Annotated in this window: 425 protein-coding genes, 3 tRNA genes and 1 pseudogene (2 of these 429 cut by a window edge); 151 read left to right on the top strand and 278 right to left on the bottom strand. The window is 61.6% G+C overall.

Going from position 1 to position 461,373, the window contains the following annotated elements:
- The 4 genes and pseudogenes from ACMFWR_RS08850 to ACMFWR_RS08835 all read right to left on the bottom strand — a co-directional run.
- A protein-coding gene (locus ACMFWR_RS08850; protein WP_413194625.1) for an efflux RND transporter permease subunit crosses the window boundary here: on the bottom strand, positions 1-716 show its 5' portion. The gene continues 2,494 nt to the left of window position 1, outside the view; 716 of the gene's 3,210 nt are visible here — the first part of the coding sequence; the start codon lies at positions 714-716; its stop codon lies beyond the left edge, outside the window.
- Between the two features lie 14 nt (positions 717-730).
- Positions 731-1,999 (bottom strand): annotated as a pseudogene (locus ACMFWR_RS08845) (efflux RND transporter periplasmic adaptor subunit); the annotation flags it as partial.
- Between the two features lie 10 nt (positions 2,000-2,009).
- On the bottom strand, positions 2,010-3,302 hold the full coding sequence (locus ACMFWR_RS08840) for a TolC family protein (RefSeq protein ID WP_413194624.1): 1,293 nt from the start codon (positions 3,300-3,302) through the stop codon (positions 2,010-2,012).
- A 92-nt stretch (positions 3,303-3,394) separates the two neighbouring features.
- Positions 3,395-3,760, bottom strand: a complete 366-nt coding sequence (locus ACMFWR_RS08835; RefSeq protein WP_413194623.1) for a hypothetical protein — start codon at positions 3,758-3,760, stop codon at positions 3,395-3,397.
- A 190-nt stretch (positions 3,761-3,950) separates the two neighbouring features.
- Here ACMFWR_RS08835 and ACMFWR_RS08830 point away from each other — a divergent pair, with 190 nt between their 5' ends.
- From ACMFWR_RS08830 to ACMFWR_RS08815, 4 genes are all read left to right on the top strand, one after another.
- Positions 3,951-4,367, top strand: coding sequence for a cupin domain-containing protein (locus tag ACMFWR_RS08830; RefSeq protein ID WP_413194622.1), 417 nt, complete (start codon positions 3,951-3,953; stop codon positions 4,365-4,367).
- 42 nt (positions 4,368-4,409) lie between these two features.
- Positions 4,410-5,045: a nitroreductase family protein gene (locus ACMFWR_RS08825; RefSeq protein ID WP_413194621.1), complete on the top strand. Its 636-nt coding sequence runs from the start codon at positions 4,410-4,412 to the stop codon at positions 5,043-5,045.
- Positions 5,046-5,230: 185 nt separating this feature from the next.
- Positions 5,231-5,776 (top strand): carboxymuconolactone decarboxylase family protein, encoded by a 546-nt coding sequence (locus tag ACMFWR_RS08820; RefSeq protein WP_413194620.1) that lies wholly within the window; start codon positions 5,231-5,233, stop codon positions 5,774-5,776.
- Between the two features lie 149 nt (positions 5,777-5,925).
- Complete coding sequence (locus ACMFWR_RS08815) at positions 5,926-6,621, top strand: glutathione S-transferase N-terminal domain-containing protein (RefSeq protein ID WP_413194619.1); 696 nt, start codon at positions 5,926-5,928, stop codon at positions 6,619-6,621.
- Positions 6,622-6,725: 104 nt separating this feature from the next.
- Here the strand turns inward: ACMFWR_RS08815 and ACMFWR_RS08810 are convergent, their stop codons facing one another.
- The gene (locus ACMFWR_RS08810) at positions 6,726-7,358 is read right to left on the bottom strand and encodes a LysE family translocator (protein ID WP_413194618.1); all 633 of its coding nucleotides are present in this window, start codon (positions 7,356-7,358) and stop codon (positions 6,726-6,728) included.
- Between the two features lie 173 nt (positions 7,359-7,531).
- Complete coding sequence (locus tag ACMFWR_RS08805; RefSeq protein ID WP_413194617.1) at positions 7,532-8,281, bottom strand: sulfite exporter TauE/SafE family protein; 750 nt, start codon at positions 8,279-8,281, stop codon at positions 7,532-7,534.
- 82 nt (positions 8,282-8,363) lie between these two features.
- On the opposite strand from ACMFWR_RS08805, the gene ACMFWR_RS08800 reads away from it, so the two are divergent.
- From ACMFWR_RS08800 to ACMFWR_RS08780, 5 genes are all read left to right on the top strand, one after another.
- A complete protein-coding gene (locus tag ACMFWR_RS08800; protein WP_413194616.1) occupies positions 8,364-9,263 on the top strand; it encodes a LysR family transcriptional regulator in 900 nt (299 codons plus the stop codon).
- 105 nt (positions 9,264-9,368) lie between these two features.
- On the top strand, positions 9,369-10,457 hold the full coding sequence (locus ACMFWR_RS08795; protein WP_413194615.1) for an asparaginase: 1,089 nt from the start codon (positions 9,369-9,371) through the stop codon (positions 10,455-10,457).
- 225 nt (positions 10,458-10,682) lie between these two features.
- Positions 10,683-12,347 (top strand): ABC-F family ATP-binding cassette domain-containing protein, encoded by a 1,665-nt coding sequence (locus ACMFWR_RS08790; protein WP_413194614.1) that lies wholly within the window; start codon positions 10,683-10,685, stop codon positions 12,345-12,347.
- 185 nt (positions 12,348-12,532) lie between these two features.
- Positions 12,533-14,065 carry a rhomboid family intramembrane serine protease gene (locus ACMFWR_RS08785; protein ID WP_413194613.1) on the top strand — a complete coding sequence of 511 codons (1,533 nt, stop codon included), beginning with the start codon at positions 12,533-12,535 and terminating at the stop codon, positions 14,063-14,065.
- A gap of 215 nt (positions 14,066-14,280) precedes the next feature.
- Positions 14,281-15,225, top strand: coding sequence for a phosphotransferase family protein (locus ACMFWR_RS08780; RefSeq protein ID WP_413194612.1), 945 nt, complete (start codon positions 14,281-14,283; stop codon positions 15,223-15,225).
- A 149-nt stretch (positions 15,226-15,374) separates the two neighbouring features.
- Here the strand turns inward: ACMFWR_RS08780 and ACMFWR_RS08775 are convergent, their stop codons facing one another.
- The 3 genes from ACMFWR_RS08775 to ACMFWR_RS08765 form a co-directional block, all read right to left on the bottom strand.
- Positions 15,375-15,938, bottom strand: a complete 564-nt coding sequence (locus ACMFWR_RS08775) for a YSC84-related protein (RefSeq protein WP_413194611.1) — start codon at positions 15,936-15,938, stop codon at positions 15,375-15,377.
- A 153-nt stretch (positions 15,939-16,091) separates the two neighbouring features.
- Positions 16,092-16,802, bottom strand: a complete 711-nt coding sequence (locus tag ACMFWR_RS08770) for a hypothetical protein (protein ID WP_413194610.1) — start codon at positions 16,800-16,802, stop codon at positions 16,092-16,094.
- 69 nt (positions 16,803-16,871) lie between these two features.
- Positions 16,872-17,792 carry a LysR family transcriptional regulator gene (locus tag ACMFWR_RS08765; protein WP_413194609.1) on the bottom strand — a complete coding sequence of 307 codons (921 nt, stop codon included), beginning with the start codon at positions 17,790-17,792 and terminating at the stop codon, positions 16,872-16,874.
- A 290-nt stretch (positions 17,793-18,082) separates the two neighbouring features.
- Here ACMFWR_RS08765 and ACMFWR_RS08760 point away from each other — a divergent pair, with 290 nt between their 5' ends.
- The 3 genes from ACMFWR_RS08760 (at position 18,083) to ACMFWR_RS08750 (ending at position 19,892) form a co-directional block, all read left to right on the top strand.
- Complete coding sequence (locus ACMFWR_RS08760) at positions 18,083-18,838, top strand: SDR family NAD(P)-dependent oxidoreductase (RefSeq protein ID WP_413194824.1); 756 nt, start codon at positions 18,083-18,085, stop codon at positions 18,836-18,838.
- A gap of 172 nt (positions 18,839-19,010) precedes the next feature.
- Positions 19,011-19,559 (top strand): carboxymuconolactone decarboxylase family protein, encoded by a 549-nt coding sequence (locus ACMFWR_RS08755; RefSeq protein WP_413194608.1) that lies wholly within the window; start codon positions 19,011-19,013, stop codon positions 19,557-19,559.
- A gap of 87 nt (positions 19,560-19,646) precedes the next feature.
- Entirely contained in the window at positions 19,647-19,892 is a 246-nt protein-coding gene (locus tag ACMFWR_RS08750) for a hypothetical protein (RefSeq protein ID WP_413194607.1), read from the top strand.
- A 26-nt stretch (positions 19,893-19,918) separates the two neighbouring features.
- Here ACMFWR_RS08750 and ACMFWR_RS08745 read toward each other — a convergent pair whose 3' ends face one another.
- Positions 19,919-21,154 (bottom strand): MFS transporter, encoded by a 1,236-nt coding sequence (locus tag ACMFWR_RS08745; RefSeq protein ID WP_413194606.1) that lies wholly within the window; start codon positions 21,152-21,154, stop codon positions 19,919-19,921.
- Between the two features lie 100 nt (positions 21,155-21,254).
- Here ACMFWR_RS08745 and ACMFWR_RS08740 point away from each other — a divergent pair, with 100 nt between their 5' ends.
- The gene (locus tag ACMFWR_RS08740; RefSeq protein WP_413194605.1) at positions 21,255-22,232 is read left to right on the top strand and encodes a helix-turn-helix domain-containing protein; all 978 of its coding nucleotides are present in this window, start codon (positions 21,255-21,257) and stop codon (positions 22,230-22,232) included.
- 82 nt (positions 22,233-22,314) lie between these two features.
- On the opposite strand, the gene ACMFWR_RS08735 is transcribed toward ACMFWR_RS08740, so the two are convergent.
- A complete protein-coding gene (locus tag ACMFWR_RS08735; RefSeq protein WP_413194604.1) occupies positions 22,315-23,715 on the bottom strand; it encodes an NAD(P)-binding protein in 1,401 nt (466 codons plus the stop codon).
- A 421-nt stretch (positions 23,716-24,136) separates the two neighbouring features.
- Here ACMFWR_RS08735 and ACMFWR_RS08730 point away from each other — a divergent pair, with 421 nt between their 5' ends.
- Entirely contained in the window at positions 24,137-24,679 is a 543-nt protein-coding gene (locus ACMFWR_RS08730; RefSeq protein ID WP_413194603.1) for a nucleotidyltransferase family protein, read from the top strand.
- Positions 24,680-24,773: 94 nt separating this feature from the next.
- A complete protein-coding gene (locus tag ACMFWR_RS08725) occupies positions 24,774-25,115 on the top strand; it encodes a hypothetical protein (RefSeq protein ID WP_413194602.1) in 342 nt (113 codons plus the stop codon).
- Positions 25,116-25,150: 35 nt separating this feature from the next.
- On the opposite strand, the gene ACMFWR_RS08720 is transcribed toward ACMFWR_RS08725, so the two are convergent.
- The 7 genes from ACMFWR_RS08720 to ACMFWR_RS08690 all read right to left on the bottom strand — a co-directional run bounded on the left by ACMFWR_RS08720 (position 25,151) and on the right by ACMFWR_RS08690 (position 35,018).
- Entirely contained in the window at positions 25,151-25,387 is a 237-nt protein-coding gene (locus tag ACMFWR_RS08720; protein ID WP_413194601.1) for a hypothetical protein, read from the bottom strand.
- 95 nt (positions 25,388-25,482) lie between these two features.
- Positions 25,483-26,442, bottom strand: coding sequence for a TIGR03571 family LLM class oxidoreductase (locus ACMFWR_RS08715; protein WP_413194600.1), 960 nt, complete (start codon positions 26,440-26,442; stop codon positions 25,483-25,485).
- Positions 26,443-26,521: 79 nt separating this feature from the next.
- Positions 26,522-27,997: a heavy metal sensor histidine kinase gene (locus ACMFWR_RS08710; protein ID WP_413194599.1), complete on the bottom strand. Its 1,476-nt coding sequence runs from the start codon at positions 27,995-27,997 to the stop codon at positions 26,522-26,524.
- Entirely contained in the window at positions 27,994-28,680 is a 687-nt protein-coding gene (locus ACMFWR_RS08705) for a heavy metal response regulator transcription factor (protein ID WP_413194598.1), read from the bottom strand. Before ACMFWR_RS08705 ends, ACMFWR_RS08710 begins: the two co-directional genes overlap by 4 nt.
- Positions 28,681-28,941: 261 nt before the next feature.
- Positions 28,942-30,441 (bottom strand): efflux transporter outer membrane subunit, encoded by a 1,500-nt coding sequence (locus ACMFWR_RS08700; protein WP_413194597.1) that lies wholly within the window; start codon positions 30,439-30,441, stop codon positions 28,942-28,944.
- Positions 30,438-31,691 (bottom strand): efflux RND transporter periplasmic adaptor subunit, encoded by a 1,254-nt coding sequence (locus ACMFWR_RS08695; protein WP_413194596.1) that lies wholly within the window; start codon positions 31,689-31,691, stop codon positions 30,438-30,440. Before ACMFWR_RS08695 ends, ACMFWR_RS08700 begins: the two co-directional genes overlap by 4 nt.
- A gap of 81 nt (positions 31,692-31,772) precedes the next feature.
- Positions 31,773-35,018: an efflux RND transporter permease subunit gene (locus ACMFWR_RS08690; protein WP_413194595.1), complete on the bottom strand. Its 3,246-nt coding sequence runs from the start codon at positions 35,016-35,018 to the stop codon at positions 31,773-31,775.
- 350 nt (positions 35,019-35,368) lie between these two features.
- Between ACMFWR_RS08690 and ACMFWR_RS08685 the strand changes: the two genes are divergently transcribed.
- Positions 35,369-36,028 carry an HAD family hydrolase gene (locus ACMFWR_RS08685; protein WP_413194594.1) on the top strand — a complete coding sequence of 220 codons (660 nt, stop codon included), beginning with the start codon at positions 35,369-35,371 and terminating at the stop codon, positions 36,026-36,028.
- Positions 36,029-36,198: 170 nt separating this feature from the next.
- Positions 36,199-37,197, top strand: coding sequence for a LysR family transcriptional regulator (locus tag ACMFWR_RS08680; RefSeq protein WP_413194593.1), 999 nt, complete (start codon positions 36,199-36,201; stop codon positions 37,195-37,197).
- A 119-nt stretch (positions 37,198-37,316) separates the two neighbouring features.
- Here the strand turns inward: ACMFWR_RS08680 and ACMFWR_RS08675 are convergent, their stop codons facing one another.
- The 3 genes from ACMFWR_RS08675 to ACMFWR_RS08665 form a co-directional block, all read right to left on the bottom strand.
- Positions 37,317-38,261, bottom strand: coding sequence for a cupin (locus tag ACMFWR_RS08675; protein WP_413194592.1), 945 nt, complete (start codon positions 38,259-38,261; stop codon positions 37,317-37,319).
- A 159-nt stretch (positions 38,262-38,420) separates the two neighbouring features.
- Positions 38,421-39,491 carry an aldo/keto reductase gene (locus tag ACMFWR_RS08670; protein WP_413194591.1) on the bottom strand — a complete coding sequence of 357 codons (1,071 nt, stop codon included), beginning with the start codon at positions 39,489-39,491 and terminating at the stop codon, positions 38,421-38,423.
- Between the two features lie 96 nt (positions 39,492-39,587).
- Complete coding sequence (locus tag ACMFWR_RS08665) at positions 39,588-40,451, bottom strand: amidohydrolase family protein (protein ID WP_413194590.1); 864 nt, start codon at positions 40,449-40,451, stop codon at positions 39,588-39,590.
- 243 nt (positions 40,452-40,694) lie between these two features.
- Here ACMFWR_RS08665 and ACMFWR_RS08660 point away from each other — a divergent pair, with 243 nt between their 5' ends.
- The 3 genes from ACMFWR_RS08660 to ACMFWR_RS08650 all read left to right on the top strand — a co-directional run bounded on the left by ACMFWR_RS08660 (position 40,695) and on the right by ACMFWR_RS08650 (position 42,545).
- Positions 40,695-40,931 carry a hypothetical protein gene (locus ACMFWR_RS08660; RefSeq protein ID WP_413194589.1) on the top strand — a complete coding sequence of 79 codons (237 nt, stop codon included), beginning with the start codon at positions 40,695-40,697 and terminating at the stop codon, positions 40,929-40,931.
- Between the two features lie 142 nt (positions 40,932-41,073).
- Positions 41,074-41,163, top strand: a tRNA-Ser gene (locus tag ACMFWR_RS08655).
- 146 nt (positions 41,164-41,309) lie between these two features.
- On the top strand, positions 41,310-42,545 hold the full coding sequence (locus ACMFWR_RS08650) for a tyrosine-type recombinase/integrase (RefSeq protein WP_413194588.1): 1,236 nt from the start codon (positions 41,310-41,312) through the stop codon (positions 42,543-42,545).
- A gap of 4 nt (positions 42,546-42,549) precedes the next feature.
- On the opposite strand, the gene ACMFWR_RS08645 is transcribed toward ACMFWR_RS08650, so the two are convergent.
- The 5 genes from ACMFWR_RS08645 to ACMFWR_RS08625 all read right to left on the bottom strand — a co-directional run bounded on the left by ACMFWR_RS08645 (position 42,550) and on the right by ACMFWR_RS08625 (position 44,720).
- On the bottom strand, positions 42,550-42,966 hold the full coding sequence (locus ACMFWR_RS08645) for a hypothetical protein (protein WP_413194587.1): 417 nt from the start codon (positions 42,964-42,966) through the stop codon (positions 42,550-42,552).
- A gap of 260 nt (positions 42,967-43,226) precedes the next feature.
- The gene (locus ACMFWR_RS08640) at positions 43,227-43,538 is read right to left on the bottom strand and encodes a hypothetical protein (RefSeq protein WP_413194586.1); all 312 of its coding nucleotides are present in this window, start codon (positions 43,536-43,538) and stop codon (positions 43,227-43,229) included.
- Entirely contained in the window at positions 43,539-44,087 is a 549-nt protein-coding gene (locus ACMFWR_RS08635; RefSeq protein WP_413194585.1) for a glycoside hydrolase family 108 protein, read from the bottom strand.
- On the bottom strand, positions 44,084-44,353 hold the full coding sequence (locus ACMFWR_RS08630; RefSeq protein ID WP_413194584.1) for a hypothetical protein: 270 nt from the start codon (positions 44,351-44,353) through the stop codon (positions 44,084-44,086). The genes ACMFWR_RS08635 and ACMFWR_RS08630 overlap by 4 nt, the downstream gene beginning before the upstream one ends.
- 7 nt (positions 44,354-44,360) lie before the next feature.
- Positions 44,361-44,720, bottom strand: a complete 360-nt coding sequence (locus ACMFWR_RS08625; RefSeq protein WP_413194583.1) for a hypothetical protein — start codon at positions 44,718-44,720, stop codon at positions 44,361-44,363.
- 377 nt (positions 44,721-45,097) lie between these two features.
- Here ACMFWR_RS08625 and ACMFWR_RS08620 point away from each other — a divergent pair, with 377 nt between their 5' ends.
- The 3 genes from ACMFWR_RS08620 to ACMFWR_RS08610 are packed head-to-tail and all read left to right on the top strand — an operon-like array spanning position 45,098 to position 47,323.
- Positions 45,098-45,382, top strand: coding sequence for an XRE family transcriptional regulator (locus ACMFWR_RS08620; protein WP_413194582.1), 285 nt, complete (start codon positions 45,098-45,100; stop codon positions 45,380-45,382).
- Between the two features lie 2 nt (positions 45,383-45,384).
- The gene (locus ACMFWR_RS08615; protein WP_413194581.1) at positions 45,385-46,062 is read left to right on the top strand and encodes a hypothetical protein; all 678 of its coding nucleotides are present in this window, start codon (positions 45,385-45,387) and stop codon (positions 46,060-46,062) included.
- Between the two features lie 55 nt (positions 46,063-46,117).
- The gene (locus ACMFWR_RS08610) at positions 46,118-47,323 is read left to right on the top strand and encodes an acyltransferase family protein (protein ID WP_413194580.1); all 1,206 of its coding nucleotides are present in this window, start codon (positions 46,118-46,120) and stop codon (positions 47,321-47,323) included.
- 195 nt (positions 47,324-47,518) lie between these two features.
- On the opposite strand, the gene ACMFWR_RS08605 is transcribed toward ACMFWR_RS08610, so the two are convergent.
- The 38 genes from ACMFWR_RS08605 to ACMFWR_RS08420 all read right to left on the bottom strand — a co-directional run bounded on the left by ACMFWR_RS08605 (position 47,519) and on the right by ACMFWR_RS08420 (position 74,488).
- Positions 47,519-48,988: a hypothetical protein gene (locus tag ACMFWR_RS08605; RefSeq protein WP_413194579.1), complete on the bottom strand. Its 1,470-nt coding sequence runs from the start codon at positions 48,986-48,988 to the stop codon at positions 47,519-47,521.
- Between the two features lie 21 nt (positions 48,989-49,009).
- On the bottom strand, positions 49,010-49,663 hold the full coding sequence (locus ACMFWR_RS08600) for a DUF2612 domain-containing protein (RefSeq protein WP_413194578.1): 654 nt from the start codon (positions 49,661-49,663) through the stop codon (positions 49,010-49,012).
- Between the two features lie 30 nt (positions 49,664-49,693).
- Positions 49,694-50,926 carry a baseplate J/gp47 family protein gene (locus tag ACMFWR_RS08595; protein ID WP_413194577.1) on the bottom strand — a complete coding sequence of 411 codons (1,233 nt, stop codon included), beginning with the start codon at positions 50,924-50,926 and terminating at the stop codon, positions 49,694-49,696.
- Between the two features lie 12 nt (positions 50,927-50,938).
- Complete coding sequence (locus tag ACMFWR_RS08590) at positions 50,939-51,292, bottom strand: hypothetical protein (protein ID WP_413194576.1); 354 nt, start codon at positions 51,290-51,292, stop codon at positions 50,939-50,941.
- A gap of 6 nt (positions 51,293-51,298) precedes the next feature.
- Positions 51,299-52,060: an oxidoreductase gene (locus ACMFWR_RS08585; RefSeq protein WP_413194575.1), complete on the bottom strand. Its 762-nt coding sequence runs from the start codon at positions 52,058-52,060 to the stop codon at positions 51,299-51,301.
- Positions 52,050-52,913: a baseplate hub protein gene (locus tag ACMFWR_RS08580; protein ID WP_413194574.1), complete on the bottom strand. Its 864-nt coding sequence runs from the start codon at positions 52,911-52,913 to the stop codon at positions 52,050-52,052. Before ACMFWR_RS08580 ends, ACMFWR_RS08585 begins: the two co-directional genes overlap by 11 nt.
- A complete protein-coding gene (locus ACMFWR_RS08575; protein WP_413194573.1) occupies positions 52,910-53,224 on the bottom strand; it encodes a phage baseplate plug protein in 315 nt (104 codons plus the stop codon). The genes ACMFWR_RS08580 and ACMFWR_RS08575 overlap by 4 nt, the downstream gene beginning before the upstream one ends.
- Entirely contained in the window at positions 53,224-53,967 is a 744-nt protein-coding gene (locus ACMFWR_RS08570; RefSeq protein ID WP_413194572.1) for a hypothetical protein, read from the bottom strand. The genes ACMFWR_RS08575 and ACMFWR_RS08570 overlap by 1 nt, the downstream gene beginning before the upstream one ends.
- Before the next feature lies 1 nt (position 53,968).
- Entirely contained in the window at positions 53,969-55,867 is a 1,899-nt protein-coding gene (locus ACMFWR_RS08565; protein WP_413194571.1) for a phage tail tip lysozyme, read from the bottom strand.
- Between the two features lie 169 nt (positions 55,868-56,036).
- Complete coding sequence (locus ACMFWR_RS08560; RefSeq protein WP_413194570.1) at positions 56,037-56,480, bottom strand: hypothetical protein; 444 nt, start codon at positions 56,478-56,480, stop codon at positions 56,037-56,039.
- Positions 56,481-56,482: 2 nt separating this feature from the next.
- Complete coding sequence (locus ACMFWR_RS08555; protein WP_413194569.1) at positions 56,483-56,917, bottom strand: phage tail fiber protein; 435 nt, start codon at positions 56,915-56,917, stop codon at positions 56,483-56,485.
- Positions 56,918-56,929: 12 nt separating this feature from the next.
- Positions 56,930-58,423, bottom strand: coding sequence for a DUF3383 domain-containing protein (locus ACMFWR_RS08550; RefSeq protein WP_413194568.1), 1,494 nt, complete (start codon positions 58,421-58,423; stop codon positions 56,930-56,932).
- Positions 58,424-58,427: 4 nt separating this feature from the next.
- Positions 58,428-58,991, bottom strand: coding sequence for an LIC_12616 family protein (locus ACMFWR_RS08545; protein WP_413194567.1), 564 nt, complete (start codon positions 58,989-58,991; stop codon positions 58,428-58,430).
- A 3-nt stretch (positions 58,992-58,994) separates the two neighbouring features.
- Positions 58,995-59,390 carry a hypothetical protein gene (locus tag ACMFWR_RS08540; protein ID WP_413194566.1) on the bottom strand — a complete coding sequence of 132 codons (396 nt, stop codon included), beginning with the start codon at positions 59,388-59,390 and terminating at the stop codon, positions 58,995-58,997.
- A gap of 11 nt (positions 59,391-59,401) precedes the next feature.
- A complete protein-coding gene (locus ACMFWR_RS08535) occupies positions 59,402-59,983 on the bottom strand; it encodes a hypothetical protein (protein WP_413194565.1) in 582 nt (193 codons plus the stop codon).
- Entirely contained in the window at positions 59,970-60,377 is a 408-nt protein-coding gene (locus ACMFWR_RS08530) for a DUF4054 domain-containing protein (protein WP_413194564.1), read from the bottom strand. The genes ACMFWR_RS08535 and ACMFWR_RS08530 overlap by 14 nt, the downstream gene beginning before the upstream one ends.
- 3 nt (positions 60,378-60,380) lie before the next feature.
- On the bottom strand, positions 60,381-60,791 hold the full coding sequence (locus ACMFWR_RS08525) for a hypothetical protein (protein ID WP_413194563.1): 411 nt from the start codon (positions 60,789-60,791) through the stop codon (positions 60,381-60,383).
- A 1-nt stretch (position 60,792) separates the two neighbouring features.
- A complete protein-coding gene (locus tag ACMFWR_RS08520) occupies positions 60,793-61,809 on the bottom strand; it encodes a DUF2184 domain-containing protein (RefSeq protein WP_413194562.1) in 1,017 nt (338 codons plus the stop codon).
- The gene (locus ACMFWR_RS08515; RefSeq protein WP_413194561.1) at positions 61,806-62,501 is read right to left on the bottom strand and encodes a hypothetical protein; all 696 of its coding nucleotides are present in this window, start codon (positions 62,499-62,501) and stop codon (positions 61,806-61,808) included. Before ACMFWR_RS08515 ends, ACMFWR_RS08520 begins: the two co-directional genes overlap by 4 nt.
- Before the next feature lie 9 nt (positions 62,502-62,510).
- Positions 62,511-63,662, bottom strand: a complete 1,152-nt coding sequence (locus ACMFWR_RS08510; protein ID WP_413194560.1) for a DUF2213 domain-containing protein — start codon at positions 63,660-63,662, stop codon at positions 62,511-62,513.
- A 198-nt stretch (positions 63,663-63,860) separates the two neighbouring features.
- Positions 63,861-64,325 (bottom strand): phage minor head protein, encoded by a 465-nt coding sequence (locus ACMFWR_RS08505; protein ID WP_413194559.1) that lies wholly within the window; start codon positions 64,323-64,325, stop codon positions 63,861-63,863.
- A gap of 344 nt (positions 64,326-64,669) precedes the next feature.
- On the bottom strand, positions 64,670-66,274 hold the full coding sequence (locus ACMFWR_RS08500) for a DUF1073 domain-containing protein (protein WP_413194558.1): 1,605 nt from the start codon (positions 66,272-66,274) through the stop codon (positions 64,670-64,672).
- 37 nt (positions 66,275-66,311) lie between these two features.
- Positions 66,312-67,148, bottom strand: a complete 837-nt coding sequence (locus ACMFWR_RS08495; RefSeq protein ID WP_413194557.1) for a hypothetical protein — start codon at positions 67,146-67,148, stop codon at positions 66,312-66,314.
- Between the two features lie 42 nt (positions 67,149-67,190).
- Positions 67,191-68,663 carry a PBSX family phage terminase large subunit gene (locus ACMFWR_RS08490; RefSeq protein ID WP_413194556.1) on the bottom strand — a complete coding sequence of 491 codons (1,473 nt, stop codon included), beginning with the start codon at positions 68,661-68,663 and terminating at the stop codon, positions 67,191-67,193.
- A complete protein-coding gene (locus tag ACMFWR_RS08485) occupies positions 68,660-68,857 on the bottom strand; it encodes a hypothetical protein (RefSeq protein WP_413194555.1) in 198 nt (65 codons plus the stop codon). The genes ACMFWR_RS08490 and ACMFWR_RS08485 overlap by 4 nt, the downstream gene beginning before the upstream one ends.
- A gap of 2 nt (positions 68,858-68,859) precedes the next feature.
- Entirely contained in the window at positions 68,860-69,294 is a 435-nt protein-coding gene (locus tag ACMFWR_RS08480; RefSeq protein ID WP_413194554.1) for a hypothetical protein, read from the bottom strand.
- Between the two features lie 56 nt (positions 69,295-69,350).
- Positions 69,351-69,608: a hypothetical protein gene (locus tag ACMFWR_RS08475; RefSeq protein ID WP_413194553.1), complete on the bottom strand. Its 258-nt coding sequence runs from the start codon at positions 69,606-69,608 to the stop codon at positions 69,351-69,353.
- 11 nt (positions 69,609-69,619) lie between these two features.
- Positions 69,620-69,859 carry a hypothetical protein gene (locus ACMFWR_RS08470; protein ID WP_413194552.1) on the bottom strand — a complete coding sequence of 80 codons (240 nt, stop codon included), beginning with the start codon at positions 69,857-69,859 and terminating at the stop codon, positions 69,620-69,622.
- A 2-nt stretch (positions 69,860-69,861) separates the two neighbouring features.
- Entirely contained in the window at positions 69,862-70,164 is a 303-nt protein-coding gene (locus ACMFWR_RS08465; RefSeq protein ID WP_413194551.1) for a hypothetical protein, read from the bottom strand.
- Between the two features lie 30 nt (positions 70,165-70,194).
- The gene (locus ACMFWR_RS08460; protein WP_413194550.1) at positions 70,195-70,431 is read right to left on the bottom strand and encodes a hypothetical protein; all 237 of its coding nucleotides are present in this window, start codon (positions 70,429-70,431) and stop codon (positions 70,195-70,197) included.
- Between the two features lie 7 nt (positions 70,432-70,438).
- On the bottom strand, positions 70,439-70,948 hold the full coding sequence (locus ACMFWR_RS08455) for a RusA family crossover junction endodeoxyribonuclease (protein ID WP_413194549.1): 510 nt from the start codon (positions 70,946-70,948) through the stop codon (positions 70,439-70,441).
- Entirely contained in the window at positions 70,945-71,247 is a 303-nt protein-coding gene (locus ACMFWR_RS08450; protein ID WP_413194548.1) for a hypothetical protein, read from the bottom strand. The genes ACMFWR_RS08455 and ACMFWR_RS08450 overlap by 4 nt, the downstream gene beginning before the upstream one ends.
- Positions 71,244-71,462, bottom strand: coding sequence for a hypothetical protein (locus ACMFWR_RS08445; protein WP_413194547.1), 219 nt, complete (start codon positions 71,460-71,462; stop codon positions 71,244-71,246). Before ACMFWR_RS08445 ends, ACMFWR_RS08450 begins: the two co-directional genes overlap by 4 nt.
- A 50-nt stretch (positions 71,463-71,512) precedes the next feature.
- On the bottom strand, positions 71,513-71,977 hold the full coding sequence (locus tag ACMFWR_RS08440; protein ID WP_413194546.1) for a hypothetical protein: 465 nt from the start codon (positions 71,975-71,977) through the stop codon (positions 71,513-71,515).
- On the bottom strand, positions 71,974-73,008 hold the full coding sequence (locus ACMFWR_RS08435) for a DUF1376 domain-containing protein (protein ID WP_413194545.1): 1,035 nt from the start codon (positions 73,006-73,008) through the stop codon (positions 71,974-71,976). The genes ACMFWR_RS08440 and ACMFWR_RS08435 overlap by 4 nt, the downstream gene beginning before the upstream one ends.
- Before the next feature lie 56 nt (positions 73,009-73,064).
- Positions 73,065-73,892, bottom strand: coding sequence for a DNA adenine methylase (locus tag ACMFWR_RS08430; RefSeq protein WP_413194544.1), 828 nt, complete (start codon positions 73,890-73,892; stop codon positions 73,065-73,067).
- Between the two features lie 105 nt (positions 73,893-73,997).
- Complete coding sequence (locus ACMFWR_RS08425) at positions 73,998-74,261, bottom strand: hypothetical protein (RefSeq protein ID WP_413194543.1); 264 nt, start codon at positions 74,259-74,261, stop codon at positions 73,998-74,000.
- Positions 74,258-74,488: a Cro/CI family transcriptional regulator gene (locus tag ACMFWR_RS08420; RefSeq protein ID WP_413194542.1), complete on the bottom strand. Its 231-nt coding sequence runs from the start codon at positions 74,486-74,488 to the stop codon at positions 74,258-74,260. The genes ACMFWR_RS08425 and ACMFWR_RS08420 overlap by 4 nt, the downstream gene beginning before the upstream one ends.
- A 93-nt stretch (positions 74,489-74,581) precedes the next feature.
- Here ACMFWR_RS08420 and ACMFWR_RS08415 point away from each other — a divergent pair, with 93 nt between their 5' ends.
- The 23 genes from ACMFWR_RS08415 (at position 74,582) to ACMFWR_RS08305 (ending at position 85,657) form a co-directional block, all read left to right on the top strand.
- Positions 74,582-75,250: a LexA family transcriptional regulator gene (locus ACMFWR_RS08415; protein ID WP_413194541.1), complete on the top strand. Its 669-nt coding sequence runs from the start codon at positions 74,582-74,584 to the stop codon at positions 75,248-75,250.
- A 167-nt stretch (positions 75,251-75,417) separates the two neighbouring features.
- Entirely contained in the window at positions 75,418-75,879 is a 462-nt protein-coding gene (locus ACMFWR_RS08410; protein ID WP_413194540.1) for a hypothetical protein, read from the top strand.
- A gap of 1 nt (position 75,880) precedes the next feature.
- Positions 75,881-76,804 (top strand): hypothetical protein, encoded by a 924-nt coding sequence (locus tag ACMFWR_RS08405; RefSeq protein ID WP_413194539.1) that lies wholly within the window; start codon positions 75,881-75,883, stop codon positions 76,802-76,804.
- Positions 76,805-76,939: 135 nt separating this feature from the next.
- On the top strand, positions 76,940-77,248 hold the full coding sequence (locus ACMFWR_RS08400) for a hypothetical protein (RefSeq protein ID WP_413194538.1): 309 nt from the start codon (positions 76,940-76,942) through the stop codon (positions 77,246-77,248).
- A gap of 2 nt (positions 77,249-77,250) precedes the next feature.
- Positions 77,251-77,436, top strand: a complete 186-nt coding sequence (locus ACMFWR_RS08395; protein ID WP_413194537.1) for a hypothetical protein — start codon at positions 77,251-77,253, stop codon at positions 77,434-77,436.
- Positions 77,436-77,600 (top strand): hypothetical protein, encoded by a 165-nt coding sequence (locus tag ACMFWR_RS08390; protein ID WP_413194536.1) that lies wholly within the window; start codon positions 77,436-77,438, stop codon positions 77,598-77,600. Before ACMFWR_RS08395 ends, ACMFWR_RS08390 begins: the two co-directional genes overlap by 1 nt.
- Before the next feature lie 3 nt (positions 77,601-77,603).
- Positions 77,604-77,768: a hypothetical protein gene (locus tag ACMFWR_RS08385; protein WP_413194535.1), complete on the top strand. Its 165-nt coding sequence runs from the start codon at positions 77,604-77,606 to the stop codon at positions 77,766-77,768.
- Between the two features lies 1 nt (position 77,769).
- The gene (locus tag ACMFWR_RS08380) at positions 77,770-78,108 is read left to right on the top strand and encodes a hypothetical protein (protein WP_413194534.1); all 339 of its coding nucleotides are present in this window, start codon (positions 77,770-77,772) and stop codon (positions 78,106-78,108) included.
- Positions 78,105-78,392, top strand: coding sequence for a KTSC domain-containing protein (locus ACMFWR_RS08375; RefSeq protein WP_413194533.1), 288 nt, complete (start codon positions 78,105-78,107; stop codon positions 78,390-78,392). Before ACMFWR_RS08380 ends, ACMFWR_RS08375 begins: the two co-directional genes overlap by 4 nt.
- Positions 78,393-78,418: 26 nt before the next feature.
- Positions 78,419-79,414, top strand: coding sequence for a phage recombination protein Bet (bet, locus tag ACMFWR_RS08370; protein WP_413194532.1), 996 nt, complete (start codon positions 78,419-78,421; stop codon positions 79,412-79,414).
- Positions 79,414-80,025, top strand: a complete 612-nt coding sequence (locus ACMFWR_RS08365) for a hypothetical protein (RefSeq protein WP_413194531.1) — start codon at positions 79,414-79,416, stop codon at positions 80,023-80,025. Before bet ends, ACMFWR_RS08365 begins: the two co-directional genes overlap by 1 nt.
- On the top strand, positions 79,994-80,788 hold the full coding sequence (locus ACMFWR_RS08360; protein ID WP_413194530.1) for a hypothetical protein: 795 nt from the start codon (positions 79,994-79,996) through the stop codon (positions 80,786-80,788). The genes ACMFWR_RS08365 and ACMFWR_RS08360 overlap by 32 nt, the downstream gene beginning before the upstream one ends.
- Positions 80,785-81,078, top strand: coding sequence for a hypothetical protein (locus tag ACMFWR_RS08355; protein ID WP_413194529.1), 294 nt, complete (start codon positions 80,785-80,787; stop codon positions 81,076-81,078). The genes ACMFWR_RS08360 and ACMFWR_RS08355 overlap by 4 nt, the downstream gene beginning before the upstream one ends.
- Complete coding sequence (locus ACMFWR_RS08350; RefSeq protein ID WP_413194528.1) at positions 81,078-81,275, top strand: hypothetical protein; 198 nt, start codon at positions 81,078-81,080, stop codon at positions 81,273-81,275. Before ACMFWR_RS08355 ends, ACMFWR_RS08350 begins: the two co-directional genes overlap by 1 nt.
- Before the next feature lie 10 nt (positions 81,276-81,285).
- Entirely contained in the window at positions 81,286-82,056 is a 771-nt protein-coding gene (locus ACMFWR_RS08345) for a hypothetical protein (protein WP_413194527.1), read from the top strand.
- Between the two features lie 88 nt (positions 82,057-82,144).
- Positions 82,145-82,549: a hypothetical protein gene (locus ACMFWR_RS08340; protein ID WP_413194526.1), complete on the top strand. Its 405-nt coding sequence runs from the start codon at positions 82,145-82,147 to the stop codon at positions 82,547-82,549.
- A gap of 8 nt (positions 82,550-82,557) precedes the next feature.
- Positions 82,558-82,971, top strand: coding sequence for a hypothetical protein (locus ACMFWR_RS08335; protein WP_413194525.1), 414 nt, complete (start codon positions 82,558-82,560; stop codon positions 82,969-82,971).
- Positions 82,972-82,985: 14 nt separating this feature from the next.
- A complete protein-coding gene (locus ACMFWR_RS08330) occupies positions 82,986-83,171 on the top strand; it encodes a hypothetical protein (protein WP_413194524.1) in 186 nt (61 codons plus the stop codon).
- Positions 83,168-83,641 carry a hypothetical protein gene (locus tag ACMFWR_RS08325; protein WP_413194523.1) on the top strand — a complete coding sequence of 158 codons (474 nt, stop codon included), beginning with the start codon at positions 83,168-83,170 and terminating at the stop codon, positions 83,639-83,641. Before ACMFWR_RS08330 ends, ACMFWR_RS08325 begins: the two co-directional genes overlap by 4 nt.
- Positions 83,638-84,360 carry an HNH endonuclease signature motif containing protein gene (locus ACMFWR_RS08320; RefSeq protein ID WP_413194522.1) on the top strand — a complete coding sequence of 241 codons (723 nt, stop codon included), beginning with the start codon at positions 83,638-83,640 and terminating at the stop codon, positions 84,358-84,360. The genes ACMFWR_RS08325 and ACMFWR_RS08320 overlap by 4 nt, the downstream gene beginning before the upstream one ends.
- Complete coding sequence (locus ACMFWR_RS08315; protein WP_413194521.1) at positions 84,357-84,623, top strand: hypothetical protein; 267 nt, start codon at positions 84,357-84,359, stop codon at positions 84,621-84,623. Before ACMFWR_RS08320 ends, ACMFWR_RS08315 begins: the two co-directional genes overlap by 4 nt.
- A 407-nt stretch (positions 84,624-85,030) precedes the next feature.
- Positions 85,031-85,219 (top strand): hypothetical protein, encoded by a 189-nt coding sequence (locus ACMFWR_RS08310; RefSeq protein WP_413194520.1) that lies wholly within the window; start codon positions 85,031-85,033, stop codon positions 85,217-85,219.
- A gap of 3 nt (positions 85,220-85,222) precedes the next feature.
- Positions 85,223-85,657, top strand: a complete 435-nt coding sequence (locus tag ACMFWR_RS08305; RefSeq protein WP_413194519.1) for a hypothetical protein — start codon at positions 85,223-85,225, stop codon at positions 85,655-85,657.
- Between the two features lie 41 nt (positions 85,658-85,698).
- Here the strand turns inward: ACMFWR_RS08305 and ACMFWR_RS08300 are convergent, their stop codons facing one another.
- Entirely contained in the window at positions 85,699-85,971 is a 273-nt protein-coding gene (locus ACMFWR_RS08300; RefSeq protein WP_413194518.1) for a DUF1488 family protein, read from the bottom strand.
- A gap of 15 nt (positions 85,972-85,986) precedes the next feature.
- Entirely contained in the window at positions 85,987-86,733 is a 747-nt protein-coding gene (locus tag ACMFWR_RS08295; protein WP_413194517.1) for a hypothetical protein, read from the bottom strand.
- A 328-nt stretch (positions 86,734-87,061) separates the two neighbouring features.
- On the opposite strand from ACMFWR_RS08295, the gene ACMFWR_RS08290 reads away from it, so the two are divergent.
- Both ACMFWR_RS08290 and ACMFWR_RS08285 read left to right on the top strand, forming a co-directional pair.
- Positions 87,062-87,508, top strand: coding sequence for a hypothetical protein (locus tag ACMFWR_RS08290; RefSeq protein WP_413194516.1), 447 nt, complete (start codon positions 87,062-87,064; stop codon positions 87,506-87,508).
- A 9-nt stretch (positions 87,509-87,517) separates the two neighbouring features.
- On the top strand, positions 87,518-87,721 hold the full coding sequence (locus ACMFWR_RS08285) for a helix-turn-helix transcriptional regulator (RefSeq protein WP_413194515.1): 204 nt from the start codon (positions 87,518-87,520) through the stop codon (positions 87,719-87,721).
- Positions 87,722-87,976: 255 nt separating this feature from the next.
- Here ACMFWR_RS08285 and yddG read toward each other — a convergent pair whose 3' ends face one another.
- The 8 genes from yddG to ACMFWR_RS08245 all read right to left on the bottom strand — a co-directional run bounded on the left by yddG (position 87,977) and on the right by ACMFWR_RS08245 (position 97,719).
- Positions 87,977-88,882: an aromatic amino acid DMT transporter YddG gene (yddG, locus tag ACMFWR_RS08280; protein ID WP_413194514.1), complete on the bottom strand. Its 906-nt coding sequence runs from the start codon at positions 88,880-88,882 to the stop codon at positions 87,977-87,979.
- 231 nt (positions 88,883-89,113) lie between these two features.
- Positions 89,114-90,040 (bottom strand): dihydrodipicolinate synthase family protein, encoded by a 927-nt coding sequence (locus ACMFWR_RS08275; protein ID WP_413194513.1) that lies wholly within the window; start codon positions 90,038-90,040, stop codon positions 89,114-89,116.
- A gap of 177 nt (positions 90,041-90,217) precedes the next feature.
- On the bottom strand, positions 90,218-91,549 hold the full coding sequence (locus ACMFWR_RS08270) for an MFS transporter (RefSeq protein ID WP_413194512.1): 1,332 nt from the start codon (positions 91,547-91,549) through the stop codon (positions 90,218-90,220).
- Positions 91,550-91,680: 131 nt separating this feature from the next.
- Complete coding sequence (locus ACMFWR_RS08265) at positions 91,681-93,012, bottom strand: NAD(P)/FAD-dependent oxidoreductase (RefSeq protein WP_413194511.1); 1,332 nt, start codon at positions 93,010-93,012, stop codon at positions 91,681-91,683.
- 533 nt (positions 93,013-93,545) lie between these two features.
- Entirely contained in the window at positions 93,546-94,271 is a 726-nt protein-coding gene (locus ACMFWR_RS08260) for a GntR family transcriptional regulator (RefSeq protein WP_413194510.1), read from the bottom strand.
- A 201-nt stretch (positions 94,272-94,472) separates the two neighbouring features.
- Complete coding sequence (locus ACMFWR_RS08255; protein WP_413194509.1) at positions 94,473-95,969, bottom strand: SulP family inorganic anion transporter; 1,497 nt, start codon at positions 95,967-95,969, stop codon at positions 94,473-94,475.
- A 262-nt stretch (positions 95,970-96,231) separates the two neighbouring features.
- Entirely contained in the window at positions 96,232-96,669 is a 438-nt protein-coding gene (locus ACMFWR_RS08250; RefSeq protein ID WP_413194508.1) for an ester cyclase, read from the bottom strand.
- Positions 96,670-96,768: 99 nt separating this feature from the next.
- Positions 96,769-97,719: a ring-cleaving dioxygenase gene (locus ACMFWR_RS08245; protein WP_413194507.1), complete on the bottom strand. Its 951-nt coding sequence runs from the start codon at positions 97,717-97,719 to the stop codon at positions 96,769-96,771.
- Positions 97,720-98,051: 332 nt separating this feature from the next.
- Between ACMFWR_RS08245 and ACMFWR_RS08240 the strand changes: the two genes are divergently transcribed.
- From ACMFWR_RS08240 to ACMFWR_RS08230, 3 genes are all read left to right on the top strand, one after another.
- The gene (locus ACMFWR_RS08240; RefSeq protein ID WP_413194506.1) at positions 98,052-98,957 is read left to right on the top strand and encodes a LysR substrate-binding domain-containing protein; all 906 of its coding nucleotides are present in this window, start codon (positions 98,052-98,054) and stop codon (positions 98,955-98,957) included.
- A 245-nt stretch (positions 98,958-99,202) separates the two neighbouring features.
- Positions 99,203-100,339 carry an iron-containing alcohol dehydrogenase gene (locus ACMFWR_RS08235; protein ID WP_413194505.1) on the top strand — a complete coding sequence of 379 codons (1,137 nt, stop codon included), beginning with the start codon at positions 99,203-99,205 and terminating at the stop codon, positions 100,337-100,339.
- Complete coding sequence (locus ACMFWR_RS08230; protein WP_413194823.1) at positions 100,339-101,745, top strand: amidase; 1,407 nt, start codon at positions 100,339-100,341, stop codon at positions 101,743-101,745. Before ACMFWR_RS08235 ends, ACMFWR_RS08230 begins: the two co-directional genes overlap by 1 nt.
- Here the strand turns inward: ACMFWR_RS08230 and ACMFWR_RS08225 are convergent.
- From ACMFWR_RS08225 to acs, 3 genes are read right to left on the bottom strand one after another with little or no spacing between them, the layout of a single operon-like run.
- On the bottom strand, positions 101,742-103,760 hold the full coding sequence (locus tag ACMFWR_RS08225) for a sodium:solute symporter family protein (protein ID WP_413194504.1): 2,019 nt from the start codon (positions 103,758-103,760) through the stop codon (positions 101,742-101,744). The genes ACMFWR_RS08230 and ACMFWR_RS08225 overlap by 4 nt on opposite strands.
- Positions 103,757-104,149 carry a DUF4212 domain-containing protein gene (locus ACMFWR_RS08220; RefSeq protein WP_413194503.1) on the bottom strand — a complete coding sequence of 131 codons (393 nt, stop codon included), beginning with the start codon at positions 104,147-104,149 and terminating at the stop codon, positions 103,757-103,759. Before ACMFWR_RS08220 ends, ACMFWR_RS08225 begins: the two co-directional genes overlap by 4 nt.
- Positions 104,133-106,115 carry an acetate--CoA ligase gene (acs, locus tag ACMFWR_RS08215; RefSeq protein ID WP_413194502.1) on the bottom strand — a complete coding sequence of 661 codons (1,983 nt, stop codon included), beginning with the start codon at positions 106,113-106,115 and terminating at the stop codon, positions 104,133-104,135. Before acs ends, ACMFWR_RS08220 begins: the two co-directional genes overlap by 17 nt.
- Before the next feature lie 581 nt (positions 106,116-106,696).
- On the opposite strand from acs, the gene ACMFWR_RS08210 reads away from it, so the two are divergent.
- The 5 genes from ACMFWR_RS08210 (at position 106,697) to ACMFWR_RS08190 (ending at position 111,558) form a co-directional block, all read left to right on the top strand.
- On the top strand, positions 106,697-107,623 hold the full coding sequence (locus ACMFWR_RS08210) for a DMT family transporter (RefSeq protein WP_413194822.1): 927 nt from the start codon (positions 106,697-106,699) through the stop codon (positions 107,621-107,623).
- Between the two features lie 165 nt (positions 107,624-107,788).
- Positions 107,789-109,312 carry a fumarate hydratase gene (locus tag ACMFWR_RS08205; protein ID WP_413194501.1) on the top strand — a complete coding sequence of 508 codons (1,524 nt, stop codon included), beginning with the start codon at positions 107,789-107,791 and terminating at the stop codon, positions 109,310-109,312.
- A 278-nt stretch (positions 109,313-109,590) separates the two neighbouring features.
- Complete coding sequence (gene bfr / locus ACMFWR_RS08200) at positions 109,591-110,070, top strand: bacterioferritin (RefSeq protein ID WP_413194500.1); 480 nt, start codon at positions 109,591-109,593, stop codon at positions 110,068-110,070.
- A gap of 23 nt (positions 110,071-110,093) precedes the next feature.
- Entirely contained in the window at positions 110,094-111,086 is a 993-nt protein-coding gene (murI, locus tag ACMFWR_RS08195; protein WP_413194499.1) for a glutamate racemase, read from the top strand.
- A 229-nt stretch (positions 111,087-111,315) separates the two neighbouring features.
- Positions 111,316-111,558, top strand: a complete 243-nt coding sequence (locus ACMFWR_RS08190) for a bacterioferritin-associated ferredoxin (RefSeq protein ID WP_413194498.1) — start codon at positions 111,316-111,318, stop codon at positions 111,556-111,558.
- A gap of 779 nt (positions 111,559-112,337) precedes the next feature.
- On the opposite strand, the gene ACMFWR_RS08185 is transcribed toward ACMFWR_RS08190, so the two are convergent.
- Positions 112,338-113,381: a LysR substrate-binding domain-containing protein gene (locus tag ACMFWR_RS08185; RefSeq protein ID WP_413194497.1), complete on the bottom strand. Its 1,044-nt coding sequence runs from the start codon at positions 113,379-113,381 to the stop codon at positions 112,338-112,340.
- A 219-nt stretch (positions 113,382-113,600) separates the two neighbouring features.
- On the opposite strand from ACMFWR_RS08185, the gene ACMFWR_RS08180 reads away from it, so the two are divergent.
- From ACMFWR_RS08180 to ACMFWR_RS08170, 3 genes are all read left to right on the top strand, one after another.
- Positions 113,601-114,005: an OsmC family protein gene (locus tag ACMFWR_RS08180; RefSeq protein ID WP_413194496.1), complete on the top strand. Its 405-nt coding sequence runs from the start codon at positions 113,601-113,603 to the stop codon at positions 114,003-114,005.
- 76 nt (positions 114,006-114,081) lie between these two features.
- A complete protein-coding gene (locus tag ACMFWR_RS08175; protein ID WP_413194495.1) occupies positions 114,082-114,564 on the top strand; it encodes an SRPBCC family protein in 483 nt (160 codons plus the stop codon).
- A 304-nt stretch (positions 114,565-114,868) separates the two neighbouring features.
- Positions 114,869-115,084, top strand: a complete 216-nt coding sequence (locus tag ACMFWR_RS08170) for a hemin uptake protein HemP (protein WP_413194494.1) — start codon at positions 114,869-114,871, stop codon at positions 115,082-115,084.
- 482 nt (positions 115,085-115,566) lie between these two features.
- On the opposite strand, the gene ACMFWR_RS08165 is transcribed toward ACMFWR_RS08170, so the two are convergent.
- From ACMFWR_RS08165 to uvrB, 5 genes are all read right to left on the bottom strand, one after another.
- Positions 115,567-116,976, bottom strand: coding sequence for a 4Fe-4S binding protein (locus ACMFWR_RS08165; protein ID WP_413194493.1), 1,410 nt, complete (start codon positions 116,974-116,976; stop codon positions 115,567-115,569).
- Complete coding sequence (locus ACMFWR_RS08160; RefSeq protein ID WP_413194492.1) at positions 116,973-117,809, bottom strand: FTR1 family iron permease; 837 nt, start codon at positions 117,807-117,809, stop codon at positions 116,973-116,975. Before ACMFWR_RS08160 ends, ACMFWR_RS08165 begins: the two co-directional genes overlap by 4 nt.
- A 32-nt stretch (positions 117,810-117,841) precedes the next feature.
- Entirely contained in the window at positions 117,842-118,177 is a 336-nt protein-coding gene (locus tag ACMFWR_RS08155) for a cupredoxin domain-containing protein (protein ID WP_413194491.1), read from the bottom strand.
- Positions 118,178-118,195: 18 nt separating this feature from the next.
- Entirely contained in the window at positions 118,196-118,756 is a 561-nt protein-coding gene (locus ACMFWR_RS08150; RefSeq protein WP_413194490.1) for an iron transporter, read from the bottom strand.
- A gap of 200 nt (positions 118,757-118,956) precedes the next feature.
- Complete coding sequence (uvrB, locus tag ACMFWR_RS08145) at positions 118,957-121,044, bottom strand: excinuclease ABC subunit UvrB (RefSeq protein ID WP_413194489.1); 2,088 nt, start codon at positions 121,042-121,044, stop codon at positions 118,957-118,959.
- A gap of 136 nt (positions 121,045-121,180) precedes the next feature.
- Between uvrB and ACMFWR_RS08140 the strand changes: the two genes are divergently transcribed.
- Positions 121,181-122,380: an amino acid aminotransferase gene (locus ACMFWR_RS08140; protein ID WP_413194488.1), complete on the top strand. Its 1,200-nt coding sequence runs from the start codon at positions 121,181-121,183 to the stop codon at positions 122,378-122,380.
- 231 nt (positions 122,381-122,611) lie between these two features.
- Here the strand turns inward: ACMFWR_RS08140 and ACMFWR_RS08135 are convergent, their stop codons facing one another.
- Both ACMFWR_RS08135 and ACMFWR_RS08130 read right to left on the bottom strand, forming a co-directional pair.
- Entirely contained in the window at positions 122,612-123,841 is a 1,230-nt protein-coding gene (locus tag ACMFWR_RS08135; protein WP_413194487.1) for a patatin-like phospholipase family protein, read from the bottom strand.
- Positions 123,842-124,121: 280 nt separating this feature from the next.
- Positions 124,122-124,907, bottom strand: coding sequence for a 3-hydroxybutyrate dehydrogenase (locus tag ACMFWR_RS08130; RefSeq protein WP_413194486.1), 786 nt, complete (start codon positions 124,905-124,907; stop codon positions 124,122-124,124).
- 476 nt (positions 124,908-125,383) lie between these two features.
- On the opposite strand from ACMFWR_RS08130, the gene ACMFWR_RS08125 reads away from it, so the two are divergent.
- Both ACMFWR_RS08125 and ACMFWR_RS08120 read left to right on the top strand, forming a co-directional pair.
- Positions 125,384-126,355 (top strand): potassium channel beta subunit family protein, encoded by a 972-nt coding sequence (locus ACMFWR_RS08125; protein WP_413194485.1) that lies wholly within the window; start codon positions 125,384-125,386, stop codon positions 126,353-126,355.
- 284 nt (positions 126,356-126,639) lie between these two features.
- Positions 126,640-127,485 (top strand): 23S rRNA (adenine(2030)-N(6))-methyltransferase RlmJ, encoded by an 846-nt coding sequence (locus ACMFWR_RS08120; RefSeq protein WP_413194484.1) that lies wholly within the window; start codon positions 126,640-126,642, stop codon positions 127,483-127,485.
- A gap of 145 nt (positions 127,486-127,630) precedes the next feature.
- Here the strand turns inward: ACMFWR_RS08120 and ACMFWR_RS08115 are convergent, their stop codons facing one another.
- The 6 genes from ACMFWR_RS08115 to ACMFWR_RS08090 all read right to left on the bottom strand — a co-directional run bounded on the left by ACMFWR_RS08115 (position 127,631) and on the right by ACMFWR_RS08090 (position 135,806).
- Positions 127,631-128,401 carry a hypothetical protein gene (locus tag ACMFWR_RS08115; RefSeq protein WP_413194483.1) on the bottom strand — a complete coding sequence of 257 codons (771 nt, stop codon included), beginning with the start codon at positions 128,399-128,401 and terminating at the stop codon, positions 127,631-127,633.
- Between the two features lie 32 nt (positions 128,402-128,433).
- Positions 128,434-129,900 (bottom strand): dihydropyrimidinase, encoded by a 1,467-nt coding sequence (gene hydA, locus ACMFWR_RS08110; protein WP_413194482.1) that lies wholly within the window; start codon positions 129,898-129,900, stop codon positions 128,434-128,436.
- Between the two features lie 99 nt (positions 129,901-129,999).
- Complete coding sequence (locus tag ACMFWR_RS08105; RefSeq protein ID WP_413194481.1) at positions 130,000-131,499, bottom strand: NCS1 family nucleobase:cation symporter-1; 1,500 nt, start codon at positions 131,497-131,499, stop codon at positions 130,000-130,002.
- 270 nt (positions 131,500-131,769) lie between these two features.
- A complete protein-coding gene (preA, locus tag ACMFWR_RS08100) occupies positions 131,770-133,056 on the bottom strand; it encodes an NAD-dependent dihydropyrimidine dehydrogenase subunit PreA (RefSeq protein WP_413194480.1) in 1,287 nt (428 codons plus the stop codon).
- A gap of 27 nt (positions 133,057-133,083) precedes the next feature.
- Entirely contained in the window at positions 133,084-134,445 is a 1,362-nt protein-coding gene (locus tag ACMFWR_RS08095) for an NAD(P)-dependent oxidoreductase (RefSeq protein ID WP_413194479.1), read from the bottom strand.
- A 98-nt stretch (positions 134,446-134,543) separates the two neighbouring features.
- Positions 134,544-135,806, bottom strand: coding sequence for a Zn-dependent hydrolase (locus ACMFWR_RS08090; RefSeq protein WP_413194478.1), 1,263 nt, complete (start codon positions 135,804-135,806; stop codon positions 134,544-134,546).
- 533 nt (positions 135,807-136,339) lie between these two features.
- Between ACMFWR_RS08090 and ACMFWR_RS08085 the strand changes: the two genes are divergently transcribed.
- Positions 136,340-137,086 carry a TetR/AcrR family transcriptional regulator gene (locus tag ACMFWR_RS08085; RefSeq protein WP_413194477.1) on the top strand — a complete coding sequence of 249 codons (747 nt, stop codon included), beginning with the start codon at positions 136,340-136,342 and terminating at the stop codon, positions 137,084-137,086.
- A gap of 143 nt (positions 137,087-137,229) precedes the next feature.
- Positions 137,230-137,718, top strand: coding sequence for a VOC family protein (locus ACMFWR_RS08080; protein ID WP_413194476.1), 489 nt, complete (start codon positions 137,230-137,232; stop codon positions 137,716-137,718).
- Between the two features lie 219 nt (positions 137,719-137,937).
- On the opposite strand, the gene ACMFWR_RS08075 is transcribed toward ACMFWR_RS08080, so the two are convergent.
- The 4 genes from ACMFWR_RS08075 to ACMFWR_RS08060 form a co-directional block, all read right to left on the bottom strand.
- Positions 137,938-138,087: a DUF3563 family protein gene (locus ACMFWR_RS08075; RefSeq protein WP_413194475.1), complete on the bottom strand. Its 150-nt coding sequence runs from the start codon at positions 138,085-138,087 to the stop codon at positions 137,938-137,940.
- Positions 138,088-138,426: 339 nt separating this feature from the next.
- Positions 138,427-138,879 carry a Cu(I)-responsive transcriptional regulator gene (cueR, locus tag ACMFWR_RS08070; protein WP_413194474.1) on the bottom strand — a complete coding sequence of 151 codons (453 nt, stop codon included), beginning with the start codon at positions 138,877-138,879 and terminating at the stop codon, positions 138,427-138,429.
- Between the two features lie 138 nt (positions 138,880-139,017).
- Entirely contained in the window at positions 139,018-141,279 is a 2,262-nt protein-coding gene (locus ACMFWR_RS08065) for a heavy metal translocating P-type ATPase (RefSeq protein ID WP_413194473.1), read from the bottom strand.
- A gap of 114 nt (positions 141,280-141,393) precedes the next feature.
- On the bottom strand, positions 141,394-142,614 hold the full coding sequence (locus ACMFWR_RS08060) for an EAL domain-containing protein (protein WP_413194472.1): 1,221 nt from the start codon (positions 142,612-142,614) through the stop codon (positions 141,394-141,396).
- Positions 142,615-142,839: 225 nt separating this feature from the next.
- On the opposite strand from ACMFWR_RS08060, the gene ACMFWR_RS08055 reads away from it, so the two are divergent.
- Both ACMFWR_RS08055 and ACMFWR_RS08050 read left to right on the top strand, forming a co-directional pair.
- Positions 142,840-143,043, top strand: a complete 204-nt coding sequence (locus ACMFWR_RS08055) for a heavy-metal-associated domain-containing protein (protein WP_413194471.1) — start codon at positions 142,840-142,842, stop codon at positions 143,041-143,043.
- Complete coding sequence (locus ACMFWR_RS08050) at positions 143,040-143,993, top strand: dTDP-4-dehydrorhamnose reductase family protein (protein WP_413194470.1); 954 nt, start codon at positions 143,040-143,042, stop codon at positions 143,991-143,993. Before ACMFWR_RS08055 ends, ACMFWR_RS08050 begins: the two co-directional genes overlap by 4 nt.
- Positions 143,994-144,326: 333 nt before the next feature.
- Here the strand turns inward: ACMFWR_RS08050 and ACMFWR_RS08045 are convergent, their stop codons facing one another.
- Complete coding sequence (locus ACMFWR_RS08045; RefSeq protein WP_413194469.1) at positions 144,327-144,827, bottom strand: hypothetical protein; 501 nt, start codon at positions 144,825-144,827, stop codon at positions 144,327-144,329.
- Between ACMFWR_RS08045 and ACMFWR_RS08040 the strand changes: the two genes are divergently transcribed.
- Positions 144,795-145,208, top strand: a complete 414-nt coding sequence (locus ACMFWR_RS08040; protein WP_413194468.1) for an ankyrin repeat domain-containing protein — start codon at positions 144,795-144,797, stop codon at positions 145,206-145,208. The genes ACMFWR_RS08045 and ACMFWR_RS08040 overlap by 33 nt on opposite strands.
- Positions 145,209-145,319: 111 nt before the next feature.
- On the opposite strand, the gene ACMFWR_RS08035 is transcribed toward ACMFWR_RS08040, so the two are convergent.
- The 3 genes from ACMFWR_RS08035 to imuA form a co-directional block, all read right to left on the bottom strand.
- Positions 145,320-148,619 (bottom strand): error-prone DNA polymerase, encoded by a 3,300-nt coding sequence (locus ACMFWR_RS08035; RefSeq protein WP_413194467.1) that lies wholly within the window; start codon positions 148,617-148,619, stop codon positions 145,320-145,322.
- Between the two features lie 137 nt (positions 148,620-148,756).
- Complete coding sequence (locus ACMFWR_RS08030; RefSeq protein ID WP_413194466.1) at positions 148,757-150,571, bottom strand: DNA polymerase Y family protein; 1,815 nt, start codon at positions 150,569-150,571, stop codon at positions 148,757-148,759.
- The gene (gene imuA / locus ACMFWR_RS08025) at positions 150,507-151,481 is read right to left on the bottom strand and encodes a translesion DNA synthesis-associated protein ImuA (protein WP_413194465.1); all 975 of its coding nucleotides are present in this window, start codon (positions 151,479-151,481) and stop codon (positions 150,507-150,509) included. The genes ACMFWR_RS08030 and imuA overlap by 65 nt, the downstream gene beginning before the upstream one ends.
- Before the next feature lie 279 nt (positions 151,482-151,760).
- Between imuA and ACMFWR_RS08020 the strand changes: the two genes are divergently transcribed.
- From ACMFWR_RS08020 to ACMFWR_RS08010, 3 genes are all read left to right on the top strand, one after another.
- Positions 151,761-152,303: an RNA 2'-phosphotransferase gene (locus ACMFWR_RS08020; RefSeq protein WP_413194464.1), complete on the top strand. Its 543-nt coding sequence runs from the start codon at positions 151,761-151,763 to the stop codon at positions 152,301-152,303.
- Positions 152,304-152,650: 347 nt separating this feature from the next.
- Positions 152,651-153,439, top strand: a complete 789-nt coding sequence (locus ACMFWR_RS08015) for a toll/interleukin-1 receptor domain-containing protein (RefSeq protein WP_413194463.1) — start codon at positions 152,651-152,653, stop codon at positions 153,437-153,439.
- A 525-nt stretch (positions 153,440-153,964) separates the two neighbouring features.
- Positions 153,965-154,378, top strand: a complete 414-nt coding sequence (locus ACMFWR_RS08010) for a hypothetical protein (protein WP_413194462.1) — start codon at positions 153,965-153,967, stop codon at positions 154,376-154,378.
- A 44-nt stretch (positions 154,379-154,422) separates the two neighbouring features.
- On the opposite strand, the gene istB is transcribed toward ACMFWR_RS08010, so the two are convergent.
- Positions 154,423-155,220, bottom strand: a complete 798-nt coding sequence (gene istB, locus ACMFWR_RS08005; protein WP_413193416.1) for an IS21-like element helper ATPase IstB — start codon at positions 155,218-155,220, stop codon at positions 154,423-154,425.
- The gene (gene istA, locus ACMFWR_RS08000; protein ID WP_413193415.1) at positions 155,217-156,242 is read right to left on the bottom strand and encodes an IS21 family transposase; all 1,026 of its coding nucleotides are present in this window, start codon (positions 156,240-156,242) and stop codon (positions 155,217-155,219) included. Before istA ends, istB begins: the two co-directional genes overlap by 4 nt.
- An 80-nt stretch (positions 156,243-156,322) precedes the next feature.
- Here istA and ACMFWR_RS07995 point away from each other — a divergent pair, with 80 nt between their 5' ends.
- Positions 156,323-156,778, top strand: a complete 456-nt coding sequence (locus tag ACMFWR_RS07995; RefSeq protein WP_413194461.1) for a hypothetical protein — start codon at positions 156,323-156,325, stop codon at positions 156,776-156,778.
- A 567-nt stretch (positions 156,779-157,345) separates the two neighbouring features.
- Here ACMFWR_RS07995 and ACMFWR_RS07990 read toward each other — a convergent pair.
- The 3 genes from ACMFWR_RS07990 to ACMFWR_RS07980 all read right to left on the bottom strand — a co-directional run bounded on the left by ACMFWR_RS07990 (position 157,346) and on the right by ACMFWR_RS07980 (position 161,646).
- The gene (locus ACMFWR_RS07990; RefSeq protein WP_413194460.1) at positions 157,346-159,280 is read right to left on the bottom strand and encodes an NACHT domain-containing protein; all 1,935 of its coding nucleotides are present in this window, start codon (positions 159,278-159,280) and stop codon (positions 157,346-157,348) included.
- A gap of 384 nt (positions 159,281-159,664) precedes the next feature.
- On the bottom strand, positions 159,665-160,183 hold the full coding sequence (locus ACMFWR_RS07985) for a hypothetical protein (protein ID WP_413194459.1): 519 nt from the start codon (positions 160,181-160,183) through the stop codon (positions 159,665-159,667).
- 461 nt (positions 160,184-160,644) lie between these two features.
- Entirely contained in the window at positions 160,645-161,646 is a 1,002-nt protein-coding gene (locus tag ACMFWR_RS07980; RefSeq protein WP_413194458.1) for a helix-turn-helix domain-containing protein, read from the bottom strand.
- A 128-nt stretch (positions 161,647-161,774) separates the two neighbouring features.
- Here ACMFWR_RS07980 and ACMFWR_RS07975 point away from each other — a divergent pair, with 128 nt between their 5' ends.
- From ACMFWR_RS07975 to flhC, 3 genes are all read left to right on the top strand, one after another.
- On the top strand, positions 161,775-162,308 hold the full coding sequence (locus ACMFWR_RS07975) for a 2,4'-dihydroxyacetophenone dioxygenase family protein (RefSeq protein ID WP_413194457.1): 534 nt from the start codon (positions 161,775-161,777) through the stop codon (positions 162,306-162,308).
- A 356-nt stretch (positions 162,309-162,664) separates the two neighbouring features.
- Positions 162,665-163,003, top strand: a complete 339-nt coding sequence (gene flhD, locus ACMFWR_RS07970) for a flagellar transcriptional regulator FlhD (protein WP_413194456.1) — start codon at positions 162,665-162,667, stop codon at positions 163,001-163,003.
- Positions 163,004-163,024: 21 nt separating this feature from the next.
- Positions 163,025-163,639, top strand: coding sequence for a flagellar transcriptional regulator FlhC (flhC, locus tag ACMFWR_RS07965; RefSeq protein WP_413194821.1), 615 nt, complete (start codon positions 163,025-163,027; stop codon positions 163,637-163,639).
- 144 nt (positions 163,640-163,783) lie between these two features.
- Here the strand turns inward: flhC and ACMFWR_RS07960 are convergent, their stop codons facing one another.
- Complete coding sequence (locus ACMFWR_RS07960) at positions 163,784-164,518, bottom strand: SDR family oxidoreductase (RefSeq protein WP_413194455.1); 735 nt, start codon at positions 164,516-164,518, stop codon at positions 163,784-163,786.
- Between the two features lie 148 nt (positions 164,519-164,666).
- Here ACMFWR_RS07960 and ACMFWR_RS07955 point away from each other — a divergent pair, with 148 nt between their 5' ends.
- Entirely contained in the window at positions 164,667-165,575 is a 909-nt protein-coding gene (locus ACMFWR_RS07955) for a LysR family transcriptional regulator (RefSeq protein ID WP_413194454.1), read from the top strand.
- Between the two features lie 105 nt (positions 165,576-165,680).
- Here ACMFWR_RS07955 and ACMFWR_RS07950 read toward each other — a convergent pair whose 3' ends face one another.
- The 6 genes from ACMFWR_RS07950 to ACMFWR_RS07925 form a co-directional block, all read right to left on the bottom strand.
- A complete protein-coding gene (locus ACMFWR_RS07950; RefSeq protein ID WP_413194453.1) occupies positions 165,681-166,148 on the bottom strand; it encodes a L,D-transpeptidase family protein in 468 nt (155 codons plus the stop codon).
- Between the two features lie 86 nt (positions 166,149-166,234).
- Complete coding sequence (locus ACMFWR_RS07945) at positions 166,235-166,765, bottom strand: dihydrofolate reductase family protein (RefSeq protein ID WP_413194452.1); 531 nt, start codon at positions 166,763-166,765, stop codon at positions 166,235-166,237.
- Between the two features lie 157 nt (positions 166,766-166,922).
- Positions 166,923-167,447 (bottom strand): DUF2127 domain-containing protein, encoded by a 525-nt coding sequence (locus tag ACMFWR_RS07940; protein WP_413194451.1) that lies wholly within the window; start codon positions 167,445-167,447, stop codon positions 166,923-166,925.
- A 201-nt stretch (positions 167,448-167,648) separates the two neighbouring features.
- Complete coding sequence (locus ACMFWR_RS07935) at positions 167,649-168,083, bottom strand: CBS domain-containing protein (protein ID WP_413194450.1); 435 nt, start codon at positions 168,081-168,083, stop codon at positions 167,649-167,651.
- Between the two features lie 199 nt (positions 168,084-168,282).
- Positions 168,283-169,581, bottom strand: a complete 1,299-nt coding sequence (locus ACMFWR_RS07930; RefSeq protein ID WP_413194820.1) for a cytochrome c — start codon at positions 169,579-169,581, stop codon at positions 168,283-168,285.
- Between the two features lie 611 nt (positions 169,582-170,192).
- A complete protein-coding gene (locus tag ACMFWR_RS07925; protein ID WP_413194449.1) occupies positions 170,193-170,888 on the bottom strand; it encodes an HD domain-containing protein in 696 nt (231 codons plus the stop codon).
- 339 nt (positions 170,889-171,227) lie between these two features.
- Between ACMFWR_RS07925 and ACMFWR_RS07920 the strand changes: the two genes are divergently transcribed.
- Both ACMFWR_RS07920 and ACMFWR_RS07915 read left to right on the top strand, forming a co-directional pair.
- Positions 171,228-172,187 carry a GlxA family transcriptional regulator gene (locus ACMFWR_RS07920; RefSeq protein WP_413194819.1) on the top strand — a complete coding sequence of 320 codons (960 nt, stop codon included), beginning with the start codon at positions 171,228-171,230 and terminating at the stop codon, positions 172,185-172,187.
- A gap of 37 nt (positions 172,188-172,224) precedes the next feature.
- Positions 172,225-174,417: a S9 family peptidase gene (locus tag ACMFWR_RS07915; protein ID WP_413194448.1), complete on the top strand. Its 2,193-nt coding sequence runs from the start codon at positions 172,225-172,227 to the stop codon at positions 174,415-174,417.
- Positions 174,418-174,424: 7 nt separating this feature from the next.
- On the opposite strand, the gene ACMFWR_RS07910 is transcribed toward ACMFWR_RS07915, so the two are convergent.
- Positions 174,425-175,840 carry a PLP-dependent aminotransferase family protein gene (locus ACMFWR_RS07910; protein ID WP_413194447.1) on the bottom strand — a complete coding sequence of 472 codons (1,416 nt, stop codon included), beginning with the start codon at positions 175,838-175,840 and terminating at the stop codon, positions 174,425-174,427.
- 419 nt (positions 175,841-176,259) lie between these two features.
- Between ACMFWR_RS07910 and ACMFWR_RS07905 the strand changes: the two genes are divergently transcribed.
- Positions 176,260-176,577, top strand: a complete 318-nt coding sequence (locus tag ACMFWR_RS07905) for a DUF2917 domain-containing protein (RefSeq protein ID WP_413194446.1) — start codon at positions 176,260-176,262, stop codon at positions 176,575-176,577.
- Between the two features lie 76 nt (positions 176,578-176,653).
- Here the strand turns inward: ACMFWR_RS07905 and ACMFWR_RS07900 are convergent, their stop codons facing one another.
- Positions 176,654-178,252, bottom strand: a complete 1,599-nt coding sequence (locus tag ACMFWR_RS07900; RefSeq protein WP_413194445.1) for a methyl-accepting chemotaxis protein — start codon at positions 178,250-178,252, stop codon at positions 176,654-176,656.
- A gap of 148 nt (positions 178,253-178,400) precedes the next feature.
- Here ACMFWR_RS07900 and ACMFWR_RS07895 point away from each other — a divergent pair, with 148 nt between their 5' ends.
- Positions 178,401-179,678 carry an MFS transporter gene (locus tag ACMFWR_RS07895; protein ID WP_413194444.1) on the top strand — a complete coding sequence of 426 codons (1,278 nt, stop codon included), beginning with the start codon at positions 178,401-178,403 and terminating at the stop codon, positions 179,676-179,678.
- Between the two features lie 288 nt (positions 179,679-179,966).
- Here the strand turns inward: ACMFWR_RS07895 and ACMFWR_RS07890 are convergent, their stop codons facing one another.
- The 4 genes from ACMFWR_RS07890 to ACMFWR_RS07875 form a co-directional block, all read right to left on the bottom strand.
- Positions 179,967-182,042: a right-handed parallel beta-helix repeat-containing protein gene (locus ACMFWR_RS07890; protein WP_413194443.1), complete on the bottom strand. Its 2,076-nt coding sequence runs from the start codon at positions 182,040-182,042 to the stop codon at positions 179,967-179,969.
- Between the two features lie 161 nt (positions 182,043-182,203).
- Positions 182,204-184,321 (bottom strand): helix-hairpin-helix domain-containing protein, encoded by a 2,118-nt coding sequence (locus ACMFWR_RS07885; protein ID WP_413194442.1) that lies wholly within the window; start codon positions 184,319-184,321, stop codon positions 182,204-182,206.
- Positions 184,318-185,235: a PP2C family serine/threonine-protein phosphatase gene (locus tag ACMFWR_RS07880; RefSeq protein WP_413194441.1), complete on the bottom strand. Its 918-nt coding sequence runs from the start codon at positions 185,233-185,235 to the stop codon at positions 184,318-184,320. The genes ACMFWR_RS07885 and ACMFWR_RS07880 overlap by 4 nt, the downstream gene beginning before the upstream one ends.
- Complete coding sequence (locus ACMFWR_RS07875) at positions 185,220-185,900, bottom strand: vWA domain-containing protein (protein WP_413194440.1); 681 nt, start codon at positions 185,898-185,900, stop codon at positions 185,220-185,222. Before ACMFWR_RS07875 ends, ACMFWR_RS07880 begins: the two co-directional genes overlap by 16 nt.
- A 171-nt stretch (positions 185,901-186,071) precedes the next feature.
- Between ACMFWR_RS07875 and ACMFWR_RS07870 the strand changes: the two genes are divergently transcribed.
- Entirely contained in the window at positions 186,072-187,988 is a 1,917-nt protein-coding gene (locus ACMFWR_RS07870; protein ID WP_413194439.1) for a propionate--CoA ligase, read from the top strand.
- A 10-nt stretch (positions 187,989-187,998) separates the two neighbouring features.
- On the opposite strand, the gene ACMFWR_RS07865 is transcribed toward ACMFWR_RS07870, so the two are convergent.
- Together ACMFWR_RS07865 and ACMFWR_RS07860 are read right to left on the bottom strand one after the other, a co-directional pair.
- On the bottom strand, positions 187,999-188,175 hold the full coding sequence (locus ACMFWR_RS07865; RefSeq protein WP_413194438.1) for a DUF3563 family protein: 177 nt from the start codon (positions 188,173-188,175) through the stop codon (positions 187,999-188,001).
- A 459-nt stretch (positions 188,176-188,634) separates the two neighbouring features.
- Positions 188,635-190,002 (bottom strand): PHB depolymerase family esterase, encoded by a 1,368-nt coding sequence (locus ACMFWR_RS07860; RefSeq protein ID WP_413194437.1) that lies wholly within the window; start codon positions 190,000-190,002, stop codon positions 188,635-188,637.
- Between the two features lie 247 nt (positions 190,003-190,249).
- Here ACMFWR_RS07860 and ACMFWR_RS07855 point away from each other — a divergent pair, with 247 nt between their 5' ends.
- On the top strand, positions 190,250-190,963 hold the full coding sequence (locus tag ACMFWR_RS07855; protein WP_413194436.1) for a phosphatase PAP2 family protein: 714 nt from the start codon (positions 190,250-190,252) through the stop codon (positions 190,961-190,963).
- On the opposite strand, the gene ACMFWR_RS07850 is transcribed toward ACMFWR_RS07855, so the two are convergent.
- Positions 190,960-192,543, bottom strand: coding sequence for a CHAD domain-containing protein (locus tag ACMFWR_RS07850; protein ID WP_413194435.1), 1,584 nt, complete (start codon positions 192,541-192,543; stop codon positions 190,960-190,962). The two genes, ACMFWR_RS07855 and ACMFWR_RS07850, sit on opposite strands and share 4 nt — an antisense overlap.
- Positions 192,544-193,074: 531 nt before the next feature.
- On the opposite strand from ACMFWR_RS07850, the gene ACMFWR_RS07845 reads away from it, so the two are divergent.
- From ACMFWR_RS07845 to ACMFWR_RS07835, 3 genes are all read left to right on the top strand, one after another.
- Positions 193,075-194,661, top strand: coding sequence for an inorganic phosphate transporter (locus ACMFWR_RS07845; RefSeq protein ID WP_413194434.1), 1,587 nt, complete (start codon positions 193,075-193,077; stop codon positions 194,659-194,661).
- Between the two features lie 269 nt (positions 194,662-194,930).
- A complete protein-coding gene (locus ACMFWR_RS07840; protein ID WP_413194433.1) occupies positions 194,931-195,089 on the top strand; it encodes a DUF3309 family protein in 159 nt (52 codons plus the stop codon).
- Between the two features lie 338 nt (positions 195,090-195,427).
- On the top strand, positions 195,428-197,251 hold the full coding sequence (locus ACMFWR_RS07835; RefSeq protein WP_413194432.1) for a GGDEF domain-containing protein: 1,824 nt from the start codon (positions 195,428-195,430) through the stop codon (positions 197,249-197,251).
- 153 nt (positions 197,252-197,404) lie between these two features.
- On the opposite strand, the gene ACMFWR_RS07830 is transcribed toward ACMFWR_RS07835, so the two are convergent.
- A complete protein-coding gene (locus tag ACMFWR_RS07830; protein ID WP_413194431.1) occupies positions 197,405-198,205 on the bottom strand; it encodes a metallophosphoesterase in 801 nt (266 codons plus the stop codon).
- 319 nt (positions 198,206-198,524) lie between these two features.
- Between ACMFWR_RS07830 and ACMFWR_RS07825 the strand changes: the two genes are divergently transcribed.
- The 9 genes from ACMFWR_RS07825 to treY all read left to right on the top strand — a co-directional run bounded on the left by ACMFWR_RS07825 (position 198,525) and on the right by treY (position 220,451).
- On the top strand, positions 198,525-199,190 hold the full coding sequence (locus tag ACMFWR_RS07825) for a DUF1345 domain-containing protein (RefSeq protein WP_413194430.1): 666 nt from the start codon (positions 198,525-198,527) through the stop codon (positions 199,188-199,190).
- Positions 199,191-199,691: 501 nt separating this feature from the next.
- Positions 199,692-201,362 (top strand): glycogen synthase GlgA, encoded by a 1,671-nt coding sequence (glgA, locus tag ACMFWR_RS07820; RefSeq protein WP_413194429.1) that lies wholly within the window; start codon positions 199,692-199,694, stop codon positions 201,360-201,362.
- 175 nt (positions 201,363-201,537) lie between these two features.
- A complete protein-coding gene (locus ACMFWR_RS07815) occupies positions 201,538-204,912 on the top strand; it encodes a maltotransferase domain-containing protein (protein WP_413194428.1) in 3,375 nt (1,124 codons plus the stop codon).
- Complete coding sequence (gene treS, locus ACMFWR_RS07810; RefSeq protein ID WP_413194427.1) at positions 204,909-208,316, top strand: maltose alpha-D-glucosyltransferase; 3,408 nt, start codon at positions 204,909-204,911, stop codon at positions 208,314-208,316. The genes ACMFWR_RS07815 and treS overlap by 4 nt, the downstream gene beginning before the upstream one ends.
- Positions 208,309-210,534, top strand: a complete 2,226-nt coding sequence (gene glgB / locus ACMFWR_RS07805) for a 1,4-alpha-glucan branching protein GlgB (RefSeq protein ID WP_413194818.1) — start codon at positions 208,309-208,311, stop codon at positions 210,532-210,534. Before treS ends, glgB begins: the two co-directional genes overlap by 8 nt.
- A 152-nt stretch (positions 210,535-210,686) precedes the next feature.
- Positions 210,687-213,170 (top strand): glycogen debranching protein GlgX, encoded by a 2,484-nt coding sequence (gene glgX, locus ACMFWR_RS07800; protein WP_413194426.1) that lies wholly within the window; start codon positions 210,687-210,689, stop codon positions 213,168-213,170.
- Positions 213,171-213,196: 26 nt separating this feature from the next.
- Complete coding sequence (gene treZ / locus ACMFWR_RS07795; RefSeq protein WP_413194425.1) at positions 213,197-215,275, top strand: malto-oligosyltrehalose trehalohydrolase; 2,079 nt, start codon at positions 213,197-213,199, stop codon at positions 215,273-215,275.
- Positions 215,272-217,629, top strand: a complete 2,358-nt coding sequence (malQ, locus tag ACMFWR_RS07790; RefSeq protein WP_413194424.1) for a 4-alpha-glucanotransferase — start codon at positions 215,272-215,274, stop codon at positions 217,627-217,629. The genes treZ and malQ overlap by 4 nt, the downstream gene beginning before the upstream one ends.
- Positions 217,626-220,451: a malto-oligosyltrehalose synthase gene (treY, locus tag ACMFWR_RS07785; RefSeq protein WP_413194423.1), complete on the top strand. Its 2,826-nt coding sequence runs from the start codon at positions 217,626-217,628 to the stop codon at positions 220,449-220,451. Before malQ ends, treY begins: the two co-directional genes overlap by 4 nt.
- 47 nt (positions 220,452-220,498) lie before the next feature.
- On the opposite strand, the gene ACMFWR_RS07780 is transcribed toward treY, so the two are convergent.
- Positions 220,499-221,299, bottom strand: coding sequence for a sensor histidine kinase (locus ACMFWR_RS07780; RefSeq protein WP_413194422.1), 801 nt, complete (start codon positions 221,297-221,299; stop codon positions 220,499-220,501).
- Positions 221,300-221,434: 135 nt separating this feature from the next.
- On the opposite strand from ACMFWR_RS07780, the gene ACMFWR_RS07775 reads away from it, so the two are divergent.
- Both ACMFWR_RS07775 and ACMFWR_RS07770 read left to right on the top strand, forming a co-directional pair.
- Positions 221,435-221,776 (top strand): FKBP-type peptidyl-prolyl cis-trans isomerase, encoded by a 342-nt coding sequence (locus ACMFWR_RS07775; protein ID WP_413194421.1) that lies wholly within the window; start codon positions 221,435-221,437, stop codon positions 221,774-221,776.
- Positions 221,777-221,784: 8 nt separating this feature from the next.
- Positions 221,785-222,573 carry a helix-turn-helix domain-containing protein gene (locus ACMFWR_RS07770; RefSeq protein ID WP_413194420.1) on the top strand — a complete coding sequence of 263 codons (789 nt, stop codon included), beginning with the start codon at positions 221,785-221,787 and terminating at the stop codon, positions 222,571-222,573.
- Between the two features lie 103 nt (positions 222,574-222,676).
- Here the strand turns inward: ACMFWR_RS07770 and ACMFWR_RS07765 are convergent, their stop codons facing one another.
- From ACMFWR_RS07765 to ACMFWR_RS07635, 27 genes are all read right to left on the bottom strand, one after another.
- Entirely contained in the window at positions 222,677-223,894 is a 1,218-nt protein-coding gene (locus ACMFWR_RS07765) for an O-succinylhomoserine sulfhydrylase (protein ID WP_413194419.1), read from the bottom strand.
- Positions 223,895-224,250: 356 nt separating this feature from the next.
- Positions 224,251-225,801 carry an amidophosphoribosyltransferase gene (gene purF / locus ACMFWR_RS07760; protein WP_413194418.1) on the bottom strand — a complete coding sequence of 517 codons (1,551 nt, stop codon included), beginning with the start codon at positions 225,799-225,801 and terminating at the stop codon, positions 224,251-224,253.
- A gap of 99 nt (positions 225,802-225,900) precedes the next feature.
- Entirely contained in the window at positions 225,901-226,395 is a 495-nt protein-coding gene (locus tag ACMFWR_RS07755) for a CvpA family protein (RefSeq protein WP_413194417.1), read from the bottom strand.
- A 76-nt stretch (positions 226,396-226,471) separates the two neighbouring features.
- Positions 226,472-227,479 carry an SPOR domain-containing protein gene (locus ACMFWR_RS07750; protein WP_413194416.1) on the bottom strand — a complete coding sequence of 336 codons (1,008 nt, stop codon included), beginning with the start codon at positions 227,477-227,479 and terminating at the stop codon, positions 226,472-226,474.
- A 27-nt stretch (positions 227,480-227,506) separates the two neighbouring features.
- A complete protein-coding gene (folC, locus tag ACMFWR_RS07745) occupies positions 227,507-228,817 on the bottom strand; it encodes a bifunctional tetrahydrofolate synthase/dihydrofolate synthase (protein ID WP_413194415.1) in 1,311 nt (436 codons plus the stop codon).
- 132 nt (positions 228,818-228,949) lie between these two features.
- Complete coding sequence (gene accD, locus ACMFWR_RS07740; protein WP_413194414.1) at positions 228,950-229,822, bottom strand: acetyl-CoA carboxylase, carboxyltransferase subunit beta; 873 nt, start codon at positions 229,820-229,822, stop codon at positions 228,950-228,952.
- Positions 229,823-229,936: 114 nt separating this feature from the next.
- Positions 229,937-230,755 carry a tryptophan synthase subunit alpha gene (gene trpA / locus ACMFWR_RS07735; RefSeq protein ID WP_413194413.1) on the bottom strand — a complete coding sequence of 273 codons (819 nt, stop codon included), beginning with the start codon at positions 230,753-230,755 and terminating at the stop codon, positions 229,937-229,939.
- A complete protein-coding gene (locus ACMFWR_RS07730) occupies positions 230,742-231,602 on the bottom strand; it encodes a DNA-methyltransferase (RefSeq protein WP_413194817.1) in 861 nt (286 codons plus the stop codon). The genes trpA and ACMFWR_RS07730 overlap by 14 nt, the downstream gene beginning before the upstream one ends.
- A gap of 20 nt (positions 231,603-231,622) precedes the next feature.
- The gene (gene trpB, locus ACMFWR_RS07725) at positions 231,623-232,816 is read right to left on the bottom strand and encodes a tryptophan synthase subunit beta (protein WP_413194412.1); all 1,194 of its coding nucleotides are present in this window, start codon (positions 232,814-232,816) and stop codon (positions 231,623-231,625) included.
- A 71-nt stretch (positions 232,817-232,887) separates the two neighbouring features.
- Entirely contained in the window at positions 232,888-233,628 is a 741-nt protein-coding gene (locus tag ACMFWR_RS07720; RefSeq protein WP_413194411.1) for a phosphoribosylanthranilate isomerase, read from the bottom strand.
- Positions 233,629-233,805: 177 nt separating this feature from the next.
- The gene (gene truA, locus ACMFWR_RS07715) at positions 233,806-234,603 is read right to left on the bottom strand and encodes a tRNA pseudouridine(38-40) synthase TruA (RefSeq protein WP_413194410.1); all 798 of its coding nucleotides are present in this window, start codon (positions 234,601-234,603) and stop codon (positions 233,806-233,808) included.
- A 7-nt stretch (positions 234,604-234,610) separates the two neighbouring features.
- Positions 234,611-237,388: a FimV/HubP family polar landmark protein gene (locus ACMFWR_RS07710; protein WP_413194409.1), complete on the bottom strand. Its 2,778-nt coding sequence runs from the start codon at positions 237,386-237,388 to the stop codon at positions 234,611-234,613.
- Between the two features lie 350 nt (positions 237,389-237,738).
- Positions 237,739-238,902: an aspartate-semialdehyde dehydrogenase gene (gene asd / locus ACMFWR_RS07705; protein WP_413194408.1), complete on the bottom strand. Its 1,164-nt coding sequence runs from the start codon at positions 238,900-238,902 to the stop codon at positions 237,739-237,741.
- A gap of 208 nt (positions 238,903-239,110) precedes the next feature.
- Positions 239,111-240,178 carry a 3-isopropylmalate dehydrogenase gene (gene leuB, locus ACMFWR_RS07700; protein WP_413194407.1) on the bottom strand — a complete coding sequence of 356 codons (1,068 nt, stop codon included), beginning with the start codon at positions 240,176-240,178 and terminating at the stop codon, positions 239,111-239,113.
- Between the two features lie 155 nt (positions 240,179-240,333).
- Positions 240,334-240,984: a 3-isopropylmalate dehydratase small subunit gene (gene leuD, locus ACMFWR_RS07695; RefSeq protein ID WP_413194406.1), complete on the bottom strand. Its 651-nt coding sequence runs from the start codon at positions 240,982-240,984 to the stop codon at positions 240,334-240,336.
- Positions 240,985-241,064: 80 nt separating this feature from the next.
- Positions 241,065-241,643: a hypothetical protein gene (locus ACMFWR_RS07690; protein ID WP_413194405.1), complete on the bottom strand. Its 579-nt coding sequence runs from the start codon at positions 241,641-241,643 to the stop codon at positions 241,065-241,067.
- A gap of 42 nt (positions 241,644-241,685) precedes the next feature.
- A complete protein-coding gene (gene leuC / locus ACMFWR_RS07685; RefSeq protein ID WP_413194816.1) occupies positions 241,686-243,095 on the bottom strand; it encodes a 3-isopropylmalate dehydratase large subunit in 1,410 nt (469 codons plus the stop codon).
- 245 nt (positions 243,096-243,340) lie between these two features.
- A complete protein-coding gene (locus ACMFWR_RS07680; protein WP_413194404.1) occupies positions 243,341-243,544 on the bottom strand; it encodes a hypothetical protein in 204 nt (67 codons plus the stop codon).
- An 8-nt stretch (positions 243,545-243,552) separates the two neighbouring features.
- The gene (locus ACMFWR_RS07675) at positions 243,553-243,732 is read right to left on the bottom strand and encodes a hypothetical protein (protein WP_413194403.1); all 180 of its coding nucleotides are present in this window, start codon (positions 243,730-243,732) and stop codon (positions 243,553-243,555) included.
- 23 nt (positions 243,733-243,755) lie between these two features.
- Positions 243,756-244,298, bottom strand: coding sequence for a hypothetical protein (locus ACMFWR_RS07670; RefSeq protein WP_413194402.1), 543 nt, complete (start codon positions 244,296-244,298; stop codon positions 243,756-243,758).
- A 185-nt stretch (positions 244,299-244,483) separates the two neighbouring features.
- Positions 244,484-245,785 carry a citrate synthase gene (gene gltA / locus ACMFWR_RS07665; protein WP_413194401.1) on the bottom strand — a complete coding sequence of 434 codons (1,302 nt, stop codon included), beginning with the start codon at positions 245,783-245,785 and terminating at the stop codon, positions 244,484-244,486.
- Between the two features lie 28 nt (positions 245,786-245,813).
- Positions 245,814-246,095 (bottom strand): succinate dehydrogenase assembly factor 2, encoded by a 282-nt coding sequence (locus ACMFWR_RS07660; protein ID WP_413194400.1) that lies wholly within the window; start codon positions 246,093-246,095, stop codon positions 245,814-245,816.
- 1 nt (position 246,096) lies between these two features.
- Positions 246,097-246,801: a succinate dehydrogenase iron-sulfur subunit gene (locus ACMFWR_RS07655; protein ID WP_413194399.1), complete on the bottom strand. Its 705-nt coding sequence runs from the start codon at positions 246,799-246,801 to the stop codon at positions 246,097-246,099.
- Between the two features lie 28 nt (positions 246,802-246,829).
- Positions 246,830-248,605, bottom strand: coding sequence for a succinate dehydrogenase flavoprotein subunit (sdhA, locus tag ACMFWR_RS07650; RefSeq protein ID WP_413194398.1), 1,776 nt, complete (start codon positions 248,603-248,605; stop codon positions 246,830-246,832).
- Positions 248,606-248,609: 4 nt separating this feature from the next.
- The gene (gene sdhD / locus ACMFWR_RS07645) at positions 248,610-248,987 is read right to left on the bottom strand and encodes a succinate dehydrogenase, hydrophobic membrane anchor protein (RefSeq protein ID WP_413194397.1); all 378 of its coding nucleotides are present in this window, start codon (positions 248,985-248,987) and stop codon (positions 248,610-248,612) included.
- A gap of 1 nt (position 248,988) precedes the next feature.
- Positions 248,989-249,399, bottom strand: a complete 411-nt coding sequence (sdhC, locus tag ACMFWR_RS07640) for a succinate dehydrogenase, cytochrome b556 subunit (protein ID WP_413194396.1) — start codon at positions 249,397-249,399, stop codon at positions 248,989-248,991.
- Positions 249,400-249,574: 175 nt separating this feature from the next.
- Positions 249,575-250,372, bottom strand: a complete 798-nt coding sequence (locus ACMFWR_RS07635) for a GntR family transcriptional regulator (protein ID WP_413194815.1) — start codon at positions 250,370-250,372, stop codon at positions 249,575-249,577.
- Between the two features lie 349 nt (positions 250,373-250,721).
- On the opposite strand from ACMFWR_RS07635, the gene ACMFWR_RS07630 reads away from it, so the two are divergent.
- The 4 genes from ACMFWR_RS07630 to acnA all read left to right on the top strand — a co-directional run bounded on the left by ACMFWR_RS07630 (position 250,722) and on the right by acnA (position 256,427).
- Positions 250,722-251,705 (top strand): malate dehydrogenase, encoded by a 984-nt coding sequence (locus tag ACMFWR_RS07630; protein ID WP_413194395.1) that lies wholly within the window; start codon positions 250,722-250,724, stop codon positions 251,703-251,705.
- 191 nt (positions 251,706-251,896) lie between these two features.
- Positions 251,897-252,937 (top strand): HpcH/HpaI aldolase/citrate lyase family protein, encoded by a 1,041-nt coding sequence (locus ACMFWR_RS07625; RefSeq protein WP_413194394.1) that lies wholly within the window; start codon positions 251,897-251,899, stop codon positions 252,935-252,937.
- Between the two features lie 106 nt (positions 252,938-253,043).
- Positions 253,044-253,538 (top strand): hypothetical protein, encoded by a 495-nt coding sequence (locus ACMFWR_RS07620; RefSeq protein ID WP_413194393.1) that lies wholly within the window; start codon positions 253,044-253,046, stop codon positions 253,536-253,538.
- Between the two features lie 177 nt (positions 253,539-253,715).
- Entirely contained in the window at positions 253,716-256,427 is a 2,712-nt protein-coding gene (gene acnA, locus ACMFWR_RS07615; RefSeq protein WP_413194392.1) for an aconitate hydratase AcnA, read from the top strand.
- Between the two features lie 165 nt (positions 256,428-256,592).
- Here acnA and ACMFWR_RS07610 read toward each other — a convergent pair whose 3' ends face one another.
- Positions 256,593-257,576, bottom strand: a complete 984-nt coding sequence (locus tag ACMFWR_RS07610) for a hypothetical protein (protein ID WP_413194391.1) — start codon at positions 257,574-257,576, stop codon at positions 256,593-256,595.
- 271 nt (positions 257,577-257,847) lie between these two features.
- Between ACMFWR_RS07610 and ACMFWR_RS07605 the strand changes: the two genes are divergently transcribed.
- Positions 257,848-259,068 carry a DUF2863 family protein gene (locus tag ACMFWR_RS07605; protein WP_413194390.1) on the top strand — a complete coding sequence of 407 codons (1,221 nt, stop codon included), beginning with the start codon at positions 257,848-257,850 and terminating at the stop codon, positions 259,066-259,068.
- Positions 259,069-259,080: 12 nt separating this feature from the next.
- Here ACMFWR_RS07605 and ACMFWR_RS07600 read toward each other — a convergent pair whose 3' ends face one another.
- On the bottom strand, positions 259,081-260,328 hold the full coding sequence (locus ACMFWR_RS07600; RefSeq protein ID WP_413194389.1) for a response regulator transcription factor: 1,248 nt from the start codon (positions 260,326-260,328) through the stop codon (positions 259,081-259,083).
- Between the two features lie 332 nt (positions 260,329-260,660).
- Here ACMFWR_RS07600 and ACMFWR_RS07595 point away from each other — a divergent pair, with 332 nt between their 5' ends.
- Both ACMFWR_RS07595 and ACMFWR_RS07590 read left to right on the top strand, forming a co-directional pair.
- Positions 260,661-261,326: an energy-coupling factor ABC transporter permease gene (locus ACMFWR_RS07595; protein ID WP_413194388.1), complete on the top strand. Its 666-nt coding sequence runs from the start codon at positions 260,661-260,663 to the stop codon at positions 261,324-261,326.
- 162 nt (positions 261,327-261,488) lie between these two features.
- A complete protein-coding gene (locus ACMFWR_RS07590; RefSeq protein WP_413194387.1) occupies positions 261,489-262,049 on the top strand; it encodes a BspC domain-containing protein in 561 nt (186 codons plus the stop codon).
- A 137-nt stretch (positions 262,050-262,186) separates the two neighbouring features.
- Here ACMFWR_RS07590 and ACMFWR_RS07585 read toward each other — a convergent pair whose 3' ends face one another.
- Entirely contained in the window at positions 262,187-263,341 is a 1,155-nt protein-coding gene (locus ACMFWR_RS07585; protein WP_413194386.1) for a M14-type cytosolic carboxypeptidase, read from the bottom strand.
- A 189-nt stretch (positions 263,342-263,530) separates the two neighbouring features.
- On the bottom strand, positions 263,531-264,313 hold the full coding sequence (yaaA, locus tag ACMFWR_RS07580) for a peroxide stress protein YaaA (protein WP_413194385.1): 783 nt from the start codon (positions 264,311-264,313) through the stop codon (positions 263,531-263,533).
- Positions 264,314-264,365: 52 nt separating this feature from the next.
- Here yaaA and ACMFWR_RS07575 point away from each other — a divergent pair, with 52 nt between their 5' ends.
- From ACMFWR_RS07575 to ACMFWR_RS07560, 4 genes are all read left to right on the top strand, one after another.
- Positions 264,366-264,911 (top strand): putative toxin-antitoxin system toxin component, PIN family, encoded by a 546-nt coding sequence (locus ACMFWR_RS07575; protein ID WP_413194384.1) that lies wholly within the window; start codon positions 264,366-264,368, stop codon positions 264,909-264,911.
- A gap of 35 nt (positions 264,912-264,946) precedes the next feature.
- Complete coding sequence (locus tag ACMFWR_RS07570) at positions 264,947-266,122, top strand: pyridoxal phosphate-dependent aminotransferase (protein ID WP_413194383.1); 1,176 nt, start codon at positions 264,947-264,949, stop codon at positions 266,120-266,122.
- 87 nt (positions 266,123-266,209) lie between these two features.
- Complete coding sequence (locus ACMFWR_RS07565; RefSeq protein ID WP_413194382.1) at positions 266,210-266,926, top strand: enoyl-CoA hydratase-related protein; 717 nt, start codon at positions 266,210-266,212, stop codon at positions 266,924-266,926.
- A 173-nt stretch (positions 266,927-267,099) separates the two neighbouring features.
- Positions 267,100-268,188, top strand: a complete 1,089-nt coding sequence (locus tag ACMFWR_RS07560; RefSeq protein ID WP_413194381.1) for a phosphotransferase — start codon at positions 267,100-267,102, stop codon at positions 268,186-268,188.
- Positions 268,189-268,299: 111 nt separating this feature from the next.
- Here the strand turns inward: ACMFWR_RS07560 and ACMFWR_RS07555 are convergent, their stop codons facing one another.
- On the bottom strand, positions 268,300-269,289 hold the full coding sequence (locus ACMFWR_RS07555) for a helix-turn-helix domain-containing protein (RefSeq protein WP_413194380.1): 990 nt from the start codon (positions 269,287-269,289) through the stop codon (positions 268,300-268,302).
- Between the two features lie 157 nt (positions 269,290-269,446).
- Between ACMFWR_RS07555 and ACMFWR_RS07550 the strand changes: the two genes are divergently transcribed.
- Positions 269,447-270,232: an SDR family NAD(P)-dependent oxidoreductase gene (locus ACMFWR_RS07550; RefSeq protein ID WP_413194379.1), complete on the top strand. Its 786-nt coding sequence runs from the start codon at positions 269,447-269,449 to the stop codon at positions 270,230-270,232.
- A gap of 55 nt (positions 270,233-270,287) precedes the next feature.
- Positions 270,288-271,829, top strand: a complete 1,542-nt coding sequence (locus tag ACMFWR_RS07545) for an amino acid permease (protein WP_413194378.1) — start codon at positions 270,288-270,290, stop codon at positions 271,827-271,829.
- 100 nt (positions 271,830-271,929) lie between these two features.
- Here the strand turns inward: ACMFWR_RS07545 and ACMFWR_RS07540 are convergent, their stop codons facing one another.
- The 29 genes from ACMFWR_RS07540 to ACMFWR_RS07400 all read right to left on the bottom strand — a co-directional run bounded on the left by ACMFWR_RS07540 (position 271,930) and on the right by ACMFWR_RS07400 (position 307,160).
- On the bottom strand, positions 271,930-272,175 hold the full coding sequence (locus tag ACMFWR_RS07540) for a PbsX family transcriptional regulator (protein WP_413194377.1): 246 nt from the start codon (positions 272,173-272,175) through the stop codon (positions 271,930-271,932).
- Between the two features lie 225 nt (positions 272,176-272,400).
- Positions 272,401-272,868 carry a hypothetical protein gene (locus tag ACMFWR_RS07535; RefSeq protein ID WP_413194376.1) on the bottom strand — a complete coding sequence of 156 codons (468 nt, stop codon included), beginning with the start codon at positions 272,866-272,868 and terminating at the stop codon, positions 272,401-272,403.
- Positions 272,869-272,966: 98 nt separating this feature from the next.
- Positions 272,967-273,149, bottom strand: a complete 183-nt coding sequence (locus ACMFWR_RS07530; RefSeq protein ID WP_413194814.1) for a CPCC family cysteine-rich protein — start codon at positions 273,147-273,149, stop codon at positions 272,967-272,969.
- Positions 273,150-273,221: 72 nt separating this feature from the next.
- The gene (locus ACMFWR_RS07525; protein ID WP_413194375.1) at positions 273,222-280,766 is read right to left on the bottom strand and encodes a hemagglutinin repeat-containing protein; all 7,545 of its coding nucleotides are present in this window, start codon (positions 280,764-280,766) and stop codon (positions 273,222-273,224) included.
- The gene (locus ACMFWR_RS07520; protein ID WP_413194374.1) at positions 280,763-282,472 is read right to left on the bottom strand and encodes a ShlB/FhaC/HecB family hemolysin secretion/activation protein; all 1,710 of its coding nucleotides are present in this window, start codon (positions 282,470-282,472) and stop codon (positions 280,763-280,765) included. Before ACMFWR_RS07520 ends, ACMFWR_RS07525 begins: the two co-directional genes overlap by 4 nt.
- Before the next feature lie 318 nt (positions 282,473-282,790).
- Complete coding sequence (locus tag ACMFWR_RS07515; RefSeq protein WP_413194373.1) at positions 282,791-283,312, bottom strand: DUF1178 family protein; 522 nt, start codon at positions 283,310-283,312, stop codon at positions 282,791-282,793.
- Between the two features lie 14 nt (positions 283,313-283,326).
- Positions 283,327-283,920: an NUDIX domain-containing protein gene (locus ACMFWR_RS07510; protein ID WP_413194372.1), complete on the bottom strand. Its 594-nt coding sequence runs from the start codon at positions 283,918-283,920 to the stop codon at positions 283,327-283,329.
- A 73-nt stretch (positions 283,921-283,993) separates the two neighbouring features.
- Positions 283,994-284,290, bottom strand: coding sequence for a DUF2818 family protein (locus ACMFWR_RS07505; RefSeq protein ID WP_413194371.1), 297 nt, complete (start codon positions 284,288-284,290; stop codon positions 283,994-283,996).
- Positions 284,291-284,309: 19 nt separating this feature from the next.
- Positions 284,310-285,773 carry an NADH-quinone oxidoreductase subunit NuoN gene (gene nuoN, locus ACMFWR_RS07500; protein WP_413194370.1) on the bottom strand — a complete coding sequence of 488 codons (1,464 nt, stop codon included), beginning with the start codon at positions 285,771-285,773 and terminating at the stop codon, positions 284,310-284,312.
- A 21-nt stretch (positions 285,774-285,794) separates the two neighbouring features.
- On the bottom strand, positions 285,795-287,276 hold the full coding sequence (locus ACMFWR_RS07495; protein WP_413194369.1) for an NADH-quinone oxidoreductase subunit M: 1,482 nt from the start codon (positions 287,274-287,276) through the stop codon (positions 285,795-285,797).
- Positions 287,277-287,289: 13 nt separating this feature from the next.
- Complete coding sequence (nuoL, locus tag ACMFWR_RS07490) at positions 287,290-289,362, bottom strand: NADH-quinone oxidoreductase subunit L (protein WP_413194368.1); 2,073 nt, start codon at positions 289,360-289,362, stop codon at positions 287,290-287,292.
- A gap of 24 nt (positions 289,363-289,386) precedes the next feature.
- The gene (gene nuoK, locus ACMFWR_RS07485) at positions 289,387-289,692 is read right to left on the bottom strand and encodes an NADH-quinone oxidoreductase subunit NuoK (RefSeq protein ID WP_413194367.1); all 306 of its coding nucleotides are present in this window, start codon (positions 289,690-289,692) and stop codon (positions 289,387-289,389) included.
- Between the two features lie 11 nt (positions 289,693-289,703).
- The gene (locus ACMFWR_RS07480) at positions 289,704-290,369 is read right to left on the bottom strand and encodes an NADH-quinone oxidoreductase subunit J (RefSeq protein WP_413194366.1); all 666 of its coding nucleotides are present in this window, start codon (positions 290,367-290,369) and stop codon (positions 289,704-289,706) included.
- A gap of 99 nt (positions 290,370-290,468) precedes the next feature.
- A complete protein-coding gene (gene nuoI, locus ACMFWR_RS07475) occupies positions 290,469-290,960 on the bottom strand; it encodes an NADH-quinone oxidoreductase subunit NuoI (RefSeq protein ID WP_413194365.1) in 492 nt (163 codons plus the stop codon).
- A gap of 13 nt (positions 290,961-290,973) precedes the next feature.
- Positions 290,974-292,038, bottom strand: a complete 1,065-nt coding sequence (gene nuoH / locus ACMFWR_RS07470) for an NADH-quinone oxidoreductase subunit NuoH (RefSeq protein WP_413194364.1) — start codon at positions 292,036-292,038, stop codon at positions 290,974-290,976.
- Positions 292,038-294,365, bottom strand: coding sequence for an NADH-quinone oxidoreductase subunit NuoG (gene nuoG, locus ACMFWR_RS07465; protein WP_413194363.1), 2,328 nt, complete (start codon positions 294,363-294,365; stop codon positions 292,038-292,040). Before nuoG ends, nuoH begins: the two co-directional genes overlap by 1 nt.
- Before the next feature lie 12 nt (positions 294,366-294,377).
- On the bottom strand, positions 294,378-295,682 hold the full coding sequence (nuoF, locus tag ACMFWR_RS07460) for an NADH-quinone oxidoreductase subunit NuoF (protein ID WP_413194362.1): 1,305 nt from the start codon (positions 295,680-295,682) through the stop codon (positions 294,378-294,380).
- Positions 295,679-296,155 (bottom strand): NADH-quinone oxidoreductase subunit NuoE, encoded by a 477-nt coding sequence (gene nuoE / locus ACMFWR_RS07455; protein WP_413194361.1) that lies wholly within the window; start codon positions 296,153-296,155, stop codon positions 295,679-295,681. Before nuoE ends, nuoF begins: the two co-directional genes overlap by 4 nt.
- A gap of 15 nt (positions 296,156-296,170) precedes the next feature.
- Positions 296,171-297,424 carry an NADH-quinone oxidoreductase subunit D gene (locus ACMFWR_RS07450; protein WP_413194360.1) on the bottom strand — a complete coding sequence of 418 codons (1,254 nt, stop codon included), beginning with the start codon at positions 297,422-297,424 and terminating at the stop codon, positions 296,171-296,173.
- Between the two features lie 36 nt (positions 297,425-297,460).
- Positions 297,461-298,063, bottom strand: coding sequence for an NADH-quinone oxidoreductase subunit C (locus tag ACMFWR_RS07445; RefSeq protein WP_413194359.1), 603 nt, complete (start codon positions 298,061-298,063; stop codon positions 297,461-297,463).
- 15 nt (positions 298,064-298,078) lie between these two features.
- Positions 298,079-298,558: a NuoB/complex I 20 kDa subunit family protein gene (locus tag ACMFWR_RS07440; RefSeq protein ID WP_121085225.1), complete on the bottom strand. Its 480-nt coding sequence runs from the start codon at positions 298,556-298,558 to the stop codon at positions 298,079-298,081.
- 80 nt (positions 298,559-298,638) lie between these two features.
- Positions 298,639-298,998, bottom strand: coding sequence for an NADH-quinone oxidoreductase subunit A (locus tag ACMFWR_RS07435; protein WP_413194358.1), 360 nt, complete (start codon positions 298,996-298,998; stop codon positions 298,639-298,641).
- A 191-nt stretch (positions 298,999-299,189) separates the two neighbouring features.
- Positions 299,190-299,274: transfer RNA gene (locus tag ACMFWR_RS07430), tRNA-Leu, on the bottom strand.
- Positions 299,275-299,427: 153 nt separating this feature from the next.
- Positions 299,428-299,799 (bottom strand): preprotein translocase subunit SecG, encoded by a 372-nt coding sequence (secG, locus tag ACMFWR_RS07425; protein WP_413194357.1) that lies wholly within the window; start codon positions 299,797-299,799, stop codon positions 299,428-299,430.
- 412 nt (positions 299,800-300,211) lie between these two features.
- Positions 300,212-301,033 (bottom strand): triose-phosphate isomerase, encoded by an 822-nt coding sequence (gene tpiA / locus ACMFWR_RS07420; protein WP_413194356.1) that lies wholly within the window; start codon positions 301,031-301,033, stop codon positions 300,212-300,214.
- 603 nt (positions 301,034-301,636) lie between these two features.
- Positions 301,637-302,641 (bottom strand): NAD(P)H-quinone oxidoreductase, encoded by a 1,005-nt coding sequence (locus ACMFWR_RS07415; RefSeq protein WP_413194355.1) that lies wholly within the window; start codon positions 302,639-302,641, stop codon positions 301,637-301,639.
- 167 nt (positions 302,642-302,808) lie between these two features.
- Positions 302,809-304,947: a polyribonucleotide nucleotidyltransferase gene (gene pnp, locus ACMFWR_RS07410; protein WP_413194354.1), complete on the bottom strand. Its 2,139-nt coding sequence runs from the start codon at positions 304,945-304,947 to the stop codon at positions 302,809-302,811.
- A gap of 327 nt (positions 304,948-305,274) precedes the next feature.
- Positions 305,275-305,544 carry a 30S ribosomal protein S15 gene (rpsO, locus tag ACMFWR_RS07405; protein WP_413194353.1) on the bottom strand — a complete coding sequence of 90 codons (270 nt, stop codon included), beginning with the start codon at positions 305,542-305,544 and terminating at the stop codon, positions 305,275-305,277.
- Positions 305,545-305,849: 305 nt separating this feature from the next.
- A complete protein-coding gene (locus ACMFWR_RS07400) occupies positions 305,850-307,160 on the bottom strand; it encodes a branched-chain amino acid ABC transporter substrate-binding protein (protein ID WP_413194352.1) in 1,311 nt (436 codons plus the stop codon).
- 211 nt (positions 307,161-307,371) lie between these two features.
- Between ACMFWR_RS07400 and ACMFWR_RS07395 the strand changes: the two genes are divergently transcribed.
- Positions 307,372-307,920: a hypothetical protein gene (locus ACMFWR_RS07395; protein ID WP_413194351.1), complete on the top strand. Its 549-nt coding sequence runs from the start codon at positions 307,372-307,374 to the stop codon at positions 307,918-307,920.
- A 123-nt stretch (positions 307,921-308,043) separates the two neighbouring features.
- On the opposite strand, the gene ACMFWR_RS07390 is transcribed toward ACMFWR_RS07395, so the two are convergent.
- The 7 genes from ACMFWR_RS07390 to urtA form a co-directional block, all read right to left on the bottom strand.
- Complete coding sequence (locus ACMFWR_RS07390) at positions 308,044-308,337, bottom strand: zinc ribbon domain-containing protein (protein ID WP_413194813.1); 294 nt, start codon at positions 308,335-308,337, stop codon at positions 308,044-308,046.
- A 218-nt stretch (positions 308,338-308,555) separates the two neighbouring features.
- Positions 308,556-309,788, bottom strand: coding sequence for a formamidase (fmdA, locus tag ACMFWR_RS07385; protein WP_413194350.1), 1,233 nt, complete (start codon positions 309,786-309,788; stop codon positions 308,556-308,558).
- Between the two features lie 79 nt (positions 309,789-309,867).
- On the bottom strand, positions 309,868-310,557 hold the full coding sequence (urtE, locus tag ACMFWR_RS07380) for an urea ABC transporter ATP-binding subunit UrtE (protein ID WP_413194349.1): 690 nt from the start codon (positions 310,555-310,557) through the stop codon (positions 309,868-309,870).
- A gap of 59 nt (positions 310,558-310,616) precedes the next feature.
- Positions 310,617-311,360, bottom strand: coding sequence for an urea ABC transporter ATP-binding protein UrtD (gene urtD, locus ACMFWR_RS07375; RefSeq protein ID WP_413194348.1), 744 nt, complete (start codon positions 311,358-311,360; stop codon positions 310,617-310,619).
- 61 nt (positions 311,361-311,421) lie between these two features.
- The gene (gene urtC, locus ACMFWR_RS07370) at positions 311,422-312,630 is read right to left on the bottom strand and encodes an urea ABC transporter permease subunit UrtC (RefSeq protein WP_413194347.1); all 1,209 of its coding nucleotides are present in this window, start codon (positions 312,628-312,630) and stop codon (positions 311,422-311,424) included.
- A 30-nt stretch (positions 312,631-312,660) separates the two neighbouring features.
- Positions 312,661-313,578 (bottom strand): urea ABC transporter permease subunit UrtB, encoded by a 918-nt coding sequence (gene urtB, locus ACMFWR_RS07365; protein WP_413194346.1) that lies wholly within the window; start codon positions 313,576-313,578, stop codon positions 312,661-312,663.
- A 420-nt stretch (positions 313,579-313,998) separates the two neighbouring features.
- The gene (gene urtA / locus ACMFWR_RS07360) at positions 313,999-315,285 is read right to left on the bottom strand and encodes an urea ABC transporter substrate-binding protein (RefSeq protein ID WP_413194345.1); all 1,287 of its coding nucleotides are present in this window, start codon (positions 315,283-315,285) and stop codon (positions 313,999-314,001) included.
- A 335-nt stretch (positions 315,286-315,620) separates the two neighbouring features.
- Between urtA and ACMFWR_RS07355 the strand changes: the two genes are divergently transcribed.
- Positions 315,621-318,857 carry an ATP-binding protein gene (locus ACMFWR_RS07355; protein WP_413194344.1) on the top strand — a complete coding sequence of 1,079 codons (3,237 nt, stop codon included), beginning with the start codon at positions 315,621-315,623 and terminating at the stop codon, positions 318,855-318,857.
- Positions 318,841-319,818, top strand: a complete 978-nt coding sequence (locus ACMFWR_RS07350) for a response regulator (protein WP_413194343.1) — start codon at positions 318,841-318,843, stop codon at positions 319,816-319,818. The genes ACMFWR_RS07355 and ACMFWR_RS07350 overlap by 17 nt, the downstream gene beginning before the upstream one ends.
- A 9-nt stretch (positions 319,819-319,827) precedes the next feature.
- Here the strand turns inward: ACMFWR_RS07350 and ACMFWR_RS07345 are convergent, their stop codons facing one another.
- The 8 genes from ACMFWR_RS07345 to ACMFWR_RS07310 form a co-directional block, all read right to left on the bottom strand.
- Positions 319,828-321,627, bottom strand: a complete 1,800-nt coding sequence (locus tag ACMFWR_RS07345; RefSeq protein ID WP_413194342.1) for a ShlB/FhaC/HecB family hemolysin secretion/activation protein — start codon at positions 321,625-321,627, stop codon at positions 319,828-319,830.
- Positions 321,628-321,647: 20 nt separating this feature from the next.
- The gene (locus ACMFWR_RS07340; RefSeq protein ID WP_413194341.1) at positions 321,648-323,711 is read right to left on the bottom strand and encodes a filamentous hemagglutinin N-terminal domain-containing protein; all 2,064 of its coding nucleotides are present in this window, start codon (positions 323,709-323,711) and stop codon (positions 321,648-321,650) included.
- A 393-nt stretch (positions 323,712-324,104) separates the two neighbouring features.
- A complete protein-coding gene (locus ACMFWR_RS07335; protein WP_413194340.1) occupies positions 324,105-325,646 on the bottom strand; it encodes a 2-isopropylmalate synthase in 1,542 nt (513 codons plus the stop codon).
- Between the two features lie 100 nt (positions 325,647-325,746).
- Positions 325,747-326,616, bottom strand: a complete 870-nt coding sequence (gene pssA / locus ACMFWR_RS07330) for a CDP-diacylglycerol--serine O-phosphatidyltransferase (protein WP_413194339.1) — start codon at positions 326,614-326,616, stop codon at positions 325,747-325,749.
- A 35-nt stretch (positions 326,617-326,651) separates the two neighbouring features.
- Positions 326,652-327,302, bottom strand: coding sequence for a phosphatidylserine decarboxylase (locus tag ACMFWR_RS07325; RefSeq protein WP_413194338.1), 651 nt, complete (start codon positions 327,300-327,302; stop codon positions 326,652-326,654).
- 119 nt (positions 327,303-327,421) lie between these two features.
- Positions 327,422-328,438 carry a ketol-acid reductoisomerase gene (ilvC, locus tag ACMFWR_RS07320; protein ID WP_413194337.1) on the bottom strand — a complete coding sequence of 339 codons (1,017 nt, stop codon included), beginning with the start codon at positions 328,436-328,438 and terminating at the stop codon, positions 327,422-327,424.
- Positions 328,439-328,535: 97 nt separating this feature from the next.
- Positions 328,536-329,027 (bottom strand): acetolactate synthase small subunit, encoded by a 492-nt coding sequence (ilvN, locus tag ACMFWR_RS07315; protein WP_413194336.1) that lies wholly within the window; start codon positions 329,025-329,027, stop codon positions 328,536-328,538.
- A 325-nt stretch (positions 329,028-329,352) separates the two neighbouring features.
- Positions 329,353-331,128 carry an acetolactate synthase 3 catalytic subunit gene (locus ACMFWR_RS07310; RefSeq protein ID WP_413194335.1) on the bottom strand — a complete coding sequence of 592 codons (1,776 nt, stop codon included), beginning with the start codon at positions 331,126-331,128 and terminating at the stop codon, positions 329,353-329,355.
- Between the two features lie 391 nt (positions 331,129-331,519).
- On the opposite strand from ACMFWR_RS07310, the gene ACMFWR_RS07305 reads away from it, so the two are divergent.
- The 9 genes from ACMFWR_RS07305 to ACMFWR_RS07265 all read left to right on the top strand — a co-directional run bounded on the left by ACMFWR_RS07305 (position 331,520) and on the right by ACMFWR_RS07265 (position 337,999).
- Positions 331,520-332,086 (top strand): RNA polymerase sigma factor, encoded by a 567-nt coding sequence (locus tag ACMFWR_RS07305; RefSeq protein ID WP_413194334.1) that lies wholly within the window; start codon positions 331,520-331,522, stop codon positions 332,084-332,086.
- The gene (locus ACMFWR_RS07300) at positions 332,083-332,529 is read left to right on the top strand and encodes a DUF3619 family protein (RefSeq protein WP_413194333.1); all 447 of its coding nucleotides are present in this window, start codon (positions 332,083-332,085) and stop codon (positions 332,527-332,529) included. Before ACMFWR_RS07305 ends, ACMFWR_RS07300 begins: the two co-directional genes overlap by 4 nt.
- 81 nt (positions 332,530-332,610) lie before the next feature.
- Positions 332,611-333,306, top strand: a complete 696-nt coding sequence (locus ACMFWR_RS07295) for a DUF3106 domain-containing protein (protein WP_413194332.1) — start codon at positions 332,611-332,613, stop codon at positions 333,304-333,306.
- A gap of 11 nt (positions 333,307-333,317) precedes the next feature.
- Positions 333,318-333,821: an RDD family protein gene (locus tag ACMFWR_RS07290; protein WP_413194812.1), complete on the top strand. Its 504-nt coding sequence runs from the start codon at positions 333,318-333,320 to the stop codon at positions 333,819-333,821.
- Positions 333,822-334,135: 314 nt separating this feature from the next.
- A complete protein-coding gene (locus ACMFWR_RS07285; protein ID WP_413194811.1) occupies positions 334,136-335,011 on the top strand; it encodes a UDP-2,3-diacylglucosamine diphosphatase in 876 nt (291 codons plus the stop codon).
- Positions 335,012-335,037: 26 nt separating this feature from the next.
- Positions 335,038-336,069: a glycosyltransferase family 4 protein gene (locus tag ACMFWR_RS07280; protein ID WP_413194810.1), complete on the top strand. Its 1,032-nt coding sequence runs from the start codon at positions 335,038-335,040 to the stop codon at positions 336,067-336,069.
- A 22-nt stretch (positions 336,070-336,091) separates the two neighbouring features.
- Positions 336,092-336,652, top strand: a complete 561-nt coding sequence (locus ACMFWR_RS07275; protein WP_413194331.1) for a diacylglycerol kinase — start codon at positions 336,092-336,094, stop codon at positions 336,650-336,652.
- A 55-nt stretch (positions 336,653-336,707) separates the two neighbouring features.
- Positions 336,708-337,406 carry a TetR/AcrR family transcriptional regulator gene (locus ACMFWR_RS07270; protein ID WP_413194809.1) on the top strand — a complete coding sequence of 233 codons (699 nt, stop codon included), beginning with the start codon at positions 336,708-336,710 and terminating at the stop codon, positions 337,404-337,406.
- 8 nt (positions 337,407-337,414) lie between these two features.
- On the top strand, positions 337,415-337,999 hold the full coding sequence (locus tag ACMFWR_RS07265) for a TIGR00730 family Rossman fold protein (protein WP_413194808.1): 585 nt from the start codon (positions 337,415-337,417) through the stop codon (positions 337,997-337,999).
- A gap of 115 nt (positions 338,000-338,114) precedes the next feature.
- Here ACMFWR_RS07265 and ACMFWR_RS07260 read toward each other — a convergent pair whose 3' ends face one another.
- The 16 genes from ACMFWR_RS07260 to ACMFWR_RS07185 form a co-directional block, all read right to left on the bottom strand.
- Entirely contained in the window at positions 338,115-340,646 is a 2,532-nt protein-coding gene (locus ACMFWR_RS07260) for an ABC transporter permease (RefSeq protein WP_413194330.1), read from the bottom strand.
- A gap of 83 nt (positions 340,647-340,729) precedes the next feature.
- The gene (locus tag ACMFWR_RS07255; RefSeq protein ID WP_413194329.1) at positions 340,730-341,344 is read right to left on the bottom strand and encodes a DUF4126 domain-containing protein; all 615 of its coding nucleotides are present in this window, start codon (positions 341,342-341,344) and stop codon (positions 340,730-340,732) included.
- Positions 341,345-341,496: 152 nt separating this feature from the next.
- Positions 341,497-341,817: a quaternary ammonium compound efflux SMR transporter SugE gene (gene sugE / locus ACMFWR_RS07250; protein WP_413194328.1), complete on the bottom strand. Its 321-nt coding sequence runs from the start codon at positions 341,815-341,817 to the stop codon at positions 341,497-341,499.
- Between the two features lie 197 nt (positions 341,818-342,014).
- Positions 342,015-343,634, bottom strand: a complete 1,620-nt coding sequence (locus tag ACMFWR_RS07245) for an NYN domain-containing protein (protein ID WP_413194327.1) — start codon at positions 343,632-343,634, stop codon at positions 342,015-342,017.
- A 245-nt stretch (positions 343,635-343,879) separates the two neighbouring features.
- Complete coding sequence (locus tag ACMFWR_RS07240) at positions 343,880-345,703, bottom strand: dipeptide ABC transporter ATP-binding protein (protein ID WP_413194326.1); 1,824 nt, start codon at positions 345,701-345,703, stop codon at positions 343,880-343,882.
- 9 nt (positions 345,704-345,712) lie between these two features.
- Positions 345,713-347,116, bottom strand: a complete 1,404-nt coding sequence (locus tag ACMFWR_RS07235; RefSeq protein ID WP_413194325.1) for an ABC transporter permease — start codon at positions 347,114-347,116, stop codon at positions 345,713-345,715.
- Positions 347,117-347,128: 12 nt separating this feature from the next.
- Positions 347,129-348,106: an ABC transporter permease gene (locus ACMFWR_RS07230; protein ID WP_413194324.1), complete on the bottom strand. Its 978-nt coding sequence runs from the start codon at positions 348,104-348,106 to the stop codon at positions 347,129-347,131.
- Entirely contained in the window at positions 348,103-350,376 is a 2,274-nt protein-coding gene (locus ACMFWR_RS07225; RefSeq protein WP_413194323.1) for an ABC transporter substrate-binding protein, read from the bottom strand. Before ACMFWR_RS07225 ends, ACMFWR_RS07230 begins: the two co-directional genes overlap by 4 nt.
- A gap of 181 nt (positions 350,377-350,557) precedes the next feature.
- Positions 350,558-351,256 (bottom strand): two-component system response regulator KdpE, encoded by a 699-nt coding sequence (gene kdpE, locus ACMFWR_RS07220; RefSeq protein WP_413194322.1) that lies wholly within the window; start codon positions 351,254-351,256, stop codon positions 350,558-350,560.
- Positions 351,253-354,195, bottom strand: a complete 2,943-nt coding sequence (locus tag ACMFWR_RS07215; RefSeq protein WP_413194321.1) for a DUF4118 domain-containing protein — start codon at positions 354,193-354,195, stop codon at positions 351,253-351,255. The genes kdpE and ACMFWR_RS07215 overlap by 4 nt, the downstream gene beginning before the upstream one ends.
- 234 nt (positions 354,196-354,429) lie before the next feature.
- The gene (gene kdpC / locus ACMFWR_RS07210; RefSeq protein ID WP_413194320.1) at positions 354,430-355,005 is read right to left on the bottom strand and encodes a potassium-transporting ATPase subunit KdpC; all 576 of its coding nucleotides are present in this window, start codon (positions 355,003-355,005) and stop codon (positions 354,430-354,432) included.
- A gap of 14 nt (positions 355,006-355,019) precedes the next feature.
- Positions 355,020-357,077, bottom strand: a complete 2,058-nt coding sequence (kdpB, locus tag ACMFWR_RS07205) for a potassium-transporting ATPase subunit KdpB (RefSeq protein WP_413194807.1) — start codon at positions 357,075-357,077, stop codon at positions 355,020-355,022.
- Between the two features lie 134 nt (positions 357,078-357,211).
- A complete protein-coding gene (gene kdpA / locus ACMFWR_RS07200) occupies positions 357,212-359,017 on the bottom strand; it encodes a potassium-transporting ATPase subunit KdpA (RefSeq protein WP_413194319.1) in 1,806 nt (601 codons plus the stop codon).
- Positions 359,014-359,106, bottom strand: coding sequence for a potassium-transporting ATPase subunit F (locus ACMFWR_RS07195; RefSeq protein WP_413194318.1), 93 nt, complete (start codon positions 359,104-359,106; stop codon positions 359,014-359,016). The genes kdpA and ACMFWR_RS07195 overlap by 4 nt, the downstream gene beginning before the upstream one ends.
- On the bottom strand, positions 359,103-359,210 hold the full coding sequence (locus ACMFWR_RS07190; RefSeq protein ID WP_413194317.1) for a potassium ABC transporter ATPase: 108 nt from the start codon (positions 359,208-359,210) through the stop codon (positions 359,103-359,105). Before ACMFWR_RS07190 ends, ACMFWR_RS07195 begins: the two co-directional genes overlap by 4 nt.
- Positions 359,211-359,504: 294 nt before the next feature.
- Positions 359,505-360,155 (bottom strand): TetR family transcriptional regulator, encoded by a 651-nt coding sequence (locus tag ACMFWR_RS07185; protein WP_413194316.1) that lies wholly within the window; start codon positions 360,153-360,155, stop codon positions 359,505-359,507.
- A gap of 104 nt (positions 360,156-360,259) precedes the next feature.
- Here ACMFWR_RS07185 and rsxB point away from each other — a divergent pair, with 104 nt between their 5' ends.
- The 3 genes from rsxB to ACMFWR_RS07170 all read left to right on the top strand — a co-directional run bounded on the left by rsxB (position 360,260) and on the right by ACMFWR_RS07170 (position 362,720).
- On the top strand, positions 360,260-361,261 hold the full coding sequence (gene rsxB, locus ACMFWR_RS07180; protein WP_413194315.1) for an electron transport complex subunit RsxB: 1,002 nt from the start codon (positions 360,260-360,262) through the stop codon (positions 361,259-361,261).
- A 61-nt stretch (positions 361,262-361,322) separates the two neighbouring features.
- Positions 361,323-361,964: an endonuclease III gene (nth, locus tag ACMFWR_RS07175; RefSeq protein WP_413194314.1), complete on the top strand. Its 642-nt coding sequence runs from the start codon at positions 361,323-361,325 to the stop codon at positions 361,962-361,964.
- A gap of 324 nt (positions 361,965-362,288) precedes the next feature.
- Positions 362,289-362,720, top strand: coding sequence for a DUF1841 family protein (locus tag ACMFWR_RS07170; RefSeq protein WP_413194806.1), 432 nt, complete (start codon positions 362,289-362,291; stop codon positions 362,718-362,720).
- Between the two features lie 236 nt (positions 362,721-362,956).
- Here ACMFWR_RS07170 and ACMFWR_RS07165 read toward each other — a convergent pair whose 3' ends face one another.
- Together ACMFWR_RS07165 and ACMFWR_RS07160 are read right to left on the bottom strand one after the other, a co-directional pair.
- Positions 362,957-363,322 carry a c-type cytochrome gene (locus tag ACMFWR_RS07165; RefSeq protein ID WP_413194313.1) on the bottom strand — a complete coding sequence of 122 codons (366 nt, stop codon included), beginning with the start codon at positions 363,320-363,322 and terminating at the stop codon, positions 362,957-362,959.
- A gap of 43 nt (positions 363,323-363,365) precedes the next feature.
- Positions 363,366-363,719: a c-type cytochrome gene (locus tag ACMFWR_RS07160; protein WP_413194312.1), complete on the bottom strand. Its 354-nt coding sequence runs from the start codon at positions 363,717-363,719 to the stop codon at positions 363,366-363,368.
- A gap of 474 nt (positions 363,720-364,193) precedes the next feature.
- On the opposite strand from ACMFWR_RS07160, the gene ACMFWR_RS07155 reads away from it, so the two are divergent.
- The 4 genes from ACMFWR_RS07155 (at position 364,194) to ACMFWR_RS07140 (ending at position 368,629) form a co-directional block, all read left to right on the top strand.
- Positions 364,194-365,036: an AAA family ATPase gene (locus ACMFWR_RS07155; RefSeq protein WP_413194311.1), complete on the top strand. Its 843-nt coding sequence runs from the start codon at positions 364,194-364,196 to the stop codon at positions 365,034-365,036.
- Between the two features lie 25 nt (positions 365,037-365,061).
- Positions 365,062-366,246, top strand: coding sequence for a vWA domain-containing protein (locus tag ACMFWR_RS07150; RefSeq protein ID WP_413194310.1), 1,185 nt, complete (start codon positions 365,062-365,064; stop codon positions 366,244-366,246).
- 68 nt (positions 366,247-366,314) lie between these two features.
- Positions 366,315-367,553 carry a benzoate/H(+) symporter BenE family transporter gene (locus ACMFWR_RS07145; protein WP_413194309.1) on the top strand — a complete coding sequence of 413 codons (1,239 nt, stop codon included), beginning with the start codon at positions 366,315-366,317 and terminating at the stop codon, positions 367,551-367,553.
- A gap of 167 nt (positions 367,554-367,720) precedes the next feature.
- Positions 367,721-368,629: a hypothetical protein gene (locus ACMFWR_RS07140; RefSeq protein WP_413194308.1), complete on the top strand. Its 909-nt coding sequence runs from the start codon at positions 367,721-367,723 to the stop codon at positions 368,627-368,629.
- 133 nt (positions 368,630-368,762) lie between these two features.
- On the opposite strand, the gene ACMFWR_RS07135 is transcribed toward ACMFWR_RS07140, so the two are convergent.
- From ACMFWR_RS07135 to ACMFWR_RS07120, 4 genes are all read right to left on the bottom strand, one after another.
- Complete coding sequence (locus tag ACMFWR_RS07135) at positions 368,763-371,417, bottom strand: TonB-dependent receptor plug domain-containing protein (RefSeq protein ID WP_413194307.1); 2,655 nt, start codon at positions 371,415-371,417, stop codon at positions 368,763-368,765.
- Between the two features lie 761 nt (positions 371,418-372,178).
- Entirely contained in the window at positions 372,179-374,839 is a 2,661-nt protein-coding gene (locus ACMFWR_RS07130; protein WP_413194306.1) for a TonB-dependent receptor, read from the bottom strand.
- 543 nt (positions 374,840-375,382) lie between these two features.
- Positions 375,383-378,058, bottom strand: coding sequence for a TonB-dependent receptor (locus ACMFWR_RS07125; protein WP_413194305.1), 2,676 nt, complete (start codon positions 378,056-378,058; stop codon positions 375,383-375,385).
- Positions 378,059-378,407: 349 nt separating this feature from the next.
- Positions 378,408-378,752, bottom strand: coding sequence for a hypothetical protein (locus tag ACMFWR_RS07120; protein ID WP_413194304.1), 345 nt, complete (start codon positions 378,750-378,752; stop codon positions 378,408-378,410).
- Positions 378,753-379,758: 1,006 nt separating this feature from the next.
- Here ACMFWR_RS07120 and ACMFWR_RS07115 point away from each other — a divergent pair.
- From ACMFWR_RS07115 to tal, 11 genes are all read left to right on the top strand, one after another.
- Positions 379,759-380,370, top strand: coding sequence for a MotA/TolQ/ExbB proton channel family protein (locus ACMFWR_RS07115; protein ID WP_413194303.1), 612 nt, complete (start codon positions 379,759-379,761; stop codon positions 380,368-380,370).
- Between the two features lie 31 nt (positions 380,371-380,401).
- Positions 380,402-380,821, top strand: a complete 420-nt coding sequence (locus ACMFWR_RS07110) for an ExbD/TolR family protein (protein ID WP_413194302.1) — start codon at positions 380,402-380,404, stop codon at positions 380,819-380,821.
- Positions 380,818-381,576 (top strand): energy transducer TonB, encoded by a 759-nt coding sequence (locus tag ACMFWR_RS07105; RefSeq protein WP_413194301.1) that lies wholly within the window; start codon positions 380,818-380,820, stop codon positions 381,574-381,576. The genes ACMFWR_RS07110 and ACMFWR_RS07105 overlap by 4 nt, the downstream gene beginning before the upstream one ends.
- A 272-nt stretch (positions 381,577-381,848) precedes the next feature.
- On the top strand, positions 381,849-383,744 hold the full coding sequence (locus ACMFWR_RS07100) for an extracellular solute-binding protein (protein ID WP_413194805.1): 1,896 nt from the start codon (positions 381,849-381,851) through the stop codon (positions 383,742-383,744).
- Between the two features lie 122 nt (positions 383,745-383,866).
- Positions 383,867-384,922, top strand: a complete 1,056-nt coding sequence (locus ACMFWR_RS07095) for a microcin C ABC transporter permease YejB (RefSeq protein ID WP_413194300.1) — start codon at positions 383,867-383,869, stop codon at positions 384,920-384,922.
- Positions 384,876-385,985 (top strand): ABC transporter permease, encoded by a 1,110-nt coding sequence (locus ACMFWR_RS07090; protein ID WP_413194299.1) that lies wholly within the window; start codon positions 384,876-384,878, stop codon positions 385,983-385,985. Before ACMFWR_RS07095 ends, ACMFWR_RS07090 begins: the two co-directional genes overlap by 47 nt.
- 3 nt (positions 385,986-385,988) lie before the next feature.
- Positions 385,989-387,662, top strand: a complete 1,674-nt coding sequence (locus ACMFWR_RS07085; RefSeq protein WP_413194298.1) for an ABC transporter ATP-binding protein — start codon at positions 385,989-385,991, stop codon at positions 387,660-387,662.
- Positions 387,659-389,095, top strand: a complete 1,437-nt coding sequence (locus tag ACMFWR_RS07080) for a TldD/PmbA family protein (protein ID WP_413194297.1) — start codon at positions 387,659-387,661, stop codon at positions 389,093-389,095. Before ACMFWR_RS07085 ends, ACMFWR_RS07080 begins: the two co-directional genes overlap by 4 nt.
- 107 nt (positions 389,096-389,202) lie before the next feature.
- Positions 389,203-390,555: a TldD/PmbA family protein gene (locus tag ACMFWR_RS07075; RefSeq protein WP_413194804.1), complete on the top strand. Its 1,353-nt coding sequence runs from the start codon at positions 389,203-389,205 to the stop codon at positions 390,553-390,555.
- A 203-nt stretch (positions 390,556-390,758) separates the two neighbouring features.
- Positions 390,759-393,971 (top strand): multidrug efflux RND transporter permease subunit, encoded by a 3,213-nt coding sequence (locus ACMFWR_RS07070; RefSeq protein WP_413194296.1) that lies wholly within the window; start codon positions 390,759-390,761, stop codon positions 393,969-393,971.
- A 331-nt stretch (positions 393,972-394,302) separates the two neighbouring features.
- Positions 394,303-395,265 (top strand): transaldolase, encoded by a 963-nt coding sequence (gene tal, locus ACMFWR_RS07065; protein ID WP_413194295.1) that lies wholly within the window; start codon positions 394,303-394,305, stop codon positions 395,263-395,265.
- A 189-nt stretch (positions 395,266-395,454) separates the two neighbouring features.
- Here the strand turns inward: tal and ACMFWR_RS07060 are convergent, their stop codons facing one another.
- The 14 genes from ACMFWR_RS07060 to ACMFWR_RS06995 all read right to left on the bottom strand — a co-directional run bounded on the left by ACMFWR_RS07060 (position 395,455) and on the right by ACMFWR_RS06995 (position 408,542).
- Positions 395,455-395,907, bottom strand: a complete 453-nt coding sequence (locus ACMFWR_RS07060) for a PIN domain-containing protein (RefSeq protein ID WP_413194294.1) — start codon at positions 395,905-395,907, stop codon at positions 395,455-395,457.
- Positions 395,904-396,245, bottom strand: a complete 342-nt coding sequence (locus ACMFWR_RS07055; protein ID WP_413194293.1) for an AbrB/MazE/SpoVT family DNA-binding domain-containing protein — start codon at positions 396,243-396,245, stop codon at positions 395,904-395,906. The genes ACMFWR_RS07060 and ACMFWR_RS07055 overlap by 4 nt, the downstream gene beginning before the upstream one ends.
- 278 nt (positions 396,246-396,523) lie before the next feature.
- The gene (gene mctP, locus ACMFWR_RS07050) at positions 396,524-398,077 is read right to left on the bottom strand and encodes a monocarboxylate uptake permease MctP (protein WP_413194292.1); all 1,554 of its coding nucleotides are present in this window, start codon (positions 398,075-398,077) and stop codon (positions 396,524-396,526) included.
- On the bottom strand, positions 398,074-398,304 hold the full coding sequence (locus ACMFWR_RS07045; RefSeq protein WP_413194291.1) for a DUF3311 domain-containing protein: 231 nt from the start codon (positions 398,302-398,304) through the stop codon (positions 398,074-398,076). Before ACMFWR_RS07045 ends, mctP begins: the two co-directional genes overlap by 4 nt.
- 193 nt (positions 398,305-398,497) lie before the next feature.
- Positions 398,498-399,553, bottom strand: coding sequence for a GntR family transcriptional regulator (locus ACMFWR_RS07040; protein WP_413194290.1), 1,056 nt, complete (start codon positions 399,551-399,553; stop codon positions 398,498-398,500).
- Between the two features lie 21 nt (positions 399,554-399,574).
- Positions 399,575-400,753, bottom strand: coding sequence for an ABC transporter substrate-binding protein (locus ACMFWR_RS07035; RefSeq protein ID WP_413194289.1), 1,179 nt, complete (start codon positions 400,751-400,753; stop codon positions 399,575-399,577).
- Between the two features lie 38 nt (positions 400,754-400,791).
- Entirely contained in the window at positions 400,792-401,964 is a 1,173-nt protein-coding gene (locus ACMFWR_RS07030; protein WP_413194288.1) for a CobW family GTP-binding protein, read from the bottom strand.
- 55 nt (positions 401,965-402,019) lie between these two features.
- Complete coding sequence (locus tag ACMFWR_RS07025; protein WP_413194287.1) at positions 402,020-402,310, bottom strand: hypothetical protein; 291 nt, start codon at positions 402,308-402,310, stop codon at positions 402,020-402,022.
- Between the two features lie 13 nt (positions 402,311-402,323).
- Positions 402,324-403,085 (bottom strand): SDR family NAD(P)-dependent oxidoreductase, encoded by a 762-nt coding sequence (locus ACMFWR_RS07020; RefSeq protein ID WP_413194286.1) that lies wholly within the window; start codon positions 403,083-403,085, stop codon positions 402,324-402,326.
- A gap of 154 nt (positions 403,086-403,239) precedes the next feature.
- Positions 403,240-404,091: an SDR family NAD(P)-dependent oxidoreductase gene (locus ACMFWR_RS07015; RefSeq protein ID WP_413194285.1), complete on the bottom strand. Its 852-nt coding sequence runs from the start codon at positions 404,089-404,091 to the stop codon at positions 403,240-403,242.
- Entirely contained in the window at positions 404,088-405,425 is a 1,338-nt protein-coding gene (locus tag ACMFWR_RS07010; protein ID WP_413194284.1) for an MFS transporter, read from the bottom strand. The genes ACMFWR_RS07015 and ACMFWR_RS07010 overlap by 4 nt, the downstream gene beginning before the upstream one ends.
- 36 nt (positions 405,426-405,461) lie before the next feature.
- Entirely contained in the window at positions 405,462-406,343 is an 882-nt protein-coding gene (locus ACMFWR_RS07005) for a polysaccharide deacetylase family protein (RefSeq protein ID WP_413194283.1), read from the bottom strand.
- 650 nt (positions 406,344-406,993) lie between these two features.
- Complete coding sequence (locus tag ACMFWR_RS07000; RefSeq protein ID WP_413194282.1) at positions 406,994-407,920, bottom strand: spermidine synthase; 927 nt, start codon at positions 407,918-407,920, stop codon at positions 406,994-406,996.
- A 136-nt stretch (positions 407,921-408,056) separates the two neighbouring features.
- Positions 408,057-408,542, bottom strand: a complete 486-nt coding sequence (locus ACMFWR_RS06995) for a DNA-deoxyinosine glycosylase (RefSeq protein ID WP_413194803.1) — start codon at positions 408,540-408,542, stop codon at positions 408,057-408,059.
- Between the two features lie 145 nt (positions 408,543-408,687).
- On the opposite strand from ACMFWR_RS06995, the gene ACMFWR_RS06990 reads away from it, so the two are divergent.
- Positions 408,688-409,902 carry a mechanosensitive ion channel family protein gene (locus ACMFWR_RS06990; RefSeq protein ID WP_413194281.1) on the top strand — a complete coding sequence of 405 codons (1,215 nt, stop codon included), beginning with the start codon at positions 408,688-408,690 and terminating at the stop codon, positions 409,900-409,902.
- 205 nt (positions 409,903-410,107) lie between these two features.
- Here the strand turns inward: ACMFWR_RS06990 and htpG are convergent, their stop codons facing one another.
- Positions 410,108-411,994: a molecular chaperone HtpG gene (htpG, locus tag ACMFWR_RS06985; protein ID WP_413194280.1), complete on the bottom strand. Its 1,887-nt coding sequence runs from the start codon at positions 411,992-411,994 to the stop codon at positions 410,108-410,110.
- 85 nt (positions 411,995-412,079) lie between these two features.
- Positions 412,080-413,573 (bottom strand): PLP-dependent aminotransferase family protein, encoded by a 1,494-nt coding sequence (locus ACMFWR_RS06980; RefSeq protein WP_413194279.1) that lies wholly within the window; start codon positions 413,571-413,573, stop codon positions 412,080-412,082.
- 269 nt (positions 413,574-413,842) lie between these two features.
- On the opposite strand from ACMFWR_RS06980, the gene ACMFWR_RS06975 reads away from it, so the two are divergent.
- From ACMFWR_RS06975 to ACMFWR_RS06955, 5 genes are all read left to right on the top strand, one after another.
- Positions 413,843-414,547 (top strand): VOC family protein, encoded by a 705-nt coding sequence (locus ACMFWR_RS06975; RefSeq protein WP_413194278.1) that lies wholly within the window; start codon positions 413,843-413,845, stop codon positions 414,545-414,547.
- 22 nt (positions 414,548-414,569) lie between these two features.
- A complete protein-coding gene (locus ACMFWR_RS06970; protein WP_413194277.1) occupies positions 414,570-415,517 on the top strand; it encodes a DMT family transporter in 948 nt (315 codons plus the stop codon).
- A gap of 166 nt (positions 415,518-415,683) precedes the next feature.
- Positions 415,684-416,880, top strand: coding sequence for a PLP-dependent aminotransferase family protein (locus ACMFWR_RS06965; RefSeq protein ID WP_413194276.1), 1,197 nt, complete (start codon positions 415,684-415,686; stop codon positions 416,878-416,880).
- A gap of 19 nt (positions 416,881-416,899) precedes the next feature.
- Positions 416,900-417,364, top strand: coding sequence for a RidA family protein (locus ACMFWR_RS06960; RefSeq protein ID WP_413194275.1), 465 nt, complete (start codon positions 416,900-416,902; stop codon positions 417,362-417,364).
- Between the two features lie 383 nt (positions 417,365-417,747).
- Positions 417,748-420,045, top strand: coding sequence for an EAL domain-containing protein (locus tag ACMFWR_RS06955; RefSeq protein ID WP_413194274.1), 2,298 nt, complete (start codon positions 417,748-417,750; stop codon positions 420,043-420,045).
- A 56-nt stretch (positions 420,046-420,101) separates the two neighbouring features.
- Here the strand turns inward: ACMFWR_RS06955 and ACMFWR_RS06950 are convergent, their stop codons facing one another.
- Entirely contained in the window at positions 420,102-420,557 is a 456-nt protein-coding gene (locus ACMFWR_RS06950) for a CopD family protein (protein WP_413194273.1), read from the bottom strand.
- A gap of 191 nt (positions 420,558-420,748) precedes the next feature.
- Here ACMFWR_RS06950 and ACMFWR_RS06945 point away from each other — a divergent pair, with 191 nt between their 5' ends.
- Positions 420,749-422,008, top strand: coding sequence for an AAA family ATPase (locus ACMFWR_RS06945; RefSeq protein WP_413194272.1), 1,260 nt, complete (start codon positions 420,749-420,751; stop codon positions 422,006-422,008).
- Positions 422,009-422,617: 609 nt separating this feature from the next.
- Entirely contained in the window at positions 422,618-424,324 is a 1,707-nt protein-coding gene (locus ACMFWR_RS06940) for a flagellin (RefSeq protein WP_413194271.1), read from the top strand.
- Between the two features lie 340 nt (positions 424,325-424,664).
- Here the strand turns inward: ACMFWR_RS06940 and parC are convergent, their stop codons facing one another.
- From parC to ACMFWR_RS06925, 3 genes are all read right to left on the bottom strand, one after another.
- Positions 424,665-426,971, bottom strand: a complete 2,307-nt coding sequence (gene parC, locus ACMFWR_RS06935; RefSeq protein ID WP_413194270.1) for a DNA topoisomerase IV subunit A — start codon at positions 426,969-426,971, stop codon at positions 424,665-424,667.
- Between the two features lies 1 nt (position 426,972).
- Positions 426,973-428,958, bottom strand: a complete 1,986-nt coding sequence (locus ACMFWR_RS06930; protein ID WP_413194269.1) for a DNA topoisomerase IV subunit B — start codon at positions 428,956-428,958, stop codon at positions 426,973-426,975.
- 491 nt (positions 428,959-429,449) lie between these two features.
- Entirely contained in the window at positions 429,450-431,399 is a 1,950-nt protein-coding gene (locus ACMFWR_RS06925; RefSeq protein ID WP_413194268.1) for an ATP-binding cassette domain-containing protein, read from the bottom strand.
- 290 nt (positions 431,400-431,689) lie between these two features.
- Here ACMFWR_RS06925 and ACMFWR_RS06920 point away from each other — a divergent pair, with 290 nt between their 5' ends.
- The 5 genes from ACMFWR_RS06920 (at position 431,690) to ACMFWR_RS06900 (ending at position 434,189) form a co-directional block, all read left to right on the top strand.
- On the top strand, positions 431,690-432,751 hold the full coding sequence (locus ACMFWR_RS06920; protein ID WP_413194267.1) for a hypothetical protein: 1,062 nt from the start codon (positions 431,690-431,692) through the stop codon (positions 432,749-432,751).
- Complete coding sequence (locus ACMFWR_RS06915) at positions 432,738-433,244, top strand: hypothetical protein (protein WP_413194266.1); 507 nt, start codon at positions 432,738-432,740, stop codon at positions 433,242-433,244. The genes ACMFWR_RS06920 and ACMFWR_RS06915 overlap by 14 nt, the downstream gene beginning before the upstream one ends.
- 91 nt (positions 433,245-433,335) lie before the next feature.
- Positions 433,336-433,518, top strand: a complete 183-nt coding sequence (locus ACMFWR_RS06910; protein WP_413194265.1) for a rubredoxin — start codon at positions 433,336-433,338, stop codon at positions 433,516-433,518.
- A gap of 109 nt (positions 433,519-433,627) precedes the next feature.
- Positions 433,628-433,702, top strand: a tRNA-Arg gene (locus tag ACMFWR_RS06905).
- Between the two features lie 58 nt (positions 433,703-433,760).
- Positions 433,761-434,189 (top strand): hypothetical protein, encoded by a 429-nt coding sequence (locus ACMFWR_RS06900; RefSeq protein WP_413194264.1) that lies wholly within the window; start codon positions 433,761-433,763, stop codon positions 434,187-434,189.
- Here ACMFWR_RS06900 and ACMFWR_RS06895 read toward each other — a convergent pair.
- From ACMFWR_RS06895 to ACMFWR_RS06710, 38 genes are all read right to left on the bottom strand, one after another.
- On the bottom strand, positions 434,173-434,910 hold the full coding sequence (locus ACMFWR_RS06895; protein ID WP_413194263.1) for a hypothetical protein: 738 nt from the start codon (positions 434,908-434,910) through the stop codon (positions 434,173-434,175). The two genes, ACMFWR_RS06900 and ACMFWR_RS06895, sit on opposite strands and share 17 nt — an antisense overlap.
- The gene (locus tag ACMFWR_RS06890) at positions 434,907-435,368 is read right to left on the bottom strand and encodes a hypothetical protein (protein WP_413194262.1); all 462 of its coding nucleotides are present in this window, start codon (positions 435,366-435,368) and stop codon (positions 434,907-434,909) included. The genes ACMFWR_RS06895 and ACMFWR_RS06890 overlap by 4 nt, the downstream gene beginning before the upstream one ends.
- A 28-nt stretch (positions 435,369-435,396) precedes the next feature.
- Positions 435,397-435,597 (bottom strand): hypothetical protein, encoded by a 201-nt coding sequence (locus ACMFWR_RS06885; RefSeq protein WP_413194261.1) that lies wholly within the window; start codon positions 435,595-435,597, stop codon positions 435,397-435,399.
- Entirely contained in the window at positions 435,594-436,094 is a 501-nt protein-coding gene (locus ACMFWR_RS06880) for a lysozyme (protein WP_413194260.1), read from the bottom strand. The genes ACMFWR_RS06885 and ACMFWR_RS06880 overlap by 4 nt, the downstream gene beginning before the upstream one ends.
- The gene (locus tag ACMFWR_RS06875) at positions 436,078-436,458 is read right to left on the bottom strand and encodes a DUF1003 domain-containing protein (protein WP_413194259.1); all 381 of its coding nucleotides are present in this window, start codon (positions 436,456-436,458) and stop codon (positions 436,078-436,080) included. Before ACMFWR_RS06875 ends, ACMFWR_RS06880 begins: the two co-directional genes overlap by 17 nt.
- Positions 436,451-436,642, bottom strand: a complete 192-nt coding sequence (locus tag ACMFWR_RS06870) for a hypothetical protein (protein WP_413194258.1) — start codon at positions 436,640-436,642, stop codon at positions 436,451-436,453. Before ACMFWR_RS06870 ends, ACMFWR_RS06875 begins: the two co-directional genes overlap by 8 nt.
- Entirely contained in the window at positions 436,635-436,967 is a 333-nt protein-coding gene (locus ACMFWR_RS06865) for a hypothetical protein (RefSeq protein WP_413194257.1), read from the bottom strand. Before ACMFWR_RS06865 ends, ACMFWR_RS06870 begins: the two co-directional genes overlap by 8 nt.
- A gap of 16 nt (positions 436,968-436,983) precedes the next feature.
- Entirely contained in the window at positions 436,984-437,475 is a 492-nt protein-coding gene (locus ACMFWR_RS06860; RefSeq protein ID WP_413194256.1) for a hypothetical protein, read from the bottom strand.
- A complete protein-coding gene (locus ACMFWR_RS06855) occupies positions 437,472-438,221 on the bottom strand; it encodes a tail fiber domain-containing protein (RefSeq protein WP_413194255.1) in 750 nt (249 codons plus the stop codon). The genes ACMFWR_RS06860 and ACMFWR_RS06855 overlap by 4 nt, the downstream gene beginning before the upstream one ends.
- A gap of 119 nt (positions 438,222-438,340) precedes the next feature.
- Positions 438,341-440,371: a hypothetical protein gene (locus tag ACMFWR_RS06850; protein WP_413194254.1), complete on the bottom strand. Its 2,031-nt coding sequence runs from the start codon at positions 440,369-440,371 to the stop codon at positions 438,341-438,343.
- Entirely contained in the window at positions 440,368-442,362 is a 1,995-nt protein-coding gene (locus tag ACMFWR_RS06845) for a hypothetical protein (protein ID WP_413194253.1), read from the bottom strand. Before ACMFWR_RS06845 ends, ACMFWR_RS06850 begins: the two co-directional genes overlap by 4 nt.
- Positions 442,355-443,410: a hypothetical protein gene (locus ACMFWR_RS06840; RefSeq protein ID WP_413194252.1), complete on the bottom strand. Its 1,056-nt coding sequence runs from the start codon at positions 443,408-443,410 to the stop codon at positions 442,355-442,357. The genes ACMFWR_RS06845 and ACMFWR_RS06840 overlap by 8 nt, the downstream gene beginning before the upstream one ends.
- Complete coding sequence (locus tag ACMFWR_RS06835) at positions 443,394-444,623, bottom strand: tail fiber domain-containing protein (RefSeq protein WP_413194251.1); 1,230 nt, start codon at positions 444,621-444,623, stop codon at positions 443,394-443,396. The genes ACMFWR_RS06840 and ACMFWR_RS06835 overlap by 17 nt, the downstream gene beginning before the upstream one ends.
- Entirely contained in the window at positions 444,620-445,024 is a 405-nt protein-coding gene (locus tag ACMFWR_RS06830; protein ID WP_413194250.1) for a hypothetical protein, read from the bottom strand. The genes ACMFWR_RS06835 and ACMFWR_RS06830 overlap by 4 nt, the downstream gene beginning before the upstream one ends.
- A gap of 5 nt (positions 445,025-445,029) precedes the next feature.
- On the bottom strand, positions 445,030-445,368 hold the full coding sequence (locus ACMFWR_RS06825) for a hypothetical protein (protein ID WP_413194249.1): 339 nt from the start codon (positions 445,366-445,368) through the stop codon (positions 445,030-445,032).
- Positions 445,365-446,888 carry a hypothetical protein gene (locus ACMFWR_RS06820; protein ID WP_413194248.1) on the bottom strand — a complete coding sequence of 508 codons (1,524 nt, stop codon included), beginning with the start codon at positions 446,886-446,888 and terminating at the stop codon, positions 445,365-445,367. Before ACMFWR_RS06820 ends, ACMFWR_RS06825 begins: the two co-directional genes overlap by 4 nt.
- Positions 446,888-447,574, bottom strand: a complete 687-nt coding sequence (locus tag ACMFWR_RS06815) for a hypothetical protein (protein ID WP_413194247.1) — start codon at positions 447,572-447,574, stop codon at positions 446,888-446,890. Before ACMFWR_RS06815 ends, ACMFWR_RS06820 begins: the two co-directional genes overlap by 1 nt.
- 7 nt (positions 447,575-447,581) lie before the next feature.
- Positions 447,582-448,691: a hypothetical protein gene (locus ACMFWR_RS06810; RefSeq protein WP_413194246.1), complete on the bottom strand. Its 1,110-nt coding sequence runs from the start codon at positions 448,689-448,691 to the stop codon at positions 447,582-447,584.
- 1 nt (position 448,692) lies between these two features.
- Positions 448,693-449,031: a carboxypeptidase-like regulatory domain-containing protein gene (locus tag ACMFWR_RS06805; protein WP_413194245.1), complete on the bottom strand. Its 339-nt coding sequence runs from the start codon at positions 449,029-449,031 to the stop codon at positions 448,693-448,695.
- A 2-nt stretch (positions 449,032-449,033) separates the two neighbouring features.
- On the bottom strand, positions 449,034-449,375 hold the full coding sequence (locus ACMFWR_RS06800) for a hypothetical protein (RefSeq protein WP_413194244.1): 342 nt from the start codon (positions 449,373-449,375) through the stop codon (positions 449,034-449,036).
- 4 nt (positions 449,376-449,379) lie between these two features.
- Entirely contained in the window at positions 449,380-449,682 is a 303-nt protein-coding gene (locus tag ACMFWR_RS06795; protein WP_413194243.1) for a hypothetical protein, read from the bottom strand.
- Between the two features lie 62 nt (positions 449,683-449,744).
- Positions 449,745-450,410, bottom strand: a complete 666-nt coding sequence (locus ACMFWR_RS06790; protein ID WP_413194242.1) for a hypothetical protein — start codon at positions 450,408-450,410, stop codon at positions 449,745-449,747.
- A 63-nt stretch (positions 450,411-450,473) separates the two neighbouring features.
- Complete coding sequence (locus ACMFWR_RS06785; protein WP_413194241.1) at positions 450,474-451,454, bottom strand: DUF5309 family protein; 981 nt, start codon at positions 451,452-451,454, stop codon at positions 450,474-450,476.
- Between the two features lie 11 nt (positions 451,455-451,465).
- A complete protein-coding gene (locus ACMFWR_RS06780) occupies positions 451,466-452,521 on the bottom strand; it encodes a hypothetical protein (protein ID WP_413194240.1) in 1,056 nt (351 codons plus the stop codon).
- Positions 452,522-452,580: 59 nt separating this feature from the next.
- Positions 452,581-452,862 (bottom strand): hypothetical protein, encoded by a 282-nt coding sequence (locus ACMFWR_RS06775; protein ID WP_413194239.1) that lies wholly within the window; start codon positions 452,860-452,862, stop codon positions 452,581-452,583.
- Positions 452,852-455,077: a hypothetical protein gene (locus ACMFWR_RS06770; RefSeq protein WP_413194238.1), complete on the bottom strand. Its 2,226-nt coding sequence runs from the start codon at positions 455,075-455,077 to the stop codon at positions 452,852-452,854. Before ACMFWR_RS06770 ends, ACMFWR_RS06775 begins: the two co-directional genes overlap by 11 nt.
- Positions 455,070-455,240: a hypothetical protein gene (locus ACMFWR_RS06765; RefSeq protein WP_413194237.1), complete on the bottom strand. Its 171-nt coding sequence runs from the start codon at positions 455,238-455,240 to the stop codon at positions 455,070-455,072. The genes ACMFWR_RS06770 and ACMFWR_RS06765 overlap by 8 nt, the downstream gene beginning before the upstream one ends.
- The gene (locus tag ACMFWR_RS06760; protein ID WP_413194236.1) at positions 455,237-456,730 is read right to left on the bottom strand and encodes a terminase; all 1,494 of its coding nucleotides are present in this window, start codon (positions 456,728-456,730) and stop codon (positions 455,237-455,239) included. Before ACMFWR_RS06760 ends, ACMFWR_RS06765 begins: the two co-directional genes overlap by 4 nt.
- A complete protein-coding gene (locus tag ACMFWR_RS06755) occupies positions 456,727-457,107 on the bottom strand; it encodes a hypothetical protein (RefSeq protein WP_413194235.1) in 381 nt (126 codons plus the stop codon). Before ACMFWR_RS06755 ends, ACMFWR_RS06760 begins: the two co-directional genes overlap by 4 nt.
- A 125-nt stretch (positions 457,108-457,232) precedes the next feature.
- The gene (locus tag ACMFWR_RS06750) at positions 457,233-457,490 is read right to left on the bottom strand and encodes a hypothetical protein (RefSeq protein WP_413194234.1); all 258 of its coding nucleotides are present in this window, start codon (positions 457,488-457,490) and stop codon (positions 457,233-457,235) included.
- Positions 457,491-457,650: 160 nt separating this feature from the next.
- Positions 457,651-458,106: a hypothetical protein gene (locus ACMFWR_RS06745; RefSeq protein ID WP_413194233.1), complete on the bottom strand. Its 456-nt coding sequence runs from the start codon at positions 458,104-458,106 to the stop codon at positions 457,651-457,653.
- The gene (locus tag ACMFWR_RS06740; RefSeq protein WP_413194232.1) at positions 458,103-458,348 is read right to left on the bottom strand and encodes a hypothetical protein; all 246 of its coding nucleotides are present in this window, start codon (positions 458,346-458,348) and stop codon (positions 458,103-458,105) included. Before ACMFWR_RS06740 ends, ACMFWR_RS06745 begins: the two co-directional genes overlap by 4 nt.
- Before the next feature lie 174 nt (positions 458,349-458,522).
- A complete protein-coding gene (locus tag ACMFWR_RS06735; protein WP_413194231.1) occupies positions 458,523-459,002 on the bottom strand; it encodes a hypothetical protein in 480 nt (159 codons plus the stop codon).
- Positions 458,999-459,274, bottom strand: a complete 276-nt coding sequence (locus tag ACMFWR_RS06730; protein WP_413194230.1) for a hypothetical protein — start codon at positions 459,272-459,274, stop codon at positions 458,999-459,001. Before ACMFWR_RS06730 ends, ACMFWR_RS06735 begins: the two co-directional genes overlap by 4 nt.
- Entirely contained in the window at positions 459,271-459,588 is a 318-nt protein-coding gene (locus tag ACMFWR_RS06725; RefSeq protein WP_413194229.1) for a MarR family transcriptional regulator, read from the bottom strand. The genes ACMFWR_RS06730 and ACMFWR_RS06725 overlap by 4 nt, the downstream gene beginning before the upstream one ends.
- A gap of 10 nt (positions 459,589-459,598) precedes the next feature.
- On the bottom strand, positions 459,599-460,558 hold the full coding sequence (locus ACMFWR_RS06720; protein WP_413194228.1) for an AAA family ATPase: 960 nt from the start codon (positions 460,556-460,558) through the stop codon (positions 459,599-459,601).
- Entirely contained in the window at positions 460,549-461,037 is a 489-nt protein-coding gene (locus ACMFWR_RS06715; protein ID WP_413194227.1) for a histidine ammonia-lyase, read from the bottom strand. The genes ACMFWR_RS06720 and ACMFWR_RS06715 overlap by 10 nt, the downstream gene beginning before the upstream one ends.
- Positions 461,034-461,373, bottom strand: the final stretch of a protein-coding gene (locus ACMFWR_RS06710; protein WP_413194226.1) for a hypothetical protein. The gene runs 548 nt beyond the window's last position; only the last 340 of its 888 coding nucleotides appear in the window; its start codon lies beyond the right edge, outside the window — the gene reads right to left on this strand; the stop codon is at positions 461,034-461,036. The genes ACMFWR_RS06715 and ACMFWR_RS06710 overlap by 4 nt, the downstream gene beginning before the upstream one ends.

The following is a 461,373-nucleotide window of genomic DNA, read 5'->3' as shown; positions in this document are numbered from 1 at the left end:
GAGTGGAGATATCCGGAAGAGCGGACCACGTATTCCGACTCGGCAAGTTCGACGACCGAGCCGCCCGACTCCTGGTTCGACTTGGCGAGCGCATCGGCGACCATTGCCTGCGTGATGCCGAAAGCGCGCAACTTGTCGGGGTCCAGCACGACCTGATATTGACGCACCATCCCGCCGATGCTCGCGACCTCTGATACATCGGGCACTGCCTTGAGTTCGAACTTGAGGAACCAGTCGTTGAGCGCCCGCAGTTGTCCGAGATCATGCTCGCCACTCCGGTCGACAAGCGCGTATTCGTACACCCAGCCCACCCCCGTCGCGTCCGGGCCGAGCGAAACCGTCGCCCCTTGAGGAAGACGGCTTTGTACCTGGTTCAGGTATTCAAGCACACGCGAGCGCGCCCAGTACGGATCCGTCTTGTCATCGAACAGGACGTACACGAACGCATCCCCGAATGCAGAGTACGCACGAATGGTCCTGGCGCCGGGCACGCCCAGAAGCGTTGTCGTAAGCGGATAGGTCACCTGATCCTCGATGACCTGCGGCGCCTTGCCCGGATACGACGCCTTGATGATGACTTGCGTATCGGAGAGGTCCGGCAATGCATCGAGGGGCGTATGCGTAACCGAGTACGCTCCCCACGCGCCGACGAGCACCGTCGCGAGCAGCACCAGAAAGCGATTGTGGATGGACCAGTGAATGAGGCGCGCAATCATGGCCTGCCTCCTTCCGATCCGTCCGTGCTGCGTTCAAGTCGTGGCAGCATCGACTTCAGGCTCGCTTCCGAATCGATGAGGAATTGTCCGGAGGCAACGACGGTGTCGCCATCGTTCAGTCCGCCAACGACTTCGGTCTCATCGCCAGCATCCTTGCCGACGGTCACGGCCACGGGCTCAAGGCCACCCTGCCCGTTCCTGACGATGACAAGGGAGCGCTTGCCTGTCGTAATGACGGCCTCTGAAGGAACGACGAGTCGCGACACCTTATTGGATCCGCTGACGTGCACGCGCATTAACATGCCCGGCGTGAGCTTCAACGCGGCATTGTCGATTTCGAGCCGCGCCTGGAGGGTCCGGCTCGTCGCGCTGATGCCAGGGAGGACCTCACGTATCTGCCCGTTGAAGTGCTGCGTCGGATCACTCGAAAACGTCGCATCGACAGCCATGCCCGGCTGCACGCTCAGCGCAAGTGCTTCCGGAATTTCCACGATGAGCCAGAGCTTCGACAGACCCGCCACTTTGGCGATCGTCTGACCCGGCGTTACTTGCGCCCCGTCCCGCACATTCAGCTCGCTGACGACACCCGTCTCGGGTGACGACAGCACGACATGCGTCTGAACGGCTCCGGTCCGATCAAGGTTCGCAATCAGTCCATCAGGAATCGACAGGGCACGCATTCGGGCACGTGATGCTTCGAGCAGCCCCGCATCCATTCCGCCGCGCTTGAGCGACACATATTCTTCCTGCGGCGCGAGCCAGTCGGGCACAAAGAGCGATGCGATCGGGGCGCCCTTGTTGACGTGCTGCATCGGCGCGCGGGTGTACAGATGGTCGATATAGCCCGTGACGCGGGACTGCACGACGTCGGCTTGCGACTCGTCGAGCTGAGTCGTGCCGACGGCATCGAACCCGTCCGCCATCTCTTTTCGATGAACGGTTGCGTAGCGGATTCCGAGATTCTGCTGCAGCTCTGGATCGATCCTGATGCCCGTCGCACCACCGCCTTCGTCTGCGTAGACGGGTTGGAGTTGCATGTCCATGAAGGGCGATTTGCCGGGCTTGTCGAAGTGCTGATTCGGCACCATCGGGTCGTGCCAATAGAGCACCTGCCTGCCCGATTTCGGATCGACCTTGTTTCCCGGGGCCGAAGCCGTCGCCATCGGAGCGTCGTGCATCCGAGTCGTCGAGGCGTGCCAGGTTCCGGCGGCATAGCCGATGGCGAGCAATGTCGCGGCCGCAATGACGCTCAAGGACACGCGTGCCATTAGTGGGTTTGTCATAGCGGTTTCTTCATTGGCCGTCGGCCATGGTGGGAGGAACAACCTGGTACTCGAGCTGGGTCCACAGTTGCGAGACGTCACGACGCAACGACAGCACTTGCAACTCGGCATCGAGCTGAGCGCGTCGCGCGGCGAAGGTGTCGGCAAGCGAACCCGTGCCGCCCTTGTAGGCAGCAACGGCGAGCTGCACACGCTGATCAGCTGCCGGCAGCAGCGACTGACTCAGATTGGCGATGCGTGCTCGACCGCTTGCCAACGTGGCCGCCTCTGTATGGATATCCGCCTGGACTTGTCGCTGTGCATCCTCGTAGGTCAGGCGCGCCTTGGTGGCGAGCTCGCCCTTTTCGGCGATGTCCCGGTCTTCGTAGTTGCTTCGGTTGAACGGCAATGGAATACGCACGCCCACCGAGACAAATCTCGAGTTGTTGCCCCCCTGCGCATAGGAAACATTCCACGTCCAGTTCGGAGTCCGGTTGCTCTCGGCGACGGCGGTGTCCGCGTCCGCCAACGAGATGTCGTGAGCTGCCGTGATCAACGCCGGCTGTACGTGGCGCAAATCGTCGAGCGGCAGCGCTGACGTGGTGGATTCGGGTGATGGTGGCTCGCCCGCCACATCATCGACGGCGGTGGCAGTCCAGCGCGAGAGGCGAATCAGCGCAGTGACCAGCGTTTGCCGCGCTGTGAGCATCTGGTCCTGCGTCTGCGCAAGCATGGCCTGCGCTTGCACCACATCGGTTGCGCTTGCGCGGGCACCTTTGTATGAAGCTTCGGTTGCCGCGAGTTCGTGGCGCATGTGCTCCAGCAGTTCTTGCTGGAGCGCCACAGCTTGCTTCGCATAGGTCGCATCCAGCCAGGCGCTTGCTGTTTGCTGGCGAACGTTCACAAGCTGCTCGAGATAGCCCGCGTGCTCTCGGCCGACCTGCTCGTCGGCCAACGAAGAACGCAAGCGCCGCTTCTCGCCGGACACCCACTCCTGCTCGATGCCGATACGGCGCATGGTCAGGATGTTCTGACCAATGGTGAATCCTTGAGAGCCGTTAATCGGCAAATCGTCGACGCCGGCTGTTAGCGCCGGTTCCGGCAATTGACCGGCTTTGACAGCAGCCTGCGAACTTGCGCGTACCGAGGCCCGAGCAGCGCCGATGGCAGCGGAATGTTCGGTCGCCGCCTGAATCGCGGCGTCGAGTGTGAGCGGCGCTTCCTGGGCGAATGCACTGAAGCTCGATATGGCGAGCGCAAAGAACACTGCGCACGCGCGCAGTGGCACACACCGGCATAGCGGTGTGCCGTTGAATAAAGGCATGGTTCAACCCCAACGACGGAGTCCCATAGGGAATCCACGTCCTGAGCGCAGGACGACCTCACCGCAGACGCGGTGAACGAGTCAGACTGGGATTACGCGGTTCGCGGAGGTCGCCAGAGCCCTGCAGGCTCACGGACAGACAGCGATTCGGTGTAGTTGAAAGCGACGCGGATCGAGAGGCCGATGGGTCGCGTGACTTCGAGCGTAGCGACCGGAAGATATTGGCAACCGATCTGGCACTGAGCCGTCATCTTGCAGGAGACGCCCTTGGCCTTGCCGGTCGGCGACGATTTCATCGTGTCGCACCCCGGCATCATGGAGCTCGTCGCGGCATCGTCGCCTGCGGCCATGGTTCGCTGCATGATTGGACACGTACCCGTCAAGCCGCTGGCTGCCAGCCCGCTCAAGGGCAGCATCGCGCACAGCATAAGAAGAATGAGGGTCCGAAAGAGTTTCATCGCAAGTCGAGTAGCGCAGGCATTTTAGCCAACTCCATGGAAATTTGCCTAGGGAACCCGCCTGCTCAAGCCACATATCCCGCCCCCGATTCACCGTCTTAGTACACACATAGCCGCGTGTTCTTGGTTCTTTTGCTGATACCAACGACGGTACAGAATTCCTGCATCAACCCTACAAAAAAGGCCGACCATGTTTTTTCGTCACCTTTTAGCTGCGTCATGTGGCGCCGTTGCTTGCACGCTTTGCGGCGGAGCCATCGCACATCAATCCAGCGAAGTCGTGAAGCAGGACTTCAATCAGTCGATTCCAAATCTCCCTGGCAAATCGCTTGTCGCTGTGGAAGTCGACTATCCGCCCGGCAGCGCATCGCTACCTCACAAGCACGCGAAGTCCGCGTTCATCTACGCGTACGTGCTGTCCGGGTCCATCGAATCGAAGGTCAATGACGGCGAGGCGCGTGTGTACCACGCTGGCGAGAGCTGGTCTGAATCGCCCGGCGCCATCCATCGCATCAGCCGAAACGCAAGCAAGACCCAACCTGCAAAGCTGTTAGCCATTTTTGTCGTGGATACCGACGACAAAGAACTGACCACCCCGGTCAAGTAAGCCCCCGCGTGTCTCTCCACTCCCCGAGCTGTAGGAACTACCATGAACGCCCGAACCGCGAAGTCCAATCCAGTCATCGAATGTATCCTGAGCCGCTCCGCGGCCAAGTATTACGACCCGACGGCCACGTTAAGTGACGAACAGATCTCCGAGCTGGTGCGAATCGGCACCGCCGCACCGACATCCTTCCACTTGCAGAACTGGCGCTTTATCGCGGTTCGCACGCCTGAAGCAAAAGCGCGACTGAGTCCGATCGCGTGGAACCAGCCGGCAGTCACCGACGCCGCTGTGACCTTCATCGTGTGCGGCCAACTCGTCGACACCAGCGTCATTCCCTCGCGGCTCGCTCCCGTCGTCGAAGCGGGCATCATGCCGGCCGCAATGGTCCCGGAATGGGAAATCCCCGCTCGGAACCTCTATATGGCGTATCCGCAGCGCCGCCGCGACGAAGCCGTGCGCACGGCGGCCTTCGGTGCCTCGGCAATCATGTATGCCGCACGTTCGCTGGGCCTGGGTTCGACGCCAATGATCGGCTTCAACGCCGACGCGGTGCATCGCGAGTTCGGCCTCGGCGAAGACGAAGTCCCGGTCCTGCTGTTGTCGGTCGGTGAGGAGCGTCCTGGAAACTGGGCACAAAAGCCGCGCCTGCCGGTATCGGAAGTGTTGGACTTCGTCTGAACGCGTCGCCGCAATCGTCGACACGCGGACCGGCCAGATACCCCTGAAGCGCGAGGCATTCAACACGCACCCAACGCCAGAAGACCTCACGCACTTCTGCCCGACCTTCGGGCGCAACGTATGCCGAGGGTACCCGCGATACGGGCTTCCCTCGATCAGCAAACCCACTACGTACGGAAACAACGATGTCCAGAGCCACTGCTTTGAAGTCGGACCAAGTGCCGGCAGATTCGAAACCGACCCTCGATGCGTTCACCAAGAACATCGGGTTCACGCCAAACATGATGGCGACGTTTGCGCAGAGCCCCATCGCGTTCAACGCATGGGCCAACTTGCTGGGTTCCCTGAGCAAGGCGCTCGACGTCAAGACGCGGGACAGCATCGGTCTCGCCGTCTCGGAAGTGAACGGCTGCAACTATTGCCTGACGGTTCACAGCTTCACCGCCGAACACATGGCCAAGCTGCCGGCCGATGAAATCATTCTGGCTCGGAAAGGTCATGCCAGCGATGCCAAGCGCGACGCTGCCATTCAGTTCGCTCGCAAGGTCATCGAGACGCGCGGCCAGGTGAGCGATGCCGATCTGAAAGCCGTCCGCGACGCTGGCTACACTGAGGCCAACGTCATGGAGATCGTCGCACTGGTCGCCATGTACTCGCTGACGAACTTCTTCAACAACGTGTTCGATCCCGAGAAAGACTTTCCGGCGGTTGCGGCGGCTGGCTCGATTTGATCTCGGCACGTTCGCGTCGACTCTCTCTCAAGGTTGCCGGATACTATCGGCTGACGCGAACGTAGTACCCAAGTCCCGAGGCGCCGCGAAAGACGGTGCGAAGCGCGCCCGGGGCTTGCCGATGTGCCAATCCATTCGAGAGAGACAAAGTGACATTGAACCATCCCATCTTTTCGCGCTGGCCGGCGCAGCATCCTGATCGGCTTCAACTCTTTTCGCTGCCGACGCCGAACGGCGTGAAGGTCGGCATCATGCTCGAGGAAACAGGCCTCGCATATGAACCGCACCGCATCGACATTCTCGCGAACGAGAACCATGATCCGGCGTTTGTCGCGCTGAACCCGAACGGCAAGATTCCCGCGATTTACGACCCCAATGGGCCAAGCGGCCAGCCGTTGGCATTGTTCGAGTCGGGAGCGATCCTGATTTATCTCGCGGACAAAACGGGACAGCTGCTGTCCTCCGATCCGAACACCCGCTACGAAACGCTCCAGTGGCTGATGTGGCAGATGGGCAATGTCGGGCCGATGTTCGGTCAGGTCGGCTTCTTCCACAAATTCGCGGGCAAAGCCTATGAAGACAAGCGCCCGCGCGACCGCTATGCAACCGAAGCGGCGCGACTACTTGGCGTCCTTGATACACGTCTTGCGGACCGCGAATGGGTGATGGGCACGGACTACACGATCGCCGATATTTCGCTGCTTGGCTGGGTGCGCAATCTGGTGGGCTTTTACGAAGCACGAGATCTCGTTGGCTTCGATCGATTTGCTAACGTGAGCGCATGGCTCGAGCGGGGACTCGCCCGGCCGGGCGTGCAGCGTGGACTGCAAGTGACGGCAGCCTGAGAACAAGGCTACGAAAGACTTCGGGGCATTCGCGATCGGGCATTTACTGTCCGATCGCGTCGAAGACGGCAACCACTAAGCTGCCTGGCAAAGCACAACGACTTCTATCGGCGCCCTTCCATCGCCATCCGAACGGCCAGGCCGGTCAACACCGTCCCCATCAGCCAACGCTGGATCGCCAACCATTTGGGCCGTCGCGCGAGAAACCCCGCAATCGAGCCTGCGCTGATCGCGACAAGCGCGTTCACACTGATACTCAGCACGATCTGCAGAAAGCCGAGCGCGAGCGACTGGCCCAGCACGCTACCGTGCCGCGGATCGATGAATTGCGGCAGCAGCGAAAGATAGAGCACCGCAATCTTCGGGTTCAGCAGGTTCGTCACAAAGCCCATCATGAACAACTTGCGCGGCCCATCGGCCGGCAGATCGCGTACCTGGAACGGCGAACGTCCCCCCGGCTTCACCGCTTGCCACGCCAGCCAAAGCAGGTACAGCGCGCCGCCGAAGCGCAACGCGTCATAGGCGAACGGCACGGCGAGCAGCAACGCTGTGATGCCCAATGCCGCGCAGAACATATAAACAAGGAACCCAAGCGCGACTCCGCCTAGCGAGATCAGCCCCGCCGTCCTGCCTTGGCAGATCGAACGTGAGACCAGGTAAATCATGTTCGGGCCCGGCGTCAGCGCCATGCCCAGTGCAACGAGGCCGAAGGCCAGAAAGGACGTGAATACCGGCATTGCATGCCTCCATAACAACATCGTGGTAGCGCTCAGGCGCGCCCCAAGGCAGCTCACGCGACTGATGGAAAGTCGACATGAATGTCGTCGGGTCGACTAAGGGTATTGGCAAAGATATCAAGCTGCATGGTCAATGAGAACTCCGTCGATTGGATGCCAGTGTAGCCGCCCGCTCAGGAAAACGGACGCAGCGCCAGCTCGAAGCCCAGGACCACAAGAAACAACAGAAAGCAGCGACGAAACGCTTTCGGACTGATCTTCTGCCGCACGACCGAACCAAGCCACATGCCGACAAGAGCGGGCAAGACGGCCAGCAATGAAAGCCCAGCCTGATCGAGCCGGAACTCGCCATGAACCCACAGCCCTCCTGCGAGAGCGAGCGTGGAGACGGTGAACGAAAGGCCCAGCGCCTGCACGAGCTCGTCTTTCTGAAAACCCAACGACTGCAAATACGGCACGGCCGGAATCACGAAGACACCGGTAGCCCCCGTCACTGCCCCGGTAACCATGCCGATGACGGGCGAAAGCCAAGGCTCGATACGTTGCGAAGTGGAGATCGTCGGCGAGAACAGTGCGTATGCCGCATACGCAATCAGCGCAATGCCTAAAGCGCGTCCTGACCAGACAGGATCAACGACGACCAGCAGCCGCGTGCCCATCACGGTACCGATCACAATGCAAAGCATCATGAGCCACAGCCTTCGCATGAGGCGGAGTGTGTCTTTGCCCGCCAGCATCTGCCACACATTGGTCACGCATGACGGAATGATCAGGATCGCCGCAGCAGTGAGCGGCGACATGACGGCGCCGAGCACACCCATGGCAACCGTGGGCAGGCCCATTCCAGTCACGCCTTTTACCACGCCCGCTCCGAGAAACGTCGCAAGAAGCAAACTGGTCAATCCGATGGTCAGAGAGTTCATGCACGGTATTACGCGTCCAACCGGCAACTGGCACAATGCGGTTGTTCCGATGCTTCCTTCGGATTGTCCGAAGGAAGCCTGATTGGGTGATCCTATGCGATTCGATCTCGCGGACCTGCGACTGTTCGTTTCTGTGGTCGATGCCGGCAGCATTACAGCCGGGGCGAAACAGGCCAATCTCGCATTGGCCTCCGCAAGCGAACGGATCAGTAATATCGAATCGGATGCCGGTGTCGTGCTGCTTGAAAGAAGCCGCAAAGGCGTGGTCACCACCGAGGCCGGGGAAGCATTGGCGCACCATGCGCGCCTGATACTTCGTCAGCACGATGTGTTGCAGGGAGAACTGCGCGATTTCGGCGCCGGTACTCGAGGCACCTTGCTGCTATACGCGAACACTGCGGCGTTGATGGGGCTACTCCCCCAGAAACTTGCACCGTGGCTGGCTCAGCGTCCGCGTCTCAACATCGATCTCAGAGAACGCACAAGCGCCGAGATCGTGAAGTTAATCGACGCAGGCCTGGCCGAAGCCGGCGTCATATCGGATGCGGTCGATGCCACGGGCCTCACGATCCAGCCCGTCGAGAGCGACCATCTCGTTCTGATTGTTCCTGTTGGGCACAGACTCGCAGAATCGAAGACGGTCCACTTTGCCGATGTCACGGACGAACAGTTTATCGGCCTCGAGACGGGAAGCGCGCTTCAGGATCATATCGACGCGCACGCTGCCAAGCTGCGCAAGACGCTCAAACTCCGTATCCGCATGAAGAGCTTCGAGGGCTCGTGCCACATGGTGTCGGAGGGTGTGGGGGTAGCGATCATCCCGCTGGCGGTCTCCAGGCGCCTTCACCGCAGGTATCCGTTCAAATCGATTGCGATCAGCGACGACTGGGCCCGTCGGCGCCTTTGCCTGTGCTTTCAGCAGTGGAGCATGCTGTCCAAGCCGATGCAAAGTTTGCTGACGCATCTCGGGGGCGGAGCGTAGGCGATAATTCGCCGTGACCAGATTCGATCGCTGTTGTGCCACGCGCCGGCGTGTCAACATGCTGATCAATCACACTCGGCAACGACAAGCCATGAGGGTACGAACATGATCCATCGCGAAGGCCAGCCGATCGCAGCCACCGTGTATCGGGGCGAGTCAGTTGAAAACAGCCATGTCGCCCACATCGCGGTCGTTCAAGCCGACGGAAAGCTGCTGTATTCATTCGGCGATCCGTCACGCATGACGCTACCCCGGTCTGCGGCCAAACCCGCCCAGGCTCTGGCCGTACTCGAAACGGGAGCGCTCGAGCGCTTTGGTTTCGACGACGGCGACCTCGCGCTCATGTGCGGCTCTCACAGCAGCGAGCCCCGGCATATCGAACGTGCGCAAGCGATGTTGAAAAAGGCTCAGGCGACCGAGGCTGACTTGCGATGTGGAGGACACCCACCGCTATCCGATGCTGTCTACGTCGATTGGTTGAAGCGTGACTTCAAGCCAGGCGCGGTGTGCAGCAATTGTTCAGGCAAGCATGCCGGCATGCTTGCCGGTGCACGCGCGATCGGCGCAAGCGTCGAGCGGTATGAGCAACCCGATCACCCGTTGCAGGTTCGCGTGAAGCAGACCGTCGCAGACGTCTGTGACTTGCCGAAGGACGACGTGCACTGGTCAACCGATGGCTGCAACTTGCCCACACCCGCCTTCCCGCTTGATCGGCTAGCGCGCGTATTTGGAAAAATGGCCGCCGCGCAAGATGAAGTCGAACGTTCAACGGCAGTTTCCGACAGGCAAGCGGCGCTCGCGCATCTCTATCGGGCTATGACGACCTATCCCGAGTTAGTGGCTGGCGAGGGTCGCTTCTGTACGTTGTTGATGAAAGCGTTCAAAGGCGCCCTCGTTGGGAAAGTCGGCGCGGACGGAAGCTACGCGATCGGGGTGCGTGCCTCAGAACAGACAGCGCAACTCGGCGCCGAAGGCGCGATCGGTATTGCCGTCAAGGTCGAAGACGGTAACACCAATGTGCTGTATACCGTGGTGACCGAATTGATCGCGCAACTCCAGTTGGGTACCCCGGAACAGCGCACCGCAATCCGAGCTTTCGGAGCGCGCCCCATCGTCAACACGATGGGTGTCGACGTTGGCCGGCTCGCTGTATCACTGAAGCTCGAGCGTCATCTCGATGGTGGGACGCGATGAAGTCCGGGCTCCTGCCGGCACAAAACCCATGACGTCCCGGAGCTGCTGCCGCTGAGATCGCGCAATGACACACCGGCCCAATACCGGTTGAGTGGAACGCGAAAAAAGGCGGTCTACCCTCGGGGGCGCTATTGCATCGATCTTTTCGGCTCTCCCTCGCGCGGCCAGAAATCAGCCTGCCTCGCCGGTCGGCTATCATGCCGGTCTCCTCCGAAGTAACCGCTTATGATTTCCGTCCGTAATGTCACACTGCGCCGCGGCGTTAATGTCGTCCTCGACCGCGCATCCGTCACCTTTGCTCCCGGTGAAAAGATCGGCCTTGTCGGCCGCAATGGCGCCGGCAAGTCGTCTTTCTTCGGCCTTCTTAACGGCACGCTGCACGAAGACAGCGGCGAGTTTTCCATTCCGTCCGCATGGAGAATGGGTCAGGTCGCGCAGGACATGCCGGAAACCGAGCAGAGCGCGACCGACTTCGTCGTCGAGGGCGACACGGTGCTGCTGGCCGCGCAGGCCGAAGTCGCCGCCGCCGAGGCCAGCGACGACGGCATGCGCATGGCGCACGCCTACATGGCCCTTCACGACGCCGGGGCACACGATGCCCCCGCACGTGCCCAAGCGCTGATCCAGGGCCTGGGCTTCAGCGCCGCGCAGCTTGATCAGCCGGTCAACAGTTTCTCCGGCGGCTGGCGCATGCGACTGCAGCTGGCGCGCGCGCTGATGTGCCCGTCCGACCTGCTGCTGCTCGACGAACCGACCAACCACCTGGACCTCGACGCGCTGGTTTGGCTGGAAGCGTGGCTCAAGCGCTATCAAGGCACCATGGTCGTGATCAGCCACGATCGCGAGTTCCTCGACGGGGTGACGCAGGTGACCGTGCACGTCGACAACGCCAAGCTCGTGCGTTACGGCGGCAACTACAGCAAGTTCGAAGACATGCGCGCCGAGCAACTCGTACTGCAGCAGGCCGCGATGGCCAAGCAGGCGGAGAAGATCGCCCATCTGCAGAAGTTCATCGACCGGTTCAAGGCCAAGGCCTCGAAGGCGAAGCAGGCGCAAAGCCGCGTCAAGGCGCTCGAACGCATGGAGAAGATCGCGCCCGTGCTCGCCGATGCGGAGTTCAACTTCGAATTCAAGGAACCGCTCAACGTCCCGAACCCGCTGTTGTCGATGGTGGACACGAGCTTCGGCTACCCGGCGCCCGCCGACGCAGAGCCGGGTACGCCCCCGACCGTCATCGTGCGGGGCATCAGCCGTTCCGTGCTGGCCGGGCAGCGTATCGGCATCCTCGGCGCCAACGGCCAGGGCAAGTCCACGCTGGTGAAGACGGTGGCGCACGCGCTGACGCCGATCGCCGGTGAAATCAGCGAAGGCAAGGGCCTGAACATCGGCTATTTCGCACAGCAGGAACTCGACGTGCTGCGTCCGCTCGACACGCCGATGGAGCACATGATCCGCCTCGCCAAGGACACGCCGCCGCACATGCGCGCCCCCGGCCAGAGCGGCACCGAGCAATCGCTTCGCACGTTCCTCGGCACGTTCAACTTCAGCGGCGACATGGTCCATCAAGCGGTCGGCACGATGAGCGGCGGCGAAAAGGCGCGGCTCGTGTTGTGCATGATTGTGTGGCAGCGCCCCAACCTGCTGCTGCTCGACGAACCGACCAATCACCTTGATTTGGCCACACGCGAAGCGCTCGGCATGGCGCTCAACGAATTCGAAGGCACCGTGATGCTCGTCAGTCACGACCGGTCGCTGCTGCGTGCTGTGTGTGACGAGTTCTGGCTTGTCACCAAGGGTGGCGTCGAGCCCTTCGATGGCGATCTGGACGACTATCAGCAGTTCCTGCGCGACGAAGCCCGTCGTGTGCGCGAGGAGGCTGCGGCGGCGTAGAACGTCATTGCGCGGTTCCGGAACGCATCTCGCATGCGTATCCGCACAGATCACAGACGCGATTAATCAGCAATAGGTGGTATCGCCCCACGATTTGTCTAAAGAATTGAATTACTGTCGCCGTTAGTCAGTGACGAGTCAGGGGAGGAACTGACTCAATCCCCATCACAGACTCATAAGCGACCATGATCCGCCGCGAGCCGCAGTGGAATGACGTCGATTCACAGGACGACCCGGACTTTGATCCGTCGTCGGCGATCGGCTGCTTTCGGATTGAACTGAGTTCTCGCGTGCGCGAGCGCTGGGGTGAAGTCCGTGCAAGTGCCTTCAACGCCGAAGGCACGCTCTGCATTTCAGACAGCCACCTGACGTTGGACACGTCGTCAACGTATGCGATCGGTGTCGGTCGCGCGCGAAAGATTGTGCTGGCGAACGTGTACAACGCTCGAGCGAGCAAGAAACTCGTATTCTTCGACATCGTCGACGGGCCGGGAGAGCTCGAGCACGTAGTTCTGCGAGCACACGATGCGTCCGATTCAGCGTCGATTGTCGCTGCGCTTCCCGCGCAAATGACGCGCCCTTATGCCGAGGAAGACCTCAAGCGACGTCGGTTCGCCGCGCAAAGTGCGCTGACGCCGTTTGCCTGGGGCACCTGGTCGATCATCGCGCTGACAACGATCGTGTTCATCGCGATGTGGTACAGCTGCGGAACCGTGCTGAGTTTCGACTATCGCTACACGATCGCCGGCGGCAGCAATTACGGCCCGTACACGATCGGAGGCGAATGGTGGAGATTGCTGACGTCTGTCTTCATTCACTTCGGGATTTTGCATTGGCTCATCAATATGCTCGTCCTCGCGCAGATGGGCCGTGTGGTCGAGCGTGCATTCGGCACACCGCGTTTTGTCGCGATCTATGTCATCTCGGGCGTGATTGCCAGCCTTGCAAGCCTGATCTGGCACTACAACATTCAAAGCGCGGGCGCATCGGGTGCGATATTCGGTGTGCTCGGCGCGCTGGTTGCCTACGTGCTTCGATATCGAAGTTCAATTCCGCGCTCAATGCTGACGAAGCAGTACTGGATCGCGGTCTTCTATTTGGTGAGCACGCTTGTGCGTGGGATATCGAATCAGCACGTCGACAACGCGGATCACGTCGGCGGGCTGCTCGTCGGTCTCGTACTCGGGTACATGCTTGCACCGCCGCTCGAAAGCACTGAGCCCACGCGTGAACGCCCCGCAATGACGTTTCTGATAGCCGGCGCGTTTGCGTGCCTGGCAGTCACCGGGCTGACTTTACGAGTTCTTCAACTCGCAGAACGACCCGACCGGCGACAGACCATGTATGCATCGCGAGCGATCTTTGAACTCGGAGCGGATGTCGATCGAGCGGAGCGGGACCTCCGCTCAATAGCCATGTCGCCCCCGATGACCGCAACCGGTCGCTCGGCGTACGTGCTCCGAATCAGGTCCATCGTGCTGCCCGAGTGGAGCGGGATCGACCAGGCAGTCGGCCGATTGCCGATCCCCTCGAACCCTGACGAGGCACGTGCGAGAACACACATGCTTCGCTATTTCGACGATAAAACACAGACCTTAGTCATTCTCGCGAATGCCGCAGGCGCCGACCATCTGCTCAGCCCTGGCGAATCGGCGACTGTCACTTCCCTGATTCGCGACGCCACGATGCAAATGAGCACGCTGCATACGGGACACTAACGGCAACGCGATTATCTCCATGGATCGAGTGACCAAAGTATTCATTGCAATCTCTTGCCTGATAGGCCTATTCGCGGTGGGCCTTGGCATCTACTATTTCGTGTGGAACGGAATCGACACCAGCGCAGCCCCTTCTAGCAGCGCGACACCGTCCTGGCCGCCTTAAAATCGTTAGGTGCCGAGCGTTTCGTCTATGCTTCGCCCCGAGCCATTCAATGACATGTCCTGATGAAGCGATTGCAGCCGAGATCGCGCGCCGGCACATCGGCCAGACACCGAATGCTGTCCGACGATTCACCAACGGCATTCAGCACTACGTCTATGAGGTTTCATTCGAACAGCATGCTCCGCTGGTTGTCCGAATGACCGTGCCTTCGCAGCGGCTCGCCATGGTTGGCGCGAAGACGTTGTCAGCGGCACTCAGGCCGTTGGGTGTGCCGCTTCCAGAGATCGTCGCGTGCGAACTGGATGATCCGTTTCCCTGGCTGATACTCAATCGCCTGCCTGGCACCGACATCGGCGACGTACTTGCCCACCTCGATACTGAGGCAATTGACCGCATTGCCCGAGATGTGGCGAAGGCTCAACGCAATACGGCAAAGCTCGAGACCGCATCGCGATACGGCTACGCAGTGCATGCCCAGGATGCGCCGCATCGCAGCTGGAGCGATGTCGTGAGCCAACACATCGCACGATCCTCTAAGCGGATCGCCAGTGCAGGTCTCTTTGACCCTTCGCTTGTCAAACGTATCGAGGCATTCGCACATCTCGCGCGAGACGAAATGAAGAGCATCCCGGCCATCCCGTTTCTTCATGATGCGACTGTGAAGAATGTGATCGTGACCGATGAGGGACAGCTGTCGGGCATTGTCGATGTGGATGATCTTTGTTTCGGGGATCCTCGGTATTCGATTGCCCTGACTTTGGCGGCTTCAATCGTGCGAGGCCTGCCCGACGAATACGCTGCCCGCCTGCTGCATCACGGCGGTCACCCGGATGACTGGCTCTTTCGCTTCTATGTGGCCGTGTATCTCCTGGACTTGATGTCAGAACACGGACAAGACTTCAACGGTAACGAACGCAAGACGACGGACCTTGAGCGGAATCGGATTCTCGCGCTTTACCTTGATGCACTCGCACGACTGGGTGATCGCACATGAGCGTGCAGCGATAGACCTGCCAGGGCCGCGCGAGCGAATGTGTCCGAGTCCATCGCCCGTTTCCTACCGAGCCGAACACAACAGGCGGACCACACCATCGGCAGGTGGCCCCGATCTTCTGAAACCTCAGAGTTCGCGCTTATGGGAGATCAGCGCGGCTTATACGAGAACTTCTGACCGCCCACGCTCGCCTCGTACATTAACCCGCCCTTCGCCACCGTGAAGACGGCCATGCCCTTTCGAAATGAACCGCCGGCGGAAGCGTCTTTCTTTCCACCGCTCACGTTAGTCGACGTGCCCGTTGTGCCAGCCTGTGCTCCGGCGGACGCGGTGATTGCAATCGCATTGGCATCTGCGCCGAATTCAAAGTTGCCGGCGGTGAATGCATTGAGGGCCTCTTCGTTCTCGAACAGGATGAGTTCACTGTAGACCTGGCCGCCCAATTGCAGGCCCACGGTGATCTGAGTCATCGACGTATCGCCGATCAGTTTCCCTTTCGCGTACACGTGGCCCTTGCCATGCGCACCGCCGATCCCGACTCCGCCTTTGCCGATGCTTGGAAACAAAGCGTAGCCATAGGCACTCTTTAGAAGACTGCCGCTTTCCCCGGCGTTCTTGAACAGGTTGAGTGTGTCGGAATACTGATCGGCCCAAACTGACGACATGGGTAGCATCAGCATGATGAAGAGTGTCGCTATCAGACGTTTGAGCATGTTTTTTCTCCGTGAGCTGCATTCAGACTAGCTAACAGATTGCCGCCAACACAAACCCCAAAAGGCCCAATTCGCTATCGCGCTAGCATTTAGCTTCACCACATTCGGTTGGCCTTCGACCTGTAAATCCTCCGATACCGGCATGTGAATCCACTACTTCGACAATTCGACGCCAAGAATTGTCGGAACGAGATCGCGCGAGGCGGAATCGACCCGCACAACGAGCATCGTGGCGTCATTCTCCTCATTCATCGACGCCATACCCTCAATGGGATCGTCGGACTTCACGAGCCTGCTCATCGTACCGAGTCCATCTTCGCGCGCTGGGGTTTCAAACGACACTTGATCGGAACGCAGGCGTCGGACTTGATCGTGCGGGAAAGGACGGTTGTCGAATTCCTCTCGGGGAAGTATGCCCTCGCCCGCAACCGAATCAACGAACGCCTTCCTGTCGGGGAACAGACGGGCTGCGATCTTTGCGGCTTCAAAGCGCCCTGACGTTTGCCCATAGGACGTACCCAACTCAATGGCTTGGCCATCAACGTCATTGCCGCTATTGAGCCCCAGCTTGCGAGAATAGTCAGCGATGACCAGGAGGATCGTGCCGCTTGAGCCGTAGTAACCGAAACATTGCCATCCACGCGGTGCCAGGACGCCAATGTCGCCAACCGAGTACCACGCCAGACGAGACGCGAGCTCTGCCGGGACTTGAGGCGTTTTCGATACCGGAGGTGCCGGCCTGAATCCAAGCTGTCCGTCCGATGCACACCCGACATAAGGCACCGAGGTCGACTGTGCGTGCGCCGACAGAGCCAAGCCCATCAGCATCGCAACAAACGATAGCTTCAGCCAGGCAGCTTTCATGGAATTGAGCCCGAGAAGGTAAGCGCAATATCGATTCGAGTATCGGAGAAGCACTACGGTACTTCAGCACTACGGCTTTCGTCTCATGCCAGCCGGGCCATCGACGACTAACTGACTCATGTTTCCAAGAAACTTTCTCAGGATGGGCGACTCGTTGTCGGTTCGATAACCCACCGCAATGTCGATGGTCGGCTGTACTCCGGTCAGTTGGCGACTGACCACTGACCACGGCAACAGAGGTTCGACATAGGTCGGCAAAAGCGTCACACCACGCGTAGAGCTAATCAGTGAAATGCCCGTGCCGAAGTCATCAAGCATATACTGGCAAGGCTCGATCTCAATGCCGTTGGCCTTGAAATACTCGGCGACTACATCTCGCAGCACGTGCGGGATGTCCGAGTAGCCAATAAATGTTTCGTTGGCGAACTCTCGAGGATCAACGGGTCCGTTATCAGCCAGTCTATGGTCGCTTGGCATGATGGCGAGGAGCGGTTCCTTGGCAATGACTTCGTAACGAAGATCAGGCCGTGGCTCGACTCTGAGAAAACCCATGTCCACATCGCCACGTTGCAATGCATCGGCGAGTGACGGCGATTGCAGGCTGACGACTTTGAATTCGATGTTGGGTAAGTCATCCCGTAACAGTTGAGTGACGCGAGGAAGCCAGTCCGCCTCTTGCCCGGTCAGAAATCCAACGGTGAAAGTTTCCTTGGAAAGACGTGCCGCACGTCGAGCTGCTTCGACGGCCGCCGCCGCGTGACTCAGAGAAAGTCGCGCTTGCTCCAGAAAGGCAACGCCAGCAGGCGTCAGTTCGATACCACGAGCGGATCGGATGAAGAGTTCAGCACCGACCTCCATCTCCAGATCCTTGAGTTGCCGGCTCAACGATGGCTGCGAGGTGAACAATCGATTGCTCGCCGCAGTGGTGACGTTCCCCTCTTCGGCGACGGCAACGAAATAGCGAAGGTGTCGTAGCTCCATACCATTCATGCCTCATAAGCATCGAAGACCGTCACGCAAAGTCTTTCTCATTCCGGACACCCGGATCTACATTTCACTCAACGGCAAACGTGTTCAGCGCCATAAGCAGCGGGGCTTCTGAACCTCCCCCGTGATCGGGGTGTGCGTATCTGCGCCGCCAAACATTGTATCAACCCAAGAAAACCGAACTGTGCCGGAGGGGCGCGTTCGCCCCGGATTTAACGGCCAATGGTCAGCAAGATGTTTTTCAAATCGCCTGCATTTACTTTCACAACGTCGTCAGACAAAGGACAAATACCATGAACAAGATTGCGCTCGTAACCGGTTCGAGCCGTGGCCTGGGCCGCAATGCGGCACTGAGCATCGCTCGGCATGGGGGCGATGTCATCGTGACCTACCGCCACGGAGAAGCCGAAGCGCTCGGTGTCGTAAGAGAAATTCAAAACATGGGCCGCAAGGCCACGGCAATGCGCCTCGACGTCGGCAAAGTCGATTCCTTCAAGTCATTTTCTGAAGCGCTGGGTCGTGTACTCGAGGAAACGTGGAATCGCGATGCCTTCGACTACCTGATCAACAATGCCGGCCACGGTGAAATGGCCAGCTTTGCCGAGACGACAGTCGAACAATTCGATGGGCTGTTCAATGTTCACGTCAAAGGTGTGTTCTTTCTGACGCAGGCATTGCTTCCCTTGCTCGCTGACGGTGGAAGGATCGTGAACTTTTCATCGGGCCTGACGCGCGTTTCTTTCCCTGGCTTCTCGGCCTATTCCGCCGCCAAAGGCGCGGTGGAAATCCTGACGGTGTACATGGCGAAAGAGCTGGGTTCGCGTGGCATTGCCGTCAACACGGTGGCACCCGGCGCGATCGAGACGGACTTCCTCGGCGGGGCCGTGCGTGACATGCCCGATCTCAACAGCCAATTCTCCGGCATGACGGCGCTCGGCCGCGTGGGAGTCCCGGACGACATCGGTCCGATGATCGCCAGCTTGTTGTCAGAGGACAACCGCTGGATCACCGCGCAGCGGATCGAAGTCTCCGGCGGCCAAGTTATCTAAATAAAGCAATGGAACCACGACACGGCGGTGATTTTCCCGCTCGTGATCAACGGCGAATGAAGGTGTTTTAACGACCTGGTACGTAGTTGTTTGACCGACATGACATCACTACATTTCATACATCGCGTGATCATCACTCCGATATTTGTACTTAACCCTCAAGGTAAACATCATGGCTAACTTTCCGATTTATACGCTCGACTCCGCACCGGCCGATTCGAAGCCGGCACTTCAAGGTCTTGCTCAGACCTTCGGCATGGTGCCGAACATCCTCGGCGCCATTGCCGGCTCGTCGAAGCTGATCAATGGCCTCGTCGGCCTGTTTGGGCAGGCGCATGGAGGCAATCTTGCCGAAGCCCACGTCCAGACGTTGCTGCTGACGAATGCGGTGACCAATGGCGCCGAGTGGCCGGTTGCGTTCCACTCGTTCCTCGGTGTCAAGGAAGGGCTGAGCGAGGCCGACGTGCAGGCGATTCGCGAACGCCGTCTTCCGGCGGACCCCAAGGTTGCGGCGCTGTCGCGCCTCGCACGTACGCTGATCGAAAAGCGCGGCAAAGTCGACGATCACGACATCGCTGCGTTCACCGCGGCTGGCTTCGATCAGGCGCTCGTCCTCGACGTCATCCTCGTGATTGCCGCCTCGACGATCACCAACTACACGGCAAGCGTGACTCACCCGCCTCTCGAAGAGATGTTCCAGCCCTACGCGTGGGCGGCTTAACGTGAATGTGAGCGGCGGGTGCGACACCGACCCGCCGCCGCAGAATGCCTCGCTCGCATGCGGGCACAGATCGCCAAGGAGTTCATCATGCAACCCTCACAATGTGTCAGTCGTTGTTTGCTTCCCGACACTGCAGCGGAGATCGTTGAAGAACAGGATCCAGCCGCGAACGCTGCAAATACAGTGACGACACCTGCGTCGTCCTACCAATTTCTCTTTGCATGCCAGCGCGATGGAGGACTGAATCGCATCTGGCCGGACGAAAGCGCCAACGATGCCTTCGGTGCTGAGGATCTGCTTTCGCAGATTCACGAAGATACGGTGCATGGTTGAGCGGTGCGTATGGCGCTGAAGCAGCACTACACCGCACGCTCATCCGGCGCTTTCGCAACGGCTTGCTGTGGCGGGTCGTGCGACTTGGACCGAAAGGCCATGCGAGCAACAAACGCAACCGTCGCCAATGATCCGAAGACAGTCATCGTCGTTGGCAACCCCACCTCAGCACTCAAAAACGGGCCACCGAAGCTGCCCAGCGCAAATGTGCCGAAGTAAAGGCTGAAGACGAACGCCGCATTCGACGGCGAGGTATGCGCAGCCAGTGCCGGCAGTGTCCCGGCGAGTGCGCCGAACGACAGGCCCGTCAACGCAGCAAACAACAAAAAGAGCGCAGGCACTCCGAGTCGAGCGTCCGCAATGTTCGCGCCATAACCGAAGGCAGCCAGCCCAAGCACAACGCACCACGTGACCCGGACCGAGCTCATATCAGCGAGCACACCTCCAGCGAAACGCCCTATCCCGTTCGCCGCGGACATGATGGTGGCGCCCGCCACGCCAAGGCCAACGGCATGTCCGTGCCCGGTCGCAATGCGTCCTATCGCGGCGAACACAGCCGAACCGAATGGCACGGTCATGAACAACAGGCCCATATTCCACAGAGCCGGCCCCCAGCACGTTCGTGGTCGTCGCTGCGAGGCCTTGTCCTGTGTCGTTTGATGCTCAACCGGTCCCGATCGCAAAGCCATCAGAGACAGACCCGCCAATACCCCATAGGTCGCCATAACAATGGCGAGTGCGATGCGCCACTCGACCTGATGCGCGAGCCATAAAAACAATGGCCCGCTGATGCTCGCAGACAGGCCATAGATGGCAAGCAACGCGCCGGACAAGCGCCCTTGTGCGCGCGATGCGACGCGATGAATCACCGCGATGCTTGCGGTGGTCGAGAGGCCGCCACCTAATCCGAGCGCAACGATTGCGTATCCGACTGCGAAGCGCACCGGCGAAGCACTCGTCAGCGCGAGCAGTCCACCGGCCGCGAAGCAACCCAGCGCCCACCGGAGAATGCGCTCCGGCGCAACGCGTCCGGCCAGGCGCCCCCCCGTCAACACGGCCGGAAGCAACGCAAGCGGCGTGAGCGAAAACATGAGGTCCAGCTGACTGGCCGACCAGCCGGTTGCGGCGTGAATGGCCGGCGCCATAGCGCCCCACGCATAGACCAGGCCAAACATGAATTGAAACGGCGTAAGCAAAACCACAGCTTTCCAGCCATCACCTTTCGCCCGGCTGTCCGCGGGAAAGGTTGCTAGCGTGTTCACGACTGATCTCCGGATTAGAATCAACGAGGCAATGGCTTGCATGATAGAAGCCGTGCCGTGTCCGCATTTGCTCCTGACTGAACCGATTTCTTGACTTCCAGTGAACACCGATCCAACAGTTCTGTCGTCGTGGGTCAACGCTTTCCGTGCGCCCGTCGAGGATGCCGAATGGGATTCGCTCCTGAGCGACATCATGCAGCCGGGGGATCTGACCATTGACCCTCACGTTCGCCACGCTGGCGCGGCGACAACGGCGCGCCTGTCAGGCAGTGGCGTCATTGCCGATCTGCACATGCCGGCCCTTGAGGTCGAGCATCGGACCGAACACGTGATTCTTTCGAAGGAGCGCGAGGTGCTGGTCCACCTCGTGCGAGAAGGCAGCGGGACGCTCGAACAGGAAAACACGGAGCTGCACTTTCAGGCTGGCGACATCACGTTCCGTGATGCGCATCGACCCTCGAAGGTGCGGTTTTCGGGTACGAGCGTTCATCTCATCGCCCTGCGGCTACCCCTCGCGCGCTGGGACGGGTATGGGCCGGTGACACTGCACGGCCCGGCGCTCGCACCGCGCGATCATTCGCTGACGCAAACCGTCAACGCATTCGTGCAGCAGATGGAGCATGGCTTGAAGGATTGCGACCGAGTCGCTCTGGCCGCATTTGAACAGTCGTTTGTTTTATTGCTCGGTGCGGCTTGCCAGCAATTTCATTCGAATCCACCGGCGGGTAGCGGTCAGTCCGAAGGCGTGCGCTGGCGCCAGATTCACGACTATATCGAAACCCATCTCTTCGACCCCGCGCTGACACCGAAAGACTGCGCCACTGCGCTTGAAATATCGGAACGCTACCTGTACCGGGTACTCGCCAATCACGGCGAACGATTCTCCGAGATTCAGCTGCGCAAACGTCTGGATGCGAGCGCCGAGCGCCTGCGCGATCCGCGATTTAGCAAATATCAGATCGCCAGCATCGCATGGCAGTGTGGATTCAAAGGACCTGCGCACTTTAGTCGCGCGTTCTTGAAACGGTTTGGCGTGACACCGCGTGCCTGGCGGGCGTACGACGGGATGTCGATCTGACGGGTGCTAAGTCAGCGCGCTGAAGGCGGCAAGGTTTGATGTCCGGTGCGATATCTAATTTGCATCTCGAACGCACCGGGCTCTACGTCTGCACAGCGTTCGTCGCGAGAAGCCGCGCCAGGTTACCCACTGCCGCCGCCGCGTGGCGCTTGATGCGCTCCCGCGTATCGATAACGTCCGGCGCATCGCGATGAAGCCCGATTCCTCCGAAAGGGTTGAGCCGTGTCTCCTTGGCCCAGCTCGCCACCGCCGGATGGCCCATCCGCGCGCGCTCGTGCGCGAGCGTCGCGAGGAACGCGCAGAGAAAGTCCCCGCTCGTATCCCAGTAAGCGACCGGCGGACAGAGTCGATTCTTGTCTTCGTCGCTGTCCATCAGCGCCTCGATCACGCCCAGCATGGCGAACTGGTAGCACACATATCCCCAAAGGAAAGGCTGAACCGTCACGCGCCCCGCCTCGAAAATCGGACGCAGTGGGCGGCGCGCCAGCCCTCTCGACGCACAATGGATATGCACCGTCGCAGCGCTTGTCGGCACGCTTCCCTCGTCGAGAACGATCTCGTCCCGCTCAATGCTGCGTACGTGACCAAGACGCACGACGTCCTCGATCTTGCGCAATAACTCCAATTCAGCCTCGCTGATCACGGCGCCGCGAAACATGCTGGGTGCGACGCCGGGATCAACGCGAAGGAAGAACCCTTCCGCTTCGAGCCGTGCGAAGACATCTTCAATGGAAGCGCCCTGCGCCATCGCCTCAAGCTGAAGCGCCATGCCTCGATAGGACTCGGGGAGCTGAGCCAGCGGCTGCTGGAAGCGGCGATTCATCCACCAGGCCTCCCGGGGTTTGATCCATCGGATGGACGACGCGGGGACATTCTGCTCAAGCAGCCACACACAGGTGTCGAGGGCAGTCTTCCCCGCACCGATCACGACGAAACGCTCAGGCCGCTGCGTGATGTGTGCGATATCGCCCGCAGGCACGCAAAGCACGCCGTCTGCTACGTCGAACGGGGGCACGCTCGTCGCAGGCACTGTGCCTTCGACGTACGTGGTGTCGATGACCTTGCGACGCACGTGAGCTTTCCATGACCCTTGAACGAGTCGCGACGCGATATGGCCATCGCCGAGGTACTCACTGCAGGGAAAGTAGCGGACGCGGCCGCTTGAGAGAAAGCGCTCGTGCATGACGCGCGCGAAGTAAGCACGAATTTCATCAGCACCGGCGAGTTCGTAGTAGCCGGCGTTCGTCCCGGCTGTATCGAGAACGTCGTGCCCAAGCGGCACCGAACTCACGCCATAAAAGGTGGACGGCTGGTGGAGACGAACGTAGGGATAAGCGTCGATCCAATGGCCGCCAGGCGCGTGGTGGCGATCGACAATTGTCAGCGATGCGTCGGAATGTGTAAGCAAAGCGTCGGCAAACGCCATCCCGGCGGCCCCAGCACCGACCACGAGGTAGTCCGTTTCGAGCGTTTGGTCTGCCATTTCTTCGCCGCAGCCCTCATCGCAGCATTGATCCTCATTCTAGGATCGATTTGGGATGACTGCTGGGGTGACTTTGCTGCGGGGGGGTCGCCTTCCCTTGCTATTTGATTCATCCAACCCGAAAGGCAAACACAAGATTTTCGTGGCTTATGCCGTCGAGAACGAAGCCGGTCTTGTCGATCTAGGCTGGGCCTCGGTGCGACAGAAATCGAGTGCGAGATCGAACTAGACGTCCGTTCGTCGGCACACGGGTTCACTCAATCGTGCATGCCGAACGCACATTTCAGCGAACGTCTCGAGATAGCTTTCATGTGGGCATCGCTACGAGCTACTATCGTTTCGCGACGCCGAGTGAGTTACCTCAAAGATTCGCCTCGCGCTTCCCGGTCTCACCGGAGGTTAACCCCGTGTCCCTGATCTCATGACGAACCGCTTTTTCGACGACCTGCTGTCCAATCCAATCAATCGCATCATCCTCGAGCGATGGGATGCGTTGGCACTGCCTGACTGCTGGCTCGTTGCCGGCTGCCTGTTCCAGACAGTGTGGAATAAGCAATCAGGGCAACCGCCGCAAGCAAACATAAAGGACTATGACCTCTTCTACTTCGACGCGAGCGACCTCAGCGAAATCGGAGAAAAGAAAGTACAAGCGCACGTCGAATATGTCCTTGCAGACTTGAATGTAACGGTCGAAGCGTCAAATCAGGCGCGTGTACATCTTTGGTACGAGTCGTATTTCGGCTACCCTTGCTCAGCGCTAAAGAACTCCTGCGATGGAATCGACCGCTTCCTGATTCCGGCCACATGCGTCGGCGTTCAACCGCATGCGCTCTATGCGCCAAATGGCCTTGATCTGTTGTACCAGGGGATATTGACGATGAATCCCCTAACGCCACACCGCGAGCTCTTCGAGAGAAAGTCGGTATCGTATCGCCAGCGTTGGTCTTGGCTGCAAGTTCAGTGAAATACTGTGATCGCGGGCGACGAACAGGCCTCAGCCGGCACCCGCTTCGCCTGATAAGCTTGATGCTCAGGATTGTGCATAGACAGGAAAGCAGATGGTTCTTTTGTGCGGCCCTAAAAACTCTCGCTACACCTATACCGGTAGCCGCTGTCCACATACGGACCTTGCGCTAGAAAGCGACGCGCTGACTCTTGGTGACGCTATCGCTCAGTATGAGCGCCACTTTGGCGTTCGGATCTCAATTCATATCGACGCAGAAGATGCCGAAGAAAAATTCGGTGACAAGTATTTTCGCTACATCGACGAAGCTGGCGATGAAGACATATTGGTCGACATCCACGTGTTCCGGGGGGACGAAGAGCTGTGCCCCAAGCAAAATCTCGATTTCGCCCTTGAAGACGCGGACATCGTAGAGTTAGGCCCACTTCTCTGCTGAACGATGTTCGAGCCGGGTCGACTGCTGCTCAGGCTTCACCTAGGCGAATGCCGAAGCATGAGAAACGCCGTTCCGCCGGCGATGGCCAGCAAAACGAAGAGCAGAAATAAAAGCCACTCCTTCCGCGTACCTGGCAAATCAGTGAATGGAATGTCCCCCCCGAGCGCGCCGAGCACCACAACCACGATCGCGGCCAGAATCATCGTGCCTTTAGCTAAACCGCCGAAGAATCCTTCTACGGCGCGAACTGATCTTGATGCGTCGTCGGACATTTGTTATTTCCCATCCCGGATGCATGAAAACCACTCTACACGTGTGAGTCAAAGCTCACCACCCCCACGAGTGCTCTCTCCGGCCAACGCCATCCCTACCCCCGCATCGGCAAAATATCTCGCGCCAGTTCTTCAATGACCTCTTCGGTCGGTCGCGATTGCGCGTGCAGATTGAACGTCACGTGGTGCGCGCCCATCTCTTGCACTTCCGATAACACATCGCGTAACGCGCGACGCCCCGCCCGATAGCCGAGTTCGATCGGCTCCGCGGGTGCGTCCGCTTGATCGACCAGTTCCACCCGCATTGCGACGGAGAAGCTTCGAAATGCATCGGGCGCAGCACGCTTGACCGCCGCCCGCCACATGGCATGCCGATCGTGTTGCGCGGCCGGCGGGCGGTGATAGGTCGCCCATCCGATCGAATGACGCGCAATCCAGTCGACGCTCTGCCCTGACGAACCGACCGATAGCATCGGCACAGGCGCGGGAGCACGCGGACGCAATTCGAACGTCGTCGGTGGATCGGCTTCGATGTCGGGAATCACAACGGGCGTCGGTGCGAGCGCGGCCTCAACACGTTCCCAGTTCGCACGGAACAGCTCGCGACGCGCTTCGGTATCGCGCCCGAACGCGGCGAATTCGGGTGGCCGATCTCCGGACCCGAGCCCGAGCACAAAGCGGCCGCCCGACAGCGCTGCAACGGAAACCGCACCCTTTGCGATGTGCAAGGGATGTCGCAACGTCAGCACGATGGCACCCGTGACAAGCGTGATCGACTGAGTGTGCGTTGCAAGCGCGCCGAGCAATACCCAGGGATCAAGGTGGCCGACGGGATCCGGATATCCCTCGTTGTTCAGCGGCACGTCACGCACCCACAGCGCGTCGAATCCATGGGATTCAGCCAATTTGGCAAGACGCACCTGAGCGGCGTAATCGACATCGTGCGCATCGAATACGCCAACCGGCAGAGTCAGGCCGAACGAGATCCGGCCCTCACAAAACAGTCGCGCAGCGCCGACGCGCGCAACACTTTCTTCCGAAACATCGATTGACATCGTTCGTCAGCAGAGAGGCGCCACCTGAGTGGCAGGCCGGGCCAGTCTACGCCGATCGATTATTCCGTGCCGACGGGGATCAGCGACCCGGATCCGCAGCCGGACGTCCCTCGCCCGCAGGAACCCAGCGACGCGGCGCCGTCTCTTCCGCGACTGCAGTGCGTACGTCGCGCGGCGGGCCGAGCAAATCATCGGCCGGTGCGGCGACCGAGAAGCCGAAGGTGTTGATGCCGTTGACGCTGCTCGCGAACACGGTGCCGCGATGCATGCCGGCAATCGCCTTGACGATCGCAAGCCCGAGGCCATGGTTCTCGCGGCTGTTGCTACGCGATGCCTCGGCGCGATAAAACCGGTCGAACAGATGATCAAGCACCGGCGGAGGAATCTCATCGCCCGGGTTTGCGACCGAGACGAGGATCTGATCACCCATCCGCTCGAGCGTCACATGTATCGCCGCACCCCGCGAGCAATGCTGAATCGCATTCATCACCAGGTTCGTCAACGCGCGGCCAAACAGCGCGCGATTGATCAAGGCCTTTGCCGTTCCGGATGCGATGGCGGTCACGCCAGCTTCATCCAGCGGAATCTCGAGAAACTCGAGCGCATGCGCGACTTCGCCATCGAGCGACAGATCGACGAGATTCGTCGCCTGCTCGCCCTGATCGGCGCGCGCGAGAAACAGCATGTCGTTGATGATCGCGCGCATCCGCTCGAACTCTTCAAGGTTCGACTGGAGCGTGGTCTGCAGACTATCGACCGAACGATCCCGGCTCAGCGCGACCTCGGTCTGTCCGATCAGGATCGTGACCGGCGTGCGCAACTCATGCGCAACGTCTGCATTGAAGGATTCAAGGCGCCCGTACGCGGCATCGAGACGCTCCAGCGCGCCGTTGAACGACGTGGCGAGATCGCCAAGCTCATACGGCAATGAATGCGTGTCGAGTCGCTGCGAGCGGTTGTTCGGACGAACCTCCGATGCATCGCGCGTGAGGCGCGTGAGTGGCTCGAGCCCGATGCGCGTCGCCCAGCGACTCAGCAAGAGCACGGCCAACGACCCCAACAACGAGAGCGCCGCAAGCGCAAACCCAAACGACCGCATCGTATGCGCGTTCGCGAGGTACCCCGAGGCAACCTGTAGCTGCACGACGGGCCGGCCGAGATACGCTGGAATGGTGACCGTGTTCGTCAACATGTCGAACTCGCGATCATCCGTTCGCAACCGGGTGTAGCCCTCGGCCCAGTGCTTGATCGTGCGTCCCTGCAGCGGGCGCCCGAAGTTATAGCGCGGATCGTCACTCGACACCGAGTAATATGCAGTGCCGTCGTGCGGTGTCATATCCGTGAGCTTTTCACGCGCGATCCGCCATTTCTCAGGGGTCACGGCGTGATAGACGATGATCCGTGCGATCTCCGTGCGGTCATCGAGCGACTCGCGCAGATGCCGGTCGAGCTGCACGCGCAGCACTTCAAACAAGCCCGTGCCGACCAGCGCGAACACAAACAACGCCGCGACAGCGAAGAGGATCGACAGACGACGGGCGATGGAACGGTTCACGGTGTATTGGCTTCTTCGCGGATCTCGAGCACGTAGCCCATCCCGCGTACGGTATGCAGCATCTTGGTCCGGAATGGACCGTCAAGCTTGGCGCGCAATCGCTTGATCGCCGTTTCGACGACGTTGGCCTGGCTTTCGAAATTCACATCCCAGACCAGTTCAGTGATGGCGGCTTTCGACAGGATATCCCCATGCCGACGCGCAAGCACGCTGAGCAATTGAAACTCCTTCGCGGTCAGGTCGAGCCGCACGCCTTCGCGCGTCGCGCGACGTCCGATCAGGTCGACGTACAGATCGCCGATCGCCAGCAGCGTCGATTCCTGAACGCGCGTACGACGCGCCAGCGCATGGAGCCGCTCAACGAGTTCGAGAAACGAAAACGGCTTGGTCAGGTAATCGTCGGCGCCTTCACGCAATCCGCGAACACGGTCGTTGATCTGATCGCGTGCGGTCAGCATGATGACGGGCGTCGACTTGCGCGCACGCAGCGCCTTCAGCACGCCAAAGCCATCGCGCTTGGGCAACATCACGTCGAGCACGATCACGTCGTAATCGAATTCGGTCGCGAGATGGGTGCCTTCCTCTCCATCGAGCGCAACGTCGACGACCCAGCCCTGCTCGCCAAGGCCTGAGCGCAGGTAGTCGACGACCTTGTGCTCGTCCTCCACTATCAGAACTTTCATCGCAGCACCTGTTGTGTCCGCATTATACGAGCTGCCCTTCACATCGCTATCCACACTGCCTTACACCGGGTTGCCCGGCCATCCCCTGTCCTCTACCGCCCTGCCCGTGCGGAGTCAGCGCATCGTTCTCTAACTCCGCATATTCCATCGCTTCCGCAATTTCCGCTCGCTACGTGCCTGCTCTCTGCCTGCTTGCTGCCTGCTGCCTGCTACGCTCACAACGGTCACCACGCACTCACGCCGCGGCATCCGTCACTCAACTTACTGGCGTGCACTCGCCATCGGCTGGCTCGATGCCGGCGACGGCGGCTGAGTCACGGCAGGCGCATTGACATTCCACCCGCCGCCGAGCGCCTTCACGAGCGACACCGACAACGTGAGCTGCTGGCCATGAATCTGCACGTCCTGGCGCTCGCTCGTCAGCAACGACTGCTGCGCCGTGATCACGTCGAGATACGCAACAAGGCCGCCCGAATAGCGATCGTTGGCGAGCGACAAGAGCTTGCGGTTGTCTTCGACAGCTGCATGCGACTGATTCGCCGCGCCATCCAGCACCGACAAACCCGTGATGCCGTCCTGCACTTGCTGGAACGCCGTCAGCACGGTCTGCCTGTAGTTGGCTTCTGCAGCGCGATACTGATCGTTCGCAAAATCGACATTCGCCGAGCGACGGCCGCCATCAAAGATGACTTGGGTTGCCATCGTGCCGAGCGTCCACATCAAGCTCGGCGCCGAGAACAGACTCGCGAAGTCGGTGCTCTGCCATCCGATCGACGGCGTCAAAGAGAGAGACGGATAAAACGCAGCCTTGGCCACGCCGATCTGGGCATTCGCTGCCGCCATCGCGCGCTCGGCCGACGCGATATCCGGTCGGCGCTGCATCAGATCGCTCGGTACGCCGAGCGCAATCGAGGGAATCGCGGAACGCTCGACCTTGGGCGCTATGGCGAACTGCGGTGCCGCAGCACCTGCCAGCGCCGCGATCGCATGTTCGAACTGCGCGCGCTGTTGAAGCAGCAGTTGCGCTTGCACGCGCGTCGCGTCGAGCTGTGACTGCTGCTGTAACACATCGAGTCCGGACACCGCACCCAGATCGTGCTGGTTGTTCACATAGTCGAGCGCCTTTTGCTGAAGATCGACGGAACGATTGAGCACGTCGATCTCGGCATCGAGCTCGCGCAACGAGAAGTAGTCGCTAGCCAGGTCCGTGGTCAGCACGAGCCGTGCGTTCGCGAGATCGTCGCGTGATTGCTCGGCGGATGCCTGTGCACCTTCGATCTGCCGGCGAATACGGCCAAACAAATCGACGTCATAGTTGATCGACGGCCCAACCTGCAGGTCGTTTTGCACCACCGACTGGTTCGGCGTGCTGTACGTGGACAGCGGACGGTTCTTCGACGTCTTCGCGCGCGCAGCGCTTGCACCCAGATCGAGTTCGGGGACAAGCTGCGCCTTGTTGTTGGCGAGCGTCGCCTGCGCCGCATCGTAGTGCGCGAGCGCGGCCGCAAGGGTCTGGTTGTGTTCGAGTGCCTGCTGCTCGAGCCCGTCGAGTTCGGGCTCGTTGAACATCGTCCACCAATTCGGATTCTCGTCGGCGTGTGAAGGCTGCGCGAGTTTCCAGTACGAGTCCGTCTTCCACGTCGGCGGCGCATCGGAGACCGGCGCCCGATAGTCGGGCCCGACCGTGCAAGCGGACAGTGCACACGCGAGTGCAATCAGACCGATCGATCCGCGCGGCGCGTGCCAGTTCGCGGTCTTCACGAGGCCTCCTTGTTCTCGGCCGTGGTCGTCTTGGTCGACGACGCGCCTTGAGCCGGCGCAATCTTGACCTGATCGCCATCGGCGATCGAATCGCTCGGATTGACGATAACCTTGTCAGTCGGCTCGATCCCGCTTTCGATTTCAAGCGATTGACCGAGGTCCTGCGCGATCACGATCTTGCGCAACGACACGTGACCGTTGGCATCGACGACGGCCAGTCGCGGCCCTTCAGCGCGGAACAACAGCGCATTGCCCGGCACGAGCACGCGCTCATGCGAAACCTTGCCGTGCAGTCCGACCTGCACGTATGCGCCAGGGCGCAGCTTGTTGTCCGGGTTCGGCAGACGCACTTCGATTTCAAGCGAACGCGTCGGCACGTCGATCGCGCCCGAGATATGTGTGATCGTGCCGTGGAAATCCGTACCCGGCAGTTCCGCTTGCGTGACCGTGGCTTCCTGACCTTCGTGGATGCCTTCGGCATACGCCTGCGGCACCTGAACGTTGACGCGCAGCGGATCCGCTTGTGCCAGTGCGAACAACGCACGGCTCGTGCCGCTGCCCGCATCGATCAGATCACCCACGTCGATGTTGCGTTGGGTGATCACGCCATTGAACGGAGCGACGATGCGCTTGAACGACTCGAGCTGACGCAGACGCGCGACGTTGGCTTCAGCTGCTTTCACGTTCGCGATGTCTTGCGTATACGTGCTGTCGCGCTCATCGAGTTCCTGCTGCGAGACGGCATCGCGCTGACGCAGTTGCTGCCAGCGTACGAGCGAGGACTTTGCAAGGCCGAGGCTCGCATTCGCTTGTTCCTGCTGCGCAACGGCTTGCGCGAGTTCCTGGTCGATTTCGGGCGTATCGAGATCCGCCAGCAATTGTCCCTGCTTGACCCGTGCACCGATATCGACATACCAGTGCAGCAGGTAACCGGTGGCCCGCGCGTAGATCGGCGATTCGACATAGCCGCGCAAGGTACCCGGCAACAAAGTGTCGCCACTAGCCTGAGCAGGCTTCGGTTCGACGACATTCACGTACTGGACCGCGTTTTCTTTGGTGGTCGCCGCAACGGCATGCCGCTGAATCACGTCGGACACGATCGTGCGTGCCGCGCCAATCGCGAGCACGATCAGCACGACAAGGATGGCGATCTTCGCGCGCCGCCACTCGCGGTCGCGCGGCGGCAACGCGCGCCCTTCGTTCGGGTCGTGCGGCGGAATCGCGAGCGAGGCGTGGTGTTTATCTGTCATGTCAGTCTGCCATCAGGATTCGTTGCTTCATGCCGTGTGTGCTTTGCGGCCTATGGGGCCTTTCGGTGCGTGCGGGGCGTGTCATGCGGGCGCTCCTTGCGGGTCGCCCTGATCGCCGCCACCGTGATTGCCGCCGCCATGGTTATCGTCGCCACCCGCGTCGCCGTCGTGCCCGTCATGAGACTTGCCATGCCGGCGTGCAAGCCGGCCATGGATCCCCGCAAACACGAGCGGCACGAAGAACAATGTCGACACGGTCGCAAAGAGCAGGCCACCGATCACTGCACGACCCAGCGGCGCATTCTGCTCGGCGCCCTCGCCCAGGCCCAGTGCCATCGGAATCATCCCGATGATCATCGCGAGTGCCGTCATCAGCACCGGCCGGATCCGGCTTGCACCGGCTTCCAGCGCCGCGGTCAGCGGCGGTGCGCCGTCGTGCAGACGCTGCCGTGCAAAGGACACCATCAGAATACTGTTCGCGGTGGCCACCCCCATCGTCATGATGGCCCCGGTCAGCGCCGGCACACTCAGGTGGGTACCGGTCAGGAAGAGCATCCATGCGATCCCGCCCAGTGCGGCAGGCAACGCGCTGACGATGATCAGCGGGTCGATCCACGACTGGAAATTCACGACGATCAGCAAGTACACCAGCACGATCGCCATCGCGACACCGACGCCAAGGCCGAAGTACGACGTATGCATCGTCTCGACCTGGCCGCGCACATTGATCGTGCTGCCGCGCGGCAAGGTCTTGCGCGTCTCGTCGACGAGCTTGTTGACCTGCGCAGCCACGCTGCCCAGATCGCGGCCTTCAACGCTCACATAGATATCGATCACCGGGCGAATGTTGTAGTGCGTGACGACGGCGAATTGCGAGCCGGGGCTCAGCCGCACAAGGTTGCCAAGCAGTTGCGTCGGACCGGCGAGCGCAGCCGATACCGGCGTACGCAGCAAGTCGTCGACCGAGCCGATCTGATACTGCGGCGTCTGCACCGACACCTGATACTCGACGCCGTTCTGACCGTTGAACCAGAAACCCGGTGAAGTCTGCGTACTGCCCGACAGCGACACGAGCAAGTTCTGCGACACATTGCTCGCGTTCAAATTGAGCTGCTGGAGCCGCGTGCGGTCCATCGCGAGGTTCAGCGTGGGCTGATCCATCTTCTGCTGGATATGCGTGTCGACGTTGCCCGGAATCTGACGAATCTGCTTCATCAGCTTGCTGGCAACTTCAAAATTGCCCTTCTGATCCGAGCCGACGATCTGCACGTCGACGGCAGCGGGCAGACCAAAGTTCAGGATCTGCGTGACGATATCCGCAGGCTGAAAGAAAAACTCGACGCCCGGGAAACGTTGCGGCAACAGCGTGCGCAGCTTGTCGATGTAGTTCTGTGTCGGCGCGTGATCCTTGTTCAGCGCCACCTGGATTTCTCCATCGAGCGTGCCGATCGTGCCCGAGTTGCTGTACGACAGATTGATACCGCTATACGGCAGGCCCAGGTTATCGAGGATCGTCGCGAGTTCCTTGGTCGGCACGACCTCGCGCACGACCTTTTCGACTTCGTCGGCCAGACGTGCCGTCTCTTCGATACGGGTGCCTGTCGGCGCGCGCATGTGCATGCGGATATCACCTGCATCGACGGTCGGGAAAAAGTCTTCACCGAGCGCGAATACGAGCAGAACCGAGGCAAGGCAAAAACCGAGAAAACCCGTTGCGAACACGCGGCGACGCACGAGCAGCGTGCTCAGGATCACGATATAGGCGGCACGCATGCGCTCGAATTGATGATCGAAGCGCTTGTAGAGCCGGATAAAGAGGTTCGGCTTCTCGCCCTCCTTCGCCTTGTGCGCGTGCCCCATGAGCAGCATCGCAAGGGTCGGCACGAGCGTACGCGAGAGGATGTACGACGCGAGCATCGCGAAGACCACGGCTTCAGCGAGCGGCACGAACAGGTAGCGCGCAACGCCCGTCAGGAAGAACATCGGCACGAACACGATACAAATACAGAGCGTCGACACAAGTGCCGGCACCGCGATTTCGCCGGCCCCGTCGAGAATCGCGTCGTGTAAGTCCGTGCCCAGGTGCAAATGCCGCTCGATGTTTTCGATCGTCACCGTCGCATCGTCGACGAGAATCCCGACCGCGAGCGCCAGACCGCCGAGCGTCATGATGTTGATCGTCTGCCCAAGCGCATGCAGCGCGATCAGCGACGACAGGATCGAAAGAGGAATCGAGATCGCGATGATGCAGGTGCTGCGCCAGTTGCCGAGGAACATCAGGATCATCGCAGCCGTCAACGCAGCTGCGATCAGGGCTTCACGCACGACGCCTGCGATGGCGGCCTTCACGAACACGGACTGATCGAACAGCGCCGTGATGCTGAGATCCGGCGGCAGTGCGGCACGTGCGGCAGGAAGCAGCCCCTTCAGCGTATCGACGATCTGCAGCGTCGACGCGTTACCGTTCTTGAGCACGGACATCAGCACGCCGCGCTGGCCGTTCTGACGCACGACGTTCGTTTGCGGCGTAAAGCCGTCACGCACGTGTGCCACTTCACGCAGATACGTCGTCGCGCCATTCACGGTGCGTACCGGAATATCGTTGAGACCGGCCACCGTCGCTGGCGAGCCGTTCATATTGACCGTGTATTCCTTCGGGCCGATCTTTGCGGTACCCGTCGGCAGGATCAGGTTCTGTGCATTGACCGCGCTCACGACATCGCTTGGCGTAAGGCCCTTGGCAAGCAGCGCGCGCGGGTCGAGGTCGACCGAGATCACGCGCGATTTCCCGCCGTACGGGTAGGGCACTGCCGCGCCCGGAATCGTCACGAGCTGAGGACGCAGGAAATTCAGCGCCGTATCGTTGAGGTTCTGCTCCGAGAGCTTCGGGCTCGACAGGCCGAGCTGAATCACCGGAATACTCGAGGCCGAGTAGCTGATCACGAGCGGCGGCGTCGCGCCCGGAGGCATCTGCTTGAGCTGGGCCTGCTCGACGGCCACGGTCTGCGCGATCGCGGTCTGGATATTTGCCGTCGGCTGCAGAAACAGCTTGATGACTGCGATACCCGGCAGCGATTGCGACTCGATGTGCTCGATATTGTTGACGGTCGTCGTCAGACTGCGTTCATTGACCGACGTGATCCGGTTGGCCATGTCTTCCGAAGACAGACCCGTGTAGCTCCAGATGATCGAAATGACGGGGATATTGATTTCCGGCAAAACGTCGACCGGCGTCGTGAGCAGGACGAACGGCGTCGCGAGCAGAATCAGGATGGCCATCACGATGAACGTGTAGGGCCGCTTCAGCGCAACGTTGACGATCCACATTGAGGCGCGCTCGGAAAAATGCTGAACAGGTTGGCGGTCGCACCGGCCGGCGCGGGGCACGGGGTGCTGTTTCGGCGGCAAATGCGAAGGGAGCCGTCGCGCCGCGGGTCACGCGTGGGGCGACGCTCCAGGGAGCAAGCCGGGAGTGAGCCAATGGTAGCGGCGTGGCACCAACGCAAACCTGACACGAATATGGCAAAACTGCCAGATTTCTCTGTTTGCGAGCAATCGGAGATGACCCGGCGTTACTGTCAATTACTCAGACAGAACGCTAAAAATCACAAATGTGACCGGCGCCGCAAGCGGTTTACAATGTTGCGGCGCATCAGCCCTACAACCGACGACGCTTCATGCTGCTGACCCAGACCCATATTCCCGCTTCCTGCCTGCTGTTCGATATGGACGGCACGCTGCTCAATTCCTACGCACCGATGCTGCGAGCCTACACGGCGTGGGCCAACCGCTACGGCCTCGATATCGACTTCGTGATCCGCGAAAGCCACGGCCGCCGCTCGATCGACACCGTACGCGCGCTGGCGCCCGCCGGTGCCGACGTCGAAGCGGACAACGCGGAAATCATGCGGCGCGAACGCGAAGACACCGACGGCGTCGTCGCGATTCCGGGCGCGCGCGCCCTGCTTGAGTCGATCCCCGAAGATCGTTGGGCCGTCGTCACGTCGGCCGACCGCGTGCTTGCGACGGCGCGCATCAAGGCCGCCGGCCTGCCGATGCCGAAGCTGCTGATCTCGGCCGAGAACGTCACGCACGGCAAGCCGGCTCCGGATTGCTTTCTGCTCGGCGCACGCGAGCTGGGTGCAGACCCGACGCGTGCGATCGTGTTCGAAGACTCGCCGGCCGGCATTCAGGCGGGTATCGCTGCGGGTGCGACCGTTGTCGCGATCGCGTCGACGCTGTCGCCCGAAGAACTCGGCAATCAGGGCTGGGTGCGCGATATGAGCACGATGCGCCTGGGCAACGATGCATCGGGGCTGGTTCTGCATATCGACTGAAGGCGACGCTCATGACGAGGTCTGCTTTCCCCTCGTAATGGTGCCTGCCCGCTTTCTGTACGGGCAGTCATCCCTGCCCGCGCCTACGCCGCCTTGACGAAACGTGGAGCCCGGTCGGTACACTACGCGACATCTCAGCGTCAGCACCGACCTCCGGGCACACCGCATCCATGGACTACTTCGCCGCCACGCGTGCCTTTGTCAGCGCAGCCGAACTCGGCAGCTTCAGCAAGGCGGCGACCGAACTTGCGATCAAGACGTCGACCGTCTCACGCTATATCAGCGAGCTCGAGCAGGATCTCGGTATTGCGCTATTTAATCGCTCAACGCGGGGACTGGTGCTGACCGAGGGCGGCCGCGTGTTTCTCGATCAGGTCGTTGTCGCCCTGCAGGCGCTCGACGACGCGCGCGATGCGACGTCCTCGCTCAATCGCACGCCGCAAGGCGTATTACGCATCACGATGCCGAGCGCATTCGGCCACCGTCATGTCGTCCCGCATCTTCCGCGTTTTCTTGAGCGTTATCCCGAGATCGACCTCGATCTCGTCGTCACCGACGACACGCTCAATCTGATCGACGCGGGCATCGATCTCGCGATCCGCATCGGTGTGTTACCGGATTCGACACTGATGGCGCGCAAGCTGGCACCGCATCGCCGCATCGTGTGCTGTGCGCCTTCTCATCTCGACCGGGTCGGAAAGATCGTCGAGCCTCAGGATCTCGAACAGCATGAGGCCGTTCGGCTTGCACTCCAGCCCGACGATCGCTGGATGCTGACGCGACGCGATGACAAACGTCGCGAAGACAGCAAGGGCATCAAGACGCAACGCGCCTCCGCCCAGACGCAAAGCGCGGCACTCAAGGCTCAGGTAACGGTTCAGCTCAAGGGACGTGTGCGCGCAGATGACTCAGAAGCCGCGCTGGAACTGACACTCGCGGGATGCGGTGTCGCGTTGCTGCCCGAATGGCTCGTCGGCGACGCGGTCCGCGATGCTCGCCTCGTCCACGTGCTGCCGCAATGGGAAGCGCGCACCGGCAAGAACGAACCCGCGATCTGGGCCGTGTATCCGCCCAAAAAGATCGTGTCGTCCAAGGTGCGCGCGTTTGTCGACTTCTACGCCGAGATGCTCGGCGAGCCGCCGTATTGGGAAGTCAGCGGCAAGCGCTGAGCCCGCTCCGCGGCGCTTACTTCACCGCGGCGAGTCGCTCTCTGCCCCGCCGCTCCCTGACTCGCCTTGTCAAAGCACCGGCGATCACAACGCCGGCAGCATCCCCACGACCCTCAGGCTCAGCGCGAGAACCGGATATCCAGCGTACGCAAATACGTTTGCAAGCCCGCATCCTGAATTGGAATCACATACGCATCCGCGTTCGATTCATTGAAGTGGGCGTGCCAGTACCCAGGCGGCGTGACGAAGGCCATCCCCGGTTCCCAATCGACGCGAGTCGGTCGCACGATCTGCCCGTTCTCATCCAGTTCGGTGCCGACCAACGTGTAGCACCCCGGCTGGCAATCACCGATAAAGTCGAGCGCGATCGATTGATGGCGATGCGGCTTCTGAGTCGACGACGGCGGAACCACACCAAACATGGCCCACAGTGCGTGCGTGATTGTCCGAGTCTGCGGGAAATGCGTGTTGCCGAACAGGATACTGATGCGATTGCGACGCCCCGCGTTCGCATCCGATGCGACCTTGCGCAACTCGGCCTGAGCCCGCGCAGCCGGATAGAGCGTCGGTGCAAAGCGTGGCTTGACCGCGGCGACGCCCAGATACGTCAACAGAGGCGCATCGTTGACGGCATAGAGCGTCGACGTTGCATCGGCCCGAATCTCGGCCGCATCCCCACCCGGCAGCGTGAAGAAATCTCCCGCTGCGAACGGGAAATCGGTCTCGCCCTGATGAACCGAACCCCGTCCGCTGATCGCGTAGAAGACCTGCGACGTGGCAGTCGGCGCGAACGTCAGCGCATCACCGGTATTGATCCGCACGAAGTTCGCGCTCAGACCTGGGCCCGTCGCTGGCCCTTCACAGCCCAGTTCGGCCGAGAGATCAAGCGGCACGACACGCGTGGCGCCATCCGCATACAGCGACGGAGAAAACGTGCGGAACGGCACGCGCGAGATCAGCTTGGCGCCAATCGGATTGGCGGACGACGTGTATTCGAAGTATTGCGCATCGCGCGTCGCAGGGGACAGTTCGGCGAGCGTATCGGAGGCGGTTCGATCGAGCATGGTGGACTCCCAGGAAAGTGGCACCGTCGCGCTCAGCGTTGATCGGATGAACGCTTGCCTACGACGGTGGAGTCCAATGTAGGCCGCCCCGCTCCGGGCCAGAAGCCCCCTGCCTCGAAAGCAGTGTTGCGGAAAACGGCTTGCTCGATGGTGTGCCGCTTACCCCTTGGCGTGCGACCGGTGATCGACGATCGGCGCATCCGCGCGCAGCAGCCCTTCGCTCTTCAGGTCCGCCCACAACTGCGCCGGAATCACCGTACGCATCGAGTCGGCATTGCCGCGCACTTCATCGGGCGTCACACCGCCAGGAATCACGCTGACGACGCTCGGATGCATCAACGGGAACTGCAGCGCGGCGTCGCGCAGCGGCACCATGTGGGCCTGGCAGACACGCTCGATCGCCGCGACGCGATCCAGCACAGCCTGGGGCGCAGGTTCGTAGTTGAAGTACGCACCCGGCTTCGGCCCGGTCGCGAGAATCCCCGAATTGAACGGGCCGCCAATGATCACGCCCATCTTCTTCGATTCGATCAGCGGCATAAACGAGTCGAGCGCTTCCTGCTCGAGCAAGGTATAGCGACCGGCAAGCAGGAACAGATCGACATCGGCATTGCGCGCAACGACTTCCGACACCTGCCACTCGTTGACGCCGATGCCGATCGCGCCGACCACGCCCTGGCTACGCAGATCCGACAACGCGCGTACGCCGCCGTCGAGAAACTCCTTCGTGCGCTGGGCGCTGGCCTCGGCGCTGCCATGCGTAAAGATATCGATGTCGTGGCACAGCGAAATGTCGATCCGGTCGAGACCGAGGCGCTCGAACGACACTTCGAAGCAGCGCATCACGCCGTCGTACGAATAGTCGTAAATGACTTCGCGAGACGGCACGTCGAAGAACTTGCCGATGCCATCGCGCTTGTCGGGATCGGCACGACGCAGCAAGCGACCGACCTTGGTCGACAGCAGGTAGCTGTCGCGCGGCTGCTCGCGCACGAACGAGCCCACACGCGTCTCCGCGAGGCCGTAGCCATAAAGCGGCGCCGTGTCGTAGTAGCGCACGCCTTGCTCCCAGGCTTGCGCGACCGTATCGCGTGCCTGTGCATTGCTGATCGCCTTGTACAGATTGCCCAGCGGAGCGCTGCCGAATCCCAGCGGCGTAAAGTCGAGTTCCCGGCCGGAGCGGCTCGTGAAGCGGCGTCCACCCGGCATACGCGAAGTATCGTTTGACACAGTGACGTTCCTTTCAGAAGTTGCGTTCCGGATCTGTTCCGGAAGCGGTTTCACATGCAGCGCATCGCATCGTCCGTCGAATCAAAAGTCGAATCGTCAGACGAGCGTCGCTGAATCCATCCGGTACACCCGCTGCGCGTTGCGGCTGAGCAGCGCGGTCTGCTCGTCCTCGCTGCATTCGGCAATCAACGCGAGGGTCGCATCGAGCCACGCGTTGACGTCGCCGCCAAGGCGGCACACAGGCCAGTCGCTGCCCCACACGAGCCGGTCCCATCCGAAGCAGGCGACGAGATGCTCGAAGTAAGGGCGAAGATCGTCAGGTGTCCAGCCCGGCGCCGCATGGTTGACGATGCCCGAGATCTTGCAGTGAAGATTGGGCAGCTCGGCGAGCGCGCGGATATCGTCACGCCACGGATCGAGCCCGTGATTCGCGATATCGGGGTTGCCGCAATGATCGAGGACGAGCGTCAGGTCCGGGCAACGCGTCGCCAGCGGCAGCGCGACGGTCGACAGTTGCGATGCGAGCACGCAGATATCGAACGTATAGTCGTGCGCGACGAGTCGATTCAGGTTGGCCGCGAACGATTCGGGCTTCGACAGATCGTCGGGCGATGTATGAAGAATCCGGCGCAGGCCTTTAACAAAGGGCCGGGATGCGAGACGGTCGACAAACGCGGCGAATTCGTCGGCCGGTTGCTCGGGCCGACACGCGCCGATCATGCCTTCGACAAAGGTATCGCCACGCGCGATGATCGCGCCGACGAGATCCATTTCGGCCTCGATCTGATGCTCGGCGACGTCGACTTCCATCATCAGCGCTGCCGTGACGCCTGCCGGGCGTACCAGCCCCTCGTACATTTCGATCGACGACGTGCCCTGGAGAATCGGAACACTGTCGATCCATTCGTACGTCAGTGAATCGGGATACAGCAGGTGCAAATGCGTATCGATGATGTGCATACGATGCCTTGAATCCTGTGCGAGATCGGCGACGGTCGGAGAATCGGCATGCGTGAACTGACATGCCAGCATCCGCTACTTTAAACGTTTCGTGGCGTGCCGACGTCGTGCGGGGGTCGGATAAACCCGGATACGCGAAATGACACTGGCGTCAACGGGCTCACGGTTACTAGAATGACGCCAAACAAAACATCAGCGTCGGCGAGCGTCCGGCGACTACCTGGACAAGGGAGCGCGATCGTTATGTATCTCGTGTATTGGTCCGAAACGGCGGGTGACGCGCGTACGCCGCACGCACGCGAATTCCCGGCCGACGAACTTGCACAGGCATTGCGCTTTGCGGAGGCGTTGCGTCAGCGTCAGCACGAGGGTGAACCGGTTGGGTTTGTCACGCTGTGCTCGGAGAACCCGAATGCCGTCGGCCGCGCCGGCGTGTCGGAGCCGCCGGCGGACTATGCGTGGAAGAAGAGGCGGTCGTAGGACGTACTGGAATCCGGCTCTCCATTCGACTTGCTGGAAGGCCCGGGGCGCATGTCATTTCAATGACTTGCGCATCACAAACTTCTCGAACACACATCCCTCTTCCGGGACGCAATGCGTTCCTGCTATACTTCGCGGTTCCGGAGAGATGGATGAGCGGTTTAAGTCGCACGCCTGGAAAGCGTGTATAGGGTCAAACCTATCAGGGGTTCGAATCCCCTTCTCTCCGCCAGACAAGCAGTTCGCAGGAATCCCACCTCGTTCCAAACTGACCCACAAACCCTTTATGTAGCACGGCGTTTGTGGGTTTCACGGGTCTTGCCCGGTCCCTCCCAGTCCCACACAATCCCTGCAACTTTTGTGGGTAGGATTGTGGGTATGGCGAACTCCAAACAAATACATCGTCTCAACGCACTGAAGATCGGCAAGCTCGTCGATCCAGGGCTTCATCCTGACGGCGGCGGCCTCTATCTTCAGATCACCGACAGCGGCGCACGCTCGTGGATCTTCCGCTATTCGATTAGCAAACGCGCTCGAGCGATGGGACTTGGTCCGCTGTCTGCGATATCACTCGCCGAGGCACGCAGCCAGGCAACCGACTGTCGCAAACAACTCGCCGCTGGCGTTGATCCTATCGATGCTCGAGCAGCCGAGCGTCTCGCTCTCGAATCGGAAAGGTCCGGAGCCGAGAATTTCAAGACTGCCGCCGCTGAACACATTGCCAATCAGCGCGACGCGTGGAAAAACTCGAAGCATGCCCAGCAGTGGGAGAACACGTTGGCGACGTACGCCTATCCGGTCATTGGCCCGATAGACGTCGCGCTGATCGATACATCGATGATCGTGCGCATCCTTCAGCCGATCTGGAGCAAGAAGCCTGAGACAGCGAGTCGCGTACGCGGTCGCATTGAAGCCGTGCTCGATTCAGCGAAGGCACGCGGTAAACGCACTAGCGAAAATCCGGCACGCTGGCGAGGTCACCTCGACAAGATCTTGCCCAAGCGCGATCGCGTGCGACGCGTGAAGCATCACCCCGCTCTGCCCTTCAAAGACATTCCGAAGTTCATGCTCGAGCTGCGTGCACGCGAGGGCACATCCGCACGAGCGCTCGAGCTCACTATCCTGACGTGCGCACGTACGTCGGAGACGCTCGAAGCTCCTCCCGACGAGTTCGACATCAAGCACGGCTTGTGGACGGTACCAGCCGAGCGAATGAAGATGGAACGCGCCCATCGAGTGCCGCTTGTGCCGCGCGTCGTCGAGATCATCAACGAGCAGCTCACGAACAATCGCGGCCCCTATCTCTTCCCTGGCCAGCGCAAGACCCGACCGCTGTCTAACATGGCGATGCTGAATCTGCTCGAGCGCATGGGCTACGACGAGATCACCGTGCACGGCTTTCGCTCGAGCTTCCGTGACTGGGTTGCCGAATGCACGGAGTACGCCGACTCGCTCGCGGAGATGGCGCTAGCGCACGAGGTCAAGAACAAGGTGGAGGGGGCGTACCGCCGCGGTGACATGCTCGAGCGGCGGCGCCAGATGATGGAGGACTGGGCGCGCTACTGCAACGGCGCCCAGGTGCTGCAGTACCCTTCCGAGAAGACGGGCACTTGACCCATTAAGCCGCGGCGGCCGCGGGAGCCGCTGCCGGCGCTGGCGTGCTGGCCGTCGTGGTCGTCGACGTCGAGCCCTTGGCGATACCCACCACCGCGTTGTACGCCGCCTTCGCCTGCGCGACGATGTTCGAGATCACCGACTTGATCGTGTCGTTCCAGTCGGCACCGATCTTGGCTGCCGTTGCCTCGAGCGCGGCCAGCACACCCGCCAGCTTGCCCGCGCCGTTGTCGGCCTGACCGACTGCCGCGTACGCGTTCTCGAACGTCTGCATCAGGGTCGGGATGTACGTGACGAGCTTCTGGACGTCGCTGATGATTCCGCCTGCCGAGCCAACGGCCGCGCCGATAGCCGTTACCGCATTCGAGACGACCGATTCGGCCTTGACGATTGCTGCTGCAATTTCGGTGAGAGTGAGCATTTCAATATCCGGTTCAGTTGATGAGGCCACGGGTGCGGAGGCCACCGAGGCAGTCACGGGTGTTGTGGCGTAGGGTGTATTCGTCCTCGACGACGCCGACGGCGTGGACGCCCCAGAGCTGCTGGGATTGGGAATAGTCGTAGAGCTGGTATGCGCTGGTGCGGAGCTGCTCGAGGGACTCGCTTGCGATGTCCGCGCGCCGAATAAACGGGCCCACAGGGTAGTCAGTAAGTTGGACATCGGGCTTGTCCTCGCCGCAGTCAATGGTCGGAATCAGCGTGTGAACGGGCGCGAGCGATTGCTTGATTGATGTCGTCCGATCCGTCGCGCAAGCTGCCAGCGTTGCGCACAGCATCAGCGTCAGCAGTGGTCTGAGCTTCATTGGCGGATAGCTCCTTTTCGGTTTGAGCACGCGTCTCGCGTGCCTGGTCAGCGGACAACGCGCCCGCCTTGTTTGCGACCTCGACGGCCTGCGTGTTCTCGTCGGCCGGCTTCTTGCCGAAGCCGAACAGGTTGCCCAGCAGCGTCCAGGCGCCGTTGAGCACAGAAATGATGGTTGCAAGGGTTCCCATTCAGACGTCTCCGAAGGTGCGCTGCTGCCAGCCGAACTCGAAGTTCTCGTTCGTGTACGTGTGTTCGGCGATCTCGATGTATCGAACAGAGCGCTGGGCATTGACCATTGAGCGCAGGACGGTCAGGCCGGCCGCGCCACGTTGAGTCTTGAAGGCCGTGAGTGCTGCGATAGTCATCGCGCCGACGCCGCCGTCGAGGGCGATATCCGGATACGCGGTGCCCTGTTTGTTCAGCACGTTCAGCGCGCGCTGGAGGAACATCACGCCGGTGGCCGTGCCCATGTTCACGCCGATGTCAAAGAGCATCGCGGCGAGCTCGGGATCGATCGTCGACACCTGGCCGAACCGCGGCTGAGTCCAGTAGCGCGCGCGGTAAATCTCGACGGCCGTCGCACGCGGCATCGCACGCATGTCGCCCGTGTAGCCGAATGCTCGAGCAACGGCGATCGTGATGCCGAAGTTCGTCTCGCCGCCTGCGTCGTTCGGATCGTCGGTGTAGCCGCCTTCGATCGGCAGCAGCTTGTCGATGAGGTCGTCAGGAAGGATCACGGCGCACGCCCCAGCAGCTTGCCCACAATCGACTGCAGCACGCCGATGCGTTCGGCGTCGCCCGGGTCCTGCTTGATCACGCGGCCGACGGCGCCGCAGATCCCGATGACCATCGTGAGCCCACCGTGCACCCACAGCGGCACCCACGACAGATGCATGAGCGCGAGCACCGTTTCGACGACACCGAGCAGTACAGCGACCAGGGCCGCGTGAATGCTGTACAGCTTCCACCACCGCTGTGCGTCGTCCGCGAGTTCGAGTTTCATGCCCACCTCAATGCGAAAGCTTGGTTTTCAGCAAAATCCAAAGTCCTGCGAGCACGGCCACGATGAAAGCCCACAGCCCCTTCTTTACTAATTCCTCGCGCAACGCCGAATAAAGCCGTGCGCGTTCTTCGTCCCGTTTGATTAATGCTTCATGGGCCCGTCTATGCCCGTCCGGATCGTTATCAGGAAATCCTTTCGCGATATCGTCAATTCGATCGATAGCGATTTTTAATTCCTGCTGTATTACCTCGATTGAGCTGGTGTTTTCGGTGTGTCGCTGGCCTATTTCGTCGCGAAGACTGTCGATCGCCGTGACAACTGCCTCCCACCCCTCTCCGTCCGTGTGCGGCTTGTCGTGGTACCGCATCGACTCCCCCATCCTTTCCCCATCACGGTGTGGCGCCATGTGCTTTATGTGAGGTAGATCGTTCGAAGGGCACCGTCAAATTAATCATCCAAGGATGATTTACATGATTAACCTCGACAAAAGACCGAATTAATCGAATGGATTTCGCGCATTATCCGCTATTTAAAGCTTTGGTGAAGCGTTGATATTTATCGCGGCGAGTTAATAGAAACTGTCATGCTTCGAGTTGCCAAGGGCATTGCAAGATCGTGCTTGACACGCTAGACCTCATGGGTCTAATCTGGTCGCAGAGGTAGCGCACTTGCGCAGCCCGTACAACCCGAAAGGACGAACCATGAAGCCCACATTTCGCGTGCGCGTGCTCCGCGCTGCATCTCATGCCTATCGAATTCGATCCACCATCAACGCAGGACCTGACGCAGCTCAAGAAAGACCGCGCTGCGACCGGCATCGAGATGGCGGAGATCTTTTGGCTCGGCGGCGACCACCAGTGGCGCAAGTACACCGGTGGAAAAGAACCCCGAGTGATGGGCCCGCATATGGCTTTCTTGGGCGCAGCCAAGATGGAACTGACGGCAGAGGAATTCGACCGAGTGCTCCGCCGCATGGAGACGTTCGGCGCACGCGTACGCCCGGCGCCAGATGGAGAGCAGCAGCCGTAGCAATGACGCTCGGCTGCGCGGCCGCCGCAGCACAAGCGCAGCCAAGCTGGTTTCAGTTCGAAGCGAGCTTGGGCGGATCAGGCTACTCCAAGGGACCGGACGGCTATTGGTATCAGGACGGCTTTCGCCACAACCTTCAGCTCACGGCTCCCGCCGTCGAGGTCGGCTTCGCCGGCAACCTCTACGACAGCGCGAGGTGGGGCGTCGACTGGCATGCAGACTATGCATGGCTCGGCACCATTCACACCGACGCATGGGCCGTCCCAGTGGACGCCAACTACAACACCCGCACGAAGGGCTGCAATGGTCCGTGCATGCCGCTCGCCGAATACAAAGGATCGGGGCACGAAGCGGGATTTCTTTTCACGCTCGAACCGTACTTCAAGTTTGGAGACGGGCAGCGCATCGGCATCGAAGCTGGCCCCTTCGTGCACCGCGCAACCTGGAATATGCAGGTCAGCGACTGGCAAGCAAACGGCGTCGAGCCTGCAACGAGCTTGAACCTTTTCGATACGAACGGCTGGCGAGTCGGCGCTGTGGCCGGGCTGACTTACTCGTACGGTCGGGTCTCTCTCGTCTATCAACACTTCTTCACGAAATCGGCCGCCAGCACGTCGGTGCCCCCAATCTGGCACAGCGTCGATATGTTGACGATGCGGTATACGGCGGACATTTTCTGATCAAAGATCAGACAAATATATATAATCCGGCCGATACAAGATCGGAACAACAACAATGCCCCTGTTCGGACTTCGGCACCTCATCGTGCCGGTCATATCCATTGCATTGATGCTTTTGGCATGCGGATATTTCATACAGCGAAATTCACGCTTTTACCGAGATCTTCTCGCAAATGAAGCGAACTCAGTCCGGTCCCACTCGGTAGACGGTTTGCGTGGCTTTTTGGCAATCGGCGTCTTTTTTTGCCACGCGGTAGCAAATTATCATTTCTATCAAGACCAAAACTGGTCGACAGATGGGTCCAGGCTGGGAGGACTGTCGGGAAGCATCGGCGTGTCGTGTTTCTTTCTCATCACCGCGTTCTTGTTTTGGAGTCGAGCTCTAGCGTCAGACGGGCGATTGGACATCCAACAGTTCTTCGTATCGCGCGTTCGTCGAATCGTTCCCATGTATTTCACAATCTGCGCCATCATCGTTGTGATCTCTCTGGTGGCGACTGATTTCAAGCTGGTGATGCCTTTGAGAGACATCGCCAAGGACATTGTTGCTTGGCTATCCTTTACCGCGTTGGGACGCCCCCTCATCAACGGTTACGGACTGACTCAGGTGATCGATCCGGTGTACTGGACATTGTTCTATGAGTGGCGGTTCTATCTGTTTTTCCCGCTGTTCGTGCTTTGTGCTCGAGGCTGGAAGTCGATCATCATTCTTCCGATCTCTGCCGTCGTGATTCACTGGTATCGAGACCATCCGCTAGAGTGGTACTTCCTCTATGGCGCTGTCGCCGCTACGATCATCCATCGGTGGCCATCTGTTAAAAAAATCTGCTCTTCCCCGTATGCGACGCTTTTGGCCCTCGGCGCCCTCGCCTACGTATTGCACGTAGCAGAGACGGCATATGACGCCAGAATTGCGCCTGTCCTGTCGATTTTCTTCTTCCTCATAGCCGGCGGAAACACCATTTTCGGTGTGTTGACGTCGCGCGCGGCACGGTTTCTAGGATCGATTAGCTACAGCATTTATCTGCTTCACGCGATATCTATTTTTGTGGTGTTCCGTGCCATAACATGGGTCACTCCGGTCGCGTCTCTTTCGATCCTAAAATACTGGTTGGTGATCTCGGCCTGTGGCGTTGCAACGGTATTGGCTTCGGCCGCTACGTACCGATTCATTGAGTATCCGTTCGCAATCGGATACCGGAAGAAATCACGCATATCAGGCGCGACGGCATCTGAAGTAGCAGCGCTGCCGACTCGCTAACTTCTCAATCGGTTGTCGGCGCGGGTAGGAATTTCTGCCAATCAGGTGGGAAGCTGTCGTAATAAGCGAGCCAGCGCGGATCGCTCGACGACACCGTGCCCATGTTAGGCATATCCGGTTGCGGAGATGCGAACCACGCGACGATCGTCGTGTCGGAACTGTCGGAAAATTGAACGTTCAGTGTGGTAGCCATGATCAGAAATAGTACCGACCGCAATTAGCCGAGAAGTTACCGCCGCTCGGAGCCGACGTGCTCGTGAGGAATACATTCTGGGCCGTCGCCAGCTTCAATCGTGAAAATGGAGCGGTCCATGTTTGCGCCGTGGCAGTCGCATTAACCTGATAACCCTGAGCGCCCACGCCTGCCGTCGACGAACTGATCGCATTGCCTAGCACTTGGCTCGCACCCGTACTCAACAAAGACAATGCGCCGTCGATTTCCGTCACGTTGGGAGCAAGCACCGATGCGACGCTGATAGCGGTCGGCGTGCCATTGAGCGCCGTCGTGCTGAAAAGAACGACCGTTGCAATCGACACGCACCGATCGAGCTGGTCGCCCGCGACGAACTGCGTGCTCGCGTTCAGGTTCCAAACCGAAATCAGCGTGCCGACCCAACCGGTGAGCGACGTATCGATCGTCGGTTGTTTGGTATTACCGTTCTTCGCGTAAAAGCCGAACGCACCTGTCGAGATGTTATAGGCGGCGTAAATCACGGCAAAGCCGCTTGCCACTAGCGCTGCACCGACGACACCCCCAATCGCGTTCGTAGTCGATGTCGTGACGGTGTTGTTCGAGCTGACATTCGCCCAAATCTGTGCCTGGCCGCCGAGCGCACCTTTGATGCCGATCTCGTCAGCCGTGAACGTCAGCGTCGTACCGGCAGCAGCCAGATTGCAGATCAGATTGCGCGTCGATCCGACGATACCCGTGTTCTGTGCAAGGGTCGCGGGGTTCGATGGCTGAGTGCCGTTGGCGATGTTCTCCGCCGCCTGGACGATGTTCGTACCATCGCCCGTTACTCGAGTAGGCGAACCGTTTTGGGGGATCGCGATGCCGGAGCCGGCCGACGTCTTCACCGTGACCGTGAAGGCACCGGTTGTGTTGTTGACGATGGTCCAATCGCGTGTCCAGGTCGGCATGATGATCTGGACGTTCGCCGTGAGTGCGCCGGCTAGGGTGATTCGATTCTTCGCTGCCTGCGTCGGCGTGAGCGTCACGTTAGCGTTCGTGAGACCACCGACGGTAGTTATGCCGTACGCGCGCGCCGGCACCCATTTCGTTCCCGGGCCCGTGTCCGGGTTATCTGTGTTGCTGTCGACTAGGCTCATCCATGTGCCGGACAGATCCGCGCTGAGAAGCTCGGCGCCTTGAGGATAGCCAGTGACATTGGTGTCCGCGGCGAAGCTGGAGCTAAAGCCGAACATGCCTCCACCGTGCGCCCAACGAATGGTCTGGGATAGCAGGTTCAAGATCCCATTGAAGTCACCATATGCCGGCGCGCTGCCCCCTGCGGCAGTCGGGATCGCACAGATTGGCGGGAAGCCGTCATTGAGCGACGCAGCACCCTTTGTGATAGTGATCTGCGATGCCTCGGGAATGACATTCTTCGTGCCGTTGGCGGCCCACGAGAGCGGGACAAGGGTGGGAGTTTGATTCGCCTGCATTGTGGTTTCCTTTGTCGCTGGTCAGCTCACGGGCAACGCGCCGTTAAAGAAAGTGCCCTCGCCGAACGTCGCCGCGCCGGCTTCCTGAAATCCGAATGTCGACCCCATTGGGATCTGCACCATGCTGGCGAGCACACCGGTCGGCACAGGCAGCACGCCCGATTGCGTCACGATCGCCACCTCGTACGGCTCGAGATAAAACTCGAACGTGTATCGCATCTGCATGCTGCCAAGGTCGTTCACATAGCAACGTCCTCGACCGGCAAACAGGTTTTGCAAAAGTCGGTTGATACTTCCGATTGAACCGTCGGAGATATTGGCGATGGCTTTCGCGAGAATCAGTGTTAAAAACGGGCCATCTGCTAGCGAGTAAGTTTGAGTAGCCGGCGTGCCGTCATAGAAAACACCTTCACCGAAAGTCAGCGCCCCAGCATCCTGAAATCCAAAATACTGATCGGTCGACGGAATGGTCAGGAGTCGTCCATTTTCTAGACCGACTATCTTTCCCCAGATATCGAGCCCCTTTCCCTGCGCGGTATCGAGATTCCACACGAGGTCGTAGAAGGCGTCGATATTCGCCGACGGGTCGATATATCCGTTGAAATTCTGAATTAACTGGACGAGCGTCGGGCTATTCGCATATTGCGAAATAATCGTCTGCTCGACATTTTCCATGATGACCGCCGGTTAATCGGAATATGCGAATCATACGAGAGTCACGCTGATATTGGCGGGATTAAGCGTGGGCATTTGATTGATATTTAGATTCACGTAATTCGCGTTTGCCGGACTTGAAAGTCCGACCTGCACCGAGAGCAGCTCGACGCTCGGATCTATAGCCTCAATGCCTGAGTAATAACGGCTCGCGAGAATGCGCCGGCCGAGGCGCGCGCGCTGACCGTTGTCCGCTCCAGAGAACGCGTTTGCGATCGCCGTTTGCACGAGGCTCACGATGTTGGCCGGCAGGTTCGGATCGTTCACGATCTGCACCGCGTAGAAGATTGGCGTGCCGGTCGCGAAGTCGAAACTGACGGTGTACTGCGGGTAAGGCGGATCGTAACCATCAGTGTCGAAGACGATGTCCGACTGCGCACCCGTGTAGTTGCACCCCGGCGCCTTCTTGGACCAGATGGCGTCCACGATGTCCTGAGCTGCACCGCCAGCGACGCACACATAGAGCGAGTTCTGGAGGATCGTCACACCGCCCACGACTACGGGCGTCGGCTGGCCGTTGTCGGTCACATACGCGTCGAGCACGTTCGTAACGGCGAGCACCGCACCGCGTACCGACGGCACGAAGCCTCGTGAATTGGCCGCCACAGACTGGCGCCGGCGGTTCTCATAGTCTGCGCGACTTTCGACCAGGCGCCCTTCGATGCCGTCGGACGCATTGCTGATCGAATCCAGGCCCGGAACGGACTGGTATATCGACAGCGAGCCAGCCGGGCACGCGATCGGGCCCGTAACCATGCACGCGAACGTCAAATCGATGCTGCCGCCAACGGGGATCGTGCCGGCCTGAGTGCACATATAGATGTTGCCGTCGGTCGCTTTGGCCTTCGTGCCGACGGGGATCGGCGTGTTCACGAGACCCATGCAAGTCGCCGTCACCGTGGTCGGCTCTGCACCGTTGCGATCGAGGAAATAGATGCGGCCGATGCCATCCTGCATGCGCCCTTCAGCCACGTCCGGATCCACGCCGTTCGCGAGCTCGAGGAACTCGTCGTTCTTGTCGCCGATGATCGCCGTCACGCTGCTCGCGAGCTGCCCCTGCGGCGTGCTGAGATTCAGCGAGCCGTCCTGGTTGGTCGTGTTCATGTTGCCGCCGAACGCCGCGTTCGTATCGGCCATGACGCCTTCAAGGATCGCTGACTCGTCGGGCGCGACCCAGCCCGTATCGTCAAACGTGATCCCGGGTACGCTGGTCGTTGCAGTCATTGTCGTGCTCGCTTAGAAATTGACGGGGAACGTATTGCCAGCGCTGTCGGTGACCTGGACCTGTCCGACGATCTTTCGGTTCACGAACGATGCGATCAGGCAGCGTGCCGCGACAACGCCGTTCACGTTCTTAGCCGCGGTTTCGATGAGCGCTTTCACGAGCTGCATGGGCGGCCGCTGGCCAAGCACCTGTTGGAAGTACGGCACGCCCTGCGTCTTGTCGTACCAGCACTCGGCGAGAAACGTGCGGATCGCACTAGAAACGTCCTGCGCGATCGCATACGGCTCTGTCGCCACGGCGACATTGCGGCTTGCGTCGAGACAGAGATCCCAGGTCGTTCGATCGAGAAGAAGTGTCGTAGCCATGAGTGCTCACTGAGGCGGCCCGCCCAGGCCGGATCCGCCCGAGTTGGTGTGTTGGTGCGTGCTGTCGATCGCGTGGCCGTTCGACGTGACCGAGCCAAAGAAGTTGATGAGCCCAGTGATCATCGCGGACACACCGCTTGCGGTGCTGCCGGTCATGCCGGCGAGCCACGACAACAGTCCCTGAATGATCACGGCGCCGCTGAACTGAGACTGCGGCGAGTTCACGGTGAACGACGTCGAGGCGTCGACCTCGACGAGCGGTGCCTGGAGCGCGATCTTCGTCGGTGAAACGACGTTGATGCCCGCCGCGGCGAACTGGATGTATTGCGAAGGCGTGCCGTTCAGGAAGCCACCGAAGTAAAGGCCGTCGGCTAGGTCGAAGACACGCTTAGAACCCGGGTTAGCGGTGCCCTTGTTCGCCTTCACGGACGAGATATCGCGGTCCTCGACAACGGCGACGCCAATATCGCTCGCCTGCGGATCCAGAATCACAGCGTTCGTGCCGCCCTGCAGCCGAAAGTACGGCAACTGGTACACCGTCCCGTGCGCGACAGGGTTGTTCCAACCGTCGACCTGGTTGACGAGCGGTTGAACGTCGACGAAACCCACCGGCAGCAAATCGCCGGCGTTCGTGCATGAGATCACTTTGACCAGCTTCGCGCCGCTGATCTTCTTCAGGATCGACCAGACAAGATACGCCTGCTCGTTGTACGGCGCCGTGCTGTCGTTAGGGTCCTGTGTGCCCTTGTACCCGATCTCATTGGCCATTTTTCGGGTACGCCGAGAGCGTCGTGAACCAGGCGCCGTCGGGCGTCTCGCTCTCGATGTTGTGGTTGAGGTTGAAGACGTTCCACATACCGCAGGCAACCGGCAGCGAGCTCTTCACCTGGATCGTGCCGCCCGGCTTGATAGCGGGGTTGTAGAACGACGTCACACCAAGGCCGTTACTCGAGAACGTCGGATAGCCGATCATGCCCGTGTCAGGGCTGATCAATGGCACGTCGCCGCCGCGCTGACCATCCTTCGGCCAGATAGCGAGCACGTTGCGATCGATCACATACAGGATGTCGGCGGCGCGTGCGCATGCCCGGACCTGATCGAGCGCAGTGCCCGGGAAGTACGGGTTCGACAGCTGGACGGATACGCCGTTGTTTTCGAACGTCAGGCCCATCGTGTCGGCGAGGCCTGACATGATCGTCGCAGCATCGACCGATCCCTGAAAGCTGAGCGCCCCGACGGGCTTCACAGCGGCGATAAGGCCAGCGAAACCGATGACGTTAAACGGCACCTCGGGCGCACCTTGGAGCTCGCCCCAGGCCTCGCCGATTGTGCCCGCGTACGCGGTCTGCAATCCTGTCTCGTCGTCGCCGGCGGCGAGCAGTATCGAGTTCTGCGCACGGATAGCCGTGTTGATCGGGCCGACCGTCGTGAGCTGGTTGATCATCGAGATCGGCAAACCGAAGATGCGCGCCTGGCATACGCCCATCGCATCGCCGCCCGGTACCGCGATCGCAGCCTGCACGCGCAGGCCCGTCAGCGTCACCGTATCTGCTCCGGTATCGCCGAACTGGCCCGTACCGAGCGAGATCGTCACGTCGATGCGTTTGCGCGTGAAGCTCATGTCGAGATCGCCCCGAGATCGGTCGCGTCGAGGTACACGAGCTGATAGCGCGCGCCGAGCGCGTCGCTGGTCGGATCACTCGTCCCCTGCGTGTCGAAGAAAACGAGATCTCCCACGAATCCGAGGTATGCACGTCGCACGATGCGCACGCGATCGCGGCATACGGCGCCCTGCACGATCGGGGCATCGTTCACATAGAGATCGGCGTAGAGGCCCGTCGTCTTCTGGTAGATCTTCAGACGGCAGTTCTGGTTGCCGAGCAGCGTATTGAACCGCTGCGATGCTGTTGCGGTGAGCGGAATGGTCAGCATCACTGCACCTGCGAGAGCGGGCCGAACAGCGTCGACTGACCAGCGAACGGCGCCAGCGATTGCACCTGGCCAAGGCTCACCGGATCTGCCGACGCATCGTTTTGCACCTGGTCGGCCGGCAGCGACACGGTCGAGCTCGAGCTGAATGCAACGGGCGCGCCTGAACCCGTGGTAGAGCTCGAGCTGCTCGTCGATGTCTGGCTGAATTGCGCGGCCGCGGCCTGGCGGATCTCGACGATGTGCAGATCAACGGTCAGCAGCGTCGCTCCGCTCCGCGTTTCTCGCCGCAGGTTGTAGTCGGCGACGTTGGCGTTCAGATAGGTGCGCTCGGGCGTGACGATGCTGTAGAGGTCCGTCGACTGCTTGGCCGTCTCGATCGCCTCGAGGAAGTCACTGCGGTCCTGCAGTGCGCCTCCCTTCGTCATCCGGACGTGCGAGTCGTACGGCATCTGCACCTTGTTGTAGGCAGCAAAGCCGCCCTGCTCCATCGGTGCATTCGACACGCGCGACGTGCCGTCATACCCGAACGCTGGAACGTTGTCCGCGATCGCGATCTTGTCTCCGTTCGAATCGAACACGCCCCACACAGGGGGCGTCGAGGATTCACTTACGGCCGCACCGTCCGAGGTGTCGATCCCCGGATCATCCGTGGGCGGGAAATCCGGGCTGCGGAAAAGCGGCGGAACGCCCGCCACGTTGGGGACGTCCGGATAGAGCGGCACGTCGAGGTTCGGCATTGCCATGTCAGCTCAACCCCGTGTTGGCCTGCGGCGCCAGCAGATTGCCCTGGCTCATGCGCTTGCCGAACTCGTCGGCAATGCCCTTGGGATCCGTCGATTGCGTGTGAATGTGGATCCCGCCGTTGATCGTCGTGTCGACGCTGCTCGACGTGAGCGCGGAGCCCGCGTACGGCCCGCGCTGGCTCGCAGCAGCTCCGGATTGAGCTGCGAGCTGCGCAGCGTTCGACTGGCCCGACGAAGCCAGCAGCGCGGCTGCATACGCTTGGCGCTGGCCGATGTTCGCTTCCGCGGCGCCCGGGCGCTCGTACGCCGTCGCGTGCACAGCTGCTGCCTGAGCCGCGGTCGTGGTCGCGCGCAGCGCGCGCCCCGCAGCTTGTTCCTTCCCCTGCGTCAGCTCGTACTGCATGAACGCGAGCTGCTCCTGGAGCGACGATCCCTCGAGGTCGTGTCCGGACCATGCTTTGAAGTCGCCCACACGCGCCCCAAGCCACTGGCCAATGCCATACGCACCCGACGTCTTGTTGCGGATCGACGGGTCAAGGCCGCCCTCCTGGATGAGACTACCTACCATTCCGGCCGCTTGCTCGCGCGACCAGCCCTGGCTCATGAAGTAGTCCATCGCGACGCGTGCACGTTGCTGTTCGGCGCCGTTCTGGCGTGATGCGAAGTGACCGCCCTCTGTACTGAAGAAGCTGCGCACGCCACTCTTGATGCGATCCCACACGCCGGCGTTCGTGTCCTCATAGCGATACGGCTTCGGAAGCGGCGAGCTCGCCTGGCGGCCGACGAAGTGCCCGGGCTCGGTCGAATTCTTGAGCGCGTTGATCGAGATCCCTGCGGCGCCGGCAAGCAGCGCGAGGCCTCCGACGGCCGCGGTGCCACCGAGCGCGCCCAGAGCCGTGCCCACCGCACTGATGGAACCCGCCAGGCCGAGCAGTCCCGACGTCATCGAGACGAGCTTGAGGCCGGCCAGGAACAACAGCACGTTCTTCCATCCGCCCAGCGCGTCGACGGCATCGTTCGTGGCCTTGGCGAACGCAATGAAGCCGTCGACCAGGTCGCCGACCTTCTTCGCGATCTCGTCGCGGTGCGCCGCGACCCAGTCGCCGAGCTGCTGCAGGTAGCCGATCAGTCGCTCGAACGCCGGCATGAGCGACAGCACGATCTTCGTGCCCACGCTCGTGAACGTGTCACGCAAGTCCAGGAAACGGTTGCGCAGCTCGAGCGCCTGGTCGGCTTCCTTGTCCGTGATAACCGAGCGTTGCTTTTGCGCGGCGACGAGGGCGAGCACGCCCGCTTGACCCTGCTTGAGCAGATTGAACGAATCGTCGCCGATGCCCATCGCATTTGCGACATACCGCGCGCGGCCCGGGTCGACCTTGAACAGGTTCGCAATGATGCGCGATCGCGCGAGCAAGTACGTGTTGCCGTCCTTCAGGTCCTTGACGTTTCCGCCCATGCGCAGGAACCACGAGACACCGTCAGACAGCTGCCCCATGTTGAACTTGGCGATCTCGTTCTGCGAGTCGAGCAGCGTATTGGTGATGCCGTCGGCTGTGCCGCCGGCGCGCTCGTTCGCGCGCTGCCACGCAGACAGGTCGCGCGTGGTCATCCGCAGGTTTTTCGACATGATGCCGAGGCCCGCCGCGCTGTTGATGGTGTTCTCTGCGAAGTTCTTGATGCCGACGCCGGCGGTGAAGACTGCCACCAGCGCGAGGACCTCGTTGCGGATTTTCTTGAACGAGTCGGCCGCGCGCTTGTTGCGATCCTCAGTCTCTTTGGCAGCTTGCTTTTCGTCGTCGCTAAGCTTCTTCGTCGCCTTGGACGCGTCTTGCTTGCCTTTGATTAAACCCCGCGGGTCGATGCCCAGGGTGACGACGAGTGCATCTACGATCGTGGCCACGCTCAATTCCTCGGTTGAGACATGACTTGCTCGTTGTGCCTGTCGACGAGGATTATCTCGAGGAAGTCATGCAGGTCTTCCGATCCGTAGATCGTCTGAAGCTCGTATTTCTTCGCCAGGCCACTCGAGACAACGGCCGCGATGGTGCGCGGCACATTTGGGTAGCCGATCAGCCCGCGGCGCTTTTCGCCGCTTCCGAACCCGAGCTCGACGGGGCGGCGTCGGTAAAAAAACTGAAGTGCAGGTCGAGCACGGCCTTGCGCAGCTGCAAGCGGGTGGCGACCTCTTCGATATCGTCAGCGACCAGGTCACGCGCGATCTCGCGATTACCATCCGGCGCGAACTGGATGCAGCGCATCATCTCGTCCAGCAACGGCTTGGCCGCGTCATACGGCACTTTCGTGAGCGACTTGATACCCAGCGCCGCGATTCCCGAAAGCCCCGATTCGAGGAGCTCGTCAGGGATCTCGACGCCGCTGTTCATCATCACAAACAGCGCCCGCGCTCCCCAGTTTTCCGCGTCTTCTGCCGACAGTTCGGTGATGAGGAATGCCTTGCCCTTGTCGCGACCGGCGTTCTTGCCGCTGATCTTGAGAATTTGTGTCTTGCGCATGGTCAGAGCGGCATCGGGATGACGGATTCCCACGTGATTTCGTAGGAAACCGGTTGCAGGGTCTTCTTCGCGTCAGGGATGAGCTTGCCGCGCGTGAGCGTGCCGTTGTTAAGCGAGTACTTCGAGCTGATCGCGCGCAGATAGATCGTGCCGTTCCACTCATACGTTTCCTGTACAGCATCCTGCGCAAGGATCGTATTGACAAAGATCTGATACGAGTTCGAATTCGGCATCAGGGTGAAGCGCTGCTTGACCATATGCGGGATGTAGCCTGCACTCTTCTTGCCATCCATCCCCTGTACGATCTCGGCCAACTCGACGTCGTCCGTGTCGAAGATGTCCTCGGCCGCGTAGCCTTGGAGAAGCTGCGCTGTGGGGTAAATCGTGTCGACCGCCATCATGATGGTGGCGTTCGCCGAAGTGATTGAGCCGGACATGGTGGTTCCCCGTTATTGCACTTCGACAGAAGCGATGTTGAGCTGCTGGACCGAGCCGCCGTCCATAAACCACCAGGTGCAAGGCGGGCTCGTACGAGCACCGCGCACCTGAGCGGTAGCAGGCAGCACCTGCAGGTAGTTGCCCTGGGACGACAGCGTTGCATCGATCTGCTTACCGGCCGCGGTATTGACCGCTGCCGCCTGCTCGAGCGAAAGCGGTACGCCCTTCTGGAACATGCCGAAGTTGCCGGCCTGCGAGATCGGATCACCCGCCGCCGCCTCGATGGCCGCATAGCCAGGATCGGCGTATGGCACAGATTTGAACGACGTCAGCATCGTCATGAACGCAAGCTGGAAGGCATTGCCTGCCCACACTTGATTCACAAACGAATCGATCCAGTCGTACTGACCTGCGATTTGACCCGGGTAGAAGAAGGTGAAGTCGTCGTTCGCGGTGCCATAGTCACCGTAGAAGTTGTAGCCATTGGCGATGAGATTCTCTGCGACCGTGCCGTCGGTGACCGTCGCGGCCAGGCCGGACTGCGACTTGAACGCACAGGTGATGCGGCCGTTCGTCTCCGTGAAGTCGATCGACGCGATCATGCCCATCAGGAAAGCGGCCTGCTTCGGATCCTGATAGATCGGCACAACACCATCCATGCTTTGCTGGCCAACCTGGTATCCGAACGACGTCGTCGCCGGCACCGTCGTCGTCGGGCTCTGATCAGTGTCCCAACCGGCGTAAAGGAAGCGCTTGTTCTGCTGCGAGGTCCACAGCGCGAAGGCCATCTTCTGCGTGTTGCCCGCGCCGTTGTCCGGGTCGAACGTCGTCATGAACGAAACCCAGTTCATGGTGAGCTTCGTCAGGGCACTCATCGCGGTTGCCGGCGTCGCTGCGATCGCGCCCTGAGACGTCACCGCGCCGTTGGCTTGCGTGAGGTTCAGGCCGGCCGCGAGCGTGCCCGTGGCAAAGCCGATCGTCGACGTCGCGCCGGTCGTCGAGGATGCCAGCTGGAAGGCTGCGAGCTGACTGTTGTACGAGCACGTGGGCGAACCGCCCGAGAAGCCGGCAGCGATAAGCGCGGCGGCATTCGAGAAGCTGGTCGCGGCCGACAGATTGATCGCGCTCGAGGTCTTCGCCACGCCGTCGACCGTAACGGTCAGCGTGCCTGAAAGCGCTTGAAGCTGCGAAAGCGTCATAGACGCAAGCGACCCACCACGCAAATAAGCACCAACCGGAGCCGTAGGATATTGATAAAACCGCAATGCGCCCGGTTTTACGTTCGAGTTATCGAATCCGCCGAAATAAACGGCAGCAAGACCATATTCTGTTGAACCTTCACCAAAATAATTACCAACCGCCGGAAGGTTCGGAAATGATGGTGCCGATCCAATCGGCACATTCAGATTTGTCGTGAGCATCACCCCGAGTAAAGCCAGCGCGGAACCGCCCGCACTAAGGACGCTCGGGGTCGAGCTCGCAATCTGGGAGGCAGGGATCGACATCGCTTCAGGCTCCGGGTGGATAAGCCGCGTCTACGCTGATAATGCCGACCGAAACAGCATCTGCAAAATCCTGCGGCGTTTGTGTGACTGGATTGTATTGCAATACCGAGGTGATTATCCAACGGTCTTCATATTGGTTTTCACCGTTAATGAACGCCATTTGCTTAGGCTCATCGCAATATAACGGGCTGATATCAGGATTGATCGCCGTGAAAACCTGATACGCATAATCGTCCCGAAACAACTGAGTAATAATCGCGGCGTTGTCACCCGAGTTCGGCCCGTGCACGTCGAGCTGGACGTGGAAGGCAAACGACGTCTGGACGTTGCGCACGCCGGCGCCGGTTTGCGGCGGATCCTGCACTGTCGGGTCAAAGTATGTGACCGTGTTCGTGTCGAGCCGCGGCTTGAACAGCGGCGTGAGCTCAACCCAGTCATCGGAAACCGGCTCGGGCACGCGGTTCTCTTGCGCCTTCACGATCTCGACGCCGTCCGCGAGTATCCCGGTCAAGAATTGGTTAAACGCGGTGAAGACGTCGTCTTCGGTGATGCTGATCGTCACGGCCATCGCTCACCCCTTTTGCAGTTGGACAGCGAGCGAGCACCAGTCCGGCCATGTCTCGAGCACCGTGACGACCAGCCAGTTCTGCGCCGCCACAGCTGCGGGCGTCGATTTGAAGCTGAAGATGTCACCGCCGCCGGCGACGGGCCCCGGACGATAAACGCTCTGCCAGTCCCCGGAGAGGTACACCTTTCGCAGCACGCCGGTGATGTTCAGGCCGTCAAGGTGCTGAAGTTCCTTCGCGCTCAGTGCCTGCACCTGGATCTGTTGCGCAACCGGGTCGGCGTAGGCCGGCGTGCGTTTCATGTTCGGCGCCGTCGTATATCCAGTGCTCTTGCTGAGCTGCGCGTCGATGAACGGGTTCACCGTGCCGACTACGCCAGACACGAGAGAGTGCATATCCATCGGGGGCCCTTTCAGTTCTCGTCGACCGGACCGTCGACAACGTCGTACGCGACCGAGTTGAGGTAGTTCTTCGTGTCGCGAAGCGGTTGATCGTGGCCCTTCTTGCGAATCGTCGACGGTGCGTTCGGTGGATCGGTGAACGTCCCGATCGTGCGCTTGATGTCACTCACGGCCGCTTCGCCGGCGAGTCGCAGCGCTGCTTCGACGTCGAACCCAGTGCTCTTCAGCCCCGCGGCGAGGACCTTGCTCCAGCGCGCGGCTTTCTCGGTGCTGGTGATCCGCAGCGCCGGCCGCGCGGGAATCACGATGTCGTGCGCCTCGGTCGTCTTGTGATCGCCCTGGAAGTCATTCCCGACGAACCGCGTGCCGACGAACTTGCCCTTCACGATCGCGTCGGTGATGTACTTCGTGCCGCCCGGGTGATGGATGGTCGCGCCGTACTCGTTCCAGAACGCGACGAGCGCAGTGGGCAGTCCGTTCGGGTAGGTCGATCCCTCGAGCACGCCGGCGCGCATGGTCTTCTGCGCGCCCTCAAGGATCTGTGCGAGCTTCGCGTTGAGCTTGGCGCCGCCGGCGACCTTAACGGTAGACACGGCAAGCTGGCACGTACCGAGCCGTGCGGAACGGAAGCGCCAGCTGCCAGTACATGAGCCCGTATTGCGACTGGGCCCAGTACGCTGCGTTCTTCGATTGGACCTGAGCGAACGATGCGTTGACGGTGCCCTCGCCGGCCGACAGCATCTGACCGACGGCGCCGGCATTCGCACCATTGCCGCCGGCGGCGCGCGTAAGCAGGAAGCCGATGTGCGCCGTGACCAGGTAGAGCAGCTTGGTGCGCATCGCGATGTTCGTCACGATTGATGCGTCGGTGTTGTTCACGAACAGCTCGGCGAGCGCGAACCACCCCTCGGTAATCGAGGAGTCCACTAAAGCAAACGCCGCGAACTCCGCGGCGAATGCATTGGGGTCGAAGGCTACGACGGTCATCGACTACGCCGCAGCGCGGCTTCCCTGATCCGCGTCGCGCATCGGATCCTTCGTCGGGTCGATCGGCTCGAAGCCAGTGCGCTCGCGCTCCTTCTCTTTCGCTTGCGAGGCGCCCGAGCGTGCGTCCGCCGCAGGCGTTGCGAAGATCAGCCCGTTCTTGTGCGCAACCGACTTGCCATGCCCTTCAACGATCTCGGCCCACACGGCGCCGTCGATGTTGCGCGTCACACCGAAGCCAGCAACGATATCGCCGGCCAACTCGCCGTTCTTGAAGTCGCGCGACAAGCGATCTTGCCCGTAGGTACCGGTGAACTCGACGACGGTGCCATTGCGCAGCACATACTTAATGCCGTGCGGCAGCTTGCAAAACACGTTCACCGGACCCGACTTCTTCACTTCCGTAGTCTCGGACATGTCAGACCCCCAGCATGGCGTTGACCAGGAACGGCCGATAGATGATCGCGCCCCACGAGCGGCCAGACTTCTTCTCGGCGAAGCTTGAAGCGTGCCGCACCACGCCGTGTGCACGCATGCGCTCCGCGAAACCCAGTTGGCCGGTGACCTTGCCCTCGACCTTCGTCGCGATCATCTGCACGAGATTGCCGCCTGACGTCGCGAACTCCGGAACCGTCTCGATTTCCATGTTCGGGTAGGCAAGCTTGAGTCGATCGCGCAGCACCTGGCCAAAGCTGTTCTGCTTCGTCAGGTTCTGCTCGACGATGTTGGGCATGCCGACTTTGCACGGCGTCTTGGTATTGACGGTACCGTTGCCGGCCGCGATCTCGTTTGCCCACAGCGTCACGAAATCTTCGTAGATCTCGTCGCTGTTCTTCAAGGCCCACGTCGTCGCGCCGGTCGTCGCACCAACGGTCGGAGCAACAGGCGTCGAGAGCGACGGATCGTTCATCAGACCGTAGTTCTGAAGCCCCGACACGCCGAACAGGTTGATTGCGTTTTCCTTCTTACGAAGGATCAGCGCACTCGCCGCCTGCTGGTTGCCCGCGTAGTTCAGTCGCGCCCGCGCCGCCATATCCATCTGACGATCACCCCACTGGGTATTCGTCTGGTAACCGTAGCCCTGGCGTTGCGGGAAGTTCGTGTTGTGGCCCGACATGCCGTTCCCGGAGTAGTCGCCATACGTCGCCGTTTCACCGACCGATTCGACCTCGAGGAACGTCACGGTGTCGTCCGTCCAGTCGCCCTTCTGCACTGCGTCGTAGAGCAGCTCCGAATTCATCGGCGCAACGAGGATTTCGATCGTTTCGGGCTCGAAATAATTCGTGAGCATCGCGGGAATGCCGTTGTTCCCCACGGTGACGAGAGGACCCGCCGCGTCCATCGCCATAATCAGCTCGACGCGCTTCTCGGGCGTCAGCAACTCGGCGCCGCGCGCCAGGTGGATCCCGAAGTTTTTCAGTTGGTCGAGCTTCATGCCAGTTCGCTCCAGGTCGAGATCTTGATGACGGCGTTCGCAGCTCCCCCGCGCGACACCTTGAATTGAGTTTCCACGTTGAGCGTCGACGTGACCGTCTCATTCGCTTCGGTGGCCGTCGCGTTCTGGCTCATCGTGTACGTGCCCGCGCCGCCCGTGCCCGTGCCAAGCGCAGAGACGTACGTGCCCGCAGGAATGCCGGCGCCCGAGATCGGCTGGCCGACTTCAATTGCACCGCCGGTGTTCGCCGAAACGGTAAGCGTCGCGCTACCCGAAGTCGTGCTCGCGGTGATACCAGCGTTCGTCGTCGGTGTCCCGGTTGCAGCGAACGAGAGCGATCCATCACCGTAGTTCGCGTAGACCTTCTGGCCGAGCGTTGCGACATTGGCCGAAGTCGCGAAAAACTCACCTTGCTCGGCGACTTCGATCGGGAAGCCGACCGGCACGACCATGCTCGATTCCTGAAGGTAGTTCGGGATGATCGAGCTCTGGTTGCGAATCGCGAATCCGAGAGGCTTGCCGGCGCCGACGTTCTGCACCTGGTTGTCGGTGTCGGTGCCTGGCCATACGAATCGCGCAATGGTGACGGCCGACTGCGCAATGCGCGAAATCACCGAGATCGGATTCATCGACGCGCGGTCCCCCGGCACGCCGACTTCGGGTTGAGTATTGACTCGAGTCTGGAAGGGCATGACCGCTCCTTACGCTTGCTTGATGTTGGCGAGATGCGGGAACCGCTTAAACAGATCGGCCGCCGTGTTGGCGTCGCCAGCGATCTCCGGCGTCTCGACGCGCTTGCCACGATTAGCAAGCATCATTTCGAACATGCCCTTGAACCCAGCCTTGTCGTGGTCCTTGGTTTCGATACCGCCGACCTTGAGCGCGTGGCCATAGATCGATTCGGCCGAGTCGAACGCCATCGGATCGAGCTTGCCGGTAATCGGCGCAACCGCTTCGACAGCGGCGAAGCGAGCGGCGATGCGCTTTTCGGTGCTCGCAGTGTTCTCGTCGATCATCTTCTGGACGCTCGCCGAGTCCATCGCGCCCGCGTTTTCGGCGGCCGGCGTCTTCTTCGCTGCCTCGGCCGTCGCAGCGGCTTCGTCATTCGCTTCCGTGCCGCCGCTCAGCTTCTCGATGATCTGCTTGAGCATCGCGAGGACTTCGCCGTTACCGTCGTCTTGCGCAGTGGTCGTGTCTGCGGTTTCGCCGAGCGCCTGGACTTCCTCGAGCGCTTCTTCGAGTGCAGTTTCAACGGCGCCGGTGTCGAGCCCCTCGTCCATCGCCAGCTTGAGCTTGGGCAAACGCTTTTTAAGCGCTTCCAATTGCTTGGGATTCAGTTTCACGGTTTTTGCCTTCACAGGAGGATGGATTTGGGAGTCGGCTACTAAAACATCAGGACCCGCACGCCCGTCAACGACAAGACAGACGTGATTAAACTCGATTCCCGTCATTACGATGTCGTATTGGGCGCCATTATATGCACCCTTTGACAGAACGGGAATATAGCGATATGCGCTCGATAACTCCCGTTGCTCGTCTTTTTCGATTTTCGGGATATATTCTCCGTCCCAAAATGCAAGGTCATTATCGAGATACTCGCCGTCAAACTGAGCTGACGAGCCGGTTGTGCCGATAATCAGTTCTTTCTTGGGGTCTTGTGCGGTGACCTGCTTGTGCACTGCGAGGATGGGGATGCGGTTCGCGGTCGCGAGACCCTTCTGCAATTCGTCAGGCGGCCGGAACACCATGTACACCTTGTCCGGGTCCAGCCCGAGCTCGTCCCACTTGGGGATCTCGTACCCGTAATATGGGTTCACGCCGGCCTTGGAGATATGGCTGCGCTCGACGTGCATACGGCCGAACCGATCGATCGAACGAACGCTCGCCTTATCGAAAGCCAGCGTCGGAACGCTATGCATGGGTTTTACGCGCATTTGAGGTCGACCCCGTGAGTAATAACCCACCACATGGCCTTTGATTCAGATTTCCGTGTAACGATGAAAACGATGATAACAGCAGGCTTAAACCACCATTTCAACCTGATTTTTACGTCAATCGTCGTTTTCATCATCAACGCCCGGGATTATGGGCTCCCCGATACAACCGCAATTCGGTAATTCGCCGGGGAAAATCCATTTGCCGTCAATATACAGACCTTTATTCAAATCGAATATTTTTCCGTCTGCGGCAACGTGTGATTCTCGCGGGTGTTTTCCCCCGCCGGTATGACGCCACCGCGCCTTTTTGCATCCGAGTGATTGCTGACGCACTCGAGCCATTTGTGCGGTGGCTTTATTGTTCTGGTCGTTGGCGATGAATTTGGCGCGGCGCCGCGCAATGCAATAGCGCTGCTCGAGCTCGTCGGTCAGAGTCTTGAGATCACGGCCCGCGGTGATGCTGCGCATGACCAGGCCTTCGACTTGCGTGAAGTACTGCTCCTGGATCGACTTGATCAACGAGACATTCTCAGCGACCGAGGCCTGCAGCACGTTATTCGTGATGAGCGTGTCTTTCATTGACACGCCCAGGCCAGTCATCGAGACAGCTGCCTGCTTCGTCGCGCTCGAGGAGTACTTGTCGACCTGCGCAATGAACGAGCGAGCGAACGGGCCAGCATCGTCAGCAAACCGCTTGCGCCATTGAGCGGCACGCTTGCGCAGCTGGGCCGCGAGTTCGCGCGATGGGCTCGCATCCTGCGCAATCTCGATCTCACGACTGCGGTACGTCGCGCGAAGCCAATATAGAACCGAGCGGTGCATCTCATCGATGAGCGCCTCGAGCTTGCGCTGGTAGGTGATGCGAATGCCGGCGTTGGGCAACGTCGGACGCATCTGCCCGGGAAGGCGACGCTTGCGCGGCATTACGCGGCCTGGCGAAGATCATCGGACTGCTCGCCCTCGCCTTCGCCATCTTCGCCAGGCACTGCAGGCGGATCCGGCAAGTCGTCGACGTCGAGCGAGTCATAGCCGCTGTCGGGATCAGCCGCGAGCCTGCCGCGCACCTCCTCCTGAGAGATGACGCCTCGATCGAGGTAAGCGGCATCGGTGTCCGCGTTCGCTTTGCGATTCGTGGCCTTCTCGGTTTCGCTGAGCTCATGCAGCGGCACGAAGCCCCACGTCAGGTCTTCATCGATCGCACCGAACTCACTGAGCTGGATCACTTTGATCGCGATATCGAGCGGGTTCGCGAAGATCTTTGATTGCTGGCTGGCGACATGGTCGTACCAGTTCGACTCGTCGTATTCGCCGGTCGCATTGAAGCCTTTCGGCGAGATCCCGAGCAGCTTCACCGCCGGCGTCCGCACGATCGCAGCGAGCAGCTCGAGCATCTGCGTCAGGATCTCGGCCAGGCCTGACAGCGGCGTGTTGACCTGGACGAACTCTTCGCTGTCGTTGTCGAGCAGGAACAGGCCTTCGTTCGAGGCGAACGCGTTGAAGATCTGCGCGCGGCCCTGCAGATCCTGCATGTCGTCCTGGCCACCGCCCGTGAGGACCTGGCTCATGTCGGTCTTGAGGATCGACGTCGAGAAACGCTTGACCAGTCGAGCGACCGAGATGCGCACCTGGTCGAAGCGATCGACGTAGTCGAGCGCCATCTGCGCGAGCGGGATGCCGAAGAAGTTGTACGCGGGCTTGAGAAGCAGCGGCACGGGGTTCTGCACGAGCTGCAACAGACGCGACGCGTGCACCTCCTTGCCCATGACGTACCAGGCATCCGGCACGTAATAGCCGTCCTTGAGCGGGTTCGATGCGTTGTACGGCGCCGGGTAGCAATTGATTGGCTCGACCAGCTTGAAACCCTTGAAACTGTCCCGCTTGATCTTTCCCGAATCGAGCGTGAGTTTGGTCTTGACCTCGCTCAGGCCCTCGGCCGTGTCGGTGTCATCGCCCATGTCGATGAACAGCATCGCGCCGCCCATGTAGCCGGTCGTGGCCATCGCGGCATTGAAGTGTTCCTTCAACTTGTACTTTTCGGTCGCCTCGGTGAGCTTCTTGATCTTTTCCGCTTCGGCGTCATCGTCGTCATCACCGTCGGTGCCCTGCCCCTTGAACTCGATCCACTTGCGCGTCATCTCGTCCGCAAGGGTCTGCACGATGGCTTGGATGAGCGGGTGCTGTGCGATCAGCGACAGCGCGGCATAACCAATGAAGTCGACACCAGACATGCCATTGAAGCCGACGTGATGGCGAATCGTGTCGGACATCGCGTCGCACATTGAGTCCATCGCGATCTCAGGCGGCTTGCTAGCGCCAGCCGGAATCGTGCCCTTCATGACCATCGGTGGCTTGAAGCGCTCCGCAAGGTCGGCCGCCGTCATGGGCGTGCCTGGTGCAGGAAGCGTGAGTCCGCGGTTGATCTTCAATCCGCGGCGCTTCGGTTTGGGCGCCGGCGGCGGATTGCCGGTCACGGGAGGGAGTTGGGCGGACTGCCCGCCACGAAACCAGTTACGAATGCGGTTGAGCATGGCGGGCATGTCCTACGTCAGTACAGCGAGGCGTTGATTACTTCGTGGCGGTCGCGGCGTAGTCGCCGGACGTAAGCGCTTGGTGCGACGCGATCGAGTGCAGCTTGAGCAGGTAGCCGAGCGCGAGGATCTCGGTACGCAGATCGTCGACCGTGTCGCCCTCGAAGCCGTGGAGCTTCGCAAGGATCGCGGCAAAGCGGTCCTTCGCCTCGCCGTGGTGGGCGACCGGCACGCCGACCATATCGGTCACCGGCACATGCGGCGGGATCGGCGTGCCGTTCGCGTCGACATTCACCGGCGCCGGGTCAGCCACGGCCGCAGTGCTGACCACCGGCGTTTCGTCGACGGGAGTTGCCGCGGTGTCGTCGGTGGGCGTTGCACTTGTCACATACGACGTCGTGTCGCTTTCGGGGGTGCCGGCCGCATCCGAGACATCCGGCTCGTTTGGGGCTGCGTCATCGCTGTCCCGCGAGGGCTCGTCGGACGCGGTCGCTTCCCCATTCGGCGTCGCCTGCTCGTCGCTGGTCGAGTCGGCCGAACTCAAACCAGCCTGGTCGTTTCCCAAGTCATCGGTAGCCGTATCCGAGGCAGCATCCGCGCTTGCTGCTCCAGTGGATGCAGCGGCATCGGACTCCCCCACGTCACCGGCCGTATCGGCTGGCTGCGAATCCGATGGCACATCCGACGAGGGCGGCAACGACTCGCCCGATAGCCCGGCATCGGACTCCCCCGCCACACCCTCGGCCGCGACCGGCGCGTCCGTCACTTCCGGTTTTTCGTCCGGCGTCGCGGCCGGCGCGTCGTCGGTCATGCGCATCGATAGAGCGGCTGAAAGGCCGAAGAGAACAACCGAGAACAGGGAATTGCGCTTCATGATCGAAAATACTCCGTGATTAATGAAATTGCCGTTTATCCCCTAAGCGGCCGTCCTCATTTGTGCGAGTGCTTCGCCAGTAATACGCATGCCCTGGCCTTTGCCTCGGATATAACCATCAAGCCCGTATCTTATACCGTCGATGTGGTGATTATTAGCATCGACGATTATCGGGAGAATATCGCCGGTGATTTTATCGATCTTGTACGAGTAAAGCCCGAATTCCTTAATCGTTTCAACGCAACGCGGGTGAATCACGATTTCATCGAAACCGCGCAAAAACGCGATGCCGTCTTCGACTGAGCCGCCCCATTTCTCGGCCGCTTTGATGCTGAAACCCTGTTTGGCGACGTGCGCGATCGTCTCGGGCCGTGCGCAGTCAGCCTTGATCGGCCACCGGCGCGAACCCGGAATGCCCGGGTATTTCAGCGCGTCCGCCGGCTTCCACTTGGTACGCTGCTCGCCGCGCATGCCTTCGGCGCCGGCGAATAGCTTCCATATATCGTCGAGGTCGGTTTTCCTGCCGTGGGCCTCGAAGTCGACGAATAGCGTGTTGCCCTTCACGAACATGCGATTGAGCGTGGTCGGATCCTTCGCGAAGCCCCAGTCGGCGCCGAAGAAGAACCGAGCCTTCTGCGGTGTTTCGAAGGCCTCGACGCGCCACTTGCCCGAGAAAACGAGCTCGTCGCTGCGCTTGTTGAACTTGCCCAGCCAGATCCAGTTGTACCGGTCCGTGTCGGTGCGCTCCATGGTGGCGCGCTCGAGCTCGAGCTCGTCGGTGAACCATGGGTTGTCGGTGTAGTTGCAGCGGATGATCAGGACGTCGTCGTCCTCGTAGCAGCCGTCCTCGTCGAGCAGCTCGACGTACGGACCGATCAGGTCGACCCACGTCGCGTCAGTTTCGCGGTTCGGGTTGAATGTCACCCAGATCTCCGACCCTGGCTCGCGGATGGTCGGCATGAGATAACCCCACGACTCGCGAGTGACCGAGTCGGCCTCGTCGACCCATGCGATCGAGGCCTTCGTGAAGCCTTTGATACCGCGCTGGTTACGGTAAAGCCCACGGAACGAAAAGCTGCTGCGCGTGGCCGGCACGCGGATGTTCTTCTTCCCCGACACGAACGAGTCAGCAAGGTCGCGGCGCTCAATTTCCTCGACGAGCTCCTGGTAGCTCGACTCCTCGATTGAGTTCTGGATCTCGCGAAGGCACAGGGCACGCTCACGTTGGGCCGACGCTCGAGCGGTCAGGATTGACACGACCGTGCGGGTCTTGGCCGAGCCACGGCCGCCGTAGACGATCTTCTTGCGCTTGGGGTAGATCAGCCGCTCGAGCTTGGCCGGTATGAGGACGGTGGGCGTCGCGTCGGTGGGGTTGCCGTCGATATCGACGCACCGGATGACCTCGCGCTGCATGTTGCAGATCCCGAAGACCGCCGGCTCGGCCTTCGTCGTGATGCCGCGGAAGTAGGCCTCGACACGCGAGATCGCGGCGTTCGAGATACGGCGCCGGCTCATACCTCGCCGTCAAGGAATCGCGCGAGTTCGCCCAGGCGTCCGAGGTAAGCCAGGCGCGTCTCGTGGCCTTGCGCGTCGTCGCCGAGGGAGTCTATCGGAGCGAGCTCGGTGCGCATCGACATGATCGCCGCACGCAGCACGAGCACCTGGGGCGGGCCCAGTTCACGGCCATTGATGATGACGATCGCTTTCATGGTCACTTGCCCTCAGCCAGCATCTTCTCGATCGCCTCGAGGCGAGTGGCGAGCTCGCTGATCTCGAGCACGTCCAGCTTGGCCCGAATCATGTTGACCAGCATCTGGCCCACGTCGGCGGGCACTTTGCCGGTGGACACGGCCTTCATGATCGCGTCGACCTGCTCCACGGGCGACCCGTTCTCGGGGAAATCGAATTGCACGTCCGGAGCAACCGGTTTGGCCACGGGGGCGACGCGCAGCATCAATTCCTTCATGAGCACGACGTCGCATTCATTTACCGCCCGCTTTGCGATCTCCTGATAAAACGCCGACTCGTTATTGCCCGTGGCTTTTTTAATCGCCTCGAGCATTTTCGTGCGCACGTCTTTCCCGCGTCGCGCCTTCGGCTGATTAGTTTTTGAAAATTGAGTCGAGGGATTACCGGTGCCTGCCATTTTGTCGCTCTCAATCCCGATTGAACGGGAAAATCGAATAACGGGATTATCTCGGATTAATTGGCGAGTGCGACCGGCACAGCCGTTAGCTTTTCGAAATTGCGCGACTCGGCATTAACGGCGGCCCGAATATGCGCAGCAACGTCCGGATTGGCGGTGTCGAGCACGTCCAGCAGCTCGAGCACGGTGCGAACCCCGGCGTGAAAGCACATCTGGGCCTGAAGGCGCGCCGCCGGGGGAGCGTTGTTCGGAACCATGCGGCGCTCGACGTCGCGCCATACCGACTCGATGGTGATGACAGGGATAGCGCTCATGGTGTCGGTTCTCAGAACGTGTCGGCGCGTTCGCGGTGCGCCATGTAGGGGGTGCGGATCAGCTGGTTGAAGCGTGCGGCCGCGTCGTGGTCGGTGTTGAGCTCGGCGCGGCTTTCGACGTTGCAGACAGCACGCACCCACGCCGCGGCGTCGGCCGCAGTGGCGCAGGCCTGGTCGGACAGCTCCGCGACCCACGCGCGGAAGTCCAGGTCGTTGCACCACATGCCGGCGAGTTGAGCGAGGGTGCGCATGGTCAAGCCTTGTGCGTGTGATACGCCGTGACGCCCACGCTGGCCGACGTGAACGTCGTGTCCGGATCTGCCCCCTCCGCATTCTCCGCGGACCAGGTGTAGCTGACCGATCCATGGACGTTGACGTAGATGGCCTTGTCTTCGACGTCCGCCAGCATGTCGATGTACGCACCAGCGACCGCGATCACTGCATCGCGGTCCTTCGCATGGCACTTCTGCACGTCGACGACCTGGCCCATTTCCTTGGCCACTCGGGCCTTGGCATCTTCTTTCGTTGCTTCGGTGAATTGGAATGAGAACGACACGGTTTGCTCCTGGGGGTTGGTACAGCGGGGTTAAGCGGTGGGATGGACGAACGCGTCGCACTCGTCGTGCAACGCCTTGAGCATTGCGACGCCGTCGCGCTCGGGAAGCTCGGCGATCACCTTGGTGACGGCGAGCACGACGGTCGCACCAGCGAAGAACGCCATGCGCATTTCGTCGATCTGGATCTGCGGAGCAGTCGGCGAAATAGCCAGGTCGCGCAGCGATTGAAACTGCCGAGCGAGGGTGTCGTTGGGGAAGGCTGACATGTGGTCCTCAGGCATTGTCGAATGAGAAAGCGGGCTGCGCCGGCGGCGCGATGGGAAGCTCGGTCTGCGGCTGCGGTGTGACAATCGGCGTGATGGTCACGACCAGGCGCGCGCCCTCGGCATCCGGTTCGGCGCGACGCGCGGTGATCTCGCGAACCCACACGTCGTCTTCGAATGCGATGCCTTTGAGCGCGTCGAGCAACACCTTCTGAGCGTTGTCGAGGTCGATGCACTGGACCGTGTCCTGCCAACCGTCGCCGTGTTTGCGCTGGCGCGTTTTCCAGTCCTGCGGGCGGTTCGGGAACAGCGTGTACGCGATTGCGACGCGCCCAGTGAATGGACGAACACAGCCAACCGAGCGGAGCATTTCGCCCACGATCGCCTTGAACTCCTTTGCTTCGGGGCTCACGTACGTGCTGACAATGGGCGACCTGCCGGCCTTCGGCGTGATGACACGCGTGCGCCAGTAGCGATTCGCCGAGATCGGATACGGCAAGCGCACGGTGATCGGGCTCACGATGCGTCGCTCCGTTCGGCAATGCGCTGCGCTCGAGCTTCGGCACGCGATACTGTCTCGCCGGCGACGCGCCAGATGCGCATGCCACCAGGCACCGTCCGGCAAACGAATTTCGTGCGATTGGCACGCCCGAAGTTGTGCGCAGCTGCTCGAGCGTTGTTAAGCACCTTCTGGTCGCTCGACTTCACGACGAACGAATCGCCGACGGTCATGCGCTCGAACGGGTATTTCGACGTTCCGCGCTTCGGACCGAGTACCGCCGGCGTGATCGGCACGTCCTTTTCGATCTTGAAGCTCATGCCGCGATCCCTCCCGCTGCTTTTTCTGGGACAAAACCCGCGCGATTCGCGATCTCGATGCCCGTGAGCATCGCGTTCGTGATCGCTTCCTCGAGCACTTCGCGGTACTGGGCTTCGCTTCCGCGCAGGCGATTGCGATCGACGACAGCCAAGCTGCACGCCACCTCTCGGGCGTGAGCTGCGATCGCGGTGGGGACCTTCGGCTTGTGCGTCATGGATGGCTCCGTGTGTGTGCGTGGTGGACGGCTGTGCGAGTTCGCGGATTTCACGCTTCCTCGGCGTACGGCAGGAATTCGGCGGCATGCGTGGGCCCATCGATGCCGACGGTCTTCGGTGGCTCGACAAAACTCTGCTGGCCAGCGTCGAGGGTGAGGCGCTCGACCGTGAGCTCGAGCCGCAAGAGCCAGCCTTGGATCCCGACGTCGAGGTCGTTCGGTAGCAGATCGGCGCGATCGATGGCCTTGAGACGCTTCGAGATCGCGACCTTCGTGCCGTTTTCCCACGCGGGGGTGCCGTAACACGCGCGGATGTCGTTGATCGATTCGACGATGGGCATGACCTGGTCGCGGCGCATGATCTGCGTTTTCGCATCGTTGCTCGAGGCAGCGCCGGCGAAGTGCGCTCCGCAGTACCAGCGACCTGATCCGAGCGTGTCGGCCGACATCGTTCCGAAGCGTGGGCAACCGAATGCGGTGCACATGCCGAGCCCGGGGGTGTGGTTATCGCTCATGCTGCTTGTCCCTCGCGTTTGAGGATTTCAGCGCGGATGCGCACGCGGTAGTCGGCGTAGCTCTCGCCGCTGTAGGCGAACATGCCGAGCTCTTTGCCCTTGCGAGTCGTGCCCTCGTCGGACTTGTCCCATTCGTCGCGTGGCTTGCGCACGCGAGTGGGGCGTCGGTTCTTCTCGATGAAGGATTTGACGAAGCCGGCGTTGATTGGCATCGGGTCGTTCGTCGCTTCGCGATCGGCGACAGCTGCTTCGTATGCCCGCCTGAGCTCCGCGTCGGTGACGCCGAGGTCTGCGATCTCGATGACTTGGATGTTGCTGGCCGTGATGCCGCGCGCCTGCTTGTGGCGTTCGCGTTCCCAGCCGATGAGCGATTTCGAGATTTCGACGGCGGGCAGCGTGCCCTTTTCGCCCTCAGGTGCGGGTGTACCGGTGACGCCGGACGTAGAGAAGGTTTTAAGGTTTACTGTCCTGTTATGTCCTGTTGTGTCTATAGCCGTTGCAGGTGCGTCACGGGTGACGTCACCGGTTACGCTACCTGCGACGCTTTCCGTCCCAGGTGTGACGCTATTTGTCACCGGTTTTGTTTCAGGCAACGACGCAACGAGACGTTCCAGGTCGCCTGTTTTTGTGTCCCAGGCTGGCACGATTCCGTGCTGGCGCAAGAGTGCGAACATTTCCTTGCGGCGCTCACGCAGGCGTTGCTGGCGGGTCTGTTGGTTCTCTTCACGTTCGGCGCGCTCTTCGCGACGGCCCATCGCTTCGATGGCCTTCTCGGCGATCACAGGGTGATACAGGCGTCCGTCAGTGCATTTCACAAAGCCACGTAGCGCGACGTCGCGCACGCGTTTCCACTTCGGCATGTTCTCGGATAGACCAGCCAGATGCGCGAGGAGACGATCGTCGTCGGGCAAACTCGCCGCGGGAACCTGCAGCCACGACTTGGCCCAGAGTCGGAACGCAGTCTTGAATTCGTCACCGGTCGACAGTCCGAACGTGTCGCTGTCGATGACGCGCACGACGTCGAGCGGCATCCAGGTGAGCCCGCGCAGGTCGCAGTCGGCCGGCGTGAGGGGATTGGGTAGTTCAATCATGCGATGAGCCTTCCCTGCGCTCGCTCGAGCTCTAAGCGATCGGTGAGCGCCGGATTCATCCAAAGAGATTCGACGCGAGCTCGAGCACCGTCGGCTCGTGTCAGTCGATCGGAGCGAACCCACCCGGCGAACACATCGTCATAGAGGTCACTGCGGTACCCGCTGATCGCGACCATTCCGCGCGCGCCACGCATAGCGCACGCAAGCAGGCGATGGTCGTTGTCTGTGAGCTCGAATCGATAGTCCGCGCCCTTGTCACGCGTCGACGCGACATACGGCGGATCAAGATAGAAAAGCGTGTCCGTAGAATCCTGCTCAGCGATGAGTCCGAGGGCATCGCGGCACTCAATGACAACGCCGCGAAGCCGCTCGATGATCTGAGCGAAAGCTTCGGGAAGATTTCTCCAATCGCCACAAGGCGACGTACCGCTCGCGCGCGAGTGACGCCGGAAACCGGTCAACCGATTGTGCGAGTTCGAGCCATGTCCCATGAACGAGCGCACGACGACGCGCCTTGCGCGTTCGAGATCGTCCTCGCTTCGTTCATAGGAGAGGCGGAATTCGTCGCGCGAATACGGTGTGAGCTCGAGCACGTGGAGCAGCTCTGGCCCGCGATCACGCGCGACGCGAAACAGGTTCACGAGCTCGCCATCCAGATCGTTGTAGACGTCCTGGTATGAACGCTCTTTTGACAAAAGCACCGAGGCAGCGCCGCCATACGGCTCGACGTAGATGCGATGCACAGGAAAATGCGAAATGATCCAATCGGCAAGCTTGAACTTGCCGCCATGGAACCGAAGGATCGGCCTTGTGACTCCGCTCACGAATTACCCCGCGTGTGTCCCATCTTGTCCCACGCTGGCAGCGCCAATAGCGCGCACGAGCGCGGCTCGCAATGCGAGCGCACAGCTGCGCCCTGCTCCTACTGGCTACGGCACCGTCCCAACTTCGCCCAGGTCGGCACTGACGCCCGAGATCTCCGGCGGCAACATTCCGATCACGCCAAGCAGCGACATGCGAAGCGCGCGCTGCATAGCTGCGGACGTGCTCTCAATGCCGTGGATTGCCTGGTAGCGCTGGAGCGCCTCGTAGGTCAGATCGTCGAGGCGCGTTTTCACCTCGTTACGGAAGGCCGCGCGATTTCGTCGCGCGCCAGCTGAGCCGCGCGAGGCGGCGGGATGGTTCGGATTCATGCGGCGGCCTGCTCGGAAGGTGGCGATGTCAGGTCAACGACCGGCGCAATAAAGCCCTCGGGCACTGGGCGTCCCGCCTGCACGGCCGCACCGATGACCATCGCGGTTTGCTTTTGGTCCAGCGCATCCGGCCATTGGGAGATCGCGCCCTTGGTGATCCCGAGCGCGCGGGCAAGCGCGGTGCCGGTCCCGAAGATCGTGATCGCCTGCTGCTTCGTGAGATTCATTGCAACGGCTCCAGTAGTCGTAGCCGGCAGTATAGAACCCTAAACGCAAAAAGAGAAGCGATCTAAACCGCGCATAGTTTAGATTCCTGACCCATGAGCACACTGAGCGAACGAATCCAACAAGTCCTTACTGAGACTGGTGTTGACCAGGTCCAACTGGGCCAGGCCGCCGGCGTCACTAAGGGCACCGTCAATCAGTGGCTAACGGGGGCGATCAAGTCGATCAAGCTCGAGTACGCCGTTGGCATCCAGGAGAAGTTCGGATACAACCCCGTCTGGTTGGTGATGGATAAGGGAAACCCCAAGGTGCCGGGGATTCATCACACAGATCCTTTCGAACCGATACCATTGCCGGCCAGAACAAGAATTCCAGTGGTGGGGTTGGCGCAATTGGGTGACAACGGATTTTGGGCGGACGTCGAGTACGCCGTCGGCCAGGGCGATGGCTACATTGACTTCCCCTCGCGCGATCGCGAGGCATATGGGATCAAGTGCAAAGGCGACTCGATGCTGCCGCGAATCCGCGACGGCGAGTTCGTGGTCGTCGAGCCGAATCACGAGATCGACAACGGCGACGAGGTCCTGGTCAAGGCCAGCGACGGTCGCGTCATGGTCAAGATTTTCCTATATTCGCGGGCGGGCCGCGTGCACTTGCAGTCGGTGAACCGCGAGCACGGTGACATCGCGATCGACAAAGACAAGATCGACCGCATGCACTTCGTCGCCGCTATCGTAAAGCCGTCGTTCTGGAAACCCGAATGAAGCGCATGCCGCGCAAAATTCTCCAAAGACGGGCCACACTGTGGCCGACCCCAAAATATTTGGTTTGCGTGGGCATCAGAATTGTGTGTTGAAGCGCTGATGCGAAGCGCTTAAACGTGTACTACTGCGAACACGAAGGTTCTCCGCGACGCTCCGACGAGGAATGCATGAGCAACAGACCTAGCAATCAGGAACGTGACGATCGCGTGAAGGTGCGCCGATGCCCCGGTTGTGGGAGCCCGCTAAGCAAATTCGCGATCACAGCCCTTCCCATGCCCATCGAGCAATATTGGCTCCCCCGTCTGCAGGAAATTAACAATACTCTCGGATTTTCGATCCGCGGCGTCGGTCAAACCGACGTTCTGGAGCTGCAATTTATTGCATTTACGGGTGCTTGCGAAAGCTGTTCGTTAATCTCGACTTGGGATTTTTCCGCTGCGGAAATCAATGCGATAGCGGAGAACCCCCATAAATATCCCCACGCCCAAATCCAATGGCGGTACGCACCCGAAACCGTCAACATGATGGTGGCGAATGCACCGGCTTGGATTCGCCCCACACTTGAGGGCCTCAGGGATCGATTCTCTGGTACACGAGCGCCGACTTCCCCCACAAAGAGCGAGGGATAACATGGCGAGATTTATTGGGAATCGTGACAAAGTCGTCGAGCTTAGAACGTTTCACAAGAAGCCAACAAGCAAGGCCGGCAGAACTTTTGAGGATCTTGTACAGCTTAATACCGATGAGCTCATCGGCGGCGGTGACACGCGAGAGGCTCGCAAGACCTTCAGAATCAACGAAGCGCTTATCAAGGCGCAGGGGAACGTGCCTGTCGAATACGCGGCGGCCATCGCTGCTGCGGCCGTTGCGGCTTCAAAGGCGGCGTCCAAATCTCAAAGAAGAGGGAAACACACGGGTGCTGCAGGGACACAGGCGGAGGCGCAAAATAGTATTCCTCCTGAGGCAGCCCAGTTATCAGCTGGCTCTAACGCTGAAGAAAGTGACGACGACATACTGGAGCGAGCAGTCGAGCTACTCAAAGCTCGAGGTTACAGCGAGCAGCTCGAAGCTCATGTCGGGCGGACTGGCAGCGTCGGGACTGCTCGGGAGGAAGAGAAAAAGGAACCGCAACCGATGAACGCACCTTCACGGGAAGAATTCGAAGCACGCCTTGAAACTATCGAGGTGAAGATGGACGCACGAACCAAGTCCATCGAAGACAAAATCGACGGACTGGTGGCACGCCTCACAGAGCGCGATCAGCGTCTAGAGATGCTGGCGCAGCAGGCCACGAAGAGCGCCGAAAGCGCGGCCCAGTCAGCCGAGAAAGCTGCCGGGCTACGCGCGTCCTATTGGGCAAGCGCTGTTGTCACAATTGTCTCGGTGCTCGCAATCGCAGCCGGGATGTTTATCGGCATGAAGCAGTCCGACGAATCGCTCGTGCAAGCAACGCTCTCTGTGTTCCAAGCAGGCCAAGCTGCGGGAGCTTCTGCCCCAGCGCCATCGCTCCCCAGCGCGATTAAGCCCCAGACACTCCCGTCTCTGGGGAAATGACCACGGGTCGAAAATGCCATTCCCGCTTCGGCGGGATTTTTTTCGTCCGTCTGGTTTAGACCTCTTGACTCTTTAAGTTTAGGTTTCTACACTGCCTCCAATCGCTGAAGTTCAGCGTTCTACCGAGAGGCAGCAATGTGCCCTACACAGGTCACCACGCAGGTCAGCGCCGCGCCGGTCGTGAGCACGGCTGACCTCGCGTCGTTCAAACGCGCCTTCCCCGAGGGCGTGACGCAGTTTCAGGTCTACACGGCGATGCACGCGCAGCAGCTCGAGCTGGTGCTGTGCATCCGCTCGCTGCTCTCGCAGTTGCCGAACGTCGAGATCATCGGCGAATACCAGGCGCTCGATATCCAGCACAAGGCGTGCAAACAAATGCGCGAGTCGCTCAACGCGACCATCACGCGTGCGCGCGCTGCCGTCGCTACTCACACGGGGTGCTGAGCATGATCTTCCTCCCGATCGTGCCGCCTCAACCGCGACCGCTTGTCTTGACGACGTGGATCGTCGACGACTTTGGCAACGAGATTCACGTCACGCCGTTCCCGAAATTGTCTCCGAGCACCCGCTGTGTCGGTGTCTCGAACGGCCTCTGGAATTACCTGGTCGGTCTGAATCAGAGGGCCGAGTAATGCGCCGCGCCACTCCCTACCGCACGCCCGAACACAACGCGCTGCTGCGCGAAGCAGACCGCCAGCGCCAGCAGCTCAATAACCTGCGCGCGTTCGTCGCTTGCGCCGTGATCGTCGTCGCGCTCGTGTTCGATGCCGTGCACGTGCTGGTCAACGGAGGCTGATCCATGAGCTTCCTTCGCTATCGACACATCCTGCGCACGCTCAATCGCGAGCAGCGCCGTCGCTGGGCCGAGATGAAGGCCCGGTTTCCGCAACCGCGCGTGCAGATCTCGATCGCGGCTGTACCGCCGTCGGTTGCGCGCCAATACACGCACGTGAAGGTGGGCTGACATGGCACACACACCTCGCCCATGGCGCCCTGGAAAGCATGGTGGCTGCGTCGTTTCGGACAAACCGCCGCAGGGCGTGCGCAAAGAAACCGGCCATGCCGACGTCGACTACTACGGCGGATTCCTGATTTGCGAGAGCGTGTTTCGCATTGAAGACGCATGGCTCATTTCCGCCGCTCCCGATTTGTATCGCGTCGCCAAGGATTTCGAAGAAGTCCTGAAGGAACTTGGTCTGTTCTGCGAGTGCGGTCGGGACGACTGCCGCACCACGCGACTTCGCGTCGCGCTCTCGAAGGTTACCCCGCTGTTACCCGCCCCAACCACCCGGAGTGATTCATGAATACGCAAACGCATGCAGTACCCGAAATCGCGATGGACTCGGTCGAGTCGTCGCAGATCCACTCACTCGGCTATGACCAGGCGCATCGCCGCATGGCCGTGCGCTTCAAGGACCGCAAGACCGGTGCCCCGACGTCGCTCTACCACTATGACAACGTCCAGCAGTCGGACTTCGACGCGCTGAAGAACGCGGAGTCGATCGGCTCGCATTTCTACAAGGTCATCAAGCCGTACCCCGAGATCTTCCCGTACCGCTGCATCGAGAAGCAGCCGGCGGCCGAGTAACGCATTCCAACAGTCCTGAGGAATCCATGAGCAACGCAGTCACCACGCAGCGCCAGAGCCTGGTCGCAAAGTTCGCCGACAAGTTCGGCGTCGAGGCGAACAAGATGCTCGACACCTTGAAGGCCACGGCTTTCAAGCAGAGCAATAACAACGAGGTCACCAACGAGCAGATGGCGGCGCTGCTGATCGTGGCTGACCAGTACGGGTTGAATCCGTTCACGAAAGAGATCTACGCCTTCCCTGACAAGGGCGGCATCGTGCCTGTGATCGGCGTCGACGGCTGGGCCCGCATCGTCAACGAGCACGCCCAGTGCGATGGCTTCGAATTCAAGTACGCCGAGGAAACAACCTCATTCGAAGGCAAGGAAGTGCCCGAGTGGATGGAGATCTACGTCTATCGCAAGGATCGCCAGCGCCCCGTGATCGTGCGCGAGTACTTCGCTGAAGTCGTGCGCGCCAACATGCAGCCGTGGAAGTCGCACCCGAACCGCATGCTCCGCCACAAGACCTTCGTGCAAGGTGCGCGCCTCGCGTTCGGCTTCGCCGGCGTGTTCGACGAGGACGAAGGCGAGCGCATCCTTGAGCGCGACATGGGCGCGGCGCAGGAAGTAACGAAGCCGGTACCACAGCCTCAATCGCGTTCCGCGCGCAGCTCGGCGCTGGCGATCGAGCAGGCCGACGCTGACGGGGTCATTGAACAACCCGTGCATCGGCAGCGCGAAGCCGTGCAACAAACTGCTGAGCCGGCGCAACGTTCGACGCGTCGCGCACCCGCGCGCCAGCAGCAGCAACGCGACGCGTTCGAAGAAGCCGCGGCGGGTTCACGCGAGCCAGGCTCGGATGACGAGGATCAACCGGAACCGCTCAGCGATAGCCAGCTGCGTGTGCTCAAGACGAAGCTCGAGAACGCTGCGCTCGGTGAAGCAGACATGCGCAACCGCTTCGGCTTCGGCTACGACGGCGCGACCAAGGCGAACTATCACGAGATCGTCGCCTGGACCGAAGACCCGGCGGGTGCTTGATGCTGACGTTCGATCCTGTCGCCCACGAATACCGCGCCGATGGTCGGCGCGTGCCGAGTGTCACTCAGACGCTCGCGCCGCTCGTCGACTATTCCAGCGTGCCGGCCGCCGTGCTCAAGCGTGCGCAAGAGCTCGGCACCGCCGTGCACCGCATGACGGAACTCTACGACCTCGACGATCTGGATATGGATGAGCTCGACATCGAGCTCATGCCGTACCTGTCGGCCTGGATCAAGTTCCGCGCGGATACGGGCTTCGTGCCGGAGACGATCGAACAGCGGCTTCACCACCCTAGCCTTCACTACGCGGGCACGTCGGACCGCACTGGCCTGATCAAGCGCCGGCGCGCGGTCATCGACATCAAGAAGATGTTGTGTCTCCCCCCGGTCGTCGGGGTTCAGCTCGCGGCGTATCGCGAGCTCCACATCAAACACGGCACGCCGATCGAGGACCGCTACGGCCTCGGCCTGCGCGCGGACGGGACCTATCGGCTGGTCCCCTTCACCGACAAAAGCGACTGGCCGACCTTTCTGTCGCTGCTCACCCTTCGCAACTTCAAGGATAAACATGGACTCGCAATTGCCAAAGAATTTGCAGATCTCGCAGCCTGACGCGGCGCTGTTCAAAGCGGCCTCGAACGCGCTGAACACGGCCAAGGCCTATGAGATCGACAGTCACGAGATGCGCGACCTCGCCGCCGGTGACCTGGTCAAGGTCAAGGCCAAGCAGAAGGAACTCGAAGCGCACCGCAAGTCGCTCACGCAACCCCTCGACGCGGTGAAGAACGGGATCATGGATATCTTCCGCGCGCCGACGGCTTACCTCGAGCAGGCCGAGACGATTCTGAAGAAGGCGATCGGCGACTACGACCGCGACGAAGAGCGCAAGCGCATCGCCGAGCAGGCTCGCCTTGAGGAAGCAGCGCGCGTCGAGCGTGCTCGCCTTGCAGCAGAGGCGGCGGCGCGCGAAGCCGCTGCACTGGACGAAGCTCGCAAGATTCAAGCGGCGGCCGATGAGGCGGCTGCTGCCGGCAAAGCAGAGGAAGCCGCACGTCTCGCCGCCGAGGCCGAGAGCCGCGCCGAGCAAGGCGCGGCCGAGGTTGAAACGCTGCAGCAGACGGCCGCGCTCGTGACCGCTCCGATCGCGACCGCCGCGCGCAAGTCCGCCGGCGTATCGACGCGCAAGGTCTGGCGAACGGAAGTGAACGACAAGCTCGCGCTGATCCGCTACGTCGCCGCGCACCCGGAATACGCCGAGCTGCTCGAGCCGAACATGCCGGCGATCAACAAGCTCGGCCTTGCGCTCAAAGCCGCGTGCCCGATTGAAGGCGTCCGTGTGTTCGAAGACGCGGTGCTCGCAGCGAGGGCCGCATGAATCAGGCCGACATCATGCGAAAGGTCCTACGCGTCGACGGCACCGTCGAGCTGCTCGAGCGCCGCCACAGCATCGGAGAGATCAGCGAGCTGATCAACTCTGACTGCTCCGACAGCTTCATGCTCGTCGACGGAGTGCACGTTTGCATCATCGATGACAACGGCATCGACAAAGGTCTGCCGGTGAACGTGCTCGCCACCGCCCTGTACCACCAGCGTAGCCGCGGCATTGGCGAAATCTACGGCGATGCCGTCGTCGTGCCCGACTTCGACTTCGGAGGGGCCGTCTGATGCCACGCTCATTCAGCACCAAGGAAATGATCAACCGCCTCTCCGGGCTGATCAACAAGGACGAGCTCTCCGGCTGGGAAGAAGGCTTTGTGACGAACCTCAAGCGCCAGTCCGACGCCGGCGAAGTCACGAATCTGAGCGACGCCCAGATAGAGAAGCTCGACGAGCTCCACTCGAAGCATTTCGCACAGGCATAGGGGATCGACCATGAAGCTATTCGAAATGGACTGCACGCTGATCAAGATCACGGCCGTGACCGGTGTGTCCGAATTCAAGGGCGATGACCGCGACCACGGCTGCAGCGTGACATTCGAGCGCATGTTCGAGAACACCATCCTCGACGAGTTCGATCCGGATCTCCGGACCGCGCTTTACAAGGTCGAGGATGGTAAGCCCAAGTCGACGCCCGCCGGCCAGGGCGAGTTCGCGATGCCCATTGAAGGCGTGAAGTTGACCGCACGCAAGGCGAAGACCATCCAGGGGCCGCTCAAGCTCAACAAGGTCCTGGACGGCTGGAAGATCGTCTATCACCGCGGCGCGACCGAGGCCTCCGCGATCAAAGCCAATGACGTGAAGTTCTCCGACTTCACGCTCGTCGAGGCCTGCGAAGGCGGATCGTGTCTGCTGCGGTTCAAGGCCTATCAGAAGCTGCCGCCTGAGCTGCAGGGCTTTGTCGATCACATGGCGCAAACCACCGTCGAGTGCACGTTTGCCGCCCCTGAAGACACTCAGCAGGAACTGCCCGCAATGAAGCAGAAGGGCCAGCGCGGCCGACCGAAGAAGACCGCCGACGAGAAAGCCAGCGACGACCCGTTCGCCGGCAGCGACCTAGCGCAGGACAACACGAAGATCGAGTCGAGCTCGAAGAAAAGTCCCGAGACGACACCTGCATCCGAGCAGCCGGCCAAGGGTCGTGCCAAGCGTGTGCCCCAGCCGGGCGACGCGTGGCCGTTCCCCACTGGCAACGGTACGCACTGACCAACCGAATCCCCTGAGCGCTGCTGCCTCGCAGCGCATTTGAGTGGGCGGCCCGTACGGCGCCCCGCTTTTTCAAGGATACCGACACGTGAAAACTCTCATGGCATTTGACTACAGCCTCCCTACCGACCCGAAGCCTAAGGTGCTGGTGATCGACGAGGAAGGAAACCCCATCACTGGGTGCTCGTTTGTTGAGGAAACATACCCCAATCGACAGTTCGTCATGAGCGTGCCGGGCGTGGTCAAACTGGTAGGCGATAGCGACGTGGTCGCTGCTGCCATGCAGACCCGTGTCGACGTTGCCGCTGATTACGATCGCGTCGTTGGCGCCGGGGAATGGCAGGTCATTTGGCTCGATGCGCCGCGCGAAAGTGAGATGTTCAAAGCCGCTCAGCAAAAGCGTTCCTCGCGCATCGTGGCCAACTTGCCCAGCATCACGGTGCTCGAGATCACGATCGGCGGCGAAGCGGCACCGAAGTCGCCTGTTCACTGAGACGCGCGATGCCGACCACCTACATGCAACGCGCGGCCGAGGACGAGCGGATCATTGCGGCCCTCGTCGCCGAATACCCGTCGGACGACATTGGGTTCACCCGCCTTGGTGGCGAGTCCGGCTCGCCGTCGACGACCGCGCTTGCTGCGATGCGCCTGCGCGAGCTGATCGACGAGACGCGCCCGCTTCCGCGCGAGCTCACGCACGACGTGCGCGAGGTGCTCGGCATGATGCTCTGGCAGACGACTCCGATCGCACACGCACTGCGTGCCGCCGGCCGCGAGATCCCCGCCAGCGTCGATCTCGAGCAAGCCCACGTGTTGCACTGGCTGCTCGGCTTCGCGATCGAACACGGCGCGACCTGGCACCAGCACGCCGCGCGCGAGCTGCACAAGATCATCACGGCCGCGCAGGGGCACTGACCATGTTCGAACAAATGACCACTGGGGAAGTTCGGCTGCTGGCGTTCCTGCTGCTCGCGCTCGTTGCCGTATTCATCAGCCGCTATGTCCACGCAGTGCGCAGGCTTCCGACCATGCGCACGCCCGACGAGCACGCCACCCACTATGACTCGATCGGGACGTTTCACGCCGAGTCTCTCGACCAACAGGACAAGGCATGAAAGCCCTGCTCTTCTGGATCTCCGGCTTCCTGCGCTGCCGGATCATCAGCGACGGCGACCGGCCGTACCTCGAGCGCTACTACCTGTTCACGGCGTTCGGCACGCGCGCGTATCTGCACCGGTTCGTCGGCAGCGACCCCGATCGCGGCGTGCATGACCATCCGTGGCCCTGGGCGCTGGCCATCATCCTATTCGGCTGGTACTGGGAGCAACGCCGCAGCGGCACGCGCATCGTACGCTGGCTCAACTTCCTGACCGGCGACACGTTCCACCGCGTGCTACTGCCTAAGGACCGCGGTGTGCATGAGGTCTGGACGATATTCATTCACCGCAATGCCAAGGTGAAGCCGTGGGGATTCCTGCGCACCAACGCCGACGAGGTCGTGACCTATCGCGTGCACGCCAGTGCGCCGTCTGACTGGGTCGGCACGGCGCTGCGTGGGCGCAACGTGGGGAGACAGCCGCGATGACCAAGCGCAAGCCAGGATCGACGACGCTACTTCGGCGCAAGTGGTCGCCCGAGGACGCAACACGCCTCGCGTGTGAATACCCAAATCGCACAGCTGACGAGCTCGCAGTCATGTTCGATCGCACGGTCAACCAGGTCTACGCAAAGGCCGCAAAGCTCGGCTTGCACAAATCAGCAGAGTTCCTCGAATCTGATCGATCGGGGCGGATCCACCGCGGACGTAACGATCCGCGAATGGTCGCGACGCAGTTTAAGCCGGGTCAAGAGTCGTGGAACAAGGGAAAGAAGGGGGTGACCGGAAATCATCCGAACTCGGTGCGCACACAGTTTCAGAAAGGCCGCGCCGCCGAGGCATCCCACAACTATCTGCCGATCGGTACTGAGAGACTGACCAAGGACGGCTACCTAGAGCGCAAGGTTACAGATGATCCGACCGTCGTGCCGGCGCGGCGCTGGGTAGCTGTGCACCGTCTCGTGTGGGAAGCCGCGAACGGCCCTGTGCCCAAAGGCCACGTGGTCGGTTTTCTTCCAGGACGACGTACCGCCGAGCTCGAGAAGATCACGGCAGACGCGCTTGAGCTCGTCAGCCGTGCGGAGCTCGCGCGCCGCAACCATCCTCGTTCGAAACACCCCGAACTCGCGCGCCTGATGCAGCTGAAAGGCGCCATCACGCGCCAGGTCAACCGCATCGCCCGCGAGGCGAAGGAGAAAGAGCAATGAGCAACATCACCGATCTGCGCGCGCACCTGATGGACACACTGGCGGCGCTCAAGGACAAAGACAACCCAATGGACGTCGATCGGGCCCGGGCCGTTGCGCAAGTCGCAAGCGTAATCGTCGACACGGCTAAGGTCGAGGTCGATTTCCTGAAGGTCACTGGCGCAGCCGGTGACTCTGGCTTCCTCGGCACGAAGCAGGAAAAGCCGACGCCCGGTGCGATCGAACAAACGCCGACCGGCCTTGTGCATAGGCTGCGGGGATGACATGCGCTCGCACGACGCCGGTCAGAGGCCCTTGACGTTTAAGGATTTATGGTTTCCGTCGACGACGGATCGACCCTCCTCGAAAGCCGCACTTTCCGCCTCCTCTCGTGACTCGAAGGTTGCCTCGTGCCTCGTGAATCGACGCACATTTGCTTCAACGGCCACCACGTTTCCGGGTCTCGTGACATATCCCGTGTACCCGAACGGGACCCCTTCAGCAGGCGGAGGGCCAAATTTTGGAACCGCTTGCACGTGAATCTCGAAGCCTTCGTATTTCTCTTGTTTCCACATAGCCGCCTCCGTTTGATAGGGGGAGAAATCCTAGCATGCCATGCACGCCCATCCGAACCCGTGGAATCAACGCGATCGTTTGCACGCGCGGCCATAAGCGCTCGCCGCGCTGCTCCGTGCCAGGTTGCAAAGCGACCAGCGAGTTCCAGTGCGATTACCGCGCGCGCCCGGGCAAGACCTGCGATCGCCATCTGTGCGCGGTGCATGCGCACCAGGTGGGCACCGACGTTCACTTCTGCCCGTCGCACATGAAGGAATCGAGCGGCGACGGCAAACGCGCGCAACGCGAACTGTTCGAGGATTGACCAATGAAAAACACAGCTGACATTCATGCCGCGGCGATCGCAATCGTGCACCGTGAGTCCGGCCGTACCCTCTCTAAAGCCGATTTCGATCTCTGTATGCGTATCGCCAAGCGTGCACTCAACGATGAGGCCCTGTTGGCTCTCAAGGCAGATCCCCGTGACTATGCCGGCGAGCTATGGGATGACGCGATCAATTGCGATTTCGAAGGGTTCAAGCAAAAGGTTGCGCAAGTGATTGCAGAGCGCGATGAAGCGCAAGCCGAAATCGAAAGGCTGACCGCCATCATTCACGGGCCAAAGATCGTCGCCCCCTTCAATCTTGCTCGAACGCTTTACCACGGTGAGATTGAATTCCGTATGACCGACTTTAGCGTTAAGCGTATGCGCCTGCGGGATGTGCGCCCGGAAGACTGGGTGCCCGAGGATAAAACATGCTGAACAGCGTCCGACAAGCGGGTCACAGGGGGAAAGCTACTCGCTCAGAAGTCGGTTGTGCGCAGCACAATTACGACTCCCTTGTCGTCCGCAGGAGCAGCACCATACTTGCCGGATGCGACCTCAGAAATTCTCTTAAAACCGTGATGAAACGCGGCCAGCGCATCCTTGGCTTGATGTTCGTCCGGGTCGAAGTGATCGGCCAACGCTTCGCGCGATATCTCATATCGCTGCCGACGTCCGTCAATCGTCAAGGAGAACGCTACATCGCCGCCCTTCACGAACGGTGGAGAACCGGGAGTAAGTTCAACATTCATGGCTTCGTCTCCATATCATGTGCCCTCGAGTGGATCGTGTGCGGGCTCGGCTGGATCATCACGCTGTCTGAACGGCAACGGCTTTCGATAAAGTTCGTAGCGCCGCTTCTCGTCCGTGTCGAGCCAAACGCTCGTGGTAAAGCTTGCGAAGCACACATCGCGCGCGGTGCGAAGGATCTCGGCCAGCTCCTCGGCTTCGTCTATCCAACCTCTCAAGATGTCGTAGCGAGGATTACGGCTCCGGCCGAGAAAAATCCACTTGTTGTCGCGATCCATCTCCTTTGCCAATTCGCGCAGGCTTGCACTCACGTAGGCTATGCGTGGCCCGCAACGCGCGTCGATCGGCACAAGCCTCACCAGCTCGTCGACCGAAAGTTCGGTTACCGCATCCCGAATATTCGCCCTCAAAGTAGAAAAGTCCTCTGCGACAAATTGCCGCCGGTACATGCGCCGAGCGTCTTGCGAAAAGTCCATCAGTTTCGTCAACGACGATTCGAGGGAAGGGAGTGCCTCAATCGCCATGATTCTCGCCTTTGCAAGGTCGTCGGCCTGTTTCTCTCGCTTGGCCATAGTCGCAAGGAATATCGTGCCGGCGAAAGCAGCGCCGGAAATCAAGGCGGACGCCCAGGCGGCCATGGTTCCTCGTTCTCCGGTAACAGGAACAATTCCGAGCGTCACCATTACCCCTATCGCGGCTCCCCCGAGCACAAGAATCGTCGTTTTGGCTGGCTCGATGTTGGCCAGATCTACCTTTTTAAGCATTCGATCTCTCGCCTATCAAAGGAAGTCGCAGCGCCCACTCGATACTCGTGCGTCCTAAGCCGACGCCACTGGGCGCACGCGCACGTGTACGACCTGCTTCTTAACTTCGTAGCCCGCGACTTCCGGCCGCAAAACCACTCTCACAACCCCGTACTCGGCTCCCTGGTCTGCGGGGCTGTTGGACATCTTGAGCGCGATTATGGCACCCCGCACCATGTGCGCGATCGGCTCGTCAGTCTCAAAAGAGCAAGCGCCTGCACCGGTCTCGCGCTCGTCCGCGTCGACCACGTTGAACACATATTCGTATCTCATAGCAACGGAGCGTAGCATGCCCCTTCCCTACGAAAGCGCCACTAGCGGCGATCGCGCTGTCACCGACATGCAGAAGATCTTGCGTGCGTTCGGCTGCGACAAGTTCGGCCATATGCTCGACTTCTCCGCCGGCGAGTTGCTCGTCCAGTTCGAGTACCGCGGGCGCCAGGTGACCGTGAAAGCGAGCGCCAATGGCTATGCCCAGGCGTGGCTCAAAGAGCACCCGTGGTCAAACCGGATGCAGCGCACGCGCACCCAGCACGAGGCGAAAGCCAAAGAGATCGGTGCGATCGCGGTCTATTCGATCCTACGCGACTGGATCAAAGGCCAGGTCACTGCTGTCGAAACCGGCATCCTGTCGTTCGAAGGCGCGTTCCTCGGCCAGATCATGCTGCCCAACGGGCGCACGGTGCTCGAGGCGGCCGAAGATTCGAAGCTATTGCCCAAATTGGAACAAAAGTAGGGTGACCCCATGAACGCACTCGGCATCAAGCAAGTCACGGCCAAGGTTTCCCTCGGCAAGACAACAATCTACCGGATGATCAGCACCGGTGATTTCCCGAAACCATTCCCGATCACCGAAAATCGGGTCGCCTGGGTAGAATCCGAGGTCGACGAGTGGCTCGAAGCGAGGGTCAGCGCCGCTCGCCATGGAGAAAAGGTCGATTGTGGGTAGGCTTGTGGGTCTAGTTCGAATCCCGGTCTAGGACCCCGGCCTGACGGCCTTGAGGCGGCAATGTCCGCCTCCCCTTCTCTCCGCCAGAAATGGATATAAGCCGTTGAGTCCAAAAGGATTCAACGGCTTTTTGTTTTATTGGCCGACGTTTGACCTTCCTGCGGCTGCGTCCAGCGACCCCTCCTTTTTCGACCTCGCGCGATTCGCCACGGCGACGCGGATAAGTGCGACGGATCGGGAGCGAATCCAAATCTCCTATTCGCTCGTCGCCTGACGATGATTCCGCCGCGTCGCAGTCCAGCACAAAATCGACCCGGTGCAAACCATCACCGCCCCCTGCCAGAACGCAAACGGCAACGGCGACTTCAACAGTTTCGCGGCAAGCGCCGATGAAAAGACCGGAATGAAATACGACGCGCCGGCAAGAATCGTCACGTTGCCGCGCAAAATGCCAACGTTCCAGGCGGCATAGCCAAGTCCGATGGCCGACGCCGCCAGCACGAGATAAATGGTCGTGCGGACGTCGAAGTGGATCGCTCCGCCGCCATTCATCGCGTACTTGATCCAAAGTGTCAGCGCGACGAGCACAAAGAACAGCGTGACGCCGTTGCTGCCTTCCGCAATCCGGGCAGTGACCGTGCAATACGCGGCCCAAATGATCGCGCCCGCGAAGGCCAGCCCGAAGCTCAATGGATTCGCCTGGACGTTCGCAAGCATTTCGCCGATATCGAAGCCCTGATCCCCTCCGAGCACCCAGGCGATTCCGAGGACCGAGAGGACAAACCCCGGGAATATCAGCGCATTGGATCGCTGCTTGTTGAACAGAATCGCGGCAATCAAGGTGAAGGTTGGCCACAGATAGTTGACCATACCGACTTCAACGGCCTGACGACCGGTGCTTGCATAGCCGATGGAAAGCGAAAGGCACAGTTCGTAGGCGACGAACAGCAGACTGCCCCAGATCAGGTAGCGGCGCGGGAAGGTGCTCAGTTTCGGGAATCCCACCGAGAAGAACAGGATCACCGACGCCACGGTGTAGATCATCGCCGCACCAGCTGTCGCACCCAGCCCTTCGCTCACGCCGCGAATCAGTCCGACGATCGAACTCCACAGGAACACAGCCACCAGGCCAATCAGGGTTGCCTTCTTTCTTTCATCCATAAACAGGAGAGCGATCCATTCATTGCTTCATTGCCGACGACGATTCGACGGGTGAACCTTCGGCACACGGCACGCGCGAGGCCCAACCCTTACCGCAAGACGCAGCACGCGGACGATACGATAAACGACTTCGGCGCGTGGCCCATGTGGTTTGACGTGTCGAAGGTCGAATGTACCGCACCTTCGACACGTCGCTCACCGAGTCGCTTGCCGATTCAGCGATTCACTGATTCAGGCGGTCTCCAGCGATGCATCGCGTTGCGTCACGCGGGCGATCTCGTTCTTGAGATCAGCGACGATCTGCTTGAGTGCTTCCTTCTGCGCATCCTCAAGCGGTTGCAGCGGCGCCCGCAGACCGCCGGCGCGCAAGCCCTTGAGCTCGCAGCCGTACTTGATGGATTGCACGAACTTTCCGGCGTCTTCGAGAAAGTCCATCAACGGCATCATGGCGGACATGATCATGCGGCCCTTGTCGAAGTCCTTTTCGACGACGCACGCTTCGTAGAGCGCAATGTGCTCTTCAGGCAGGAAATTCGACCCGGCGCAGACCCAGCTTCGCGCACCCCAGGCAAAGAACTCGAGCGCCTGATCGTCCCAGCCGCACGAGAGAGCGATGTTCGGAAACGAACGCGCCAGCATATGCAGTTGCTGCGCGCTGCCTGAGCTTTCCTTGATCGCCACGAAGTTGCGCGACTGCGCGAGCACCGTCTCGAAGAAGGTGCGGCCCATCAAGGCATTCGTGCGGCCCGGATAGTTGTACAGCATGATCGGCAAGCTCGCGGCACGGTCGACAGCCAGTGCGTGAGCGGCGTTCTCCAATTCGGTCGGCAACGCATACGGCGGCGAGCTGACAAGAATGGCATCGGCCTTAATGTTCTTTGCGGCCCTTGCGTATTCGATCGAGTCTTCGGTGCGTACGGCGCCCGTTCCGATGATCAGGGGCACACGTGAGCCGATGACCTGTTTCGCGTACACAGCCAATCCGATGCGCTCATCGGACGTGTGCGCGTAGTACTCACCCGTCGAGCCACCGATGATGATGCCGTGCACTTTTGCGTCGATGAGGCTTTCAAGCACCTCGGCAAATGCAGCTCGGTCGATCTGGCCGTCGCTGGAGAGGGGCGTGATCGCTGGGGTATAGATGCCTTCGAATTTCATGGTCAGTTGTCCGTCAGTTCATTCAGATGGGTTGTAGATTCAGGGTGTCCAGCGCGCCGTCCGGCAAACGCTACGGACACTACCGGCGTTCAAGGATCGATCAGCCGCTGATCAGTTCTCAATTAGCTGTTACTCAGCTCGTAGTGAGTTCTTAGTCAGCTCTCAATCAGTGGTTAATCAGTGATGAAGCGAAGCCGCCTCCTGGAGACTCAGCGACCGCGTTTCCGGGGCAAGCGCAATGGACGTCAGCAAGCCGACGAGCGAGACAACCGCCGCGACATACATCGTGTTGCCGATGCCGATCGTGTGCAGCGACATCGGCACAAGCCAGGTGCCGATCGCGGCGCCGACGCGGGACAGTGATGCGCCCATGCCCACGGCGAACGCGCGCACATCGGTCGGAAAGATTTCGTTGGGGTACACGAGCTGGAGTACCTGTGCCCCGCCGATAAAGACGGCATAGGCGCCGAACAGCACAAGGATCAATACTGCGTTGCCATCGGAGCAATAGCCGAGTGCGAGCAAGGCAAGCGCCGACCACAGGAAGCTGTGAATCACGAGATTGCGCCGGCCCACCGCGTTGATGACCTTCGTGGCAATCGCGCATCCGACAACGAACAACAACGTGATCGCAACCGATCCCCACGCTTCCCAATCGCCGTTCAGATGCAGGGCCTCAAGCACGCGCGGTGCGAACGAATACACCGCAAAGACGGGGATCACCGAGCACGTCCAGAAGACCGAGACGAAGAGCATGCGTTGCCCGTATCCCGAGCGAATCAGGCAGCTCAGCGACGTCTTGCGTTCGGCCTTCTGTTCAGGGAGATGTTCAAGGCCGAACGACGGGCCATACACGCGCTTGATGATCTGTTCAGCCTCAACGGTGCGGCCTTTGCTCAGCAGCCATCGCGGCGATTCAGGTGTGCCAAGCCGCAAGACAAACAGGCATGCGCCGATCACCGACGAACTCGCGAGCACGATGCGCCAGGCATCTGCACCGCCGTGAACGAGGATCACGTTACCGACGATATAAGCGAGTGCTGCACCCGCGAACCAAAGAATCGTCAATGCAGCGAGTAAAGGTCCGCGACTCTTCTTGGGTAAAAACTCGGTCAACAACGATCCGGCAACCGGATATTCAATGCCGACTCCAATGCCGACGAGAAACCGGAATGCAAATAATTGTTCGCCCGATTGAACCCAGTATTGCGCGAGCGAGCACAGGATGAATAACAACGGCGTGACGAGATACAGCTTCTTGCGGCCGATCTTGTCGGTCAGCCATCCGCCGAAAAAGCCACCGAAGAAGATGCCGATCAGCGCCGACGCCGCGACCATGCCCTCCCAGAAGCCGTTCAAGTGAAGCGCCGCCGAAAACTGCACGGATGCCACACCAATAATGCTGAGCACGTAGCCGTCCATGATCCATCCGCCGCCTGAGCGAATGCTCAGCAGCCGGTGAAATCCATTGAGCTGCACGTCTTCGATAGACAGGTTGCTTGCTCTCACGTTGTCTCCTTGGGTGCCGACTCGTGCACGGGCCTCGTGGCCATGCGAGTCGGCTAATAGGGTCTTGCGCCGTTCGCTGTCGATCTCGGTCCGGCGCATTCCGAGGACGCGTTCTGCTCAGCGCGCCGGTATCAGCTTTCGAGTCCCGCCTTGTGCTGTCCCCATGCCAGTGTCGCGTTCACGCCGACCGAGAGGAAAGGCTCCGGCGGCGCCTTGTTGGGGCCCGGCGACTGCAAAAGAAAATCGATGAGGTCGCTCCGCTCCCCCGCGATCCAGTTCGCGAGCAACGTTCCGGTCACCGTGCCTCGCGTGATGCCGAGGCCGTTGCAGCACAGCGCGCCATAGACGTTGGGTGCCAGTTGCCCGAAAAACCCTTCGTGGTTCTGCGACAGCGCGAGCGACCCGCTCCACGTGTAGTCGAATCCGACGTTCGGCAACATCGGGAAGCGGCGTTCGAACGACGCCTGGTGGCGCTTGATAAAGCGCTCGAGGTACTGCTGCTTCGGACGCCCGTCCGGGTTGAAACTGAAGCTGTTGCGAATCAGGATCCGGTTGTCATGAGTACGACGGACCGTGCTTCCGAACGGATCGGCCGGAATGACGCCCCAGAACGATTTGCCCCCGAGCTGTGCCTGCTCCTCGTCGGACAGCGGCCGGGTCAGGCTCGCGTAGAGGAACACGGGCAGCATCGTCCGTTGAAGAAAACCGAAGCGCATGCCGAACGCGTTGTTGGCCAGAATCAGCTTGTCGGTCGTGATACGGCCGTTGGCATGTCCGAGCACGATCTTGTCGCCAGCCTGATCGCCATAGTCGACTTCAGTAATCGGCGTGCGCTCGTACAGCGTGACATTGCTCGGCAAGCAGTCGGCAAGCCCTTTGACGAGTGCCGAGGGCTGCACCAGGATCGTTCCGGGCGTGTAGAGCGCGCGCTTGTAGAAGTGCGTGCCGATATGCCCTGGCAAGTCGTCGCCTTCGATCATCTCGTAGGCCTGCCCCAGTTTGTCGAGGCCGCGGCGATAGGCATCGAGGACAGCGAGTCCCTTGCCCTCCACCGCGGCTTGATACTTCCCCGAGGCGCGCATCGCGCAGTCGATGCCGTACCGCTCGACGAGCGAGCGCAGGATCGACTGTCCCAGCACGTTCAACCTGAGCGTCGTCTTTGCTTTGTCGATGTCCCCAATATAGTCGTCGGCGCCGATGTCATGAGGGAGATCGATGGCGAAGCCTGCGTTGCGCCCCGCCGTTCCGAATCCGACCTCCTGGGCATCGATCAGGACGATCTCGTCATCGGGATTGTTGAGCGCGAGTTGTCGCGCAGCCGCCAGCCCGGTGTATCCCGCGCCGATCACCGTCCAGCGCGCGTGCTTTGAACCGGAATGGGCGGGCCGGGGTTGCCGAGGACCGCTGAGGTGATACCAACCGCATCGAGCGTCATCGGAGGGGGTTGAAGTGACCTTCTGCATGCTGATTTCCTGACATTCCTTCTGCTCGCGACACACGGTCACAAGCCGATTTGCCACACGCGGACTAGCCGTCCCTTGCACGGTTTTTGGCTGGGTCCCTTCGCCTTTGAAGTGTTCAGCCTACCGTTTGTCTATCAATTGTAGTCAGGATAGGACGACGAAGATCGAGCCGAAATAGGGGTTTTCTCCCATACGACAATTTGTCTACAATATAAATAACTTGTATTTTATTAAAATAATCAAGTAGATAGGAATCACATGCGACCAAGGATCGGGCGCATGGATGCCGGGCAAACCGGGACGGGAGGGGCCGCTTGCAGAGCGGACGGCGTACGCCGAGACCCGCGCGTCGTGTGTGCGTGGATCGGGCTTACGACTCGATCAGAGGCGGGCGCGACGTGACCCTGTACGGCCGCTGTCGGTCGAACGGGCGATGCAAGCCGTCGCGCAGCGTAGGTCGAGGTGGGAGGTACGTCGTTGAAGGAGGTACCGCGTCGAGGCGGCTATGTCGTGGAGGTGGCCGAATGTCGGCGTTAAAGCGCCAACGGCACATCGACACCATTCGGAACGGCATATTCCGTCATCCGGCGTCGCGACAAATCGAGATGTTCCCGGACGATCGTCGCGACCGCATTCGCGTCGTGGCGCTCGATCGCGTCGATGATCTGCTCGTGCTGCTCGACCGCGCTCTCAAGGTCGTGCTGCATATTGTCCGTGGTCGGGAACCGATAAAAGGTCTTTCCGAGTCGTGCGTGATCAATCAGGATGCGTCGCAGGCTCGGCATCAGATATTCATTGCGCGCGATATTGCCGATCTCGAGGTGGAACTGATCGTTATATAAAACCCGGTTCTCGACGTCGTTCTTGATAATCGCCGCTTTGAAATGCTTCTGAATCTCCCGGAGTCGGACGATATCCGCTGCGGTTGCGTTGTTCGCGGCGAGTTGCGACGTCGCGATGTAGATCATCGGCGCGGCAAGGAAAAAATTTCTGAGCGATTGATAGCTCATCGATGACACTCGGGCCGCTCTGTTGGCCTCGAGTTCGATATAACCCTCAGCCGCCATCTGGCGCAGGAGTTCTCGCACAGGCGGGCGCGAAAGGCCGAATTCGGCGCTTAATGCCACTTCGTCGACCACCGCTCCCGGCGCCAACTCCATACTGACGATCCGGCGCTTTAACGCGTCGGCCAATGCGGATTTGCGGTCGATGGGACCGGGTCCTTCGTCGGTATTGGGGGAGTCGGAAGTCGTATTCATTGCGGTCACTCAGGTTGACTCAATGATACCGAAACAGGAGCATTCCATGCGCCCGAACCGCTAGACCATCGGGTGGATGCCGCACCGACGCTGACATAGCGAATAAAGAACGCCGTCAAAACGACGGCACCCAATAACCGCATCGACGACAGCATGGATCTGACACCGATGGTCAGCGTACTGAAATGCGCGCCCCGGCGATCAGCTCACGTTGAGCTGCCCGGACAGGCGGGCATGAAACCGCTGACTCAACTCATCGAGTCCGTGAAACTCGGCCTTGATTCCGAGTTTGGCGTATTTGAGGCGAATCGAATCCAGCGCAGCGACCGTCGATGCGTCGAGCACGTGTGCTGCGGACAAGTCGATCTTTACATCCGACGGATCGCCTGCGTAGTGGAAACGCTCGGCAAGTTCGTTGCTGCTTCCAAAGAACAGCGGACCGCGCACGGCGTAGTACGCCGTTGCACCATCATCCGAGCACCAGCGGTCGGTCTTGATCACGCCGGCGGCCCGGCGCGCAAACCAGAGCAGTGCGAGCGCCGACCCGCAGATCACGCCAAGCGCCAGGTTGCCGCTGTAGACGGTCAGCGCCACCGTCAGAAGCATCACGCTCGTTTCCATCCACGGCATGCGCAGGAGCGTGGCCGGCCTGACGCTGTGCCAATCCGCCGTCTTGATCGCGACGATCATCATGACCGCGGCCAGCGAGACCACGGGAATCGCGGACATCACTGCGCTCAGGCCGGTGAGCAGAATCAGCAGTGACAGCGCCGCGGCGACGGTCGACACGCGACTGCGCGCACCGCCAATGCCCACGTTCACAACGGTCTGGCCGATCATCGCGCACCCTGCGATGCCGCCGTACAGGCCGGCGCAGATATTGGCGAGCCCCAAAGCCCACGATTCACGGGATTTGCTCGAACGCGTTTCGGTGATGTCGTCGACGAGCTTCGCCGTCAGCAACGATTCGAGGAGGCCGACCAGCGCAATGCTGATCGACGTGCGCCATACAGTGCTGAGTGTCTCGAGATCGAACGGAACGTCCCATTGCGTCCACCCGATCAGACCGGCGTCAGCTGCCTGATTTGCACCCACGGTCGGTACAGAGAGATGGCCCAGCGATGCGGCCAGCGTCGCAGCGACGATGGCGACCAATGCAGACGGGATCGCTTTGGTGATGCGCGGCATGCCGAGCATGATGACGATCGTGACAGCGAACAGTGCGTACACCGCCAACGGTTTGTGAATCAGGTGGGGGATCTGTGCGCAGAAGATCAGGATGCCCAGTGCGTTGACAAACCCGACCATAACCGAACGCGGGATAAATCGCGCGAGTTTGGCGAGGCCCAGCGCGCCAAACGCAATCTGAATCACGCCGCCGAGCAGTACCGCAGGAAGAATGTACTGCGCGCCGTGCGCGTGGACCATCGGCCCGACCACCAGCGCTACCGAACCGGCAGCGGCAGTAACCATTGCCGATCGTCCGCCGAAAATCGACGTGACAAGCAGCAGCACGACCGACGCAAACAACGCCGAGCGCGGGTCGACGCCGGAAATAAAGGAAAACGAAATGACCTCGGGAACCAGCGCCAAGCTTGTGACGACGCCAGCGAGCACTTCCTTCGTCAGAAGCGTTCGCGACCGCATCACGTCTAGCCACGTGCCCGTGTTCACGACGCCGCTTTCTGCACCTTCCATACCGCTCGCACCCAAAACCGCCCTCTCCCGACCGTTGACCCTGCCGACGTCCATCACGCCGGGCACGAATCATCGCATAAATTAATGACGGTCAATTGTGAGAGGTGGTGGGTCAAACCGCCCTACTGATGATGAACGATTTCGTACTCGCCCAGCGCCGCGACGAGTTTGCCAAGCAGATGGTGTTCGTCCGCGCCGCCCGCATTCATGAGTGCATTGAGCGCATTCACCGCGACATCGAACTGCTCTTCATCTTAGGTCTTCATTGCGACGCGAGTCCCGGCGGTACGCGGCCGATTTGTTTAAATACGGTCAGCCAGTCTTCGAGGTGCCACGTTTTGATGATGCGGTCGCCTCGGAGCTCGTGGAACGAGTGGATCGCGAAATCGACGGGCTTTGAGGTCGCTTCAATGCCGAGCAGTTCGCCGGACTGCGTAGCAGTGACGCGCGCTCGAACGCCCACGCGATCTCCTGCAATCAGTACATCGAGAATCTCGATCCGCATGTCGGGAAACGATGTGGCGATTTCGGCGAACATCGGCACCATCTGTTCGGGTCCCGGTTTCACCCCGACCGGCTCGGGGATGTATTCCCAGTCGGAACTCACGACGTGGCGGAGCATTTCAACGTCTTTGCGCGAGAACGCCTCGTAGAACTGGTCGATCACACTCCGCTTTTGCTGGTCGGTCGCCTGTGTCATTTTGCCGGTCTCCGGAAATCGCTTCGAGAGTAAAGCGATGCAGCCGGAACTATACCGTCGCCGCCCGGGGTTTTCCGGGCGACACTTCAGCAAACGTTTCTAGGTGTTAATCGGCTCCAGGCGCGAAAGCAGTTCGCCCTTACGATCCCTGAGCCACGGAGGTAGTTGAAACTCCTCGCCAAAATGTCCGGGTGCTTCGTCGACCGCAAAGCCGATATCGGTCGTCGCGGCCTCGAATATCACGCCGCCAGGCATCTTGAAGTACATCGAGCGAAAGTAGTTTCGATCGACGGACTCCGACGTGTCGATATAGCCCAGCCCCATCAGCTTCGACTTGAGCGCGCTCTGCTCCTGAGTACTGTCAACGGCAAAGGCGACGTGATGAACGGTGCCCTCTCCGTATATCGTCGACCCCTGCTGACGATCGGGTTCATGAATAAACTCGACCACCGTACCCGGCCCGCCCGCGTGAGTTTCGAACCGGTGGTATGGGCCCGACTGGCCGACATAACGGAAATCGAGCACTTCGCTCATAAACGGAATGGATTCCGATACCTCGCGCAGCGACAGCGTCACGCTATGCACACCACGCACGGCAAACCGCTCGGGAATATCGGCGTTTGTACACGCGGGCCGTGCATCGAAATCGGTTTCCACCAGGTCGAACTCGATCCCGCATGGATGCTGGAATCGCTGACGTTTCTCCGCAAAGCGCTCAGTTACCACGGGGTCGTGAGGCACCCGCATTGCCTCAAAGCGCGTACGCCAGAAAGCGAGCGAATCGCGCGGAACGGAGTAATTAATCACCTTGACCTGCCCGGATCCGGCACGCGCTTTTACGCCCTTTTGCCTGAATGGAAACGAGGTGACGAGCGTTCCCGGATCGCCACTCGCATTGCCGTAGTACAGGTGATAAATCGGATCCTTCCCGTCAAATAACACCGTCTTTTTGACGAGGCTCTGTCCGAGAAGCTTCACGTAGAAATCAACGTCCTGCTGCGCGCCGCCGACTCCCGCCGTCAGGTGATGAAATCCCTTGATCATTGACATCGTTGTCTCCTGCTCGAAATGGTCCTTCTCATCCACCCCAATCCTGATTGGGTCACGGCTAGCTTAGTCGGTGCATACGGATTGAGAAGATGCCATCGCCCGAACGATACGTTCGCCGAACAAGAACGATCACGCACTGAGTTGCGCCCGCACCGCGAGTACCATGTCTCCGGACCCTCAGGCTGGCCCGCTGGCGATGTCGCTGCCGAGCACGCTGTTGATCAATAGCAGCCGTCAATACGATATCAACGAGACGTCAAAGAGACGACGCGCGCGCCTGCCTTCACTCACGACCCGGTCGTGAAACGACAACCCACATCGAGGCGCAGACCATGCTGGACCTGAAGGACGTCTACCTGTTCGTACAAGTCGTTGACCACGGGGGATTTACATCGGCAGGCGACGTATTGGGAATCCAGAAGTCCACGCTCAGCCACCGCGTCAAGGAACTCGAAGCCTTTCTCGGCGTTCGCCTGATTAACCGCACTTCAAGGCAATTCTCAATGACTGAGGTCGGTGCGGAGTTCTACCAGTACGCACTCGCCCTGCTCAAAAGCGCCGAAGTGGCTGAAGAGGCCATGCGTCAGCGGCTGTCGGAGCCGAGCGGCATTATTCGCATTACTGCGCCGATCGAAATCGCCCAATATATTCTTCGCGATGTGCTGCCGGCCTTTATGAGCGCCCATCCTAAAGTGTCCATTCACGAGAATGCGACGGATCGAATCGTCGACATCGTCGGCGAAGGCTACGATATCGCGATCCGCGGACATTCCTCACGGCTTCAGGACTCGAATCTGATTCAACGTCCGCTCACGAGCGCACCCTGGCGCCTGTTTGCGGGGCCGGCTTATCTCGAACAACACCCGCATCTCGAACGCCCCGAACAACTCGACGCGCACTCTATTCTTTCGATGACGCGCAGGGGGCCGTCGCAATGGCAACTCGAAGGACCCGACGGTCAAAACGTCACAGTGCCCATTGCGCCCCGATATCAAAGCAACAATCTCATTTCATTGAAAGAAGCGGCGTGCATGAACCTGGGTATCGCCGCATTACCGGGCTATATCTGTCGCGCGGAATTGCAGGCAGGCACGTTGCGCCAGTTGTTGCCCGAATGGATCGCCGCGCAGGCGCATATTTCTGCCTTGATTCCGTATCGCACGGGCTTGCTGCCAGCGGTTCGCTCGCTGGTCGATTTTCTGGCCACCGAGATGCCGAAAGTCACGGCGTTTGGTTAAGGCATCGACCTTCTTCTCTTCGTTCGTGCGTGCGTTGCTTCGGCTGATTGTCCGATCGACCCAATGCCCGGTTGCCGATTCGTCGGTTGCGGGGTTGCGTCGTTACCGACGTTCATCGTTTATGAACGCTGCGTCCAAGCGCAATGTATTCCTGCCCGCGCGACAATCCCCTATCGTCGATTCCATGACACCGGCGCCTGTGCATCTCCATCTGCGCCGGCCTCCCTATCTACGGAGCGGAATCGATGCAGCGTCTTACCTGGCTTCCACACGGCGAGATCGAATGGGGCCATGACATCCTCGAGACGGCGACGGCCGAACTTGAACATCGGGGCATCGAGCGACCACTGGTGTTGACGGTCGAACGTTTGCTGCCCTTTTACGACCAGCACATCGCCCCCCACCTCCGGGATGGCGCTGGCGTGTTCTCCGCACTGCCGGCGCATGCACCCGATACCTCGATTCAACAAGGATTGACGGAGGTTGAGCGACTCGGCGCGCGCTCGATCGTTGCACTCGGCGGTGGCTCGGTCATCGACGCGGCCAAAGCGGTGTCCCATTTGCATCACGAGCGTACGGGCCGGTATCTGCCGATTGCCGCCTTTCCCACGACCTTGTCGGGATCGGAGTTCTCGCACTACTTCGGCATCACCGAAACCACGAGCCCAGCGCGCTTCAAACGCAGTTACGCAGTGCGCGATACGGTTCCCAAAACCGTCGTGCTCGACCCCCGGCTTCTGCTGAACACACCCCGCGAGCTTCTGCTGTCGTCGGCCATCAAAGGCATCGACCATGCCGTTGAAGGCATGCGCCGAGTGGACGTCAGCCATCCGCACGCCGTGCTTGCATCGGAAGGTGTCGAGCGATTCTTTTCTGTGCTGAATCGATGGCCACATGGGCTCGAAACCATCGATGCCGTGAGACAAGGCCATGTCTCGCATGACGATCTGCTTCAACTGCAACTCGCCGCGTGGCACTGCTATTTCTTCCCTGCGTCGGTGGTTTATGGGCTAAGTCACCGGATCGGACACATCCTTGGCGGTACCTTCGGCGTGCCGCACAGCGTGACGTCGTGCATTACGCTTGCACCGGTGGTCAGCGCCTGTGCGCAACGATACGGCGACAAGCTTCGAATCTTCATGCCCCTCGGCGCCGACGGTGAGCTTTCTGCACGTTCAACTGCTGCCGGCCTGCTGAGCAGCAGAATCGCATCGACGGTCGGGCGCCTGGGTCTGCCATACCGTCTGAGGGACGTGGGTTTCGTCGCAACAGATTTCCCGCGCGTTGCCGCCCTGCTCGAGCAAAACTATCCGGACGAAGTCGACGACCTCGACCCTCGCTATCGCGGCGCGCTCTCGACCTTTCTGGAGAGTCTGTGGTGATGCGCCATTCCCTATCGAACTCGGTTGGACCGGCACCCTCGCTCGGTTTGCGCGATGCACTCAACGCGCTGCGCAACGCGCGCACAACCTCGCGCGACATGACGGAGCGTGCGCTGGAGCGCGCCGAACGAGCCAGGAGGCAATTCAACACTTTCGCTGCCATTGATTGGGATCACGCGCTACGTGCCGCCGCCGAAAGCGACCAGCGCTATGCAGCCGGCAAGCCTCGACTGCTGGAGGGCGTACCGATCGCCGTCAAGGATCTGATCGACACAAAAGGTATCGAAACGCGTTACGGATCGCGTGCTTACGTGGGCCATGTGCCACGGTCCGACGCGGACATTGTCCGATTGCTGGTCGAGAAAGGCGCGATCGTCATCGGCAAATCGACGACGCACGAATTTGCCTGGGGGGTGACGACGTCGAGCACGGCCTTCGGCGATACGCTGAATCCGCTGGACACGCATCGCATTCCGGGCGGCTCGAGCGGAGGGGCCGCCGCGGCAATCGCCGCAGGAGTCGTCGCCGCGGGCCTCGGCACGGATACCGGCGGCTCGGTCCGCATCCCCGCGGCTCTGTGCGGCGTCGTCGGCTATAAGCCGACATCCGGATTGTTGTCGACACGAGGCATCTTCCCGCTTGCCCCGACGTTCGATCATCCGGGCCTGCTCGGCCGTCGGGTCGACGATGTGCTCCTGCTTGCTCAGGCCTGCGATATCGAAGTCTGCGAAAGCGACGCATGGCTGTCTTCAGGACTCGGCGTGATCGATCATGTGCCGCCCGTGCCGCTGAGTCCGGAAGTCGCCGTTGCGTTCGAACTCGCAGTCGCGAGGCTCGGTGCAGTCTTTTCGACGCAGCGTCTCGATGCGGTGGATCATTTCGCCGGTGTTTACGGTGCGTTCGCCGATATCGTTCTGGTCGAAGGTAGTGTCGAACACCTTCGACGACATACTCCGTCACGCATCTCCGCTTCGTATGAGCAGGAGACGCAGGAGCGGCTTGCGGCCGCTCGGGACAAGACCGTGCGCGACTATGCAGATGCGCAGCTTCTGCGGCACGACTTCGTCGAGCGCCTGCACTCGATGTTGTCGACGTTGGACTTTCTGATACTGCCGACGTGTCCATGCCTGGCTCCGTTGACGGGCGTAGACGCCGTTTCTTCGGGTGCATGGACGGGCTCGGTGCGTCAGGCACTCATGAATTACACAGCGCCCTTCAACGTCGCCGGTTTTCCGGCAATTTCCATTCCCATCGCTTTACCGGGGGCGACATTGACGGCGGGCCTGCAGATCGTCGCACGCCCTGGCGACGACGGCGCGCTGTTAAGGGTCGCCAGTGAGATTGAACGGCTTCTGGGTGACATGCGCGATGCGCAGAAAGCCGTTACGGTGCAGCGACCTGCCTAAGGCCGGCGCAAATGATCGACGAGGGCCAGCGTTCGCGCGTCGGGCCGGCGGCTCAGCAGGCTGGCGATGATCGACACGGCGAACCCCGCCGGGACGCCGAAGGCACCCGACGCGATCGGCTCGATGCCGAACCATCGCGGGCCCACAAAGCCCGTCACGCGCGTGAGGAACGGGTACGTCGTGACAATGTAGAACACGCAGACGCTCAGGCCGGCAAGCATGCCGAGGATCGCGCCGGTGCGTGTCATGCGACGCCAGAAGATGCCGAGCACGAGTGCCGGGAACAGGCTCGACGCGGCCAAGGAAAAAGCCGCGCCAACGAGAAACAGGATATTGCCGATCTTCAAAGAGGCGGTGTACGACGCGAGCAGCGCGACGCCCAGTAGCAGAAACTTCGATGTCGCCACGCGCTTCTGGCTGCTCGCACTCGGGTCGACCATGTAGTAGTACACGTCGTGCGACAACGCATTGGAAATCGTGAGCAAGAGTCCGTCGGCCGTCGACAGCGCGGCAGCCAGCGCGCCGGCTGCGATGAGCCCTGAATAGACATACGGCAATCCGGCGATCTCCGGCGCGGCGAGCACGATCATGTCAGACTGCATCGACAGTTCGCCCCAGTGCACGATGCCGTCTCCAAAAATCGGCTCGACCTTCAGCAGGGATGGTTCAACCCGGCCCCACTGAATGACCCATTGCGGCAAGTCGCTGAAGTGATGGCCGATCAGCGAGGTGAGCGTCGCGTATTTGATCAGCACCGCAAGCACGGGAACGGTCAGGTAGAACAGTGCGACGAAAAAGAGCGTCCATCCGACCGAACGTCGTGCCGAGGCCACCGATGTGGTCGTGTTGTAACGCGTGAGAATGTGCGGAAGACTCGCTGTCCCGAGTGACAGGCACAACAGCAGCGCAAGGAAATTCAGTTTGTTCGAACGTTGCTCGGCCGCGCTGTGCGAAGGAAACGGCTTGCTCATCGGCACCGGAGGTTCTGCACGTGCCAGCAGATCGTCGCGTTCTACAGCCCAGCGATTGGACGCATCCGCGGGATCTCGCGGGAAGTTCGTGAGCTGCGCCTGGAGCGCATCGATTTCACGCAGCGGGCCGTTGCGCTTGCGCAGTTCCGCGACCTGCGCGACCAACGCATCGTGCTCGCGGAAGTACGCGCCGGGCAACTCGTTGATGCGCTCGTCGACGGCCTGAGCGCGACGCCGGTAATAGTCTCGTACCGCCTGCTCAGCCCCCTGATCGCGCAGCTGATGCTCCATCGTTTCGACGCGTTCCATCAGATGGCCATAGTTGGCTTGCGGAAAATAGCCGAGGCCTTCGCGATGGGCAATCAATGAAACAGGAAGCAAGAACGCCGTGATCAGGATGATGTATTGAGCGACCTGGGTCCAGGTGACGGCGCGCATGCCACCAAGAAACGAGCAGACCAGAATGCCCGCGAGACCACAAAAAATGCCGACAGAAAAATCGACGCCGATAAAGCGCGTGGCGATCAGGCCGACACCCTGGATCTGCGCGACAAGATAGACAAACGAACAGAGGATCGCGGCAAACACAGCGATGCCACGCACGACGTTGCTCGAATAGCGCGTCGCGAGAAAGTCGGGCAATGTGTATCGGGCCATCTTACGCACATACGGGGCGAGCAATAGCGCGACGAGGCAATATCCGCCCGTCCATCCCATCACATACGCGAGTGCGTCGTAGCCGGTTGCATAGAGTGAACCGGCCAGGCCGATAAACGATGCCGCGGATAACCAGTCGGCCGCGGTGGCCATGCCGTTGAGCGCGGATGGCACTCGGCGACCCGCCACATAGTATTCAACGAGGTCGGACGTTCTCGAGAACACACCGATCAGCGCGTACACCGCGATCGTGACGAACAGGAACAGATATCCGATCCACACGCCCGAGCCGTTGTCTTGCTCGACACGGGCGATCACGCCGACGAAGATCATGAAGCCCAGCGCGAACAGCGCGTAATTGCGCAGGAGACGTTGGGTTTCGTTCATCGTTGGGCAAGCCCGTCGGCCTCGGATTGCGACTCGCGCAGGACGGCGCGCAAGCGCCGATCGGCAAATGTCATGACGCCGATATAGATGACGACCAGCGCGAGGTAGACGATCGTCGCCCCTTGCGCGCCGACGTAGAAAGGCAAGGACCACCCGGCGAAACGAATGCGCTCGAGCGACTCGGCGAACAACGGCACGCCGAAAGACACGAGCGCGCCAACACCGAGCAACACGAGAATCAGGCGCACGTTGAAACGCCAGTACACCCGATATGCAGTCGCAACGCGTTCGGCGACGATATCCTGCGTCCCCTCGGGGGCCGGAGGGGTCGAAGGAGCCGGAGCGCGCCGTTCGGCCTGCTCCGGCAACCGGTCACTTCGCTTCGCCAAGCTGCTCGAGGATGGCCGGGTTTTCGAGCGTCGACACGTCTTGCGTGATCGTTTCGCCCTTGGCGAGCGAACGCAGCAGACGGCGCATGATCTTGCCCGAGCGTGTCTTCGGCAGGTTCTCGCCAAACCGGATGTCCTTCGGCTTGGCGATCGGTCCGATTTCACGCGCGACCCACGCACGCAGCTCGTTCGCGATCTTCGTGGCCTCTTCACCGGACGGACGCGAGCGCTTGAGCACGACAAAGGCGCAGATGGCTTCGCCGGTCGTTTCGTCGGGGCGACCGACCACGGCGGCCTCGGCCACGAGCGGATTGGCGACAAGTGCGGACTCGATTTCCATCGTGCCCATACGATGACCTGCTACGTTGAGCACGTCGTCGATGCGACCCATGATCGTGAAATAGCCCCGTTCGGCATCGCGCACCGCGCCGTCACCGGCGAGATACAGCCGCCCGCCGAGCTCTTCGGGGAAGTAGCTCTTCTTGAAGCGTTCCGGGTCGTTCCAGATCGTACGGATCATCGACGGCCACGGGCGCTTGATCACGAGGATCCCGCCCTGCCCGTTGGCGACATCGCCGCCCGCCTCATCGACGATGGCCGCCATGATGCCGGGCAACGGCAAGGTGCACGAACCCGGAACCAGCGGCGTCACACCCGGCAGCGGCGTGATCACGTGACCGCCGGTTTCCGTCTGCCAGAACGTATCGATGACCGGACACCGGCCGCCGCCCACTTCGGTGTGATACCACATCCATGCTTCAGGGTTGATCGGTTCGCCGACGGTGCCGAGGATGCGCAGCGACGACAGGTCGTAGCTCTTCGGGGCGATCTTCGGATCGGCCTCGGACGCCTTGATCAGCGAACGGATCGCCGTCGGCGCTGTGTAGAAGATCGTGACCTTGTGCTTCTGGATCATGTCCCAGAAGCGACCGGCGTTCGGATAGGTCGGCACGCCTTCAAAGACGACCTGCGTCGCGCCGACCGCTGTCGGTCCGTACGTAATATAGGTATGGCCCGTGACCCAGCCGATATCGGCCGTGCACCAGAAGACGTCCGATGGCTTGATATCGAACGACCATCGCATCGTGAGCATTGCCCACAGCAGATAACCACCCGTGCTGTGCTGCACGCCCTTGGGCTTGCCCGTCGAGCCCGACGTATAAAGAATGAACAGCGGATGCTCGGCGCTGACCCATTCCGGTTCGCACGTCGTCGCCTGCCCGTCCACGAGCTTGGCGAGGTCGATATCGCGACCTTCCTTGTATGCGACGTTACCGTTCGTGCGGCGATAGACGACGACGTTGCGAACGGCATCCGTGCCTTCGAACGACAGCGCTTCGTCCACGATCGACTTGAGCGGCAATACCTTGCCGCCGCGGACTTGTTCATCGGCGGTCAGCACGAGCACGGCGCCGGCATCGACGACGCGTTCGTGCAGCGATTTCGACGAGAAGCCGCCGAACACGACGGAGTGCGTCGCGCCGATACGGGCGCAGGCCTGCATCGCAACGATGCCTTCGACCGACATCGGCATATAGATGACCACGCGGTCACCCTTCTTGACGCCGAGGCTGCGCAGTCCGTTGGCGAGCTTGCAGACGCGTTCGAGCAGTTCTTTATAGGTGACGCGCGTCACCGTGCCGTCATCGGATTCGAAAATGATGGCATTGCGCTCGCCCAGGCCCGCTTCGACGTTACGGTCGAGACAGTTGTACGAGACGTTGAGCTTGCCGTCCTCGAACCACTTGTAGAACGGCGCATTGGATTCGTCGAGGACCTTCGTGAACGGCGTGTGCCACGCGAGCTGCTCGCGGGCGAGGCGCGCCCAGAACCCTTCGTAGTCGCGCTCGGCCTCAGCGGCGAGCTTCAGGTACGCGTCCATCCCGGAGATGGCGGCGTTGGCAACGAGTTCCTCTGGCGGATGAAAAACGCGGTGCTCTTGCAGAACCGATTCGATCGCAGACATCTACTGCCCCTTGTTTGAATGAAGCCTGACCCAAGCTGGGCGCAAGGCCCGCCGCGGGTCTGGTACCCGCCGGCGCGTTTCGATGGCAACCTTTGACGGCATGCCATTGTCTCCTGTACCCGGTGTCGCGATCAGTCGGCCGGATGGCCAATGGCTCCTGGCCATCCGCCTCTCCGACTCGCCCGACCTCCACCAGGCCCGACCAAGATAAGCGAGCTCGCTTACCCTGTGCTTACTGCTTGCGAGAGACCGCGAGTCGTCCGGCTCACTGCCGGCCGCCATCCCCGCGTCTCTGCGTGCCCGGCGCCATGCGGCCGCCGCGCAGCCGCCATTGTCCACCTGTCGGCGCAATTCGTCAGGTGTATCGGGCAGGCTCGTGTCCGGCACACGCCATCGCGTGCCGTGCGCGTCGTTGCCGCCGTCACCCGAAGCGCTTCGTCCTCGCCCGCCTTTCATGATGGACGCCGGCCGGATGCTTTCACCCGTCGCACGAAACTGGCCGTCCGGTCAGGTAGACCGGCCCACGCCCGGCCCCCTACAATCCTAGCCGATCTGTTCGAACCGTTTAATTGGGTAATGCCTTGAATCGCTATGTGCTGTTCCTGATCGCGTCCATGCTCTTTGTCGGCAGCAATGTCGGCATCGGCAAATCCATCGTGGTGGTGGTCCCGATCCTCTTGTTCGCGCTGCTTCGCTTCGTGATCGCCGTCATCGTCCTGAGCCCGCTCTACCGGATCGCGAAGATGCGTCTCGTAACGCGCGGCGAATGGGTCAACCTGTTCCTGCAGGCGTTTTTCGGCACCTTCCTGTTTACGCTGCTGATGCTCGGCGGCGTTCACCGGACCACCGCGGTCGCAGCCGGCGTGATTACGAGCACGATCCCGGCCGTCGTCGCGCTGCTTGCCTGGATCTTTCTCAAGGAGCGTCCGCGGCCGCGAGCGGTTGTGGCCATCGTGCTGGCGATCGTCGGCGTCGTGGTCGTCACGCTGGCTCGCGATGCGGGGCAGACCGCCGCAGCCGTACCGGCGGGACAGACCGACACCGGATCGAGCGGCTCGCTCGTCGGCAACCTGATGGTGCTCGGCGCAGTGTTCTGCGAGTCGACGTATGTGATCCTGTCGCGACGGCTGACCCAGACCTTGTCGCCGATCGACATCTGCGCCTATACGCACGCGTTCGGGCTGATGCTGATGCTGCCGTTCGGCCTCGCCTCGCTTGTCGGCTTCGACTTCGCGAGCGTGCCGCCGCTGACATGGGGTCTCGTGGTCTGGTACGCGTTGTCCGCGAGCATCTTTTCGTTCGTGCTCTGGATGAAGGGCATCCGGCACGTGCCCGGTTCGCTCGCCGGCGTGTTCACGGCGATGCTGCCGGTCGCGGCGGCGGCATACGGCATCTTCGTCCTCGGAGAACGCCCGACGGTCGCGCATGGCATTGCCCTGGTCTGCGTGATCGCCGGCATTTCGATCGCGAGTCTGCGGCCCCGCAAGGTTCCGCCTGTTGCATCCTGAGCCGATGGACACTGTAGCGCCCCGGTCGCCACGGTACAATTGCGCGTTTTCGGCCGGCGCGCAGCACACCGGCGGCTGATAACGCGATAACCGGATCCGGCCCAAAAGAAACGGCCCTGCGACCGCCCGTCGGTCCGCGAGGCCCTCCCCACTAGCAGAATCGTCATGACCGTCATCAAGCAGGAAGATCTGATCCAGAGTATTGCCGACTCGCTGCAATACATCAGCTACTACCACCCGCTCGACTACATCCAGGCTCTCGGGCGCGCGTACGAACGCGAAGAAAGCCCGGCAGCGAAGGATGCGATCGCGCAGATCCTGACGAACAGCCGCATGTGCGCGGAAGGTCGCCGTCCGATCTGCCAGGACACGGGCATCGTGACGATCTTCGTGAAGGTCGGCATGGACGTGCGCTGGGATGGCGCGACGATGGGCCTGACGGACATGATCAACGAGGGTGTGCGCCGCGGTTACACGCACCCCGACAACGTGCTGCGCGCTTCGATCGTGAGCCCGCCCGAAGGCGGCCGCAAGAACACGAAGGACAACACGCCGGCAGTCATCCACTACGAGATCGTGCCGGGCAACACCGTCGAAGTGCAGGTCGCGGCCAAGGGCGGCGGCTCGGAGAACAAATCGAAGTTCGCGATGCTGAATCCGTCGGACTCGATCGTCGACTGGGTCATCAAGACGGTGCCGTTGATGGGCGCCGGCTGGTGCCCGCCGGGCATGCTCGGCATCGGCATCGGCGGCACGGCCGAAAAGGCGATGCTCATGGCCAAGGAATCGTTGATGGACTCGATCGATATCCAGGACGTGATCGCGCGCGGTCCGAAGGATTGGGCCGAAGAACTGCGTATCGAACTCTATGAGAAGGTCAACGCGCTCGGTATCGGCGCACAGGGTCTCGGCGGTCTCGCGACCGTGCTGGACGTCAAGATCATGCACGCGCCGACGCATGCTGCGAGCAAGCCGATCGCGATGATCCCGAACTGCGCGGCGACGCGTCACGCTCACTTTGTGCTCGATGGCTCGGGCGTGGCGAAGCTCGATCCGCCGCCGCTCGACGCATGGCCGAAGGTCCAGTGGGAACCGAACACTGAAACGAGCCAGCGCGTCGACCTCAACACGCTGACGCCGGAACAAGTCGCTGCGTGGAAGCCGGGCCAGACGCTGCTGCTGTCGGGCAAGATGCTCACGGGCCGCGACGCGGCGCACAAGCGCATTGCGGACATGCTCGCGGCAGGTCAGACGTTGCCGGTCGACTTCAAGAACCGGGTGATCTATTACGTCGGCCCGGTCGACCCGGTGCGCGACGAAGCGGTCGGCCCCGCCGGCCCGACGACGTCGACGCGCATGGACAAGTTCACGGACATGATGCTCGCGCAGACCGGTCTGATCTCGATGATCGGCAAGGCCGAACGCGGTCCGGTTGCGATCGAAGCGATCCGCAAGCACAAGGCTGCGTATCTGATGGCGGTCGGTGGCGCGGCGTACCTCGTGTCGAAAGCGATCCGCTCGGCCAAGGTGCTCGCATTCGAAGACCTCGGCATGGAAGCGATCTACGAGTTCGATGTGACCGATATGCCGGTGACGGTGGCGGTGGATTCGAACGGCACGTCAGTCCATCAGACGGGCCCGAAGGAATGGCAGGCGAAGATCGGCAAGATTCCGGTCGCGACGGTATAACCCGCTCAGCCTCGTTTGAACAAGGACGTCGAACAGTGGCGTCAAAAACGTCACTGTGGCATAACGCTGTTCGAGTCGAAGCGCCTTATCGGCGTATGAGCGGCGGCGTATGTGTGACGCACGAGCGGCGAATACGTTGCGAGCAAGTTGCGAATGAGCGGCGAATCGCTAATAAGAGCCATTCCCTCATCGGGACCGAATAAGGTCTAAGGTGTGGGATGGGCCGCTGCATTGCGAGGCGCCGTGATTGGATCCGCGATAGTCAGGAGCTAAAGAAAATGCAAGGTGATAAGAAAGTAGTCGAGTACCTGAATGCGCAGCTCAAGAACGAGCTGACGGCGATCAACCAATACTTCCTGCACGCACGGATGTATCAGCACTGGGGTCTCGACAAGCTCGGCAAGCACGAGTACGACGAGTCGATCGGTGAAATGAAACACGCGGACATGCTGATCCAGCGGATCTTCATGCTCGACGGCCTGCCGAATCTCCAGGACCTGCACAAGCTGCTCGTCGGCGAGGACACGGTTGAGATCCTCAACTGCGATCTGAAGCTCGAACAGATCTCCCAGGGCACGTGCAAGGAAGCCATCGCCTACTGCGAGTCCGTGCGTGACTTCGTCTCGCGCGAGATCTTCGTGACGATCCTGCACGATACGGAAGAACATATCGACTGGCTCGAAACGCAGATCGACCTCGTCGAGAAGGTCGGCTTGCAGAACTATCAGCAGTCGGGCATGACGTCGTTCGAATCCTGAAGCGATCCGATCCAGAGCTCCCCATGATTGATTCGCGCGGCCCGATAGGCATCTTCGACTCGGGCCTTGGCGGACTGTCCGTCCTTCGGGCCGTGCGCGCCCTGCTGCCGCACGAGGACATCATCTATGTCGCCGATTCGGGCAACGCGCCCTACGGCGAGCGCGACGACGACTTTATCGTCGATCGTTCGCTCGCGATCGGCGAATGGCTGCTCGCCCAGCATGCGAAGGCCATCGTCGTCGCGTGCAATACGGCAACGGCTCAGGCCGTGCATTTGCTCAGGACGGTGACGCCGTTGCCGGTCGTCGGCGTCGAACCGGGCCTCAAGCCCGCGGCAACACGCTCGACGTCGCATGTCGCCGGCGTGCTGGCCACATCCTCGACGCTGCGTAGCGAGAAGTTCCGGCGCCTGCTCACGGAGCATCAATCGCGTTGCCGCTTTCTTTGCCAGCCCGGTCATGGCCTGGTTGAAGCGATCGAACGCGGCGACACCGCATCGCCCGAACTCGTTGCGTTGCTTGAACGCTACCTTGCACCGATGCTTGCTGAAGGTGCCGACACGCTTGTGCTCGGTTGCACGCACTACCCGTTTATCGACGCGGCCATTCGGGGCGTCGTCGGCGAACGCATGTCGATCGTCGACACGAGCGCGGCGATCGCCCAACAGCTGACCCGCCTGCTTGCCGAACGCCAGTTGACGCACCCCGGCGACGCATCGCCCGACGCGCCGTTAATCGACTCGCGCGACTCGCGCGACTCGCTCGACGCGCCCGATACGTCGGGCACACTCGACGCGCTGCTCAATGAGTCGCCCACGGCGGCGCCGTCCAGAGACTCAGCCTTCGTGTCGATCGAAGCCTCGCCGAGGCGTCCCGTGATCCGGCTCTGCACGACCGGCGATGCCACACACCTCGCGCATGTTGCGCGCACGCTGCTCGATCTCGACGAAGCTGTCGAATTGCTTTCGATCCCGTCGCGCCGGACGTCGCCGGGCAATTCCGTCGCCTCGGCATAGACACACTCAACGCTGCTCGCCGTCGACGCAGTTTCAACTCATTGATTCGGAAACAGATTCGGAAATTCTCCCGATTTGGATAGGCACGTCAGCCAGGGATCGAATTTCCCAAACTGCGGTTAATAACCCTGTCACCGACCTGTTACAAAAAACGTGCAGCCGGCACTTGCCCGCGATTGACGATCTGAACAATAATAATTCGCATTAACGCTTAGCGAGTACCGATAGCATGATCGTGTGTGTGTGCAAGTCCGTGTCCGACCGCCATGTTCGCGGCGCCATCCGGGAAGGCGCTGAGTCGTTCGAAGAATTGCAGTTCGAGTTGGGCGTCGCGCTGTGCTGCGGCAAGTGCGAAAGCCACGTGCGCGGCATGCTCGAGGAAGCCGGCGTCTGCGCGACTGGTTGCCTGCATCAGGGCGAAGCCGTCACGACCGCTGCTCCGATCCGTTTCTACGAGCGCGAAGCGGCGTAAGTCGCTGAACCCGCCGAGGCAGCAAATCGGTATTACCCATTCAAGCGCCTGACTTTGCTTGAACGCACAAGTTGAGGCACCGCATTCTGTGGCCCCGAGATTCTCGTCAGCTGAGTCTCGGGGCCACTTTCATTTCTGCCCTACGCTTGGCTCGGCAATATGGGGCGATTGCACCGTCATCGCGATTCGCATTCGCTGACGCTATGCATCACCGGCATTCGTCGCGCTTGCGCGCTCCGATCACCCAAAAGTAAAGGCCCCCGCGTTGCGGGGGCCTTCGTGTTTGCGCACACGGCGCATTCGGGCTCAGAGGTGATGGGCACTTTCATGTATGTGCAGATCGCCTCCGTGAGTCGGCTTCCGTCGTCGACACGGTCGCCACCGTTCGCCCTATCGGGCTCACTAAGGATAGTGGCCACTGTCTTCCGCACGGGCACCCCCAGTGCAAAAGTGAGTATTCAATATACTCATCTAGCCTGACCACGCCAAAGAACCATCGGTAATTTGGCCTCGCCCGCAAATAGATTAATTGAACAACGTAAGGCGTGGTTCAGGCATGGCCACCAGACTGCCCGCACTGAGGTGTCCGTTGAGGTGTCGGTTGCGGCGTCAGTCGAGGTGTCCGTCGAGGCGTCCGTCGAGGCGTCCGTCGAGGTGTCCGTCGAGGCGTCAGTCGAGGTGTCCAACGAGGTGTGCGATAAGGTCCGCATCGGCAGCGCGGTCGTGCTGCACCCTGACGTGCCCACCCACGCATCCATGCAAGATCCAATTGCGTCCCTTTACCCGGCGATCTGCCCCATGGCCGCCCTGGCCTGCTCGGCCTCTTCGCGGAAAGCGGCAGCGAGCGCTTTGACATGCTGCGGCAACTGCGATTCGTCGACCGTCCCATCTGCATTGCGCGGGCACTTGGGCACATCCGGATCACGGAACGCTTCGACGAGGAAATCGACGAACACGCGTACGGCCGGCGTCAGCCCCTGGCGAGACAGGAATACAGCGTAGAAGTTGGGCTGCGGCGACGACCAGCCCGGCAGCACCGGAACGAGCAAGCCCTCGCCCATCGCCGGCGCAAAGTTCATCTCCGGCAGCACGGCAATGCCGATACCCGCCTTGACGCTGTTGAACAGCGTCCCGATATCCGCCGTGACAAGCCGCGGCGAATGGGGCACCTCATGATGCTCGCCCGTCGGACTCACGAGTTGAAAGACATGACGTCCGTCGTCGACGGGGACGTCGAGCGTGTCAAAGCGCGCAAGATCGTCAAGCGTCTTCGGCTTGCCGAGACGGCTCAACAATGACGGCGCTGCAACAAGCAGCTGCGTCGTCGTCATCAAGGGCCGAACCACGATGTTTTCGCTGCGAGGCGGCTCGGAGCGCACGCGCAACGCCACATCGATGCCCTCTTCATAAAGATCGACGACGCGGTTCGTCACGCGAACCGAAATCTTGACCTCGGGATACTGCGCGAGAAACCGCGGCAGAATCGGCGACAGGAGCATATGCGACACGGTCACCGGACAACTCACGCGGACGGTGCCGCGCGGCGCCTCGCGAAGCTGCGAGACCGTGTCGAGCGCCGCTCTTGCCTCGCCGAGCATCGCAGCGCAATGCTCGTAGAAGACGCGTCCGGCCTCCGTCAGCGCGAGCCGACGCGTGGACCGCTGAAGCAAACGCACGCCCAGTTTGGCCTCGAGATCCGAGAGGCGCCGCGATAGCCTCGACTTCGAGACGCCCAGGACGCGTTCCGCAGCCGAGAAGCCGCCATGCTCGACGATCTGGCTGAAGTACATCAGATCGTTCAGGTCGTGCGATTGCCAATCCATAACTTTTCCAAACGGGTGTGCGGGCAACGCACCGCGGCGTTACACCGATGATCTGCAATTTTGACGCATCCGCCATTATGATATTCCGCAAAACGTGCGTCTGGCATCGGGGCGTCTTTACCGGCCGGATCACTGTGTGAACGAGGTCGCGCGCGACAAGCTTCCAGGCCCTGGCGCGCAGACTGTTTTCATTCGCTTGAATTGCTGACGGAGTGTTCGATGGATGTCACCCAGGTGAGCGCAACGCTCGAAGGACCGAACTATCGCGTGCTGCTCGACGACGGGCACCACACCTGGCTCGGCGACGAGCCTGCATCGCTCGGCGGTGGAGACCGCGGCCCGACGCCGTTTGCCCTGCTGCTGTCGAGCCTCGGCACCTGCACCGCGATCACGGTCAGAATGTATGCCGAGCGCAAGGGCTGGCCGCTTGAACGTATTGAGGTGAAACTGGCGTTTTCGACAAGCGCGGACGGTTCGACCATCGATCGCGAGGTCGCGGTTTTCGGTGCGCTGGACGATACGCAACGCGAGCGATTGCTTCAGATCGCCAACGCGTGCCCGGTCCATAAAGTGCTGAGCAAACCTATCGAGATTCGCACGACGGCGGCCGACGTCACGGCCTGATGTCATTGCGCGAGAACGGGCAGCGCCTTTTCGGCGCATGATGCCGTTCGAGTTACCCATAGAGGAAGTCGTACCCTTGAATTTTGAACATCTGATCCAGATCAACGACCCGCTCAACCCATTGCTCGATCCGCTCACGCGTGAGCAGGTCTGGCAAGGCTTGTTGTTGCGCGTCGAGAAGCCGCAATTGTTTGTCGCAGGGCTCGACAACTGCACGATCCTGAGCCGCGATGGCGACACGATCGAGCGCGAGCTCAACTATGGCGTCGCCAAGGTGCGCGATCGCGTCACGCTGACGCCCAGTGAGCGCGTGCGCTACGAGATCGCGGCGACCGACGCGCACGTCGGCGGCACGCTGACGATGACGATCGAGTCTCCGGACGAATTGCAGTTGTTCCTGCGATTCGAGTACGCGACGACACTGCCGGAACCGAGCGGTTCGGACGATCGGCAGACGTCGGAAATCGTCAAGTCGGCGTACCGGGAAGCGGATATCGACACGGTGCGCCTGATTCGGCAATTCGCGCACACGGGCCAGCTATCGGGCCGGCTACACTGAGGCAAAGCTGCGCTCAGCCGATCCGCACACCCGAACATTGCGAAATACGACATGGGGCCGTCATCGATGGCCCCTTTGTTATTTGCCGTTGCGGTGCACCGCGTGTACGCCCGCCTGCACGACTCATCTGCGTGGATGCCCGATCGGTTTTCGCTCGGTCGCCAGGTCGCCTGATCGCCATGCGGGCGGCTGCCTCCCCGACTTACAAAAAACTATCGATCCGCGATACCTCATAAATACGGCCAACTTGCTAACGAGAATCGTTCTCATTACTATTGATCCATCGATAGCAAGGAGCTGCCAGATGAACCTGAGCAACCCGATCTCCCGCCCCAAACTCAAACTTCGCTCTGCCGTTACCGGCGGCGATACGGGCGGTGCGCCCGCCACCAAGTCAACGTACGCGGTGAACAGCGCAACCCTGATGCAGGGCAAGAACACGCTGGATATCAACCATCAAGGGATGTCGTATCGCTTGCGCGTCACGCGCAACGGCGGCCTCATCCTGACGAAGGACTGAGTCCAGAATCGAATTGCTGTACCGAGTATTGTGGGGACCACCCTCTCGAAGGGTGTTCGGCTAGCCAGCCCACCTGGCCCGCCGGCGCAAAAGACTAGACCCCTTCGTGCGCCGTCGATCCACCAGCTAAGCAAGCCACGCCATTTTTTGTCCCGACATCTGCGCATTCGCGATATCGCGTTCATCGACCTGAACGGATTCGTGAAAATAGAAGACCCGCTTGTCTGCATGCAACAAGCGGGTTTTTTATCGGCTGAACGATGACAAGAACGATGACAAAAGGGATGAGCGCTCCGTGAGTCGGCGCCCCGTTCAACGCGTCGTCGTCTTAGATAGGCACCCTCACCGTTTGATGATCCGGCATCTTTGTTGAATGAATGGCTTCGTTGCACCATTCATTCACCATCCAAAGAAAAACCCACCGATGTTGATCACAGCGGTGGGTCTTGGTGAAGGTCTCGATGAATCGGTGATCGCTGCGGCTACCAATGCCAGAACATCAGCCACCAGGCGCTGTCGACCACTGCAAGTGCGGCGACAAAACAGCCGAACGCGGCGAGACGCGGGATCCATGCCGTAGCGTGCCGACCGATCACACGAACCGCGAGCCATGCACTCCACAGATTGGCGATTGCCAGAATCACGAGCCGCACATCCGTCGCCCAGCTCAGATCGAGATGCTCGGCGCGCAGAATCGTCAATGTCGTCGCCGACAAGCCCAGAAATACGCCCGTGCCTGCGAGCGGAATCAAGGCCTGAGCGAAGTGATGCAAGCGCGTGAAGCGCCACGGTCCGAGTATGCGGTTACCGATTGAGAGCACAGCAAGCAGCGCCGTCCCGTACACCGCCCCCGTCGCGAGGATATAGCCAACGACCAGGCCGCCGTCGAGCCACGAGAACACATCGTTGTGATCGGGGTAATGCGTGAGCAGATACCAAGGCGCACTCGTATCGAGCGGCCACATGATATTGCGATCGATAAGCCAGCCCGCAAGGAACTGCTTGGCCTCGACGAACCACGGACTTGCCGTCCAATGGAACGCGCCGATCGCGATACCGAGCAGGCCGTAAAGGATCAGAGCCGTATCCCAGGGATTGGCTTCCTTTTCGCCATGACGAACGACTTCGGTTGCCGGCGAACGCAGGCTCAGCGTGATCGCATCGCGGTGACCACTGCATCGCGCGCACATATGGCAATCGGCATTGCCCTTCATATTGCGCAGCGGCACGAGCGGCGCGCAATTGATCGGAATCACGCGATGGCCGTGTTCGCCCTCCTTATAGGACCGTTTCCACGCGGCTTCGTCGACCTTGTAATGGAACGGGGCGAGTCGAGCGAGCAATGAGAACACGCCGTTGACCGGGCAAAGGTACTTGCACCAGACACGCTTCTCACGGCCATACAGATAGCCGACCACGATCGCCGCGGCTGTCGAACCGCCGAGCACCAGCAACACGGCCTTCGGATACTGATAGACACTGACCATTTGACCGTAAACGGTCGTCAGCGCGAACGCGACAAAAGGCCAGCCGCCCCAACGCATCCAGCGCGGGATCGCCCAGCCACGACCGAACTTGCTCGCGAACTCCGACAGCGTCCCTTCCGGACACAGCACACCGCACCAGATGCGTCCGAGCAAGACCATCGATAGCAGCACGAACGGCCACCAGATCCCCCAGAACACGAACTGCGCGAAGATCGTCAGGTTGTTCCAGATATGGGCAGTATCGTCGGGCAGCGGCGTGACTGCCGGCACGATGATCAGGATGCCGTACACGAGCACGACGACCCACTGGATCGCGCGAATCAGCTTCGCATTGCGCTGCATCCAGTCGCCGAATCGAGCGAGGCGACCTCCGCGGGCGAGTCGCGAACCCGTCAATGTGCTCATGCCGGACGCCGCTGGGGTTGTTGGGCGCCACGGACCCACCGCGTCAGCAGCCAGATCACGGCCCAGAAGACAACGTAGGCGACCAGATTGGTCATCGACGGATGCGCGCGATAGCCGGTCAGCGTCGCGACGAGTCCACCGAACGGGTGCGAGTCATCGAGAATGGCGCTCGTATCCCAAAGCGTACGGCCCGCGGGCAGCAGTTCCTTGTCGATCAGTTTGTCGACGCCGAGTTCGAACAGCCCCGCCGCGAGGAAGAACAGCATGATTTCCGTCACGCGGAAAAACGTGCGCCACGAGAAGAATTTGCCACCCAGCTGAAAGACATAAAAGCTGAGAAAGGCCAGAGCCAGACCAAGCACGATCGCGAGCAATTGCGATCCGTCGACATGGCCGTTCTGCCCAAGGCCGATGCCGTACAGGAAGATCACCGTCTCGCTGCCTTCACGCGCAATCGCGAGCGCAACCAGAATGGTGATGCTCCACCAGCTCGCCGTGCGCGTGCTGCGCTCGAGCGACGCTTCCATCTCGCGCTTGAGCGTGCGTCCGTGCTGGCGCATCCAAAGCACCATCTGCACGACCAGCACGCACGCGATGAGCACCATCGCGATCTGGAAGTAATCCTGTGCATCGCCGGACATGGCCTCGGTGAAGAACACCAGCGCGGCGCCGAGCGCCACGGCGGCCAGCACACCGAGACCCACACCGGCCCATAGATAGGGCAGACCCTTTCTCGCCGTCGCATCTCCGTTGCGCAGCCACGCATAGAGAATGCCGACCACCAGCAGCGCTTCGACGCTTTCGCGCCAGACAATGAAAAGGATCTGACCCATCGATGCTTACCTCTTTGCTTTCTTTACGTTCTCTATTTCGCGACGATCACGCCCTGGCCCGTGGCCTGGTTGAAATCGTCAAAGAACTTGTACTCGCCCGGGTCGAGCGGCGCGATCACCACAAATGACTCGCCACCCGGCGCAAGCACTTTCTCTTTACGCAACTGCACGCTCTCGAACTCGACGGCACTGGTGCCCGAGTTCTTGATCGAGATCTTGATCCGCTTGTTCGCCGGCACTTCGATACGCGTCGGCGAAACCTTGCCGTTCGCCATCGTGAGCTGGAACGTCGGCAGGTCCTCTGCATGCGCAAGCCCTGACAACGTCGCCGTCAGCGCGAGCAGCGCAATTTTGCTGTTCACTTTCATGCCGGCTCCCGAATGCGATCAATACCCGCCCTTCTTGCCGACGCCCGCGAACGGGAAGTCGTACTCGAGCGTGATGGGCTTGAACCACGGGCCCACGCCCGTTTCCTTGTCGACGTGACGGCCAAACGCCATATGGCCCGTCTGCATCGGCGGTTCGACGATCAGCTTCAGGTGGTACTTGCCCGGGCCGAACAGCTTGACGTTGTCGCCATAGTGCGGACCGTCGTTGGCCACCATCGCCATCAGATCGCCCTTGAGCGTCTGCGTCGTGCCGACCTTCGTGAGTTCGTAATGGACCTGCAGATACGGCATCCAGTCGCCTTCGGCGAAACCGGTCGGATTGTTCTTGACCGCATGGATATCCGCCTCGAGGTGGATATCCGAGTCCGATGCCTTGCGCATCATGCCTTCAGGCTCCATCGTGATCGGCTGCAGATACACCGCGCCGATTTCCATGCCGCCCTGGTTTGCATGCTGGCCGATCGGGTATTCCGCGGCCGTAGCGTTCAACGATGCGAGAGCGAATGCTCCCGCGATGACCACGCTGGTGAAACCAGCTTGTTTAGCATTTACCGTCATTCACGACTCCCCAGAATGATGCGTCGATGACGCAACGACTTGTTCTAATTGAGGATCCTTCAATCACTAGCCCCGTGACACCTGGCACGCGCGAATGTGCAAGGAAAGGTTAATGCGAACAATTCTCAATAGCGTGAAGTTTAGCACCGATCGGGGCGGCAGACAGTCAAAACATGGATTCCGAGAGGGGTAGCGGACCGTCACGTCCCCGACAACGACGAGTCGCCGACGTTTGCCCCGAACACGCGTTCGCGGAGCTTGGCGAGCTGATCCCGCGTCTGCGCCGCTTTTTCGAATTCGAGATTCTTCGCGTGATCCATCATCTGCTTCTCGAGGCGCTTGATCTCCTTCGAGAGCTGCTTCTCGCTCATATCCTCGTACTTCGCGCGTTCCTGCTCGGCCTTGAGTTCCGCCTTGGCTTCGGTCGCGTCGTAGACGCCGTCGATCAGATCCTTGATCCGCTTGACGACGCCACGCGGCTGGATGCCGTTGGCTTCGTTAAAGGCCATTTGCTTGGCGCGGCGACGCTCGGTCTCACCGATCGCACGCTGCATCGAATCGGTAATCCGGTCGGCGTAGAGAATCGCCTTGCCGTTGACGTTCCGTGCCGCCCGGCCGATCGTCTGGATCAGAGAACGTTCGGCGCGCAAGAACCCTTCCTTGTCGGCGTCGAGAATCGCCACGAGTGACACCTCGGGGATATCGAGGCCTTCGCGCAGCAAGTTGATCCCGACCAGCACATCGAAGGTCCCGATGCGCAGGTCCCGAATGATTTCCACCCGTTCGACGGTATCGATGTCGCTGTGCAGATAACGCACTTTGACGGCGTGTTCGGCGAGAAACTCCGTCAGTTGCTCGGCCATGCGCTTGGTCAGCACCGTCACGAGCACACGTTCACCGGCCTCGACGCGCGCATTGATTTCCGTCAGCACATCGTCGACCTGCGTGCGCGCAGGCCGGACTTCGATCTCAGGATCGACCAGGCCGGTCGGGCGGACCACCTGTTCGGCCACCTGCCCCGTCGTGCGCTGTTCGTAGTCGGCCGGCGTGGCCGACACGTAAACAACCTGACGCATCTTGCGCTCGAACTCACCGAACTTGAGCGGGCGATTGTCCAGCGCCGACGGCAAGCGGAATCCGTAGTCGACGAGGTTTTCCTTGCGCGCCCGGTCGCCGTTGTACATCCCGTTGAACTGGCCGATCAGCACGTGCGATTCGTCGAGCAGCATCAGCGCGTCGCGCGGCAGGTAATCGACGAGCGTCGGCGGCGGTTCCCCGGGCGCGGCGCCCGAGAAATGCCGCGAGTAGTTTTCAATGCCCTTGCAGAAGCCCAGTTCCTGGAGCATCTCGAGATCGAAGCGCGTGCGTTGCTCGAGGCGCTGCGCCTCGACGAGCTTCGCGTCGCGATGGAAAAACTCGAGCCGGTCGCGGAGTTCTTCCTTGATGGTTTCGATCGCGCGCATGACGGTATCGCGCGGCGTCACATAGTGAGACGACGGGTACACGGTAAAGCGCTGAATCTTGTTGCGCACGCGCCCCGTCAGCGGATCGAACAACTGGAGCGTCTCGATCTCGTCATCGAACAGTTCGACGCGGATCGCCATTTCCGCATGTTCCGCCGGAAAGATATCGATCGTGTCGCCGCGCACGCGGAACGCGCCGCGTTGGAAATCGGTCTCGTTGCGCGTGTACTGCATGGCGATCAGGCGCGCGATCATGTCGCGCTGGCCAATCTTGTCACCCTGACGAAGCGTCAGCACCATCTGGTGGTATTCGCTCGGGTTGCCGATACCGTAGATGGCCGATACGGTCGCGACGATCACCACGTCGCGCCGCTCGAGCAGGCTCTTGGTCGCCGACAGCCGCATCTGCTCGATGTGTTCGTTGATCGACGAGTCCTTTTCGATGAACAGGTCGCGCTGCGGAACGTAAGCTTCAGGCTGGTAGTAGTCGTAGTACGACACGAAGTACTCGACAGCGTTGCGCGGAAAGAACTCCCGGAATTCCGCGTAAAGCTGCGCGGCAAGCGTCTTGTTCGGCGCGAACACGATCGCCGGCCGTCCGAGCCGCGCGATCACATTGGCCATCGTGAATGTCTTGCCGGAGCCCGTCACGCCTAGCAGCGTCTGGAACGACAGCCCGTCTTCGATGCCCTCGACGAGCGTCTGAATCGCGGTCGGCTGGTCGCCCGCGGGCGGGAATGGCTGATAGAGCTGGTACGGAGAACCCTCGAACGATATGAATTTCGATTCGTCGAGCCCGGTATCACTTTCCCACGTGTCCGTCATCTTCGATAAAATGAGTGCGGTTGCACCCGAAATGGGCCGAATTCTGCATTCTAGCCCGTTCGTGCAATCGGGATCGTCTCCCCGCTCCCGCTACCGTGGTTCGCCTTTTTCACCTCTATCTGATCCGAGCAGGCACATGACCTTGTTTTCCGCCGTCGAACTCGCCCCGCGCGACCCGATTCTGGGCCTCAACGAAGCCTTCAATGCTGACACCCGCACGACCAAAGTGAATCTGGGCGTGGGCGTGTACACGAATGACGAAGGCAAGATTCCGCTGCTGCGGGCGGTCCGTGACGCCGAGAAAGCCCGTGTCGACGCTGCGCTGCCGCGCGGCTACCTGCCGATCGACGGTATTGCCGCCTATGACTCGGCCGTCCAGTCGATGCTGCTCGGCGCAGACTCGCCGCTGATCGCCGCTGGCCGCGTGCTGACCGCCCAGGCCCTCGGCGGCACGGGTGCGCTCAAGATCGGCGCCGACTTCCTCAAGCGCCTGAACCCGAACGCCAAGGTCGCGATCAGCGATCCGAGCTGGGAAAACCACCGCGCGCTGTTCGAAGGCGCTGGCTTCGAGGTCATCAACTACCCGTACTACGATCCGGCCACGTACGGCGTCAACTTCGCAGGCATGATCGCCGCGCTCGAGTCGTATGAAGCGGGCACGGTCGTCGTGCTACACGGCTGCTGCCACAACCCGACCGGCGCGGATATCACGACCGACCAGTGGAAGAAGGTCATCGAAGTCGTCAAGGCACGCCAGCTGGTCGCGTTTGTCGACATCGCGTACCAGGGCTTTGCTGACGGTATCGATGCAGACGCAACGGCGGTGCGCGAATTCGCGAAGGCCGACCTCGACTTCTTCGTGTCGAGCTCGTTCTCGAAGTCGTTCTCGCTGTACGGCGAACGCGTCGGCGCACTGACGATCGTCACCTCGAGCAAGGACGAATCGACGCGCGTGCTGTCGCAGCTCAAGCGTGTGATCCGCACGAACTATTCGAACCCGCCGACGCATGGCGGCTCGATCGTCGCTGCCGTGCTGAGCAGCCCCGAACTGCGTCAGACGTGGGAAACGGAACTCGGCGAAATGCGTGACCGCATTCGCACGATGCGCAACTCGCTGGTTGAAAAGCTCAAGGCTGCCGGCGCATCGCGCGACTTCAGCTTTGTCGCAAAGCAGCGCGGCATGTTCTCGTACACGGGTCTGAGCGCCGATCAGGTCGAGCGCCTGCGTTCGGAATTCGGCATCTATGCCGTCAGCACGGGCCGTATCTGCGTGGCCGCGCTGAACACGAAGAACATCGACGCGGTCGCCACCGCGATCACGGCAGTGCTGAAGTAAATCGCCGCCAGGATCGACCTCGGCTAACGAGTCGATCCACGTAGCACGACACTGCAACGGGCTGGTCCGTCATGGGCCAGCCCGTTTTTATCGTCTGCATCGGGGAGCCACGCCGCTCCACCACTTGCGTAACGCCGGCCCTTTGCAGCATGTCCGCGCGTCGCATCACCATTCGAAACGTGCCAGCCGCCCGCGACGGCTAACTATCGCGGGGCCCCGGACTCTGATGTTTCACCGCTCATCACGATGCACGTCGTGCGTGACGAATCCCGAGTCGTTTTCAGGGAAAGCGAGCCATTCAGGGTGTTCGAGCGTAGCGCGCGTATCGACCAGACCCGACTCCCAATGCTCGCGCATCGTCGAGTGGCCGAACTGGAAGTCCTTGAAGTGACCGTCGTACTCTTTGGCCTGGTAGATCAGGTGGATCACGTTATAGCGCTTGCTGCACGCAAGTTCCTCGGCGACGCGGCACCAATGATCGTTCTCGCGGACTTCGGGCGGCACCCTGCTTAGCACCTCATGCAGCACGTGCCGGAACCGTTGCGACCGCTGTAACATATCCGTGACCAGACGCGTGCGGCTCGAATACTGAATGTCCTTTTGGCGGCCACCGACGTCGGTCAGGTTATCCGGCACCGGACCCAATGCGCTCCAGAGATCGACCTGAAACGCGAGCGTGTCTCGCCGCGGCGTCGTCTGAAGTACCCGCGTGAGCGGCGTATTCGACATCAGGCCACCGTCCCAGTAGTACTCCCCATCGATCTCGACGGCCGCGAATCCCGGCGGCAACGCTCCCGACGCCATAAAGTGCTCGGCGCGCAGGCGCTGTTTCGTATTGTCGAAATACGCGAAGTTGCCGGTTTTCACATTGACCGCGCCAACCGAAACGCGAATGCCGCCGTCATTGATCCGGTCGAAGTCGCACATCTGCTCGAGTGTGGCCTTGAGCGGACGCGTGTCGTACCAGCTCGCGGTGGTCGGATCGCGCTTGGACAACGGCGAAGGCGGCGGCATGCGCGGCACGAAGAAGCCCTTCTGCCCCTCGAGCACCGTTTGCACGGCCTGCCATGTCGTAAAGCCCTTGCGGATGAAATCGCTCGCGTGAAACAGCGCCTGCTCGAGTCCGGACGGCACGGAAATGCCATACGCCGGCGTACACACGAGTTCCCAGAACTCGATGAGCCGCGACAATCTGCGCTCGGGCGGATTGCCCGCAATCAATGCGGTATTGAGCGCGCCAATCGAAATGCCGGCAATCCAGTTCGGTGCGATGCCCGCCTCTTCGAGGCCCTGATAGACACCGGCCTGATACGCGCCTAGCGCCCCGCCGCCCTGAAGCACAAGGGCAAGCGTCTCGTACGGCGGCACGGTGACGCGCTTGGCCTGATACGGCTGATCGTGTGGCGTTGCGCCTTGACGGGCGTCGTCGCCGACCACGTTGTCCTCTGTCGATTCCGCCATTACAGGCCTCCCCGATGAGCGAGTCTGCCGCGCGCGGAAGTCGGGCGACCTCCCTTTCACCGCACGACATCACCACGGCCGAGATGGCCGCGGTGCGATTCTGCTGAAACTGATAAAGCTGTTGAAGCTGATGACGCTGATGAAGCGATACCGCAACACACACACGCCGCGCTACTCGCCGCGACGCGCGTGTTGGAATAACGTTGCGCTCATTCAACTTAGTGCAAGCCGATACGCGTAGCAATCGCTCACGCACCGGCCCGCGTTGCCGCCTTGCTGCTTACTGCATGTACCAGCCGTGGCTCACGACGAACGATTGGCCCGTCAGCGCGGCGCTCGGGAACGTCGCCAGGAACAGCGTGGTCTGCGCGACGTCATCGACCGTCGTGAAGACGCCGTCGACCGTGTTGCCGAGCATGACCTTCTTGATCACTTCGTCTTCGGTAATGCCGAGTTCCTTCGCTTGCTCGGGGATCTGCTTGTCGACGAGCGGCGTGCGCACGAAGCCCGGGCAGATGACGTGCGAACGCACGTTGTGCTTCGCACCTTCCTTGGCCAGCGTGCGGCACAGACCGAGCAGGCCGTGCTTGGCCGTCACGTACGCCGACTTGAGCGGCGACGCTTCGTGCGAGTGCGCCGAGCCCATATAGATCACGACGCCGCCGCGATCGCCCTTGTACATATGCTTGATCGCAGCCTTGGTCGTCAGGAACGCGCCATCGAGGTGGATGGCCAGCATCTTCTTCCAGTCCGAGTACGCGTAGTTCTCGATCGGGTTGACGATCTGAATGCCTGCATTCGAGATCAGGATGTCCACAGAACCGAATTCCGCGGCGACCTTGTCGATACCTGCATTGACGGCGTCTTCGTCGGTGACGTTCATCGCGATCCCAATCGCTTTGCCGCCAGCCGCCTTGATCTCATCAGCGACTGCGTTCGCGCCATCGAGGTTCAGGTCGGCAATCGCGACCGCTGCGCCTGCCTTGGACAGCACAAACGCGATTTCCTTGCCAATACCGCTGGCAGCACCTGTGACCACTGCAGTCTTTCCGGCGAGTTGCGACATGGATCAATCTCCTTGGTTCGATGAATGGCATTGGAACACGATTGCGGCACCGCACACTATCCGGCCAAACGACATTGGCCATGCGGCCGGTCGCGCGGCGCGCGTGCCCGCAAGCCCCGGCCATCAAGGGGTTGCAAGCAATTCGACACGATCACGCCTGGCCATCCGGCCAGGGTGACGTTGTGTGAATCAGCGCGCTATTGTGCTCCCGCAGCGTGACATTCGCTAACCAGCACCCTCCTGAAACCGGAGTGAAAGGCGCATGGAAACGATCGATACACCGACGATGCGCGATCGGTGCGCGAAGGGTGCGGATACTTTCAGAAACCCACACTACTGAAAGGGTCTGCCCGCGAGGTCATCGTTCGCGTTTAAAGTGGCACGCGCTTGGCACAACCGAGCGCACGGGGCATGGAGTCTGCCCTCACGAAGCACCCCTTTGATTTACCTCCCCCAAACAAAGAAGGATGACATCAATGGAATACCGCCGTCTTGGCCGTTCGGGCCTTCAAGTCAGCGAACTCTCGATCGGCTCGTGGGTCACGTACGGCTCGCAGGTCGACACGCGCGCAGCGCGTGAAACGCTGGCCGCCGCGTTCGACGCCGGCATCAACTTCTTCGACAACGCCGAAGCCTATGCAGGCGGCGAGTCGGAAAAGATCATGGGCCAGGCGCTCAAGGAACTCGCATGGCCGCGTGCGAACTACGTCGTCTCGACGAAGTTCTTCTGGGGCCTCGAAAACCGTCCGAATCGCTATCACACGCTGAACCGCAAGTACCTGATGGATGCGATCGATGGTTCGCTCGCCCGCTTCCAGCTCGACTATGTCGATCTGGCGTTCTGCCACCGTCCCGATCCGAACACGCCGATCGAGGAAACCGTGTGGGCCATGAGCGACATGATCACGCGCGGCAAGGCGCAGTACTGGGGTACCTCGGAGTGGAGCGCCGAAGAGATTCGCGCGGCCTACGAAATCGCCGAGCGCCACCATCTGCACAAGCCCGTCATGGAGCAGCCGCAGTACAACCTGTTCCATCGCAAGCGTGTCGAGAACGAGTACGCACGCCTGTATGAAGACTACGGCATGGGTCTCACGACGTGGAGCCCGCTCGCTTCGGGTCTGCTGACCGGCAAGTACCGCAACGGCATTCCTTCGGGCAGCCGCGCGCAACTGCAAGGCTATGACTGGCTGCAACAGCAAGTGCTCGATCCCGTGAAGAACGAGATCGTCGGCAAGCTCGACGCGATCGCGAAGGAACTCGGCGAAACGGTCGGCACGCTCGCACTGGCATGGGTGCTCAAGAACCCGAACGTCAGCACGGTCATCACGGGTTCGTCGCGCATCGAGCAGCTGCACGAGAACCTCAAGGCCGCTGAGCTGGCCAAGCGCATCACGCCGGAAATCCAGCAGCGCATCGAAGACACGGTCGGCGATAACTACGCCTGATCGGTCGTCTCCGGAAGCAACGGTCACGCACGACGGCCGTTGCTTTGCTCGCTTGCCACCAACATCACCGCAAGGTGCCCGCCGTCGTGTCATGCCGACCGACACGGCGACGATGTGAAGGCGCGATGTCTCCTCATCCGCGCGTTTGATGCCTGTTTGTTGCGGCGTCCGCTTCTTGCTCGCCATCATCCGGGCGCGATTCGCTACTCCGGCCATCGCCTCCGGTATCAGCGGCGCACGACGCGTCTACAATAGCGACCTTTCCCGTCGCTATTGCTTCCCCCATGCTGAGTTACCGCCACGCGTTTCACGCCGGCAATCATGCCGATGTCCTCAAGCACCTGATCGTGGTCGAGGCGCTGCGGTATATGGCGCAGAAAGACAAACCCTTCTGGTACATCGACACGCATGCAGGCGCCGGCGCCTATGCGCTCGACTCCGCGCAAGCGACCAAGAATGCCGAGTTCGATACCGGGATCGGTCCGCTCTGGAACCGCAAGGATTTGCCCGAAGCCGTTGAAGCCTTTGTCGATGAAGTGCGCGCGATGAACCCCGACGGGACGCTGCGCTTCTATCCGGGCTCACCGTATCTGGCATGGCGCACATTGCGCGAGCAGGACCGCCTGCGGCTGTTCGAGCTGCATCCGACCGAAATCAACGTGCTGCGCGAGAATTTCCATGACGCGGGGCGCCGCGCCATGCTGTACGCGGGCGATGGCTTCACCGGCATCCTCGCCCTGCTGCCGCCGGCGCCACGCCGCGCGTTTGTGCTGATCGATCCGTCGTACGAAGACAAGAAAGACTACGCGCGCACGATCGACACGCTCAACGAATCGCTCAAGCGCTTCGCGACCGGCACGTACGCCGTCTGGTATCCGCAAGTCCAGCGGCCCGAGTCGCAACGCTTTCCCGAGCAGCTCAAGCGCGTGCTGCCGTCGAACTGGCTGCATGCAAGCCTGACCGTGCGCAAGCCGTCCGCGGACGGCTACGGCCTGCACGGCAGCGGCATGTTCCTGATCAATCCGCCGTATTCGCTCGTCAACGCGCTCAAGACGACCATGCCGTATCTCGTCGAACAGCTCGGCATCGACGATGGCGCGAAATTCACGCTCGAATCGAAACTGAGCTAAGGGAAATAAGGCGCGCTCGCGTCCAATGCGAAAGCATGTCGGATCGGCGTTGAGGTCGACGACACGACGGTAGCGCGATGAGTTTCCAGGCAACGTCCAGGTTGCTCAGGACGTCGCCTCTTGTGCCGCGCCGCCGATCACATCATCAATTCGACGGCGCTTTCGGCGCAGGCGCGATCCCGGTGCCGCCGCGCGTCGTCGCGTTCAGGCCCGTGGAACCGCTACGCAGACCGGTGCTCGATCCCGCATGGAGTCCGGTGCCCGCGCCGCCCGTGCCGGACGTTCCGCCCCCCTGACCGCCATACTGCCCCGGCGTCACGTTGATATACGGCACAAACGGCAGGTTGTTCGGATTGTTCTGCGAACCGTCGTCGCCCGCGGGCTTGGCCGGTGTCGCCGGTGTCGCCGGCGTGGCCGGTACGCCGGCACCCTGCCCCTTCGGACCCGGCTTGAGCGTGACGACCTTGTCGCGTTTTGCCGGATTACCCGTTACGCGGTCGTTTTTGAACGGCGCCGTCTCGTAGGTCGTCGCCGGCGCGCCGCCGCTGACGCCATTCTGGCTGTCGTAAACGACATCAGGCCGCCCGCCCGACACACTGCCCGTGCTGTCGACGACGACGGCCTGCCTGTCATTCCCCGCCGCATGCGCATGCGACGACACCAGCGCGAGTGCAGCCACAGCGGACATCATGCAGAGCGTCCAGAACCGAACGTTCGCACCCATCCCGCCAGCCGCCGCGCCCTGCGACGCCACGGCCGTTGCGCGGCCCGACGCCATGCTGTAACCGGCTGCGGCGCGACTGGTCTGGAATCTCCCCGACCCGCGCACCGCCGCCCCTTTCAAGTCCGGCGCGGCACACCACGGCGCGCCTGCCTGCTGCCCTTGCATTCCCCGATGCGTCGGACGACCTTCCATGATGACTGCCCCGAAAGCTCCAGTCTTGGTCTCTAAGCTGCCGTGGCGACGCTCGCTCGAGGTCGTTCGACAGCGACCGGTTCCTTCGACTGGTTGAGCAACCGGGTTGCCTCGAAGTATGCCGGATTCGGCGGGCGTTTGAGATAACGTCCCGCACCGCGTTCAGCGCGCAGGTCGCCGTCGGTCCAGACGAGCTTGCCTTGCGAGATCGTGTGCGCGGCGAGCCCCTGCACCTTCATGCCTTCGAAGATATTCGTGTCGACGTTCTGGTGATGCGTCTTGACCGAAATCGTCTTGGTCGCCTTCGGGTCCCAGACGACCAGATCGGCATCCGATCCGACTGCCACGGCACCCTTGCGCGGATAGAGATTGAAAATCTGCGCAGCGTTCGTCGAGGTGACCTTGACGAATTCGTTCGGCGTCAGGCGCCCGGTGTTCACCCCGTGATGCCAGATGACCGACATGCGGTCTTCGACACCGCCGGTGCCATTCGGAATCTTGGTGAAGTCGTCGCGCCCCATCGCTTTCTGCGAAGCGCAGAAGCAGCAGTGATCCGTTGCCGTCGTCTGCAGATGGCCTGCGACAAGGCCCGCCCACAATGCGTCCTGATGATGCTTGGGCCGGAACGGCGGGCTCATCACATGCGCGGCGGCACGATTCCAGTCCTTGTCACGATAGACCGATTCATCGATGACCAGATGGGCTGCGAGCACCTCGCCGAACACGCGCTGACCTTCACTGCGCGCCCGCGCAATTGCATCGAGCGCATCCTTGGCCGACACGTGCACGACATAGACCGGCACGCCGAGCACTTGCGCAATGCGGATCGCACGGTTGGCCGCCTCGCCTTCCACTTCGGGAGGACGCGACAGCGGATGAAACTCGGGACCTGTCATGCCCTTTGCGATCAGTTTGCGCTGAAGGCGGAACACGAGCTCGCCGTTTTCCGCGTGCACAGTCGGCAGTGCACCGAGTTCGAGCGCCCGTGAAAAGCTGTTCACGAGAATCTCGTCGTCGGCCATGATCGCGTTCTTGTAGGCCATGAAATGCTTGAAGCTCGACACACCGTGTTCATGCACGAGCGTGCCCATATCGCGATAGACCGAATCGTCCCACCAGGTCACCGCGACGTGAAAGCCATAGTCCGACGCGGCCTTCTGCGCCCAACCGCGCCACTCGTTGAAGGCCTCCATCAGCGGTTGCTTCGGATTCGGGATCACGAAGTCGATGATGCTCGTGGTGCCGCCCGACAGGCCCGCCGCCGTGCCCGTAAAGAAATCCTCGCTGGCCACCGTGCCCATAAAGGGCAGTTCCATATGCGTATGCGGATCGATGCCGCCCGGCATCACGTATTGGCCGCCCGCATCGACGACTTCCGCGCCGGCGGGCGCCTCGAGCCCCTCTCCGATCGCGACGATCACACCGTTATCGCATAACACGTCGGCGCGATAGCTCTGGTTCGCGTCGACGACCGTGCCCCCTCGAATCAGCAATGCCATTGCTCTGCCTCCTGGTTGCCCTTAGCGGGCCAGCCCCCACCGGCGAGACCCCGCACCCGCGCGGTCCCGCCTTCCTACAGAAACGTAATAGCGAACCGCTTATGCGTTGGCCACGCTCGGGCTCGGGCTCTTGCGCATCTTCATGAGCACGCCGTACACGACGGCTGCGATCACGAGCCCGATAAACCATGCATACGTGTAGATGCTCTTGAACATGTCCGACACGCCCGGGAACGAATCCGGGAACGCCGTGTTCAGGAAGCCCGGCACATTCGGCAACACGCCGAGCACGAGCGCGATGATCGCGGCAAGGTTCCAGCCCTTCTCGTACGAATAGATGCCGTTGTCGTCGAACAGTTCGCGATGGCTAAGCTCGGTCTTCCGGATCAGGAAGTAGTCGACAACCATGATGCCGGCGATCGGGCCCAGCAGTGCCGAATAGCCGACGAGCCAGGTGAAGATATAGCCCTGCGTCGAAGCCAGGATCTTCCACGGCATCATGATGATGGCGATGAAGGCCGTGATCAGGCCGCCTGCCTTGTACGAGATGCCCTTCGGCCACAGGCTCGAGAAGTCGTAAGCCGGGCCGACGAGATTGGCCGCGAGATTGCAGCACATCGTGTCGAGCGTCAGGATCACGAGCGCGATACCCACGCCCACACCCGTCATGCGGCTCGTCAGATCGACCGGATCCCAGATCGCCTTGCCATAGATCACGACCGTGGCCGACGTCACGATCACCGACACGACGGACAGCAGTGCCATCGGAATCGGCAGGCCGATCGTCTGGCCGACGACCTGGTCGCGCTGCGTCTTCGCAAAGCGGGTGAAGTCAGGGATGTTGAGCGCGAGCGTCGCCCAGAAGCCGACCATGGCAGTCAGGCTCGGCCAGAACGTAACCCAGAACAGGCCCGCCTTCTTGCCGCCTTCGGCGAACTGCGACGGCATCGACAACATCGTGCCGAGACCGCCCGCCTGCGCGCAAGCCCACCACACGAGCGCGATACACATGATGACCTTGACCGGCGCGGACCAGCTTTCGAGGCGACGGATCGAATCGGTGCCGTGCACGATGAAGTACAGCTGGATCGCCCAGAAGATCAGGAAGCACACCGCCTGCCCCGCCGAGATGCCGATGACCGGCAGCGGCGAACCTTGCAGAACGTTGCCGAACAGAATGTTCGCGAGCACATAGATCGCGCTGCCGCCGAGCCAGGTCTGGATGCCGTACCAGCCGCACGCGACGATCGCGCGCAACAGTGCGGGCAGCTTGGCGCCTTGCGTGCCGAACGAGCTGCGCACGAGCACCGCATACGGAATGCCGTGCTTCGCGCCGGCGTGGCCGATCAACAGCATCGGAATCAGCACGATGGCATTGCCGAGGAGCACTGTGCCCACGGCCTGCCACGGCGACATGCCCTGCTCGGTCAGACCCGCGGCGAGCATATAGGACGGAATGCACATCACCATCCCGACCCAGAGTGCCGCGAAGTGATACCAGCGCCAGGTCCGTTGTTCGGGACCGGTCGGCGCGAGGTCATCGTTATACAGCTCGCTGGCCGTCGCCAGCCCGGCCGACTGCCTGTCGTTTTGCGTCATGAGTGTGCTCCGTCAAGTGTTGGTTCGGACATTTGTTGTAGGTCTTGTTACGGTGCTGCCCTTTATGTATTTCCATCGACCCCGATGCGCATCGACGCCCTTCAATTACGACCGGCGACGACGTCGTTCGACGCTTCGATCCGTCATCGCCGTATCACTTCAAACCCTCAAACACTGCATCGACGCGGCCGCATCGCGCCGCGCCCTCAATCAAGACGACCCAAAATACGGCTGTCAAGCGGTCGATGAAGCGGTCCATCAAGCACTCCATCAAGCCGCCTTGGCATCGTCCGCCGCCTCGACGCGCATCGGGTTGTTCGGGTGCTCCGTCCAGTTGGAGTAACCGCCCTTGTCGACGCGTTCCATCGTGATGCAGGCATCGACCGGGCACACATGCATGCACAGGTTGCAGCCCACGCAGTCCGCATCGACCACCTCGAAGTGGCGTTTGCCGTCCTTGGTGCTCGTGATGGCCTGGTGCGAGGTGTCTTCGCACGCGATATGGCAGAGACCGCACTGGATGCAACGATCCTGATCGATGCGCGCCTTGATATCGTATTGAAGATTCAGGTATTGCCAATCGGTGGTATTCGCTACGGCGCGGCCCCGGAAATCGTCGAGCGTCGCATATCCCTTCGAATCCATCCAGTTCGACAGCCCGTCGACCATGTCCTCGACGATGCGAAAACCATAGTGCATGGCCGCCGTGCAGACCTGTACGCTGCCGGACCCCAAGGCAATAAATTCCGCCGCGTCGCGCCAGGTGCCGATGCCGCCAATGCCCGAGATTGGCAGGCCAGGCGTTTGCTTGTCGCGTGCGATCTCGCTGACCATATGCATGGCGATCGGCTTGACGGCCGGGCCGCAGTAGCCGCCATGCGCGCCCTTGCCGTCGACAGTCGGCGTGGGCGCCATCAGATCGAGATCGACGGTCACGATCGAATTGATCGTGTTGATCAGCGACACGCCGTCCGCGCCGCCCCGGTAAGCCGCACGTGAGCCGAGGCGGATATCGGTAATATTGGGCGTGAGTTTGACCAGGCACGGCATGCGGGTGCCTTCCTTGACCCAGCGCGTGACCATCTCGATGTATTCGGGCACCTGCCCCACGGCGGAGCCCATGCCGCGCTCCGACATGCCGTGCGGACAGCCGAAATTCAGTTCGACCGCATCAGCGCCCGTGTCTTCGACCATCGGCAGAATCGCCTTCCAGTCCGCTTCGTTGCACGGCACCATCAGCGACACGATCATGGCGCGATCGGGCCAGTCGCGCTTGATCTGGCGAATTTCCTCGAGATTGACGGCCAGCGGACGATCGGTGATCAGCTCGATATTGTTAAAGCCCGCCATACGCTGGCCATTCCACTGCGTCGCACCATAACGCGAGCTCACATTGACGACGTGGGGATCGTTGCCGAGCGTCTTCCATACGACGCCACCCCATCCGGCTTCGAACGCGCGATTGACGTTATAGGCCTTGTCGGTCGGCGGTGCCGACGCGAGCCAGAAAGGATTGGGTGAACGAATACCGGCGATCGTGCAAGTCAGGTCAGCCATAGCCATTCCTTCAATTTTTTGTTGATCTCAAGCCGCACGCGGCATCGATTCGGCCAGCGCGCGATCGATCGCTGCGGCCGCGCACTTGCCGTCTTCGACGGCTTGCACGGTCAGATCCATCCCCGTCTGCGCGCAGTCACCGCCGGCCCACACGCCGGGCAGCGATGTCGCGCAGTGCGTGTCGACTTCGATCTTTCCGCCCACGGTGGCCAACAATTCGAAGCCCTCGCCAAACGACACGAGCGTCTGGCCGATCGCCTTGAACACGGTGTCCGCGGGCACGGTGAACGTATCGCCGGTGCCCTTGAGCCGGCCTTCGTCGATGACGGTCTGCTCGAACAGCACCCCGGTCACGACACCGTCTGTTGCGAGCACACGAACGGGACGTGCGTGTTCAATGATCGTCACGCCGTTCTTCTGTGCGAATTCACGCTCGGCCCACGTTGCGCTCATCGACTCGACGCCACGCCGATAGACCATCGCCACGCTTTGCGCGCCGAGCTTGCGCGATTGAACGGCCGCATCGACCGCGGTGTTGCCGCCGCCGATGACGACAACGCGACGTCCGACGGGCAACGACGCGAGATCGCGCGTCTGCCGCAGCGTTTCGATAAAGTCGACCGCGGACGACACGCCGGCCAGTGCGTCGCCTTCGATACCGAGCGCATTGACACCGGCAAGACCGATTGCGAGAAACACCGCGTCGTAGTCGCCGCGAAGCTGATCGAGCGAGACGTCCTTGCCGAGCGCGATGCCGCACTTGAGATCGATGCCGCCGACGCTCAGCAGCCAGTCGATTTCGCGTTGCGCGAATTCATTGACGGTCTTGTAGGCCGCGATGCCGTATTCATTGAGCCCCCCGCCCTTGCCGCGCGCGTCGTAGATCGTCACGCGGTGGCCATCGAGCGCAAGCTTGTGCGCACACGCCAGTCCCGCAGGACCTGCGCCGACCACGGCGATATGACGCCCTGTGTCCGGCGCACGGCGAAACAAGGCGACGTTCTGTTCATAGACCCAGTCGGTCGCATGACGCTGAAGCGCCCCGATCTGCACGGGCTGGCTTTCCTGCGTATTGCGCACGCAGGCGCCTTCGCAGAGGATTTCCGTCGGGCAGACGCGTGCACACATGCCACCCAGCGGATTGGCTGCGAGGATTGTGGTGGCCGCGCCCTTGAGGTTTTCCGTCTGGATCTTGCGGATAAACGACGGAATGTCGATACCCGTCGGACACGCATTGATGCACGGCGCGTCATAACAGAAGTAGCACCGGTTGGCCGCAACGAGTGCCTCGTCACGCGAGAGCGGCGGCGCCACGTCGGCGAACTGATTCGCAAGCTGCTCGGCCGACAGACGGCCGGCAGCGATATCGCCGGTTTCCTTGAATCGCATAGTCTTCCTTGTGGGTGAAGGAGTGCCCCGCACGATGCATAGCCGTGCGTCTCATGTACTACTCGATGTGTGCTGCCGGAGATTCAGGTGCGCCGCAATCAGGCCTCCGATGCGCGCTCGAGGATCGCGTGCAGCAGCACATTCGCGCCCGCCTCGATCCACTCCGTCTTCGCATCCTCGACTTCGTTATGGCTGATCCCGTCGACGCACGGCACGAACACCATCGACGTCGGTGCGACCTGCGACAGGTAGCACGCGTCGTGGCCCGCTCCGGACACCATGTCACGATGCGAATAGCCGAAACGCTGTGCCGCCGCGCGGACCGAGCTCACGCAGGCAGGATCGAATTTGACGGGTGCATAGTAGAAGATCTGCTCAATGGCCATCTCGAGCTTCGCGTCGGCGACGATCTTTGCCGCGCCTTCGCGGAGTTCCGCATCCATCTGCTTGAGCACGTCGTCATCGGGATGACGGAAGTCAACCGTGAAGAACACACGGCCAGGGATCACGTTGCGTGAATTCGGGTAGACCTGCATCATGCCGACCGTCGCACACGCGAACGGTGCGTGCGCGAGACCGATACGATTCACGAGATCGACAATGCGAGACGCGCCAAGCAAGGCATCGCGCCGGCGATTCATCGGTGTCGGGCCCGCATGCGATTCCTGGCCCGTCAACACGATCTCGTACCAGCGCTGACCCTGCGCATCCGTCACGACACCGATCGTCTTGTCCTCGACTTCAAGGATCGGCCCCTGCTCGATATGCAGTTCGAACGCGGCGTGAATCGGACGGCCGCCGACCGGCAGATCGCCCGCATAGCCGATCCGTTCGAGTTCCTCGCCCATCGTCTTGCCATCGACGTCCTTGCGCGACAGACCATATTCGAGCGTGAACACGCCCGCGAACACACCGGATGCGACCATCGCGGGCGCGAAACGCGAGCCCTCTTCATTGGTCCAGATCACGGCTTCGACAGGACGCTCGGTTTCAATGCCGAGGTCATTGAGTGTGCGGATGACTTCAAGACCGCCGAGCACACCGTAGATGCCGTCGAAACGGCCACCCGTAGGCTGGGAGTCGGCATGCGAACCGGTCACGACCGGCGGCAGCGCATCGTTGCGGCCTTTGCGGCGCATAAACACATTGCCCATCTTGTCGACGCTGACTGTGCAACCGGCTTCACGCGCCCATTTGACGATCAGGTCGCGGCCCTGCTTGTCGAGATCGGTCAGCGCGAGGCGGCACACACCGCCCTTGGCCGTTGCTCCGATCTTGGCCATCTCCATCAAGCTGCTCCATAGACGCGCGCCATTGACACGGGTGGCGGTCGTCAATGCTGCTTCGGTCACTGCGTTCATCCGCATCTCCTTGTGGGGGTGGGCGCCGTATCGAAGTCCGGGCGACCGCGCATTGCGCAGCCACCCTCACTTCTCTACGACGGATACCGTGGCAGGCCACGGCACCGGAATGGCGTTCTTGCGAGCGGCGTCGCCCTCGTGATGAGCACTCGGCACAGTCGAGGTGCAGCAGCGCACCCGTCGCAATCAGACATTTCCGCAGCGGCTTCGAGTCGTTTTCCAATCCTGTCCGCTTGGACAGGTTGTAGACGATTTTTCGAGCGATTTCAAAGCTATATCGATGTCGCGCTGCAACGTAGACCTACGCGAGAACCATGCCAATTCGCGCGTTTCTGGCGTATACCCCGACGCACGCAGATGAGCGCATCGGCGAATGCATATGAGCAGGCGTCGCGCAGGTGAAGCGCGTGCGAGCGACTACAATGACCTTCAGCTGATTTGTGCGTGACGCGGAAACCAATCGGCCCATGCGGCCGTCATGGACTTGAGGTAGCGTTCATGGTGTTTCTCCCGAATCCGAAAGACCCAATGCCATGCGTGAAGAAGACATCGAGGTTGTCGCCCCTTGCGCGGCAGAAGCCGTAGACCCGGCTGCTCAGACAGAAAAGACCGACGCAAAACCGCGGCGTCGAAAGGCGCAGATTCGCGAAAGCAATGAGGCGCAGCTGCTCGCGTGCGCGGAAGCGGTGTTTGCCGAGAAGGGATTCGATGGGGCGAGCACGTCGATGATTGCGGAGCGCGCGGGTTTGCCGAAGGCCAACCTGCACTACTACTTTCCGACGAAGCTGCATCTGTACCGGCGCGTGCTCGAAGACTTGTTCGAAGACTGGCACAAGGCCGCGAACACCTTCGACGCGAGCGACGATCCCGTTGCGGCCATCGGCGGCTACGTGCGCACGAAGATGGCGCTATCGCGCCGGCGGCCCCTCGGTTCGAAGGTGTGGGCCAATGAAATCATCCACGGCGCGACGCATATGCGCGACATTCTCGTCGAGCGCGTCAAACCCTGGATGGATACCCGCATCGTGGTGATCAACGACTGGATTGCCGAAGGTTTGCTTGCGCCGATCGATCCGCAAGCGCTGCTTTTCATGATCTGGGCGACTACGCAGCACTACGCTGACTTCGAAGCGCAGATTCGCGCGCTGTCCGGTCCGCGCAAGCTCAACCCGCAGACATTTGGCGAAACGACGGAACAAGTCGTGGACATGATCATTCGCGCATGCGGCGCACGCACACTCGCGTGCAACGAGAGTCCGCGCGCCTCCGCGATCGGCTGACGCGCCGGATTCGCCGCACCGCATCTTCACGTATTCACCGTCTCGCTGCGAAATCGGTCTTCGGCGAGGATGTCGCTCGCCGCGCCGTGCAGCACGCGCGCACGGTGCAAGCGGTGCATCGCGCTTCGGCTCAGTATCGATCTATGTCAAACGCCATTCTCGACCACCTCGCTTTTCCGAGCTTCAACGCTGCGGCGACGCATCGCTTCTATACGGAAGTGATGGGTCTGCGGCTTGTGCGCGCCTCGAGCGGCGTGAGTGCGCAGTGGCACCGGCCGTACTTGTTGTTTTCGTACGAGCTCGGCAATGGGACGACGTTGGGGTTTTTCGAGTTCGAGGGCATTGAACGCCCCGAATCGGATGATTTGCCACGCGATATCCGGCACGTCGGACTCAGCGTTCCGAGCGCGGCGGACTTTGATCAATGGCTCGCGAAACTCGATCGATGTGGCGTCGAGTATGCGATTGAACGGCATGTCGATGGCCGACACGCCTTCTTTTGCGATCCGAACGGGGTGATGTTCGAGATCACGGTGGCGGCGGCCGAAGCAACGGCCAGCAAACGCGCGCCGACGCCTCAAAAAGTCATCGAGCAATGGATCGATGAACGCAAGCAACGCCAGGGGGCGTGATCGGCCAGGCGGCCTGATCCGTCGCGTGTTTTGCGGTGTCGACTCACGCCGTAGCTGGATACACGCAGCTGCGTCGACATCACGCTGAACGCTACCCGCGGGACGTCGCGGTCGAAAAACTTTGACGCCTTGTGCGGCATTCGCTTACGCGGTGCCGCCTCGCGCTGCACGATGCCTGATGCATCGCGCCGAGCGCGGCCTATTGCTGCCTGTCGCGGCTTAGCGCGAATTCCAGCCGTTCTTGTCGTACGTGCGGATACGGTCTTCCAGATCGTAGATATCGCGCGACGAGGCGAGCAGCGCTTCACGGCGCTTGCGTTCAGCCTTTTCGAACCAGGCGTTGAGCAGGACGAGGAACGGTGCAAACATGGCCTTTCTCCGGTTGAGGAGTCTTCCGGGGCATCCCTCAAGACTCCGGTCATTCCCGTAAGGGAAATCCCTAATGACTATCGTTAAGTCGAAGTATAGAGAGATTGGTGCAGCGCATGATGAATTCGCGGCATGCTTTGCATAGCCGTTCGGAATGATATGTTCCGGTGAATCGATGCCCGAATCGAAGCGGCGCGAGTGAATTTATTTTTTTACTTTAAAAACAAAGATTTATTTTAAATTCACTCGCCAATTCCGTTCGACTTCGCACCAGGTTGTGCGCCACGACCGCACTTTCGGGCCGTGCGGATCGATCACGGTGCAGCGCATCAGATCGTCTTAGCGGGCCAGCGCGTCCGTCTGCGTTGCGCAGGCGCCACATTCCTCGCCCGCGATCAGGCCGCTCCCGTCGGCGAGACCTTCAAGAATCGGGCAATCGGGTCGGCCGTCGCCATGACAGGTCGACGCGAGGTGCGCGAGCGCATCGCGCATGGACGCCATCTCGGCGATTCGCCGGTTCAGATCATCGACATGTGACAGCGCAATCGCCTTGACCTCGGCGCTCGCACGCTCGCGGTCCTGCCAGAGGCCGAGCAGTCGCCGCACATCCTCGATCCCAAACCCGAGATGCCGGGCCTGCCGGATAAAGCGCAAATGATGGAGATCGTCCTCTCGATAGATCCGATACCCCGCTTCCGTGCGTGACGTCGGATCCACGAGCCCGATGCTTTCGTAGTAGCGGATCATCTTGGCGCTCAAGCCAACCGCCTTCGCCGCTTGTCCGATATTCATGTGACCGCTCCTCAATCGTTCCGGCGCTGCCTTGCCTCGCCTCGCCTTCGCCCCACTTGAAGCCCCCAAGCGGCCACTTGAGAGGCCATCACACGCGCAGCCCAAAGGACCACGCGCAATGCAAAGCCCAAAGACCGCTCAATGACCGCGCGCGGGCCGCCATCTCCGCAACCACAAGGCATTGACGACGACGCAGACGCTGCTCGCCGCCATCGCCCCGCCCGCGACAACCGGCGTCAGGAGCCCGAACACGGCCAACGGAATGCCGACCACGTTGTAGATAAAGGCCCAGAACAGGTTTTGCCGGATCTTGCTATACGTGCGACGCGAGATATCCAGTGCGTCCGCGACACGCGACAAATCGCCGCGCATCAGCGTGATGCCGGCCGCATGCATCGCGACATCGGTACCGCTCGCGAGTGCAATACCCACGTCGGCCGCGGCCAGCGCAGGGGCATCGTTGATGCCGTCCCCGACCATCGCGGTGACCGCCCCGCCCGTGCGCGCCTCGACCACGCGCGCCGCCTTATGAGCGGGCAAGAGTTCCGCTTCGACGTGATCGATGCCCAGGGCGTCAGCAATCCGGGCGGCGGCCGGCGCGTTATCGCCGGTCAGCATCGCGCAACGCACGCCGAGACGGTGCAAGCGACCGATCGCGTCGAGCGCGCTCGGTCGGATCGTATCGGCGAACGCGAACCAGCCAAGCACGCGCGGCAACGGCGCGGTTTCGGCAAGCCACGACACCGTGTGCCCGTCGTCCTGATGCATGTGCACGGCTTCGACAAGCGACGGCGACAACGGAATATGCGCATCCTGAAGCGCCTGCCGGTTGCCGAACACGAGACTGCGTTCGCCGACGTTCGCCGCGACCCCGCGGCCCGCAAGGGCACGCACCTGAGAGGCCGCCTGGTCCGACGGCTGAGCCGCATAATCCTCGGCGGCATCGATCACGGCCCGAGCAAGCGGATGGCTGCTGCCGCGCTGCACTTCCGCTGCGAGAGACAGCAGTTCGCCGCGCGTGATGTTCGCCACGCGATCGAAGCCGATCACACGCGGACGACCGACCGTCAACGTGCCCGTCTTGTCGAAACCAACCCAGTTGACGCGGTGCGCGAGCTCGAGCGCGTTTGCATCCTTGATCAGGATCCCGAACCGTGCCGCCACGCCGGTACCCGACATGATCGCCACCGGCGTGGCGAGTCCGAGTGCGCACGGACATGCGATCACCAGCACCGACACCGCACGGATAATCGCAACCGGCCAGCCCGCGCCGGCCCACACCCAACCGACCAGCGTGACGAGCGCAATGCCAATCACAACCGGCACGAACACCGCGGCGACCCGATCGACGAGACGCTGGATCGGCGCCTTCGCCGTCTGCGCGTCCTCAACCAGTCGAATGATTTTTTCGAGCGCCGTCTGAGCGCCGACCGCATCGACGCGCACGCGCAGCAGCGATTCGCCATTGATCGAACCGCCGGTCAGCCGGTCGCCCGGCCGCTTCTCGACCGGCACGCTTTCTCCGGTCAGCATCGATTCATCGACGGCGCCTGCGCCCGACTCGACGCGTCCGTCGACGGGAATGCGTTGCCCCGGCAGGACAATCGCGAGATCGCCGACGCGCACCTCAGCGAGCGCAATATCCGCCTCTTCGCCATGACGCACGACGCGCGCATGCGAAGGACGCAGCGCCTGGAGCGCCCGAATGGCCGCGGCCGTCTGCCGCCGCGCACGCCGTTCGAGCCATTTGCCGAACAGCACGAGCGTGATCACGATCGCCGAGGCTTCGAAATACAAGGCCGGCATCGCACTTCCACTGGCGCTGAGCCACTCGACCACGCTAAGCCCGTAGGCCGCCGACGTGCCGAGTGCAACCAGCAGATCCATATTGCCCGAGCCCGCGCGCAGCGCACCCCACCCGGCCCGATAGAAACGCGCGCCGAGCCAGAACTGAACCGGTGTGGCCAGCGCGAACTGCAGCCATGCCGGCCACATCGCATGGATACCGAACAGTTCCGCACCCATGGGAATCGCGAGCGGCAACGACAGAATGGCGGCGATCAGCACGCGGATGGCTTCGCGCCGCTCGCCTTCGGCACGCTCGGTTTCCGCTTCGTCCGCTTTACCCTCGGCGGGCGTATGGGTATCGACACGCGCTTCGTAACCCGCCTTGCCGATCACGGCGAGCAGCGTGTTGACCGGCACGCCGGCCTCGAATTCAACGCGGGCGCGCTCGGTGGCGAGGTTGACGCTCGCGGCGCTGACGCCGGGCGTTTTCTTGAGCACGCGCTCGACCCGTGCGACGCACGACGCACACGTCATACCATCGACGACGAGATCGACGGTCTCACGCGCCACGGGCGCGGTCGTACGCGGGGGTTGGAGGGTTTCACTGCTCATGACCAATTCCTGCCTGGTATTGCTGGATGTGAGGCGATCGTACACGTTCCCATGATGGGAAGGTCAACGCTCATTTTTACAGCAATTCGGCGGAGTGTTCAGCTCAGCGCCCGGTCAATCCCAGTTGATATCGATGCCGAGCACGTAGCGGCGCCCGTCACGTTCGGCGGCGATGGCCATCGTGACGCACATATAGTTGCCGCTGATCGACAGATAGGGGAACGTGGCGATGATCTTGCCCGGCGAAGCCATCGCTTCGCGGAAGTACGCACGGCTTTCCCAGTTCGCCCCGCTCTCCTCATCGAGCGGCAGGAACCGCGCAACGTGAACACCACGCGAATAGACGTGGCCAAATTGCATACCATCCTGATCGACGTTGTAGCAACGCACGGCCGCTTCATGATCGAGCATGACTGCAGCGATCTCGGACTCGGGTGCGCGTTGCAGGAACAGATCGACCGCCCGCAGAAGCGCCGTGCGATGCGGCGCGAGACTCGCTTCACGCAAGCCATTGCGACGCGTGTGCTCGGCCGTCGTCTCCGCGCGCATGATCTCGAGACGCGGCAGCACGCGTTCAAGTCGCGTCACTTCCGGCGATGGCATACCAAAGAAGAAACCTTGCGCGAGGTCCGAGCCCGCGTCGAGTGCGATCGACGCTTCGACCGCCGTCTCGATGCCTTCCGCGACGACGAGCGTACCGATCTCATGCAGCATCGAAATCATCGTCGGCAACACGCGGCGGATCGCACGATCCTGCGTGGCTTTCACGATCAGCCGCCGATCGAGCTTGATCAGATCGGGCTTCAGATCGAGCACACGATCGAGATTCGAATGGCCGGCGCCGAAGTCATCGAGCGCAATCACAAAGCCAAAACCGCGCAGCTCGGCAATCGCGCGCTCGAGCTGACCAGGCAGATCGGGGCGATCGAGCGGCGTTTCGAGCAGTTCGACGACGATCTGTCGCGGTGCGAGATTGTGAGCACCTGTCCGGCCCACGAGCGCCTGCGCAAAGTCAGGCTCGACGATCGACTCGGGACGCACGTTCAGAAACAGCCAGTCGCGCCCGGACGACAACCGCGCGAACGTGGGGATATGAATCTTCTGGCATGCCGTGTCGAGCCGCACGAGCTCGCCGACATGGGCAGCACGCTGAAACAGCTCATAGGGACTGACCGCGCGTCCGTCCTGCGCGAGCGAAGCGCGCACGAGCGCTTCGTACCCGACCACACGCTGATGAATCAGCCCGACGATCGGCTGGAAGGCCGTCTCGAGCCGAAACTCATCCCCGTGCGTGCCGAGCGATATACCGGCCGAATGCCGTAGTACGCCCGTCATGTCGATGCGCTCTCCTGTTGTCCCTGTTGTCCCGGATCTTGGCGACGGATCAACGATCCACGCGACTTCTTATATCAACGGCAATCATGCGCGTTCCTTTAGCATTCACGATGAACGCTTAACGAACCCTGAAAGAAGGGCTTGAGTTTGCCACAATGGCAAGGTTCACAATATTCGTTGTCTGCTGTTTGAACGATTTATTCGGATTGGTTAAGGAGTTAAACGATGGTCGCGATGGTCGAATTGAAGGTTGAAGGGATGAGCTGCCAGCATTGCGTGGCGTCGGTCACGAAAGCAGTACAGGCGCTCGATCAAAAGGCATCGGTCAGGGTCGAATTGTCCAATGGGCATGTGTCGGTAGATACATCGGCGTCGCGCGAGGCACTCGCCGCAGCGATCGAAGATGCTGGCTACACCGTGCTCGCATGAGTAGCCGCACTGACTTGCCGGAGGAATCCGGATTCGCAAGACGATTGCGTGTGGCGGTGCTCGGCGCATCCGGGCTGCTCGGACGGGAGGTGTTCACCGAACTCGCGCAAGACGGACGGTTCGACGTGACAGGCACGGCGTTCAGCCGCACGCGCGCGGGCCTGGTGTCGCTGGATCTGACCGATGCCGACGCGGTAGAGCAATTCTTCGATGCGTATCGCCCGGACGCGGTGGTGCTCGCCGCGGCTGAACGACGCCCGGACGTCTGTGAGAAGACGCCGGAACGCGCGCATGCACTCAACGTCGGTGCGGTCGGGACGGTCGCACGCATCGCACGCCGCCATGGCAGCTGGATGCTGTCGATCTCGACCGACTATGTGTTCGACGGCAGCGCCGCGCCCTATCGTCCCGATGCACAGCCCAACCCGCTCAATGCATACGGTCGCGGCAAGCTCGAAGGCGAGCACGCACTTGCATCCCTTAACCCGGATGCGTGCGTATTGCGACTGCCCTTGTTATACGGACCACTCGAGGCCATCGACGAATCCGCCGCGACGAGTTTCATCCCGGCACTTCGGGCAGCCAGTGCGGCGCAACCGGCTGTGATTGACGACTGGGCGATTCGCTATCCGACGCTGACGACCGATGTGGCCGTTGTGATCCGCCAGTTGCTCGAGCGCGTGATCGACGGCATGCCCGTGCGCGGCATTCATCATTGGTCCGGCGGCGAAGCGATGACGAAGTACGACATTGCCCTCGCCCTGGCGTCGCGCCTGAGCCTCGACCCCACGCATATCATCGCGCAGTCCACGCCCGCAGACGCAACGCCAAGACCCTACGACTGCCACCTCGACAGTGCGTCGCTCGAGTTGCACGGCATCGGGCAACGCACACCGTTCGCCATCGGTCTCGAGCGCGTTCTTGAAGGGTTGCAACAACAGGTCGACTGATCGGCGTAGACGGAATGAGGGACATGCGCGGGCAGTTCGTGCAAGCCGCAACGGGCGGAGGCTGCGATAGTGCGACTCGAAATCGCCCTCTCGGAGCCGACGCCGTTCGGTCCGCCATCGCTCATGCCCGGATTTATACCCAGCCCTACCGACACACGCGGCACCCTTCGCGCTTCGTCCGCCCGACTCGCCCGGCACACGTGCAGTCAGTGCCGGAGCAACGCATCGAATGAGCCGCTACGCCCGATACTTCCGGTCGATCCCGGAACGCGATGCCTGATTGACTGGGACGCGCGGGAGAACCGGCTCGTCAATGTCTCGCTCTGCGGGCTGTCAGACAAAAACGGCAATCGGCTCGTGCACCATGCCGAGTTTCAGGCAAGTGCCGTCGTCAGAGAATGGTCGAGTAAGACTTTCAGGGCGCCGGACAAAGCGACCATCATTCGCGCGCTCATCAAGCATTCGGATCTTGATGCCGTCAATTGCTACGGACAGAACCCGCTGCATACGCATGCGCTCTACAGCGTACGCACAGCCAATTTTGCGTTCTTTGATGCGCTGTACGTGTTGCGCCCCGATCGTCTTGCGGATCTGCTCAGGGCGCGTGATCACGACGGCAATACCGTCCTGAATGCAGCGTCGTCGTGGACTGTCGATGAAGACGCCTGTCTGAACTTCGATCTTGGGCTCGTGCGCCTCCTGACCGGTCCGTTCGCACACATTGACACGAACATTCGCGACGCTTTGCGATGCACCGCGATCGTTCCGAACGATCTCGCGATGACGCCACTCAAGCAGTACATGTCCCTGATCGCCACCCCCGCGGATATTCATGCGGGTTACCTGGAATGGCTGATGGATGCGGGCGCCGACCCGCACACGACCGACAATTGCGGTCGTACCTTACTGCACGTCTTTGCGGAAACGAGTACCCATGCGGTCGATTTATCTTCATTGTCCCGACGCGCCATCGAAGCGGGTGTTCACCCTGCGCAGCTCGACGATTTCGGTCAAACCGCACTGCATAGTGCGGCGTCCAATGAATGGTGTTCGGCAGAACTGATCCAACTACTTGTCCGGCATTGCACCGGCTTCGACCCCTTCACCTTGAAAAACTGCGATGGCCATACGCCAATAGCCGTTGCGAAAGCGTGCGGGTATCACCGCGTTGCGCACCTGATTGCCTCGGCGTGTATGCCGAAGACGTCGGCCTGACACCCTTTGCGACACGATGGAAGCGGATATCCGTTCTTCGTGCCGTACATGAAGAGCGAGAGCCTTGAACGAATCGCAACGATATAGTCGCAGCAGGCGTAGGCCGTCGCCTCAATGAAAATTTCGACTTCGTGTCGCGAGCTGCCCGAGCAGCGGCGTGTGATCGACCAGCCGCTGCGCAATCAGGTTGGTCACTTCGCCTTCTCGCTGCCAGGTGCCGAATACGCCGAGCAACTGGGCACTGAGTACCTCCTTGCGCTGGCGCTCGATCAATCCGGGCCAGATGATCACGTTGATCGAACCGGTCTCGTCTTCGAGCGAAATAAAGATCGTCCCGCTGGCAGTGTCGGGACGTTGACGTACCGTCACGATGCCACATGCGCGCGCAAGCCTGCCGTTCGGATAGGTCGATAACTCGTCAGCCGTCTTGAAGCGCAGCGATGCAAGATGATTCCTCAGCAGCGACATCGGATGACGGTTCAGCGTGAGCCCGATGCTTGCATAGTCATCGACGATTTCACGCCCCTCTTTCGCATGGGGCAACACCAGCGGCGCTTCGTCGATCGGCGCATCACGCAGCAGTTTCGTTGTCCCTTGTTGAGCCGTCACGGCCCACCACGCTTGCCTGCGATGTCCGGCCAATGCCTTAAGCGCATCGGCCGCGGCGAGCGCTTCGAGCTCGAGCCGCGACAAGGCCGCGCGCCGCGCAAGATCGTCGACATTGATAAACGGTGCACGCTGTCGTGCGGCCATGATGCGTTCAGCCGCGACTTGCGAGAAGCCCTTGACCAGATTGAGCCCGAGCCGCACCGCAGGCCCCTGCTCGCCAAATGTCTTCGCGAGGTTCCAATAGCGGCGCACGCTGCGCCTGGGCAAACGATCGGCAACCGGCAACGCAAACGGTGTCGTCCCCGGACGGCGGTAATCGAAATCCGGCTGGGGTCCATGACAGGTGTCGGCAAACGCAGCCGCCTGCGCACGCGCTCGCGTTGGCGCATCGTCGACGACTTCGAAGCTCGCTTCCCAGTCGCTCGTCGTCACATCGGGCGGCAATACCGTCACGCCATGACGCCGCGCATCCTGCACGAGTTGCGACGGCGAATAAAAACCGAGCGGCTGGCTATTGAGCAGCGCAGCCAGGAACGCCGCGGGCTCATGTCGCTTGATCCACGCGCTGTGATAGCACAGCAATGCAAAACTCGCCGCATGGCTCTCCGGAAAACCGTAGTCGCCAAACCCTTCGATCTGTTTGCAAATCCGTTCGGCAAAGGAACGCTCATAGCCATGACTGAGCATGCCTTCCATCAGCTCGTCCTGATACTGATCGAGATGCCCCTTGCGCTTCCATGCCGCCATTGCGCGACGCAGGCCATCGGCCTTTTCAGCCGAGAACCCTGCCGCCAGCATCGACAGATGCATGACCTGCTCCTGAAACACAGGCACACCAAGCGTGCGTTCGAGCGCCGGTTTCACTTCGTCCTTCGGATAGTCGACACGTTCGAGTCCCTGCCGGCGACGCAGATACGGATGCACCATCCCGCCCTGAATCGGTCCCGGACGCACGATGGCCACCTGAACCACAAGGTCGTAATACGTCTGCGGACGCAAACGCGGCAGCATGCCCTGCTGCGCGCGCGATTCGATCTGGAACACACCCGTCGTATCCGCATGCGAACACATCTCGTACGTGTCGAGATCTTCGACCGGAATATCCTGCTGCCGGAACTCGGGCAATCCGCGCCGCAGCGCGACAAACTCGAGCGCGCGCCGGATGGCCGACAGCATGCCGAGCGCAAGCACATCCATCTTGAGCAGACCCAGCGCTTCGATATCGTCCTTGTCCCACTGGATCACGTTGCGCTCTTCCATCGCCGCGTTCTCGATCGGCACGAGACGCGAGAGCTTGTCGCGCGCGATGACAAAGCCGCCGACGTGCTGCGACAAATGCCTCGGAAAACCGCGCAAGGCGCCGGCCAGCTCGGCCAGATGCCGCGTGACGGGCGAACCGGGATCGAAGCCCGCTTCAGCGAGGCGATCGGGCATCTCCGCCGTGCCGTCCCACCATTGATGCGTTTGTGCGATCCGCTCAACGAGTTGCGCGTCGAGACCGAGCGCCTTGCCGACATCGCGCAACGCACTGCGCGTGCGATAGCTCGCAAGCGACGCCGCGAGTGCGGCGCGATGCCGGCCATATTTCTCGTAGATATGCTGGATCACTTCCTCGCGCCGCTGATGCTCGAAGTCGACGTCGATATCGGGCGGCTCCTTGCGCGCACGCGAGATAAAGCGCTCGACGAGCATCGACATGCTGACCGGGTCAATCTCCGTGATACCAAGGCAGTAACAGATCACCGAGTTCGCTGCCGACCCGCGGCCCTGACACAGGATCTTGCGCTCTTTGGCGAACGCGACGATCTCATGGACCGTCAGGAAATACGGCTCATAGCCGAGTTCCGCGACAAGCGCGAGTTCGTGTTCAATCTGCTTCGAACGCTTGGGCGTCAGGCCGTCGGGCCAGCGTACCTTCGTGCCTTCCATAACAAGATCGCGCAGATGTTGCGCAGGCGTCTTGCCGGGTGGCACAAGCTCATCGGGATATTCGTAGCGCAGCTCATTGAGCGAGAAGTGGCAACGCGAGGCAATCGTCTGCGTCGCCGCGAGCAGATCGGGCGGATACAGCTCGACGAGCCGCTCGAGCGGGCGCAGATGCCGCTCGCCGTTCGCCTCGAGTGCAAAGCCGCATTCGTGCAGCGGCGTATTCAGGCGAATCGCAGTCAGCGTGTCCTGCAGCCGCTTGCGTGAGCGCACATGCATCAGCGCGCCGCCGGCCGCGACCAGCGGCACACTCGTCAGCGTCGAGATCGTGCGCAGCGTTTGCAGACGCATCGCGTCCTCGCCCGTCTGCCAGGCTTCGAAACCGATCCAGCATCGGCCGGGCGCCCAGCTTGCGAGCCAGTGCGCGCGGTCGAGCACCTCGGATGCATCGTCGTCCGGCGAAGGCACGAGCAGCACCAGGCAATCGGGCAGACCCGCCAGATGGGCATACTCGCCCGACGGCGCGACGAAATCACCGGGCTCGAGCCAGTAGCGGCCTTTCTCCGTACGCATACGCGCACATGTGATCAGCTCGGAAAGGTTACCGTAGCCGTTACGATTGACCGCCAATACGACCAGCGTGCACCACGGATTGCCCGCAGCATCGACGACGCGCAGCTCGCTGCCGATCAGCAACTTGATCGGCTGCTCGCGTGCGGCCACGTGCGCACGCACGACACCCGAGAGCGAGCATTCGTCCGTCAGCGCGAGCGCGGTATAGCCGAGCTGGACCGCGCGCTCGATGAGCTCGTCCGGATGCGACGCGCCGCGCAGGAACGAATAGTTCGACAGGCAATGGAGTTCGGCGTACTGCATCGTATATCTGCTCAGTACGTCCGCTTAATGCGTTCGCCTGGTATGTGCGCTCATACAGCGAACACCGCAGCAGCAAAGGTCTGCGGGCGCGACGGATACGCCTTCTCCACTGAAGCGCGTCAGCTTCTTCACAGGACTCATCCGAACACCCCATGCAGGTACCAGACCGGTCCATCGTGTTCGCTGCTGGCCACGCGTTCGCGGTAGACCCAGTACAGCGTCGCATCGTCGGCGCTCACGACAAAGTAATCGCGCGTGGCGCCCTGACCATCCCACCATCCGGCTTCGATGCATTCGGGTCCGGACACGATCTGCATCATGCTTCGGTAGTACGGCAAGCCCTGCCGCGTCGCAAGTTTCAACGGCTCGGGCAGTAACCAGATCGGCCGCGGAGACACCGGAGCGAGCGGCATCACCAGACCATGCGGCCCATCGAGCCGGCCATTGAGCCGCCGGCGTTTGCCTGATGAGGTCGAGGGGCCCATGCCCTTCTTCGGAGGTGGCGCAGGAACGTGTGCAGCCGAACGTGTCGCGACATTAGCCGCGGCGCTGACCGGGGTCTTGCTCGTGTTACCTGTTCCGCGGGTGGCTGCGTTGATGCTCGACGTCGCTGATGCTCCACGTCGAAGCGCCACTTCCTGCTCAATCGCGCGCTGAGCCGCAAAACGACGCTCTGCGCCACGCCGCGCCTTCGCGGCTTTCGCTGTCTGCGCCGTTTTCGATGTCGCGCCAATCGCATAAGGCGCGCGCGTCATCGCCGACTCGGGTCGATGATCAGCCTGCAGCGCGACCTCGCGAACCTTCTCGGCACCCAGCCTCGCAACCAGCCGCTCAAGCAGGCGCGCCATCGCTTCATTCCCCGCTTCACCACCTGCTTCGAGCGGAAACAGCGTGTCGGTCGGCGCCTCGTAGTCGCTGACCTCGTCGGCGCTCAGATGAAGCTCGATGACCGGCGCGATCAGCTCGGTGCGCTGCAGCTTCTCGCGGCTCATCAGCACGAGATGCTCGAGATCGCGGGCCGGCGTCGACCATGCAATCGTGAGCATCGATGCACGCGGATCGCCCAGCCGTGCGGTCTCATGCACGAGCCTCAACGTGAAGCGGCTTACCCCCGAATGCCGCGCCGTCAACCAACCCACGAGCTGTTGAAGCAACCGGCGTACGGCAAACAACAAGGCTTCGGCCTGCTCGACCCGCGCCATGAGTTCGAGCCTCGCTTCGAAGATGGCGGGCGGCTCGAAATACTGACGCGGATCCGGTGCTTCGCCATACGTCTGCGCAAGCGTATCGAGCAACCCACGTCCGAAGCGCCGCGTGATGCCGCCACGCGGCAAACGACGCACCGCGCCCAATGTGTCGCAACCGATCTGCGAAAGACCATCAAGATGCGCGGCGGCCGCCGGCAGCAACATCACGGGAATGCCGTCGAGCGTGGGCGAGAGCCGGATGGGTTTGACGACACGCGGTGCGCGCCGGCCATACACACCGGCTTGTGCAAACAGCCACGCGGCCCACGGCGTCGGCGCACAGGAAAGCACGGCCCGATGCCCGCTCGCATCGAGCGTGGCCACCAGCCGGTGCCATAGCGCGCGCAATCCACCGAACAAACGCAGGCTCGCCGTCACATCGAGCAGGATCGTATGTGCGCCGGCCAGCACGACCTGCGGCGTATAGACACACAGCGCGAGCGCGACCGCTTCGAACGCACGAAGCTCGCGAGCCGGGTCAGGGTTCAGGCATTCAAGGTTCGGCGCGAGCGCAAGTGCATGCGATCGCGCGAAACCGCGACGCACACCAAGCGCATGCGCCTGTGCGTCGGCCAATGCGACGCGAGCGCGCTCGAGCAGCGCATAGGGACGACCCACCGCACCGCCCTCCTCTTGTCCATCAGACCACAGAGGTCGTACCGCTTCGAGTGGCAGCAGCGGCAGGTGCACCGCGATCCACACCATGATCGATCTCCGCAACGTCAGGACTTTCAGGAATATCAGCGACAAACGGGGCAACGCGCACCGGCAAGGTCACCCATAACGGCACAGCCATCGCAGGCCCGCGGCGCTTGACGATATCGATGCGCAGACCCGCGCGTTCGAGACCATCGGCTGCGGCCGTTCGGACATGCATGGACTCGTGGGCTCGCAGTGGGCTCTGTGCTTGACCTTGCTGCTGACCCTGCGTTTGCCCTGGCTGCTGACCGCGTTGTTGCCTCTGCTGTTGGCCTCGCCGCTGTCCCCACTCGCTTGCCCGGTTCGCGACCTCGCTCACCGACTGCAGCCATGCGCCGCGCACATCGGCGGGCTCGTACTTCAGCCGTAGCGGCGCCGGCGACGATTGCGCGGCCGCCGTGGCCGGACGCATCAGAAACGCGAGCGCACTGCCGTCCTGCGCGAGCACCTGAAGCCGGCGCAGCGCAGCGGGCTGCGCACGGGGCAGCCAGAGCATGACGGCGCCCACCCCATCGTGACGCAGCGCCTGCTCCGCCGCCCAGAGCGCATCGGCATTGTGCGCATCGACCCAGACGAGCTTGTCGAGCGCGATGCCCGCAGCCGCGAGCGCCGGTGCGTAAGGCACATAAGGCGGGGAAATCAGCACGGCATGCCGCGGTGCAAGCGGGTGCGCGGTCAGTTCGGCCAGTGCTGGCGCGAGCAAGCGCATTTCGCCGCATCCGGGGCGTGCGCTGAGCAGCTCGGTCAACGCCGCACGCGGCCAGCCGCCATCGGGCAATTGCGCATCGAGCAGCGCATGTCCGCTCGACACACTGCCGCGCGCCGCATGGCCGAGCTCATTGCCGCGCCAGACCTGGCGCGCCAGATGAGCGGGCAACTCAGGCCCCGCACGCACCGCGGCAATGTGAACAGACATCGACAAACCCCGTTTTCAAAGACGGCAAAGGGTCCGGCCCGCCCGGAGGCTGGCAACGGACCGCTTTGCACATACTGTGTATTTATACAGTATTTTCCAGGAAAGCGAGAGGGGAAAAATTCGGGGTTGAGAGGAGGTAAATTTGTCCGTTAACGCATATGAATGCCCTTGCGGCACCTGAACAGTCACGCTATGAACATCGAACACGAATCACAGCCGAACGACGAACACGTTGCTGTCAGTCGGCTCTTGTCAAAGATCCTCCGGCATGAGCCGGAGATGGTTGGCATCCAACTCGACTCACAGGGATGGGTGTCCATCGACGAGCTTCTGCTCGCAATCGAGCGAGCCGCGAGCACGCCTGGTGCTTCGAAAAAGCTGAGAACACTGCCGCCGATCACGACGGAACTCGTGCTCGCCGTCGTCGCGAGCAGCGACAAGCAGCGGTTTTCGCTTTCGCCGGATCAAAAGCGAATACGCGCAGCGCAGGGTCACTCCGTAGAGGTGGACCTTGGATACTCACCGACCCAACCGCCTGCGGTTCTGTATCACGGCACTGCCTTGAAAAACTGGGAGAGCATCTCTCGCGAGGGTTTGAATCCGGGGAGCAGGCACGCGGTTCATCTCAGCGTGGACGTGGAGACAGCCACTCGTGTGGGCGCTCGTCATGGGGAACCACTTGTGCTCGTTGTCGACGCTGCACGGATGTATGCCGATGGGTATGCGTTCTTTTGTTCGGATAACGGCGTGTGGCTCACCGAGAGAGTGCCGGCGACGTATCTCGAACGACATGGGACGATTACCGGACAAGCCGTCGTCTGAATGTCAGACTCGCGCGAAGCACGAATGACATTTCTTGGCCAATTGAGGACCGCCGACGACCGTCGGAAATCGACCCGTTGCTGCCTGTCGAGCTGCCTGCCCTTCAAGGGCAGGCATCAAAAGCAGAACGGTCATTCCTTACCCTCGACGAAGGAGAAGTAGTGGGCCTAAACAGGCAATGAGTGACCGACGAGTTCAGACGGCCGTTCACCGATCCAGACTCACCTGCTGCGCGGATCTCGCCAAATGGCAAGTCCATCCTTGTCAGGTGGCGAGGATCGGATTGCGCTCAGTTCTCTTACAGTGCCGTTAAAATAGCTGTTCCTTCGAGCGTACGGAGACCACCCTTGATTTTTCTTTCGCACAACTACAACGATAAACCCATTGTCGAACAGTTTGCTCTTCAACTTCGCCAAGTGTTTCCACAAGATGAGATTTTTTATGATTCTTGGTCGATTCAGCCGGGCGACGGAATTATTGAGAAGATGAATCAGGGCTTGGCAGATTGCAAGCTGTTCCTGCTCTTTGTGTCAAGGAATAGCTTGGCAAGCAAGATGGTCGAGCTTGAGTGGCAAAACGCCATTGTCAAAGCGACGCAGGGCAAGACAAAGATCGTCCCAGTAAAAATTGACGATTGTATGATGCCGCCGATTCTATTGCAGACTTTGTATATTGACTTGTTCGGTCAGGGCTTTGAAGTGGCTCTTCGCCAAGTCCTGGATGTCGCACAGGGCAACAATACATTCAAAGCTGGCCCTCAAGAGTTCTCGAATATCCGCGCATACGCATATGAAAAAGGCGGGAGCGTATTTGTGGAATGCCGAGCGGCGCACTTCCTTGAACCGATGTCTCACTATTTGATCGTGGTGGACAATGAGCAAGCTGATCTACAGTTCGAAATTACCTCCGACATAATGTGTACGTCCGGGTTCAATGCTGGCATCCCGTTGAATAACGGGGCAAAGATCAATGCACAGCTTATGGGAGTCGATAGGGCTACTACCCCGAAGTTTCCTGTTGTGGTGAAAGTGACGCCAACGGAAGGGAAAGTGGCACGCGTTCAAGGTGTAATGCACAAGACCGGGCCGAATGAATTCAAATTCGTGCCGTTCGCGTTTGGCCCAGCACCGGCTTAATATTGTGAAAAAATCTTCAGCGGTCTCCTCATTGGAGGCCTAAAGTCGGCAAAGGCCGACAAGCTTCCTCCGGCCATCCGGCAGGTGCTAAGGTAGACCGGCCATCTGAATGGCAGTTGTCTGTTTTTCCTGAACGGCAACTATTGGCCGCGCACGGTCCGATGGCGATTGTCGCTACGCGACCCATATCGGTCGGTCAGCCCATCGCAAACCAAGCGTCGCGTTCGAAGGCACAGCAGTCACTCGGGACGGATATCGATGTAGGCAGGCGATCGGCCGTTGCGGCAATCTTTTCGGGATTCCTTGTTTCTGTGCGTTCGGACGGTTTGAGGTATCGAAACCGGACTTGTTTCGATTGAACGTCTCTGCAGATGTTTCCGGTGACGGCGCAGTATGGCGCGTGACTGACAGAAACAAAATTTTTGGGCTAGCCCCTGTGGTTACAGCGTGACGTTGTCGATATAGCGCATATGAGTTTCTGTGCATCAACTTAACGTCGGCAAACGCGCTATGCAGGACGAGGATATGGATAAGCTACAACAGATTTTCAAATTTCTAACTCAAAACCGTCATTGGAACGCGGCATTTCAAATGACCGAGTATCAAAGAGCTCTGTCGCACTGGGAGAATCCTAAGGCGCGCATTAACGCGTTATTGCATATGGTGGCCCATACTCAGTCTTCCCCGAACCTCGAAACGCTTGCAAAATTTTGGCAACACATCGAAGCCGCACCTTGGAACTCAAGACCGCCGTCTTTGATCGAGCTAACGGAATACATTGAACAAAAAAGCCAACTAGTGGTTATCAATGCCGAGCCATGGGATCGATTGTTTCGTGCGCTCTCAAACGTTGCTGGATGGGGGCCAAAAACCGCTGCACTTTTTGTTGTCAACGGCACTCCGGAATTGATACAGCGACTTCCGGCATCGGCACTTTAGATTTGATACACCGATTTGTGGTGTTATTGCGGTGCCGGCCGCGCTCAGTGGGCGTCGTCCTCCTTTGGCACAGCCGATCTCTTCGAGACCAACCCGGCCCGTCGTTTCTCGCGTAGCCGGTAGCTCTCCCCTTGGATGGCCACGACGTGAGCGTGATGCAAGAGCCGATCAAGCATCGCGGCAGTCAGCGTTGCGTCGTCGGCGAACGTCTGATCCCATTGCCCGAACGGAAGGTTGCTGGTCACGATCAGACTGCCGCGCTCGTATCGTTTGGCAATCACCTGGAAGAACAGGTTGGCTTGCTCGCGACTCATGGGCAGGTATCCGATCTCATCGATGATCAACAGTCGGTACGGATTCACGAATCGTTTGAGCGCGTCGCCGAGCTGATTTTGTCGATGCGCCGTTGTCAATATCATCAGCAGATCCGCCGCCGTGATGAAGCGCACCTTGATGCCCGCCTGCGTCGCGGCATAGCCCAGTGCCATCGCGATGTGCGTTTTGCCCGTGCCGCTCGGTCCGAGCAATACGACGTTCTCGTTGCGCTCCAGGAAGGCAAGGCTCGACAGCTCTTGAACCTGCGATCTCGGCACGCCGCTAGCGATGGCGAAGTCGAAGCCATCCAGAGTCTTGATCGCCGGGAAGCCTGCCAGGCGTGCGAACGTCGCTCGCTGCCGCACGAGCCGCGCCGTGTGCTCGGCCTTCAACACCGACTCCAGGAACTCGGTCAGGTTGATCTCGTCGGCGATGGCCTTCTGAGCCAAATGCGGCAGCACGTCAGCGACCGTCGAGAGCTTGAGTTGGGCACATAGCTGCGCCACACGTTCATGTGCGACGTTCATGCGGCAACCCGAATCAACTGGTCATACACCGACAGCGGGTGCTGCAGCGGAGAGAGCCAGTCGTGGAATCGCTCACGCAACTCTTGCCCGCTCGCCGGCGTCGTTGCTGGCAACAAGGCCGGATACGGCGGCGGCAGACTCTGCAATGCCTTCTGCTCCACAAGCAACTGTTCGCCCGGCTTGAGCTTGGTTGTCCCATGTACCCGCATGTGTGCGACCTCGCGCAGCCAGCGCCACACTTGAGTGTTGGCTGTCGTCACGTCTAGCTCAACACTCGCCGCCTTGAACTGAGCGGCCAACGGTACGTAGAAACTGCGGCGCAAATAGCCGTTCATCCGTTCGACTTTGCCCTTGGTCTTGGCGCGGTACGGCTGACACAGCTCGGGTTGGAACCCATAGTGCCGAGCAAAGTCGAGAAACCCAGGTTGGAAGCGATGCTGCTTCGGACCATATGCGTCTCGCTCAACTACGACAGTCTTCATATTGTCGTAGAGCCCTCGCCGAGGCACGCCGCCGAACCAATCGAAACAATTGGCATGGCACGTCAGCAAAGTATCGAGTCGCATGTCGGAAACGAACTCGACGTACGCCGCGCGGCTGTAGCCGAGAGTGGCGACGAACGCGAACAGGTTCGCACCTTTGCGCCTGCGGAACTCGACCCAATCCACCTGCATTTGATCGCCTGCAGCAGTTTCGAATCGCACGAGCGGATCGGGTGGTTGCGCGGGGCGCAGCGTAGCCACGAATTTGCGCACGACCCGCTCGCCGCCGCCAAACCCCATCGCCTGAATCTCGCGCCACAGGACTGTCGCCGGAATCCACTCGGGTGCCGCTGCCGCTACGCGTTCTCGTAGATAGGCTTCGTACGGAACCAGTATCGACTCACGTGGCGTCGTTGCAGGCCGAAACGTCGGCGCGTCCTGCGCCGCCAAGTACTTCCTCACCGTGTTGACTGAGCAGCCAACCTCACAAGCTATGGCGCGAAGGCTCTTGCCCTGTTTGTGCAATATCTTGATCTGCATGTATCCCTCGTACGAGACCATCGCCGCTCAAAGCGGCCATTATCCCTTCGTCGAGGTGTATCAATTCCTCAGTGCCGACTGTGTATCAATTTACCAGTGCCGCTGACATTGTGAAGTGCGTTATAAATCTTCATCGTTTTGAACTCAGAGAGCTTCACTTTTTGCGCGATGAGACGGTAGCCCAGACGCTCGGGGTAAAAGATCGCATTTATCTCCCCGTGGATGCGGTGATCAAGCGCATCTCTAAGGAAATCCCGTTGGCCGGCTTGGGTAATAGCTTTGACTCTGTCAACAAGGCTCTGCAAAAAGCGAATTACGCGTCAGCGGACATGCTGGTTTGGGATGACCTTTGGTTTTGGGGCTTCTTCTCGCAGAACTCCAGCAGTGTCGACAGGCCACTGGGATGGAATGAGGCGCGTTTTTGGGGGCAGCTTTCCACGCCCAAAGCCAACGTTCGCGAAATCAAACGAACATGCGAGAAATTCTTGAGGTTGCTGGACCAGCCCGGCGCTTCGATGACGCAAACGCGTTCTTAACCGACAGTTTTTGGTTTCTCGGCTCATATACTTTGCAGAGTCGTGACATGAACCCTTGCTAACATACTTTCGTAGACATGAAATTCGAATTTCAATCGCGGTGGAAAGAAGCACTATTCTGTTCTTGTCCGTCCGGCAAATTCGTTCTTGAGATGCCGATGGGCGTACCGTCGGTTTATCTACCTACAGAATTGGCATGGGCGACCGTGGCACCTAAATGGGCTCGCCGATATTGGAGAACAGTTCAAGCGCAACTCGCTGAATGGTGCGAAATTCACGGCTTCCCGCTGTACATCGACAGTACTGCACAGGTTTTCAACCTTTGACGCGTCACTTTCATCGGTGGCTACGGCTCTGGGATCAAACACGAATAGTCGGATCGTGAACGGCGGCTCCTTGCCGATCACTTCCCGAGGTCGCATGACTCAATCCGACCCTCGACTGCCTTTAGCGCGTAGCCCCGGTATAGGCTGCTTATAGCGGCTTTAGTGGCCTTTCGCCTGCGGTCCGATCTGCGCCCTGCGTTTCAGCGATGCTCCTGGCAGCATAGCGCTACGGTAACGATATTCAAGCCTCCCAAAAGATGCTTGCGACGATATCCTTTCTTACATCCGCAGTAATATAAGCATCTACGTTGAGGCAGCTAACCAATAATCTTGTTAGTTGAATGTATACTTTGATATTTTCTCCGGAAGATGTAGAGCCGTATAAAATGTTTTCCACCACGGCGTCCACGCTGTCTCTACCGGATTGCAAGCCGATCTCAAGGGTTTTTATCGTTTCCATTTCGACATTTGATATTTTTCCGAATTCTTTTTGAATGTCGCCAAGCAGTTCTTGCGCTGCGCCGTACGCAGATTGGTATTCGAACTCCTTCTCCCTAAGCATTTCCATTACAAATCTAACCGCTAAAGCCCTTCTCACAGGAAGCGGCACTCCGGCACGCGCCTTGGCGACTAAAGATGAAATTTGGTTAAGTATATGAGGCAATCTAGACTGATGAGCAAATTCGGTCATTTTCCTGCGAATTGCTTTGACAAACTCATCTGCCTCAGCGAGAAGCCCCGTTGTTAAAATGAAAACCTCGCGCCACCGGGCGTCTAATAAATGCTTCTCCACCAACATCATTGGTGATTCGCGATTCGTGTTTTCAGTGATGTTCCGCGCCGTAAAAAATTCTTGAAACGTTAAATGCGAGAAAGAATAGACGTGAAATGCTCGCTCCACGAGAAGTCCGTGTTGCGCTTCGATTTCCTTCAGAACTTCGGCGGCATCATAATCGAACTCCTCTCCGTCCTTAGGTGACTTCAAATTCTTCATAAATGAAGAAATTTCGACCTCTAATTCCGTTTGACGGAAGAAATAGCGACCTTCCGAGAAGGTTTTTGACGCTATTCGGCCGAGCAGCAATTCTTTTTTGGCGAGGGATAAATTTTTGTAAACGGTATTTCTGCGAATTGCACGAGAAGAGTCCCATTTTTTCAACAGGGCATCGAGAGCTTCCTTATAAAGCTCAGCGCGATTGGCCGGGAAGCTCATTGCTTCGTCGAACGCAAGACACATCAACGTTAGAAGCAGAGGCGTTGCGCATAAACTTGCGATAGACTTATTTTTTTCTAACTTTAATTCAGAAAGAAACATCGTAGCCTTTCTAGGCTCACCGGAAAACCAATTTGATACGAAGTTCACGACTTCAGCGCGACTAAAATCTGCGAGTTCGACATCTCTGAAATCTTGAAAGACGTAGCTATAAGCGGCAGTGCGGCAACTCATGACAATCTTGATTTTCGGGTATTTTTCAGAAATATTCCGAATTTGTTTTATGGCCTCATCGAGTTTTCCACTAATTTCATCATAGCCGTCTAGCAACAAAAGAACTTTCCCTTCATTGAGTAGCTGTTGGACGAATTTTGTAGGTTCTTCGAACGCACAAATTTTAAACTCATCGTATATCGACTCGAGAATCGACACATTGGAATCATTCCAATCTTTCAACGATATGAAGACCGGCACGCGAGGAGTAGAGAATTTGTGCGGATCCCAGGATGAAAGCGCCAGCCATTTCAGGAAAGTAGTTTTTCCACCCCCGGGTTTACCCAAAACGATGAGGCGATCCTCCCTTTGCGCAACATCCACCCCAGGCTCTGTTTTCTGCACTACTCCAAAACTGTTTTGATCGCGATTAAAAAAATTCTCTAGCTCGTCGGCGGTGAGCCGATGAGATGAGCTTATCTTTTTGAGGACGTTTACTCGAACGTAGATGTTGCGAATTGGTACGGGACTCGCCATCCCTATAATTCGCATCGAATTGTGCCGACGTTCAACTGATTCAACGTAGCTTTTTGCTTCTAGTCCAAATGGGTCATGCTGCTCATACTTCCCCTGAATCCAGGTGGGGACTTTTTTTGTTGCGGACCAAAGCTCCTTAAACACGCCACTGACAACCGCTTTTCCTATCTCTATCACTGCTTCATCGAGTTTCTGATCGCCTGTGATCGTCATGTTCGAACCCACGTAGAAATAGTTTTCAATTGACTTTTATAGCCAATGATCTTTTCGAGCGTCTTAGCGGTGTACGTCAGCCGTCGGATCGACGCGATCTCCGGCAGATAGCGCCGTTCGATGTTGCCACAAGTGGTCTCCGATATCGCCACTCGTTGCTTGGCCGGTGCAGGATTTCGGTGGGTTCAGGGGCCGGGACAGGGAGTTGACCGAACATTGCAACGTCCGGTCAACCCTGTGGCCGACTGGCCGAAAGTGGACGGACTGGCTTCTCGCGCTAACGTGGTTAAGTTGCGCCTATGAACGCGTTTTGCAGTCGCATCTAAATAGCCGCGGCATGATGAACAAAGCCGATCATGATGACGCAAGACAACCATCGCGGGACTACTGGGATTGGCTCGACGTAGGTACGTAGTAGGCAAGAACACGTTGCTTTGACAGTTGCCACGCAACCTGCCATTGGTCTTGAGGCAGCACCGGAGGAGATACGCATTTGCCGCCCTGCGCGCAAGCGATGCGTTCCAGTCCATATGCTTCAGGCCAATGGCTATCGTAGGGGTGGCTGTCTTTAGACTTGGTCGCGAAGTCGATGCCCTGTTGCACAGCATCTTTCACCTGGTCCGGGTGCTCTTTCATCAGCGCTGTCATTTGCTTGATCGAGTCCGCGCCGGCAATGATGAACGGCCTCTTGAAAAAGCCTTCGTTCTGTACGATTTCAGCGCGTCCCGATTCTGTTCCGAATCGCAACGCGTCGTACCATCCGAGAACCTGATTCATGACGATGATTGAGAGTGCCTTCTCCACACCCTCCCTCGGCACGTAGTACGCACCCAAAATGTCGAGATTTTCTAGTGGGGTGAACTTAAGGGGCGAGCTTTCAAATTGCGTCAGCACAGCATCCACTGCGGACCGCGATTGAATGTCTCCTGCTTTCGCATCTCGTAGCAATTGTGCAGTGTGCGCGCGTCTTGTTTGCCAGACGGCGGAAGTCGGCTCAGGAGGTGTCGGCGCAGACACTCCGGGAGAGCTATTGTCCGCCGGAGCACCATCCGCGAATACCGAGCCCACAGACAGAAAACCAAAATAAATCAGTGCCCCAACTTTTAGACTAAATCTCATTTTTTATATAAACGTCAGCGAGTTGTAATTGTTTTGTGATGAATTGAAGCCAGTATAGGCACCCTCTCTTCTTCTGAGAATAAGCATATCCCCACTATTGAGTCGGGCGCGTAAAAACTTAGCCGGGGTAAGATCTTTAAACGATACCAAGTCTCAAAGCCGATGCGAACCTTTAACCGGGCAAGTGCAGCGCCAGCCCTTGACGGACCGTCGTTGACGATACCTCCGCAACCACAAATAGCGCCCTACTCGCCCCCATCAGGTCTAAGTCTTCTAATTGCGGCAGCAGCCTCCCGAATCCCATTCGGCGACTCCCCATACCGCTCCCGAATCGCCCGACTAAAATGCGCCTGACTAGAAAAACCCCACCGAAAAGCAATCTCGCCAATCGTCGCCCTCGCATACAACGGATTCACAAGATCCTCATGCGCACGCGCGAGACGCTGCGCCCAGATATATGCAGACACAGTTTGACCATCGACCGCAAACACCCGACTCAGATGGCGCAATGAAACACCCACCGCGTCCGCAACAGCCTGCGGCGTAAGCTCAGCCTCACCAAGACGACTCGCGATGTACTGACGAGCCGTGAGCAGATACGACATCGAAGAACGCGAGTGGCTCGCACCATGAATCTCGCAGTCGACCATCGCCTCGAGTAACGAGCCGGCGCGGTCGACGAACTCATCCTGGTTCGCCGTAACCGGGTCTCTAAAGTACACATCAAGCGTGGCATTCAATGTCGTCCCGAGCATGTCACCCACACCCGGACGACGCCCGATCTTGAGCGGCAAGCGAGCAAGGTCAAGCCCCACACGGTCGCCGAACGCAGCGACAGGTATATCGATCAGAAACTGCCGCATCTCAGTGAGAAACCCATACAGATACGGATACCGCGTGTCGTAGACGATGGTCTCGCCAGCATCAACAAGCGTGCATTGCTGATGCTGGATGAAGTACGCCGAACCGCGAACGACCTGACACGCGAACACCGATTCTTTCGGATACTTCCGCACAAGCGCCTGGCTGCGTTCAATGACGTGGTCATTGCCGCTGATGTCCGCGAGGCAAAGATCGCGCAGCGCAATGTTGGTTGTCGTGGCCTGTAGCCCATCCTGCGAGAGCGACGAGCATCGCAACCCTACCAACGCCGATGCGTTGTAGGCATCCCAGTACTCAAGGCGTTTCGCCACGGGAATATCCGCAGTCGAGCCGAACGTGCGCGTAAAAACGTTCGATGCCGTCACGATGTCTCCTCCCGCGTCGTCGCCCGAAGCCGTGTCCAAACCAATCAACTAATGTGGCCAGCTGGGTCAAACCGCGCGTGTTGTGTCTGGCTACAGTCCATTCCACAAGCCTCAAAAAAGGAGACGCCGTGGTAGACAAAGCCCTGACCGAATTCTGGCAAAACATCACGCCGATTGCCAATCCGTTCAAACCGGACGCGCTGCCAGAAGCCTATATCCAGAACGCACCGACCGATGACGAGCGGCTCTATGTGCCATTCACCGAAACCGTGTCGTCTCGACCGCTGTGGATTTCGCCGACGCAAAACAAGTGGTGCGACATATTGATGGCCAAGCGCGCTGGCCTCGTCAATCGGCACTACCACCCACACGAAGTGTTCGCTTACACGATCTCGGGCAAGTGGGGCTATCTCGAACACGAGTGGACTGCGACCAAGGGTGACTTTGTCTACGAGACCCCGGGCGAAGGTCACACACTGGTGGCGTTCGACGATCCAGAACCCATGCGCGTCTTCTTTATCGTGACCGGCCCGCTGATCTGGCTTGACGACGAAGGTGATCCAGACGGCTATTTCGACGTGCACTCCTACATCGCGATGTGCAAGGCCCACTACGAGAAAGTCGGGTTGGGCGCAGAAGCGATCGAGAAACTGTTCCGATAGCAGACACGGATGATGACTGGGGTTGCTCCTGGCCCGATGTTGAATTCATCCCTCCAACGGCGCAATTACCGCCTGCGTGAACCCACGGCGCAACTCTTACCCCTCAATAAAAACCGTGCCACCAAACGCTCGTTGGCCGATTAGGACTCTTCACCGTAACTGCTCGCCCGATTGATTTAATTCATTCGTACGATCATTGACCATGCGAAGCCGCGCAGACTAGTCTGATAGACACATACATCAACTAAGCGCGTGCTTCATCGTTACCGGGCTGGATGCATTTATGCAGTATTTGCCGATGGGAACGTGAAGTGCGATTGGCATAGTCGCTGAAGGCCGGCGACCAAGGCTAAAACATGAACACTTTCGACACCCAAGAAAGCATTCGCGAAGTCAACCTTTCCTATCTCATGCTGGCGCAGCACATGCTGCGCGAAGACCGGGCAATTGCGATGTTCCGCCTCGGCCTATCGGCCGATGTCGCGGACACGCTGATCGGCCTGTCGCCGACTCAGATCATGAAGCTCGCGGCATGCAATCACTTGCTGTGTGCGTTCCGGTTTAATGAACAGAAGCTGCTGGCCGCGCTCACTCAGCCTTCGAAACAGATCGAAATCGCCTCCGCCCATGCTGCGATCCTGATGGCGGGGCACCCTGTCGAATTGACGGCCCACCCCCTCGAACTCCTCGTCTAGGTGACGTCCATCATGTCTACGATGATCAGAAAGAGCGTGACCGAAGATGCACAAGAAGTGTTTCGCGCTGTGGCACTTATTGAACTCGGCGCACGCATGCAAGTGCTCGAGACTGAGCTGACGCTGTCACGCGATCGGCTCATTCGCCTCTACCGCGAGATACGCGGCGCATCACCGCCCAAGGGCATGCTGCCCTTCTCTGCCGATTGGTATATGCCGTGGCTTCCGAATATCCACGCATCGCTGTTCTTCAATACGTACTTGTTCCTGAGGAAGGAAGCGAGTTGCTCGCACCTGGACGCACTGACCAAGGGCTATCGCTTGTATCTCGAGCATTGCTCGATCAGCGACGCGGAACCGGTGCTGGATCTCACGCGTGCATGGACGCTTGTGCGCTTCTTCGAAGCCGAGATGATGCAACTTACGCCGTGCTGTCGCTGCACAGGCAAGTTCGTTGCACACAAGCACGATCTGCAGAAGGACGTGATCTGCGGAGCGTGTGCACCGCCGTCACGCGCCGGCAAAACAAAGAAGGCCGCGGCGCTCGCGGCGATCCAGACTTTCATCGCGGTCACGGACGAGACTGTTGTCACGGAAGCCGAAACAGTCGATGTCGAGCTTGAGGTGGCGGCGTAAGTAGTTTGCCCCGCCGATTCGCGCGCCACGCACGTGCACCCGAATCGCATTAAACGAGCGGACTGCCTCCATCGACGACGTGGACCTAGCCCGTGGCGAAACACGTCATCAGATTCGTGCGTGCCGCGCACGCACCGAATCGCATCAAACCAGCACACCGCCTCCATCAACGACGTGTGTCTGACCGGTCGCGTAGCGATTCGTCATCAGATACACGAAGGTCTGCGCAACGTCGTCCGCCTCACCGACATACCCCGTCGGCAAGACGGCCTCGCTCGACGCATAGAGTGCCTCGCGGTCGCCTTCGGACATACCGGCCCATAACGGTGTACGCACCAGGCCCGGACTCACGAGGTTGACGCGAATCGGAGCCAGCTCCACCGCGAGTGCGCGCGTGAGGCCCTCCATCGAACTGCACGCGGCAGCGAGCGCGACCCAGCCTTTCTGTGGGCGCAGACTGGCCACGCCGCTTGTGAGCACCACTGATCCACCTGAACGCAGATACGGTGTGGCATGCCTGACCGCAGCGATGGCACCGAAGACGCGCAGATCGAATACTTGTCGCACGGTGTCGAGACCCATATCGGCCAGCGTGCCGATCTTCAGTGCATCGCCCGCGCTATAGACCAGATGATCGAACGGCCCGATCCGTTCGAATAAGCGCTGCATGGCGGACTCGTCGCGCAGATCGACTGCATGTCCATGCGCCCGCTCTCCGAGTTCGGCGACGGCTTCGGCCACACGTTCACTCCGTGACGACACCACTGTCACGGAACCCCCCCCCTTCACCACGGCCTTCGCGGTCGCCATTCCAATTCCCGACGTCCCACCCAGCAGGACAACGTGTTGATCCTTGAGGTTCGTGCTTGCGAGCGTCATGACAGGTCCTTTGGCGGTTGTGACTCAACGCCGTGAGTCAGCGGTTACGACTCAGCGGTTGTGAGTCACTCAAGGACCTGAGTATTATTCTTTAGCGTAGGTTGATAAATCCCCAATTTCTTCGATCACTCATTAGCAAGGCTTGCGAATGGATCGATTTACCAGCATGGCGATTTTTGCGCGCGTCGTTGAGCGCGGCAGCTTTACCGCAGCCGCAGAAGGCAGCGGGATGACGGCGACGATGGTCGGCAACCATATTCGAGAACTCGAGCAACGCCTCAAGGGCCGACTGTTGAATCGCACGACGCGACGCCAGAGCCTGACCGAACTCGGTCAGCGGTATCACGCACGCTGCCTCGAAATCCTCTCGCTGGTGGACTCGGCCGAGCTCGACGCACGAGAGATGCAGAGCAGCCCGCGCGGCCGCCTGCGGGTGAGCTGCCCGGTGATCTACGGCACGCGCGTGCTGGCGCCGGCGCTCGCCGGATACCTCGATCGTTATCCGGACGTTCAGGTCGAACTCTCGCTTAACGACCGCTTCGTCGATCTCGCGGAGGAAGGCTATGACGCAGCCATCCGCGTTGGCGTACTTCCAGACTCCGGCCTGATTGCGAGACCGCTCGCGCATTCTCCTCGCGTGGCCTGCGCATCGCCCGCCTATCTCGCCAAGCATGGGCATCCGCAGACGCCCGCCGAGCTTGCGCAACACCATTGCCTCGCGTTGATGACCTCGGCAGGTGCTGAACGCGAATGGCACTTTCCACGCCCTGACGGCAAGGGTACCGAGCGTGTGGTCGTGCGAGGCCGCCTCGATGTCAACGGCGGTCTCGCGCTCCGAGAAGCGGCGCTTTCGGGTCTGGGTGTCATCCTGCAGCCGCAGATGATGCTGGAAGACGATCTGGATGCTGGTCGACTGGTGCGCCTATTCCCGGATTGGCCGGCACCGACCTGGCCGATACATGTGGTGCATCTGCCTGATCCGCATTTGCCGCCGAAGCTGGTGAGCTTTATTGCGTTTCTTCAGGAAACGTCAGGGCATGGCAGCGACGTACGATGAAACGGCTCCCATAGCGTCCCCGTCGGGATCGCGGGTGCGGAATTTTCGTTGCCTTTACTGGGAATTATTGGGTGCCTGCCGGCAGTCGTCAGGCACGCACGTTATTCACTCTTCGATCACAACATCGGTTCCGGATTCGACTCGGTCGAACAGATCCGCGATATCCGCGTTACGCATTCGGATGCACCCATGCGAAGCCGGAATTCCCATAGGTTCGGTGTCGGGACAACCGTGAATGTAGACGTAACGCCGCAACGTATCGACGTCGCCTGATCGGTTTTTCCCCGGTTCGCAACCGCGCAACCAGAGGATGCGAGTCAATATCCAGTCACGCTCCGGAAACCGTTCGGCGAGTTCCGATGAATACATTTCTCCGGTAGCGCGACGACCGACGAACACGGTGCCAATCGGACACGCCGCACCAATCTTCACCCGGATGACATGGCGACCGCGAGGTGTGCAACCGCTTCCCCTGCGTTCTCCAGCCCCGTTTCTCGCGGTAGAGATTGGATAGATGCTCACCGCTTCGCCGTCCTGCATCAGTGTCAGCGTTTGCTCGGAGAGATTCGCCACAAGTCGTGGAATTGCCATTCATTGCCCTCGCCAGTCGAACGCACCGCTACGTGCATACGGCGGTAACCGTGATCCATGCTTTCAAACTAGGCGGGAACGTAGACCAATCTGATGACGTCGTCACTGACGAGATCGTGGCTAACGAGGCGGAGTGGCGGTCGAGGACCGGTAAAGAATCGCTTGCCGTGCCCCAGTACGATCGGATGAAGGTAAATCCGATACTCATCGATAAGACCGAGGTTAGCCAGGCTTCCCGCCAATTCTGGCCCAGCCACCTCTACCTCGCCGGGAAGCTGAGATTTGAGTCTGCGTACCTCAGCCTCAACGTCGCCCGTAATAAGGGTGGCATTTGGCCCAACGGCTTCTAATGAACGCGACACGACCCATTTTGGCTGGCGCCGCCACGCCTGCGCGAAGTCGCGCTCGTCCGCGGTCCAGTCAGCATCCTCTTCATCCCAGTACCGCATCACCTCGTACATGCGCCGGCCATACACGCTTCCGGTCAAATTGCGCACCTGTTCTACGAAGTGATGAAATAAAACGGGCTCCGGATTAAATTGCTGATGATCGACGTATCCGTCCAGTGACTGGTTCAGTCCATAGACCAGCTTTGCCATCGCGCAACACCTCCATGTCAGCAGCGTTTTGCAACGACCCAATCGCGATCGGCGAGTTATTCTAATATTTATTGATTAAATCGGCACCACCTCATTCAAAGAATAATCGGCAGCTTGAATTAACTATTCAGAAAGCAATAAATCAGCACCCATTAATTCAAGCGGTCTTCCGAACCAACGCATTTCCCTCGCAACGCCGCCGCCAGAGCCGCACAACAAGGAACACGACCATCCCGAGATTCGCAAGAAAAATCAACACGCCTGACCACGATACTCGATGGAACTGATGCCAGATCTCAATTGGCAAATAAATCGCACCCGACACTGCACCCAGCCATTCACCCCAGGCGTGGTCATGCCAGAGTCCATAACCCTCGGCGATTCTTAATACCGCATACGCAAACGCCAGAAGCACCACAGCGCGGACATTGGTGTGATTCAGCATATCCACGTAATTCAGCAGCATCGCCGGATAGTGCTTTTCAGGGTCCAGCCCGAAATGGCCGATCAGGTCCGATACCAGATGACGCAGATCGTGGTGCAGCAAGCTCACGAGTCCGATGCTTGCCGCGAGCGCCGCAATGCCCTTGAGTCCCTCATACAGCGCAATGGCGCGCAGCGTGTGTCGTTGAGTGCGCACGTCGTGCGCATCGGTACCGCTGGATGAAGAGGGTCGGGTCATGTAATCAAATCGTCACCTCTTGCGCGGGAATCGCGGGCGCAAGCGCCACTCGCAAGCAGGTGGCCTAGCATAAGCGCATGCCGCCAATCGCGCACGGTACTCGGTATCCCAGCGGGACGAACCCACACGATCAACGGTCAGCAGGATCAACGGCCCGTATCGCCGGGTCGATGATCCTGCAACAACCGCACTACCGTCTCCTCACCGCCCCGTGATGTATTGCTCGAGCTGCTCGATCATGAACTGCTGTTCGGAAATGATGTCGGCCACGAGGTCACCGATCGAGATCATGCCGATCAGGCGGCCTTTATCGAGCACCGGCAAATGGCGGATCCGATGCTCGGTCATCAACGCCATGCAGTCCTGCGATGTCTGCTCCGGATGCACATACCGAACCGCGCTGCTCATGATCTCGAGGACTTTCGTGCTTTTCGACGATCGGTCCTTGAGCACCACTTTGCGCGCGTAATCGCGCTCGGTCACGATGCCCGCGATGTCCTCTCCGCCCATGACGATCAGCGCACCGATGCCCTTCTCCGCCATCAACTTGATCGCGTCATAGACGGAGTCCTGCGCATCGATCGTGAAGAGCTGCTGGTTCGGTTTCGACTGAAGTACCTGTGCGACCTGTGTCATAGCGAACGCTCCTGGTTGTCCGGATTTCGCGGGGCACAACACGGGCCGCGCGGCACCGGTGGTTGTCTCCTTCAAAAAGTATAGGAGTCGCCTCGCGTTAGCGCGAAAGCATTTTGCCGGGTCCGCCATTTGCTGCAGGTTTTGTTCGCTCCAACACCCTCGATGAAGGTTTGTTGACCGTTGCTTGACCGTTGATTGACTATTGCGAGGCGTTTGTGTTGCTGCCTTGCAGTGCAATGCCGGTCGCCGCCACGCCGGGCCGCGTATCGACCGTGGCTTTGCGCAGCTTCGCGACTTGCGCAGCCGATACGGCCGGTGCGTGGTTGTTCCAGGCACTGCGGATAAAGGTCAGCAGATCGGCAACCTGCTGATCGTCGAGCGACGGATGATAAGCAGGCATCGGATACGCAGCCGGCATACCACCGATCACAAGCGACCCCGTGCCGTTGAGCGTCACATTGATCAGCGAGGTCGGATCGCTCTCGAGCACGTTCGGGTTCCCCGCCAGCGGGGCGAACAGCGGCGCATAGCCCTTGCCGTCGGCACCGTGGCAATGCAGACAGAGCGTCGTGTACGTCATCGCGCCGGAATGCCCGACGGGATGTCCGAGCATGGCGATCGTTTGCGACGGGTCGTAGGCGTACGGCGCGCCATCGTCGCGACCGGCCGGTGCAAGGGTCTTGATGTAGCGCGCGATGGCCTTCGAATCGTCATCGCTGAGCGACTGCGTGCTGTGGTTAATCACGTCGGTCATCGATCCGAACGCCGATGCATGGCGATTCGCGCCCTTGCTCAGGAACACAGTGAGATCGGCTTCGGACCAGCGACCGAGCCCGGCATTCGTATCGCCGCTCAGATTCGAGGCGAACCAGTTGTCGATCGGTGAACCCGACAAATAGCTCTTGCTGCTCTCGTCGAGGGCTTTTTCCTCGAAGCCGACGCCGCGAGGCGTATGACACGCGCCGCAGTGTCCGAGACCTTGTACAAGATATGCGCCGCGATTCCACGCTGCGTCGTGATCGCCTTTGGCCACGAACACGTGTTTGTCGAGGAAGACCGCGTTCCACAGCTTGAGCGGCCAGCGCATATTGAGCGGCCACGGGATGTCGGCGACATGATTCGGCTGGCGCACGGGACTGACGCCGTACATGAAATACGCGTAGAGCGCCTTCGCGTCGTCATCGCTGACCTTGGCGAACGACGGGTACGGCATCGCCGGATACAGGTTGTGACCGTCCTTGGCGACGCCTTCTCTCAAGGCACGGATGAAATCGGCTTCGCTATAGCCGCCGATACCTGTGGTCGGGTCGGGCGTGATATTGGTCGTATAGATCTTGCCCATCGGCGTCGTCATCGGCAGCCCGCCGGCAAATGGCTTGCCGCCGGAAACCGTATGACATGCGGCGCAGTCGCCGGCTCGTGCAAGATATTCGCCGCGTGTGATCTGGGCCTGACTGACGTCGGCGCGTGCGGTCAGCGGTAGCGCGAGTGCAATCAGACTGAACGATGCAACCGCACTCGCCGTGGCACGCCAGGTGGTGCGTGCGGCCCGAAGCGATGATCTTGACAGGAGCGACACCGTGCGATCAGCGTGGCTTCGCGGGTTCGATGACTCGCTCACGCCCCGAAGCGCGCGACGCGTCCGAGGCAGAACCGACAGGCACGACGTTTTACAGAACGCGAGGAATGTCGCGTGGGGGAGCGGGGCCAAGGTCATTCTCCTCGTGCGGTCAGGCGACGTGCGCATCGGGAAAAGCGCAATCTCCGCATACTAGCGGAGACGCGCAGGCCTTGCAGATGTCGATTCTCCGGGGTCTCGTGGCCCCGCAAACGTGAGCGCGGTCGTTACGCACTGACAAGGCCGGGCGAGTTCTGATGTCGCCCGGCCCACCGCTCAGCTTAACTACGCAGCCTTACCGCTCAGCCGTACCACTCACAGTACTTACAACCACACCACTTACAACCACATCACCTACAGCCAAACCACGCACTACTCACATCCACACTACCTACAGCCAAACTACTCACACTACTTACAGCCACATCACCGCACCACTCAGGCCCACCACGCAGTAAAGCCACCTGCCCAGCGAGACTGTTCCCACTCACTCATTGCGCCGAGTGATCGTGCCCACATCCAGCGTGATGCACGTGCGCGCCGTTCTTGTCGTCCCATGCCGAGCCGAGAATGATCTGGCAGAAGTTCAGGCGCTTGTACGTCGGGTCGCGCAGTTCAAGCACGTCAGCCTTCACGTTGCCGAACGTCGTCAGCGGCTTGTTGATGGTGCCGCCAGCAAACGCGTTGATGATGTCGTTCTTGAAGTCTGCCTCACGCGGGTGGGCAGCGACGACCTGGATGCGCTGCTCTTCCGTGAAGTCGTGATACGCCAGACCCAGCACGTCCATTTCGACACCGGCCGTCACCAGCGCGACATTCGGCTTCAGATGCTCGGGGACGCCCGGCGTCGTGTGCAGTGCAATCCCGAGCCAGACCTGTTCGATGTCGTATTCGTTCGCACCGTACTGACGCAGGAAATCGCGCGCGGCATTGGCGCCGTCGACCTCGAAGCGGTCCGTCGCGCTGCTGTGTTCCTTGGTCAGGCCCATGTCATGAAACATGGCGCCGATATAAAGCAGCTCCGGATCGTACTTGAGCTTCTTGCGTTCGCCGGTCAGCGCGCCAAACAGGAACACGCGACGCGAGTGGTTGTAGAGCAGATCGTTCTCGGTGTCGCGCACCAGTTCCGTCGCGGCGCGAGCAAGTTGGCTGTCGGGGATCTTGATACCGGCGATAGTCGTGCTCATCTGCAATTCTCCAATGAAAGGACAGAAACTCGCTTGCGTTGCGTGTTGCACAATGCGCTGGGCATCGCCGTGCGAGGTGGTGTGAATTGAGGTGCGAAGCCGGCACGACGAACGTGCCAAATACTGAGCACCTCTCCCGCTCTTCGCCGTGGCGTGCGACCGTGTATCCTTTGCCGTCGCCGTTCACGTAAAGCTGCGTTGACGGAAACAAGTGTCCTCCGACGCACTTCACCGGACAATCGAATCGGACATGCGAACTCTGCCAACCGTACGCTGCCTTCTGCCATGCCCGGCATCGGGCGCTCCCGCCTCTCGATGAAACCCGCCATGAAGCCCGCCATGCGGTCGATTCAGGTTGCGATCTTTCCGGGTGTTCAGGCGCTCGACGTCGCCGGCCCGCTCGATGTGTTCGCTGAAGCCAACGCGTTTGTCGGCGAAGACGCGGGCTATGCGATCTCGCTCGTCGCGGCCACGCCCGACGCGGTGCTTGCATCGAACGGCATGCGACTGCTGCCCCATACAACCTTCGATGACACCCGCGAACGCGCGCATACGGCGCTGATCGCAGGCGGCCCTGCTCTGCCGGTCGAGCCGCCGGGTCCCGAACTCATCCACTGGCTGAAGGACTATGCGGTCACGTGCACGCGCTACGGCTCGATTTGCACCGGCGCATTCGCGCTGGGTCACGCGGGCTTGCTCGACGATCGTCACGTCACGACGCATTGGCAAAACGCGCCCGCGCTTGCCACGCAGTTTCCGCGGGCACGCGTCGAGCTGGATCGGATCTACATTCGTGACGATTCGCTCGTGACGTCAGCGGGCGTCACGGCCGGCATCGACCTGTCGCTCGCGCTCGTCGCCGAAGATCACGGCCCGCAAATCGCGCTTGCGGTTGCCAAGCGGCTGGTTGTCTATGCGCAGCGCCGTGGTGGTCAGTCGCAGTTCAGCCCCTATCTGAGCGCACCGTCGGACGACACGTCACCGGTCGCCAAGGTCCAGGCCTATGTGATGGAACATATTCGCGATCGCTTCTCGGTCAATCAGCTTGCCGATGTCGCCGGCATGAGCCCGAGACACTTTGCGCGCACGTTCGTCCAGCTGGCCGAAGTCACACCGCATGAATTCATTGAACGCGCACGTGTGGATACGGCGCGCAATCTGCTCGAGAGCAGCGATATGGCGCTCAAGGCAGTCGCGTACGAGAGCGGCTTCGGCACGGCCGACCGCATGCGTATCGTCTTCATGAAGCGGCTCGGCGTCACGCCGATGGTGTATCGCGAAAGCTTCCGCCATCTTTGAAAACACGATCTACATCGAAAACACCGACCACAACGTTATGACCGACTCTGCAACGCCGCACACTCCCTCGTCTCATGAAGCGCCGTACGGAAGCTGGCGCTCGCCGATCACGACCGACCTGATCGTCGGTGCGACGATCCGCCTCGGCCAGGCCGACATCGGCTCGGGCCGCATTGTCTGGACCGAGGGGCGGCCCTCCGAGCAGGGACGCAATGTGTTGGTCGGCTGCCGGCTCGACGACGTGCTTGTCGACGCGCGTGACGACGCACGTGAAGGCAAAAACACACAGGACCGCATCACCGATCTGAGCCCGTCGCCGTTCAATATCCGCACGCTCGTGCATGAGTATGGCGGCGGCGCATTTGTTACCGGCGCGGATGCAGTCTGGTTCAGCCACTTCGACGACCAGCAGATTTACCGGATCGACCTCAGCAGTCAAGGCGGACTCAACGGTGACGATCGCGGCGGCGATCACGGCGATCAAGCGCAACATGGACTTTCGGCCAGCGCTCCCGTGCAAGTCACGCATGCACCCGGCATGCGCTTCGCGGATGCGATCGTCGATGTCCCGCGCAATCGACTGATCTGCGTCGCTGAAGATCATCGCGATGCGTCGCACGAAGCGATCAACACGCTGGTCAGCGTAGACCTCGCAACGGGTGAGATCCAGACGCTTGTGCAAGGGCACGATTTCTTTTCGTCGCCGACGCTGCGTGCCGATGGGGCGCAACTCGCGTGGCTGACCTGGGATCACCCCAACCTGCCGTGGGACGGCACGCAACTCTGGCTCGCGGATATCGGTGCGGACGGCACGCCGGGGCCCGCACGTTGCATCGCGGGTGGCACTGAAGAATCGATCTTCCAGCCTGCCTGGTCGCCGTCGGGTGAACTGCATTTCGTGTCGGATCGCAGCGGGTGGTGGAATCTGTATCGACTGCGTAGTGGGGCCGCCGGGGTCACCGGGGCCGCCGAGTCGACGGGCAACGCGAGCACGCCTCGCGCCAGCGGGACGACTTCGACATCCGGCACTGCTGAAGCCATCGGGGCCGCCGGAGCCACCGGGAACGTTGAAGCCCTCCATCCCATGGAAGCGGAATTCGGCGTTCCGCAGTGGCAGTTTGCGATGCGCACCTATGGCTTCGACGCGCAGAGTCGCATCGTCTGCCTCTACGGACAGAACGGCGACACGCAACTCGCTGTGCTCGATGCCGATTCGGGTCGCTTCGAACGTATCGATACGCCGTATCGCTCGATGCGCGATCTTCAGGTCGATGGGCGCTACGCGGTGTGCGTCGCCAGTTCGCCCACGAGCAACCCGGCTATCGTCGTGTTCGATCTGGAGACTCGTACGTCGCGTGTGCTGCGCGCGGCGAGTACCACCAAGCCCGCGGCGGCCGATATTTCCGTTGCTGAAGCGATTCGCTTTCCGACGACGGGTGGACTCGAGGCACACGCCCTCTTCTATGCACCGGTGAATGCCGCATATCGCGGCCCGGCAGGTGTTCGACCGCCACTGCTCGTGATCAGCCATGGCGGCCCGACGAGTGCGAGCGACGCCGCGCTCAAATGGTCGATCCAGTACTGGACGAGCCGCGGCTTCGCGGTCGTCGACGTCAACTACGGTGGCAGCACGGGCTATGGCCGTGCGTACCGTTCACGGCTGAACGGAGCCTGGGGTGTCGTCGATGTCGACGATTGCGTGAACGCCGCACGCTATCTGATCGCGGAAGGCCGGGTCGATGCATCGCGCGTCGCGATTCGCGGCGGCAGCGCGGGCGGCTATACGACGCTCTGTGCGCTCACGTTCAGGGATTTCTTCAAGGCCGGAGCCAGCCACTACGGCATCGGTGACCTCGAAGCGCTCGCACGCGACACGCACAAGTTCGAGTCGCGTTACCTCGAGCGGCTGATCGGTCCGTACCCGCAGGAACAGGCGCTGTATCGCGAACGTTCGCCGATTCAACACATCGACCGGCTGTCGAGCGCGATGATTCTGCTCCAGGGCGAAGAGGACAAGATGGTCCCGCCGAACCAGGCCGAGGCGATGTATGCGGCGGTCAAGCAGAAAGGCTTGCCTGTCGCGTACCTGCTGTTTCCGCATGAACAACACGGCTTCCGGCGCGCGGAAAACATCCGCCGCGCTTATGAAGCCGAGTTGTACTTCTACGGGAAGGTATTCGGCTTTACGCCGGCGGATACGATCGAGCCTGTCGAGATCGACAATCTGTAAAACGTACCTACGCCTGTTTCAATTCCACTGCCGCAGCCGCCGCGTTGAAGAACTCCACCGCGCGCGGCTCACTGGCATAAGCAACGTTGATCCGCAGCCACGGCGTATGCCGCTGATCGGAATAGAACGCGTGGCCCGGCGGGATCGCTATGCCGAACTGCTCGGCAAACTTCGACAGGGTCTGCGAATCGCCGACATGCGGTACGCGCGCCCAGATAAAGTGTCCGCCAACGGGCGGCCCGAACACTTCCCACCCCGCTTGCTCGAGTGACAGCAAGGTGCGCGACAGCGCATCGCCCAGCAGTCGGCGCAAACGCTCAAGATACTTCCGATACGCGCCGCGATCGAGCATCGACGACACGATCGATTCGGCGAAACGCGACGACGTGATGCTCGTCAGCGTCTTGATGTCCGCCATCATGCGTATCGATTCGGCATCCGCGACGAGATAACCCACGCGCAAGGAACTCGACAGCGTCTTCGAAAAACCACCGATATAGATGACGCTCTCGAGCTGATCGAGCGTCGCGAGTCTGTCCGTCGGTTCAACCTGAAAATCCGAAAACACATCGTCTTCAACGATCTTGAAGTGATGCTGCTTCGCAAGCTGCAGCACTCGAAACGCATTGGGCGGCGACATCGTCGTGCCCGTCGGGTTGTGGAACACCGTGTTCACAAAGAAGAGCTTGGGCCGATATTCGCGCAGCTTTTCTTCGAGCACTTCGAGATCGGGACCATGACGCGTGCGCGGAATCCCGATCATCTGCACACCCGACATGCGCAGCAGCCCCATGAGGTTGTAGTAACCGGGGTCTTCGATAAATACCGTATCGCCGGGCTTGAGCATCCAGCGGATCACGAGATCAAGCGCCTGGCTCGCGCCGTGGGTCAGCATGATCCGATACGGGTCGACATGAATGCCAAGCGTCGTCAGTCGCAGGGCAACCTGCTCGCGCAGCACCGCGTTGCCGAGCGGCGTCGAGTAACCCGTCAGGCTTTGCGGATCCATCCGCGCGAGCTGGCGGATCGCAAACGACAGCCCTTCCATGTCGCGCCAGTCTTCTGGCGTAAAGCCACCACCGAGCCTCAGCATGCCGGGCCCGTGCTGACCCGCCTGCCATGCCGGGCCCGAGACCTCCTCGACGAGTTCCGGGCTCACGACTGTCAGCGACGGCGCTGCCGAGCGCCGCTCGGCCACATAAAAGCCCGAGCCTTGCCGCGAGTCGATCAGGCCGAGCGAGACGAGCCGGTCGTAGGCCTCGATGACCGGGAAGCGGCTGATGCCATGCGACGCCGCAAGTTGCCGGATCGAAGGCAGCTTGGTCCCCACGCGGGCCTCGGGCGTGCGGATCCATTCGCGTACGCCGTTCACGATCTGGTCGGTCAGCGGAATGCCCAATGAAGGGTCGACAGTGAGTTTCATGGTGATACGGACTTTCGGATTGAGGAGCGGCTCCCGGGGAGCTGACCCTAAGTGTTCGTCAAAATGACTGAACAGTCTAGTCAAACTGTTCGGAACTGTTCATGGGTTTTCGGAATGCTCCAATGAATAATGGAGTCATGCCATCAGTCAAGTGGACAAAACACTGAGTCGCCGCAAGGCCCGCCGGGCCGGGATTCTGCAGATGCCTTGCAATCAATCCTTGGGTTCCCCTCAGGTGCCGTGAGTTGCGCGGCGCGACGCAGCAAGCATTGTCCGATTGTCCGCCTGACGTGGCAGATTTGCCGGATGTACCCGACGTACCCTGATGTACCGACTTACCCGATGTGCCCGACGTACCCGATGTACAGCAGGAGCCCGACCGCTTTGTCTTGATGCCAGCCGACTACCAGGTGATCAAAATGGATGAACTTCGCACTTTCGAACTCGATGAACCCCATCTCGCACAGGCGCTGACGCTCGCCCGCGCCACAACGATCAGCGCCGTCACGGGCCCGATCTGGGTCACGATCGAAGGCGAAGCCGACGACATCTGGCTCTATGCGGGACAGCGCATCAAAGTGCCGGGCGGCCGACGCGTATGGCTGTCGGGCGATCATGACGGCGCGCGATTCACCGTGCAGACGCACGGGCTGCGATTCGGCGGAGATCGCTGGGTCGGACTGTTCGGCGCAGCAGTCGCGCGCCTGACGCGCACGCTGCCGACGCGCTCGGCCTGAGACGGAAAGCATTCAAGGCCTGTGTTTCGACAGGCCTTGAAGTGTGGTCATTGAGGCGCGGACTACCGCAAGCGCATCAGGCGGCCAGATGGAATCGACTCACCAAGCCCTGAAGCATCTGAGCCTGCTCGTCGAGGGCAAGGGCCGCGGCGGATGCCTGTTCGACGAGCGCCGCGTTCTGCTGCGTGGTCTCGTCCATCTGCGACACGGCGTCGCCGATCGCGTGGATGCCGGTGCTCTGCTCGGCCGACGCTGCCGAGATCTCGGCAATGATATGCGCGACGCGCTCGACCGAATTCACGACCTCGCCCATCGTACGACCCGCTTCCTGCGCGAGCGCGGCGCCGTTGCCGGCACGCTCGACGGACGTACTGATCAACGCCTGAATTTCCTTCGCCGCCGTCGCGCTGCGTTGCGCGAGATTGCGAACTTCAGTCGCCACCACGGCAAAACCCCGGCCATGCTCGCCGGCCCGCGCGGCCTCGACCGCAGCATTCAACGCGAGGATATTGGTCTGGAACGCGATGCCCTCGATCACGCCGATGATGTCGTGGATGCTCTTCGAGCTCGCGTCGATCTCCTGCATCGTGCCGACCACGCGGCCCACGACGTCGCCACCCTGCCGTGCGACTTCCGAAGCCGTATGTGCAAGCTCGGCAGCTTGCTTGGCATTGTCGGCGTTGACCTTCACCGTCGAGGTGAGCTGATCCATGCTCGATGCGGTTCGTTCGAGCGACGACGCCTGCATCTCGGTGCGTTGCGACAAATCCGCGTTGCCGGCCGAGATTTCGCTCGACGCCGCAGCGACCGCCGATGCGCTCTGCGCGATCTCGGCGACCGTGCGCGCAAGCCCGTCCTGCATATCGGCGAGCGCGTGCAGCATGCTCGAGTCGTCACGACGCGCGAGCGCCACTTCGCCCGACAGGTCCCCGCCCGCGATGCGCTCGGCAATCGCCTTGGCATACGAGGGCTCGCCGCCGAGCTGAGACGTGATGCGACGGATCACCCAGCCGCCAATGGCAATCGCGATCGCGAACAGCGCAACCGTGATCACGCCGATCAGCACGAACGACGTGCGGAACGTCGCCGCGGCACTGTCGATCGTGTGACGCGCGGACGCATCGCGCTGCGCGACGAGCGCGTCGATCTTCTTCTCGAGCTTTTCGGTTTCGACGAGCAAGGACACATCGGCAATACCGACTTGCCAGTGCATTTGCGAGAGGTCGAGCGGCTGGGCCTTCATCAACGTCACGAAATCGCGTTCGTGCTGGCTCCACGTCGTCGTCGCGGCATGCAGCGCCTTGAGCAGATCGAGTGCAGCCGCATCGCGCGTGAAATCGTCGATCACGCCGAGCTCGGTGCCCATCCTCGCGATATTCGTCTCGATCTCGTGACCGAGATCGTCGCGCTCCTTGGCGGTCGTCGCCGTCAGAAGGCTTTTCTGCGCGCGCGTCGCGCGCAACATCGCCCCGCGCGCCTCTTCGGCGGCCTTGGTCGTCTCGTAGCCTTCGGTGTACACCGTTTGCGTCGCACCGTTGAGCCGGTGCAACTGAACCAGCGACAGCCCTCCGACAACAAGCGTTCCGAACAGCAGCACGGCAAATGCGCCGCGCAACGACTGCTTGACCGAGCCGGCTCCCCGCGCCGCCCGATCCATCCCCGAGTACCTGGTCATGGTATTTCCAACGTCTGTATTAGCTTGACCGATTCGCGACAAAAATTGTCCGTCTCAAGCAGACAAGACAATCTATTCTGCAGCCTATCGGAAAAATAAAATCTCGATCGTTTTTCAAATTAATCCCGAAAAACATACCGCTGCGCCTATGAACTCGAACGTCCACTCCTCTCCATCGCAACCTGGGGTCAATACATCGCCCCAGACGTCCGCATCCGGCTCGACCGCCTCCGCCATCAAGGAAGGCACCGTCTACTCGATCATCGGCGCGATCAGCTTTTCGCATTTGCTGAACGACATGATCCAGTCGCTGATCCTGGCGATCTATCCGATGCTCAAGTCGAACTTTTCACTGAGCTTCGGCCAGATCGGCCTGATCACCCTCACCTACCAATTTACGGCTTCGTTGCTGCAACCCTTGATAGGCTTCTACACCGATAAATATCCGAAGCCCTACTCGCTGCCGGTGGGCATGGGTTTCACGTTGTCGGGTCTGGTGCTGATGGCGTTTGCGCCGACGTTCGGCTGGCTGCTGATCGCCTCGGCGCTCGTTGGCTGCGGCTCATCGGTATTTCATCCCGAATCGTCGCGCGTCGCGCGCATGGCGTCGGGTGGCCGGCACGGTCTGGCCCAGTCGCTGTTCCAGGTCGGCGGCAATGCGGGTTCGTCGCTTGGGCCGCTGCTCGCGGCACTGATCATCATGCCGAACGGGCAGCACAGCATCGCGTGGTTCGCAATTGCCGCGCTCGTCGCGATCGCCGTGCTGATCGTTGTCAGCAACTGGTACAAAGTGGCGCGCCTGCGTGCGAAGCCCAAGACGCGAAATGCTGGGCATGCCACGCTGTCGAAGGGTCAGGTCGGATTTGCATTGACGGTGTTGCTCGTTTTGATCTTCTCGAAGTATTTCTATCTCGCGAGCCTGAATTCCTATTACACGTTCTACCTGATCGATCGATTCCATCTGCCGGTCGAGACGACGCAGTTTTATTTGTTCGCATTCCTGTTTGCTGTCGCGGTCGGCACGATCGTCGGCGGTCCGATTGGCGATCATTTCGGCCGCAAATACGTCATCTGGGTGTCGATTCTCGGCGTTGCGCCGTTCACGCTGATGCTGCCGTACGCCAATCTGTTCTGGACGGGTGTGCTGACGGTGATCATCGGGCTGATTCTGGCCTCCGCGTTCTCGGCCATCATCGTCTATGCGCAGGAACTGATTCCCGGCAAGGTCGGGATGGTCGCGGGGATGTTCTTCGGGTTCGCATTCGGCGTCGCCGGGATCGGTGCCGCGGTGCTTGGCCATGTCGCCGATGCGACGAGCATCGAGACGGTCTACAAGATCTGCAGCTTCCTGCCGCTGTTCGGCATCTTCACGGTGTTCCTGCCGAATATCGAAGGTGCGCGTGCGCGCAAGGCCAAGGCGGCCTGATAGAACGAAACGGAACGCGATAGAACGAGCGCGATACAACGTTCGAGAGAAACAGGCGAATGCCATGTGACTGTTTCTCTCGATACTGGATGCAAGTCTTGCGTCGGTAACGCCTGACAGCGATACCCCGTAGAAATGAGAAGGCCCATCGCCTGAGGTGCGCCTCGAATGCCGGATGCGAATCCGGCTTCGAGATGCGGCTCAGAACGATGGGCCTTTTTGCTTTGTCACCCCGGACGACGCGTAGCAGTCGACGTACTATGCGAGGCCCGGCATCGCGTTATAGCGCTAACGCGAGAACTGCGAAGGCTGGAACCCTTGTGCGATCGCAGGCGACGACGGCGACAACACGAAGCTGCCGTATTGCGATGTCGTGCTGCCCGATGTCACGCTCGCCGTCGACGCGGAAGACGACCCCGAGAACACCACGTCCTGCGGACCGAACCACGTGCCGATCTGCAGATACTGCGCGGCGCCCGAGTCGGCTGTCAGCTGCGTACCGCCGATCACGACATTGCGCGTGATGACGTTGTTCAGCGGCACACCCGGCAGGTTCGTCAGGATCGACGGCAAGTTCGGATACTGCGTCGAATACGGCGCCGTGTTGTACGGCACCGCGCGCAACGCGGTCTGGAACACGCCGCTGGCGCTCGTGACATCCGCCTTCTGCCAGCTCATGCCACGCGAGTCGGCGCTGACGGCCGGCGACGAGTTCACGAACAGATTGTCCGAGATCACATTGTCGCGGCCACCACCAACGAACACCGGCTGCATGACGTTCGAGAACACATTGCGCCGGACAGTCGTCTGGCAGTACTCGTCGTCGAGGTAGACGCCCATCGTGGCCGTCGGCTGCGATGTCGAGCCGATGTCATGAAGGAAGTTGCTCTCGATAATGGTGCCGCGCATCGTCCAGTCACGTCCGGCGTAGATCGCACCGGAGTCGCTCGTCTCGGTCACCACGTTGTAGATCTCGTTGTTGCTGATCTCGTGGTTGTTGCCGCCGAAGATGATGGCGGCATGCGGGCCGTTGTAGATCGTGTTGCCCGTGATCTGGTCGCCCGCGCCGGACAGGCTGATCGCCGGACGGTACGCACGAGAAAGGCGTGCGTAGTCGTGGATCGTGCTGTTCGTCACAAAGCTGCTGCCCGCGGCGAGCGTCGTGCGATTGCCGCTGTAGATGGTGATGCCGCCTTCGCCCGTGTTGGCCATCGTGACGTACTGGAAGCCGCTGCTGCCCGCGCTCGATACGCCGCCGCGATTGCCCATATTGCGGATCGTCACGTGATCGACGGTGTTCTTGCCGCCACCGTTGAGCTGAATGCCGTCGCCGCGCCCGATATCGAGCGTCAGATACTGCACGAGCAGGTTGGTCGCACTGTTGAACACAAGCAACGAGTTGGCCACGGACACCTGTACATCGCCGGTGGACATCGTTGCGGGCGGCCAGAAATACAGCAGACCTGCAGTCTGGTCGACGTAGTACTCACCCGGCGAATCGAGTTCCGACAGGGCGTTCTCGATGACGACTCGTTGCCCCACCGCGAGGCCCATCGTCGGCGCCGGCGACTGAAGCGTGAGCGTTCCCGATCCGTCCACGGACTGCACCGGCAGCGTCGTATCGGCCCAGTCACGCGCCCAATATCCAAACGCGCGCAGGTTCGGCTCTTTCGCCCAGGCCGTCGGGTTGCCGCCGCTGACCGTAAAGCTCAGACCCGTCGGACCGCCTGGCAGCGATGCGATCGTCGCAAAGCCCGTATTGGGCCAGCGCGCGACGGTCATCGGCTGATCGCGGAAGAACACTTCGAGCGGTGCGGGCGTGACGGAAATGCCGTAGCCGTGACGATTGAAGGTACCGAGATTGGTGACCCCGTTCGCCGCGAGCGACGCGACCACGACACTGCCATGGGCCGCCGTTGGCAGGCGCGACAAGGCGTTCGAGTCGGTCACGGCCGTAAAGCCCGTCACCACTTTCGAACCCGTAATGATCGCGGAGCCGTCAGCCGGTCCGGAAATCGTGACCGGCACGCCGGACCACGTCGGATCCACGGTGACCGTCAGCGTCGAGGCAATCTGATAGGTGCCCGATCCGAGCACGATGTTGAGGGAAGAGATACCCGATCCGGCTTTCGCCTTGTTCGCGCTGAGCACGCTCAGCGCATCGCGCAATGCCACGGCCGACGCGGACAAATTGACGGTAGCAGGCGCAGCCGTCGCACCGCTTTCTTCAGCGTTGGTCGCCGCTGCCGTCACGTTGACTGTCGTGGCCTGTGCCGTTGCGCAGCCGAGCAGTGCAAATGCAAGCGCTGCGGCAGCCTTTGTAAAACCGGGTACAACGGATGCGCCTCTAAACGTGCGCTTCATACGTACATTTATTAGGAATGCAGATGAAAACATGGAAAATCCTTACTACAAAAAACAAAAGGTAGGCGCTTTGCGCCCGCGAGGTTTATGCAACTTTTACGTCGCATCCCTCTGTGATGGACCTCGAAATCGTTCCTCCTCTGTGAACGCCTTCACGTCGATCAAGACACCGCCCCCGGACGGTGCCGCCCTTTGAGCCGACGCCGACGATGCGCACCGGCCAGCGCGCGATAGTCGGCTTCGGCACGCGCAAGTGAAGTGCTGGCACCTTGCAACTCGGCCAGCGCCTGCAATCTCGCGCGTTGATTTTCTATATCGAGCTTCTGCAGCTCGCGCAGTCCTTCACGCAACGTTTTTTCAATGCGTGTGCGTCGATTGGCGAACTGCCAGGTCAGCCATTGGAGGTCGCGCGGATCCGTTCCGCTCTGCGGATCGAATGTGAATCGCGCTTCCATCTGTGCGCGCCACGCGCGCAGTTCGCTTCTGGCGGCCTCGCCAAGCCCTCGGACTTTGCCAAGCAACGGGTCTGCCACGTCGGCCGCCGTTTCGATGCCGAACGAGGCAAGCGTTGCCTTGCGTCCCGGACCAATCGAGGCGAATCGCGTTTCGACGAGAACATGGCTCGCAAGAAACTTCTCGAGCTGACGCTCCCTGACGAGGGCAAACAACTTTTGTCGTTCGCCTTGATAGCGACGCGGCAGTGCATCGAGGCCGCGCTTGGCGTGTTCGAGCGCGTGAAACTTGTCGGCGAAGGCGCGTGAATGACGAAGCTTTCGATAGCGCGCGAGCAACACGTCGTAGTCGTGTTGTGCCGCATTGAGCATGCCGCGTCGCCGTACGTATTCGCGACGGAACGGCCGTTCGGCAACAAGTGCGCATGCCACCCATGCAAGCGGCCCAGCGAATCCAAACGCGAGACTGATGTCGGCATCCGCTGCGGAGACGGCGATCGAGCCGACTGTCAGCGCGAACGAAACCAGTCGCGCAATGCGTCGGCGAATTCGTAGCGCATGTGAACGCGGACGCTGAGCATCCGAACCGGCATTCATTAAGTTTGGAACGGCCGCATGCGCGTGCAAGTGACGCGCGCTTGTAAACAATTCGGGCATCTCGCGACCCGCTTCGGCTTGCGGGTCACCGAGTGCGACGATGCGCTGCCAGACTTGCTGGATATCGGCGTTGTCGGGCAACGCGACTCGCGTGCCTGGCGGAGGCAGCGTCGGCAGGAAATACTGCGTACCCGTGCGCGATTCGATCTCGCACCATGGGCATCCGCGCAGATGCGCGGGAAAGCGATGGATCGCATCCGTCGAGCACGTGCGAAGACTGCGACCAAATGCTTCGAGTGCGTGCACCCATTGCCGGGCATCAGGTCGTTTCTGCCGTGCACCGACTTCGGTAAAAGCGGCTTCGAACATCGCGGCGAGTGTCGGCGATACCGTTTCAAGCGCGAGTGCGTGAGGCGGTGTCTGCATGCCTCGCGCCTGTCTACGAGGCCCGTATGCAAATCGATATTCGGCAATCGCCTGTTCGATCGACATATCGCCCGCTTCATGGATGCCCGCGTACGGATGACGTCCCATGAACAGCAGGTGAAATACGAGGACTGCGAGGCCGAAGCGGTCATGATTCGCCATGCGCGGCGCATCGCCGAATGCCTTGATCGCCTGAAGCTCGGGCGGCGTGAAATGCTGAACGCCGACCTCGCACGCGAAGCGTGTGCCGTGTGCCTGGATCTCGAACGAATCGCAGTCGATAAAGCACGCGACACTGTCGCGACGAATGACCACATTGCCTTGATTGACGTCGCCGACCACGTGCCCGTGCGCGTGAATCGCATCGAACGCAGCGGCAACGTTACGTGCGGCGGCGACTAGAAACGCGTAGTCGGCTTGCGGGAAGAATTGCTTGCGTTGCGCGGGGCTATAGAGATGGTGGATCGGCTCGTGACCCTCGACGCGCGGCATCGTGAAGCCGACGACGCGCGAGCCTTCGCCACGCAGTACTTCGACGGGCCAGGCGGCGATGGTACGCAGATAGCTGTCGCCCAGCGCGGTCATCGCGTGCAGCTTTGCCTGCCTGCGTGCGGGCAACGGTTCGCGATACAGCTTCGCGACGTGGTCCGCGGCATCGCGCAACGCATACACCCTGCCCTCGCCGCCTTCGCCGATCAACTCTCCCAGCGACACTTCGCGGCCTTTGCTATCCGATACGCGTTCGCGTTCGGCCACGTCTGCCGTCGTGTTATCCAGCGACACGCCGTGCATGCCGGGCGTCATCCGATCTGTCCTCCGCGTCGTGTCGCGACGACGAGTGTCTTGTCGTCATCGGTACGCGCGTTGATCGCCGGACTCGAAAGGAATCGCGCGAGTTCGCTGTTGAGCTGCACGCAGCGTGATGGGTCGACGCCGCGCAATGCGGCGAACATCGGCTCAAAAAACGGTGAATGGGCTTCACGTGTGGCAAATACCAGCGCAAGACGCTGGAGGCCATCGGTGAGTAGCGACACTTCGTCGGGCGCTTCGATCATTGCCGCGTGCAAATGCGCGATCGCGTCGGGATCGGTGACGAAATACGTGGTGTTGGCGTACTCGCCCGATTCGGGCCAGAAGATAGGCTGCAAGCGTTCGGCACTGCCGTTCGCTTGACTGCTATTCGGTGCACTGCCATTCGCAGCACTGCCGTTTGGTGGACTTCCGTTTGATGCGCGGCCGTTCGTCGAGCCGTTGTTTGCGGATTTCCGCTCAGCACGCACATGATCCCGGCTTCTGACGACGAGCGCGCCGTCGCCGATCTGGAAGGCAAGCGCGCGCTCGGGGCCGATCACAGCGCCGACGAGCGTGCAGGCGAACTGTCGTGTCGGAGCGCCATGCCATGCGCTGGCCAATGCGATTTCGGCACGCACATGCTCCACGCACTCTTCGGCCAGCGCGACGTTGAGTGCGCGCTCGCCACGCGCTTCGATGCGGTCCGACAGAAATTGGCCGCCGATGTCGCACATCATGCGTGCGCCAAGTGCGCCATGGTCGGCGCTACCTGCACCGTCGGATGCGAGCGCGACCAGCCATTCGGTGCCGTCGGCACCGATGACCGTTTCGACAAAACTGGCGTCCTGGCACGCTGCACCAGTGCGCAGGTGGGAGGTCCCCACCGCGGACGCGCTCACATAACGCCAGCTCACACGAGCGCCCATCCCGATGGACTCTGAAGCTTGACCTCGGTGCCGGGCGTCGACTGCGACACGGAGCGCATCGAGTTCGACAGCCACTGGAACAACTCGCGGAACTTGAGGCCCTGAAGGCCCAGCGGCATGCGCACGGAAATCTGGCGCAGCACATCCATGTTTGCGCCTTCGATGCCGACTGCGAAGAAAGCAAACTTCTTGTTCGCTTCGCCTTCCGCGATGCGCGCCGCGGCGGCACGCCAGTCGTCTGTCGGCTCGCCGTCGGTCAGCAGAAAAACCCACGGACGATAAAACGCGATGCCGTTCGCGCGATATTCGGCCTTGCGCGCCTCGAGCAAGTCGAGCGCAAGCGTCACGGCGGCGCCAAGCGGCGTGTCGCCCTGAGCGCTCAGGGCCGGAGGCACGAAGTGTTCGACGGTGTGGAACGGCACTTCGACGTTCGGCGGCCCGAACGTCACGATGGCGGTTTCGACACGTTTACCCGCGAGGGTGTCGGCAGTCAGTTCTTCCCGGAAAGTCTCGAGACCGGCGTTCAGTTGCTCGATCGGCTCGCCTTCCATCGACCCCGACCGGTCGAGCAACAAGATGCAGGGGCAGCGGGGCTCAGGGTTCTCCGCAAAATTGTCCGTACCGAACGCGACCTGTGCCGCAAACGGGTTGTCATTCTCGTTCATGGTAATCCCGCTCTATTCGCGCCTTGCTGGCGCAGTTTTAATAGTCCTGAAGCGTGCGCATCGATCGGCCGGCCCAAGGTCCCGGCCTTCGCGCATGAAGCTGATCACCCGCGGCGGTTTTTCAACCGCGCGGTCCCCCCGGGAAAATCCCCGGACCCGGAGAAGCCGCTGATGACCCGCTATACAAATTTCCACGCGCGTTCGGTCAACGAGCCTGCCGCCTTCTGGGGCGAGCAAGCCCGCCGTATCCATTGGCAGACGCCGTTTACCCAGGTTCTCGACGACTCACGGCCGCCTTTTACCCGTTGGTTTGTCGGCGGCACGACCAATCTCTGCTACAACGCGATCGACCGGCACCTGCCCGAGCGAAGTGCACAGGACGCGTTGCTCTATATATCGACCGAAACTGGCGTCGAGCGCAGGTTGACTTACGCAGAAATATTTGCGGAGGTGAATCGGATGGCCGCGGCGATGCTCGAACTCGGCGTCCGACGGGGCGATCGCGTGCTGATTTACATGCCGATGATCCCGGAGGCGATGTTCGCGATGCTGGCCTGCGCGCGCATCGGGGCCATCCATTCGGTCGTTTTTGGCGGGTTCGCGGCGGGCAATCTCGCGACCCGGATCGACGATGCCGAGCCGACGCTGATCGTCAGTGCCGACGCGGGCTCGCGCGCGGGACGCGTGATTCCTTACAAACCGCTTCTCGATGAGGCGCTGCTCGAATCGAAGGCGCCGCAACCGCAGGTGCTGTTGATCGACCGGCATCTTGCCGATATGCCGCTGTTCCCGGGCCGCGACACGGTGTATCCGCCGGAACTTGCGCCCGGCGAGCCGCAGCCGGTCGTGCCGTGCGAATGGCTCGAATCGAATGAGCCGTCCTACATCCTGTACACGTCGGGTACGACGGGCAAACCCAAGGGGGTCCAGCGCGATGTCGGCGGCTATGCCGTCGCGCTCGCGACATCGATCGACTATCTGTTTGGGGGTACGGCGGGCGACGTGATGTTTACGGCGTCGGACATCGGCTGGGTCGTCGGGCATAGCTATATCGTCTATGCGCCGCTGCTCGCCGGCATGACCACGGTGATGTACGAGGGGCTGCCGATCCGACCGGACGGCGGCGTCTGGTGGCGCATGGTCGAACGGCTCAAGATCAATTTGATGTTCACGGCGCCGACCGCGATTCGCGTGCTGAAAAAGCAGGATCCGGCGTTATTGCGCGCCTCGGACCTGTCGAGTCTCCGCGCGCTGTTCCTGGCCGGCGAACCGCTCGACGAGCCGACGGCGAACTGGATTGCCCGTTCGATCGACAAACCCGTCGTCGACAATTACTGGCAGACCGAGACGGGCTGGCCGATGTTGATGGTGCCGCGCGGTATTGACGGTGTCGAGGTCCCGCCGCCGAAGCTGGGCGCGCCCGGTGTGCCTGTTTATGGCTACAAGCTCAGCGTGCGCAACGAGCGCACGGGCGAAAACTGTTCGGCGGGGCAAAAAGGTGTGATTGCGCTCGAGTACCCGCTGCCGCCAGGCTGTATGACGACCGTCTGGCGCGACGACGAGCGGTACGTGAAGACGTACTGGTCGAACTTTATCGGCCGGATTGCCTACTCGACGTTCGATTGGGGTGTGCAGGACGGCGACGACTTTGTGACGATCCTCGGCCGCACCGATGACGTCATCAATGTGGCGGGACACCGGCTCGGGACGCGCGAAATCGAAGAGAGCCTGTCGCGGCATCCGGCGGTGGCCGAAGTCGCGGTGGTCGGCGTGAAGGACAGCCTCAAAGGGCAAGTCGCGTTCGGCTTTGTCGTGCTACGAGATCCGGCGCGCGCCGAACAGGCCATGGACCGGCTCGCGCTTGAAGGCGAGCTGATGCAGACCGTCGATCGGCAGCTCGGCTCTGTCGCCCGGCCTGCGCGGGTGCTGTTTGTCGGACTACTGCCGAAAACGCGCTCGGGCAAGCTGCTCAGGCGCGCTATCGCAGCGCTCGCCGAAGGCCGCGAGCCCGGTGATCTGACGACCATCGAGGACCCCGCGGCATTGCATCAGATCCGGGCGGCGCTGGGGTTTGCCGGTCAGATCTGATAACGCCCACTCAGGCGTTGTGGCCCATCCACGATGCGGCCTTGACGGTGCGGCGATCGAGGTCGCGCATACGTGCTTCGAGGTCGTAGAGGTCGACGGCTTCCGAGAGATACGCTTCTTCGCTTTCGATGCGACGTTGCTCAGCGCTCTTGGTCAGTTCGTTGATGATTTTCCACAGTGCGTACATGGTGTTGCTCCTTGCTAACTCTTGCCAATGGTGCCGGTCGGGCACCGGCGATAAACCCGAGAACTCAGGTTCGTCACCTAAGTGTTTTCCCTAGGTACGCATTCTAGGGGAAAACCCTGAATCGAGGTATACAAGAAACACTCAAATAATAAATATTTGTTGCGCCGCAACGGGGCTTCACGAGTCAATTTTGGCGCGCGATGATCCATGCGGCAGTTTTTGCCGATGCGAAGGCCGCGTAGTTTGCTGATCCACCGGTTTCGGAGCGCGGTCGAGCCAGATCCGCGTAGCAAGCCGCAGTCATGTCGGGTCAGCCTAAGGCCGGGCATGTCATACCGTATGGTGGTCGTGGTGAGCTGAGGTGAGACGCGCGCGAACGAAGCGGAACAAGCGACCGAAAAAAACCGGAGACTGGCATCGGGCAAGGCTGAATCGTCTCCAGCCCTGCCGAACTCGCTGTCAGGCAATCAGCACCGGTTCCGGCGGCAGCTGATCGATATCGGCGCGACGCCGATGCAGACGGAAGAAGTCGTAGATCAGCCGGCTCGAGTCGGGGCCGTCCGCCACATGGAACGGAATCGCACCGTCTCCGCCGCTCCAGGCGTGCTTGAGACCACCGATACGGCAGTCGCGCACGATGGGCACGTCATCGAGCATCCAGTCGTGACGCACCACTCCGCCCGGCGCGCTATCCCGCGCGTTGCCGTGCAAGCGTCGTCCCGAGGAATCGACCAGACGGTTGAGCCGCACGAACTGCATCGCAAGCTGCTCGGCGTTGCGCGGCGACACCACATCGTCGCGATCGCCGTGGACGATGATTGCCGGCATGCCCGGATGGTCGGCGAACTCCGCGAGCCCTGCGACAAGGTTCAGCGGGTCGTCGCGCGTGCCGCGACGCATGGTCGCGAGCGCAGACATCGCCGAATGCGCATCGCCGAAGACCGGCCCCGAGTGCAATGCCACCGCGGCGAATCGCTGCGGATAGCGAATCGCGAGCAAGGCCGCCATGCCGGCGCCGGCCGACATCCCTGCGACATACACACGCTCGGGATCGACGTCATACCGCTCGACGACGGAATCGACGAGCGAGACAATCGAACGCGCTTCATGACCGCCTGCGCGATCAGACGCGTCGTACCAATGCCAGCACCGATGTGCTTGCGCAATCCGCGATTGTTCTGGATAGAGCACGACAAAGCCGTACTCGTCCGCAATCGCATTCATACGAGTGCCCTGCGCGAACTCTTCACTGGTCTGTTTGCACCCGTGCAGCATGACGACCAGCGCGCGCTTGCCCTTGCCCCTGGCGGGCGGAACGTACAGCCCGTACGCAAGGTGGTGAATCAGATCGCCGGGCGCGGGAGGCGCCGAGTGAAACGAGCGCGTCCAGTCGCCCTTGAGCCAGGCATATCTCGACGGACGCACGCGCGAATCGCGTGGATCGACAGGCTGAACCGGGTTCGAGCGCGCGCGAGCGCCGGCCGTACGCGTGCCCTGCGCGGCCGGGCCGGATGGCGCCTTGCCGCGCCCCGAGCCTGCGCGTTTCGCTTTGACGGTCTTGCCGATCTTTCCGAACGACGGACTCAAGCCGAGCGGATCCGCTTTGCGCGGATTCGACGATTTACCCGTCCCGCTTTTGGCTGACCCCGTGGAAGATTTCTTCGAAGTCGACTGTTTTGCATCCGAAAGGTGCGATTTCAGCGCACTCGTCGTGATCTCTTCGACCGCGCGCTCGCCTCGCTTCGCTGCTTGCCGTAGCGCGCGCATCTGGATTTGTGCGAGCTTGCCGAGCCCGCGCAGCCACGTCGACGTAATACTTTTACTCATCTGCTGTGCTCCGGTTGGGTGGTAGCCCGCGCTCCAGGTCAATTTGGAGCACAAAGTCACCTTCGTTTCCGGCGGTTGTGCGTTGCACCATAACATCTTTTAGAGGCGAATGCTTTTCCCGAAATGCGCATCTCACGAACTGCGGCGAAATGCAGCGCAATCCGTCCCGGCGGCGAAAAAAACGACGGTTTATACTCGTCATTGCGCATGGCTGTTTCCATCCGCGATCTGCCCGCACCACCCTTTCATGACTTCGACGTCGTTGATTCCGACCCCTATTTGGTTCACGCTGACCGGCTTTGGCGGCGTGGCCGTTACCATTCCGGCCGCGCTCGCGGTGGCGGCGTGGCTCGCTGCAGGCATGCGTTTGCGCGCTGCGGCGGAATGGCTCGGCGCACTGGGTCTCGCGGGCGGTCTGACGGTGCTCACGAAGGTGGCGTTTCTCGGCTGGGGCGTCGGTATTCGGCCGATCGACTTCACGGGGATCAGTGGCCATGCGGTGCTGTCGACGCTCGTCTACCCGGTGATTTTCGGGGTCGTCCTGATCAACACGCCGATTGCCTTCCGGCGTGCGGGATTCTTAGCGGGCCTGACGTTCGGCTTCGCGATCGGCGCCTCGCGGGTCGCCCTGCATGCGCATTCCGTCTCGGAAATCATCGCCGGGTGTGTGCTCGGGGCGTTTATTGCGTGTCTCTTTATCAGCCGGCTCGAAAAAATGCCGGCGCCGACCGAGCCGACGCCTCACCCGCTGCTCGTGTCGCTGAGCCTTGCGATCATCATCGGTTCGCTGCACGGCATGCACGTGCCGACGCAACGCTGGGTCACGTCGATTGCGCTCGACCTGTCCGGTCATGAGCGACCGTTTATCCGCGCGCGCTGGCATCGTGATGGCCGCGTCAAGGCCACGCCGAAATTCGTCGACAACCTGACGGCGGTTCACACGCACCGCCCGGCGTCCTAACGCTTCTGCTTGATCTTCTCGATTTCGTCGATGCCGCACGCCACGCCATGCGCTTCGGTCGCGGTCAGATAGCCTTCGGCGAACATGCGGACCGACGGGTCCAGATCGACACCCGCCAGAAAGCGTCGACCCACGATCGCATCGTTGGCCGAGCCCAGCGCGTCCTGAAGGGCCGACACATGCGCGGCCATGCGTTTGCGCTGACGCCCGTCGAGCGCCGGCGCGAGAAATTCGATCGCGTACCGCAGGCGCTTGGCGCGAATCCGTAACTGGTGCCGTTCGTGCGCGTCGAGTTCATGCAGGTCGACCGCGTGGGCCAGCTTGCGATACTGCTTGCGAAGCGATTTCCTTCCCTCCGGATTCAACGCGCGCCCGCGGCGATTCGTACTCCTCGTCACCAGCACGGCGACCTGACGCGCGACCTGCGTCAGCAGTTGCGCATATCGCCCGGAAGCCATCGCGGCACGCAATGCGCTCGCAGCCTCCTCTCGATGCGCGGCCACCCGCTGCTCGGCATGACTCCATGGCGCCGACCGTTCCTCACCCTCATGTGCCGCTCGCACAATCGCCGGAAAGGTGTCTTCGATCAGCACATCCCAATCTCGCAGGTCGCCGAGCAGCCCACCGATCCACTTGAGTTCGTGCTTCTCCGGAACGATGGCCGCATCGCGGAGCTCGCTGCCGAAAAACCGGTACGCCGTGCGCATGCGCCGCAGTGCGATGCGCATCTGATGCACATATTCGCTGCCGCCGTCGACGGCGACGCTATGGGCATTCGCCACCCACTGCGCAAAGATATTGCGCGTCACGGCGGCCGCGACCGCTTCGTAGGTCGGGCGTGAGCCGAACTCGATCGTGCCCGCCTTGTGCGGCCCCTCGAGGGGGCGCGACGCATAGGTCAACGCATCGTGCTCGACGAGCGTGAGCCATCCATCGGTATTGAGTGAGATCGCAAGGTCGAACAGGCTGACCGCGCGCTCGGCGAGTTCGACACGTGCGTCGTCATCGATTGCCGAATGTTCGTCGGGCGCGGCATCGTCGGGGTTGTCTACGTCGGCGAGTTCGAGCGAGATCCTCAACTCGACGAAGGGCCGTTGCTCGCCACCGACACCGGCTTCGACGGGTGCGCTCAGCACGCCCGCATCGAGGCTGATCGTCAGCGGCTCGCCGTCGAGATCCAGACGCCACCAGTGGCGCTCAATCTCGGCGCGCCACGGCACATCGCCGCATTGCCCGGCGAAATCGGGCAACTGATCGTGCCCGAGCGCGACAGGCTCCCACGAGCGTACGCGCACGCCCGGCAGCACGGAAAAGTCATGAACGGCAATCGCGAAACGCCGCGCGCCAGCATCGAGTACGAGGCACTGCCATGCGGGGTCGCCGCTCGGCGGATCGTCGCAATGATGCAGCTCGGTCGTGAACTTCGCCTGATCGTGCCGCGCCTGGGCAAGCGGTTCGTGCGCGGCAATGGCCGCAACCCAGTGTTGTGTGTCGGGCCTGCGCACCGTTTGCGCGATACCGGCTTCCGGGTTCTGTTCGCTTGCAGTTGGCCGAAAAACGAGTTCAAGAACACGCTGCATGGGCTGCCCTCCGTTAGGCACACATTCCACACTAAAGCGTGCGTTGAAAATACGCTACCCGTGAGCACACTGCATTCCAGAAAAAAACGGAGCTTTCAGATCGATGCGGCGTGGTCCGACGGGTTCGTCGGGGCGCTCTACGCGCGTCCGCCACATTGACCGCGCGTCGGCGACACATTGGCAGCGCAGGGCATTCGATGCCCCGTTGAACTGCGACGGAATGGCGACAGAAGTACGACCGTACGGCGATCAGATCGCGAACGGGTCGTGCCTGAATGCTCATCGACGACGCTTAGCGCCCTACACTTTGCGCGCACGTGAAGTACCGCAATCACGGACGCTGCCACACCCTGGTAATACGTACCGCTTATCTTAAAAAGCCGACCTTTCAGGTATACCCGTATTACCTAACAGCCGTCACAAACCAGTCACATCACGCTGATATTTCTCCATATTCGCGCCCGTGTGCCTGCGCGCGGCGCGTCCCCCAACGCCAGTCTCATACACGCCCTACCCCCGAAGGAGCCTTGCATGTCTGAGCTTTCCGTTTCCCAATCGAGTGCTGCGCGTGCAGCCCTAGGCCGCAAGATCAGCCTGGGCGTGTTCGCGCTGTTTTTGATCGCCGGGGCGGCGTATGTCGGTAGCCATCTTGCCGACGACCTGCGTCCGGTCCAGCTTGGATCGACCCTGCCGTACGTCCTGCTGGGTGTAGCCCTGTTGATCGCCCTCGGCTTCGAGTTCGTCAACGGCTTCCACGACACCGCCAACGCTGTCGCGACTGTCATCTATACGCATTCCCTGCCGCCGAACATCGCGGTGGTGTGGTCCGGTACGTTCAACTTTATCGGCGTGCTCGTGTCGAGCGGCGCAGTCGCGTTCGGCATCCTGCAGTTGCTGCCGGTCGAGCTGATCCTGCGTGTCGGCAGCAGTCAGGGCTTCGCCATGGTGTTCGCACTGCTGATCGCCGCGATCATCTGGAACCTCGGCACGTGGTACTTCGGTCTGCCGTCGTCGAGCTCGCATACGCTGATCGGTTCGGTGATCGGCGTCGGGCTCATGAATCAGCTCATGGCCGTCAACACGGGCACGAGCGGCGTTGACTGGAACCAGGCGCTCAACGTCGGCAAGTCGCTGCTGTTCTCGCCGGTCGTCGGCTTTATCGCATCGGCCCTGTTGCTGCTCGGGATGAAGGCTGTCATCAAGAAGCCCGCGCTCTACAAGGAACCGAAGAAGGATGCGCCGCCGCCGTTCTGGATCCGCTGCCTGCTGATCCTGACGTGCACGGGCGTGTCGTTCGCACACGGTTCGAACGACGGCCAGAAGGGCATGGGCCTGATCATGCTGATCCTGATCGGCACGGTGCCGACGGCCTTCGCACTGAACAAGGCGGTCGACGCGAACCAGACGCAGACGTTTGTCGCCATTGCCCACACGGCATCGGACACGTTCGCCAAGTATGCAAACAACGGCACGTCGGCCAATCCGCGCGCTGACGTCGAAGCGTATGTGCAGACGCATCAGCTCACGCCAACGACCGTCCCCGCGCTGCGCGCCCTGACCGACAAGATCGGTGAAGACATTTCGAAGTCGGGCGCCGTGTCGTCGGTTCCGCAAAGCAACGTCAACAACGTGCGTAACGACATGTACATCGTGTCGGAAGCACTGCGTCTGATGGACAAGGCCAAGGACCCGGCCTTCAGCGAAACGGATCATGCCGCGCTGATGAACTACAAGAAGACGCTCGACCACTCGACCAAGTTCATCCCGACCTGGGTCAAGGTGGCGGTTGCGCTGGCGCTTGGCCTCGGCACGATGGTTGGCTGGAAGCGGATCGTCGTGACGGTCGGTGAAAAGATCGGCAAGGAACATCTGACGTACGGTCAAGGTGCCTCGGCCGAACTCATCGCGATGGCCACGATCGGCGCCGCCGACATGTACGGCCTGCCGGTCAGCACGACGCACGTGCTGTCGTCGGGTGTCGCCGGCACGATGGCCGCCAACGGTTCGGGCCTGCAATGGTCGACCGTTCGCAGCCTGCTCCTCGCGTGGATCCTCACGCTGCCGGTTTCGATTGCTTTGTCCGCCGGGCTGTTCTGGTTGTTCAGCAAGCTGTTCTAAGACGTTCGCTTCAGGCGCCGGGATGTTTCCGGCGCCTGAATGTCGCATCCGCATTTCCCCCGCGATTCACCCCTCTGCGCTTTCCGCCCGGTTGCCCGATCGAGTCGGCAAGCTTTCCATGAGCTTTCCTCACAGGTACGACGCGTGCTGTGTCGGTAATGACCGTTTGAAACATCGCGAGTCATCCACTCAGGCGCGGCCATCCGGCCGTCCCGCTACCCGCGCATCACGTGCCGACACCCGGCATGTACCGCGCCAAGGAGACGCTCATGACCGTCGGTACCATTCTTCTGATCATCCTGATCCTGCTGCTGATCGGCGCCCTGCCGTCGTGGCCCTATAGCAGCGGCTGGGGCTATCGGCCGACCGGGTTGCTCGGTGTTGTCGTTATCGTTGTGATCATCCTGCTGCTCATGGGACGCATATAGTCCGTCGGTCACCGGCGCGCGTTCAAACGCGCGTCGGACCTCAAGCGCTCGAATCGCACACCGTTAACCCGTCTATCAATCGGCTTAAGCCGCCGGCTTGTGCATTGCGTAAGACGAGCGAATACCGAATGTATGCGGCGTGAAAGCCGCATCTTTACGGCATTTGTATGCGGAATATCCGAATATGGTCGGACTTTTCCGTTGTTGACGCCGCATGGCGAGACCCGTCCATGCGGTTTATTTGTGCACCGCGAGAGCTGTTTGTGATGCCGATACGGAGCGTCACAAACCCGTCATAAATGGGGTGTACAAGGCGCTAAAACTTAGAGAATTACATAGTGACCACCGCCCTTTCATCACCCAGTCTCACGCTGCAGACCATTCTCGGGGAACGGCTGCTCAGCCCGGTGTATCAACCGATTGTCAATCTCGCGGAACACGCGATTTACGGTCACGAAAGCCTGATCCGAGGTCCGGCCAATACGGCATGCCAGATGCCCGACGTGCTGTTCGCGATGGCACGTGCTGAAGGGTGTCTGAACGAACTCGAATTTGCAGCGGCGAATACGGGAATCGCAGGCTATCGTGCGGCGGGCGGCCGCGCGAAGCTGTTCGTGAACCTGAGCGCAACATTCCTCGTCGAGCACTACGTGCGCCACGGCGACAATCATCTCGATCTTCTGTTCGAACGCGCGGATATGCCGATCGGCGATCTCGTCATCGAGCTGACCGAACACGATCAGGTGCATCACGTCGACGCGCTGCCGCGCATGGTCGAACTGCTGCGCGCACAGGGCGCGCAAATCGCACTCGACGATTTCGGCGACGGCCGCTCGAGCCTGCGTCTCTGGTCGGAGCTGCGTCCGGAAATCGTCAAGATCGATCGCTACTTCTCGCGCGAAATCGACAAGCACGCGGCGAAGGTGCAGACCTTCAAAGCCATGCTGCATCTCGCGGAAACGTTTGGCACGCGTCTCGTTGCCGAAGGCATCGAAACGCCTGAAGAACTCGAGATCATCCGCGACCTCGGCATCGTCTATGCACAGGGGTATTTGCTTGGTCGTCCGCATGCGGAAGCGTCCCGCACGATCAGCGACCAGGCACGCGAAGTCCTTACGAACCGCGACATCGTGGTCTACCCGGCATTGCGCAAAGTCGCGCATACGCACTTCTCTGCAGAGAAGCTCGTGATCCAGGCGCCGCCGATCAATCCGAAGACGCGCAACGACGAACTGGTTCGCGTGTTCCACGAGCGGCCCGATCTTCACGCGCTGGCCGTGGTCGGCCCCGACGACAAGCCGCTTGGCCTGATCAATCGCCGCGACTTTATCGACCGCTATACGCACCCGTATCACAAGGAACTGTTCGGCAAGCGTCCGTGCACGGCGTTCATGGATCCGCGTCCGATCCTCGTCGACAAGCATCAGACTTTCGAGCAGCTCACATCGATTCTCGTGTCGGGCGACCAGCGTTATCTGAGCTCGGGCTTTGTGATCACCGAAGCCGGGCGCTACCTGGGTCTCGGCACTGGCGAGCAGCTCGTGAAAGCGGTTACAGAAGTCCGGATCGAAGCCGCGCGCCATGCGAATCCGCTGACGTTCCTGCCCGGCAATATTCCGATCAGCGAACACATCACGCGCCTGCTGACCGCGCGCGTCGAGTTCACGGCCTGCTACTGCGACCTGAATCACTTCAAGCCCTACAACGATCAATACGGATATTGGCGCGGCGATGAAATGATCCGCCTCGCGGCCGGCGTGATCTCGGCCAATTGCGATGCGCGTCGCGATTTTGTCGGGCACGTCGGCGGCGACGATTTCGTCGTGCTGTTTCAAAGTGCCGATTGGGAAACACGCTGCTCGCAGATCGTCGCGACCTTCAACGAACGGGCGCTGGGCATGTTCGACGAGGAAGCCCTCAGGGCGGGCGGTATCGAAGCCGAAGACCGCCACGGCAACCTGTCGTTCTTCCCGCTCACGACGATCACGATCGGGTCAGTGCGCATCGTGCCCGACAGCTATAGCCGTGCAGAGGACGTCGCCTCGGCGGCGGCGCTCGCCAAGCGCAATGCTAAGCATGGCGGCGGTGGCCTGTGGGTGCTCGACAACGGCAAGGCGATCCAGCTGCCCGTTCCGTCGCGCGTCATGGCGCCGGCGGCCTGAGACGCACGTCGGTTCACTGCGCTGCTGTTATCTGCCAGGCGCGCGCAGGAAGTCCGCGGGCAGCGACCAGTTGCGCCTCGACATGGTGATCTGGCTGACCTCGCGCAGGCGCCTTTGCGCGCTTGATGCCAGCAAAGTCTCAAGCCAATAACGTCACGCTCCCGGCGCATCGAGCGGATGCGGCGACTCTGCGGCCGGCTCACCTGGCCAGGGCCACTGGTCCGCGCCGGCCATTTCGGCGTCCACGGCAGAGATGGAAAACGCCTCGCCGGTGCCATGCTCGACCATCGTCAGTTGCCCGGTACGCGTAAAGACGCCCGTGTCGATAAACAGTTGCGACCCGATGCGCGTCACGCGCTCGACCGGCGTATGGCCGCAGTAAGTCGTCGATAGCCCCTTGTGCAACGATTCTGGCTTGCCCGGCGCGGTGCCGCCGACGAGTTGCCGTCCCCAAAGCAGGCGCTGGCGCACATGCTCGCTGAAATGCCCCGCGCCGAGCGTGCGATCGTCGCCGAAGAACTCGGCGTGCACGATATTGAAGCCGTCGTCGGGACCACCGACGATCAGGGCAAGCGGCAGTTCGCGCAGCCGGTTGGCATAGTCGGCCAGCACGTCAGCGGGCACGCCACGCGCCCAGTCACCCCCTACTTTGGCCCAGGCGGAAAACTCGAGCGCACCGTCGACAACGGCGATCAGCATGTCCTCGTGATTGCCTCGCACGGCATGGAACCACGGCATCTCGAGCAAGGCGATCGCCTGATCGGAATGCTCTCCGCGGTCGACGAGGTCGCCGACCGACAGCAAGCGGTCTTCCTGCGGATCGAATGCGACATCGCGCAGCAAGTGCCGTAACGCCGCCGTATGGCCATGCAGGTCACCCACGACGAAATCGCGCCCGCGACGATTCTCGGGCAGACGTCTGACCGGCCGGTACAGCGGAACGCTCTTCCCCATCCCTATCCTCATGACCGCTTACTTGCTGCAGCGATGATCGTATAAATCGAATGATAGTGGTCACTTTATATAAAGGTGGGCCGCGATCGGGAAAAAACCACATCGTTGAAGGGCTTGGCGCGCAGAAGTAATCCGGGCACGATGCCCGCACACTCACTGCACCGGTCTGGTCCGGTCACACGCCCGGGCAAACCGCGTGGCTGACGAACGCGTTGCCGGCGTTGACGTGCAGCGCATTGCCGGACGGCGTCGGCCCCAAATCCCCCGGGGATCGTGTGAGGCCGCTAAAACGATTTGAAAAAGCCTTGAAAGGAAGCCCATGAACTGGTTCAAGAACGCGTTCCTCGTGCGACCGCGGCTCTATATCGCTGCAGCCGTCGGACTGATCATTGCCATCGTGTTGCCGGCTCACCTGGCGCCCACACAACGGGCGCTCATAGGCTGGAACGTCGCGGTCTACGCGTATTTGCTGCTCGTCATGGTAGAAATGGCGCCGCGAATGTCGAGTGACGACGTACAACGGCTTGCTGCACGGGAAGACGAAAACGCGGTCGCGGTACTGGTCATCGTCAGCATTGCAGCCATCGCGAGCATCGCCGCAATCGTGCTCGAGCTGGCGACGGCGCGCGCGCCGAATCAGCCGGCCAGCCTCGGTCATATTCTGCTCGCCGGCGTCACCGTGGTCGGTGCCTGGGCACTGATCCCGACCCTGTTCGCCATGCACTACGCGCGCCTCTACTACGCGTCCCCCGACGATCAGCGCGCGCTCGCCTTTCCCGAGCAGAACCCGCAGCCGGACTTCTGGGACTTTCTGTACTTTTCCTTCACGATCGCGGTCGCGTCGCAGACCTCGGACATCGCACTGCGCGGATCAACGGCCCGCCGGGCGGCCCTCGCGCAGTCCGTGCTGTCTTTTTTCTTCAATGCAAGCATCCTAGCGCTGTCGATCAATATCGCGGCCGGACTGGTGAACCCCGGAAGTTAGTCGAAAGACGGGGCATGACGCAGCGCCGGCGTGATGGATCGGGCCCTATCGTCCGGCCTGCGCCCGGACATCAGGTCGCGCGTTGCTCCCTCTTCAGACAGACACACCGGAAGTGTGTCCGTCCTGCAAACGCTCGTCCTCGATGTTCGCGAGGCGTGTCACCGGCTGCGCCATGCATGCTGCGGCGCCGAATGTAAAAGGCCCAAACATCACGTCGAAGTTGTAAAAAGCTGTTACCTGCGGCGGGTTTTACACGCCGCCGTCATGCCGCCGCTCGAAGCTCGAAAGGATTCTGCAGGTATGCCGCGACACATCGACAGCGAAGCAGCCCGAGGGCCGGGCGATCTCGTGTCCTGCTTTTGCAGAACCGTGATTGCCTGGGTCAATGGCATATAGCTTGCTATTTATTCTCGGCTGCCTTTCTTCTTTCTCGATGTCCGGATTCCCGCGCGTCTTTTTGCGCGGATCACGCGACGTCGACGTACCCGTTCGGAGCCTATCTTGTCATTACGCGTCCTGTTGGTTACGTCAGAAGCCATGCCGCTTGCCAAGACCGGAGGTCTCGCGGACATGGTCAGTGCCTACGCAGCCGCTGCCCGCGAAGCCGGAATTGAAACGACAATCCTCATGCCCGGATACCCGTGTGCTTTCGCGCGCGCCAAAGGCGTGACGCGGGTTTGCGCCGTTCCTGGCCTGCCCGGCGGCGATGGGACGATCTATCGCGCACGCATGCCCGACTCGAACGTACCGGTGTTATTGCTCCAGCAGGATGCGCTGTACGCACGCACGGGTTTCTATCAGGACCAGGACGGCTACGACTACGCGGACAACGCCTTGCGCTTCGCCGCGCTGTCGCATGCAGCCCAGCGCATCGCATCGGGTCTGCGCGGCATTGCGCGTCCGGACGTGGTGCATGCACACGATTGGCACGCGGGACTGGTTCCATTGTTGATCGCGCAGGCACGCAATGCGGGCACGACCACGGCGAAGACGGTGTTCACGATTCATAACCTCGCCTTCCAGGGCAACTATCCGATGTGGATGGCGGGGCAGCTTGGCATACCAGATCATCTGCTTGGCATCGACGGCATCGAGTTCTACGGCGAACTCAGTTTCATGAAGGCCGGCATCAACTTCGCCGACCGCGTGACAACCGTCAGCGACACCTACGCACGCGAGATCCTCACTGAGCGCTTCGGCCATCGCATGGAAGGCGTGGTCGCGGCCAATCGCCACAAGCTCGTCGGCGTCACGAACGGCATCGACATGGCGATGTGGGATCCGGCCCAGGACCCGATGATTCCGGCGACGTATTCCATGGAAGACATGCGCGGCAAGCATGCTTGCAAGCGTGGCCTGCAGCAGCTCTTTGGCCTGCCCACTGATCCGTTCGCGCCGGTGGTCGCCATGGGTAGCCGGCTCACGACGCAAAAGATGGCCGACGTCACGGTCGACGCGATTCCCATGTTGCTCGAACGGTACCCGCGCCTGCAGATCGCAATTCTTGGGCAGGGCGACCATGGCATCGAAGCCGCATTGCGCCGCCTCGCTCAACAATGGCCCGATCGCGTCGGTCTGTATATCGGCTTCGACGAGCGGCGCGCCCATATGCTGCATGCAGGCGCCGATATCCTGCTGCATGGCAGCCGCTTCGAGCCGTGCGGGCTCGCGCAGATCTACGCGATGCGCTATGGCACGATCCCCGTCGCTTCGCGCGTCGGCGGCCTGGCCGACACCATTGTTGACTGCCGCGACCCGGGCGATGCGATCAACCCCATGCTGATCCGCGCATCCGGCGGCTACTCGAGCGGGTACTCGATCGGGCAAACCCTGTCGCGCAGCTCCCACGCACCGACCGGCTTCCTGTTCGATGGCGAAAGCTGCTACGCGATGGCGGCCGCCGTCTCGCGCGCGCTCGATGCCTTTGTGCGGCCCGCGTTGTGGCGCGAGCTTCAGCGCAATGCCATGCGCGGCGATCACGGCTGGGCCAGCCCAGTGGCTAAATATGTCGCCCTGTATGCCAATTTGACCGGTATCAAACCGGCCCGCAGCGTGCGTACCCGCCGCAGCGCGTCGCCCGAGACCGTCACGCCGGCGAGCACGCCACGCGTCGCGGCGCACCGCCCTGCCTCGCCTGAAAACGCTGACATCGTTTTCGCTCAAACCGCCTAAGCTGTGTGTTGAACGGGCCGCGCATGCGTTCGCGCACCGTGGCCCGCGCGCGGCCCGCGTCTTGCTCCGTGCTCGTCATCTGTCGCTTGCGACCCCGAACCAATCGGCGGAGACCCGCTCGCGTGCGTCGTGCTGATGCACCAGCCTGTTTCCGCAATCTGGAACTCGATGACCGATGGAACTCAATCCGGCCTTTGCTCCGCGTATTGCCTACCTGAACCCGTTGCTGATCGGCCCTGTGTCCGCGTGGCCCGCGTGGCTCGACCGCGCCGCGGCGATGGGTTTCGATCATGTGCTGATCGCGCCCCCGTTCATGCCGGGCCGCGCCGGCAACATTCTCGTCAGCGCCGACCTCCGGCGCATGCACCCGGTGTTTGAAACGGAACGCGGTTCGCACGAGGTGCTCGCGGAACTGTCGACGCTCGCGCGAGAACGCAATCTGGCCCTGCTCGTCGATCTGATGATCGAGACGATTGCGTCGGACAGCGCGTTCTTCCAGCACCACCCCCACTGGTTTCATCCGTTCGATACGGCTGCCGCACGCCTCGATCCTCGACGTGCGCCGCGCGAAGCCGAAATCGCGTTTGCGAACTTCAGCGACCCGGAGGCAGCAGGCCAGCTGACCGAATGGTGGACCGCGGAGCTGACCGCGCTTGCGGATGCGGGCGTGGCGGGCTTTCGGTTCTTCGCACCGCACGGCGTACCGGCACATGTCTGGCGGCGGCTCAGCGGTGCGGTACGCGAACGCCATCCGTCATTGCGCACGCTCGCCTGGACACCTGGCCTGTCGCGCGACGAAGTGTCGTCGCTCGCCGACGGCGGCTTCAGCGCCGTCTTCTCTTCATTGCGGTGGTGGGATTATCGCTCGGCATGGTTTATCGAAGAGCACGCTGCGCTGTCGCGCATCGCTTCGCCGATCGCGTTTCCGGAAGAGCCGTTGGCCGCACGTTTGCGCCACGATTTCCCTCACGCCGACGCCGTGCATGTCGAACGTGCGTACAAGCGCGCATATGACAGTTGCGTGGCACTCGGCACGGGCGTGCTGATGCCGCTCGGTTTCGAATTCGGTGCATCGCTCGCGATGCCGCTCGAAGGTTCGGCCGCCACGCGCCACGAGCACGCGTCGGAAACGCCGCTGTTCGACCTGACGGGCCATATCGCATCGGCCAACGCACGCCAGCGCAACACGCCGGCACTGCACACGCTCGGCACGATCTCGGCGCTCAGCGGTCCGGGCACCGACGTCGCCGCGCTATTGCGCTCGACAAGCCCCGATACGCGCCGCTCATCGCAGGCCGTGCTCGCGACGATCAACGCCGATCTCTGGCAACCCGCGACCGCCATGCCCGACCGCTTCCTGGTCGACGTGCCAGGCGGGTTCACGCGCTACGTGCCGATCGACGAGCCCGACAAGGAAGCGCCGGCCCACTTGCCATGGCTCACGCTCGCGCCCGGCGAGGCGCGCGTGTTCCTCGGCAAGCGCGATGTGCAGATCGTCAGTTCGACAGTCATCAAGCGTGGCGTCAAGGCCGCCGAACGCAAGCGCGTGCTCGAGGCGACGACCGCGCCGCGCGTGATGATCGAACACGTGCAGCCCTGCGTCGACGACGGCCGCTTCGCCGTCAAGCGCGTGGTCGGCGATCAGCTGCGTATCTCGGCCGACATCTTTATGGACGGCCACGATGTCCTCGCAGCGGTCGTGCAGTGGCGCCCGGCCGATCAGACCGAATGGCACGAAACCCCGCTCGAGTTCGTCGGCAACGATCACTGGACCGCCAGCATCCCGTTGATGCGGCTCGGGCGGTACGAGTTCACGATCGAAGCATGGCGCGATGCGTACGCCACGCTCTCGGAGCACGCCGAAAAGAAGCTTCACGCCGAACAGCCGATCGATGTGGAACTCGAGGAGGCGCGAATCCTGATTCATCAGGCGGCCGACTTTGCCGCATCGTCCGACAAAGCCGACAAGCTGCTGACACAGGAACTCAAGACCCTCGCGGCGACGTTCGACAAGGCCGACACGGCACGCCGCACGGAACTCGTGTTCGCTGAATCGACCGCGGCCTCGATTGCAGCGTCGCGGTTCCGCCCGTTCGCGTCGCAGCACACGAAAGTGCTGCGCGTCGAAGCCGAACGCTCAGCAGCGCGCTTCGCGAGCTGGTACGAGCTGTTCCCGCGTTCGATGTCGAACGACCCCAAGCGCCACGGCACGTTTATCGACGTGATTTCACGTCTGCCGGCGATTCGGGACATGGGCTTCGACGTGCTCTATTTCCCGCCGATACACCCGATCGGCATGGCCAATCGCAAGGGCAAGAACAACACGCTCAAGGCGCTGCCCGGCGATGTCGGCAGCCCGTATGCGATCGGCTCGCCCGATGGCGGTCACACCGCGCTGCATCCCGAGCTCGGCACCCTCGACGACTTCAAGGCGCTGATGGAGGCCGCGCATGCGCATGGCCTCGAACTCGCAATCGACTTTGCGATTCAATGCTCGCCCGACCATCCATGGCTCAAGGAGCATCCGAGCTGGTTCGCATGGCGCCCCGATGGCACCTTGCGCTATGCGGAGAACCCGCCTAAGAAATACCAGGACATCGTCAACCCCGACTTCTATGCGCAGGACTCGGTGCCCGCGCTCTGGCTCGCGCTACGCGATATCGTGCAGTTCTGGGTCGATGCCGGCATCCGGATCTTCCGTGTCGACAATCCCCATACGAAGCCGTTGCCGTTCTGGGAATGGATGATCGACGAGATTCGCAGCCGCGACCCCGAAGTCATGTTTCTGTCGGAGGCCTTTACGCGGCCGCGCGTCATGTACCGGCTCGCCAAGCTCGGATTTTCGCAGTCGTACAGCTACTTCACATGGCGCGAGAGCAAGCGCGAGTTCACCGACTACATGACGGAACTCACGACGACCGAGGTCAAGGATTTCTTCCGGCCGAACTTCTTCGTGAACACCCCCGACATCAACCCGCGCTTCCTGCAGCGCTCGGGACGCGGAGGCTTTATGATCCGCGCCGCGCTTGCGGCCACGCTCTCGGGACTGTGGGGCGTGTATAGCGGTTTCGAGCTCTGCGAATCGGCTGCCTTGCCCAATAGCGAGGAGTATCTCGACTCCGAGAAATATCAGCTGCGGCAATGGGACTGGCACCGGCCCGGCAATATCATCGACGAGATCACGACGCTGAACCGGATCCGGCGCGTGAACCCCGCGCTGCACACGTACCACGGCCTGACGTTCCTGCCGGCCGACAACGATCAGATCCTGTTCTTCGAGAAGGCGACGCGCAGCCGCAACAACGTGCTCGTGATCGCGATCAATCTCGATCCGCATAACATCCAGGAAGCCGCGATCGAGCTGCCGCTCTCGCGCTTCGGCCTGCCCGACGACGCGATGCTCAACGTCGAAGACCAGGTCGCCGGCACGCATTTCGACTGGCATGGACGACATCAGCGCATACGGCTCGACCCGCACGTGCTGCCGTTCGCGATCTACCGGATCCGGCCGCCCGGCTGGACCGGCCGTACGGAGGGTGAAACGCGATGAAGCGTAACCAGGTCTCGCTGCTCAAGGACGACCCCGTCTGGTACAAGGACGCCATCGTCTATCAGGTGCATATCAAGTCGTTCTTCGATTCGAACAACGATGGCATCGGCGACTTCCCGGGGCTGATTTCCAAGCTCGACTACATCGCGGAACTCGGTGTCGACGCGATCTGGCTGCTGCCGTTCTATCCATCGCCGCGACGCGACGATGGCTACGACATCGCCGACTATCGCAACGTTCATCCGGACTACGGCACGATCGCCGACTTCCGTAAGTTCGTGCAGGAAGCGCACGCGCGCGGCATCCGCGTGATCACAGAGCTTGTCATCAATCACACGTCCGACCAGCACCCGTGGTTTCAACGCGCACGGCGCTCGAAAAAGGGCTCGGTGCACCGGAACTACTACGTGTGGTCCGACAATGATCAGAAATACTCGGGCACGCGGATCATCTTTATCGATACCGAGCCGTCGAACTGGACGCACGATCCGATTGCCGGCGAGTACTACTGGCATCGCTTCTTTTCGCACCAGCCCGATCTGAACTTCGACAACCCCGCAGTCATGAAGGAAGTGCTCAGCGTCATGCGCTTCTGGCTCGATATGGGGGTCGACGGTCTGCGGCTCGATGCCGTGCCTTATCTCGTCGAACGCGAAGGCACCTCGAACGAGAACCTGCCTGAAACGCATGCGATCCTTCGCCAGATCCGCGACGTGATGGACACCGAGTACAAGAACCGGCTGTTCCTCGCCGAAGCCAATCAATGGCCGGAGGATGTGCAGGATTACTTCGGCAAGGGCGATGAATGCCATATGGCATTCCACTTCCCGCTGATGCCGCGCATCTATATGGCGATCGCGAGTGAAGACCGCTTTCCGATCATCGACATCATGCGGCAGACGCCGGAGATTCCCGACAACTGCCAGTGGGCGATCTTCCTGCGTAACCACGACGAGCTCACACTCGAAATGGTCACCGACAGCGAACGCGACTATCTGTGGAACACCTACGCGAGCGACCGGCGCGCACGGCTCAATCTCGGCATTCGTCGCCGCCTTGCGCCGCTGCTCGAACGCGATCGCCGCCGCATCGAACTGATCAACTCGCTGCTGCTCTCGATGCCGGGCACGCCCGTCATTTACTACGGCGACGAGATCGGCATGGGCGACAACATCCACCTCGGCGACCGCGACGGGGTGCGCACGCCGATGCAATGGTCGTCGGATCGCAATGGCGGCTTCTCGCGCGCAGACCCCGAGCAGCTCGTGCTGCCCCCGATCATGGGTTCGCTGTACGGCTTCGATTCAATCAACGTTGAAGCCCAGGTCCGCGATCCGCACTCGCTGCTGAACTGGACGCGCCGCATGCTCGCCACGCGTCGCTCGCATCCTGCGTTCGGTCGCGGGCGGGTCCGATTCCTGCGACCTGCCAATCGCAAGATCCTCGCGTATCTGCGCGAGGTCGACGATGCCGCTCCGATCCTGTGTGTTGCGAACCTGTCGCGCTCGCCACAGGCGGTCGAACTCGATCTGGCCGAATTCCAGGGTTCGATTCCCGTGGAAATGACAGCCGACTCGACGTTCCCGCCGATCGGTCAACTGACCTATCTGCTGACGCTGCCGCCTTACGGTTTTTACTGGTTCCTGATGTGCCCGAGCCAGGCGCGTCCTGTGTGGAGCACCATGCCACCTGAACAACTGCCTGAATTTGCCACGCTGGTCGTGCGTGGCTACGAACCGCTGCCTTCGGCCGCCGAGCACAAGCGTGTGCTCGAGCAGGAGGTGTTGCCCATCTATCTGATCAAGCGCCGGTGGTTTGCCTCGAAGAATGCCAAGTTGAACGGCGTCAAGATCGACTACGTCACGCAATTGCCGCACGATCTGGCCGGCAACGATCGTGATGCGCCGTTGATGCTCGGCGAAATCGAGGCCGATCTCGGCTCGGGACATTCCGAACATTATTTCCTGCCGCTCGGCGTGCACTGGGACTCGACGCAAAATCCGAATCCCAATCCGCTCGTCAGTCAGCTTGCGCTTGCGCGCGTGCGGCGTGGGCGCAACGTCGGCTACGTCACCGATGCGTTCTCGCTTCCTGGTCTGGCCTATTCGTTTCTTGATGCGTTCCGGCGCAATCTTGTCTGGCGCACACCGCGCGGCGAAGTCCATTTCAAGGCCACGGAACCCTTCCTCGAGCTGCCGCCCGATGCATTCGGCGATCCGCCCGAAATCAACTGGCTCTCGGCCGAGCAAAGCAACAGTTCGCTGATCATCAACGACGTCGCCGTGCTCAAGATCGTGCGCCGGGTCGTCGCCGGGATCCATCCTGAAGCGGAGATGACACGCTATCTCACGCAACTCAACTACGCGAACACGGGCAAGCTTTACGGCGAAGTCGTGCGCGTCGGGCCGGATGGCACGCCGCATACGCTGGCCATCATGCAAAGCTTTATCGAGAACCAGGGTGACGCATGGAACTGGGTACTCGACTACTTGCGCCGCATGGTCGACGAACTCGCGATCACGATCGCCCCTGAAGCCGAAGGGCCGATGGGCGAACATTTCGAAGAGGCCGTCGCCGGCTACGCGTCGATCGCCGGCATCATCGGCAAGCGCCTCGGCGAATTGCACGTCGCGCTCGCCACGCCGACCGACGACCCTGCATTCGCGCCCGAGCCCGCGACACCCGACGATGTCCGCGAATGGGTCGACGACACGCGCGCGCTGCTGGCGACCGCGCTCAATATTCTCGAAGAAAAAATCGACACGCTTGCGCCCGAAGGTCAGTTCATCGCCCGCACGCTGCTCGATCAACGCGAGCCGCTGCTGTCTGCCATCGACACGATGCTGCCCGACGATATCCATGCGTTGCGCACGCGCATTCACGGCGATTTCCACCTGGGGCAGATCCTCGTCGCCCATGGCGATGTGTATCTGATCGACTTCGAAGGCGAGCCCGCACGCACGCTCGAGCAGCGACGCCGCAAGGCCAGTCCGCTGCGCGACGTGGCCGGCTTGCTGCGCTCGTTGTCGTATGCGAATGCGGCCGCCGCGCCGGTCAGCGAAGACGCGCCGCAATCGACGGCCGATCGCAAACGCGCGCTGTTTGAACGGCTGCGCGGCGCGGCGCGCGAGTCGTTCCTTGAGAACTATCGCGCGGCAGCGGCGCTCTCGCCGCAACCGCTCGTATCGCCTGAATCCGAAGCGGCGCTGCTCGACTTGTTCCTGGTCGAGAAGGCGGCCTACGAAATCTGTTATGAGGCGGCCAACCGGCCGACATGGCTCGCACTGCCTGTGCGGGGCATGGCTTCGATCGCGGCACGCGTGCTCGGCATTGCCCACGCGGCGCCGCCTACGCGTGCGGAACACCCAAGCTGGCAGGAAAGCATGGAGGGTCATGATGAGTGAGCTTCACCCGTTTGCCGGTCTCGATGTGGCAGATATCGATTCGTTGATTCACGCCCGCCACGGCGACGCGTTTTCACGGCTCGGCCCGCATCGAATCGAAGCCGCGAACGGTCACGCCGCCGTTGCCATTCGCGTGATGCTGCCCAACGCGCAGGCCGTTCACGTGCTGGCACGCGACGGCGACCATGCGCGCCTGGGCACGCTCGAGCGCCTGCACCCCGATGGGCTGTTTGCCGGTGTGCTCCAGAATCTCGATGACCCCCGCGCCTATCTGCTCGAAATCGAATGGCCGGGCGGCACGCAGATCACCGAGGACCCCTATTCGTACGGTGCACTGCTCTCGGATCACTGGCTGCACCAGCTTGCGTCGAGTGACCCCGCGGCCGTGCTCGAGTGCCTGGGGTCGCGGCATATGGATCTGGGCGGCACGTGGGGTGTGCGCTTTGCGGTCTGGGCGCCGAATGCGCGCCGCGTGTCGGTCGTCGGTGACTTCAACAGCTGGGACGGTCGACGTCACCCGATGCGTCTGCGTCACTCCGCCGGCGTCTGGGAAATCTTCATACCGCGTCTCGGTCCCGGCACCGCCTACAAGTATGAAATCGTCACCGCGCAGGGCCATACGCTGCCGCTCAAGGCCGATCCGTGCGCGCAGCAGACCGAGTGTCCGCCGGCCACCGCGTCGGTCGTCGCCGACGCGACGCCGTTCGTGTGGAACGACCACGACTGGATGGACAAGCGCGGCGAACTGCAGCAGCCCGACAGGCCGATGGCAATCTACGAGGTCCACGCCGAGTCGTGGATCCGAGTGGCCGAAGAAGGACGCCGCGGCCTGAACTGGGACGAACTCGCGGACCGGCTCGTGCCCTATGCGAAGGGCATGGGCTTTACGCATATCGAATTCATGCCGATCGCCGAATACCCGTTCGGCGGTTCGTGGGGTTATCAGCCTTTGTCGCTGTTCGCGCCGTCCGCGCGTTTCGGCGCGCCGGAGTCGTTCGCGCGCTTCGTCGATCGCGCCCACCAGGAAGGACTCGGCGTGATCATCGACTGGGTGCCCGCCCACTTTCCGAATGACGCGCACGGGATGATCGAGTTTGACGGCACCCCGCTCTACGAGCACGCCGACCCGCGCGAAGGGTTCCATAAAGACTGGAACACGATGATCTACAACCTCGGTCGTCACGAGGTGGCTGCGTATCTGCATGCATCGGCGCTGGGCTGGCTCAAGCGATATCACGTCGACGGCCTGCGCGTCGATGCCGTCGCATCGATGCTCTATCGCGACTACAGCCGCGCCGCGGGTGAATGGGTACCCAATATCTATGGCGGACGCGAAAACCTCGAAGCGATCGCGTTTCTGCGCAAGCTCAATGCCGAGGTCGCGCATCACGTCAAAGGCGCGATCACGATCGCCGAAGAATCGACCGCATGGCCCGGCGTCACGGCCAAGGTGCACGACGGAGGACTGGGCTTCGATTACAAGTGGAATATGGGCTGGATGCACGACACCCTGTCTTTCATGGAACAGGATCCGGTCCATCGCAAGTATCACCACCATCACATGACGTTCGGAATGATTTACGCGTATTCCGAGAAATTCGTTTTGCCTTTATCGCATGACGAAGTCGTGTATGGAAAAGGATCGCTGCTCAATAAAATGCCCGGCGATCGCTGGCAAAAATTCGCAAATCTGCGTGCGTATCTGGGTTTTATGTGGACGCACCCGGGCAAGAAACTTTTATTTATGGGCGGTGAATTCGGACAATTCGCCGAATTCAATCACGATGAATCACCGCATTGGCATTTACTCGATGACCCGATGCATGGCGGCATTCAGAAGGTCGTGCGCGACCTGAATCGCCTGTATCACAACGAGACCGCATTGCATTCGCGCGATGCGGATCCGGGTGGTTTCGAATGGCTGATCGGCGACGACAGCGGCAATAGCGTGCTCGCCTATGCACGCTACGACGCGCAAGGCCGCATTGCCGTCGCGATCTGCAACATGACGCCGGTGCCGCGCGAGCACTATCGGATCGGGCTGCCCCGCGGCGGCCGCTGGATCGAAGCGCTGAATACCGACGCCGGTGTCTATGGCGGCTCGAATATGGGCAACAGCGGGATGATTTACACGGAGAACATTCCCGAGCATGGCAAGCCCGATTCGGCGGCATTGACGCTGCCGCCGCTTGCGACGCTGATTCTGATCGCCGAGTAAGCGCGATCGCGGGCAAGGCAGACAAGCTCGACACCCCCGAATCGGGGGGTGTCGACAGGGACACGGAGTGAACGACAAACGACGCCGCGCGCAGGGTCTGGTGCGCGGCGCCTTGCCGGATATCCGGCACGGGCCCCAGAGGGTGATGGCAAATGAGTGACGTCGATCCTGCCGCAGCTGCGCGGCAATCCGCCGGAGCTTCAAAACACGCGCACCATCGCGGTCATCCGTTCGCGGACCGGCTGCTTGCGGGCGCGCCCTATCCGCTTGGCGCGACCTGGGACGGGCTCGGCGTGAACTTCGCCGTCTTCTCGGCGAACGCCGACAAGATCGAGCTCTGCGTCTTCGACACGGCAGGCCGCAAGGAACTGGCGCGCTTCGCGATGCCCGAGTGCACCGACGAGATCTGGCATGGCTACTTGCCGGGTGCGCAGCCCGGCATGCGCTACGGGTATCGCGCGTATGGCACGTATCACCCGAAGCAAGGCCTGCGCTTCAATCCGCACAAGCTGCTGGTCGATCCGTATGCGCGTCAGTTGTCCGGTCCGGTGCATTGGTCGGACAGCCTGTTCGGGTATCGGCGCCAGTCGAATCGTGTCGATCTGTCGATGGACCGGCGCGACTCCGCGCCCGCCGTGCCCAAGTCGATCGTGACGGCGGAGTCGTTCGACTGGTCGCTCGATCGCAAGCCTAATGTGCCCTGGACCGACACCGTCATCTACGAAGCGCATGTCCGCGGCGTGTCGATGCTGCGCGACGACGTGCGGCCGCCCGAGCGCGGGACGTTCGCCGCACTCGGCGAACAGGCGTTTATCGAGCACCTGAAGCGTCTCGGTGTCACCAGCCTGGAGCTGCTGCCGATCCACGCGTTCGTCAACGACCGGTTTCTGCTCGCGCGCGGACTGCGCAATTTCTGGGGCTACAACACGTTGTCGTACTTTGCGCCGGAGACAAGCTATCTGTCCGGCGGCGATACGAACGAATTACGCGTCGCTGTACGCCAGCTTCACGCCGCCGGGATCGAAGTGCTGCTCGATGTCGTCTACAACCACACCTGCGAGGCCGACGAACTCGGTCCGACGCTGTCGTGGCGAGGTCTCGACAATGCGAGTTACTACCGGCTCGTCGAGGGCGATGAGCGCCATCAGGTCAACGACACGGGCTGCGGCAACACGGTCAATGCGGCGCACCCTCGCGTGCTTCAGATGATCATGGACTCGCTGCGCCACTGGGCCACGTCGTACAACATCGATGGATTTCGCTTTGATCTCGGCTCGACGCTGGGACGTGAAGCGCATGGGTTTGATCCCGGAGCCGGGTTTTTCGACGCGGTGCGCCAGGACCCGGTGCTCAACCGGCTCAAGCTCATTTCGGAGCCGTGGGATATCGGACCCGGCGGCTATCAGGTCGGCCACCACCCGCCAGGCTGGGCCGAATGGAATGACCGCTTTCGCGACGGCGTGCGCCGTTACTGGCGCGGCGATGCGGGGCAGCGTCCCGATCTCGCAAGCCGGATCACGGGATCGGCGGAGATGTTCAATCATCAGCACCGGCGTCCGTGGGCGACGGTCAATTTCATCGCCGCGCACGACGGGTTCACACTCGCCGATGTCGTCGCGTACAACGACAAGCACAACGAAGCCAACGGCGAAGACAACCGCGACGGGCACAACGAAAACTGCAGCGCCAACTGGGGCGTCGAAGGCACGACAGACGACCCGGAGATTCTGGCCGTACGCGCACGGGTCGCCCGCGCGATGCTCGCAATGCCCTTTATTTCGCTCGGCACGCCGATGCTGCTTGCGGGCGATGAGTTCGGGCGTACGCAGTCGGGCAACAACAACGCGTACTGCCAGGACAATGTCGTGTCGTGGGTCGACTGGCGTTCGGCAAACAAGCCAGAAAACGTCGTGCTCACGCAATACACCGCGTACCTCGCGCGTTTACGTCGTGAGCACTACCTGCTGCGCGAACCGCGTTTTCTCTATGGCGACCGGGACGTGCTGCCGGGGGTGCGCGATATCGAGTGGTTCAACGTCGACGGTCAACCGCCGACCGCCGAGGAGTGGCAGGACCCGAACGAACGCGTGCTCGTATGCCGGCGCGCCGGCCCGGCGAGAGCGCCCGAGAGCGGTCGCGCGGGTTGGCGCAATGAAGGACGTTATGACGAGCGTGATGACACGCGTGGCGATACGCGTGACGAAGGCGGTGATGCAAGCCGTGCCGACCCGGCGGATACCGATGTACTGCTCATGATCTTCAACTCTCAGCGCGACGCCGTCACGATCACGCTGCCCGCGCCGGCGCTCGAGTGGGACCTGCTGCTCGACAGCGCGGAGCCCACCGGCATGCGAAGCCATGACGCGACGGATCCCACTCGCGGCACGGTGAGCGTCAACGCGCAAAGCGTCGTCATCTATCGGGCACGAAATCCGCTGAGCCTGCTCAATGATTGGCTCGACACGCACGCAACAACGCCGGAGGCGTCGGAATCGACACCGCGGACACCGCGTGAATCCGCGCCGGACGCAGCTGAAACCGAACGATCCGATCCAGCGAAAGACCGCACGGAGCGCGTGACAGCCGGCGACGTCTTCGCGGACAGCGACGCGCCCCGCGACCCCTCTGTCGAGTGATGCAGCCCGTCTTCTGGAACGCAACCATGTCAGAACGTGCAGTTGATACACAGAAGCATCATCACCGTCATATGTTGCCGTTCGGCGCTCAGCCGCTTGGCAACAATGAAACCTGCTTTCGTTTCTGGGCGCCCTCGCGCAACAGCGTGGAGCTGGTAGTCGACGGACTCGCACCGATTGCGATGTCGCCGACTGTCGAGGGATGGTTCGAAGCGACCGCGAAGTGCGGACCCGGTGCACGCTATCGCTATCGGTTCGACGATGGGCTCGAAGTCCCCGATCCTGCGTCCCGCTTTCAACCCGACGATGTGCACGGCCCGAGCATGGTCATCGATCCGAGCGCCTATCGTTGGTCGAATACGGACTGGCGTGGACGGCCCTGGACCGAAACGGTGCTCTATGAAGTGCACGTCGGCGCGATGGGCGGATATCGCGGCGTCAGCGCAAGGCTGCCCGAGCTTGCCGCGATCGGCGTCACGGCGATCGAACTGATGCCGTTGTCCGACTTCTCGGGGCGGCATAACTGGGGTTACGACGGCGTGCTGCCGTTTGCGCCCGACTCGGCTTACGGCACCCCCGACGAGCTCAAGGCCTTGATCGATGCGGCGCATGGATTCGGGCTTCAGGTGTTCGTCGATGTGGTCTACAACCACTTCGGCCCGGACGGCAACTACCTGCTCAGCTATGCAGCGCCGTTTTTCAAGGAGGGGACCCATACCCCATGGGGACCGGCGATCGATTTCGATCATGCCGAAACCGGACAGTTCTTTATCGAAAACGCGCTGTACTGGATTCACGAATACCGGATCGACGGCCTGCGCTTCGATGCAGTTCACGCGATCGGCAATACCCAGTGGCTCAAGGACATGGCCGAACACGTTCGCCGATCCGCCGAATATGACCGGCACGTTCACCTTGTCCTCGAGAACGAGGCCAACGAAGCCAGTCTGATGACCCGCACGCGCGGTCACGTCTGTCACTTCGACGCGCAATGGAATGACGACGTTCACAACACGCTGCACGTCATGCTCACGGGCGAAACGGAGAGCTATTACGGCGCGTATGCGCAGGCGCCCGCACGCAAGCTCGCTCGCGCCCTGGCCGAAGGCTTTGTCTACCAGGGCGAGCCTTCGCCGATTCATGATGATCGTCCGCGCGGGGAGCCCAGTGCGGAGTTGCCGCCGACGGCCTTTGTGTTCTTTTTGCAGAATCACGATCAGATCGGCAATCGCGCGATGGGCGAGCGGTTGACGCTGCTGGCCCATCACGACGCGTTACGCGCGGCAATCGCGCTGATGTTGCTTTCCCCGCAAATTCCGCTGCTTTTTATGGGCGAGGAAGCCGGCAGCACACAACCCTTCCTCTTCTTCACGGACTATGAAGGCGATCTTGCGAACGCAGTCCGCGAAGGCCGCCGCAAGGAATTCGCGAAGTTCTCGGCGTTTTCAGACCCGCAGCGACGCGCCGATATTCCCGATCCGAACGACCTGGCCACGTTCCAGCGTTCCGCGCGCGACTATCTGCGCGACGATGTTCATGTCCAATCTGAATCCGGCACCGATACAGATAGCGGTGCCGACTCGCAGACGGAAGCCGATACGGATGCGGATAGGGCGACGATGACCCCGCGCGAGTGGCGGCACTTCTATCAATCGGCGCTCGCCGTGCGCCACAAGCTGCTGATTCCCAGACTCGAGCGCACGCGTTCGCTCGGCGCACAGGTGCTCAACGAACCGCCTGCGCCCGATGGGGAAACCGCAGCACTCATGGCCGCACGCCGCGCAGCGCCGGTATCGGGAGCGGCGGTATCGAGTAAGACGGCAAACGGTAGCGGCGAGTACGGCGCGCGCGTATCCCGCGGCAAAGGCGGTGGTGTGCGCGCGCAATGGCAACTTGGCGACGGCGAAACGCTGACGATCGCCGTCAACCTCGGCGATACCGAACTGTCGCTTGGCGATATGCCACCCGGCCGGATCATTTTCGAAACGCCCGATCGCGTGCGGGACCATCTCGACGCCCATCGCCTGCCCGCCCACGCGGCAGTCGCATGGTTAACGGGCGATCTGCACGGATTTGTCCGCGCCCATCCGGAGGCCAGCGCATGACTGACACGCAACGCCCCCCACGCGCGGCAAGCAGCAAGCTGCTCGTCGAGCTCGCCGAACGCGCGGGCATCGAGGTCGAGTGGGAGAACGCCCAGCATCTGCCGCAGCGGGTCAACGACGACGTGCTGCGCGTGCTGCTCGAGCGTCTAGAACTGCCGTGCGCAAGCACCTCGCAGGCTCGCGAGTCCCTCGCTCTGCTCGATGCCGAGCAGCGGCGCACGCATGTGCCGAAGCTCATGACAGCCGAAGTCGATCGCGCGATTTCATTCTCGGCGTCCGCGCACAAGTCCGGCACGCGTTACCGGATCGATCTCGAGCAAGGCGGCGTGATCGAAGGCCTGCTCTCGGTGCCCAAGGGCGAGCCGGCCATTCTCGCGCCCATTACGGAAACGGGATATCACACGCTGACGATCGACAATCGCCAATGCACGCTGGCGGTCGCACCGCGCCACTGCTATAGCGTGGCCGATGCAATGAACAGCGCCGCGCGTGCACAGTCCGGACGCGGCTGGGGGGTGGGCGTCCAGCTCTATGGCTTGCGCGAGCCGGGAGACGGCGGCATTGGGACGTATTCGGCACTGGGTCATGTCGCTCAACATCTTGGCAAGCAAGGCGGTGATGCATTGGCGATCAGCCCGGTGCATGCGATGTTCTCCGCGCAGCCCGACAAGTTCAGCCCTTACTCGCCCTCGAGTCGTCTGTTCCTGAATGTGTTACATATCGACCCGGTCGAGGCATTCGGACAGGAACCCGCGCGTGCCGCCATTCATGCGCTCGGACTGGAAGGCACACTCGCTGAACTCGAAGGACTGGCGCTGATCGATTGGCCGCGCGCGGGCCGCGCCCGCCTCGCGATCCTGCGCAGGCTCTTCGATCAGATGCGGGAGGGCCATTTCGGCGAGGCGCCGTTGGCCGAACTCGACGCGTTTCGTCGCGACTACGGCAAGCCCCTCGAAGATCACGCGCGCTTCGAGGCGATTCAGGCCGCGTTTCTCGCGGAATCACCTGACGCCGGCTACTGGCGGAACTGGCCTGCCGCGTTGCGTGATCCCAATAGCGCGGCAGTGACCGAGGCCGTGGCGTCTATGCCGCACGAGGTCACGTTTCACGCGTTTCTTCAATGGCTCGCCCATCGGGGTCTTGCACGTGCACAAGCCGACGCGCGCGCGGCCGGCATGGCCGTCGGACTGGTCGCCGACCTGGCCGTCGGCTGCGACAGTGCGGGCAGTCATGCATGGGGCTACCCGCGCGAGATGCTGCAGGGCGTATCGGTCGGCGCGCCGCCCGACCTCTTCAATCAGGTCGGACAGGCGTGGGGCCTGACGACCTTTTCCCCGCGCGGCATGATCAACCAGGGCTTCAGCGCGTTTCTCGACATGCTGCGCGCGTCGTTCCGACATGCGGGCGGCGTGCGTATCGATCATATTCTCGGCCTGCGTCGCCTGTGGCTCGTGCCGGACGGCTCCTCGGCACGCGACGGAGCCTATCTGCACTATCCGTTCGACGATCTGCTGCGGCTGATCGCGCTCGAATCGTGGCGACACCGTGCGATCGTGATCGGTGAGGACCTCGGCACCGTTCCCGGCGGGATGCGCGAGCGACTGTCCGAGAGCGAGCTGCTGGGTATTCGCGTGCTCTGGTTCGAACGCAAGAAGGACGCGCCCGACACCGCAGCCACGCCGACGACGGCGACACCCGCTGAAGCCGCTGCGGACCGGGTCGCAGACGGTATCGACGACAACGTAACGCAAAAGCGCTCGACGGAGATGCCCGCCGATGCAACGCCGAAGCACGGAGTGGATACGCACGCGGACGCGCCGGCCCAAATGAGGGGTACGCCGGCGACTATTCCAACGCCCGTTCCCGTCGAGCGCTTTATCGCACCGGACCGCTGGTCCGCGCATGCGGTCGCGACGACCACGACACACGACCTGCCGACGGTCACCGGATGGTGGGCCGGCGACGATATCGACTGGCGCAACCGGATCGGCCAGACGGCGAAGCTTCCCGACGGACAGGACCCTGTCGCACTCGCCCATCTCGAACGCAAGCGCGATCGTACGCTGCTCTGGGAGGCGTTTCAGCAAACGGGCATTGCACCTGCGGATGCCGCGCCGCCCGAGCAGCCTCCCGTTGACGAGGCGCTCGCCTATATCGCGAAGACACCGGCTCCGCTCGTGATCTATCCGCTCGAGGATCTGCTCGGCCTCGCCGACCAGCCGAACCTGCCCGGATCGATCGACGAACATCCGAACTGGCGACGCCGCGTTGCGGCGCCGTTCGACGCATTGCTCGAGCAGCCGACGCTGGCTGATCGCGTGCTCGCCATCCGCCAATTTTTCCCACGCTCATGACTGCCCTGCGCTCGACGGTCCGCCTCCAGTTTCATCGCGACTTTACGTTCGACGATGCGGCGGCGCTCGTCGATTACTTTGCCGCGCTCGGCATCAGTCACGTCTATGCGTCACCCATCACGACGGCGCAACCGGGTTCGACGCACGGGTATGACACCGTCGACTATTCGCGTGTCAACGAAGAACTCGGCGGCGAGGCCGCGCTGATCCGGCTGGTCGAGCGTCTGCGCACGCACGGCATGGGATTGATTGCGGACTTCGTGCCCAATCATATGGGCGCGGGCAACGCGCACAACGCATGGTGGCTCGATATCCTGACGTGGGGCCGGCATAGCGAATTCGCGCGCCATTTCGACGTGGACTGGCATTCGCCCGACCCGGCGCTCCGTGGCAAAGTGCTTGCGCCGTTTCTCGGCGGCGCATACGGCGATGAGTTGCAAGCCGGCCATATCCGCCTCGCATGGAGCGCGCAACGCGGGCAGTTTGTCGTTGAGTATGGCCCGCATCGCTTTCCGATCTGCCCGACGGATTACGTCGCCATGTTTCGACAAGGCGAGCTGTCCGTGCTCGCGCCGCTCGTCGAAGCCTTCCAGGACCTCACGACACAACCCGAGGACCGCTCGCGCGCCGTCGCCGCACAGCGCACCTTCCGTACCTTTGCGGCGGTGCCGCGGCATACGTCCGCGCTCGACTCGGTGATCGCCGCCTATGCGGCCCCCGAGGCCTTGCATCGCTTGCTCGAACGCCAGCACTTTCGGCTCGCCTCGTGGCGCACGGCGGCCGACGAGGTCAACTGGCGGCGCTTCTTCGATATTTCGTCGCTGATCGGCATGCGCGTCGAACGTCCCGACGTATTCGAAGCGATGCACGGACTCGTGCTGCGCCTCTATGGCGACGGCATCATCGACGGGCTGCGCATCGATCACGTCGACGGGCTGGCCGAGCCGCGCGAGTATTGCCAGCGGCTCCGCCAGCGGATGGACGCATTGCAGGGCCAACGCCCGGCAGCGCTACGCGATATGCCGCCTGTGCTGGTGGTCGAGAAGATCCTTGCTCACGATGAACCGATGCGCGACGACTGGCAGGTCGATGGCACGACAGGCTACGACTTCATGAATCAGGTCGGCATGTTGATGCACGACGCATCGGGTGCCGCACCGCTCGACGCATGGTGGGCCTCGCTACAGGCGGCGTCGACCGCGACGCTCGAAGAGCAGACCTTGCGCGCCAAGCGTCAGGTGCTCGCCGAAAACCTGGCCGCGGAAGTCGACCGGTGCGCACGCGCATTGCACCGGATCGCGCGAGACGACATCACGACGCGCGATTCGACCTTCGCGTCCATCAAGCGTGTGCTGATCGAGTACGTGGTGCACTTCCCCGTCTATCGGATCTATCCGGAGAACGGCCTGCGCAGCGTCGAAGACAATCGCTTCTTCGATCGCGCTCGCGAGGCGGCACGCGCGGCGCTGCGCACCGCCGATCATGCCTTGCTCGAACGGCTCGACAGCTGGCTCGGCGGTGCGCCGATGCCGGGCGCCGACCCGGGTTCGGCGAGTGCCCCGGGATACCCGACGCCGGCCGGCTCGCATCGGCGTGCCGCGCTGATTGTGTTCTCGCAGCTCACGTCGCCGACCGCCGCGAAGTCGATCGAAGATACCTTGTGCTATCGCTATGGGCGCTTGCTGTCGCGCAATGAAGTCGGCGCGAATCCGGCACAGCTCGCGATGTCGGTGGCGGACTTTCACACGACCCTGCAGCAGCGAGCGCGCGATTTCCCGCGTGCGTGGCTCACGACCGCGACGCACGATCACAAGCGGGGGGAAGACACGCGCGCACGTCTGGCGGTGCTCAGCGAAATTCCCGAGAGATGGGCGTCGGTCGTCGCGGCATGGAGCAAGCTCAACGCGCAGCACAAAGCCGATGGCGGGCATGGTGCGAGTGTCGCAATCGGGCCGGAGGCCACGGTCGAATCGATGCTGTATGAGGCCCTTGTGGGCGCATGGCCGCCGGAGCTTTCCCCCGGTGATGCGCCGGGGATCCAGGCGTTCGCGGATCGCATGGCAGGCTGGCTCGAGAAGGCGCTCCGCGAGGCCAAGCTGCGCACCGACTGGTTTGCGCCCAACGTCGATTACGAAACGGCGTGCCAGCGCTTCCTTCAGGCGATTCTTTCGTCCGACCGGCCGAATCCGTTTGTGCAGGAGCTCGCTCAGTTTGTCGATGCGATCGCACCGGCCGGCGCGATCAACAGCCTCACGCAAACGCTGATGCGGGTCTGCGGGCCGGGCGTCGCCGACCTGTACCAGGGCACGGAACTGTGGGACTTCTCGCTCGTCGATCCGGACAACCGTCGCCCGGTCGACTTCGCGAAACGGCGGGCCTTGCTGGCCGCACTCTCCGATGCGTCACCCGCCGCGCGGGTCGCCCAATGGCGCGACGGCTCGGTCAAGCTCGCGTTGATACAGCGCGCGCTCGCGTTGCGTGCCCATCGGCCGGGGTTGTTCGTGGGCGGCGACTACATCCCGCTCGAGATTCAAGGTCCGATGGCGGCGCACGCCATCGCCTTCGGCCGTATCGATCCGGCAAGCGGTGACGTCGCCGTCGCCGTGGCGACCCTGCTGCCGGGCGCCATTCTCGGCGCCGCGTCGACACCGCTCGTCAACGCGGCGGATTGGGGGGAGACGTCGATCGCCGTGCCCGAAGCGCTGCAGCGCGCGACCGTCGATATCGCATCGGATCGTCAGCTCAAACCGGCTCCGATGCGCTTGCTGAAGGATCTGCTCGCCACGTGCCCGGTCGCTTTGCTGACGAACCCGATCAGCTGAGCCTGGTTTGAGTTTGGTTTGAGCCTGGTTTGAGCCTGGTTTTGAGCCTAGTCGCGGCTCGTCAGCGCAATCACCATCGTGATCGAGAGTTCGCCGGCCTCGTCGTGAGGTTCGATCGAACACTGGCCGCCATGGGCTTCGGCCACCCGTCGCGGCAAGGCGAGATTCTGCTCGAGCACCGAACGCTCCAGCGCAGGTGCCGCCGTAGTCAGCGTCGTGATGCAGTTGCCCTGCTCGGTCGTCACGCGAAGCACGCGCACCGTGCCCGGCGTACCGATCGCAGCCAGCGACGCCGCGTTGTCGGCCGCCGCCGCGGCCAGTTCGTGCGCATACGCGAGCATGCACCACCACGCCTGCCAGATGCGCTCTGCATCGACGGACACTTCGCGGGATTCGCCATTCCATTCGAGCACGATCTCGCCGCCGCCCTGCGTCAGGCGCGCGTTGGCGATAGCGTCCTGGCAAAGCGCCTCGAGCCCGACCGGGCGGCGCGCGATGACCAGATGGCGCGTGGCCATGCGGGGCGCGTCGATAATCTTTTCGATCAGCGATACCTGCTGCTCGACGCCCGCGCGGATCCCGGCGAGCGCGCGACCAATCGATGCGTCCGCTTCGCCGAGCTTGCGCTCGAGCACGTGGGCCCACGTATGAATCGCGTTGAGGGGGCCGCGCAGATCGTGTGAGGCGGTCGACAGCACCTGATCGCGGGCAAATACCTGCGACTCGGCGCGCACGCGCGCAGCGCGTTCGTGTACGAACGCAAGATCGGAAGACGTGGCGTCGGGTGCGCCACCGGACGTCACATTCTGCTGTGCGCCCGTGGTCGTTGACCGGGTATCGGAACTCATGTCGGAAGCAGTCGTGGATTCAGACAAGGCGAAAGCCCTCGCTAGAACATCGTTTAGCAGATTATAGGGGCGACGCTTACAGTTCTGTACGTCCGCTGAGTTACCATGGCGGATCATTTTGAGGAGGCGCCAATAATGGCTGCAATTACGACCGATTCCGGTTTGAAGTATGAAGACCTGACCGAAGGTGACGGTCCTGAAGCAACGAAAGGCGCCATGGTCAGTGTTCACTACACGGGCTGGCTGACCGACGGACAGAAGTTCGATTCGAGCAAGGATCGCAACGAGCCGTTCTCGTTCCCGCTCGGCGCGGGTCACGTGATTCGCGGCTGGGACGAAGGCGTGCAAGGCATGAAGGTCGGCGGCGTGCGCAAGCTGACGATTCCGCCGCAACTCGGCTATGGTGTGCGCGGTGCCGGCGGCGTCATTCCGCCCAACGCAACGCTCGTATTCGAAGTCGAACTGCTCGGCGTCTGAGTCCGATCATGGCAGGCAGTGCGCTGACCTATGCTTCGCCCGTCGTCACGGTGCGCAGCTACGATGAAGTCAGCGCGAGCGACGCGCATGATAGCTATCACCAGATCGCGCTCGGCATCGAGGGCGGTCTCGAGGTGGAAGTCGACCACCTCGCCATGTGCGTCGCGCCTTCACTTGGCGTGATTATCCCGGTCGGTGCGCGCCATGATTACCTCGGGATCGGCACCAACAACCGGCAACTGATCGTCGACGTCCCCGTCGATGCACTCACCTTGCCGCGGCGGATCTTCGATCGCCCCTCCGTGATCCCCATCGACGCGGAATTTGCCTCATGGGTCGGCAAGCTCGCGTCACTGCGCGACAGCACGGATCGCTTTGCGCATTGGCAAGCCACCGCACGCTTGTGTGACGTCGTGCTCGAACGCATGCAAGGCGCGGGTCACGCGAATACCGACCGCTTTACGCTGTCGCGCGTCGATGCGTATTTGCGCGCCCATCTCGCCGAGCCGCTGTCCATTCCCGGCCTCGCCTCGTTTTGCGGTTGCGGCGTGCGCAGTTTCCACGACCGCTTCGTCGCGGAGTTCGGCATCACGCCGCATCGGTATCTGCTGCGGTTACGCGTCGAGCATGCAGCACGCATGATGAGCGAACGTCAGCGCAGTCTCGCCGATATCGCCATGGCGTGCGGCTTCACCGATCAGTCTGCACTGACTCATGCGTTCTCGGCGCGGTTCGGCGTCACGCCCGGCAAGTGGCGCAACGCGGAGCGCAGCGACGGCAAGACTCGCGGCGCCTGAGCCGCTAAAGCTCAAACGCGGCGCCAAGGCCCGGCCGCCGCGTTAAGACCACTTCCATTGCCGCTGCACGCCGAACTGCCTCGGCTGCTAAACATCGAGCGCGTCAGGCTAGTCCGCGCGCGAGATCGTTACAGATGTCCTGCGGATCCTCGAGCCCGACCGACAAACGAATCACGCCTTCCGTGACACCCGCGGCAGCGCGCGCCTCAGGCGTCACGCGAGCGTGCGTCGTGCTCGCCGGATGCGTGATCGTCGTGCGCGTATCACCGAGATTGCCGGTGATCGAGCACACCCGCGTCTGATCGATCACGCGCCACGCATTCGCGCGTTGCGCCTCGGGCGTGTCGCCGTGCAACTCGAATGCGACCAGCGCGCCACCGGTCTTCTGCTGACGCATCGCCACCTCGTGTTGCGGATGCGACTTGAGCGACGGATACCAGACACGCTTGATCGCGGGTTGCGTCTCGAGCCATTGAGCGATCGTGAACGCATTCGCCGACTGGCGCTCCATGCGGATCGGCAGCGTCTCGAGGCCACGCAGCATCAACCACGCATTGAAGGCAGACAGCGAGGGGCCCGTGGTGCGCACGAACACAAACACCTTGCCCATGACGAAGTCGCGCTTGCCGATGATCGCGCCGCCGAGCACACGGCCCTGGCCGTCGATGTACTTCGTCGCCGAGTGCACGACGACGTCGGCACCGTGTTCAAGCGGTCGCTGAAGCGCCGGCGAACAGAAACAGTTGTCGACGACGAACAGCGCATTGGCTTCGCGTGCAATCTCACCGACTGCACGGATGTCCGACACTTCGGTCAGCGGATTCGACGGCGTCTCGAGAAAGAACAGACGCGTATTCGGCTGCACCGCCGCGCGCCACGCATCGAGATCGTTCGGGTCGACAAACGTCGTCGTGATGCCGAAGCGCGAAAACACCGTTGAAAACAGGTTCAGCGTCGAGCCGAAGATGCTCCGCGAGCTGACGATATGGTCGCCCGCATTGCACGCGCTCATCACGATCGACAGGATCGCGCTCATGCCCGAGGCCGTCGCGATACAGGCCTCGCCGCCTTCGAGCGCGGCAAGACGGTCCTGCAGCATCGTGACCGTCGGGTTCGTAAAGCGCGAGTAGGTGAAAAAGTCTTCCGAGTTGGCAAAGCGTTCGGCCGCTTCCGCCGCCGACTTGAAGCAAAAACTCGACGTCAGGAACAATGCCTCGGCATGCTCGTTGTATTCGCTGCGCTGCGTGCCCGCGCGTACGGCGGCCGTATCGAAACCGAGTTCGTCAAAGTTCAATGCTTCGCGCTGGGTCTGGTCGTCCATGTTTCCGGTCCTTAAAAAGCAAAAGCCCGCTTTGCAGTCATGCAAAGCGGGCTTGAAAACTCGCGCCGGGCGGATTCGTGCGGCCCCGGCGGCTCCTCGCTTTAGCTGGTTCGGAGCCTGAGCTCCCGCGTCCGCAAGCTGATTCAAATCTACGCGTGGGGTCGATAGTAGCACGTCGCACCCAAGACGCGCGATGCCCATGACTTCCCCTGATCGCGGCATGTCGTTCAGCACAAACAACAACGGCATCGGACCTCAAGGTACCGATGCCGTCGGGATCATGCTGGTGCAACGCGCCACCAGGGACGCTGCTTGGGCCGCTGCCTGAGACGCCCACTCAGGGCGTCGCAGGACGCTTACGCCGACAACTGCAGGTGCAGTTGCGAGCGCACCGGGGGTTCAGCGTCGTGGCTGCCGTCGCCGGTGGGGTCACGGTCATTCTGCGCAGCCGGCAACAACCGAGCCTGCTCGATGCGGTCGAGATAACCGTCCGTGATATCGCCCGTGACGTAGTTGCCGTCAAAGCACGAAGCCTCGAAGTCCTTCAGCGCGGGATTGATATCGCGCACTGCGCGCTTCATGTCCTCGAGATCCTGATACACGAGGTAATCCGCGCCGATGAGCTTCGCGACTTCTTCGTCGGTACGGCCATGCGCAACGAGCTCGCCGCGCGTCGGCATGTCGATACCGTAGACGTTCGGGAAACGAACCGGCGGTGCGGCCGAGGCGAAGATCACTTTGTTCGCGCCCGCGTCGCGTGCCATCTGCACGATTTCCTGGCTCGTCGTGCCGCGCACGATCGAGTCGTCGACGATCAGCACGTTCTTGCCCTTGAACTCGACGCCCATCGCGTTGAGCTTCTGGCGCACCGACTTCTTGCGCACAGCCTGGCCCGGCATGATGAAGGTGCGGCCGACGTAACGATTCTTGAAGAAGCCTTCGCGGTATTCGACACCGAGCTTGTTCGCGACCTGCATCGCGGCCGGGCGGCTCGAATCGGGAATCGGCATCACGACGTCGATCTCGACATCGGGCAGTTCGCGCTTGATCTTCTCGGCGAGATAGTTGCCCATCAGCAGACGCGCGTTATACACGGGCACGCCGTCGAGCACCGAATCCGGACGTGCGAGGTACACGTATTCGAAAATGCACGGGTAAAGCGACGGATTGTCCGCGCATTGCTGCGAGCTGATATTGCCGTCGAGATCGATAAAGACCGCTTCGCCGGGTGCCAGATTGCGCACGAACTCGAAACCGATGCCTTCGATCGCGACCGACTCCGAAGCGACGATCCATTCAACGCCATTCGCCGTTTCCTGCTTGCCGAGCGACAAGGGGCGGATGCCGTGCGGATCGCGGAATGCGAGCAGGCCGTAACCGGCGATCAGCGCGACGATTGCGTAGGACCCTTTCACGCGCTTGTGCACGCCATTGACCGCCTTGAACACCGTGTTGGCGTCGAGCGACAACTCCGTGCTCGTCATCTGCAGCTCGTGCGCGAGCACATTGAGCAGCACTTCCGTGTCGGAGTTCGTGTTCAGATGCCGGCGGTCGATCCGGAACATCTCTTCCTTGAGCTGTTGCCAGTTCGTGAGGTTGCCGTTGTGCGCAAGGATGATGCCGTACGGCGCGTTCACGTAGAACGGCTGCGCTTCTTCCTCGCTCGACGCGGAACCTGCCGTCGGATAGCGAACCTGGCCGATGCCCGTCGTGCCGGGCAGCGATCGCATGTTGCGCGTGCGGAACACGTCGCGGACCATGCCGTTCGCTTTGTACATGTGGAAATTGCTGCCGTTCGCTGTTGCGATGCCGGCCGCATCCTGACCCCGGTGCTGCAGGAGCAGCAAGCTGTCATAGATCAGCTGATTGACGGGAGATTTCGCTACTACGCCTACGATGCCGCACATGGCACGTCCTTCTAGTGAACCGAATCCTTCACGTCGCGCTTGCCCCGGCAATTCAGACCTTGTGCATGCAAATGCCCGCACGGGCATTCGTCCAACAACTCAGTAATGCACATAGGCCGCCACCGGATCCGGCAAGAGCGGCTTCAATCCGCGCACGCCCTGCTCGGCATAGGGCCGCAGCAGTCCATTGCGCCAAAATTCATGTTGAGGCAAGGTCGTGAGCCCCGCGAGTGCCACGATCAGCAGCACCAGCAAGACCCCGCGCGCGAGCCCGAACACCATGCCCAGCGAGCGATCCACCGCCCGCAGCCCCGTCGCTTCAGTGACCCGGTTGGCCAGCGCGGCCAATACACCGATCACGAGCATCGTGGCGACAAAGAGCAGCCCGAAGGCTAACAGCAATTGCGTCATCTCGCCGCCGGGCCATGTCGATGGAATCCAGCTGGCGACCTCTCCAACATAGTGCCTCGCGACGAGAAATGCGATCACATATCCCGCCAGCGCAAATATTTCTGCGAGCAGCCCGCGCCACATGCCACGCAGCGCCGACAGCCCGATCACGATCATGACCGCGTAGTCGAATCCGGTCAGCATCGCACCGGTCTCCGACTCGCGTCAGATGCGATGCGCACGTTTGCGCCCCGCTTCGACACGCCCACCCCAGGCCGCATCAGTGGCCCGCGTTAGCGTTGGCCGCGTCGGTCGGCGCCTCCACCGTGCGCACCTTGCGCACTGCCGCTTCCGCCGCCGCCCGGTCCACAAACGGGCCCGCCCGCACCAGCACGCGATCGGTACCGTCATCCTGGCGCGCGTGCTGCACATATGCGGGCACACCCGCCGCTTTCAACTTGACGACCCAGGCTTGTGCCGGGGCGTCGCTCGCAAACGAGCCGATCTGGACGACAAAGTGGCTTCCGGCCGGCGGCGCATCGTTGGCCGTCGGCGCCTTGGCCGCGGTCGTCGCTTCGCTCTTGCCGGCCTGGTCGCCGCTGCTGTCCGTGCTGCTTGTGGTGTTCGTGGCGGTCGTCGCAGCGGTGCCTGTTCCGCCTCCGGTCGTTCGCGCTGCCGGCGCATTCGAGGTGGCTGCGGTGGTCGCATTGCCCGACGATGCACCCGCCGATTTACCCGCAGACTTCGTACCCGTGTTTGACGCATTGGCAGCGTTGGCCGACGCCTTCGCGCCTGCGCCCTGAGTCGCGCTGCTGGCCGGGCCGACGCCGGCGACGCCTGCCGTAGCCGGCGTAGACGCGCCCGCCGCAGGTCCGGTGTTCGGGCCGTTGTCGTCGTCAGCCGCCTCGTAGGCCGCGGTCGAACCCGCTGATGCCGACGCCGCGCCCGGGGCCGGGGCGTCGTCGTGCGCGGGAATCTCGATGGCAATGCCGTCGGTCGCGGGCTTCGGATGGGAGTCGAGCACCATCGGAAGAATCACGACGGCGGCGAGCACGAGCGCAATCGCGCCAATCAGGCGGCGGCGCGCGCGTTGCTTTTCGGGAAGGGTCGGATCCAGCATGTTCGCGTCGGCCGGCTCGCTCTGGCGCCGGCGGCGAAATCCCTCGGTCTCGGCCCGCTCGGCGCGATCCGCGCCCCGCCGGCTCGTGCGCCCGGTGCTGCCGGACGGATTGCTGCCACGCCCAGACGTCGTCGAGGCGTCTTTGTTGCCGAAGGAAAAAAGGCCCATATTGGCTGCGTGGATCCCGTTCGGGGGTCAATGATGCTGGAGTTTTCGGTACGCCATCACGTCCGCGACAGTGTAGTGCGATCCGAAGACCACGATTCTATCATTTTCGCCCGCTTTTTCTTGCACTGCGGCGAATGCGGCTTGCGCCGAGTCGAATCGCTGCACGCCATGGTCCGCATCGTCGGTAACACCGGCTTCCCGCAAGTAGCGTTCAAGCATCTCGGAAGTCGCCGCGCGCGGGGTCGGCAGATCGGTCACATACCAGAAATCGATCTCGTCCTTGAGCTGGCGCAGGATGCCCGCGATGTCCTTGTCCTTCATCGCGCCGAACACCGCGTAGGTGTACGGGAAGTAGCCCATATTGCCAAGGTTCTGCGCGAGCACCGCCGCCGCATGCGGATTGTGTGCGACGTCGAGGATCACCTGAGGCTTGCCCGGCACGACCTGGAAGCGTCCCGGCAGTTCGACATTCGCGAGTCCGAGGCGGATGTCCTGCGCCGACACCGGCAGGCGATCACGCATCGCCTCGAGCGCAGCCAGCGCAGCCGATGCGTTGAGCAACTGGTTTGCGCCGCGCAGCGCGGGGTACGCGAGCGCCGGGCGCTTCATCGTGCGGCCCGAGTAGCTCCATTGCTGCCGCTCGGCGCCGGGCTGCGCGTCGTAGCGAAAGTCGCGGCCGACGAGCCACAGATCGGCACCGATTTCGGTGGCGTAGTCGATGAGCGTCTGCGGCGCGAGCGGATCGCCGCACACGGCCGGCCGTCCGGTGCGGAAAATCCCCGCCTTCTCGAACGCAATCTTCTCGCGCGTATCGCCGAGATACTCGGCATGGTCGATATCGATGCTGGCAATCACCGCGCAGTCGGTATCGATCACGTTGACGGCGTCGAGACGTCCGCCAAGACCGACCTCGAGGATCACCGCGTCGAGCCCCGAACTTGCGAACAAATGCATGATCGCAAGCGTCGTGAATTCGAAGTACGTCAGCGACACCGGCTCGGCCATGCTCGTGCGCGCGGCTTCGACGATCTCGAAATGCTTGATCAGCGCTTCGTCGCTCGCATCCACACCGTTGAGCCGTGCCCGCTCGTTGAACGACAGCAGATGCGGCGATGTATGGCAGCCGACCTTGTAGCCGGCGCGCAGCAGGATCGTTTCGATCAGCGCACACGTCGAGCCCTTGCCGTTCGTACCGCCGACCGTGAAGACCGGGCATTCGAACTTCAGGCCGAGTGCGTCCTTGACCTTGCCGATGCGCGTGAGGCCCATGTCGATGCCGACCGGGTGTGCCGTTTCGAGGTGGGCGAGCCAGTCGCCGAGTGTCGCGAAGGTAGTCATCAGTGCAAAAAGCAAACGCGGCCGAAGCCGCGTTGAATCATCGGGTAGGCACTCGGAGCGGCAAGCACGCCAGCGACCGTGTCGACATGGCGCTCAGGCAAGCGTACCGAGTGCGTGCGTCGGGTCCGTGGGTCAGGCCACCGCGTCGGCCGGCAGGCGCGTCAGCAGCGCGAGCAGGCGCGCGATTTCCTCACGCATCTTGCGGCGGTCGACGATCATGTCGATCGCGCCCGACTTGAGCAGGAACTCGGCACGCTGGAAGCCTTCCGGCAGCTTCTCGCGCACCGTCTGTTCGATCACGCGCGGGCCGGCAAAGCCGATCAGCGCCTTCGGTTCCGCGATGACGACGTCACCGAGGAACGCAAAGCTCGCCGACACGCCGCCCATCGTCGGATCGGTCAGCACCGAAATAAACGGCAGCTTCGCGTCGGACAGCTTCGTCAGCATGGAGGTCGTCTTGGCCATCTGCATCAGCGACAGCAGGCTTTCCTGCATCCGCGCACCGCCCGAAGCCGTCACGCAGATAAACGGCACCTGCTGCTCGAGCGCGTTCTGCGCGCCGCGAGCGAAACGCTCGCCGACCACCGACCCCATCGAGCCGCCCATGAACGCGAACTCGAAGCACGCGACCACGACCGGCAGCGTGTGGATCGCCCCGCCCATCACGACCATCGCGTCGGTTTCGCCGGTCTCATCCATCGCTTCCTTGATGCGATCCGGGTACTTGCGGCTGTCCTTGAACTTGAGCGGATCGACCGGCACGACTTCCTGACCGATTTCGTAGCGGCCTTCCGGGTCGAGCAGCGCATCGAGACGCGCACGCGCATTGATGCGCATGTGGTGATCGCACTTCGGGCAAACCGACAGATTCGCGGCGACGTCGGTCCGGTACAGCACCGATTCGCATTGCGGGCACTTGATCCACAGGCCCTCGGGAATGCTCTTGCGGCTCGCCGGATCCGTTTGTTTGATCTTCGGCGGCAACAGTTTGTCGAGCCAGCTCATAAATACTCCTGGTTGGTCGCTCCGGTCATTGTGCCACCCATCGCGAAATCGCGACGCGGGCCAATGCGTGCCGGTGCGGCCGCGACATGCTGCGTCGCGGTAAAAATGATCGAATCAGGCCGCCACCGCGCCTGCGGGCGCGTCGAGCGCCGCGCGAACGCCGGCGACGAAGTCGGTCAGCGCCTGTGCGGCGGCCTCGGGCGCGGCCTGTTCAAGTAGTTGAACGATCCGGCTGCCGATGACGACGGCATCCGAATGGTCGGCGACACTCCGGGCGGACTGGGCATCGCGAATACCGAATCCGACCCCGACAGGGACCGGCACCCGCGATTTGATGGCCGGGATTTTACTCGCGATACTGGAAACGTCCAGATTTCCGGCTCCGGTCACCCCTTTGAGCGACACGTAGTACACGTAGCCACGCGCAATCTGCCCGACCGCGGAAATCCGCTCGTCGAGCGACGTGGGGGCCAGCAAAAAGATCGGATCGAGGCCGTATTGCCCGAGTTTTTCCGCAAATTCATGCGATTCCTCGGGCGGATAGTCGACCACGAGCACGCCGTCGACACCCGCTTCGCTCGCGGATTTCGCGAACGTATCGACGCCCATGCGCTCGATCGGATTGGCATAACCCATCAGCACGACCGGGGTCGTATCGTCCTTCGTGCGGAATTCGCGGACGTTCTCGAGCACGTGGCGCAGCGAGACGCCCTTTTCGAGTGCACGCTCGGACGAACGCTGAATGACAGGGCCGTCGGCCATCGGATCCGAAAACGGCACGCCAAGTTCGATGACGTCGGCGCCGCCCTGGGCCAGCGCGTGCATGAATTCGACGGTGCGCGCCGGATCCGGGTCGCCGGCGGTCATGAACGGGATCAGGCCCTTACGGCCTTGGGCGGCCAGCGCCGCGAAAGTCTTTTCAATTCGGGACATGGTGAGGAATCTCGGCAATTCGTTGGCGGGCGACAGCGTGATAGTCGGCATTGATCTCGTAGCCGACGAAGTTGCGCCCATGCATGGCGCATGCGACGGCGGTCGTGCCACTCCCCATGAACGGGTCGAGCACCGTACCGCCCGGAGGGCAGCTTGCCAGCACCATTCTCGAGATGATCTCGAGCGGTTTTTGCGTCGGATGATCGACGCGTTCGGCGTGCTGGCGATGGAGTCTGGAGACAGACCAGACGTCCTTGGGGTTGTAGCCCATTTCGAGCCACTTGCTGCCTTCGAAGATGCGTCGCGAGCGCGCCTTCTTGGTTGCCGCGTCGTAAGGGATGCGCACCGGATCGAGATCGAAGTAATAGTCCTTCGAGACCGCGAACAGGCCGATATTGTCGTGCACCGACGTGAATCGCCGCGTCGTCCCGCCCATGCTCGGCACGCGGCGGTCCCAGATGATCTCGTTGACCATCGTCAGGCGTGTCTTCAGGAAACTGAAGATCTCCGGCGCGTACTGCCATGTGCAGAAAATATAGAGCGAGCCACGCGGCTTGAGCTTCGGCAAGGCCAGTTCGAGCCAGCTGCGCGTCCAGGCGAGAAAATCCTCGCCCGAACGCATGTCCGAGTCGTTGCCGTAGTCCTTGCCGAGCCCGTACGGCGGGTCGGCAAGGATCAGGTCGATCGACTGGTCGGGCAGATTGGCGACGTCGGTCAGAAAGTCGCGGTGGTGCAAGGAGATCGCCGGAGTGGCCTCGGCCACTGCCTCCCCCTGCTTGAGCACCGCGGAGCCAGCCGGCGAACCGCCTGCCGGCGCCCCACCGATCTCGATCGAGTCGTCACGCATCGACATACGCGCGGCGCGGCTCAGAGGTCGATACCGCCGCGCTCGGCGACGGTATGCATGTCCTTGTCGCCACGACCGGACAGGTTGACCAGCAGGACCTTGTCGCGCGGCAGCGTCGGCGCGATCTTGGCTGCATGCGCGATCGCGTGGCTCGACTCGAGCGCCGGGATAATGCCTTCGATCCGGCACAGCGTGTGGAAGGCCTCGAGCGCTTCTTCATCGGTGATACCGACGTAGCTCGCGCGACCCGAATCCTTGAGCCATGCGTGCTCGGGACCGACGCCCGGGTAGTCAAGACCGGCCGAGACCGAATGCGTCTCGATGATCTGGCCGTCCGCATCCTGCAGCAGGTACGTGCGGTTGCCGTGCAGCACGCCCGGTGAGCCGCCCTGCAGCGACGCTGCATGGCGACCCGTGTCGAGCCCGTCGCCGTTCGCCTCGACGCCGATCAGTTCGACGTTCGTGTCGTCGATGTACGGATAGAAAATGCCCATCGCATTCGATCCGCCGCCCACGCACGCAATCACCGAATCCGGCTGACGTCCGATCATCTCGGGCATCTGCACCTTGCATTCGTCGCCGATCACGCGCTGGAAGTCGCGCACCATCATCGGGTACGGGTGCGGGCCCGCGACCGTGCCAATGATGTAGAACGTGTTTTCGATGTTCGTGACCCAGTCACGCATGGCTTCGTTGAGCGCGTCCTTGAGCGTCTTCGAACCCGACTCGACGGGCACGACGGTCGCGCCGAGCAGCTTCATCCGGTAGACGTTGGCCGCTTGGCGGCGCACGTCTTCCGAGCCCATGTAGACGACGCATTCCATGCCGAAACGCGCGGCGATCGTCGCCGTCGCGACACCGTGCTGGCCGGCGCCGGTCTCGGCGATCACGCGCGGCTTGCCCATGCGCTTGGCGAGCAAGGCCTGCCCGATCACGTTGTTGACCTTGTGCGCGCCGGTGTGATTCAGGTCTTCGCGCTTCAGGTAGATCTGCGCGCCGCCGAGCATCTCGCTCCAGCGCTTTGCGTGGTAGATCGGCGAAGGACGGCCGACGAAGTGCTTGAGCTCGCTTGCGTATTCAGCGAGGAATTCGGGGTCGTTCTTGTATTTTTCATACGCGTCGCGCAGCTCGGCGAGCGCGTGGATCAACGTTTCGGCAACAAAAATACCGCCGTACGGGCCGAAATGGCCGCGTTCGTCTGGCAGGTTATACATGGTCTGGCTCCGTCAGTGGCCGGCGGAAGTCGGAGTGCCCTGTCTGAAGGGCAGATACGCCGTCTGGCGCATCAGGGGTGAACACCGTGTTCCGGGTCGGCCTCAAGGCTGTCAAGAGCGTCTTGCGCGCGTACCGCGCGCACAAACGCCGTCATCCTGGCGTGATCTTTCACGCCCCGCGCCCCTTCGACTTCGATGCCACTCGAGACATCGACAGCAAACGGGCGCACGCGGGCGATGGCCTCACGGACGTTTTGCGCGTTCAAGCCACCACTTAAAACGGCCCGACGCGCGAGCTCTTCGGGAATGATTGACCAATCGAACACCTTTCCACCGCCGCCATAGCCCTCGACGTGTGCGTCGAGCAGCAATCCCTGGGCGGCCGCATAGTTGACGGATGATTCTACCAAATCGGCGTGCGTGGAATCGGCTTTGACCCGAATGGCCTTGAGCCACGGGATCCGGACCGCGCGGCTCAGCGCTTTGCACGCCTCGGGCGTCTCGTCGCCGTGCAATTGAAGCGCGCCGAGCGGCAATGCGTCGGCAATCTCGCGAACGAGACTTTCGTTCGTGTCTACGAACAAACCCACGATGGTCACGAAAGGCGGCACGTGCCGTGCAAGCTGGACTGCTTGCGACACCGTGATCGCACGCGGACTCGGCGGGTAGAAGACCATGCCAATCGCATCCGCGCCAAGCGCCACCGCGTGCTGCACGTCTTCGACGCGCGACAGTCCGCACAGCTTGATGCGTGTACGCCACGGGCGCGTCGGTTTGCGGGTATCGGTCGGGGTCTGCGTCAGTGAATCCATCTAAAGCCCTGTTGGGGGTCGCCGGCGAAGTATTTTACCGGCACGCGAGCGTGGTCGCTCGAACGTTTGGCGCGGCGGCGAATGGTCGATGCAGCCCGCGAGAGGTAGGCAGCGTGCCGGGTGCAGTGCACGGAGGGCCTGCGGCGGTGCCTCACCGGCCATGCGAACCACGCGGACCTAGACGCCCCAGACCTCGCTCCATGCCTCACTACGCAGATTGGCTGGCGGCAGATCGAATTCGGCGGGATAGCCGACATCGGCCAGGTAGAGGCCGTCCGGCATAAAGGTCGGCGCTGCAACCTTCCGATCCCGTGCCGCGAGCACCGTTGCCGCCCACTCCGGCTGCTCACGGCCGCGCCCTACGCTGAGCAGGCAGCCCATCAGGTTGCGGACCATGTGATGGAGAAACGCATTGGCGCGGAACCGGAAGTGAATAAACGCGCCGCGCGTCTTGATATCGATGTCGTAGAGATGCTTGACCGGCGTCTTCGACTGACAGTCCGCCGACCGGAACGACGAGAAATCGTGTTCGCCGATCCAGTGACGGGCCGCTTCGCGCATCGCGTCGACATCGATCGGCGTATGGACCCACCCTGCCCGCCCCGCCAGCATCGGCGCGCGCACCGGATGCACGTAGAGCACGTAAAAATAGGTCCGCTCGAACGCCGCGAATCGGGCATGGAACGCGTCGCTGACGGGCTTTGACCATTGAATGGCCACGCTCGGCGGCAAGAACGCGTTGACCCCACGCACCCACGAAAAGGGTTCCCGATCGAGGTCCGTATCGAAGTGAAGCACCTGGCCGAGCGCGTGCACGCCTGTGTCCGTGCGGCCCGCGACAACGGTGTGCAACGGCACGGTCGCGAACGCCTTGAGCGCGCGCTCCACTTCGTCCTGAACGGTCCGGCCGTGCGGCTGCGACTGCCAGCCGCAAAACGCCGCACCGTCGTATTGCAATCCCAACGCTATGCGCATTGCCCGGTCACTTCAGCGTGTCGAGCAACGACTGCGCACGCTCGCGCGTCGCCGGATCGTGCGTCGCGAGCACTTCGTTGAGCAGCGTGCGCGCGCCCGCTCGGTCGCCGAGTTCGACGTATTCGACCGCGAGGTCGAGCTTGTTGCGCGCGATCGTCGCAAGGTCATGCGATGTCGGCGTCGAGCCGGGCGCCGCTGCGTTGGGCGTCAGCTCAAGATCGAAATCGAGCTTGAGCGCCCCGAAACCGGCCGGGCCCAGGTTTGCTGGCCCTGCCGACACAGCGCGGGCCGGCGGCACGGAATCGGCCTGCATGTCGCGCAGTGCGGACGCACGAATCGCATCGCCCGAGAACAGCGGTCTTGCCGTCGGGTCGTTGCCGGCCCGATCGGTCGGCTCAAAGGCTTCCGGTCCCCGCAACGCGTCGCGCCCAGAGGTCGGATCTTCAAAAGGCGTTTCAGCCAGGAAGTCGGGGATATGTCCCGACGACGCGCCCAGACCGGCCACCGCGCCGGGTCCGGCGGTGCCATGTTCGATTTCATCGGCGACTGACGGCGCCTGAACATCGCGCTCGCCGGGTGTCGGCACGTTGCGTGGCTCTGCGACGGGCACATGTTCGGGACGTCGGGCTTCGGGAAGCGTCGCATCGTCGAGCTCGCGCGCGGCGTTCGGCGCGGTGTGCGGCTGGAAAGCCTCATGCGCCGCTGCCGAGGGCGAATCGAGCCAGTCGAGGTCTTCCTGACTCGGCACGGAAGGCGCGCGGTCCGCGGCCCCTGCAGCCGGACGATCAGCCACAGGCTCGCCGTCGGCTTCGTCCTCGTCCTCGATACCCGACGAAGGGCTCTCGCCTTCATCGTGCCCGGCCGGCAGGCCGAGATCGACATCCGGCATCGGCTTGACGAAATCCGAGCCCGACGCTGTGTGTTGCTGACGATACGCGGCGAACGGATCCTCTGCGTACAGCGGATTGTCCGGATCGATACGCCGGCCCAACGATGCCGCGCGCTTCCAGTCGGGGCCTTCACCGTCCGTGAGTTCCCAGAGTTCGTGCGCGGTTTCCTGGAAGCGGTCGACCTCATGGCGATGCGCGTGCATCTCGAGCAGACCGAGCAGCAACCCCGTATCGAACGGCGTGCGCGACTCCGCAAACGGGCTGCGCTGCGGATCATGGGTCGGAAGGCTGCCCGAGGCACCCTCTTCGAGCGAAAACGGCGGCTGGCCGAACGGCGTATCGCGCGACGACGCGCCGAAAACCGGGTCGTCGTCGGGTGGCAGTTTGCCGGTCTCGAGGTCGCGTTCCGACGGCCCCGCGTTCAGGCGTGCTTTAGCCGTATTGGCCGTGCGTGTCGCAGCGGGTTCCGAAGACGACAGGTCCGCCCGGTAGCCGGATTCGTCGTCCGACTCGTCCTCGTCCAGCTCGGCGTACGCATGACGTGCGGCCGCGCCGTCGCCTTGCGGGTCACGTTCTGATCCGCGATCCGATCCCGTTGATGGCGTGGTCGGCGACGTGCCATCCGATCCGTCCTGTGCAGCGGCGTTCGGCTTGCGACGGCGCGCGGGCAGACACACCCAGATGCCGAGCGCCACGACGATCAGCACCGCGAGCGCTGCGGGCACAGCAAGCGGTCCACGCAGCGTTCCCTGCTGTGGAACCTGCCCGGCCGCGGCGGGCCGGACGGCGGTCGCGCCGCTGGCCGCATTGGCCATGCTGGCTGTCAGCGGCGCCGAGGCACCTGAGCCAAAGCCGTGCGCCTGCATCGCTGCCAGCACGCGATTCTTGAGCTGGAGCAGTTGCTGGAGGCTCGATACGTTCTGTCCACCGGCCACGGCCGGTGCCGCGTTGTCGACGGCCACCGCCGACGCATCGACCGCCACTGCCGGCGCCGGGCGAATGCTGCCCGACCAGGCGTGCGCATTCGAGGCTGCCAGTGCAGCGGACGCTGCAGCCGCTTCGCTCGCGCCGGCCACCTGCGCCGGCGTCGCGGAAGCGGCTTCGACGGCAGCGGACGCGGCGCTCGACGACGCCGACATGGCGGCCGTCGCGCTCGCGGCGTTGTTTGCAGTGGTTTCGCCGGACGCGCTCGCGCCCTGATTCAACGTCGACGCGACGGTTGCGCCCGATGCCGGTGCCGTTGCGGGCGCGGCTTGAGCCGATGGGGTCGCTTGCGTCGTTTGCGTCGCTTGCGTTGCTTGCGTCGGTTGGACGGGTGCTGGCTGAGACGCGGCCGCAGTGACAGCTGCAGGTGCCTTCGCTGCGTTTTGCGCCGGCGTCGTGCCTTGCGCAGTGGCAGCCGCTGTCGAGCCTGTCACGGGTGCCGTGGTAGCACCGCTTGCCGGCGTCGCGGCCGCAGCCGACGCAGGCGACTCACCAGGCCGCGGCACGGCGAGCACCGCACCGACCTTCAGACGGCTCGGGTTGTTGCCATAAAACGCGTTGGGATTCGCCGCGAACAGCGCATTGGCCAGCGTCTGCTTGACGTTCTTGTCCGTCGAATGCGTGAGGTCGCCCGCGACGTCAAGAAGCGACTGACCCTTTTGCACCGCATAGTGATCCGGCATCGCATCGGCACCGCCCGGCGCGGACGCTCCCACAGGAGCAACCGCGCTGGACGAGGTCGACACAACCGCACTGGCCGGCTGCGAACGAGAAGGTGTCGAAGAAGCGGCACTCTGCGCATGCGCAGGGAACGCACTCGCAGCGAGCGCTGCGACCGACCACGCAAGCGCGGTGGTTTTCCAGGCTGCTGGCGCGCTCTCACGTCGCACCAGTCGGTCTAACACGATCATCACACTCCCGAAAAAGGCTTCCAATTCGCGCCCAATCAGCGCATCGCGTGGACGCGCTTAGTAAAGATCGCAGCGTGCGCTGCATCTGTCAAAGATTCGAATGCAAAAAAAGCGCCGCGCGAACGCGGCGCTCTTTGCGCCAAACAGAGAGAAAGCCGCCTGTTGCCCCGAAGGTTAGCACGACCGGAAATATCATCCCCATTCCGGTTTTGCCTGATGGGCGAACGTATCAACAACACGGTAAGGCGTTCCGATCCTTCAGGCGGGCGCCACATGAAGCACGCCCCTTTCGATGCCAGCTTCAGCCTGCGTCACGACGACCAGCCGACCGCGTGACCCAGCGTCGGCACTTACGCGAACGCGTGCTTGTCTTGCTGGCCTGCGGTTTGTTCCGCGTCGAGCAGGATGCGCAGCATGCGGCGCAGCGGCTCTGCGGCTCCCCACAGCAGCTGATCGCCGACCGTGAAGGCCGACAGATATTCGCCGCCCATGGCCAGCTTGCGGAAGCGGCCGACCGGCACGTGCAGCGAGCCCGTCACCGCCGTCGGCGTCAGATCGCGAATCGATGCGTCACGCGTATTCGGCACGACCTTGACCCAGTCGTTGCCCGACGCGACGATCGCTTCGATTTCGTCGAGCGGTACATCCTTCGTCAGCTTGATCGTCAGCGCCTGCGAATGGCAGCGCATCGCGCCGATCCGCACGCACAGGCCGTCGACCGGCACGCAGCCCGGCTCGCCCATCGCGGGCTTGCCGAGGATCTTGTTCGCTTCGGCGCCGCCCTTCCACTCTTCCTTCGACATGCCGTTGCCGAGATCCTTGTCGATCCACGGAATCAGCGAGCCGGCGAGCGGCACGCCAAAGTTGTCCGTCGGCATCGCATCGCCGCGCATCGTATCGATCACGCCGCGATCGATATCGAGAATGGCCGACTTCGGATCAGCAAGCTTGGACGCGACCGCTGCATGCACCGTGCCCATCTGCGACAGCAGTTCGCGCATGTTCTGCGCACCCGCGCCCGACGCCGCCTGATACGTCATGGCCGTCGTCCACTCGATCAGGTTTTCGCGGAACAGGCCGCCGAGTGCCATCAGCATCAGGCTGACCGTGCAGTTGCCGCCGATGTAATTCTTGACGCCCTTCTTCAGGCCGTTGCGGATCACGTCGAGGTTGACCGGATCGAGCACGATCAGCGCGTCATCCTTCATGCGCAGCGACGAAGCCGCGTCGATCCAGTAGCCGTCCCAGCCTGCTGCGCGCAGCTTCGGGAACACGTCGTTCGTGTAGTCACCGCCCTGGCACGTGATGATGATGTCGCACTTGCGCAGGTCTTCGATGCTTGTCGCATCTTTGAGCGTGGTCTCGTTTTTGGCGAACGACGGCGCAGCGCCGCCCGTGTTGCTCGTGCTGAAGAACACCGGCTCAATCAGCGCAAAATCGTTTTCTTCCTGCATGCGCTGCATCAGGACCGAGCCCACCATGCCGCGCCAACCTACGAGACCCACTGTCTTCATTTCGCTCTCACTCGCTTCGCGTTTTCACCACCGGCCGATACCGGCACGGCACACGCCGTATCCGTCAGTATCGCCGACCCGACCATCATTCAGCGCAAACATGCGCCAACTCAGCATAAAAAATTAAAAAACACCCGAATCGAGGCCTATAAACGAAAAAGGCCGCTGCATCCTGCTGCAGCGGCCACCTCGGGTTCGGGTTTCGCTGCTAGAGCGCGGCGACCACCGCCGCACCCATCTGTTTCGTGCCCACTTTGGTTGTGCCTTCTTCCCAAATGTCGGCCGTGCGCAGACCTTGCGCGAGCACTTTTTTCACCGCTGTTTCAATTCGGTCTGCCTGCTCGGTCTTGCCGAGCGAGTAGCGCAGCATCATCGCGGCCGACAGGATCGTCGCAAGCGGGTTGGCGACGCCCTTGCCTGCGATATCAGGCGCAGAGCCGTGCGACGGCTCGTAGAGACCCTTGTTGTTCTTGTCGAGCGAGGCCGACGGCAGCATGCCGATCGAACCCGTCAGCATCGCGGCCTGGTCCGACAGGATGTCGCCGAACATATTACCGGTCACGACAACGTCGAACGCCTTCGGCGCCTTCACGAGCTGCATCGCCGCGTTGTCGACGTACATATGCGAGAGTTCGACGTCAGCGTATTGCTTCGACACTTCGATCATCGTGTCACGCCAGAGCTGGGAGGTTTCGAGCACGTTCGACTTGTCGACGCTCGTGACCTTCTTATTGCGCTTCTGCGCGGCCTGGAACGCGACGTGAGCGATACGCTGCACTTCGGGTTCACTATATCGCATCGTGTCGAAGCCCTCTTTCGCACCAGCGAACGGGCCATCCGGTGCTGCGCGCACGCCGCGCGGCTGGCCGAAATAGATGTCGCCATTGAGTTCACGCACGATCAGGATGTCGAGACCCGAAACGACTTCGGGCTTCAGCGACGATGCGCCTGCGAGTTCCTTGTACAGAATCGCCGGACGGAAGTTCGCGAACAGCTGCAGATGCTTGCGCAGTCCGAGAATGGCCTGCTCCGGGCGCAGCGCACGCTCGAGCGAGTCGTACTTCCAGTCGCCGACGGCGCCGAACAGGATCGCGTCGGCGTCCTTGGCCAGTTGCAGTGTCGATTCGGGCAGCGGGTGACCCTTGGCTTCGTAACCTGCGCCACCCACGGGCGCCTCTTCGAGCGTGAACGATTCGCCCAGGGCGTTGAGCACGTTCACTGCTTCGGCCACGATCTCGGGACCGATGCCATCACCCGGCAGAACTGCAATCTTCATCTGTGTCGCTTCCTATTGCTGATGTGCTTCGTTGTCTCTCGAACAGTCGGCGTCGCGTTCTCTGACATCGCCAACCGGGTCGGAGTGCGCCGCTTGCGCGATACCGCGGTCACCGCCCTGCTTCATCCGACCTTCCTGATGTGTCGCGCTTCGTCTTAACGCGGCAGCTGATTGCCGAGCCACGGTTGACGTGCGAGGCGCTCTGCTTCGAACGCCTTGATCTGATCCGAATGACGCAGTGTGAGGCCGATATCGTCAAAGCCGTTCAGCAGGCAATACTTGCGGAATGCCGTGACATCGAACGAATACTCGCGACCATCCGGCGTGCGGACGACTTGCGCGTCGAGATCGACCGTCAGTTGATAGCCCGGAAACGCGAACGTCTCATTGAACAGGTGATCGACTTGCTGTTCGGTCAGTGCGATCGGCAGCAGACCGTTCTTGTAGCAGTTGTTGAAGAAAATATCCGCAAAGCTCGGCGCAATGATCGCGCGGAAACCGTATTGCTGAAGCGCCCACGGTGCGTGCTCGCGCGAGCTGCCGCAGCCGAAGTTCTTACGCGCGATCAGCACGGTCGCACCTTGATAGCGCTGCTGATTCAGCACGAAGTCCGGGTTCAGCGGACGCTTCGAGTTGTCCTGTCCCGGCTGGCCGACATCCTTGTAGCGCCATTCGTCGAACAAGTTCGGACCGAAGCCCGTGCGCTTGATCGACTTCAGGAATTGCTTCGGGATGATCGCATCCGTATCGACGTTTTCGCGATCGAGCGGGGCGACGAGGCCCGTGTGTACGACAAACTTTTCCATGATTTGACTCTGATACGAATACGTTTCGAACAGCCTCGATCGCGTTCATCCGTGCGCGCGGCGCGCGCACGGACCCGCCTTTAGTCCGCAGTCGACGAATTGCCGCCCGTGAACGCGTCGTGGATCTGATGGCCAACGGTCTTCACACCGCTGGCGACAGCATGTCCGGCCGCTTTGGCATCGCTGCCGATCGTATGACCCGCGGACTTCGCGCCGTCCTTGATGCTGTGACCGGCCGACTTCGAATCACGCTTGATCGCATGACCCGCTTCCTTGCTCTTGTCACCGACGGCGTGGCCCACTTCCTTGCTCTTGTCACCAATCGCGTGCCCGGCTTCCTTGCTATCGCTCTTGATCGCGTGACCGGCTTCCTTGCTCTTGTCGCCGATCTCGTGCCCCGCTTCCTTGCTGTCGCGCTTGATCGCGTGGCCCGCTTCACTGGCCTTTTCGCCAATCGCGTGACCCGCTTCCTTCGCGCCCGTGCCGATTTCGTGACCGACTTCTTTCGCGTCATCGACCGGATGGATTTCGTCGGCATGGGCGCGCGGGGCTACGGCGAATGCGGCGGCAGCCGCCAGCAGCAGTGCCGATAGCCAGAATGCGCGCGTGGACGTCTGTTTGACCGACGCTTGCTGTGCCGAAACTTGCCTTGCCTTCATTCGCCTCTCCTTCGAGGAATATCGGGATGGAATAAGCGAAGATTAACCGAGCTTGCGGATATCGACGAAATGTCCCTCGATCGCCGCCGCTGCCGCCATCGCCGGGCTGACCAGGTGCGTACGGCCACCTGCACCCTGCCGACCCTCGAAATTGCGGTTCGACGTCGACGCGCAGCGCTCACCTGGCTCGAGGCGATCCGCATTCATTGCGAGACACATCGAGCAACCCGGTTCACGCCATTGGAAGCCGGCGTCGGTGAACACCTTGTCGAGGCCTTCATGCTCGGCCTGCTGTTTGACGAGGCCCGAACCCGGCACGACCATCGCGAGGCGAATGTTCGGCGCGACCTTGCGGCCCAGCTTGCGAACGACATAGGCCGCGGCACGCAGGTCTTCGATCCGTGCGTTCGTGCACGAGCCAATAAAGACCTTGTCCGGACGGATCGATTCGATCGGCGTATCGGGCGTCAGCGCCATATATTCAAGCGCGCGTTCGAGCGCGTTGCGCTTGACCGGGTCCTTTTCCTTCTCGGGATCCGGCACGCGGTCTTCGATCGACACGACCATTTCGGGCGACGTGCCCCAGCTCACCTGCGGGCGGATTTCCGCCGCGTTGAGCTCGACGACGCGATCGAACTGCGCGCCTGCGTCGGAGGTAAACGTGCGCCAGATCTGCGCGGCTTGCTCAAACTCAACGCCGCTCGGTACGAACGGACGGCCCTTCAGGTACTCGACCGTCGTGTCGTCGACCGCAACCATGCCGGCGCGCGCACCCGCTTCGATCGCCATATTGCAGACGGTCATGCGGCCTTCCATGCTCAGTGCACGGATCGTCGAACCGCCGAATTCGATGGCATAGCCCGTACCACCGGCCGTGCCGATCTTGCCGATGATCGCGAGCACGATGTCCTTGGCCGAGCAGCCACGCGGCAGCGTGCCTTCGACCTTGACGAGCATGTTCTTGCTCTTCTTCTGAAGCAGCGTCTGCGTCGCGAGCACGTGCTCGACTTCCGACGTGCCGATGCCATGTGCGAGCGCGCCGAATGCACCGTGCGTCGAGGTGTGCGAATCGCCGCAGACGATCGTCATGCCGGGCAGCGTCGCGCCTTGTTCCGGTCCGATGATATGTACGATGCCCTGACGCACATCGCTCATCTTGAATTGGGTAATACCGTAGGCGTCGCAGTTGCTGTCGAGCGTATCGACCTGCAGTTTCGAGACGGGGTCGGCGATGCCATGCGCGCGGTCGGCGGTCGGCACGTTGTGGTCCGACGTCGCGAGGTTCGCGCTGATACGCCAGACCTTGCGTTCGGCTAGCCGCAGACCCTCGAACGCTTGAGGACTCGTCACCTCGTGCAGCAGTTGGCGATCGATATAAAGAATGGTCGTGCCGTCATCCTCGGTATGGATGACGTGCGAGTCCCACAACTTGTCGTAGAGCGTCTTTGCCATGATGGTCATCACTGCGGTTCGGTGCATCGCACCGGTGGGGAAATTCTCGTTCTCTTCGATGCATTATCAGGACAGCACGGATCATGACCCGCGTTGTCCTGGTACCGCATCGAATGTGAAACGATTATGCCACAGAGATCCCGCACAACTTACGGCAAAGTGACGCTAAATTTTCTCAATCTCGCTCATTGTCTGGTGTTTTTAGTACCAGGATAAGCGATACCAGAAATGAGAAGGCTTAGAGCTTACTGTGCAATCAACTGACGAAGACCATAGATCGCCAACTCAATTAATCCGACAAGCACAACACCGAAAGCGCCACCCATCAGGCACTTGCCCATCGCGCACAGCCCGTTTGCCAAACGTAGCATCTTGATCGCTTGCGCGATCTCCCGATCCATGCGGTTGATCGCACTAGGTGGTATCAATGGAGAGAATGCTTCTTTCATGCGATCCACTATTTGGCCAGGTAAGCAACCAGGTGCGGCCATACGAGCACAAGGTTCACCACAACACCCAGGACTGCACCGCACAGCCCAGCGATAAACCCCGTCCAACCGCAGACATCGATTAGAAACTCGACCTTATCGGGATTTGAGAAAAAACGAATCGCCGCCCCTCGAAGTTGTGCCTTCAAGATAGCCTCCTTGGAAAACTGTTTTACATAAGCGCAAGCCACCAAACATTGGCAGCGTGGAAACACGCACTAGCAGTCGCACTTGTAACAACGAAGCGCATGGACCACCGAGCGAACTTATCCGGCGATTTGATCAGCCCTATTGAGGCGAGACCTAGACCACCCTCCCTTCGCCAAGGCCAGTAACCCACCGCAGTGAGCTCGTCGCTCAAAACTCTATTGAAGTTCTGCCCCGCAACTGCAACGACGATTGCTACGATTGACCCGACGCCTACGACGCCATAGATCGCGCCGAAAAACGTGCAGAACACCGAGGGCCAGGCGGCACCACTGTTCGCCGTCAGCACTTCGTACAACCCAGACGCTGAAAGTCCGATAGCGGCCCAATACAGCTGACCGTCGTCGATAGCGTCGCGCAGCATGGCATCCGCGGCCTGCTCACCGAGCACACTCGACATTGAGATCACGACGCACATCGGCCCAAATATCGGCACGCCGATATTGAGTAACAGCCAGAGGATGAACTGCGCGACCATGACCAGACCCAGCGATTTGAGGTGTCCCATTTTCGGGGACCGCTCATCTCATATTTCAACCGAGGGTCTCGGACAAAAGCGCTGCGTATGTAGGAAAACACCCCGCGGGATGTCGGGCATCCGGCGGGGTGTTTGAGTGGACCTCGAACGAGGTCCGGCATGCGTGAGGCTGAGGCAGGTTCGCGGCGAGCGCCGCGAAGCCGTCTAATGCATGATTAACGCTGGCCGATCGGCTTGGCCTTGCGCGGCGTGTCGCCAATGAACAGCTGACGCGGACGGCCGATCTTTTGTTCGGGATCCGCAATCATTTCGTTCCACTGCGCGATCCAGCCGATCGTACGTGCCATCGCGAAGATACACGTGAACATCGACGTCGGAATGCCCAGAGCGCGCTGAACGATACCCGAGTAGAAGTCGACGTTCGGGTACAGCTTGCGCGACACGAAGTATTCGTCTTCGAGCGCGATCTTTTCGAGTTGCATCGCGAGCTTGAACAGCGGATCGTCGTGCAGGCCGAGCTCGTTGAGCACTTCGTAGCACGTTTCGCGCATCAGCTTCGCACGCGGATCGTAGTTCTTGTACACGCGGTGACCGAAGCCCATCAGCTTGACGCCCGAGTTCTTGTCCTTCACTTGCTTGATGAACTCAGGAATCTTGTCCGGCGAACCGATCTCTTCGAGCATGTTCAGCGCGGCTTCGTTCGCACCACCGTGCGCCGGGCCCCAGAGGCAGGCGATACCGGCAGCGATACACGCGAACGGATTCGCACCCGACGAACCGGCGAGACGCACGGTCGACGTCGACGCATTCTGTTCGTGGTCTGCGTGCAGGATCAGGATACGGTCGAGCGCGCGAACCAGCACGTCGTTGACCTTGTACTCTTCGCACGGGTTCGAGAACATCATGCGCATGAAGTTCGCGCTGTACGACAGGTCGTTCTTCGGATAAACGAACGGCTGACCGATGTTGTACTTGTACGCCATCGCCACCAGCGTCGGCAGCTTCGCGATCATGCGAATCGCCGACACTTCACGGTGACGCGGGTCGTTGATGTTCAGCGAGTCATGGTAGAACGCCGACAGCGCGCCGACGCAGCCCGTCAGCACGGCCATCGGGTGCGAATCGCGACGGAAGCCACGGAAGAACAGATGCATCTGCTCGTGGACCATCGTGTGCTGCGTGACCGTGTCGACGAATTCTTGCTTCTCCGCTGCGTTCGGCAGTTCGCCCTTGAGCAGCAGGTAGCAGGTTTCCATGAAGTCGGCGTTCACCGCCAGGTCTTCGATCGGATAACCGCGATACAGCAGTTCGCCCTTGTCGCCGTCGATGTAAGTGATCGCCGAGTTGCAGGCGGCGGTCGACATGAAGCCCGGGTCATAGGTGAACTTGCCCGTCTGGCCGTAGAGCTTGCGGATATCGATGACATCCGGACCCATCGTCCCCTGATAGATCGGCAACTCGACGCTGGGCGAATTGTCGCTGAACGATAGCGTGGCTTTTACTTCGGACGGAGTCATAAGGGTCCTCTATACGAACAATGAAATTTCAACAGGAGCGCAGGAGCGAGAGCACATGCGCGATCTCGGGAGTCGCTAGCTCGCCCTCAAGTTCAGCGCGGGCCATCAGCAGGTCCATGAGCTCGTTGTCGGACAGCTCGAGCAGGATCGACAACGCACCGACATCGGCGTCCGTCAGGTCCTGCTCGTAGCGCTCGAAAAACCGCTCGATGATCAGGTCGTTCTCGAGCAGACCGCGACGCGCACGCCAGCGAAGACGCGCGCGCTTATGCGGATCGGCCTGATGGTTCGAAGCGGTCGGTTCGTCCATATCACACAGCACGGCGAACCATCAGTTCCTTGATCTTGCCGATCGCCTTCGTCGGGTTCAGTCCCTTCGGGCACACATCGACGCAGTTCATGATCGTATGGCAACGGAACAGGCGATACGGATCTTCGAGGTTGTCGAGTCGCTCGCCCGTCGCCGTATCGCGCGAATCGGCGATAAAGCGATAGGCCTGAAGCAGACCCGCCGGACCGACAAACTTGTCCGGGTTCCACCAGAAGCTCGGGCACGACGTCGAACAGCTCGCGCAGAGAATGCACTCGTACAGGCCGTCGAGCTCTTCGCGCTCTTCAGGCGACTGCAGGCGTTCCTTCTCGGGCGGCGGCGTGTCGTTGATCAGGAACGGCTTGATCGAATGGTACTGATTGAAGAACTGCGTGAAGTCGCAGATCAGGTCGCGCACGACGGGCAGGCCCGGCAGCGGACGCAGCACGATCTTCGCCGGCAGGTCGTTCAGGTTGGTCAGGCAGGCCAGACCGTTCTTGCCATTGATGTTCATCGCGTCCGAACCGCACACGCCTTCGCGGCACGAACGGCGGAACGAAATGGTCTCATCGAATTCCTTCAGACGCACGAGCGCATCGAGCAGCATGCGGTCGGTCGGCTGGAGTTCGACTTCATACGTTTGCATCCGCGGCGCCGCGTCCTTGTCCGGATCGTAGCGATAAATTTCGAAAGTACGTTTTGCCATGATGGGAATCCTGTATGTCGCCAGTGCGTCAGAAGGTACGGGCCTTGGGCGGAACCGAATCGACGGTCAGCGGCTTCATCGTGACCGGCTTGTAATCGAGGCGGTTGCCTTCGCTGTACCACAGCGTATGGCGCATCCAGTTCTCGTCGTCGCGGTGTTCGTGGTCGAGCAGCGCGTGTGCGCCGCGGCTTTCCTTGCGCGCATCGGCCGACACCATCGTCGCCTTCGCGACTTCGATGAGGTTGGCCAGTTCGAGCGCTTCGACCCGCGCGGTGTTGAACACCTTCGACTTGTCCTTCAGGTGCACGTTGTCGACACGCTGAGCGATGTCGGCGATCTGCTTGACGCCTTCGGCGAGCAGCTCCGACGTACGGAACACGCCGGCATGCGACTGCATCGTCTTGCGGATGTCATTGGCAATGGTCTGCGTGTACTCGCCCGAGCTCGAGGCGTCGAGCTTCGCGAGACGCGACAGCGCGAAATCGGCCGCATCGGCAGGCATCGGCTTGTGACCGCCGAGCTCCTTGATGTGCTCAACGATATGGTTGCCTGCGGCGCGGCCGAACACCACGAGGTCGAGCAGCGAGTTCGTGCCCAGGCGGTTCGCGCCGTGGACCGACACGCACGAGCATTCGCCGACCGCATAGAAGCCGTGCACCGGTGCCTTGTGATCGCTGCCCTTGCCGACGACCTGACCGTGGATATTGGTCGGGATGCCGCCCATCTGATAGTGAATCGTCGGCACGACCGGGATCGGTTCCTTGATCGCGTCGACGTTCGCAAACTTCAGGGCGATTTCGCGAATCGACGGCAGACGCTTGAGAATCGTTTCGGCGCCGATGTGCGACAGATCGAGGTACACATAGTCCCCGTTCGGACCGCAACCGCGACCTTCCTTGATTTCCTGGTCCATCGAGCGCGAGACGAAGTCACGCGGCGCGAGGTCCTTGAGCGTCGGCGCATAGCGCTCCATGAAACGCTCGCCGTTCTTGTTGCGCAGGATACCGCCTTCACCGCGCACGCCTTCGGTGATCAGCACGCCCGCGCCGGCCACGCCGGTCGGGTGGAATTGCCAGAACTCCATGTCCTGCAGCGCAATCCCTGCACGTGCGGCCATGCCGAGGCCGTCACCCGTGTTGATGAACGCATTGGTCGATGCAGCGTAGATACGGCCTGCCCCGCCCGTCGCGAACAGCGTGCACTTCGCTTCGATGATGTGGACTTCGCCCGTTTCCATTTCCAGCGCGACCACGCCGAGCACGTCGCCTTCGGCGTCGCGAATCAGGTCGAGCGCCATCCATTCGACGAAGAATTGCGTCTTCGCTTCGACGTTGCGCTGATACAGCGTATGCAGCAGTGCATGGCCCGTACGGTCAGCCGCGGCGCATGCGCGCTGGACCGGCTTCTCACCGTAGTTCGCGGTATGACCGCCGAACGGACGCTGGTAAATCGTGCCGTCTGGGTTGCGGTCGAACGGCATGCCGAAGTGTTCGAGCTCGTAGACAGCATTCGGGGCTTCACGGCACATGAACTCGATCGCATCCTGGTCGCCGAGCCAGTCGGAACCCTTGATCGTGTCGTAGAAGTGATAGTGCCAGTTGTCTTCGCTCATATTGCCGAGCGACGCACCGATGCCGCCCTGGGCAGCGACCGTATGCGAACGCGTCGGGAAGACCTTCGAAAGCACGGCGACCGACAGGCCTGCACGTGCGAGCTGCAGCGAGGCGCGCATACCCGAGCCGCCAGCGCCGACGATGACCACGTCGAACTTGCGACGCGGTACGGAGTTCTTGATTGCAACCATTCTTTTACACTCTCCAGAGAATCTGCGCTGCGTAGGCCGCACAACCAACCAGCCAGAGAATCGTCAACGTGTGAAGCGTGATGCGCAGACCCATCGGCTTGACGTAATCCATCCAGATATCCCGCACACCGATCCATGCGTGATAGAACAGGCTCAGCAAGGCGACGAACGTCGCAAGCTTCATCCACTGAAGAGCGAAGATGCCCGCCCAGCCGTCGTACGAGAAGTTGCTCGCACCGAAGAACCAGACGACGAGAATGACGGTGTAGACCGCCATGATGACGGCGGTCAGGCGCTGCAGCAGCCAGTCGCGCAAGCCGTAGTGCGCGCCGACGACCTGACGCTTCGGGCCGATTTTTTGTTTGGATTCGTAGGCAGCCATCTCAGAACGCTCCGAACAGTTTGAGTGCGATCGCGATGGTCAGCAGGGACGACAGTACGAGCACGACCGAAGCGGTGTTGCGTCCGCCTTCCTTGCTCACGGCGTGGTGCGTGTCGAGCAGCAGGAATCGCAGGCCGGCGAAGAAGTGGAACGAGAACGCCCACGAGATCACCAGGACCACCAGCTTGACGATGATGTTGGAGAAGAAGCCCTTAAGGGTGTCGAAGCTGATCTCGGACGTGAGACTCTGCTCGAACAGGTAGAGCGAGAACGGCAACAGCAGGAACAGCAGAATGCCGCTGACGCGATGCAGGATGGAGACCTTGCCCGCAAGCGGTAGTCGGTATTGTGAGAGCTGCCCTATACCGATGTTCCGGAACTCCGGCCTCGATTTTTTTACGGCTTCAGCCATGCTAGACCCCATAGGTATTACGTCAAGCCGCGATTCTAGCGCCATTTGATGGCGCACTGCACCGTAGAAAGCCTCGCGACAAGGCACCCCACGGTGCGGCCGGCGCGCGCTTCGCGCCCGGCCGCAGTCTCGTTGACCAATATGGCAAATTCGTTGCAGCGGGGACCGACATACCTCAGCTCAGATCATTCTGATAGAAATGTCGGGTTGTCACATACCAGCCGCGACGCACCTCGACGGGCTTGTCACCATAGGTATACGACACGCGGTCCACACTGAGTAACGGAAATCCTGGCGCAACCTTGAGCAATTCGGCGACAGTCGCGTCGGCCGCAACCGCCCGGATCTTCTCCGACGCGCGGATCATGCGCGTTCCGAACTCCGCCTCGAACATCGCGTAGAGCGGCCCTTCATAACTGGCGAGGCGCTCGATCGTCAATCCCTTGAACATCGCGCCCGGCAGCCAGATCTCGTCAAATACGGTGGGCACCTGCTCGAATGCAAGCACGCGGCGGATCAGCACCGCCGGGTCGGCCGGCTTGAGTTCGAGCTGACGCGCGATCTCGGCCGGGGCGCGCAGGCGGCGGCACTCGACCAGATGACTGTCGTGCCCGAGCGAACCACCATCATCGGGCAGCAGCCGCAGGAACCGGAACTGCACGCGGTCTTCATTGTGCGTCGCAACAAACGTGCCTTTCCCCTGCCGTCTCACGAGCAGGTTCTCGGCGGCAAGCTCGTCGATCGCCTTGCGCACGGTGCCCTGGCTGACCTTGTAGCGCGACGCGAGTTCGACCTCGCTCGGAATGATCTCGCCGGGCTTCCATTCGCCGCTCTCGAGCCCCTGCGTGATGAGCGCCTTGATCTGCTGATAGAGCGGGCTGAACGTCGGCGACGGCGCGCCGCCCCCCTCTGCGCGGTCGTTTCCCGCGGAGTTGGGGGTCGAGCTTGCCGGGTTCGAATTCATGGCCGCGATTTTTTCACAGAGCTTGGGGATCGTCCACACAAATTGCCCTTCGTCATATGTCTTATATAAGACATATGATACGGTTGACTTTGCTGAGGGCGACTCCTAAACTCCGAGCGGCTAAAAGGTTGCGCCGTGTCGGCCTTGTAATACGGGTTGTCAAGCGGAAGCCGGGCCGGTCCCGGATTGTCCGATGCTGTCATGACCAGCACGCGACAGCCGATTACACTACTGATTTTTCGCCGTCGTTCTGTCGTGCGGATGTGTTCGCCGATGGTGTGTGCGCTGCTCGCACGCCCATCCCGACGCCGACCACGATGTTGCGGCGGCGGTTCATGTCCTGCTCTGGAGAACATACATGGCTAAAGCCGCTAAGCGCGTTGCCGTCACCGGCGCCGCCGGTCAAATCGCGTACTCGCTGTTGTTCCGCATCGCCAACGGTGACCTGCTCGGCAAAGACCAGCCCGTCATCCTGCAACTGCTCGATCTGCCGCAGGCACAGGCTGCCGTCAAGGGCGTCGTCATGGAGCTCGAAGACTGCGCATTCCCGCTGCTGTCGGGCGTCGTCGTGACCGACGACCCCAAGGTCGCGTTCAAGGATGCCGACGTCGCACTGCTCGTCGGCGCACGTCCGCGCAGCAAGGGCATGGAGCGTAAGGACCTGCTGACCGCCAACGCCGAGATCTTCACGGTTCAGGGCAAGGCCATCGACGAAGTCGCCAGCCGCGACATCAAGGTGCTCGTCGTCGGCAACCCGGCGAACACGAACGCCTACATCGCCATGAAGTCGGCTCCGAGCCTGCCCAAGAAGAATTTCACGGCCATGCTGCGCCTCGACCACAACCGCGCGCTGTCGCAACTCGCAGCGAAGTCGGGCAAGCCGGTCGCGAGCATCGAGAAGCTCGCCGTGTGGGGCAACCACTCGCCGACGATGTACCCCGACTTCCGTTTCGCCACCGCCGAAGGCCAGCCGCTCAAGTCGCTGATCAACGACGACGTGTGGAACAAGGACGTGTTCATCCCGACCGTCGGCAAGCGCGGCGCGGCCATCATCGAAGCTCGCGGCCTGTCGTCGGCGGCTTCGGCAGCCAACGCAGCCATCGACCACGTGCGTGACTGGGTCCTCGGCACGAACGGCAAGTGGGTCACGATGGGCATTCCGTCGGACGGCTCGTACGGCATCCCCGAAGACATCATCTACGGCGTGCCCGTGATCTGCGAAAACGGCGAGTACAAGCGCGTCGAAGGCCTCGAAATCGATGCGTTCTCGCGTGAAAAGATGGACGGCACGCTCAACGAACTCCTCGAAGAGCGCGACGGTATCAAGCATCTGCTCGGCTAAGCCGTTATAGCCGGATAGCTGAAAGTCGAAGCGTCAGAGAGCAGGACGGCCGGGTTCGCCCCGCCGCTCTGCTCTCCGTCCCAGAGCGGCCCGAGCCGCCGGGAGCACGACGAAAGGCACTGCAAGCCAGCCGCTTTTCGTGATGCCCCCACGATTTCAAACCCGCATACGTACCGGATTCGCAGACCGCAATGACGCGCTCTCTCGCACCCGCTCAGGTTCTGTTCGACGGCGACACGCCGCCTGCGGTGCTTCCTCCGTGCGATCACTACGCCGGCAGCGAGAAGCTCATGCTCAAGTCGCTGTCGCTGCAACGTGAGCTGGGGCCGGTATTCGACGTCACGCTCGATTGCGAGGATGGCGCGGCGGTCGGCCAGGAGGCGCGCCACGCGGAGCTCGTCGCGTCCCTGCTGGGTTCTGAGCGCGATGCGTTCGGGCGTGTCGGCGTGCGGATCCATGACTATCGTCACCCCGCCTGGCAAGAAGACCTGCGCATCATCCTGGGCGGCGCCACGCGCGGCCCGGCCTATGTGATGCTGCCCAAGGTCCGGCATGCGAGCGAGGCCGCGGAAATGTGCGCGTACATCGAAACGCTGCGCCGTCGCGACAATATTCACGACCCGATTCCGGTGCATGTGCTGATTGAAACGCATGAAGCACTGGCCGACGTGTTCGCGATCGCGGCGCTGCCGCCCGTCGAGTCGCTGAGCTTCGGGCTGATGGACTTCGTTTCGGCGCACAACGGCGCGATCCCCGACACGGCCATGCGTTCGCCGGGCCAGTTCGAACACCCGCTCGTGCGCCGCGCCAAGCTCGAGATCGCCGCGGCGTGCCACGCGCACGGCAAAGTCGCGTCGCATAACGTGACCACCGAGATTCGCGACCTGTCCGTGGTGGCCGACGACGCGCGGCAAGCGCGCAACGAGTTCGCCTACACACGGATGTGGAGCATCCACCCCGGCCAGATCGTGCCGATCGTCGAAGCGTTCACACCGAAGAACGACGAGATCGACCGGGCCGCGGAGATCCTCCTCGCGGCGCAGGCCAACGACTGGGGGCCGATCCGCCACAACGACACACTGCACGACCGCGCGAGCTACCGGTACTACTGGTCGGTGCTGCGCCGCGCGCATGCCGCATCGCGGCCCCTGCCCGCTTCCGTGCGCGATTTTTTTACAACATCATTGCATTCCGGCAAGACGACGCCGTCGAGGATCCGCGATGCGTCTTAAAATCTCGCGGACTCGAGGTCGAATCGGTGACAATGACGGCCTCGGCACACGCCCGATCAACGATGGCGTGGTCCTGACGAACGACTTCCGGAGAAGGTGAATACTGATGAAGAAATCTCTGCTTGCTGCGCTCCTCGGTGCGGTTTCCATTGCTCTCGCGGGCGTTTCGGTCGACGCAGTCGCCCAGGCAGGCGCCCCGGCACCCAAGCCGAAGACCGTGAAGAAGCTCAAAAAGTCGAAGAAGGCGCAGGCCAAGGAAGCGGCGAAGGTCGATCCGGTGCCGGACGGCGCCGATACGTGGAACTGCGCTGAAGGCGCGGTCATGTATCTGAAGGGCGACATGAGCAAGGACATGGTCATGACGCTGCACTGGAAGGACCGTAACTACAAGCTGCCGCGCGTGATCACCACGACGGGCGCCGACCGTTTCTATGACACGGCCACCGGCTTCGATCTCGTCGTGATCCCGACGAAGGCCATGCTGTTCGACGACACGGGCGACCGTGAGCGTCTGGCTGACGAATGCAAGACCGACGACATGGCGCACAACGGCGCTCTGGCGCCGACGCAATCCAACGCCCTCAAGAACGGCCAGCAATGACAGCTTCGGTGATGGCGCAACTCCGCGAAACGCTGTGCCGCGTGCGCCTCACCGGTGCTGACATTGCCGTTTTTGCCGGTCGAAAAACCGCCGGTCCGGCGTACGCAGGGGGTCTCGACGATGCCCGGCGTACACGGACCGACCACCCCTAGTTCCGCGTTTAACGAAGGAATTTACATGGCCCACAATCTACATAAAACGCTCAAGGAATTCGACAGCGGCGCCGGCAAAGGCAAGTACTACTCGCTGCCCGCGCTCGGCAAGGCGCTCGGCATCAAGGTCGAACGTCTGCCCGTGTCGATTCGTATCGTGCTCGAATCGGTGCTGCGCAACTACGACGGCAAGAAGATCACCGAAGAACACATCAAGCAACTCGCGAACTGGGCCCCGACAGCTGCGCGCGTCGACGAAATTCCGTTCGTCGTGGCGCGTGTCGTGCTGCAGGACTTCACGGGCGTGCCGCTGCTCGCCGACATCGCCGCAATGCGTGGCGTCGCCGAGCGCATGGGCAAGACGCCCAAGGCCATCGAGCCGCTCGTGCCGGTGGACCTCGTCGTCGACCACTCGGTCCAGATCGACTACTTCCGCCAGCCGGATGCCCTCGACCTCAACATGAAGCTCGAATTCAAGCGCAACAACGAGCGCTACGAGTTCATGAAGTGGGGCATGCAGGCATTCGACACGTTCAAGGTCGTGCCCCCGGGCATCGGCATCGTTCACCAGGTGAACCTTGAATACCTCGCACGCGGCGTGCACAAGAAGAAGGAAAACGGCGACACGGTCTACTACCCGGACAGCCTGGTCGGCACCGACAGCCACACGACGATGATCAACGGCATCGGCGTCGTCGGCTGGGGCGTGGGCGGTATCGAAGCAGAAGCCGGCATGCTCGGCCAGCCCGTGTACTTCCTGACGCCTGACGTCGTCGGCGTCGAGCTCAAGGGCAAGCTGCGCGAAGGCCTGACCGCCACCGACCTCGTGCTCACGATCACCGAACTGCTGCGCAAGGAAAAGGTCGTCGGCAAGTTCGTCGAGTTCTTCGGCGAAGGCGCAGCATCGATCGGCGTGCCCGATCGTGCGACGATCGGCAATATGGCGCCGGAATACGGCGCGACGATGGGCTTCTTCCCGGTCGACGGCAAGACGATCGAATACTTCGAAGGCACGGGCCGCACGAAGGACGAAATCGCCGCGTTCGAAGCCTACTTCAAGGCACAGAAGATGTTCGGCGTGCCCAAGGCCGGCGACATCGACTACAGCAAGACGCTGACGCTCGACCTGTCGACGGTCACGCCGTCGCTGGCTGGCCCGAAGCGCCCGCAAGACCGTATCGAAATCGGCAAGGTCCAGAACACGTTCAAGGATCTGTTCTCGAAGCCGGTCGCGGAAAACGGCTTTGCAAAGAAGGCTGAAGATCTCGAAGCGGTCTACAAGACGAAGGACGGCATCGACGTCAAGAACGGCGACATCCTGATCGCCGCGATCACGTCGTGCACGAACACGTCGAACCCGAGCGTGCTGCTCGCAGCAGGCTTGCTCGCGAAGAAGGCCGTCGAAGCCGGCCTGACCGTCGCGCCGCATATCAAGACCTCGCTCGCCCCGGGATCGCGGATCGTCACGGAATACCTGACGGCCACGAAGCTCATGCCCTACCTCGAGAAGCTCGGCTTCACGCTGGCGGCGTACGGCTGCACGACGTGTATTGGTAACGCCGGCGACCTGACGGCTGAGCTCAACGACGCGATCACGAGCAACGACATCGTTGCGGCGGCCGTGCTGTCGGGCAACCGTAACTTCGAAGCGCGTATTCACCCGAACATCCGTGCGAACTTCCTCGCATCGCCGCCGCTGGTCGTCGCCTACGCGATCGCGGGCAATATCACGCGCGATCTGATGACCGAGCCGGTCGGCAAGGGCAAGAACGGCAAGGACATCTACCTCGGCGACATCTGGCCGACGAGCGACGAGATCAACAAGCTGCTCAAGTACGCGCTCAACGCGAAGAACTTCAAGTCGAACTACTCGAAGCTCACGACCGAAGGCGACCTCTGGAGCAAGATCAACGGCGTCGACGGCGACGTGTACGAATGGCCGAAGTCGACGTACATCGCTGAGCCGCCGTTCTTCGAAGGCTTCGGCATGGAGCCGAAGGCCACCATCGAGCAGGTCAAGGGTGCTCGCGCCCTGGGCGTGTTCGGTGACTCGGTCACGACCGACCACATCAGCCCGGCCGGCAGCATCAAGGAAACGTCGCCCGCAGGCGTGTGGCTCAAGGAAAACGGCGTGCTCAAGGCCGATTTCAACAGCTACGGCTCGCGTCGCGGCAACCACGACGTGATGATGCGCGGCACGTTCGCCAACGTCCGGATCAAGAACCTCATGATCCCGGCGAAGGCAGACGGTACGCGCGTTGAAGGCGGCCTGACGATTCACCAGCCGAGCGGCGAACAACTGTCGATCTATGATGCAGCGATGAAGTACGTCGATGCAAAGACCCCGACGGTCGTGTTCGCTGGCGAAGAGTACGGCACGGGCTCGTCGCGTGACTGGGCAGCCAAGGGTACGGCACTGCTCGGCGTGAAGGCGGTCATCGCACGCAGCTTCGAGCGGATCCACCGTTCGAACCTCGTCGGCATGGGCGTGCTGCCCCTGCAGTTCAAGGACGGTGACAGCGTCACGTCGCTCGGTATCACGGGTGAAGAGACCTACGATATCGAAGGCCTGGGCGACGACTTCAAGCCGCAACAGGAAGTCACGCTCGTGATCCACGGCAAGAACGGCGACAAGCGCGTGCCGGTCCTGCTGCGTATCGATACGCCGATCGAAGTCGACTACTACAAGCACGGCGGGATTCTGCCGTTCGTGCTGCGTTCGCTGCTCGCGGCGTAACGCTCGCTTCAACCGCTTTGCGGGAGGCCGCGCGATGCGCGGCCCTTCAAGCCCGGCTGAAAAGCCGGGCTTTTTTATTGCCTGCGCGAACGTCGTGAATGGGAGCGGGTTTCAGCGCGCCTCTGGTCCCGGCCTTGTTCGTGCGTTTGGACGCGTGAGCGCAGATCAGTGCACGGTTTCGATATGAAATCCGAATGCGTCCCGGAGTTCGGCCACTCGCTCGCCAAACCCGGCGCTTCCGCGAAGTGCCATACCGAAGCTCGGTCGACCCGGCCCGGTGGTGTGCACTCCTGTCTCGATGTTGCGCGCCTGGACGAGCCGAAAATAGATGCAAGCGTCATAGGGCGACTGGCGCGTGCCCACCACGTATGTCGCGCCCGACAGTTCCTTGAATGCAGAACTCGGCTGAGCCGGAAAGTCGATGATATTGCGGCATTTTCGGGCCTCTCCGAAAGTGATTCGCTGCCCAAGCGGAAGGTTGTCGAGTTCTCCGCCGGGGTAGATGACGACGACCTTTGCGCCCTTCTCGGCCATATCCCGCACGGACTCGACGCGCCTTGCGACGCTGTCCACGATAGCGGCGTCGCCCCGCGATGCGGGCGAGAGCAGATCGGCGGGAACGGGATGTCCGGGCGCAACCAGCAGAGGCGTACACGGGCGCGGTGTATGAAACACGGCCGTGACCGTGATCGGGTCCGACTCGAACGCCGCCCTTTGCATGCGCTCCCCGACGTAACGCTCTAGCGAAAACTGAGTGTTCGTCGCCCACTTCCTTGCGACTTCAGCGTCCGTGTCGTCGTTCAACAAGGCAGCGTCACGGAACTCATGCACGATGCGCTGGAAGCCTGCATCGAGCGAGGACGACAGTGTCGTCACGGACGGAAGTATCGGACCGCGATCCGCCGCTTCCGCGCACCGTTCGACCCGGCTCGTCCATTGTCGTAACGAATCGAGCAGTTCATCGTGCGGGGGCGCCGCATGCGGCCTGACGCGCGCAATCGAGCACAGCTCGCGCCCGACGCCCACCGCCAGGCCGTTCAATTGCGGCGTCGAACCGTCAATGTGCCGCAGTACGTCGAAACACTGAAGTTTCGTGCGTTGACTCCCGGCTGCGGCGGCGGAGGGAGTCTGGGAAATGGCATGCAGCATGATCCTGGCCTCTTGAAATCAAATCGCGAAGCGCGCCGCACGGGTTCGATACGAACCCTGACGAACGACGCGCACGCTTCCGACGATGCCGCGGCGAGGTTCCGCACGATTGTCCAATTCGACCATTCCCTCTCGCCATGTGCCCCGTTGTTGTCTCCCGGCAGGTGAGTCCCAAGCCCCGTTCGCAAGAGCCCGCCGAGAACGACTAGAATGTGGGGCCATGCACCGCTTTGTGTGACGCGGCCCGTCCACGCCACCCCGACTTATCACCATGCGCTCGAGAATCGCCAAACGTCTTCCTCCTGATGCCGACAAGCTGGTCGGCCTGTCGCTCGCGCTTGTCGCGTCGGGCAGTCGCACCGAAGACCGTTTTTGGGAAGCACGCATCGACGCCCTGCTCGCAAAGATGCTGCGCAACGGCAGCCAGACCACGCTCGACGCCGCACTCGATCACCTGCAGCAAAATCACCCCGACGCCTATGCCGCACTCGCCGATATCGCTGAAACGCATAGCGAGTCGTTCGTCGTGCAGCACGAAGGCGCCGACTGGGATGTCGTGCTGATCGCCGCACCCGTGCTTGCATGGACCCGTTATGCCATTCCGTCGGGCCCATTGAAGGCGGACACCGCGGATGCGCTGCGCACTCATCTGCACGCGCATGTGCTTGCGACCGGCTCGCGTGCAGCGCTGTCGCCCTACCTGTACAGCATCGACCAGTTGCCGCGGCATCACGTTGAAACGTTCCGGCTCGCCCAGCAACTCGCGCAAGCCGCAGTGGCCGGCACGGCTCCTAAAATGTCGTTCGGCGATCTGCCCGAGACATCGCCGATCCTCGCCGACCCGCGTTTCCTGCTGGCCGCTGTTGCCGCCCCGGCAGGCTCAGCGCTGTTTCGCTGGCAGGAAGATGACGCGGGTGCCCGCATTGAGCGCGGCCAATGCCTCGACCAATGGTCGAATCAGGGCGGCGCCAACCTCGCACTCGTGTTACCCGGTTGCGAGATCGAATGCCTGTTGCCTGATGCCTTCTACTCGGCATGCCGTGACGCGGACGAAAAGATCCGCCCGCACACGGTTCGCACCGCCGTCCGATACCTTGCCGATACCCTTCAGGCTGAACCGTCCGAGCTTCGGGCTGTCATTGGCGGCTTCGGCGAGCGCCACGTCGACGAGTTCCGGATCGGCTTCACGCGCCGTGGCAGCAACGACGTGCTGTATGGCGTCGTGTGGCCGCTCTACGGCCGGGAGAACGTCGACGCCGACCTCAACGAGCACGACGGCCCCACGGAGCGCGTAGGCGGCGCCGGCCCGCTGGACGAACTCATTGCGTTGCTTCGCGAAGCCGGCATCACGGATGTCAGGCAGCATTCGGGCCGGTTCGAGCCCGAGTACTGCGACGATTGCGGCGTTCCGCTCTACGCAGACCCCCTTGGCGAAATCATCCACGCGGAAATGCCGGAAGACGTTCAGCCCGTGCAACCGCACTTCCATTGAACTGAATCGCCGTCACGTCGGGTCGTCGCCCTCCGCGCTCGCGGATGCGGCGGCCGGTCGATCGGTATTCGCGGGCACAGACGCGGGCTCTTCGTCCTTCGCGACACCGGCGCTGTCATCGTGAGTCGCGCTGCTTCCCTGTGCGTCGGGTAGTGTCGCGTCTGTGTGGTCAGCACCTGCTTTGATGTGCGAGCGCGGCTTCGAGGAAGACCCGGGCCCATGCCGGGTTGCGTTAGTGGCCACCGCGACGGCGCACGTGCGCCGTGTCGCGCCCTCGCGAGCCTCGAATTCCTGCGACCGGACCACAGGCATGCGATCCGAGCCCCCCTGATTGACACTATTCGTGCGCTTTCTGGGCGGGGCGAACGGCCACTCGGGCTGCGCCGCAATCAAATAGGGCGGCGTCCTCTCGGCGCGACTCTCGCCGCGCACTGCGGGCCGGGACTCGGTCAATTCGTAAGGAGTCGATCCCGGATCGGTCGGATCGGAACCGACCGTTGCGGGTCGCGCCGGCACGCTTCGCGTTGATCCATACTGCGCCGATGCCGCCGCCAGTCGCAGTGCCCCCGGGGCAAGCGCGGCGTCCGCTCCGCGCGCCGGTGACACCCCGGAATCGACCGTCAGCGACTGCAATTCGCCGTATTGCCAGCCGTTGTAAAGCGCAACGGCGGCGGCGCGGTTCGCGGCACCGAGCAATCGAAACACGGCGGCAAGATGAATCTTGACGGTGCCTTCGCTGATATCCAGCACGCGGGCAATCGTTTTGTTCGTATTGCCGAGGTGCACCAGCCGCATGATCTGTTGCTGCCGGGGAGACAGCAGCGCAGCGCGTGCGGCACGCCGTACACCGGCACGGCAACCCGCCAGCACGGCTGCCTGCTCTGCACGTTCGCTGCGCGACAACGGCCTTCCGATCGGCACACCTGCCTGAATTGCGGGGCCCGGCGCCATATCCGGCCCCAACGCGCCGACCGGCACGTAGTGACCTCCCAGCAAAACCAGTTCGAGCGCCCGCAAAATCAGCCGCGGCTCGAGGTCCCGGGGAATCACCCCGAGCGCACCGGCCCGTACGAGCGGACCCACGGTCGATGCATCTCCGACATCGGTCAGTACGGCGACTGCGAGCGCCGCATGCGCGGCACGAATGGCGCGTAACGCGTCAACCGACATCATCGAAGGCTGCCAGTCGATCACGAGCAAATCAGGCAACCCTCGAGCGAGATGCCGTTGCAGATGCCGCCAGTCGGTGACATCGGACATCCTCGCCTGCCGGTGGATTTGTCTTAACAGCGCCTTGATTCCCTCCCGGCGCTCGGGCTGGTCGTTCATGACGTAAAAGAGCACGTATCCCCCCTGAAAACGATGATTGACACGCGATCGATCATCGCAAAGCCGTAGTCCACACGCGCCTCAGCCAAAAGCCATAGCCGATGGGTTGAGATGAATCTAAGCTGTCTTTAAGGGGGGTCTGTCGTCCGGATGTCGGTTCAAGGCCTTCCAGGCAAGCCTTGTTCGTAAGGCATGCGCGTTGCGAACAACACCGCTGTCTGCCGCTACCCACTCGCTCGATTTGTGCGAGTAAGATTGGTTTTATGGGATTTATTTACGCAACCCTTCCATTGTCCTGGATCGTCGCCGGCTGGCTCGTGGCGGCGGGGTTGCTCGCGTATGCGGCCTGGACGCGTCCCTTACGCAAACTGCGTCACGACACGCTTCAACATCTGTGGCTTGCGACGGTCGTGACACTGTCGGTGCTCTGGGCCGTCGACGAGTGGTTCGGAGACGGCCCGACGTTCCACCTGCTTGGCGCGGCGCTCATGGTGACGCTGTTCGATTGGGCGCTCGCGTTGATCGGCACCTACGTCATGATCGGGCTATCGGCGATCGTGCTCGACGCGCCGGTCGATACACTGGGCCTGACCTTCCTGACACTGGGTGCGGTACCGGTGCTGGTTGCACTGGCCCTCCAGCGGCTGATGTCGGCCACCTTGCCGCGCAACCGCCCTGTCTTCGTGCTGGGGCACGGCTTTATCGCCCCGGCACTCTCGTTGCTGGCAGCGGCAATCTCAGGCGTTGTCCTTCATGCCGCGCTTGCGGGCGAGTGGCAAGGCTTTCCTGTGGACTTCTGGAATCAGGTACTGTGGGTTGCGGGCGGAGAGGCCTGGTTTTCAGGCACCTTGACAGCGATTCTCGCGATTTACAAACCCGCATGGGTGACGACGTACGACGATCACCGCTATCATCTGGACCAGCGTTGATCGTGCACGGCATGTCGCTCGCGAGCATAGAGCGAACACTGTATTTGCGGTTCGAAGCGTGAGCGGCGCGGAACTCCGTTCACGAACGCGTATCAGATACACACGATCTGCAATGACCGCGGCAGCGATCCGCCGCACAACAACGGTTCCAGACAGTTGCGTTTGACTCTTTCTCTCTCGTTCGCATTCCGCTCCGTCGTATCGCGCTTCGTCGCGCCCGTTTCGCTCGCCGTGGCCACGTGCCTGGGCAGCACAGTGGCGCACGCCGATCAGCTTGAACAGCACAACGACCTCGTGAGCAAGTACATCAACGAACAGCATGCGAACCCGCTCGCAGCAGACTGCGCCGCGCATGCCGTGTTCATCATCGGCACCTCACCCACATACGATCACGTCGAATTTCCCGACGACACGCTGACCGACGCACGCGCGTCGATCGAGCCGTGGAACGGCGCGTTCGGCACCGACAAGCAGCGCATCAAGGTCGATACGATGGTGAAGATCCAGGGTCAGGGCTTCCGCAAGAACGGCGGTAGCGATCCGGATCCGCTTGAATTCCGATGTGGATACGCCGATAACAAACTGCTCGCATTCGATTCAAACGAACCGAATACGGGCGGGTCCGGCGGCAAGAAGCATGGTAAGAGCGGTAGCGCCAAGGGCAAGCACGGCGCCGCGAAGAGCTCAGGTCACTCGACGAACCACGGCAAGAAGAAGCACTAGCGGGCAGCGTCGCCGCATCCGCACGGCTGGGCCCGCGCGGATGCATTGGCACGATTACGTCGGCGTCGACGCCCCCCGGCGGTGGCGTCCATCAACAACGCCATGACCCATGCGCGCCATCATCGGCGCGTCGCGCCTCACACCTTCGAGAAAGCGTCCAGCTGTGCCGCAACAGCCTCAAGCATCGCGGCCCCGAGTGCAGCGCTGCGTGCGCCGTTCCAGCCGACTTCCGGATCCGGGCTGTTCGCGTTGTCCTTGAACGGCATTTCGAGCGTCAGTGACAAACACCCGAACGCATGCCCCGCATACTTCGACGCCAGAGACAGTGCGTCTTCGCGGTACTTGTCGGCCTTGTAGCCATGGACGTCCTGAAAATCGGGCGCGGCTTGCTTGAACGCCTCGATGAAGGCCGCCTGACGCTTCGCCTGCTCTTCGGTGAAGTCCGGCAGCATTTCGCTGCCTGCGACGAACACATAGGGCAACGCTTCATCACCGTGAATATCGAAGAACATGTCGACGCCAACGCGATGCATCTCGTCACGCACGACCTTGACCTCGGGACTGCGCGCGAGATCGGGGTTCATCCATTCGCGATTGAGGTTCGCGCCGGCCGCATTGGTGCGCAGATTGCCCAGCGCCGACCCGTCGGGGTTCATGTTCGGCACGATATAGAACGTCGCGCGAGACAACAGGTCTTCGCCGAGCGTGTCGTCTTCCGACCAGTCCCCCTGAGCCGTCAGCCGTCCGAGCAGGCCCTCAACGAACCACTCGGCCATGGTTTCGCCAGGGTGCTGACGCGCAATGATCCAGATGTTGGGCTTCGCGGGGTCCGCATCGCCCAGGCGCAGGAGTTCCATCGGGCGCCCTTCGATCGACTGCCCGAGATCGGTCAGCGTCGCGAGCGGGTGCTGCTGCAGGTGGCCGAGCACGACGTCGTGGCGCGATTCATCGTAAGGCTCGAAGTACGCGTAGTAGATCGTGTCGCATTCAGGCGTATGTTCGATGGTCAGCCGCTCGCCGTCGTACGAGGTCGGCACGCGAAACCAGTCGAGCCGGTCGTAACTCGCGACCGCTTCGTAGTCGCGCCAGCCCTCGGGAAACGCGCAGGCCGATGCATTCTCGAACACGAACCGGCACGCCTGGTCACGCCCGCCATTGACCCGGAAATAAAACCATTGGGCGAAATCGGCTTGCGTATCGGGACGCACGCGCAGGCGGACATCGTCGGCGCGCTCAGCCGAGATGACCTCGACGGCGCCGCCGTCGAAACGGCTCGTAATGCTCAGTGTCATGAATTCCTCGTGCAGGACAGTAGCCCGCATTGTCGGCCGACTCGCCGCAGAACGCTACTATCCGCGCAAAACGCAGGCTCACGCCGGCCCACCCTATCGGGCCGTCGGCGCGCCCTGCTTTCGGCGCGAGATGCCGAGGCAAGCAACTCCAGGCTCGTCGTAACGCTCTGGGTGCGGGCCAGCGCCAGCTTACTGCGCAAGACGCCGGCGAAACACCCAGGTCTGCTCGCTCGAGACATTCGGTGCGAACGCATAGCCGTCCGTGTCGAAATCCTTGAGCGCGTTCGGATGCCTGATCCGGTTGAGCACCGCGTAGCGGGCCATCATGCCGCGCGCACGCTTGGCGTAGAAGCTGATGATCTTGTAGCGGCCGCCCTTGAAGTCCTCGAACACCGGCGTAATCACGGGCGCCTCGAGCTTTTTCGGTCGGACCGATTTGAAATATTCTTCCGAGGCCAGGTTCACGACCGCACGCGAGAGGCCATCACGATCGCCGAGCTCGCCGTTGAGCGCATGCGTGATGCGATCGCCCCAGAACGCGTAAAGGTCGCGGCCTCGCGCATTGCCAAGGCGCGTGCCCATCTCGAGCCGGTATGGCTGCATCAGATCGAGCGGGCGCAGCACGCCATAGAGACCGGACAGAATGCGCACGTGTTGCTGCGCGAAGTCCAGATCGGCTTCTGCAAGCGAACGCGCATCGAGCCCTTCATAGACATCGCCGTTGAACGCGAGCACTGCCTGCTTGGCATTTGCCGGGCTGAAATGCGGCGTCCAGTCTTGGTAGCGCTGGAAATTCAGATTCGCGAGCGGGTCGGAAATGCTCATCAGCGACCCGATCGACGCGGGCGACAGGCCGCGCAAAGTCTCGACAAGTTCTGCCGAGTGGTCGACGAATTGCGGTAAGGAATGCCGTTGGGTGTGCGGCTCAGAGTCGTAATCGAGCGATTTTGCCGGGGATAGAACGATTATCATTCGGGAAGCGAGCCGCATCAGCGGCCAAACATGACGGCCTTTATTGTATCGAATGAGTTTTCATCCTGCCGAAGGCTTGACCCGCGTCGTGCTCGATTCGAATGTCTGGATCGACATCCTTGTCTTCGACGACCCCCACACGCGCCCGATCGCCGCGGCGCTTGCCGACCGGCGCATTGACGCCGTCATCGATGCGCGGTGCCGGGCCGAGCTTGCCCGGGTGCTCGACTACCCCCAATTCGAGCGATTTGCGATCGACAAGGAGGCCGCGCTCGCGCAGGTCGATGGCTGGACGACATTGATCGCCCCACCCGACCTACCCGCATCCGATGCGCCGTCCGAATCCAATGCGCCACCCGCATCCGATACGCCGCCGGCATCCGCCGCGCCTACGCCCGGACCACGGCTGCCGCAATGCCGCGACCGCGATGACCAGAAGTTCCTCGAACTCGCGCACCGCGCGGGTGCCGACTGGCTCGTATCGAAGGATCGCGAACTCCTGCGCATGGCCAAGCGTATCGCACGCGATTTCGGTTTCGCGATTGGCTTACCCGCCGCATTTACCCAGCGCGACGACAAAACCGCCACGGGCAACTGAGGCATACTTGCCGTGTTGCCGAATCTCATGCCGCCATGAACGCTCAGCCACACGCCACTTTCTCAGCCGATAGCCTGACCTCCCGTCTGCCGAACGTCGGCACGACCATCTTCACCGTGATGTCGGCGCTCGCGACCGAGCGCGGCGCGGTCAACCTCGGGCAAGGTTTTCCCGATTTCGATTGCGACCCGCGCATCGTCGACGCCGTGTCGGAAGCCATGCGTGACGGCTTCAATCAATACCCGCCGATGGCCGGCGCGGCTCCGCTGCGGCAGGCGATCGCCAAAAAGATCGGTGCGATCTACGGACACGCCTACGATCCCGACACCGAGATCACCGTCACGGCCGGCGCAACGCAAGGCCTGCTGACTTCGATCCTCGCGGTCGTCCATCCGGGCGACGAAGTGATCGTGATCGAGCCGAACTACGACAGCTATCTGCCCGCCATCGAATTGGCCGGCGGCACGCCGGTGTTCGTGTCGCTCGAAGCGCCCGACTATGCGATCCCGTTCGACCGACTGGCAGCCGCGATTACACCGCGCACGCGCCTTGTCGTGATCAACACGCCGCATAACCCGACCGGCACGATCTGGCGCGACGCCGATATGCGGCAACTCGAGAACATCCTGCGTGATACCCAGGTCCTTGTGCTGTCGGACGAAGTCTACGAACACATGGTCTACGACGGTCAGCCGCACGCCAGCGTGTCGCGCTACCCGGATCTCGCCGCGCGCAGCCTCGTCGTATCGAGTTTCGGCAAGACCTATCACGTGACGGGCTGGAAAGTCGGATACGTCGCCGCGCCGCGCGCGTTGACGGCCGAATTCCGCAAGGTCCATCAGTTCAATGTGTTCACCGTCAATACCCCGATGCAGATCGGACTCGCGCGCTATATGTCCGATCCGGCGCCGTATCTGAACCTGCCGGCGTTTTATCAGCGCAAGCGCGATCACTTCCGCGCGGGCCTTGGGCGCACCCGATTCAAGCTGCTGCCCTGCGACGGCACCTATTTTCAGTGCGTCGACTATTCGGCGATCAGCGATCTGCCCGAGGCCGAGTTTGCAAAATGGCTGACGTCCGAGATCGGCGTCGCCGCGATTCCGGTTTCCGCGTTCTATCACTCGCCGCACGAGTCGGGCATCGTCCGTTTCTGTTTTGCCAAGAAGGAAGCGACGCTCGACGAAGCGTTGAGCCGGCTGGCCAAGCTGTGAGTTGAACGCGAGCCCGCAAAACCGTACCCATCCGTACCCCGACGACCCCATTCGACCCAATCCGACCCGACCTGACCTTCAAAGAACATGAGCGCAGAACTCAAGGCCAAACAAGTCGATACCACCTGGGTCCTTTCGATCTCCAATCCGAGCGGGCGTGTGCTGACGGCCGATGTGTTCGCATCGGCTATTGAAGCGCTTGACGTCGCCGAACGCGACGACGAAACCCGCGCCGTAGTCGTGGCCGGACTCGATGGACTGATCAGCGTCACGCCGAACCTGCGCGAACTGGCCGAACGGCGCCAGCCGGCGCAGGCAGCGCTCGCGTCGCAAATCACGAGCTTCGCGGGTCTGCTTGACGCGCTCCGTACGTTCAGCAAGCCCGTTCTGGCCGCGGTCGAGCGACATGCGGAAGGCGCGGGGCTCTCGTTGGCCCTTGCATGCGATTTCATCGTCGCCGACGAATCGGCTCACTTTGGTTTGCCGCAAACTGAGCAGGCATGGTTGCCGGACAGCGGCGCGTCGTGGTTTGCGGCACGTGAGTTACCTCGGGCGCTCGCCAATGAAATGTTACTGACCGGTGCACCGATCGAAGCGGCGCGCCTCTACGCGGCCGGCATCGTCAACAAGCTGAGCGAGCAGGGTCACGCCTTGCAGACGGCGATCGATTGGGCGACGGAAATCGGACAGCGTCCGAGCGGCATCTTTTCGGAAGCCAAGCGTCTGCTCGAAGATGCGCCCGGCCGGGATTTGCAATCGCAGATGCAGGCCGAAGGCGATGCGCTGGTGGCACGGCTCCGATAGAGCGATATCGACGCAGTCCCAGAGGTGTCCACATCATTGCGATGCGTTGCCTCCTGGACTGTGTGGCACGCCTTGGGGACCGGCGTCGGCCTGAGTTGACGACGGGACGACGCGAAGACGTCGGCGTCGAACGCCGACATCACGCGCCTGCATTTGCTTAAGCGAGGAGACTGATGAGCACAGACTTTTCCGCGTTTGTAGGTAGCGGCCCCGTATCGGCGCAGCATCGCGTCGATAGCGAGGCGCTGGATGCATGGCTGACCACGCACGTCGACGGCTACCGCGGCCCGCTCTCGATCGAGCAATTTGCGGGCGGTCAGTCCAATCCGACCTACAAACTCATGACGCCAGAGCGCACGTATGTGATGCGCGCCAAGCCCGGACCGGTTTCGAAGCTCCTGCCATCGGCGCATGCAATCGAGCGCGAATACCGCGTCATGTCCGCGCTCGCCGATACCGAGGTCCCTGTCGCGGAGATGTTCGCCCTGTGCGACGACGAGAGTGTGCTGGGGCGCGCGTTCTATGTGATGGAGTACGTCGACGGGCGCGTCTTGTGGGACCCTGCCCTCCCCGGGTTGTCGAATGCCGAACGCGCGGCGATCTACGACGAAATGAACCGCGTCATTGCAACGCTGCATACCGTCGATGTGAACGGGATCGGCCTCGCTGACTACGGCAAAGCCGGCGACTACCTGAATCGCCAGATCGCGCGGTGGACCCGGCAATATCGCGCGTCCGAAACCGAATCGATCGACGCGATGGACCGCCTGATCGACTGGCTACCGGCTGCCGCCGAACGTGCGCGCGACGGCGCCGATCGGCATGCCATCGTGCACGGCGACTACCGCCTCGACAATGTGCTGTTCGCACGCGACGAACCGCGTGCGCTGGCCGTGCTCGACTGGGAGCTGTCGACGATCGGCGATCCGCTTGTCGACTTCTCGTATCACTGCATGGCCTGGCATATCGCGCCCGGACAGTTCCGAGGCATCGGCGGTGTCGACGTGCGTGCACTTGGCATACCCGACGAGGCGGCCTATATCGCGCGCTATCGTGAACGCACCGGCTTCGACATCCCCGGCGACTGGAATATCTATCTGGCCTACAACCTGTTTCGTATGGCCGGCATCCTGCAGGGCATCATGAAGCGCGTCGTCGAAGGCACGGCGTCGAGCAAGCAAGCACTCGACGCGGGGCGCTCGGCTCGGCCCATGGCGGAACTGGGTTGGCACTACGCGCAAAAGGCGGGAGCACGCGGCTGAAGCGTGCCGTGGTGCCGTGGTGCCGTGGTGCCGTGGTGCCGTGGTGCCGTGGTGCCGTGGTGCAGAAGTATCCTTTAACCGCCCACGCAATCACCGAACCGTAGCATCGCTTCACGACGTGTGTGCCACACTTCCCCTGAATCGCCGCAACGTCTCGGACGGCAGTTCGCCGAATTGCTCGCGATAGTCGTTCGAAAAATGGCCGAAGTGCCAGAAGCCCCAGCGCGTCGCAGCATCCGTGACCGAATCTGCAACGCGCAGCTCCTTGCGCACATGATCGAGGCGGATGGTCCGCAGGTACGAGGCCGGATTCATGCCCATCACATCTTCGAACGCATACTGAATCGTGCGCCGGCTCACGCCGAGCCGGGCGCAGAGTTCAGCAACCGACAACGGGCAGTCAGGCGAGGCTTCGATGAGCTCGCGTGCAGCACCGATGAGCTTCCAGTTGCGCGGCATCGCGGTCAGCAAGCCTGACTCGGCTTGCGGCGCGATATGGTCGACGAGGTCTGCGAGGCCGAGCACGACAGATTGCTCAAAGCTCGCGCGTGTTCGGGGATCGGCCAGAATCGCCGGCGAAACCAGCACAGCATCAAGCAGCCACGCAAGCGTCGTGCGGAACGCATGCAGGCGTGTCCGGTCAGCTTCGATCACGCCGGGCCGTGGGCCCAGGCTCTCGCGCACGTGCTCCATGGCCGCGCGCAGCGTCGGATCCGCAAGCTCATCGACCGTGATCTCGAGATTGACCACGACATGCTTGTCGGGCGAGAGAAACTCGAATCCGTCCGCGCCCGAAAACAGATGCAGCCCGTCGCGGTGACTCGACTGCCCGCACAGCAGTGAATGGCCTTCGAGCTGGAATGGGATACCAATCGCAAAACGGCGTGGGTCAACACAGCCGCGCTGGAACACCGACCGGTTCATCCGCTCGACGAGCACCAGCAGCGCACCTGCGCGAATCGAACTGACCGACCCGTCAAAGGCGCCTCGCGAGATCTGGCAGTACGTCTGATTCCAGCTTTCGAGCAGAGCCGCCTGCTCGTCGATGCTGCGGCAGCAGCGGATATCGACGCCAGCGCGGCCCGTCAAGTCGACGAACATAAGTCCTCCTGGGCAGGCGGAACGCAAAGAAAGTGTAAACGACCAAAAATCCTCGCAAAGCCCCGAAAACCCCGAGCGTGCGATTGCCAAAATGGGATAGTGCGCAAAATCCCATGCGCCTAGCGTAACGAAAGTATAAAAACGGCGAGGGAATCGAATGGGCAAGTCGGATTTTGGAGCGGGCAAGCTCGCGGGCAAAGTGGCCATCGTGTCGGGTGGTGCGACCGGATGCGGCGGCGCGGCATCGCTATTGTTTGCCGAGCATGGTGCGCAGGTCGCTGTCGTCGATATCAACGAGACGGCCGGTCAACACGTCGTCGAAGAGATCCGATCGCACGGCGGCGTCGCAGAGTTCTTCAAGGCAGATGTCGCAAAGACCGATGCGGTCGAAGCTGCGGTCAGCGAGATCGTGAAGCGATTCGGCACGATCCATGTGCTGTTCAATCATGCGGGCAGCATCATCGTCAAACCGTTTCTCGATACGACGGATGACGACTATCAGTGGCTCATGGACGTCAACGTCAAGAGCATGTTCACGATGACGCGTGCGGTGCTGCCGCACATGCTCAAGGGCGGAGGCGGATCGATCGTCTGCACGGCATCGATTTCATCGACCGCAGCCACCCCGCTCGAGGTCCTTTACTGCACGACCAAAGGCGCTTGCGCCATGTTCGCGCGCGCGATTGCAGTCGAATACCGGCAGCAGGGCATTCGATGCAATGCCGTATGCCCTGGCTTTATCAACACGCCTCACGGTCAACGCGAAATCGCCGCGCTCGCGCAATACGGCTTCGATGCAAGCGAAGCCGCACTCGCTGTTCAGCAAGGACGCTTGTGCACGCCCGAGGAAGTGGCCCGTGCCGCGCTGTTTTTGGCAAGCGACGACGCGAGCTTCGTCAATGGCGCGCACCTGTTCGTCGACAACTGCTTCACGGCGGCCTGATTTCTTTCCCCTGCTCTTTCCATCCATGGTTGCGACAGCCTGAGGACCGATCGATATGGACATCAATACGGCAGCACCTCCTCCCGAAGCGGATAACGACGTTTCGCTGCTTCACAAGATGGGCTATGCGCAGGAGCTTTCGAGACGCATGGGCGCGTTCTCGAATTTCGCAGTGTCGTTTTCGTTGATCTGCATTTTGTCTGGCGGCATTACCTCGTTTCAGCTCGGCCTGGGTGCGGCAGGCGGCGCGTCGATTGGTCTGGGTTGGCCGCTCGGTTCGCTGTTTGCCTTGATTGTGGCGTGCGCGATGGCGCAGATCGCGTCGTCGTATCCGACCGCTGGCGGCCTCTATCACTGGAGTTCGATTCTGGGCGGCAAGACGTGGGGATGGTTGACCGCGTGGATCAATCTGCTCGGCCTTGTGTTCGTCGTTGCTGCGATCAACTTTGGCACGTGGGATCCGTTTTTCCGCACCTTGATTGCGCCGATGTTCGGCGTCAAACCGGACTCGCTGGGCTGGTGGGATCAGACGATCTTCCTGACGATCATCACGTGCTCGCAGGCGTTTCTGAATCACCGCGGCATTCGCATCACAAGCAAGATTACGGATCTGTCGGGGTATCTGATCTTTATCGTGACCGTGTTGCTGGTGGTATCGCTTATCGCGTTCTCGCCGGTCAAGGTCGATTTCTCGCGGCTGACGACCTTCACGAATTTCACGGGTACCGATGGCAGTTCGTGGCCGACGCAATCGACGAGTCTTGCGTTCTTGTCAGGCCTGCTGTTGATCGCCTATACGATCACCGGCTTCGACGCTTCGGCACACACGTCCGAAGAAACCCATCAGGCGGCGCGTAATGTGCCGCGCGGCATTGTGAGTTCAGTGCTGTGGTCGACGTTGTTCGGCTACGTCATGGTCTGCGCATTCGTGTTGGTCATGCCGGACATTGGCGCTGCGGTGAAGCAAGGCACGGGTTTCTTTGAGGCGATCCTCGCGCCGATCCCCGCACCGTTTCGCATCACAATCGAGCTGCTGATGTTCTTTATCAACTACGTCTGCGGGCTTGCCGCGGTGACGTCGACGTCGCGCATGATGTTTGCCTTTGCGCGCGATGGCGGACTGCCGTTCTCGAAGCAATTACGCAAGATCAACGCGTCGCATCGCACGCCGGGCACTGCGATTTGGGTATCGGCGATCCTCGCCATCGTAGTCACGCTGTATGGCGATGCGTTCTCGGTGTTGAGCGCGGGGAGCGCGGTATTCCTGTTTATTTCGTATGCGATGCCGACAGCTGCCGGAATTTTTGCGGAAGGAAAAACGTGGACCGAAAAAGGCCCGTTCCAGCTTGGCATGTGGTCAAAGCCCTTCGCAATCGCCGCTGTTCTAGGCGCATTGATTCTGGCCTACGTTGGCATTCAGCCGCCTAACGAGAAAGTCATCTACGTGATCGTCGCGCTCATCGCGGTGTTGTTGCTGTGCTGGTACGGACTCGGCGTACGCAAGCGCTTCGCCGGCCCGCCGGTAGGCAAGCTGTCGGCAGAACGCGAGCAGAAACTTGAGGGGCTGGAAGCGGAGTTAAGTAATAGCGCGGAATAGGTGCGTCGACGCGCGCGTCGAACTTGTTCCGTGGCTGAGCCGAATATTGTTTGAGACCGGCGCAGTGCATTCTCGACCATGCCGACGGATGCGCTGCCCCCTATTCGCGCCCGACGGGCTTCATGGATTCCCATTCGCGATCGAAGTCCGAAAGGGGTGCGTGCGCGTCGCAGAGCGAGACCAATGATTCCAGCGTGTACTGGGGTCGACCGCGTCTGAGCGTCAAACGACCCCGCTCAAGGTCGCCAACGAGCGTATCTCCAGGCTCAACATTAAGCCCGGCAAGCATCACATCAGAGAGGCGCAGGATCGCGGAACGCCCCCATTTCTCAATCGTCAATTCCATGATTCGTATTCTGCGGTTCAGTGTGGCCAAGATTCGAATCTTGGCATCGCAGTGTCACGGCTATGGTTGTACCCACGTGTCACCGTAACGAATCGGAAATGACCCGTAGCGGTCGAGGCTCTATCTGACAACTAGCGAGCCTACCGAGAGCTTGCGCGCAGCATCTATTCGTGCAGCGTCGTGTGCGAGTATCGAGCGATGCATCGGCTTTCACCCATGCATCACTTAAAAAATATTATTGAAGTCATACATATATTCTTCGTACTCCGACCCGCTCCATATGTGGCCATCAAGCCGGTCCACCATTACAACACCGCCAGCTTGTTCTTCGTATTCGTCGTCATAGACAAGCTGGAACCCCCAATAAACAGGCGGAGCATGCGAACTTGATACCTGGGATCCTACTGCGATAGCTCCAATAGATTTTGCGTACCCCTCAACCTTATGCCATACCGCGTCCATCGACAGCGGCTTGTCGTCTCGATATTTAATCGGCACACTAAAACCCAAAATACCGTGCCTTCTAAGATCAGCCACAACCGCGACGAGCTTTACCCTGTCGATTTGAACTCCCAAATAACCCACATACACAACATCACTGCGATACTGAAATTGACCATCAAATAGAGAGACGAACTTGAGACGATCACTGGCGGTAGACTCACATAGATAAATATCGCATTTTTGTTGCATGATGACGCATATCCATTTATTTTCGTTTATCAGCGGTTTCGCATAAACTTATTATTCACCACCGCAAGAAATGACGCCAAATCACAGCACGTCGCACTTCATTTGGCGGGCATTTCATCAGGCTCGGGTAGCCGCGTCTTATCGCGGAAACGCTCTTCAATGGCCCCCCATTTTTTAAAATTACGTCGAGCCTGATTCAGAGAAACTCGATTCGCTCCGCCTTCGTAGTCTGGATCATCCAACTGAACTGGATCGTCCTCCCACCAGCACACCGGACACATCTCAAACGATCCGTCAGGTATTGATGCGAAAGTAAGATAAGCACAACAAGGGCACGCATACCGATCCATGTTCTATTTGCTCCTTGTCTGATTCCAATATTCAATACCATCGACCGGTCGAAACATCGTTTTGGGCAGCCCATCCGCCCTGCGCACCAGATACGTATTTTGCTTCGGATCATATAGCACGGTATCTCCGTTCTTTCGCTTGTAGGTCAGTGTCCCCGATGGCGGATTCTTCGCAAAAGAGGAGGCGGCGACCACATATTCATTGAGCGAACGGATCTCGGGGAATTCGGCCCCGTGCTTCGCCCAATGTTCTGCCGCGTTCATCGCCATGTCACGAGGTTTGCCCGCGGTCCATTCCGGCAAGTTACTTCCGTCCCGGTAAAAGTTGTTTTCCTTCGCGGCGACCGAATCCGGATGAGGATGCTGCGCCTTATCTTTGCCCCCAGTCGAAGTGCCGGGCTGCGCGCTTCTTGATCTGGCAGACGAAGGTGCGAACGCGCCTCGCTCTCCACCCACCGCGCCAAGAATGTTGGACACAGTTGTGTAAAAGGAATATCCGGCGTTAATTTGCGCGTTCGCTAGTGCGGCTCCCGCAGGCGTCTTACCCAGCGCGCTTGGATCAATCGGTGGCGGCGCACCAAACACGCGCCCGTACTGGGTGATGTCGGCCGGGGTCCACGTTGAAGCGGGTGCCAGGTAAAGTTGAGAATCGGATCGCTCAGCGGGCGTCGCCGTGAAGTACGCGTGATTGCCCGTTCCGTCGAAGAACGTTGCACCTTGCGTGTGGCTCGTCATGAACTCCCAAAGACCCGTGCTGTGTGCGAACACAACCACATACGGATCGCTCTTCACCAGGTAGGCCATGTAACCCGAATCGACTTGCGCGAGCGCCATTTTCGACATCACGTTAGCCAAACGATCGGGATCACTGACCAAGAGCCAACTGCCGTGCTGGTCAATGTATTGCCGCGCGAGCTGCCTGATTTTCTCCTTCTCCGACTGGTGCAGTTGCCGGTTGTAAAGATCAGCACTTAGCGACGCTCCCGCCCCTCCGAAAGCACCCGCTGCCCCTCCCAATACGCTGCCTCCAACTGCTCCTGTCGCACCTGAGGCCAGATTCGACAGGAGCGTTCCGCCAGGCGTGTCTGTGAGCTTGTCGGCCACATAACTACCCGCGATGCTGCCGACGAACGCGCCACCTGAGGCACCCACGACGTTGCCTCCCCCTGTCGCCGCTCCCACACCCGCCACGACCGTGTGCAATCCAATGCGTCCGACGCCACCGTTGCGCCATAGGTCAGCGTCGTGCTCCGCTGCGTCGACGCTTGCCCAGGCTTGAGTCATCGCGTCTGAATCACCAGACGCTTGTGCATCGGTCAACGCAGCCGCTGCAGCAAGCGCTGCCCGGTTCGCCTTGTCCTCCAGATGGGTCGCCACCTCTCCCACCACCTGCATTCCGACTTGCGTCGTTTGCTGCTGGACCGCCATGTCGTTCTCGATGGCCTGTGCATTGAACGTGTTCTGCACGGACCCATTCGCGTTCGACGTATCTCGGCTCAGTCCCGCCACGCTGTCCTGTCCGGGGACCGCATCACTGCGAACGGTGATCGTTCCCGCGCTGATCGCTGCGTGCGTCGTCCCCGAGGTGCTATCACTTACGACAGCCGCGCCGAAGCCGCTCGGCCCCAGCCCTTGCGAGTGGGTCGGACCTGGACCACTGCTTCCAGCTTGCGTCACAGGCGACGCAAAGCTCACGCTATCGGACGACGTCACACCCGCTGCTCCGCTCGCGCTGAACCCGATCGTCGAGCCCGAATAGTCCGCGCTGTTCTGCAGATTCGAGTAGCCAAGGGTCTGCGTCGACAGACTGTTCGCGTCCGCGCCAGCGGTGCTTGCGATCACACCGCCATCTAGCTGCGTATGGTTGCCGACGTTGACGGTGAAGCCGCCATCACCTGCATAGAGCCCGGACTGCTGGCTGACCGACCGAAAGCTTTGCTTGATGGACTGCTGACTCGCGTTCGCCGACCCGGTCACAGTCGTGCCGACGCAAATCGGTGGAACGCACAGGCTTGCCTGGAAGCCGGCACTCGTTTGCTTGCTGTTGTAGGTGTTCGTGTCTTGCAAGCTCACGATGCTCAGATCACGTCCGACGTTCACATCAAGCGTATTGCCCGAGGCTTCCGCTCCCCGGATGTTCGTGTCGCGTCCGCTCGTGATCATCAGCTTGTCGCTCGCCGACACCGTCGTGCCGCGGTTTACTAAGCTGCTGCCGTTCGCATTACCCTTGCCGCCACTCGCCGCGAGCTCGATCGTGAAGCCATTTTGCTGGCCACCGAGTCCGAACCCGACGCCAATGCTCGCGTTGCTACTGCTGTTGTTGCTCGTCTGCTGGCTTGCATCCCGCGCGCTGTGCAGATTGATGTCGCGTGCTGCGTTCAGCGCAACGTTTGTGGTGGCGATCTGCGTGCCGATCGCATTGATATCGCCGTCGATCGCATAGCCGCTTGCGTCGTTCGCACCGCTACCCGTCGCAACCAAGGTCACCGTATGGCCGGCGTTCAGCGTGCTGCCATTGCTAGCCACCGAACGACTTTGCGCTTCACTGTGGCTGGAGCCCCCTCCAACGCTTGCGGTTACGCTGACAAGCGGCTGATCGCCAGGCGCTGCGCGATTCGCCACATAGCGTTCGACCGCTTGCTCTGCACCGTACACGCCCAAGCCGGCCTGCACAGACTCGAGCGCTACAAGGCGGGAGTCCTTCGGCTCGTCTGCCCTTTGAACACGTTGGACAACCGTTGACGCTGCGCTGCCTGCAACGCCGCCGAGTGCAAGCGTCACACCGAACTGGCTCGTTCGGTGTCTCATGCTCGCCTGTGTTGCATCGCTTCCCGGATGGAGGTCGAGGTTCTGACCGACTAGCTCAAGGTCGCGGCCGGCAACGATGTCACTGCCACCGATATGAACGTCCTGATCTGCGGCGATCGACACATCGCCTTGTACGCTGCCGATGGCGCTACGCGATGCGCTCTGCGTGGCCGAGTTCACGCTGTATTGATTCTTCTGCTCGGTCGAGCCGTAGGTGATCCCGAGTCCTCCCGTGCCGGAGAAGCCCGAATGCTTGACGTCGTGACGTTCGGAATCCCGGTAGATGTCCGTTGCGGCGAGGACGTTGACATGCCCTTTGCCACCGAGCGCCACGTCGTTTGTCGCGACGATATGGCTGCCTGTGACGTCGATGTCCCGGCCGCTCACGACCGTCACACCGTCCGCCGATATCGTGCTGCTGCGCGTGGTGGTCGTCGTTTGGTCAACGCGGTGAGTCGCGTTTGAGCTACTGAGCACTCCACTGTGCTCGTGCTGCTCGCTGATGCCGGACACGTGCGTCTCGTCTGCAGCCACGATGTTCACGTTGCCTGCGGCCACCAGCGTCGCGTTACCTTGCGTCAGATTGAGCGTGCTCCCGGTGACGGTGATGTCCTTGCCTGCTACAACGTTCAGGCTTTGGCCGCTTCGCAGCGCCGTGGCACGTACCGCATCGTCCGACGTGTCAATGTTCTCCGAATAGCTGCGACGATTGTCGTCACCCGAGCTCGTGCTGTGCACCGTCGACGTCGAGGTATCGGCAAGCAGCGAGACATTGCCGTCGGCAGCGACGGTGCCTCCACCCACGAGATGGATGCTCGCACCGACAGCCGTCAAATCGCCTCCTACTGCGATCGATGAGGCCCCACCGACGTTCACACTGCTACCTGTGCTGCCGACAATGTGCGTGTCCGACACGCCGTTCGCGCGTGCGACGAACTTCTTCTCGCCGGTCCGCTGCACGCCGAGATTCCAGTTGCCGCCAATGTTCATGCCGAGCGCGCCACCGACGTTCAGCGTGCCCGCGTTCTGCTCGAAGTTGCCGCCGGTGACGATGGCCGCATCGTCCGTCACATTGATACTTGCTGCTCGCCCAAGCGTCGTCGAGGCACGCGTGGCGCCTGTCGCACTGACCTGGCTTACCGTCCTTGTTGTGGTATCCAGAATCAGATTCCCGCCCGCCTGCAACGAAAGACTGCCCGCATTGACTGTAGCCGAGGTCAGGTTGACATCGTTGGCAGTCGCCAGCGCCATCGCATTGCCTGCCACCAAGGTACCGAATGAGCTGTCGATGCTTTGACCGTCGATCGAGACGTTATTCGAAGCACTGATGGTTCCGCCGTTGATCACGGTCTGCGCGTTATGCAGATCGATATTCGTCGCCGCAATGACGGGACCATTACCCATGTTTTGCTGGCTCGCCTGCGCGAGATAGACCACGGGCACAAGCACGGCCTGGCCATCGACGATCTGCTCCTGCATGATCACGACGTTGCTCGTAAGCCGCGCCACCTGCTCGGGCGAGAGCGATGTGCCCGGCGCCAGGTCGACGGCCTTCGCAAATGCGGCGCCGTTTGTCATCAATGCTTCGTACTCACCCTGGGTGTCGGCGTAATTGGTGAGCACCGACTTACCCGTCATCGCCAGAATCTGGTTTTCTAAGAGATGCTGCTCATAGAATCCGTCGCCCAGGCGCATCTGTATCTGGCCCGGGTTCACGCTCATTTGGCTGAAGTAGTAGTCGCTCGACAGCCACTGCTGTCGATTCGTAAAGGCCGGATGGGTCTCGACCAGATACGCGGCGCCCGGCGCTCTGTTGACGTGAAACAGGCCGCCCGCAGGCAACGTGAGGTTGCTCAGCAGATTGCCCGCTGTCGCGCGCGCAACGATGGGGTTGCCCGCCCCATCAGACTGCTCGTGTCCCGTGGTTGTCCCTGCACCCACGCCGACGACCTGCCCAGGATGCACGCCAAGAGGTGTGATCGATGCGTTGCCTGCGATGTTGTGAATCGACACGCCTGTGCCGCTGAGCGTTTTTCCCGCAGTGAAGCTCGACTCATAGGCCGGCAGCGCATAGGTGCGAACATCTGCCGGTGCGACCTGCGAATAGCCGCGTGGACGCTTTCCGACGAACCGCGCGTTGCCGAACGGTAGCTGCCAGTCATGCTCACTGTTGTCGTAGTTGTTGTAGTGATATTGGCCCGAGTACGTGACTTTGACCTGGAGTGCGGTCTGACGCTGCCAACTGTTCTGATCAAGTATGGCGGGCGACGCAATGTTGCCGGCCGCGGCCACCTGACTCCAGTAGTTCTGGAACGTGCCGACCCGTGCCGCGTTGAGGTTGGTGCCCGCAACGATCCGCGACTCGGGGCTGATCGATGTGACGGTGCTCGCAATCGCGACGCCGGTGTAGGTCGTGAACTGATAGTCGCTGTTCCACTGCCCGTTATGGGGTGGATCAACGTAGACGCCGCCGATACTCGCGGGATTCCTGAAGTTGACTTGCCCGGTGCGCCCCGACAGGCTGATCCCTTGGCTCGTCAGCACGCGAGGATCGACATTTGACGTGAAGCCGCCTGTGGCCATCAGTCGCCGTGTATTGATCACCTGATTCGCGGCGATCAACATGTCGCGTCCCGACTGAATGACCCCGGATTGGTTATGAACCCGATTTGCGTTGACGTAATTGCCGTTCGCATCCTTGCCACCGGCAAGCATCACATGCCCGAGGCCATAGATCGTTGTCATGGCCGGAGCGTCGATGGCCGTCGTGTCGTCGCGATTCTCGATCCGGGAAGCAAGCAGCTCGAGTTTGCCCGTGCTGTCAGTTGCACCGATCAACGCACGTGTGCCGAGATTCGCCAGTGTTTGGGCGGTGTGCAGCGATACGCTGTTACCCACAATCGCACCCGTGTTGGTCAGCGAGTTCGATTGGGTTGTCAGCTGTCCCCCGGCTCCGAGAGAGCCTGAATTCGCAATGTCCCCTGCATGGATCGTCAGGTCGTTCACTGCGGCGAGTACACCCGCATTGCTGAAGCTACCGGGCAACTTGAAAGCGAGCAGATGGCCCGATTTGAAGCTGTAGTTCGATTCCACCGAAAAGTTGCCTTGCAAACTCAGCGTGAGATCGCCAGCCGCGCTCAACAGGCCACCGCCCTGCAAGGTATTCGCTGCGACTGAAAGACCATGTGATGCCGTGATCTGACCGCTGCGGTTGTCTATCAGCGAGGCCGTCAGCGAGAGGCTATCGGTGCTGATGGTGCCGTTCACATTCGTCAAGCTGCTTGTACGGAGCGTTGTGTTCCGTGCATGACTAGTGACTGTCCCCCCGGTGTTGTCGAAGACGCCCTTCAACGCGACGAGCAGGTCCTCTCTGCCGGTGTGCGACAACGTGCCGCCGCGATTCGAAACGCTGTCTGCCGTCACGCTAAGCCAGGCTGCACTCATCTGTCCCTGATCGTTCGACACAGCGCCAGCCGCATCTACCGCAAGACTGGCGTCGGCTGCAACCTCACCCGTATGATCGACGCCCGCTCCCAGAGCACCGGATGAACGCACGCTCGCACCGGTAATCATCGTATTGCCCAGCGCCGCGACGATGCCGCTATTGCTTACCTGTCCTTGGCTGCTCAGCGAGGTCGTCTGCGTTGCGTAAATGGCGCCGCTGTTAGCAACGTCGCCTGCACCTGAGATCGACACGTTGCCACTCGCCGTCGTCGATCCCGACAGGCTGATCTTCCCCTGACTGGTCAGTTGCAGATCGCCCGACTGGGCTTCGATGGTTCCTGCGCTATTGACGCCCACACCCGCTTCGGTGCCGACCAGACGAATCTTCCCGGCGTACATGCCCCCGAGTTGCGCGACATCAATCGCGACGCTTGGCGCGTTGCCGTCCGGTCCGAGCGACTGTGCGCTCAGGTCGTCATGACGAACGTCGTTGTTGCCAGTCACCACATTGAGCGACTGATTCGCGCAGACCTTGCCGTTGATCGCCACGCTGCGTGCGATCAGATCAACCTCGTCGACATTGTTGCCGTTCAGCCCCGACGCGCCGATCTGAATCTGACCGCCGGTCACGTGAAACGCGTCGAGACTGCCCGTGCCACCATAGATCGGTGTGCCAGTTGTCAGGATGCCCGGATTCGTATTAATGAAACCGCAGCCGTTACAGACAATGCCGGCTGGATTGGCAATGACGATTTCGGCCTTCTGTCCTGCGACCTCGGTGTAGCCCAATAGCTGACTGGGAACGCCGCCCGCCACCTGATTGACGATGACGCGTGCCGAGCCCGAGACCAGATTGCGGTTGCCAGTCACATAGCCGCCAAGCTGGGTCTGCACAGTCCCCAACGAGTTATTGAGGATCAGACCTTTGGAGCCGACGTTGTATTGCACGAAGCCGTTATTCGACACGCCGGCTCCGTTCGGCGTGGCGATTTGCACGATCGGCAGACCGTTGGCGGTGGCGCCGACGAAGGGCTTGCTGCCAGCCCCGGGGGCCGCGACGATTTGAGCGTCGAGACGCGCAGGCCGCATCCCGAGCACGCACACCACGGCAAGCGCAACGCGGCGCAATAGGAACCCGTTAAGCACGTTTGCACGTGCAAACGACGCTCGGTGTCGTGCGGTGTCAGCGCCCGCAGTGATCGAAGGCGGCTGCGTTTTCCGTCGGGCGCGCCCGACGCAATCCATCGCGACACCCATCCATTCGGAGAGCACACGGACACGATTCGTCTTGTTCATAGCTTGAAACTCACGCTGAAGCCCGCCACTGGCCAGTGGTTCGGGAATCCTTCGGGTTCGTACAAGGGGCCGCCGATGAAGACGTCGTAACTGGCGTGCTGCAGGAGACTGCCGCGCAGGCCCACGACAGCGCCGGCGAGGCGACGGCCGAGAAGGTCATGCGCTTGTGGGCCGAAGACCTCGCCCGCATCCAGGCCCACGTAGACTGCTTGGCCCGTCTGCGCGATTGGGAACTCGAGGTCATTGCGGATAAACGCGCCCTTCTCTGCGGCGAGCGTCGTATTGCCGTCGAAGCCGCGCACCGTGTAGCGGTTGCCAATCGAGAAGTACTCGGTCGGATACAGCACGCTCGGCGAGTTCTGTGCGCTGACGGTACCCGTGTAGCGCATCGATACCCCTGCGACCGAGAACGGCACGTTCAGCGTCGCGTTGAAGGTTTCGATGTGGTAGTAGTAGGTCGGTGTGCCCGCACCGACGCCAGGCAGATCCGGCTGCGCACCAAACCACCGCACGCCCCAGCGATAGGCCAGCGTGCTATCGAGCTGCGCCGGTCCGAGGTAGTGCTTATGTTCCCAGCCGATCTCCGCGAAGCTGTTGTCGCGGTGCTGGACATCAAGCTCCGAGCCGTCGACGAATGCTTCGCTGAAGTACTTGCCGACTCGGAACTCGAGCGTGTTCTTCTGAACCTGATTGCGATAGAACTGGTACTCGGCCTTGACGTCGAAGGTCCTCGCGTTACCACTCGATACCAGCGTGCTGAAGGCACCGGCAATCTGCTGGTGATAGTCGTATTGGCTTGCAGTCGCCGTGAAAGTCCAGTTGCCCCACGGGATCGAATACGAGGCGTTGCTGCCATGCGTGCCGTACTGGCTCGTGTGTCCGTTGATGTCGTGGCTGTAGCTGACGTTGAAGATGTCGGACAGGCCGAGCGGATTGAAGATCGAAAGGCTCGCGGTGGCCTGGTATTGGCCGGTCGACTTGAGTCCGCTGTCGTCTGCGCTCAGTGAGAGTGCCCAGAACTTCTCGCGCTTGGCGGTGATCACCACTTCGCTCTCGCCGGTGCTCTTGCCGGGCACGATCTGCATGTCCGCGTCCTGGTTCGGCACCCGCTTCATCTGCTCGAGGCCCTGTTCAAGCCTGCGGAGATTGAGCAGGTCGCCGGCACGCGTCGGAAAGGCGTTACGCCAGGTGCCGTAGGTGGCTGCATCGGCGAAGCGGATATCGCTGATGACGCCGGGGATCAGATCGAGCTTGAGGACGCCGCTCGACAAGTCTTGCGGCGCGATCACCACACGGGTCGTTGAATAGCCTGCATCGAGGACGCGAACCATCACGCGATGCACGATCAGGTTGAGGCCTTCACGGCCGACACATTGGCCGCGGTAGCGTTGGAGAAAGTCGCTGATGAAGCTCAGTTCGCCCGGAAACAGCGGGTTCGGCGAGAGCGCACGTGTACCTGCTGCTTCGACGAGTGGGCTGAGTCCCTTGGGGACTTCGATAGTGAGGGCGTCGAGTTTGAAGCAGGGCGATTCCGGCGGCACGCTGCCGTCGTCGGCCTCGGGCCGCGATGCCGATTGCAGCTCGACCTTGGGTGCCTGAAGTTGCTGTTCGCGCTGGGTGGCCTGCTCTTGTGCTCGGCGGCGTTGCTCCTGCTCACCCAGCGTGTTTGCTGTTTGTGCGTGTGCGACGTGGGCGTTCGTCACCATTAACAGGACGACACCGAGTGCATCCCGTCGTAGAGCGCCGGATCCCCTGTGGATGACAGTCCGCCGAGCGACAAAGGAGCGCCATCGCGCAAGGCGTGGCGAACGCGAACAAACGGATCGGGAATAGTCGGCCACGGCTCCTCGCGAAAGGATGGGTTGCGCAACCGAATCCGGACTCAGCGAGTCACGGATCAACAATCAGGTGCGACAACACGCAATCTTTCGAGAAACGAGCGCTATACGGGCTTCAGAAAATTCGGAAAGGTTTGGGCGATCTGACAGATCAGGTTGCTGCCAGGCGCAGCCAACCGTAGCGGATCACTGCAAAGGACCATCCAGCGCGGAAGGAATCGCCAGGGACACGACTTCGATCCCCTCTTCCATCAGCTCCTGACGCTCCTCAGGCGTCGCGATCCCGCGAATGCCGCGCGCCGGTGCTTCTTCGTAGTGAATCTTGCGCGCCTCTTCGGCGAAGCGATCGCCGACATTCTCGGTCTTCGAAATCACTTCACGCGCGAACTCGAGGTAACGGCGTTCGAGTTCCTGGAGGATTTCCGGTGCGATGCCTTGACCTGCCGTCGACGAAGGTGCGGTCGCAGGCGTAGCTGCCCCTGCGGTCCCCGCAGTCCCCTTACCCGACTTCGCCGGTGCAATATCCTCGGGCGCCGTCGCTCCCGACAAATTGAGCCGCGGTGCCGAAGGCAGCTTGCCGATCGAGATCGAGCCGCAGACCGGGCACTCGATCATGTGCTTCGCAAGCTGCTCCGTGTAGTCGGCGTCCGAGCCGAACCAGCCTTCGAATCGATGGTCGCCGTCGCAGCGCAGGTCAAATACTTTCATGGCAGATCACACACTCAGACAGCCGGCGCACCCAGCGGCCACGAGCCGTTCTGGATCTTCTCGAGCCAGAAGGTGCTGATGATGGTCTTCACATCCGTGATCGTGCCCGAGCGAATCCAGTCGAACATCTGGTCGATATCGGTCGTGAACACATCGAGAAACTCGTGCTCGTCGAGGTTCTGCTCGCCTGCGGTCAGACCGCGTGCGAGAAACAGATCGATAAACTCGGTCGAATACGAAAAGACCGGGTTGATCCGCGTAATGAAGAAAAACTCGTCGGCCGAATAGCCGGTTTCTTCCTTGAGCTCACGACGCGCGCACGTCAGCGAATCCTCGTTCGGATCCAGCTTGCCCGCGGGGTACTCGATGACGACCTTCCCCACCGGATAGCGGAACTGGCGTTCCACGACCACGCGACCGTCGTCGAACACGGGCAGCACCATCACCGCGCCGGGGTGAACGATGTATTCGCGGGTCGCCTCGGCACCATCAGGCAGCCGCACACGGTCACGCCACACATCGAGGAACGTGCCCTTGTGGACCTGTTGTCCGTCGATACGCGTTTCAGTCAGCGCGGCGTCATCCGCGCGAGAAAGATCATCTGCCACAGCGCGACTCCCTAGGGCTCAGCGAATACGGATCGGTGAAGAAGAACCGCTGAAGAAGGATCAATACAGCGGATCAGCGAAACTTGACGAGATAGCGAACGGTGTAGCCGGGAAACGCAAACACGAGGAACAGGCAGGCAGTGATCGCATAGAACTGCCACTCCTGCTGGAACATATTCCCGGCCTGCGCCTCGAGCGCCTTGCCCACCGCGCCGATGACGAAGTAATAGACGATGAGTTCCGCAAGGCGCCACCAGGCGCTCTTGCGGCCGCCGTTGAGCGGAATCACGCACAGCAGGCGCTGGTTCACGAACGGAAGGTTGGCGAACACGACAGCCAACAAGACGATAAACCAGCCTGCTGCGGACATACGCTACGACACCTGCAAATCAGGGCGTCAGCTGGTGAACGGCCTGCAAGCAGACGTTCATCAGCGGGCCCGGAACGAGACCGAGGGCGATCACGAGGAAGCCATTGAACACGAGCAGCGCGCGTGCACCGCCGTATGCCGTGACCGGTTCTTCATCCGTGGGCGCATCGAAGTACATGATCTTGACGATACGCAGGTAGTAGAACGCGCCGAACACCGACGTGATCACTGCGAGCACCGTCAGCCACGTGAGGCCAGCGTTGACCGTTGCCTGAAGCACGGCAAGCTTCGCGTAGAAACCGACCGTCGGCGGAATACCTGCGAGCGAGAACATCAGCAGCAGCATCACGAACGCATAGATCGGATGACGCTGATTCAGGCCGCGGAGGTCGTCGATGTATTCGCACTCGAAGTCCTTGCGTGCGAGCAGCATGACGATACCGAACGTGCCGAGCGTCGTGATCAGGTAGATCACGCTATAGAACATCGCCGAGCTGTACGCACCTGCCGCACCGTCCGCCTTGCCGTCGACCACGCCCGAGAGCAGGCCCAGCAGGATAAAGCCCATGTTCGCGATGGCCGAGTACGCCAGCATCCGCTTGATGTTCTTCTGAACGATACCGGTGATATTGCCGATGATCAGCGACAACGCAGCCAGGATGACGAGCATCTGTTGCCAGTCGGCTGCGTACGGCAGCAGCGCGATCACGAGGAAACGCACACCCCATGCGAACGCCGCGACCTTCGGGCCACCGCCGGTCAGCATCGTCATCGCCGTCGGTGCGCCGTGATAGACGTCGGGCACCCACATATGGAACGGCACCGCACCCATCTTGAACGCGATGGCCGCGACCACGAAGATCACGCCGAACAGCACGACCGAGTTTTCAACACGGCCCGATGCGAGGATCTTGAAGACTTCGTTGAGGTCCAGCGTACCCGTCGCACCGTAGAGCATCGAGATGCCGTACAGCAGGAAACCCGATGCGAGCGCGCCCAGCACGTAGTACTTCATCGCCGCTTCGGTCGACTGCGCCGAGGTCGTACGCAGTGCGATCACCGAGTACAGCGACAGCGACATCAGTTCGAGACCGAGGTACAGCGTCAGGAAGTTATTGCCCGAGATCATGACGAGCTGACCGAGCAGCGAGAACATGCCGAGCAGGTAGAAGTCGCCGCGGAACAGCTCGCGGTCTTCGATGTACTTGCGTGCGTAGACGATCGAGGCCGCGTAGCCGACCGACACAAACGCCTTCATGACGTTCGCGAACGGATCGACGACATACATATTGCTGAAGAACAGCTGGCTATGACCGTCGAGCGCGTTGATCGCGTACCAGACTGCGGCAACCAGCGACGACAGCACCGCGATCCCGTAGGTCGTCTTGCGACCTTCCTGGCCAAAGAACAAGTCGTTGAGCCAGGCGACCACGACGGCCGCCATCAGCAGCGCGTCGGGCAGAATCAGATAAGTATTTTGCATGGTGTTGGGTCTCGTCCGATCTTATTGCAGCTTCGACTGCGCCACGTGCGAGAGCAGGTTCGAGACAGACTGGTGCATCGGGTCGGTGAAGTACTTCGGATACAGGCCCATGAACAGCGTCAGCAGACCCAGCACCATCAGCATCCAGAATTCGCGCGAACCGACGTCCACCAGTGCCTTCACGTGATCGTTGGCGATCGCGCCGAAGTGCACGCGCTTGTACATCCACAGCGAGTAGGCCGCGCCGAGAATCAGCGTGAACGTCGCGAGGAAGGCGATCCAGAAGTTGAACTTGACCGCAGCCAGAATCACCATGAATTCGCCGACGAAACCGCTGGTGCCCGGAAGGCCGCAGTTGGCCATCGTGAACAGCATCGCGAGCGCTGCGAACTTCGGCATCACGTTCACCACACCACCGTACTCGGCGATGTTGCGGGTGTGCATGCGGTCATACAGCACGCCGATGCAAAGGAACATCGCGCCCGACACGAAACCGTGCGAAATCATTTGCACGACCGCGCCTTCGACACCGAGCTGGCTAAAGATAAAGAAGCCGAGCGTCACGAAGCCCATGTGAGCGATCGACGAATACGCGACCAGCTTCTTCATGTCGGTCTGTACGAGTGCGACCAGACCGATGTAGATCACGGCGACCAGCGACAGCGTGATGACGACCGGCGCCAGGAAGTGGCTGGCGTCCGGTGCGATCGGCAGCGAGAAGCGCAGGAAACCGTACGCACCCAGCTTCAGCATGATCGCGGCCAGCACGACCGAGCCGCCCGTCGGCGCTTCCACGTGGGCATCCGGCAGCCACGTGTGAACCGGCCACATCGGAACCTTGACGGCGAACGCGGCAAAGAACGCGATAAACAGCAGCACCTGAGGCGTCATGGCGATCGGTGCCTTCGCCCATTCGGCGAGGTCAAACGTGCCCGTCGTCGAGTACAGGTACAGCAGCGCGACCAGCATCAGCAGCGAGCCGAACAGCGTGTAGAGGAAGAACTTGAACGCTGCGTACACGCGGTTCGCCCCACCCCACACACCGATGATGATGTACATCGGGATCAGCGTGGCTTCGAAGAACACGTAGAACAGCAGGCCGTCGAGCGCGACGAACACGCCGACCATGATCCCCGAGAGGATCAGGAAGGCGGCGAAGTACTGCGCGACGTTCTTCGTGATGACTTCCCAGCCGGCGATCACGACGATGATCGTGATGAACGCGGTCAGCACGACAAACCACATCGAGATGCCGTCGACGCCGAGGTGATAACTGATCTTGAAGCGTTGAATCCAGTCGGACTGCTCGACGAATTGCATCGCAGCCGTGCTGCTGTCGAAATGCGTGACCAGCGGCAGCGTCACGAGAAAGCCGAGCACGGAGCCGATCAGCGCGAGCACGCGCACGGTCCCGGGGTTGCGGTCACTACCGACCGCAAGGATCAGCACGCCGAAAACGATCGGCAGCCAGATCGCAATACTCAGAAGCGGAAAAGATTGCATTGTGTCCCTCGCCTTATTTTCCGCCGACTGTTACAAACAGCGTCAGGAGCGCCAGCATGCCGATGATCATCGCGAATGCGTAGTGGTAGATATAGCCCGACTGAATGAACCGCAGCACGCCGCCAAGCCAGCCGATCGCGCGAGCGCTGCCGTTGACGATGCCGTCGATGACCACCTGATCGCCCTCTTTCCACAGGCCACGGCCGATGGCCACGGCGCCGCGCGCGAAGACGACTTCGTTGATCTTGTCCATGTAGTACTTGTTGTCGAGCAGACGGTAGATGAACGGGAACCGTGCCGCGACCTTCGCCGGCAGTTCCGGGCGCTTCATGTAGAAGAACCACGCGACGATCACGCCGAGTGCGGCCAGGTACAGCGGCAGACCGGTCACCGACTTCAGGCCCATGTCGAGCCAGCCGTGGAACTCTTCGCCCATTTCCGACAGCGCCGGGTGGTTCGCGGCGATTTCGATGACCTTGTCGAACACGACACCGTGCGCGAAGTAGTCGCCGAACAGCATCGGGCCGACCGTCCATGCGCCGATGATGACCGACGGGATCGCGAGCAGCACGAGCGGCAGCCAGACAACCCACGGCGACTCATGCGGTTCGTGTGCATGGCCGTGGCCGTGGTCGTCATGACCGTGGCCGTGATCGTCGTGACCATGATCGTCATGACCGTGGTGCGCGTCACCATGCTGCGGATTGCGGAAGCGCTCTTCGCCGTGGAAGACCATGAAGTACAGGCGGAACGAGTACAGCGCCGTCACGAACACGCTGGCCGTGACTGCGAAGTACGCGAAGCCCGAACCCGGCAGATGCGAGAGCTTGACCGCATCGATGATCGAGTCCTTCGAGTAGAAGCCCGAGAAGAACGGCGTGCCGATCAGCGCGAGGTTACCGATAAGCATCGTGATCCACGTGATCGGCATGTACTTGCGCAGGCCGCCCATGTTGCGCATGTCCTGGTCGTGGTGCATGCCGATGATGACCGAGCCTGCGGCAAGGAACAGCAGCGCCTTGAAGAACGCGTGCGTCATCAGGTGGAACACGCCGACCGGGTAAGCCGATGCGCCGAGCGCGACCGTCATGTAGCCGAGCTGCGACAGCGTCGAGTACGCGACCACGCGCTTGATGTCGTTCTGCACGACACCCAGGAAGCCCATGAACAGTGCGGTGATCGCGCCGATGACCATCACGAACGACAGCGCGGCGTCCGACAGTTCGAACAGCGGCGACATGCGCGTGACCATGAAGATACCGGCGGTCACCATCGTTGCCGCGTGAATCAGTGCGGAGATCGGCGTCGGGCCTTCCATCGAGTCCGGCAGCCACACGTGCAGCGGGAACTGAGCCGACTTACCCATCGCGCCGATGAACAGGCAGATACAGGCGACCGTGATCAGGTTCCAGTGCGTGCCCGGGAACACCATGCTCGCCAGGTCCGTGCGATGTGCGAAGACTTCGCCGTAGTTCAGCGAGCCCGCGTAGGCCAGCACGAGGCCAATGCCGAGCAGGAAGCCGAAGTCGCCGACGCGGTTCACGAGGAACGCCTTCATGTTCGCGTAGATCGCCGATTCACGCGTGAAGTAGAAGCCGATCAGCAGGTACGAGACGAGACCCACCGCTTCCCAGCCGAAGAACAGCTGCAGGAAGTTGTTGGCCATCACGAGCATCAGCATCGAGAACGTGAACAGCGAGATATACGAGAAGAAGCGCTGGTAGCCCGTTTCTTCATCGGCCATGTAGCCGATCGTGTAGATGTGCACCATCAGCGACACGAAGGTCACCACGCACATCATCATCGCGGTCAGCGAGTCGACGAGGAAGCCGACTTCCATCTTGAGCGATCCGTTACCGAACGGAACGTTCAGCCATTCGTAGACGGTCGCGTTGTAGCTCGCGCCGCCGATCACGTCGAGCAGGACCATGAACGAAAGCACGAACGAAATCGCGACGCCGAGGATCGTCACGCTATGGGCGCCCTTCCGTCCGATCGTGTTGCCGAACAGACCGGCGATCAGCGAGCCGGCCAGAGGCAGGAGCGGGACCGCGAGCAGCAGGTTTTGGTTGAGTGTCGTTGCCATAACAGCTTGTGATTCGCCCTTGAATTAGCCTTTGAGCCGGTCCAGATCCTCGACGTTGATCGTGTCGAGGCTACGGAACAGCGTGACCAGGATTGCAAGGCCGATCGCTGCTTCAGCGGCCGCAACGGTCAGCACGAAGAACACGAACACTTGTCCGTGGATATCGCCGAGGTAGTGCGAGAACGCGACGAAGTTCGTATTGACGGCGAGCAGCATGAGCTCGATCGCCATCAGGATGATGATCACGTTACGACGGTTCAGGAAGATCCCGACGATGCTGATCGCGAACAGGATGGCACCCAGAACCAGGTAGTGCGGAAGAGAAACCATGGTGTCCTCGATCAGTTCGTCTGGCCTGCGCCGGTGTTGCCGGGCGCTGCGGGGTCATGGGCCGGGCTCGAAGCCGGTTCGACTTCAGCAGCCATCTTCACCACGCGCACGCGGTCCGAAGCACGCACACGCAGCTGGTCGCCGATGACCTGGCGCTTGCTGTCCTTGCCATGCTTGAGCGTCAGTGCGAGTGCCGCAATGATCGCCACGAGCAGCACGAGGCCGGCCACTTCGAACGCGAAGATGTAGTCCGTGTAGATCAGCTTGCCGATGATGCGGGTGTTCGACCAGTCAGACGCAGCGGCTGCAGCCTGCACCGGAGCGGCGACGCCGGCGTAGCCGTGCCACAGGATCAGCGCGGCTTCGATGACCATGATCGCGCCGATGATCGACGCGACCGGAACGAAGCGCTTGAAATCGCGGCGAAGGACATCAATATTGATGTCGAGCATCATGACCACGAACAGGAACAGCACCATCACGGCCCCGACGTACACGAGCACGAGCAGGATCGCGAGAAACTCGGCCTTCAGCAGCATCCAGATCGCTGCGGCGTTGAAGAACGACAGCACGAGGAACAGCGCGGACTGCACCGGATTCGGTGCAGTGATCACGCGCAGCGCGGAGATCACCAGGATCGCCGCGAAGATATAGAACAGGACGGTCGTGAATTCCATTTTTACCGGATCATCGTTGGACGGCTGCGCGGCAGCCGCCGGTGGATCGGAGTGTGCGATCCGCGAAGCCCTTGCCTCGCGGGACGCTGTTCAACCGCATCAACGGTACGGCGCGTCGGCCGCCTTGGCCGCAGCGATTTCCGTCTCGTAGCGGTCGCCGACCGCCAGCAACATGTCCTTCGTGAAGTACAGGTCGCCGCGCTTTTCTCCGTGGTACTCGAGAATGTGCGTTTCAACGATCGAGTCGACCGGGCAGCTCTCTTCGCAGAAGCCGCAGAAGATGCACTTGGTCAGGTCGATGTCGTAACGCGTCGTCCGGCGCGTGTTGTCGGCGCGCGTCTCCGATTCGATCGTGATCGCGAGCGCCGGGCACACGGCTTCGCAGAGCTTGCAGGCGATGCAGCGCTCTTCGCCGTTCTCATACCGGCGCAGTGCGTGCAGGCCGCGGAAGCGCGGCGAAATCGGGGTCTTCTCTTCCGGGAACTGAACGGTGATCTTGCGCGCGAACGTGTACTTGCCCGTCAGCGCCATCCCCTTCAGCAGTTCCGTCAGCAGGAAGGAATTAAAGAAACTCTTGATGGAAGAAATCATGATTCGTCCGTCCTTACTTCCAGATATTCCACGGCGACATCAGCCAGAAGCCGACGATCACGAGCCAGACAACCGACACCGGAATGAAAACCTTCCAGCCCAGACGCATGATCTGGTCGTAGCGATAACGCGGGAACGTGGCACGCACCCAGATGAAAATCGACAACAGCGCGAAGACTTTCAGAACCAGCCAGAAGATGCCGGGAATGAAATCGAGGAAACCGAACGGCGCCGACCAGCCACCCAGGAACAACGTCGCCGCGACCGCCGAGATGACGATCATGTTGATGTATTCGCCGAGGAAGAACAGCGCGAAGGCCATGCCCGAGTAATCGATCATGTGGCCCGCGACGATTTCCGATTCGCCTTCGACGACGTCGAACGGATGGCGGTTGGTTTCAGCGATGCCCGAGATGAAGTACACGCCGAACATCGGCAGCAGCGGCAGCCAGTTCCACGACAGGAAGTTGACGCCGAAGCTTGCGAAGATGCCGCGCTCTTGCGAGGCCACGATGTCCGACAGGTTCAGGCTGCCCGACGTCATCAGCACGACGACGAGCGCGAAACCCATCGCGATTTCGTACGACACCATCTGTGCCGCGGCGCGCATCGCGCCGAGGAACGCGTACTTCGAGTTCGATGCCCAGCCTGCGAGGATCACGCCATACACGCCGATCGACGAGATCGACATCACGTACAGCAGACCCGCGTTGATGTTGCCGAGCACGGCGCCGGCCTGGAACGGAATCACCGCCCAGACAGCGAACGCCGGGGCGACCACCATGATCGGCGCAATGATGTAGAGCCAGCTCGTCGACTTGGTCGGGCTGATCACTTCCTTGAGGAGCAGCTTGAGCACGTCGGCGATCGGCTGCAGCAAGCCGCCGGGACCCACGCGGTTCGGCCCGAGACGCACGTGCATCCAGCCGATCAGCTTGCGCTCCCAGAGGATCAGGTACGCCACGCACAGCAGGATGGCCACGGCGACCACCAGAATGCGGATCACCGTGAAGACCGGCAGCCACGCGACGCCGAGAGCCTGGCCCCCGGCGAGGTTGATTGAATCGTACAAGCTCATCAAGCCTTCTCCACCACCAGTTCACCGAACATGCCGCCCAGCTGCGCGGAGGCCGTCGTTGCAGCCGGCACACGAACCACGTTCGCCGGCAGGTTGTTGTCGAGCACCGCAGGCAGCGTCACCGACAGGTTGCCCTGACGGATGCGGACCGCGTCGCCATTCTTGAGACCCAGGCTTTCATACAGCTCGCCCGGCAGCGATGCGCGCACGGCCGCCTTCGCGGCTTGCGTGAGTTGCAGCGATTCAGCACGGCGAGCCAGCGCGTCGGCGTGGTAGATCGGCACGTCGGCGATACGCTCGACCGAGCCGTTGGCCGCGGTCTTGCCGAGTGCCGGCGTGACCGTCGTCGCGTTCGACAGGTTCGAAGCGATGTCCATCTGGCCGATCGCCGCGTCGCGAACCTGTTCCGACGAATCGAATTCGAAGCCCGGCAGCTCGAGCAGGTTGCCGAGCACGCGCAGCACCTTCCAGGCCGGACGCGTATCGCCAAGCGGACGCACGACGCCGTTGAAGCTTTGCGCGGTGCCTTCGGCGTTGATGAACGTGCCCGACGTTTCCGTGAACGGCGCGATCGGCAGCATGACGTCCGCGTATTCGGCACCGTGCTTGAACGGCGACAGCGAGACAACCATCTCGGCGCCCTTCAATGCCGCGAGTGCCTGTTGCGGATTCGCCGTGTCGTATTCGGCTTCGACGTTGAGCAGCACATACGCCTTGCGCGGTTGCTCGAACACTTGAGCCGCGTTCAGGCCACCGTTGGCCGGCAGTGCGCCGACGAGGTGTGCGCCGACCGTGTTGCCCGCTTCCGTCAGGAAGCCGAGCGACGCGCCCGTCGTTTCAGCGATGAACTGCGCCGCTGCGTGAATCAGCGAGAACTCGGGATGCTGAACGGCTGCGTTGCCCAGCAGCACGACACGCTTCTCACCACCGACGAGCGATGTCGCGGCTGCGCGCCCTGCTTCCGATGCCTTCGCATTGGCGAATGCGGCCGGAGCGGCGACGCCCTTCGCTTCCGCGACAGCGGCAGCGATACCGGCGAGTTCGGCGACCCATGCGGACGGCGCTGCAACGACCGTATGCGCGGTCGGGATCAGCGAGTCGTCGGCCGTTGCGTTGAGCAGGCTGATCTTCGCGCCGCTCTTCGCAGCCTGACGCAGGCGCGAAGCAAACAGCGCGTGATCGCGGCGCAGGAACGAGCCGATCACGAAGGCGGCATCGACTGTGCTCAGGTCAGCGATCGGCAGACCCAGCCACGGCGTACCGTTGAGGTTCGCGCTGAAGTCCGACTGACGCAGGCGGAAGTCAACGTTCGGCGTACCGAAGCCCGTTGCGAGATCCTTGAGCAGCGACAGTTCTTCGACCGTGGCGTGCGGCGTCGACAGTGCAGCGACGGCGTTTGCGCCATGTTCCGAACGGATGTTGCGCAGGCCGTTTGCGACGTATTCGAGCGCGGTCTGCCAGTCGACTTCACGCCATTCGCCGCCTTGCTTGAGCATCGGCTGCGTCAGACGTTCGTCGCTGTTGAGCGCTTCGTACGAGAAGCGATCCTTGTCCGAGATCCAGCATTCGTTGATCGCTTCGTTTTCGAGCGGCAACACGCGCATCACGCGGTTGTTCTTGATCTGGACGATCACGTTCGCGCCGGTGCCGTCGTGCGGGCTCACCGACTTGCGACGCGACAGTTCCCACGTACGGGCGCTGTAGCGGAACGGCTTGGACGTCAGCGCACCGACCGGGCACAGGTCGATCATGTTGCCCGACATTTCGGAATCAACCGAGTTGCCGACGAACGACGTGATTTCCGAGTGCTCGCCGCGGCCCAGCATGCCGAGTTCCATCACGCCGGCGACTTCCTGACCGAAGCGAACGCAGCGCGTGCAGTGAATGCAGCGCGTCATTTCTTCCATCGAGATCAGCGGGCCCACGTTCTTGTGGAACACCACACGCTTCTCTTCGCTGTAGCGCGACGACGACTTGCCGTAGCCGACTGCGAGATCCTGGAGCTGGCATTCGCCGCCCTGGTCGCAGATCGGGCAATCAAGCGGGTGGTTGATCAGCAGGAATTCCATCACGGACTGCTGAGCCTTCACCGCCTTGTCCGACTTCGTGCGCACGACCATGCCGGCGGAAACCGGAGTCGCGCAGGCCGGAACGGCCTTGGGCATCTTTTCGACTTCGACCAGGCACATGCGGCAGTTCGCCGCGATCGACAGTTTCTTGTGGTAGCAGAAATGCGGGATGTAGGTGTCCGTCTTGTGGGCAGCCTGGATCACCATGCTGCCTGCGGGCACCTCAACCTTCTTGCCGTCAATTTCGAGTTCAACCATGATCTATTCGACTCAGGCGAGTACTGCTTCGGCCGGCACGAGGCAATGCTTGTGCTCGACGTGATATTCGAATTCGTCCCAGTAATGCTTGAGCATGCCGCGCACGGGCATCGCCGCCGCATCGCCGAGTGCACAGATGGTCCGGCCCATGATGTTTTCCGCGACCGAGTTCAGCAGGTCGAGGTCTTCCTTGCGGCCCTGGCCGTGTTCGATACGATGAACGACGCGATACAGCCAGCCGGTGCCTTCGCGGCACGGCGTGCACTGACCGCACGATTCTTCGTAATAGAAGTACGACAGGCGCAGCAGCGAGCGCACCATGCAACGCGTTTCGTCCATGACGATGACCGCACCCGAGCCGAGCATCGAGCCGGCCTTCGCGATCGCGTCATAGTCCATGTCGGTCGCCATCATCATGTCGCCCGGCACCACCGGTGCCGACGAACCACCCGGGATGACTGCCTTGATCTTCTTGCCGCCGCGCATGCCGCCTGCGAGCTCGAGGAGCTTCGAGAACGGTGTGCCCAGCGGAATTTCGTAGTTGCCAGGACGCTCGACGTCACCGGAGATCGAGAAGATCTTCGAGCCGCCGTTGTTCGGCTTGCCCATCTCCAGGTACTTCTGCGGTCCGATCGCGAGCAGGAACGGCACGGCCGCGAACGTTTCGGTGTTGTTGATCGTCGTCGGCTTGCCGAACAGGCCGAAGCTCGCCGGGAAAGGCGGCTTGAAGCGCGGCTGGCCCTTCTTGCCTTCGAGCGATTCGAGCAGCGCGGTTTCTTCGCCGCAGATATACGCGCCATAACCATGGTGCGCATGCAGTTCGAACGAGAAGCCCGAGTTCTGGATGTTCGCGCCGAGGTAGCCCGCCTTGCGTGCTTCTTCAAGCGCGGCTTCGAAGCGTTCGTACACTTCCCAGATCTCGCCGTGGATATAGTTGTATCCGACGGTGATACCCATGGCGTACGCACCGATGGCCATGCCTTCGATGAGCGCGTGCGGGTTGTAACGAAGAATGTCGCGGTCCTTGAAAGTGCCCGGCTCGCCCTCATCTGAATTGCAGACGAGATACTTTTGCCCAGGGAACTGACGCGGCATGAAGCTCCACTTTAGGCCGGTCGGGAAGCCCGCACCGCCACGGCCACGCAGGCCCGACGCCTTGACGTCGGCAATGACCTGCTCGGGAGGAATCTTCTCCTCGAGGATCTTGCGCAGCTGCGCGTAGCCGCCGCGTGCGACGTAGTCTTCGAGGTGCCAGTTCTCGCCGTTCAGGCCGGCAAGGATCAGCGGATCAATATGGCGATCGTGCAAACACGTCATTTGGAAAGTTCCTCGAGCATCTGGTCGATCTTCTCGCGGCTCATGAAGCTGCACATCTTCGTGTTGTTGACGAGCAGGACCGGCGCATCACCGCAAGCGCCCATGCATTCGCCTTCTTTCAACGTGAACTTGCCGTCGGGCGTGGTTTCGTTGAAGTCGATACCGAGCTTTTGCTTGATGTAATTAGCTGCGTCCTCACCGCCCGAAAGCTGGCAAGGCAGGTTCGTGCAGACCGTGATCTTCGACTTGCCGACGGGCGACGTGTTGTACATCGTGTAGAACGTCGCGACTTCCTGAACGGCGATCGGCGGCATGCCGAGCTTGTCGGCAACCGCGGCAATCGCTTCAGGCGACAGCCAGCCGTGTTCGGCCTGTGCAATATGAAGCGCATGCATGACCGCAGACTGCTTCTGATCCGCGGGGTACTTCGCCACCGCGACATCGATTTTCTTAAGGGCTTCAGCAGAGAGCATTTTGAACCTTCAGTCTTAGCGGTCGACTTCGCCGAACACGATGTCCTGCGTACCGATGATCGTCACCGCGTCGGCAATCATGTGGCCCTTGGCCATTTCGTCGAGCGCCGACAGGTGGGCAAAGCCCGGGGCACGGATCTTCAGGCGGTACGGCTTGTTGGCACCGTCCGACACGAGGTAGATGCCGAACTCGCCCTTCGGGTGTTCGACAGCCGCGTACGTCTCGCCTTCGGGCACGTGGAAGCCTTCGGTGAAGAGCTTGAAGTGGTGAATCAGCTCTTCCATGTTCGACTTCATCGACACGCGCTTCGGCGGCGCAACCTTGTGGTTGTCGATCATCACCGGGCCCGGGTTCTTGCGCAGCCATTCGACGCATTGCAGCACGATGCGCGTCGACTGGCGCATTTCTTCCACGCGCACCAGGTAACGGTCATAGCAGTCGCCGTTCACACCGACCGGGATGTCGAAGTCCATCTTGTCGTAGACCTCGTACGGCTGCTTCTTGCGCAGATCCCATTCGATGCCCGAGCCACGAAGCATAGCCCCCGACATACCGAGCTGCAGCGCACGTTCGGGGCTTACCACGCCGATACCGACCAGACGCTGCTTCCAGATCCGGTTATCGGTCAGCAGGGTTTCGTACTCGTCGATGTGCGACGGGAAACGCTTCGCGAAGTCTTCGATGAAGTCGAGGAGCGAACCCTGACGGTTCTCGTTCATCTTCGACAGCGCTTTCGCATTGCGGATTTTCGACGCCTTGTATTGCGGCATCGAGTCAGGCAGATCGCGATACACACCGCCCGGACGATAGTAGGCCGCGTGCATCCGCGCGCCCGATACCGCCTCATAGACGTCCATGAGTTCTTCGCGCTCACGGAATGCGTAGAGGAACACGGCCATCGCGCCAACGTCGAGTGCGTGCGCGCCGATCCACATCAGATGGTTCAGCATCCGCGTCACTTCGTCGAACATCACGCGGATGTATTTCGCGCGCTCGGGAACATCGATACCGAGCAGTTTTTCGATGGCCATCACGTACGCGTGCTCATTGACCATCATCGACACATAGTCGAGACGGTCCATGTACGGCACGGACTGGATGAAGGTCTTGTTCTCGGCGAGCTTTTCGGTCGCGCGGTGCAGCAGGCCGATGTGCGGATCGGCGCGCTGGATCACTTCGCCGTCGAGTTCGAGCACGAGACGCAGCACGCCGTGAGCGGCCGGGTGCTGAGGGCCGAAATTGAGCGTGTAGTTTTTAATGTCAGCCATGGCGAATTACCTGGTGTGGGGTGCAGGCCTCAGGCCTCAGTGCTTGAGACCACCGTAGCGATCTTCGCGAATCACGCGCGGCGTAATCTCGCGCGGTTCGATCGTCACGGGCTGATACACCACGCGCTTCTCTTCCGGGTCGTAACGCATTTCAACGTAACCCGACAACGGGAAGTCCTTGCGGAACGGGTGACCGATAAAGCCGTAGTCGGTCAGGATACGGCGCAGGTCCGGGTGGCCTTCGAACACGATGCCGTACAGGTCGAACGCTTCACGCTCGAACCAGTTCACGCCATTCCAGATGTCGACGACGGACGGCACGATCGGCATATCGTCGTGCTCGGCGAACACGCGCACGCGCACGCGCCAGTTGTTCGTAATCGACAACAGTTGCAGCACGGCGGCGAAACGCGGGCCTTCGTAGGCGCCGTCACCGAACGCCAGATAGTCGAGGCCGCAAACGTCCATGCATTGCTCGAAGCGCAGCGACGGATCGTCGCGCAGCTGCTTGCAAACTGAAAGGTATTCGGCCGGCTTGACCACGATGGTGATCTGACCCAGCTCCTCGGTGAGGCTCTGCAGGCGGCCGCCAAAGGCCGCCTCGAGATTGGCTTTCAGGGTCTCGAGTTTACTAGTCATAGTGGGAGCTCGGCGTTACTGGCGGGCGATGGTGCTGGTGCGGCGAATCTTCGCCTGCAGCTGGATGATCCCGTAGACGAGCGCTTCGGCCGTCGGAGGGCAGCCCGGTACATAGACGTCGACCGGAACAATGCGGTCGCAGCCACGTACGACCGAATAGGAGTAGTGGTAATAGCCGCCGCCATTGGCGCAGGAACCCATCGAGATCACCCAACGCGGTTCGGCCATCTGGTCGTAGACCTTGCGCAGGGCGGGCGCCATCTTGTTGCACAGCGTGCCTGCGACGATCATCAGATCGGACTGGCGCGGGCTCGGACGGAACACCACGCCAAAACGGTCGAGGTCATAACGGGCTGCACCCGCATGCATCATCTCGACCGCACAACATGCCAGACCGAACGTCATTGGCCACAGCGAGCCAGTGCGCGTCCAGTTAATCAGCTTGTCAGCCGTAGTGGTGACAAACCCTTCTTTCAAGACCCCTTCGATACTCATTTGCCATTCGCTCCAGGCAGGCATCCGGGGCAGAGGAAGCTCCTCCCGCGACGCCCGCATCGGTCATGCTACGCGCGTCATTATTCCCACTCGAGTCCGCCACGCTTCCAGATGTAAGCGAAGCCCAGGAGGAATTCGAGCAGGAAGATCATCATGGCGATGAATCCAGTCCAGCCGATATCCTTGAGCGCGACGCCCCACGGGAACATGAACGCGGTCTCGAGATCGAAGATGATGAAGAGGATTGCAACGAGGTAGTAACGGACGTCGAACTTCATCCGTGCATCCTCGAAGGCTTCGAAACCACACTCGTACGGTGCGTTCTTTGCGCTATCCGGCTTGTTGGGGCCAAGGACCTTGCCAACTGTGATGAGCGCAACTCCCAGACCGACGCCCACGAGAATAAACAGCAGTACGGGGAAATAGGGTGCGAGGTTCACGACTATCCTCTGTCGGTTTGGTTCAGAGATGCCAGTCGAAGATACTACGACTGGATGATTCAAGCCGCACGATGCTACGGCCAGTTTTTTCGCGCCGCATCAAAACCGAGTAAATCAGTCGGAGATCACGGCCCTGAAAAACAAAATGCCAGCCAAGCACTCGTGCATCTGGCTGGCATCAGTTTTTTGTTTGGTGCCGACGGCGAGACTCGAACTCGCACAGCTTTCGCCACTACCCCCTCAAGATAGCGTGTCTACCAATTTCACCACGTCGGCATCAGTATCGTTTTACCCGTTGGCTTGCATCGCTTTTGCTTTGCTGGCTTCGTTTCGGGCTCAACGTTTCAAGACCAAGACTGTAACAGGTTGTTTGTATTTGTTCAACGTTGCAATGTGCAGTTTGTTTAAAAAAACGAGAGCACAGTGGAATTACTTCGGCACATCCTGACCCGGAGCCGACGACGCAGGCGCTGCGCTCGATGCAGCAGCAGCCGGTGCCGATGCGGCCGCCGGTGCGCTTGCAGCCGGCATCGCACCGAGCACGCCTGCAGACACTTGCGACTTGTACGAACCGAGGTACGTCAGCGCCAGCGTGCAGATAAAGAAGACTGTTGCGAGGATCGCTGTTGTGCGCGAGAGGAAGTTCGCCGAACCCGTCGCACCGAAGAGACTGCCCGACGCGCCGCTACCGAACGCAGCACCCATATCAGCGCCCTTGCCATGCTGGAGCAATACCAGACCGATCACACCAAGTGCCGACAGCACCTGAAGCACGATAATCAAGCTTTTAAACAACAACATTTCAATTCACCCAGTATTTCGTTGTTTCTTGCCGGCCTTTGTGCCTGATGCCGCGCGTCACTGAAGTCACGCGCCAGCCAGCGACAAAAGCATCCGTTCGGATGCGCCTGACAGCGAACCCATTGCGATTCGGTAAGCGTACGCTGAAAGCGCCTCCCCACCGTATCCGTTAACCGCGCTGCGCAAAGCAGCGTATGTTAAACGATTCTGTAGGGTTCGCGTCGCTTAATTCGCAATCATTTCGTTGAATACCGGATGAAACGACGACAGCGCCGCGACAGGGAACGGGCGGGAACACGGGAGCGGGATGCGGGTGCGGATGATGCCGAAGCCGGTGATGCCGCGTCATGTCGCATGATACCGGCATCATTACGGCAGCCTTCATTGTGGCCGCGGCAGGCGGCCACAATGATCAACAACCTGTGTGATCGTGATGCGCGGCGACCATGCCGATCGTGCCCGCGGCCGCTTCGCAAATCGCGAGAAACTGTTCGGCGTCGAGCGATGCGCCGCCGACGAGACCACCGTCGACCTCGGGCACCGAGAACAATCCCGCGGCATTGTCCGGCTTCACGCTGCCACCGTAGAGCACAGGGATGCGCGCGACGGCGGGCCCCTTCTGGGCGAGATGCTGGCGCAGAAAATGATGGACATCGCGCACGTCTTCGCAGCTCGCGCTGCTTCCCGATCCAATAGCCCAGACAGGCTCGTACGCGAGCACGATCGAAGCGGCCTGCTCGACCGACAAACGATCAAGCACCGCATCAAGCTGTGCGCTCAGCACACGCTCCGTGAATGCGAACTCGCGCTCTTCCTTGGTCTCACCGACACAGACAATCGGAGTGAGTCCGGCTTCGAGCGCACGCTCTGCTTTCTCGGCAACAAGGATCGCGCCCTCGCGATGGTATTCGCGACGCTCGGAGTGACCGACGATCGCATACCGCGCACCGAAGTCCGCAACCATCGACGCCGACACCTCACCGGTGTAGGCGCCTTCATCGTGCGAAGACAGGTCTTGCGCGCCCCACTCGATTCGCGAGTCGCCCAGCAGCTGCTGCGCTTGAGCGAGATACGGAAACGGAACGCACAATCCAATTCGCAGCCCGGGAGACATGGCCTTCGTCCCATGGGTCAACGCTTGCAACAACGCTTCGTTGCCGCGCAGACCGCCATGCATCTTCCAGTTACCGATGACCAGCTTCGAGCCGACCTTCGATTCAGGCATCTTCGACATGCAGTTTGCCCCGCAATTCTGCGGTGATCAGTGATGAATCGACAGGAGCCTGCAGCCACACCGACTGCTCCTCACGATTGCGCTCTCGACCGATCAACCGGGTTTTGCCAACACACGTGCCGCGTCACTGCGGTGGTCTGACGCTAACTGGGCACACGCAAAATCACCGAATTCTAACGAGTGGTTACCACGCGGGCAAACTCGCTCGCGTGGGAGCGTTACCAGTATCTTGCAACGTGCTGCGGCGTTCGGCACGTGATTCAAGTCACAACCCCATACGTTCAAAAATCGAAAATCGAACGTAGCGCGTTTTCCGACGCGCACCACCTCCCAAACGATCCGCCACGCCCATCAAAAAGGTGCTTCACGAGCGACTGCTTCGTTGCTTGATTCGAAGCTCGCTCACAGTTCGATTTTGGCCGTCAGTCGCAGACCATCCACCGACCGGCCACCGCCCTTTTTCATTCAAGCTTGCACGTCCAGTTCCGACTATCGCCTAACGATCGGCCTATGCCGTCGATTCGAGCCTCGACTGTCGTGCAGCGACTAACACCTGTCGTTTTTTTGCGAACGTCGGATCCGCTTATCGCTTCGAACCGCCACTCACCACGCCAGCATGATCTTGCCGATATGCGTGCTGCTCTCCATCAGGGCGTGCGCATCGGCCGCGTGTTCGGCCGCAAACGTTTTAAAGATAACCGGCCTGATCTTCCCTGATGCCAGCAATGGCCAGACCCGCTCACGCAGCTGCGCGGCAATCGCAGCCTTGAATGCGATCGGTCGAGGCCGCAGTGTCGAGCCCGTGATCGTGAGGCGCCGGCGCATGATCTCGGCAAGCGGCACTTCGGCCTTCGCACCGCCAAGCGTCGCGATCAGCACAAGACGCCCGCCATCGGCCGTCACGTCGATCTCGCGCGGCACATAGTCGCCCGCGACCATATCGAGCACGACGTCGGCGCCATGACCGCGCGTGAGCTCCTTGACGACCTCGACGAAATCTTCGGTCCGATAGTTGATGCCGCGCTCGGCGCCGAGCGCTTCCACCGCGCGGCACTTCTCGTCATTGCCCGCCGTCGCGAACACACGATAGCCGAGCGCACTCGCCAACTGCACCGCCGTCACGCCAATACCACTCGTGCCACCCTGGACCAGCAGCACCTCGTCGTCACCGCCCTCGCCCCGTCCAAGCATGGCGCGATCCATCACGTTACTCCAGACCGTGAAGTAATTCTCAGGAAGGGACGCCGCTTCAATGTCGCTGAGTTCGCCAGGAATGGGCAGGCACTGCAGCAACGGCACCGTAGCGAACTCTGCATAACCGCCGCCCGTGACCAGCGCACAAATGCGATCGCCCTTGCGAAATCCCCAGCGATTCGCCTGCGAACCCAGATCGCCGTCGACGATCTCGCCCGCAATCTCGAGCCCCGGCAGATCCGACGCGCCGCGCGGCGGCGGATAGTGCCCCGCACGCTGGAACACGTCCGGACGATTGACGCCCGACGCAGTCACTTTGATCAGGACTTCGCCTTCACCGGGCACGGGCATCGGTCGCTCGACCTGCTTGAGCACTTCCGGACCACCTGGCGTCGATATCTCGATTGCACGCATTTCGCTGACTTCCCTGAATACATGACCAATAAAAAAGCCGGTTCGCAGTCCCCCGCGTTCCGGCTTTGTCTGGGGGCATGGCGCACTGCGCCACACCCGTTTCATGCTAGTTCAATCCGCTCGAATCGTCCCGTTAGCAGGACGGCATCAAGCGTGTTGCGGCTGCCTTATTGCGGCTGAGTTTCGCCGCCTTGCGGAGCACCTTCGTTGAGCAGCGCCTTCGCCGACAGGCGGACACGACCCTTCTCATCCGTCTGGATGACCTTGACCTTCACGGCCTGGCCTTCCTTCAGGTAGTCGTTGATGTCCTTGATGCGCTCGTTCGCGATTTCCGAGATATGGAGCAGACCATCCTTGCCCGGCAGGATGTTCACGATCGCACCGAAGTCCAGCAGCTTGAGCACCGTGCCGTCGTACACCTGACCGACTTCGACTTCAGCCGTGATGTTCTCGATGCGGCGCTTGGCTTCCGCCATGCCTTCGCTGCTCGTGCTCGCGATCGTGATCACACCGTCGTCGCCGATATCGATCGTCGTGCCCGTTTCTTCGGTCAGCGCGCGGATCACCGAACCACCCTTGCCGATCACGTCGCGGATCTTTTCCGGATTGATCTTCAGCGTGATCATGCGCGGTGCGAATTCCGACAGCTCGGTACGCGCGCCGCTCACGGCTTCCTGCATCTTGCCGAGGATGTGCATACGGCCTTCGCGTGCCTGCGCCAGCGCGACCTGCATGATTTCCTTCGTGATGCCCTGGATCTTGATGTCCATCTGCAGCGCGGTCACGCCATCGGCCGTGCCGGCCACCTTGAAGTCCATGTCGCCGAGGTGATCTTCATCGCCGAGGATGTCGGTCAGCACGGCGAAGCGGTTTTCTTCGAGGATCAGGCCCATCGCGATACCCGCGACGTGCGACTTCAGCGGCACGCCCGCATCCATCATCGCGAGCGAACCACCGCAGACCGAAGCCATCGACGACGAACCGTTCGACTCGGTGATTTCCGAGACGACGCGGATCGTGTAGCCGAATTCTTCCGCCGTCGGCAGCGTGGCGACGAGCGCACGCTTGGCCAGACGACCGTGGCCGATTTCGCGGCGCTTGGGCGAACCCACGCGGCCCGTTTCGCCCGTGGCGAACGGAGGCATGTTGTAGTGGAGCATGAAGCGATCGCGGTATTCACCTTCGATCGCATCGATGATCTGCTCGTCGCCCTTCGTACCGAGCGTAGCAACGACCAGCGCTTGCGTTTCACCACGCGTGAACAGCGCCGAACCGTGGGTACGCGGCAGCACGCCGGTGCGAATCGTGATCGGACGCACCGTGCGCGTGTCGCGACCGTCGATACGCGGCTCACCGTTCAGGATCTGACCGCGAACGATCTTCGCTTCGAGGCCGAACAAGATGTCGCCAACCGCAGCGCTGTCCGCAGCGGGTGCGCCTTGAGCCGTTTGCTCGGCGAGCTTCGTGTTGACGTTCGCATAGACCGTCTTGAGCTTCTCGCTACGCAGCGACTTTTCGCGGATCTGATACGTCGCGCGCAGGTCGGCGTCGGCGAGTTCTGTCACGCGTGCGATCAGTGCATCGTCGCTCGCAGCCGGCTTCCAGTCCCATTCCGGCTTGCCGCCTTCGCGAACGAGTTCGTGAATGGCGTCGATCGCCGTTTGCATCTGGTCATGACCGAACACAACCGCGCCGAGCATCACGTCTTCAGGCAGTTGTTGCGCTTCCGATTCGACCATCAGCACTGCGCGTTCCGTACCGGCGACGACGAGGTCGAGCTTCGATTCTTTTTGTTGCGAACGGGTCGGGTTCAGCACGTACTGACCGTCGATATAGGCCACGCGTGCGGCGCCAACCGGGCCGCTGAACGGGATGCCCGACACGGCGAGTGCAGCCGATGCACCGATCAGCGCAGGGATATCGGCCGGCACTTCGGGGTTCACCGACAGGACGTGGATCACGACCTGCACTTCATTGAGGAAACCTTCCGGGAACAGCGGACGCAGCGGACGGTCGATCAGGCGCGAGATCAGCGTTTCGCCTTCGGACGGACGGCCTTCGCGGCGGAAGAAGCCGCCGGGGATCTTGCCGGCAGCGTAGGTCTTTTCGATGTAGTCGACGGTCAGCGGAAAGAACGATTGGCCAGGCTTGGCCGACTTCGCACCCACAACGGTAGCGAGCACCACGGTTTCTTCGACATCGACCAGCACGGCGCCGCTTGCCTGACGCGCAATTTCACCGGTCTCGAGGCGCACCTTGTGCTGACCCCACTGGAATTCTTTAACGATCTTATTGAACATTTCCACTCCTTCTCAATATGCCGCGCTCCATGCGGCGCGGCGCGCAACGGCAGCCAGATACGAAGCCGCGGGAGTGATATGCCATTCCATCGGCGCGCGGAGCGGCGTGCGCTGCTGGAATGACACAAGCTTCCGAGATCGCCCGTAATGGTCCGAATAGTTCGTACAACAAGGTCGAGCATCGCGACGTCATCGCAAAAGCGGCGATCACCGTGGCGTCATCGAGTCGCCGTGAGGGCCGATCGAGTGTCGCGTGCAGGGCCTGATAAACAAAATGCCTGCATCAGCAGGACGCTGATACAGGCATTGACTGAAAAGGCGAGTGCCCGGCGCTTACTTACGCAGGCCCAGTTGTTCGATGAGCGCGCGATAGCGGTCAGCGTCCTTGCCCTTCAGGTAGTCGAGCAGCTTACGGCGACGGCTCACCATGCGCAGCAGACCGCGACGGCTGTGGTGATCCTTCATGTGTGCCTTGAAGTGACCCGTGAGTTCGTTGATGCGCGAGGTCAGCAGAGCGACTTGCACTTCGGGCGAACCGGTATCGTTGGCAGCACGCGCAAACTTCGCGACGATTTCCGACTTGTTGATTTCTGCAACAGACATGATTTTTCCTTAAAAACTGACAGGCGGTCACGGAAGAAAGGCCGTGCCGTGGCATTTTTCATAAACCGGGTCCGCTCCAGCCTTGGCAAGCGAAACCGCCGTTTTAACCAGGCGCGAAGCCCGGCGGCCGTTACGTTTGCAAGTCTTTTGAAGACCCGTTTGCCGCGCCAGAAACCGTTCAAATGAGCAGATCCCGAAGCGACAAGGGCCGCATTGTAGCACAGCGGCCTCTGCCGACCCAGCGCGGTGACAGGTGTGTGTCAATAAGTCGCAGCCGCCCTTGCCCTGGGCGGGACGACAAAAAATCAGGGACGGACCATCTTGCAAGTCGTCGGCAGCGCGGTCTTGTCGGCGGTCAGTGCCTTGACCGTCTTGAACCCGTAGCCGGAACCCTCGACGTCGTGCGGCACGCCCGGCGCCCCCTGCTTGGCCATTTCCATGACGTACAGCGGCTGGATCAGCTGGTGGTCGTCTGGCCGCATCCACGACGGGTGGAAGTCCGTGCCCGGATCGAAGTGCATATCTTCGAGCGCTTTCGCCACCGCCAGCGCGTCGGTACTTCCCGCCTTCTCGATGGCCTTGGCGAGCATGTCGACCATGACGGTCACCCGAAGAACGGGCCAGTCGTCCGCCGGATTCGGCCAGCGCGCGCGGTAGCCCGCATAGAAGGCGTCCGAACCCGCACCCTCGACGTTCTGGTGCCATTCGGCGACGGCCTGCACACGCCCCACACCCGCATCGCCGATCGCCGCTGCAGCGCCGAGGCTGTTCGCGTAAAACGTGTAGAACCGCGTCTTGAGGCCACCGTCGTGCGCCGCCTTGACGAGCAAGGTCAGATCATTGCCGTAGTTGCCCGTGATGACCGCATCGGCGCCGCTGTCTCGGATCTTCGAGATATACGGCGTGAAATCGGTGACCTTACCGACCGGATGGAACTCGTCGCCCACGATGACGATGTCCGAGCGTTTGGTCGCGAGCATCGAACGTGCGAGCGCGCTGACTTCATGACCAAAGCTGTAGTCCTGGTCGATCAGGTAAACCTTCTTGACGCTCTTGTCGCCCTGAATCACATCCGTGAGTGCGTTCATGCGCATGCCCGCGTGCGCGTCGAATCGGAAGTGCCAGAAGCTGCAATGGTCGTTGGTCAAGGCGGGATCGACGGCCGAGTAGTTCAGGAAGACCACTCGATTGTCCGGTTCGCGATCGTTGTGCTTGTCGATCGCCGACTCGAGCGCCGCAGCCACCGCGGAGCTGTTGCCCTGCAAAATGAATGGAATATGCGCGTCTTCGGCGGCGCGCAATTGCGCGAGCGCCTGATCCGAAACGCCCTTGGTGTCGTAGACCTGCAACTCGAACGGATGCGCACCATCGGCAAGATGTACGCCGCCGCGCGCATTGAGCGCATCGATCGCGTAACGCACGTTGCGCTCGATCGCAGCGCCGCCGTTCGCGAAAGGACCGGACATGCCTTCGAGCATGGCAAGCTTGATCGGCTGCCCCGCAGCGGCATAGACCGAGGTCGACGTGAATGTCGTGCCAACGAGTGCCGCGGAGGTGAGAATCGAAGCGACAAACGTACGCATCGAAAGAGAAGAGACAAGCTCAGTGCGTTGCATCGGGAATCCTTGCAGCGAATGTGCGCGGGATCATAACAAACGCCCGAATTCGATGCCCGACTCCTCGCGAAGCCGCGGTCGAGTGACACGTGAGACGTGAGCTGCCCTGGGCGCGCAAATTCAGCGGAATATCCGGACTGCCGAAGCGTTTCGTTAAGTGAAACACATGTCAGAATCCCGCATGCAGCAAGCCTGTCCCTGGAGCCTTGAAATGAAACTGCAAGACGCGCCGCGTCGCATGAATACGTGGCAAATGATTTATCGAATTCGTGCAATTGCCATCGCTACGCTCGGCATTGGACTCGCAGCGTGTGCCCAGCCCTGGCAAGCCTTCCAACCCGGCGTTGATCAAAGCGCGATCATTGCGCGATTCGGTCAACCGAAGGAAGTCTACGATCTGCCGAACGGCAATAAGCACTTGCTGTGGCCGACGCGGCCGCTTGGGGAAACGACCGTGGGTGCGGAAATCTCGCCCGACGGCAAACTGGTCAATCTCGACCAGATGCTCACCGAACAGAACTTCGCGCGCGTCGTTGTTGGCCAATGGACGAAGCACGATATTCAAATGACATTCGGCCTTCCCGAAGAGACCGCGTATTTTCCGCTGATGAAGCGCGAAGTCTGGTCGTACCGATATATGGAAACCAATGTCTGGTACAAGCTCTATCACTTCTACTTCGACGATCAAGGCATCGTGCGTCTGACGCAGAAGACCGACGATCCACTACACGATCCGGATCGGCATCACGGCTTTTTCTAAGTGACTGCGATCGCTCTCGTGAGCGATCTCAGGTATTTGCTCCATGCATCGTCGGCGAGATTGGCGACCCCATCGTCAATTTCGCCGAGGTGAGCCGCTCCCGCCCGACGTTTGCTCTTTCGTCTAGTGACTAATCATCCACGGGCGCGCTGAAGGATTGCTCTTCAATGCACCCGCCGATGCCGGCGCTTTTTCTTTTGGCGCACTCCGCGACGCGCCGCAGCCGCAGCCTGGCCCGTGTACATGCTTGTACGCGCCCGAGCGCTGCGGCGCGTTGGCTGCACGCTCGTTGACCTGATGTCCGGCACGCGCCGCAGCCGGCATCAAGGCGAGCTGCGGCATGCTGATCGTGCGGCTCGTCAACGTTCCGCACTCAGGACACACGCAGTCTGCGTCGCGATCTGCAATACGGCGCATGACGGTGAAAACGCCACAGGATTCGCATCGATAGTCGTAAGCCGGCATGTTCGTATCTTTCCTTCTCGTCAGACATCTCGTTGTGTCGATAAAGCGGGTACGGCGTGCGGCAGCGTTCCTGCCGTACCCCTGTCGGTCAAAGCGCGCATCTCGTTCGAATGGCGCGCTTTGACGCGTCAAATGCGAAACCTCAATCTCGAAGCCTCAAACCCGAAGTCTCAAACCAGATCCGGCGACAACGGCATGTCGACGCCGCCCGTGATGTGTTTCACCGGGCCGGCGGATGTCGGCGAGATATCGAAGTCGAAGATCTGCGTCGGTAGCCACAGCGTGGCGCAGGCATTCGGAATATCGACGACCCCGCTGATATGACCTTGAACCGGCGCAGTGCCGAGAATCGAATACGCCTGTGCGCCGGAGTAACCGAATTTCTTCAGGTATTCGATTGCGTTAAGACACGCCTGCCGATACGCAATATGCACGTCGAGGTAGTGCTGCTTGCCGCCTTCGTCAACCGAGATGCCTTCGAAGATCAGGTAGTCGTTGTAGTTCGGCGTAATCGGGCTCGGCTTGAAGATCGGGTTCTTGATACCGTACTTCTCCATGCCGCCCTTGATGAGCTCGACCTTCATATGCACCCAGCCGGCCATCTCGATGGCGCCGCAGAACGTGATCTCGCCATCGCCCTGGCTGAAGTGAAGGTCGCCGACCGACAGACCCGCGCCGTCCACGTACACCGGGAAATACACCTTCGAGCCGCGTGACAGGTCCTTGATGTCGCAGTTGCCGCCATGCTCGCGCGGTGGCACCGTGCGCGCACCGGTCGCGGCGGCCGCATCGCGGGCGTCGCCCTTGAGCTTGCCCATATGCGCGGTCGGCGCGAACGGTGCATTGGCGAGCGGAGGCACACGAGCCGGCTCAGTGGCGATCAACCCCGTTTCACGCTCGTTCCACGTTTCAAGCAATTTCGGATCGGGCAAGCAGCCGATCAGCCCCGGATGAATCAGCCCGGCGAAATTCACACCCGGAATATGACGCGAACTCGTATAGAGCCCGTGAAAATCCCAGATCGATTTTTGCGCCTGGGGAAAATGATCGGTCAGAAACCCGCCGCCATTCTTCTTGGAAAAGAATCCGTTAAAGCCCCAAAGGCTATCGGACTTCGCGCCGATGTCGAGCAGATCGACGACAAGCAAGTCGCCCGGCTCTGCACCCTTGACGCCCACCGGCCCCGACAGAAAGTGCACGATCGACAGATCGATATCCCGCACATCGTCGGCACTGTCGTTGTTCTTGATGAAGCCGCCGGTCCAGTCATACGTCTCGAGCACGAAGTCGTCGCCGGGATTGACCCAGCACGCCATCGGGATATCCGGATGCCAACGGTTATGCACCTGCTCGTTGTCGTACGCGGATTGATTGAGATCGACCTTGATCAAGGTATCGGGCATCGCACTCCCCTCCTTAGGGTGTTGTGAGCCGCCGGCCGCTTTGAATGCCGTACGGCGAATCGAATAGCGGGCTGAACAGCTACACAGACAGGTATTCGCGAATCTTTCCGGCATCGGCCGCATCGCGCGCGCTCTCGTGCACGAGCCTGCCGCCTTCGATGACAAACAGGCGATCGGCGACGTCGAGTGCAAAGCTCAACACCTGTTCCGACACCACGATCGTGATTTCTCGAAGCTTGCGGATTTCGTTGAGCGCCTTGGCGATGTCCTTGATGATCGACGGCTGAATCCCTTCAGTCGGCTCATCGAGCAGCAACACCTTGGGGTTGCTGACCAGCGCACGCGCAATCGCAAGTTGCTGCTGCTGACCGCCGGAGAGATTGCCGCCTTTACGGCGACGCATTTCGAACAAGACGGGAAACAGCGCGTAAATCTCTTCGGGAATCGTCTTGCTCTTCGCGGTCTCAAGGCCGGTCAGGATGTTTTCCTCGACGGTCAGCGTCGAAAAAATCTGACGACCCTGCGGCACGTAGGCAATGCCCTTGGCGACGCGCCGAAAGCTTTCGTCCTTCGACACATCGTGACCATCGACACTGACCGCTCCGCCCTTGAGCGGCAGGATGCCGATCAACGACTTGAACAGCGTGGTCTTGCCCATGCCATTGCGGCCCATGATGGCCACGGTCTCGTTGCGCGCCGCCTCGAAGGTGACGCCGTGGAGCGCTTCGCTCTGGCCATAGCTCACAAACACGTCATCGACTTTGAGCATGCACATCTCCTTAGGTAAAACGTCGGGCTTCGTTCACTGCGCACGTGGGTCAATGCGAATCAATGTCCGAGATACACGTCGATCACACGCTGGTCCGACTGCACCTGCTCCATGTTTCCCTCGGCAAGAATCTTCCCCTGATGCATGACGGTGACCTTGTGCGCGATCTGCTCGACGAACGCCATGTCGTGTTCAATGACGATCATCGAGCGATTGACACAGATGCGTTTGAGCAATTCGGCTGTGATCTCTCGCTCCTTGACGCTCATCCCCGCGATGGGTTCGTCGAGCATCAGGAGCTCGGGCTCCTGCATCAGCAACATGCCGATCTCGAGCCATTGCTTCTGGCCATGGGAGAGCAAGCCGGCTTCGGTATCGAGGTGCGAAGCCAGGCCGATTTCCTCGGCAACCGAACGCACACGGTCGCGCACGTCGTCATCACGTCGAAAGGCGAGCGCGCCGAACACGCCACGTCCGCGAGGAAACGACACTTCCAGGTTCTGAAATACGGAGAGGTTTTCGTAGATCGACGGCGTCTGAAACTTGCGGCCGATGCCTTTGCGAACGCGCAAGTATTCGGGCACGCGCGTCATCTCCTCGTTGCGGAACTTGATGCTGCCCTGGCTCGCACGGGTCTTTCCGCAGATCAGATCGAGCAACGTCGTCTTGCCTGCGCCATTCGGGCCGATCACGACGCGCAGCTCGTCGCGGTCGAGATAGAGATTCAGCGAGTCGATCGCTTTGAAGCCATCGAACGACACGGTCAGATCTTCGACCGCCAGCACGAAATCGGTATTGCTCATGGTGTGAGGTCCTCGGTACGGTACGGGGGTGCACGCTGCGTCGGCTGCTGCGAGCGATGCATCAATGCTGAGTCGTCGACCCGCGTTTCGATGCACTTCCGGACAGCCGTCGCGCAAGCCACCCCTTCACATGACTCTCGTACAGCCCTGCCAGCCCGTTCGGAAACGCCATGACCACGCCGATGAACAGCGCCGCCATCAGAAAGAGCCAGAGGTTGGGGAAACTCTCGGAGAAATACGTCTTGCCGAGATTGACGAGGATCGCGCCATAGACCGCGCCGACCAGCGACATGCGCCCGCCGACCGCCGCAAAGATCACCATTTCGATCGACGGCACGATGCCGACGAATGAGGGCGACATAAAGCCAACCTGCAGCGTGAACATCGCGCCCCCGACTGCGGCGAGCAGTGCCGCCAATGAGAACGCGAACACCTTGAACATCGCGACGTCGTAGCCCGAAAATCGAACGCGATCTTCCTTGTCGCGCATCGCCAGCAGCAGTGTGCCGAGCTTGCTTCGCTGCACCAGCCGGCAGCCGACAATCGCGCCGATCAACAGCACGGCGTTGACGAAATACAGAATGAGCTTGGCGCTATCCGTTCGAATGTCCCAGCCAAGCAGCGTGCGCAAATCGGTAATCCCGTTGACGCCGCCCGTATAACCCTGCTGGCCGATAATCAGCACAGACAGGATCAATGCGACGGCCTGCGTGATGATGGCGAAGTACACGCCGCCGACACGCCGCTTGAACATCGCAAAGCCAATGACGAACGCCAGCGCAGTCGGGATCACAAACGTCGCAGCAATCGCGAACGGCAGGAAATGAAACGGCTTCCACCAGAACGGCAACGCGGTCAGCTGATTCCAGTCCATGAAGTCCGGGATCCCTGGGGTCGACTGAATCTTCGTGCTGACCGGGTCTGACGCCTCGATCTTGAGGAACATCGCCATGCAGTACCCGCCCAGGCCAAAAAACACGCCCTGCCCGAGGCTCAGCACGCCGCCGTATCCCCACGCCATGACGAGGCCAATGGCGACGAAAGCGTAGGTCAGGTACTTGCCCATCAGATTCAGGCGGAAGACGTCGAGCGTCAGCGGAAACACGACGAGGATCACTGCGGCAAGCACGAAGACGCTCGCGTAGCCGCTCGTTGCGATCGAACGCCAGATCGTTGTCGCAGTGGGTGCGCCCGTGGTGCGCACAGGCATGGCGGGTTCAGTCATCGCTGCGCTCCGTGCCGTTGCCGGCTCTGGGTGTAACGGTTCCATAAAGGCCTCTCATTGGGTGACGCCGCCCCGCTATGCACGCCGCACCTTCGAAGCAAACAGCCCCTGCGGCCGCAGCATCAGGACGACCACGATCGTGAGAAGTGTCAATACCCGCGCCGACGAACCCGTCATGAAGAACTCGCTGATCGATTGCATCTGCGCGATACCGAACGCCGAAGCGACCGTACCGAGCAGACTGGCCGCGCCACCAAACGTGACGACGAGAAACGAATCGACGATATAAAGCGAACCGCTTGTTGGCCCGGTCGAGCCGATGGCCGTGAATGCGGCGCCCGCTACACCGGCCATCCCGCAACCGATCGCAAACGTGAAGCGGTCGGTGCGTCGCGTATCGATGCCGGTAGCGTTGGCCATCGGACGATTCGCCACCGTCGCGCGAACGCGCAGTCCCCAGCGCGATCGGTACAGCGCGAGCAGCAGACCGCCCGTCATCAGAATGGCCAGGCTCATCACGAACAGGCCGTTGATCGGAATATCCAGGCCTTGCGCAGGCGACCACGAACCCATGAGCCAGTCAGGCAGGGTCGGGCTCACTTCCTTCGGGCCGAACGTCGAGCGGAATACCTGCTGCATGCCGAGGCTCAGGCCCCATGTAGCAAGCAACGTATCGAGCGGACGCTTGTAGAGATGCCGGATCAGCGCCCATTCCGCAGCCCAGCCAACCAAAAAGGCCAGAAAGAAGGCCGCCACAATGGCGATCGGGAAATATAGCGGCGTAAAGCCGTGCCAGAAGTTGTCGGCAATCTGCGAGAACATGTAGATCGTGTAGGCCCCGATCGTCATGAATTCGCCGTGCGCCATGTTGATGACGCCCATCTGACCGAAGATCACGGCAAGGCCAAGGCCCATCAGCAACAACACGCTGAACGAGCTCAATCCCGCAAAGCCCTGCATCAGCGTGATATTCAGCATGTCTGAAGCGGACATCGTCGCCTCCCGAAGAAATAAGCTACTGCCTCGACAACACGTCTTGCTCGCAGCAAGAGGCAACCCATGACGGCACAGCACGGCGAGACACGGCACAAGACGACAAGAGGCGGTATGGAGGTCAGGACGCCTGCGGCGTCCTGACCGTGTCTCCCGCACTGCTTGCCTCACCGGACATGTGCAGCCTCACCGCTGCGCGACCTCGCTGCACGCGTTGAACGCATGTTCGCGATTGACCTGTTCGCCTGACCCGCTTGCGTCGCCTCGCGAAATCGACTGACCCGCACTCAATCCCCGACTTGCTCACGCATGCACAACCGCCGCGTGCGTTGTCCGTTCGAGCGTATGGCCAATCGCACGACCGCCATCCGACGTTGTGCGTTGTGAGTCGCGAGTCGTGCAACGCGACGCCCTGGATGCTTACTGATACCCCTTCGGGAACGGATTCGGTTCGATCAGATCCGGCGATTCCGCGACGACCTTGACCTGACCATCGGCCTGCCACTCACCAATCCGCGTACGGCTCCACAGGTGGTGGTTCGCGTGAATCTTCACGTAGCCTTCAGGCGCGGTCTTGAGTTCGATGCCCGGCGATGCGGCGACCACCTTGTCCACGTCGAAGCTGCCTGCCTTTTCGCACGCCGCCTTCCAGAGCCACGGGCCGAGATACGCCGCTTGCGTGACGTCGCCGATCACCGATTTCGGTCCGTATTTCGCCTTGAACGCCGACACGAATTTCTTGTTGTTGTCGTTGTCGAGCGACTCGAAGTACTTCATCGCCGAGTAGAAGCCCGCGACGTTTTCGCCGCCGATGCCGAGCACTTCGTCTTCGGTCACGGAAATGGTCAGCAGGAATTGCTTGTCCGCCGTGATCCCGGCTGCCTTGAGTTGCTTGTAGAACGCGACGTTCGAGCCGCCGACGATGATGGCGTAGATGCAATCGGGCTTCGCGATCTTGATCTTGTTGATCAGCGAATTGAAGTTCGTCGTGCCGAGCGGGTAATACTCTTCGCCGACGACCTTGCAGCCTTGCAGATGCTGCTCGATGTGCTTGCGCGCAATCTTGTTCGACGTGCGCGGCCAGATATAGTCCGAGCCGATCAGGAAGAACGACTTCGCCTTCTTCGTCTGATTCGCCCAGTTCAGGCCCCAGAGAATCTGCTGTGTGGCTTCCTGCCCCGTATAGAACACGTTCTTCGACTGCTCGAGACCTTCATAGAACGTCGGGTAATACAGCAGGCCGTTGTCGCGCTCGAAGATCGGCAAGACGGCCTTGCGCGATGCCGAGGTCCAGCAGCCGAACACGGCTGCGACGTGATCGTTCTCGAGCAACTTCTTCGATTTCTCGGCAAACGTCGGCCAGTCCGATGCACCGTCTTCCTGAATGATCTTGATCTGACGGCCAAGAATGCCGCCTGCTGCATTGATCTGCTCGATCGCGAGACGCTCGGCCTGGATCGAGCCGGTTTCCGAAATCGCCATCGTGCCGGTGGCTGAGTGAAGCTGGCCCACCGTGACTTCGGTGTCGGTCACCGCAAGGCCGGTCGTATTGATCTTGGCCGTCGGAAACTGTTGGGCCCATGCCATGGCGGGCACGGCGAGCGCAGGTGCGGCAGCGAGGCCCATCAGAATCTTGCGGCGGAGGATCGACGGCTGATCGTGCGTGTCGTTCTGATCGTTCGGATCGTTCTTGTCGTGCGCGGACATCGGATTCTCCTGGGTTCGTGTGGTCGGGCGACCCGTTCATGTCTTGCCGCCGGTGTCGTTGGAACGAAAGTTAGGGAATCAATATGTGTCCGCGAATACGTCACTTAACGTAGGGCGTTTCAAAAAACGGCTCTCTACAATCGCGTCCGCCTTCGCCTGCTGAGCGCGTCGATGCGTAGATGGAATGCAACTTGCATTTGCGCGAGGGAACTTCGCTTCTCGACTTCATAGGCGCGCCGATGCACCAAACGGATACATGTGGTCACGACGCAGCGAACTGCGGTGCATGCAAGGCATCGACGCGACAGGGATCGCCGCCCGCGCACGCCCCCGGCATGGCGGCGACCTCCGGCGCGAACCCGCGCCCGGCGTTGCCCGATCATCCACGCGCGGATGGCACCGCGGCGCCCGCATCGGGCACCCAGCGCATCGTCAAGATCCGGCGGGACTACAACGCGTGGGTTGCCGACGAAACGCTCGAGGACTATGCGTTGCGTTTCACGCCGCGCACATTTCGGCGCTGGACCGAGTTCCGTGTCGCCAACACGGCGATCGGTGCGATTTCGTTCCTCGCGCTCGAGGCGATCGGTGGAACGCTCGTCGTCAATTACGGATTCAGTAATGCGGTGTGGGCCATCCTCGCGGTCTCGGTGCTGATCTTTCTGACCGGCCTGCCCATCAGCTACTACGCTGCGCGATTTGGCGTCGATATGGATCTGCTGACGCGCGGCGCGGGCTTCGGTTACATCGGCTCCACCGTCACGTCGCTGATTTACGCCATCTTCACTTTTATTTTCTTCGCGCTCGAATCGGCGATCATGTCGCTCGCGCTCGAGTTGTACTTCGCCATACCGCTGCCGATTGCCTATATCGTCAGCGCGCTCGTCGTGATCCCGATCGTGACGTTCGGCATTACGCTGATCAATCGGCTACAGGGATGGACCCAGCCGCTGTGGGTCGCATTGCTGGTTGCGCCCTACGCCGCCGTGTTCTGGAAAGAGCCGCATCTGCTCTCACAGTGGGCAAGCTTTGGCGGTATGGCTGCCGACGGCCACTCATTCAACCTGTTGGCTTTCGGTGCGGGATGCACCGTCGCATTCTCACTCGTGGTGCAGATCGGCGAGCAAGTCGATTTTCTGAGGTTTCTTCCGCCCAAGACGCGCCACAACCGCGTGAAGTGGTGGCTTGCCCTTCTCGCAGCCGGGCCCGGCTGGATCGTGCCCGGTGCACTCAAGATGCTTGGCGGCGCGCTGCTGGCCTTCCTCGCAATCCAGCACGAAATCGATCCGGCGCGTGCGGTCGAACCGACGCAAATGTATCTGGTCGCGTATCAATACGTTGTGCATTCGCCCGAGATTGCGCTTGCAGCCATGACCCTGTTCGTCATCGTGTCGCAGATCAAGATCAACGTCACAAACGCTTACGCGGGGTCGCTCGCATGGTCGAACTTCTTTGCGCGGCTCACGCATAGTCATCCGGGCCGAGTGGTCTGGCTGGTTTTCAATGTGCTGATTGCGCTGCTGCTCGTCGAAATGGGCGTGTTCGCCGTGATCAGCAACGTGCTCGCGCTGTACGCCAACGTTGCCATTGCATGGATCGGCGCGCTCGTCGGCGATCTCGTGATCAACAAGCCGCTCGGGTATAGCCCAAGCTACGTCGAGTTCAAGCGCGCGCATCTGTACGACATCAATCCTGTCGGCGTCGGCGCGATGCTGATTGCGTCGGTCGCCGCCGTGCTGTCGCATTCAGGCTGGTTCGGCATCACGGCCGAAGCACTTTCGCCGTTTATCGCGCTGCTCACCGCATTCGTCTGTGCGCCCCTGATCGCGATCGTTACACGTGGCAAGTACTACCTCGCACGTGATGACAGCACGCTCGAATCGGGAGCGAACCTGCGTTGCGTCGTGTGCGCGAACGAGTTTGAGCGGGAAGATATGGCGCACTGCCCGGCCTACGCGGGATCGATCTGTTCACTGTGCTGCTCGCTGGATTCGCGTTGCAACGATGTCTGCAAGCCTGGCGCAAAGATGTCGGAGCAGCTCAATCGGGCGATCAAGTCGCTCTTCCCGAAGGTTCGGCTCAACGCGGCGGCGATGCGGCTCGCGCGCTACACGACCGTGTTGCTCATCGTGCTCGGCTTGCTCGGCGGCGTGCTGTATCTGGCCTGGTATCAGAGCGCACACAACCTCGACGAAAGCGCGACACTCGCACGCGCAGCACTGCTGCGTGGCTACGTGACCGCGTTTTTTGCGCTTGCACTCGTCGGCTGCATCGGGGTCTGGTGGCTCGTCCTCGCCAATGAAAGCCGCAAGGTCACGCAGGAAGAGTCGGCACGGCAGACCGAGTTGCTGATGCAGGAAATCGAAGCGCACCGAAGGACCGATGCAGCGCTCCAGCAGGCCAGCGCCGCCGCAGAATCCGCAAACCGCGCAAAGAGCCGTTACGTCACCGGCCTGAGCCACGAACTGCGCACACCGCTCAACAGCATTCTCGGCTACGCGCAATTGCTGCTGCAAAACCCACCCTCGCTGCCGACACCCCAACGCAACGCCGTCGCGACGATCCATCGCAGCGGTGAGCACTTGCTCGCACTCGTCGATGGCTTGCTCGATGTCGCACGCATCGAAGCGGGCAAGCTTCAGCTCAACGTCAGCGAAGTCGCGTTCCCGGCTTTTCTCGATGCATTGTCGGCGATGCTCGGACCGCAAGCGAGCAACAAAGGACTTCATTTCGCCCTGCATAGCCAGGGACGCTTGCCTGAAGTCATCCGGGCCGATGAAAAGCGCGTCAGGCAAATCCTGATCAATCTGATCGGCAATGCAATCCGGTTTACTTCGTCGGGCTCGGTCAGCGTACTCGTCTCGTACGCATGGGAAACGGCCACCTTTGAGATTGCGGACACCGGTCCGGGCATGCCGAGCGGCGAGCTCGAACGCTTGTTCCTGCCATTCGAGCGCGGTGCGGCTGCACGCGACAACGATCATGGCGCGGGTCTCGGGCTCACGATCTGCCGGATGTTGACCGAACTCATGGGTGGCAATCTCGATGTCGACAGCGAGCCCGGCAAAGGGACCCGATTCATTCTCAAGCTGTTCTTGCCCGAGGTCCGTGCGCCGCAGTGGCTTGCAGGCCGCTCCCTGCATGTCATGGGCTATCGCGGAGAACCCCGTACGATACTGGTGGTCGACGATCTCGCCGATCAGCGGAGAATCGTGACGAGTGCGCTCGAGCCGCTCGGCTTCAAAGTCATCGAGGCAGCAAGCGGCCCCGCCGCGCTTCATTGGCTCGCGATGGAGACGGCCGACCTCATCGTCATGGACGTCTCGATGCCCGCGATGGACGGCTTCGAAGCCAGCCAGCTCATCCGCGCCAACCGTCTATCGACTGCACCCATTCTCGTTCTGTCGGCCAACGCATTTGCGGACGATCGAGAGAAAGGCGCGGTCGCAGGATGCGACGACTACCTGGCCAAGCCACTGCATATTCCGTTGCTGCTCGACAAGATCGCTGCACTGCTCGAGCTCACATGGATCGACCCCATTTCCCTCGACCCCGATGCCCTCGCTTCCTGAAGACAAGCCGATCATCCTGATCGTCGACGACACGCCCGACAACCTCGCACTGCTGTCCGATACGCTGCAATCGGCCGGATACGCGGTTCTAATGGCGCTCGACGGTGCCTCTGCGATCGATCGTCTTGCATTGATCACGCCAGATGCCGTCCTGCTCGATGCCATGATGCCCGGCATGGACGGCTTCGAGACGTGCAGGCTCATCAAACAGGATCTTCGCTACCAACACCTGCCTATCATCTTCATGACTGCGCTGACGGAGAGCGAGCATGTCGTGCAGGGCTTCCGCGTCGGCGGAGTGGACTACGTGACCAAGCCCGTCAGACCCAGTGAAGTGGTCGCACGCATTGCAGCGCATGTCCAGCGATCGCAAGCACAACGGCAGGCCGATCTCGTGCTCGAAATGGGCATGAAGGCCGCGCTGATCGCGCGGAGCTCGGGCGAAATCGTCTGGCAGAGCGATCTGGCGCGACAGAGGTTGACGCTCGGGTGGCAGGCCGAGCCTCCGATCGCCGCCGCTTCCGATCGTGCATCAGAGATCACGAAGTCGAACGAAGGCCATCGTTCCGTCACTGCACTTCCGGCGCCGTTGGGAGAATGGCTTCAGCGCTGGATTGCCGAGGGCGCGGATACGCAGGTCAGTCTCGAACGCGTACACGGCGGCGTGCGTCGCATCGTGCGCGTGTTGGGTCGCGCCTCTCGTGGCGATTGGGTGATGCTGATCGACGAATATGACGACACCGCGCAGGCGATCGATCTCTCGACGCGCTTTGGCCTCACTGCACGCGAAGCGGAAGTGTTGCTCTGGCTCTCGCGCGGCAAGACGAATCGCGATATCAGCGACATCGTCGGCATGGCCCCGCGCACGGTCAACAAACACCTCGAACACATCTTCGCCAAGCTCAACGTCGAAACGCGCGCTGCCGCAACGGCCATCGCGATCCAGGCGAGCGGTCGGTAGGCAACCGGCTTAAGTACCGATCGTCACCGAGAACTCAAAGAACGGCGCCTTCGATCCGTTCGGCACAGCGGCGCGCCACGGCTTGCCAAAGGTGCCCTGAGCGCTCACGTATCGCGCGAACTGGAATCGCAGGCCGACGCCCGTGCTGAGCAATGTACTCGTGCCCGGTTCTGCGGGTTCATCGATGCTGTTCCACGCGTGGCCGGAATCCATGAATACGAAGGGTTGCCAAACCGCATGGGTCGTGCCGATGGGTAGCGCCGGTGTGCGCAGTTCGGTTTGCAGATTCCATCCGCGATCGCCGAGCACCGTGTAAGGATCGTAGCCGCGCACACTGCCCTCGCCGCCCAGTCCGAGTTCTTCGCTCGGTAACAGCGTGTCGTGCGTCCACTGAAGCAGCCCTTTCACCATCACCGACCAGCCTGAGTCGAACACGAGATCGCGCTGTGCCGACAGCTGGAAATACGAGTACCGCGCGGTCGCGCCGTGTCGTGAGGCCTCGAATGCCTCATCGTTGTTGTCGCCATCGAGACTGCCCGGGCTCACGACGGCCAATGCATTGGCGTGCGTCTGGCCCAGTGAATCGTCGTGGCTGACGTCGTAGTTCGCGAGGAACTGGTGAATATGGGTGTTCGAGTTGAACACCTGCACGCCGCCGAATTCCAGGTTGTTGTTCGAGCGCTTGAAGTCATAACCGAATTGCGCCTGTTGCTTCCAGCCCAGGATCTGCGGAAGCAGCCAGTCGTAACGCAAGCTGATCTGCGCCGAAATGCCGTCCTGCGCGAAGTCGCCGTTGACGCCGGGTGCGCTCTGCGCATACACACCAAACACCTCGACGCGGTCGTGCCATGGCAACGGCGCGACGTAGCTCAGCGCATTGGCAAGGAACCGCTGCCGTCCCGATTGGCCGTCGATGGATGGATGACTTCCGAAGACGTCGTTGCTTGTCGTGAGCTGCCATGCAATCTGCTGATCAAGCCCAAACAGATTGCCGTAGTCCGCGCCAAACGAATAGCGTTCGCGGCCAAGCTGCGGAACGCCTTCATTGTCGAAGCCCGCACTCACTCGCCACGGTGCGCGATCGTCGGTTTGCAGCACGACATCCGTTGTATTGGGCGCACTACCCGCCGCGTAGACGACGTCGACGTGCCGATACGGGTTGTCGTTAAGAAGCGTCAGCCCGATATCGACGTCGCTTTGGCGAATGAATTGGCCTGCCTTGAGTGGCATCTCGCCGACGAGCAGCGCGCTGGAGAAATACTGATTCCCGCTCGCACGGACTTCCCCAAGATGGAATTCGGCGATCGCGATACGCACGACACCATCGGTCACATCCTGTTCAGGCAAGTACACATCGACGAGCGGCTGCCCCGCTTCTCGATAGCGTTGAATGATCGCGCGCCGGATCTCGGCGATCCGGCCAAACGTCAGCGGCTTGCCGAGGTCGTCGTCGAACCGGTGAAGAAAAGCATCATCGAGCAACGGCAATCCGGATGCGGTGACACCGGGCGAGCGCGGTTCGGGCGGCGCGTTACCGCCTGCCCGGGTCACTGCGACAAAGGTCAGGCCGCGCAGGGACGTGACAGCCACCTGAGCCGCATTCTCGGGCGGCTGCGCCGGTGCCTGCGAAACCACGCCACCGCCTTGCGAGGGCGGCGGCGTCGGTGCGACATCCCGGTACGATTGCGCGTACGCAGGCGAGACCGTCGCACCGAGGGCGACGTATGCCGCCACGGCGCGTGCAACGCGTTTCACTCGCGTCTGCACGCGATACCGGGCCGGCTTATGAGGGAGCAGTTGGGAACGCATCAAGCCATTCACTGACCCGGTTACGGCGAGACGGACGTAACAATCGTCCCGTTATTCTCGCCGGCAATCTCGCCGCGCGGATTCGTCGGCGTGCCGGTGCCGATCCCCGTGACCGTGCTCGACGAGTTTTCGATCAGGCCATTGTTGATCCCGACCAGGCCTCCTCCCGCAACGACAGCCGGACTCCACGTCACGCTACCCGAGGTGAAGCTATTGACGATCGTGCCGTCGTTGATCCCGGCGAGCACACCTGCGGCGTTGTACGCAGCGCCCGTATTGTTCTGCGCGTTCGTGACGCCCAGGTTCCGGACCACGCCCGTCGTGCCGATCTCGCCAAACAGGCCGTAGTTCGCCGGGGGTGTAGCAGTCGTCGGCGCGTAGACCGTATCGATCGTATGACCGAGGCCGTCAAACTGCCCTGTGAAGGGCGTATCGGCGCTGCCGATCTGGCCAATCTGGAAGGGGTTGAACGACTGCGTCGGATCGAGCCGGTCGATCAGGTCGATCCCGAGCGCGTAGTTGCCCGCGAGGTTGTTCGACACGTTCTTCAGGTCGGTCAGCGAATTGACGAGCTCGTAAGCCGTGATCTGGTCGACGAGCCCGCTTCCGGCCGGCGGCGTCCACGCAGCATTCGACAGTTCGGTCCCCGGCGTAAAGCTGCCGTTCATGTCGTACATCATGGCCACGTTGCCCGTGCTGTGCGACCAGTCGATGGTGCCGAAATTGGCCACGCCGCCGCCGTTGTCGAGCGCGCTGCGATCTGCACGCAGGGTCAGGTTCCCGGTGCCTGTGTTTTGCACGGTGACGTTGGGATCAATGATCACCGAGTGTTCCGCGTTGATCGCCAGCGAAGCGCCGCCCGTCCACTCGACATTCGACAACACGTTCACATTGCCGGACGAACCGGTCGCCGTGGTGATCACGTTGATCGATGTGCCGGCGTCGAGGCTGCGTTCAAGCGTGGCCGCCGTCGCGTCGTCGATCTTGAAGACAGGGGTCGTCAGCAGCCAGTTTCCGGCGAGCACTGTCGCAGTCCCGAGCGACAACGTCGTCGAGTTGGTCTCGACCGTTCCGGCAGTCCCGTCGACGTTGGACGCCTCGATCGTGCCGCTCGTCGCACTGACCTTGCCCTGTTCAGCCACGAGCCAGATGTGACCGTCGCGCGTGGCCGTGCCGTTGGCGCGAATCGCCGCATTGTTGCCGGCGAGCGCATAGACGTTGCCGTCCGCCGCCGCGAGGTTGGCTTGCGCGGCAGTGATCGTGCCGAAGTTCATGACACTTCCGCCACTGCCGACCTGCACCGACACCTGCGAGCCCGTGGACGAATCCTTGAGCAGCACTTGCTGTCCGGTGGCCATTTCGACGGTGCCGTTCGGCGCGTCGATCGTCCCTTTGTTGACCGCTGTCGTGCGCGCGATCAGGAACACGTCACCCGATGCGGAGTGAATCGTGCCGAGGTTGGTCACGCTGACATCGGAATTGCCGCTCAGTGTCAACGCGCCGCCCTGCATGAACGCGTTGTTGTCGACATCGAGCGTCGATGCGACGAACCGGCCGCCCGTGCTGACGACACCTGTCGGTCCGACGACGATGCCCTGCGGGTTGATCAGGTACACGCTACCGGTAGCCGACAACCGACCGATGATGGTCGATGCGTTCCCACCCGTGACACGGTTCAGCGTTGCGCCCGAACCGTTATTGAACATGACGGTGTTGCCGTTGCCGATGGAGAAGCTGTTCCAGTCGACGATGCCGCGCTGCGAGGTCTGGGTGATCGTCGTCGCAAACGGTGCCGTGGCAATCGAGCCCGAGCCTGCGACGAAGTGTCCGCCGGTCGGCAAGCCCTCGGCATGCGCATGCGGGCACGCCCAGAAAGCGAGCGCCAGCGTCACGAGCGCAGAGATCGTTGTGCGGTGCGCGCGAAACTCGGCGCCGCGCGATGTCGACGCGGACACGGCCCATTGCGCGCGGCCTTGTTGACGCCATCGGATCGGACCTGCATGCAAAGGTCGAAATGCGCGCCATTCCGACGGCGACTCGCTTAGCGCAATTGCTAACGACTCCGTATCGTTAAGTACGGTCATGGTTGTCCCCTCCGGGCGTCCGCCCGCGTCAAGAAAGTGTGTTGTGCGTTACCTCATTACATTTCGCGTAATACATGCTGGATGTAAACACGCGTGACACGACGCCAAAACCTAGCCAAGCGACGCCAACGCGGCGAGCACGCAACACGGTGCAGAGCAGCAAAGGTTTGCGTGTCGCAAGGGGGACGGGGATGGGACTGAAACACATATTTCGCACTACGACCGGCTTATGTGCGGTACCGCACTGACACGCGAGAGACATACTGCTTTCCCGAGTGAAACTCCGCCGCTCACAGACCGTAGAAACAAAGAGAGCCACTCTATGAGTGGCTCTCTTTTTTGATGAACTCAACGCGACGTGTCATCGCGTTGAGTTCATCATCACGACCTCGATTACAACTGCGGATTCAGCTTGTCGGTCTTTGATTGCAGGCGATTCAACGCTGCAATATAGGCCTTCGCCGATGCGGCGACGATATCCGGGTCGGTGCCCACGCCGTTGACGATGCGGCCGCTCTTCGACAGGCGCACCGTCACTTCGCCCTGGGCCTGCGTGCCGTTCGTGATCGCATTCACCGAGTACAGGATCAGTTCCGCGCCGCTGCTGACCTTGCTCTCGATGGCATTGAGCGTCGCATCGACCGGGCCATTGCCGTCGCTGTCGCCCGTGACTTCGGAGCCGTCGATCGAGAACACGATCTTCGCGTGCGGACGCTCACCCGTTTCCGAGTGCTGCGACAACGATACGAAGCTGAAGTGTTCCTTCTGATGGGCCGCAGCCGCTTCATCCGAGACAATCGCAACGATGTCTTCGTCATAGATCTCGGCCTTCTTGTCGGCCAGATCCTTGAAGCGTACGAACGCGGCGTTCAGATCGGCTTCGCTTTCGAGTTCGACGCCCAGCTCGGTCAAGCGCTGCTTGAACGCGTTGCGGCCCGACAATTTGCCCAGCACGATCTTGTTCGTTGACCAGCCCACGTCTTCCGCACGCATGATCTCGTACGTGTCACGCGCCTTGAGCACGCCGTCCTGGTGAATGCCCGACGCGTGCGCAAATGCATTCGCACCGACCACGGCCTTGTTCGGCTGCACGACAAAGCCCGTGACTTGCGACACCATCTTCGACGCCGGCACGATCTGCGTCGTGTCGATGCCAAGTTCAAGGCCGAAGTAGTCCTTGCGGGTCTTCACGGCCATCACGATTTCTTCGAGCGACGTATTGCCCGCGCGCTCGCCGAGACCGTTGATCGTGCACTCGACCTGACGCGCACCACCGATCTGCACGCCGGCCAGCGAATTCGCCACGGCCATGCCGAGGTCGTTGTGGCAGTGCACCGACCAGACTGCCTTGTCCGAATTGGGCACGCGCTCGCGCAGCGTCTTGACGAGATTGCCGTACAGCTCGGGCACGCCGTAGCCGACGGTATCCGCGATATTGATCGTGGTCGCCCCTTCCGCGATCACGGCTTCGAGCACGCGGCACAGGAAGTCGAGATCCGAACGGCTGCCGTCTTCAGGCGAGAACTCGACGTTGTCGGTGAACTTGCGTGCGAAACGCACGGCGTTGCGCGCCTGTTCGAATACCTGATCCGGCGACATACGGAGCTTCTTCTCCATATGCAGCGCCGACGTCGCGATAAACGTATGAATGCGCTTGTTGTCCGAGTCGGCCAGGGCATCCGCAGCGCGCTGAATATCCTTGTCGTTCGCACGTGCCAGCGAGCACACCGTCGAGTCGCGCACGATTGAAGCGATCGCCTTGATGGCTTCGAAGTCGCCCGGCGAGCTCGCCGCAAAACCGGCTTCGATCACATCGACCTTCAGGCGCTCGAGCTGCTTGGCGATGCGGATCTTTTCGTCCTTCGTCATCGACGCGCCCGGCGACTGTTCGCCATCACGCAACGTCGTGTCGAAAATAATCAGTTTCTCTGCCATGGTGTGGGGTCCTCGGTACTGCCAATATCAGGAGTGTAGGCGCCGCATGGCGCCGTTATGCACAAAACGCGCAGACCTCGCGCCCTCATCGAGCTTTGAGTCAGCGGTCGGTCACGCCGCGCGCCGGATTAGGCCGGCCGCGCAAAAGCTGATAGGCCCAGTAGACATAGCCCGACAGGCCATACAGGACGAACAAGCCGAACAGCATGATCGGCGGGTCCGACGACACGGCGACGAACGCGACGACCACCAGCAGCAACACGCCAAACGACACCCGGTGGCGAACGTTGAATGCCTTGCCGCTGTAGAACGGCGCATTCGACACCATCGTCACGCCCGCATAGACCGTCAGCGTGAACGCGACCCAGGGCAACCAGACCAGATTGACCGGAACACGATTGTCGATGGCGAGCCAGACGAAGCCGGCGATCAGCGCCGCCGATGCCGGGCTCGGCAGGCCCTGGAAGAAACGCTTGTCGACCACGCCGATATTCGCGTTGAACCGCGCAAGACGCAGCGCCGCACCTGCGCAATAGACAAACGCTGCAAGCCAGCCCCAGCGCCCGAGATCGCGCAGGATCCATTCGTAGATGACCAGCGCCGGCGCGACGCCGAACGAGACCATGTCCGACAGGCTGTCGAACTGCTCGCCGAACGCACTCTGGGTTTTGGTCATGCGCGCGACGCGACCGTCCATGCCGTCGAGCACCATGGCCGCAAAGATCGCGATGGCCGCGATCTCGAATCGCACGTTCATCGCCTGAACGACGGCGAAGAAGCCGCAAAACAGCGCGGCCGTCGTGAAGGCGTTGGGCAGCAGATAAATGCCGCGCCGCCGCAAAAACTGCTGACGCTTGTCACGCAGACTCGTGACTTTGGACGTATCGACCGCGGCGGCCTGGTTGCGCCGGAACGGACGCGGAATATGCGACGCGGACTTCGCACGCGGGCGGCGTTTCATGGCAGGCATCGAGTTCTCCGTTTCGGGTTGACGATGCAGCGCACTCAGACTTGCTCGGCGAGTTCAGCGAGCACGGTCGACGAAGCAAACACCTTTTCGCCGATCGCCACGCGGGGCCGGCTGCCGATCGGCAGGTAGACGTCCACACGCGACCCGAATCGGATAAACCCGTAGCGCTGACCGCGCGTGAGCGGCTCACCGACACGGACATAGCAAAGAATGCGCCGTGCCACGAGTCCAGCGACCTGCACGGCCGTCACGGTGTGACCGGAAGCGGTCGCAATCACGAGGGCGTTGCGCTCGTTCTCGAGCGACGCCTTGTCGAGCGCGGCATTCAGGAACGCGCCCGGAAAATACTCGGCCTTCGTCACGGCGCCGTCGACGGGCGAACGCTGCGAGTGCACATTGAACACGTTCATGAATACGCTGATCTTGAGCGCTTCACGATCGGCGTACGGGTCGCGGCTCGTCTCGACCGCGACGATGCGGCCGTCAGCCGGGCACAGCACGGCATTGGGCTGGGCGGGGATCGGGCGCGGCGGGTCGCGGAAGAACTGCAGCACGAAGATCGTCAGCAGCCAGAAAGGCAGCGACCAGCCGAAGCCGGCGGCGATCATGATGATCAGCGAAAGCACGACGGCGATTGCAATAAACGGCCAGCCTTCGCGGGCGATGATCGGATGCGGATAATTCATGAAAAAATGGACCGAACGGAAACCGCTAGGATAGCAAAAGCCGCCCGTTGCCTGACGCAAACGGGCGGCCCAATCTCGCGAACCGCCCTTTTCGGGGCGGTCCGTGCATCACAAACAGCTTAGTTCTTCGTCTGGTCGACGAGCTTGTTCTTCGCGATCCACGGCATCATCGCGCGCAGCTTCTCACCGACTTGTTCGATCTGGTGATCGGCCGTCAGGCGGCGACGCGATTGCAGCGTCGGCGCGCCAGCGCGGTTTTCGATGATGAAGCTCTTCGCGTACTCACCCGTCTGGATGTCGCGCAGCACGTCCTTCATGACCTTCTTCGTGTCTTCCGTCACGACACGCGGACCCGTCACGTACTCGCCGTATTCGGCGTTGTTCGAGATCGAGTAGTTCATGTTGGCGATGCCGCCTTCATAGATCAGGTCGACGATCAGCTTGAGTTCGTGCAGGCATTCGAAGTACGCCATTTCCGGGGCATAGCCCGCTTCAACCAGCGTTTCGAAGCCGGCCTTGATCAGCTCGACCGTACCGCCGCACAGCACGGCTTGTTCGCCGAACAGGTCGGTTTCCGTTTCTTCACGGAAGTTCGTTTCGATCACGCCGGCACGGCCGCCGCCGTTGGCTGCCGCATACGACAGCGCGACGTCACGAGCCGAACCCGACTTGTCCTGATGAACGGCGATCAGGTGGGGCACGCCGCCACCTTGCGAGTACGTCGAACGCACGGTGTGACCCGGCGCCTTCGGCGCGATCATGATCACGTCGAGGTCGGCACGCGGAATGACCTGGCCGTAGTGCACGTTGAAGCCGTGTGCGAAGGCGAGCGCTGCGCCGTTCTTGATGTTGGCTGCGACGTCCTTGTTGTACACCTCGGCGATCTGCTCGTCGGGCAGCAGCATCATGACGACGTCGGCGTTCTTGACCGATTCAGCGACTTCCTTGACCGTCAGGCCGGCGGCTTCTGCCTTGCCCCACGACGCACCGCCCTTGCGCAGGCCGACCGTCACGTGCACGCCGCTGTCCTTCAGGTTTTGTGCGTGAGCATGGCCTTGCGAACCGTAACCGATGATCGTGACTTGCTTGCCCTTGATCAGCGAGAGATCGGCGTCTTTGTCGTAGTAAACCTTCATGATCTGTTCCTTTGCTATTTTCAAATGAATCAAACTTGCCGCCAGCCGCGCGGGATGCCTGATACCGCCAGCGCCCAGGCCGCCGGGCCGGCGCTTGTCAAACCTTCAGGATCCGCTCTCCGCGGCCGATGCCCGAACTGCCGGTGCGAACGGTTTCGAGAATCGCGGTCGAATCGAGACCTTCGATGAACGCGTCGAGCTTGTCGGCAGCGCCGGTCAGCTCGATCGTGTACGTCTTTTCGGTCACGTCGATGATGCGGCCGCGGAAAATGTCCGCCATCCGCTTCATTTCTTCACGCTCCTTGCCGACCGCACGTACCTTGATCAGCATGAGCTCGCGCTCGGTATGCGCACCTTCGGTCAGGTCGACGACCTTGACGACTTCAATCAGACGGTTGAGGTGCTTGGTGATCTGCTCGATCACGTCGTCGGAGCCGATCGAGACGATCGTCATCCGCGAGAGCGAGCGGTCTTCGGTCGGGGCGACCGTCAGCGTTTCGATGTTGTAGCCACGTGCCGAGAACAGGCCCACGACGCGCGATAACGCGCCCGGTTCGTTCTCGAGCAGCACGGAAATAATGTGTCTCATGATGTGCGCTTGCTTCTTTCCTGAGTGTCTCTGACCGATGTCGCATGACATCGGTCGATTCCGCTGCCCGGTTCCTGTTCATCCCAGCCGCTGCGCGCTTTTGTGTTCCTTGTGGGAACACCGCAAACGCAAGCCGGAATGCACACCGGGGAACGTGAAGCTCGCTGTTCGGGTCCCGCGAGTCGTAGCCCTGACGCCGTTGCCGTTCGCCTTCGATCGTTGATCGAACGCGTCGGCCCCGACCCACGCCTACGCCTGCCTTCCCCTTGTCCGCGCGCATGCGACACGCGGACAACAGCCAACCTCACGCCTGATCAGCGGGCGCTTACAGATCTTCCGAACCGAGCAGCATCTCGGAGATGCCCTTGCCGGCCTGAACCATCGGCCAGACGTTTTCGGTCGGATCGGTCTGGAAATCGAGAAATACCGTCCGGTCCTTGAGCCGCAGTGCTTCGCGCAGCGCCGGTTCAACATCGGCCGTTTTCTCGACGCGGATCCCGACGTGGCCATAGGCCTCGGCGAGCTTCACGAAGTCGGGCAACGCATCCATGTACGAATGCGAATAGCGCTTGTTGTACTCGAGCTGCTGCCACTGGCGGACCATGCCCAGATAGCGGTTGTTCAGCGAGATGATCTTGATCGGCGTCTCGTACTGCTTGCAGGTCGAGAGCTCCTGGATACACATCTGAATCGACCCTTCGCCCGTGATGCAGACGACTTCGTCGTTCGGATGCGCCATCTTGACGCCCATCGCCGCCGGCAGACCGAAGCCCATCGTGCCGAGACCGCCCGAGTTGATCCAGCGGCGCGGCTTGTCGAACGGGTAGTACTGCGCCGCCCACATCTGGTGCTGGCCGACGTCCGAGCAGACGAACGCATTGCCGCCGGTCAGCTCATGGAGCTTTTCGACCACGTATTGCGGCTTGATGATTTCGCTCGTGCGGTCGAACTTCAGGCAATCGCGCGCACGCCATTGCTCGATCTGCGACCACCATTCGGCGAGGGCCTTGCGGTCCGGGCCGTGCTGTGCCGTCTGCAGTTGCTCGATGAGTTCCTTGAGCACTTCCTTGACGTCGCCGACGATCGGAATATCGACCTTCACGCGCTTCGAAATCGACGACGGGTCGATATCGACGTGCACGATCTTGCGCGGCGTCGAGGCGAAGTGCGCCGGGTTGCCGATCACACGGTCGTCGAAGCGCGCACCGATCGCGAGCAGCACATCGCAGTTCTGCATCGCCATATTGGCTTCATACGTCCCGTGCATGCCGAGCATGCCGAGGAACTTGCTGTCGCTCGCGCGATAGCCGCCAAGACCCATCAGGGTGCTCGTGACCGGGAAGCCCAGCAGATCGGCAAACTGATTCAGTTCGCGTGCGGCGTCGGCGAGGATGATGCCGCCGCCGGTATAGATATACGGACGCTTCGCTTGCAGCAGCAGGCTGACCGCCTTGCGGATCTGGCCCGAATGACCCTTGGTAATCGGGTTGTACGAGCGCAGCGCGAGCTGCTTCGGGTAATCGAACCGGCACGGCGTCTTCGACACATCCTTCGGAATGTCGATCAGCACCGGGCCCGGACGACCCGTGCGCGCGATAAAGAAGGCTTTCTTGACAGTAGCGGCGAGGTCGCGCACGTCCTTCACGAGGAAGTTGTGCTTGACGCACGGACGCGTGATACCAACCGTGTCGCATTCCTGGAATGCGTCCTGGCCGATCGCTGCCGTGGGGACTTGACCACTGATGACGACAAGCGGAATCGAATCCATATAGGCCGTCGCGATGCCCGTGACTGCGTTCGTCACGCCGGGACCCGAGGTCACCAGACAGACGCCGACCTTGCCGGTCGATCGCGCATAGGCATCCGCGGCGTGAACGGCCGCCTGCTCGTGGCGCACGAGCACGTGATGGATCTTGTCCTGCTTGTAGAGTTCGTCGTAAATGTAGAGAACTGAGCCGCCCGGATAGCCCCAGATGAATTCGACTTGCTCTTCGGCAAGGGCCTTCATCAGGACTGTAGCCCCGATCGATTCACCGGCATTTTCGCGGGGATCGTGGGCAGGCGTTTCCGACGTGGAGAATTCCGCGCTGGGCATATTCATTCATTCACCTTTCAAATTTTCGGCAAAAAATTGATCGGGTGCTCTCCCCTCGTGCTTGTGGCCCGGGTTCAAGCTGCGCGTCAAACTGGCAGGCGGGCCTCGTAAGCTCGCCCCTGTAAGACAGGTACGGTTTGTTTCGAACCGTGGAGGCTACCTGCTCAGCCCGCCTGCGGTCAAGCACAAATCTGCATCGCGCACGCATCTTGCCGGGACTCAAAGCAAGATAAATCGAAAGCGATCTGAAGGCTTGCGCTTAGCGATCAGGCCCCTCTGGCTCGCCGATTCCGGCCATTTCACCTAAGGGTCCGCTTTTTTTGCTAGGATTCGCGGGTTTTTACCCACTCATCTTACGGACGATTTCGGGGCGCGCCACGCGCTCGCCCTTCCCCGGATGGCATCAGACAAGGAACTGGCCGACTTTCTGGCAAGCGTCGAACGCAGGGCGTTCAAGCACGCTGCCTTCGCGGTGCGCGACGACGATGCTGCGCTCGACATCGTTCAGGATGCGATGATCAAGCTCGCGGAAAAGTACGGCGACAAACCGGCTGCCGAACTGCCCATGCTGTTCCAGCGGATCCTGCAGAACTGCCAGCACGACTACTTTCGTCGTCAGAAGGTTCGCAATACATGGATCAGCCTATTTTCTTCGTTCGGTAATAATAGTGAAGATGACGACTTCGATCCGCTCGAAACCCTTGCCAGTCAGGACGAGTCTACTCAGCGCCTGAGCAGCGAGACCGAAGTCGAGCGTGCGCAGGTGCTGCAGATGATCGACGATGAGATTCAGAAACTCCCGGCACGTCAACGCGAGGCCTTTTTGATGCGTTACTGGGAGGATATGGATGTAGCCGAGACTGCTGCGGCGATGGGATGCTCCGAAGGAAGCGTGAAAACGCACTGTTCGCGAGCCACTCACACGCTGGCCCAGGCTCTCAAGGCAAAAGGGATCACGTTATGAACTCCACTCTCGAAACAAGGGAAATCGAATTCGCGCACGCCGTGCGTCGTGCGCTCGATGAAAGTGTTGCCGAGCTGCCCGCCCCGGCGCTCGAACGGCTTGCGGCCGCCCGTGCCGCGGCACTCGCACGAAAAAAGCCTGAAACGGTCGAAGTCCCGGTGTTCGCACCGGTGCTGGCTGGCGCTTCGGCCGCAGGCTCGATCGGCGGCATGGAATCGCCTTCCGCGCCGCATCACCGCTCGGGTCGCCGGCCGCTGCGCGGTCTCTCGCTCGTGTTGCCGCTCGCCGCGCTGGTCATCGCGCTGATCGGCGTCGCATCGTGGGAAGACCAGCGCCGCATCGACGAGAACGCCGATATCGACGCCGCCATGCTCAGCGACGATGTGCCGCTGTCGGCCTACCTCGATCACGGCTTCCACGCGTACCTCTCACATTCGCGATAAGCGTCGGTCGCGCGACGTAACTCACAACCGGGACATGCGGTGCGGAACAAACGGGGGCTCGCGGTATTTTTCGTATCGGTGATGGCGATACTGGTCTCGACTGCCGCGACCTGGCCCCGCTTTCATCCACGCGTCGCGGAACAAACCGCCGGGCGCCCGGGCATCAAGGCCCCGCTGGTGGCTTCGGCTCCCGAGGCGACGGGTCCGCTCGCGTGGTCGCACCTGAGTAACGATCAGCACGAAGCGCTGGCACCGTTTGAAAACGACTGGGACAAGTTCGACGACGATCGCAAGCGTCGTTGGCTCAAGATCGCATCGCGTTACAAGAAGTTGTCGCCGGAAGCGCAGAAAAGACTGCACGAGCGGATGGCCGAGTGGCTGCGCATGACGCCCGAGCAACGGCGCACCGCGCGCGAGAACTATCAGCTGTCCAAGCAAGTGCCGCCCGACCAGCGCGAGCACGCGTGGAACGAATACCAGCAGTTGCCTGAAGATCAGAAGAAGACGCTCGCGGCCGTCGAGAAGCACAACCGTCGCCCGACCGTCGTGACGGCTCCGCCGACCGGCGGCAAGCCTGAACTCAAGGATCTGAATCGCTCGCTGCACGCGGAGACGCTCGCCGAGGATGCTTCGGCGGCGCAAATCGCCGCAGCTGCGGCAGCAGCCGCCGCGAATGCGTCCGCAGCCGCTGCCGCATCGGCCGCGGCTGCCTCGTCGGCCCAGCCGCTGCTGACGCCGCCCGCCACGCCCTACTACTACAACGACCACCATCCGTGAGCGCCGTCGCGATGTCGCCCTCCGAGTCCGGCTCGCGCGCGCCCGCGCTGCGCCGGCGTCTCACGTGCCTGATCTATGAAGGCGTCCTGCTGTTCGGGGTCGTGTTTATCGCCGGCTACCTGTTCAGCACCTTGACCCAGCAGCGCAATGGCCTTACGCATCACCTGTGGCTCATGAGCTGGCTCGGTATCGTCGTGGGTGCGTACTTCGTCTGGTTCTGGACGCATGGCGGGCAGACGCTGCCGATGAAGACCTGGCGGTTCCGCATGGTTGATGCCTCGCTGGGTCCGGTCAGCGTGCCGCGTGCAATCGGTCGCTACATCCTGTCGTGGCTCTGGTGGTTTCCGCCGCTCATGCTGCATCCGCTGCTTGGCCTGACCGTACCGGTCACCCTGGCGCTGCTCATCGTCTGGATCGGTGTCTGGTCGGCAGCCACACTGCTCGATAGCGACCGCCAGTTCCTCCACGACCGCCTCGCCGGCACGCGGATCATTGCGGTGGCCTCGACCAAGTAAGAGACGATCCACGCGCGGGCATGGCTCAACGGCATCGCTCAGCGACATCAGTCAGCGGCATCAGCCAACAGCATCAGCAAACTGCATCGATCAAGCCGCTAACCGCGCTTAAAGCACGCAAAACCCGCTTCAAACGCAGCCCCATCACGGCGTACAAGAATCCGGGCGTCGCCACCGTGCGACAGTAATAAGAATGACTTGTTACTGTCACGGCTGAGTCACGCAGTGGTGGCGAAATGCGCTCATCGCATTTCACCCACGCCGCCATGAAGCTCAAGACGACGTCGTTGCCGCCCCTGTTTCGCCAGACTGTGATGGACGGGCCGACTCACTCCGGAAGCCCGCCACCGATCAACCGGTCAGGCGATGCACCTCCGCCCGGCGACGCCGGCAACGACGACGAAGAACCCCACCACCGTTACCGCACCATCTGGCTGTCCGATACCCACCTGGGTACCAGCGGCTGCCAGGCCAAGTACCTCCTCGATTTCCTCCGCTTCAACGAATCCGAGTACCTGTATCTCGTCGGCGACATCATCGACGGCTGGCAACTCAAGAAGGGATGGTTCTGGCCGCAAGCGCACAACGACGTGGTGCAGAAAATTCTGCGCAAGGCGCGCAAGGGCACGCAGGTCTGCTTTATCCCGGGCAACCATGACGAAGCGGCGCGTCAGTTCTGCGACCACGCGTTCGGCGACATCCTGATCCGCGAGGAAGCGTTCCACACGACGCTGCACGGCAAGCGGCTCTGGGTCGTGCACGGCGACCTGTTCGACGGCGTGATCCAGCATGCGAAGTGGCTCGCCTACGTCGGCGACACGCTCTACACGATGATCCTCGCGCTCAACGGCTGGTTCAACCGGATCCGCGCGCGCCTGGGCTTCCAGTACTGGTCGCTGTCGCAATACCTGAAACATCAGGTCAAGAACGCGGTCAACTTCATCTCGCAGTTCGAAAAAGTGATGACGGACGAAGCGCGTCGTCGCGGCTGCGATGGCGTGGTCTGCGGCCATATTCACAAGGCCGAAATCCGCGAGATCGACGGGATTCTGTACTGCAACGACGGCGACTGGGTCGAAAGCCTGTCGGCACTCGTCGAAACGGTCGAAGGCGAGCTCAAGGTCATTTACTGGACCGTGCTCCGCGCCCCTGAAGCGACCACGCGTCGTACGACGACGGTGGCAGCATGACAGTCGACATTGAATCCGGAGCATCGATGAAGATCATGATCGTGACCGACGCCTGGGAACCCCAGGTGAACGGTGTGGTGCGTACCCTCAAGCAAACGACACGCGAGCTGACCGGCCTCGGCCATCAGGTCGAGCTGATGACTCCGCTCGAATTTACGACGATTCCGTGCCCGACCTACCCGGAAATCCGCCTGTCGCTGTTCCCGGGCGGCAAGGTCAACAAGCGCATCAAGGACTTCCAGCCCGACGCGCTGCATATCGCGACGGAAGGCCCGCTCGGCATGGCGGCGCGCAATTACGCCAAGCGCCACAAGATCCCGTTCACGAGCGCGTATCACACGCGTTTCCCGGAGTATGTGCACGCGCGCTTCGGCATTCCGCTCGCGTGGACGTACCGCTTCCTGCACTGGTTCCATGGCCGCTCTCAAGCGGTGATGGCACCGACGCCGGTCGTCAAGCACGATCTCGAGAAGTACGGTTTCGACAATGTCGTGCTCTGGTCGCGCGGTGTGGATCTCGAGATTTTCCATCCGCAGGAATCGAAGGTGCTCAACACGGCGCGCCCGATCTTCCTGTACGTGGGTCGCGTCGCCGTCGAGAAGAACGTCGAAGCGTTTCTCAAGCTCGACCTGCCCGGTTCGAAGTGGGTCTGCGGCGAGGGTCCGGCCCTGGCAGAACTGAAGTCGAAGTATCCGGATGCGAATTACCTCGGCGTGCTCTCGCAGCCCGAGCTGGCCAAGGTCTATGCGGCCGCTGACGTCTTCGTGTTTCCGAGCAAGACCGACACGTTCGGACTCGTGCTGCTGGAAGCGCTCGCTTGCGGTCTGCCGGTGGCCGCGTACCCGGTCACGGGACCGATCGACGTGCTGGCCGACGGCCCTGCGGGCGCGATGAACGAAGACCTGCGTGAAGCCTGCCTCGACGCACTGAAGATCAGCCGCGCCGATGCACGCGCATGGGCCGAGCGGTTTTCCTGGCGTGCCGCGTCGGAGCAATTCGCGTCGCACCTGCGCCCCTTGCCGCATGTTGTGGCTTCCAGCGAGAATGTAGCGGCCTGAACGGACCGTGCAGGAACCGAAGATGGCCGAGAAAGACCCCCACCTGACCGAACGCCACGCGAACGGTCGGCCGCGAGAGCGCGATGGCGCGGTACCCCATGCAAACGGGGCTGCCTCGCCGTCCGCTCGTAACCGCGCGCAACGCACTCACGCGCACGACGAACCGGCGGCACGCATGGCTGAAGACGCACCTCCGTTGAACCCGTACAAAGGCAATCGCGGTCTCACGCGCGCCTGGTACGCCCTCAAGAACTCGATTCAAGGGTTTCGTGATGCCTGGCGCGAGGAAAGCGCGTTTCGCCAGGAACTCACGCTGTCCGCGATCCTTGTCCCGGTCTCGATCTTCCTGCCCGTCGACCCGGTCGAGCATGTGTTGCTCGTGGGCTCGGTGCTGCTTGTCCTGATTGTCGAATTGCTCAATTCGAGTGTCGAAGCCGCAATCGACCGAATTTCACTCGATTTGCACGAGCTGTCGAAACGCGCAAAGGATTTCGGAAGCGCGGCAGTCACTGTGGCGCTTTTGCTTTGCCTGTTAACCTGGATACTATTGGCAGGCCCGGTCATCATTCATTGGTTCAGATAAATCGAACGACCGGTTTATAATGCCTCGGCTATGTAATCCAGGGGCCGTAAACATGGTGGAAGCGAAACCTCCCCGGCGTACCCGGGAGCGGATTCTCGAGTTGTCGCTCAAGCTCTTCAATCAGATTGGCGAGCCCAATGTCACGACCACGACGATCGCCGAGGAAATGGAGATCAGTCCGGGGAATCTGTACTATCACTTCCGCAACAAGGACGACATCATCAACAGCATCTTCGCTCAGTTCGAGCAGGAGATTCAGCGTCGCCTTCGTTTCCCGGATGATCACAAACCCACGATCGATGAAGTCTGGGCCTATTTGCAGTACATGGCCGACTTCACCTGGACGTATCGCTTTCTGTATCGCGACCTCAACGATCTGCTCGCGCGTAATCGCACGCTCGAGACGCATTTCAAGCAGATCATCGGCCACAAGGTGCGCTTCGCTCAGGAGATGTGCGAAATTCTCGTCTCCGATGGCGAGATGGATGCCACCCCCGACGAAATCGGCGTGATCGCGACCAACACCGGTGTGCTCGCGACGTACTGGCTGTCGTATCAGTTCGTCATGAACCCGCGCAAGTACAATGACCAGGACGCGATTCAGGCCGAACTGCATCAGGTCAGCGTACAGATCCTGTCGTTGATGGCGCCGTATCTGCGCGGCCGTTCACGTCAGCTCTACGAGGACCTCGCATCGGGCAAGCTGCCGCGCCGAGAGTTCCGCGACTTCCGTACCCCCAAAGAAACCAGCTGATTTCCATGATTCGTTCGGTCTGTGTCTACTGTGGTTCCTCGAGCGGCGCCGAGCCGGTCTATGCTGAAGCCGCGCGCGAGTTTGGCCGCGCGCTGGCCGAGGCCGGCATCACCCTCGTTTATGGCGGCGGCAAAGTCGGGCTGATGGGCATCGTCGCTGACGAAGCGATGAAGCACGGCGGCAAAGCCGTCGGGGTCATCCCCGAATTGCTGTTCGGGAAGGAAGTCGGCCACACGGGGCTGACGCAACTGCATGTCGTCAAGGACATGCACGAACGCAAGAAGATGATGGCCGACCTGGCCGACGCTTTCGTTGCGCTCCCGGGCGGCGTGGGGACGTATGAAGAGCTGTTCGAGGTCTATACGTGGGCCCAGCTTGGCTATCATCAGAAGCCGGTGGGCGTGCTGAACGTCGCGGGGTATTTCGATCCCCTCAAGGCAATGCTCGATCACACCGTCAAGGCCGGCTTTATGCGGCAAGCGTATCTGGACCTGTTGCAGATGGCCGATACGACGAGTGCGCTGATCGATAAGCTGCAACGCTATGAGCCCGTCGTGGTCGCCAAGTGGTCGGAACACCGAAAGGAAGTGTGAGACGACGCTGACGCGCTGGTCGGCACGGCGGTGCGTACGACGCTCAGGTTTCACCCTCACCCTTCACGCAACATCACGCATCACGCATCACGCATCACGCATCACGCATCACGCATCACGCATCACGCAGCGATTGTAGTGCGGGTCTGCGCAGCACCTGGCGCAGGCCGAACCACCCCCCTGCCGTCGCACAGACGATCCCCGCCGCCAGCCCGGCGAACGGCAACCACGCACTGAGCTCGAGCCGGAACTGGAACACCTTGTCGGCGAGCACCCAGCCGATCGCCTGCGCACCGATTGCGGCGAGCAGCCCCGCGAGTCCGCCGACCACGACGAATTCCGTCGCCTGCACCGATTGAATCTGCGATTGCGACGCGCCGAGCGCGCGCAACAACGCGGCCTCGCGCGTGCGTTCATCACGTGTACCCGCGAGTGCCGCATACAGCACGAGCACCCCCGCAGCGAGCGTGAATACAAACAGAAACTGCACAGCCCCGATCACCTGATTCAGGATGCGCTGCATCTGCGCAATGATCTGCCCGGTGTCGATCGCCGTGAGATTCGGATACTGGTGAATCAACGCATCGATGGTTGCCTGCCCTGCATCGCCGGGCGGCAAGCGGAACGCAGTGATAAACGTCGCCGGGAAATCGCTCAGCGCAGCGGGCGGCAGGACCGCGAAGAAATTGACGCGGAACGTACCCCAATCGAGCATGCGAATACTCGTGACCGGCGCATCGATCTGCTGACCCGCGACATCGAAACGCAGCATGTCGCCGACCTTGACGTGCAGTCGCTTGGCCATGCCCTGCTCGAGCGAGATCTGCGGCTTCGGATCGTCGCCGAACCACGTGCCCGAGACGACCTTGTTGTCAGGCGCAAGCTCGGTCGAGTACGACAGATTGAACTCGCGATCGACGAGGCGCTTGGTTTCCTCTTCCTTGTAGTCGTCCGGATTGACCTTGCGGCCGCCGATCGCGACGAGCCGGCCCCGTACCATCGGCGCGAGCTGGATATTGTCGAAGCCGCGCGACTTCATCAACGCAAGCACGCCCTCACGCTGATTCGGTTGAATATCGATGATGAATTGATTCGGCGCATCAGGCGGCGTCGATTTACGCCAGCCGTCGATCAGGTCGTTGCGCGTCATCGCGAGCAGCAACAGGCACATCAGCCCGATACCGAGCGCCGTGATCTGCAATGCGCTTGCAACGCCGCGTCGTTCGAGCGACGCCAGCGCATAGCGCCACCCGAGCCCCGAGAACGCACGCGCATGCCGCGCACTGCGCGCAGCACGTGACAAACCGAACAGCACGCCACGAGAGATCGCGCCGAACACGACCATGCCGCCCGCAAAACCACCCGCGACGATACCGCCGAGCTTCAGTTCGCCGGCCGCGATGATCAGCAAGCCCGCGAACAACGCGATACCGATCGCGTACGCGACCCATGCGATACGCGATGCGTCACCGAGCTCGCGGCGCAGGACGAGTGCAGGCGGCACCTGCGTCAATGGAAGCAACGGCGGCACGGCGAAGCCGAGCAGCAGTACCAGGCCGGCAGCCAGCCCTTCGAGCACGGGCCAGAACGACGGTTGAGGCAACACGACGTCGATCAGCTGTCCTAGCCAGCTCAGCAGGATCGCGTGACCGCCGTAGCCCACCACGACACCGAGGAAGCTGCCTGCAAGTCCGACGATCAGAAATTCGATGATGAACCACGCTCGCAGCTGTGTGCGACTCGCGCCGAGACAGCGCATGACCGCGCAGCCGTCGAGATGCCGCCGCATATAGCGATGTGATGCCATCGCGATGGCCACCGCGGCGAGCAACGCCGTCAGCAACGCGACGAGCGTCAGGAAGTGGCGCGCGCGCGTGAGCGTGTCGCGTACCTGCGGCTGCCCTTCTTCGATCGTCTCGATGGCCATGCCGCGAATCTTGCCGCCGTCGACTTGCTCATGCGCCCACTTCGTATAGCGCGCAACCGCCGGATCATTGCCCGCGACGAGCAAGCGATAACCGACGCGGCTGCCATAACCGACCAATCGGGTTGAAGCGAGATCCGCGGCATTGAGCATCACGCGCGGTGAGAAATTCACAAACGAAAAGCCGCGATCGAGTTCGCGCGTAATCACTGCGGCGATTTTGAAATCGCGTACGCCGAGTTTGATCGAATCGCCGATTTTGACGTGAAGCGCGTCGAGCAGCGTCGGATCGATCCAGATGGTGCCCGATGCGGGAATCGTCGAAACCGGAGCATCAGGACCTGTGAGACTGGTGGCGATGCGGAGCTGCCCGCGCAATGGGTAGCCCGAAGACACGGCTTTCAGCGCAGCAAGACGGCTCGCGCGCGCGGCGCCCTGGGCGCTCGGCGAAGCGGCATCGCTCGACGCCGACACCATGCTGGGAAAGATCGCGGTATTCGCCGTCTGCAGGCCATCATCCCGCGCCTGAGCGGCGAACGTATCGCGTATGGGCTGATCAGCGCGAATCACGAGGTCGGCGCCGATCATCTTGCGTGCATCGCGATCGAGGCCTTGCCGCAGACGATCGGCGACGAAGCCCACGCTCGTGAGCGCGGCGACCGCCAGCACGAGCGCGAGCAGCAGCATCGTGAGCTCGCCGGACCGCCAGTCGCGGACCGTCATGCGCACGGCCTGGCGAATAACTTCGGAGAATGAAAACGTGGAGCGGGCTTCGATGGAACGGGATCGCGTGTCAGCGCGTGCGCTCACTCGTGTTTGCCTCGAAAGGGTTCGACACCGAGCATATGCGTGGCCATGCCGCGCCAACCGCCCTGCACACCGCGCCAGAGCCGCGGCAGCACCCAGCCTGCAAAGCACAGGAAGCTGATCAGCAGGACAAGGAACACCGCCGGCAGGAATAGTGCAAGCGTCAGGCCGACGATCATCAGGACGTCTTCGGCGCTCGACGCGATCCAGTTCGACAGCGGCTCAGGAGACAAATTGATCAGGGCGCGGCTGCCGGCCTTGGTCAGATGCGCGGTGCCGGCCAGTGCGCCGCCAGCGAGTGCGGCGAGCGTCTGCAAGGTCGGGTCGGAATGACCGAGCGCCGCGGCGGCGAGCAATGCGCCGGCGGGAATTCGAATCAGCGTATGAACGGCGTCCCACAGCGAATCGAGTGCGGGAATCTTGTCGGCGAAAAACTCGACGATGGCCAGTGCGATCGAGGCCCCGATCATCCACGGCGACGCCAGAAAGGCCAGTGCGGGGGGCAGATGCACGATGCCGACGGCCGCGCCGAAACCGACGAGTGCCATCGTCAAATAGAGTCTGAGCCCGCTGGCCCACGCCAGGCCGGCCGACAAGGATAGTGCTGAGAGCATCGCCGCCTCCTTCACGCCTCACGCCAGGAAGCGGCGCACGCGGTTATGCGGTCGATTATAACCATCGCCCCCGATTTTCATCCAAGCGAAATGGCGGTAAAAGCCGCGATTGCGTCGTCTTTGGGATGAAAATCGAAATAAATTACGAATTTTTAATGTGAGGACGAAAGTTTCAGACCGATTAAACCGATAACTATCAGCGCGGCACTTGCGACACGCGCAAAAGTCATTGCCTCGTTCAGGTAGATAATGCCGAAAACAAATGCGCCGACTGCGCCGATACCGGTCCAGATTGCATAGGCAGTGCCGAGCGGCAGTTGTTTCATCGCCAGCGCCAGCAAGCCGAAACTCACTGCCGCCGTCACGAGCGTGACAAGCGACGGCCAAAGCCGAGACAACCCATCGGAATACTTGAGACCGGCCGCCCAGGCAACCTCGAGACACCCTGCGACGAGCAAATAGATCCAGGACATGCGCCCTCTCCCTTAAAGCGGATGGGGCCGTCCCCGTTCTGTGATGCATGCGCTCAAGTGCGTACGCCCTCGCGGCGTCGTCGCCGCGCAGTCTTCAATCGCTCAAGGGGAGGGCCAGTGACCGTCCCGTCGCGCGCACGAAGAAAGCGAATTGTAAACGATCCCGCTCAAGCCCGAACCGGCCTTCGCCCGGTCGCCTACGTCGGCTCCGCTGCCTTCTTCGGACGGCGACTGCGAGCGGGCGCTTTCTTTTTGGCGGCCGATTTGGCCGGCGCAGCATTGGACGTACCGCCTGGCTCGGATGCAGTCGCCTCGGGTGCGATAGGTGTGCCAGCACCACTCGCTTTCGCATCGACTGAGGACGCGGCCGCTTTTTTCGCCGGTGCGGGCTTCTTCGCCGTCTTGCGCGCCGGGGTCTTGCGGCTGGCCTTGGGTTTCTTCGCGCTCTTGCTGCCGGGGCCGGGTTCTTCGGCCGACGACCCGCCCTCGACCGATTGATCCGCCGGAACAGCGACCGCTTCATCCAGCGCAAACGCGGCTTCGGCGGCGCGCTGTTCGGCACGTGCCGCATCGATCTGTGAATCTGCATGGCCGGCATGGCCGAAGTGATCGGCGCGGCCGTTACCGCCCGTGCCGGTCAGCGTATCGGGCCGCCAGTCGTCGTCCGCCGCCCCGTGGCCGCCGAACGCCGGCTCGTTCGAATACGCTTCTCCGCCATCGCCGAACGTCTGTGCGCCATCGTCGTCGGGTGTAGCGTCCGTAGCCGTGTTCCGGTCATGCGGCCGTGCTCCCGCCGCCTGTGCACGCGCGTCCCGACGGCGCGAGTGACGATCGCGATCGTTGCGATCGCGCTGGCGTCCCTGCTTCTCCTGCCGGCCTTCCGCCTGAGCCGGTGCAGGCACGGCCTCAACGGGTCCCACCGGCGCAGCACGGCGAGGCGCCGCCTCATTTCCCGGCGCATCCTGGATCCGCGACACATAGGTGCCCGAGCGCTCGTCGCGCCCGAAATCGAGAAGCCCGCGCGCACGCGCCTCTTCGAGCAGATTCCCGAACGCACGGAACCCGTAGTACGACTCATTGAAATCGGGCTTGCGCCGCTTGATCGCGCTCTTGAGTACCGATGCCCAGATCTTGCCGCCGTCACCCTGCTCTGACACGAGCGCGTCGAACGTTTCGACGGCGATCTCGACGGCCTCGAGCTTGCGTGCCTCGGCGTCATCCTTGCGCCGCTTGTCGTCGTCGCGCTTGTCGTCGCCCGACGCGCGGCGCTCTTCATCGGCAGAGCGCTTGCCTGCGGCCTGCGCTTCCTGCTTCGCCCGCTTGGCCTCGGCGCGCTGACGCTCGCGCACGAGGTCGTCATAGAAAATGAATTCGTCGCAGTTGGCGACCAGCAGATCGGACGTCGATTGCTTGACGCCGACACCGATCACACGCTTCGCGTTTTCGCGCAGCTTGGACACGAGCGGAGAAAAATCGGAGTCGCCGCTGATGATGACGAACGTATCGACGTGCGACTTCGTGTAGCACAGGTCAAGCGCATCGACGACAAGGCGGATATCGGCGGAATTTTTGCCCGATTGGCGAACGTGCGGAATCTCGATGAGTTCGAAATTGGCTTCGTGCATCGATGCCTTGAAGCCTTTGTACCGTTCCCAGTCGCAGTAAGCTTTCTTGACGACGATACTGCCCTTGAGCAACAGGCGTTCGAGCACAGGCTTGATGTCGAACTTCTCGTACTTCGCGTCTCGCACGCCGAGCGCGACGTTCTCGAAGTCGCAAAACAACGCCATGCTCACGCTTTCGTTGGACGTGGCCATCAAGTTCTCCGGAGATGAGCGCGGCGAGCCATCCGCACGCTAAAGACATCGAACATGATAGCCGACGTATCGCAAGGTATTGCGATAAGGGCCTGACCTTTTCTCGTGATTCAGCCTGTCGGAAGGGGAGCCCCTGTGCGCTTTCCCGCGACAACGGTCCGTCACCGCATTGCGTGGCGTTGAGATCTCATGCGAGGCGGCGACAAGGGCACTGAAAACGCCGCCATCGCGTGGGCAAGCTGCGTTTAATGAATGCGCGGCACCGCGGCCAGCAAGGTTTGCGTATACGCCTCTTGCGGATTCGACAGCACGTCGGCGCTGCGCCCGATCTCGACAAGCCGGCCGTGCTGCATCACCGCGATATGGTCGGCGAGATATTCGACAACGCCGATATTGTGGGTAATAAACAGATACGCCACGCCCAACTCGTACTGCAGTTCCTTGAGCAGGTTCAGAATCTGCGCCTGCACCGACACGTCGAGCGCCGACGTCGGCTCGTCGCAGACGATCAGCTTCGGATCCACGGCCAGCGCGCGGGCGATGGCAATGCGTTGACGCTGCCCGCCCGAAAACTCGTGCGGATACTTCGTCAGGGCTCCGCTCGGCAGGCCCACGTGGTCAATCAGCTCTGCAACGCGCTTGTTACGCGCGGCCGCCTTGATTTCGCCCTTGAGCGACTGCATGCCCTCGGCAAGAATTTCGCCCACGCGCATGCGCGGATTCAACGAACCGAATGGGTCCTGAAAGATGATCTGGATATCGCGACGGGCCGACTGCAAGGCGTTCGCATCGGCGTGCATCAGGTCGACACCGTTGAGCTTTGCCGAGCCTTCGACGACGGCCGAACCGCGCAAGAGCTGCAGAATCGCCTTGCCGGTCGTGGTCTTGCCCGAGCCCGACTCGCCGACCAGCGCAAGCGTCTCGCCATGCCGCACTTCGAACGACACATCGTGCACTGCATCGACGTAGCTCGTGACGCGCTGAAGCAAGCCGGAGCGCACCGGAAAACGCACGCGCACGTTCTGCGCCTTGAGCAACACGTCGCCCTGTGCGCGCTCGGGCCGGCTCGCGCGCGGCGCGGACGCCGGCGGATCGACGAGCGTCACGCGCGCGCTCGGCGCAAAGCCGAAGCAGCGCACCGTGTGTTCGGCATCGACCTCATACATCGGCGGCGTTTCCACACGGCATCGTTCGGTCGCCGAATGGCAACGTGGCGCAAAGCGGCAGCCGGTGAACACCTGATTGAGCGGTGGCACCATGCCCTTGATGGCTTCGAGCATATGACCGCGCTTGTCGACATCCGGCAACGCAGCAAGCAGGCGGTTGGCGTACGGATGCGCAGGCGCGCCGAAAAAGCTCGCCTTGCTGCCGAGCTCGACCAGTTCACCTGCGTACATGATGCCGACGCGATCGGCGACCTGTGACACGACACCGAGATCGTGCGTGATCAGAAGAATGCTCATGCCGCGTTCGCGCTGCAGATCGAGCAGCAGATCGAGAATCTGCTTCTGCACGGTCACGTCGAGCGCCGTGGTCGGCTCATCCGCGATCAGCAGCGTCGGCTCGGCGGCGAGCGCAATCGCAATCATCACGCGCTGTTTCTGCCCGCCGGACATCTGGAACGGATAGCTGTCGATGCGGCGCTCCGGGTCGGGGATACCCACGCGACGCAGCCAGTCGATCGCCTTGTGACGTGCAGCGTCGCCGCGCAACGCCGTATGCGTGCGCAGGACTTCAATGATCTGCGCGCCGACGGTCAGCACCGGATTCAGGCTTGTCGACGGCTCCTGGAAGATCACCGAAACCCGACGTCCGCGCACATGGCGCATCTGATATTCGGGCAGTTCGACGAGGTCGGTTTCGTCGAGAATCACCGTGCCCTGAGTCACGCGCGCATTTTCAGGGAGCAGGCGCGCGATCGACATGGCCGTCACCGACTTGCCCGAGCCCGATTCGCCGACGATGGCGAAGGTTTCTCCGGGGCGAATCGTCAGCGTCACCCCATCGACCGGCACGACAATGCCCTGGCTCGACGCGATTTCCGTTCTTAAAGCTTGAAGTTTGAGCATGGCGTCGAATTAGCGGTGGATGGCTTTCGGGTCGAACGCATCGCGAATCGCATCAGCCAGGATATTGGCCGCGAGCACGAGCGCGAACATGAAAACGAACGCCGTCGACAGCGTCCACCAGATCGCCGGCTGACGCGAAAGCTCGAGCCGCGATGTATTGATCAGCGTGCCGAAGCTCTGCATCGCCGGATCGACGCCGACACCCACATACGACAACACCGCCTCAGCGAGCACCAGGCCCGAGAAATTGATGGCGATGCTGATCAGGATCAGGTGCATCACGTTGGGCACGAGGTGCACGCTCAGAATCCGCCATGTCCCCACGCCGAATGCGCGCGCCGCCTGAATGTATTCCGCCTCGCGTAGTTTGATCACTTCAGCGCGAATCAGGCGGCACAGGTCGGTCCAGCTCGTCAGGCCCAGAATCACGCACAGGAAGAACAAGCGCGCATCGGTACGCTGTGCCGCCGTCGGAAAGCGATCGGGATTCTTGTCGATAAAGACCATCAGAATCAGCACCGACGCCGCAATCAGCAGCACATACGGAATCGAGTTGATGACCGTGTAGACATACTGGATCACTTCATCGATCCAGCCGCGCAGATAACCGGCCGTAATGCCCAGGCCCACGGCGATCGGCATTGTGACGATCGTCGACATGGTGCCGATCACCAGCGCGGTACGAATGCTCTTGAGCACGACGTACAGCAGATCAGTCCCGACGCGATCCGTGCCGAACACGTGATATTCGAGCGCCAGCGCGGTGACGACGCTGCTGAGCACGAGCAGGGTCGAGGCCGTCCCCAGCACAGCGCGCCACGGCTGCGGCGTGGCACCTCGCACGATTCGGCAGGCACCGGCTTTCCACGAAACGTTCGCCGCGCGCGCGACACGTTGGGCCGCGAGAGCCCACAACACGAAGCTCAATGCCAGACCACAGACAACACCCTCAAATGTGCGGGTCAGCACGTCGCCCGCCCAGTGCGCTTCAGGGTCCTTCAGCGATTCCCCGCCGAATTTCAGGCGCGGATAGAGCCGCACCGTCTTGCCGTCGACGAGCGCCGCATCCTTCGAATACGCCTGATACGCGAGCGGCGCGGAGTAACTGCTCTCATGCCCATTGGCCTGACGCGACAGCACCGTATCGAGCACCGAGTACGTGACAGGCGAATACTGGGCAGCGGTCGATCCGGGTGCGCTCGGCAATTCAGGCCGGTAATGCAGCGAATCGAGCAGGCCGATCACGAGGAAAAAGCCCAGCAGCGTCGCAGCTGCTGCGCCTGACGGACGCATAAACGCCTTGCGCCACGTGGCGGCAAGGTGCGGCGTGCGCGCGACCTTGAATGCATAGCCGATCACGGCGGCCAGCACGATAAACATGACCGCATCGGTCCAGAGCACAACGATTTTCATATCAGGTCCCGCTCACTGCAGACGCACGCGCGGATCGCTCCACGCGTAGGCGAAATCGGTCAACAGATAGGTCGCGACATAGAGAAACGACCCCAGGAACACCATCGCTCGCACGATGTTGAAGTCCTGATAGTTGATGCCGTCGATCGTAAACATGCCGAGCCCGGGGATCGCGAAGAATGTCTCGATCAGGATCGATCCGGCAAACAGCGGCGGCAGCAGCAACCCGGCCGATGTGATGATCGGGATCAGCGAGTTGCGCAGCACGTGGCGCAGCATCACCGTCATCTCGGGCAGACCCTTGGCGCGCGCGGTGCGCACATGGTCCTTGCCGAGTTCTTCAAGGAAGATCGTGCGATACAGGCGCGAATTCGGCCCTAGCTGTGCGAGCACCGCGACGACCACGGGCAGCACCAGAAACTTGAACGTGCCCGGCGGCGGCGAATACCCCGACAGCGGCATCACGCGCATCTGCACGGCGAACACCCACTGCCCCGCAATGATGAAGAACAGCGATGAGATCGACATCAAGGCAACCAGCGCGACGACGGCGGTCGCATCGAGCGCGGTGTTCCGGAACATGACCATGCCGAGGCCGAGCACGATCGACAAGCCGATCGCGATGATAAAGACCGGCGCCGCCACACCGACGGTCGGTCCGATGCGGTTGCCCACCTCGTAGCGGATCTCGCGGCCGTCATTGGTCTTGCCGAAATCGAAGCGCGCGAGCCTTGCCGAGCTCTGGAAAAACACGGTGTCGGTCAGCTTATCGACGCCATCGGCCTGCGCATTGAAATACAGCGGCTTGTCGTAGCCGCGTGCAGCCTTCCATTGCGCAACCGCATCGGCAGTCACGCGACGATCGCCAAGCTGCATGCGCGCCATGTCGTCGGGCGTGTTGACCGAGAAGAACAGAAAGAACGTCACGAAGTTGACGCCAAGCAACACGAACAGCGAATACGCCGTGCGTCGAATCAGGTAGTTGATCACGCGGACTCCCCTTGCTTGCGTGAAGGCGCGCGCGAGATCACTTCGCCGCGTGCATTGGTCAGCTGGCGGCGCTGATAAAAGCGCCATGCGGGCCAGAACACCGCGAACACGCCGAGCGCGATCAGGATCACCGGCCAGAGCTTCGGTCGATTCCACTGCGCAAGCATCTCAGCCCGCTTCGCGCCATCGACACGCATGTACTTGACGCTGTCGAGCACGACGCTCGACGGCCGCACATTGCTGACCCATGCCTGCGTCGCCCGCGTGCTGCCCGGGAACTCGCCGAATTCCCACGGCGCGTCCTGCTGAATGATCCCGACCATCTGGTCGATGACCTGCTGACGCTCGGGACCGTCGGGCAGATCTTTCATGCGCTTGTAGAGCGCGTCGTACTGCGGGTTCGAATAGTTCGCCTGGTTGTCGCCGTCGTACTTGACCACGCCCTGATCGGTCGTGAGCAAGAACAGAAAATCTTCCGGATCCGGGTAGTCGGCATTCCATCCCCAGAAGAACAGCTGCTCGCCACCTTGACGAATGCGGTCCTGGAACCGGTTGTAATCGGTCGGGTGTGCCTCGAGCTGAATCCCCAGGCGTGCGGCCTGTTTGATCTGCCAGCTCAGTCGACCTTGATACGTCGGGCCGATTTCGCGCGAATCGTAGGTCAGCACGAGCGGCCGGCCTGTCTTCGCGTCGCGCCCGTCGGGGTAGCCGGCTTCGGCAAGCAGCTTCTTCGCTTCTTCGAGCGGCCGGCGCACGGCCTGTCCGTCCTTCCAGACATGTGTGACCGGGTCGATGCCTTCCTTGCCGTCGCGGTATCCGAAGAGCGCAGGCGGAATCGGCCCCATCGCGACCGTCGCGGGTCCGTAGAAATCGAAGAACACCGCGGCGTACTCTTCCCAGTTCGTCGCGATCGAGATGGCCTGGCGCAGCTTGCGGTTGCGCACTTCCTGCTCGGGCGTATTGCCCTTGCCGATCACTGGATCGAGCCAATTGAAGCCGATGTACCAATTGATCGGATCATGTGCATTCGTCATGCGGATGCCGTGATCTCGAATCAATTGCGCGCGACCCGTGTTGTCCATCTGCTCCTTGAGCAGATCGAACGAATCGTCGAGGCGATCGAGTTCCGGCAAGTCGTAGTAGCCCTGCATGAACTTCTGCGTGCGCGGCTCCGCTTCTTTCTCGATCGACCAGACGATCTTGTCGATAAACGGCATCGGCTTGCCCGCGTCGTCGAGCAGTCCCGCTTCCTTGTCACCCGGCATGCCCTCGCTCGGATAGCGCTCGCCCCAATAGTTCGGGTTGCGCGCCTCGACGAAGTGATTCGGATTCTGCTCCGTCATCATGTAAGGCCCGGTACCGATCGGCCAGGTGTTCAACGACAGCGTCTGCTCCGCCATGCCCTTCTGCGCGTAGAAGCGATCCGCTTCCCACGGGATGGGGACGAAGAAGGTCTGCGCAAGCCAGTGCTTGAATTGCGGATACCGGCCTTTGATCCGGATCTCGAGCGTGTACTTGTCGATCGCCCTCGCGCCCTCGAGCGGGTCGTTACGCAGGTCGTGCCACGGCAAATACGTGGTCCCCGGCGGCAAGGCCTTGAGCTCACGGTCATGCTCGGCGCGCAGCGTATCGCTGAGCTCTCTGAGCCCGACGATATACGAGGCCATCAACGAATAAATTGGCGAAGGCGTCGCGACATAGGGACTCGCGAGTCGCTTGATCTCATAGACGTAATCGTCCGCGGTCATCTCGCGCGTGGTCGTCGCCGCCTTGTCGAGCGGAAACTCCCAGATCGAATGCTTGCCGCGAATCTCGTCCGGCGTCAGTGACAGATACAGGTCGTGGCCCGACGCATCCTTCGCCAACGCGGGATGGGGCTGATACCGCACGCCGTGACGCAGATGGATCGTGTAAGTGCTGAACGCGACGTCCGAGTCCGGCGCGCCGTCCGGCAACGGCTTGCCTGCCTTGTCGATCAGGACGACGGTGGGCAGCGCTTCCGTCGTGAGGCCCTCGAGCTCGAACGGCCGCTTGAGGTAGTTGTAATGCAGCAGCGGCTCGTAGGTCTGGTGCATGTACGGCGTCTCATTGAGACTGTACGAGCTCACCGGGTCGAGAAACTTCGGGTAAAGCTGGAAGGACACGAACATCGCATTGCTCGCGATGTCCTTCGCCGAGTAAGGCGCATTGACCTGATTGCACGCTGCTAGGCTTGTGGCCAGCGCGATCCCGGCGGCCAGCCCGAGCCCCCGGTTAATAATTGTTGGCATTTCGCACCGCGTATCTGCTTCGAATGTAATTTAGCGGTCGCATTGTCCACCGCCTAATTCTCGAACGCAAATAGCGTTGCCACTCATATCGCATTCATGCCGCGCTTATACCGCATTCATTTTCCGTTCATTTCGCACGTTTAAACATGGATGCAAAGTACATGAACGTGATGGTGCCCGATCACGCCGCGCCAACTAAGCGATAGCCGACGCCGGTTTCCGTGATGATGTGTTCAGGCTGGGCCGGGTCGCGCTCAAGCTTCTGGCGCAGATGGGCCATATAGATGCGCAGATAATGCGAGCTTTCCACGTGTGACGGGCCCCACACATCGCGCAACAACTGACGATGGGTGAGCACCCGACCCGAGTGGCGGATCATCGTCGCGAGCAGTCGATATTCAAGCGGCGTCAAATGTACAAGCTCGCCGTCGCGGCGCACATGGCGCATCGGCAGATCCACTTCAATCGTGCCAAATCGTATGACCGGCGCCTCGCTGCCGCTTGCGCGATCACGCCGGCGCAGATGCGCACGGATTCGCGCGAGCAACTCCGAGACGCCAAAAGGTTTGGTCAGGTAGTCGTCGGCGCCTGCATCGAGCGCCTCGACCTTTTCATTCTCCTGGCTGCGTGCCGACAGCACGATCACCGGAATTTCCGCGAAACCGCGCAGATCGCGAATCACATCGAGACCGTCGATGTCGGGCAAGCCCAGATCGACGATCACGAGATCGGGGCGTCGCGTGGCGGCTTCGACCAGTCCCTGTTTGCCGGTTTCGGCCTCGTGGACCACCATGTCCTCCGCTTCGAGCGTGGTACGCACGAAACGGCGGATCTGCTTGTCGTCCTCGATCAGGACGATATTGACGACGGGATCACTCATGCTGCAGGTCCTTGATGGGGCGCAAGCCCCGATTCATCTTCATCGTGTTCACCCGGCACATCACGGGGTGTGGCGCCAGGATCATACGCGCGCGGCTCGGAATTCAATTCGGGATTCAGTTCGGGAGTCAGCCCCGGATTCATCGACAGCGCAGGTTCGGTCTCAGCGTCTTCGCCCTCGAGCGCAGGCAATGGAGGCGGCTCACCGATCGGCAGCGTGAACCAGAAGCGCGCGCCCGCGATCGAGCCATCGACCGGTAAGCCGTTCGTAGCGAGTCGCGTGCGATTGGCGGCCCCGATCGTGCCACCGTGCGCTTCGACGATCGCGCGGCAAATCGCGAGTCCGAGCCCGATGCCGGGCTTGGACGATTCCTTCTCGCCGCGCATGAATTTGTCGAAGATGCGCGACTCGGTGCCCGGCGACAGCCCCGGGCCGTCATCGTCGACGCACACGCGCAGCATCGGCTTGCCGCCTTCTTCGATCACGGCTGCACTGACCGTCACCGGCGTACCGTTCGGCGTGTATTTCGCGGCGTTTTCAAACAGATTCGCGAATACGCGTTCAACGAGCACGGGATCGATTTGCACGAGCGGCAGATCGGGCGCGATGCGAGCGGTCACGGGGTGCGTGGCCAGCGTATGGCGGCCGGCACGCAATGCGGCGCCGACGACCTCTTCGATCATCGTCCAGTCACGGTTGAGCCGTACATGGCCCGACTGCAAGCGCGCCATATCGAGCAGGTTGGTCACGAGCCCGGCCATGCGCTGCGCTTCGTCATGAATCGCATCGAGCAGCGGCGCCTGCGACGGATCGAGCCGGTCACGCGATTGCGCGAGCATCGACGCAAAACCCACGAGCGAAGTCAGCGGCGTGCGCAGATCGTGCGATATGGCGGACAACAGCGAATTGCGTAACCGTTCCGATTCCATATCGACGACCGCATCGCGTGCGATATCGACGTAATGCACGCGCTCGAGCGCCAGCGCGATCTGCGCGGCGCACGCTTCGAGCATGCGTTGCTGCTCGGGCACGAACAGCGCGCCGAAGTCCTCGCTCTGGATCGCGAGCACGCCCCGCGTGCGCATCGGCGCCTTGAGCGGCAAATACAGCGATCGTGAAGCCGGCAAGGTATCCGTGCCGCGCCCTGCTCGCTTTTGCTGGTCATAGACCCACTGCGCGACATCGAAATCAATCGCGTCATGCGTGAGCATCGACGTGCCGATCGGATTGTCGACGGGCTGCCGGACCTTCTCTTCGGAGTCAGGCAGCAATACGGCCACGCGTGCGCGGAACAGCTCGGACACGTGACGTGCGCCGACCTCGACGATCTGTTCCGTGGTCAACGCGGCGGCCAGTTCGCGCGCGATCTCGTACATCGCGCTGCTGCGCCGCTCGCGCAACGACGCCACACGCACCTGACGCCGCAGGCTCGAGGTCAGATGGCTGATCACGAGCGAGGTGATCAGCATGCCCGCAAAGGTCAGCAGATACTGCGTATCCGACACGGAGAACGACATCTTCGGCGGCACGAAGAAGAAATCGAATGCCGCCACACTCAGAAACGACAGCAGGATGCCGGGGCCGCGGCCCAGCCGGAACGCAACGAATACGACACCCAGCAGATACAGGACTTCGAGATTGGTCAGGTCGAGACGGTGCTCGAGCCACTTGGCAAGCACGGTCACCACGCCGCCGGTCACGACCGCGCCGAGATAACCGACCGACTTCGAACGATCATCGCGGCCGCCAATGAACCGGCGCCAGCTTGCGCCACGCGCCGCGGCAATTTCCTCGCGCTGAGGCTGCGCTTCGACACCGATGCGCGTGACATCGAGATCGCCCGAGAGCTTCGCAATGCGCTCGCCGACGGGTAGTTGAAACCAGCGCCACCAGCGCTCGATCTGCGTACCGCCGACGACGATCTTCGACACGTTGCGCAAGTGCGCATAGTCGACGAGCGACACCGCTGCATCGTCGCCGTCGAGCGTCGCGGTTTCCGCGCCGAGCTCCTGCGCGAGCTTGAGCGCGCGCAACGTGCGTTCGCGCAGCGTCTCGGGTAAGCGCTGAAGCTTGGGCGTCTCGACGTACGCGGCAATCCAGTCGGCTCGCAAGCTCGATGCGAGACGTGCCGCCGAACGCACCAGCGCGCTTGCCTCGGGGCCCGGGCCGACACAGACGAGCAGCCGCTCCCGTGTTTGCCAGACGCGATCGATCGAACGGTCCGCACGATATTCGCGCATCTGCGCATCGACGCGATCCGCCGTGCGGCGCAATGCGAGTTCACGCAGCGCGATCAGATTGCCCTTGCGGAAGAAATTGCGTACGGCGCGCTCGGCTTGCTGCGCCATATAGACCTTGCCCTCACGCATGCGTTCGAGCAGGTCATCGGCAGGCAAATCGACGAGTGTGACGTCGTCGGCCAGGTCGAAGACGCGATCGGGTACGGTCTCCCAGACACGGATGCCGGTAATCTGCCCGACGATATCGTTGAGGCTTTCGAGGTGCTGGACATTGACGGTCGTAAACACGTCGATGCCGGCGTCGAGCAGTTCGTGAACGTCTTGCCAGCGTTTCGTGTGACGGGCGCCCGCGACGTTCGAGTGCGCGAGCTCGTCGACGAGAAGCAGTTGCGGTTTGCGCGCGAGCGCGCCATCGAGGTCGAACTCGCGCAGCGCGCGGCCACGATAGTCGATCGACTGCATCGGCAGCATATCGAGGCCTTCGAGCAGCGCTTCGGTCTCGGCCCGGCCGTGCGTCTCGACGATGCCGACGACGACATCCATGCCGTCGTCGTGCAGGCGACGCGCAGTCTGCAGCATCGCGAACGTCTTGCCGACGCCCGCGGACGCGCCAAAAAAGATCTTCAGGTGCCCGCGTTGCGCTTTGGCTTCGTCGCGCTGGAGCTTGTCGAGCAGAGAGTCAGGATCGGGGCGATTCATTGATACCAGGACATGAGCCTTGTCTGCACGAGGGTGTGCTCTACACAGTACAGCGTGGCTTGCATCGGCTTGCGTTGGCTTGCCGTGGCTTGCCTGGCCTGCACTCTGTGGAGCACTCTGGCGTGCACTATATACCGGCCATCCACTGCCCGGCGCAGCGAGAACGCGGCGCCGGGCAGTGGCGTGGTGGTACAGCACCTAGTGCAGCGCTTACTACTGCACTTACCGCTGCACTTAGTGATGCAACGCGTCGAGCGCGAGGTTCAGCTGCAGCACGTTGACGTGCGGCTCGCCGAGGATGCCGAACTGCCGGCCCTCGGTGAACTCGGCAACCAGGTTCTGCACCACTTCGGGTGCGAGCTTGCGCGCCTTCGCGACGCGGTCGACCTGATAGGCCGCCGCCGCGGGCGAAATCGCCGGATCAAGACCGCTACCCGACGACGTCACGAGATCGACCGGCACGGGTGCCTTGTTGTCCGGATCGGCGTCCTTGAGCGCTTGCAGGCGTCCCTTGATCTCGTCGAGCAAGGCCGGATTCGTCGGACCGAGGTTCGACGCGCTGCTGGCCGTCGGGTTGTACGGCATCGGCGATGTAGCCGACAGGCGGCCCCAGAAATACTGGGGTGCATCGAACTGCTGGCCGATCAGCTCCGAGCCGACGACCTTACCGTCCTGCTCGATCAGGCTGCCGTTCGCCTGGTGCGGGAACAGGGCTTGCGAGACCCCCGTGACGACGAGCGGGTAGGCGACGCCCGTGACGACCGTCAGGCCGACGAACATCACAATCAGCGGGCGGATGATGGATTTCATGATGACTTCTCCGTTCAGACCCAGCCGGCCGCAGCCAGCACCATGTCGATAAGCTTGATCCCGATGAACGGCACGATGATGCCGCCCAGGCCGTAGATCAGCAGGTTGCGGCGCAGCAGCGTCGCGGCGCCCAGCGGCCGGTAGCGCACACCCTTCAGCGCGAGCGGGATCAGTGCAATGATCACGAGCGCGTTGAAGATCACCGCGGACATGATGGCCGACGACGGCGTGGCCAGATGCATGACGTCCAGTGCGCGCAGTTGCGGATACGTCGTCGCAAAGGCGGCCGGGATGATCGCGAAGTACTTCGCGACGTCGTTGGCGATCGAGAATGTCGTCAGCGAACCGCGCGTCATCAGCATCTGCTTGCCGATCTCGACGATCTCGATGAGCTTGGTCGGGTTCGAGTCGAGGTCGACCATGTTGCCGGCTTCCTTCGCCGCTTGCGTACCCGTGTTCATCGCGACCGCGACGTCGGCCTGTGCCAGCGCCGGTGCGTCGTTCGTGCCGTCACCGGTCATCGCGACAAGCATGCCGCGCGACTGGTATTCGCGAATCGTCGCGAGCTTCGTTTCCGGCGTGGCTTCGGCGAGGAAGTCGTCGACGCCTGCCTCGGCGGCGATCGCGGCGGCGGTCAGGCGGTTGTCGCCCGTGACCATGACCGTCTTGATGCCCATCGTGCGCAGTTCGCCGAACCGTTCCTTGATGCCGCCCTTGACGATGTCCTTGAGCTCAATCACGCCAAGCACGCGGGCACTGCCGTGGGCCATTTCGGACACGACGAGCGGCGTGCTGCCGCGACGTGCGACGTCATCGACCTGTGACTGCACGCTCGACGGGAACTGACCGCCATGCGCTTCGACCGACTTGCGGATTGCATCGGCGGCGCCCTTGCGGATCTGACGTTCCTTGAGGTCGACACCACTCATCCGCGTCTGCGCCGTGAACGGCACAAACGTCGCAGCGAGGGCCTGCATATCGCGTTCGCGCAGATTGAAACGGTTCTTCGCGAGCACGACAATGCTGCGGCCTTCCGGCGTTTCGTCGGCGAGCGACGCCAGTTGCGCCGCGTCGGCCAGATCCTGCTCCGTCACGCCCGATGCCGGAATGAACATCGAGGCCTGGCGATTGCCGAGGGTGATCGTGCCTGTTTTGTCGAGCAACAGCACATCGACGTCACCGGCCGCTTCAACAGCGCGGCCCGACGTGGCCATCACATTGGCCTGCATCATGCGGCTCATGCCTGCGACACCGATCGCCGACAACAGTGCACCGATCGTCGTCGGAATCAGGCAGACGAGCAGTGCCACGAGCGCGGTGATCGTCACGACATGACCTTGCTTGACCGCATCGACGCTGAACATCGAGAACGGCAGCAGCGTCGCCGTAGCGAGCAGCAGCACGACCGTCAGCGCAACCAGCAGAATCGTCAGCGCGATTTCGTTCGGCGTGCGACGGCGCTTGGCGCCTTCGACCATCGCGATCATTCGATCGAGGAACGCTTCGCCCGGGTTGACGGTCACGCGTGCGACGATCCAGTCCGACAGCACGCGCGTACCGCCCGTCACCGCCGTAAAGTCACCGCCCGATTCGCGGATCACGGGGGCCGATTCGCCGGTGATCGCCGACTCGTCGACCGAGGCCACGCCTTCGATCACTTCACCGTCGGCGGGGATCGTGTCGCCCGCTTCGATCAGCACGACGTCGCCCTTGCGCAGGTCCGACGCCGTCGTGATGCGAATCGACGCGTTGCGGCTCGGCTTTTCGAGCTTCTTCGCCATGACGTCGCGCTTCGCGCTGCGCAGCGCAGCCGCCTGGGCCTTCGAGCGGCCTTCAGCGAGCGCTTCGGCGAAGTTCGCGAACAGCACCGTGAACCACAGCCACAGCGTAATGGCGAGGATAAAGCCCGAGGGGGCTTCAGCCTGGCCCATCAACGCAGCGACCCACAGCACCGTCGTCAGAATCGAGCCGACGTACACGCAGAACATCACCGGGTTACGGAACTGTGTGCGCGGCGAGAGCTTTTTGAACGAGTCGATGATGGCCGGCTTGATCAAAGCCGGGTCGAACATCGAGCGCGTACCCGAGTGCAGCTTCGGGTCTTTCTTGTGTTCGGGATTGGGCGTCGGAGCCGGGGTCACCGGCTGGGCGCGATCCGAACGAATACGTGAATTGGGAGCCATATCGATCCTTTATTGAATGGCAATCAATGGCCAGCGATCATCTGCAGGTGTTCGGCGACAGGGCCGAGTGCAAGCGCGGGCACATAAGTCAGCGCACCGACGAGCACCACCGTACCGAGCAGCAGCACCACAAACAGCATGCCGTGCGTGGGCATCGTGCCGGCGCCGGGGGCGATCCGCTTCTTCGCAGCAAGCGCACCCGCAACTGCAAGCATCGGAACGAGCGGGCCAAAGCGGCCGAACCACATCGCGATTCCGGTCATCCAGTTGTAGAACGGCGTGGCGACAGTCAGACCAGCAAACGCGCTACCGTTGTTGTTCGCGGCGGAGCTAAACGCGTAGAGGATTTCCGAGAACCCGTGCGTACCGGGGTTCGCAATCCCCGCGACACCGGCGGGCAACAACACGGCGATCGAGGTACCGACGAGCACGAGCAGCGGCGTGAGCAGCACGACGATGGCGACCATCTTCATCTCGTACGACTCGATCTTCTTGCCGACGTACTCAGGCGTGCGGCCGATCATGAGACCCGCGACGAACACGGCGAGCAGCGCGAACGCAAGCATCGTGTAGAGACCCGAGCCTACCCCGCCGAAAATCACTTCACCGAGTTGCATCAGCAGCATCGGCGTCAGACCGCCAAGCGGTGTCAGCGAATCGTGCGCGTTGTTGACTGCGCCGCACGAGGCCGACGTCGTGGCGACCGTGAAGATGCCCGACGACGCGATACCGAAGCGCGTTTCCTTGCCTTCCATATTGCCGCCCGACTGCAGCGCGCTGGCTTGCGTATCGACACCGAGCGACGAGACGAGCGGATTGCCGACCTGCTCCGACGAAATCTCGGACACGCAGGCCACCGCAAACGCAATCGTCATCGCAGCCAGCACCGCATAGCCCTGGCGACGATCGCCGACCATCTTGCCGAACATCACGCACAGCGCCGCCGGAATCACGAGCATCGCGATGATCTGGATGAAGTTCGAGAACGGCGTCGGGTTTTCGTACGGGTGAGCCGAGTTCGTGTTGAAGAAGCCGCCGCCGTTCGTGCCGAGCATCTTGATCGCTTCTTGCGAAGCCACCGGGCCCATCGCGAGCGTCTGCGTCTTGGCCGTCAGCGTGTCGGTCACGGGGTTGCCCTTCGCATCCTTGACCGGGTTGCCTTGTGCATCGACCTTCGGCTGCGTGTATTGCGTGACCTGCAGCGTGGGCACGTCCTTGTACGCCGAGAAGTTTTGAATCGCACCTTGCCCGACGAACACGAGCGACACGACGATCGAGATCGGCAGCAGCACGTACATCGTCGTACGCGTGAGGTCGACCCAGAAGTTGCCGATCGTTTGTGCCGAGTGACGTGCAAAGCCGCGAATCAACGCAGTGACGACGGCGATACCTGTAGCCGCCGAAAGGAAGTTCTGCACGGTGAAGCAGAGCATCTGCATCAGATAGCTCGCGCCCGACTCACCCGCGTAGTCCTGCCAGTTCGTGTTGGTCACGAAGCTCACGGCCGTGTTGAAGGCCGCATCCGGCGTCATGGCAGCGATACCTGCCGGGTTCAGCGGCAAGCCGGCTTGCAGACGCAGCAACACGTAGATCGCAATCGTGCCGAGCACGTTGAACGCCAGCATCGCAACGGCGTACGTCTTCCATCCCATTTCCTTCGAGGGATCGATGCCGCCCAGCTTGTAAAATCCGCGCTCGGCCCAGCCGAACCAGCGCAGCACGCGCGACGAACCGTCGAGCACGTTCGTCATATAGCGGCCGAGCGGAATCGCAAGCGCGATCAGCACGATCGTATAGACGACGAATTGGAGCCAGTCATTGGAGGTCATTCGAGTTCCTCCGCGTTGAACAGTGCATACGCGAGATACACAAGCAGAAACACCGTCGAGCCGGTGGCCAACCACAGCATCCAGTTCATGGCCGGCCTCCCACTGCGCGACGGCGCAGCACCTCGCAGCCCTTGATCAGGCCGACAGTCAATGCGGTGAACACGATGAGTCCACCGACATACAGCACGTCCATTTTTGGTCTCCGTAGAACGCAGTGACGAGGACTGGATCGTCTCGCTTTGCCGATAAAGACCGGGGTAAAGTTGCTGTGGTGCACATAAAGACTGTGTAAACGCGGTATCAACGACGTTTACACGGCGGCGGGCGTGGCGAGCGGAGATCGGCCACTGGCAAGGCTTTCGGCCAGATGGCCCGACGTGAGTCCGGCGAATGCGGACAGGCGGAATGAAAAAAGATGCAAAAAGCCCACTACCGCCGGAGATCCGGCCGTAGTGGGCTTTTTCGTTTGCTGGGACGCGCTGGCGCGCTACGCGCCGCTGCCGTTGATGCCGACGCGCAGATACGACAACACCATATCCGTCGACATGCGCACGATCTCCGCACGTTCCTGGGCTTCGGTGAAATCACGGCCGAGAATCGCGGCAAGCGTATAGCGATTCGACAACACGTAATAACCGAGTGCCGACAAGGTCACATAGAACCGGACCGCATCGACATCCTTGCGGAATACACCGGCTTCTGCGCCGCGCTGAAGAATATTCGCCGTCATCGAGGTAATCGGCGACATCATCTCGTTGATGCGGGATGAGTTCTTGATATACCGCGCTTCGTGAAGATTCTCGTTATTGAGCAGGCGGAGCAATTCCTGATGCTCGAAATAGTAATTCCAGATGAAATGAGCGAGCTGCGTAATCGCCTCGACGGGTTCGAGCCCGGCAAGATCGAGCTGCCGCTCGGCGTCGGCCAGGCACGCAAATGCCTGCTCGAGCACCGCAGTAAACAGCTGCTCCTTGCTGCCGAAATAGTAATAGAGCATGCGCTCATTAGTGAGCGCACGACGCGCGATCTGATCGACTCGCGCACCGGATAATCCGCCATTGGCGAATTCTTCGGCTGCCGCAGTGAGTATGCGACGCCGGGTCCCCTCTGGATCTCTTTTGATTTTTGACTCGTTCATGGTGGCATCCGCAACCAAGGGAGAGGCACCCGATTATGGCATAAGGATCTGAAAACCAAGCAGAATCGGCGATAATCTGGGGTCCGTGTTTTCACTCATATCCAGTGTCCCCCGTCACCGCCTCACCGCCGTCGCTTGCCGACCGGATCGAAGACCTGCTGCCGCAGACTCAATGCACGAAATGCGGCTATCCGGCCTGCCGTCCGTATGCCGAAGCCATTGCCGACGGCACCGCTTCGTATGATCAGTGCCCGCCCGGCGGCGCCGAGGGTATTGCGCGCCTTGCCGCGCTGCTCGGCAAGCCCGTGATTCCCCTCAATATCGAACACGGCGTCGAACGGCCGCGTCCGGTCGCGCGGATCGACGAGAGCCTCTGCATCGGTTGCACGCTATGCATACAGGCCTGTCCAGTCGACGCGATCATCGGTGCAGCCAAACGCATGCACACCGTCGTCGAGTCGCTCTGCACGGGCTGCGATCTGTGCGTGGCGCCGTGCCCGGTCGATTGCATCGAGATGGTCCCGGTCACGGGCGATGCCACGGGTTGGGACGCGTGGTCGCAAGATCAGGCGGATGCTGCTCGCGCGCATCACGACCGGCATATGGAACGCGAGCGCCAGGCGCGGCAAGCGGCCGAACAGCGCATCGCCGAACGGCAGGCAGCTCACAAGGCGCATCTCGCTACGAGGCCGGCGGATCCGGGCGAGCGCCTTGGCGGCGACGCCACGGTGACGCCTGAAAGCGCATCGGCGATCGATGCACCCACAACGTCCGCGCCGGCGCCTCAGGGTGACGTACGCTCGCTTCGGGCCGCAGGTACCGCAGGCGCTGCGAGTGTCTCTGATTCGTCCGGCACTTCCGGTACGTCGGATACGTCGGGTACGTCCGGCGCTTCCGGTGAGCCGGGCGCCCCGTTGTCGCCCGAAGAGCGCAAGCGCGCGATCATCGCGGCTGCGATGGAGCGCGCCCGGCAGAAGAAAAACGAACTGGCCGAGCGCGGTTTCGGTCCGCGCAACACCGAACACGTGAGCGCCGACGTGCAGAAGCAGATTGACGAAGCCGACGCGCGCAGAAAGCGCCTGGGCATCGACGACGATTCAAAGTAAGCGCAACCGGTACGCAGATCTCGCGCGGACTTCGCGATGTGCACCCACCCGACCCCAGCCCATGAACGCCACTAAACGCCGTGCGATCTTCGAAACGCTGCAACGCCTGGACCCGGAGCCCAAGAGCGAGCTCGAATACACGACGCCGTTCGAATTGCTGATCGCCGTGATGCTGTCGGCTCAGGCGACCGATGTGTCGGTCAACAAAGCCACACGCAAGCTGTATCCGGTCGCCAACACGCCGCAGACCCTGTTCGATCTTGGCGAAGAGGCGCTCAGCGAGTTCATCCGCACGATCGGGCTCTACCGGACGAAGGCCAAGAACGTGATCAAGACGTGCCGCATCCTGCTCGATCAGTATGAAGGCGAGGTGCCGCAGGACCGCGAAGCGCTCGAGTCACTGCCGGGTGTCGGACGCAAGACGGCAAACGTCGTGCTCAACGTCGCGTTTGGCGAAGCGACGATCGCCGTCGACACCCATATCTTCCGGGTCGCGAACCGCACGGGCCTCGCACCGGGCAAGGATGTGCGCGCGGTTGAGGCGGCGCTCGAGAAATTCACGCCGCCCGAGTTCCGGTTACACGCCCACCACTGGCTGATCCTGCACGGCCGATATGTATGCAAGGCGCGCACACCCCTGTGCACCCAATGCGCGATCGAGCCGGTGTGCGAATTCAAGCAGAAGACGCACGCCGTCCGGTAAAGACAGCGGACTCATGATCCATAACCGTCATTGGGGTCATTGGGGTCATTGGGGTCATTGGGGTCATTGGGGTCATTGGGGTCATTGGGGTCATTGGGGTCGTTGGGGTCGCTGGGGTCATTGGGGTTGTTTGGGGATTGAGGTCGCTCGATCTGCTCTCGCCGTCAATGCCCCGCGGCGGCCTCCATTCGGGAACACCGGTGCCGATTGGGGTCAACGTCGCGTTTTTTCACGCGGGCGTAGAATGCGGGTCCTGATGGCTGCAGAGGCCGCGCGGCGTTCGTGCGGCTCGTTGTCCGGCCACGCCCCGCAAGACCGATCATGATGTTCAATCCGACCCGCGACGAAGTTCGCCAGTTTTTCACCGACGCCTGGCGCAAGCAGCAAGCCGGCCAGATCCTGACCCCGCTCGAAACGATGGCGGCCGACTGGGTTGCCGAGCACCCCGAGTATCACGATGTGATGCAGGCCTCGGAGTCGAGCGTCAAGGACTACACGCCCGAAGGCGGCCAGACAAACCCCTTTCTGCACCTGTCGATGCATCTGGCGATCAGCGAGCAGATCTCGATCGACCAGCCGCCGGGCATCCGCGCCGCGCACGACCGGCTTGCCGCGAAACTCGGCTCGTCGCACGAAGCCCAGCACGAAATCATGGAATGCCTCGGCGAAACCCTATGGGAAGCCCAGCGCACGGGCACGCCGCCCGATCATGACGCGTATCTCGACCGCATCAAACGGCGTGGCTCGCAACACTGACGCGCGCGGATGCGGGGCGACGTCGATCGACCGCCCTTCGCCTCTGCAGCGCACGCGCGCGTCTCACAGCCGACCCATCCGCCGTTTCACGCGAATCACGGGACGAAAAAAAACCTCACGCCGCCAGGTATGAGGTTTTTTTTGATTCCGCGCAGTGCAGGCGTTCGAGCCGTCCCCGACGACCCGCGCGCCGCAGCCGTAAGCCTGTGCGGCCCCGGCTCCGCGCCGGCGAATCGTTACTTCTTCTGCACCAGATCGCCGGGCAGCGACTGGATATAGGCGGCGATATCGCGCAGGTCGCTTTCCGACAGGCCCTGAACCTGGGCTGCCATGATCGCGTTGTTGCGGCCGAACAGCGGGTTGCCGCCACCGACCTGATACGAACGCAGCGCGAAGAAAATGTAATCGTTGAACTGACCCGCGAGCTTCGGGTATTCCGGCGACACCGGGTTGTTCAGGGTCGCACCGTGGCATGCCGCGCAATTGTGGCTGCCGACCAGGTTCTTGCCGTTTTCGGCATCGGCCGCGTGCGCCCCCGCGCTGACGCCGGCCAGTCCGATCAACGCGGCCATGGCCGCGAGCTTGCTGATACGCTGATTCATGCGTGCTCCTGTCCGTGCTGGACGTATTCGTGTGCCGGGCCGGTCACTTGTTCGGGTTGTTCTGCGTTGCCGGAGTCTGCGCAGCGTAGTACGCGGCGATGTCGGCAATGTCCTGATCGGACAGCGACGCGGCGTTTGCGTGCATCGTCTGGAACTTGCGGTCGCCCTTCTTGTACTCCTGGAGCGCCGTTTCAAGATACCGGGCGTTCTGGCCACCGAGCTTCGGCACGCGGTACACCTCGGGATAGGCGGTCCGGTAGTCCGGGATGCCGTGACAGCCGATACACGCCGCTACCTTGCCTGCCCCGGCCTTCGCGTTGCCGACGACATCGGCCTGCGCGCCGGTCGAAGCCGCTGCGAGGGCAGCCAGCACGGCAATCGTCACTTGTATTTTCATAGCTTTATCAACCTGAGCGTTCGGGGGGACCCGGATGTCGGGGCGCCCGCAACGGGGCACCGGAGCGACGACCGGCGGCCGTGACTGTTCGAAATTATCGGCTCGCTGGCCAAAAAACCGGTGCATTGTAGCCTGCGGCCCGCGGGGTCGTCCACAGACTGAGGTCGTTCAGCCTTAGTGGGCGGGCAAACCCGGCTTTACGACGACAAGAGTCTTGACGGTGAACGCGCCGCGCGCATCACGGACTCGCCCACTCGCGTTAAATGGATAGCCGGTGGCGGAATCCGAACTCGGGAAGCCGGGCAGCCACCATGCGAAATGCAGCGCGTCAGGGCGTTCGTGCTCCAGTCCTCGAGCCCCGCACCGGACTCACCGGCCCGCATGCCGGCACCGAGGCCGCCCTCGATTCGCCTGCGAAACGCGCCAGGCCGACTGGACCTATACTGGGCCTTTCGACGCCACCGGTCCCCCGCCATGCGCTTTGAAGGTTCCTCCCAATATGTTGCGACCGACGACCTGCGCCTGGCCGTCAACGCCGCTGTCACGCTCGAACGCCCGCTGCTGATCAAGGGTGAGCCCGGCACGGGCAAGACGATGCTCGCCGAGGAAGTCGCGAGCGCGCTGAACATGCCGTTGCTTCAATGGCACATCAAGTCCACGACAAAAGCCCAGCAAGGTCTGTACGAGTACGACGCGGTCTCGCGCCTGCGCGATTCTCAGCTCGGCGACGAACGCGTGCGCGATATCCGCAACTACATCGTCAAGGGCGTGCTCTGGCAGGCGTTCGAAGCGGAGCAGCAAAGCGTGCTGCTGATCGACGAGATCGACAAGGCCGATATCGAATTCCCGAACGACCTGCTGCGCGAGCTCGACCGCATGGAGTTTTATGTGTACGAGACGCGCGAGCTGATCAAGGCGCGCCATCGCCCGCTCGTGATCATCACGTCGAACAATGAAAAGGAACTGCCCGACGCGTTCCTGCGCCGCTGCTTTTTCCACTACATCAAGTTTCCCGACGCCGCGACGATGCAGCAAATCGTCGACGTCCACTATCCCGGCATCAAGAAGTCTCTCGTGAGCGCCGCGCTCAACAACTTCTTCGAGCTGCGCAATGTACCGGGGCTCAAGAAGAAGCCTTCGACGTCGGAACTGCTCGACTGGCTCAAGCTGCTGCTCGCCGAAGACATCGGCCCCGAAGCGCTGCATAGCCAGGACCAGAAGCAGATCATGCCGCCGCTCGCCGGCGCGCTGCTCAAGAACGAGCAGGACATGCATTTGTTCGAACGGCTCGTGTTCATGAATCGAAGCAATCGGTAGCCACGAGCGTTGAAGGAGAACCGCGATGCTGATCGATTTTTTCTTTTCCCTTCGTAACGCGAAGCTGCCCGTGAGCGTCAAGGAATACCTGACGCTCGTCGGCGCGCTCGAGCGCGAGGTTATCGCACCGTCGATCGACGAGTTCTATTACCTCGCACGCCTCACGCTGATCAAGGACGAAAAGCATTACGACAAGTTCGATCAGGCGTTTGGCGCCTATTTCAACGGTGTCACATCACTGCTCGAAGCGGGCCTGGATGCTTCGGACATTCCGCTCGACTGGCTCAAGAAGCGTCTCGAACGCGAGCTGTCGCCTGAAGAGAAGGCGCAGATCGAGGCCATGGGCGGGCTCGACAAGCTGCTCGACCGCATGAAGGAATTGCTCGACGAGCAGAAAGAGCGTCACGAAGGCGGCAACAAGTGGATCGGCACGGGCGGCACTTCGCCGTTCGGGCACGGCGGCTACAACCCCGAAGGCATCCGGATCGGCGGCGAAGCGGGCGGCAATCGCTCGGCAGTGAAAGTCTGGAACGCACGTGCGTATCGTGACTATGACGACGACGTGGAACTCGGCACGCGCAATATCAAGGTCGCGCTGCGCCGCCTGCGGCGTTTCGCCCGTGAAGGCGCGGCCGACCAGCTCGATCTCGACGGCACGATCCGCAGCACGGCGGCCAACGCGGGCTGGCTCGATCTGCGCATGGTGCCGGAACGTCACAACACCGTGAAGGTGCTGATGTTGCTCGACGTCGGCGGGTCGATGGACGATCACATCAAACGCACGGAAGAACTGTTTTCCGCTGCCAAGACCGAGTTCAAGCACCTCGAGTTCTTCTACTTTCACAACTGCGTCTACGACTTTCTCTGGAAGCAGAACCGGCGACGCCATGCGGAACGCTTCCCGACCTGGGACGTCCTGCACAAGTACACGTCGGAGTACAAGCTGATCTTCGTCGGCGACGCCACGATGGGCCCCTACGAGATCCTGCAACCCGGCGGCTCGGTCGAATACAACAACGCCGAACCCGGCGCGATGTGGCTGAGCCGCTTCACCGAGCGCTTTCCGCACTACGTCTGGCTCAATCCCGAGCCCGAGCGCTTGTGGGAATACCGGCAGTCGGTATCGCTCGTGCGCCAGCTCATGGCGAACCGGATGTTCCCGATCACGATCAACGGACTTGAATCGGCGATGCGCCTGCTCAGCAAATAGGGACGTTAGAATCCGGACGTAGCGGTTGCCGTCCGGGCCGCGTTTCCTTCTGTTGCCGACCACGCCCTATGAACGCTGCACCGCCCGCCACGCCGTCCGACCCGAACAACCGTACCACCCGCGCCGACGCCGAGCCGCTGCCGCTGCGTCCTCTGCGCGACACGGCGCTGTCGTCGGTGGTCGCCGGCTTCGTGGCCATGATGACGGGCTACACGAGCTCGCTCGCGCTGATGTTCCAGGCCGGGCGCAATGCGCATCTGAGCGACGCACAAATCTCGTCGTGGATCTGGGCGCTGTCGATCGCGATGGCGCTGACGACGATTGTGCTGTCGCTGCGTTTTCGCGCACCGATCGTCGTCGCGTGGTCGACGCCCGGCGCCGCGCTGCTGATCACGAGTCTTGCGAATGTCCCCTATTCCGACGCGATCGGCGCCTTTGTCATCTGCGCGCTATTGCTGATCCTCGTCGGCGTAACCGGCGTCTTCGATACGGTGATGAAGCGCCTGCCCTCGTCTCTTGCCGCAGCGTTGCTCGCCGGCATTCTGTTCCGGATCGGCATCGGACTGTTCGGTGCGGCCGAACACGACACCGCGCTCGTGCTTGCGATGTTCTTCACGTATCTCGTGATCAAGCGGTTCGCGCCGCGCTATGCGATCGTCACGACCCTGCTGGTCGGTATTGCGGCCGCCGCGGCGCTGGGACAGCTGGATTTCAGCCACTTCAGTGTCGCCCTGGCCCGTCCGGTCTTTACGATGCCGACCTTCTCGGCGTCGGCTGCGATCAGCATCGGCATACCGCTGTTTATCGTCGCGATGGCCTCGCAGAACGTGCCGGGTCTCGCCGTGCTGCGCGCCGATGGCTATCAGACGCCGTCGTCGCCGCTGATCTGGTCCACGGGCATTGCGTCGCTGATTTTTGCGCCCTTCGGCTCGCACGGGGTCAACCTCGCGGCCATCACCGCGGCAATGTGCACGGGTCCCGATGCGCACCCTGACGCACGCAAGCGCTACACCGCTGCGGTCTGGTGCGGGATTTTCTATCTGATCGCCGGCACGCTCGGCGCGACGATTGCCGCGTTGTTCGCCGCGTTTCCGAAGACGCTTGTGGTCTCGATCGCCGCGCTTGCGCTGTTCGGTTCGATCATGAACGGCCTCGCCAACGCGATGTCCGATGCGCGTCAGCGCGAGCCCGCCTTGATCACCTTTATGGTCACGGCGTCCGGACTCACGTTGCTGTCGATCGGCTCCGCGTTCTGGGGGCTGGTCGCCGGGGTGGTGGCTTATGGCATTCTCGCCGCACGTCGATGAATCCTTTGGCATGCGACATCGTATCGAACGACCACGGCCCAGGAGGACTAGGGACGAATGACAGAATGAAAGAGACTGCCTGCTTCATGATTGACGCGCCCGAAGTGTGCCAGCGGGACACCTTTGGGGCAGCGAACTTCGAATCCACTCACTCCGGAGCGTGAGCGATGGCGATAGCAGACGTGCTCGATGGTTTGATGAAGACTCACGACGATGCACCCGAGGCCGCCGCAAGCCGGCTGCGCGTGCTCGCGACACAGGCGGTGCCGGCCGACCAGCTGGGCCGTTTCGGATGGCTCGTCAATCACGTGATCGGCGAGAAACAGGGGCGCTGGAAAGATGCGAACCTGCTGATCAGCGAGGCGATGCGGCCGCACGACGCCTTGCCGCTGCCCGCGCTGCGCAGCGGCGCGGTGGCCGCTCTCGTCTCGGGAGACTTGCTGCGCGCGAGCGCCATCGAATCGCGACTGGCTACGCAGCACCGGCTGCGTGCGATGGAAGCCACGATGGTTGTGCGCATGGCCGCGTTGAGCTTTCTCGTCACGGGTCCGCGCGCGCAAGAGGCTGCGCTCGGCATTCTGGGTGTCGTGCAGATCGTGGCCGGCTGGAACGCCGCTTCGCAGGCCGATGCCTCGCTCGCGAGCAGTCTGAACAATGCGGTGTCGAGCCTCATCGAACTCGACGACAAGGCCATTGCCTCTCCCGAAGTGCGCGACGCGATCGTCGAAGGCGCGCGTGCCGCACGCATTCTCTGGATGCGCGCCGGCGGCTGGACGCATCACGAACGCGCAGACTATCTGTGCGCACTGGCGGCCAACCGGCTCGGCCTGCATGATGAAGCACTCGAAGCCGCTGAACGCGGCCTGAAAATCATCGACGAAAACGGCGTGGAGGACGTGGATCGCGCGTTCCTGCTGCTCGAAACCGTGCGCGCGTATCGTGGGCTTGGCCGCGATAACGATGCGACGCGACACTTTTCGCTCGCCGACAAGCTCGCGAGCGCCTGGGACGACAAGGACACCATCGACTGGTACGCGAGCAAGTCCGCGGCCTTGCGCGCGCCGCAGCCCCAATAAAAAACGGCGGCGCCCGTCAAGGGTGCCGCCGCCAAATTCCCCTGTGTGAAGGGGAACAAGAGGAACATCGAATCCGCTGCCTTGCAGCCTGAAGACCTTCCGGTCCTCAGGTTGTTTGCGTCGGCAGCGTGGCTTACTTGAAGCGGTACGTCGCGCCGATCTGGAAGAAGCGGCCCAGGTTCGTGTACAGCGACTGGTCGTAGCCCGTCAGGTCGGGGTTGAGCGTCCAGACCGGATCGAACGGAGGCGCCTTGTCGAACAGGTTGTCGATGCCGGCGTAGATCGTCCAGTTCTTGAAGCCGCGATACGACGTGAACAGGTTGAACTGGCTGTACGACGCCACCGAACCCGTACCGCCGAGGCCGATCTGGTCCGCGATGATGTTGCTGTACGGACCCGTGTACTGCCACGTGAGCGTTGTCGTGAACTTCGCATAGTCCCAGGTCAGGCTCGTATTGCCCTTCCAGCGCGGGTTGCTGGCGCCGAACGGCTGGTTCAGCGCGCCGTTGTTGCCTGCGAAGTCCTGCGTGCCACCACCACCCGGCTGCGTCAGCTTGAAGTGCCACACGTAGGCCCAGTCGCCGGCCAGCGTGAACGTACCGAAGCCCGTCGACAGCGACTTGCGGAAGTCGAAGTCGAAGCCGTCGGTGTCCAGCGAACCGAGGTTCTGGAACTGCATGTTGATGTAGCGCAGCGAGCCGTCCGCATTGCGGATCACCGTGCTCGGATCGTTCGCATCGAGCAGGGCCTGCGGATCGGTCGTGCCGATCACACCGTCGATCTTGACCTTGTAGAACGCCGCACCGAAGTCCGTCGTCGAATCCGGCGAGAGCGCAAAGCCGATGTTGTAGTTCTTCGTGTGCTCAGGCTGCAGATTCGGGTTGCCCGCGTTGTATTCCGACGCGAAGATCGACTGGGCACCGCCCGGCGCATTCTTGTCCGACAGCGTCTGGTGGCTGATGAACGTCGCTTGCGAGTTTTCGACCGCCGTCGGTGCGCGGAAGCCACGGCCATACGACGCGTACGTCGTCAGCATGCTGACCGGCTGATAACGCAGCGCGAAGTTCGGCGAGAACGCACCGCCAAAGTCGCTGTAGTGGTCGTAACGGCCCGACTGCGTGAACGTCAGGTTCTTGATGAGGGGAATATCGAACTGGTAGTAGACCGCCGCGATATTGCGCTCGCCATCGACCGACTGAATCCGCGCAGGCGCCGTGATGCCCTGGTTCGCGAGTGTCGTCGGGTTGATGATGTCGGTTTCGTGGCGGAATTCCGTCCCCACACCGAAGCCCACGTCACCGGCCGGCAGCGTGAACAGGTTCGTCGTCGACGTCGTCGCCGTGACCGAGTCGAGCTTCGAGATCGCCGACTGGTTGTCGTCCTCGAACAGGCCGGCCGGGTAGACCGGGTTCGAGAAGTTCAGCGTGCCGTTCGCAAGCGCCGATTCCCAAGCGTTGACGTTCAGCGTGTTCTCGTACGTGCTCGACACCACGCTCTGCGAGTGGCCGTACTGGACATCCCAGTCCCAGTCGCCGAACTTCGGCACCGAGAACGAACCCTTGACGCCCGTCGAAGCCTTCCAGTACGTCGACACCGTGTCGACCGCGGTCTGGTCGTTCAGGAACGAGTAGTTGATCGGCGTGTCGACGCCGAACGGGTTGTACGGGTTGCCCGCGGGGACCGTGTTGTTCAGCGGCGTGAGCTGGCCCGGCACGAGGTTGAAGACGTTCGAGATGCCGGTCGCCGAAGCGATGCCGCTGTACTGAACCGTCTCGTTGCGGCTGACCCAGAAGTCCGCGTAAGCCTGGACGTCGTCCGTGACCTTGAACAGGCCGTGGATCTTCGCGTTGAGGCGCGTCGTTTCCGGGATCAGCGAGTAGTTGTGCTGGGTGTTGTAGTTACACACCGTCGAATCGCTCGTGCCGATCGCGCCCGGAGGGCACGGCGAAAGCGCTTGCGTGGTCGTCGGGCTCGTTTGCCAGAAATTCTGCTGGTTCGGACCCGTCGGCTGTGCCATCCCGCCCGGGAAGCGGCTGAAGTCCGAGCTGCTCGACATGTCGCGATCCGACAGGCGCGAGCCCGTGTCGCGGTAGTAACTCGCCGCGGCCGTGATGTTGTAGCGATCGGCGTTCAGGTCGCCGAAGCCGCCGAGAATGCCGAACGTACCCGTCGCATCGCCCGGGTGCTGGGCTTTGCCGAGGTCGCTCGTGATTTCGAGGCCGTGGTAGTTCTTCTTCGTGATGATGTTCACCACGCCGGCGATAGCGTCCGAGCCGTACTGCGACACCGCGCCCGTTTTGACGATGTCGATGTGGTCGACAATGTTCAGCGGGATCGTGTTGACGTCGAAGAACGTGTCGGTGAAGTTCACCGCGAGCGCGTAGTTCGCCACGCGCTGACCGTCGACGAGCACGAGCGTGTACTTCTCGCTCAGGCCGCGCAGCGCGATACCCGCACCGCCCGGCGCCGTGCCGTTCATGGTCGTTTGTCCCCAGCTGCTCGCGTCGTTGGCCGACGTGCCGCGCAGGAAGTCGCCCACCGTCGTGTAGCCGCTGTCCTCAATCTCTTTCGCCGACACCGACTGAACCGTCGTGTTGCCCGTCTTGTCGGCCTTCTTGATCAGCGAGCCTGTGATTTCGACGCGCTCGAGTTTCGTCGCGTCGGGGTTGGCCGTCCCCGCATCGGTCGGAGCCGTTTGTGCGAAGGCCACCGGAACGAATGCCGCGGACAGCAGCAGTTCGGCGCCCACGATCTTTTTAATGGCCGAAACCAGAACCTTTTGTTTCACTATTTCCCCTTCTCGCAAGTGGGCGGAGCCCAGGAATAATCGCCACACGCCACCGGTCGAGCGTCGCAGGCGACTACACGGGTGCAAATACACACGCTTGAATGCGCAATGCACTTATATTTGAAGTATTTGAATGGCTGGATTTTGTCCGCACACCCAAATGCTTACAGCAGCTGGCTATATGCAAATGGTGTGCCATTCAAATAAAACATTTTCACAGCATGATTTAATGATTTTGTAAGCAACCGCCTCCCCAACCAGCAAACGTACAGGATCCTTGCTGGGCGGTGGATTCAGGAAATCCCCGAGCATCGTGGCAAATCCCTTGCGGGCATTGACGCGGAAAGTATTTGAAAGGCTGTGTCACGCAAACCACAACAATACAGAATATTTCCTTAATCCCTAAGAAATAGATTGCAGATGGACTTTTGATTTGATTTGTAGACAGACGGGCAAAAACAGTGCAAGACGAATTTAAATTCGATATCACGGCACTTTAAAAGCTCATAACGGAGAAAATCGCACCATTCAAGAGCAAAATAATATCCGGGATATTTCTTTAAATCGATTTATGCAGATTGAATGCATAAATGCAGATACACCCATCGAATCAATTTTGTACATACAAAAGCAAAACGGCGACTCCCTCGCGGGAGCCGCCGTTGATGCTGCGAGACCAGTGCCCCGCCTCAGCGAGGCGGCGCAGTCAGACAGGCCGACGTCCGGCCACGATACTTCGTGGCGGACGACGTCAAGCCTGATTACTTCCAGCGATACGTTGCGCCGATCTGGAAGAAGCGGCCCACTTCGTTGTACAGCGACGCGTCGTAACCCGTCGTGTTCGCGTAGTACTGCCACACCGGGTCAGCCGGCGGATGGCGATCGAACAGGTTGTTGATACCGCCGTAGATCGTCCAGTTCTTGATGCCGCGGTACGTGGCGAACAGGTTGAACTGGCTATACGACGACACCGACGTGGCGTCCGAGATACCGACCGCGTTCGTGTACGGACCCGTGTAGTCCCACGACAGCGTCGTCGTGAACTTCGCGTAGTCCCACGACAGCGTCGTGTTGCCCTTCCAGCGCGGGAACGAAGCGCCGAACACCGTGTTGAGCGCGAGGTTGTTACCCGCGTACTCGGTCGTTGCGCCGCTGCCGTCTTCGATCTTGAAGTGGTAGACGTAAGCCCAGTCACCCGACAGCGTGAACGTACCGAATGCCGTCGGCAGACCTTGACGGAACGTGAACTCGAAGCCGTCGGTCGTCAGGCTGCCCTGGTTCGTGTACGACGTGTTGACGTACTTGATCGTGCCGTCCGAGTTACGCACGACTTGCGTCGGGTCGTTCTGCGCGACGATCGCGTTCGGATCGCCGTTCGAGATCACGTTGTCGATGACGATCTTGTAGTAATCGAAACCGATGTCGGTGTGCTCAGCCGGCGACAGCTGGAAGCCGAGGTTGTAGTTCTTCGTGCGTTCCGGTTGCAGGTTCGGATTGCCACGCGTGAGTTCCGTACGCGTTGCATCGACGTTGTCCGGATTCGGATCGAACGGGTCGTGCATCAGCTGAACCGAAGCCGTCGTCGATTGCGAGCTCTCGACCAGCGTCGGTGCGCGGAAGCCGCGGCTGTACGACGCGTACGCCGTCAACTGCTGAATCGGCTGATAGCGCAGGGCGAAGCGCGGCGAGAATGCGCCGCCGAAGTCGCCGTAATGGTCATACCGGCCCGACTGGCTGAACGTCAGGTTCTTGATCAGCGGAATGTCGAGCTGGTAGTACACCGCCGCGACATTGCGCTCGCCGTTGACGGTCTGGAACGCGCCAGGCGCGATCAGGCCCTGGCCTTGCAGCGTCGGGATGATGATCTCTTGCGCTTCGTGGCGGAATTCCGTGCCGATACCGAAGCCGACATCACCTGCGGGCAGCGTGAACAGATTCGGCGTCGACAACGTTGCAGTGACGGTATCGAGCTTCGAGATGTTCAGACCGTAGTCGTTGACGAACAGGCCATTCGTGCCGTTCGGCGTGTTGGCCGGGTTCGAGAAGTCGAAGCCGCCCGCGAGCAGGTTCTGCAACGCCGGCACGTACAGTTCGTTCGTGTACTCGGTGGCGACCGTGCTTTGCGAATGGCCGACGTCGACACCCCAATCCCAGTCGCCGAACTTCGGCGTCGAGAACGAGCCCTTGATACCGGTCGATGCCTTCCAGAACGTCGACGTCGTGTCAACGCCCGCCGGGGTGTCGGCGAACGTGTAGCGGATGCCCGTGTCGACGCCGAACGGGTTGTACGGGTTCGAGCCGAGCACGGTGTTGCCCACCGAAGCGAGCGACGACGTGGCCGGATCGTAGTGAACCGTCGACGCGCGCAGCGTGTTGTAGCCCTGCAGCAGCGACGTCGTATTGCGGCTCGCCCAGAGGTCGGCGTACGCCTGGATGTTGTCGTCGATCTTGTACGTGCCGTGGACCTTGCCGTTCCAGCGCTCGACCGCCGCTTGCGCCGAAATCGCGCTGGCGTTGTTCAGGCCGCAGTACGCGCCCATGTTCGTCGAGTTGTACGGGCACGGCGACAACGGCGTCGTGCTGCCGTCGGCGTTGATCCAGTTGATCTTCTGTGCGTTCTGCGTCGGCAGGGCCGAGCCGCCGTAGCGCGAGAAGTCTTCACTGGCCGTGAAGTCGCGGTCCGACAGCATGAAGCCGTTTTCTTTGTAGTAGCTGCCTGCGGCCGTGATGTTCCAGCCCTGGGTCGCGAAGTCGCCGATACCGCCGAGCACGCTGAAGCGCTCTTCGAAGCCGCCCGGATGCTGGGGCTTGCCGAGGTTCGCGTCGAGTTCGAGGCCGTGGTAGTTCTTCTTCGTGATGATGTTCACGACGCCGGCGATGGCGTCCGAACCGTACTGCGACACCGCGCCCGTCTTCACGATTTCAACGTGATCGACGATGTTCAGCGGCAGCGTGTTCAGGTCGAAGAAGCTGTCGGTGCCATTGACCGCGAGTGCATAGTTCGCCACGCGCTGGCCGTCAACCAGCACCAGCGTGTACTTTTCCGACAGACCGCGCAGGGCGATGCCCGCGCCGCCCGGGGCAAACGAGTTCGTGTTCGACTCACCCCAGCTGCTTGCCGAGTTGGCCGAGATGTCGTGCAGGAATTCGGCGACCGTCGAATAGCCCTGGTCTTCGATTTCCTTTGCGGTGACCTTCTGGACCTGGTTGTAACCGGTCTTGTCCGACTGCTTGATCAGCGAGCCCGTGACTTCGACGCGCTCGAGCTTCGTGGCGCCCTTGTCTTTCGCAGCCGGAGCAGCGTCGGTAGCGGGCGTGGCGGGTGCGCTTTGCGCAATGGCGACCGGGACGAGCACTGTCGAGAACAGCAGCTCCGCTCCCACGATCTTCTTGATGGCTGACACCAGGACCTTCTGTTTCACTTGTTCCCCTTGTGTTGCTGGCGGGTTGCGCCCGTTAGATGCCTGTCTAACGGAGGCACGGTCGGCTCCCGTCAGCAGCTGTGCGCCAGCGCCCGGCTCTTCGCCACGCAGCTGCGCCCTGTTTTTGTCTCCGAGCGCGATCCGATGGTGACGGCCACGCTCTCCTTACTGCGGGCCTACACATAGCAAGAGGTATGCCAATGTCAGATTGGACTTTTGTTCGAATTGCCTTACGGGTGGAATGTTTCGTAGTGAATGATTCAACGCAGCAATGCACTGTCATTCGGACTTTTTGTATTACAGGCCCCGATTTTATTTTTCAATAAATTACGAATTAAAAGATTTTAAGAATATCGATGACATTATTACGAAGGCTATTCGTAATTCATCTGCGGTGGCACGGGACGTCGAAGCTGAGCGTCGCGCAGAGAGGCGCAGGGAGGCGGGCTGGGCAGCCAGGACGCAAGGCAAAAAAAACGGCGCCCGAAGGCGCCGTGAGGACCATCTGCGTCGCGCGGTTCACGCGCGACGCGTTCGTTCTGCTTATTTGAAGTGGTACGTCGCACCGACCTGCACGAAGCGGCCGATGTAGTTGTACAGCGACGAGTCGTAGCTCGCATCCGGCGTCGCTTGCCAGACCGGATCGAAGTTCGGCGCGCGATTGAAGATGTTGTTGATGCCGCCGTAGATCGTCCAGTTCTTGATACCGCTGTACGTCGCGTACAGGTTGAAGATGCTCCACGAACCCACGCTGCCCGATGCACCCGGGTAGCCGCCGGTCACGTTCGCAATCGCGTTCGTGTACGGACCCGTGTACTCCCAGCTCAGCGTCGCGGCCCACTTGTTGTAGTTCCAGCTCAGGTCCGTCGTGCCCTTCCAGCGCGGGATCGAAGCACCGAACGGCTCGTAGAACGCACCGTTGTTGCCTGCGAAGTCGCTTGCGATACCGTTGTTCGGCATCTTGAAGTGCCACACGTAGGCCCAGTCGCCCGACAGCGTGAAGGTACCGATGCTCGTCGGCAGGCGCTGGCTGAACGTGAACTCGAAGCCGTCCGTGTCGAGGTACGACACGTTGCCGTACGACGTGTTCACGTACTCGATCGTGCCGCTGGCGTTACGCACAACGGTCGGTTCCTGGTTGTTGATCTGCGTCTGGATGCTGTCGCCCGTCTGCGCAATCGCGTTGTTGATTTCGATGCGATACCAGTCGAAACCGATATCCGTCGTCTTCGTCGGCGAGAGCTGGAAGCCGAGGTTGTAGTTGCGCGTGCGTTCCGGTTGCAGGTTCGGGTTGCCGTTCGTGATTTCGGTCACGAGCGCGGCTGCCGTGCTCACCGGGCTGAACGGATCCGATGCCGACTGTGCCGAGAACGTCTTCGACTGCGAACCTTCGATCAGCGTCGGAGCGCGGAAACCGCGCGCGAACGACGCGTACGCCGTGAACGCCTGGATCGGCTGGAAGCGCAACGCGAAGTGCGGCGAGAACGCGCCGCCGAAGTCGCTGTAGTGGTCATAGCGACCCGACTGGTCGAAGCTCAGGATCTGGCCAATGATCGGGATGTTGAACTCGTAGTACGCAGCCCAGACATTGCGCTGACCGTCGACTTCCTGAACGCCGGCCGGCACCACATCTTCCGTCACGCCGTTGATGACTTCGCTTTCGTGCAGGAACTGAGCACCGATACCGAAGCCGACATCGCCTGTGGGCAGCTTGAACAGGTTCGGCGTCGACGCAGTCAGGTCAACCGTGTCGAGCTTGCTGATACCCTGCGTCGATGCGTCCGTCAGCAGACCAGCGGGCATGCCCGTCGGGCTTGCGAAGTTGAACGTGCCGTCGTTGAGGATGCTGTTGAGCACCGGCGCGCTGATGACGTTCGTGTACGTGTTGGACACGACGTTCTGCGAGTGACCGTATTCAGCCTTCCAGTCCCAGTCGCCGAACGAACCGGTCGAGAAGCTGCCCTTCACACCCGTCGTCGCACGCACGAAGTTCGACACGGTGTCGACCGATTCCGTCTGCGGGAACGTGTACTGGATGAAGACCGGGTTGCCGAACGGGTTGGCCGGATTATTCGCCGACAGCAAGCCGCCGTTGGCGAGACCCGCGATACCGCCCGTCGCCGGATCGAAATACGTCGAGCCGCTGTTGAAACCGGCCGCGCTGATGTTCTGCGTCGTTTCGTTACGGCTGAACCACAGGCCAGCGTAGGCCTGCACGTTGTCGTTGATCTTGAACGTGCCGTCGACCTTCGCGCTCCAGCGCGTCGTCTGCGGCTGCAGCGATTGGTTCGCTGCCGTGTTGTTCACGCACTCGGTGCCGCTACCGCCCGTCAGCGCGCCGTTGACGGCGTGACCACCGTTCGGGCAGGGGGCCAGCGCGACATTGTCGCCGCCGTTGTTCAGGAAGCTCTGGCCCTGTTCGAGCAAGCCACCCGGCTTGTTCAGATAGTTCAGGTTCTGCGTGTTGTCACGATCGGACAACAGCACACCGTTTTCCTTGTAGTAGCTGACCGCACCGCTGATGTTGTAGCGGTCGCTGTTCAGGTCGCCGAAGCCACCGGCCGCGCTGAACTTGGTCGTACCTGCACCACCCGAAGTCGCGCCGCCGTAGCTGCCGTCGAGTGTCAGGCCGTGCATGTTGCGCTTGGTGATGATGTTGACCACACCTGCGATAGCGTCGGAGCCGTATTGCGACACCGCTCCGGTCTTCACGACTTCGATGCGCTCGATGATGTTCAACGGCAGCGTGTTGAGGTCGAAGAAGGTATCCGTGCCGTTGACCGCGAATGCGTACGGCGTCACGCGCTGACCGTCAACGAGCACCAGCGTGTACTTCTCGCTCAGGCCGCGCAATGCAATACCCGATGCGCCCGGTGCGAAGCTGTCGTTCGTACCCTGGTCCCAGCTGCTGCCCGAGTTCGCGCTGATGCTGCGCAGGTAGTCGGCAACGTTCGTATAGCCGCTGTCCTGGATGTCTTTGGCGGTGACCGTCTGGACCTGGTTGTAACCGGTCTTGTCCGACTGCTTGATCAGCGAACCCGTGACTTCCACGCGGTCGAGCTTGGTCGCGCTGCTGTCTGCAGGCGTCGTTGCGGTGGTGCCGCTCGCCGGCGTGGCCGGAGCGGTTTGCGCGAACGCGACGGGCATGAACGCAGCTGTCAACAGCAGCTCAGCCCCCACGATCTTCCTGATAGCGGATACCAACACCTTCTGTTTCACATTTTCCCCTTGTTGCTTTGGGCTGTACCCATTGGTTAGTGCGGCGCGGCGCCGAGTGAGCGCGTGCACGCAGTGCGCATGCGCGCCGATCGCTGTGTGAATCGCGCGCACCACCATGTCTTTGTGTGTAACTGACTTGAATACAGTTCGCCAGTCCCCACCCTCTTTACGGCCGGCGTCACTAAGCAATGGGTATGCCAATGGGATCTTTCGGACCGCTTACAGCGCAACGCCTTGACGGGCAAGGCTTACAGACGGCCGACACCTTTCAGCGAACCTTACATACGTGACATGGGAACGCGGAGGCTTACCCCGGTAAGCGGCGGGAGGTGATCGGCGGGAAACGGTATTACTGATGAGTAATGCAAAGCGATGTGAAGTCGCGCGCCGCACGAACGATCGGCGACCCCGGTGGCGACCATCGACGAAGCGGCCCCCCTTCGACGATCCGGTTGCAGTCCGCCGTCGCGCGGCGCATGAAACCCGCATCAAAGCGCAGGTCGATGCAGACGGTCGGGCGCCGACAACGTTCTGGTGCGACGGCGAAGACGCCACGCATGGCGAGAGACTCGAGCGATACAGACCGGACCCGAATCGCCCTGGCCCGCCCCGGCAAAATGAAACAAATATGAAAAATGATTGCCAACACAATCGAACTGTGACCGACCGGAAAGTGGGATCGGATCAATTTCATCCAATGTCGACGATCGACCCGAGAAGCCCGCCCCGCCTGACGAACGAACGTTCGGATTCAGATCGTGTTCTGCAAACGTTTTCGCGCGGAGGCACAATTCAATCTGTATCCGGTTGAATAACGCATCCTGCGTTCGGCATTTTTGTTTTGATTTTAACGAACGCGATTAATGACCACTTAATACCACCGTATTCCAGGGTCGCGAATCGATTAAAACGGCGCCGCCCGGTTCAATAATCTTTGAACTCATTCGTGAGCGATCGGGTCATAAGGTTGCATGTGCACGGGTTGCGCGAAAATCGCCTTACATTTCGCTTTCGCAACAAGGCGTGACATTAAACAAAATTAATTCAAACGCCCTTCAAACCCCCCGTTTCGAGCGAGCGCGTGGTGCATCTTTACGCACCACCTAAGTGCGCTTTACGCACCACATCTGTGAATGTTGCAACGCAAAGACAATTTTTGGTGCAAACGCGCGTGAAAGCGCCGTCTTTTGCGAGATTCGACTACTTCCTCTAATAAATGTTGGGATCACACCACAGTCATAGTGACCCATCCGGGTGCAAACGCCGGCCCGTCGCGGCTTACATTTCTTATCATCAAATCGCTGGCGAACAAGGGTTTTTGCCCCCTCAACACACGCGACTTCCTTCGACTATAATCCGCCCCCGAGTATTACCTCTCGCATTCAAGTATTTCTGATGCAGCTTTGAATCGCACGAAAGTAGATTTACTTATGCAAATTCCTGTGCTAACCCACAGGGTACGCACTGTTAAGATACTTTTCGCACGATTTCGTTGTGCATCGCGCACCGCAGTGGTTAGCCAACCCCAGCTAATTGCATCCACTGCGACGCCCGGTGCATGACAAACCGGACCTCAGGGTTCCGGCAAGCAAGTTGGCATACCGCTTGCTTTCTGAAGTTTGCTTTCCTTGGGTGACTGCTCAAAAGGTAGTCGTTCCACTTTTTTTGGCCATTTGCAGCGTTACATCTCGGAGTCCGCAGTGCTGAACACCCTCATCAATTACTCGGTCCAGTCGATGGGTCTTATCCCCTTGCTGGCATTCATCTTCCTGCTCGGTATCGCCATCATCATCGAGCGCTTCGCGTTTTTTGCCCGCGCCGTGCGCGCCGGCGACACGCTTGAACACGATCTCAAGTTGATCAACGGCAATGACCTCGATCAGGCTCAGAAAGTCGTTGCTCACTACAACAAGACGGTTCAGTCGGAACTCGTGAAGTCGGCTTTGGCCGTTCGTGGCAAGGAAGAAGCGATCGTGGAACGCGAGATCGAAGAAACGATCATGTTCCAGATGCCGCGCCTGGACCGTAACCTGTGGGTGCTCGACACGGCCGTCACGCTCGGACCGCTGCTCGGCCTGCTCGGTACGATTATCGGTATGGTGGAATCGTTCAACGTCCTCGGCGCATCGGGTGCATCGAACCCGAACGGCGTGACGGGCGGTATCGGCCACGCACTGACCGCAACGGCTTGCGGCCTGACGATCGCCATCATCTGCGTGATCTTCCTCAACTACTTCAACAAGCGCATTCGCATGACGGTCAACCAGTTTGACCTGATCAAGTCGCTGCTCGTTTCGCGATTCGCTGCCTGACGCTACCCGCGTCAACTGAAGGAGAAAGACCATGCGAAACCATCGCAGCCACTACCTCGGCGCGGAAGAAAAGGCACGGATCGAGATCATCCCGATGATCGACATCATGATGTTCTTGCTCGTGTTCTTCATGCTCGCGACCATCAAGATGATCCAGGGCGCCGGCATTCACCTGGACCTGCCCCAGTCGAGCACGGCTGAACAGCTCCAGAAGACCGTCAAGGTCTCGATCGGCGTCACGAAGGACAACCAGCTCTATATGGATGCGAAGCAGGTCAGCGAAGCTGATCTCGTCACGTCCCTCAAGGGCCTGACCAACGCCAACGCGAAGGTCGACGTCGCCATCGCCGGCGATGAAGGCACCAGCTACAAAAACATCGTCAAGGTGATGGACCTGGTTCGCCAGGCCGGCATCAGCTCGGTCGCGCTCGTCACGAATCCGACGACATGAGCAGCCCCGCCGCCGACATGAAAGACCAACAGCCCTCCAAACTCAACGGCGCCCTGTGGGCTTCGCATCATCCGCACAAAGAAGGGCGGATGTCGATGAAGATCGCAATCGGCGCGGCGTTGATCGTCGAGCTGCTGCTGGTCGTCGGGCTTTCGAGCATGAAGTTCCATACTGAGCCCCCCCCGGCGAAGAAGGAAATGCGTGTCGAAATCCCGCCGCCGCCGCCTCCGCCCGAGGTGAAGAAGATCGAACCTCCGGCTCCGCCGAAGAAGATCGATACGACTCCGCCCAAGCCGAAGCCCGTCGACAAACCGCCGCCCGCGAAGCCCGCGCCGGCACCGAAGGAAGCCGTGATCCCGGCAGCCGCGAACCCGACGGCCGACGCGCCGGCGGTTGCAACGGCTCCGTCGACCGCGCCGGCAGGCCCGGCAACGGCAGCGACTGGTGCGCCGCCGGCACCGGCACTGCACGGCGTCGTCGACGGTCGCGGCCACTGCACCCCGGTGCAGCCGCAGATCCCGCGCAAGGCATTGCAGGACGGCATCTCGGCCAGCGTGATCGCTCACCTGACGATCAATCCCGACGGCAGCGTCGGCGATGTGAAGATCATGCGCGTGACGCCGCCGACCTCAGTGTTCAACGAGGCCGTGATTGCAGCCGGCAAGGCGTACAAGTGCGAAAAGAACTCGGAACCGTACGTCGGTGAGGTCGAATTCGCATTCAAGACGACCGCCGCGAGCGACGACGACAACTAAGCATCGCCTGAGCACGCCCGCCCTCGCGGGCGTGTGAGCGAAGCACCGCAGTCTGGCCCGTCGCCGAACCCATGGCCCTGGTATTGCGCAAAGCGCGGTCCGGGGCCATCGTTCAGTACGCGCCCGAAGAATCAGAGACCACCCGGCATGTGTTGCGGCCCACCGCCGCGAGCACGCCGAATGGAAGGCCGTCGGGCTATCCGCCCACCGGCGTTTTCACGCATTCGCTTATGAAACTCGTGAAGTTGAAGCGCCTGCGCACCGCGCGGGCGATGGTGCCATGGACCGCCGAGGCGGCTCCGTTGCGCGCCACACAGCGCCGCACGCGCTGGCTGGCCCCGCTGTTGGCGGGCCTGGTCGCCGCCACTGCCGGCCTGACCGCCCTCCCCTCTTTCGCCAAAAGCGCGATTGCACAGTACGGCGAGCCCAAATACCCCGCCAACTTCACGCATTTCGACTACGCGAACCCTGACGCGCCGCGCGACGGCGTGCTCAATTTTCAGAATTACGACGAGTCGCAAAGCTACGACTCGCTGAACCCGTTCCTCGTGCGCGGCCAGCCGGCGCCGGACATCAAGAACCTGATGTTCGACACGCTGATGCAGCGCAGCTGGGACGAGCAGGCGTCGGAATACGCGCTGATCGCGGACGATGTGCAGGTCGCGCCCGACTACTCGTCGGCGACGTTCCACATCAATCCGGCCGCGCGCTTCAACAACGGCGACCCGATCACGGCCAACGACGTCAAGTACTCGTACGACGTGATGGCGAGCAACAAGGTCTCGCCGCTGCTCAACGCGCAGTTCGCCGTCATCGCGCGCTGCGTGGTGCTCGATGCGTCGACCGTGCGCTTCGATTTCAAGCATGCGGAGCGCGATGCGCCGCTGATCGCGGGCGACCTCCCGGTGTTCTCGCCGAAGTGGGGCATGCGCGCCGACGGCACGCACCCGGACTTCGACACGATCGCGACGGCCGCACCGATTGCGAGCGGTCCTTATCTGATCGACCAGCGCAAGAACGATCACACGATCTCTTACAAGCGCAACCCCGACTACTGGGCGAAGGACCTGCCTTCGCGCAAGGGTTCGTTCAATTTCGAGCGCGTGACCTTCAAGCTGTACCTCGACCACTACACGCAGCTCGAGTCGTTCAAGTCCGGCGACACCGACGTGCAGGTCGAATACAGCTCGACGCAATGGGCGCGCAAGTACGTCGGGAAGAACTTCAAGAGCGGTCTGCTCAAGCAGGGCACGTTCCCGAACCACAGCGCGCAGATGCAGGGCTTCATCTACAACATGCGCAAGCCGATGTTCTCGGACATCCGCGTACGTCAGGCACTCGTTTATGCATTCGACTACGAATGGATGAACCGCATGATGTTCTACGGCCAGTACCGGCGCGTGCAGAGCTACTTCCAGGACAGCCCGTTCCAGGCGACGGGGCTGCCGAGCGAAAAAGAACTCGCGCTGCTCGAGCCGTATCGCTCGCAATTGCCCAAGGCCGTGTTCGGCCCGGCCATGGTTCAGCCGCGTACGGATGGCGACCACTCGCTGCGCGACAACCTGAAGCTCGCGCGTGACCTGCTGTCGCAGGCCGGCTGGACCTATCGCGACGGTGCGCTGCGCGATGCGAACGGCAACCCGATGACGATCGAAATTCTCGACGATCAGCCGGGCATGGACCGCGTGATCATGCCGTTCATCCGCAATCTCGAGACGCTGGGCATCTCGGCGAACCTGCGCGAAGTGGACAGCGCGCTGTACCAGAAGCGTATCGACAACTTCCAGTTCGATATGACGACGTATATCTACCCGATCTCCCTGATTCCGGGTATCGAGCTGCGCCACCGCTTCAGCAGCGCGGCCGCCAGCGAGGTCGGCTCGGAAAACTATCCGGGCGTGCGTTCGAAGGTGGTCGACGCGTTGGTCGAGAAGGTACTGACGGCCGATTCAGTCGACGATCTGCAGGCCGCCACGCGCGCGCTGGATCGCGTGCTGCTCAACAACTATTACCTGATCCCGCAGTATTACCTGCCGAATTCGCGGATCGCGTACAAGACGACGATCGGGTATCCGGCCGTCGTGCCGCGCACGTATCAGTACGAAGACTGGGTGCTCGACTACTGGTTCCAGAAACAGAAGTCGATGGCGACCGCGGCGACAAACTGAGCCGCGCGAGTCAGGGCCCGCACCCACGATGAGGTCCGGGCCTGTGGGGCACCTTGCCCCCGCCCCTGCTTTTTTCCCCTGCCCCTCGGGCAGGACAGCATCAAGGAAGGACTGACAACCTTATGTTTGCGTATATTCTCCGGCGACTGCTGCTGATGATCCCGACGTTGATCGGTGTCGTCACGCTGACTTTCGCAGTGACCCAGTTCGTGCCGGGCGGCCCGGTCGAACAGATGATGACCCAGCTGCGCCACGGCAGCACGCGCGGCGGTGAAGGCGGCGGCGCCGGCAATATCGGCTATCACGCGAGCCAGGGTCTCGACCCGAAACAGGTCGAAGAGATCAAGAAGCAATTCGGCTTCGACAAGCCGCCGATCACGCGCTATTTCCTGATGCTCAAGGACTACGCGACGTTCAACCTCGGCAGCTCGTACTACCAGCACGCAAGCGTGTGGCACGTGATCGTCTCGAAGTTGCCCGTGTCGATCACCCTCGGGCTGTGGACACTGGTGCTCACCTATCTCGTGTCGGTCCCGCTGGGCATTGCCAAGGCGGTTCGGGCGGGATCGAAGTTCGATACGATCACCAGCGTTCTCGTGCTCGCAGGCTATGCGATTCCGGGCTTCGTGCTCGGTGTGCTGCTGCTGATGCTGTTCGGCGGCGGTACGTTCTGGCAATGGTTCCCGATGCGGGGCCTCACGTCGGACAACTTCGACGACCTCACGCTGATCGGCAAGGTCCTCGACTACCTGTGGCACATCGTGTTGCCGATCACGGCATCGGTCGTGGGCAACTTCGCGATCATCACGATCCTGACCAAGAACACCTTCCTCGAGGAAATCGGCCGTCAATACGTACTGACCGCGCGTGCCAAGGGCGCGCCCGAGCGCGACGTGCTCTGGAAACACGTGTTCCGCAACGCGATGATCCCGCTGCTCACGGGTCTGCCCGCGGCTTTCGTCGGCGCGTTCCTCAACGGCAGCCTGCTGATCGAGACGCTGTTCTCGCTCGATGGCATGGGCCTGCTCTCGTACGACTCGGTGATTCGCCGCGACTACCCTGTCGTGCTCGGTTCGCTTTATCTGTTCACCCTGATTGGTCTCGTGACCAAACTCATTGCTGACGTCTGCTATGTCCTCGTCGACCCCCGCATCCAATTCAACAGCCTGGACCGCTAATCCGGCCGCCGGTACGCCCGTCGCCTCGGTCTCGCCCGGGCGTCGGATCTGGCTGCGCTTCAAGCAGCAGCGTCTGGGCTACTGGAGCATGATCATTTTCGTGACGCTGTTCGTCGTGAGCCTGTTTGCGGAAGTCCTCGCGAACGACCGGCCTCTCGTCGTGCGTTACGACGGTCATTTCTATTTCCCGATCGTCCACAACTATTCGGAACTGACGTTCGGCGGCGATTTCCCGGCGCAGACGAACTATCTCGATCCGTATATCCGCAAGCGGCTCGAGTCGGGCGACAACTTCGCGATCTATCCGCCGAACCACTATCGCTACGACACGATCGACTACTTCGCGTCGAAGCCCTACCCTGCCGCGCCGAATAACCAGAACTGGCTCGGCACGGATCAGTTCGGCCGCGACGTGCTGTCGCGTGTGCTCTATGGTTTCCGCCTGTCGGTGCTGATGGCGCTCGCGCTGACGGTATTCGGCGTGATCGTCGGCACGCTCGTCGGCGCGCTGCAGGGCTTCTATGGCGGACGCACCGACCTGATCGGGCAACGGCTCATCGAGATCTGGAGCTCGATGCCCGATCTCTACCTGCTGATCATCTTTGCGTCGATCTTCGAGCCGTCGCTCGTGCTGCTGTTCATCCTGCTGTCGATGTTCGGCTGGCTCGTCGTGTCGGATTACGTGCGCGCGGAATTCCTGCGCAATCGCTCGCTCGACTACGTGAAGGCCGCACGCACGATGGGCCTCTCGAACTGGCAGATCATCTGGCGCCATGTGCTGCCCAACAGCCTGACGCCCGTCATCACGCTGCTGCCGTTCCGCATGAGCGCGTCGATTCTCTCGCTCACGAGCCTCGACTTCCTGGGTCTGGGCGTGCCGCCCCCGACGCCGAGCCTCGGCGAACTGCTGCAGGAAGGCAAGAACTACCTCGACGCATGGTGGATCTCGGTGACGGCGTTCTCGATCCTCGTGATCACGATGCTGCTGCTGACCTTCATGGGCGACGCCCTTCGCAACGCGTTCGACACGCGCTCGCATGGCTCGCAAACGGAGGGGAAGTAAGTCATGACTCAGAACCAGAACATGAAGACGGCGAACGCGCAGCGTCCGCTGCTTGAAATCGAAAACTTTTCGGCACGCTTTGGCAGCAAGGTCGCCGTGCGCGACCTGAGCCTGTCGGTTGCACGCGGTGAGCGCGTGGCGCTCGTCGGCGAATCCGGCTCGGGCAAGAGCGTGACGGCCCTCTCGATCCTGCGCCTCGTGCATGGCGCGGCGCTTAGCGGCGCGATGCGCCTCGACGGCGAAGACCTGCTCAAGAAGACCGAACACGAAATGCGCGGCCTGCGCGGCAAGCACGTGTCGATGGTGTTCCAGGAGCCGATGACGGCCCTGAACCCGCTCTACACAATCGGCAAGCAGATTGCCGAAAGCCTGCTGCTGCACGAAGGCCTGCGTCCGAACGCGGCGCGTGCGCGCGGCATCGAACTGCTGCGGCGCACGGGCATTCCCGAGCCGGAGCGCCGCATCGACAGCTATCCGCACCAGCTCTCGGGTGGACAGCGTCAGCGCGCGATGATCGCCATGGCGCTCGCGTGCCGCCCTCGCCTGCTGCTCGCGGACGAACCGACGACCGCGCTCGACGTGACGGTGCGTCAGCAGATCGTCGATCTGCTGATCGAGCTTCAGGAACAGGAAGCGAACGATCACGGCATGGCCGTGCTTCTGATCACGCACGATCTGAATCTCGTGCGCCGTTTCGCGCAGCGCGTGGCCGTGATGGAAAAGGGTGTGCTCGTCGAGACGAATACCACCGAAGCGCTGTTCCGCTCGCCGCAGCACCCGTATACGCAGCGCCTGCTCGACAGCGAACCCAAGCGCCTCGTCTCGCCCGTCGAGCCGCATGCGCGCCGGCTCCTCGAGATCGACAAGCTCGCGGTCGACTATCGCGTCGCGGCCAAGGGCTTGCGCTCGCTGTTCCATAACGACGCGTTCCGCGCCGTGCACGACGTGAGCCTGACGCTGCGCCGCGGTGAAACGATGGGCGTGGTCGGCGAATCGGGTTCGGGCAAATCGACCCTGGCATCCGTGGTGCTGGGCCTGCAACGCGCCGCCGAAGGCAGCGTGCATATCGACGGCCAGCCGATGGATGGCCTGCGTTCGGCCAGCGCGCGCAAGGCGCTGTACTCGAAGATGCAGGTCGTGTTCCAGGACCCGTTCGGCTCACTCTCGCCGCGCATGACGATCGAACAGATCGTCGGCGAAGGGTTGGTCGTGCACAAGCCCGAGATGACGCTCGAACAACGGCGTCACCGCATTGCGTCGCTGCTCGACGAAGTCGGCATGCCCGCCGACTCGATGTCGCGCTATCCGCATGAATTCTCGGGCGGCCAGCGCCAGCGGATCGCGATTGCGCGTGCACTCGCAGTCGAGCCTGAATTCATGGTGCTCGACGAGCCGACCAGCGCGCTCGACGTCTCGATCCAGCAGCAGGTGCTTGCGCTGCTGACCAAGCTTCAGCAAAAGTACAACCTCAGCTATCTGTTCATCACGCACGATCTCGCCGTCATGCGCGCCATGGCGCACAAGATCATCGTGATGAAATCGGGCCGCATCGTCGAAGCCGGTGACGCGCTCGAGATCCTGAACAATCCGACCCACCCCTATACGCAGGCCCTGCTCGCCGCCTCGATGGTTCAACAGGCCGATGCATCGCCCGCCCCCGAGGACGCACTGGCATGACCGATACGCGCTGGGCAGACGCAGGACGCACGCTTCGTAGCGACGCCGATTTCTGGTCGCTGCGCATCGTCGACGAACGCACCGATGAGCATCGTGTGCGTAATGATGTCGCCCAGCCGCTTCGAATGGACCGGGATCGCGGCGCGATGCTGATCGCTTATGCCGGCCGCGGTGCGGGGTATGCGGCCACCGGCGACCTGTCGCCGGCGGGCCTTCAGGCCGCGCTCGACCTCGCGGTTGCGCGCGCACGCGCGAGTGCCGCGGTATCGCTGATCGATCATCGCAGCGTGTCGCGTCCCTCGGCGAGCGGCGTGTATCGTTCGCCCGACTATGACAGCGCGATGCCGTCGCGCGGCGAATGGCTCGACCGGCTCGCGCAGGAATGCGCGGACGCGCGCATCGACAGCCGCATCGTCGAGCGCTCAGCTTCGGCACGCATCACGCAGACCGACCAGATCTACGTCACGAGCGACGGCGTGCGCACCGACCAGCACTTCCGCTACGTATTGCCGGAAATCAGCGTGCTTGCGCATGCGAACGGCGACACGCAGCAACGCTCGCTGTCCGGGCACGGCGCCTTCCTGCAAGGCGGCCTCGGTGTGCTGTCTCAAGTGGGTTTCAATGGCAGTGCCTCCCGCATTGCGGATGAAGCGCTGCAGTTGCTGGCCGCACCGAATTGCCCGAGCGGACCCCGCGATCTGTTACTGATGCCGGATCAGATGATGCTGCAGATTCACGAGTCGATCGGACACCCGCTCGAGCTCGACCGGATCCTCGGCGACGAACGCAATTTCGCGGGCTGGAGCTTTGTGAAGCCCGAAATGTTCGGCGCGTACCAGTACGGCTCATCGCTGCTCAACGTCACGTTCGATCCCGAACTGCGCGAGGAAGCCGCGTCCTATGGCTATGACGACGACGGCACGGTCGCATCCAAGCAGTACCTGATCCGCAACGGCGTGCTCGAGCGGCCGCTCGGCGGCGCGCTCTCGCAGCAGCGCGCAGGCATGGCGGGTGTGGCCAATTCACGCGCGGCAAGCTGGAATCGCGCGCCGATCGATCGCATGGCCAATATCAACATCGAGCCGGGCACGAGCTCGCTCGACGAGATGATTGCCGGCATCGAACGCGGCATCGTCATGCGAACCAACGTGTCGTGGTCGATCGACGATCACCGCAATAAATTCCAGTTTGGCTGCGAGTTCGGCCAGCTCATCGAAAACGGCAAGCTCACGACTGTCGTCAAGCGGCCGAACTATCGCGGCATTTCCGCGAGCTTCTGGCGCAGCCTGACCGCGGTCGGCAATGCGGCGACGCGCGAAGTGCTCGGCACGCCCTACTGCGGCAAGGGTGAGCCTGCCCAGATCATTCGTGTCGGCCATGCGTCGCCCGCCTGCGTCTTTGCGAATGTCGACGTGTTCGGAGGTGAGGCATGAAGATCGATACGCAAAGCGAAACGCAAGCCGGCGTGCACGGCAATGCCGAAGCGCATCAGCCCGCGACGTCCGGCATGGCTGCCGGTGCTGCCGCGTCCGCGAGTTCGATGTCGGCGACGGCTCATGCCGGCTTCGACTGGCATCCGCATTTCATCGCACTCGTCGATGCGATCGAAGCGTCGCGCCTGCAGGGCGAGACCACACTGTGCTCGCTTGCGGCTGAGCAATCGGAATTCATTCGCTTCAATGCCGCTCAGGTCCGCCAGATCGGCACGGTCTCGCAGGGGCGTCTGACCGTCCGTCTGATCGCCGGTGCGCGTCATGCGTACTCGACGCTGACACTCAGCGGAGACCGGCAGGCCGATCTCGCCGAAGTCGACGAGGCCGTCAAGGTGCTGCGCAGCGCGCTGCAGGATTCGCACGACGACCCTCACCTGCTGTTCGATACGACCACGTGGGCGCAATCGTTACGGCGTCACGGACAATTGCCCGACCCCGCGCATCTTGTCGCCACCGTCACGGCACGCGCACACGGTCTGGACTTTGTCGGCTTTTACGCCGGCGGCACGATCGTACGGGGTTTCGCTTCGTCGACCGGCAGTCGCGGCTGGCACCAGACCGACACCTTCAATTTCAGCTGGTCGCTGTATGACCCGAGCGGCCGTGCGATCAAGACGACCTACGCGGGCGATCAGTGGAGCGATGCAGTATTCGCGGGCAAGCTCGCGGACGCAGCGGCGCGCCTGCCCGTGCTCAAGCTTGCCCCACGCGCGCTGGCTCCGGGCCGCTATCGTGCCTATCTGTCGCCCCAGGCGCTCGACGAGCTGCTGAGCGTGCTCAACTGGACCGGCGGGTTTTCCGCGCGGCAACAGGCAACATCGAGCAGCACGCTCTACAAGCTGCATACCGGCGAGCGCCAGCTCGATCCGCGCGTGCACCTCACCGAGGATCTGGCGCTCGGCGTGGCCGCGGGCTTTAACGACGATGGCTACGTGCGGCGCAACGTGACGCTCGTCGACGCCGGCCGCAGTGTCGAGCAACTCACGAGCGCACGCACCGCGCGCGAATACGGGCTGTCGACCAACGGCGCCACATCGGATGAAGCGCCCTCGTCGCTGTCGATGCGAGGCGGTGATCTCCCCGACAGCGAGATCCTTGCCGCGATCGGCACGGGACTCTATATCGGCAACCTCTGGTATGTGAACGTCTCCGACCCGATGAATGCGCGACTCACGGGCATGACACGCTTTGCGACGTTCTGGGTCGAAGACGGCAAGATCGTGGCGCCGATCGAAGCCATGCGTTTCGATGACTCGATCTACCGGATTCTCGGTGATGAACTCGAGCGACTGACCCAGGCACCGGAACTCGTGCTCAATGATGCGTCGTACGGCGAGCGCGGCACGGGCGGTCATAAACTACCGGGGCTGCTGCTGCGCGGGTTTGCGCTGACGCTGTAAAAGCGCACCTCGCGAAGGCGCACCTCGCGCGCAGTGTTGTTTGTATGAAAAATATCGTTTGGGGGCCCGCGTTCGGGCCCATACTACGTGTCCGCCACAAGCGGCAAGGCACACGCCACGCAGGACAACACGGTTCTTGCTGCGCGTCTCGCCACTCGCTGAAGGCGGCTCGACAATAACGACGCAGCCACACAGAGCCGATCTTGCCTTCCTTCTTTATCGACCGCCCCATCTTCGCCTGGGTGATCGCGCTGGTCATCATGATTGCCGGCGCGCTCTCGCTGCCCGAGCTTCCGGTGTCGCAATTCCCGCGACTCTCGCCGCCGCGCGTCGAGATCGATACGGTCTATCCGGGCGCGACCGCCGAAACCGTCGACGCGAATGTCGCGAGCATCATCGAAGAAGCGCTCGATGGCGCCGATGGGCTGCTCTATTACCAGAGCGATAGCGACGGCCTTGGCGAAGTGCAGATCAGCGTGACGTTCGAGCCGGGCACCAATCCCGACCTCGCGGTCGTCGACGTCCAGAACCGCCTCAAGCAAATCGAGCCACGCCTGCCGCAACAAGTGCTGCAGCAAGGCATCTCCGTGTCGAAGCAGTCGGGGACGTTCCTGATGGTCGTCGCGCTGACGTCGACCGACGGTCAACGCGACTCGGCCGACCTCGGCAACTATATGAGCCGCTACGTGCTGCGCGAAATCAAGCGCGCGCCGGGTGTCGGCTCCGCGCAGCTCTGGGATGCCGATCGTGCGATGCGAATCTGGATCGACCCGGTCAAGCTGCGCGAATATGGCCTCGCCGCCGACGATGTCAGCAATGCGATCGCCGCGCAGAACGTGGCCATCGCGGCAGGCACACTCGGCGATGCACCGTTCGTGAAGGGCCAGCAGCTCTCGGCGAGTATCGTCGTGCGAGGGCAATTGAGCACGCCCGACGAATTCGGTTCGATCGTCCTGAAAGCGCTGCCGAACGGTGCGTCGATCCATCTGCGCGATGTCGCGCGCGTGGAACTCGGCAAGGATAGTTATTCGTTCTATTCGCGACTCAACGGCAAGCAGGCCGCAACCGTCGGTGTGCAGCTCGCGCCGGACGGCAATGCGCTCGAGACGTCGAAAGCGATTCACGCGAAGCTCGACGAGATCTCGAAGTCGCTGCCGCCGGGCGTCGCGCTCCAAGTGCCATTCGACGCGTCGACTTTTGTGCATGTCGCGATCAAGGAAGTTGTCATCACGCTGCTCGAAGCGATCGTGCTCGTGTTCGTCGTGATGCGGCTGTTCCTGCGCGACTGGCGCTACACGTTGATCCCGACGGTCGTGATCCCCGTCACCCTGATGGGGTCGTGCGCGGTCATTGCGGCGCTCGGTTACTCGATCAACACCTTTACGATGTTCGGGATGGTGTTGTCGATCGGGATCCTCGTCGACGACGCGATCGTCGTCGTCGAAAACGTCGAGCGCATCATGCACGAGCAGGCGCTCCCCCCTCGCGATGCGACGCGTCAGGCCATGAAGCAGATCGTCGGCGCGCTGATCGGCGTGACGGTCGTGCTGACCGCCGTGTTCATTCCGCTCGCCTGCATGCGCGGCGGTGTCGGCGGCGTCTATCGTCAGTTCTCGGCGGCCATGATCGCGTCGATGGTCATTTCGTCGTTGATGGCGATGTCGCTGACGCCCGCGCTGTGCGCGACGCTGCTCAAGCCGATGAAGACCACGCAATCGCTGGACGGTCATCTGCATGCGGCACCGGAGACGGGTCTGCTCGCGGGCTTTCATCGCCGTTTCGAGCGCGTGTCGCGACGCTATCGTCGACTCGTGCAGACCCTGCTGAATCGATCCGGCCCGACACTTGCGGTCTATGCGGCCCTCGTCGTCGCCAGCGTGTTCCTGTATCTGCATCTGCCCGAAGGCTTCTTGCCGACCGAGGACCAGGGCAATATCCAGATCATCGTGCAGATGCCGCCGGGGTCGACACAGAACCGGACGCAGGCCGTGCTCGAGCGCGTCGAGCAGATCATCCGTCGCGAGCCTTCGGTGTCCAATCTCACGAGCATGGTCGGGTATAGCGACTACGGCAGCGGTCAGAATACGGGCCAGGCCTTTGTCGAGCTCAAGGACTGGGACAAGCGTGACGTCACGTCGCCGCAGCTCGCCGACCGCCTCAACAAGGCATTCGCCGAGATCAAGGACGGCGACGTGATGGCCAACCTGCCGCCGGCTGTGCCGGGGCTCGGCCATACCGACGGCTTCGTGTTCCGGCTCGAAGATCGGGGTGGGGTCGGTATCGAGGCGCTCGTCAATGCGCGGCAGAAGCTCTTCGATCTCGCGAAGCAGGATCCGATGATCACGTCGATCCACACGGAATCGTTGCCCGATGCGCCGCGACTCGTCGTCGATGTCGATCGCGAGAAGGCGTACACGATGGGCATCACGTTCCAGGAAGTGCAGGCTGCGCTCGGCGCGGCGTTCGGCACAACCTATCTCGACGACTATCCGTCGGGCGGCCGGATGCAACGCGTGCTCGTGTCGGGCACCGCGGAAACACGGATGTCGGCCGATGACGTCATGCAGCTCACGGTTGCCAATGCGAGCAAGCAGATGGTGCCCGTTTCATCGTTTGCGACCGCTCACTGGTCGATGGGCCCGATCGATCTGTCGCGCTACAACGGTTATCCGTCGCTCGACGTGACCGGCCGCGCGGCCGAAGGCTACAGCTCGGGCCAGGCGATGGCCGAGCTCGAGAAGCTCGCGCGGTCGTCGCTGCCTGTCGGCGTGACCTACGAGTGGACCGGACAGGCGCGCGAGGCCAATCAGGCATCGGCGCAGGTCGGCCTGCTCATCACGCTGTCGCTGCTCGCGGTGTTTCTGTCACTGGCCGCACTGTATGAGAGCTGGTCGGTGCCGGTTTCGGTGCTGATGATCGTGCCGCTTGGCGTGATCGGCGCAGTCGGCGCGATGCTCCTGCGCGGCATGCCGAATGACATTTACTTCAAGGTCGGCCTTGTGACCGTGTTCGGGCTTGCGAGCAAGAACGCGATCCTGATCGTCCAGTTTGCGCGCGAATTGCGGCAACGCAACATCCCGCTCACGCAGGCGATCATCGAGGCGGCGTCGCTGCGCTTCCGGCCGATCGTCATGACGTCGATGGCGTTCGTGCTCGGCGTGCTGCCGCTCGTGATCGCGTCGGGCGCCGGCGCGCAGAGCCGCCATTCGATCGGCACCGGCGTGTTCGGCGGCGTGATCGCCGCAACCGCGCTGGGCCTGATCTTCGCGCCGTTGTCGTACTACTTCATTTCGAGTCCGCTGCGCGCGCTGGGTTTGCGCAAACGCGGTGCGCATGGCCAGGGCACGACGGTGCCGCACAACCGGCTCGGCGCGGGCAGCGATGCGTCACGGCAGGATCAGGAGCCGTTCAAGTAAAGATGGGCGCCGGGAGCCTTGCCCCGGCGCTGCAGCGCTGCGGCAGGCTCGATTTATCGCGCCCGGCGCCGCTTCCGATGGCGCCGGACGGGACGCCTGTCGAGACCCTCGAGGCGACGCGTGCTGCGCCCTGCGCCCGACAGGGGTATCGTGCTGCGTGGCATAGGTCAGTTTGATACCGGCGCGGTCCCACAGGCCCGCCGGGCCGGCCTATGGGTCGCGATCGGTAAGAACGCGGCAAAATCGTAGCGGCCGGTGGCAACAAAAGGACTAGTCTTGCTTGTCCGCTGGACGCACAATAGAAGTCTCTCTCTGTTGACCCCCGACTGCCATGACAGCACTCGAACAGCTCAAGCAATACACGACCGTTGTCTCCGACACCGGCGACTTCCAGGCCATCGCTCAGTACAAGCCGCAAGACGCAACGACGAATCCGTCGCTGATTCTCAAGGCAGTGCAGAAAGCCGAATACCGGCCGCTGCTCGAAAAAGTGGTTCGCGAGAGCAACGGTGAAGCGCTCGAATCGATCATCGACAAGCTGCTGATCACATTCGGCACTGAAATCCTGAAGATCATTCCGGGCCGTGTCTCGACCGAAGTCGACGCACGCCTGTCGTTCAATATTCAGGCCTCGATCGACAAGGGCCGCCACCTGATCGCGCTGTACGAAAAGGCCGGCATCTCGCGCGATCGCATCCTGATCAAGCTCGCATCGACCTGGGAAGGCGTGCGCGCGGCTGAAGTCCTCCAGAAGGAAGGCATCAACTGCAACATGACGCTGCTGTTCTCGCTCGCGCAAGCCGTGGCATGCGCTGAAGCGAAGGCCAAGCTGATCTCGCCGTTCGTCGGCCGGATCTACGACTGGTACAAGAAGGCAGCGGGCCCGAACTGGGACGAGCAAAAGAACGGCGGCGCGAACGACCCGGGCGTGCATTCGGTGCGCACGATCTATGCGTACTACAAGAAGTTCGGCTACCCGACCGAAGTCATGGGCGCGAGTTTCCGCACGACGTCTCAGATTCTCGAACTCGCCGGTTGCGACCTGCTGACGATCAGTCCTGACCTGCTGCAAAAGCTCGCGGACGACAACAGCCCCGTCGAACGCAAGCTGTCGGCCGACATCGCGAAGAACGACTCGATCGCCCGCATCGCCGTCGATGAAGCTTCGTTCCGCTTCCAGCTCAACGAAGACGCGATGGCCACCGAGAAGCTGTCGGAAGGCATCCGCACCTTCGCCGCCGACGCCATCAAGCTCGAAAAGCTGATTCTCGAACTGCAAAAGCAACCGGCCTGATCGGTCTTCCTGTGAGCGATATGCCTCGCGGTGCTCGCACCGCGGGAGATATCGCTGAATGGTTTGTTCAAAGTCGTTCGTTACGGCCTTGCTCGCTCGCTGCGCGCAAGGCCGTATTGCTTTGCTCAGGCCATGAGGGTCACCCCGGGGTGCTGCAATGACCGCCGAACGCTGTCAATCCCCCGTTCTTTACGACTCGACCGACATCAGTGCGAGCATCCGTGCTCTGAATGCCGCGACCGTATCCACACTCAAGACTCGAAAGCCGCTTGTTCTCGAAGCCTTGCGATCGAAGGTCACGGTCGTTTCGCAACCGTCAAAGTGCCCTGTTCGTTCGATCAGATGGTCCGGAAAGTCGATATTGCTCGAGTTGAAGCGTTTGATTGCCTCCCAAACGGCATCACGCTCCTGAAACTGGACGTGGCGAATGGATGTCAGGCGCTTGAGATATCCGATCAGACTTTGCCGGTTGACGTCTTCTCTTCCCTTGAGAGTCCATGCGACCTCGGCCAGTGCGACAAGCGAAACATATCCCCGGCCTTTGGCCGATAGATTGTCAACGAAGTTCGTAACCAGCATGTGTTGATGCTCGTCGTCGTTCAACAAGTAACGAAGCAGGATATTCGTGTCGAGACCCGTCATGAATGAACCTCCATACTTCCCTCTTCGGCTTCGTCGTCTTCGGCTTCGTCGGCTTCCGCCTTGAGCACCCGCATGACTGTTTCAAGTTCAGACTTCGACAGCTTCCTTCCGCGGTGCCAATTCAAAAGCGCATCCGTCTCCTCCGGACTCCACCTTGGCACCAGCGGTGGTAGCCCGTCGAAGGCCGTCTTGGCGTCCAGATTGCACGCGATCATTGTGTATTCCTCGTTATCCTGGCTCCAGTAAAACGCGATCCGATCGCCGTCTTGAAGCTTTAACCGCTCACGAATTTCCTTCGGAAGTTTGACTTTCCCGTTCTTGTAGATCGTTTCCGGCATTTTCACTCCCTGAACTGTGTCATTGAAGCGCACAAATATAAGATCGCGAACGCATCCCAAAATCGGGTGCGCGCATTTGTCGCAGCAGCGGAGAAGCGCCACTCAACACCCCTATTGGAGACGAAGTGGCGAGCCGGGAAGAGTCAGACGAACGGCCAGAATTCGGCTAAACGACGTCGATATCAAATCAGCCGAGACTTCCGTCACACCTACCAAAGCACAAAGCCCCGGCCCTCTCTCGAGAACCGGGGCTTCAGGCACTTTTCAGTGCGCCGAATTCAGCCCTCGACCGGATCCAGATAATCCTCGGGCACGGTCTTGTCGATCGTCTGCGTCATCCCGGCGGCGCGGAACGCGTATGACAGACCGACCGACACCACGATGTTGAGAATCAGCGACCACACCGCCGCATAGCCAGGGATCGTGTAGCCGAACAGATGCAGCGGGTAAATCGACGACTTGAGCTGCAGCGTCGCGGCCATCCACGTACCCGTCACGATGCCTGCGAGCCAGCCAATCAGCAGCGCCCGATGATCGAGAATGCGCGTGTAGAGACCCAGCACGATCGCCGGCAAGGTCTGGATGATCCAGATCCCGCCGAGCAGCTGAAGCTGAATCGCATACGTGAGCGGTAAGAAGATGATGAAGGCCAGCGCGCCGACCTTCACGACCAGCGAGACCATCTTGGCGATATTCGTTTCGTCGTGGAAGTTGACCTTGTTGTTGATGAACTCCCGGTGAATATTGCGCGTGTACAGATTGGCCGCTGCAATCGACATGATCGCCGCCGGTACGAGCGCACCGATGCCGATCGCCGCAAACGCGACACCGACGAACCACGACGGGAAGTAGTGCAGGAACAACGCGGGCACCGCGAAGTTCGCGCCATAGGCCTTGAAGTACGGTGCGAACTCGGGCATGTCCTTCACGCCCGACGCGAGCGCCATGAAGCCGAGCAGCGCGAGCAACCCCAGCACCAGCGAATACGCCGGCAGCAACGCCATATTGCGGCGGATCGTATTGCCCGACGCCGAGCTCAGGATCGCGGTCACCGAGTGCGGATACAGGAACAATGCAAGCGCGGAGCCGACTGCCAGCGTCGTATAGGCACTGTAGCCATTGAGGCTCGTCGCATCGGGCGCCTTCAGCAAGAACTTCGCATGCGGCACGGTATCGAAGATGTGCCCAAAGCCACCGAGCTGCGCCGGAATCACGATGATCGCCGCACCGATCGTGATGTAGATCAGCAGATCCTTGACCACCGCGATCATCGCCGGCGCACGAAGCCCCGACGTGTACGTGTACGCGGCGAGAATGGCGAATGCGATGATCAGCGGCAGATCACCGACAAACCCTTGGGTATCGATGCCGAGTCCGCCGATCACAACCTCGATGCCGACGAGCTGGAGCGCGATATACGGCATCGTTGCGATGATGCCGGTCACCGCGACAGCGAGCGCCAGCCAGCGGCTGTTGTATCGCGCATGAACGAAGTCGGCCGCCGTGATGTGCCCGTGACGCTTGGCGACATTCCACAGCTTCGGGAACACGATAAACGCGAACGGGTAGATCAGGATCGTATAGGGCAGCGCGAAGAAGCCCGTCGCGCCCGCGCCGAACACAAGCGCCGGAACGGCCACGAACGTATAGGCCGTGTACAGGTCGCCGCCGAGGAGAAACCAGGTCACGACCGTGCCGAAACGGCGTCCGCCAAGACCCCATTCATCGAGCAGCTTCAGATCGCCGCGACGCCAGTTCGCGGCGACGAAGCCGAGCACCGTCACGGCAAGAAACAGCAGCACAAAGACAAACGTTGCGATCGGATAGGTCATGACTGTCCCCCGCTCGTACGTTTCGCCGGCTTCGTTTTCCAGTACACGACCGCGGTCAGCACCGCGCTGATGAGGACCCAGAGCAGCTGGTACCAGTAAAAGAACGGCAGGCCGAACAGGCGCGGCTGGTCGATGTTGTAGATGGGTACGAGCAGCACACCGATCCACGGCAGGACCAGAAGCCAGAGCCAGCGTTTGCCGGCATGGGATGCCACGGGCTGAGCCATGCGGGGTCTCCAGATTGAATGGCGCAGGCTCCGGCTCAGGGAGACCCGCAAGAACGACCCAAAAATATGCAGGCCCCGTCAGGCACGGTCAAGCGGGAATCACCCGATCGGCAGGGAAAACACGCAGAAACAACACATCAAATGCAAAGAAACTCCGGATCGCCGATCTCCATGCGCAATCCGTACAAAACGATCAGGCGATACGCTGCAGATACACCGGTAATTCGGGTTCGGGCAGGACGGCAAGCACCTTGAGCCGCTCGCGCGTGCGTCGCTGCGCCAGACGCAGATGCGCGAGCAACGCGTCGGCCGCGGCGTCGATATCGCGATCGCGCAGGGCGTGCAGCACGGCGGCATGCTCTGCGAGCGTCGCCGGGTCCGGGTGCAGACGGAACGCGGAGAAGAACGCGTGGTTTGCGGTCAGCGGCATCAAAGCATGGTCAATCGTATCGAGCAGCTTCTTGTTGCGTGCATGGGCGAGGCAGTCGACGTGCAACACGTTTTCCAGGCGTTGCAGACCGTCGGCGTCGATCGAATCCGGATCCGCCACGGCACGATCGATATCGGCGCACGCGCGCTCGATCGACTCGAGCGGCAACGCAGGAAAACTCGCGCGCAAGGCTGCGGGTTCGAGCAGCATGCGCAGCTCATAGTCCTGCGCGACTGCGCGCGCCGTCAGCGGTCCGGCGAGCCAGTGCGAATACGCGGATTTTTCGACCAGACCGAACTCGCGCAAACGGTTCAGTGCTTCGCGAACGGTATTGCGGCTCACGCCGAAGGCCTCGGCCGCTGCACTCTCGTCGATACGGAAGTGTCCGAAGGCGATTGCGATCGATACCGCCGACTCGAGTGCGTGGTAGATGCGTTCGCTGACCGGCGCCAGTTCGAGCGGCTGCGCCGGCGCATCGAAGCCGAGCACGCTGTCCGACAACGGCAAACGAACGGGCTCGGGTACCGTCCCGTCCGGGCTCGCGACAAGATAGCCGCGCCCCTCGAACGTCAGCAACCACCCGGCTTCATGCAGCAATTCGAACGCCTTGCGCACCGGGACACGGCTCGTGCCAAACAGCTTGGCGACCGGCCCTTCGAGCAGCACGAGCCCCGGCGCAATGCGTCCGCGTTCGAGCGCATCGCGCAGGCGATCGTGAATCAGCCGGTAACGCAATCGCGAGTCGGCGCCGATCACCTCTTCTTCAACGTTCGGGGTACGTCCTTGCTGCCTGAGCGCGGTGGATGCGCTTCGAATCATTGTGATGTCACCGTCCGTGCGTCATGCGCGCATGAAGTCGTTCCAGCGCCGTACGAGGTAGTTATGTTCGTCCATGACCGAATCCCAGACTGCGATACGGCTCATGCGCGCCGCATAGCCACCACCATCGCGAGTCTGTCCCGCTGCGACCAGATGGGCGCTCATCGGGCCTGGCAACTCGACGCGCGCGGCCTCGCCATCGTACCAGTAAGCCCATTCCGCGTCGCTCAGGTAGGGTCGCGAGCGCTCGGCGTTCGAGATATAGAACCCCTGCCTTGCCATGCTTGCGCCAGCCCAGCCCTCGAGCCACCAGTTGAGGTAAGCATAAGCCGCGTCGAGCGCGCGCCCCTGCGCGGCGCGCGACAAGGCAAGCCCGCCGAACCACGCGCGATAACCCTCGCGCGGGCTCGCGAGACGGAACCGGATGCCGGCGCGTTCGAGCTCGACAATCGCCGGCGACCAGATGCTTTGAATGGCCACCTTGTTCGCGATCATCAATTCCGCGGCCTCGGCGAATGTGGACCAGAAGCCCGCAAAATGGCCGCGCTGCTTGAACTCGATCAGCAGATCGATCAATGCATCGATCTCTTCGATATTCAGGTTGCCGATATCGTCGAAGCGCAGCAGCCCGGCGGCCTGCGCGGCGAGCGCCGCATCGATCGCACCGATCGCGGCATCCGCCTGAAGCGCCACGCGGCCGCTGAGTTCGGGAGCAAGGAGCCATGCCCAGCTCTCGCCGGCGCCCTGAAATCCTTCAGGCAGCGCATCGTCGAGGTAGACGAAACTGTCGGCGTTGTGGGTCAGCGGCAGCATGCTGATGCGTTGCGTCGCGTCTCGCGCGAGCGTGTTGTCGGGCTGTACGTAGAGCCGGTCGACCGGCACGCTGCCCGCCTTCGCGCATGGGCGCCCGCCGAGCTCGCCGGAGCGGGCGAGGCTCTGAATCTCGGTCCAGCGTGCAATGCGCGACACATCGATCGGCTGCAACGCACGCGCGGGCCACAGGCAGTCGATGCTGTGAAACCACTGGTCGTACACTTCGTACGTCTCAGGGTGCATGACGCCTGCGCGCTGAACTGCGAAGCCGTCATCGACGATATAGCGCAAGCGGATGCCCAGGTCCCGTTCAGCCTGCTCGCGCACATGTTCCTGAAGGGTCACGGTCGTGCCCAACACGCGCAGCTCGATCTTCGAACGATGCACGGCGGCCGATCGGCGAGGCGAAGAAGTCGTTGTCGCGTTCAATGCGCGTCGTTTTCCAGGTGAGCGGCACAGCGCCGGTACGATGCCTCGACAGCATCGCGCTCGAGTCCTTCGGTAATGAACACCAGTTGCGAGCGACGTTGCGTCGCCGGCAGCGTATCGGGCCACGCATCCAGATGCAGTACGGGGTGCACGAGATGCTGCACAGCGTGAATGACCGCCGGCCGTTCGGATCCCGCGACCGAGAGCAGCCCTTTGACGCGCAAAATCTTATCACCGTGGCGATTGAGCAAGAGGGTGAACCACAGGGTGAAGATGCTCCAGTCGAGCGGCGCATCGATTTCGATCGTGAAGGCATGGATGTTCGCGGCCGACGCCGGCACGTCGACACGATGCATCAGCGGTGAACGCCGCGGCGCCGTTTCATCAGCGCCGGAGTCCGCACCGTGAACATCCTGTGCCTGTGCCTGTGCTGCATCAAACACACTCTTGCCTGGCGTCAACCAACCCGCGACGACATGCCCCGCCCTGCTGATCACTTCAATCGGATTGGACGGACGAAGCAACGCATCCAGCAACGGTTGGCCTTCCCGATCCTCCTGGTCTTGCCATGCCCGCAGACGCGAACGCCCGCAACGGACCCATTGGATGGCCGCCGGATTCACGCTCGACAACGTTTCGCCGACCCGCGCGGCATCGGCGTCGTCAACCAGGTCGGTTTTGCTGATGACGATCTGATCGGCCGCCGTCACCTGCGCAAGCCATTCGGGATGATGCTTGCGCTGCGCCTGCGCGTTCACCGCGTCGACCACTGCGACCGTCGCGTCGAGGCGAAAGTGACATCTCACAAGCGGATCGGCGAGCACCGTGGCCAGGATCGGAGCCGGTGTCGCGAGCCCGGTCGTCTCGATGACGACCCGTCCGAACGGCGGCACCTCGCCGCGCGCGCGGCGCGAAAACAGCGACGCCAGCGCGTCCTTGAGTTCGCCGCGTATCGAACAACATACACAGCCGTTGTCGAGCAGGATGGTTTGCGTGTCGATGGCTCCGATCAGCAAATGGTCGAGGCCGACCTCACCGAATTCGTTGACGAGCACGGCGGTGTCGCGCGCCGCTTCGCCCTGCAGCATATCGGACAACAGCGTCGATTTCCCGCTGCCGAGAAAGCCCGTGACCAGGGTCACGGGCAACACATCGTAGGCCAGGCTCATCGTGCGCCACCCCGGATCGTGAGGCGCGGATACGATGCAGGCCGCAGGGTATCGTTCACGCTGGCTCCTCGAACATCGTGAGCGGATCGAGCGCACGACCCGCCATGCGTTCCGCGACGCGCCAGACCTGCGCGAAATCGTCGACGATTTCACTGGCACCCGTCGGCGAACCCAGCACGAACGACTGACCATGAAAGTCCGTGAGCGTCAGGCGATAGGGCCGCAAGACGCGGTTCGCGAGCGACACCTGAATCAGCCTCTGCCGGCGCACATTCGCCCCTTCGCCCGGCGCCGACGCGTTCGACCAATGATTGCCGCCGCCCAGCACTCCGCACATCCCGCACATCGCTGCCTCCGTCTCAGGGCATCACATCGCCCGAATTCGGCCCTAACGTCTGACCGACGAACAAATTGCCGCCGGGGTCGGACGCGAGCAACAGCGCGGCCGGCGCGACCTCATCCGTCTTGCCGAACCGGCGCAGCGGCAATTCCGCGGATTTGGCCGTTTTCCACGCCGCGCTGATGCCATCGACGAGCGGCGTTTCGATCGGTCCCGGTGCGATCGCGTTAACGAGCACGTTGTCCGGGGCCACTTCGAGCGCGAGCGACTTCGTGAAGCCGATCACCCCCGCCTTGGCCGCCGAGTAGTGACACAGTTCGGCACCGCCCTTGATACCGAGTTGCGAGGCCACGTTGATCACGCGTCCCCATCGCTGCGCGATCATCGACGGCAACGCATGTCGCGTGCAGAGGAACACGCTTCGCAAATCGACCCGCATCATGTCGTCCCACATCGCCGTCGTCAGATCGACGCAACGCGCCTGGGTCAGCATACCCGCGTTGTTGACGAGTATGTCGATCCCTTCATAGCGGGCGATGCACGTATCGACGATGCGCTGTGCGCCCTCCTCTTCGCCGACATCGGCAACGACCGTCTCGACGTTCGCACCGAGTGACCGGCACGTTTCTGCGTGTGCTGCAAGGCGAAGGCCATCGCGATCCGCGAGCACGAGACGTGCGCCCGCGCTCGCATACAGTGTGGCAATGGCCGCACCAATGCCGCTTGCCGCGCCCGTCACAACGGCACGCCGGCCGTCGAGCGAAAACATAGGTGCCGTCATGGCGCTGGACTCCTCGTTCGATTCGGTTCGTTCATCTCAACTCGTTCGGATCGGTTCGTGTATCTCAGCTCGTGTGGAACTCATTCGAACCGGTTCGTCGAGCCTGCCTGTCGCAGCTCGATCAACACAGCTCAATCAGCCCAGCGCGTTCAACTCAGCTCGGCCAACGCACGGTCAGGCCGCCATCGGCAATCATCGCCTGCCCCGTGATATACGACGCATCGGCGCTTGTCAGAAAGCGGATGAATGCGGCGATCTCTTCGGGCCGACCGACTCGCTGCAGCGGAATCATGCGTGCTGCTTCGCGCAGGCCCTCGGGCCCGAGCGAATTGACTGCATCGAGCGACTGCGGCGTCTCGATCAGGCCGGGAATCACGGCGTTACAGCGAATCTGACGCGGCGCGAGCTCCATGGCAACGGCGCGGCAAAGGCCAGGCACGCCCGCCTTGGCCGCCGAATAGTGCGTGTGCGCCTCCCATCCATAGACGCCGCCTGCGATCGACGACACGGCGACCATCGCGCCGCCGTCGGACATGTGGCGCGCAGCCGCTCGAAACGTGCGCATCACGCCGCTCAGGTCGACGTCGATCATCTCCATCCACTGGTCGTCGCGCATCTCCGTCAACGGCGCCTGGCGCAACAACCCCGCATTGGCGACGGCATAGTCGAGGCGACCGAATCGTTCGATGGCAATGCGCGCGAACGCTTCGACTTGTTCGGGCGAGCGCACGTCCACAGGCTGCATCACACATTCGCCGCCGGCTTGCTCGACGGCCCGCGCCGTGTCGGCCGGGTCGTGCGGATCGCCCGGAAAATAGCCACCGACCACGGCGACATTGGCTTGCGCGTAGGCCACGGCAAGAGCGCGGCCGATACCGCTCGCCGCCCCCGTGACGATCGCGACCCGGCGCGACGACCCGCTCGAGCCGATCGCCTCACGTGCGTTATTCGGGCTCGCACCCTGATCCGGGCGCTGCGTGTTCTGCGTCGTATTGGCTGCGGTCATTCGCCGACCTCCGGATCCACATGCTTGGCAAAGAAGATCAGCACACCCGAGAGGAAGCACGGCACGGCGCCGAACGCGATGGCTGCATGCATCCAGTCGCTGCCGTGATTGAGCATCGAGGTGACGCCCACGCCGGCGAGAATCGCACCGATCGGTCCCATGGCATGGACGATCGAACTACCCGTGCCGCGGATCGACGTCGGGTAGCTTTCGCCGATAAAGAACAACGCTGCCGAGTACGGGCCGATCAGAAAGAACAACCCGATGCTGTACAGCGCAACGACTACGCCTGTGCTACTCGGACCGAACAGCATGGCCGCGAACGCGAGGCCGCCCAGCATCCAGCCAATGGCCAGCGTGTTGCGGCGACCGATCTTGTCGCCAATCCATCCATGGCTCAGATAGCCGCAATAGCCGATCACATTCGAGAGTACGAGAATCAACAGTGAGTTCTGAAACGAGACGTTGTGCACGCGCGTCAACACCGTCGTGCCCAGCACGCTGAACACCTGGATAGCGGCCCAATTGAGCAGGATTCCGCCACCGAGCACGAACGTCGCGCGCCGTGCGTCCCCACGAAACGCTTCGGCAAGCCCTGCCCGTGCGTGCTCTTCGTAGTCGACCTTGTGTTCGCCGGCGAGTGAGCGTGCCGCACTGTCGTTACCCGCTTCGCGCAACATCTTGATGTGCTTGTGAAGCTGGAATTGCGGGCTTTCCTTGAGGCGGCGCGTCATGAAGAAGATCACGATCGCCGGGAACGTCGCGAAGATGAAGCAACCCTGCCAGCCGATACGCGGCAGCAGCAACGCCGTCAGACCCGAAGCGATCAGTGCACCGATCGGCCAGCCGCCCTGCACGAGGCTATAGATAAAGCCCTTGCGGCGATTGAGCTTGGGGTCGTTGGCTGCCGAGTACAACTCGTTCAGATAGGTCGCGTTGACAGTTTCCTCGGCGTAACCGAGACCCGACAAAGACCGGATCAGGACGAGCGGAACCTGTCCGAGCGCGCCGCCGACGACCGTGAGACCCGAGCAAATGGCAGCGCCGGCCACCGTCCACAACAGACCCGCCTTGCGTCCGGCGCGATCGAGCAACGGTCCGATCGCGAAGGCGATCACGGCGGTGCCCACCGCGACCAGTGTCGCGATTTCAGCTTGGGCTGCGGCATCCCAGCCATAGTGCTTGCCAATCTCCGGCAGCAGCGTGCCGAACAAGATGAAGTCGTAGACCGCGAAAACCCAGGCGAAGAAGGCGACCACCGTCGCACGCTTCACGTCAACAGGAAGAATCGCCTCGAGCTTGAAGCCCGAGGTGGCAAGCGGGTTCTGTTTCATGGGTGCTCTCCAGAGAGCGCAACAGGTTGGGAGGAGTTACTTCCCGCGCGGGTGGCGCGCGAGAAAGTCGTCGGCGATTTCGTCGCAAGTGCAAAAGCGCACGCCGGGGTGCAGGCGGAAATGCGCGATCAGGCGCTCGAGCATCAGCAGCACCTGAGGACGGCCGGACACATCGGGGTGGATCGTGATCGGGAAGACCGCGTAGTCGTGTTCGCGGTAGACCCAGTCGAACTGGTCGCGCCACATCTGTTCGATATCGCGCGGATTGACGAAGCCATGACTGTTGGGCGCCTTCTTGATGAACATCATCGGCGGCAGGTCATCGAGGTACCAGTTCGCCGGTACCTCGACGAGATCCGTTTCTTCACCGCGCACGAGCGGCTTCATCCACGCGCTGGGGTGCTTGCTGTAGTCGATCTTCGTCCACGTATCGCCGACGCGCACGTAGTACGGATGGAAATCGTTGTGCATCAGGCTGTGGTCGTACTTGATGCCCTTCTTGACCAGCAACTCGTTGGACACCGCGCTGAACTCCCACCATGGCGCGACATATCCCGTCGGGCGACGACCGGAAAGCTGCGTGACCAGCTCGATACTTTTATCGAGCACCGCCTCTTCCTGTTCCGGCGTCATCGCGATCGGGTTCTCGTGGCTATAGCCATGAATACCGATCTCGTGTCCCGCATCGGCGACTGCTTTCATTTGTTCGGGAAAGGTCTCGATGGAATGCCCCGGGATAAACCAGGTCGTCTTGATCTTCTCGCGCCCGAACAGCTTGAGCAGGCGCATCGAGCCGACCTCGCCCGCGAACAACCCGCGCGAAATGTCGTCCGGTGAGTCTTCGCCGCTATAGGACCCGAGCCAGCCGGCCACAGCGTCCACGTCGATACCGAATGCGACCAGAATTTCCTTGGCCATGATGTGTTCTCCTTCGTGAAAAGTGCGTGAGGCAGTAACTTTTAAGCGAGCTGAAACGGTCCGCTGGCGGCAGGGACATCAATCAGCGAAACGGTATGAGCGGAAGGGTCGCGAATAACACAAGCCAGGGTTTGCTCACGCGAAAACGTGCCCAGCACGAGATCGGCATGCGTCACGCGTACTCGCGGTGAGGTAATCTGGCATCCTCGACGTACAAATGTACTTCGTCCACAAAGTTCGTTTTTATATTATTTCGACAGAAAATATTCGCCGAAAATTCGGGTTAACCCGTTCAGCGAGAGAACCATTGACGCTCTGCTGCGTTGCAGGAGCGCTGTACGTCAGGCGAAGACTTGGCTCAGGAAAGACCGCCGTTGCGAACAAATCCGCCGCAATTGCGCGACGGACTGACGATCGGACGTGATTCAGGCGGAATGCTCAGGCGTTACGGCGCGGGGCCGTGCGCGCCACGCGCCGATGCCGGAACGAGCGGCCGGGTGCGACCAAAGGGCCGCCCGGCGGTGATGAGGAAGGTTCGGGAAGGAGAGTCAGGGGAGAAACGAAAAAGCGCGAATCCCACCTCGATGCTGCGGTGCGATTCGCGCTTAAGACGGTCAATCAGCCAGGGCGGTCAATCAGTGACGCGGCGATCAGATCGTGAAGTCCGTTCCCGGATGCACTTCCTTGAGACCTGCGACCCAGGATTTGGCCGGGAGCTTGAACGTACGTTCAATGAACGCAGCGTGACGCTCGAGCGCAGCCCACTCGAATGTCAGCGGCGGTCCCGAGAATGCAATCGCGATGCGGTTGCCGTCATGGATTTCCGGCAGCGCGAGCACGCGGTTATCGAATGCCGCCGCGAGCTGCTTCATGTTGCGGCGAAAGCTCGGATGGTCGCCGAACAGATTGACCGTAGCCACGCCGAGCTTGCCCAGGCAATCGCGGCACGCACGGTAGAACGATGCCGAGTCGAGCACCGGTCCGCGCGCGGTCGCGTCGTACAGATCGATCTGCAGCGCGCCAACGGTGCCGTGATTCGAAGCGTCGTTCACGTATTCCCATGCATCGGCTTCGACAATGCTCAGACGCTTGTCATCAGGCGGCAGACCGAACATCGTGCGCGCGGCCACCACGACCGCCGGGTTGAGTTCAACCGCTTGCGTCTGTGTCTTCGGCAGATTCCGATGCGTGAACTTCGTGAGCGCACCCGTGCCCAGGCCCAGTTGCACCACTTTCTTCGGCGGGTCGATAAACAACATCCACGCCATCATCTGTTGCGCGTATTCGAGCTCGATCTTATCGGGCTGACGCAAACGCATCGCACCTTGCACCCACTCGGTACCAAAGTGCAGATAGCGCACGCCGTCCTCTTCCGAGAATGTCACCGGCGCAAAGCGCGGCTTGCGACCGCCTTCGTACGGAAGCGCTTCAGTGACGAAATCCGAATCACGTCGCGGCTTTTTCCTACGCGATGGTTCGGTACTATCGAGCGCCGCTGAACGACGAGCGCTGCGGTCGCGTTCGCGACGTTCAAATGCGCGCGCTTCAGCGGAAGCGCGCTTGATCAGTTGTGCCATTCGGATCGGACAAGACAAGAGTTTGCGGATGGGGCGAGAGGATAGCACCGACGCATGCTGATCGACTGACGAAGCGCTTAACCGCACGCACATCAGCGCTTCGCAGCGACCTTTGACGTCACCACCGACCACATCGTTATCCCGCGAACGGCGACGCAATCGCTCTCCATAGTTCGAGCTTCTGATCGAACGACAGTGTCGCATGTGCCGGACTCGATGACGGCAAGACAAGCGTCTCGTACCCTGCTTCGCGCATGACGCGTTCAAAGCGGCCCGCGGTCTTGCCGTTGAAACACACCCGCCTGAGCGCAGGGGCATGCCGGCGCAGCGAAACGAAGTCGTTCGGGGATGCATTGCGAATCGCCGCGTCGAGGCTGCCAGTCCGCTCGCAGGCGGCCAGCACGTCCCACACGCCGATCCGATGCGAGAGCAGCCGTTGCAGCCGCTCCTCATAGGGCAGAGACGCCAGCGGATCGCCCAGCACTGCGCCCAGCAAGCGCCAGAACTGGTTCTGAGGATGCGCGTAGTACTGTGTCGCCGACAAGGACGCGACGCCGGGAAAACTCCCGAAGATCATCGTGTGCGTATCGGCGGCGACGACCGGAGGAAAACCCGCAAGCAATGCCGACGTTTCGTCGACCTGCTGCTGACTGCCCTGCTGAAGTGTCTTTGCTGAAACTCGCGACTTGGTTGCGGGTGTTTCTGTCATATTCTTTCAGTCTGTCCAGTCTTTCATCCGCCGGCGGCTGCCGGCATCGGGAGAGCCCATGCTCGACAAGACGCTTCGCATCGAAGGCGGTCCGGACTGGCATCACTTTTACGTCCACACCGACAGCATGTGGGTCGCGGTCCTGCTTGTCGTCGCGCTCATCGTCGCGATCGTGCTCGCCAGCGCGATCTGCTACTACGTCACACGGACTGTCATGCTGCTGGTCGTGAACCGCCTCGCCCGGCAGGATCAGCACCGCTGGTTGCGCGCCGCCGAGCAGCACAAGGTGTTTCATCGCCTCGCCCCGCTCGTCCCCGCAGCCATTCTCTACGCTGCGGCCCCGCTGCTCTCGGGACTCACTTTTCCAATGGTGGCCGCGCTCGGACACCCATTGGCCATCCTCGCCGCAGCCTACATGGTCTACACCCTGCTGCGTGCGGCGCTCGCGCTGCTCGACAGCATCGACGAACGCTACCGCCACTTTCCGTCCGCGAGCGAGCGGCCGATCAAGAGCTTTCTGCAAATTGCAACGATCGTCCTGTACGTCATCGCACTCATCGCGGTGAGTTCGGTTTTGCTCGAGCGCTCCCCCATTTACCTGCTCACAGGTCTGAGCGCGGTCACCGCATTGCTGATCTTCATCTTCCGCGACGCCCTGCTCGGATTCGTCGCCAGCATTCAGGTGACGGCCTATGACATGCTGCGCGTCGGCGACTGGATCGAGGTGCCCGGCTTTGTCGCCGACGGCGTCGTGGTCGATATTGCCCTGAACACGATCAAGGTGCAGAACTTCGATCACTCGATCGTGATGGTGCCGAGCTATGTGCTGCTGACCAACTCGATGAAAAACTGGCGCGGCATGACCGAGTCGGGCGGCAGACGCATTCGCCACGCGATTCATTTCGATGTCGACACCGTGCGCTTTCCCGACGATGCATGGCTTGAGGCGCACGGAACGGATTCGACCCACACGCTGCCCGGTCCTTCGGATGCCGATGCACCACGATTAACGAACCTCGGTCTGTACCGCCGTTATTTGACGCACTACTTTCGCAGCCATCCCGCAATTCGGCAGGACATGCCGATCGTGATCCGCCACCTGCAATCCGACCAGCCGATCATGGCGCTCGAAGTCCATGTGTATGTCAACGAGACACGCTGGGAACCCTATGAGGTTCTCCAGTCGGACATCCTGGATCATGCCTACGGCATGATCCCCGCCTTCGGGTTGCGGTGCTGGCAGCATCGCAACCGCTCGCGGGCTGAGTCATAAAGCGTTGCGCAGCGAGGTGCAAAGGGTAGGCCCTAAAAGGGGATTCCTATAGGGGCCTCCAAAATCGAGAGTCCAAATTGTCGAGCGGTAAAAACAAAGGGGGCACGTCGATATGACGTGCCCCCCAAAGATCGGATGCGTGTTTCGATCAGTGGGCACACTTCAAAATACCGGTGTGCCCATCGATGCGTACCGTATGCCTCGCTTAATGCGCGCCCGACAGCAACAGCGAGTTCGTGCGGCGCACGTAGCTCGCCGGGTCCTCGAGCGTGCCGCCCTCAGCCAGCAAGGCCTGATCGAACAGCAGATGCGACCAGTCTTCGATCGCCTGCGTGTCTGCATTCAGACGCTTGACGAGCGGGTGCTCAGGGTTGATCTCAAGAATCGGCCGCGATTCCGGCATCTTTTGCCCTGCTGCCTTGAGCATGCGCTGCAGATAGCCGCTCATATCGCCTTCATCGGCAACGAGGCACGACGGCGAGTCGGTCAGACGGAACGTCAGGCGCACTTCCTTCGCCTTGTCCTTGAGCACGTCCTGAATCTTCTCGACGAGCGGCTTCAGATCGCCGCTGACCTTCTCCTGCGCCTGCTTCTCTTCGTCGGACAACTCGCCCAGATCGAGATCACCCCGCGCCACGCTCGCGAGCGGCTTGCCGTCGAACTCGTTGAGGAACGACAGCGCCCATTCGTCGACGCGATCGGTCAGCAACAGCACTTCGACGCCCTTCTTGCGGAACACTTCGAGATGCGGGCTGTTACGTGCGGCGAGCCACGAGTCGGCCGTCACGTAGTAGATCTTCGTCTGGTTGTCCTTCATGCGGCTCACATAGTCCGCAAAGGAAACCGTCTGCTCGGCCGAATCGGTATGCGTCGACGCAAAGCGCAACAGCTTCGCCACGCGATCCTTGTTCGTGAAGTCTTCGCCGACGCCTTCCTTGAGCACCTGGCCAAACGCGCCCCAGAACGTCGCGAACTTCTCCTTCTCGTTCTCGGCGAGTTGCTCGAGCATCGAGAGCGCGCGCTTGGTCACGCCGTCGCGAATGGTCTTGACGTCACGGCTTTCCTGAAGAATTTCGCGCGACACGTTGAGCGGCAGATCGCTCGAATCGACCACGCCGCGAATAAAACGCAGGTAGCCCGGCAGCAATTGCTCGGCATCGTCCATGATGAACACGCGACGCACGTATAGCTTGAGGCCACCGTGCTTGTTGCGGTCATACATGTCGAACGGCGCCTGAGCCGGCACATACAGCAGCTGGATATATTCGCTGCGGCCCTCGATGCGGTTGTGCGTCCACGCGAGCGGATCGAGGTGATCGTGCGACAGGTGCTGGTAGAACTGCTTGTACTGCGCTTCGTCGATATCGTTCGTCGAGCGCGCCCACAAGGCGCTGGCCTGATTGATGGTCTCGTCTTCGTCGCGCACGACCATCTCGCTCTTTTCCTGATCCCATTCTTCCTTGGGCATCTGGATCGGCAAGGCGATGTGATCCGAATACTTCTGAATGACCGATTTGATCTTGTAGCCGCTCAGCAACTCATCTTCGTCCGCACGCAGATGCAGCGTGATGGACGTGCCGCGTTGCGTGCGATCGATGTTCTCGATCGTGAATTCGCCGTCGCCCGAGCTGATCCAGCGCACGCCTTCGCTCGCTGCGACGCCGGCGCGACGCGATTCGACGGTGATCTTGTCCGCGACGATAAAGCCCGAATAGAAACCCACGCCGAACTGGCCGATGAGTTGTGCGTCTTTCTGCTGGTCGCCCGACAGTTTCGAGAAAAAGTCGCGGGTGCCCGACTTGGCGATCGTGCCGAGGTTCGTGACCGCTTCGTCGCGGCTCATGCCGATACCGTTGTCGTCGATCGTAATCGTGCGCGCGGCCTTGTCATAGGTCACGCGGATGCGCAGGTTCGAATCGCTTTCGAACAGGGCCGGGTTTGCGATCGCTTCGAACCGCAGCTTGTCGGCCGCATCGGACGCGTTCGAAATCAATTCGCGCAGGAAGATTTCCTTGTTGCTATACAGCGAATGGATCATCAGCTGCAGAAGCTGCTTCACTTCTGCCTGAAAACTCAGCGTCTCTTGCGCCATCGAATCAACCTCTTATGGAAATCGGGGGTGAATAGTAAAACAACGACCCGTTATATAGGGCCGGACAGGCGGGTTTCAAGGGGGGCTAGCTGGCCAGCGCGACCGGCTCTTTGCGCTCCACGCCTCGATCGAGGGCCCGGGCCAGAAAGTCCATGAGCCCGGGATCGCCGCAATTCGCAATATTGAACCGCATCCACGTCGATGGCGACTGGTTCGGCGAAAAGAGCGCGCCCGGTGCGAGCAAATACCCGGCTTCATGGCCTGCGGCGGTGAGCACGGCCGTATCGACGCCTGTATCGGCCCAGTGGAACATGCCGTGTCCGGGCGCGGAGAACAAGCGGAAACCGACCTTTTCGAGCGCTCTCGCCGTACGTTCGCGGACGGTATCGAGCCGGCTGCGCAAGCGCTCGGCGTGGCGCCGGTAGTGGCCCTCGGTCAGGACCTTGAACACGACGCGCTCGTTAAGTTCGGGGCTCGTCATGCCGACAAGCATCTTCTGGTCGGTCAGCGCACGCGCAACGTCGGGCGAACACGCGGCGAAGCCGACGCGCAGGTTGGCGGCCAGTGTTTTCGAGAAGCTGCCGAGATAAATCACGCGCTTGAGCTGATCGAGGCTCGCGAGGCGGGTCGTCGTCGATGTCGGCGTAGCGAGATCGCAATAAATATCGTCCTCGACGACGATCAGGTCATGCTCCTCGGCGATCTTGAGAATGCGGAACGCCTGCGCGGCGCCCAGCGACGTGCCGGTAGGGTTGTGGAGCACCGTATTGAGCACGAGCATCTTCGGCTTCCACTCGATGACCAGCCGCTCGAGCGCATCGAGGTCCGGTCCATCGGCCGTATAAGGCACGCCGACAAGCCGCGCGCCCTGCGAGGCGAAGCGGCCAAACATCTGAAACCACGCCGGATCGCCGACCAGCACCGTATCGCCGGGTTGCACATAGAGGCGAGCAATCAGGTCGAGCGCCTGCGTGATGCCCGATGTCATCACGATCTGATCAGGCGAGGCAGCGATTTCGAGTTCCGACAAGCGCGTCTGCAACTGCTGGCGCAGCGGATAAAAACCTTGCGGCGTACCGAGCTGCAGCAGTTGCGCGCCGCCCTGGCGTCCGAGCGCGCGCAAGGAATTGGCGATCAGTTCGCCATCGAGCCAGCGATTGGGCAGATAGCCGAGCCCGGGGCCCTTCTCCGGACTGGTCGTGCCGATCATATTGCGCAGCAGCCAGACCACGTCGATCGCGTGCCCGACCGCCGCCGCGACGCGCGGCGTGTGCGCGAGCGCGCCGGCGGGCTCGCGCACGTAAAAGCCGGAGCCGCGGCGCGAATCGAGATAGCCCTGTGCGACGAGCCGTTCGTAGGCTTCGACCACGGTAAAACGCGATACACCCTTATCGATCGCGAGCCGACGGATCGACGGCATTCGCATGCCGGGACGAAAAACGCGCTCTTCAATACGGCGCCGGCCCCACTGAACGAGCTGTTCGACCAGCGTGAGCTGAGCCGATTCAACCGGCGAGGGGATGAGTTCAGTGCCGGGATGCCCCGGCGTACGGTCTTCTGGCGGTGTGGGAAGCGGCATGCCCGGCTCCGGACTGTACAGAAAAGTATTTGCCGGATTGTACCGTTACTGGCCCGGTACGACCCGGTAAAGTGTACGCACGATGCAGTTAGGCTCCTCGTCAGGCTTGTGTTCTTCTATCATCGCCCGCTTTGATGAAATTCGATCGGGCGCGGCGTGCGAACAACACTTGTGCATTGAACTTGTGCATTGAATCTGCACGATTGATCTGCACGACGTGTGTTGCACCGGCCCGTCTTTGCCTACCTGCCACCGAACGCCGCATATCTATGAACGTCGCTCAATCCGTCCGCTCCGCTCACGCCGTGCATATCGACCACCTCGTCGTGGCCGCGCCCTCGCTCGAGGCCGGGGTTCAACACGTGGCGAGTTCGCTCGATATCGACCCGGCGCTGTTTTCCCCGGGTGGCCAGCATCCGGGCATGGGCACGCACAACACGCTGCTGGGCCTGTGGGGCGGTGTGTACCTCGAAGTGATCGCGGTAGACCCGACCGCTCCCGCGCCCGAGCGCAAGCGCTGGTTCGGCCTCGACGGCAAGACCGTCAAGGCGCGCCTCGCCGATGGCCCGTATCTCGCGCACTGGGTGGCACGCGTTGAACGCCCGCGCCAGCTTGCACTGTGGCAAAAGCAGTATCCCGACCGGATCGCCCCCTTGATGCCGATGCAGCGCGGCGACTTCGCCTGGCATATCGGCGTGCCCGAGAACGGCGCCTTTCCGAGCTGGAAACGCAATGGCGACGGCGTGTTGCCGAGCCTTATCCAGTGGGACCTGCCGGTGCATCCGAGCGACCGTCTGCCGTATCACGGTGTCGCGCTCAAACGCCTGAACGGCTTCCATGCCAACGTCGCCAGCCTCACGAAATACCTCGACTGGCTCGGCGCCACGTCGTTGATCTCCCTCGAGCCGACGCTGGTCGGACCGAGCCTTGCCGCTGAATTCGACACCCCACAGGGACCGCGCACGCTGCGCTAGCCCTGATCTGCAGGACACCGCCATGTCATCGACGCCAAACCGCACTCCGTACCATCCGACTCAGGGCCTGCTGCTCGGCCTGCTGGGCGTCGTGACCTTCAGTCTGTCGCTGCCGATGACGCACGTGGCGATCACGCAGATCAACCCGGTGCTCGTCGGGCTCGGACGCGCATTCGTCGCGGCATTTCCGGCGGCCGTGCTGCTGCTCTGGCGGCGGGAGCGCTTCCCGAACCGCGTGCAGATCGCCCGGCTCGGCGTCACCGCACTTGGCGTGGTCGTCGGCTTTCCGGTGTTTTCGGGCATCGCCCTCAAGACGGTGCCCGCGTCGCATGGCGCCGTCGTCAACGGCTTGCTGCCGCTGGCCACCGCCATCTGGGCGGTCATGCTCTCGCACGAACGCCCGTCGCGCGCGTTCTGGGGTTTTGCGGTGCTGGGCAGCGCGCTCGTCGTCACGTATGCCGTGATCACCGGACACGGCGCGCCGGCGGTCGGGGATCTGTGGATGCTGGCCGCGGTCATTACCGGCGGCCTCGGCTACACCGAAGGCGCCCGTCTCGCGAAAGAACTCGGTGACTGGCAGGTCATCTGCTGGACGCTCGTGCTGTCCGCCCCCGTTCTGGCCGTGCCGGTCGGCTGGCTCGCCTGGCATCAGGCAGGCCCGATCACGCCGCATGTCTGGTTCGCATTCGGCTATCTCGCCATGTTTTCGCAGTTCCTCGGCTTCTTCGCGTGGTACGCCGGACTCGCAAGAGGCGGCATTGCCCGCGTCGGGCAAGTACAATTGCTCCAGATCTTCCTGACGCTCGGGTTTTCCGCGCTCTGGTTCGGCGAATCCGTCGCGCCCATCAGCTGGCTGTTTGCCGCTGCCGTGCTTGCGACCGTGGTCGCGGGCCGGCGTGCCGCGGTGACCCATGCGCCAGTGCCTGCCAGGTCCGACAAAAACGGGCCCGCGGTCCAGCCCGGTACCTGAACGGGCCGGGACGTGAGCGATTCAGACTAGCCCATTCATCCCGCGCGCTGTCTAGAATCGCTCGACACGAGCCTGGATGGCCAGATCGCATCCCGTCTTACCCGATTTCCGTGTCGGGCCTGTGCTGCCCTTTCGCAGGCCTGACCTCTAGTGCGAGAGCCCTGACATGAACCAACGTGACCTTTCCATCGCCGAGTGGCCCCTTTCCGAGCGTGCGCGCAAGCTCACGAGCTCGGCAATCCGCGAGATCCTCAAGGTCACCGAACAGCCCGATGTCATCTCGTTTGCCGGTGGCCTGCCCTCGCCCGCGACGTTCCCGACGCAGCGCATCGCCGAAGCCGCTCAGCGCGTGCTGACCGACAACCCGACGGCGTCGCTCCAGTACAGCGCGACCGAAGGGTATCTGCCGCTGCGTGAATGGGTCGCCCGCCGCTACTCGACCGGCGACGTCACGATCCGCCCTTCGCAGGTGCTGATCACAACCGGTTCGCAACAGGCGCTGGATCTGCTCGGCAAGACGCTGATCGATCCGGGCAGCAAAGTGCTCGTCGAAACCCCGACGTATCTCGGCGCGCTGCAATCGTTCTCGCTCTATGAGCCGAAGTATGTGCAGGTGCCGACCGACGAGGCAGGTCTGGTCCCCGAAGGACTGACTCCTGAACTGGTTGACGACGCGCGACTGCTCTACGCACAGCCGAACTTCCAGAACCCGACGGGCCGCCGCTTGCCGCTCGCCCGCCGCGAAGCGCTCGCCGCGCTGGCGCGCGAAGGCGCATTCCCGGTCATCGAAGACGATCCGTACGGTGCGCTCGACTATCGCGGCACCCCTCTGCCGACGCTGCTGTCGCTCGCGCCCGAACATATCGTCCATCTCGGCACCTTCTCGAAGGTGCTGGCCCCGGGCCTTCGCCTCGGCTATCTGATCGGCCCCGAGACGCTGCACTTCAAGCTCGTTCAAGCGAAGCAAGCCACCGACCTGCACACGCCGAGCTTTACGCAGCGCGTTGCCTACGAGGTCATCAAGGACGGTTTCCTCGACGAGCACATCCCCGAGATCCGTACGCTGTATCGCGAGCAGTGCGAGGCCATGCTCGCGGCGCTCGGCACGCACATGCCCGAAGGCGTAAGCTGGAACCGGCCCGAAGGCGGTATGTTCCTGTGGGTCGACCTGCCCTCGCAGATCGATTCGATGGAACTCCTGCAGGCCGCGATCGCCGAACACGTCGCCTTCGTGCCGGGCGCGCCGTTCTACGCGAACGAACCCCGCATGAACACACTGCGGCTGTCGTTCGTGACGGTGCCGCCGGCCAAGATCGACGAGGGCATCGCTCGCCTCGCCGCACTGATCCGGGCACGCATCTGACCCACTCACTGGAGAGAGCATGACCACTCAGGATGTTTACGCGAAGCTGAAGTCACTCGGCATTGAATTGCCCGCTGCGGGCGCGCCGGCCGCGGCGTATGTGATGAGCGCCCAGACGGGGAACACCGTCCTGCTGTCGGGCCATATCGCCAAGCGCGACGGCAAGGTCTGGGCCGGCAAGCTCGGCGGCGGGATTTCGACGGAAGAAGGCCGCGAAGCGGCCCGCGCCGTGGCCATCGACCTGATCGCCACGCTGCATGCCCATACGGGTGACCTGAACCGCGTGACGCGCATCGTGAAGGTCATGAGCCTCGTGAACTCGACGCTCGAGTTCACCGAACAGCATCTCGTCACGAACGGTGCTTCAGAGCTGTTCGTCGAAGTGTTCGGCGACGCCGGCAAGCATGCGCGCTCCGCCTTTGGCGTCGCACAGATCCCGCTCGGCGCCTGTGTCGAGATCGAACTGATCGCCGAGGTGCGCTGAGCCCGGTCGTTCCGGCCCTGCCTTGACCGGGCTGAAAGAACAAACGTCTGTTCAAACGCCGCTTGGGAATGTTCACATCGCCGCGTGGCGGCGAAGGCAGCAATCCTCCTCGCAAAGACGGCCCCGGATCGGGGCCGTTTCCTTTTGTTTTCCCTTTCCTGACAGTTTTCGCTACTATTTCGATCGTTTAGCCGTGTATCGACTGCGCGGCTAAACGTGCCATTACGTGCTCTGACGTGCTGTTATTTGCTGTGACGTGCTGTGCATCACCCCTTCACACGCCCCTTGGGCTTCTTTCGATCCGGGGACATGCGGCAACCTTCGACACTTCGGGCTGACCTTTGCGGGGGCGTGCGCGGCATTGTCAGGCGCGGCGCACCTCGATGAAACGCGCCTCCGCAAAACCCTCGGCGCGTTCGGCGGACCGCTCGGCGATTCGCCGTCGCTCACTGCTTGCGATTCCGTTACTCGGGGTCCTGCTGCTGGGCTTGCTCTGGATCGTCATCCTTTCCCGCCTGCAGGTCGAAAAAGAGGCCACGTATCGCGAGTCGAGCGCATCGGCCGCGATCCTGTCTGCGGCGCTCGAACAGCACACGATCAAGGCGATTCACCAGGTCGACCAGATCACGCGCTTTATCAAGTTCGAGTTCGAGAAGTCCCCCGAACATTTCGATCTGCGCACCACCGTCGAAAAGGGCGTCGTGCAGAGCGACACGCTGATCCAGATCTCGCTGATCGACCAGAACGGCAAGCTGATCGCGACCACGGCCGAAACCGATCCCAAGCCGATCGACCTCTCCGATCGGGAACACTTCCTGATCCACAAGCGCGAGAACGACGATCAGCTGTATATCAGCACGCCGGTGCTCGGGCGGGTGTCCAGGCACTGGACGCTGCAGATCACGCGACGGCTCAACTTCCCCGACGGGTCGTTCGCGGGCGTGGTGGTCGTCTCCGAGGACCCGGCTTACTTCACGAACGACTTCTACAACAACGCGGCGATCGGCAAGGACGGCGTGATCTCGGTCGTGTCCGACAGCGGCGTGATCCTCGCGCGGCGCACCGGCAGCAGCCCGCAGACCCCGGGCACCTTCTCTGCGGCGGGCAACTACCCGACGGGGCGCCACGTGTCCGGCGTGTATGACGACCCGATCGACGGCGTCTCGCGCATCGTGTCGTACCGCCATATCGACGGTTACCCGCTCGGCGTACTCGTCGGGCTGTCGGAAGCCGAAGAGCTGGCCGACTACCATCACACGCGCAATGTGTATCTGATGATGGGCTCGTTCATCACGCTCGCGCTGATTGCGTTTTTCGGGGTGTCGACGGGCCTGATCTCGAAACTGCTCGGTCGCGAGCGAGAGATGATCGATCTCGTCGAATACGACGTGCTGACCGAACTGCCGAACCGGTACCACACGCTCAAGCTGCTGCGCGGCGAGGTCGGCCAGGCGACCCATGTCGGCCGCCTCGCGCTGCTCTATATCGATCTCGACAACTTCAAGACGGTCAACGATACCCTCGGCCACAATGCCGGCGATGCGGTCCTTCAGATGACGGCGACGCGGCTTGGCGACACCGTGGGCGACGCGGGCATGCTGGCGCGGATCGGCGGCGACGAATTTGTCGTGGTGGTGCGCGGCGACCACGTCGAGGAAGCCTCGACGCGGCTGGCCGAATCGATCGAGCAAACGCTGCGCGAACCGTTCGATGTGCAGGGCACCGCGTTTGTATTACACGCGAGCATCGGCATCGCGCTGCACACGATCGCCGACGAAAGCGAGATCGACTTGCTCAAGAAGGCGGATCTCGCGATGTACAGCGCCAAGGACGCCGGCAAAGGCTGCTACGCGTTCTACTCGCCGGCACTCGCGCATCGCGCCGATCATTTGATGAAGTGGGAGCAGCAGCTACGCGTCGCCCTCGCCGAAGGGCAGCTGTTTCTTGCCTATCAGCCGAAGATCGATCTGACGCACAAGTGCATCGCCGGTTTTGAGGCTCTGGTCCGATGGGATCATCCGACCCAAGGGCTGATCTCGGCAGGCGACTTTATCCCGGTCGCCGAATCGACGGGCCTGATCGTGCCGATCGGCGATTTCGTGCTCGAGTCGGCCTGCCGCCAGCTCGGTCTCTGGCAACGCCAGGGCTATGGGTCGCTGACGCTCGCGATCAATATCTCTTCGGTGCAATTCTGGCGCGGCGACATTCTCGACACGGTCAGCCGGTGTCTGCGCGAATTCAATATTCCGCCCTACCGGCTCGAACTCGAGATCACCGAGACCGCGATGATGGAGTATCCGGATCTTGTGTCGGAGAAGATCTTCGCGCTCAAGCGGCTCGGCGTGCGCATCGCACTCGACGACTTCGGCACGGGATATTCGTCGCTGTCGTATCTGAACCGCTTCGCTGTCGATACGCTCAAGGTCGACAAATCGTTCGTTCAGGCGATTCCGCATGACCGCAGTGTCTGCGTCATGGTGTCCGCGATCATCGGACTCGCGCGATCGCTGGGACTGACCGTGGTCGTCGAAGGCACCGAGACCGAGGAGCAGATCGCGTGGCTTGCGTCAGTCGGCCACGTCGAAGCGCAAGGCTTCCTGTTTTCGCGCCCCGTGCCTGCCTCGGAAATCGCCGCGCTGATCGAGAAGTACGGCGTGTGCACGAACGCCGAGATCACTTAGGCCGGCGTCGCATAGGCCTGTGTCGCTTAGGCCTGCTTCATTCGGACCGGCTTCGTTCAAACGCGCCCGAGCACACCGAAAGCGATCGTCACGATACCGAGTACGAGATTGATCATGACGATGCGACGAATCGACGCGATCGCCGCCGCCCCGTCGGGCCAGCGTTGCGCCTGCACGGCGCGCTGCACGCGCGGGAACATCGCAAAGCGCAGGTGACCGAACAGCATCATCATGACGATGCCCGTCGCCGCCATGGCAAGCACCGGCCATGGCGCCTGCATATTGCCGACCTTGGCCATCATGAAGCCGCCGCTCAGAAGAATCACGATCACCGCCACGCTCACCCACATGAAGAACTTGCCGAGCGCCGACTCCATGAGCGGCAATCGTGACTGCGGGGTCAGCTCCGCAACGGCCGGGCGCAGGCAGAAATGGGCAAACACCATGCCGCCGACCCAGACGGCCACACTCAGGATGTGGAGGAACAGCGCGACATCGAATGCGTGAATCATTGAGCGATCTCAGGAACGTTGCGTCGGTCGCGCACGAATCGGCCGGCGCGACGTGATATGGGCGAGCGCGCAGACGGCGAGCGCACGCACAGTGCGCAGACTACCCGATTGGCAGACTCCGCGGGCGATCAGTTAAGAAAGTCTTAAGGTACGCGGTGCCAGACTAGGCGCCTGTCCCGCGTGAATCCGTCATGCCCAGCGAGCCGATGTTTTCCCCGTGGCCCCATCGCCATCGCGCATGGCTGGCCGAACTCTATCTTCATACGCTGTTCGCTTCGCGCGAGCGCGCATGCACGCTGACCGGCCCGCGCGGCTGCGGAAAAACGGCCTTTGCGAAGCACGACCTGCTGCCGTTCGCGTCGACCCATGGGATCGACACGCACTACGTGAGTTTCGGCAAGGCCTCGACGGGAGCCCCCTACGCAAGCACCGGCGACGGGACGTCGATGACTACAGCCGGCAAACCGGTACCCGCCTCGACGACTTCGATCCTGCTGGGTTCATTGGGTCATCGCGAGCCGCACGGCTCGACCGTCGATCGGGTCCTCGATCAAGCGCCCTTTGCCGGGCTCAGTCATGTCATCGGTGCGATGTCCGAGTGTCTCGCGGCCGCGCCTCGCCAGGCCATCCTGATCGTATTCGATGACGTCGAGCACCTTTCCGCCGGCGAATGGATGACGCTCGCGAGCTTCCTGAGCGTGCAGAGTGCGATGCGCGCCTCGCCGACGTGGCGGGTCTTCATGACGTCGTCGCGCCTGCCGTGGCAATCGTCCGGCACGCTCCCCTCGTCGGTCGACACGCTCGGGCGAATCGAATCCCTGCCGCATCTCGGCGAAGACTTTCTCCACGCGGCAGCTCAGTGGGTCGCAAGCCGCGCCAACGGGCACGATATGCCGATCGAGGCGCTGCGCACGACGTGGTCCGCCGTGGGCCGCTCGCCTCAGCTGTTTCGCGACACCGTGACCCGCCTCACGTGCGGCGATGCGCCGAGCCTCGCGGCCGCAGAGCGCGACGTGCGTCGATGGGCGATTGCCAGGCACTACACCGAATCGGGGCTCGGGAGGCTTTCGGACCTTCAGGCCGCGGTATTGCGCGCAGTCTGGCGATCGGGGGCCGAGTTGTACGTGGCGGACCGCCGTGCAGCCTATGCCCACGCGATCGGCGTCGAGCACGTGTCGAAAACCGAAGTCCAGGGCGCGATCAAGCGTCTCGAGCGACTGGCCTTCGTGCACCGCGACCCGTCCGGACGCTATGTGCTGAACTCAACCAGCATCGATGCGCTATTTGGCCTCGATGCGATCGAGCGTCACGACCAGGCGCGCGCGCTCGCGCTCTCAGCCCGGCATGAGCGTGACGCCAGATTGGCAACGGCGAACGTTCCTGCGCCGACGACCGCATCCGAGGACATTCGGAGCGGCATGTCCCGCCCGCACCTTGCGCTGGTCCGCTAGCTGTTTGCCTTGCTCCTGCACCACCTCGCATCACCACTCCCCATCCCTGTCTGCTGGCACCCTGCCTGTCGAGGGGCGCCGACCGACGCCTTGACCCGTGGAGGGTGAATGGCATTCCCGCCGAGGCAGTCAGGAGGCAACAGGGACTCGGTTTTTGTTTCGTCTGACAAACTAATCAAATGACGTTCACCCAATGATTTTAAAAGACTTCTATTAGTTGCCAACTAAACAAACCCCACCCGAACACGAAACATAATCGGGAAATGGGTATTTTCACGGATTTGTCAAGATTGTAACCATCATTACAATGGGGCACCCACCAGCCACCCCTCCGGCATCGGAAATCGTTACCCGATGCGGCTCTTCGCGCTCCCTCGCCTCAAGATCCTCAGATTACAGCCGATAACATCAGTAGCCCGACACTCAACTAAAATCAAGATTATTAATTTGCGTATTTTTTCGGCAAATAAAAAAATAAATCGAAATATTGATTAAAGGTCGAATGTCACGCTCCGTTAACAAAAATGTCGGTCGCATTCTGAATACTGAATTCGATTTACCGATCGACGTGCGCTTCGGCGCACATCTCTTGGAAAACGGAGTTGTTTCATGTCCTCGATCATCAATACCAACATCCTCTCGCAGATCGCTCAGAACAACCTGACGAACTCGCAAGCCAGCCTGACTTCGGCTGTCACGCGTCTGTCGTCCGGCCTGAAGATCAACAGCGCGGCGGATGATGCTGCAGGCCTCGCGATCTCGGATCGCATGACCTCGCAAATCAACGGTTTGACAGCTGCTCAACAAAACGCAACGAACGGTATCTCGCTGGCACAAACAGCCGGTTCCGCTCTGTCGCAAATCACGTCGAACCTGCAACGTATCCGCCAGCTGGCCGTGCAAGCTTCGAACTCGACCTACTCGTCGACCGACCGTCAGTCGATGAACCAGGAAGTTCAGCAACGCCTCTCGGAAATCAACCGTATCGCGTCGCAAACGCAATACAACGGCTTGAACCTTCTCGACGGCTCGTTCGGCGTCGCGAACTTCCAGGTCGGCGCAAACGCTGGCCAGACGATCAGCGTGAACCTGTCGTCCAGCGTGAAGACCTCGCAAATCGGTCAAACGTCGGAAACGACGCTGCAAATCGGTTCGGCTTCGGGTCAAAACCTGTCGTCGGGTTCGCTCGCGATCCAGCTCGGTGGCGGCGCAACGTACGCCATCGGCACGGCTAAGGCCGGTAGCGGTCAAGGCCAGGCAGCTGACTCGGCCTACGCAGCAGCATCGGCGATCAACTCGTCGGACATCTCGGGCCTGAGCGTCACGGCGACGAACACGCAAAACGTCACGCTGTCGGCATCGGTGACGACGGCTACGACGATCAACATCAACGGCACGGACGTGTACAGCGCAGGCGTCGGCGCCCTGTCGGTTGGTGACCTGATCAACGGCATCAACGCACAATCGTCGTCGACGGGTGTGACGGCTTCGCAAAACGCAGACGGTTCGCTGGCCCTGACGGCAGCTGACGGCCGCAACATCGCGATCACCGATTCGTCGAGCGCTGGCGCGATCTCGACGGGCGGTGCAGCGATCACGTCGACGGCAAAGACCCTCTACGGCACGATCACGATGTCGTCGAGCAGCACGATCGGCCTGTCGGGCACGGACGCAACGACGCTGTCGACCGGCACGAACCTGCAAGCTACGGGTCGCGCAGTCAATTCGTCGGCTTCGCTGTCGGGCACGACCGCAACGAGCTTCACGCTGAACGGCACGGTCGTCACGACGGGCACGACGTGGAACGCATCGGACCTCGCCACCGCGATCAACAACGCTCACATTACGAACGTTGTCGCATCGGCAGACTCGAGCGGCCACCTGCAACTCGAATCGTTCTCGAACGCCGGCATCACCCTGTCGGGCAGCAGCGCAGTCGCTTCGGACGCAGGTCTGTCGACGACGGCTCAAACGACGGTCTTCACGGCAGCGGCTGGCAACAGCAGCCTGGCCACCGCCGACGTTCTGACGGTCGCTGACGCACAGCAAACCCTGCTCGCAGTGGACTCGGCACTGAACGAAGTCGACAGCCTGCAAGGTCAGCTCGGCGCAGTGCAAAACCGCTTCGCATCGACGATCACGAACCTGCAATCGTCGACGCAGAACGCACAAAGCTCGCAATCGGCGATTCAGGATGCGGACTACGCATCGGAAGCGTCGAGCCTGTCGCGCGCTCAAGTTCTGCAACAAGCCGGTACGGCAATGGTCGCGCAAGCGAACCAAATCCCGCAAACCGTGCTGAAGCTTCTCCAGTAAGCGCAGTAAGCGAAGCAGTACCGAATCTGGCGCTCGCAGCCTGAGCGCCAGTGGCCTCCCCTGAGGCCTCCAAGAGTTGAACTGACTCGGCCCTGTATCCACACCCTCGGGTGCGCATACAGGGCCGATTTTTTTGGCGCCATTGATTCGGACACCCAACCACTTCACGTGGAGGCGTGGAGGCGTGGAGGCGTGGAGGCGTGGAGGCGTGGAGGCGTGGAGGCGTGGAGGCGTGGAAGCGGAGATGCGGAGATGCGGAGATGCGGAGATGCGGAGATGCGGAGAAGTATGGATCGATCGCTGAGCTCAGGCGCGATACCTCGCGCCTGAGCTCGCAGCATCAGAATGCCGGTCGCAGCGACTCGACCTTCACACGTGCCTCAGGCTTGCGCCCCTTACGCGCGCGCTTGCCGACATGCGGCTCGAGCGAGGCGCCGCCGAGCGTCACTTCAGTGGGCTTGCCACCGCGGCCCGCGCCCACCAGCACAACGCCCTTCGGCCCGATCGGCGTCGCCTGCACGAGCGTTTCCTTGCCTTCCAGCCCGATCAGCGTCACGCCACGACCGCCGCCCGACAGCGACTTCATTTCGTCCATGCCGAACACCAGCAAACGGCCGTCATCCGACAGACAGGCAACCTGCGTCGCACCCGCCCACATCGGCATCGGCGCAAGCGGAAGCGCGCCGTCGTCGAGCGTCATGAACGACTTGCCCGCCTTCAAGCGGCTGAACATGTCGCCAACCTTCGCGATAAAGCCGTAGCCAGCCGACGAAGACAGCAGCAACGCCTGATCCGCACCCGCCGCGTAGTAGTGCATCAGGTGCGTGCCCGTTTCGAGTTCGATCAGCGTCGTCACCGGTACACCGTCACCGCGCCCGCCAGGCAGCGCCGCCACGCTCACCGAATACACGCGGCCGTTACTGCCCCAGGCGACCAGCGTATCGGTGGTCCGTGCCGGGAACGCGCCATACAACGCATCGCCGGCCTTGAACGTGAACTGTGCGGCATCGAGCCCGTGGCCCTTCTGCGTACGCACCCAGCCCTTCTGCGACACGACGACCGTCACCGGCTCGTCGACGACACGCGTTTCGAGCACCGCGCGCTTTTCGGCCTGAATCAGGGTGCGACGGTCGTCGCCGTACTGCTTGGCGTCGGCCTCGATCTCCTTGATCATCAGGCGCTTGAGCGCCGTCTCGCTCGCGAGCAACTCTTCGAGCTTCGTCTTGTCGTCACGCAAGCCTTCGAGCTCCTTCTCGATCTTGATCGCCTCGAGGCGCGCAAGCTGCCGCAGACGGATTTCAAGAATGTCTTCGGCCTGGCGCTCGCTGAGCTTGAAGCGCTCGATCAGCGCCGCCTTGGGTTCGTCCGCCTCCCGAATGATCCGGATCACCTCGTCGATATTCAGGAAGACGATCATGCGGCCTTCGAGAATATGGATCCGGTCGTTGACCTTGTTGAGCCGGAAGCGGCTGCGCCGGGTCACCGTCAACGCACGGAACTCGACCCACTCGCGCAGCACGTCGAGCACCGATTTCTGGCGCGGACGGCCATCGGTGCCGATCATCACGAGATTCAGCGCAACACCCGACTCCATGCTCGTATGCGCCAGCAGCGTGTTGATGAAGTCGGTCTGATCGATCTTGCTCGATTTCGGCTCGAACACCAGACGCACCGGTGCGTCCTTGCCTGACTCGTCACGCACGGTATCGAGCTGCGCAAGAATGCTCTGCTTCGTCTGCAACTGTTCCGGCGTCAGCGACTTCTTGCCGAGCTTGATCTTCGGATTCGTGAGTTCCTCGATCTCCTCGAGGACCTTCTGGCAAGACGCATTCGGCGGCAGCTCGGTCACCACGAGTTGCCACTGGCCGCGCGCCATCTCCTCGATCTTCCAGCGCGCACGAACCTTGAGGCTGCCCCGGCCCGTCTCGTACGCCGTGGCGATTTCCGCCGCCGACGAAATGATCTGGCCGCCACCCGGGAAGTCCGGCCCCGGCAGCAACTCGCCGAGTTCCGCATGCGACAGCTTCGGATTGCGGATCAGCGCAACGGCCGCGTTGGCGACTTCGCGCATATTGTGCGGCGGGATTTCCGTCGCCAGACCCACAGCGATCCCCGATGCGCCGTTGAGCAACACGAAAGGCAACCGCGCCGGCAACAGTTTCGGCTCATTGAACGAGCCGTCGTAATTCGGCATGAAATCGACCGTGCCTTCGTCGATTTCATCAAGCAGCAGGCGCGCGACCGCGGCGAGCCGCGTTTCCGTGTACCGCATCGCCGCGGCGCCGTCACCGTCGCGCGAGCCGAAGTTGCCCTGTCCGTCGATCAGCGGATAGCGCAGCGAAAAATCCTGGGCAAGACGCACAAGAGCGTCGTAGGCGGATTGATCGCCATGAGGATGGTACTTACCCAGCACGTCACCGACCACACGCGCCGACTTCACCGGCTTCGAGTCGGCACGCAGCCCCATCTCGTTCATCGCATACAGCAAACGACGCTGCACCGGCTTTTGCCCGTCGCTGACGTCCGGCAGCGCACGGCCCTTGACGACACTGATCGCGTAGTCGAGATAGGCCTGTTCGGCGTACTTGCCGAGCGTCAGATACTCGCCGTCCGCCGGCGGTGCGAAATCCATGTCCTGCTGTTCCATATCAGATATCCGCCTCTACCTCGTTGCCTCGTTCCTCGATCCAGCCACGGCGTGCGGCGGCCTCACCCTTGCCCATCAGCATATTCATCGTGCCGACGGTCGACGTGTAGTCGAGCTCGCCGAGCGCAACCGGCATCAGGCGGCGCGTGTCGGGGTTCATCGTCGTGTCCCAGAGCTGCTCGGCATTCATTTCGCCGAGCCCCTTGAAACGGCTGATCGTCCACTGCGTTTCGCGCACGCCGTCCTTGGTCAGCTTGTCGAGAATCGCGTCCAGTTCGCCCGAGTCGAGTGCGTAGAGCTTCTGCGCAGGCTTCTTGCCGCGCGCCGGCGCGTCGACGCGGAACAGCGGCGGCCGCGCCACATGCACGTGACCGCGGGCGATCAGCTGCGGGAAGTGCTTGAAGAACAGCGTGAGCAACAGCACCTGAATATGCGAGCCGTCGACGTCCGCATCCGAGAGGATGCAGATCTTGCCGTAGCGCAGATTGCTCAGGTCGGGGTTGTCGTCCGCGTTGTGCGGATCGACACCGATGGCCACGGCAATGTCGTGCACTTCGTTGTTCGCATACAGGCGGTCGCGTTCGGTCTCCCAGGTGTTGAGCACCTTGCCGCGCAACGGCAGGATGGCCTGGAACTCCTTGTTGCGGCCCATCTTGGCCGAACCGCCTGCCGAATCGCCCTCGACGAGGAACAGTTCGTTGCGGCCCAGCTCGGTCGATTCGCAATCGGTGAGCTTGCCGGGCAGCACCGCCACGCCCGAGCTCTTGCGCTTCTCGACCTTCTGGCCCGCACGCGTGCGTGCCTGCGCCTGCTTGATCACGAGGTCGGCAAGCTTGCGACCCTGGTCGACGTGCTGATTGAGCCAGAGCTCGAGCCCCGGCCGCGTGAACGACGACACGAGACGCACGGCATCGCGGCTGTTCAGACGCTCCTTGATCTGCCCCTGGAACTGCGGATCGAGCACCTTTGCCGAGAGCACGAACGACACGCGCGAGAACACGTCTTCTGGCAACAGGCGCACGCCCTTGGGCAACAGGCTATGGAGTTCGATAAAGCTCTTGACGGCCTGGAACAGCCCTTCGCGCAGCCCGGATTCATGCGTGCCGCCCGCGGGTGTCGGGATCAGGTTCACGTACGACTCGCGAACAAGCGCCCCTTCCTCGGTCCATGCGACGACCCATGCGGCGCCTTCACCTTCGGCGAAGTTGTCGTCGCTGCCGCGCGCGCCGTCCGCAAAGCGTTCGCCTTCGAACAACGGGATCAGCGGCTCGGCATCACCGAGACCTTCGAGCAGATAGCCGCGCAGGCCCGAGTCGTACTTCCAGCTGAATCGTTCGCCGCTTTTCTCGATAGAGAGAACGACCTCGACGCCCGGCAACAGCACGGCCTTCGAACGCAGCAGACGTTGCAGCTCGGCGAGCGGAAGGTTGGCGGAGTCGAAGTATTTGGGATCCGGCCACACGCTGACGCGCGTACCCGATTTCTTGTCGCCGCGGGCCGCGGGGTGCACTTCGAGCGCGCGCACGACGTCGCCATGCGCGAAGCCCAGTTCGGCGACCTTGTTCTCGCGCCAGACCTTGACGTCGAGACGCGTCGACAGTGCGTTCGTCACCGACACGCCCACGCCATGCAGGCCGCCCGAAAACGTATAGGCGCCGCCGGCAGCCTTGTCGAACTTCCCGCCCGCATGCAGGCGCGTGTAGACGATCTCGATGACGGGAACGCCTTCTTCCGGGTGGAGCCCGAAAGGAATGCCCCGGCCATCGTCCTCGACGCTGACCGAACCATCGGCGTGCAACGTGACGAGGATCTGTTTGCCGTGGCCACCGAGCGCTTCGTCGGAAGCATTGTCGATGACCTCCTGAATGATGTGCAGCGGGTTCTCGGTGCGCGTGTACATGCCCGGTCGTTGCTTGACCGGTTCAAGCCCCTTGAGCACCTTGATCGATGCTTCGCTGTATGACGGTGTTGGCTTCTTCGTGGACATAGCCCGTTGCGCTGGAGACTGGATTGCTTGTCTGGCGGAACCGCCTGGCAGAGCCACGCGACCGCATAACGCATGCCGATACACACTGCGTCGGCACCGCGCCTGCGGCAATTATCCCCATCGTTTGTGGACAACTGCGTGGACAAGCCAGGGAGTTCTGCAAAAAGCCGATATGAAACAAGGGCCTCGATACCCGCGCCCGAAAATTGGGCGCCGCGGTCGCACCGCGTTCACGCGGACGTCACGCGCCGTGGTCGAGAACCCCCTTCCGTTTCGGCGAGGCTATTGTAATGGCGAGTTGTGGCCGCGACGCCATCGGCGTGTTGGCGAACGTTGTTTGAGCGCAGATCCGGACAGTGCCAAACCCTGTCGCGGCCCGCCAGGAGAGGGGTCTCCGGGCGGCTCGGATCACGGTAAAACCGGATGAAATGTTGGCGATTTGCGGAGTTTTCGGGACGAAATTCCGCGCAAAGACTGGCGTTCCTGGCCGACTAGGCCTTGCCGCTCGTCTTGGCCTCGAGCGTTTCCCAACGTTCGAGGGCCTCGAGCAGCGCTTCGTCAATGGCCGCGTTGCGTTCAACGAGACGCTGCGCTTCCTTGGCGTCCTTGCCGTAGATCGAGCCGTCGGAGAGCTTGGCGGCGATCTCGGCCTGTTCGGCTTCGAGCGCTGCGATCTGGTCCGGCAAGGCCTCGAGCTCGCGTTGCTCCTTGAACGACAACTTGACAGTGCGTTGTGCGCCCCGCCCGGCCCCGCTGTCCTTCGGCGCTGCCTTGACCTCGGCCGCGGCGCTCGCGTTGCTTGCGGCTTCGGCCGCCCGCGCGAGTTCGTCGGAGCGCGCCTTCTGGACTTGCCAGTCGCTGAAGCCACCGACGTACTCGCGCCACTTGCCGTCACCCTCGGCGGCGATCACCGACGTCACGACATTGTCGAGAAACGCGCGGTCATGGCTCACCAGGAGCACGGTACCGTCGTAGTCGGCCAGCAACTCTTCGAGCAACTCGAGCGTCGGAATATCGAGATCGTTGGTCGGCTCGTCGAGCACCAGCACATTGGCCGGACGCGCAAACAGGCGCGCGAGCAACAGCCGGTTGCGCTCTCCGCCCGACAGCGACCGCACCGGCGATCGCGCGCGTTCGGGCGAAAACAGAAAGTCGCCCAGATAGCTCATCACATGCTTGCGTGCACCGTTGATTTCAATCCAGTCGCTGCCCGGCGCGATCGTATCGGCAAGGCTGCGCTCGGGATCGAGCTGGGCGCGCATCTGGTCGAAGTAGGCGATCTCGAGGTTCGTACCCGTGCGGACCTTACCGCTATCAGGAGACAGCGCACCCAGGATCAGCTTCAGCAACGTCGTCTTGCCCGCGCCATTCGGCCCCACGAGACCCACTTTGTCGCCCCGCACGATCGTCGTGCTGAACGTATCGACGATGCGCCGGTCGCCATACGACTTCGACACATCCGTCAATTCGGCGACGATCTTGCCCGACTTCTCGCCCTGGCTGACTTCAAGTTTGACGTTGCCCTGGACATTGCGGCGTTCCTGCCGCTCCGAACGCATTTTGACCAGACGCTCGATGCGGCCCACGCTGCGCGTACGGCGCGCTTCGACGCCCTTGCGAATCCAGACCTCTTCCTGCGCGAGCAGCTTGTCGAACTTCGCCTGTTCGACCTGTTCGACTTCGAGCTGTTGCGCCTTGCGCAGTTGATAGGCCGTGAAGTTACCCGGATACGACAACAGCTTGCCGCGATCGAGATCGACGATGCGCGTCGCGACGCGATCAAGAAACGAGCGATCGTGTGTGATGAACAGCAGGCTGCCCGTGAAGGCAATCATCAGTTCTTCAAGCCAGCGGATCGAATCGAAATCGAGGTGGTTGGTCGGTTCGTCGAGCAGCAGGGCATCGGGCTTCGACACGAGTGCGCGAGCGAGCGCCAGGCGCTTTTGCAAACCGCCGGACAGCGCGCCGGCCTTCACGTCGCCGTCAAGCTTGAGTTGCTGAAGCGTCGTCGACACGCGCGTTTGCCAGTTCCACGCATCGGTCGCATCGAGTCGCGCCTGCAGCGTGTTCATCCGCGAGAGCAACGCGTCGTGGTCGTGATCGTGCGCCGGGTCGGCAAGCTTGTGCGTCACGTCGTCAAATTCACTGAGCAGCTGGCGGGTTTCGCCGAGGCCCGAGGCGACGATGTCGCGAACCGACTGTTCAGGATCGAATTGCGGCTCCTGCGGCACGTAGACAGTCGTGAGGCCCTGTTGACGCGAGATCAGGCCGTCGTCGGCATGGGCCTCGCCGGCCACGATCTTGAGCAGCGACGATTTACCTGCACCGTTGCGGCCGATCAGACCAACGCGTTCGCCCGCTTCAAGCGAAAAATCCGCGCCGTCGAGCAAGGCCACGTGACCAAACGCAAGGTGCGCACCGGAAATTGAAAACAGCGACATGACGAACTGGATTAGACGGAAAGAGCGTCATTGTACCGGGGAGTGTTTGGGATGCCGGGGCGACCGACAGGGTGCTGTGCAGGCGTCGTCGGTTCGTCGCACGGTATTGCGGACGTTGAACTGCGACTGCCTCAGTCACTCTTGGCCAAAAGCGGAAATGTCTGACAAGAGTCGCGGCCCACTCCTCCGCGATGTCTCACTACAGTTATTGCATCTCTGAAACGATGCACAACGGCGTGACGATCGGCGTCACGAGGACTTGAGGCATCGCAGTTTGCGAGGCAGTCAGCATGAACCATGTTGTTGAGAAACCCACCGTCGAGCAGCTTGCTTGTGACATCGACGAGTGCATTCATCGAGATCGGAAAGCGGATCACCCATCCAATAGTGAGTTGAGTCACGTATGCCGCTCAACCAAAGTCTCTCCTGAGACGCACGACGCCGCATTCACGCCCCTTGTCGAAAGTAGCAACGCTTTGTCGACGGCGTCCAACGCCTGCGGAGCGCCGGCACTGCCAAACGGTACGGATGAATTGACGACCTCCCCTGAGCATCAGGTCTGCAAAAAACTGCTGGTCTTGCTAGACCGCCAACGTCAAGAACGCGTCGCTGCTGCACTCGAAGCGCTTCAAGACGAACTTGACGAGGCAGAATCGAAGCCCTGCAAACACGTCCCGACTTGCCTCCTGGGACACGCCTTATCGAACATGGCGTTGGGCCATCACGACGAGGCTCGGGCCATCCTGACCGAACTGGGCCACAGCGCGATGGACAACGAGTTTGTCGCCGCGAACGCGGTGCGCTCGCTGTCACACATCGGCGACATACGCGCCGCACGCGATCTCGCATTCCAAGTGCGTGAACGCTTCAGCGATAGCGTCGACGTGTTGCGCAATGTCACGCGCGTATTCGAGAACTGCGTTGATCTCGTCGAGGCATCGGCTACTGCGTCAAAACACCTTGAACTCGTCACCGATCGAAGCGGACGAATCAAGGGAAATCTTTGGCTCTATTCCCAGTTGCAGTTCCAAGCCAATCACCTGGGGATCGACTTCGAGGCGCTCTTCTCTCATGTTGAGTTTGCAGTCGAGATCATCAGGGGCCTTGGCCGACATATTCATCAAATTCGCTTCGGCGGCCCTATTGAAGCGGTCTCTATCTACTTCTACGTGAACGCAACGACCTCTCAAGCGTGGCACGATTCCGTGACGTTGACCGAAACGCTGTGGAATCGTCCTGGGGAAGAGCTTATCTCCGAAATCGTCCCGTTAGGCGCCCGCCCGCTCTATGGGCGCATACGGCGTCCCTCGCAGATCAACGTGCAGATTGGGAGAGCAAATGGTATCGCCTGATGACTGGATGAATTCTGCTGCCACCGCTTCGCAAAGCCAGCAAGAGATCGAGTATCGCAACTGCATAAGCCGTGCGTACTATGGCGTGTTTCATGCCGCCCACGCGGTGGCAAAAAAACACTTCCCGGGCACGAGCGGCGATAGTGGGATTCATAGCCATAAGAAGCTGATCGGAAGGTTTACGTCTTCCGAGCACGCTCCAGCGCGGAGGTTCGGGACGGCCATGCATAACCTCAAGCTTGAACGCTGCCGAGCCGACTATCAGGTCGACGAGACCGTCACGATGCACGAAGCCATAGCGGCGCTTAGCGAAGCGAGAAAGCTTTGCGCATCGCTCGAGACCTGTATACCGCCTGAGGAGTCGCCGCCTAACGACGCGTGCGACGGCGCAATCGGACAGCGCTCAGCCGATATTGAATCCGACACTGTCAGGGGCGATGGCACGACGGCGGCAGATTGCGTCGCGGCGCCCGCAGAATTCGCGGGCGACTGACGTCTGACCCATGTCAACGGCTTCAGTCACGCCGAACGGGTAGAATCCCGGCTTTGCCTGAATTTGTGTAACAACGCAAGCGAGTACTGACGTGACTGAAGTAGTGGAATTTAAAACATGGGTCTGCCTGATTTGCGGCTGGGTCTATAACGAACAAGACGGCCTGCCGGACGAGGGTATTGCGCCCGGCACCCGTTTCGAAGACATCCCGGCCGACTGGCGGTGCCCGGAATGCGACGTCGGCAAGGAAGACTTCGTCGTCACGGAGTTCTGACGCAGCCGCCAGACGGCGCCGCGGGCCGCCGACCATCACGGGGATGGTCGGTTTAGAGACGACTTCTGTTTGATATACTCTGCTGTCTCTGCAGCGAACGCAGGGTGTCCTCGCCGTAGTTCAATGGATAGAACATTTGCCTCCTAAGCGAAAAATACAGGTTCGATTCCTGTCGGCGGGACCACGGCAGCAAGGCAATCAAGCTTCATCGTGATAGGTTTGTGATAAATGCGGCGTGTGCAATGCTCGCCGTCGCTGCATGTCCGCACGCCCACGCCGGCGAATTCGATATCGTTGCGCCCGTCCGGTCCTGGCACTTCGACGGGTCGGAAATGGCGCCCCAGCACTGGAACGAAAACAATCTCGGTCTCGGTGCCGAGTATCGCGCCGATGGCTTTCTGGTCGGCGCGGTCGCCTATCACGACTCATACTACAAAGTCGCGAAGGCCGCGTACGTCGGGTACAGCTATTCACTGCCGGTGTACGGGGAATTTGCTGTCGAGGCGACGCTCCGTGCTGGCTACATCAACGGGAGCGGGTTTACGAATTGGGGCGCGCTGCCCAGCGTAGGGATTAGCTACGGCCGGACAGCGGTCGAGTTGGAGTTTTTGCCCGCGATCAAGAAGACGCAGGCGAGCGTGCTGGCCTTGATGCTCAGACGGTCGTTCTAACGGCTTGGGTGGCCGCGATCGTCTCGAGTCGAGACTGCACGCGCGAGATGTCATGGTCGCCGGAGTCAGCGCCTCCCGGCCATTGCGCGCCGGGAATGATCTCGAAATTGCCCGCATCGTCTTTCAGCCACGCATGGTCGAACAACGGACGCGACTGCCAGCGCGAATCCCGCCACGGCCATGCCGCCCACAGATCCGCGCCATTGAGCACGCAGACCATCCCGGCTAGTGCTGCTGCATGCGAGGCGTAATATGCGGCGTCGGCGAATTTCGGTGCTTCGAACGAGTGCAGACGACCGATCTGGCTCTGCGGCAGGAACAGCGGCGTCAGATGCGCGCGGGACGCGCCGAGCGAGTGTCCGGCGACGTGCACGACATCGCCGGTCGGCACCGTGTCGAGCACCCAAGCCCACAGGTCGCCCATCCCCTCATAGACGCCCTTGGTAACGCTGCCACCCTCGACCGAGACTGGCTCAAGGGAGACGTCGCAAAGGACGTCCAGAACCTTCAGGGCGCTCGCCCGCGTGCCGCTGATGCTCAGATGCGTCTCGCCGTTCGGATCGGCAGACAAGACCGCCTGGTGCGACGAGTTCGTGAAGTGACCGATCCACGTGTCGCCGAGTGCCGAGAACGCTGCGCGCGACGCCGCGCTATCGATGACATACGCAGCGTTCGCACGGGCCGCAGCAAGCGCCGCGGCTTTCCAGTCGATCACGGTCATTGCGGCGCGCTCGCGGCGGCCGGCCCAGAAGCTGCCGCCGTCGACGCCGCTGCCTGACCATAGATCGCAAGCGCGTTCGTAGCCGTCAACTGAAATACACCGAGCGCGGCGGTCACGAGCGGCTTCTGATTCGCCGGGATCAGCGTCGATTGCGTCACAGCCTGCTCGATGGCCGGGATGCCCGTCGATAGCAGCGTCTGGACAGACGTCGGCGTGATCGACGCAGCAGCCGTGCACACTAGGCCATTGGCCGTTGCTGCGACCTGCACCGTCGGGTCGATGGCCGCGACCGCAATGAGCGTCGGCTGAACAACCATGCAGCCATTCACGATGTCAGTTTGCAGCTTGGCGAGCGCCTGCGAGGCGGTTTGTTGCTGGGTGGTCGAGCACGCGGCAAGACCGATTGCGAGAGCAGCGGACAGGGCTAAGCCTGCCGCGCGAAGCAGCATCTTTTTCATGGTGAGACCTTTCAGGGAGTGGGGAGAGTTACTGCTTGGGGGCGTTGCGGTTGGAAAGCCAATTGCTGACCGTGTGGGCACCGGTCAACAGGATCGCGCCGAGCGTACCGGCGACTTCAGCGGGCGGCGCAGGCAGCTTCATCGCCTGACACGCCCATACGATGCAGCCACCCAGCATCGCGCCGGTAATTGCGGCCGCGCCTGTCGAAACAGGCGATGTCTGATTCACGATTGCACCTCCGTGGTCGATTGAGACTCCCCCGGAGGCGATTCCCCCGATAGGTTCGCGCCGAGCAGGAACAGCGCGCGCTCAGCGTCCCGGCGTTTCACGAGCCCTTCGAGCTCAACGCCGTCGGATTTGGTCCACACCATGAACTGATCGGCCGCGCCTTGCATGTGATTGGCGTTCACGCACGTGAGCAACGTCGAGCGCTCCAGCGCGCCAAGGCCGATGTTGTATGCCAGGTCGCACAACGCAGCTTTTTGTTCGTCGCTGATCGGAGTCTTCACGAGCAGATCGACATGCTGACCGATGCCCGTCATGCGATAGGTGAGATCGGCGTCGGCCTGCTCTTGCGTCCAGGCGGTCCCCTCTGCGATCGCAGGTCCAGTCGCGCCGTAGCCGACGGTCGCAACGCGCCAGCCGTAGACCGGGTCCGGATATGCCTCCAGACGGCAACCCTCGAATTCCTTCGCAAGCGCCACAGCTTTATCGAGCCATTCCATGTTGTTCTCCGTTGGTGAGTGCGTTGTAGATACGCTCGTCGGTGTCGCGCATTGCGCGCAGGGTATCGGTCTGGCTCGCGAGCATGTCGCGCTGGGCTTCGGCCATGGCGAGCACTGCGGCGAGCATGCGTGCCTGATCAGCGCTATTGCGGCGCTGCATCTCGGCCGACTCTTCGGCGACCACCATCAGCATTGCACTGGCAATCGACGCCTCGATCGACAGAATCAGGTTCGTTGCGCCGAAGTCCGGGTCGTAGTGATGCAGAAAGTGGCTGACGAGTGACACCGCGACGAACGTTACGAGCGCGACCAGAAACACGCGCGGCTGACGGAACGCGAGATACAACTTCGAGAAGTTAGGCATGCGGGTGGAAATACATGAGCACTTCGAAAGCGGCCTCGAGCGCGACGAGCACAATCACGATCCACTCGAGACGACGTCCCTGCTTCGTCTCACGTTGCCCTTCAAGGGCTTCGATGCGTTCGCTATAGTGGTCCAGGCGTTCGTCGTGGAGCTCGAAGCGCTGCTCGATCAGTTCGTCATCCATGGATGTGCAGGAACATCTCGATTGCTGCGATCACGAGGCCGCCGCCAGCGAAGATCGCGGCGAATTTGCCGGGCACTGCGTTCTGCGCGTCGGTGAGTTGCTTGTCGAACTTCTCGCCTATGTCCTTTCGCAGTTCAACGATGTCATCCTTCGTCGCGACCTTGGCGACCGATTCACGCAAGGTCGACACGATCTCATCGAGCTTGAACAGATGGCGGTCATGTCTCTCGATCGCCTCTTCGTGCCCCTCGATCTTGGCTTTCAGTTCGGCAATAGCCACGGCGTGCTCCTGGTCGGCGGCATGCAGTTCGTCTGTCGTCGGCATAAGTTCCCCGTTTCGATTAGGTCGATGGTGCGATTGTGAAATTGTCGGAAGCGCCCGAGCGAAGCAGGTTTGCCGGGGCGACCGGACTTGTCGACGAGAGTCCCCACGCGCCGCCGCCCATCGGAGGCAGCACGAGCGAGACGCCCGTCGTGTTATTCGTGATCTTGAAATTTCCACTCCAGTTGGGTTGCACGACGCCCGTACCCGTCAGGAACTGAAGAGTCGCGCTGTACACGCCGCTGAAATGGTTCGTGTTGAAGAAATTCATCTGGCCGCCAAACAGGACGTCCAGGCCAAGCGAGATCGTGAGTCCGTTCGCTTCCGCCGAGCAAAATGACGTCTGATTGACGTGTCCGGACTTGCCGAGCAGATCTCCGAGGCTCACGGGTAGCGCACTCTTTCCCGCCAGCGCGATCACCCACGTGTGTCCGAGCGAGATCGGCAGCGCAACGCCGAGCTCCGTCGCAACATCCCCGATCGCGATCGGCGGCGTCGACTGGAGTGTCATTTGGCCGACTCCACCATCGCGCGCAGACGGAACACCTCGCGCGTCAGCGCAATCACGGCGACGAGCGCGGCGTTGCCGTAGGCCACAGACAGCTTGCCTTCTTCATCCGAAAACACCGCTTCCGGCAGTGCGTTTTGCAGGTCCTGTGCTTTCACGCCGGCATAGCGCTCGAACCCGGCGATGAGGCGGTACGTGCCGGGATCCACTTCCGCAAGACGCTCGAGGAAGTCGTCGGCCAGCGGCTTCCAGTCCTTCTTGAGGCGCGCGTCGGACGTCTGCGTGACCGTGGCGCCGCTGATGGCACCCGTCGCAGTCAGGGATGCGACAGCCAGCGCGAGACCCGTAGGTAGCGACGAGGCAGCCGGGTTGAGAATGCCGACGTCGACTTCTGACAGACCGCTGTCGAGATTGCCCGAGTCGATCGCAACAGTGACCGTCGTCAGCGACGAATAGACCGAAGCCGTGATCGTGCCGTACACCGTGCCGGCCGACACAAAGCACCGCACGCGGCGCCCGACCGAGTACATGGCAGTCTGATTGCCAGCTAGCGAAAACGACGTCGTGCTGACATACGTCGGCGTCAAGCCATAATTCAGCCATTCGGGCGATACGTACCAGGTCGCGACGTCGGCCATCATCTGGCGCGCGGAATCGTTGACCGTGCTCGGCGGCTGACCTTCGGCCCAATCGATCGCACCCGCGCTTGCGTTGTTCGCCGGGGTAGTTGACCACTGCCAGAGAGCCATTTCGGTTCACCTATAATGAAAAAACCCCGCACTTGGCGGGGCTCGGAGACAGAATGCTTTTCGAACTCGTCAAACAGCATTGGGTAGCGCTTCTCGTCATCGTCTTCTTCGTGAATGTCTTAATTGGCATTCATGAGGCCGCTACGCGTAAGCCCACCGATAGCGGCTGGGAGGACATTCCGCTGCAAAAGCCCACCGAGCGCTGGCTGCGCTCCATTGACGGCCGGGGCCGCACGAGCGTCCAGATACGGAAGGAGGGCGTTGGGGTTAAGAAGAAGGTCCGATAGCTGCCCGTTCAGCCGGTTGCCGACCATCTGGCCGAGCCGGTTGCCGCCGCCGAGAATCCCCAGACCCACCATCGGATGCCCGAGCGCCGTCGCGCCGAGAGCGCCGATTGCCTTCCCGGCATTGCCAGCACCCGCGAATGTCGGACCATACAACTGACGCGCCAGCCAGCCCTGCGCCGCAAGGTTGTACGCCGTGTCGCTTCCAGGCGAGCGCAGCGAATTCGAGATTGTGCCGCGCTGCAAGTCCTGTCCGATACCCTGCAGCGTGCCCAGCGCGTTCGCATCGATGCCGTATTGCGCCGGCGCACCGGTGTTCATCGCGCGCGTGAGCGCAGAGCGGAATTGCGTCAGCGGGATCTCGGGCGCGCCGCCCGCGTTCATCGCACGTGTGCCGAGCCCGTTAGCAATCTGCTGGCCGACTTCCATCGTGTTGATCGGCACACTGCCCGCCGCATATGCGGCCTTCGCGGCCTGAACGCCCGGGATATAGCGCTGAGTCCAGTTGTCGACGTTGCTTTTCAGGGCTGTGAGCGACGCGGCGCGTGAGTTCGCACCGGCACGCTGTGCCTCATTGATCATGTCGCCGAGCGCGCGCGAGGTATAGTCGAGCGCCGATCCGTTGATCGTATTGTTCGTCGGCGTCGGCCATACGGGAGGCACGCCGCGGCCCACCGCCGCATCGAGCGCTGCGGCCCCGTGCGCGGCCTGCATGGCCTGTTGCATCTCGGGAATCTGCGCGTAACGCATGAACGCGGGCCCGACGTTAGCGGTCGCGGCGTGGGCGGCCTGATAGAGCGGCGTAGCAGCGGCATCGCGCGCGGCCTGCGCGGCTTGCACATCGGCCGGCGTGCCTGCAACACCCATCAGCGCACTCCACCGCGCATCGTTGTTGTCGATCGCACGTTGCGCGAGCGCCGTCTTGAAATCCGGGTTCGCGTTCGCTGCGGCCTTCTCGGTCGCAACGAGTGTCGGATTTGCGCCGGCCTGCGCGGTCGTGGGCAACGAACCGGGAACGAACTGCGGCGCGGACCGGATATTCGTCGCGACGTTCGCGGCGTCATCGCCGATGGCATTGGCAATGCCCTGGCCTACGTACTGCTGGGGATTCAGCACAGGACGCAGCGCACCCCACAGACCGGTGCTGACGGCTCGCCCGGCAGAGGCGACAGCGGGCAGCGCGGCACCCACGCCGGCGCCGAACGCGGCGTTGCGGCCGACCTGCGACCAGTAGTCGCCGCCGTTCGGATTGATGGGGGAGCCAGCGGAAGCAAGGGCACCGGTCGCTGCATTGCCAAGCCCGGCGCCGGCCAAGCGACCGATTGCGCCACCCATCCCCGGGAGCGCACGAATGCCGCTCGAGATCGCGGCGCCCGCATCGGACAAACCTCCCATCGGGATCGCGAGCGGGGCAATCGTCGCGGCTGCCTGCGCACCAGGCGATGCGTTTTGCTTGAACGCTTGATCGGCCTGCGCTTGAGCGAGCACATCGGCATTCGCGACAGACTTTGCAGCTCGCGCAAGTGGTGTTTCACGCAGACCCGGAATCGCGTTCAGGCCAGCGGACGCGCCTTGTTCAACCACGTTCGCGGCGTTGTTGAACATGCTGCCAATCCCATGCGCAGCGCCACCGGCAATCTGCTGAATCTGATTCCATGTGCCAGCAGGTAGACCGCCCGCAGCCATATCCTGCGCTTGCGCGTCGCTCGTTAAGCCTCGCGAAGGCGCGCTAAGCGTCGTAGGGGTTGACGCGGGTGCCATTTGCTGAGAAAGCGTCTGCGCGGGCGCAGCACCGAGGTACGCATCGAACGTCTGCGCGTTATCCTGCGCCGGCGGCGTCGCGAGGTAATCGTCGAACGCGCTCATTTCAGCAACCCATTGTTGAACGCCCATTCATAGCTGGCACGCATCGCCGGATTCGCCTTGACTGCGGCTTGCACGGCTGCCTGCTGCTGGGGGCCCGTCAGGTTCAGGACCGGCATCATCGACGGCTTGATGTTCTGGTCGAACGCGGCCGACTGCTGGGTGTACGTCTTCTCGTTACCAGCCTGATACAGCGGAGTCAGGAACTGTGTCTTCAGGTGGCCGAGGTCCAGATTGTTCAACTGGTTATTCAGACCCGTGATCATCGCCGCCTGCGGCTTGTCGTAGGTCGGCACCGACTCGTTGATCGTCTCGCGCGATGCGTCCGTGCCGCCCGAGCCAAGCGCTTTGCCTTGCAAGGCGACGTAGGTCGCGTGCGCCTTCTGATACGTCGCCGCGTCCTGGCTGATCTTCGTGCCGACGCTCGACGGAAGCAGCCCGATCGCCGTGCCACCCGCGCCTTTGTTCTGCGCGAGCCCAATCATGTCGTTCAACGCCTCGCGCGACTGCTGGTAGTTTGCGTCCGCCGTCGACAGTCCGTTATAGGCGTCGGCCATCTGCTTGCTCGGAGCCGACTGCGATGCGTTCGCGGCATTTGCGACGCCCATCGGCGGTTGCGACGCCATCGGACCGTTTCCAGCGCCAGCAGGTGCTGCGCCACCGCCGATCGCATTGCGCCAGCCCGGCGTCTCCGTGTCGAAGAGCGCGGGCAGCACCTTCGCGCGCACAGCCGGATCCGACAGGTTGATCGGGTCATTGACGCCGACGCCGAGCGACGTCGCCATGGCTGCGGCCTTGGCCGTCGGGTTGTTGTCGCCGTCGCCCTTCGGTGCCCACCGGTTCGCAATGCCCGTCAGAGAGTTGATGCCGTACTTGTTGCCATAGGCAGCAAGCGTCTGATCCGCCGCGTTCACGCCCTCTTGCGGCGTCGAGTAGGTCGCGAATTGGCCGTTCGATCCCTTGATGTTGCCGAAGTTGTTATTGCGGATGCCGACGGGGACCTGCGACGACGAACCGCCGTTTCCGTTCGCCGCGTTGGCGACGTTCGAAACGGTCTGATTCACGAAACCGCCTTGACCACTGTTGGCCGTCGGGTCCCATACCTGTTGAATCGCGAATTGCGCCTTCCCGCCTGCCGTCGCGGCTGCTTGCTGCTGTGCGACCTGCGCGGCTCCCGCCATCGGGGCCACACCTGTGAATTGACCGTTCGAGTCGAATTGCGGCGTGGCACCTTGCGGCACATTCGGCAGCCACGTGAGTTGCCCGGTCGTCGGATCCTTGAGATAGCCGCCCGGTCGGCCAGACGTCGGCGCGATGTAATTCGCCTTCGCGATGCCCCCGGCGTTGGCCGCCTTGATCTGGTCAGGCGTCATGCCAGCCTGTGTGCCCATCTTCGTGATGTCGGTCGGCATCTGCGCGGCGAGCGTTGGATCGTACTTGAGCGCTTCCTGCATCATCTCCGCACCGCCCTGCATGCCGGCCATGTTCATCAGCATGCCCTGATTCCACAGCTGCTGCGGCGTGCGGCCCATGATGAGCGGACCTGCTTGCGCGGGCGCTGCGTTCGGCGCAGCGGATGGTCCCGCAGCGTTCGGTGCGCCGGGCATTCCCATCCCCGCAGAGCCGCCAAATAGGCCAGCGCTGCCGTTGGATTGAGACGAATGACCCTGCGGTGCGCCTTGAGGTTGACCGCCACCCATAAGGCCTTGCATGGCCTGCATCTGGAGCATCTGACGCTGCGCCTGCACCGCATTGCCAACGCCCGCTTGCATGCCATTGAGTCCTGCGCCCATGGCTTGCCCCATTGTGACCGGGATGCGCGACGGACCAGCGGCCTGAAGCAATCCAGATGCGAGACCCATCAACCCAGCCGATTGCGGGTTCGTGTAAAGACGCAGCAGCCCGCCGAACGGGTCTTGTTGTTGCGCGTTCCCTGCGCTGCCGCTATCGCTGTCGTCGCTCGAACCGCCGAGCCAGCTTGGAAGGCTAACCATACGTGCCCCCGAATCCGAAATAGTTAGGCGTAGCCCCCGCCGGACTTCCGAACGGAGTTTGATTGAACTGCGCGTATGGCATCGAAGGCCCGATCGGTCCATTGGCAGCACGCTGATTGCCAAAGCGTTGCGGTCCGACCGCAGAAGCCGGAAGCTGTTGCTGCTGTGGTTGCCCCATCTTGAGCAACTGTTGTCCCTGATTGATTGTCTTGAACGCGTTTTGGAGTTGGCTTGTCAGCTGAGAAGCGCCGGTATTGCCCCACGCGCCAGCCTGCGTAACACCAGCACTTCCTGGAATCCCGTTGAACAGCCCAGCCGGCCCTGGCAGCATGTCGGACGCGGCGCTTGCAGACGCGTCCCCGATTCCGACGCCGCCACCCAGCAGACCAGTAGACGGGACCACAGCGCCGGCACCGCTAGCCCCTATGGCGCTGCCAGGCATCGAAAAAAGACCTGTGAGACCGCCCCCGATATCTGCGGCACCAGCAGCCCCGGTTCCCATTCCGGTACCGAGCAGGCCGGCCGAGCCTGCGCCCGCTGCGCCTGCCGCTGCGGCATCCGAACCTGCGCCGAGCCCTGCCGCGATATTTGCACCGGCTCCTGCGGCACCGGCTCCCGTTCCTGCCGCTGTCGAGCCAGCAGCGCTTGCGGCGTCGGTGCCCGCAGCGGCTGTAGCTGCAGTGTCCGCTCCGGCAGCCGCCGTATCAGCGCCGATACCAGCACCTTCCATGGCTGCGCCAATCGCTGGCGTCGCGAAGAATGACGCGATCACGGGGGCCACCTTGTCGGCGATACCGTTGATCGTGCTGAACGTGTTCAACGCGCCTGTATCGCCTGGGTTGTTGCGATACATGTCCTGCCAGGCGCTTGACGTGAAATTGCCCGTGGGACTGATGAGCGCGCCCCCGGGCCGATTGTTGAACAGGCCGCCGAAGAACGGATCGAAGCCGGGCACGCCGAACACGGTCGCGGCCGTCTGCCACGGGTGGCTCGTGAGCTCGCCGCCGACATCGCCGGCCATGTCGAGAAGGTTACCGAAGAAGGACATGCGCCCCTCCGATCGCCGCGTAATCGACCATGTCGAAGCCGATCGCGTCGGTCGTCACCGCACCCGGATGCACACGGCGCACGTCGTCCGCCATGACACCGAAGCGGCGCGCGTGCGGCGCGTCCCAGACGTAGCGATAGCGATAGACCGGCAGACCGTTCGCAAGGCGCTCGTCGGTGATCTCAATGTCTTCCTTCAGGCGTCGGTCCGAATACGCCGCCAGACCGCCCAGAAGCGCTCCTGCTGCCCCTCCGTAACTAGACCCGTTGCTCAGAGAACTGCCGAGCGTAGCGCCCATCGTAGCGCCGCCCAGCGCGCCGGCCGCATTGTTCGTGTAATACGGCGTCGACGTCGACGTGTTGCCGCCATACTGGCCTTGGATGAGGTTCGAATAGTTGTTGAGCAACTGCCATGGGGCGTTGATCTGCGACTGCGCGAGCGCCTGTTGATTGCCGCCCATGTTGTACAGGTTCGAAATGCCGCTGTTCACCGAGTTGACGATGTTCGGCGCGTTGTACGAGCCCTGCAATTGCTGCTGCGCCGCCGTGTTGTAGTTATTGCTGAGCTGGCCCGCAGCGTTGAGCTGATTGCCCTCGTTGGTCTGATACATCGAGCCATAGAGGTTGTTCTGCGCGTTCGCGAGCTGCGTCGCGAGGCCCTGCTGATTCATGTTCTGCGCATTGGCCGCGGCTCCCGAGCCATATCGGCCGGCCGCTTCCATCTGGCTCGAGGTCTGCGGAGCGGTTGCGGTCTGGTACGCGTTGATGATGTTCGTGTTGGCCGCGTTCGCCATCCCCTGCATGTAGGGATTGCTGTTCGGGTTCAACTGCGAACCGCTGGCGATGCTTTGCAGCGTAGAATTCGCCGGGTTCGAGTTCAGATACGCGCCATTGACCAGGTTGTTCGTGTACGACGAAGCCGAGTTGTTCAGCGTCGCGGCATTGCCGAAATTCGTACCGTTGGCGACGTTTTGCGTGTCGCCCATGGCCTGCTGCTGCATCGGCGTGAAGCCGGCCACAGATGAGGACGGGTTGGCCGACATGCCGTTATAGGTATTGGCCGCGCCGTTAAAGACGCTGGTCAGATACGGCTGCTGGCCCGTCCAGGGGGTCGACACGGTATTGCTGGTCGTGTTACCCCCGCCGCCACCATTGGTAGGAACAGCAGGGAGCCCCAGCCGCATCAGGTGCAGTTGTCGTGGGTTGCGAATCATAGGGCACGCTCAAGATAGAGATGGGTCATGTCGTAGCCGCGCGGCTTGAGAAAGGCTTGCCAACCGGGGCGCGCTTGAAACTCCATCGCGTGACATCCGCGTGCCTTTGCCCACTTCTCGATCGTCTCGATGCACGGCACAGCCCATTCGGCCATGTTCGTGCCCGTGACAATGCGCAGCGTGCAAACGCGTTGCTTTGGGTAGTTCGCGAGACGGGTGATACCGACAGCGAATGCCGTCGCGGTCTTCCAAATCCAGAGCTGGTCCTCACCCGTCAGCAGGCCAGCACGAATGTCTTCTGCATCAAACTTGCCGCGCGTCGTTTCGCACGCTTGCTCAATCCACGGACGCACCTCGGGCCAGACCTCGTTGATTTGAGGTATCTGGATGCCATAGAGCATGGAAATCAGCCGATGAGCAGCAAATTGAAGGTCTGATCAGTCGAAGCCGAGCTCGCATGCGTGAGCGTCGCTTGTCCGTTTGCCTGAGCCGAGACGTATAGGCCCGAAATCTGAGCCGTCACTGCGTCCTGCGTGGTCGGCTGAAACCCGAAATAGGTGAACGCGCCGATGCGACTGTCTTTCACGGTCGTCGTTGTCGCATTCGCGTTCAGCGTGACCTGCGTCGTCGCGTTGATCTTCCCGGCCATCGCGCGATTAGCGACCTCCGCGATTTGGCGACGGTGCTCCTTCTCGTTCGGGTTGCTCGTCTGCGCAAGCGGGTATCCGACGTTCTTCGCTGTCATCGGGACCCCGACGGCGTGAGCGCGGTTTGCGGCACTTCGAGCCCCTGGAGATTCGTGAACGTGCCGTTCAACTGGATCCGCGCGCGCAGGTATCGCGCGTCGGCGCGCACCGGACATTCACCGTTGGCGTTCAGAGCGCTCGCCACCGTGAACGTCGGCGAATCGACGAGACGGTTTCGCGTGCCGATCTGCACCGACGGCGATGCGCCGTCGACGATAGGTCGCGTGGTCGACAGAAACGCCCGCTTGCCGATATCGGAAAACGGCTCGATCTCGACCGTATCGGCTGATGCACCAGCGGGCGCACCCGTGAAGTACGCAAGGCCATGCGACGGTGTGAATGCGGCCATAAGTACCTGGCCGCCCGTCCACACCCGAGAGTCGAGCGAGAACGGCAGCGTGTCGAGGTTGTAGATGCCGCCCGCGTAGTTATCGAGACTCTCGAGCGAGAAGCCCTGCGTGATCGCGCGGAAGATGTATTCGGCGTTGACCTTCGCGAAGCCCCATTTGTTGAGCGCCCAGTTATAGACGAGCAACGAATCGGGTTGGCCCTTCGGCGACGAGTTCGACGGGTACAGCCACATGATCACACGATTGAGCGGGTCGGCCGCGCCGATCACGTTGATCAGGTACTGCTCGTTCACGTTCGCCCAGAACGTCTTGTCGACACGATCCAAGCCGATCGGCGTCGAGTTCGCACCGTCAAACGCGTAGAAGCCATCTTCACCGAGGTAGTATGCAAGCGCGCCCATCTGCACGATGCTGCGCGGTGCCGGACAGCCGCGCGCACCTTCTGCGATGTAGAAGCCGAAGACCGTCGGCGAGCCCTGAAAGATGATGCGCCAGATAGCGCGCTCGAAGAACACCGCGCCATCAGCGTTACCGAGGTTGCCCACGATGCCCGTTGCCCAGCCCTGCACGCCCGGGATGATCTGCGAGCCCGCCAGCACCTCGGCTTCCTGATTGCTGCCTTCCTGTGGCCATGTCGTCGGATCATCAATCGCACACCACTGCACACGCTGCGGCTGCACACCGTTGATCGAATCGAACGTATTCGCCACCATCACGAAGTCGCGGATCGTCGCGATATACCGCGCCTGCGGCACATATGACGATGAGGACAGGTTCGCAAAGCTGCTCGATGAGTCAAGCGTGTACGACTGGAGCGCATTTCCCCATCCGCATGCAATGACGTCCAGCCCGTACTGCGTGAAATTCCAGACCTCGCCGGACGACAGCGAATATGACGTGTTGAGCGCGGTAAAGCCCGTGTCGCCAGGCGCTTGCAGATACAGGCTCGTGGCATCGCCCGCGAATAGCGAGTTGTTAGCGCCGGTATCGATCGCCGTGATTGCGCCAAGGCACGCCGAGACGAGATTCGGACCGCCAAACGGCACGAGGGTGCCCACCGGACCCCATGACTCCTTCGTGCGCGGGAACAAGTTCACGATGTTCGCGGATGCGCCTTCGCTGTTGTTCGGCGGCAGATCGGGAGCGTAATCGCTGATCGGGAGCAACATTACGCGGACACCATGGCAAACGCCGAGCCCGATTGCTCTTCGGCGCGGTCGGCGTCGAGGAAATCACGCATCTCGGAGATGTATTCCGCGTCCCATAACTGCTGGCGCTGCGTGTCGTTCAGGAAGCGCGCGACGGCCCCGCAACATGCCGCGAGCAGGATCGTCGGAATCGTCTCGGTCATCCACGTGACGTTGTTCACCGGCGTAAGTTGACCGGCCTGCTGCCAATAGACGCCCGTGATCGTGTATTCGGAGTCCGGAGCCGGGCCGAATACGAAGTTCTGACCATCGCGCGCAACATACGCGGGCGTGCCCACTGGGCCACGATTCGGGAATTGCGTGTAGATGAATTCCGCGTTGCGCCGCTCGAGCATGAAGGTGCGGCCGTCAATGCCGACCAGCAGATACTTGATGCCAAGATAGCCACTCGGGAGCGCCAACGTGCCGCTTGCGCTGATCGTGGTTGAGATGGCCGATTCAATCGCGCGCACGCCCTGACCGCGGTTCATCGCGAAGATGTCGCGATAAATCTTCTGCTCGGCCTTCTGGATGAAATAGTCGACGTAGCCCGCAATGTCCGAGCGCGCGAACCAATCTTGAATAGCTTGGCCGAGCGACGCATAGTCATAAACGCCGCCGACCCCGGCTGGATGGTCGGGGTTCGGAACCGGAACAAAGATCGTCATGATCGGCTTACCGGACGCGACGCGCACGGATCACGCCATCTGCCGTGAGCGTGCTCGTGGTGAAATTGCATTGCGCGACGAGATACACCGTCGTCGACGTGGACACGTTGACCCGCCAAATAGGCGTCGGCATCACGGTATGAACGCCAGCCGATGATCCTGTTGGAACCGCCGCTAACCCCTGCGCAGTATTAAGCACGTTTGTCGTCGTATTGACGGAAGCAACGGCCTGAACGGTCACGGTCGACGCTGCAGGGACAAATTCAACGACCCCGCTGACGTCCCAATCTCCAGCGGAGAGCGTAATCGACGTAAGACTGAGCGGCGTATTCACGCTTAGCGAGGTAGATGTCGCGGTCGCGGTAACGAATTCCCCATCCGAGCCTGCATTCGCATTGTCGGCCGCTGTCGTGCCCTTGATGCCGCTTGTCGTCGACGGAGTGATCAGCCCTGTGGCTGACAACGTCGTGAATGCACCAGCCGCTGGAGTCGTGCCTCCAATCGAAGGGGGCGACGCCAAGTAGCCGCTGAACCCGGTGCCGCTGACTGTTCCGCTCGATGACAGGTTCGTGAATGCCCCAGCAGCGGCCGATGTGCCGCCGATAGCAGGCGGAGACGCCAGATATGTGCTGAAACCCGACCCGCTGACCGTCGAGCTAGCCGAAAGCGTCGTAAATGCGCCGCTTCCCGGAGTCGTTGCGCCCGTGCTCGTCGGATTGATGACAGAACTGGTGGCAAAGACCGCTGCCCCGGAGCCCGTCTCATCGCTTATGACACCGGCAAGCTGCGCGGAGGTCGTTGCGGCGAACTGAGACAGATTGCCGCTCGTCAGCGCGAACGTCGTGCCGCACGAAAGGCCCGTGCCGCTCGTCCATTTGAGGGCGCTGTTCGAGGTCGAGCACGAAGGCACCGTAAGGGCCGTTGGCGTAGCGCTCGATGCCGTGCCATTGCCAAGCAATGTGTTCGCCGCTTGAGGCGCAAGGCTCGCGGGAGGCAAGCCACCATTCAGCGTCAGCGTGCCGTCGATCGTGACGTTATTGAACGTCGGGCTCGGGTAGCTTTGGCCGAACGCCAGCAGCGGTAGCAGAAGTGCCGCAATCAGGATGCGTTTGATCATTTCAGGATACCGAGAGAGTGCCGCCGTTGTTCCATGGCTGACCAGCGGACGAAGGGAGGCTGGTCGGCAGATCGGCCGGCAGCAGATCGACGAGCAGAATGTCGTTCAATGTCGTCGTCGTGATGTTCGCGCCGCTGATGACGAACTGATAGTGACCGTTGGCCGCGTAGAACGAGAACTGGCCGTTCGTATCGGTTGTCAGCGGGTTCGGTGCGATCGTCACACCGTTGTCCGAGTAGATGGTCGCGGGTGTACCGGCAGGCCAGTTATTGACCTGCACGGACGCGTTTGCAACCGGCGCGCCCGTCGGGTCCGCTATCGTCTGAATGTACTTTTGCATGGTCAGATCCGCTTGTTCGTGGTGCGGAACGCCGCGTATTCGGGACCCTTCAGGATCTTCACCACGAACGGCCAATGATCCTTGTTCATGAAGTCCCACCCATACTTCGTGCGGATATCGAGCAACACGACCATCGGCACCGTCATCGTGCGACGCATGTTCGGCGTCTTGTCGAAAGCACCCTCAGCCGCGCGGCACTCGTGCGCATACTTAAGGACGCCTTCTACGTCCTGCTGATAGTTCACGAAGATCTTGTTGTCTTCCTCGTGATACGTCGTGCGCATGCCATCCGGGGAGGCTTCGAGCGGTGCGCCGTGTGCCTGTGCGATCGCAGTCGTTTCCATGGATTCAGTGCGTCACTTCGATGACGTTGAGCGTGCCAGTCGAAGACTGATCCTGGATAACAGCGATTTCTTCACCAGGCGCGATCCGGATCACAAGCGGCGGATCGCTGGCCTTGACGAGCATGTCAGTTGCAACGGCGACCGGCGTCATGCCGACCGCGACATGGCAATTGCCACCGATGGCCGAAATCTGCACCGCCTGAACGCCGTCGCCGAAAGCGGTCGATGCAACGGACGCGGCGCCGATCGTGAGGTTTTGCCCTTTGCCGGCCAGCGGTCGCCACGGGCTGATTGGTGTCCATGCCATTTCGGAGGCTCCAATAAAAAGGGCGACCCGAAGGCCGCCCCAGACTCAAGCGTGACGATGGATCAAGCGCTCAGAATCGAGTGCCATTGGCCCGCGTTCGTGCAATAGAAAGTTGCCGTCTTGCCCGCAGCCACCGAGAACGCCGTGCTCGCGCTAAGCGCATTGATGGCATCCGTGCCGGCTGGGAAAACGGCCATTGCGTTGGTCGCGGTCGCGTTCACAACCGTCAGGATCATGCCGGGCGCGGACGCGGGCAGCAGGACGCTGTCGTTAGCGGAAGCAACCGTCGTCACGCGATTGATAGACGCGGGCAACGGCGTGGCGCTCGACTGGCCCCCACCGGCATGCGCAGTGATGCCGTTCAGCGCGGTTTCGGTAGCAAAGCCAGCGCTGTAGCCCATTGCCGTTCCCAGCACGCTCCATGCACCCGGCTTGGCCTCGATGAATTCGACCGCCGAGTTCGGAGCCACCGGAATACCGGTCGAGCCCGCAACGCCGTTGATGGTGTCGCCAGAACCGTTGAAGCTGTACACCTGGATCGGATTCGCCGTGTTGTTGATCAGCCAGATTCGATCGACGCCCGTGCCGACCTGCGGAAGCGCGACGCCATCGCCAAGCATCGAGCCGGCCGAAGGTGCGGTCGACGTATTGACCGTCGTCACATCCGCGTTGATTTGCGTAGCACCCGCCTGCGTTCGCGTGGTGCCAGCCGTGATAACTGAGCTCATTTGACTCTCCTGAATTGAATTGGCCGCGACAAGGCGAGAGCCGAAGCCCTCGCCTGTCGACGATCAGCCGTTCGTGTCGTAAATCGCGCCGTGGGCGTGCTCGTTGCCGACCTCGAGCGTGTAGTCGACAAGCAGCATCTTCTTGTCGCTGTCACCGGTCTTCGCGAGCGGCACCGTTTGGAACGGCCGCAGGTAGGCCACGCGGATGTAGTTCGGGTTGATGAAGAAGATGTCGCCCGAATGCGCGAGGAAGATATCCGGGACGATCTTCACGTCGCCGAAATCCGACTCGTACACGTCGACCGCGGTCTTGAGCACCTTGTCTTCGACTTCGATGAAACGCGTGCCCGGGCCGGCGAACTTCGAGATGTTCGTCTTGTTCTTCGGCGACACGAGCGCGTATTCCGGGCTTTCACCCGACGACGTGAAGATTTCCTGAAGCACCGTGATGACCTGCGCTTCGGTAACCGTCGTCGTCACGCTGTTATACGTGCGCGTCTGCGATCCATCCGTCCAGCCGTTTGCAGCAGCCGTCGGATTCGCGCCCGATGGCGAGCCGCCCGTCTGAAACACGGTGTTCGTCATCAGCCAGCACGGCAGGCCGCCCATGGTCGAAGCCACTGCCGACGACCCGGCATTCTTCGCCGAGTTGTAGGTCAGAATGCCTTCCATGTCGCGCTTCAGTTCCTTCGACTTCTTCATGAGCTGGTAGCCCATCTTGTTCGAGCCACCGGCCGCGATCACCGCCTGCGACTTGCCCGAGAGCTGGACGACCTTGTTCGACGTCTGCACGTAGTTGCCCATGCGCGCCGTCGGAGTGAGCGACTGCGCTGCCGGATCATCGCCTTCGACCTGGGCATTGTTGAGGTTTTGGGCCGCGAGTTGGTCGGTATCCCATTCGTGATTGCCCTGCGTCGCCTTGTTCTTCTTGCTCATGTTGAGCAGCGGCGTCTTGTACGGGTCAACGTTGAAGATGAGATTCGACAGATCCTCGCGGATGTTGGTCTGCGGGTACGTCTGATAGGTATTTGCAGGAACGCTCACGGCGCCCTCCGTTATTGGTTTGCGAAGTACTCGAACGCCGCTGCTTGGGCGTCCACGTCGCGGGGATTTCGGTTAAGGCGGTCAACGACCTTGCGTCGATTCGCCTCGTTCGGATTGACGTCCGTCCGAGATCCCGGGGCGGCCATAACAGGCGCTTGCCGGACCTGCTTCAACGCTTGCGGAGAGGCCGCTTGGAGGGCGCGATAACGCGCCGCATCATGCAGAATCAGCATGTAGCGGTGGTCGTATATCGCGTTGAGATCGGCGTCCTTGAACCCAAGGTTGCGGGCGTACTGCGTCATCTGTTCACGGTCTTGCGTGAAGACCTTGGGATCGCGCCATTCGGGTCGCGCACCCATCAATCGTTCGTTCTCGCCAGCGAGCATCTGTTGCTTGGCCGCCAGTTCGCGCTGGGCCTCTTCCTGCTGCATAACGCCCACGTTCTGCATGAACTGGCCGATCTGCTGCTGGCGTTGCTGGAATTCGGTCTGCAAGGCAGCGAATTCAGCCGGGTTGTTGGCGCGCAGACCGTTCCAGTCAATGCGCTGGTAATCGTGGCTGAGCATTTGCACCGCAAGATTGGCTGCGGCCTGATGGCGCTGGATTTCCTGCTGTACTGCCTGCCGGAACTGCGTCTGTTCAGCCTCGAGCGCGGCACGCTGATTCGACAGCTCGATCGACTTGTTATTGACGTGACCTTCGAGCTGGTACGACTTGAGAACATCGGACAACGGAACCTGCGTTTCCTTGCCGTCGATCTTCGTCGTGACGTGCAGTCCCATGACCGATTCTGGATCGATCTTGTGCGCCGTCAAAAGCTCGCTGAGGCTGGCGTACTGCGGAGGCGTGTCAACGGGCTCAATGGGCGCTGGATCGTCACCAATGGCCGGCTGTGAGGTCGAAGGCGCATCCTGAGTCGACGCATTGTCTGCGGCCGGCGCTGCAGTCTCTTTCGGATCGCGCGGCGGCTCGTCATTCATGCCGCCCTGATCGTAGAAACTCTGGAACTCGTCTTCGGTCGAGACCGCGGCGCCCGGCTGGGTGGTCGCTGCTACTGGATCGCTCATTTGCTCGCCTCAAATAAAAAAGGCCCACCGAAGTGGGCCTGCTGTGGTGTGAACTGCGTCTACCCGAAGAGCGAGAAGCGCTTCTTGCGCTCCTCTTCCTGCGCAATCTGGAATTGCCGAATCTCGCCTGTCTGCTTGATGCCCTCGAGATACTTCTCGATCTGATCCCACACCTGACGTGCGACGATCAGCCGCGTGTGCATGGTCTGGTCAGAGAGTGGCACGGCTAGCATCTGACGATCGATGCCTTCGCGCACGCGCTTGCGGGCTTCGATGAAGAGAGCCGAATCCAGCACCTGAGCCGCTTTGCCGGCCATCACGATTTCGTCTTCAGCTTCCACGCTGTACCTCGCTCACGTCTTGATTGACCATTGCGCCAGCGTCGGCGGCCGCGTTCTGCTTGAGCTGCGACGCGACGATCTGGCCGATGACCTTCAGCACGGTCTGGAATTCCTGCGAATTGATCTGCGCCAGTTGCACGTCGCGATCTGCGCCACCCTGCGCGGCGGCATGGATGATCTCGGCTTGCGCCTGGAGCCGCGCCGAACTCTCGGCTGCTTGAGCCTGGATGAGCTGCCCTTGCAGATGCGCGTTTTCCGTGGCTTGCTTGCTCTGCGTCTGCTGCGCGGTGGTCTGCGCATCGAGTTGCGCGCGGTCCATCGCACCTTTCTCTTTGATCTGCGCGACCTGCACGGCAGGATTGGGCTGCGGCTGATGCTGTTGCTGGTACTGCGCAAATTCAGGCGAGTCCGGGTCCATCGCGAACTCTGTCGGGTTCTCGAAGCCGAGCAGATGCGTGACCTTGCGGAACGTGTTGTATGCCTGCTTCGGTCCGACAAGGCCGAACGAAGCCAGTTGCGACTGCGCCTGACCAAGCAACATCACGTTCGCGCGCGCTTCCTCTCGGTTTCCCGAGCCAAGGCCGACATTCGGGATCAGTTCCGTGCGCTCGCGCCAGTCGGCCGGATTCACCTCAACCCAGCGATTCGTGAGCTTGAGCGTCAGCGGCTTGTCCTGATGACGACGCAGCAGATTGTGAATCTTCAGGAACACATCCTTCACGCCTTCGGCGAGCAGTCGCGCGACGAGCTCGACCTTCATCGACGCCGCGGACATGGCCGCAAGCTGGCCGCCCTTCGTAACGTCCTGCAGCGAGTCCGCGTCGACGCCCATCGTGTCCTTGCCGATGCCGGTGCGCATCTCGCGCTGCAAGTCGCAGTATTCGAGCGCCGGCACAACCTGCGACATCATGTTTGAGGGCGTCGACAGCGGCATGATCGCGCCTTCGGGCGGCCCGTCCGTGCGGACAATGCGGCCCGGGCGCGACGTCATCAAGTCGCCCATGTTGACCTTTTGCCAGTCGACCGCGTAGCCCTGATTGTTCGAGATGTACAGGTTGTCCAGCGCCTGCCGGAACAGCGTGCTCTTGATGACCTGGAGGTCGTACAGCAGGTCGTAGTAGCTGATGCCGACATGCCTATGCGGCATGCGGATCGGCGAGCCATACGAATAGCTGACTTCCTCACACTCGTCGTTGTCGAGGATCTTGTCGCCGCCAACCATCACGCGGCGCAGTTCCGTGATGCCATCGCCGTCGAAGTCGACGCGGATGAATACCGTGCGCAGGCTGCATTGCTGGCTCGCGGGGTCGGTCGGTTCTTCCTCACCAAGCTGGTCTGTCACTTCGTCGCGAGCGAGCGCGATCAGGTCGAGCCAGTCAGGCGTGGCCTGCGAAATCGCGTCCACTTTGTCGGCGTCGAAGCCAAGCTCCTTCAATTCGGAGCGAGTCTTCTTGCACTCGTGCTCGGTGAACGGCGATTCGTCGAAGCCGTGGCGCGCCTGCGGCGACACGCGCATTTCCTCGGGCGGCACGCACTCGACCTTGACCTGACCGACCTGCGTCGTGCGGCGCAGCTTGATGTCGAAGGTGCTTTGAGGCTGCGGCCCCATCGGCGTGTCGACCTGCGTGATGGTCTCTTGCTGCTCGAGAATCTCGATCTCGTCGCCCTTCTGCTCAGCGTCCTGCAGCAGCGTCGTGACTTCGATCTCGCCAAGGCCCGAGTAACGCTCCACGCTTGTCTTGCGTTTTTTGAGCCAATAGCTGTTGATATAGCCATTGCGCAGCATCAGGGCGTCTTTCAGGAAGTCGTGCAGGATGATGACGCCCGGGTTCTGGCGCATGAATACCCAGTTGACGACCTCGGTTTCAATCTCGGCTTGATCCTCATCGCCCGGCGCTTCCGGGTCGAACTGGACCGGCTTGCCGGAGCCCACGAACATGCGCATCAGCGTCGGCATGATCCATTCGATCGTGTCGCGCAGTTCGGGCAGCACGATCTGCGAGCGGTCGGGGATCTCGTTGCCGAGGGGGCGCGCGAAGTACGCGTTCAGGGCGTTGTAACGGTCGAGCTCCAGCGTGGTCATTTGCTGGCCGGTCGGCTTCACACTGCCGCCAACGCTCGGGCCGACGGAGACGCTCGAGCCAAGCGCGGCCTTCTCGTACATGCCGATGAGCGCGAGCAGTTCCTCTTCGCTCATTTGCTTGTCGTCAGCCATTGCCGTTGCCCTTCTTCGGAGCCTGGACAGTCTTGGATTGTTCGATCGCGGCGATGCGGTCAAGCGCATCTGAAAGCTTCACTGCCAGATCGAGACTGCGTTGCTCTGCCTCGTCGACGCGTTGCTGCAATCGATCGACCTGCACCTGAAGTGCGATGCTCATACGACTCCCGATTTACCGTAGTTGAGTGCGCCGCCCCAATCGGTGCGCGTCGCAAGCTTTGGCTGTTTCTGGCCCCACTGACGAAGCGAGTCGGCCGCGTTCGAATGCGAATCGTGCTTCGGGTAATCCTTCCAGCAGCCGCCTTTCATGTCCCATTCCTTCGAGTACTTCTCGAGGTGGCCCAAGCCTTCCTTGCATCCCTCGGCGTCGAACCATGCTGTCGACAGCGCCATGCGGGTCTGATTGATGCCGACGGTCACGTCCTCGATACGAGGCACGATCTCGATGTCGCGCATCAGCAGGTCTTGCAACATCTCTTTGACCGAGCGGTTCGCGTAGCCAGACTGCAGCCGCTTATGATCGCCATCGTGTGGCAGGTAGTGCTTGCCGAACGCATAGCGCGTCTCGCGCAGGTATTGCACGAAGTGGTCGAGAGATCGACCGTTCGCCTCGTAGAAGCGCAGGAAGCGATGCTCAGGACCGACGAGCTGATGAAACCAGATCGCCGTCGTGTCGTTCGCGCCGAGATCCCAAAACGTGTTGACGGGCACTGCCGGTTCGTACGGCACGCGGCAGATACGACCGTCGCGCCGCATGTTGTCGAACTGCTCGCGATACCACGCGCCCTCGTTCGAAGCCTCGAATGCCTCGTCCGCTGTGCTCGGGTACTCGCGCTTCATATCCTCGCGCAGCACCGTGCGCGTTGCGATGTACCAGGCGCGCTTGCGTTCACTCAGACGCGTACCAATGCGCCGCTCGATCATTGCGAAATACGTGCGGTCCTGGTCCGAGGTCACAACTGTGGCCGGATCCGCCTCGTACTCGCCGCGGCGCCACCACGGGAAGAAGTGGAATTTCTCCTCGATCGCCAGATGCGGCTGGCCGACACGCTTGCGGGCGCGTTCAACCATGTCGTAGAACGGTCCTTCGCGTCCTTCGGCAGTCGATTCGACGAACAGGAAACCGTCCTGCGCCACGGCGGGGATCGCGCCCGTTACGATTTCCCGCGCCTTCTCAGGATGCTTGGCGCAGATCTTCCCGAACTCCGACACGTGCAGATACTGAAGCGTGCCGGAGCGCATCGACGTGCCCACACGCACGCTCGAGTTGTTCGACAACAGCAACTCGCTCGTGCTGTCCTGCATAGGCATGCGTTCAGCGCGAATTCCCTCCGGGAGGCGGTCATACGCGAACTTGATCTTGTCCCGGAAGATGATCGTGACGTTATCGAGCGAGTCAGCGATAACCCCTGCACGCACGTTCGAGTTGAACACGCACGCATCGAGGAAGATCAACTGGATCAGTGTCGAGAAACCAAGCTGCCGTGCCTTCAGGATCACGTTGCGGTAGTGCAGCGCCTCAAGGAACTCGGTCTGCTCCGCGTTCGGCTTGAACTTGACGACCGCGCCCGACTTGTCCGTGATCCAGTACAGGTTGTGCAAACGCCAGACTGGGTTTTTCCAGTCTTCGACGTTCAGCCGAGCGTTCAAAGCTTCGCTTCCTTTGGCTTGAGTGTGCTGCCTTCGACCTGCATCAACAGATGCTGGATCGGATCGACCGCGACCTTGCCGCTATGGTCGATCTCGTGCCGATCGCGCCAGGCGTGCTTCTGACGGTTCTTGAGCCAGAAGATGCAAGCCGTCGTGTCGCCGCCGATGGCACGGTCATAGAGCGAGCGCGCGACCAGCGAATCGGCCCACGCCTTGCCCTTCTCAAGGGCCTCAGCGAAGGACGGGTGGGACGTCTTCCAGTTCCGCAACGTGCGCGCCGTGATGCCCATGAATCGCGCAATGTCCTCGTCCGTGGCGCCGAGCAGGCAATAATTCCGCCCCAACTCGTCGTACTCGGGTTTGTATGTACTCGCCATCTTCAGCCGCGCCCTTTCGGGTAGCGCTCCAAGTCAGCACTTCAATGGCTGCCCGGCCAGAGCGATGCCTGCGATGATCGCGATCAAGATCGCCATCGAAGCAGTCCAGCCGAGCACGCGCCAGATCATTTGCCCAGCGCCTCGAATTCGTCGTGCGACTGCGGATGCTGCACGTCGCCGCGCTTGCCCATCACGCGATCGGCCTTGGCGTCGATCTTCGATTCGGTTGATTTCGACATGCGGCCAGCGTTGACTGCCTGCGATGCGCGAGCCTTCGCATTGGCTGCGTGGCTGGCGTCTTCCATCGGATATGCCTTCTTGCCGGGCAGACCGAATTCCTTCGCCGGCATTGCCTTGCGGGCCTTTGTGGTGAGCTTCGCCATTTCGTTGCTCCAAAAAAGAAGCCCCGACCGTCGGAGGAGCAGTCGGGGCTCAATCCAGCACTCACATGAGCACCTGGAGGAGACGCGGTAAAAACGCAAAAGCCCCGCTCAGCGTGAACTGGCGGGGCTCTCTAGGGACAATTATCCCAACTGGTGCGCACTATAGGGCAGTTTCTGCGGGTTTACAAGCATCTTGTGTAAGCAAACCGGCAGCGACTAGTTGCGGACATAGAATCGCTTTGGCCTGCGCATACTCCGCCGCAAGGTCGACGCCGTGCAAGCGCATCGACGACCAGACTTCGACACCCGCCTCAAAATTGCGCATGGCCGTGTTGATCGCCACACGAGCGGGCAGATGCAATTTCTGAATCATCGGGTCGAGCAGCTTGCCAATCCCTTTCTTGATAGCCCATTCGACCTCGGCATCGATCTCGTCGTAATCCATCCATTGACGACTGGTGCGAGATTGCGCGCAGGAGCTATCAAACGCCTGATAGTCGACGCCCGGGTTATAGCCCTGCGACCAGATGTACCAGTCGAATAGCAAGTCATCAATTCTGTCCACGGCGCACCCCGTCTTTGTTGTCGGCGCTTCGATCGCAAGGACGCCTGTCATGCGCTCGGCCCTTTCGGCTGCTGTTCGCCCTGATGCATCAGTTGTTCGATTATCTCGTGCAACTTCTGAGCAAGTGCCGGGCTCAAGCATTCGTACTTCACCCCGTTTATGACGGTGGCGGCTCTGTCATCTTCGCAAGTGGCCTGGATGCGGTCGCGCTCGATGTGCTGGCCGATTTGTGACCCTCCGATCGCACCAGCCGCCACACACACAAGAATGACAAAGAGAGTGCTGAGTTTCATGGTGGTCTCCGTTTTAGGGGAGGAAAACGCAAAGCGCGATGCCGAGAGCCACATTGACTACGACAGCGATGCATATCGCGATTCGGTCAGCTCGGATGGCGCCCTTCAATTCCGCTTCCGAATTGACCAGGCGGAGCGCGCCACATGCCGTGCGGTAAAACATCGGGTATTGGTTCACGCTGCCCTCCGCTGTGCATTGGCAGTTACGGCAACGGCAAGCGCAGGCCACGCGTGCGATGTCACACCGTAGAGCGGTCCCGGTTGCGATTTGGTGCCGATCTGTGGAGTCTTGCCGCCGCCCGTCGCCGGGTATAGATCGATTAGCGCTTGCCGGATATTGGCGTCCTTGGCGCGCGGCGTACCGCAGAGGTGCAGCTTGACGTCCTTGCGATAGACGAGGCGCACGAGGTCGGGATCGCGGAAGCATTCGATAAAGCGGCCGATCCACACGCACGTTTCGAATACCTCTCGGCCCACTGCCATGCCGTAGCTTGCAATCATCTCGATCGCCATGTCGTCGCAGAACCGGCAATCGTCGATGAAGTTGAGCATGTCAGGATTGGGCATCACACCGCTCTGCATCACACGGGAATCTTCGACGATCACCCAACCGCTTTGCGTTGTGCCCGGATCGATTGCGAGGAGTGTGCTCACAGTTCCTTCTCCGGCCGTTGCAGGGGCACGATCGCGCTGCGTGACATGTCGACGTAGGTTGCTTCCTTCGACTGCGCGTGACGCATTGCAGCTGAGAGCATTTGCCGGTCGAGTTCCGACTTGATCGCGGCCGATTGCATGGCCTCGGCGAGGATGCGATTCGCCTCACGCGCGCATTCGGTTTCAGCCTCGAACGACAGGTCGGATCGAACAATGACCGTCTGCGCTGGCCGCCACGGAAGATGACGCCAGCCGTTGTCTTCGAGTTTCATGACGCCCTCACCATGTTGAGCATGCAGTCGTAAAGGAGCCGGTCGACGCGCGGCCAGTTCTCGGGAAATTCGGGCTTGCCGCGCTTGGGCGGGTGCAGGATCTCGTCGTCGGTCGCGAGGCGCCAGAAAATAGTCCGGTTGTTCGATCGGCCAACTTCGCGGGTGCGGACCACCAAGCACTGCCGCTCAAGGTTGTTCATGACAGCCGAGATGCGATGACGCTGCTCGCCGAGCGCCTTCGCAATCTCTGGGCTGCTGGATTCGGTGTGCGACTCGAGGAAGTCGAGCACCCCGAGTTGAGTTCTTCCGGTCATGACTGGTCTCCTATCGTTTCCATTCCTGCTTCCAGGTCCCCGACGCGAAGTCGATGTAATGACGCCCCGCGCTCGGTCCTTCAAGCAATTGCTGGCTGTCCTTGTCAAACCACAGGGACACCTTCCCTTCCCACGTGAAATGCCGCTGCTTGGCGCAGATGAGGAACGAGTCCGGCATGACCGCGGCTTCGTCGCGCTTCTTCGGGTCCGTCTCGGTCTCGAGTTGGGTTTCCTTGCGCTTGTTGCGAAAGACGATGAGCACGTTGTCGACGAGGTCGGAAATCTCGCCAGCGCCCTTGACGCCGAATTTGTCGGGCACGTCGGTTTCACGCTCACCTTTGCGCATGTGGTGCACGAGGTGGATGTGCAAACCGGTGTCACGCGCGAGCACGCACAGCGCATCGACAAAGTTCTTTTGCCCGTTGTAATCGTCTGGTGCGATGCCGCATTTCATGAGGCTGTCGATGACCATGTGATCGACGCCGAGTTCTTTGCGGCAGTAGCGCGACACGGCAATCATGCGTTGCGGCGTGACGGCACCGCGATGCACGTAGAGCCACAGCCGATCGTCGGTCCAGCGGTGGAAGCGCTCGATCAGTTCGAGCGTGGGAAGGTTCGACCCGGCGGCCTGGCGGCACATGCGGCTCATCGTCGCTTCCGGCGCCATCTCGTGCGAAGCGATGCACGCGCGCGCGCCGTGCACCATGGCGTTGAGCATCACGTAGCCGACAGTCCCCGACTTGCCGTGACCGTTGATGCCGGGCCACAGCGTGACCTCGCCCGGCCGGAACATGATCCTGTTCTCGACCTTGGCCCATGGCGTGGCGGTACCGACGGCTTGTTCGTCTTCGCCGTGGAAAAGCTTCGCCACGGCGTCGGCCCAATCGGACGCGCGGCGCACGTCTGCTCGGCCATCGTCTGCATCGTTGGCGTAGGCGTTCCAGTCAATGTCGTCAGCAATCACGCGCATTTCTGTGCCTCCTGCGCCACGGCCAGGAATGCCTCGGTTGCTTCCACGTACGGGATGGGCAGCGCTTTGCCGAGCTCGCCCCACAGCAACGCCGAAAGCTTGCTGCCGTTGCGATATCGCATCACATCGACGGGGATCGGAAACCAGTCGAACAGGCGGAAATCGCTGATCTGCGCCCAATCGCCGCAGTGCACCCGTGCGTGTCCGGGAAAGGTCAGGACCATCGAGGCCGGCACGACTGCGGCGATAGCGGCGAGCGTGCGGAGAACCTCGTCGAACGGCACCGCATGCGAGGCAAACACCTCGACATCGAGCCCGGTCAGAACGCGCCAGTCGTACGCCTGAGACGACCGTGCGATCAGCGTCAGATTCGGAAAATCGAGTTTGCCAACGAGGCTGACGAGCACCATCGCTTCGGGCTTCTCACCGCGCTGGCGCATGGCGACGAGCGGCTCGGCGTTCTGCGGCAGGCGGCTCATATCGCACCCCGCATCCATGCGGCCTGCACAGGGTCGATCGCCTCGTACCGGTCAACGCCGTTTGTCGGCGCATGCCCTGTGGTCTCGTCTTCCCACCGGCGCTGATTCAGCCACGTGGTGGGGTTCGGCACGAACTGGCCACCGTCCTTGCGCCACTGGTCCGAAAGTTTTGCAGCGGCGACTGCGGCAAGCATCCGATCGAGCAACGCAGCATCGGGTTTGAGTTTTGCAAAGGATCGCTTCGCCGTGTCCTTCGCGACCTTCTTCGGATACGCCGACCAGAACGAGTCGAATGCGTCACTCGTGACGTTCGACGTAGAGGGTTTTATATCTTCT

Source organism: Pararobbsia alpina, from assembly GCF_965118125.1.
GTDB lineage: Bacteria > Pseudomonadota > Gammaproteobacteria > Burkholderiales > Burkholderiaceae > Pararobbsia > Pararobbsia alpina_A.
Note: the sequence above shows the minus strand (reverse complement) of the source record. Positions and strands in the feature narration are given on the sequence as shown.

What these genes read in the sequence shown, in the direction of transcription:
- ACMFWR_RS07170 (WP_413194806.1), top strand. Translation starts at nt 362,289, where the DNA reads ATGTTCAATCCGACCCGCGACGAAGTTCGCCAGTTTTTCACCGACGCC.
- ACMFWR_RS07585 (WP_413194386.1), bottom strand. Translation starts at nt 263,341, where the DNA reads ATGACACTGAGCATTACGAGCCGTTTCGACGGCGGCGCCGTCGAGGTC.
- ACMFWR_RS07335 (WP_413194340.1), bottom strand. Translation starts at nt 325,646, where the DNA reads ATGGCAGAGAAACTGATTATTTTCGACACGACGTTGCGTGATGGCGAA.
- ACMFWR_RS06755 (WP_413194235.1), bottom strand. Translation starts at nt 457,107, where the DNA reads ATGGCGAGTACATACAAACCCGAGTACGACGAGTTGGGGCGGAATTAT.
- gltA (WP_413194401.1), bottom strand. Translation starts at nt 245,785, where the DNA reads ATGACTCCGTCCGAAGTAAAAGCCACGCTATCGTTCAGCGACAATTCG.
- ACMFWR_RS07445 (WP_413194359.1), bottom strand. Translation starts at nt 298,063, where the DNA reads ATGACTAGTAAACTCGAGACCCTGAAAGCCAATCTCGAGGCGGCCTTT.
- ACMFWR_RS07600 (WP_413194389.1), bottom strand. Translation starts at nt 260,328, where the DNA reads ATGTCCGATGTCACCGACTGGCGGCATCTGCAACGGCATCTCGCTCGA.
- ACMFWR_RS07680 (WP_413194404.1), bottom strand. Translation starts at nt 243,544, where the DNA reads ATGAAAGAAGCATTCTCTCCATTGATACCACCTAGTGCGATCAACCGC.
- preA (WP_413194480.1), bottom strand. Translation starts at nt 133,056, where the DNA reads ATGGCTGACCTGACTTGCACGATCGCCGGTATTCGTTCACCCAATCCT.
- ACMFWR_RS08720 (WP_413194601.1), bottom strand. Translation starts at nt 25,387, where the DNA reads ATGTCCGACGACGCATCAAGATCAGTTCGCGCCGTAGAAGGATTCTTC.
- ACMFWR_RS07395 (WP_413194351.1), top strand. Translation starts at nt 307,372, where the DNA reads ATGAAACTGCAAGACGCGCCGCGTCGCATGAATACGTGGCAAATGATT.
- nuoF (WP_413194362.1), bottom strand. Translation starts at nt 295,682, where the DNA reads ATGACGTGTTTGCACGATCGCCATATTGATCCGCTGATCCTTGCCGGC.
- ACMFWR_RS08560 (WP_413194570.1), bottom strand. Translation starts at nt 56,480, where the DNA reads ATGCGCAAGACACAAATTCTCAAGATCAGCGGCAAGAACGCCGGTCGC.
- ACMFWR_RS06835 (WP_413194251.1), bottom strand. Translation starts at nt 444,623, where the DNA reads ATGATTCGCAACCCACGACAACTGCACCTGATGCGGCTGGGGCTCCCT.
- accD (WP_413194414.1), bottom strand. Translation starts at nt 229,822, where the DNA reads ATGAGCTGGCTCGACAAACTGTTGCCGCCGAAGATCAAACAAACGGAT.
- ACMFWR_RS07185 (WP_413194316.1), bottom strand. Translation starts at nt 360,155, where the DNA reads ATGAACGAGTCAAAAATCAAAAGAGATCCAGAGGGGACCCGGCGTCGC.
- ACMFWR_RS07105 (WP_413194301.1), top strand. Translation starts at nt 380,818, where the DNA reads ATGAGCAGCCCCGCCGCCGACATGAAAGACCAACAGCCCTCCAAACTC.
- kdpE (WP_413194322.1), bottom strand. Translation starts at nt 351,256, where the DNA reads ATGAGTGATCCCGTCGTCAATATCGTCCTGATCGAGGACGACAAGCAG.
- ACMFWR_RS08765 (WP_413194609.1), bottom strand. Translation starts at nt 17,792, where the DNA reads ATGAATGGTATGGAGCTACGACACCTTCGCTATTTCGTTGCCGTCGCC.
- ACMFWR_RS06870 (WP_413194258.1), bottom strand. Translation starts at nt 436,642, where the DNA reads ATGGATGACGAACTGATCGAGCAGCGCTTCGAGCTCCACGACGAACGC.
- ACMFWR_RS08030 (WP_413194466.1), bottom strand. Translation starts at nt 150,571, where the DNA reads ATGGTGTGGATCGCGGTGCACCTGCCGCTGCTGCCACTCGAAGCGGTA.
- ACMFWR_RS07560 (WP_413194381.1), top strand. Translation starts at nt 267,100, where the DNA reads ATGAGCACAGACTTTTCCGCGTTTGTAGGTAGCGGCCCCGTATCGGCG.
- asd (WP_413194408.1), bottom strand. Translation starts at nt 238,902, where the DNA reads ATGAAGACAGTGGGTCTCGTAGGTTGGCGCGGCATGGTGGGCTCGGTC.
- ACMFWR_RS08705 (WP_413194598.1), bottom strand. Translation starts at nt 28,680, where the DNA reads ATGAAAGTTCTGATAGTGGAGGACGAGCACAAGGTCGTCGACTACCTG.
- ACMFWR_RS06810 (WP_413194246.1), bottom strand. Translation starts at nt 448,691, where the DNA reads ATGATCAAACGCATCCTGATTGCGGCACTTCTGCTACCGCTGCTGGCG.
- ACMFWR_RS08245 (WP_413194507.1), bottom strand. Translation starts at nt 97,719, where the DNA reads ATGTCAATGATCAAGGGATTTCATCACCTGACGGCGGGAGTCGGCGGC.
- ACMFWR_RS07880 (WP_413194441.1), bottom strand. Translation starts at nt 185,235, where the DNA reads ATGGGCGCTCGTGTGAGCTGGCGTTATGTGAGCGCGTCCGCGGTGGGG.
- ACMFWR_RS07905 (WP_413194446.1), top strand. Translation starts at nt 176,260, where the DNA reads ATGGATGAACTTCGCACTTTCGAACTCGATGAACCCCATCTCGCACAG.
- sdhA (WP_413194398.1), bottom strand. Translation starts at nt 248,605, where the DNA reads ATGGTTGCAATCAAGAACTCCGTACCGCGTCGCAAGTTCGACGTGGTC.
- ACMFWR_RS07825 (WP_413194430.1), top strand. Translation starts at nt 198,525, where the DNA reads ATGAACTGGTTCAAGAACGCGTTCCTCGTGCGACCGCGGCTCTATATC.
- ACMFWR_RS08305 (WP_413194519.1), top strand. Translation starts at nt 85,223, where the DNA reads ATGAAAAACACAGCTGACATTCATGCCGCGGCGATCGCAATCGTGCAC.
- ACMFWR_RS08155 (WP_413194491.1), bottom strand. Translation starts at nt 118,177, where the DNA reads ATGAAAGTGAACAGCAAAATTGCGCTGCTCGCGCTGACGGCGACGTTG.
- ACMFWR_RS07855 (WP_413194436.1), top strand. Translation starts at nt 190,250, where the DNA reads ATGACTTCGACGTCGTTGATTCCGACCCCTATTTGGTTCACGCTGACC.
- ACMFWR_RS08555 (WP_413194569.1), bottom strand. Translation starts at nt 56,917, where the DNA reads ATGTCCGGCTCAATCACTTCGGCGAACGCCACCATCATGATGGCGGTC.
- ACMFWR_RS07605 (WP_413194390.1), top strand. Translation starts at nt 257,848, where the DNA reads ATGCGCTCGAGAATCGCCAAACGTCTTCCTCCTGATGCCGACAAGCTG.
- ACMFWR_RS08470 (WP_413194552.1), bottom strand. Translation starts at nt 69,859, where the DNA reads ATGCGCACCCTCGCTCAACTCGCCGGCATGTGGTGCAACGACCTGGAC.
- ACMFWR_RS08660 (WP_413194589.1), top strand. Translation starts at nt 40,695, where the DNA reads ATGTATCTCGTGTATTGGTCCGAAACGGCGGGTGACGCGCGTACGCCG.
- ACMFWR_RS06740 (WP_413194232.1), bottom strand. Translation starts at nt 458,348, where the DNA reads ATGAAACTCAGCACTCTCTTTGTCATTCTTGTGTGTGTGGCGGCTGGT.
- ACMFWR_RS08585 (WP_413194575.1), bottom strand. Translation starts at nt 52,060, where the DNA reads ATGGCCAATGAGATCGGGTACAAGGGCACACAGGACCCTAACGACAGC.
- ACMFWR_RS07480 (WP_413194366.1), bottom strand. Translation starts at nt 290,369, where the DNA reads ATGGAATTCACGACCGTCCTGTTCTATATCTTCGCGGCGATCCTGGTG.
- ACMFWR_RS08135 (WP_413194487.1), bottom strand. Translation starts at nt 123,841, where the DNA reads ATGGCGGAATCGACAGAGGACAACGTGGTCGGCGACGACGCCCGTCAA.
- ACMFWR_RS08595 (WP_413194577.1), bottom strand. Translation starts at nt 50,926, where the DNA reads ATGACTGCAACGACCAGCGTACCCGGGATCACGTTTGACGATACGGGC.
- nuoI (WP_413194365.1), bottom strand. Translation starts at nt 290,960, where the DNA reads ATGATTTCTTCCATCAAGAGTTTCTTTAATTCCTTCCTGCTGACGGAA.
- istA (WP_413193415.1), bottom strand. Translation starts at nt 156,242, where the DNA reads ATGCAGATCAAGATATTGCACAAACAGGGCAAGAGCCTTCGCGCCATA.
- ACMFWR_RS08665 (WP_413194590.1), bottom strand. Translation starts at nt 40,451, where the DNA reads ATGCACATCATCGATACGCATTTGCACCTGCTGTATCCCGATTCACTG.
- ACMFWR_RS06930 (WP_413194269.1), bottom strand. Translation starts at nt 428,958, where the DNA reads ATGTCCACGAAGAAGCCAACACCGTCATACAGCGAAGCATCGATCAAG.
- ACMFWR_RS06860 (WP_413194256.1), bottom strand. Translation starts at nt 437,475, where the DNA reads ATGACACTCCAGTCGACGCCGCCGATCGCGATCGGGGATGTTGCGACG.
- ACMFWR_RS08365 (WP_413194531.1), top strand. Translation starts at nt 79,414, where the DNA reads ATGCTGACGTTCGATCCTGTCGCCCACGAATACCGCGCCGATGGTCGG.
- leuD (WP_413194406.1), bottom strand. Translation starts at nt 240,984, where the DNA reads ATGGAAAAGTTTGTCGTACACACGGGCCTCGTCGCCCCGCTCGATCGC.
- glgX (WP_413194426.1), top strand. Translation starts at nt 210,687, where the DNA reads ATGAGTGACGTCGATCCTGCCGCAGCTGCGCGGCAATCCGCCGGAGCT.
- ACMFWR_RS08790 (WP_413194614.1), top strand. Translation starts at nt 10,683, where the DNA reads ATGATTTCCGTCCGTAATGTCACACTGCGCCGCGGCGTTAATGTCGTC.
- sdhD (WP_413194397.1), bottom strand. Translation starts at nt 248,987, where the DNA reads ATGGCTGCCTACGAATCCAAACAAAAAATCGGCCCGAAGCGTCAGGTC.
- ACMFWR_RS08450 (WP_413194548.1), bottom strand. Translation starts at nt 71,247, where the DNA reads ATGAGCTTCAAGATCGAAAAGGACGTGCCGATCACGCCGGCGGTACTC.
- ACMFWR_RS08510 (WP_413194560.1), bottom strand. Translation starts at nt 63,662, where the DNA reads ATGCACGTCGAGCGCAGCCATATCTCCAAGGCCGGCGTGAACCCATAT.
- ACMFWR_RS06945 (WP_413194272.1), top strand. Translation starts at nt 420,749, where the DNA reads ATGCCCAGCGAGCCGATGTTTTCCCCGTGGCCCCATCGCCATCGCGCA.
- ACMFWR_RS08235 (WP_413194505.1), top strand. Translation starts at nt 99,203, where the DNA reads ATGCAGCGTCTTACCTGGCTTCCACACGGCGAGATCGAATGGGGCCAT.
- ACMFWR_RS06795 (WP_413194243.1), bottom strand. Translation starts at nt 449,682, where the DNA reads ATGGCATGGACACCAATCAGCCCGTGGCGACCGCTGGCCGGCAAAGGG.
- urtB (WP_413194346.1), bottom strand. Translation starts at nt 313,578, where the DNA reads ATGTCCGCTTCAGACATGCTGAATATCACGCTGATGCAGGGCTTTGCG.
- ACMFWR_RS06955 (WP_413194274.1), top strand. Translation starts at nt 417,748, where the DNA reads ATGAAACGCGCCTCCGCAAAACCCTCGGCGCGTTCGGCGGACCGCTCG.
- urtC (WP_413194347.1), bottom strand. Translation starts at nt 312,630, where the DNA reads ATGGAACCGTTACACCCAGAGCCGGCAACGGCACGGAGCGCAGCGATG.
- ACMFWR_RS07155 (WP_413194311.1), top strand. Translation starts at nt 364,194, where the DNA reads ATGCGCTTTGAAGGTTCCTCCCAATATGTTGCGACCGACGACCTGCGC.
- ACMFWR_RS07750 (WP_413194416.1), bottom strand. Translation starts at nt 227,479, where the DNA reads ATGGGCCTTTTTTCCTTCGGCAACAAAGACGCCTCGACGACGTCTGGG.
- ACMFWR_RS08410 (WP_413194540.1), top strand. Translation starts at nt 75,418, where the DNA reads ATGAGCAACAGACCTAGCAATCAGGAACGTGACGATCGCGTGAAGGTG.
- ACMFWR_RS08050 (WP_413194470.1), top strand. Translation starts at nt 143,040, where the DNA reads ATGAGTAGCCGCACTGACTTGCCGGAGGAATCCGGATTCGCAAGACGA.
- ACMFWR_RS08715 (WP_413194600.1), bottom strand. Translation starts at nt 26,442, where the DNA reads ATGTCAATCGATGTTTCGGAAGAAAGTGTTGCGCGCGTCGGCGCTGCG.
- ACMFWR_RS07555 (WP_413194380.1), bottom strand. Translation starts at nt 269,289, where the DNA reads ATGTTCGTCGACTTGACGGGCCGCGCTGGCGTCGATATCCGCTGCTGC.
- ACMFWR_RS08440 (WP_413194546.1), bottom strand. Translation starts at nt 71,977, where the DNA reads ATGAGCGATAACCACACCCCCGGGCTCGGCATGTGCACCGCATTCGGT.
- ACMFWR_RS07630 (WP_413194395.1), top strand. Translation starts at nt 250,722, where the DNA reads ATGGCTAAAGCCGCTAAGCGCGTTGCCGTCACCGGCGCCGCCGGTCAA.
- ACMFWR_RS06825 (WP_413194249.1), bottom strand. Translation starts at nt 445,368, where the DNA reads ATGACAGCGAAGAACGTCGGATACCCGCTTGCGCAGACGAGCAACCCG.
- ACMFWR_RS08130 (WP_413194486.1), bottom strand. Translation starts at nt 124,907, where the DNA reads ATGTCGCAACTCGCCGGAAAGACTGCAGTGGTCACAGGTGCTGCCAGC.
- ACMFWR_RS07010 (WP_413194284.1), bottom strand. Translation starts at nt 405,425, where the DNA reads ATGAAACAGAACCCGCTTGCCACCTCGGGCTTCAAGCTCGAGGCGATT.
- ACMFWR_RS07655 (WP_413194399.1), bottom strand. Translation starts at nt 246,801, where the DNA reads ATGGCAAAACGTACTTTCGAAATTTATCGCTACGATCCGGACAAGGAC.
- ACMFWR_RS08380 (WP_413194534.1), top strand. Translation starts at nt 77,770, where the DNA reads ATGGCACACACACCTCGCCCATGGCGCCCTGGAAAGCATGGTGGCTGC.
- kdpB (WP_413194807.1), bottom strand. Translation starts at nt 357,077, where the DNA reads ATGTTCGACCCGGCTTTGATCAAGCCGGCCATCATCGACTCGTTCAAA.
- ACMFWR_RS06725 (WP_413194229.1), bottom strand. Translation starts at nt 459,588, where the DNA reads ATGACCGGAAGAACTCAACTCGGGGTGCTCGACTTCCTCGAGTCGCAC.
- ACMFWR_RS06850 (WP_413194254.1), bottom strand. Translation starts at nt 440,371, where the DNA reads ATGAGCGCGTTCGACGATTACCTCGCGACGCCGCCGGCGCAGGATAAC.
- pssA (WP_413194339.1), bottom strand. Translation starts at nt 326,616, where the DNA reads ATGCCTGCCATGAAACGCCGCCCGCGTGCGAAGTCCGCGTCGCATATT.
- ACMFWR_RS06790 (WP_413194242.1), bottom strand. Translation starts at nt 450,410, where the DNA reads ATGAGCTCAGTTATCACGGCTGGCACCACGCGAACGCAGGCGGGTGCT.
- ACMFWR_RS07025 (WP_413194287.1), bottom strand. Translation starts at nt 402,310, where the DNA reads ATGTGCGGGATGTGCGGAGTGCTGGGCGGCGGCAATCATTGGTCGAAC.
- ACMFWR_RS08820 (WP_413194620.1), top strand. Translation starts at nt 5,231, where the DNA reads ATGTCCAGAGCCACTGCTTTGAAGTCGGACCAAGTGCCGGCAGATTCG.
- ACMFWR_RS07625 (WP_413194394.1), top strand. Translation starts at nt 251,897, where the DNA reads ATGACGCGCTCTCTCGCACCCGCTCAGGTTCTGTTCGACGGCGACACG.
- treS (WP_413194427.1), top strand. Translation starts at nt 204,909, where the DNA reads ATGAAGCGTAACCAGGTCTCGCTGCTCAAGGACGACCCCGTCTGGTAC.
- ACMFWR_RS08835 (WP_413194623.1), bottom strand. Translation starts at nt 3,760, where the DNA reads ATGAAACTCTTTCGGACCCTCATTCTTCTTATGCTGTGCGCGATGCTG.
- ACMFWR_RS08335 (WP_413194525.1), top strand. Translation starts at nt 82,558, where the DNA reads ATGCCGACCACCTACATGCAACGCGCGGCCGAGGACGAGCGGATCATT.
- ACMFWR_RS08125 (WP_413194485.1), top strand. Translation starts at nt 125,384, where the DNA reads ATGGAATACCGCCGTCTTGGCCGTTCGGGCCTTCAAGTCAGCGAACTC.
- urtD (WP_413194348.1), bottom strand. Translation starts at nt 311,360, where the DNA reads ATGAGCAATACCGATTTCGTGCTGGCGGTCGAAGATCTGACCGTGTCG.
- ACMFWR_RS06750 (WP_413194234.1), bottom strand. Translation starts at nt 457,490, where the DNA reads ATGGCGAAGCTCACCACAAAGGCCCGCAAGGCAATGCCGGCGAAGGAA.
- ACMFWR_RS06900 (WP_413194264.1), top strand. Translation starts at nt 433,761, where the DNA reads ATGCTCGCCGTCGCTGCATGTCCGCACGCCCACGCCGGCGAATTCGAT.
- ACMFWR_RS08755 (WP_413194608.1), top strand. Translation starts at nt 19,011, where the DNA reads ATGGCTAACTTTCCGATTTATACGCTCGACTCCGCACCGGCCGATTCG.
- folC (WP_413194415.1), bottom strand. Translation starts at nt 228,817, where the DNA reads ATGACTACCTTCGCGACACTCGGCGACTGGCTCGCCCACCTCGAAACG.
- ACMFWR_RS07020 (WP_413194286.1), bottom strand. Translation starts at nt 403,085, where the DNA reads ATGACGGCACCTATGTTTTCGCTCGACGGCCGGCGTGCCGTTGTGACG.
- ACMFWR_RS06840 (WP_413194252.1), bottom strand. Translation starts at nt 443,410, where the DNA reads ATGTCCTTCTTCGGTAACCTTCTCGACATGGCCGGCGATGTCGGCGGC.
- ACMFWR_RS08075 (WP_413194475.1), bottom strand. Translation starts at nt 138,087, where the DNA reads ATGTTTGCACCGTTCCTCGTCCTGCTCAACGCCTGGTTCGAAAAGGCT.
- ACMFWR_RS08035 (WP_413194467.1), bottom strand. Translation starts at nt 148,619, where the DNA reads ATGCAGTACGCCGAACTCCATTGCCTGTCGAACTATTCGTTCCTGCGC.
- ACMFWR_RS08735 (WP_413194604.1), bottom strand. Translation starts at nt 23,715, where the DNA reads ATGGCAGACCAAACGCTCGAAACGGACTACCTCGTGGTCGGTGCTGGG.
- ACMFWR_RS06960 (WP_413194275.1), top strand. Translation starts at nt 416,900, where the DNA reads ATGACCACTCAGGATGTTTACGCGAAGCTGAAGTCACTCGGCATTGAA.
- ACMFWR_RS08170 (WP_413194494.1), top strand. Translation starts at nt 114,869, where the DNA reads ATGAACCTGAGCAACCCGATCTCCCGCCCCAAACTCAAACTTCGCTCT.
- urtE (WP_413194349.1), bottom strand. Translation starts at nt 310,557, where the DNA reads ATGCTCAAAGTCGATGACGTGTTTGTGAGCTATGGCCAGAGCGAAGCG.
- ACMFWR_RS08345 (WP_413194527.1), top strand. Translation starts at nt 81,286, where the DNA reads ATGAAGCTATTCGAAATGGACTGCACGCTGATCAAGATCACGGCCGTG.
- istB (WP_413193416.1), bottom strand. Translation starts at nt 155,220, where the DNA reads ATGAACGTCGCACATGAACGTGTGGCGCAGCTATGTGCCCAACTCAAG.
- cueR (WP_413194474.1), bottom strand. Translation starts at nt 138,879, where the DNA reads ATGAATATCGGACAAGCGGCGAAGGCGGTTGGCTTGAGCGCCAAGATG.
- ACMFWR_RS08770 (WP_413194610.1), bottom strand. Translation starts at nt 16,802, where the DNA reads ATGAAAGCTGCCTGGCTGAAGCTATCGTTTGTTGCGATGCTGATGGGC.
- ACMFWR_RS08085 (WP_413194477.1), top strand. Translation starts at nt 136,340, where the DNA reads ATGCGTGAAGAAGACATCGAGGTTGTCGCCCCTTGCGCGGCAGAAGCC.
- ACMFWR_RS07875 (WP_413194440.1), bottom strand. Translation starts at nt 185,900, where the DNA reads ATGAACGAGAATGACAACCCGTTTGCGGCACAGGTCGCGTTCGGTACG.
- ACMFWR_RS07355 (WP_413194344.1), top strand. Translation starts at nt 315,621, where the DNA reads ATGGCGGCGACCTCCGGCGCGAACCCGCGCCCGGCGTTGCCCGATCAT.
- yaaA (WP_413194385.1), bottom strand. Translation starts at nt 264,313, where the DNA reads ATGATAATCGTTCTATCCCCGGCAAAATCGCTCGATTACGACTCTGAG.
- ACMFWR_RS08255 (WP_413194509.1), bottom strand. Translation starts at nt 95,969, where the DNA reads ATGGAAGGTGCAGAAAGCGGCGTCGTGAACACGGGCACGTGGCTAGAC.
- ACMFWR_RS06770 (WP_413194238.1), bottom strand. Translation starts at nt 455,077, where the DNA reads ATGGCTGACGACAAGCAAATGAGCGAAGAGGAACTGCTCGCGCTCATC.
- ACMFWR_RS07055 (WP_413194293.1), bottom strand. Translation starts at nt 396,245, where the DNA reads ATGCCGGAAACGATCTACAAGAACGGGAAAGTCAAACTTCCGAAGGAA.
- ACMFWR_RS06865 (WP_413194257.1), bottom strand. Translation starts at nt 436,967, where the DNA reads ATGCCGACGACAGACGAACTGCATGCCGCCGACCAGGAGCACGCCGTG.
- ACMFWR_RS08185 (WP_413194497.1), bottom strand. Translation starts at nt 113,381, where the DNA reads ATGGATTGGCAATCGCACGACCTGAACGATCTGATGTACTTCAGCCAG.
- ACMFWR_RS06895 (WP_413194263.1), bottom strand. Translation starts at nt 434,910, where the DNA reads ATGACCGTGATCGACTGGAAAGCCGCGGCGCTTGCTGCGGCCCGTGCG.
- ACMFWR_RS08240 (WP_413194506.1), top strand. Translation starts at nt 98,052, where the DNA reads ATGCTGGACCTGAAGGACGTCTACCTGTTCGTACAAGTCGTTGACCAC.
- ACMFWR_RS08750 (WP_413194607.1), top strand. Translation starts at nt 19,647, where the DNA reads ATGCAACCCTCACAATGTGTCAGTCGTTGTTTGCTTCCCGACACTGCA.
- ACMFWR_RS08545 (WP_413194567.1), bottom strand. Translation starts at nt 58,991, where the DNA reads ATGGCCGTGACGATCAGCATCACCGAAGACGACGTCTTCACCGCGTTT.
- yddG (WP_413194514.1), bottom strand. Translation starts at nt 88,882, where the DNA reads ATGGATGAAAGAAAGAAGGCAACCCTGATTGGCCTGGTGGCTGTGTTC.
- ilvC (WP_413194337.1), bottom strand. Translation starts at nt 328,438, where the DNA reads ATGAAGGTTTACTACGACAAAGACGCCGATCTCTCGCTGATCAAGGGC.
- ACMFWR_RS07040 (WP_413194290.1), bottom strand. Translation starts at nt 399,553, where the DNA reads ATGATTCGAAGCGCATCCACCGCGCTCAGGCAGCAAGGACGTACCCCG.
- ACMFWR_RS07120 (WP_413194304.1), bottom strand. Translation starts at nt 378,752, where the DNA reads ATGAAATTGATCCGATCCCACTTTCCGGTCGGTCACAGTTCGATTGTG.
- ACMFWR_RS08530 (WP_413194564.1), bottom strand. Translation starts at nt 60,377, where the DNA reads ATGACCGTCGTAGCCTTCGACCCCAATGCATTCGCCGCGGAGTTCGCG.
- nuoE (WP_413194361.1), bottom strand. Translation starts at nt 296,155, where the DNA reads ATGCTCTCTGCTGAAGCCCTTAAGAAAATCGATGTCGCGGTGGCGAAG.
- ACMFWR_RS08040 (WP_413194468.1), top strand. Translation starts at nt 144,795, where the DNA reads ATGTCCCTGATCGCCACCCCCGCGGATATTCATGCGGGTTACCTGGAA.
- leuC (WP_413194816.1), bottom strand. Translation starts at nt 243,095, where the DNA reads ATGGCAAAGACGCTCTACGACAAGTTGTGGGACTCGCACGTCATCCAT.
- ACMFWR_RS08690 (WP_413194595.1), bottom strand. Translation starts at nt 35,018, where the DNA reads ATGTGGATCGTCAACGTTGCGCTGAAGCGGCCCTACACGTTCATCGTG.
- ACMFWR_RS07060 (WP_413194294.1), bottom strand. Translation starts at nt 395,907, where the DNA reads ATGACGGGTCTCGACACGAATATCCTGCTTCGTTACTTGTTGAACGAC.
- ACMFWR_RS07345 (WP_413194342.1), bottom strand. Translation starts at nt 321,627, where the DNA reads ATGCGTTCCCAACTGCTCCCTCATAAGCCGGCCCGGTATCGCGTGCAG.
- ACMFWR_RS07015 (WP_413194285.1), bottom strand. Translation starts at nt 404,091, where the DNA reads ATGACCGCAGCCAATACGACGCAGAACACGCAGCGCCCGGATCAGGGT.
- ACMFWR_RS08205 (WP_413194501.1), top strand. Translation starts at nt 107,789, where the DNA reads ATGACCGTCATCAAGCAGGAAGATCTGATCCAGAGTATTGCCGACTCG.
- ACMFWR_RS08490 (WP_413194556.1), bottom strand. Translation starts at nt 68,663, where the DNA reads ATGAGCCGGCGCCGTATCTCGAACGCCGCGATCTCGCGTGTCGAGGCC.
- ACMFWR_RS07575 (WP_413194384.1), top strand. Translation starts at nt 264,366, where the DNA reads ATGAGTTTTCATCCTGCCGAAGGCTTGACCCGCGTCGTGCTCGATTCG.
- ACMFWR_RS07545 (WP_413194378.1), top strand. Translation starts at nt 270,288, where the DNA reads ATGGACATCAATACGGCAGCACCTCCTCCCGAAGCGGATAACGACGTT.
- bet (WP_413194532.1), top strand. Translation starts at nt 78,419, where the DNA reads ATGAGCAACGCAGTCACCACGCAGCGCCAGAGCCTGGTCGCAAAGTTC.
- ACMFWR_RS06970 (WP_413194277.1), top strand. Translation starts at nt 414,570, where the DNA reads ATGTCATCGACGCCAAACCGCACTCCGTACCATCCGACTCAGGGCCTG.
- ACMFWR_RS07935 (WP_413194450.1), bottom strand. Translation starts at nt 168,083, where the DNA reads ATGACACAGGTCGCACAGGTACTTCAGTCGAAACCGAACCAGCAGCTC.
- ACMFWR_RS08680 (WP_413194593.1), top strand. Translation starts at nt 36,199, where the DNA reads ATGGACTACTTCGCCGCCACGCGTGCCTTTGTCAGCGCAGCCGAACTC.
- ACMFWR_RS07240 (WP_413194326.1), bottom strand. Translation starts at nt 345,703, where the DNA reads ATGCTCAAACTTCAAGCTTTAAGAACGGAAATCGCGTCGAGCCAGGGC.
- glgB (WP_413194818.1), top strand. Translation starts at nt 208,309, where the DNA reads ATGAGTGAGCTTCACCCGTTTGCCGGTCTCGATGTGGCAGATATCGAT.
- ACMFWR_RS08580 (WP_413194574.1), bottom strand. Translation starts at nt 52,913, where the DNA reads ATGAGCTTCACGCGCAAACGCATCGACGTGACGATCTCGCTCGGTACG.
- ACMFWR_RS07925 (WP_413194449.1), bottom strand. Translation starts at nt 170,888, where the DNA reads ATGAGCACGACTATCGCCGGTATCAAGATCCCCGACAGCCAACTTGCT.
- ACMFWR_RS07300 (WP_413194333.1), top strand. Translation starts at nt 332,083, where the DNA reads ATGAACTCCACTCTCGAAACAAGGGAAATCGAATTCGCGCACGCCGTG.
- nuoH (WP_413194364.1), bottom strand. Translation starts at nt 292,038, where the DNA reads ATGAGCTTGTACGATTCAATCAACCTCGCCGGGGGCCAGGCTCTCGGC.
- ACMFWR_RS08355 (WP_413194529.1), top strand. Translation starts at nt 80,785, where the DNA reads ATGAATCAGGCCGACATCATGCGAAAGGTCCTACGCGTCGACGGCACC.
- ACMFWR_RS07400 (WP_413194352.1), bottom strand. Translation starts at nt 307,160, where the DNA reads ATGCAACGCACTGAGCTTGTCTCTTCTCTTTCGATGCGTACGTTTGTC.
- sugE (WP_413194328.1), bottom strand. Translation starts at nt 341,817, where the DNA reads ATGTCCTGGATCTATTTGCTCGTCGCAGGGTGTCTCGAGGTTGCCTGG.
- ACMFWR_RS07915 (WP_413194448.1), top strand. Translation starts at nt 172,225, where the DNA reads ATGACCGACTCTGCAACGCCGCACACTCCCTCGTCTCATGAAGCGCCG.
- ACMFWR_RS08095 (WP_413194479.1), bottom strand. Translation starts at nt 134,445, where the DNA reads ATGCGATTCAAGGAAACCGGCGATATCGCTGCCGGCCGTCTGTCGGCC.
- bfr (WP_413194500.1), top strand. Translation starts at nt 109,591, where the DNA reads ATGCAAGGTGATAAGAAAGTAGTCGAGTACCTGAATGCGCAGCTCAAG.
- ACMFWR_RS08520 (WP_413194562.1), bottom strand. Translation starts at nt 61,809, where the DNA reads ATGAAGCTCGACCAACTGAAAAACTTCGGGATCCACCTGGCGCGCGGC.
- uvrB (WP_413194489.1), bottom strand. Translation starts at nt 121,044, where the DNA reads ATGACGGACACGTGGGAAAGTGATACCGGGCTCGACGAATCGAAATTC.
- ACMFWR_RS08685 (WP_413194594.1), top strand. Translation starts at nt 35,369, where the DNA reads ATGCTGCTGACCCAGACCCATATTCCCGCTTCCTGCCTGCTGTTCGAT.
- ACMFWR_RS07280 (WP_413194810.1), top strand. Translation starts at nt 335,038, where the DNA reads ATGAAGATCATGATCGTGACCGACGCCTGGGAACCCCAGGTGAACGGT.
- ACMFWR_RS06720 (WP_413194228.1), bottom strand. Translation starts at nt 460,558, where the DNA reads ATGCGCGTGATTGCTGACGACATTGACTGGAACGCCTACGCCAACGAT.
- ACMFWR_RS07610 (WP_413194391.1), bottom strand. Translation starts at nt 257,576, where the DNA reads ATGCTGCATGCCATTTCCCAGACTCCCTCCGCCGCCGCAGCCGGGAGT.
- ACMFWR_RS08695 (WP_413194596.1), bottom strand. Translation starts at nt 31,691, where the DNA reads ATGACAGATAAACACCACGCCTCGCTCGCGATTCCGCCGCACGACCCG.
- nuoN (WP_413194370.1), bottom strand. Translation starts at nt 285,773, where the DNA reads ATGCAAAATACTTATCTGATTCTGCCCGACGCGCTGCTGATGGCGGCC.
- ACMFWR_RS08285 (WP_413194515.1), top strand. Translation starts at nt 87,518, where the DNA reads ATGAACGCACTCGGCATCAAGCAAGTCACGGCCAAGGTTTCCCTCGGC.
- ACMFWR_RS08500 (WP_413194558.1), bottom strand. Translation starts at nt 66,274, where the DNA reads ATGCTCAACCGCATTCGTAACTGGTTTCGTGGCGGGCAGTCCGCCCAA.
- ACMFWR_RS07620 (WP_413194393.1), top strand. Translation starts at nt 253,044, where the DNA reads ATGAAGAAATCTCTGCTTGCTGCGCTCCTCGGTGCGGTTTCCATTGCT.
- ACMFWR_RS08610 (WP_413194580.1), top strand. Translation starts at nt 46,118, where the DNA reads ATGCCCCTGTTCGGACTTCGGCACCTCATCGTGCCGGTCATATCCATT.
- ACMFWR_RS07415 (WP_413194355.1), bottom strand. Translation starts at nt 302,641, where the DNA reads ATGCGTGCAATCGAGATATCGACGCCAGGTGGTCCGGAAGTGCTCAAG.
- ACMFWR_RS08375 (WP_413194533.1), top strand. Translation starts at nt 78,105, where the DNA reads ATGAATACGCAAACGCATGCAGTACCCGAAATCGCGATGGACTCGGTC.
- ACMFWR_RS08775 (WP_413194611.1), bottom strand. Translation starts at nt 15,938, where the DNA reads ATGCTCAAACGTCTGATAGCGACACTCTTCATCATGCTGATGCTACCC.
- ACMFWR_RS07920 (WP_413194819.1), top strand. Translation starts at nt 171,228, where the DNA reads ATGCGGTCGATTCAGGTTGCGATCTTTCCGGGTGTTCAGGCGCTCGAC.
- ACMFWR_RS08395 (WP_413194537.1), top strand. Translation starts at nt 77,251, where the DNA reads ATGATCTTCCTCCCGATCGTGCCGCCTCAACCGCGACCGCTTGTCTTG.
- treZ (WP_413194425.1), top strand. Translation starts at nt 213,197, where the DNA reads ATGTCAGAACGTGCAGTTGATACACAGAAGCATCATCACCGTCATATG.
- ACMFWR_RS07730 (WP_413194817.1), bottom strand. Translation starts at nt 231,602, where the DNA reads ATGCGTGACGACTCGATCGAGATCGGTGGGGCGCCGGCAGGCGGTTCG.
- ACMFWR_RS08325 (WP_413194523.1), top strand. Translation starts at nt 83,168, where the DNA reads ATGAAAGCCCTGCTCTTCTGGATCTCCGGCTTCCTGCGCTGCCGGATC.
- ACMFWR_RS07325 (WP_413194338.1), bottom strand. Translation starts at nt 327,302, where the DNA reads ATGAATTATCCGCATCCGATCATCGCCCGCGAAGGCTGGCCGTTTATT.
- imuA (WP_413194465.1), bottom strand. Translation starts at nt 151,481, where the DNA reads ATGTCTGTTCACATTGCCGCGGTGCGTGCGGGGCCTGAGTTGCCCGCT.
- ACMFWR_RS07495 (WP_413194369.1), bottom strand. Translation starts at nt 287,276, where the DNA reads ATGCAATCTTTTCCGCTTCTGAGTATTGCGATCTGGCTGCCGATCGTT.
- hydA (WP_413194482.1), bottom strand. Translation starts at nt 129,900, where the DNA reads ATGGCATTGCTGATTCGAGGGGGCACGGTCGTCGACGCGAACCAGAGC.
- ACMFWR_RS08055 (WP_413194471.1), top strand. Translation starts at nt 142,840, where the DNA reads ATGGTCGCGATGGTCGAATTGAAGGTTGAAGGGATGAGCTGCCAGCAT.
- ACMFWR_RS08650 (WP_413194588.1), top strand. Translation starts at nt 41,310, where the DNA reads ATGGCGAACTCCAAACAAATACATCGTCTCAACGCACTGAAGATCGGC.
- ACMFWR_RS07505 (WP_413194371.1), bottom strand. Translation starts at nt 284,290, where the DNA reads ATGTCCGCAGCAGGCTGGTTTATCGTCTTGTTGGCTGTCGTGTTCGCC.
- ACMFWR_RS07525 (WP_413194375.1), bottom strand. Translation starts at nt 280,766, where the DNA reads ATGAACAAGACGAATCGTGTCCGTGTGCTCTCCGAATGGATGGGTGTC.
- ACMFWR_RS08290 (WP_413194516.1), top strand. Translation starts at nt 87,062, where the DNA reads ATGCCCCTTCCCTACGAAAGCGCCACTAGCGGCGATCGCGCTGTCACC.
- ACMFWR_RS08830 (WP_413194622.1), top strand. Translation starts at nt 3,951, where the DNA reads ATGTTTTTTCGTCACCTTTTAGCTGCGTCATGTGGCGCCGTTGCTTGC.
- ACMFWR_RS07815 (WP_413194428.1), top strand. Translation starts at nt 201,538, where the DNA reads ATGGAACTCAATCCGGCCTTTGCTCCGCGTATTGCCTACCTGAACCCG.
- ACMFWR_RS07540 (WP_413194377.1), bottom strand. Translation starts at nt 272,175, where the DNA reads ATGGAATTGACGATTGAGAAATGGGGGCGTTCCGCGATCCTGCGCCTC.
- ACMFWR_RS06800 (WP_413194244.1), bottom strand. Translation starts at nt 449,375, where the DNA reads ATGGAAACGACTGCGATCGCACAGGCACACGGCGCACCGCTCGAAGCC.
- tal (WP_413194295.1), top strand. Translation starts at nt 394,303, where the DNA reads ATGACAGCACTCGAACAGCTCAAGCAATACACGACCGTTGTCTCCGAC.
- parC (WP_413194270.1), bottom strand. Translation starts at nt 426,971, where the DNA reads ATGGAACAGCAGGACATGGATTTCGCACCGCCGGCGGACGGCGAGTAT.
- ACMFWR_RS07530 (WP_413194814.1), bottom strand. Translation starts at nt 273,149, where the DNA reads ATGTGTCCGGTGTGCTGGTGGGAGGACGATCCAGTTCAGTTGGATGAT.
- ACMFWR_RS08275 (WP_413194513.1), bottom strand. Translation starts at nt 90,040, where the DNA reads ATGAAATTCGAAGGCATCTATACCCCAGCGATCACGCCCCTCTCCAGC.
- ACMFWR_RS08315 (WP_413194521.1), top strand. Translation starts at nt 84,357, where the DNA reads ATGAGCAACATCACCGATCTGCGCGCGCACCTGATGGACACACTGGCG.
- ACMFWR_RS08230 (WP_413194823.1), top strand. Translation starts at nt 100,339, where the DNA reads ATGCGCCATTCCCTATCGAACTCGGTTGGACCGGCACCCTCGCTCGGT.
- ACMFWR_RS07755 (WP_413194417.1), bottom strand. Translation starts at nt 226,395, where the DNA reads ATGCTGACCGGATTCGACTACGCGGTCATGATCGTGATCGGGCTGTCG.
- ACMFWR_RS07225 (WP_413194323.1), bottom strand. Translation starts at nt 350,376, where the DNA reads ATGCCAACAATTATTAACCGGGGGCTCGGGCTGGCCGCCGGGATCGCG.
- ACMFWR_RS08260 (WP_413194510.1), bottom strand. Translation starts at nt 94,271, where the DNA reads ATGAATACGACTTCCGACTCCCCCAATACCGACGAAGGACCCGGTCCC.
- fmdA (WP_413194350.1), bottom strand. Translation starts at nt 309,788, where the DNA reads ATGCCCGATACCTTGATCAAGGTCGATCTCAATCAATCCGCGTACGAC.
- ACMFWR_RS08180 (WP_413194496.1), top strand. Translation starts at nt 113,601, where the DNA reads ATGGATGTCACCCAGGTGAGCGCAACGCTCGAAGGACCGAACTATCGC.
- ACMFWR_RS07350 (WP_413194343.1), top strand. Translation starts at nt 318,841, where the DNA reads ATGCCCTCGCTTCCTGAAGACAAGCCGATCATCCTGATCGTCGACGAC.
- ACMFWR_RS07245 (WP_413194327.1), bottom strand. Translation starts at nt 343,634, where the DNA reads ATGGCCACGTCCAACGAAAGCGTGAGCATGGCGTTGTTTTGCGACTTC.
- ACMFWR_RS07390 (WP_413194813.1), bottom strand. Translation starts at nt 308,337, where the DNA reads ATGCGCCGTATTGCAGATCGCGACGCAGACTGCGTGTGTCCTGAGTGC.
- ACMFWR_RS06780 (WP_413194240.1), bottom strand. Translation starts at nt 452,521, where the DNA reads ATGAGCGATCCAGTAGCAGCGACCACCCAGCCGGGCGCCGCGGTCTCG.
- ACMFWR_RS06805 (WP_413194245.1), bottom strand. Translation starts at nt 449,031, where the DNA reads ATGCAAAAGTACATTCAGACGATAGCGGACCCGACGGGCGCGCCGGTT.
- htpG (WP_413194280.1), bottom strand. Translation starts at nt 411,994, where the DNA reads ATGGCGCAAGAGACGCTGAGTTTTCAGGCAGAAGTGAAGCAGCTTCTG.
- ACMFWR_RS08805 (WP_413194617.1), bottom strand. Translation starts at nt 8,281, where the DNA reads ATGAACTCTCTGACCATCGGATTGACCAGTTTGCTTCTTGCGACGTTT.
- ACMFWR_RS07045 (WP_413194291.1), bottom strand. Translation starts at nt 398,304, where the DNA reads ATGGCTCAGCCCGTGGCATCCCATGCCGGCAAACGCTGGCTCTGGCTT.
- kdpA (WP_413194319.1), bottom strand. Translation starts at nt 359,017, where the DNA reads ATGACCTCCAATGACTGGCTCCAATTCGTCGTCTATACGATCGTGCTG.
- urtA (WP_413194345.1), bottom strand. Translation starts at nt 315,285, where the DNA reads ATGTCCGCGCACGACAAGAACGATCCGAACGATCAGAACGACACGCAC.
- ACMFWR_RS08615 (WP_413194581.1), top strand. Translation starts at nt 45,385, where the DNA reads ATGACGCTCGGCTGCGCGGCCGCCGCAGCACAAGCGCAGCCAAGCTGG.
- ACMFWR_RS07215 (WP_413194321.1), bottom strand. Translation starts at nt 354,195, where the DNA reads ATGAATCGCCCCGATCCTGACTCTCTGCTCGACAAGCTCCAGCGCGAC.
- trpA (WP_413194413.1), bottom strand. Translation starts at nt 230,755, where the DNA reads ATGTCCCGAATTGAAAAGACTTTCGCGGCGCTGGCCGCCCAAGGCCGT.
- ACMFWR_RS07885 (WP_413194442.1), bottom strand. Translation starts at nt 184,321, where the DNA reads ATGACGCCCGGCATGCACGGCGTGTCGCTGGATAACACGACGGCAGAC.
- nth (WP_413194314.1), top strand. Translation starts at nt 361,323, where the DNA reads ATGAACGCCACTAAACGCCGTGCGATCTTCGAAACGCTGCAACGCCTG.
- malQ (WP_413194424.1), top strand. Translation starts at nt 215,272, where the DNA reads ATGACTGACACGCAACGCCCCCCACGCGCGGCAAGCAGCAAGCTGCTC.
- ACMFWR_RS08630 (WP_413194584.1), bottom strand. Translation starts at nt 44,353, where the DNA reads ATGAAACTCGAACTCGCGGACGACGCACAGCGGTGGTGGAAGCTGTAC.
- ACMFWR_RS08795 (WP_413194615.1), top strand. Translation starts at nt 9,369, where the DNA reads ATGATCCATCGCGAAGGCCAGCCGATCGCAGCCACCGTGTATCGGGGC.
- ACMFWR_RS06815 (WP_413194247.1), bottom strand. Translation starts at nt 447,574, where the DNA reads ATGACGATCTTTGTTCCGGTTCCGAACCCCGACCATCCAGCCGGGGTC.
- truA (WP_413194410.1), bottom strand. Translation starts at nt 234,603, where the DNA reads ATGCGCATAGCGTTGGGATTGCAATACGACGGTGCGGCGTTTTGCGGC.
- ACMFWR_RS06940 (WP_413194271.1), top strand. Translation starts at nt 422,618, where the DNA reads ATGTCCTCGATCATCAATACCAACATCCTCTCGCAGATCGCTCAGAAC.
- ACMFWR_RS08600 (WP_413194578.1), bottom strand. Translation starts at nt 49,663, where the DNA reads ATGGAAAATGTCGAGCAGACGATTATTTCGCAATATGCGAATAGCCCG.
- ACMFWR_RS06920 (WP_413194267.1), top strand. Translation starts at nt 431,690, where the DNA reads ATGAACCATGTTGTTGAGAAACCCACCGTCGAGCAGCTTGCTTGTGAC.
- ilvN (WP_413194336.1), bottom strand. Translation starts at nt 329,027, where the DNA reads ATGAGACACATTATTTCCGTGCTGCTCGAGAACGAACCGGGCGCGTTA.
- ACMFWR_RS06990 (WP_413194281.1), top strand. Translation starts at nt 408,688, where the DNA reads ATGCTCGACAAGACGCTTCGCATCGAAGGCGGTCCGGACTGGCATCAC.
- ACMFWR_RS07305 (WP_413194334.1), top strand. Translation starts at nt 331,520, where the DNA reads ATGGCATCAGACAAGGAACTGGCCGACTTTCTGGCAAGCGTCGAACGC.
- ACMFWR_RS08495 (WP_413194557.1), bottom strand. Translation starts at nt 67,148, where the DNA reads ATGAAGCGCAATTCCCTGTTCTCGGTTGTTCTCTTCGGCCTTTCAGCC.
- ACMFWR_RS07090 (WP_413194299.1), top strand. Translation starts at nt 384,876, where the DNA reads ATGTCCTCGTCGACCCCCGCATCCAATTCAACAGCCTGGACCGCTAAT.
- ACMFWR_RS07830 (WP_413194431.1), bottom strand. Translation starts at nt 198,205, where the DNA reads ATGGGGAAGAGCGTTCCGCTGTACCGGCCGGTCAGACGTCTGCCCGAG.
- ACMFWR_RS07075 (WP_413194804.1), top strand. Translation starts at nt 389,203, where the DNA reads ATGTCGGCGACGGCTCATGCCGGCTTCGACTGGCATCCGCATTTCATC.
- ACMFWR_RS06715 (WP_413194227.1), bottom strand. Translation starts at nt 461,037, where the DNA reads ATGAGCCGCCTGCCGCAGAACGCCGAGCCGCTCGTCGCCATGCGCCAG.
- ACMFWR_RS07765 (WP_413194419.1), bottom strand. Translation starts at nt 223,894, where the DNA reads ATGGACGACCAGACCCAGCGCGAAGCATTGAACTTTGACGAACTCGGT.
- ACMFWR_RS07660 (WP_413194400.1), bottom strand. Translation starts at nt 246,095, where the DNA reads ATGGACGAACCGACCGCTTCGAACCATCAGGCCGATCCGCATAAGCGC.
- ACMFWR_RS07890 (WP_413194443.1), bottom strand. Translation starts at nt 182,042, where the DNA reads ATGAAGCGCACGTTTAGAGGCGCATCCGTTGTACCCGGTTTTACAAAG.
- ACMFWR_RS06730 (WP_413194230.1), bottom strand. Translation starts at nt 459,274, where the DNA reads ATGAAACTCGAAGACAACGGCTGGCGTCATCTTCCGTGGCGGCCAGCG.
- ACMFWR_RS08150 (WP_413194490.1), bottom strand. Translation starts at nt 118,756, where the DNA reads ATGACGGTAAATGCTAAACAAGCTGGTTTCACCAGCGTGGTCATCGCG.
- ACMFWR_RS07195 (WP_413194318.1), bottom strand. Translation starts at nt 359,106, where the DNA reads ATGAACTGGATGCTGTGGTTGGCCACCGGCTCGACGGTGTTTCTGCTT.
- ACMFWR_RS08590 (WP_413194576.1), bottom strand. Translation starts at nt 51,292, where the DNA reads ATGGCTACGACACTTCTTCTCGATCGAACGACCTGGGATCTCTGTCTC.
- ACMFWR_RS08265 (WP_413194511.1), bottom strand. Translation starts at nt 93,012, where the DNA reads ATGCAGAAGGTCACTTCAACCCCCTCCGATGACGCTCGATGCGGTTGG.
- ACMFWR_RS07595 (WP_413194388.1), top strand. Translation starts at nt 260,661, where the DNA reads ATGGGATTTATTTACGCAACCCTTCCATTGTCCTGGATCGTCGCCGGC.
- ACMFWR_RS08405 (WP_413194539.1), top strand. Translation starts at nt 75,881, where the DNA reads ATGGCGAGATTTATTGGGAATCGTGACAAAGTCGTCGAGCTTAGAACG.
- ACMFWR_RS07850 (WP_413194435.1), bottom strand. Translation starts at nt 192,543, where the DNA reads ATGCAGCGTGTTCTTGAACTCGTTTTTCGGCCAACTGCAAGCGAACAG.
- ACMFWR_RS07900 (WP_413194445.1), bottom strand. Translation starts at nt 178,252, where the DNA reads ATGACCAGGTACTCGGGGATGGATCGGGCGGCGCGGGGAGCCGGCTCG.
- ACMFWR_RS07670 (WP_413194402.1), bottom strand. Translation starts at nt 244,298, where the DNA reads ATGGGACACCTCAAATCGCTGGGTCTGGTCATGGTCGCGCAGTTCATC.
- ACMFWR_RS07080 (WP_413194297.1), top strand. Translation starts at nt 387,659, where the DNA reads ATGACCGATACGCGCTGGGCAGACGCAGGACGCACGCTTCGTAGCGAC.
- ACMFWR_RS08475 (WP_413194553.1), bottom strand. Translation starts at nt 69,608, where the DNA reads ATGAGCGCTATCCCTGTCATCACCATCGAGTCGGTATGGCGCGACGTC.
- ACMFWR_RS07235 (WP_413194325.1), bottom strand. Translation starts at nt 347,116, where the DNA reads ATGAAAATCGTTGTGCTCTGGACCGATGCGGTCATGTTTATCGTGCTG.
- ACMFWR_RS07840 (WP_413194433.1), top strand. Translation starts at nt 194,931, where the DNA reads ATGACCGTCGGTACCATTCTTCTGATCATCCTGATCCTGCTGCTGATC.
- ACMFWR_RS07895 (WP_413194444.1), top strand. Translation starts at nt 178,401, where the DNA reads ATGAACTCGAACGTCCACTCCTCTCCATCGCAACCTGGGGTCAATACA.
- ACMFWR_RS08525 (WP_413194563.1), bottom strand. Translation starts at nt 60,791, where the DNA reads ATGTCCGAGACTACGGAAGTGAAGAAGTCGGGTCCGGTGAACGTGTTT.
- ACMFWR_RS08840 (WP_413194624.1), bottom strand. Translation starts at nt 3,302, where the DNA reads ATGCCTTTATTCAACGGCACACCGCTATGCCGGTGTGTGCCACTGCGC.
- ACMFWR_RS08435 (WP_413194545.1), bottom strand. Translation starts at nt 73,008, where the DNA reads ATGCCGCTCGACGTCGTGCGCGTCATCGACAGCGACACGTTCGGACTG.
- ACMFWR_RS06745 (WP_413194233.1), bottom strand. Translation starts at nt 458,106, where the DNA reads ATGACAGGCGTCCTTGCGATCGAAGCGCCGACAACAAAGACGGGGTGC.
- ACMFWR_RS08225 (WP_413194504.1), bottom strand. Translation starts at nt 103,760, where the DNA reads ATGAACGAAACCCAACGTCTCCTGCGCAATTACGCGCTGTTCGCGCTG.
- ACMFWR_RS07310 (WP_413194335.1), bottom strand. Translation starts at nt 331,128, where the DNA reads ATGAATATGCCCAGCGCGGAATTCTCCACGTCGGAAACGCCTGCCCAC.
- ACMFWR_RS07290 (WP_413194812.1), top strand. Translation starts at nt 333,318, where the DNA reads ATGTCGCCCTCCGAGTCCGGCTCGCGCGCGCCCGCGCTGCGCCGGCGT.
- ACMFWR_RS06925 (WP_413194268.1), bottom strand. Translation starts at nt 431,399, where the DNA reads ATGTCGCTGTTTTCAATTTCCGGTGCGCACCTTGCGTTTGGTCACGTG.
- ACMFWR_RS07910 (WP_413194447.1), bottom strand. Translation starts at nt 175,840, where the DNA reads ATGAAACTCACTGTCGACCCTTCATTGGGCATTCCGCTGACCGACCAG.
- ACMFWR_RS07450 (WP_413194360.1), bottom strand. Translation starts at nt 297,424, where the DNA reads ATGGCTGACATTAAAAACTACACGCTCAATTTCGGCCCTCAGCACCCG.
- ACMFWR_RS07340 (WP_413194341.1), bottom strand. Translation starts at nt 323,711, where the DNA reads ATGACCGTACTTAACGATACGGAGTCGTTAGCAATTGCGCTAAGCGAG.
- ACMFWR_RS07535 (WP_413194376.1), bottom strand. Translation starts at nt 272,868, where the DNA reads ATGCAACAAAAATGCGATATTTATCTATGTGAGTCTACCGCCAGTGAT.
- ACMFWR_RS07960 (WP_413194455.1), bottom strand. Translation starts at nt 164,518, where the DNA reads ATGACGCTCGCAAGCACGAACCTCAAGGATCAACACGTTGTCCTGCTG.
- ACMFWR_RS07190 (WP_413194317.1), bottom strand. Translation starts at nt 359,210, where the DNA reads ATGGACGTGCTGTATGTCGGTGGACTCATCGTGTTCACCGCATTGACT.
- ACMFWR_RS06890 (WP_413194262.1), bottom strand. Translation starts at nt 435,368, where the DNA reads ATGAAAAAGATGCTGCTTCGCGCGGCAGGCTTAGCCCTGTCCGCTGCT.
- ACMFWR_RS08065 (WP_413194473.1), bottom strand. Translation starts at nt 141,279, where the DNA reads ATGAGCAGTGAAACCCTCCAACCCCCGCGTACGACCGCGCCCGTGGCG.
- ACMFWR_RS08760 (WP_413194824.1), top strand. Translation starts at nt 18,083, where the DNA reads ATGAACAAGATTGCGCTCGTAACCGGTTCGAGCCGTGGCCTGGGCCGC.
- ACMFWR_RS08810 (WP_413194618.1), bottom strand. Translation starts at nt 7,358, where the DNA reads ATGCCGGTATTCACGTCCTTTCTGGCCTTCGGCCTCGTTGCACTGGGC.
- ACMFWR_RS07150 (WP_413194310.1), top strand. Translation starts at nt 365,062, where the DNA reads ATGCTGATCGATTTTTTCTTTTCCCTTCGTAACGCGAAGCTGCCCGTG.
- sdhC (WP_413194396.1), bottom strand. Translation starts at nt 249,399, where the DNA reads ATGGCTGAAGCCGTAAAAAAATCGAGGCCGGAGTTCCGGAACATCGGT.
- ACMFWR_RS08445 (WP_413194547.1), bottom strand. Translation starts at nt 71,462, where the DNA reads ATGACGCACAAGCCGAAGGTCCCCACCGCGATCGCAGCTCACGCCCGA.
- ACMFWR_RS07565 (WP_413194382.1), top strand. Translation starts at nt 266,210, where the DNA reads ATGAGCGCAGAACTCAAGGCCAAACAAGTCGATACCACCTGGGTCCTT.
- ACMFWR_RS08605 (WP_413194579.1), bottom strand. Translation starts at nt 48,988, where the DNA reads ATGCAGGCGAATCAAACTCCCACCCTTGTCCCGCTCTCGTGGGCCGCC.
- ACMFWR_RS06965 (WP_413194276.1), top strand. Translation starts at nt 415,684, where the DNA reads ATGAACCAACGTGACCTTTCCATCGCCGAGTGGCCCCTTTCCGAGCGT.
- ACMFWR_RS08645 (WP_413194587.1), bottom strand. Translation starts at nt 42,966, where the DNA reads ATGCTCACTCTCACCGAAATTGCAGCAGCAATCGTCAAGGCCGAATCG.
- trpB (WP_413194412.1), bottom strand. Translation starts at nt 232,816, where the DNA reads ATGTATAACCTGCCAGACGAACGCGGCCATTTCGGCCCGTACGGCGGT.
- ACMFWR_RS08385 (WP_413194535.1), top strand. Translation starts at nt 77,604, where the DNA reads ATGAGCTTCCTTCGCTATCGACACATCCTGCGCACGCTCAATCGCGAG.
- ACMFWR_RS07030 (WP_413194288.1), bottom strand. Translation starts at nt 401,964, where the DNA reads ATGAGCCTGGCCTACGATGTGTTGCCCGTGACCCTGGTCACGGGCTTT.
- ACMFWR_RS07870 (WP_413194439.1), top strand. Translation starts at nt 186,072, where the DNA reads ATGACCCGCTATACAAATTTCCACGCGCGTTCGGTCAACGAGCCTGCC.
- ACMFWR_RS08780 (WP_413194612.1), top strand. Translation starts at nt 14,281, where the DNA reads ATGACATGTCCTGATGAAGCGATTGCAGCCGAGATCGCGCGCCGGCAC.
- ACMFWR_RS08115 (WP_413194483.1), bottom strand. Translation starts at nt 128,401, where the DNA reads ATGGAAGGTCGTCCGACGCATCGGGGAATGCAAGGGCAGCAGGCAGGC.
- ACMFWR_RS08415 (WP_413194541.1), top strand. Translation starts at nt 74,582, where the DNA reads ATGAGCACACTGAGCGAACGAATCCAACAAGTCCTTACTGAGACTGGT.
- ACMFWR_RS07690 (WP_413194405.1), bottom strand. Translation starts at nt 241,643, where the DNA reads ATGAAGGCAAGGCAAGTTTCGGCACAGCAAGCGTCGGTCAAACAGACG.
- ACMFWR_RS07770 (WP_413194420.1), top strand. Translation starts at nt 221,785, where the DNA reads ATGGCAGGCAGTGCGCTGACCTATGCTTCGCCCGTCGTCACGGTGCGC.
- secG (WP_413194357.1), bottom strand. Translation starts at nt 299,799, where the DNA reads ATGTTGTTGTTTAAAAGCTTGATTATCGTGCTTCAGGTGCTGTCGGCA.
- ACMFWR_RS07275 (WP_413194331.1), top strand. Translation starts at nt 336,092, where the DNA reads ATGGCCGAGAAAGACCCCCACCTGACCGAACGCCACGCGAACGGTCGG.
- nuoG (WP_413194363.1), bottom strand. Translation starts at nt 294,365, where the DNA reads ATGGTTGAACTCGAAATTGACGGCAAGAAGGTTGAGGTGCCCGCAGGC.
- ACMFWR_RS08570 (WP_413194572.1), bottom strand. Translation starts at nt 53,967, where the DNA reads ATGGCAATGCCGAACCTCGACGTGCCGCTCTATCCGGACGTCCCCAAC.
- ACMFWR_RS08320 (WP_413194522.1), top strand. Translation starts at nt 83,638, where the DNA reads ATGACCAAGCGCAAGCCAGGATCGACGACGCTACTTCGGCGCAAGTGG.
- ACMFWR_RS06950 (WP_413194273.1), bottom strand. Translation starts at nt 420,557, where the DNA reads ATGATTCACGCATTCGATGTCGCGCTGTTCCTCCACATCCTGAGTGTG.
- ACMFWR_RS08295 (WP_413194517.1), bottom strand. Translation starts at nt 86,733, where the DNA reads ATGCTTAAAAAGGTAGATCTGGCCAACATCGAGCCAGCCAAAACGACG.
- ACMFWR_RS07000 (WP_413194282.1), bottom strand. Translation starts at nt 407,920, where the DNA reads ATGGCACAACTGATCAAGCGCGCTTCCGCTGAAGCGCGCGCATTTGAA.
- ACMFWR_RS07100 (WP_413194805.1), top strand. Translation starts at nt 381,849, where the DNA reads ATGGTGCCATGGACCGCCGAGGCGGCTCCGTTGCGCGCCACACAGCGC.
- ACMFWR_RS07515 (WP_413194373.1), bottom strand. Translation starts at nt 283,312, where the DNA reads ATGAAAGTATTTGACCTGCGCTGCGACGGCGACCATCGATTCGAAGGC.
- kdpC (WP_413194320.1), bottom strand. Translation starts at nt 355,005, where the DNA reads ATGAAATCCATCATCCGCCCGCTGATTGTGATGTTCGTCGGCCTGACG.
- ACMFWR_RS08400 (WP_413194538.1), top strand. Translation starts at nt 76,940, where the DNA reads ATGTGCCCTACACAGGTCACCACGCAGGTCAGCGCCGCGCCGGTCGTG.
- ACMFWR_RS08485 (WP_413194555.1), bottom strand. Translation starts at nt 68,857, where the DNA reads ATGAAAGCGATCGTCATCATCAATGGCCGTGAACTGGGCCCGCCCCAG.
- ACMFWR_RS08080 (WP_413194476.1), top strand. Translation starts at nt 137,230, where the DNA reads ATGTCAAACGCCATTCTCGACCACCTCGCTTTTCCGAGCTTCAACGCT.
- ACMFWR_RS08620 (WP_413194582.1), top strand. Translation starts at nt 45,098, where the DNA reads ATGCCTATCGAATTCGATCCACCATCAACGCAGGACCTGACGCAGCTC.
- ACMFWR_RS07780 (WP_413194422.1), bottom strand. Translation starts at nt 221,299, where the DNA reads ATGAGTTCCGATACCCGGTCAACGACCACGGGCGCACAGCAGAATGTG.
- ACMFWR_RS08330 (WP_413194524.1), top strand. Translation starts at nt 82,986, where the DNA reads ATGACCACTGGGGAAGTTCGGCTGCTGGCGTTCCTGCTGCTCGCGCTC.
- ACMFWR_RS08090 (WP_413194478.1), bottom strand. Translation starts at nt 135,806, where the DNA reads ATGAACGCAGTGACCGAAGCAGCATTGACGACCGCCACCCGTGTCAAT.
- ACMFWR_RS06855 (WP_413194255.1), bottom strand. Translation starts at nt 438,221, where the DNA reads ATGGCTCTCTGGCAGTGGTCAACTACCCCGGCGAACAACGCAAGCGCG.
- ACMFWR_RS08250 (WP_413194508.1), bottom strand. Translation starts at nt 96,669, where the DNA reads ATGACACAGGCGACCGACCAGCAAAAGCGGAGTGTGATCGACCAGTTC.
- ACMFWR_RS06980 (WP_413194279.1), bottom strand. Translation starts at nt 413,573, where the DNA reads ATGCCGCTTCCCACACCGCCAGAAGACCGTACGCCGGGGCATCCCGGC.
- ACMFWR_RS08550 (WP_413194568.1), bottom strand. Translation starts at nt 58,423, where the DNA reads ATGTCGATCCCTGCCTCCCAGATTGCGAGCTCGACCCCGAGCGTCCTT.
- murI (WP_413194499.1), top strand. Translation starts at nt 110,094, where the DNA reads ATGATTGATTCGCGCGGCCCGATAGGCATCTTCGACTCGGGCCTTGGC.
- ACMFWR_RS07140 (WP_413194308.1), top strand. Translation starts at nt 367,721, where the DNA reads ATGGCGATAGCAGACGTGCTCGATGGTTTGATGAAGACTCACGACGAT.
- ACMFWR_RS08165 (WP_413194493.1), bottom strand. Translation starts at nt 116,976, where the DNA reads ATGAGCACATTGACGGGTTCGCGACTCGCCCGCGGAGGTCGCCTCGCT.
- ACMFWR_RS07940 (WP_413194451.1), bottom strand. Translation starts at nt 167,447, where the DNA reads ATGACCCGACCCTCTTCATCCAGCGGTACCGATGCGCACGACGTGCGC.
- flhD (WP_413194456.1), top strand. Translation starts at nt 162,665, where the DNA reads ATGAACACTTTCGACACCCAAGAAAGCATTCGCGAAGTCAACCTTTCC.
- ACMFWR_RS07720 (WP_413194411.1), bottom strand. Translation starts at nt 233,628, where the DNA reads ATGGATTCACTGACGCAGACCCCGACCGATACCCGCAAACCGACGCGC.
- ACMFWR_RS06830 (WP_413194250.1), bottom strand. Translation starts at nt 445,024, where the DNA reads ATGCTCTATGGCATCCAGATACCTCAAATCAACGAGGTCTGGCCCGAG.
- ACMFWR_RS07775 (WP_413194421.1), top strand. Translation starts at nt 221,435, where the DNA reads ATGGCTGCAATTACGACCGATTCCGGTTTGAAGTATGAAGACCTGACC.
- ACMFWR_RS08460 (WP_413194550.1), bottom strand. Translation starts at nt 70,431, where the DNA reads ATGTCAGCCTTCCCCAACGACACCCTCGCTCGGCAGTTTCAATCGCTG.
- ACMFWR_RS07160 (WP_413194312.1), bottom strand. Translation starts at nt 363,719, where the DNA reads ATGAAAATACAAGTGACGATTGCCGTGCTGGCTGCCCTCGCAGCGGCT.
- tpiA (WP_413194356.1), bottom strand. Translation starts at nt 301,033, where the DNA reads ATGTCGAAGATGCCTGAATCGAAGGTCGGCTCGAAGCTGGTCATCGGT.
- ACMFWR_RS06875 (WP_413194259.1), bottom strand. Translation starts at nt 436,458, where the DNA reads ATGCCTAACTTCTCGAAGTTGTATCTCGCGTTCCGTCAGCCGCGCGTG.
- ACMFWR_RS08060 (WP_413194472.1), bottom strand. Translation starts at nt 142,614, where the DNA reads ATGACGGGCGTACTACGGCATTCGGCCGGTATATCGCTCGGCACGCAC.
- flhC (WP_413194821.1), top strand. Translation starts at nt 163,025, where the DNA reads ATGATCAGAAAGAGCGTGACCGAAGATGCACAAGAAGTGTTTCGCGCT.
- ACMFWR_RS08540 (WP_413194566.1), bottom strand. Translation starts at nt 59,390, where the DNA reads ATGGATATGCACTCTCTCGTGTCTGGCGTAGTCGGCACGGTGAACCCG.
- ACMFWR_RS08575 (WP_413194573.1), bottom strand. Translation starts at nt 53,224, where the DNA reads ATGCTGACCATTCCGCTCACCGCAACAGCATCGCAGCGGTTCAATACG.
- ACMFWR_RS06845 (WP_413194253.1), bottom strand. Translation starts at nt 442,362, where the DNA reads ATGGTTAGCCTTCCAAGCTGGCTCGGCGGTTCGAGCGACGACAGCGAT.
- ACMFWR_RS07570 (WP_413194383.1), top strand. Translation starts at nt 264,947, where the DNA reads ATGAACGCTCAGCCACACGCCACTTTCTCAGCCGATAGCCTGACCTCC.
- ACMFWR_RS08120 (WP_413194484.1), top strand. Translation starts at nt 126,640, where the DNA reads ATGCTGAGTTACCGCCACGCGTTTCACGCCGGCAATCATGCCGATGTC.
- ACMFWR_RS07165 (WP_413194313.1), bottom strand. Translation starts at nt 363,322, where the DNA reads ATGAATCAGCGTATCAGCAAGCTCGCGGCCATGGCCGCGTTGATCGGA.
- treY (WP_413194423.1), top strand. Translation starts at nt 217,626, where the DNA reads ATGACTGCCCTGCGCTCGACGGTCCGCCTCCAGTTTCATCGCGACTTT.
- ACMFWR_RS08515 (WP_413194561.1), bottom strand. Translation starts at nt 62,501, where the DNA reads ATGCCCTTCCAGACTCGAGTCAATACTCAACCCGAAGTCGGCGTGCCG.
- nuoK (WP_413194367.1), bottom strand. Translation starts at nt 289,692, where the DNA reads ATGGTTTCTCTTCCGCACTACCTGGTTCTGGGTGCCATCCTGTTCGCG.
- ACMFWR_RS08675 (WP_413194592.1), bottom strand. Translation starts at nt 38,261, where the DNA reads ATGCTCGATCGAACCGCCTCCGATACGCTCGCCGAACTGTCCCCTGCG.
- ACMFWR_RS07095 (WP_413194300.1), top strand. Translation starts at nt 383,867, where the DNA reads ATGTTTGCGTATATTCTCCGGCGACTGCTGCTGATGATCCCGACGTTG.
- ACMFWR_RS08825 (WP_413194621.1), top strand. Translation starts at nt 4,410, where the DNA reads ATGAACGCCCGAACCGCGAAGTCCAATCCAGTCATCGAATGTATCCTG.
- mctP (WP_413194292.1), bottom strand. Translation starts at nt 398,077, where the DNA reads ATGACCTATCCGATCGCAACGTTTGTCTTTGTGCTGCTGTTTCTTGCC.
- ACMFWR_RS06820 (WP_413194248.1), bottom strand. Translation starts at nt 446,888, where the DNA reads ATGTTGCTCCCGATCAGCGATTACGCTCCCGATCTGCCGCCGAACAAC.
- ACMFWR_RS08420 (WP_413194542.1), bottom strand. Translation starts at nt 74,488, where the DNA reads ATGAATCTCACGAAGCAGCAGGCGATCACGATCTTCGGGACCGGCACC.
- leuB (WP_413194407.1), bottom strand. Translation starts at nt 240,178, where the DNA reads ATGAAGATTGCAGTTCTGCCGGGTGATGGCATCGGTCCCGAGATCGTG.
- rpsO (WP_413194353.1), bottom strand. Translation starts at nt 305,544, where the DNA reads ATGTCTGTTGCAGAAATCAACAAGTCGGAAATCGTCGCGAAGTTTGCG.
- ACMFWR_RS06765 (WP_413194237.1), bottom strand. Translation starts at nt 455,240, where the DNA reads ATGAGCATCGCACTTCAGGTGCAGGTCGATCGATTGCAGCAACGCGTC.
- ACMFWR_RS06915 (WP_413194266.1), top strand. Translation starts at nt 432,738, where the DNA reads ATGGTATCGCCTGATGACTGGATGAATTCTGCTGCCACCGCTTCGCAA.
- ACMFWR_RS08505 (WP_413194559.1), bottom strand. Translation starts at nt 64,325, where the DNA reads ATGAAAGACACGCTCATCACGAATAACGTGCTGCAGGCCTCGGTCGCT.
- ACMFWR_RS08160 (WP_413194492.1), bottom strand. Translation starts at nt 117,809, where the DNA reads ATGGGTCAGATCCTTTTCATTGTCTGGCGCGAAAGCGTCGAAGCGCTG.
- ACMFWR_RS07145 (WP_413194309.1), top strand. Translation starts at nt 366,315, where the DNA reads ATGAACGCTGCACCGCCCGCCACGCCGTCCGACCCGAACAACCGTACC.
- purF (WP_413194418.1), bottom strand. Translation starts at nt 225,801, where the DNA reads ATGTGCGGCATCGTAGGCGTAGTAGCGAAATCTCCCGTCAATCAGCTG.
- ACMFWR_RS08425 (WP_413194543.1), bottom strand. Translation starts at nt 74,261, where the DNA reads ATGAATCCGAACCATCCCGCCGCCTCGCGCGGCTCAGCTGGCGCGCGA.
- acnA (WP_413194392.1), top strand. Translation starts at nt 253,716, where the DNA reads ATGGCCCACAATCTACATAAAACGCTCAAGGAATTCGACAGCGGCGCC.
- ACMFWR_RS07110 (WP_413194302.1), top strand. Translation starts at nt 380,402, where the DNA reads ATGCGAAACCATCGCAGCCACTACCTCGGCGCGGAAGAAAAGGCACGG.
- nuoL (WP_413194368.1), bottom strand. Translation starts at nt 289,362, where the DNA reads ATGGCAACGACACTCAACCAAAACCTGCTGCTCGCGGTCCCGCTCCTG.
- ACMFWR_RS07860 (WP_413194437.1), bottom strand. Translation starts at nt 190,002, where the DNA reads ATGAGTAAAAGTATTACGTCGACGTGGCTGCGCGGGCTCGGCAAGCTC.
- ACMFWR_RS08140 (WP_413194488.1), top strand. Translation starts at nt 121,181, where the DNA reads ATGACCTTGTTTTCCGCCGTCGAACTCGCCCCGCGCGACCCGATTCTG.
- ACMFWR_RS07865 (WP_413194438.1), bottom strand. Translation starts at nt 188,175, where the DNA reads ATGTACGCACTGTGGAAAATCATCAACGAACTGACCAAGAGCGCTGAG.
- ACMFWR_RS08300 (WP_413194518.1), bottom strand. Translation starts at nt 85,971, where the DNA reads ATGAATGTTGAACTTACTCCCGGTTCTCCACCGTTCGTGAAGGGCGGC.
- ACMFWR_RS07955 (WP_413194454.1), top strand. Translation starts at nt 164,667, where the DNA reads ATGGATCGATTTACCAGCATGGCGATTTTTGCGCGCGTCGTTGAGCGC.
- ACMFWR_RS07255 (WP_413194329.1), bottom strand. Translation starts at nt 341,344, where the DNA reads ATGCTCTCAGCACTATCCTTGTCGGCCGGCCTGGCGTGGGCCAGCGGG.
- ACMFWR_RS08190 (WP_413194498.1), top strand. Translation starts at nt 111,316, where the DNA reads ATGATCGTGTGTGTGTGCAAGTCCGTGTCCGACCGCCATGTTCGCGGC.
- ACMFWR_RS07845 (WP_413194434.1), top strand. Translation starts at nt 193,075, where the DNA reads ATGTCTGAGCTTTCCGTTTCCCAATCGAGTGCTGCGCGTGCAGCCCTA.
- ACMFWR_RS08480 (WP_413194554.1), bottom strand. Translation starts at nt 69,294, where the DNA reads ATGGCAGGCACCGGTAATCCCTCGACTCAATTTTCAAAAACTAATCAG.
- ACMFWR_RS08625 (WP_413194583.1), bottom strand. Translation starts at nt 44,720, where the DNA reads ATGCGGTACCACGACAAGCCGCACACGGACGGAGAGGGGTGGGAGGCA.
- ACMFWR_RS07440 (WP_121085225.1), bottom strand. Translation starts at nt 298,558, where the DNA reads ATGAGTATCGAAGGGGTCTTGAAAGAAGGGTTTGTCACCACTACGGCT.
- ACMFWR_RS08730 (WP_413194603.1), top strand. Translation starts at nt 24,137, where the DNA reads ATGACGAACCGCTTTTTCGACGACCTGCTGTCCAATCCAATCAATCGC.
- ACMFWR_RS07710 (WP_413194409.1), bottom strand. Translation starts at nt 237,388, where the DNA reads ATGATCGTGTTAGACCGACTGGTGCGACGTGAGAGCGCGCCAGCAGCC.
- ACMFWR_RS08020 (WP_413194464.1), top strand. Translation starts at nt 151,761, where the DNA reads ATGGTTGGCATCCAACTCGACTCACAGGGATGGGTGTCCATCGACGAG.
- ACMFWR_RS07005 (WP_413194283.1), bottom strand. Translation starts at nt 406,343, where the DNA reads ATGGCCAAGGAAATTCTGGTCGCATTCGGTATCGACGTGGACGCTGTG.
- ACMFWR_RS07085 (WP_413194298.1), top strand. Translation starts at nt 385,989, where the DNA reads ATGACTCAGAACCAGAACATGAAGACGGCGAACGCGCAGCGTCCGCTG.
- ACMFWR_RS08105 (WP_413194481.1), bottom strand. Translation starts at nt 131,499, where the DNA reads ATGACGCAAAACGACAGGCAGTCGGCCGGGCTGGCGACGGCCAGCGAG.
- ACMFWR_RS08045 (WP_413194469.1), bottom strand. Translation starts at nt 144,827, where the DNA reads ATGAATATCCGCGGGGGTGGCGATCAGGGACATGTACTGCTTGAGTGG.
- ACMFWR_RS06880 (WP_413194260.1), bottom strand. Translation starts at nt 436,094, where the DNA reads ATGGAATGGCTCGATAAAGCTGTGGCGCTTGCGAAGGAATTCGAGGGT.
- ACMFWR_RS08640 (WP_413194586.1), bottom strand. Translation starts at nt 43,538, where the DNA reads ATGGGAACCCTTGCAACCATCATTTCTGTGCTCAACGGCGCCTGGACG.
- ACMFWR_RS08785 (WP_413194613.1), top strand. Translation starts at nt 12,533, where the DNA reads ATGATCCGCCGCGAGCCGCAGTGGAATGACGTCGATTCACAGGACGAC.
- ACMFWR_RS07550 (WP_413194379.1), top strand. Translation starts at nt 269,447, where the DNA reads ATGGGCAAGTCGGATTTTGGAGCGGGCAAGCTCGCGGGCAAAGTGGCC.
- ACMFWR_RS08010 (WP_413194462.1), top strand. Translation starts at nt 153,965, where the DNA reads ATGGATAAGCTACAACAGATTTTCAAATTTCTAACTCAAAACCGTCAT.
- ACMFWR_RS08350 (WP_413194528.1), top strand. Translation starts at nt 81,078, where the DNA reads ATGCCACGCTCATTCAGCACCAAGGAAATGATCAACCGCCTCTCCGGG.
- ACMFWR_RS07520 (WP_413194374.1), bottom strand. Translation starts at nt 282,472, where the DNA reads ATGGTGACGAACGCCCACGTCGCACACGCACAAACAGCAAACACGCTG.
- ACMFWR_RS07990 (WP_413194460.1), bottom strand. Translation starts at nt 159,280, where the DNA reads ATGACGATCACAGGCGATCAGAAACTCGATGAAGCAGTGATAGAGATA.
- acs (WP_413194502.1), bottom strand. Translation starts at nt 106,115, where the DNA reads ATGTCTGCGATCGAATCGGTTCTGCAAGAGCACCGCGTTTTTCATCCG.
- ACMFWR_RS07295 (WP_413194332.1), top strand. Translation starts at nt 332,611, where the DNA reads ATGGCGATACTGGTCTCGACTGCCGCGACCTGGCCCCGCTTTCATCCA.
- ACMFWR_RS07945 (WP_413194452.1), bottom strand. Translation starts at nt 166,765, where the DNA reads ATGGCAAAGCTGGTCTATGGACTGAACCAGTCACTGGACGGATACGTC.
- ACMFWR_RS07285 (WP_413194811.1), top strand. Translation starts at nt 334,136, where the DNA reads ATGGACGGGCCGACTCACTCCGGAAGCCCGCCACCGATCAACCGGTCA.
- ACMFWR_RS07260 (WP_413194330.1), bottom strand. Translation starts at nt 340,646, where the DNA reads ATGACGGTCCGCGACTGGCGGTCCGGCGAGCTCACGATGCTGCTGCTC.
- ACMFWR_RS06975 (WP_413194278.1), top strand. Translation starts at nt 413,843, where the DNA reads ATGAACGTCGCTCAATCCGTCCGCTCCGCTCACGCCGTGCATATCGAC.
- ACMFWR_RS08725 (WP_413194602.1), top strand. Translation starts at nt 24,774, where the DNA reads ATGGTTCTTTTGTGCGGCCCTAAAAACTCTCGCTACACCTATACCGGT.
- ACMFWR_RS08390 (WP_413194536.1), top strand. Translation starts at nt 77,436, where the DNA reads ATGCGCCGCGCCACTCCCTACCGCACGCCCGAACACAACGCGCTGCTG.